Source organism: Streptomyces cyslabdanicus, from assembly GCF_052663305.1.
In genome coordinates, this window is the sequence record NZ_JBQRUW010000016.1 from 1 (window position 1) to 366,076 (window position 366,076).

The window sequence follows — 366,076 nt, forward strand, 5'->3', positions numbered from 1 at the left end:
TGTGGAGGTGACCGGTACTAATAGGCCGAGGGCTTGTCCTCAGTTGCTCGCGTCCACTGTGTTGGTTCTGAAACCACGAACAACCCCATGCAGGTCACGCATGGTGCGGTTGACAGTTTCATAGTGTTTCGGTGGTCATAGCGTGAGGGAAACGCCCGGTTACATTCCGAACCCGGAAGCTAAGCCTCACAGCGCCGATGGTACTGCAGGGGGGACCCTGTGGGAGAGTAGGACGCCGCCGAACTCCCTTTAGAGCTCCGGCTCCTGGGCAAACAGCCCGGGAGCCGGAGCTTTTTTGCGTTGGGGTAAAGTCAGGAGGCATCGTCGGTATCTTTCCCACAGGAGGCCCCCGGGTGGAGGTCCAGGAGACCCGTGTCCAGACAGACCGGGTCCTCACCATCCCGAACATCCTCAGCATGGCACGGCTCGTCGGCGTACCCCTCTTCCTGTGGCTGATCCTCCGGCCGGAGTTCGGTGGCCCCAAGAGCGACGGCTGGGCCCTGCTGGTGCTGGCGTTGAGCGGCGTCAGCGACTACCTCGACGGCAAGCTCGCCCGGCGGTGGAACCAGGTCAGCAGCCTCGGCCGGCTGCTCGACCCCGCCGCGGACCGGCTCTACGTCCTCTCCACCCTCCTCGGTCTCACCTGGCGCGAGATCCTGCCGCTGTGGCTGACCGCTCTGCTCGTGGCGCGCGAATTGATGCTGCTGGTGGCCGTGGGTGTCCTCAGGCGGCACGGCTACCCACCGCCGCAGGTGAACTTCCTGGGGAAGGCGGCGACGTTCAACCTGATGTATGCGTTCCCCTTGTTGTTGCTCAGCGACGGCAGCGGATGGATCGCGTCACTCGCGGCCATTTTCGGATGGGCGTTCGCAGGATGGGGTACAACGCTCTATTGGTGGGCAGGAGTCCTCTACGTGGTGCAAGTCCGCCGTCTGGTCCGTGCGGACGCCATGGCCGACTGAGTTCCCTCATCGAGGCAAGCCGCGGGGGCTCCGATGGCCCGCCTGGGAAAAGTGCGGGACAATCAGGACGGGTGCAGTCGGCTAGATCGTCGTCTCTTGGAGGAGGACGCTTCCGACATGAAGGCCGTCGTGATGGCCGGAGGCGAAGGCACGCGCCTTCGTCCGATGACCTCGAGCATGCCCAAGCCGCTCCTGCCGGTTGCCAACCGGCCGATCATGGAGCATGTACTGCGGCTGCTCAAAAGGCATGGGCTGAATGAGACCGTCGTCACAGTCCAGTTCCTGGCCTCGTTGGTCAAGAACTACTTCGGTGACGGTGAAGAGCTCGGAATGGAGCTCACCTATGCCAACGAGGAGAAGCCACTCGGAACCGCCGGAAGCGTCAAGAACGCCGAAGAGGCGTTGAAGGACGACGCGTTCCTCGTCATCTCCGGTGATGCCCTGACCGATTTCGATCTCACCCGGCTGATCGATTTCCACAAGGAAAAGGGCGCGATGGTGACCGTGTGTCTCACGCGCGTGCCCAATCCGCTGGAATTCGGAATCACCATCGTGGACGAAGAGGGCGGGGTCGAGCGCTTTCTGGAGAAGCCGACCTGGGGTCAGGTCTTCTCCGACACCGTGAACACGGGCATCTATGTGATGGAGCCCGAGGTGTTCAACTACGTCGACCCCGATGTTCCGGTCGACTGGTCCGGCGATGTCTTCCCGCAGCTGATGAAGGAAGGCAAGCCGATCTACGGCTATATCGCCGAGGGCTACTGGGAGGACGTCGGTACCCACGAGAGCTATGTGAAGGCGCAGGCCGACGTCCTGGAGGGCAAGGTCGACGTCGAGATCGACGGCTTCGAGATCTCCCCGGGAGTCTGGGTCGCCGAGGGCGCCGAGGTGCACCCGGACGCCGTGCTGCGCGGGCCGCTCTACATCGGCGACTACGCCAAGGTGGAGGCGGGCGTCGAAATCCGCGAGCACACCGTCGTCGGGTCCAATGTCGTCGTGAAGAGCGGTGCCTTCCTGCACAAGGCCGTCGTGCACGACAACGTGTACATCGGGCAGCACAGCAACCTGCGCGGCTGTGTCGTCGGCAAGAACACCGACATCATGCGGGCCGCGCGGATCGAGGACGGCGCGGTCATCGGCGACGAGTGCCTGATCGGCGAAGAATCGATCGTGCAGGGCAACGTCCGGGTGTACCCGTTCAAGACCATCGAGGCCGGCGCCTTCGTCAACACCTCGGTCATCTGGGAGTCGCGTGGACAGGCGCACCTCTTCGGGGCCCGCGGAGTCTCCGGGATCCTGAACGTGGAGATCACCCCGGAACTCGCCGTGCGGCTCGCCGGCGCCTATGCGACCACGCTCAAGAAGGGCTCCACGGTCACCACGGCCCGCGACCACTCCCGGGGTGCCCGCGCGCTCAAGCGTGCCGTCATCTCGGCCCTCCAGGCCAGCGCCATCGACGTACGGGACCTGGAGAACGTGCCGCTGCCGGTCGCCCGGCAGCAGACCGCGCGGGGCAGCGCGGGCGGCATCATGATCCGGACCACGCCCGGGGTGCCCGACTCGGTCGACATCATGTTCTTCGACGGACAGGGCGCCGACCTGTCGCAGGGCAGCCAGCGCAAGCTGGACCGGGTCTTCGCGCGCCAGGAGTACCGGCGTGCGTTCCCGGGCGAGATCGGTGACCTGCACTTCCCGTCCAGCGTCTTCGACTCGTACACCGGTTCGCTGCTGCGCAACGTCGACACCACCGGGATCACCGAGTCGGGCCTCAAGGTCGTCGTGGACGCGTCGAACGGCAGCGCCGGACTTGTGCTGCCCAGCCTGCTCGGCAAGCTCGGTGTGGACTCGCTGACGATCAACCCCGGGCTGAACGAGTCCCGGCCGACGGAGACCGCCGACATGCGGCGCGCGGGTCTGGTGCGGCTCGGCGAGATCGTGGCGTCCTCCGGGGCCGCGTTCGGTGTGCGGTTCGACCCGGTGGGCGAGCGGCTGTCTCTCGTCGACGAGAGGGGCCGCATCATCGAGGACGACCGGGCGCTGCTGGTGATGCTCGACCTCGTCGCCGCCGAGCGGCGCAGCGGCCGGGTGGCGCTGCCCGTGACGACCACGCGGATCGCCGAACAGGTGGCCGCCTACCACGGCACCCAGGTGGAGTGGACGACGACCTCCCCCGACGACCTCACCCGGGTCGGCGGCGAGGAGGGGACGATCTTCGGCGGCGACGGCAAGGGCGGGTTCATCGTCCCGGAGTTCAGCAGCGTCTACGACGGTACGGCGGCCTTCGTACGGCTCATCGGGCTGGTCGCGCGCACTCAGCTCACGCTGAGCCAGATCGACGCCCGGATCCCGCGTGCGCACGTCCTCAGGCGCGATCTGGCGACCCCGTGGGCCGTCAAGGGCCTGGTGATGCGCCGGGTCGTCGAGGCGGCCGGAGACCGCTTCGTGGACACCACGGACGGTGTGCGGGTCGTGGAGACCGACGGCCGCTGGGTGATGGTCCTGCCCGACCCGGCCGAGGCCGTCACCCATCTGTGGGCCGAGGGGCCCGACGACGCCTCCGCCCAGGCGCTGCTGGACGAGTGGGCGGCGGTCGTGGACAGCGCCGGCCGGTAGAGCGCCGACGGGTGGAGCGCAGACCAGTAGAACCGGGCGTCGGCCGGTAAAACGGACAGCACGCGCGCGTGCCGGACAAGTGTCCTCCAAGGGGGCCTGTCCGGCACGCCGGTGGGGCCATTCGGAGGTCATGGCCAGGTCGTGCGACGATGTGCGGCATGCCGCAGCATCCCCCCATTCGGAGCAACCCCGCGCGGCCCTCCCGACCGGACGCCTCCATGTCGTTGATCACCAACGTCATGGACCACAGCCTCGACGACGGTTACGCCGAGGCCGCGGCTCGGAAGAAGGCCGCGGGCGAGAGCGGTATGCCGAAAACCCTCAGGGCGAGGCTCGGCCTGGCGGGCGGGCTGGTGCTGGCCGCCCTCGTGGTGACCGTGGGAGCGGCGCAGGCACGTGTGGCGGCCCCGGTCATCGCCAAGGAGCGCCAGGAGCTGATCGACCGCATCGACCGGGAGACCGCGGCGGCCGACAAGCTCGAAGACACCGTCGACGAACTGCGCGACGACGTGGGCGCCAGGCAGCGGCTGGCGCTCCGGCACACCGGCGGCAACCCGCAGGCCGACCTGGTGAGCCTGCTGGCGGGCGCCGGCGAGGTGCACGGCCCAGGTGTCAGGCTCGTGGTGGACGACGCCAAGGAGGCCGGCACGGACGGCGGCGATCCGCGCGGGACGTCGAGTTTCTCCGACACCGGCCGAGTGCGTGACCGGGACATGCAGCGGGTGGTGAACGGGCTGTGGCAGTCGGGTGCCGAGGCCGTCTCCATCAACGGGCAGCGGCTGACGGCCCTGTCGGCGATCAGGGCCGCGGGCGCCGCGATACTGGTCGACAACAAGCCGCTGGTACCGCCGTACACGGTGCTCGCCGTGGGGGACGGGAAGCGGCTCGGCGCCCGGTTCCAGGACAGCCCCGACGGGCTGTACCTCCAGGCCCTGAAGGACAACTACGGCATCCGGAGCAGTATCTCCGTGGAGAGCGACCTCCGACTGGCCGCCGCACCGAGTGTGATCGTACGCACAGCACAGCCGAGCACTGAGAAGGGCACATCGTGATCGCCGTACTGGGCCTCGTCGTGGGAGTGGTGGCCGGCCTGTTGGTCCGGCCCGAGGTCCCGGCGGTCGTCGAGCCTTATCTCCCGATCGCCGTCGTCGCGGCGCTGGACGCCGTCTTCGGTGGCCTGCGGGCCATGCTGGACGGCATCTTCGACGACAAGGTCTTCGTCGTGTCGTTCCTGTCCAATGTGGTCGTGGCCGCACTGATCGTCTTCCTGGGCGACAAGTTGGGCGTGGGCGCCCAGCTGTCCACGGGCGTCGTCGTCGTGCTCGGTATCCGCATCTTCTCCAATGCCGCGGCGATCCGACGGCACGTGTTCCGGGCGTGAGAGTGATGAGCCACCAGGACGAACAGCCCGGGAACGGGCCGCACGCCACCAGGCCCGAGCAGCAGCGGCTGCGCCAGGAGTTGCCCGAGGAGGTGCCCGCGCAGGCGGCCGCCGGGGACGGCCCGAGCACCGAGGAGAGTTACGGGCCCGCGCTGACCGGTCGCCAGCGACTGGTCCAGGGACTGTGGCCGCCGCGCTTCACCCGGGCCCAACTCGTCGTCGCCCTACTGCTGTTCGGACTCGGCTTCGGACTCGCCGTCCAGGTCGCCTCCAACAGCAGCGGTGACAACGCGCTGCGCGGCGCCCGGCAGGAGGATCTCGTCCGCATCCTCGATGAACTCGACGACCGCACTCAGCGTCTTGAGGATGAGAAGCAGGGTCTGGAGAAGCAGCGCCAGGAACTGGAGAACAGCTCGGACCAGGCCGAGGAGGCCCGCAGGCAGACGGCCGAGAAGGCGAAGCAACTCGGCATACTCGCGGGCACGGTGGCCGCGCAGGGACCCGGCATCACGATCACGATCGAGGACACGAAGAGGACGGTCCGGGCGGACATGCTGCTCGACGCGGTACAAGAGCTGCGCGCGGCCGGTGCCGAGGCGATCGAGGTGAACGGTGTGCGAGTGGTCGCGAACACTTATCTGACCGACTCGGGCAAGAGCGTGGACGTCGACGGGAACAAGATCAACACTCCGTATCGTTTCAAGGTCATCGGCAAGCCGCAGGACCTCGAACCGGCGCTCAACATTCCTGGAGGCGTGGTGCAGACCCTGGAGAAGGAGCAGGCCACCGTGACGATCGACCGTTCGGACAAGATCGTCGTGGACGCCTTGCGAGCGGCGAAGAGGCCTGACTACGCTCGGTCGTCCTCGCGGTGAACCGGTGGTGCATGGCAGTCGTCCGGCAGGGGCATGAGGTTGCGGGGGGTCGGCGCACCGATTGGGTGGTGCGTGGTGGAAACTGTCTGGTGGATACGGACGTTGTGAGGATGTCCGGGTCGACCGGTGTATGCAGTCAGGGTTCGTCCTGCCCCACGGGCGGGTCTGTTTCGGTCAAGGGGAATCGCCCGTGAAGTTGTTTGCGAAGTTGTTCGGCAAGAGCGCGCGAGAAGGCGGCGAGAACGCGACGGCCCGTCACCGCGCACAGCCTGACGCCGAGGGTCAGCGTCCGCTGTTCAGGGACCAGGTGGCCGGTCAGGGGGCGCCGTCGGTTGACCCTGCCCAGTCGGGCGGCATAGGTTTCGGGCAACCGTCGACCTCAGGTACGGCTGGAGGGTTCGCCGCCGGCCCGTACGCGTCCGATGCCCCCGCGGGGCAGCCGCGGCAGGAGGATCCGTCCATGTCGGCCCTGGTGTGTACGAGGTGCGGCAACCGCAACGCGGAGAACAGCCGCTTCTGCTCGAACTGCGGTGCGCCGCTGCGGTCCGGTGCGGTGCCGGAGCGCTCGTCGGAGACGACCTCGACGATCTCCATCTCCGGTCTGGAGGCCTACGACGCCGAGGCCACCGGCCAGACGCCGATGCTGTCTCCGGAGGCGCAGGCGGCCGTCGACGCGCTGCCCCTGGGCTCGGCCCTCCTGGTGGTGCGCCGCGGCCCGAACTCGGGCAGCCGCTTCCTCCTGGACGGCGAGCTGACCACGGCCGGGCGTCATCCGCAGAGCGACATCTTCCTGGACGACGTGACGGTCTCGCGTCGCCACGTGGAGTTCCGGCGCAGCCCGGACGGTTCGTTCACGGTGGCCGACGTCGGCAGTCTGAACGGCACGTACGTCAACCGGGAGCCGATCGACCAGGTCGCCCTGTCCAACGGTGACGAGGTGCAGATCGGCAAGTACCGGCTGGTCTTCTACTCGAGCCGGCAGGGCGTCTGACCTGTCAGGGAAGGTCCATGCGTCAATCACCGAGCGGCGGTGCCGGGCACGGCACCGCCGCCACGGACAGTGGGCTGAAGAGCATCGGCACGGTGCTGAACATGCTGCGCGACGAGTTCCCCGAGGTCACCGTCTCCAAGATTCGTTTCCTGGAGTCGGAGGGACTCGTCGAGCCGCGGCGCACCCCCTCGGGGTACCGCAAGTTCAGCACCGACGACGTCGAGCGGCTGGCCCTGGTCCTGCGGATGCAGCGTGACCATTACCTGCCGTTGAAGGTGATTCGCGAGTACCTGGACGCCATGGAGCGCGGCGAGGCGGTCCACCTGCCGGCGGTCGGCCGGCAGCGGGACGGCGGATCCGTGCCCTCGCCGGCCGAGGCGCCGACGACAGCCCGGATCGGGCGGGACGAGCTCCTCGCCGCCGCCGGTGTCGAGGAGGGGGAACTGCGCGAGTGGGAGTCGTACGGGCTGCTCACCCCGTTGGCGGACGGGGGTTACGGCGCCGAGGCGCTGACCGTGGCCTCGCTCGTCTCCGAGCTGGGGCGTTTCGGGATCGAGCCCCGGCACCTGCGGGTGATGAAGGCGGCCGCCGACCGGGAGGCCGGGCTCGTCGACCAGGTGGTGGCCCCCCTCAAGCGGCACCGCAATCCGCAGACCAGGGCACATGCGGAGGCCCGCGCCAAGGAGCTGGCGGAGCTCACGGTGCGGCTGCACACGGTGCTGGTGCACACCGCGCTCGGGCTGCGGCTGCCGTGAGCGGGCCCCCGGAGGCGGCCGGATCCTCCTCCCGTGCCCGGCCCGACTACCCAAACGTCCCGGGCACCGCCTAGGGTTGCTGTGTGAACGAGCTCGATGTCGTAGGTGTCCGGGTCGAGATGCCCTCCAACCAACCGATCGTGCTCCTGCGTGAAGTGGGAGGCGACCGTTACCTCCCCATCTGGATCGGGCCAGGGGAGGCGACGGCGATCGCCTTCGCCCAGCAGGGCATGGCCCCCGCCCGACCGCTGACCCACGACCTGTTCAAGGACGTGCTGGAGGCGGTCGGCCAGGAACTCACGGAAGTACGCATCACGGACCTGCGTGAAGGTGTCTTCTACGCCGAGCTGGTGTTCGCCAGCGGTGTCGAGGTGAGTGCCCGGCCGTCCGACGCCATAGCGCTGGCCCTGCGCACCGGGACGCCGATCTTCGGCAGTGACACGGTGCTCGACGACGCGGGCATCGCGATCCCGGACGAGCAGGAGGACGAGGTGGAGAAGTTCCGCGAGTTCCTCGACCAGATCTCGCCGGAGGACTTCGGCAGCAGCAGCCAGTGAAGCGCCCGTGTGAGCCGCCAGGAGACCGTCCCGCGACCTCCGCCCGGAGCATTCGGATAGCCTTTCCCGGCGATGGGGTACACGAAACCACTCTTAGGGTGATTATCACTCGGCGTGCCGAGTGTGGCGATCGTTGACGCACCCCTGGTGACTGCCTACCGTCGAGGAGGCAGGTCAAGGACGGAGGTCGGCGTGAGAAGCAGCGGCGACGGTACGGCTGGGGGTGACCCCGGACGCAATGCCGGGGGAAGCGGTCCGTACCCTCCCCCGGGCTCTCGGCTCCGCCCGAGCGGCGGGTATCCACCTCTCGGCGATGCGGCCGGTCGTGCTCCGCAGCGACCGGCGGCGGTGCCGAGCAGCGGAGGGGCGGCGGCCATGGCAATCGAGCAGATCGGCTATCGCGGTCCGACGGCCTGCGCAGCCGCCGGCATCACGTATCGGCAGCTGGACTACTGGGCGCGCACCGGGCTGGTCGAGCCGAGCGTGCGGCCCGCCCAGGGATCCGGTACCCAGCGCCTCTACAGCTTCCGGGACGTCGTCGTTCTGAAGATCGTCAAGCGGTTCCTCGACACCGGCGTGTCGTTGCAGAACATCCGTACCGCCGTCCAGCACCTGCGCGAGTGCGGTTTCCGCGACCTGGAGCGGATGACGCTGATGAGCGACGGGGCCACGGTGTACGAGTGCACGTCGCCCGACGAGGTGCACGCTCTGCTCCAGGGGGGCCAGGGAATCTTCGGCATCGCCGTCGGCGTGGTGTGGCGCGACGTGGAGAACGCGCTGTCGCAGCTGCACGGCGAGCGCATCGACACGGGGGAGACGCTCGTGGGGCACAACCCGGGCGACGAACTCGCCCGGCGGCGCAACCGGGCCGTCTGAGCGGCCCCCGGCTGCCCCCGGCCGCCTCCGGTCACTGCCTCCCCGGCCACTGACCCGGCCTGTCCGGTCCTCTGGGCCCGTGGACCGGCCTCGGGAGGCCGGGACGGTGCCGCCGGGACCGTGGTGTTGGCGGTGGCGTTGTCAGTGGGGTGGTGCAGCATCGTAGGTGTGAGAACCGCACCCACGATCCTCCATCTCGACATGGATGCCTTCTTCGCCTCGGCGGAGCAGGCCTCCAAGCCGAGCCTGCGCGGGAAGGCCGTGGTCGTGGGCGGGCTGGGACCGCGCGGAGTGGTCGCCACGGCGTCGTACGAGGCGCGTGTGTTCGGCGTCCACTCCGCGATGCCGATGGCCCAGGCGCGGCGGCTGGCGCCGAACGCCGCGTACCTCGTGCCGCGCTTCGCCTTCTACCGCTCCATCAGCGAGCGGGTGATGGGCCTGCTGCGGGCCCGGTCGCCGCTCGTGGAGCCGCTGAGCCTGGACGAGGCGTTCGTGGACCTGGAGGCCGGGGGAGCCGCCTGGGACGCGGAATCCGCCCGGCTGGCGGGGACGAGACTGCGCTCCGAGATCCGCGCCGTCACGGGGCTCACGGGGTCCGTGGGGCTGGCCGCCTCCAAGATGCTCGCCAAGATCGGCTCCGAGCAGGCCAAGCCCGACGGTCTTGTGCTCATCGAGCCGGGCACCGAGCGGGCCCTGCTCGGACCGCTGTCCGTGCGGACCCTGCCGGGCGTGGGCCCGGCCACGGGCGACCATCTGCGGCGGGCCGGTATCCACACCGTCGAGGAGCTCGCCGAGGCCGGTGAGGACGAGCTCGTCCGGCTGCTCGGCAAGGCGCACGGGCACGCGCTGCACGCGATGGCGCTGGCCCACGACGAGCGTCCCGTCGTCGCCGAGCGCGAGACGAAGTCGGTGTCCGTCGAGGACACCTACGACGTGGACATCCACGACCGCGTCCGGGTGGCCCTGGAGGTGCAGCGGCTGGCCGACCGGTGTGTGGGGAGGCTGCGCGGGGCCGGTCTGTCGGGGCGCACCATCGTGCTGAAGGTCCGCCGCTACGACTTCTCCACCCTCACCCGCTCCGAGACCCTGCGCGGGCCCACCGACGACCCCGCGGTGATACGGGAGGCGGCCGCCCGGCTGCTGGACTCCGTGGACACCACCGGCGGGGTACGGCTGCTGGGCGTGGGTGTGTCAGGGCTCGCCGACTACACCCAGGAGGACCTGTTCGCGCAGGCGGCGGGCGCGCAGGGCGCCGACGCGGAGGTGGAGGGGCCCGCCGAGGAGCGGCAGCGGGAACCCGCCCAGCGCCAGCCGGAACCCACCGAGCGGCGGTGGCCGGCGGGTCATGACGTACGACATGCGGGGTACGGCCACGGATGGGTGCAGGGCAGCGGCCTCGGCCGCGTCACCGTGCGCTTCGAGACCCCCGGATCCGCGCCGGGCCGCGTGCGCACCTTCCTCGTGGACGACCCGGACCTGGAACCGGCCGAACCCCTGCCCCTGGTGTCTCTGGATCCTCCGGTTCCTCCAGCGCCTCCGGCTCAGCCCTCGTCCGGACCCGAGCCGGAGCCCGCCAGCTTGCCGAACTGGTGGTCGGGAACAGGGGGTGGGGCCACGTCGAGGCCGTAGTGGTGGTAGAGCTGCAGTTCCTGCTCAGGGGACAGATGGCGGCCCACGCCGAAGTCGGGAGCCTCCTTGACCAGGGAGCGGTCGAAGGGGACGCGCAGGGTGCCCTCGACGAGTTCGCTGGGCTCCAGGGGGACGAAGGCGTCCCGGGAGAACAGGCCGGTGCGTATCGCCGCCCACTCCGGCACGCCGGTCGCGTCGTCGAGGTAGACCTCGTCCACCGTGCCGATCTTGTGCCCGTTGCGGTCGAACGCCTTGCGGCCGATCAGATTGCGCGGATCGATCTCCGTCTGCACTGTCCCTCCACGTGGTCGCAACTCATCCGTAACCCCTACGAAAGAGCACATTCCGCGAGGCGGCCACTCGAAGGCCCGTGCGGTCGCCCCGCTGGTAGGCTGGCAGCGGCTGCTGACCCCGTGCGGGAGAGCCCTCCGGCACCGCCGGGGGCGCCGAAGGAGCAAATCCTCCCCGGAATCTCTCAGGCCCACGTACCGCACGGACGAGGTCACTCTGGAAAGCAGAGCGGGTGTCGACGGCTTCCGCTCTCACCGACGGTGAAAACCGGAAGCCCTCGGGTGGTCCGGTGAAGCTCTCAGGTTGAGATGACAGAGGGGGAGGCCGTCGGGGCACCCGCGCCGTGGTGTCCCTCGAAGGTCGTGTCAGACCAGGAGGCCTCCGCAATGACCGCCCAGCGCATCCCGCTCTCCGAGCTCGAACAGGGCATCCCCTTCGAACAGCGCCACATCGGGCCCGACCAGGAGGCGCGGGCCAAGATGCTCGCCCAGGTCGGCTACGGCTCGCTCGACGAGCTCACCGCCGCCGCGGTACCCGATGTGATCAAGAACGCCGACGCCCTCGACCTGCCCGGCGCCCGCACCGAGGCCGAGGTGCTGGCCGAGCTGCGCTCCCTCGCCGACCGCAACCAGGTCCTCGGCTCGATGATCGGACTCGGCTACTACGGGACGTTCACCCCGCCGGTCATCCTGCGCAACGTCATGGAGAACCCGGCCTGGTACACCGCCTACACCCCCTACCAGCCCGAGATCTCCCAGGGCCGCCTCGAGGCGCTGCTGAACTTCCAGACCGTCGTCGCCGACCTGACCGGTCTGCCGACCTCCGGCGCGTCCCTGCTCGACGAGGGCACCGCCGCGGCCGAGGCCATGGCGCTGTCCCGGCGCATGGGCAAGAACAAGAAGGGTCTGTTCCTGGTCGACGCGGACGCGCTGCCGCAGACCGTCGCGGTCATCGAGACCCGTGCCGAGCCGAGCGGCGTCGAGGTCGTCGTCGCCGACCTCAGCGCGGGCATCCCGGCCGAGATCGCCGAGCGTGGGATCAACGGCGTGCTCCTCCAGTACCCGGGTGCCTCCGGCGCCGTACGCGACCTGAAGCCCGTCATCGACCAGGCGCACGAGCTGGGCGCCCTGGTCACCGTCGCCGCCGACCTGCTCGCGCTCACCCTGCTGAAGTCGCCCGGCGAGCTCGGCGCGGACATCGCCGTCGGCACCACCCAGCGCTTCGGCGTGCCGATGGGCTTCGGCGGCCCGCACGCCGGCTACATGGCCGTGCACGAGAAGTTCGCGCGCAGCCTGCCCGGCCGCCTGGTCGGCGTGTCCGTCGACGCCGACGGCAACAGGGCCTACCGCCTCGCCCTGCAGACCCGTGAGCAGCACATCCGTCGCGAGAAGGCGACGAGCAACATCTGCACCGCCCAGGTGCTGCTCGCCGTCATGGCCGGCATGTACGCGGTCTACCACGGCCCCGAGGGCCTCAGGGACATCGCGCGGCGCACCCACCGCTACGCCACGGTCCTCGCCGAGGGGCTGACGGCCGGCGGCTTCGAGGTCGCGCACCGCGCGTACTTCGACACGCTGACCGTCAAGGCGGAGGGACGTGCCGCCGAGGTCGTCGCCGCGGCCCGCGAGGGCGGCGTGAACCTGCGCCTCGTCGACGCCGACCACGTCTCGGTCGCCTGCGACGAGACCACCACCCGCGACCGGCTGCGCACCGTGTGGGCGGCCTTCGGCGTCGGGGGCGACATCGAGGCGCTGGACGCGGCCGCCGGGGACGTGCTGCCCGAGGCGCTACTGCGTGCCGACGCCTACCTCACCCACCCCGTCTTCCACCAGTACCGGTCCGAGACCGCGATGCTGCGCTATCTGCGCCGGCTGGCCGACCGCGACTACGCGCTCGACCGCGGCATGATCCCGCTGGGCTCGTGCACCATGAAGCTCAACGCGACGACCGAGATGGAGCCGGTCACCTGGCCGGAGTTCGGGCAGCTGCACCCCTTCGTGCCCGCCGAGCAGGCGCAGGGCTACCTCACCCTCATCCGTGAGCTGGAGGAGCGCCTCGCCGAGGTCACCGGCTACGACAAGGTCTCCCTCCAGCCGAACGCCGGTTCCCAGGGCGAGCTGGCCGGTCTGCTCGCCGTGCGCGGCTACCACCGTGCCAACGGCGACGAGCAGCGCACCATCTGCCTCATCCCGTCCTCCGCGCACGGCACCAACGCCGCAAGCGCCGTGATGGCCGGCATGAAGGTCGTCGTGGTCAAGACCGCCGAGGACGGCGAGGTCGACGTCGAGGACCTGCGGGCGAAGATCGAGCAGTACCGCGAGCAGCTGGCCGTGCTGATGATCACCTACCCGTCCACGCACGGCGTGTTCGAGGAGCACGTCGCCGACATCTGCGCGCAGGTCCACGAGGCCGGTGGCCAGGTGTACGTCGACGGGGCCAACCTCAACGCCCTGGTGGGCCTCGCCAAGCCGGGCCACTTCGGCGGCGACGTCTCCCACCTCAACCTGCACAAGACGTTCTGCATCCCGCACGGCGGCGGCGGTCCCGGTGTCGGCCCGGTCGGCGTGCGGGCCCACCTGGCGCCGTACCTGCCCAACCACCCGCTCCAGCCCGACGCGGGCCCGGAGACGGGGGTCGGCCCGATCTCGGCCGCGCCGTGGGGATCGGCCGGCATCCTGCCGATCTCCTGGGCCTACGTCCGCCTCATGGGCGGCGAGGGCCTCAAGCGTGCCACGCAGGTCGCGGTGCTCAGCGCCAACTACGTCGCCAAGCGGCTCGAGCCGCACTACCCGGTGCTCTACACCGGTCCCGGCGGCCTGGTCGCCCACGAGTGCATCATCGACCTGCGCCCGCTGACCAAGGAGACCGGGGTGAGCGTGGACGACGTGGCCAAGCGGCTGATCGACTACGGCTTCCACGCGCCGACGATGTCGTTCCCGGTGGCCGGCACGTTGATGATCGAGCCGACCGAGTCCGAGGACCTGGCCGAGCTGGACCGGTTCTGCGATGCGATGATCGCGATCCGCGCCGAGATCGAGAAGGTCGCTTCCGGCCAGTGGCCCGCGGACGACAACCCGCTGCACGGCGCCCCGCACACCGCCGCCGCGCTCGGCGGGGAGTGGGAGCACGGCTACACCCGTGAGGAGGCCGTCTTCCCGGCCGGGGTCTCGGCTGCCGACAAGTACTGGCCGCCGGTGCGCCGCATCGACCAGGCCTTCGGCGACCGCAACCTCGTCTGCTCCTGCCCGCCGCTGGACGCGTACGAGGACTGAGCGAGCGAACGGCTCACGGGGCTCCCGTCCGACCCGGGCGGGGGCCCCGCGGTTCTTCCCGCCGTGTCACACGGTGGCCAGGCAGACCTCGGTCGACTTGATCAGGGCGGTGACGCGCGTGCCCTCCGTCAGGCCGAGTTCCGTGGCGGCGTCCCTGGTGATCGCGGCGGTCAGCTCGCCGCCCTCCACGCCGACCCGGACGGACGCCATGGCAGCGCCGAGGGCGATCCGGGTGACGGTGCCCGGCAGCCGGTTGCGGATGGACAGGCCCTCGACCGGCCCGGTGGCCAGGGACACCTCCGTCGACTTCACCAGGGCGCGCACGGTGCTGCCCTCGGTCAGACGCAGGTCCTCGACGGCGTCCCGGGTGATCGCGGAGGTGAGCTGTCCGCCGCCGTCCAGGCGCACGTGGACGAGGGCCATCGCCTCGCCGGGGGTGACGGCGGTGACCGTGCCGGGCAACTGGTTGCGCATGCTCAGGCTCATGGACGTGCCTCGCGGTGGGTGGGGGACGTGGTGATCAACCCCACCGTAGGGCGGCCGGTGCCTCAGGCCGGGTAGGCGTGGGTCTGCGTCGCCTTGACGGTCGCCCAGACCTCCGCGCCCGGGTGCAGGTCCAGCTCGGCGGCCGCGACCGTGGTCACCTCCGCGGTCAGGGCGAGTTCGCCGGTCAGGTCGGCGCGGATCCGGTCGCCGTGGGTCTCCAGACCGGCGACCTCGCAGCGCCACAGGTTGCGCGCGCTGGTGCCCGTGGGGCGGTCCCGGAAGAGCGTGACCGCGCTCGGCGGGAAGGCCACGAAGACCGCCCCCGACAGGACCTCGGTGGTGGTGACGACGGGGCCGGCCTCGAGACGGACGGTATGGGCGTCCGCCTGCCCGCGGTAGAGGTTCAGGCCGACGAGTTGCGCGACGTAGTCGGTGCGCGGACGGCGGGCGATCTCCGCCGGGGTGCCCTCCTGGACGACCCGGCCGTGCTCGACCACGACCAGCCGGTCGGCCAGCACCATCGCGTCCAGCGGGTCATGGGTGACGAGGACGGCGACGGCCTCGAACTCGGCGAGGTGCCGGCGCAGCTGGGCGCGGACCTCCAGACGGGTACGGGCGTCGAGCGCGGCGAGTGGTTCGTCGAGCAGCAGCAGCCGGGGCCCGGTGGCCAGGGCGCGGGCGAGGGCCACGCGCTGGGCCTGCCCGCCGGAGAGGCGGCGGGGCTTGGCGCCGGTGTGGTCGGCCAGCCCCATCCGCTCCAGCCACCGTGCGGCCTGCGCGCGGGCCTGAGCCTTGGTCGCGCCCCGGCAGCGCGGCCCGAACGCCACGTTGTCCAGGGCCGTCAGGTGCGGGAACAGCAGGTAGTCCTGGAAGACCACGCCGACCGGGCGTGCCTCGGGCGGCGTGCGATCCAGCGTGGTGCCGTCCAGGCGCAGGTGTCCGCCGGTGAGCGGGACCAGGCCCGCCAGCGCGCGCAGAGCGGTCGTCTTCCCGGCGCCGTTCGGGCCGAGCAGCGCCACCACGTCGCCGGGGGCGGCGGTGAGCGCCACGTCGAGACGGAACACGCCGCGGTCGACGACGAGGCGGGCGTCCAGGCCCTCTTCGGGAGTGCCTTCGTCGGCCCGCAGGCCGGCCGAGGTCCGGTCGATGTCGGTCATGAGAGGAACATCCTGGATGCGGGGCGGCTCGGGATCGGTGGCGGATTCATCAGGAGGCCGTCATCCAACGGTCCCGCAGACCCGCCAGTACGGCGATCGACACCGCGAGCAGCACCAGGCTGAGGGCGATCGCCGCCGCCGGGTCGTTTTGGAGTGCCAGGTAGACGGCCAGCGGCATGGTCTGCGTACGGCCGGGGAAGTTGCCGGCGAAGGTGATCGTGGCGCCGAACTCGCCGAGCGCTCGTGCCCAGGCGAGCACGGCGCCCGCGGCGATGCCCGGCGCGATCAGCGGCAGGGTGACCCGGCGGAACGCGGTGAAGCGGGAGGCGCCGAGGGTGGTGGCCGCCTCCTCGAAGCGCGGGTCGGCGGCCCGCAGTGTTCCCTCGACGCTGATCACGAGGAACGGCATGGCCACGAACGCCTCCGCGACCACCACCCCGGCCGTGGTGAACGGCAGCGTGACCCCGAACCAGGAGTCCAGCCACTGCCCGACGACACCGTTGCGCCCGAGGGCCAGCAGCAGGGCCACACCGCCCACGACCGGCGGCAGCACGAGGGGCAGGGTGACCAGCGCCCGGACGAGTCCGCGTCCGGGGAAGTCCGTACGGGCCAGCAGCCAGGCCAGCGGGACGCCGAGCACCAGGCTCACGGCGGTGGCGGCGGTGGCGCTGACCAGGGACAACTGGAGGGCCTGCCACACCTCGGCGCTGGTCAGCTGGTCCGGCAGGCTGCGCCAGGGCGCCCGGATCAGCAGGGCGAGCAGCGGCAGCAGCAGGAAGGCCAGACCGACCAGGGCGGGGACCAGCAGGGGCAGCGGCACGCCGCCGAGGGCGCGGCCGCGGGGGGGCCAATATCTCCTGCTGGTGGTGTTGGTCTCGTCGTTCTTTTTTCCTCCCTCTAGGGGAGGGAACCAGAGGGGGAAGCGACACCCCGCCGGGGGCGCGCCCACCCCGCGACCCGCTCCTCGGGGTCGCGGCGCGGGCCTCGTCGGTCCTCGTCACGGCTTCAGGAACCCGGCCCCGGTCAGGACCTTCTGGCCCTCGGCCGAGGTCACCAGCTCGATGAACGCCTTGGCCGCGGTGGCGTTGGTCGCGTTCTTGAGCAGGGTGATCGGGTAGTCGTTGACGGCCTCGGCCGACTCGGGGAACTCCACGCCCTGGACCCGGCCGCCTGCGGACTTCACGTCGGTCTTGTAGACGAGGGCCGCGTCGGCCTCCTTCAGCTCGACCTTGGTCAGGGCGCTCTTGACGTCCTGCTCGTAGGAGACCGGGGTCAGCTTGAGGTGGCTCGCGTCCAGCACCTTCTGGGCGGCGGCGCCGCACGGCACCGACTTGTCGCACAGCACGACCTTCAGGCCGGACCTGGTGAGGTCCTTCAGCGCGGCGACCTTCTCCGGGTTGCCCGGCGCGGTCGCGATCTCGAGCTGGTTGCGGACGAAGGTGACCGGTGTGCCGGCCGCGTCCTTCTTGTCGGTGACGATCGCCATGGTCGTGGTGCTGGCGGCGGCGAACACGTCGGCGGGGGCACCGGAGGTGATGCTCGCGGCGAGGCTGTCGCTGCCGCCGAAGTTGAAGGTGACCTTGGTGCCCGGGTGCTGCTGCTCGAACTCCTTGCCGAGGGTGGTGAAGCTCTCCTGCAGCGAGGCGGCGGCGAAGACGGTCACGGTGCCGGACAGCTTCGGCGCGGCGGCCTCCGACGTGCCGGACCCCGCCGAGGACGAGTCGTCGGAGGACGAGGAGGAGCAGGCGCTGAGAGCCAGCAACGCGGCGACCCCCGCGACTCCCGACTTCAGCATCCTGGTCCGCCGCGTGGAACGGGTCATCACGGTTCTACTCCTCTGGCTCTGCACGGAAGAAGCGGTCGCGCCCTGCCACGACCGCTCACACGGCCGTGCCGCGATCATACTGCCGCAATTGCCAGGTGTAAGGCCCCTGTTGTATTGCATGAGCTGGCCATGCGTGAAGGATGGCTTGCATGTGCGTTTGTACGGTGCGGCGGGTCGGGTACGGACCCTCAGGAGGTGGTGCCCGTGACGCTCGCGGAGCTCGACCTGACCGGCGACCTCGCCCGCCCGGCCCGGCTGACCGTGCGGGATCTGCTCGGGTGGCCGCAGCACCGGGTGGGGGTCGCGTTCGACTGCGCCACCAGCGGCGCGCGGCGCCACCGGTTCAGCGGACCGCGCCTGTACGACGTGCTGTCCGCGGCGGGGCCCGGTTTCGACCCGGCCCGGCGCAAGGACCGGCTGCGGTTCCTGATCGCGGTCACGGCCGCCGACGGGCATCACGCGCTGCTGTCGTGGGCCGAGATCGACCCCGACTTCGCCGACGCTCCGGTCCTGCTCGCGGTGACCATCGACGACACCCGGCTGGACGGCGCCGGCCCCCAGCTGGTCCTGCCGCAGGACCGCTGCGGCGCGCGGTACGTCAGCGGCGTCCGGGCGATACGCGTGGACGGCGGCTATCGCGCGCGGGCCCGGGTGTGAGGCGGTTCTGCTACGTGCGGTCGATGTGCACGTTCGTCGACTTCACGCGGGCGGTGGCCTCCATGCCGACCTCCAGGCCCAGTTCCTCCACGGCCTCCCGGGTCAGCAGGGAGACGAGGCGGTGCGGTCCGGCCTGGATCTCGACCTGGGCGGCGACGTCGCCGAGTTTGACGGCGGTCACGATGCCGGCGAAGGCGTTGCGGACCGACGTGTACGAGGGGCCGTCCTCGCCGCCTCCGGTCCGGGCCAGCTCGACCGAGAACGCGGCGAGGTCCCGGCCGTCGATGAGCCGGCGTCCGCTGTCGTCGCGGTGGGTGGCCACCCGGCCCGCGTCCGCCCAGCGGCGTGCGGTGTCCGGGCTGACGCCGAGCAGCCGGGCCGCCTGTCCGATCGTGTAGGACTGCATGCCGGTCACGATAAGGCCGCGTGCGGTGCGGGGCGGACCTGGGGTGGGGCGTTCGCGGGCGCGGCTCAGCCGGTGTGCACCCGCGGGCGCTTGGTGCGGTCCGGCTCCGCCTCGCGCAGCACCTCGCGGGTGACCGGCGCGACCTCCCCCTGGCCGAAGAGGAAGAAGCGCAGGAAGTTGTGGAACGGGTTGCCCTCGGTCCACTCGAAGTAGATGTGCGGGGTGCGGCCGGTCACCTCCCGGACGTGGAGGAGGAGCGCGGCCAGGGCGTTCGGGACGGACGCGGACTCCAGGGCGAGCACGCGGTAGCGGCCGTGCCTGACCTCGCCGCGCACGGTCAGACCGGTCTCGAACTCCGAGGGGTCGGTGAGCGTCACCTCGACGAAGACGAAGTCCTCCGTGGGCGGGATGTCGCTGTCGCTGCAGATCTGCTCGATCTTGTCGCGGTACACGCTCTTGTCCTGCCGCTCGGGCTCCTTGGCGATGAACCGGATCTTGCGGCTGGCGATGTCCCTGACGAACCGTTCCGCCATGGGGTCCAGCGTCACGCTCGTCACCCGCAGCTCGAAGGAGCGGGCGAGCCGTGACAGCAGCGAGACCAGGATGATCCCGGTGATGAAGCAGGCGCCGATCTTCACACCGTCGGGACGCTCGATGACGTTGACGACGGTCGTGTAGAGGAACACGGCCGAGATGACCCCGAACGCGACGGTCCATCTGTGCTGGCCTGCCCTGCGGGCGGCGATGGTCACCGCGATCGCCGCGGAGCTGATCAGTACGAGCACGCCCGTGGCGTACGCGCCGCCCTGCTTGTCGACGTTGGCGTCGAAAATCCAGGTGACCAGGAAGCCGATCAGGGTGAAGACGATGACCATCGGGCGGACCGCCCGCGCCCAGTGCGGGGCCATGCCGTAGCGGGGCAGGTACCTCGGCATCAGGTTGAGCAGCCCGGCCATCGCGGAGGCGCCCGCGAACCACAGGATCAGGATGGTCGAGACGTCGTAGACCGTGCCGAAGGTGTTGCCGAGGTACTCGTGCGCCAGGTAGGCGAGGGCACGGCCGTTGGCCTGGCCGCCGGTCTTGAACGCCGGCGCCGGGATCAGCAGCGTGGTGATGAAGCTGGTGGCGATCAGGAAGCAGCTCATGATCAGCGCGGCCGTGGTGAGCAGCTTCCTGGTGTCCCGGATCCGGCCGGTGGGCCGCTCCTCGGTGTCGTCCGGGTCGCCCCGTACGTGCGGCATGACGGCGACACCGGTCTCGAAGCCGGACAGGCCGAGCGCGAGCTTGGGGAAGACGAGCAGGGCCACGCCGACCATGAGGAACACGTTGCCGTGCTGGGCGGTCAGCGCGCTGGTCCAGTCGGTGACCACATGGGCGGCGGTCAGGACGTGCCACAGGCCGACGACCACCACGACGGCGTTCAGCGCGAGATAGATCCCGACCAGGATGAAGGCGACGCCGATCGCCTCCACGAAACCCTTGAGGAAGACCGCCCCGAGCAGCGCGATGAGCAGGAGCGTGATCAGCATGTGGTGGCTGTGCAGCGCGGCCGTCAGATGCGGGTTCTCGACCAGGTGGGTCGAGGCGTCCGCGGCCGACAGCGTCATGGTGATCAGGAAGTCGGTGGCGGCGAAGCCGAGCAGCGTCAGCACGAACAGCTTGCCCTGCCAGAACGACAGCAGCCGCTCCAGCATCGCGATCGAGCCCGCGCCGTGCGGGCTCTCCGCCGCCACCCTGCGGTACACCGGCAGCGCGCCCACGAGGGTGACCAGGACCAGGACGAGCGTGGCGATCGGCGACAGCAGCCCGGCCGCCAGTGCCGCGATGCCCGGCTGGTAGCCGAGCGTCGAGAAGTAGTCCACGCCGGTCAGGCACATCACCCGCCACCACCGCTGTCCCTTGTGCGGCGGCTGCGGCAGGGCGTGCGGGGCCTGCTGAATGCCCTTGCCCATGTCGGACAGGCCCTCCAGCATCCAGGCGCGCAGCCGACTGGGAGGGTGCTCGGTGGTCGCCATGCCCCTGCTCCTGAGGTGTGGCTCGTGTGGGGACCGGGCCAGCAGACCGGGCACACGCTGACGGGTCACCAGCGTATGCGGAGAGTGACGCAGAGGCTCACGAGTACCCGGACGGGCAGGTGTCAATCGTCCGGCAAGGACGGCCGTGGCGTCCCCGATGCCACGTCACGACCAGCGGACTCGCGGGTCTCGCCGCGCCTTGGGCCGTCCGGGGGAGAGAGGGCAGCGGAGCCCGGGGCGGACACCCGGCGTCATGACTCCAGCCCCGAGACCCGGAACACCGCCAGCGCGGTCTCCCGGTCCACCTGCTCGGAGATGTCGCGCAGTTCGTCCGTCCCGCACCGCAGCCGGCCGGCCGCCATGCTGTGCCGGGCGTCCTCGTCGAGGCGGTACCAGACGTCGGGGTGGTCCACCAGGACCTCGGGATCCAGCTCCACCCGCCCGCCGAGGGAGTCCCGCAGCACCAGCCGCCGGCAGACACCGTCGACCGCGCGCACCGACACCAGCAGGTCGGTGCGGACCAGGCGGCTGCGCAGCAGCGACCGGGAGGCGATCCAGCCCCGGCCGGCACGGACACGGGGCGGGCACAGGACCACGAAGAGCAGCACCGCGAGCACGAGCCAGAGCATCCCGCGCCACCAGGTGAGGCTGCCCGTGCCCCAGTCGATCAGGAGCAGCAGGGCGAGCAGCGCCACGGAGCAGCAGACCGAGGTGCGCAGTTCCCGCGCCCACGGGTGGGTGCGGGGCGTGCGGCCGGCTTCCCGCGGCACCGGGCCGGTGCCTGCGCGCTCGTCGTCGCTCAGTCCCATGTGCTCGACGTTAGGGCCCCCGGAGGGCTTCGGCATCTGCCGTTGACACGCCCCTGACGCGCCCGGGCCGGTTCTTGACACCACTCAGCCGACACGGCCCGGTGGCGCGTCGTCAGAGGTCCGTCAAGGGTGGGTGTGCCGCCGTATGAGAGCCGTCAACAGTGGTCGGAATCGGGCAGAGGAGGTCGTTTCCTCGAATCGTTGATGTCCGTTCGCCTCTCACTCCAGGAGTCCGCGATGGCCGATGTGGCCTTCGTCGTCGTCACGCTCGCGGTGTTCGCGCTCGTGGCTCTCGCCGTCAAGGGGGTGACGAAGCTGTGACCGCCGAGAACATCGTCGGCCTGGTCGTGGCCGTCGCCCTGCTGGGCTATCTCGTCCTCGCCCTGATCTTCCCGGAGAGGTTCTGAGCAGCGCCATGAGTCCCGTACTCGCCGGAGTGCTCCAGCTGCTCGCCCTCATGGCCGCACTGGCGCTCGCCTACGTACCGCTCGGCACCTACATGGCGGGCGTCTACCGCGCCCAGCGCCACCTGCGGGTCGAGAGATGGATCTACCGGGCCGTCGGCGCCGATCCGGACGCGGAGATGCGCTGGCCCGCGTACATGCGCGCCGTGCTCGCCTTCTCCGTGGCCGGTGTCCTCTTCCTGTACCTGCTCCAGCGGATCCAGGGCGTGCTGCCGCTGTCGCTCGGCTTCCGGTCCGTCGCCCCCGCCCAGGCCTTCAACACCGCCGCGTCCTTCGTCACCAACACCAACTGGCAGTCGTACGCCGGCGAGCAGACCATGGGGCACGTGGTGCAGACCGCCGGTCTCGCCGTGCAGAACTTCGTCTCGGCGGCCGTCGGCATGGCCGTGGCCGTGGCCCTGGTACGCGGCTTCGCCAGGTCCCGCACCGGTGAACTGGGCAACTTCTGGGCCGACCTGGTGCGCGGCACCGTGCGTATCCTCCTCCCGCTGGCCGCGGTCGCCGCGATCGTGCTGGTGGCCTGCGGGGTGATCCAGAACTTCTCCGGGATCCACGAGGTCGGCCAGTTCCTCGGCGGCGGGCAGCAGTGGAACGGCGGCGCCGTGGCCTCCCAGGAGGCCATCAAGGAACTGGGCACCAACGGCGGCGGCTACTTCAACGCCAACAGCGCACACCCCTTCGAGAACCCGACCCCGTTCTCCAACCTCTTCGAGATCTTCCTGATCCTGGTGATCCCCTTCGCGTTGACCCGGACGTTCGGCGTCATGGTCGGCTCGGTCCGGCAGGGCTACGCCATCCTCGCGGCGATGGCCACCATCTGGCTCGCCTTCGTCACCCTGATGATGTGGACCGAGTTCGCCCATCACGAAGGCGCGCTGCGGATCGCGGGCGGCGCGATGGAGGGCAAGGAGGTCCGGTTCGGCATCGGGGCCTCCTCGATCTTCGCCGCGTCGACCACGCTCACCTCGACCGGCGCCGTCGACGCCGCGCACTCCTCGCTCACCGGGTTCGGCGGCGGGATCGCGATGCTCGGCATGATGCTCGGGGAGATCGCGCCCGGCGGTGTCGGATCGGGCCTGTACGGCATCCTGATCATGGCCGTCATCGCGGTCTTCATCGCCGGTCTGATGGTCGGGCGCACCCCCGAGTACCTGGGTAAGAAGATCGGCTCCCGGGAGATCAAGCTGGCCGCCGTCTACATCCTGATCACCCCGGCGCTGGTGCTGGTGTTCAGCGCCCTCGCGATGGCCCTGCCGACCCCGCCGCACTCGGCGCTCAACCCGGGCGCGCACGGATTCTCCGAAGTGCTCTACGCCTACACCTCGGCCGCGAACAACAACGGCTCGGCGTTCGCCGGCCTGAACGCGAACACCGACTGGTTCAACACCACGACCGGGCTCGCCATGCTGCTCGGCCGCTTCCTGCCGATGGTGTTCGTCCTCGCCCTGGCCGGCTCCCTGGGCGCGCAGCAGCCGGTGCCGGTCACCGCGGGCACCCTGCGTACCGAGAAGCCGCTGTTCACCGGCATGTTGGTCGGCGCCGTGCTGATCGTCGTCGGTCTGACGTACTTCCCGGCCCTCGCGCTGGGCCCGCTCGCCGAGGGGTTGGCGTGATGACCACCTCCACACAGAACCACGGGGACTCCATGTCCGCAGTCACCAGGACCCGGGCACCGCACAGCGACGTGCCCGCCGGGAACCCGTCCGGCCGCGGCCGGGTCGGTGCCGGTCTCTTCGATGCCCGGCAGCTGCTCAGGTCGCTGCCCGACGCCTTCCGCAAGCTCGATCCGCGGGTGATGGTCAAGTCGCCGGTGATGTTCGTGGTGTGGATCGGCTCGCTGCTGACCACCGCCTTCTCCCTCACCCGGCCGGGCGACTGGTTCGGCTGGGCGATCAGCGCCTGGCTATGGCTCACCGTCGTCTTCGCCAACCTCGCCGAGGCGGTCGCCGAGGGCCGCGGCAAGGCGCAGGCGGAGACCCTGCGCCGGGCCAAGACCGACACCGTGGCGCACCGGGTGGACGGGACCGAGGTCCCCGGCACCGAGCTGCACGTCGGCGACCTCGTCGTGTGCGAGGCGGGCGACGTCATCCCCGGCGACGGGGACGTCGTCGAGGGCGTCGCCTCGGTCGACGAGTCGGCCATCACCGGGGAGTCGGCGCCGGTGATCCGCGAGTCCGGCGGCGACCGGTCCGCGGTGACCGGCGGCACCCGGGTCCTGTCGGACCGCATCGTCGTCAAGATCACCACCAAGCCCGGCGAGACCTTCATCGACCGGATGATCGGTCTGGTCGAGGGCGCCGCCCGGCAGAAGACGCCCAACGAGATCGCGCTGAACATCCTGCTCGCCTCGCTGACGATCGTCTTCCTCCTCGCCTGCGCCACACTGCCGCCGTTCGCCCACTACGCGGGCACCCACCTGACCATGGTGGTCCTGGTCGCGCTGCTGGTCTGCCTGATCCCGACGACGATCGGCGCGCTGCTGTCGGCCATCGGCATCGCGGGGATGGACCGGCTGGTCCAACGCAATGTGCTGGCGATGTCGGGGCGGGCGGTGGAGGCGGCGGGCGACGTGTCGACGCTGCTGCTGGACAAGACCGGCACGATCACCCTCGGCAACCGCCGGGCCGCGGAGTTCGTCCCGGTGCGCGGTACCACCGCCGCCGAGCTGGCGGACGCCGCCCAGCTCTCCTCGCTGGCCGACGAGACGCCCGAGGGCCGCTCCGTGGTGGTGCTGGCCAAGGAGAGGTACGGGCTGCGCGAACGGCACCAGGGCGAGCTCGCCGGGGCCGAGTGGATCGCCTTCACCGCCCAGACCCGGATGTCCGGCGTGGACGTGGACGGCCGCAGGATCCGCAAGGGCGCGACGGGGTCCGTCATCGCCTGGGTCCAGGAACAGGGCGGGCGGATCGCCGAGGACGCCGGTCGCCTCTCGAAGGAGATCTCCGCGGCGGGCGGCACACCGCTGCTGGTCGCCGCCGAGGACCAGGACGGCACCCGGGTCCTCGGCGTCATCCACCTCAAGGACGTGGTCAAGGACGGTATGCGCGAACGCTTCGCCGAACTGCGCCGGATGGGCATCAGGACCGTCATGATCACCGGCGACAACCCGCTGACCGCCCGCGCGATCGCGGACGAGGCCGGGGTCGACGACTTCCTCGCCGAGGCCACGCCCGAGGACAAGATGGCGCTGATCAGGCGCGAGCAGAGCGGCGGCAAGCTGGTCGCGATGACCGGCGACGGCACCAACGACGCGCCCGCGCTGGCCCAGGCCGACGTCGGCGTGGCGATGAACACCGGTACGTCGGCCGCCAAGGAGGCCGGCAACATGGTCGACCTCGACTCCGACCCGACCAAACTGATCGAGATCGTCGAGATCGGCAAGCAGCTCCTGATCACCCGCGGCGCGCTCACGACGTTCTCCATCGCCAACGACGTGGCGAAGTACTTCGCGATCATCCCGGCCCTGTTCGCCGCGGTCTACCCGGGCCTGGACAAGCTGAACATCATGCGGCTGTCCTCGCCGGACTCGGCGATCCTGTCCGCGGTCGTCTTCAACGCGCTCGTCATCATCGTGCTGGTGCCGCTCGCCCTGCGGGGGGTGCGCTACCGGCCGACGAGCGCGGACCGGATGTTGCGCCGCAACATCGCCGTCTACGGCCTCGGCGGGCTGATCGCCCCCTTCGTCGGGATCAAACTCATCGACCTGATCATCTCCCTGATTCCCGGGATCGGCTGACGCATATGAACCAGTCCCTTGTGAACACCGGCCGACTCCTGTCGGCGGGCCTGCGGGCACTGCTCGCGCTGACCCTGCTCACCGGCGTCGTCTACCCGCTCGTCGTCACGGGCGTGGCCCAGGCCTTCCTCGGGCACCGGGCGAACGGCTCGGAGGTCAGGGAGGGCGGCAGGGTCGTGGGCTCCTCCCTGATCGGGCAACAGCACTACGGCCTGGACTACTTCCAGCCGCGCCCGGCCGCCGGGCTGGGCACGAACACCGCGAACACCCAGTACAAGCTGCTCGTCTCCGGTGCCACCAACCTCGCCGCGAACAACCCCAAGCTGGTCGAGGCGGTCGAGCGGGCACGGGCCGAGGTGGTCAGGGTCAACTCGACGTCCGACTACAAGGTGAAGCCCTCGCAGGTTCCGGCCGACGCCGTGACCTCCTCGGGTTCGGGCCTGGACCCGGACATCTCCCCGGCGTACGCGCTGCTCCAGGCGCACCGGGTGGCCGAGCGCAACCACCTGCCCGTCACCCGTGTCGAGCACCTGGTGCGGGAGCACACCGAGAGCCGCACCCTCGGCTTCATCGGCGCGCCGCGGGTGAACGTCCTCCAACTCAACGTCGCGCTCAGGGAACTGACCACCGGTCACTGACATTCCGCCATCCCGTCAATCCGTCCGAGGCCTCTTGTCCGCTTCCACGGCCGCACCTACAGTGCGGCCGTGCGGACGTACGAGAACCCCGTGATCGGAGGCTTCCACCCGGATCCCAGCGTGTGCCGGGTGGGGGAGGACCACTACCTGGTGTGCTCGAGCTTCGAGTACTTTCCCGGGGTCCCGCTGTTCCACAGCCGCGACCTGGTGCACTGGCGGCAGATCGGCAACGTCCTGGACCGGCCGGGGCAGTTGGAGCTGCCGGACGACCTCCCGGCCTCCGCCGGCATCTACGCCCCGACGATCCGCCACCACGACGGCCGCTTCCACGTGATCACCACCAATGTGGCGGCCGGGGGCACCTTCCTGGTCAGCGCCGAGGATCCGCGGGGGCCCTGGTCGGACCCGGTCTGGATCGACCTGCCGGGGATCGACCCCGACCTCGCCTGGGACGACGACGGCTCCTGCTGGTGCGCTGTCGCCGGGGTGCGGGTGGCCCGGATCGACACGGCGACCGGCAAGGTCCTGGAGGGGCCGCTGCCCGCGTGGTCGGGAACGGGGCTTCAGCACCCGGAGGCGCCGCACCTGTACCGGATCGGCGCCTGGTGGTACCTCATGCTGGCCGAGGGCGGCACCGGGCACGGCCACGGCGTCTCGATCGCCCGCGCCCGCTCCCCGCGCGGCCCCTGGGAGCCCGCGCCGGACAACCCGGTCCTGTCCCACCGCGGCACCGACCTGCCCGTCCAGTGCACGGGCCACGCCGACCTGGTGCAAGCGGCCGACGGCACCTGGTGGATGGTGCTGCTCGGCACCCGGCCCCGGGGCTGGTTCCCGGAGTTCCACGTGCTCGGCAGGGAGACCTTCCTGACCCCGGTGGAGTGGGTGGACGGATGGCCGCGGGTCGGCCCGGTGCGCGAGCGGCATCCGGCGCCCGCGGCCTGGCACCCCCTGCCGCCGCCGCCCGAGCGGGACGACTTCGACGCGCCGGCCCTGGCGCCGGTGTGGATCTCCCCGCGCAGCAGGCCGGAGGCTTCCTGGTCGCTGAGCGAACGCCCCGGCCGGCTGACGCTCCACGCGACCGGCGACAGCCTCGACCGGCCCGGCCACACCTTCGTCGGACGCCGGCAGCAGCATCCCGACTGCCGGGTGGCGGCGCGCGTCGAGGCGGTCTCGGGGCGGGCCGGCCTGTCCGTCCGGCTGGACGAGGCGCACCACTACGACGTGGAGATCGGCGGGGGAGTGGTGGGCGTGGTCGCCCGGATCGGGCCGCTGCGGCAGCGGATCGCGGAACGCCCGGTGCCGCCCGGACCGCTCACCCTCGTCGTGGACGTGCGCACGGACGACGTGCCCCCGCCCACGGTCACGGCCGCGGACCGGCAGGCGACCGGGGACCTGGCCGCGACCGGGGCCCGGGCGGCCGGCCCGGACGTGATCGCCTTCTCGGTCGAGGGCCCGGAGGGCACGTCGGTGCTGGCCGAACTCGACGGGCGCTACCTGTCCACCCAGGTCGCGGCCGGCTTCACCGGGCGGGTGATCGGCATGTACGTCACCGAGGGCAGCGCGGCCTTCGACTGGTTCGACTACCGGCCGCGGCCTTTGCGCCGTCGAGGCGGAGAGTGACGGGGCCCGGTCCCGGACGCGCTTCGGGGCCGGTACGCGCGGGTGTGCGCGCCGGCCCCTGGTGATCCGCGGGCGGCTCGCCGGAGCCGTCCGGTGGTGCTCAGGCGGCGGTCACCACCTGGTCCGCGCCCGGCGGGCGGTGCGGGGCGATGATCTGGCCGTCCGGCAGGAGTTCACCGGTGTCCTCGAAGAACAGGACGCCGTTGCACAGCAGGCTCCAGCCCTGCTCCGGGTGGTGTGCCACCAGACGGGCGGATTCCCGGTCGGCGGAGTCGGCTGACGGGCACGGTGGCTGGTGCAGGCACATTGAGGGGATCTTTCGCTCTGTCGGGTGGTCGCTGTCGGCTGTCGTGCGTGTTCCGCGGCTGATGGTGTTCTCCATGGCCGCCCCCCGTTTGTCGAGTGGTCCGAAACCAGTGTTCCCCCGCGGGTCCGATTCCGCAGGGATTTCGCGGCACCGCTTCTCACCGGTTGGAGACGCGTCACACGCACGAGCGGTTCATCCCGACGGCACCGCCTCTTCGGATGGTTCGCACTGGCCGGATGGGGCTAGTCCGATGACACCCCCCGTGGGGACCTCCGTCGCGCGGACGCGGGTCGTCCGGGCGGATTTCGCCTCGTACGGGTGCATCCGGGCGGCTGAACGGCGTCGTACCCCGCTGCCGGGCACGTCCGGCAGCGGGGTACGACGCCGATCGGCGGGCGTGAGGTCAGGCGGGGGAGCCCATGAGCCGGATCGGAGCCACCCGATGGGTGAGGACCGGGAGCAGATCGGCGACCCGGTGCGGAAGGTGGGCCGCGATGCCGGGCGGGGCCGGCGCGAGCGGCACGAGCAGGTCGGTGGCCGCCGGGTGGCCGGTGGAGCCGTCGTCGGAGAGGTCGCCGTGCAGCCACAGCGTGAGCATGTACAGGCTGGGCATGGACAGCAGGCGCGGCTGGTACGGCTGGCTCATGGCCTCCGCCTGCCGCAACGCGCGCTCGGTGGAGGTGACGTAGGGGCCCTCGAAGAAGTGCGAGAAGGTCCAGCCATCGGGAGTCAGCATCGTCTCGGCCGCGGCCACCGCCTGGTCGCCGCAGCGGATCAGGAAGCGCCACCCGGCCAGCCTGGTCGCGGTGATTCCCTCGGGGGTGATCCGGTCCAGGACGTGTACCGGCAGCGGAAGATCGGGGACCGCGGGCTCCTGGGCGGAGCGGAGGGCGGCGGACCCGGCCTCGCGGACCGCGGTGGGGGAACCGAGTGCCGTGAGGACGGAGCGCAGGGCGGGCGCGGGAGCCGGGGGGACGTGCAGCGGCATGGTGGGTCGCCTCTCATTCGACAGGCACGGTGGCGCGAGGGCGGGCTGGGTGCGGACGGCGCTGTCAGCTCTCAGGGCAGGAGGAGGCTGGAGCCGGGGCTCTGGTGAGCGAGGGGCGCGGCCTGCCTCACGGGCTCCTGACAGGGTTCAGGGCTGTGGGCGCCAACTTCTGCTGTGGTGCAGAGTTTATACGACAAATGTTCAGGTGGTGTTTCGCCTAGCTGTTTTCGATGTGAACGGCAAGAGTCTATTCGGCCGGATTCGATCGGGAATCATCCCTGCTCCGGGTGAGCCGTATCGCGATGACCTCGGGTGGTGCCCGCACGGCGGTCGGCCTGATCTTGTCGGCGTTTTTCACGAGTTTCACGGGGTACCCGAAACCGCCGAGTGCCGCATGCCCCGTGAATGTGCCTCCGGTCACACAGGACCAGAGTAGTCGGTGCGGGCGGGAGAGGGGCGTTATCGATCGCGCCGGCGGGGCATCATCCCACCTGACCAGGACCCCGGCGGCCGGATCTTACGGCCCGCCTTGCGAGGAGGGACGCTGCGATGGGGGAGAAGGTCGTCGCCGGCCAGCTGGACCTGTCGGACCGCAACCGCTACCGCGACAAGCTGCGGCGGTGTCTGACGGGGCTGGAGCGGTTGCTGCACGAGAAGCGGTTCGACCGGCCGAAGAACCTCATGGGGCTGGAGATCGAATTGAATCTGGTCGGCCCCGACGGCCTGCCGAAAATGCTGAATGCGCAAGTTCTCGAGCGCATCGCGAGTCGTGACTTCCAAACAGAACTCGCCATGTTCAATCTGGAAGTCAACATTGCCCCACACCGCCTGGGCGGCCGGGTATTCGACCAGCTCGCCGAGGAGATACGGACGTCGCTGGCATATGCCGACCGGAAAGCCGGTGAGGTGGACGCCGGAATAGCGATGATCGGTATTCTGCCCACCCTCGGCCGGGACGATCTGGTCTCGTCCAATCTCTCCGCCGTCGACCGCTACGCGCTGCTGAACGATCAGATCGTGGCGGCCCGCGGAGAGGAGTTCACCCTCGACATCGACGGCGTGGAGCATCTCACCTGCACCTCGAAGTCGATCGCGCCCGAGGCCGCCTGCACCTCCGTGCAACTGCACCTCCAGGTCACCCCGGGCCGTTTCGCGGACGTGTGGAACGCGGCTCAGGCGGCCGGCGCCGCGCAGATAGCCGTCGGCGCCAACTCGCCGTTCCTCTTCGGGCGCGAGCTGTGGCGGGAGTCGAGGCCGCCGCTGTTCCAGCAGTCCACCGACACCCGCCCGCCCGAACTCCAGGCCCAGGGCGTGCGGCCGCGCACCTGGTTCGGCGAACGGTGGATCTCCTCGGCGTACGACCTCTTCGAGGAGAACCTGCGCTACTTCCCGGCCCTGCTCCCCATCTGCGACGACGAGGACCCCCTCGACGTGCTGGACGCGGGCGGCGTGCCCAAGCTGGCCGAGCTCGTCCTGCACAACGGCACCGTCTACCGCTGGAACCGCCCGGTCTACGACATCGCGGACGGAGTACCGCACCTGCGCGTGGAGAACCGGGTGCTGCCCGCCGGGCCCACCGTCACCGACGTGATCGCCAACGCGGCCTTCTACTACGGCCTCGTGCGCGCCCTGGCCGAGGAGCCCCGGCCGGTGTGGACCCGGCTGCCCTTCCAGGACGCGGCGGCCAACTTCGACGCCGCCTGCCGGTACGGCATCGACGCCCGGTTCACCTGGCCCCGGCGCGGGCGCCACTCCGGCACGGCCGAGGTCGACGCCGTCACCCTGGTCCGCGACGAACTGCTCCCGCTCGCGGAGGCCGGACTGAGCGCCTGGGGCGTGGAGCGCGCCGACCGGGACCTGTACCTGGGTGTGATCGAGGAACGGTGCCGGCGCCGGACCAACGGCGCGGAGTGGCAGGCCGCCACCTTCCACCGGGCACTGGAGCAGGGGATGGGCAGGGAAGCAGCCCTGGCCGCCGCCACCCGGCGCTACCGCGAGCTGACGAAGTGCGGCGAGCCGGTCCACACCTGGCCGATCGGCCTGCCGGAACCGGTCCCGGTCGTCCAGGGCCTGTGAGGAAAGCCCCGTCGTCGCCCGGAGCCACGGCACCAGGGCCCGTCCTGGCCGGCGGTGCCGCCTCGCCGTAGCGGGGGGCACTCGCGCCCGCGGGTGAGGGATCGGGCAAGCTGTGACGTCCCACGACGGTGGCGCCGCGCGTGCGCACCGTGCCGGTGTCCGGCCGTATCCGTGCGGCGGGGTGGCGCGCCTCGTGGCGGGACGACCGAAACGGAGGCAGGCGTGCTGGCGGAGTCACAGCCGGTGGGGGACTCCCCACGGCAGGAGCGGCCGTCGCGACGGATCCTGCGCGACGAGACGCTGCTCGTCCTCGGGCTCTCGCTCGGGGCGAGCGGGGTCTCCGCGCTGATCAGCTTTGTCGGTTCGGTCACCAAACCCGGTGGCCTCAAGGACCAGGCCACCACCCTCAACGCCTCCGCCGCTCCGGGACGTCCCTGGCTCGACCTCGCCTGGCAGCTGTTCGGGATCGCCACGGCCCTGATCCCCGTGGCCCTCGTCGCCCACTTCCTGCTGCGCGAGGGGCGCAGCCTGCGCGCGCTCGGCTTCGACCGCACCCGCCCCTGGCCGGACCTCGGCCGCGGCGCGCTCGTCGCGGCGGTGATCGGCAGCACCGGAATCGCTTTCTACCTGGCGGCCCGCGCGTTCGGCTTCAACCTCACCGTGGTGCCCGAGGCGCTGCCCGCCGTGTGGTGGAAGTTCCCGGTGCTGATCCTCTCCGCCCTGCAGAACGCCGTCCTCGAAGAGGTCATCGTCGTCGGCTACCTGCTGCGCCGGCTCGGGCAGCTCGGCTGGACCCCGGGGTCCGCGCTGGCGGCCAGTTCCGTACTGCGCGGCTCGTACCACCTCTACCAGGGCGTCGGCGGCTTCGTCGGCAACATGGTGATGGGCGTGGTCTTCGTCTGGCTGTACCGGCGGTGGGGCCGGGTCGGCCCGCTCGTGGTGGCCCACACCCTGCTCGACGTCGGCGCGTTCGTGGGCTACGCCCTGCTGGCCGGGAAGGTGGGCTGGCTGCCGACGGCGTGAGCGCGGCGGGGAGGGGCGTACGAGTGCCGTACGCCCCTTTCGTGTTCCTGGGCGGGTTCCTACCCGAGCAGGTCGCCCTCGATCACGGTGACCGCGTGGCCGGTGAGCAGGGTGCGGTCGCCGCGCAGGCCTGTGCGCACGAGGCCGGAGCGGGCGGAGGCCTGGAGCCCGGTGAGGTCGCTGCGGCCGAGGCGTTCGGACCAGTAGGGGGCCAGGGCCGTGTGGGCGCTGCCGGTGACCGGGTCCTCGTCGATGCCGACGTTGGGGAAGAAGCACCGGGAGACGAAGTCGTAGCCGCGGGCGGCGTCCTCGGCCCGGGCGGTGGCGATGACGCCGCGTGCGGAGTGGGCGGCCAGTGCCTTGTGGTCGGGGGCGAGGGCGCGGACGGTCTTCTCGTCGGCGAGCTCCAGGACCAGGTCGCCGACAGCGGTCCCGGTGTCGTAGGCGGTGCGGGGCTCGGCACCGAGGGCCCGGGCGACCCCGTCGGGAACGTCCACCGCGGTGAGCGGGGCGGTCGGGAAGTCCAGGGTGATCGCGCCGTCGCCGGCCGGGCTCGCGATGAGCACACCGCTGCGGGTGGCGAAGCGCACCGGTCCCTCGTGCGCGCCCGTCGTGCGCAGGACATGGGCGGTGGCGAGGGTGGCATGGCCGCACAGGGCGACCTCGGTGGCGGGCGTGAACCAGCGCAGCGCCCAGTCGGCCTCGCCGCCCTCGGGCAGCCGGTGGGCGAACGCCGTCTCGGCGTGGTTGACCTCCAGCGCCACCTTCTGGAGCCAGTCGTCGCCGGGGAAGGCGTCCAGCAGCAGCACCCCCGCTGGGTTGCCGGCGAAGGGGCGGTCGGTGAAGGCGTCGACGATTCGAATCCGCATGCCCCGACGGTAGGGGCTCCGGCGAGCGGCGGACCAAGGCCAATCCGGGGGCGGCGGCCTCGAAAAGGAGGAACCCGCAACCCGCAGTTCGTCAGGGGTGGCCAAAGCGAGCTGTTCCGATATATCGTTGAGGCATCGCGACAGGTCGATGATCGAATGGAGTGGTGGCGATGCGTACCCATGGGTTCGAGCACGGGCACCGACACGACGGCCCCCGTCGCGGCCGCGGCGGCTTCGAGGAGCGCCGGGCGGCCTTCGGGCCCTTCGGCCCGGGCGGGCCGGGGTTCGGCCCCGGCTTCGGACCGGGTTTCGGCCCGGGGCACTGGGGCGGCCGAGGGCGCGGCGGGCCGCGCGGCCGGGCCCGGCGGGGTGATGTGCGGGCCTCGATCCTGGCCCTGCTGAAGGACCGTCCCATGCACGGCTACGAGATGATCCAGGAGATCGCCGAGCGCAGCGGCGGCGCGTGGAAGCCCAGCCCCGGCTCGGTCTACCCCACCCTCCAGCTGCTGGAGGACGAGGGACTGATCGTCAGCGAGAGCGAGGGCGGCAAGAAGCTGTTCTCGCTCACCGAGGCGGGCCGCACCGCGGCCGACGAGGGCCCGGACGCGCCCTGGGAAGAGGCCTCGCGCGGTGTCGACTGGGAGGCCCTCGGCGAGATCCGGCAGGCCGGCTTCGGTCTGATGGAGGCCTTCGGCCAGGTGTGGAAGACCGGCAGCAAGGACCAGCGGGAGAAGGCGCTCGCCGTCATCAACGAGGCGCGCAAGAAGCTGTACCTGATCCTCGCCGACGAGGACTGACGGTCGGGCCGCGAGCCCCGGAACCCCCTCCATGTCGGGGAGGCTCCGGGGCCCGCGCGCCTGTGTGTTTCCTGGGGAGTTCCTGTGTGGACGCCTCCTGATCTCATCCGTAAGGAGGAGATTCCGTCCGCCCGGGTCCACTTCCCGTGGGACGCCGAAATGCTTCCCGCCGGGGATGACCGGAGCCGGAGAGGCTGGTGAGCTGGACGATGTGCAATCCCGTGTTCCCCGGCAGCCGCCCTCCGGGCAGGACGCCCCCCGTCCGGACGACGACGCCCGGCTCAGTGTCGAGCTGGCGGCGGCGGTCGCCGGTGCCCGCAGGCGGGCGGTCCGGGACGGGGACCGGCAGATCGACACCGCCCACCTGCTGCACGCGCTCCTGGAGTCCGACCCCGAGGTGCGCGCCCTGTTCGACGGCGGGCCGCAGATGGCCCGGCTGCTCGGCTACCTCGTGCAGCGCAGCATCGGATACGGCCTGCGCTGGCAGGGTGCCGTCGAGGACTCCGGCGCCCTGCCCGTGGTGACGGAGGCCGACGGCCTCTCGCCGGCGGCCTGTGCCGCCCTGGAGCACGCCTGCGAGCGCGCCGCCCGGCGGGGCGACGAGCTGGCGCGCGGCGTCGACCTGCTCGCGGCGATCGTCGTGGACCCGCAGGCGCGCGCCGTCGAGGTGCTCACCGGCGCCGCGATCGACGCGGGAGAACTCGCCGCGCGGCTCGACAACGATGCCAAGGACTGTCCGGGGGAGTACGCCTCGGACGGCGGGCCCGCCCACTGAGTGGGACAGAAGGGGTGCCCCGGCCGCGGGTGAGCGGTCCCGGCGGGGTCTTCCGGTGGAGCATTCCGAGTCTTTCGCCCGGTCTGTCCGGTGATGCTCCCGTCCAGGCGATGAGACAGGTGCCATCGAAGGTGACGCTCATGTCATCGCCTGTCATCATGTGCCGGTGCGTACGTCTCAGACCAGTCAGGGCCGTTCCGGCAAGGGTGTCGGGCTCGGTCTCGCACTCGTGTCCGCGGTCGCCTTCGGCGGCTCCGGTGTCGCGGCCAAGCCGCTGATCGAGGCGGGTCTCGATCCGCTGCACGTGGTGTGGCTGCGCGCCACCGGCGCGGCCCTGGTCATGCTGCCGCTCGCCGTACGCCACCGCGGGCTGCTGCGCAGCCGCCCGGCCCTGCTCGCCGGGTTCGGTCTGCTCGCCGTCGCCGGCGTCCAGGCCTGCTACTTCGCCGCGCTCTCCCGGATCCCCGTCGGGGTGGCCCTGCTCGTCGAGTACCTGGCGCCCGCCCTGGTGCTCGGCTGGGTCCGGTTCGTGCAGCGGCGGCCGGTCACCCGTGCCGCGGCCTTCGGCGTGGTCCTCGCGGCGGGCGGACTCGCCTGTGTCGTCGAGGTGTGGTCCGGCCTGAGCTTCGACGTCCTCGGACTGCTGCTCGCGCTCGGCGCGGCCTGCTGCCAGGTCGGCTACTTCGTGCTGTCCGACCAGGGCGGCGACGCGGGCGAGGCGGCTCCGAACCCGCTCGGCGTCATCGCCTACGGACTGCTGATCGGCGCCGCCGTCCTGACGGTCGTGGCCCGCCCCTGGAGCATGGACTGGTCGGTACTCGCGCACGGCGCGGACATGAACGGCACGTCGGTCCCGGCCATCGCCCTGCTGCTGTGGATCGTCCTGGTCGCCACGGTCCTGGCGTACGTCACCGGGGTGGTCTCCGTACGGCGGCTCTCGCCGCAGGTCGCCGGAGTGGTGGCTTGCCTGGAGGCGGTCATCGCGACCGTGCTGGCCTGGGTGCTCCTCGGCGAGCATCTCTCGGCCCCGCAGGTCGTCGGTGGCGCGGTCGTCCTGCTCGGCGCGTTCATCGCACAGTCCTCCACGCCCTCGAAGGGCTCGGCGGAGCCGGTGGCGAGCGGCGGTGCGGAAAGGGAGCTGTCGGCCCGGGGAACCGCGACCTAGTGCCGCGACGGGGCAAGCGTTGCCCGCCGCGGTACTAGAGTGCGGATCATGCATTCGGACGCACGCGTTCTTCCGCCTCCGGCCGCCTGAGGCGGGCCCTCCGGTGAGCGCGCCCGGCGGTGAGCCGGGCCGAACGGTGCTGCCCGCAGAGGAAGTCCGCGGGATCCCGACCGACGGGGTCCCGCCTCCCGAACTTCTGCACCTCTGCGGAGACGACCCATGTCCCATGCTTCTCCTGGCCTGCCCGTCGGGCGCGGCCTGTGCTACCTGATCGTCGCCGGTGCCGCCTGGGGCACCGCCCTGATGCTCGGCTCGGTCACCGGCCTCGCCCTGTCGGAGACACGCGGAGCCCGAACGAGGACAGAAGAACCAGTCCTCGCCTGACGCGCCACCCGGACCCCTACCACGGACCCACCACCGGGGCGCCCCTGCCGGGCGGTCACCGGGGAGGGACTCGCTCGACTGCCACCGGTGCGGGCCTGTCGGGCCGTTACCGGGGTGGGTCCGCCCGGCCGTTCCCGGAGCGGGCGCCCGGGTCGTTCCGGGCGGGGCGGGCCGCCCGGTCAGGTCGCGCTGCCGTGGGGCGGCCGTTCGTTCAGCCTGTGCTTCTGCGGAGCAGGTGTTCGCGGGCCGGTGCGTCGCGCGGTCCGTCCCGGTCCGCGAGGGCCGACGCGATACGGTCCTGGACCTGGGCGGACCGCTTGCCCGCGTACTTGAACTTGGCGCGCACACCGGTCACTTCCAGCCGCAGCCCGCGGATGCCGGACAGCAGGCGGCCGTACGGCGCCTCGCCCGCCGCCGCCCGTGCCGAGCCGCCCTCGGGCTGGAAGTGGCCCAGCTGCCGGTTCAGCAGTTCGGCCTTCTCCCGCGGATCGTCCACGACACGGGCGGTGCAGCGGAGCTGGACGGCGGCGTAGAAGCTGGTCGGGACGCCGTGCTCGGGCGGGGTGTCCGGCTCGGCCTGCCAGGGGCCGGGGACGTACACGTAGTCGTCGACGACGCTCAGCAGCACCTGCGGGTTCGCCTCCAGCGCGGCCCACAGCGGGTTCGGGCGGGCCAGGTGGGTGACGGCCTCGCCGCACCCGGCGTCGTAGGCGAAGTGCAGCGGCTGGACGAAGGGCGGCTCGCCGGGCGGGCCGTTGACCGCCAGATGGCCGAAGTCGTGGGAGGACAGCCACCGCTGCCACTCGGCGTCCTCGCGGGGCGCGTCCCAGGGGTGGATCAGCATCACAGCGCCGTGAGATAGCCGGGGACCGCGACGCCGGGGGCCAGGTCGCCGTCGGCGAGCGGGGTGCCGTACTCCCTGCGGACCGGGACCACCCCTGCCCAGTGCGGCAGGGAGAGGTCCTCGGGCTCGTCGTTCACGCCGCCGGTGCGCAGCTTGGCGGAGACCTCGTCCAGGTCCAGGCTGAGCACGGCGGTCGCGGCCAGCTCCTTGGTGTTGGCGGGTCGGGAGTCGGCCGACCGGCCCGGCATCACGTGGTCGACCAGCGCGTCCAGCGCCACGCGCTTCTCCTCGGGGTCGGTGACCTGATGGGCGGTGCCGTGCACCACCACGGAGCGGTAGTTGATCGAGTGGTGGAAGGCGGAGCGGGCCAGCACCAGTCCGTCGACATGGGTGACCGTCAGGCAGACCGGCAGCCCGGGGTCCGGCTTTCCGGCCATCCGCAGCGGACGCGAGCCCGTCGAACCGTGCACGTAGAGCCGCTCGCCGACCCGGGCGTACAGCGTCGGCAGCACCGCGGGCCCGCCGTCGCGGACGAAGCCGAGGTGGCAGACGTAGCCCTCGTCGAGTATCGCGTGCACCAGATCCCTGTCGTACGACGCCCGGTCGGCGGAGCGGGTGGGTACGGTCCGGTCGGTCGGGGTGTAGGCGGCAGGCGGTGACGTCGGCGGCTGGGTCTCCTGCATTGCGCTCTCCATTGCACTAGTGCATAATCGGCTTTGTGCTAGGAGAGTATCGGATCGAGGGGCGCCGCGCAGCCGAGATCGCGGCGAGCGTCGAGCGCGCGGTGGGCGCCGGGGACCTGGAGCCGGGTCAACCGCTGCCGCCCATGCGGGAGTTGGCGGTCGAACTCGGGGTGAACCCCAACACCGTCGCCGCCGCGTACCGGACCCTGCGCGAGCGCGGGGTCATCGAGACCGCGGGGCGCCGCGGCAGCCGGGTGCGGTCCGCGCCCGCCACGACCGAACGGGACCGGGTCCGCCTGGACGTGCCCGAGGGCGTGCGCGACCTGTCGAGCGGCAACCCGGATCCGGCGCTGCTGCCGCCGCTGGCACCCGCGTTCGCGGCGGCCGCCGCGCTGGCCGACCGTGAGCCGGTGCTCTACGGGGACGTGGCCGTGGAGCCGGAGCTGGCCCGCATCGCCCGTGCCGCGCTCAACGCCGACGGGGTGCCGGACGGTCCGCTCACCGTCCTCTCCGGTTCGCTCGACGGGGTGGAGCGCGTCCTCGCCGCCCATCTCCGGCCCGGTGACACCGTCGCCGTCGAGGACCCCGGGTGGGGCCGCACCCTCGACCTCGTCCCCGCGCTCGGACTGCGCACGGCGCCGGTGGGAGTCGACGACGAGGGCCCTCGCGCCGACGACGTCCGCCGGGCCCTCGCGGGCGGCGCCCGCGCACTGATCGTCACGGCCCGGGCGCAGAACCCGACCGGCGCCGCGGTGAGCGCCACGCGCGCGCGTGCCCTGCGGGCCGTCCTGCGGGAGCATCCGGAGGCGCTGCTGATCGAGGACGACCACGGCCACGGCATCGTGGACCTGCCCCCGCATCCGCTCGCCGGCGCCACCCGGCAGTGGGCCTTCCTGCGCTCGGTCGCCAAGGCCTACGGCCCCGACCTGCGGCTCGCCGTGCTCACCGGGGACGAGACCACGGTTGACCGGGTGCGCGGCCGGCAGCGCCTCGGACCCGGGTGGGTCAGCCGCCTGCTCCAGCGCGCCGTGGTGCGGCTGTGGGCGGACGGGACGCTGGACTCGCCCGCGGTGGCCGCGGCCTACCGGCGGCGGCGCGACCGGCTGGCCCGCGCGCTGACCGACCGCGGTATCCCGGCCCACGGGCGCAGCGGCATGAACGTGTGGGTGCCCGTACCGGACGAGACCGGCGTCGTCGCGAGCCTGCTGCACGCCGGCTGGGCCGTGGCCCCCGGCGCCCGCTTCCGGCTCGCCGCCCCGCCCGGCATCCGGATCACCGTCTCCACCCTGCGCGACGAGGAGACCGAGCGGCTCGCGGACGCGGTGGCGACGTCCCTGCGGCCGTCGCCGCCTCGCAGTTACGTCTGAGGCCTGCCCGACCGTTCCCGCCGGGCGTCGCGAGCCCGGCGGGAACGGGGGGACAGGCCCTGGGCACTCAGGTCGGTCGTGCCCCGGGGCGGATCCCGGGGCCTTGGCCGCTACCCCGTCGTGGCCGGCTCGGGGCGGGACGGGGACTCGGGGGCCTTCGGGGCGTCGGCGGGTGTCCGGTCGGGCCGGGGTGTGACGGGCCCGGCGGACGTGCCGCGGCTCTTCGGGCGGACCTGGGTCAGGGCCGCGCCCGCCAGGACGATCACCGCGCCGACCGGGGTCGACCAGCTGAGGCTCTCACCGAGCACGGCGACGCCGGCGGCGGTGGCGATCACCGGGACGAAGTACGTGACCATCTGGGCCGTGGTCGGCCCGACCTCCGCGACCAGGCCGTACTGGACGAGCATCGCGAAGCCGGTGCCCAAGGCGCCCAGGGCGGCGATCGCGAGCAGCGGCATGACGGGCAGATGGTCGGGAGCGCTGGTGAACAGTGGTGTGACGACGGCCAGTTGCACCGTGGCCAGCAGCAGCTGGCCGCCGGTCAGCGACAGGTGGGACTCGGTGGAACCCGCCAAGGTGCGCCGGACGTGGATCCAGCCGACCGGGTAGCTCAGCGAGGCCAGCAGCGCCATCGCCGTGCCACGGGCGTCCAGTCCGTGGAAGCCCTGCCAGGCGCCGAGCACCGTCAGCACACCGAGGAAGCCCAGTCCGAGGCCCGCCACCCGGAGCCGGGTCGGACGGTCCTCGGAGAGGGCGACGAGGGACAGTGCCATGCCCCACAGCGGCGAGGTCGCGTTGCAGATCCCGGCGAGGGTGGAGGGGATCGTCAGCTCCGAGTACGCGAAGAGCGAGAACGGCAGCGCGTTGAGGAAGAACGCCGCGATGGCCAGATGCCCCCAGGTCCGCGCGCCGCGCGGCAGCCGCTCCCGCTTCACCGCCATCGCCGTCGCGAGCACCGCCGTGCCGAACACCAGTCGCCCGAGCGTCACCTGGAACGGGGCGAAGCCGTCCGTGCCCACCTTCATGAACAGGAAGCTGAAGCCCCAGACCAGCGACAGGAAGGCGAAACGGATCCGCCAGTGCACAGGACGGCGGGCCGGTCGGGCCGGACCGGGCTTGGACTGCGGGGAGGAGGGCGAGGTGCTGCTCATGGTCGTACGATGCACGCCCACGACCTTGTAGCACAATCGAGAATTAGCGTGCGATACCTCGTAGTATCGCTTACATGTTGAATCTGGAGCGCCTGCGCACGCTGGACGCCCTCGCGCGGCACGGCTCGGTCAGCGGTGCCGCGGAGGGGATGCACGTGACGACGTCGGCCGTCTCCCAGCAGATGGCCAAGCTGGAGCGGGAGGTGGGCCAGCAGCTCCTCGCCAAGAACGGCCGGGGGGTACGGCTCACGGACGCCGGACGGCTGCTCGCCGAGCACGCGACGCGCATCCTGTCGCAGGTCGAGCTCGCCCAGGCCGATCTGGAGGCGCAGCGCGGACAGGTGGTCGGCGAGCTGCGGCTCGGTGCCTTCCCCACCGCCGCGCGCGGGCTGTTCCCTGCCGCCCTGTCCCGCCTGCGCGAGAGGCATCCGGGCCTGCGGGTCCGCACCGCGGAGATGGAGCCGGCCGCCGCCGTGCGCGCCGTGCTGCGCGGTGACGTGGACCTGTCCGTCGTGCTCGACTGGTACAACAAGCCGCTGCCGGTGCCGGACGGGCTCACCCGGGCCGCGATCCTCGACGACCCCGCCGATGTGGCGGTGCCCGTCGCCCACCGCCACGCCGACCGCACCGAGGTCGACCTGGAGGACTTCGCGGACGACGACTGGGTCGCCTGGGGCGAGGCGGAGTTCTGCGACGAATGGCTCCTGGACACCCTGCGCTCCAAGGGCGTCGAACCACGCATCGCCCACCGTGCCGAGGAACACGCCACCCAGCTCGCCCTGGTCGCCGCCGGCCTCGGCGTGTGCGTGGCGCCCCGGCTCGGGCGCGGGCCGCTGCCCGCCGGGGTACGGACCGTCTCGGTGCGGCAGGTGGTGCGGCGGCACGTCTACGCTGTCTGGCGTGCCGACGCCGACCGCCGGCCCTCCATCCGCGCGGCCGTCGACGCCCTGCGCACGGTGGGCGCGCGGATCGCCTGAGGCACCGTCAAAGTCCGGTGCCGTCGGGTGTCAGGCGAGCCTGATCTCGCCGTCCGCGACCGAGATGTCCTTGGCGGGCAGCGGCTTCAGGGCAGGACCCTTCCTGACGCTGCCGTCGGCGGCGGAGAACTCGCTCTGGTGGCACGGGCAGACGATCACGCCGTCGGCTATCCGGTTCACCGCGCAGCCCTGATGGGTGCAGGCGGAGGAGAACGCCTTGAACTCGCCCTGCGCGGGCTGCGTGACGACCACGCCCTGGCTGCCGAAGACCTTGCCGCCGCCCTCGGGAATGTCGGAGGTCTTCGCGAGCACGGTGCCGCCGGAACCCGCCGAGGCGCCGTCACCGCCCGAACCGCCGGTCGTGCCGGGCCCGTTCTGGGCGGTGGACGCACCGGAGGCGGGCTTGTCGTCCGATCCGCACGCGGTCAGCGCGGCGGCGAGCCCCGCCGCGCCCGCCGCCACCACCACCGTGCGGCGGGCCGGCGCCCCCTGGGGCCGAAGCGATTCACTGGTCATGCCGACGTTCCCCTTTGCTCGCAGTTTCTTGCGGTTCCTGGCGGTTCCTGGCGGTTCCTGGCGGTTCCTCGGAGTTCCTTGCGGTTCCTCGGGGGTCCCTCGCAGGTCCGCGCGGGTCCGCACAGGGTTCCTGGTCTGCCCAGGGGTACGGGCGGTGGGCATCCGGTGTTCAGTTCGGTCAGGACCCCGATCGGCGGGGGAGCCGACCGGCCGCGGGACGCACGGCACCGCACCGGTAAAGTGGGGCGGTGCTCAAGGACGTCATCGCGACCCGCTACATCACTCCGCTGCGCGAGGGCGGCTCGCTGCCGGGGCTCGTCGAGGCCGACGACTTCGGGACGTACGTCCTGAAGTTCACCGGCGCCGGGCAGGGCCGCAAGACACTCGTCGCCGAGGTGGTCTGCGGGGAACTCGCCCGTCGGCTGGGGCTGCGGGTGCCCGGTCTGGTCACCGTCGACCTCGATCCGGTGCTGGGCCTCGGCGAACCCGACGAACAGGTGCAGGAACTGCTCAGGTCCAGCGGTGGCACCAACCTCGGCATGGACTTCCTCTCCGGAGCGCTCGGCTTCGACCCGCTCGCCTTCCCGGTGGACGCCGAGGAGGCCGGACGGATCGTCTGGTTCGACGCGCTGGTGAACAACGTCGACCGCTCCTGGCGCAACCCCAACCTGCTCAGATGGCGCGGGGAGCTGTGGCTGATCGACCACGGCGCCACGATGATCTGGCACCACAACTGGCCCGGCGCGCAGGCCTTCGCGGGCCGGCCGTACGACGCCTCGGACCACGTCCTCGCGCCCTTCGGCCCGGACGTCGCCGCCGCCGCGCGCCGGCTGGCGCCCCTGGTCACCGAGGATCTGCTCGCCGAGGTGACCGCCGAGGTCCCGGACGCCTGGCTGACCGGCGAGCCCGGCTTCGACACGCCCGACGACCTGCGGCGGGCCTATGCACGACCGCTGCTCGCACGCGCCGCCGTGATCCACGAGCACGTCCACGGCATCGAGGAGGCCCAGTGAGCGAGCGTCATCTCGCCGGAGGCGGCCGGGCGGGCGACCGCCACATCGTCCGGGCCGGCCGGACGGACGACCGCGAGGTCTTCGAGTACGCCCTGCTGCGCGTCGTCCCGCGCGTCGAGCGCGGCGAGTGCATCAACGCGGGCGTACTCGTCTACAGCCGCGCCCGCGCCTACGTCGGCGCCCGCACCCACCTGGACGAGCCCCGGCTGCTGGCGCTGGACCCGGACGCGGACGTCGCGGGCGTCCGTGCCGCGCTCGCCGCTGTCGAGAACGTGTGCGCCGGGGGAGCGGCGGCCGGGCAGGCCGCGGGCGACGACGCCGGGCGGCGCTTCCGCTGGCTGGTCGCGCCCCGCTCCACCGTCGTCCAGCCCGGTCCGGTGCACACCGGACTGACCGCCGATCCGGCCGCGGAGGCGGAGCGGTTGCTGGACCTCCTGGTGAGGTAATGGATCACATGCACCCGGTGGGCCGTTGACACCGGGTGCCACGCCTTCTAGCGTCGCATCCACCCAAGCTACTAAGCGGTCGCTCACCGTCTCACCGTAGATCAGGTTCTCTCAAGGGCGAGGAGAAGCAGCAATGTCCAGCACTGAGCAGCGGGTCGCCGTCGTCACCGGTGCCGCGCGCGGCATCGGCGCCGCCACCGCCGTACGACTGGCCGCCGAGGGGCGCGCGGTCGCCGTGATCGACCTCGACGAGTCCGCCTGCAAGGACACCGTGGAGAAGATCACCGCGGCCGGCGGCACCGCCATCGCGGTCGGCGCCGACGTCTCGGACGAGGCGCAGGTCGAGGCGGCCCTCGCGCGGGTCGTCGAGGAACTCGGCGCGCCCACCATCCTGGTCAACAACGCGGGTGTGCTCCGCGACAACCTGCTGTTCAAGATGAGCGTCTCGGACTGGGACACCGTCATGAACGTCCATCTGCGCGGCTCCTTCCTGATGAGCCGTGCGTGTCAGAAGCACATGGTGGACGCCGGTTTCGGCCGGATCGTCAACCTCTCCTCGTCCTCGGCGCTGGGCAACCGCGGTCAGGTCAACTACTCGGCGGCCAAGGCCGGTCTGCAGGGCTTCACCAAGACCCTCGCCAAGGAGCTCGGCAAGTTCGGCATCACCGCCAACTCCGTCGCCCCGGGCTTCATCGCCACCGAGATGACCAAGGCCACCGCGGAACGCGTCGGTATGGGCTTCGAGGACTTCAAGGCGGTGGCCGCCACCCAGATCCCGGTGCAGCGCGTCGGCGAGCCGGAGGACATCGCCAACGCCATCGCCTTCTTCACCGGCGACGCGGCCGGTTTCGTCTCCGGCCAGGTGCTGTACGTGGCCGGCGGGCCGCTCGACTAGGGATCGCGGACATGACTGAACTCTCCGGCAAGGTCGCCCTCGTCACCGGCGCGAGTCGCGGCATCGGATACGGCATCGCCGAGGCGCTGGTCGCCCGGGGCGACCGGGTGTGCATCACCGGCCGCAACGAGGACGCCCTGAAGGAGGCCGCGGACCGGCTCGGCTCCGACCGGGTCCTCGCGGTCGCGGGCAAGGCCCACGACGAGGCCCACCAGGCCGAGGCCGTCGCACGCGTCATGGAGGCGTTCGGCCGCGTGGACTTCCTGGTCAACAACGCCGGCACCAACCCGGTGTTCGGGCCGATCGCCGACCTCGACCTGAACGTGGTGCGCAAGGTCTTCGAGACCAACGTCGTCTCCGCGCTCGGCTTCGCCCAGCGCACCTGGCACGCCTGGCAGAAGGACAACGGCGGCGCGATCGTGAACATCGCCTCGGTCGCGGGCCTGTCGGCCTCGCCGTTCGTCGGCGCCTACGGCGTCAGCAAGGCGGCGATGATCAACCTGACCCAGCAACTGGCGCACGAGTTCGCGCCGAGTGTGCGGGTCAACGCGATCGCGCCGGCCGTGGTGAAGACCCAGTTCGCCAAGGCGCTGTACGAGGGCCGGGAGGAGGAGGCGGCCGCCTCCTACCCGCTGAGGCGGCTCGGTGTGCCTTCCGACGTCGGCGGCGCGGCGGCGTTCCTCACCTCCGCGCAGTCCGACTGGATCACCGGGCAGACGCTCGTCGTCGACGGCGGCATCTTCCTCAACGCCGGGGTGGGCTGACGCGTCGAAAGGTCCGGGCGCCGGGGCCGTCCCTTCGTCGACACACCGCTTCGTCGACGTTCCGTGGGCGGAATCGGCGCCCGTGCCGACCGGCCGCTCGCGCACCGCGGGATGACGACGTCGGGATGCCGACGTCGTCGTGCTCCGCACCGATCAAGAGCCCTTTCCGAACCAGGTTCACCGGGCGGGGCTCTGCGGTATGGTCTGCCGACCCCTTGGTATGGCAGATCGAGGAGCGTGCGCGTGTTCAACCGGAACCGATGCCTGCGGCCGGCGGTGGCGACCGCGGCCTTATCCCTGGTGGCCGGCTGCGGGGTCTTTTCCCACGGCGACTCGAATGGCGAGGGGCCGATTTTCGTCGGGACCACGAGCGCCCCCAGCACCCTGGACCCGGCAGCCTCCTGGGACGGTTCCTGGGAGCTCTTCCGGAACATCTACCAGACGCTGCTGGCCTATCCGAACGGCGCGACCACGCCCCAGCCTGACGCCGCGGAGCGCTGCGAGTTCACCGACAGCGGCTACCAGACCTACCGCTGCCGGTTGCGCCCGGACATGAAGTTCGCCGACGGGCACGCGCTGGACGCGCGCGCCGTCAAGTACTCGATCGACCGGATCAGGACCATCGACGTGGCCGGCGGCCCGGCGGGGCTGCTCGGCAGCCTGGACCAGGTGCAGGTGGCCGGCGACCGGGACGTGGTCTTCAAGCTGAACAAGTCCGACGCGACCTTCCCGTTCGTGCTGGCCACGCCGGCCATGTCGATCGTGGACCCCAACGACTACCCCGAGCGCTCGCTGCGCAAGGGCAACGAGGTCGACGGGTCCGGACCGTACTCCCTGAAGGCGTACGAGGAGGGGAAGAAGGCGGAACTGGTCAGGAACGACCACTACCAGGGGTTCGCCGAGCGAAGAAACGACGCGGTGACCATACGCTACTTCCAGGACTCCGCCTCCATGGTCAAGGCGCTGCGGGACAAGCAGATCGACGTCACCTACCGGGGCCTGGGCGCCGACGACATCATCTCCCTCCAGCGCAAGGACACCAAGGACCTCCAGCTCGTCGAGGGCGCCGGCACCGACATCAGCTACCTGGTGTTCAACCCGAAGGACCCCTGGTCCGCCAAGCTCGCCGTGCGCCAGGCCGTCGCCCAGGTCGTCGACCGAGCGGCCATCGCGCACAACGTCTACGAGGACACCGTCGACCCGCTGTACTCGATGGTCCCCAAGGGCCTCACGGGCCACACCACGGGGTTCTTCGACGACTTCGGCGACCCCAGCGTCGCCAAGGCCCGCAGGATCCTCACCGACGCGGGCATCACCGAGAAGGTCCCGCTCGCCTTCTGGTACACCACCGACCGCTACGGCTCGGAGACGGCCAAGGAGTTCCAGGAGCTCAAGCGGCAGCTCGACGGCTCCGGCCTGTTCACGATCACCCTGAAGAGCCGGCCCTGGAAGACGTACGTCGTGGGCTACCAGAAGGGCGAGTACCCGGTGTTCGGGCGCGGCTGGTTCCCGGACTTCCCCGACGCCGACAACTTCATCGCCCCGTTCGTGGGTGACCAGAACGCGCTCGGCACGCCCTACCCGGCGCCGCAGATCACCAAGGTGCTGCTGCCCGAGTCCCGCCGTGAGGCCGACCGCGCGAACGTGGTCAAGCAGTTCGAGCGGGCGCAGCAGATCCTGGTGGACGACGCGCGGCTGCTGCCTCTGTGGCAGGGCAAGGTGTATGTGGGCGCCAGCAACGACATCTCCGGCGGCGAGCGGGCGCTCGACCCGTCGACGATCATGATGATGTGGGAGCTGTCCCGGAAGACCAGCTGGTAGGCGGGGCGTTCTTCGGGGGTGAGCCCGTTGTCAGTGGTCGCCTGTAGGTTCTGGGACCTGGAAGTGACCGCACATCGTGAGGACGTTGACGTGACCGACACCGCCATGCTGCCCGAGTCCTGGCGCGGGGTTCTGGGCGACGAACTGCAGCAGCCCTACTTCAAGGAGCTGACCGAGTTCGTCGAGGAGGAGCGGGCGAAGGGCCCCGTCCATCCGCCGCGCGAGGAGGTCTTCGCCGCGCTGGACGCCACGCCGTACGACAAGGTGAAGGTCCTGATCCTCGGTCAGGACCCCTACCACGGCGAGGGCCAGGGCCACGGACTGTGTTTCTCGGTGCGCCCCGGGGTGAAGGTCCCGCCGTCGCTGCGCAACATCTACAAGGAGATGCACCAGGAGCTGGGCACGCCGGTGCCGGACAACGGCTACCTGATGCCCTGGGCCCGGCAGGGCGTGCTCCTGCTGAACGCGGTGCTCACGGTGCGCGGCGGTGAGGCCAACTCCCACAAGGGCCGGGGTTGGGAGCGGTTCACCGACGCGGTGATCCGTGCCGTGGCCGGCCGGCCCGACCCCGCGGTCTTCGTCCTGTGGGGCAACTACGCGCAGAAGAAGCTCCCGCTGATCGACGAGTCCCGGCACGTGGTGATCAAGGGGGCGCACCCCTCGCCGCTGTCGGCGAAGAAGTTCTTCGGGTCCCGTCCGTTCACGCAGATCAACGAGGCGGTGGCGCAGCAGGGGCACGAGCCGATCGACTGGCGGATCCCGAACCTGGGGTGACGTGGGCGCGGGGGCGCCGCATCGGCGATCGGCGCGGTTAGCGTCGTAGACGTCGGTCGGGGACGGGCCTGGAGGGCGTGCGGTGGTGGAGCGAGCGGAGCAGGCGTCGTCGGACGCCGTGATGACGCGGATCGGGCAGGGCGTCCTGCTGCATCACGCCGGGGACCGCGAGGAGGCCCGGGGCCGCTTCCTGGCCCTGTGGGGGGAGATCGGCGAGGACGGCGATCCGCTGCACCGCTGCACGCTGGCCCACTACATGGCCGACACCCAGGACGACCCCGCGGACGAGCTGGCCTGGGACCTCAGGGCGCTCTCGGCGGCCGAGGAGCTCACGGGCGACCGGCTCGCCGAGCACGGGGGCGCGCCCGCGGCCCGCGCCCTGTACCCGTCCCTGCATCTCAACCTCGCCGACGATTACGCACGACTCGACCACCGCGAGGCGGCCCGGGACCACCTCCACCACGCCCGCACCGCGGCGGACGCCCTCGCCCGCGACCGCTACGGCGACGGGGTCCGCTCGGCCATCCAGCGCCTCGCGCTGCGGCTGGGGGAGGGCGGGTCCGACCCGGAGCCGGGGGGCCCGCCGCGGCAGCGCTCGTAGGACGGGCCGCCGGGGCCGACGCCGGGGCCGCGGCTGTCGCGCGACGGTCCGTGCGGGACTGCGCCATGCCCGAGGTGCGCCCGAGGTGTGGGAGCCGGGCGGTCGTGTCTCAGCGGTGGTACGTCTGGTGGCAGATCCTGGTTTCCGGGCTGTCCGGTTTCCAGCCGCCGTACTTCCTGCCGAGGGCACACAGGTCCGCGTTCGGCGGCAGAGTGTGCTGGGCGCCGGGGGGCTGGGCACGCGGCGGGTACGCGGGCCGTGGGTGCCGGGGCGCCGCGTGCGCCGGGGGCCGGTCGGGGGAGTGTGCCGGTGACGGGGGCTGCGGCTTGTCGGGCGGGGCCGGTGCGGACGGCTCCCGGGTCGGTGTCGCCGGGGCGGGGGAGCGGCGCGGGTCGCCGATGCGCTCCAGGGCCTCGCGGGCGGGCGCCTGCACGGCCGGGTGTCCGGCACTGCCGTCCGGGCGCGCACCCGAGACCGGGGTGGTGGCCGCCGCCGGGCCGGGCGCCGGCGGCCGCTGGACCGTGACACAGCCGGAGAGGGCCGAGACGGCCACGGAGACCAGGAGCGTTGCGGTGGTCGTCGTACGATGCACGCGTGCAACTCTGCTTGGTCCTCACCGTGATCGGACCGCGGTCGGGCGGAGGATGCCACGGACGGGTGATCCTCGGCCCGTAAGGGGTGTGCCACCGCACCCGCGGCTGACGCCGGGTGCCGGCCTCAGTCCCCGGTCGCTCCGTCGACCCGCTCGCGGAGCAGATCGGCGTGCCCGTTGTGCCGGGCGTACTCCTCGATCATGTGGGTGTAGATCCACCGCAGGCTGAACGGTTCGTCGGTGTCCCTGCTCTTGCGCTGCGACAGCTCGTCCAGGCCGAGGCCCGCGGCGTTGCGGCGGGCGGTCTCGATCTCGGACTGCCAGGTGGCGTACGCCTCGGCCCAGGTGTCCGCCTCGGTGACGTGGAAGTCGCCGTCCGGGTCCTGCTCGTCGTAGTAGATCGGCCCGGGGTCGTCCAGCAGGAGCACATTGCGGAACCAGTGCCTCTCCACCTCGGCCATGTGCCGCACCAGACCCATCAGGGTCAGCTCCGACGGCTCCGCGGACGCGGTGCGCAACTGCTCGTCGGTCAAGCCTTCGCACTTCCATGCCAGCGTCTGCCGGTGGTACTCCAACCAGCCTTCCAGCATGGCGCGTTCGGAGGCGTTCTGGGCGGGCTCTTGTCGTCGCTCGGTCGTCATGCCCCGATCCTTGCCCACACCCGGCGCGTCACACCAAGGGTTTTCCGGCGCCGAACATCCCTTCCAGCAGTTCCCGCAGCCCCGCGCGCAGCTCCTCCAGTTCCGGTGTCCGGGCATGGAACGACCCCGCCACGCAGGAGTACATGAGCCCGTCCGCCCAGGCGACCAGCGACAGCACGTGCCGCTCCGGGGCGGTCGAGCCCATCGCCATGACCAGCGCTTCGAGCTGGTCGCGGAAGCGGGCGCCCGTCGCGTCGAAGTAGGAGCGCAGTTCCGGTCGGCGGGTGGCCTCCAGGGCCAGTTCGTAGCGGGCGAGCGTCAGGGCCCGGTTGCGGGTCAGCGCGCGGTGGGTGGCCAGCGCCAGTCCCTCCACCAGTGAGTCGAGACCCCCGGTTCGCGGGTCCGGCATCTCGTGCAGCGCCAGCACCCGCGCCTCCCGCTCGGCCAGCCGCCGCACCGCCAGTTCCAGCAGGGCCTGCCGGGTGCGGGCGAGGTTCGACGTCGAGCCCTGTGGCAACCCGGCCCTCTCGTCGACCGCCCGGTGCGTCAGACCGCGCATCCCGCGCTCGGCGAGCAGGGCGAGCGCGGTGTCGGCGACGAGATCGGCGCGCTGAGCGCTCTCGGGACGTGCGGACATGGAGATCAACCTACCCGGCGACTACACCCGTAGTGCAGTGCACTACATCCGTAGTATCGTCGAGTCGCCTGGTTCACTACAGGTGTAGTCCCACTGGTGCGGTCCCACTGTGCAGGAGGAAGCCATGCCCCAGCAGTCACGCGCCGTCGTCATCGGCGGCGGCATCGCAGGACTCACCGCCGCCGCGGCCCTGCACCGGACGGGCCGGCGGGTCACCGTGCTGGAACGGGCCCCCTCCCTGGAGCCCGTCGGCGCCGGTATCTCGCTCTCCCCGAACGCCCTGCGCGCCCTGGACGTGCTCGGCGTCGGCGACCGGATCCGCGATCTCGCCGCCTGGCAGGGCGAGGGCGGACTGCGCACCCCGTCCGGCCGCTGGATCACCAGGACGGACGCCGCCGCGGCGGCCGAGCGGTTCGGCGGCCCCCTCGTCCTGCTGCACCGCGCCACCCTGATCGACACCCTCGCCGCTCTGCTCCCGCCCGGCACCGTCCGTACGGCCGCCGACGCGCGCCTCGCCGACCCCGGGGACGACCGCCGCCCGGCCCGCGTGAGCACCCCCGCCGGCGAACTGGAGGCCGACCTCGTGGTGGCCGCCGACGGAGTCCACTCCGCCGTGCGCCGCACGCTGTTCCCCGCCCACCCCGGAGCCGTCTACGCCGGGTTCACCACCTGGCGGGTCGTGATCCCCGTGCCCGGCGCCGAGTTCGCCTCCCACGAGACATGGGGCAGGGGCTGCCTGTGGGGCACGCACCCGCTCAAGGACGGCAGGGTCTACGCGTACGCCGCCGCCGTCACGCCCGCCGGACAGCGCGCGGCCGACGACGAGCAGGCCGAACTGCTGCGTCGCTTCGGCCACTGGCACGACCCGGTCCCCGCCGTCATCGCCGCCGCCCGCCCCGAGGACGTGCTCCGCCACGACGTCCACCACATCGCCCAGCCGCTGTCCGCCCACCACCGCGGCCGGACCGTGCTCGTCGGCGACGCCGCGCACGCCATGCCGCCGAACCTCGGGCAGGGCGGCAACCAGGCCATCGAGGACGCCGTCGTCCTCGCCCACCACGCCGACGACCTCGCCGCCCACACCGCGGCCAGGCTGCCCCGCACGACCGCGATCGCCCGCCGGGCCGTCCTGGCCGCACGGCTCGACCTGATGCGCAACCGCGCGGGGATCTCCCTGCGCGACAACGCGATCGCCGCGCTGTCCAGAATCCGCCCGGACCTGCTCCTGTGCGGATTCGACGGCATCGCCGACTGGCGGCCCCCGCAGCCCCCGTATGCTGCCGTGCAGTCAGGCACGGCACAGCGGTGAAGGAGCCCAGGTGAAGGTCGGCTGCATCGGACTCGGCGACATCGCGCGGAAGGCGTACCTGCCGGTGCTCGGCACCCAATCCGGTGTCGACCTGCATCTCCAGACCCGGACGCCCGAGACACTCCAGCGGGTCGCCGACAGCCTGCACCTGCCCGCGCGGCAGCGCCACGCCGACCTGGACTCCCTGCTCGCCCAGGGCCTCGACGCCGCCTTCGTGCACGCCCCCACCGCGGTCCACCCGCAGATCGTCACCAGGCTCCTGGAGGCGGGCGTGCCGACGTACGTCGACAAGCCGCTCGCCTACGAACTCGCCGACTCCGCACGCCTGGTCGGGCTCGCCGAGGAGCGGAACGTCTCGCTCATGGTGGGCTTCAACCGGCGCCACGCACCCGGCTACGCGCAGTGCGCCGACCACCCCCGCGAGCTGATCCTGATGCAGAAGAACCGCATCGGACTGCCCGAGGAACCGCGCACGATGATCCTCGACGACTTCATCCACGTCGTGGACACCCTGCGGTTCCTGGTGCCGGGCGAGGTCGACGACGTCACCGTACGCGCGCGGGTGCGTGAGGGACTGCTGCACCACGTCGTGCTGCAACTCGCCGGGGACGGATTCACCGCGCTCGGCGTGATGAACCGGCTCAGCGGTTCGACCGAGGAGATCCTCGAGGTCTCCGGGCAGGACACCAAGCGGCAGGTGGTCAACCTCGCCGAGACCGTCGACCACAAGGGCCAGCCGACCGTGCGCCGGCGCGGCGACTGGGTGCCCGTCGCCCGGCAGCGCGGTATCGAGCAGGCCGTGCTGCTCTTCCTCGACGCCGTGCGCGCCGGGACGGTGCTCAGCGCCCGTGACGCGCTGGAGACCCACGAACTGTGCGAACGGGTGGTGCGGACGGTGCTGGAGCGCTCCGGCGCCGCCTGAGCGCCCGCAGGCCCTCCGTCGCGCCCAGCACGCCCAGTACCAGCAGCGCGGTGTGCGCCGGCCAGTCGCCGAAGCGGACGTACAGGGTGGCACCGTGCGCGGTCGGCACGTCGTACACGCGCGCGGTGCTCGCGTCCGTGCCGAGCCAGGAGCCGACGCGCTGTCCGCTCGGGCCGTACGCGGCGGACACACCGGTCAGCGTGGCGTGCACCATGGGCCGCCCGGTCTCGGCGGCGCGCAGCGCGGCCAGCGAGGCGTGCTGCTCGGGGGCCCAGCTGTTCTGGAAGGTCGAGGTCGAGGACTGCGCGACCAGCACCGCGGCGCCGTCCCGCGCGAGGTTCCGGCTCATGTCCGGGAACGCCGTCTCGAAGCAGATCATCGGGCCGATGCGCAGGCCGTGGCCGACGTCCATCACGACCTGCTCGGTGCCCCTCCTGCGGTCCACGCTCGCGGCCCTGCCCACCGAGGTGGCCCAGCCGAGCAGGGGCCGGGCCGGTATGTACTCGCCGAACGGGACGAGCCGCATCTTGTCGTAGCGGGCGCCGGTCGGGCCGTTCGGGCCGACGAGGATCGCGCTCTTGTAGATGCCGGGCCGGTCGGCGCGCCGGGCGTCCACGTTGACCAGCACGTCGGCGCCGGTCGCCCGGGACAGGGCCGCGACCCGCCGCGCCAGGTCCGGTCGCCGGCTCAGGTCGAAGCCGACGCTGCTCTCACCCCAGACGACCAGGTCGACGTGGCGCCCCACCAGGTGCCGGGTGAGCTGCTCCTCCCTGTCGAAGCGCCGCTGCCCGCTCTCGTTGCCGGCCACGATGCCCGGCTGGACGACGGCGATCCGCACATGTCCGTCGACGTCGGGGCGCGGCGCCCACAGCCACACCGCGGAGGTCGCGACGGCGGTGGCCGCGAGCCAGGCCATCGCGGGCACCCAGGACGCGCGGACCGCGACGAGCAGGGCGACGGCGACGTTGACGGCCACCACGAGGAAGCTCAGCAGCCACACCCCGCCCACCGAGGCCAGCCGCAGCGCCGGGGCCACCTGCCACTGGCTGGAGCCCAGCATGCCCCACGGCCCGCCCAGCCCCTGCCACGACCGGACGAGCTCGATCACCAGCCACGCCGACGGCAGGACGACGAGGGCCGCCGCGCTCCGCCCCGGCGAGGGCGCCCCCGCCAGGAAGCGCCGCACCAGCCGGCCCCAGGGCGCCCACAAAAGACCCAGCAGCGCCGCGAGTATCACGGTGAACACGTTCAGGTTGGGAATCAGCCAGTGGAAGACGGCCAGCATGAACCCCAGCCCGCCGAACCACCCGTCGTACGCCGCCCGCCTCCCGGTCGGAGCGGAGCGGACCAGCAGGATCCACGGGACCAGGGCGACGTAGGCGAACCACCACAGTGACGGTGCGGGGAACGCGAACACGAACAGGGCACCCGCGAACGCGGCAAGCACCGAACGCCGCCACGGGGAGGCGAGCCACCGGCCGAACGTCTTCATACGGCGCCCTCCTGCCCCCGCTGATGGCTCCAGTGTGCGCGCCACGGAAGATCCCGCCCAGAGGGCCTCCACGGGGCCGGAGCTCGTGCCCCACGCGAGGACGTCAGCGGTCCTAGGATGATCACAAAGGCTGTGGCAGCTCAGGGCTCTGGAGGTCCGGATGAAGCGTCTCGTGACAGTCGTCACCGGTGGTGGCCGAGGCATCGGGGCTGCGATCTGCCGGCGGCTGGCGGCCGAGGGGCACGACGTGGTCGTGGGGTACGTCGACGACACCGAGGCCGCCGAGGCGGTGGCCGACGAGGTGCTCGAGGCCGGGGCGCGCGGGGTGACCGTGCGGCTGGACACCTCGGTGCAGGCGGATGTCGAGCGGCTCTTCGCCACGGCGGAGGAGCGGCTCGGACCGGTGACCGGTCTGGTGAACAACGCCGGGGTGAGCGGACCGCTGGGCCGGCTCGCCGACACCGACACCGCCGACCTGCGGCGCGTCGTGGACGTCAACCTCCTGGGCACCCTGCTGTGTTCGCGCCGCGCGGCGCAGCTGATGGCGCCCCGGAAGCACGGCGTGATCGTGAACGTGTCGTCCGCGGCCGCCACCCTCGGCAGCCCCGGGGAGTTCGTCCACTACGCCGCGACGAAGGCCGCCGTGGACGCCCTCACCCTGGGCCTGGCCAAGGAACTCGGCCCGGACGGCATCCGCGTCAACGCGGTCGCGCCCGGCATGATCGACACCCAGATGCACGCGGCGATGGGCGACCCGGACCGGGCGCGGCGGGCGGCCGGAGGCATCCCGCTGGGCCGGGCGGGACGGGCGGACGAGGTCGCCGCCGCGGTCGCGTGGCTGATGTCGCCGGACGCCTCCTACACGACGGGAGCGGTGCTGCGGGTGTCGGGCGGACGCTGAGCCGGGACCAGGCCGCCGGACGGCCGGATCACGTCGGCGCGGCGACCGCCCGCGGACCGGGGACGTCAGGCCGCCGCGATGAGTTCGTCCCTCATCGCGGCGGCCCACTCGACCACCAGCAACTCGTACGCCGCGCGCTCCTGGGCGGACAGGGACCCGCCCGAGCGCAGCCACAGCGACCGGATCTGCTCGTTCAGCTCGGCGGCGGACCGCACGGAACCAGGGGTCACTGAATCGGGGAACATGGCGACAGCCTAGGGGCAAGGACTGACACTGCGCTACCGGACGGCTACAGCAGCCGTATGGACTCGGTCACCCTCGGCCGTCCCGGCCGGCCCACCGGTACGCGTACGCGTGCGGTGCCGTCAGCGGCGCCGCAGGTGGTGGCGCTTGCGCCAGGCGACCGCCGTGCCCAGCAGGGCCGGTACCGCGATGCAGGCCATCGCCAGGAGGAAGGCCGGCGAGGTCGGTGCGGAGGCCCGGGCACCGGCGACGGCGTAGGCGGCGGTGTTGGGGATCGAACCGAGGGCCGTGGCGAGGAGGAACGCCGTCCAGCCCATGCGGGAGACGGCGGCGCAGTAGTTGGCGGCCCAGAACGGCACCCCGGGGAAGAGCCGGGCCGCCATCATCGAACGGAAGCCGTGCCGGCTGAGCTGCCCGTCCGCCGCCTTGAGCAGCCGGCCGCGCAGCAGCGGGCGCAGCGCGTCCTGGCCCAGCACACGGCCGAGCGCGAAGGCCGCCCCGGCGCCCAGCACCGTGCCGGCCAGCGCCGTCGCCAGTCCCAGCTGCGAGCCGAACAGCGCGCCCGCGGCCAGGTTCAGCAGGGGCCGTGGCACGAACGCCACCGTGCACAGGCCGTACGCCGCGGCGAACACCACCGCCGCGGCGGCCCCGTCCAGATACGGCGGCCAGCCGCGCGCGAGCAGCCTCTGCGGCTCGAAGAGCAGCACGGACGCTCCGGCCGCCGTGAGCAGGACGAGCAGCAGGGAGAGCCGTGCCCAGGGCGACAGCAGCACTCCCGCCCGGCGGGTGGGACGGACGGACGCGGCGACCGGGACCGGCGGAGCCGCGGGGACGGCGACGGCCGGCTCGGCGGCGGCGGCCCGGGGAGAGGCCGCGGCGGTGCCCCCAGAGCGGGTGGTGGCATCGAGCATTCGGTGACATTAGCGGACGGATACGAGTGATCGCCGCAGGGCCCGGCCCACGAGAGTGCCGCCCCTGAACGCGGCGGCCCCGAAAACCGTTCGACGGGCGGCCGGGTGTCGTGAATGATCGGTCCCATGTTCCGGCACGCCTTCGTCCTCGCAGCATCCGCGGTCGCGGATGCCCCGAAGGCTGCCGTCCTGATCCTCGTCGCCGCAGTCGACGGCGCCCGAAGCTGACCCTCCCCGGACCGTCCGGCGGACCCCTCAGGGGGAGGGTCGGCCATCCCGTGGGGTCCCGCAGCGCAGCACCTACCAGGCTTCGAGGTACAGCCATGCCCAAGACGGCGTACGTACGCACCAAACCGCACCTGAACATCGGCACGATGGGCCATGTCGACCACGGCAAGACCACGTTGACCGCCGCCATCACCAAGGTGCTGGCCGCACGCGGCTCCGGCACCTTCGTCCCGTTCGACCGCATCGACCGGGCCCCGGAGGAGGCCGCGCGCGGCATCACCATCAACATCGCCCACGTCGAGTACGAGACGGACACCCGGCACTACGCGCACGTGGACATGCCGGGTCACGCCGACTACGTCAAGAACATGGTCACCGGGGCGGCGCAGCTCGACGGCGCGATCCTCGTCGTCTCCGCGCTCGACGGGATCATGCCGCAGACCGCCGAACACGTGCTGCTCGCCCGGCAGGTGGGCGTGAACCACATCGTCGTCGCCCTCAACAAGGCCGACGCAGGCGACGAGGAACTCGTCGACCTCGTCGAACTGGAGGTCCGCGACCTGCTCACCGAGCACGGCTTCGGCGGCGACGCGGTACCCGTCGTGCGCGTCTCCGGGCTTCGTGCCCTGGAGGGCGACCCGCGCTGGACGGCGTCGATCGAGGCGCTGCTCGACGCGGTGGACACCTATGTGCCGATGCCCGAGCGGTACCTGGACGCGCCGTTCCTGCTGCCGGTGGAGAACGTGCTCACCATCACCGGCCGCGGAACCGTGGTGACGGGCGCGGTCGAGCGTGGCACGGTCCGCGTCGGCGACCGGGTCGAGGTCCTGGGCGCCGGCCTGGACACGGTGGTCACCGGCCTGGAGACCTTCGGCAAGCCCATGGAGGAGGCACAGGCGGGGGACAACGTGGCGCTGCTGCTGCGCGGGGTGCCGCGTGACGCGGTCCGCCGCGGGCACGTCGTCGCGGCGCCGGGCAGCGTGGTCCCGAGCCGGCGCTTCACCGCGCGGGTGTACGTGCTGTCGGGCCGCGAGGGCGGCCGTACGACTCCGGTGTCCACCGGCTACCGGCCGCAGTTCTACCTCCGCACGGCGGACGTGGTGGGCGACGTGGACCTCGGCGAGGCGGCCGTCGCGCGGCCCGGCGACACGGTCACGATGACGGTGGAGCTGGGGCGAGAGGTGCCCCTGGAGCCGGGGCTGGGGTTCGCCATCCGTGAGGGCGGACGCACCGTCGGCGCGGGGACCGTGACCGCCGTCGTGTGAAGCGGACCGCGGGAGCCGGGGACCGCCGGCCGGCCGTCGCCTGCCGGCCGTCGCCTGCCGGCCGGCGGTCCCCGCGCCGCCTCCCCGCGCCGCCCGGTGCGTGACGGGGGCGTCCCGTGCCGTGACCGGGCCGTTCACGGGGTGACGGACCGGCACAATGGACGCGTGACAGAGCAGATACCCGTGACCCGGACCGTCGATCACGGGACCGCCAAGCTGATGCCCGACGTCGACCGCGAGCGGGCCTGGCTGCTGACCGTGGACGGCGCCCCGCAGTCCTACGTCGACCTGGACGAGCCCACCCACCTGGAGTTCGAGTACGCGCGGCGGCTCGGACACGTCCTGGACACGGTCGCGGAGCCGGGCTCCCCGCTGGACGTGCTGCACCTGGGCGGCGGCGCCCTCACCCTGCCGCGGTACGTGGCCGCGACCCGGCCCGGCTCCCGGCAGGACGTCGTCGAAGCCGACCGCGGACTGCTGGAGATGGTCGTCGCCCACCTGCCGCTGCCGGCCGGCACCGACGTCTCGCTGCACACCGCCGACGCCCGCGCCTGGCTGGAGGCCACCCCCGGCGACTCGGCGGACGTCCTGATCGCGGACGTCTTCGGCGGCTCCCGGGTCCCGGCCCACCTCACGTCCCTCGGCTACGTCCGCGAGGCGGAGCGCGTGCTGCGCCCCGGCGGGGTCTACCTCGCCAACCTCGCCGACGCCGCCCCTTTCGCCTTCCTGCGCTCCCAACTGGCCACCTTCGCGGCGGTGTTCGAGGAACTCGCGCTGATCGCCGAACCCGCGGTACTGCGCGGCCGCCGCTTCGGCAACGCGGTGCTGATCGCCGCGCACCGCCCCCTCGACGTGGCCGCGCTGACCCGGCGGACCGCCTCCGACGCGTTCCCCGCCCGCGTCGAACACGGCCCCGCACTACGGGAGTTCACCGGGGACGCCAGGCCGGTGCGGGACGACGAGGCCGTAGCGTCGCCCGAGCCTCCGGACGGCGCGTTCGGCATCGGCTGATCAGCACCGCACGCGCCGCCGCGGGTGCCGGTCAGCCTCCGGTCGGGGTTCCGTGCAGCCGGACCGTGCTGAGGATCTTCATGATGGTCGCGGTGGGGACCTCCTCGTTCACGCCCTTGGCGCCGTAGAAGTTCCAGGAGACGAAGTCCCCGGCGGAGTTCTTGAAGCCGAAGGAGACGGCCTTGCCGTCGCTCGCGCACTTGCCCTTCCGGGGCGTGTCGTTCGACTGGGCCCAGGCGATGCTGCCCTTGATGCCCGACGTGGTCGTGTAGGGCTTGGCCTTCTCGTCGAAGGTCAGGCTCTTCTTGTCGGGCTGGGTGTAGCCGCCGTAGACCCACCAGGCCACGGTGTTCACGGCCACCTCGTCGGTGTCCTTGGCGCCGTTGGCACCCTTGGTGCCCGCCGCGGCGAGCGAGGTGTCCTCCTCGCGGCCGTCCTTGTCGTCGTCGGACGTGCACCACTTGGTCTTGTACTCGGCCACACCGGACATGATGGCGATCGGCTTGCCGTCCTTTTCCTCGAAGCCGATGCTCATCCCGGCCGACTGGACCTCCCAGTCGGCCGGGACGTCGAAGGCGACGCCCCGCTTGGGGTTCACGACGACCTTCCAGCCGGGGATCGTCGGCTTCTCCGTCTCCGTGCCGCGCGGATTGTCGTCCGAGCCCGAGCCCGAGCCGCTCGGGTCGGCGGAGGCCGAAGCGGTGGGCGACGGGCTCGACTTGGCGTCGGTCGACCCGCCGTCGGCCTTGTCGTCCTTGTCCCCGCCGAGAACCAGGAAGCCGGTCACACCCGCGGTCAGAGCCACGGCCGTGACGCAGAGGATCGCCACGAGCTTCGTCCGGTTGCCGCCCCCGCCCGGCTGCTTCGGCGGCTGGGGGCCGCCCGGCTGTGTGGGCGCACCCCACTGCGGTTGCTGGGCATAGGGGTTGGGCTGCTGGTAGCCGGGCTGCTGATAGGGATTCGGCTGTTGGTGTCCCGGCTGCTGGTACGGGTTGTTCTGCGGGTTCTGCTCGCCCCCGGGCGGCTGCTGTCCTGGCCACATGGGCAGTAACCCTAGTGGCGTCAGGGACACGATTCGGTCACCGCCTTTTGTCAGGGACGTACCAGTGACGGATGCGGATATCGGCCCGCCACTCTGGCCCAAAAGAGCTACCAGTGAGTAACATTCCGGCATGAGCGCAGAGCAGATGTCGATCGGCGAGATGCTCGCCGCCACCGTGCCGATGGCCAGGACCCTGAACCTCGAGTTCCTTCGGACCACGCCGGAGGAGGCAGTGGTGGCACTGCCGGACCAGGCCGACTACCACAACCACGTGGGCGGGCCGCACGCCGGCGCGATGTTCACGCTGGGCGAGTCCGCGAGCGGGGCCGTCGTGCTGGCCGCGTTCGGCGACCAGCTCTCGCGTGCCGTGCCGCTCGCCGTGCGGGCCGAGATCGCCTACCGGAAGCTGGCCATGGGTGCCGTCACCGCCACCGCGACCCTGGGCCGTCCGGCCGCCGACGTCGTCGCGGAATTGGACGCGGGACAGCGGCCGGAGTTCCCGGTGTCGATCGAGATCCGGCGCGCGGACGGGGCCGTCACGGGAGAGATGACGGTGGTCTGGACCCTGCGGCCCAACGGCTGAGCTGCCGCCTCCGCGCTCCACACGGCCGCGGAGCACGGGGCCGGACACCTCGGTGAGCCCCGGGAGGCGGCGCCGGTCCGTCCGGTCGCGGACCGGGACGCGGGCGCGGTCCGCGGGAGCCGCCCCGCCGGGCCGAACCGGTAGGCTTCCTGGGGGGTGCGTCTTTCGTGGCGCCCCGGCAGCACAGGGACGCGAAACGGGGAGGAACCTGCGGTGCACGTCCAGGAGTGGCTCGACACGGTACCGGCGGCCGCCGTCTACGCCGTGGTCGGCCTGGTCATCGGCCTGGAGAGCCTGGGCATCCCGCTGCCCGGCGAGATCGTCCTGGTCTCCGCGGCCCTGCTGTCCTCCCAGCACGCGGGCATCAACCCGATCGTCCTCGGCGTGTGCGCGACGGCCGGCGCGGTCGTGGGCGACTCCATCGGCTACGCCATCGGCCGCAAGGGTGGCAGGCCGCTGCTCGCCTGGCTGGGGAAGAAGTTCCCGAGCCACTTCAGCGAGGGGCACATCGCGACCGCCGAGCGCTCCTTCGAGAAGTGGGGCATGTGGGCGGTGTTCTTCGGCCGCTTCGTCGCCCTGCTGCGCATCTTCGCCGGCCCCCTGGCGGGCGTGCTGCACATGCCGTACTGGAAGTTCCTCATCGCCAACCTCCTCGGCGGCATCTGCTGGGCGGGCGGCACCACGGCGGTCATCTACTACGTGGGTGTCGTGGCCGAGTCCTGGCTGAGCAAGTTCTCGTGGCTCGGCCTGGTGGCCGCCGTGCTCATCGGGCTCGTCTCGATGCTGGTCCTCAAGCGCAAGGCGAAGAAGGCCCAGGAGGGCGCGCGGCGCGAGACCGAGGAGCCGGAACCGGTTCGCGCCGGGGAGTAGCCGGGCGCGCCCCGGGCAGAGGGGCGCGGGCGGCCGGTCTCAGGCGTGCACCTCGCGGTGCGCCTGGGCGAGCTGCGTGTACATGGTGCCGTTCAGGGTGATCCCCTGGCGTTCCTCCCGCGTCAGCTCCCGCCTGATCTTCGCGGGGACGCCCGCGACCAGCGAGCCCGGCGGTACTCGCATGCCCTGCGGCACCAGTGCCTGCGCCGCCACCAGGGACCCCGCGCCGATCACCGCGCCGTTCAGCACGGTCGCCCCCATGCCGATCAGGCAGTCGTCCTCGACGGTCGCGCCGTGCACCACGGCGTTGTGCCCGATGGAGACGCGCTCGCCGACGCCGACGGGGAAGCCGGGGTCGGCGTGCAGCGTGCAGTTGTCCTGGACGTTGCTGCCCGCGCCGACGGCGATCCGCTCCACGTCGCCGCGCAGTACCGCGCCGTACCAGACGCTCGCGCCCGCGCCCAGCGACACGTCACCGATCACCGTGGCCGTGGGCGCCAGGAACGCCCCCTCGTCCACCTGCGGCTCGCGGCCGCCGATGCCCGCGACCAGCGCCTTGTCCGTCATCCTCGTTCTCCCTCTCACCGCGTGGGCCCGGTTCACCGCGTGGGCTCGACGGCACCGTACGTCATCCGGTGGGGTGAAGATCACAGACGTACGGCGCCATGGGCGCGGCCCGGCCTGAGTACGGTGAGCGGGTGCCCACGCGCAGGAACCCGTTCTCATCATGGTGGCGCCGCCTCGCGCAGCGCGCCGTCCATGCGGGCTGGGCCTGGGTGCAGCGCACGGGATCCGTCACGGCCGAGCGCCCCGGACGCCTCCGCTTCGGTGCGATGGGAACAGGTACCAGGCTGGCCTTCCCGCTCGGCACGGTCTTCGGCGAACCGTGGATCCACCTCGGCGCGCACTGCATCGTCGGCGAGCAGGTCACGCTGACCGCCGGTCTGATGCCCGACCTCGACCTCGGTCCGGAGCCGATCCTGCGCATCGGGGACGGAGTGGTGCTCGGCCGCGGCAGCCACGTCATCGCCGACACCACGGTCACCATCGGCAGCGACTGCTACGTCGGCCCCTATGTCTACGTCACCTCCACCAACCACTCCTACGACGACCCGCACCAGCCCATCGGCAAGCAGTGGCCCCGGATGGAGCCGGTGGAGATCGGCCCCGGCTGCTGGATCGGCACCGGCGCGGTGATCCTGCCCGGGGCGCGGATCGGGCGGAACGTCGTGGTGGCGGCCGGTGCGGTGGTGCGCGGCGAGGTCCCCGACCACGCGGTGGTCGCGGGGGCGCCCGCCAAGGTCGTACGCCGCTGGACCGCCGCCGAGGGCTGGCAGCCGCCGCTGCGGACCCCGGCCCCGGTGCCGATACCGCAGGGGATCACTCCGGAGCAGCTGCTGGCGCTGGCGGAACTGGACGAGGAGGGCGTCGCGCGGCTGGCCGAGTGGGACGAGGAGTCCCCTTCCCGGCTGGCCGGACTGGAGACCGAGGGCGGCTGACATCCGGTCCCGGTAGTTTGCTGGCCTTTGGGCGGACGACGGGACTTTCGCAACGGGCCCCAGGTCGGGTCGCCGCGCGGCTCAGCCCGTCGCCAGTAGCAGGGTGCCCACCAGGGCCAGTCCCGCTCCGGCCGCCTGGACGGTCCGCAGTCGTTCGCTGAGGAAGCCGAGGGCGGCGAGCGCGGTCACCACCGGGTAGAGCGAGGCGAGGACGGCGGCCACCGTGACCGGGCCGTGTTGGGCGGCGACGCAGTACGTGCCGTTGGCCGCCACGTCCGCGAGGCCCACGAAGCCGAGCGCGGGCAGCGAGCGCCAGGGGAAGCCGGCCTCCGGCAGTACGGGCCCGCCGCGCCGTGCGGAGGCGTACAGTGCGGCCCCGCCCGCCGCCACGTTGGTCAGGCGCTGCACGAAGAGCGCGAGGAACAGGCCGGTGACGGTGGTGGAGGCCTCGGCGATCAGCGCGAACACCGTGCCGAAGCCGAGGGCCGCGACCAGGGTCAGCCCGATCGCCCTCCGCTGCACGGTGGCGCCCCCCAGCCGCGGGCCGCCCGCGAGCACGACCCCGGTGACGGCGACCGCGATGCCCGCGACCTGGAGCAGTCCCGGCCGTTCGCCCAGGACCAGGCCGACGGAGATCGGCACGGCCACACCGAGCGAGGCCAGCGGCGAGACCACGCCCATCGGGCCGAGGGCGAGCGCCTTGTAGAAGGAGAGCATCGCGACCGGGCCGACCAGGCCCGCGGCGAACGCGAACCACAGCCGCGGTCCGGCCTCGCTCCAGCCGCCGGTGGCGACGACGATCACGCCGAGCACCGCCGCCGCGACGGACTGGGAGACCACGACGACCGTCAGCGCGGGCATGCGCCGGGTGAGCAGTCCGCCGCCGAAGTCGGCCAGCCCCCACAGGAGACTGGTGGCCAGGGCGAAGAATGCTGTCACGGCGTGCCTCGCAGTACAGTTCGGTGAACGATTCGGTGCAACCCACCGTAGTTCAGTAAAGTAAACTCTGTCATCCATCATATTGGACGGAATGTGTCGGACCTCGAACTGCTGACCCAGTCCCTGGCGCGCAACGTCAAACGCTGGCGCACCGAGCGGGCCTTCACCCTGGACGCGCTCGCCGCGCGCGCGGGAGTCAGCCGCGGCATGCTCATCCAGATCGAGCAGGCCCGCACCAACCCCAGCCTCGGCACCGTCGTCAAGATCGGTGACGCGCTCGGCGTCAGCATCACCACCCTGCTCGACTACGAGCAGGGCCCCACCGTCCGCGTCGTCCCGGCCGACCAGGCCGTCCGCCTGTGGCACACCGACGCCGGCAGCTACAACCGGCTCCTGGCGGGCGTCGAGGCGCCCGGTCCGCTGGAGATGTGGGAGTGGCGCCTGATGCCCGGCGAGGGCAGCCCCTCCGATCCGCACCCCGCCGGCACCGTCGAACTGGTGCACGTCACCGCGGGGGAGCTGACCCTCACGGTCGACGCCGTGGAGTACCGCGTGCCGGCGGGGGCGAGCGCCTCCTTCGAGGCCAACACCCCGCACGCGTACGCCAACGACGGCGCCGAACCGATGGACATGGTGATGGCCGTGTCCGTCCCGCCCGTGCACTGAGACGCCCCGCCGTACGGCGCGGTGCGGCTGTTAGCGTGCGGTCATGCGCGCACCCATCGGGAACTTCGACCAGGCCACCCCCGCCCCCGACTGCCTCGACGAGCTGAGCAGCCCGGTCGCCGACGCCGTACGCGACTGGCATGGCGGCGTCCCGGCCGACCAGATCGTCTACGTCGAGACGGACCCGGAGTGGGCCGACACCGCCGTCTTCGTCGAGCACTACGGCCAGGACCTGCTCGAGACCTCCGCGAACTGCGTGGTCGTGGCGGGCCGGCGTGGCGGCGAGACCCGGCTGGCCGCCTGCCTGGTCCTGTCCACCACTCGCGTCGACGTCAACGGCGTCGTGCGCCGCCAACTCGACGCCCGCAAGGCCTCCTTCGCGCCCATGGAGGTGGCGACCGGGGAGACCGGCATGGAGTACGGCGGCATCACCCCCGTCGGACTGCCCGACGGCTGGCCGCTCCTGGTCGACTCCCGCGTCGTCGAGCTGCCCTACGTCCTGGTCGGCAGCGGCCGCCGCCGCGGCAAACTCCTCGTGCCCGGCAAGGCGTTCGCGCAACTGCCCGGCGCGGTGGTGCTCGACGGGCTCGGCGTCTGACCCCGCGCGCTCCGCTCAGGCCCGCGCGTGGTGGGCGAGGCGCAGATGCGGGTCGGCCTCACCGGGGGCCGCGGCCGGATCGGCGTGGACCAGGGCCGCGGTGAGGCCGGGTACGGCATGGAGCAGCGCGTGCTCGGCCTCGACGGCGATGGCGTGGGCCTGGCGCACCGTCGCCTCGCCGTCCATGACCACCGCGACCTCCGCGCGCAGCCGGTGCCCGATCCAGCGCAGCCGGAGCTCGCCGACCGCCCGCACTCCCGGCACCTCGCGCAGCGCCTCTTCGGCGCGGTCCACCAGGGTCGGGTCGACGGCGTCCATCATGCGCCGAAGGACTTCCCGGGCCGCGTCCCGCAGCACCAGCGCGATGGCCGCCGTGATCGCCAGCCCCACGAGCGGGTCGGCGGCCCGCAGCCCGAGGGCCGAGCCGGCGGCGCCCAGCAGGACGGCCAGTGAGGTGAAACCGTCCGTGCGCGCGTGCAGCCCGTCGGCGACCAGTGCGGCCGAGCCGATGGCGCGGCCCACGCGGATCCGGTGGCGGGCCACCCACTCGTTGCCCGCGAACCCGACCAGCGCCGCCAGGGCGACCGCGGGCAGGTGCTCGACGGGGCGCGGATCGACAAGCCGCTGGACGGCGGTCCAGGCGGAGAAGGCGGCGGACGCGGTGATCGTCACCACGATCACCAGGCCCGCCAGGTCCTCGGCGCGTCCGTAGCCGTAGGTGAAGCGCCGGGTCGCCGCGCGGCGGCCCAGGACGAAGGCGATCCCGAGCGGTACCGCGGTCAGGGCGTCCGCCGTGTTGTGCACCGTGTCGCCGAGCAGCGCGACCGAACCGGACGCGACCACCACCACCGCCTGCGCGAGCGCCGTGGCGCCGAGCACGGCCAGTGAGGCCCACAGCGCCCGCAGGCCGCGGGCGGAGGACTCCAGCGCGGCGTCCAGCCGGGTGGCGGACTCGTGGGAGTGGGGGGTGAGGAGATGGGCGAGGCGGTGGCGCGGCAGGCGCCCGTGCCCGGGTCCGTGACGGTGCGGGTCACTCACGTCGTTCCCCTTCCGGTGCGCGCGGAGGTGGACGCATGGCGCCCACGACGCCATTATGTGCGTATGAGCGCACGCATGCACCTGTCAGCTGCACACGACACGCACCCACGCACCCCGGGCGCGGAGCAGCTGGCGCTGGCCGCCGAACTCCTCGCCCTGCTCGGTGACCGCACCCGGCTCGCCCTGCTGCACGCGCTGCTGTCCGGCGAGGCCGACGTCACCACGCTCACCGAGACGTGCGGGGCGGCCCGTCCGGCGGTCAGCCAGCACCTGGCCCGGCTGCGGCTGGCCGGGCTGGTGGACGCGCGCAAGGAGGGCCGCCGGGTGGTCTACTCCCTGCGCGACGGCCATCTGCGCCGACTGGTCGGGGAGGCACTGAACGTCGCCGACCACCGACTCGGCGACCGGCCCCTCCACGACTGAGGGGTTCCTCCGGTCCGAACCGGCGGGCAGGCGAACAGAAGATCAACCCAGGCGGGGGATCTCGATGGCAGGGCAGCGGTCCATGACCATGTCGAGGCCCGCCGCGCGGGTGCGCTCGAAGGCGGCCTCGTCGACCACCCCGAGCTGGAACCACACGGCCTTCGCGCCCTTGGCGACCGCCTCGTCGGCGACCTGGCCGGCGAGATCGCTGTTGACGAACACGTCGACCACGTCCACCTCGAACGGGATGTCCGCGAGGGAGGCGTACCCCTGCTCGCCGTGCACCGTCTCCGCCTTCGGGTGGACCGGCACGACCCGCTTGCCGAAGCGCCGCAGCACCTCGGCGACGCCGTACGCGGCCCGGCCGCGGTTCGACGACAGGCCCACGACCGCCCAGGTGTCACCGTGCGCGGTCAGGATCTTCCGGATGGTCGCAGCGTCGCCGTACACCAGGGGTCTCCTCGTCTCGGGAAGGGATGCCGTCCGGGCAACGACGGACGCCGCCCGGCGATTCCCGGACCCCGCCAAACCCGCCGACCTGTCCGGAACGCGCGCCGTGAGCCTGCGCGCGGCCGTCCGGCGGCCTACGCTCGGGCCGTGCTGCGCATCATCGACGCCCGAACCGGCGAGCCCGTGGACGCCGCCCCCGCCCGCCGCGGGCTGACCCGTGTCGAGGCCCACGCGTCGGGCTCCGGCGCCTCGGGCCCGCGCGTGCTGCTGGTCGCCGACATCCTCGTCCGCGCCCTCGAACTGAGCGGCACGCCCGTGTGGCCACTGCTGTCCGGCGACCGGCGACAGGCGCAGGAACTGCGGGCGGCGGCCGCCGCGCTCGGCGTCCGGCCCTTCGAGGACGGCCGCGGCGCCGGCACCACCCTGGGCGAGGCCCAGGTCGTCCATGTGGCCGTCGAGGGCGCCGACACCGCGACCGGCGGGGTCCGGATCGCCGTCGCGCCCGTCGACGCGGCCGTACCCGCCGTCCCCGCGCCGGGCGACGACCCCGCCGCCTGGCGCCTGGCCCTGCTCAGCCGCCGCCGCACCCGGCCCGTACGGCTGGACGAGGCCGCGCTGGACGACGCCCGCGGGACCCTGGCGCGCTGGCGCGCGGCGGTGGCCGACTGGGCGCGGCAGCCCTCCCGGCCGGTCCCCGACGCGGTGCGCGGACGGCTGCGCGCCGCCTGGGAGGACGATCTGGACGTGCCGGCGGTCCTGCGGGTCCTGGAGGGCGCCGGGACCGATCCGGACCTGGCGGACGGCGCGCGCTTCGAGACGTACGCCTACGCCGACCGGCTGCTCGGCCTCGATCTCACGCGCGACCTCGGGCGGGTCGCGTGAGCGCCCGCACGGGGACCGGCACCACCCTGCGCCGCCTGGTGGTCCTGCGGCACGCCAAGTCCGCATGGCCCGAGGGCGTCGCCGACCACGACCGTCCGCTCGCGCCCCGCGGCCGCCGGGACGCACCCGCGGCGGGCCGCGCGCTCGCCGAGTCCGACTGCCTTCCGGACCTCGCGCTGTGCTCCACCGCACGGCGCGCCCGGCAGACCTGGGAACTGGTCTCCGCCCAGTGGGGCACCCCGCCGCCGGTCCGTTACGACCGCCGGTTGTACGCCGCCGACGCCCCCGACCTGCTCGCCGCCGTGCGCGAGGCGCCGCCGGAGATCGCGACGCTGCTGCTGCTCGGCCACAACCCGGGCCTGGAGGAACTGGTCCTGGACCTGGCGGGGGACGGCCTGAACGACACCCTGGACCGGCTCCGGACGAAGTTCCCGACCTCCGCCGTCGCCGTCCTGTCCTGGTACGGCCCCGGCTGGTCCTCCCTCGCCCCGGCCGCGGCCCTCCTGACGGATCTGCTGGTGCCGAGGGGCAGCAAGAAGCGGCGGTGAACCGCGCGCGTGCCCTCCGGCCGGTCCTCCTTCCGGCCGGTCGGAGCGAACCCTCGTGCGGCACCCGCCCGGGCGCCGCATAGGCTGGACCGATGCAGGACGAGTACCGCACAGTGGCACGCGCGGGCGTGCACGAGACCGAGATCAACCGCTCGCGCTTCCTGTGCGCTCTCGCCCCGGCGGCCACCGAGCGCGAGGCCCAGGACTTCGTCGCGGCCGTCCGCAAGGAGCACGCCGACGCCACGCACAACTGCTGGGCGTACGTCATCGGCGCCGACGCCGGGATCCAGAAGGCGAGCGACGACGGCGAGCCGGGCGGCACCGCCGGCGTCCCCATGCTCCAGATGCTGCTGCGCCGCGACATGCGGTACGTCGTCGCCGTCGTCACCCGCTACTACGGCGGTGTCAAGCTCGGCGCGGGCGGGCTCATCCGGGCCTACGGAGGATCCGTCGGCGAGGCGCTGGACGCGCTCGGGACCCGCACCCGGCGCAGGTTCCGTATCGCCACGGTGACCGTGGACCACCTGCGGGCCGGCAAGGTGCAGAACGATCTCAGGGCCACCGGGCGCGAGGTGCGGGACGTGCGCTACGGCGAGGCGGTCACCATCGAGATCGGCCTGCCGGACGCCGAGGTGGAGGCCTTCCGGGGATGGCTCGCGGACGCCACGGCCGGGACCGCCGGGTTCGAACTGGGCGGCGAGGCCTACGGAGATGCGTGACATATCGGGCGTACCGCGCCAATCGCTCTGTCCGGTGCCGTGCGAGAGGGCCGGTACGGGAGTAACCGCCCGTGATGTCAGACCCGGCCGTTAGTCTTCCGGGATCATGAGGCTCCTGCACACTTCCGACTGGCACCTGGGCCGGGCGTTCCACCGTGTGAACATGCTCGACGCCCAGGCCGAGTTCATCGGCCACCTGGTCACGACGGTGCGCGAGCGTGCCGTCGACGCGGTGGTCGTGTCGGGGGACGTGTACGACCGGGCGGTGCCCCCGCTGGCCGCCGTCGAGCTCTTCGACGACGCCCTGCACCGGCTCGCCGGCCTCGGCGTGCCCACGGTGATGATCTCCGGGAACCATGACTCGGCCCGGCGTCTGGGCGTCGGCGCGGGGCTGATCGACCGCGCGGGCATCCATCTGCGCACCGAGCCGTCGGCGTGCGGGACCCCGGTGGTCCTCGCGGACACGCACGGCGACGTGGCCTTCTACGGGCTGCCCTACCTCGAACCGGCCCTGGTCAAGGACGAGTTCGGCGTCGACAGCGCCGGCCACGAGGCAGTGCTCGCGGCCGCCCTGGACCGGGTCCGCGCCGACCTCGCCACCCGCGCGCGCGGCACCCGCTCCGTCGTCCTCGCGCACGCCTTCGTCACCGGCGGCGAGCCCAGCGACAGCGAGCGGGACATCACCGTCGGCGGGGTCGCCGCCGTCCCCGCGGGCGTCTTCACCGGCGTCGACTACACCGCCCTGGGCCATCTGCACGGCTGCCAGGCCATCACCGAGCGCGTGCGCTACTCCGGCTCCCCGCTGCCGTACTCCTTCTCCGAGGCCGCCCACCGCAAGAGCATGTGGCTCGTCGACCTGGACGCCGACGGCTTCGCCGGCGCCGAGCGGGTCGACTGCCCGGTCCCGCGCGCGCTGGCCCGGATCCGGGGCACGCTGGAGGACCTGCTCGCCGACCCGGCCCTCGCCCGCCACCGCGAGGCATGGGTCGAGGCGACGCTCACCGACCCGGTCCGCCCCGCCGAACCCATGGCCCGCCTCACCGAGCGCTTCCCGCACACCCTCAGCCTCGTCTTCGAACCCGAACGCGCCCCCGGCGAACCGGACGTGTCCTACGCCCGCCGGCTGGCCGGCCGCGACGACCAGCAGATCGCGGAGGACTTCGTGGCCCACGTGCGCGGCGCCGCACCCGACGAGCACGAACAGACCGTGCTGCGCGAGACGTTCGACGCGGTGCGCGCCGACGAGGCGGTACGGGAGGTGGCGCGGTGAGGCTGCACCGGCTCGACATCACCGCCTTCGGACCCTTCGGCGGCTCGCAGACGGTCGACTTCGACGCGCTGTCGGCCGCCGGGCTGTTCCTGCTGCACGGTCCCACCGGCGCCGGCAAGACCTCCGTGCTGGACGCCGTGTGCTACGCGCTGTACGGCGCCGTCCCCGGCGCCCGGCAGAGCGGACAGGGCACGACCCTGCGCAGCGACCACGCCGCCGCGGGCACCCGCACGCAGGTCACCCTCGATCTCACCGTCGCCGGACGCCGACTGGAGGTCACCCGCCTCCCGCCCTGGGAGCGCCCCAAGAAGCGCGGCACGGGCACCACGCTCGACAAGGCCCAGAGCCTGCTGCGCGAGTACGACGCGACCATCGGTGCCTGGAAGGACCTCAGCCGTTCCCACCAGGAGATAGGGGAGGAGATCACCCAGCTGCTCGGGATGAGCCGCGAGCAGTTCTGCCAGGTCGTGCTGCTGCCGCAGGGTGACTTCGCGCGGTTCCTGCGCGCCGACGCCGAGGCCCGGGGCAAGCTGCTCGGCCGGCTGTTCGACACGCACCGTTTCGCCGAGGTGGAGAAGCGTCTCGCCGAGCGCAGGCGCGCCACCGAGGCCCGGGTGCGCGAGGTCGACGCCGAACTGCTGGCCGACGCGCACCGTATGCAGCAGGCGGCCGGCGACGCCATGGAACTGCCGGACCTCGCGCCGGGCGAGCCCGGCCTGGCGCAGACCGTCCTGGCCGCGGCCGCCGTCGCCCGTGCCACCGCGCGCGAGCAACTGACCGTCGCCCGCTGCCGGCTCACGGCCGCCGAGTCCGCCCACGCCGCCGCCGGGGCGGCCCTGCACCAGGTACGCGACGTGGCCCGGCTGCAACGGCGGTCCGCCGAGGCGCGGGAGCGTGCCGAGCGCCTGGCGGAACGGGCCGGTGCCCACCGGGAGGCACAGGCGAGGATGGAGCGGGGGCGCAAGGCCGAGACGGTGGCACCGGCGCTGGAACTGCGCGAGACCGCCGAGGCCGAGCACCGCCGTACGGCCGCTGCCGAGGCACGCGCGCGTGCGGTGCTCCCGGCGGAGTTCGCCGACGCCGGGGCCGCCGGACTGGCCGCCGCCGCGCGCCGCGCCGCCGAGGAACTGGGCGGGCTGGAGTCGGCCCGCCGCGCCGAGCGGCGCCTGGCCGACGTCGTCGCCGAGCGCGCCGCGGCGGACCGGCAGGAACGCGCCGACGACGACGTCCTCCAGGAGACCGAGGCCTGGCTCGCCGGATGGGAGACGGCCCGGTCGGCACTTCGGACGCGCGTCGACACCGCCCAGGAGGCCGCCGCCCGGGCCGAGCGGCTCGCCCTGCGGCTGGAGCCCGCGCGACAGCGGCTCGCCGCCGCCCGGGTGCGCGACTCACTGGCCGCGGACACCGAGGAGGAGCGGCGGCGGGCACTCGCCTCCGCCGAGGCCGCCGCACGCGCCAAGGAGCACTGGCTGGAGCTGAAGGAGCAGCGCCTGACCGGCATCGCGGCCGAACTGGCCGCGAGTCTCACCGACGGCGAGCCCTGCGCCGTCTGCGGTGCCACCGAACACCCCGCACCCGCGCGCAAGGTCGCCGGGCACGTCGACCGCGAGGCGGAGGAGAGCGCGCTCGCCGACCACCAGGCCGCCGAGGAGCAGCGCGCACGGGACGAGCGCCGCCTGGGCGCCGTACGCGAGGAACTGGCCGCCGCCACCGCCGAGGCGGGCGACACCCGAACGGCGCGACTCGCCGAGGAGGCCGGGGAACTGGAGGCCGAGCTGGCCCGGGCCCGCCGGGACGCCTCCGCCCTGCACGCGGCACAGCAGGAGCTGCACCGCGCCGAGCAGGAGCGCGAGCGGCGGCTGACCGACCGCCGGGAGGCCGAACTCCGGGCGACCTCCCGGCTGGCCCTGCGGGAGAGCCTGGACCGCGAGAAGGCCGCCCTGGAAGCGGAGTTGGCACAGGCCAGGGGGACCGCCGGGACCGTCGCCGCGCGCGCCGCCCAACTCCAGCGGCGCGCGGCGCTGTTCACCGAGGCCGCCGACGCGGCACGCGCCGCCGAGGACAGCGCCGAGCGGCTCAAGGACGCCGACGGACGGCTCGCCGAGGCCGCCTTCCGGGCCGGCTTCGACACCCCCGAGGCCGCGTCCACCGCCCTCCTCGACGACGCCTCCCACCTCGAGCTGCAACGGCGCCTGGACGCCTGGCACACGGAGGAGGCCGCCGTGCGCGCGGTCCTCGCCGAGGCCGACACCGCGTCCGCCGCCGGGCAGCCGCCCGCCGACGTCACCGCCGCGGAGGCCGCCGCGGCCGCCGCGGACCGGCGGCTGCGGGAGGCCGCCTCCGTGCGGGACGCCGCAGAACGCCGCTGCGCCGAACTCGACCGGCTCTCCGCGCGCGCGGCGACCGGCACACGCCGGCTGGCGCCGCTGCGCGAGGAGTACGACCGCGTGGCCCGCCTGGCCGCCCTCACCGCCGGTACCTCGGCCGACAACGAGCGAAGGATGCGCCTGGAGTCCTACGTCCTCGCGGCCCGCCTGGAACAGGTGGCCGCCGCCGCGACCGCGCGCCTGCGGCGCATGTCGTCCGGCCGCTACACCCTGGTCCACTCCGACGACCGGGCCGGCCGCGGCCGCAGCGGTCTCGGACTGCACGTCGTCGACGCCTGGACCGGCCGCGAACGGGACACGGCGACCCTGTCGGGCGGCGAGACGTTCTTCGCCTCGCTCGCCCTCGCCCTCGGACTCGCGGACGTCGTCACGGACGAGGCCGGCGGGGTGCGCCTGGACACCCTCTTCATCGACGAGGGCTTCGGCAGCCTCGACGACCAGACCCTGGACGAGGTCCTCGACGTCCTCGACTCCCTGCGCGAACGCGACCGCAGCGTCGGGATCGTCAGCCACGTCGCCGACCTGCGGCGGCGCGTCCACGCCCAACTCGAGGTCGTCAAGGGCAGATCGGGGTCGGCCGTACGGCTGCGCGGAGCGGGCTGAGCGGGCCGCGGCGACGGTTCGGACCCGGGGCGCCGCTCTCACACGGGACCGGCGGCCAAGGCCCCCGGCGGGCGGCCGGAGACCGGCCGCCCGCGGTGGCTCACAGCTGGGAGAGCTCGTCCACCAGGTCGTCCAGGCCCAGCGAACCCTGCGACAGGGCCGCCATGTGCCAGGCCTTCGCGTCGAACGCGGCGCCGTGGCGCTCCTTGGCCTTCTCCCTGCCCAGCAGCCAGGCCCGCTCACCCAGCTTGTAGCCGATCGCCTGGCCGGGCATCGACAGATAGCGGATCAGCTCGCTCGCCACGAAGTCCCTCGGACGGCTGCTGTGCGCGCCGAAGAACTCCCGCGCCAGCTCCGGCGTCCAGCGCTCACCCGGGTGGAAGGGCGAGTCCGCCGGAATGTCCAGCTCCAGGTGCATGCCGATGTCGATGATGACGCGGATCGCGCGCATCATCTGCGCGTCCAGATAGCCGAGCCGCCGCTCCGGGTCGGTGAGGAAGCCGAGTTCGTCCATCAGGCGCTCCGCGTACAGCGCCCAGCCCTCGGCGTTGGCGCTGACCCCGCCGACGGTGGCCTGGTAGCGCGAGAGGTCGTCGGCCACGTGCGCCCACTGGGCGAGCTGGAGATGGTGGCCGGGGACACCCTCGTGGTACCAGGTCGAGACCAGGTCGTAGACCGGGAAGCGGGTCTCTCCCATGGTCGGCAGCCAGGTCCGGCCCGGCCGGGAGAAGTCGGCGGACGGCGCCGTGTAGTAGGGGGCCGCGGCACCGCCGGGCGGCGCGATGCACGACTCCACCTTCCGCACCCGCTCGGCCAGTTCGAAGTGGGTGCCGTCGAGCGCCTCGATCGCCTCGTCCATCAGGTCCTGCAACCACTGGCGGACCTCGTCGACGCCCTCGATGTGCGTGCCGTGCTCGTCGAGGTGCGCGAGGGCCGCCCACGGGGTCTCGGCGCCGGGCAGGACCTTCTCGGCCTCCTGCTTCATCTCGCCGAGCAGCCGGTGGAACTCCGACCAGCCGTACGCGTACGCCTCGTCGAGGTCCAGGTCCGTGCCGTTGAAGTAGCGCGAGAAGCGGGCGTAGCGCTCGCGGCCGACCGTGTCCGGGGCGTCGCCGATCGCCGGCGCGTACACGTCGCGCATCCAGTCCCGCAGTTCCACGACGGCCGCGGTCGCCGTACGCGCGGCCTCGTCCAGTTCCGCGCGCAGGGACTCGGGGCCCTCGGAGGTGAAGTCCTCGAACCAGCCGCGGCCCTCGCCGGTGTCCGACCACTCGGTGAGCTGCTCGATGAAGATCGCCGTCGGCTGCGGGCCGCCGTACAGCTTGCGGTCCAGGGCGAGGGCGAGGGAGTCGCGGTAGCCGCGCAGCGCGGCCGGCACGGCCCGCAGGCGCTCGGCGATCGCGGCCCAGTCCTCGTCCGTGGCGCTGGGGGTGATCGTGAACACATCGCGCACCGAGTGCACCGGGCTGTGGATGTTGCTCACCGTACGCAGGCCCTCGTCGGCGTCGTACACCGCGAGTTCCGCAGTCAGGCGCTCGCGCAGCAGGCGGGCGCACCGGCGCTCGATGTCGCTGTCCGCGCCTGGCTGCCGCTCGGCCTCGTCCAGCCGGGCGAGGGTGGCGCGCGCCAGGTCGGCGAGCGCCTGCTGGCCGGCGGGCGAGGTGTCGGGCAGCCTGCTCGAGCTCTCCTTCACACCGAGATAGGTACCGGTGATCGGGTCGAGGGCGATGAGTTCGTCGACGTAGGCGTCGGCGACCTGACGGGGCAGCGGGCTCTTGGTCTGTGACATGCCGCCCATCCTCGTACGGATGGGCGGGTCGCGTCAGCCCGCTTTACCCGGGATCTGGCTTTGGTCCGTCCGATTTCGCCGAGGGCGTGCCCGATTGCGTGCCGGGCGGCAGCAGGGGACCGCAGTCCCACTGCTGGAAGATCAACCGGGTCTCCACCCGGGCCACTTCCCGCCGGGCCGTGAACTCGTCCAGGACCAGGCGCTGGAGGTCGGCCATGTCCGCGACCGCGACATGGACCAGGTAGTCGTCAGGACCGGTCAGATGGAACACGGTCAGCGACTCCGGCAGGGCCCGGATCCGCTCCACGAACGGCCCCACCAGCTCCCGCCGGTGCGGTCGGACCTGCACCGACAGCAGCGCCTGAAGACCCCTGCCCAGCTTGGCCGGGTCGAGCCGCAGCCGGTGACCGAGAATGAGCCCCGAGCGGCGCAGCCGGGCCACCCGGTCAAGACAGGTCGACGGTGCGACCCCGACCTGCGCGGCGAGGTCGCGGTAGGTGGTCCGGGCGTCGTTCTGCAACAGCCGCAGCAGATGCAGATCCACCGGATCCAGTACGACGGATTCGGCCATGTGGCGAACGTAGCACGGCCCTCGACCACGTGATCCCGGCCGCTGTTCACCCTTCGGTCATGGACACGCCCTTGGACTCCGCGAGCACGCCCGCGTACGACGACGTACACCGCGCACCCAGAGCACTGGCCACCGAGGCGGTGCACGCCGGCCGTGACGACCTCGCCCGGCAGGGACTGCACGCCCCGCCGATCGACCTGTCCACCACCTACCCCTCCTACGACAGCCGCGCCGAGGCCGCCCGCATCGACGCCTTCGCCACCGACGGCGCCGACCTCGACGGCACCCCGGTTTACGGACGGCTCGGCAACCCCACCGTCGGCCGCTTCGAGACCGCTCTGGCCCGGCTGGAGGGCACCGAGGCCGCGGTGGCGTTCGCCAGCGGCATGGCCGCGCTGAGCGCGGTGCTCCTCGTCCGGTCCGCCATGGGCCTGCGGCACGTCGTCGCCGTGCGCCCGCTCTACGGCTGCTCCGACCACCTGCTCACCGCGGGGCTGCTCGGCACCGAGGTGACCTGGACCGACCCGGCCGGGATCACCGACGCGCTGCGCCCGGACACCGGTCTGGTGATGGTCGAGTCCCCGGCCAACCCGACGCTGGCCGAGGTGGACCTGCGGGCCGTCGCCCACGCCTGCGGGTCCGTCCCGCTGCTCGCCGACAACACCTTCGCCACCCCTGTGCTGCAACGCCCGGCCGAGCAGGGCGCGCGCCTCGTGCTGCACAGCGCCACCAAGTACCTCGGCGGCCACGGCGACGTGATGGCCGGTGTGGTGGCCTGCGACGAGGAGTTCGCCGGACGGTTGCGGCAGGTGCGGTTCGCCACCGGCGGCGTGCTGCACCCGCTCGCCGGCTATCTGCTGCTGCGCGGGCTGTCCACCCTTCCGGTCCGGGTGCGGGCCGCCTCCGCCACCGCGGCGGAACTGGCTGCCCGCCTGGCGGACGACCCGCGTGTCGCCCGGGTGCACTACCCGTCCATCGGCGGAGCGATGGTCGCCTTCGAGGTGCACGGCGACCCGCACGCCGTCATCGGCGGCGTCGGCCTGATCACGCCGGCCGTGAGCCTCGGCAGTGTCGACACCCTGATCCAGCACCCGGCGTCCATCAGCCACCGCATCGTCGACGCGGACGACCGGCGGGGCGCCGGGGTCGGCGACCGGTTGCTGCGGATGTCGGTGGGCCTGGAGGACGTCGAGGACCTGTGGGCCGACCTGGACCGCGCGCTGGGGCAGTCGCCGGGACAGGCGGAGGTGAAGGGCCTGCACCAGGCGATGAGCTGAGCGGGGCGAGGAGAGTGCGGCCCGGCACAGTCGGGCCGCGCACCCGCCGGGCGCCGCTGCTCAGTCCCGCGGGCGGAAGCCCTCGTACCGCCCCTGCCCGGCGTCGTACGGCAGCCGCGAGGCCACCGGGGCCGCGTCCAGCCGGGCCGTGATGACCACGGTGCCCTCCTCGATCTGGAAGTCGAGCGGCAGGCCGAGGCCCCGCATGGCGGCGACCATGCCGGTGTTGGACGCCTGCGTCACGGCGTACACCCTCGCACAGCCCGCCTTGACGGCCATCGCCACCAGCCGGCCCAGGAGTTCGCCGCCGATGCCGCGGTGCTGCCAGGCGTCCTCGACGAGCAGCGCGACCTCCGTCTCGTCGCCGTCCCACAGCAGGTGACCGAGGCCGACGATCCGCCCGGAGGCGGTCCGTGCGGCCAGTGTGCGGCCGAACCGCGGGCTCAGCAGGTGGTCGAGGTAGCGGTCGGCGTCGCCGACCGGCCCGTGGTAGCGCAGGCCGAGGGTGCGCGCCGAGCAGCGCGCGTGCATCGCCCTGGCCGCCGCGAGGTCGTCGGTGTCGGCCCCGCGCACGGTGATCGCGGCGCCCTCGGGCAGGGCCGGCACGACCTGGCCGCGCGGAACACGCGGTCCGAGCCGGGTGTCCAGCTCCACCAAGGCGCGTGCCCGCGCGAACTCGGTGGGCGTGAAGGGCGGATACGGCCGCTCCACGATGATTGTCCCGCCCTCCGGTGCCCGCAGCCGCATCACCCTGTCCTCGAGCGCTCCCTCGGCCGGCGCCTCCGCCGGGCCCTCGGCCGCCGGCGGCCGGTCCGGCAGGGAACGGATGGTGCACCGCCCCAGCAACTGCCGCAGCGCCAGCGGGAGTTCCGCCGCGTCGAGCGCCGTGCGCGCGGCCAGTCCCAGCACCCGTGTCGGTATGTCCACCAGGTCGTGCGCGTCGGCCCGTTCGATCCATGTGTCGGCGCCGCCGGCCAGTGCGACCGCCACGGTGATGCCGGACGCGTCGAGCCCGCCGGGAGCGCGCAGCAGGAACTCGTCCACCGTGCCCTCGGCCAGCGGATGCGTCTGCAGGCTCAGGATGTCCACCTGCTGGGCGGCCAGCGCCGCGCAGAGCACGGCCAGCGAACCGGGCGCGTCCCGCACGGTCGTCCGCATCCGCCACAGCGCGCTGTCACCCGGCACCGCCTCGGCCGCCGCGGGGCCGACGGCGGTCGGCCCGGACTGCTCGGCGGCGAGCGGCCGGGCGCCGGTATCGTCCGCGGGCGGTGCGTGGCCGTGGCGCCGTGCCCACCAGGTGTGGAAGGCCGCCGTGGCCACCAGCGCGAACGCCGGGATCACCAGCAGGGCCGGGCCGTCGGGGCCGTGACCGATCAGGTTCGCCACCCCGTCGGCCACGGCGACGGCCGTGCAGAGTGCGGCCAGTTCGACCAGGGCCCGCCGCCGGTGGCGCGCGCGGCGGCCGTGCTTCGCCCACGTCGTGTTCGACACGTCTCGAGTCATACGACCACTGTTGCGGAACGTTGTTGCGTGATCGCGAACTCACTGTGACCGACGAGTAAAACGATATTCGCCCCCTTTCGCGGCTGTTTCTTGTGTTTGCCTCGCGTGGTTGTTTCCCACGGTTGCTCTGTGCGGTGCCTCCAGGGCGTGCCGGGTGGATGCCGGTCAGGCAGCCGCCTCCGGGGCCAGCGCGCCGCGCAGCCGGCGGGCCTCCGCGACCAGGCGCGAGGAGCCGCGCCGGTCCGCCGCCCGTGCCAGGTGCGGCAGGTCGCCCCGCGCTTCCGACCGCTCGGCGCACTCGGCCGCCACGGCGAGCAGATCACCGAGCCCGCGCACCGGACCGGCCGGTCCGTCGGCGGCGAGGTCGCAGAGCAGCGGCGGCAGTGCGTGGCCGAGCAGAGCCCACACCGTGGCGTACGCCCCCGTGGACGCGGTCGTGCGCAGGGACTCCGCCAGCCGCAGCGGCTTCACCGCGCCGTGCCGCACCAGCTGCCCGAGGTCCGCGCCGAGGCGGGAGGAGTCCAGCTGCCCGCGCGCGGCGAGGACGAGCAGCGCGTCGACGGCGGCCAGCCGGTCCTCCGGGTGCCGGGCCCCCAGCCCGTACGCCACGCACAGGTGGGTGGCCTCGCCCGCCTCACCCCCGGACTCGGCGAGCAGCGGAAGGACGGAGGCCGCGCCCCGCGTGTCGTCCATGGCCGCGGCGGCCAGGTCCGGCAGGACCCGCACGGCCACCAGCTCACGCAGTTCGGGCACCACGGCCGGCCAGTGAGGCCGAGGGGTGCCGCTCCAGTGCGAGCAGTACCGGCCCTTCGTGAAGGCGCTCGACGGCCCGCCCAGTGCGCGGAAGGCGTCGGGGAGGTCCTCTTGCAGCTCGGGAAGTTCACCGGACTCCACCAGTGCGGGCGACTCCGACGTGCGGCGCCGGACCGTCGGCAGTACGGGAGCGCCGGCGGTCAGCCAGTGGGAGAGCCGTCTCCCTTCCGCCGTGTCCAGGGCCGCAGCCCGCTTTGCCGCGGCGGCCGCCGCCGAACGGTCCCCGCGCCGCACCCGGAGCAGCGCCTGCGCGAAGTCGGCCGCCGACACGCGCGCCCCGAGCCGCCGGTACGCGTCGAGCCGCTCCACCAGCTCGTCCGGCTCCAGCAGTCCCGTGCTCCAGGTGGGCGTCGAGAGCAGGAACGGCAGGGGGTCCGTGCGGACCCGGTACGCCACCTCCCACAGGCGGGCGTCGAAGGCCTGGGAGAGCGCGTCGTGTCCGCAGGTCTGGCCCCGTGCCCCGGGCCGGATCGCGGCGCGCAGGGTGGCGGTGCTCAGCTTTCCCCGCAGCGTGGCGAGCAGCAGGTCCAGGCCGGCGGACGTGTCGAAGCCGCCCCGGACGCCACCGAACTGATACTCGAGCCGCAGGCCGTGGAACGGGTCGGTCCCGTCCCACCACTGGCGGGAGATCACCGGTTCCAGCGCCTGAAGCAGGGCGTCCCGGTCGCGGTGGGCGTGGCGTACCAGCCCGTCCAGGGCGCGTTCAAAACCGGTCACGTCGGTGTCGGAGGCCAGCGCGGCCCCCACCTCCTCGGCCAGTTCGACCACCGAGGCCGCCGCAGGCGCGAGACGCGCCGGCTCGGGAACCGGTGGAAGCACCTCCTCGTACGCCGTGGCCACCGCCGCGGGTGCCGCCCCCAGCGACCCGACCGCCTGAACGCGCAGGGAGGGAATCAACTGCTCGGCGGCCAGGGCGAGTTCGGCGCGCACCTCGGCGGAGTGGACCTTCTTCACATGCCGCTGAGCGAGCTTGAGCGCCCGCTCCTGCACGCCGGCGTCCTCGTGTCCGAAGGCCTGCGCGACGGCGGGCAGCAGCTCGTCCGCCCCCGCTGCGTCCCGGGCGAGCACCTTGCCCAGCAGCACGAGCTGCGCCCGCACCAGCTTGCGTTCCGGCCGGAACAGCACCGCACCGGACACCTCCGCCAGGTGGCGGTGCGTCAACTGACCGTGCAGGGCCAGCGCGCCGAGCACCGCCTGGGCGTGCGAAGCCACCGGGGACACCGCGTCCGAGGCCAGCGCCGCCCAGTCGGCCACCCGCTCCCGCTGCTCCTCGCGCGTGAGCGCCAGGGACGTCAGCACACGCAGGAACGCCCGGTGGTCGGCGTTCGTGCCGCCCCGCAGCAGCCGGGCCACGCAGGAGTCGACCGTGGCCCTCCGGTCGAGCGGACCCTCCAGGGTGAGCCGCGCGAGCGCTTCGTGCCAGCTGTCGGGGCCTTCGTCGGACGTCCATTCCAGCAGGCCGCCGATGTCGTTCACCTCGAAGAGCGCGGTCACGAGTGGTACGAGGTGCGGGTCGGTGCGCAGCCGCTCCAGCAGGGTGTTGCCACGCCTCCAGTTGCCGCGGACCTGCCGCACCCAGCCCCGCACATAGGCGTCGGTCGTCGGCACCGGGCAGTCCGCCAGACGCACCAGGGCGGACATCAGCTCGTAGGGCACCTGCGCGGTGGCGGGCCGCTGGGCGAGCCGGTTCGCCAGATCGGCGAGCCAGCCGGTCTCCCGGTCGGCGAGGACGCGGAGCAGCACCGCGGGGGAGACCCCCGACCAGCGCATGTCGGCGGCCGCGATCCAGCTCGCCACGCCGGCCGCGCCGGTCTGGCACGCGACCCCGGCCACGTACAGCGCCGGATAGGCGCGGCGGGACGGCTCGTTCCAGCGCGTCGCCCTGAGTTCCTTGCGCAGCGCCTTCAACTCGGGGAAGAGCGACCGGCGTTCGGTAACGGTCATGGCGCCCAGCAAGCCGATCACCTCGGCCGTCCGCCCGGCCCGCACCGTCTCCGTCAGCGATGTCATCGCACACCCCCGCCCACTCGTGCCACGTCCTGCTCCTCCGCGGCGGTGCCCCGCCGCGCCATGCGCACCGCCAGCGCGTGCTTGCACGGCCCGCGCCCGCCCCGGTACTTCGCCCACCACTGGCAACTGCAACTGAGGACGCCCCGGTCCTCACGCACCCGGTGTGCGTGCCCGTCCTCGGCCGTCACCGTCGCCAGGGCGCCGTCCAGGGCGACCGCTCCCGCGGTGAGGAGAGCGCGGGCCGCCCGCAGGCGCGGGTTGTGCCGCTCGGCGCGATCCGCGTCGTAGGGCAACTCCCGGTGGAAGTACGCCGCCTCAGCGGTGTCGTATCCGACCCGGCCCGAGGTGCCGAGCCGGACCAGCGCCGCGCGGACCCGCTCCGGGGCGAGCCCGGAGGAGGCGGCGAGGTCGGCGACGTCGACGCGGGGCTCCCAGGCCAGCAGCACCGCGACCAGCTCCGCGTCCTCGGCCGCCTCGTCGGTGGCGAGCGCGTCCAGCACCCCGCCTTCGCCGGAGAACCCGCGTGAGGCGTCCGGCGACAGGGTCAGCGTGAGTCGCATGCCAGGAAGGACCGCCTCCCAGGCACTGGCCGTGGCGGCGGCGCCCGCGACCGCCGGGCCGTACACGCGCAGGGCGGTCGCATGCCTCAGCACACGCTGGAGCGCGGCAAGCCGCTCGGGCCCGGGCAGGCAGACCGCACCGGGCACGGGCCGGGTGGTCGGCCGCAGGGCGCGACCCGCCAGAACCACCCACCGCGGACCGCCCGTGGCGCTCCGCGGCCCGCTCCGGGGCAGCGACCGCAGGAACCGCACGGCCTCGGCCGCGGGCAGCTCGGCCCGCAGGTCGAAACCGGCGGCTATGACCTGGGCCTCCGCGAACCCGCGCAGCCACCGATCGGGCAGCGGCACCTTCTTCTCCACCACGGGCCCGTCCACGGTGGTCACGGCCAGCTCGTCCGGACCCACCCGCAGATGGAGCGGGTCGTCCGAGCCGATCCGGGACAGCGCTTCGCGCAGCGGGTTGTTGACGTCGACGTTCGTCGTGCCGTGCCCCACCTCGCCGCCGTCCAGGCCGGAGCGCAGCACGTCCAGGCGCGCGTACACCCCGCAGCAGCCGGAGAACGACTCGAAGCGCAGCCGGTCGCCGTTCCCCGTCACCACCGGGTCGAGGGAGGCGCGCGACTGCGGCTGGTAGTACCGGGTGGCCGCCACGTCCGCCACCGCGAGCAGTCCGGCGGAGGCAACCTGAGGGGACGTCAGGAAACCTGCGAAGAACCGCGGATGGTCCTGGATGCCCGTGGGTGTCGCACCCCGGGACGTCTCGAGTCCCAGGCGCTGTCCGCCCGCGGCGGGTTCCAGCACGGAGGGTCGGGAATAGGCCACGGCCTGCAAGGATCGCGTCATGGAAAAACCGTAGGGGCGACCACTGACAACCCGCCTCGACCTGCGCGAACACCCTTCTCGGGGCGGGAGTCACCACCCGGCCCCTGCTCCCGGCCCCCGCCTCCCGGCCTGGCGGCGGTCAGCGGCTGCCGTCCAGGATGACGCGCGCGACCAGTGCCGGGTCGTCGTTCATCGGGACGTGCCCGCAGCCGGGCAGCCGCACGAGCCGGGCCCGGGGGATGATCCGCTGGGCGCGCACTCCCTGGCGGCGCACCAGCAGCCGGTCCCTGGTGCCCCAGGCCACGGTGACGGGTATGCCCGCCAGGACGTCGGTGAAGCGGAGGCCGACACCTGCCCGGAGGGTCTCCTCGAATCCGTCCGCCCGGGCCAGGGCGAGTGTCTCGGCCACCACGGCCTCGGGCTGACGGCGAGCCGGGCGGGCGTAGATGGTGCTGGTCAGGACGGTGCGGCCGGCCGCCGTTTGGGAGAGCCGCTCGACCAGCGGCAGCGGCATCCGCTGGGCGAGCGTGCGCATCGTCCGCAGCACACCGAAGGCATAGCGCCGCTCGGCCTGCGTCCAGAAGCCCGCCGGGGCCAGGGCGGTGACGGACCGTACGAGCTTCTCGCGGCCCAACTCCAGGGCCAGCAGACCGCCCAGGGAGTTGCCCGCCACATGGGGCCGTTCCCACTCAAGTGCCTCGCACAGGGCGCCAAGGACCACGTTCATCGTGGGCAGGTCGTGCCGGAGCCCTTCGGGCAGCGCGGGGGAGGCCCCGAAGCTCGGCAGGTCCACGGCGACCACCTCGCGTTCGGCCGCGAGCAGGTGGACCACCGGGTCCCAGGCCTGGCGGTGGTGCCCGATGCCGTGCAGCAGAAGCAACGGCTCACCGCCGCCCACGCGCGCGTAGGAGAGGGTCACGGTCCGCGGCCCGCGCGCGGAGGGGACCTCGAAGGAGACGGTGGCGGACATGGGCGCTCCTCGTGGGGGACTCGGCCGACGGACGATGGTAGACAGCCTGTCAGCAATTGCTACCGACGGGTAGCCCCCGATCCCGAGGGATCTCGCCGGCCCCGGGATCGGCACGCCGCCGCGCGGCCACAGCGCCTCCCGGCCCGGTACCTGGACACGAACGCCGGACGTCGGCTGGGATGTGGGCGTGACCACCGACAGCGGAACCGAAGTCTTCGAAGAGCACCGCACCGTCCTCATGGGTGTCGCCTACCGCATGCTCGGGCGCGTGGCGGACGCCGAGGACGTACTCCAGGAAACCTGGTTGCGCTGGTCCGCCGCCGACCGGAGCGCGGTGCGCGAGCCGCGCGGCTACCTGGTACGGGTCACCACCCGGCTCGCCATCGACCGGCTCCGCCACATCAAGGCGCGCGGCGAGTCGTACGTCGGCCCCTGGCTGCCGGAACCACTGGTCACGGAACTCGCGCAGACCGTCCCTGACACGGAGGAGCGGGCCGTCCTCGCCGACTCCGTGTCGCTCGCCGTGCTGGTCGTCCTGGAGACGCTGTCACCGCTCGAACGCGCGGTGTTCGTCCTGCGGGAGGCCTTCGGTCATCCGTACGCGGAGATCGCCGCCCTGCTCGACCGCGGCGAGCCCGCGGTGCGCCAACTGGCCGGCCGGGCCCGCAGGCACGTCGGCGAACGGCGGCCGCGCTACGAGGTCGACCCCGTCCAGCGACGCGACCTCACCGAGCGGTTCCTGGCCGCCGCGGCGGGCGCCGACCTGGAGGGGCTGATGGCGCTGCTCGCGCCCGACGCCCGCCTGGTGGGCGACAGCGGCGGCAAATCCAGGGCGCCCCTGCGGATCCTGGAGAGCGCCGACAAGGTGGGCCGCTTCCTGGTCGGCGTGGTGCAGAAGGGCATCCCGGATCCGTCCGTCCGCTTCCTGGAGGTCAACGGCGGCCCCGCGATCCTGGTCCTGTCCGAGGGCAAGCCCGACAGCGTCATCCAACTGGGCGTGGTCGACGGGTGCGTCCAGACCGTCTACCTCGTCCGCAACCCCGACAAGCTGCGGTCCCTGGCCGGCTGAGGCGACCAGGCTCCCGTACAGCGGCCCCGGCCCCGGCGCCCGCACAGCTGCCGCGGCCCCCGTCCCGATGACGGGGGCCGCCGTCGTGGTGCCGGGGAATCCGGCCGTGCGAACGGCTCGTGAACACCGCGCGACAGGCTCCTGTGCGCTGTCCGAGGGAACGAGGATTGGTCTTGACCAAGGGTGGGGGCCGCCTTATCGTCGCAGATAAGTACAACAACCTTTAATAAACAAGGGCGCTAAAACGCGGCCGGACCACGGCGATTGCGGAGGACAGGGTGGGGACCACGCAGCTGGAATCGGTGCCGGAGCCGAAGTACTGGCATCTCAGGACCGTGCTGAGCGAGGCACTGGACTCCGAGTTCTCGGTGGGCGAGATCCTGCCCAACGAACGGGAACTCGCCGCCCGCTTCGGTGTGGCCCGGGCCACGCTGCGCCAGGCGCTGGAGCAACTGGAGCTGGAGGGACGTCTCCAGCGCCGCCGCGGCGTGGGTACGACCGTCGCACCGCCACGCGTGGGTGTGGCCGTCGACACCGAACAGCACGGCTGGCCGGGGGTGGCCGGTGACGCCTGGCAGAGCGTCGACTGCTCCCGGGCCGTACCGCCGGCCGCGATCGCCGGGGTCCTGGAGACCGGCCACGAGGAGTCGGTGCACATGGTGCGCCGGTCCCGGATGAGCCACGGCCAGCCGGTCGCCGCCGAGCTGCTCTACGTTCCGGACGGGTCGGTGCCCGACCTGAGTGCGATCGACGCGCCGTCCGGGCCCGCACGCGCGCGTGCCGTGCTGCGTGAGCTGCACCGCCTCGAGCTGGAGGGCCAGGACCGCTCGGTCGAGCTGGGCTCGGCCCGCGCGGACGACGCCAAGGAGCTCGACCGGCTGCCCGGCGCCCCCGTCCTCGTCGTCACCACCCGCTTCGTCGTCGCGGGACGCACCGCCGCGATCTCCGTCGCCACCTACCGCGCCGACACCTGCCGGCTGACCTTCGGGGACTCGGACGGCGTGGAGATACACCACGGACCGCACCAGCAGGCCTCCTAGGGTCTGTCCCTCCTCCCTCGGACGGGGTCTGTCCCCCGGACCCGCCCCTCGGCGCGGGCCGTCACCGGGAGCGGCGGGCCGTCACCGTGCCCTCCACCGCGAACAGCTGCTCCTCGACGTGGTCGAGGGCCAGCCGGAGCGCGCCCGTCGCGACGGCGGCCTCCCCGAGCATCGACAGGGTCACCTTGGGCGGCCGCAGGCAGTAGCGGTCCAGCTCGCGCCGCAACGGCTCGAGCACGCCGTCCAGCCCGGCCGCCCAGCCGCCGATCACGACCAGTTCCGGGTCCAGGGCCAGCGCCAGCGCCGCCACGTCGTGGACGAGCCGCTGGATGAACCGTTCGACGGCGGCTCCGGCCCGCCGGTCACCCCGGCGGGCCAGCGCGAAGACCTCCGCCACCGCCCGCTCGTCCAGCGGATGCAGCGGCTGGTCCGTCGTCGACAGCAGCGTCTCGGGGGTCGCCTCCCGGCCCAGCAGGTGCAGCGCGCCGATCTCACCGGCGGCGCCGCCGAAACCGCGGTGCAGCCGCCCGCCGATCAGCGAACCGGCGCCCGGGCTCAGTCCCGCCAGCACGAAGACCATGTCGTCGGACTCGGTGGCGGCGCCCTTCCAGTGCTCGGCCACCGCCGCCGCGTTCGCGTCGTTCTCGACGAGCACCGGGCACTTGAACGAACGGCTCAGCCGTTCGCCCAGACGCAGGCCGGTCCAGCCGGGCAGCGCGGTGCCCAGCCGCACCGTGCCGTCCGCCTCGACGATCCCGGGCGTGCCGACCCCGACGGCCCGCAGCGAGCTGCGCGGGACACCGGCCCTGCGCAGCAGTTCGGCCACCGCGCCGCGCAGCCGCTCCAGCCGCTCGTCCGCCTCCGCGGTCTCCTCCACGTCCTTGGCCTGGGCGCCCACGACGCGGCCGTCCAGGTCGGCCAGCAGCGCGGCGACCCGGTGCGCGCCGATCTCCAGGCCCAGCAGATGCCCGGCCTCCGCCCGGAACCGGAACCGGCGCGCGGGCCGTCCCTGCCGTCGTGCGGCGCCCTCCTCGGCCGCCTTCTCGACGACGAGTCCCGCCTCGATCAGGCCCTCCACGACGCCCTCGACGGTCGGCCGGGACAGCCCCGTCACCCGGGTGATCTCCGTGAGCGTCGCGCAGTCCGTGCCACGCAGCGCGTGCAGCACCACCGCGGAGTTGATCCTTCGCAGCAGCGAGGGGTCCCCGCCGGTCAGCCGCCCCACCGTCCGTCCTCCCAGCTCGTGCGCGTGTTGGGCGGATCGTACTCGGCACGGGCCGGGGCAGCGAGTGCCGGGGACGGCACGAGCGCGCGCGGGCCGGGGCAGCGGCAGCCCCCTCGGGGCATGCTCACCCTCGGAGTGCGTGGAGCGCGGGATGAGGCGATGCCACAGCCTGGTCCGAGGTCAGCTCCCGTACCGACGAGACACAACTCCTCGCGACCGTCACCGACACGGTTCGCCGTGAACGCCCGTCACCGACCCGGCCCCGCGGTGAGCGGTCAGGCGGTCTCCGCGGTCACCCTCAGCCGGGCGAACTCCTCGGCCATCGTCTCGGCCGTCCAATGCGCGTTCAGCCCGCTCGGGTTGGGCAGCACCCACACCCGTGTGTCGCCGAACGTCCGCTCCTGCGGCCCCACTTGGGCCGTGCGGTCGCCGAACGCCGCCCGGTAGGCGGTGACGCCCACCACGGCCAGCCACCTCGGCCGCAGCCGCGCCACCTTCAGCGCCAGCAGCCGCCCGCCCTCGCGGTACTCCTGGGACGTCAGCTCCTGAGCCCGGGCCGTCGGCCGCGCCACGACGTTCGTGATGCCCAGCCCGTACGACAGCAACTCGCCCTGCTCCGCGGGCTTCATCAGCCGCGGGGTGAACCCGGACCGGTGCAGCACCGGCCAGAACCGGTTGCCCGGCCGGGCGAAGTGGTGGCCGGTCGCGGCCGTCATCAGACCGGGGTTGATGCCGCAGAACAGCACCCTCAGGCCGTCCGCGACGACATCCGGGACCGGACGGTCGCGGGCGGCCTCGAGTTCCGCCGGGGTGAAGCGGGTCAGAGGATCGCCCCCGGCGTGTAGGCCGCGGCCTCCGGGCGCTGCTTCACGATCTCCTCGATCCGGCCCACGACCGCGCCGACCTGGTCGGCCGCCGCACCGGTGAAGGACAGCTTGTCGGCCATCAGCGCGTCCAGCCCCGCGCGGTCGAGCGGGAGGCGGTCGTCGGCGGCCAGCTTGTCGAGCAGGTCGTTGCGCTCGGCGCCCCGCTCGCGCATGGCGAGCGCGGTGGCGACGGCGTTCTCCTTGATCGCCTCGTGGGCGACCTCGCGGCCGACCCCGGCCCGCACGGCGCCCATCAGCACCTTGGTCGTGGCCAGGAACGGCAGGTAGCGGTCCAGCTCGCGGGCGATCACTGCGGGGAAGGCGCCGAACTCGTCGAGCACCGTCAGGAACGTCTCCAGCAGGCCGTCCAACGCGAAGAACGCGTCCGGCAGCGCGACCCGGCGCACCACCGAGCACGACACGTCGCCCTCGTTCCACTGGTCGCCCGCCAGCTCGCCGGTCATCGAGGCGTAGCCGCGCAGGATCACCATCAGGCCGTTGACCCGCTCGCAGGAGCGCGTGTTCATCTTGTGCGGCATCGCCGAGGAGCCGACCTGGCCCGGCTTGAAGCCCTCGGTGACCAGCTCGTGCCCGGCCATCAGCCGGATCGTCTTCGCCAGCGAGGAGGGCGCCGCCGCCAACTGCACCAGCGCGGTGACGACCTCGTAGTCCAGCGAGCGCGGGTAGACCTGGCCCACCGACGTGAACGCCTGCGCGAAGCCGAGGTGCCCGGCGACGCGCCGCTCCAGCTCCGCGAGCTTCGACGCGTCGCCGCCGAGCAGGTCCAGCATGTCCTGGGCCGTGCCCACCGGGCCCTTGACGCCGCGCAGCGGGTAGCGTCCCAGCAGCTCCTCGACCCGCCCGTGAGCGACCAGCAGCTCGTCCGCCGCGGTCGCGAAACGCTTGCCGAGGGTGGTGGCCTGCGCGGCGACGTTGTGCGAGCGGCCGGCCATGACCAGCTCGCCGTACTCGGCGGCCAGCCTGCCCAGCCGGGCCAGGACGGCGACCGTGCGGTCCCGCATCAGCTCCAGCGAGAGCCGGATCTGCAGCTGCTCGACGTTCTCCGTCAGGTCGCGGGAGGTCATGCCCTTGTGGACGTGCTCGTGCCCGGCGAGGTCGTTGAACTCCTCGATCCGCGCCTTCACGTCGTGCCGGGTGACCTTCTCGCGCTCCGCGATCGAGGCCAGGTCGACCTGGTCGAGGACCCGCTCGTAGTCGGCGATCGCCTTGTCCGGCACCTCGATGCCGAGGTCCTTCTGGGCGCGCAGCACGGCGAGCCAGAGCTGCCGCTCCAGCCTCACCTTCTGTTCGGGCGACCAGAGCGTGGCGAGCTCGGCGGAGGCGTACCGTCCGGCGAGGACGTTCGGGATGCGGGGCTTGACGGGCGCTGAAGTCACGTACACGGAGTCTACTGGCGATTCGTGCAGGCCAGCGCCACGGGGGTGTTCGTGGGAAGCTATGAGAGCTCCGCGTCGGCCGTCGTGGGAGGCTGCGCGAGGTCCTCGTAGGGCAGCAGCTCGGGCCGCTTCGCGGGACGGCCGTCGCCCGAGGAGCGGCCGGTCAGGCGCCGTCCTATCCACGGCAGCAGATGCTGCCGGGCGAAGCGGGCGTCCGTGACCCGGCGGGTGAGCCAGTCCGGACGCGCGGTCGCGGGCATGGGCGTACGCCACTCGGTGTCCTCGGGCTCGTGCCCGAGCGTCTGCCACACCGCCTCCGCGACCCGGCGGTGACCCTCGGCGGTCAGGTGCAGCCGGTCCACGTCCCACAGCCGGGGATCGGCGAGCGACGGCGCCCCGTACAGGTCGACGACGAGCGCGCCGTGCCGTGCGGCGAGCCCGTCGACGCAGGCGAACAACTCCTCCATACGGGGCCGGAAACGCTCCAGAACGGGTCCCTGCCGGCCCGGGCTGCGCATCAGCACCAGCCGCTCGCACGACGGCGCCAGCCGCTCCACGGCCTCCGTGAGCAGCCCCTTGACCCTGCCCATGTCGCACTTGGGCCGCAGCGTGTCGTTGAGGCCGCCCACCAGCGTCACGACGTCGGCCCGCATGGCCGCCGCCTCCTCCACCTGTTCGTCGACGATCTGCCCGATGAGCTTGCCGCGCACGGCGAGGTTGGCGTACCGGAAGCCGGGCGTGCGGGCGGCCATCCGCGCCGCGAGGAGATCCGCCCAGCCGCGGTACGAACCGTCGGGCAGCAGGTCCGACATGCCCTCGGTGAAGGAGTCGCCGACCGCGACCAGGCTCGTGTATGTGGGATTCGTCTGCATGGCGTCAGCGATGGTATCCCGGGGCGCCGCGGCACATACCGAGCGGTCGGCCCATCGGCGTCAGGCCGTTCCGGTCACCCCCGCCGGTCCGAACAGCTCCCGCAGGACGTCCTCCATCGTCACCAGGCCCGCCAGCCGGCCGTCGGCCCCCAGGACCGCCGCCAGATGCGTACGGCTGCCGCGCATCGCGGTGAGCACGTCGTCCAGCGGCGTGCCCTCGCGGACCCGGGCGATGGGGCGCATGTCCCGCAGCCGGAACGGCTCTCCCCGGGGCGAGGCGTCCAGGGCGTCCTTCACATGCAGGTAGCCGACGATGTGGCGTTCCTCGTCGACCACGGGGAAGCGTGAGAAACCGGACTCGGCCGACAGCCGCTCCAGCTGCTCCGGGGTGACGCCCAGACGCGCGTGGACGACCCGCTCCAGCGGGAGCACCACGTCGCGCACGGGCCGGCTGCCCAGCTCCAGCGCGTCGTGCAGCCGCTCCTGCGCCCGGGCGTCGATGAGCCCGGCCGCGCTGGCGTCCTTGACGATCTGGGCCAGTTCCGCGTCCGTGAAGGTCGACGAGACCTCGGTCTTGGCTTCCACCCGCAACAGCTTGAGCAGGCTGTTCGCGAACGTGTTCACCGTGAAGATCACCGGTCGCAGCGCCCGGGACAGCGCGACCAGCGGCGGTCCGAGCAGCAGCGCGCTGCGCACCGGCTCCGCGAGCGCGACGTTCTTCGGCACCATCTCGCCGAACAGCATGTGCAGATACGTCGCCAGGGTCAGCGCGATCACGAACGACACCGCGTGACCCACCCCCGACGGCACGCCCACCGCGTGGAACACCGGCTCCAGCAGGTGCGCGATCGCCGGCTCGGCGACCACACCGAGGACCAGGGTGCACAGGGTGATGCCGAGCTGCGCCGCGGCCAGCAGCGCCGACACGTGCTCCAGGCCCCACAGCACGCTCCTGGCGCGCCGGTCGCCCTCCTCGGCGTACGGCTCGACCTGGCTGCGGCGCACCGAGATCAGCGCGAACTCGGCGCCGACGAAGAAGGCGTTGACGACCAGGGACGCCAGCCCGATCAGGATCTGTACGGCGGTCACCGGCCGGCCCTCTTCTCGTGGTCCTTCCTGCCGTCCTCGCCGTCCTCGCCGTCCTCGCCGTCCGCGTCGTCGAGCGGCGCGTGCAGCAGCACCCGCGCGGCCCGGCGGCCGCTCGCGTCCACCACGTCCAGCCGCCAGCCGGCGACCTGGAGAATGTCGCCGGTTTCGGGGATCCGGCCGAGTTCGGTGGCGATCAGGCCGGCCAGGGTCTCGTACGGGCCCTCCGGCACCCGCAGCCCGACCCGCGCGAGATGGTCCACCCGTGCGGAGCCGTCCGCCGAGTACAGGGCGCGACCCTCCGAGTCGGCTCCGGCCGGGGCGAGGTCGGGCGTCTCGTGCGGGTCGTGCTCGTCGCGCACCTCGCCGACCACCTCCTCGACGATGTCCTCCAGCGTGGCCACGCCCGCGGTGCCGCCGTACTCGTCGATGACGACCGCCATCGTGCGTCTGCCGGAGAGCCGGTCCAGCAGCCGGTCGACGGTCAGCGACTCGGGGACCAGGAGCGGCTCGCGCATGATGTCGGAGACCCGCGTCCGGGGGCGCTGCTCGGCGGGCACGGCCAGCACGTCCTTGATGTGGGCGGTACCCACGACCGCGTCGAGGCCGCCCTGGTACACGGGGAACCGCGACAGCCCGGTCGCCCGGGTCGCGTTCGCCACGTCCTCGCAGGTCGCCCGGGTGTCGAGGGCCACGACCTGGACGCGCGGGGTCATCACGTTCTCCGCGGTCAGGTCGGCCAGGTTCAGCGTGCGCACGAACAGCTCGGCGGTGTCCGGCTCCAGGGCGCCCTCCTTGGCGGAGTGCCGGGCCAGGGCGGCCAGCTCCTGGGGGCCCCGCGCGGAGGCGAGTTCCTCGGCGGGCTCCACGCCGATCCGGCGCACCACGCGGTTCGCCATGTTGTTGAGGTGGGTGATGAAGGGGCGGAAGCCGGTGCTGAACCAGCGCTGCGGACTGCCCACCCGCCTGGCCACCGCGAGCGGTGCGGAGATCGCCCAGTTCTTCGGCACCAGCTCGCCGACGACCATCAGGAACACCGTCGACAGGGCCGTGCCGATGACCAGGGCCACGGTGGTCGCGGTGGACCGGGACAGGCCGAGTGCCTGGACTGGGCCCGCGATCAGCTTGGCGATCGAGGGTTCGGCGAGCATGCCGACCACCAGGTTGGTGACGGTGATGCCGAGCTGCGCCCCGGAGAGCTGGAAGGTCAGGTTCCGTACGGCCTTCAGCGCTCCGGCCGCGCCGCGCTCACCGCGCTCGGCCGCCCGCTCCAGGGCACCGCGATCGACGGTCGTCAGCGAGAACTCGGCCGCGACGAAGGCGCCGCAGGCGAGACTGAGCAGCACAGCCACCAGCAACAGGAGCACTTCGGTCATCGGGTCACCCCTGTCCCATGGTCGGGCAGAACCGGGACAGGTGCGCTGTACCGCGCTCGGGGAGGCTCGCCCATGGGCGGACGCTCACAACCTTTCATGGAGGACCGAGTGTCCTCCAAGGGTAAAGGAAGAGCAAAGAAAGGTCGTCGGTCAGTCTGTCAGCGGCTTCACCCAGCGCCGCCAGCGCTCCTCCGGGGCGTAGCCCGCCGCCCGCCAGGCGTGGTGCGCGGCCTCGTTGCGGGTGAGCACCATGGCGTCCCCGCGCCGCCCGCCGAGGCGCACGAACCGCTCCTCGGCGGCCGCCAGCAGCGCCGAGCCGATTCCCCGGCGCCGCCGATCCGGGTGCACGGCCAGCCGGTACAGGTGGCAGCGCCAGCCGTCGAATCCCGCGATGACCGTGCCGGCCAGTTCGCCGTCCTGTTCGGCCAGCAGCAGGGCCTCCGGGTCGCGGGCGAGCAGGCGGGCCATGCCGTCCCGGTCGTCGCTGATGCTCGTGCCCTCAGCCGCGGCCGTCCAGAAGGCCAGCACGGTGTCGAGGTCGTCGGTGGTCGCGGCGCGTATGCGCAGATCGCTCATGTGATGATCACATCACGCACCGTTGCCCACCAGGCGCAATTCCACCATCCGGACCGCCGCGCACCGCCGCGATGCGCGGTCCCCCTCGTGCACCGCCGGGACTCTTCCCCCCTCGCGCACCGACGCGGCTCGCTCCCCGTCGCGCACGGCGGCGATGCGGTCATCCCGCGCACCGCCGCGATCGCGTCACTCGTGTGCGATCGCCGCCAGCACGTTCATGCGGGAGGCGCGCAGCGCGGGCAGCAGGGCGGCCACGACGCCCACGAGGGCCGCGCCGACCACCACGGCCACGATCGTGCTCCAGGGGATGGCCAGTGCCTTCATGCCCTGGAGGGCCAGTACCCGCTGGGTGCACAGACCCCACACCAGGCCCAGCGCCAGCCCCAGTACCGCGCCGAAGACCGCGATCACCACCGACTCCAGCCGGATCATCCGCCGCAGTTGGCGGCGGGCCAGCCCGATGGCCCGCAGCAGGCCGATCTCCCGGGTGCGCTCCACCACCGACAGGGCGAGGGTGTTGACCACGCCCAGGACCGCGATGACGATCGCCAGGCCCAGCAGCGCGTACACCAGGTAGAGCAGGACCGCGATCTGGTCGTGGACCAGCTTCTTGTAGTCCGCCTGGTCGCGCACCTCCACATTGGGATACGGAGTCAGGGCCTTCTCCAGGTGGGAGCGCAACTGCCCGGCGCCGCTGCCGGGCGCGGCGTTCACGTACAGGACCGCGTCCGGGGTGCCCGGCACGTATTTCTCCAGGGTCCCCATGCCGAAGTACACGCCGCCCTCGATGCCGAACCCCTCGGCCGCGTCCTGGTTGGTGAGCGCCGCCACGGTCAGCCGGGCCTGCCGTCCGCCCTGGAACTCGACGGGCAGCACGCTTCCGGCGCGCACCCCGTGCTTCCCGGCGAAGCGGGCGTCCATGGCGATGTGCCCGTCGGCAAGGGCCGCCGCCGTGTCGCCGTGGACGTACTTGATGTGGGCGACCGAGTCGAGCCGTGGGTCGTATCCGGAGGCGGTGGTCTCGACGCGTTTGCCGTCCGGCATCCGCAGGGCGACCGCCGCCAGCCGCTGCCGTACGACGGTGCCGACGCCCCGGGTGGCGTGCACCGCGTCCGTGACCTGTGCGGAGAACGGCAGGAAGTTGCGGTTCTGCACCATGTAGTCGGCGCCCAGCACCCGGTCGATCTGGCGGTCCAGGGAGCGGGTCATGGAGGCGCTGGCCACGGACAGCCCGCCGACCAGGGCCAGGCCCACCATCAGGGCGGCCGCGGTGGCACCGGTCCGGCGCGGGTTGCGCAGCGCGTTGCGCTGGCTCATCCGCCCGATGGACCCGAACAGGGCCGGGAAGACCCCACCCAGCACCCGGATCAGCGGGCGCACCAGCAGCGGCCCCGCGACCACGGTGGCGACCAGGGTGAGAACGATGCCCACGCCCAGCAGGGAGGCGGCGGTCGCGGTCCGGTGCGCGGCGGCGCAGCCCGCGAGCGCGGCCGCGCCGGCCGCCCCCACGCCCGCGCCCGCCAGCGCGCGCACCCGCAGGGGCCGCCCCACTCCGGCCACCTCGGCGTCGGACAGCGCCGCCATGGGCGAGACGGTCGCTGCGCGGCGGGCCGGGAGGTAGGCCGCCAGGAAGGTGACGCCGATGCCCACGACGTACGCGGCGACGGGCGTGCTCCACCTGACGACCATCTGCGTGGTCGTCATGTTCGTGCCGAAGTCGCTCATCAGCCGGAGCAGCCCGGCCGCCAGGCCGATCCCGGCCGCGAGCCCCACGGTGGAGCCGACCACGCCGAGCAGCACCGCCTCGGTCAGCACCGAGCGCCGAACCTGCCTCCGGTCGGCTCCCAGGGCCCGCAGCAGGCCCAGTTCGCGGGTGCGCTGGGCGATCAGCATGGAGAAGGTGTTGACGATCAGGAAGATGCCGACGAGGACCGCGATCCCGGCGAATCCGAGCATGACGTACTTGATGACCTTGACGAATCCGCCGAGCCGTGAGGCGGCGGACTTGGCCTGCTCACCGGCGGTCCTCAGGTCGTATCCGGAGGCCCCGACGACCCGGCCGACGCGCTGCTTGAGCTGGGCGTCGGTGACTCCCTTGGCCGCGTCGACCGAGATGCTCGTCGCGCGGTCGGTGGAGCCGAGCAGCCTGGTCTGGGCGGTGGGGGTGTCCAGGAAGAGCCTGGCCGCGCCCGGGTTGGTGGTGGTGAACGCGGCCATGCCGACGATCCGGACGCGGAACGAGCCGGACTGCGCCTGGACCGCGAGCACATCGCCGATCCGCACGTCGTCGTGCCGGGCGGTGTCGGTGTCCAGCAGGGCCTCGCCGTCACCGTGCGGGGCGTGGCCGGAGGCCAGCCGCACCGGGCTGCGGTCGGTGACCTGCCAGTTGGAGACGATGGTCGGGGCGCCCGTGGTGGGGCCGACCGGTTCGTTGCGGCTGTTGACGACCATCGTGTTCTGGACGGCCACGTCCACGTGCGTCGCCGCGACGCCGTCGACCCCGGCCAGCCGCTGGGCGAGGGACGCCGGCACGCTCTGCACGACGCCGGTGGGCAGGGCGGACTGCAGCTCCTGCCTCGGCGCCACCGTCACATCGGCGGCGGTGGAGGCGAAGAGCCGGTTGAAGGTGCGCGCGACGGTGTCGGAGAAGATCAGGCTGCCCGTGACGAAGGCCACGGACAGGATGACGGCCAGGCCCGAGAGCAGCAGCCGCCCCCTGTGGGCCAGGAAGCTGCGCAGTGTCGCCTTGAGCACCGGGTCAGGCCTCCTCGACGGCGAGGCCGTCCCCGTCGAGCCGGTGGTGGACCACGTCGTCGAGGCCGGCGGTGGTGAGTCCGGGGGTTTGGCCGGGGGCCCGGTCGGGGGTCCGGTCGGGAGTGCGGCCGGGGGCGTGGGCGGCTCCTCCGGCGAACAGGCGCATGCGCTCCAGGACGGCCTCCGCGGTCGGGTGCTCCATCGCGTCCACGATCCGGCCGTCCGCGAGGTACAGCACCAGGTCGGAGTGGGCGGCGGCGTTCGGGTCGTGGGTCACCATGACGACGGTCTGCCCGAGGCTGTCGACGGCGTCGCGCAGGAAGCCGAGCACCTCCAGACCGGCGCGTGAGTCGAGATTGCCGGTGGGCTCGTCGGCGAAGATCAGCTCCGGCCGGGAGGCCAGGGCCCGCGCGCAGGCCACGCGCTGCTGCTGGCCGCCGGACAGCTGGGACGGCCGGTGCCCCAGCCGGTTGCGCAGCCCCAGCGCGTCGATGACCTCGTCCAGCCACTTCTCGTCGGGCCCGCGGCCCGCGATGTCCATCGGCAGGGTGATGTTCTCCAGCGCGTTGAGAGTGGGGATGAGGTTGAACGACTGGAACATGAAGCCGATCCGGTCCCGGCGCAACCGGGTCAGCTCGCGGTCCTTCAGGCCGGTGATCTCGGTGTCGCCGACCCAGACCCGGCCGCCCGAGACGGTGTCGAGCCCGGCCAGGCAGTGCATCAGTGTGGACTTCCCGGAGCCGGAGGGGCCCATGACCGTGGTGAAGCGGCCGCGTGCGATGTCGACGTCCACCGAGTCCAGCGCGAGCACGGTGGTCTCGCCCGATCCGTAGGCCTTGGTCAGTCCGCGGGCGCGGGCCGCGATCCCGTCGGCCGGCGCCTGGCCCGGCGACGCAGCAGGTGTGGACACGGGGGCCTCCTTGGGGGTCCTTCGACCCGTTACGTCCTGGCTCATGACAGGTTTGTCCCCGGACGAGCCTAATGTGATCGGGCCCACAGCCGGTATCCTCCGTTGGGCCGAGCAGCGGTCTTGGCCCAGAGGCCGGGTCCCCGGTACGGGTGTAAGGGGCGCGCACGCGTCACGCCGTGCCTGAGCCCGTCCCTGTGCGGCGGCGGGTGCGGCGGCGGCGCGCGTGCTCGCCCGTGCACCCGATCGCGTGATCGTCTGATTGGCTGATCAGGTGGTCGGCCGATTGCCGACGCTGGTGGAGGCCGGTCGCCAGGCGGTGCCCAGCACGCAGTGCGACGAGGGCAGGACCGGTCCCTGCTCCGGAACCAGCATCCGCCGGTAGGGGCCGAGCTCGAACCCCGCGTCGCGCAGGGCGGAGACCGGATCGCGGGCCAGATGGCAGCCGCCGCTCAGCAGTGGCCACACCGTGCGGTCCAGGGCGCGCTGGGTCACGGCCATCGCCCGGCCGCCGCCCCTGCCGTGCTCGAAGAACCGCACCTCCCCGCCGGGCTTCAGCACCCGCCGCGCCTCGGCGAGCGCGCGCGGCACGTCGCGCACGCTGCACAGCACCTGCGCGAGCACCACCGCGTCGAACGCCTCGCTCTTCACCGGCAGCGCCTCCGCGCAGCCCGGCACCACGTCGACCGGGACCTCGGCACGCCGGGCGGCCTCGAGCGCCAGCTGCCGCAGCAGCCGCTCCGGTTCGACGGCGACGACCTCCGCGACGGAGCCCGGGTAGCGCGCGAAGTTCAGTCCGTTGCCCGCGCCGATCTCGATCACCCGCCCGGACAGTCCGGCCAGCAGCCGCCGGCGCACCGCGGCCAGACCCATGCTGGTCTCCGCGGCCACGCTGGCACGCGCGTAGTAACGGGCGAACACCGGATGACGGACGGCATCCCGCGCCGCCCTCCCGGAACCGGTGGACCGCAACACCATGGCACCCTCCCGACCACGACGGGCCTACGGTGAGTTTCCCCACGCCTACCCACCGCACGCCCACCGATGCCGGTGCCCGACTCCGCCCGCACGTGTCTCGGGTCCGGCGCGGAATCTCCGCGGCACTGTCCGCCTGCTCGTCCGAGGCGGTCCGACGGACCTGCCCGCACGGGGCCGACGGGGCCGGGCCGGCGCCCTGCCGTCCCGCGTGTCCGGGACGGGCCCGTACATCCGTCGCCCCCGTGTGCTCGGGTGCCGGTCCTGTCAGGTGCGCGGCGCGAACGGTGTGGGGGCCTCCCGGGTGGTGAACTCCTCCGCGTTCCAGGTGCCGTTCAGGCGGGCGGCCAGCCAGGTGGGAGCCATGGAGCGGAAGGCGGTCGGGGACAGGGCGCCCGCGGCTTCGGGGAGGGCGCCGAGCAGGGGGGCGCCGGCCGCTGCGGTGAGGTCGGTGACGTTGCAGCGGCAGGCGAGGTCGGGCCCGGCGGGCCAGCTGCCGATCACCACGCCGAGGAGGTCCAGGTCGCGGGAGCGCAGTTCACGGGCCGTCAGCTCGGTCGTGTTCAGCGTGCCCAGGCCCGCCGTGGCCACGACCAGTACCGGGGCACCCAGCAGCTTCGCCGCGTCGGCCAGCGTGCCGCCGTCCGCGTCGAAGCGGACGAGCAGCCCGCCCGCGCCCTCCACCAGCACCAGGTCGTGCTCGGTGGCCAACTTGGCGGCGGCCTCGGCCACCTCGTGCGGGCGCACCGGAGCCAGCCCGGCCCGCAGGGCCGCCGTCGCGGGCGCCAACGGCTCCGGATAGCGGGCGAGTTCGCGCGCCGTCACCGCACCGGCCAGCCGGGCGACCTCGTCGGCGTCCCCGCGCTCGCCCGGCCCCACACCGGTCTGCGCGGGCTTCAGCACGGCCACCGACCGACCGGCCGCGAAGGCCGCCGCGGTGACTGCCGCCGTCGCCACCCTCTTTCCCCCCCCCTTGCCCCCTCCCATGATCACCAGTACCGGCATCTCAGCCCTCCCGCGCCGCCGCGCACACCGCGCGCGCGATCCGTGCCACGTCCACGTCACCGGTGACGTACGGCGGCATCGTGTACACCAGGTCGCGGAACGGCCGCAGCCACACGCCCTCCCGCACGGCCGCCCGGGTGGCCGCCGCCATGTCCACCGCGTGGTCGAGCTGGACGACCCCGATGGCGCCCAGGACCCGTACGTCCCGTACACCCGGCAGGTCCGCGGCCGGAGCCAGCCCGTCCCGCAGCCCCGCCTCGATCCGCTTGACCTCCGCCTGCCAGTCCTGGCCGAGCAGCAGCCCGATCGACGCGCAGGCCACGGCCGCCGCCAGCGGGTTGCCCATGAAGGTCGGGCCGTGCGCGAGCACCGGCACCTCGCCGCGCGAGATCCCCTCGGCCACCCGCGCGGTGCACAGCGTCGCCGCCATCGTCAGATAGCCGCCGGTCAGCGCCTTGCCCACGCACATCACGTCCGGCGTCACGGCGGCGTGCTCCGCCGCGAACAGGGCACCGGTGCGCCCGAACCCGGTCGCGATCTCGTCGAACACCAGGAGCACGTCGTGCGCGTCGCACACCTCGCGCAGCACCCGCAGATAGGCGGGGGAGTGGAAGCGCATCCCGCCCGCCCCCTGCACCACGGGCTCGACGATCACGGCGGCCAGTTCGCCGACGTGCCGTTCGACCGTCTCCCGCAGGTGGTCGGCGTACGCCTCCTCGTACCCCTCGGGCGGCGCGTCGGCGAAGACCTGACGCGGCAGCACGCCGGCCCACAGCTCGTGCATCCCGCCCTCGGGGTCGCACACGGACATCGGCTGCCAGGTGTCCCCGTGGTAGCCGCCCCGCCAGGTCAGCAGCCGTCGCTTCTCCGGGCGGCCGAGCGAGCGCCAGTACTGGAGGCACATCTTGACCGCGACCTCGACCGACACCGAACCGGAGTCGGCGAGGAACACATGCTCCAGACCGTCCGGTGACATGTCGACAAGAAGCTTCGCGAGCCGGACGGCGGGCTCGTGCGTGAGCCCGCCGAACATCACGTGGCTCATCCGCGCCAGCTGCTCCTGCGCGGCCTCGTTCAGCACCGGGTGGTTGTAGCCGTGGATCGCGGCCCACCACGACGACATGCCGTCGACCAGCTCGCCCGAGCCGTCCGCGAGCCTCAGCCGGACCCCGCTCGCCGACTCGACGACGAGCGGTTCGTGGCGGCCGGGCATGGGCCCGTACGGGTGCCACACGTGCCGCCGGTCGAGCTCCAGCAGCTCGGGCACGTCCGGGCCGGGCGCGGTGCGCGGTTCAGGCATTGGGCGCGAGGTCCGTTCCGGCGCCCCGGCGGCGTACGGCGACCAGGTCAGGACGCGGCTCCTGGCCGGCCTCGGCGGCCGGTGCGGCCTCCGGCCGAGCCGCCGGTGCCGCGGCGGAACCGCAGACCCCGCCGCCCTGGTGCACCCCGCACCCCGGCCCCTCGTGCGTACCGCAGCCCGCGCCCTCGTGGGACCCGCACCCCGTGTCGTCGTGCGCCCCGCACCCGTCCCCGGCCGTCACCCGGTGCTCGGGCAGCGTCACCTGGCCGGTGCCCTCCACCTCGAACCCGGCGTCCGCGATCATCTCCAGGTCGGCCCTGCCCGCCTGGCCCTCGCTGGTCAGGTAGTCGCCGAGGAAGATCGAGTTGGCCAGGTGCAGCGCGAGGGGCTGCATGGTGCGCAGGTGCACCTCGCGGCCGCCCGCGATCCGCACCTCCACGTCCGGGCAGACGAACCGGACCATCGCCAGGATCCGCAGGCAGCGCTGCGGGGTCAGGTTCCACTCCTTGGCGAGCGGTGTGCCCTCGAACGGGATCAGGAAGTTCACCGGAACGGAGTCCGGGTCCAGCTCGCGCAGCGAGAAGACCACGTCGACCAGGTCCTCGTCGCTCTCGCCCATCCCGGCGATGAGCCCGGAGCAGGCGGAAAGGCCGGCCGCGTGCGCCTTGTGCACCGTGTCCACCCGGTCGGCGTAGGTGTGGGTGGTGGTGATGTCGCCGTACGTCGCCTCGGAGGTGTTGAGGTTGTGGTTGTAGGCGTCGGCCCCCGCCTCGCGCAGCCGTTCGGCCTGGCCGTCGGAGAGCAGACCGAGGCAGGCACACACCTCGACGCCCTCGTTCTGCTCCTTGATCGCCTTGATGGTGTCGGAGACCCGGTCCACGTCACGGTCGGTCGGACCGCGCCCGCTGGCCACCAGGCAGACCCGCTTCGCGCCGCCCGCCAGCCCGGCCGCCGCGGCCTCGGAGGCCTCGTCGGGCTTGAGCCAGGTGTACTTGAGGATGTCGGCCTTCGAGCCGAGCCGCTGGGAGCAGTAGGAGCAGTCCTCGGGGCACAGGCCCGACTTGAGGTTGACGAGATAGTTGAGTTTCACCCGCCGGCCGAACCAGTGGCGGCGCACCCTCCCGGCCGCGGCCACCACGTCGAGCAGGTCGTCGTCCGAGGTGGCCAGCACGGCCAGAGCTTCCCCACGGGTCGGCGACTCGCGCCGAAGCCCCTTGTCCACCAGCGTGTTCAGCAGGTCCATGAGAGCTGATCCTGTCCTACGGTCCGGCCCGGGGCCAAGGAGACTCCGCACAAGGACGGCCCCGTCGACATGTGGGTATTGCCACATCATGGGCGCCCTGCCCTGCCGCTAGGGTCTGTCCACTGCCTACAAATGCCCCGGAGGACCCATGGCGTTCGGCTGGATCGACGAGCAGGCGCAAGCGCGCCGCCGGGCCGGACTCGTACGGACCCTGCGGCCGCGCCCCGCCGAATCGCCGTTGCTCGACCTCGCGGGCAACGACTACCTGGGGCTGGCCCGCCACCCGGAGGTGACCGAGGGGGCCGCGGCCGCGGCGCGTACCTGGGGCGGCGGTTCGACCGGCTCCCGGCTGGTCACCGGCACCACCGAACTCCATGCCGAACTGGAGCGCGAGCTGGCGGGTTTCTGCGGCTTCGAGGCGGCGCTGGTCTTCGCTTCCGGATACGCCGCGAACCTGGCCGCGGTCACCGCGCTCGCGCCGCACGGCTCGCTCGTCGTCTCCGACGCGGGCAACCACGCCTCGCTCATCGACGGCTGCCGGCTGGCCCGCGGCACGACCCAGGTCGCCGCGCACGCCGACCCGGACGCGGTGCGCAAGGCGCTCGGCACGCACGAGGGCCCGGCCGTGTTCGTGTCGGACACGGTGTTCTCGGTCGACGGCGACGCGGCCCCGCTGGCGGAGTTCGCCGCGGTCTGCCGGGAGCGCGGCGCGGGCCTCGTCGCCGACGACGCCCACGGACTGGGCGTCCTGGGCGACGGCGGCCGCGGCGCCGCGCACGCGGCCGGACTGGCGGGCGCCGACGACGTGGTCGTCACGGCCACGCTGTCGAAGTCGCTCGGCAGCCAGGGCGGAGTCGTCCTCGGGCCCGCGCGGGTGATCGACCACCTGGTCAACGCGGCCCGGACGTTCATCTTCGACACCGGCCTCGCCCCCGCCGCCGCGGGGGCCGCCCTGGCGGCGCTTCGACTGCTGCGCCGCGAGCCCGAGCGTGCGGCACGCGCGCGTGCGGTGGCGGCCGGACTCCACGCACGCCTGACCGCCGCGGGCCTGGAGGCGGTACGCCCGGACGCCGCGGTGGTCTCGGTGCGCGCGCCGTCCCCGGAGCAGGCGGTGCGGTGGGCGGCCGACTGCCGGGCGGCCGGGGTGGCCGTGGGCTGTTTCCGTCCTCCTTCCGTGCCCGACGGCGTTTCACGGCTGAGGCTGACCGCCCGCGCGGACCTCTCCGGGGCGCAGATCGAACGCGCTGTACGGGTGATCGGTGGGACGCGACCATGAGTCGGCGTGACACGGCCGCGCGACACCAGGTGTGGATATGGGTGGATATGACCGGACTGTGCGTCAGACGCGGTGCGCCGCGGCCGTGAAGCCGGCCCAGCTCACGGGGGAGAAGAGCAGCGCGGGCCCGGCCGGGGTCTTGGAGTCGCGCACGGCGAGCAGCCCGGCCCACGGTCCTGTGGCGGGCCGGGCTGTCTCGACGCAGTTGTTGGCTCCCGTGCTGTAGCTGCTGCGCAGCCAGCACACGCCGTGCAGACAGGTGCTGGAAGGTACGTGCCGAGGCAGGGCGGACATGGTGCCTCCTTACGCGGTACGCGGTTGTGCGCCGTCAGGGTTCCTGGCGTATCCCGGCGATGAAGTCCAACGAGTCCTCGGGGGAGAGGGCGTGGATCCGCAGGGTGTCGAAGGCCTCGCTGTAGGCCTCTAGGTCTTCTTTCCGCTCGAGATGGAAGCTACTCGTCAAGTGGTCGAGAACCACTACGTTCAGATCGGAGGTGTTCGAAAACGAGAAGATGACGAAAGGCCCGGTGATGCCGATGTGCGCGCCGGCGGCGAACGGCAACACCTGGAGCCGTACCTGGGGCAGCAGGGCCGCCTCCGTCAGCCGCTCCAGCTGCCGCCTCATGACCTCGGGCCCGCCCACTTCCCGGCGCAGCACCGCCTCGTCCAGCACCGCGTCCAGTTCCAGCGGTGGTCGCGCGCGCAGCACGTCCTGGCGGGCCAGCCGCACCTCCACCAGCGCGTCCAGCCGGTCCTTGTCGAGCCCGTCCACGGCGGCCCGGGTGACCGCGCGGGCGTACTCGGGTGTCTGGAGCAGTCCGGGGACGACCGAGGTCTCCAGGGTGCGCATCCCGCTCGCCTGCGACTCCAGGCTGATGAAGTCCCGGTAGGTCGGAGGCAGTACACCGCGGTAGGCGTGCCACCAGTGGTGCCGGCCGCCGCCGTCGTCCAGCCCCGCGAGGACCAGGAGCAACTTGCGCAGCTGGGAGTCGTGGACCGCGTACGCGTCCAGGAGCGAGCGCACGTCGGCCGGTTTCACCCCGCTGGTGCCTGTCTCGATCCGGCTGACCTTCGACTGGTGCCAGCCGACCAGGCGGGCCGCCTCACCGCTGGTGAGGCCCGCGCCGGTGCGCAGCGCGCGCAGTTCTGCGCCCAGTTTCCGGCGGCGCACCGCGGGACCGTGCTGCATGGGCTACTCCCTCGCTCCCTCTGGACGCTCCACGCCGCTCCCTCTGGAGGCTCCACGCGACCCGCTTCACATACGGTCTTCCGTCGCAGAGTTCACCGCATCGAGCGACAGATATATGCATATCTCGGTGGATCGCCACCGAGACCGGAGTGCTGATGGCAGTCTGACGGCGAAGCACCAGTGCGGGACCGTACTCGAATCCATCCGCCCAGTGTCGGACTCCGGTCCCGTGGGAAAGGGACGACGTCGCCATGGCAGACCATCTGGAAGCATCCGTCACTCTGCCGAGCGATCCCGCCTCGGTCTGTGCGGCCCGCGCCTATGTGGCGGACACCCTCGCGGAGTGGGGTCTGCCGCCGGCCGCGGACACCGCCGAGACGGTCCGGCTCATCGTCTCCGAACTCGCCACCAACGCCGTACAGCACACGTTCGGGCAGTCGCCCACCTTCACGGTGGACCTCGTCCTCGTGCGTGACGAACAGCTGCGCATCGGGGTCACCGACAGCCACCCCCGGTTCCCGAAACGCCTGCCGGCCGCCGTCCAGCAGGACAACGGCCGGGGCATGGTGATCATCCGGTGGCTCACCGCCGAGTGCGGTGGCAGAATGACGGTGAGGCCGACGCGGGAGGGCGGCAAGACGGTCTGCATCGAACTTCCGTGGACGGCCCCCGCCCGTCCTGTGACGGCCGCGGGCCAGGAACCGTAGGACCGTGCGGTGACGTCACCGAGGCGTCGCCGTCACACCCCGCACGACGGCCGGGTCAGCTGATCCGGCCGTACCAGACGCTCCTCGTCCAGATCTTCTGGAGCTTGACGACGTCCCCGGTCTTCGGGGCGTGCCAGATCCTGCCGCCGCCGGCGTAGATGCCCACGTGGTACACGTAGGAGCCCGAGTGGAAGAACACGAGGTCCCCGGCTCGGCGGCTGCTCGCGTTGATGTGCCGGCTCTTGTTGTACTGCTCCGCGGCCGTGCGGGGCAGCTTCTTGCCCACCCTCTTGAACGAGTACAGAGTGAGCCCCGAGCAGTCGAACCTCCGCGGCCCCGTGGCGCCCCACTGGTAGGGCGAACCCTTCTTGGACGCCGCGATCTGCAGCGCCTTGCTCGCGGTCGTCGCGGCCGCGGCCTCGGAGGCCACACCCGGTACCACGATCGAGCCGCCCACGGCGGCCAGGGTCAGGGCCGAGGCCGTGCCGGCCCGGGCCATCAACGACGGGACACGATTGAGCGCAGTCATGCGCAACCCTTCGTCAGCCGCCTGTGAAGGATGACCTGTCGGATTCGGGCTGGCGAAGTTGCCCGGCCGCGTTGCCGCGGCTTCACCCCAAGGGCTGCTCGGTCCGGTCATGGTGTGACCGTTCCGGCGACCCGTCGTGCTTGGGTCCTCCACTCCTGCCGATCCACTTCCCGTCGACCGGTCATCCGGGCGGCGGCAGGACTCGGCGTCCGCCCGGATCGCCCCGCCGTGGTGGCGGGGGCTTGTCGTCAGACAGGGATCTTCACCTACGGATGTCCGAAAACCCCAATGAATCCGAGTGTTTGTGTTGTTACTCACCACGCACCCGTTCGGGTGGACGCCCTCACGATCGAGCCGCCGGCCCCTCCCGTGACGACCTCCGGACCAGCACCGGAGCGCCTCGTTCCGCCGACCGTGGAGGCGTGGTGCGCAACTGGAGCGGTCCAGGAAAGGGAGCGGAACCTACACCGAAAGGCGGTCGGTCATTCGGGGCCATTCCGCGCCGCGTGTCCGACGGGCAGCCTTCTCCGCCCGCCGTGTCCGCGAGGGTGGACGACGTCAACTTCCGCAGTCCGGGGGCAGGGTGAAGCGTGCCGTGCGCGGGCTTTCCGTCGGACGACGGTCGATCGGCTCTGCCTCGGCGCGGGTCGGCGTAGGCAGGGGCGACAGCTCGGGCGGACGCCCGGCCCTCGACCGGCTCGGGCGGCGACGGCTGCCGCAGGACCGCGCGGGCGCAGGGCAGCGCGTACCGCTTGCCCGGGGTGCGCGCGGCCGGCAGCAGCACCGCCGCGGACGCGACGGCCTGGCCCGGACGGACCGTCTCCACGTCGCGCGCACGTACCGCATCGTGTCGTGGACGGCCGGCATGACGCACCCCTCTGTGAGGCAGGCGCTGCTCCGTCGGAGCGTACTTTGTAAAAAATGTACAGGATGTACGTTTGCCGCGGAGGGCTTCTCCACAGGAGGCGGGGCGGTCCCGGGTCGTGCGCGGCGTCCTCCTGGGTGAAGCTGGAAGCACGGGCCTTGTCGATCCAGGGGACTGGCCATGGTGTTCTTCGCGATGTCCGAGCGGCACCCCCTGCCGCCGCTCTCCGCCACCGATCCGGTGCTGGAGCACGAGCGGCTGCATCAGGAGATCGATCAGCTCCAGCGGGCCCTGACCTCCCATGCCGTCATCGACCAGGCGATCGGCGTCGTGGTGGCCTTCGGGCAGATCCCGCCCGAGGACGCCTGGCAGGTCCTGCGGGAGGTCTCCCAGCGGTCCAACACCAAGCTGCGCACGGTGGCCGAGCACGTGCTGAAGTTCGCCCAGGGCGGCGCTCTGCCCGATATGGAGCTGGAGCAGATGAAGCGGGCGCTGGAGCGCTGCTCCACGCACTTCTCCGGCGGCCGGTCACGGCCCTGAGGGCGAGGTGAGCGCGCCGTAGGGTGGGGGTATGGCCCACGAGATTCCGGTGACGCAAGCCAGGGCTGAGTTCGCCGACCTGATCAACCGGGTGGTGTACGGCGGTGAGCGTGTGGTCGTCACGCGGCACGGCAAGCCGCTCGTCGCCCTGGTCTCCGCCGCCGATCTGGAACGGCTCGAGCAGCTCGCGGAGCCCGCCGGGGGCCAGGTGGCCGGCACCGTCTCGCAGGTTCGCGACGTCCCGTCCGCCCCCGCGTGAGCAGCAAAGCCTCGGCGTCACGGCGGACCGCAGGGGGTCGGAGGTCCGCTGAGCGGATCACTCCCTCAGGTCCGGTCCGCTGAGCGGACTACTCCTGAACTTCCCCGCGCTGCAGGGCGGTTGAACTCCCGCCCGCCAGGGGACGCGGCCTCACCGTCACCCCCCGGGGCGGCTCGCTCCGACGGCCGGGTGAGTTTCGGGCAGCCCCTGGGCCCTGTTCGCCGGCCCCTGCCGAGCCACCGGGACCCCGCTCAGCGGGACACGCCGCGCCGTTTATCGGATTGGCAAAGAAGGTCAACGCCCCCTGTTCTCAGGGACCACACAGCAGCAAGGATCCCCGTACTCGATTCGCAACGATGTACGGGGAGGTTCCACTTGAGGGGCATGAGACCCAAGAGCCGTGCGCTGACACTCGGTTCGGCCGGCGTCCTGGTCACGGCCACGCTGATGGCCGGCGCCGTGGCGACGCCCGCGGCCGGCGCGAACAACGGTCAGGGACAGGACCGCGAGACGCGCGGTGCGGCGATCGCCGCGGAGCGTGCCGCGAAGGCAGGCATCGACTGGCGGGACTGTCCCGCCGACTGGGCGCTGGCCAAGCCCATCCAGTGCGGTTACGTCTCGGTGCCGCTCGACTACGCGGACCCCTACGGCAAGCAGATCAAGCTGGCCGTCGACCGTGTCGGCAACACCGGCACGAAGCAGGAGCGCCAGGGCGCCCTCGTCTACAACCCGGGCGGCCCCGGCGGTTCGGGCCTGCGCTTCCCGACCCGGGTCACCGGCAACAACGCCATCTGGGCCAACGTCGCGAAGGCCTACGACTTCGTCGGCTTCGACCCGCGCGGTGTCGGCCACTCGGCGCCCATCTCCTGCGCGGACCCGCAGGAGTTCGCCCAGGGGTCCGGGCTGGACCCGGTGCCCGGCTCGGAGGCCGACAAGAGCATCCAGCGCAAGCTGGCCCGCGCGTACGCGCAGGGCTGCTACGAGCGCACCGGCCGCGCCGTGCTCCAGCAGATGACCACCGCGAACACGGTCCGCGACCTGGACGTCATCCGCGCCGCGCTCGGTGAGCAGAAGCTCAACTTCCTCGGCGTCTCCTACGGCACCTACCTCGGCGCCGTCTACGGCACGATGTTCCCGGGCCACGTGCGCCGGATGGTCGTCGACAGCGTCGTCAACCCGGCCCGCGAGAACATCTGGTACCAGGCCAACCTGAACCAGGACGTCGCCTTCGAGGGCCGTTGGAAGGACTGGCAGGACTGGGTCGCCGCCAACGACGCCACCTACCACCTGGGCGCCACCCGCGACGCCGTCCAGGAGCAGTGGCTGAAGCTGCGCGCCACCGCCAAGAAGAGCCCCCTCGGCGGGGTCGTCGGCCCGAACGAGCTGATCTCCTTCTTCCAGAGCGCCCCGTACTACGACTCCTCGTGGGCGCCGGTGGCGAAGGTGTTCAGCCGGTACGTCGCCGGTGACACCCAGGCGCTGATCGACGCCGCTGCCCCGGACCTGTCCGACATCGCGGGCAACATCTCCTCGGAGAACGGCAACGCCGTCTACACGGCCGTCGAGTGCACCGACGCCAAGTGGCCCACCAACTGGCAGACGTGGGACCGGGACAACACGCGGCTCCACACGACCGCCCCGTTCATGACCTGGGCCAACGCCTGGATGAACCTGCCGTGCGCCACATGGCCGGTCAAGCAGCAGAACCCGGTGAACGTGAAGACCGGCAAGGGCCTGCCGCCGGTGCTGATCGTGCAGTCCACGCGGGACGCCGCCACCCCGTACGCGGGCGCCGTCGAGCTGCACAAGCGCTTCACGGGCTCCCGTCTCATCACCGAGAAGGACGCGGGCTCCCACGGCGTCACCGGCCTGGCCAACCCGTGCGTCAACGACCGGGTGGACACCTACCTGCTCACCGGCAAGGTCGACTCGGCGGACGTGACCTGCGCACCGCACGCCACGCCGAAGCCGTAACGAAGGGCAGTGCGTGATGAGGGGCGGCCGGGATGCCCGGCCGCCCCTCTCGCACGCCCGGCTCTCGCACGCCCGGCGCGACCGGCCGCGTCAGACGAGCGGTGCGCGCGGGAACCTGCGCCTGTCGCCCTTCGCCTCGGCCTGCGCCGCCTTGGCCACGGCCGCGTACTGGTCGACGTACTCCTGCTCGGACAGCGACAGGACGGCGTACATGATCTCGTCGGTGACGGCGCGCAGGACCGCCTTCTCGTTCTCCAGGCCGGCGTAGCGGGAGAAGTCCAGCGGCTCACCGAAGCGGATCACGATCGGGTGCGGGCGCGGGACGGTCTTCCCGGGCGGCTGGGCCTCGAACGTGCCGATCATCGCGCACGGGACGACCGGCACCCCGGCCCTGAGCGCCATGACCGCGACGCCGACCTTGCCCTTGTACAGGCGGCCGTCGTGCGACCGGGTGCCCTCCGGGTAGATGCCGAGCAGCTCGCCCTTGCGCAGCACCCCGAGCCCCTCCCGGATCGCGGCCTGCCCGGCCTCCTTGCCCGAGCGGTCCACCGGGATCTGGCCCGCGCTGCGGAAGAAGGCCGCGGTGAGCCGGCCCTTGATGCCGGGGCCCGTGAAGTACTCGGCCTTGGCCAGGAAGGTGATCCGCCGTTTGAGGATCGCGGGCATCAGGAAGTGGTCCGAGAACGAGAGGTGGTTGCCCGCGACGATGGCGGCTCCCGAGGCCGGCACGTGCTCCAGCCCTTCGATGCGGGGCCGGAAGACCAGTCTGAGCAGCGGCCCCAGCAGAACGTATTTGAGCAGGTAGTAGAACACGGCTCGCCCTTCACTCCACCAGGTCCGCTTCAAACCGGGGTTTTCCCAGGTCAAGGCCACGATCCCGGGAGTTGGCCCACGTGCGCCTGTAGTCATCTGTAACCGCGTTTGATCGAGGTCATGCTGACCCTTTGCTGACTTTACTGACGCGTCATGAGCCATGTGGGTGCCGGCGTCATGCCGGGCGGCACGGCGGCCTCACGCCGAGGCGGACGGGAGCGCGCAGCGGCGCCTGCCTGGTCCTCTTTGCCGAGTTCGAGGGCCGGGACCCGTACAGCCGCCGCGTCACAGACGCTGCAGGCACGAGCGCCCTCTCACATCAGGGCGTCCACGGCTTGACGTCGGCGTACGACGTGACGGTAGGAGGCGTCCTGGGCCTGGGGGAGACGGTGCGCAGTCGCCATCTCTTCGCTCGTGGCATGGGCGCGTCCTGACCAGTGGTCCTACGGTTGTCTCACGCCGTTTCGGAGCCGCGTTGTCTCAGGCGCGGTGCAGGTACCTGTGTGGTGTCACGCGGATCAGTGGCTGGTGTTCACAGCGTTGGCGTACTGCTCGTTGGTGACGGGTTCCAGCCATGTGGTGCCGTCTCCGTCGGCGTCGCCGACGACCATGGCGATGTGTGCCATGAGTGTGGTGTCGGTGGCGCCGTGCCAGTGCTCCTCGCCTGCGGGGCACTTGATGGTGTGGCCGGCGCTGACACGTACGACGTTGCCGTCGCGGGTGCCGACCAGGCCTGTGCCGTCGGTGATGTAGAGGGTCTGGCCGTTGGCGTGGCTGTGCCAGTTGGTGCGGGCGCCGGGGGTGAAACGGACCAGGGCTGAGGCGAGGTGGGCGGGCTCGGTGGGGGTCTCGATGGGGTTGAGGTAGACGTCGCCGGTGAACCGCTCGGCGGGTGCCTTGGCCGTGGGGGTCGAGGTGATGTGCTCCATGTTTGGTCTTCCTTGTCACGTTGGGGTGTTGGGCGGTGAGTGGGGTGGGTTCAGGCGGAGTCGCGCTCGGCGGCGATCTTCTTGAGCTTGGTGATCGCGGTCATGGCGTTGGGCCATCCGGCGTAGAAGGCGAGATGGGTGAGGGCTTCGGACAGTTCTTCGACGCTGAGCCCGTTGTCCAGGGCGACGCCGAGGTGGTGGTCGAGCTGCTCGCTGCGGTAGAGGGCGGCCAGCGTGGTCACGGTGACCAGGCTCCGGTCACGAGGGGACAGGCCGGGACGGTCCCAGATGTCGCCGAAGAGGACGTTGTTGGTGACCTCTACGAGCTTGGGTGCGATCGTGTTGAGTTCTTCGGGGGCGGATTGCCTGGGCACGGTGTGCCTCCTTGGTCTCCAACGGTCTGATGGTGTGGGTGGGATGCGCGCGGTTACTGGGCGGTGTACCCGCCGTCGACGGGGAGGGCGACGCCGACGACGAAGCCGGCGCCGGGGCTGCACAGCCACAGGACGGCCTGGGCCATCTCGTCGGCGGTGCCGAGACGTCCGATGGGCTGGCCTGCTTCGGCTTCGTCGCGGTCGAGTTCTCCCTTGGCGATCATGTCGCTGACCATGGGGGTGTCGATGGTGCCGGGGCAGATGGCGTTGATGCGGATGCCGCGCGGGGCGTATTCGAGGGCGGCGCTGGTGGTCAGGCCGATCACGCCGTGCTTGGTGGAGTGGTAGGAGGCGCGGCCGGGGAGGCCGACCAGGCCGCCGAGGGAGGAGCAGTTGACGATGGCGCCGCTGCCCTGGGTGCGCATGTGGCGCAGTTCGTGTTTCATCGCGGCCCAGATGCCTTGCAGGTTGACGGCGTGGACCTTCTCGAACTGGTCGAGGGGTTCGTCGGCGGCGTCGGTGGGCGGGATCTGGATGCCGGCGTTGTTGTAGGCCATGTCGAGGCGGCCGAAGGTCTCCACCGTGTGGTCGACAGCGGCGGCGACCTGGCTCTCGTCGGTGACGTCGCAGACCAGGGCGAGGGCCTGGTGGCCGGCGTCGGTGAGGTTCTTGACCGCCTTGTCCACCGCGGCCTCGTTGATGTCGGCGAGGGCGACGGCGGCGCCGGCGGCCGCGAAAGCTCGGGCGGCGGCCAGGCCCATGCCGGAGCCGGCGCCGGTGACGAAGGCGACCTGGCCGGCGAAGTCGTAGGTGGGGTTCACGGGGTTCCTCCTGGTGGATGGGGTGCGGGGCGGGTGGACAGGCTCAGGACCGCGCCGGTGCCGCGTCAGTGGTCTCTCGCGGTGCCGGGGTTCGAGCGTCGGGAGCGCCCTGGACGACGATGCGGGTGGTGCCGCGCTTGGCGAAGACAGCCAGGGCGATCAGCGGCAGCAGAGTCGGTCCGGCGAAGACGGCGCCGACCAGAGCGGGGCCGGTCACGCCGAGGGAGAAGGCGAGGGCCTGTCCGGCGAGCGCGGAGCCGGTTGCTATGCCGGTGTTGCAGGCGGACGTGGTCAGCGCCGAGGCCAGGGTGGGCGCATCACCGGCAAAGCGGACCGCGAGGGCGGTGACGACCGGGTTGATCGTGAACCCCGTCAGCGTCATGACGAAGCCCAGGACGACGGCGGCTGCCGGGGTGGTGGACAGCCGGATCAGCGCGAGCGGGACCGGCGCGGTCGCCGCGGCGGCCGGGATCCTCGTGGCCATCGGACGGCAGAGCCGCAGGAGAGCAGGGCGGGGTGCGGTGGCCATCAGCGCTTCTCGCGGGTCAGGGCTTGAGAAGGGTCTTGATGGCGCGGCGCTCATCCATCGCCGCGTAGCCCTCGGCGACCTCGTGGAGGGGCAGCGTGAGGTCGAAGACCTTGCCCGGGGCGATGGCACCGGTCAGGACGCGGTCGATGAGGTCGGGCAGGTAGCGGCGCACGGGAGCGGGCCCGCCACGCAGCCCGACATGGGAGAAGAACAGCTCCTGCCCGTCGACGGCGACGCCGTGGGGGACGCCGACGAAGCCCACGTTTCCGCCCGGCCGGGCCGAGTGCAGAGCCTGCTGCACGGCCTCAGCCGTGCCGACGCACTCCAGCACGCTGTCCGCGCCGATCCCGCCGGTCAGCTCCCTGATCCGCTCGACGCCGTCGTCGCCGCGCTCGGTGACGATGTCGGTGGCGCCGAACGCGCGGGCCAGCCTCTGACGCGACTCGTGCCGCGACATGGCGATGATCCGCTCCGCACCCATCTCCTTCGCGGCGAGCACCGCGCACAGGCCGACCGCACCGTCACCGACGACCACGGCGGTGGAACCGGGCGTGACCTCGGCGGCGTCCGCGGCCCACCAGCCGGTGCCCATCACGTCCGAGACCGCCAGCAGGCCCGGCCACAACTCCTCGCCAGGGATCTCGTCGGTGGCGATCAAAGTCCCCTGAGCGTGGGGGATGCGGACGTAGTCGGCCTGGCAGGTCGACATGAACTCACGGTGCAGGCAGTTCGACTGGAAGCCGTTCCGGCAGTTCGCGCAGGTGTTGTCCGAGGTGGCGAACGAGCCGATCACGAATTGGCCCGGCTTGACCGCCGTGACCTCCCTTCCGACCTCCTCGACGAAGCCGACGTACTCGTGGCCCATCGGGTGCGGCTGGTCCGTCGGTTGCAGACCGCGGTAGGGCCACAGGTCCGACCCGCACACGCAGGTCACCGCCGTACGGATGACCGCGTCGGTCGGAGCGAGGATCTTCGGGTCGTCCAGGGTCTCGAAGCGGATGTCACCGGGGGCGTAGAGCATTGCGCCGCGCATGAGGGATTCCTTCGCGTGCCGAGGCGACGTACCAGGAGGTACTGGCCGTCGCCGAGTGCAGAGCCAGGTGGCCTTGTGCCCGGGGCCGGCTCGCGGCCGGGCCAAAAGCACCACGTCATTCAGGTAACCCGCTTCTGGCACGCCGAGCGAGGCACCATCAAGGGGTGTACTGCCAGTACATCCCTGAGCCCGCGTACGGGACGTACCGTCGAAGGCGTGGACAACCAAGCAGAGGTCCGCGAGTTCCTCACCTCGCGACGAGCCAAGATCACCCCCGAGCAGGCGGGCCTGCCCACCGGCAGCCGCCGCCGGGTACCCGGCCTGCGCCGCAGCGAGGTCGCCTCACTGGCCGACATGAGCGTGGAGTACTACTCCAAACTGGAACGCGGCAACCTCGCCGGCGCCTCCCCGGCCGTCCTGGAAGCCCTCGCCCGCGCCCTCCGGATGGACGACGCCGAACGCGCCCACCTGCTCAACCTCGCCCACGCGGCCGACGGCTCCGACGCCCTCACCCGTCCCCGACGACGCCCTGCCCAATGGAAGGCCCACCGCAGCCTGCAATGGGTCCTGGACGCCATCACCGCCGGCCCGGCCTTCGTCCGCAACGGCCGCATGGACGTGCTGGCCGCCAACCGGCTCGCCCGCGCCTTCTACGACGACGTCTACGCCGCACCCCACAACCAGGCGAACCTGGCCCGCTTCAACTTCCTCGACCCCGCCTCGCGCCGCTTCTACCCCGACTGGGACCAGGCCGCCGACGTCGCCGTGTCGATCCTGCGCACCGAAGCCGGCCGCAACCCCCACGACAAGGACCTCCACGATCTCGTCGGTGAACTGTCCACCCGCAGCGACGACTTCCGCACCCGCTGGGGCGCCCACAACGTCCGCCACCACGGCACCGGCACCAAACGCTTCCACCACCACGTGGTCGGTGACGTCACCCTCGCCTACGAAGGGCTGGAGATGGCCGCCGAACCCGGCCTCACCCTCACCATCTACACCGCCGAACCCGGCTCTCCCTCTGAAGAAGCCCTGCGCCTCCTCGCGACGTGGGCTGCCACCCAGGACGCCGACTCCGCAGAAACCTCCCCAGCGAGCTGATCACTGCCTGGAAGCTGCATCCCAGTCCGCCTGGTGGTCAGCCGATGGGGTCAGCCAGGTCGCGCTTGTCCCCGTGCTCGGCGGCGATCGCCTCCAGGGAGGGGGCGAGCCGGCGGCACGGGCCGCACCAGGCCGCCCAGAAGTCGACGAGTACGGGCTTGTCGCTGCTCAGGACGTCCTGGTCGAAGGAGTCGTCGGTGACGCTCTCGAGGGCCATGGGGCCTCCGGTTGTTGCGGGTGTGGCTGTCAGACCGTGACCGTGGTCCTGTCCGGCTCGGTGGTCTTCTCGGCATCGGCAAGGGCCGCCAGATACCGTTCGGCGTCCAGGGCCGCCGCGCAGCCGGAGCCGGCTGCGGTGATGGCCTGGCGGTAGGTGTGGTCGACGACGTCGCCCGCACCGAAGACGCCCGGGATGTTCGTACGGGTCGACGGCGATTCGACCTTCAGGTAGCCCTCGGAATCGAGTTCCAGCTGGCCCTTGAACAGTTCGGTGCGCGGGTCGTGGCCGATCGCGATGAACAGCCCCGTCGCGGCCAGGGGGCGGGTGGCGCCGGTGAAGACATCGCGCAGCGTCAGGCCGGACAGCATGCCGTTCTCCTCGTGGAGTTCGGCGATCTCGCTGTCGAAGGCGAAGGAGATCCTGTCGTCGGCGAAGGCCCGGTTCTGCATGACCTGGGAGGCGCGCAACGTGGAGCGGCGGTGGACGATCGTCACTGACTTGGCGAACCGGGTGAGGAAGGTGGCTTCCTCCATCGCGGTGTCGCCGCCGCCGACGACCACGATGTCGCGGTCGCGGAAGAAGAAGCCGTCACAGGTGGCGCACCAGGACACGCCCCGCCCGGACAGCTCGTCCTCCCTGGGCAGGCCGAGCTTGCGGTAGCCGGACCCGGTGGCGACGATCACGGTCTTGGCGCGGTGAACGGTTCCGGCCGTGTCGGTGACCGTCTTGACGTCGCCGGTCAGGTCGACGGCGGTGATGTCGTCGTCGACCATTTCGGCGCCGAACTTCTCGGCCTGGGCCCGCATGTTCTCCATGAACTCGGGGCCCTGGACGCCGTCGGGGAAGCCGGGGAAGTTCTCCACCTCGGTCGTGGTCGTCAGCGAGCCGCCGACGAGGATCGCGCCGCCGAACACGAGGGGCTGGAGGTTGGCGCGGGCGGTGTAGAGCGCGGCGGTGTAGCCGGCGGGGCCCGAGCCGATGACGATGACGTTGCGGATGGCCGTCGCCGTGCTCATGCCTGGGGCTCCCGCACCATCTCCTTGATCAGGCCCTCGACCAGCACCTTGATCTCGTCGCGGATCGGGCGCACGGCCTCGACGCCCTGGCCCGCCGGGTCCTCCAGCTTCCAGTCCAGGTACCGCTTGCCGGGGAAGACCGGGCAGGTGTCGCCGCAACCCATGGTGATGCACACGTCGGACTCCTTCACCGCGTCCACGGTGAGGATCTTCGGAACCTCGGCGGAGATGTCGATACCGACCTCGCGCATGGCCTCGACGGCGGCCGGGTTGACCTGGTCACCGGGGTTGGAGCCGGCGGAGCGCACCTCGACGCGGTCCCCGGCCAGGTGGGTCAGCCACGCGGCGGCCATCTGGGAGCGGCCGGCGTTGTGGATACAGACGAACAGCACGGAGGGCTTGTCGGACATCAGGGGATCTCTCTTGTCTCACGACGGCATCAGGCCCGATTGATATCAGCACCCGGTGGCATCACTCGCCACTGATGTGAGAGTATCAGTCCATGATGACGTCAGCCAACACTGATCTGATGCGGGTCCTCGCCGACCCGCTCAGGCTTCAGATCGTGACCCTGCTCGCCCACGAGACCCTGTGCGCCAGCCACCTCGTTGCGGAGACGGGCGCGCGGCAGACGAATGTCTCCAACCATCTGAAGGTGCTGCGCGAGGCGGAGGTGGTGGAGACCGAGCCCTGCGGCCGCTTCACCTACTACAAGCTCCGCCCCGAGGTGCTGGACGCCCTCGCCGCCATGCTCGGCGAGCTGGCCGACACGGCGCGCAAGACCATCGACACCAACCGAAAGCGAGCCTGTCCGTGACCCGCACCGAAGCACCCGCGACGGCCGAGGATTCCGAGGATTCCTCGGTCGTCGCGAGACTGTCGACGCTCGACCGCTTCCTCGCCGTGTGGATCCTGGCCGCGATGGCCGTCGGCCTCGGCCTGGGCAGGGCCATCCCCGGCCTGAACGACGCCCTGGCGAAGGTGGAGATCGGCGGGATCTCCCTGCCGATCGCCATCGGCCTGCTGATCATGATGTACCCGGTCCTGGCCAAGGTCCGCTACGACAGGCTCGACGCCGTCACCGGCGACAAGAAGCTCATGGTCTCGTCGCTGGTCATCAACTGGCTGGTCGGCCCGGCGGTCATGTTCGCCCTGGCCTGGATCTTCCTGCCGGACCTGCCCGAGTACCGCACCGGCCTGATCATCGTCGGCCTGGCCCGCTGCATCGCCATGGTCATCATCTGGAACGACCTCGCCTGCGGCGACCGCGAGGCAGCCGCCGTCCTGGTCGCGCTGAACTCCGTCTTCCAGGTCCTCGCGTTCGGCCTGCTCGGCTGGTTCTACCTCGACCTGCTGCCCGGCTGGCTCGGCCTGGGCGACGGCCAGCACCTCGACATCTCCATGTGGAAGATCGCACTGAACGTGGTCATCTTCCTCGGTGTTCCGCTGCTCGCCGGATTCCTCACCCGCCGCATCGGCGAGAAGAAACTCGGCCGCGAGAAGTACGAGACGGGCTTCCTGCCGAAGATCGGCCCGTGGGCGCTGTACGGGCTGCTGTTCACGATCGTCATCCTCTTCGCCCTGCAGGGGAAGACGATCACCTCGCAGCCGCTGGACGTGGCCCGTATCGCGCTTCCGCTGCTGGTCTACTTCGCGGTGATGTGGTTCGGCACCTTCGCCCTCGGCAAGGTCATCGGTCTGGCCTACGACCGCACCGCGACGCTGGCCTTCACGGCGGCGGGCAACAACTTCGAGCTGGCCATCGCGGTCGCCATCGCCACCTTCGGCGTCACCTCCGGCCAGGCCCTGTCCGGCGTCGTCGGCCCGCTTATCGAGGTACCGGTCCTCGTGGCCCTGGTGTACGTCTCCCTGGCCTGGCGTCGGAAGTTCGCCTCGGCGCAGCTGGGTTCATGACGCAGCACGCGGATGTGGTGGTGGTCGGCGGCGGCCAGGCGGGGCTCGCCGCCGGCTACCACCTACGCCGCCGGAAAGTGGACTTCGTCATCCTGGACGCCAAAGCGGCGCCGGGCGGAGCCTGGCAGCACATGTGGGACTCCCTGCACCTGTTCTCCCCGGCGGAGCACTCCTCGCTGCCCGGCCGGCTCATGCCCGCCCAGGCAGGCGAAACCTACCCGGACGCCGGGCACGTGGTGGAGTACCTCACCGACTACGAGAAGCGTTACGACCTGCCCGTGGTGCACGGAACCCTGGTGGACGCCGTACGCCTTGACGGCGACCGGCTCCTGGCCGAGGCGGACTCCGGCACCTGGCGGGCGAAGGCGGTCATCAGTGCGACCGGCACCTGGTCACGGCCCTTCCTCCCCGCCGTCCCCGGCCGCGGCGTCTTCACCGGACGGCAGCTGCACACCGTGAACTACCGCTCTCCGGCCGACTTCGCCGGGCAGAACGTCATCGTGGTCGGCGGCGGGAACTCCGGCGCCCAGATCGCCGCCGACCTCGCCCTGGACGGGCGCGTCGGCGTGACGTGGGCGACCCAGCGTCCGCCCCGGTTCCTGGCCGACACCGTCGACGGCCGCGTCCTGTTCGACGTCGCCACCGCCCGCCGCCAGGCTCTCGACGCAGGCCGAAGCGACACCGGCGGCGTCGCTTCGCTCGGCGACATCGTCGCCGTACCCCCGGTCCGCGCCGCCCGAGACGCCGGACTCCTCGACGCGAAGCCGATGTTCGCCCGGTTCACCGCCACCGGCGTCCAGTGGGCCGACGGCAGCCACGCCGAGGCGGCGGCGATCGTCTGGTGTACCGGCTTCCGGCCTGCCCTTGCCCACCTTGCCCCACTGGGTCTGCGCGGGCCGCGCGGCCGCATTCCCACCGCCGGCACACGGGCCGTCGCGGAGCCGCGCCTGCACCTTCTCGGGTACGGCGACTGGACCGGCCCTGCCTCCGCCACCCTGATCGGTGTGGGCCGCCCCGCACGTGACGCCGCTCGGGACATCGCGCAGCTGCTGAGCAGCTGACGCCGCCCACCGGCGCCCGGGCCGGGCGAGGAGCGGGCCGAAGGTCTGCTCGGCGACGCTCAGGGCTTCGGCGTCCTGCCCGCGAGGCCGAAGCCGACCTCGACCACGGAATGCACTACCCCGTTCGGTGGGATCCCTTCTTCGAGGACTTCGTGAAAGGGCTGAGTGGGAGCCGGGGCCCGGACCTGAATCCGCCGGATGGGCCGAGCAGAGGCGGGTCAGTCGATGCCGGGGCTGCGGCGCTCGAGGAGGACGACGTCGCGCCACAGGCCGTGGTGGCGTGCGATCCGCTCCCGCGTGCCGATGACGCGGAACCCGGCCCGCTGGTGAACGGCGAGGCTCGCGGTGTTCTCCGGGAAGATCCCGGACTGGATGGTCCAGATCCCGGCCTGCTCGGTGGAGTCGATCAGCGCCTTGAGCAGGGCCGAGGCGACGCCGCGGCCCCGGGCGGCGGGGTGGACGTAGACGGAGTGCTCGACGACGCCGGCGTAGGCGCGGCGGTCGGAGACCTTGGTCGCGGCGACCCAGCCGAGCACGACTCCGTCTTCGCCCCGCGCGGCGAAGCGGTGCTCGGGCAGCTTCCCCGCGTCGAACGCCTCCCGGCTGGGGGCGGTCGTCTCGAAGGTGGCGTCGCCTTCGTCGATACCGGCCTGGTAGATCGTCAGGACCTGCTCGGCGTGCTCAGCGGTCAGTGGCACGATCGCCGCGCTGGACGAACCGGCGCCCACGGACATGGTGCAGTCCTCCCGTTGCCGTGCGGCTGTCAGGCCGCTGTGGTGGCGGTGGTCAGCAGCTTGCCCATGGCGGCCAGCACGGACGGCTCCACGCGGTAGTAGACCCAGGTGCCGCGCCGCTCGGAGGTGAGCAGCCCGGCCTCCTTGAGCTTCTTCAGGTGGTGGGAGACGGTCGGCTGGGAGACGCCGACGTCGGAGATGTCGCACACGCACGCCTCGCCGTCCTCGTGAGAGGCCACGGCGGAGAACAACCGCAGTCGCACCGGGTCGCCGAGCGCCTTGAACATCCGCGCGGCCCTCTCGGCCTCGTCAGCGGTCATCGGGCGCTCGGTCAGCGGCGGGCAGCACGGCACCACGCCCTGGCCGTCGGCGGGTTCGAGCAGCGGCAGCACCTTGGCATTCGACATGCATCTATGTTGACACATGTCGAACCAGATGGGAGGGCGGTCACGAGCGCGCCTATGACCACGCCCCCTGGATTCGACGTATGTCTATGTTGACGCTTGTCGAAGCAGGTGCCATGCTGGCCGCGCAGACCATCGATAGATGTCGAAACAAGCAAGGAGTCGCCGTGAAGCCCGCCACCACCGAGCTGCCCGTCGTCGTGATCGGGGCCGGACCCGCCGGTCTGGCCGCCGCCGCCCACCTGGTCGACCGGGGCATCGAGTCCCTGGTCCTGGAGGCCGGTCTGGCCGCCGGAGCCGCAGTGCGCGAGTGGGCGCACGTGCGTCTGTTCTCCACCTGGGGGGAGCTCACCGACCCCGCGGCGGAGAAGCTGCTCGCGCCGACCGGCTGGACCAAGCCGGACGCGGCGACCTACCCCTCGGGCGGGGACTGGGCCGAGCAGTACCTGCAGCCGCTCGCCGACGTCCTCGGCGACCGCGTACGCCTGGGCGCCACCGTCACCGGCGTCTCCCGGGCCGGCCGCGACCGGGTCGTCGACGCCGACCGCGAAGCCCAGCCCTTCGTCGTGCACGTCGCCTACGCCGACGGTCGCGAGGAGCGGCTGTTCGCCCACGCGGTCATCGACGCCTCCGGCACCTGGACCACACCGTCCCCGGCGGGCGGCAGCGGACTGCCCGCGCTCGGCGAGAAGGCCGCCGCCGACCGCATCACCTACCGCGTCCCCGACCTGAGGGACCCGGCCGTGCGCGCCCGGTACTCGGGCAAGCGCACCGCTGTGATCGGCTCCGGCGCCTCCGGGTTCACCGCGCTCGCCTACCTTGCCGACCTGGCCAAGTCCGACGACGGCGCCGGCACGAAGGCGGTGTGGGTCCTGCGCCGGGGTATCTCCGGTTCCACCTTCGGCGGCGGAGAAGCCGACCAGCTGCCCGCCCGCGGCGCCCTCGGTCTCGCCGCGAAGGCCGCCGTCGACGACGGCTACGCCGACGCGGTCACCGGCTTCCGCACCGAGGCGATCGAACGCGACAGTGACGGCCGCCTCGTCCTGGTCGGTGAGGACGGGCGCCGCCTTGATGCGGTCGACGAGGTGATCGTGCTGACCGGCTTCCGGCCCGACCTGTCCTTCCTGGACGAGCTCCGCCTCGGCCTCGACGGGCGTCTCCAGGCGCCGGTGGAACTGGCGCCGCTGATCGACCCCAACCAGCACTCCTGCGGCACTGTCTACCCGCACGGCCACCGCGAGCTGTCCCACCCCGAACAGGGCGTCTACCTGGTCGGCATGAAGTCCTACGGCCGCGCCCCGACCTTCCTCGCGATGACCGGCTACGAGCAGGTCCGCTCCGTCGCCGCCGCGATCGCCGGCGACCTCGACTCCGCCGACCGCGTCGAACTCACCCTGCCCGAGACGGGCGTCTGTGGAGGCGCGGGTCTGTTCGACGCCCCCGACGCCGCGCAAGGCAGCGAGGACGGCGGCTGCTGCGGCGCCCCGGCCACTCTCCAGATCGGCATCGGCGTCCCGGCTGCCTCCGGCGGCTGCTGAACCCCATACAAGGAGGTCCGTCATGTCCCGCGTACAACTCGCTCTCCGGGTCCCCGACCTGGACGCCTCCGTCGCCTTCTACAGCAAACTGTTCGGCACCGAGCCCGCCAAGCTCCGCGACGGCTACGCCAACTTCGCCATCGCAGAGCCCCCTCTCAAGCTCGTCCTGGTCGAGGGCGCGGCAGGTGAGGCGACGCGCATGGACCACCTGGGCGTCGAGGTCGAGAGCGCCGAGGCAGTCCACGCCGCCACCACCCGCCTGAGCCAGGCCGGCCTGGCCACCGACGTGGAGAACGACACCACCTGCTGCTACGCCCTCCAGGACAAGGTCTGGGTCCACGGCCCCGGCCAGGAGCCCTGGGAGGTCTACGTCGTCAAGGACGACGCCGACACCCTGACCAAGCAGCAGAACAACACCTGCTGCGTCGGCCCGGCCGAGGCGGACAAGAGGGAACTGGCCGTCCCGGACGGCTGCTGCGGCTCGTGACCGACCTCGACACCCGCGACAGCGGGGCCGCGACCGGATCGGGGGACCGGTCGCGGCACCGAGCCGCCCTGCCCGCGCTCTGCGCCACGCAGATCGTGAGCGGAAGCATCGTTGCCACGACCCGCAGGAGGTCGGCCAGGTGCGCCGGCTCCCCAGCGGGTGAGGGTGCCCGCGCCCGGGTGGGCGGACCACGAACGTCCCGGGCTGTGTGGGCGATGGTCCGGCACGTACGCGGCGGCGCGTTGCCGTGCCTGCCGGTGACCGTCGGCCCGGCGTCGTACGGTGTGCGCATGGCCCCTCCGCTTCCGGGTCCGCTGGCGCACCTGGCACCGCTGCTCAGCCACTACGGCTACTGGGCCGTCGGGGGCGTGGTCTTCGTGGAGGACTTCGGCGTCCCCGCGCCGGGCGAGACGATCCTGATCGCGGCCGGGGTGTACGCCGGGGCCGGGCAGCTCGACGTCGTGGCCGTGGCCCTGATCGCGTTCGCCGCGGCTGTCGTCGGTGACAACATCGGCTACCTCGTCGGCCACTTCGGCGGACGCGCCTTCGTGCACCGCTGGGGCCGGTACATCTTCCTGACCCCGGAACGGTTCGCGAAGGCCGAGCGGTTCTTCGGCCGGCACGGCGGCAAGATCGTCGTGGTGGCCCGGTTCGTCGAGGGGCTCCGCCAGGCCAACGGCATCATCGCCGGCACCACGGGCATGCACTGGCTCCGCTTCCTCGCCTTCAACGCGCTCGGCGCGGCGCTGTGGGTCGGCCTGTGGGTGTCCCTCGCCTACGCCGCGGGCACGCACATCGGCACCGTCTACGACGAGGTCCGCCGCTACGAGGTGTACGTACTCGTCGCCCTGGGGGTCCTCGTCGTCGCGCTGATCGTGCGCCACCTGCTGCGGCGCAGGCGACGCGAGGACTGACGGCGCCGCGGGCACACCTCTTCCCCGCGGGCGCGCACGCGCCCACCATCGGAACCGGCCGTGCGGGTCAGCGGCCGTCCCGGCCCGTGGGCTCGTTCAGCGTGCCGGTGTCCCGCCGGCCGCCGTAGCGGCGCGGGGACCGGTGCGCGTGCCGGTGGTGCGTCGCGGCACCGGCCAGGAGACTCGCGCCCAGGCAGAAGAGCAGGGCGAGGGCGAGACCGGCGCTGAAGGCCTCGAGCGTGTTCATGGTGGCGACGTGGTTGCCGAGCACCGAGACCGGGTACCGCGGGCCGCCGGACAGGTTGCCGGCGATGGCCAGGCCGGTGAAGGCGGCCGTAGCCGCGAGGAGGAGCAGGCCGATGAGCAGCATGGAAGTCATCCCCTCAATGAGTCACTCACCGAAGCGGGTACCCAGCCCACCCTCGGCAAGCCCACCCCCGCAAGCCCACTCCGGGCAAGCCCACTCCCGGCCGACCCTCGGATCCGCGGAACCCGGACCGAGACGTAGCGGACCGCCTGAGAGGGCGCCCTCCCAGGCGGTCCGCGACCGGCGCCGGTGGCCGCGTCAGGCGGCCAGCACCTTCTCCAGGGAGGCGAGCGCCGCGCGCAGCTCGCCCTCGGTGATGGTCAGCGGCGGCGCCAGCCGGATCGTGGAACCGTGGGTGTCCTTGACCAGGACACCCTCCCGCATCAGGCGCTCGCCGATCTCCCGCCCGGTGCCGAGCGCCGGATCCACGTCCACGCCCGCCCACAGTCCCCGTGAGCGGAAACCGACCACACCCCGGCCGACCAACTGGACGAGCCCCTCGTGCAGTACCTTGCCCAGCTCCGCCGCCCGGAGCTGGAACTCGCCCGTCTCCAGGAGCCCGATCACCGCCGTGCCGACCGCCGCGGCCAGCGGGTTGCCGCCGAACGTCGACCCGTGCTCGCCCGGCCGCAGCACCCCGAGCACCTCCCGGGACCCGACGACCGCGGACACCGGCACGATGCCGCCGCCGAGGGCCTTGCCCAGCAGCAGGACGTCGGGGACGACGTCCTCGTGCTCGACGGCGAGCGTGCGCCCGGTGCGGCCGAGGCCCGACTGGATCTCGTCCGCGATGAACAGGCAGCCCGCGCGGCGGGTCAGCTCCCGCACGGCGGCGAGGTAGCCGTCGTCGGGGATGAGCACGCCGGCCTCGCCCTGGATCGGCTCGATCAGCACCGCCGCCGTCGTCTCGTCGATCGCCGCCTCCAGGGCCGCCGGATCGTTGTACGGGACGACCTTGAAGCCCGGCGTGAACGGTCCGAAGCCGGACCGTGCCGTCTCGTCCGTGGAGAAGCTGACGATCGTCGTCGTACGGCCGTGGAAGTTGTCCGCCGCGACCACGATCGTCGCCCGGTCGGCCGGGACGCCCTTGACCTCGTACGCCCACTTGCGGGCGACCTTGACGGCGCTCTCGACCGCCTCGGCGCCGGTGTTCATCGGCAGCACCATGTCCTGCCCCGTCAGCGCCGCCAGCCGCTCGGCGAACTCGGCGAGGCGGTCGTTGTGGAACGCCCGCGAGGTCAGGGTGAGCCGGTCGAGCTGGCGGTGGGCCGCCTCGGTCAGCGCGGGGTGGCGGTGACCGAAGTTGAGGGCGGAGTAGCCGGCCAGCATGTCGAGGTAGCGGCGCCCCTCGACGTCCTCCACCCAGGTGCCCTCGGCGCGGGCCACGACCACGGGCAGCGGGTGGTAGTTGTGCGCGAGGACCGGCTCCTCGGCCTCGATCAGCTCCGCGGAGGTACGGGTACGGGCGGGTGCGGTCATCAGCGGATCTCCTGGGTGCAGCACTTGATTCCCCCGCCGGCCTTGTGGAACTCGGACAGGTCGACGGGGACGGGGGCGTAGCCGCGGTCGGCGAGTTGTTCGGCCAGGGCCGTGGCCCCGGGCGAGACGAAGACGTGGTGGCCGTCCGAGACGGAGTTCAGGCCGAAGGACAGGGCGTCCTCACGGGTGGCGATCAGCGCGTCCGGGTACAGCCGGGCGAGGACCTCGCGGCTGCCCGGCGAGAACGCGTCCGGGTAGTACGCGATGTTCCCCTCGCCCTCGTCGTCGAGGACGAACAGCGCGGTGTCCAGGTGGTAGAAGTACGGGTCCACCAGGGTCAGGCCGATCACCGGCGCACCGAGGAACTCCTGCGCCTCGCGATGGGCCTCAGGGGTGGTGCGGAAGCCGGTGCCGGCCAGGATCCAGCGGCCGGCCGGCACGAAGTCGCCCTCGCCCTCGCACACCGACTCCGGACGGTAGACGTCGAAACCGGCCGACTTGAACCATGTGTCGTAGGGGAGGGACTCCGGACGGCGCTCGGGCGCGTGGAAGAGGGAGCCGAGGACACGGCCGTCCACGACCACCGCCGCGTTGGCGGCGAAGACCATGTCGGGCAGGCCGGGCACGGGCTCCACGGTGTCGACGGTGTGGCCGTGGGCGCGGTAGACGCGCATCAGCTCATGCCACTGCCGCTGGGCCAGGGACACGTCCACGGGGACGTCGGGACGCATCCAGGGATTGATCGCGTACTGCACGGCGAAGTGTCTGGGTTCGCAGACGAGGAAGCGCCGCCGGCGCGGCACACGGGATTCGGGCACAGAGGGGTCCCTCCGCTTCCTGGGTGTCGACAGGGTTGGCACAAAGGTAGGAAGTGGCGAAGACGGACGACAAGAAACAAAAGCTGCGCGTACGAGCAGCGATGCTGCGTGTTTCCCGGCCTCAGCGCACGTCTGCTGCGCCCTCCGGCGGAGCAGGCTGGCTTGCGCCCGCCTCAGGACTGTCCGGCAGCAGATGGGACAGCACCATCACGCTGATCGTCTTGCGGATGAACGGCTCGGTACGGATGCGTTCCAGCACCTCCTCGAAGTGCTCCACGTCCCGCGCCCGCACGTGCAGCAGGGCGTCCGCGCCGCCGGTCACCGTCATCGCCGCCGTGATCTCCGGATGGCGGCGCACCACCTCCGCCAGCCGCCGCGGCGGGGCCGCGCCCTCGCAGTACACCTCGACGTACGCCTCCGTGCGCCAGCCCAGCGCCGCCGGCTTCACCGTGGCGGTGAACCCGGTGATCACGCCGGTCTCGCGCAGCCGGTCCACGCGCCGCTTGACGGCCGTCGCGGACAGGCCGACGGCGGTGCCGATCTCGGCGAAGCTGGTGCGCGCGTTCGCGATCAGGGAGGTGAGGATCTTCCGGTCGAGTGCGTCGAACGGTGCCGGCCTGCTGTTCATGGCGGCACTGTATCCAGCGCGGGCCTCCGTGCCCGGTGCATGTCACAGCGCGCCTTTCGCCCCTACACTCCACGTTCATGCTGCGCGCCCTCGCCGTCGACGACGAACGCCCCTCCCTCGAGGAGCTGCTGTACCTGCTCAACGCCGATCCCCGGATCGCCGGCGTGGAGGGCGCAGGCGACGCGACCGAGGCGCTGCGCCGCATCAACCGGGCGCTGGAGTCCGGCCCGGACGGACCCGACGCGATCGACGTCGTCTTTCTCGACATCCACATGCCGGGCCTGGACGGCCTCGACCTGGCCCGGCTGCTGAACGGGTTCGCCGCGCCGCCGCTGATCGTGTTCGTCACCGCCCACGAGGACTTCGCCGTACAGGCCTTCGACCTCAAGGCCGTCGACTACCTCCTCAAGCCCGTCCGCAAGGAACGCCTCGCCGAGGCCGTCCGCCGCGCCGCCCACCTGCGCGGCGCCGCCCCGCGGATACCCGTCAGCGAGCCCGATCCCGACCACCTGCCCGTGGAACTCGGCGGTGTGACACGCTTCGTGGCCGTCGAGGACATCACCCACGCCGAGGCGCAGGGCGACTACGCCCGGCTGCACACCGGCAGGGGCAGCCACCTGGTGCGCATCCCGCTGTCCACCCTGGAGGAGCGCTGGCGCGCCCGCGGCTTCGTCCGCATCCACCGCCGGTACCTGGTGGCCCTGCGCCACATCGGCGAACTCCGCCTGGACGCGGGCACGGTGAGCGTCCTGGTCGGCACCGAGGAACTCCAGGTCAGCCGACGGCACGCGCGGGAACTGCGCGAGCTGCTGATCCGCCGGACCGCGCGCTAGGGGGATGCACGCCATGCCGCAGGACCCGACCGAACGCCGTGTCGTCGTCACCGGTCCGCCCCGCCGCACCCGACGGGCCCCGGGCCACTACCGTCCGCGCACGGAGATCGACGAGCAGACGACCCTCGGCCACACCTACGTCCGCTCCCTGATGCGCAGCCAACTACGGGCCGGCCTCACCGTGTTCGCGGTGCTCGTGCTCCTCGTGGGCCCGCTGCCGCTGGTGTTCGCCGCGGCCCCCGACGCCCGGCGGCTGAAGTGGGCGGTCCTCGGCTTCGGCCTCTACGCCCCCCTGGTGCTGCTCGCCCGCTGGTACGTGCGCCGCGCCGAGCGCAACGAACGCGACTTCGTACGGCTCGTCGGAGACCGCTGAGCGCCGTGAACTCCGCCTACACCGTCCCCGCCGTCGCCCTCGTCGTGGTGGCCACGATCCTCGTCGGCGCCTTCGGCCTGCGCATCTCCCGCACCACCTCCGACTTCTACGTCGCCTCCCGTACCGTGGGCCCGCGCCTGAACGCGGCCGCCATCAGCGGGGAGTACCTCTCCGCGGCCTCGTTCCTGGGCATAGCCGGCCTGGTCCTCGTCCAGGGCGCCGACATGCTGTGGTACCCCGTCGGCTACACGGCCGGCTATCTCGTCCTGCTCCTGTTCGTCGCCGCCCCGCTGCGCCGGTCCGGGGCGTACACGCTGCCCGACTTCGCCGAGGCCCGGCTGGCCTCCCAGGGCGTGCGGCGGCTCGCCGGCGCGTTCGTCGTCGGCGTGGGCTGGCTCTACCTGCTGCCGCAGCTCCAGGGGGCCGGACTCACCCTGGCGGTGCTGACCGGGGCGCCCGACGCGCTCGGCGCGGTGATCGTCGCCGTCGTCGTGGTGGCCATCGTCGCCGCGGGCGGGATGCGCAGCATCACCTTCGTCCAGGCCTTCCAGTACTGGCTGAAACTGACCGCCCTGCTCGTCCCCGCCCTCTTCCTCGTCCTGGCCTGGCAGGGCGACGGGGCGCCGCGCCGCGCCTACGACGAGCCGGCCGCCTTCCGCGAGCAGCGCACCGTGCGCGTCGCGGAAACCCTCGACCTCAGGCTGGAACGCCCGCTCACCGTCACCGTGACCGGCACCGTCGACGGCCGCGCCCACCACGAGCGGCAGGTGAACCTCCCGGCCGGGACGCACCGCGTCGAGGGCGGCACCCGGCTCACCTTCGCCCGGGGCGCCAGCGTCCCGGTGGCCGCCCACGGCGGCAGCGGCGGCATGTCCACCTCCCTGGCCGCGGGCCGCGAGGAACGCCCGCTGTACGCCACCTACGGGCTGATCCTCGCCACCTTCCTCGGCACCATGGGCCTGCCGCACGTCGTCGTCCGCTTCTACACCAGCCCGCACGGCGTGGCCGCGCGCCGCACCACGGTGGCCGTGCTCGGCCTGATCGGCGGCTTCTACCTGCTGCCTCCGGTGTACGGCGCGCTCGGCCGCGTCTACGCCCCCGAACTCACCCTCACCGGGAGCGCGGACGCCGCCGTGCTGCTGCTGCCCGACCGGGTGATCGGCGGCCTCGGAGGGGACCTGCTGGGCGCGCTGGTCGCGGGCGGCGCGTTCGCCGCGTTCCTGTCGACCGCCTCCGGCGTGACCATGGCGGTGGCCGGGGTGCTCACCCAGGACGTGCTGCCCTCGCGCGGGGTACGCCACTTCCGGCTGGGCACGGTGCTCGCCATGGCCGTACCGCTCGCCGCGAGCGTCCTGGTCGGCGGGCTGCCCGTCGCCGACGCGGTCGGCCTAGCCTTCGCGGTGTCCGCCTCCTCCTTCTGCCCCCTGCTCGTCCTCGGCATCTGGTGGCGGCGGCTCACCCCGCCCGGCGCGGCCGCCGGGATGCTGGCGGGTGGCGGCGCCGCGCTCGTCGCCGTCGCCGTGACCATGGCCGGCTTCCCCGGCACCGGGCCGCTGCACGCGCTGCTCGCCTGGCCCGCCCTGTGGTCGGTGCCGCTGGGCTTCCTCACGATGACGCTGGTGTCCCTGGCCACACCCGGCCGGGTGCCGGCCGGCACCGCGGCCGTCCTGGCCCGGTTCCACCTGCCCGAGCAACTGCGGGCGGAGGTGACGGGATGAGCGGCTTCCTCGCCGGGCTGTGCGTGGCCGCGCTGCCGCTGCTCGCCGCCGGGTACTGGCTCGGCCGACGCACCGCCCGCCCGCAGAGCCTCGGCGGGCTCGGCACCCCCGTCGAGCACGCCACCTTCCAGACCCTGCACGCCGCCTCGCTCGCCGCGCCCCCGCTGCGGGCCGGGCTGACGGAGGAGACCGCCCGCAGATCGGCCCGCCGGCTGCGCTCCCTGCTCGGCACCGACGCCCTGTGCCTCACGGACGACGCGCGGGTCCTCGCCTGGGACGGCGTGGGCGGCCACCACCGCACCGAGATCATGGAACGCGTCACCGGGGCCCTGGAGACCGGCCGCGGCGAGGCCTTCCGGCTCAGCTGCCGGAGCCCGGACTGCCCGGTGCGCTGGGCCGTCGTCACCCCGCTCACCGTCGACGACCGCGTCCACGGCGCCCTCGTCGCCTGCGCTCCGCGCGAGTCGGCCGTACTGGCCCGCGCCGCGGCCGAGGTCGCCCGCTGGGTCTCCGTGCAACTGGAGCTCGCGGACCTCGACCGGTCCCGCACCCGGCTCATCGAGGCCGAGATCAAGGCCCTGCGCGCGCAGATCTCCCCGCACTTCATCTTCAACTCGCTCGCGGTGATCGCCTCGTTCGTCCGCACCGACCCCGAGCGGGCGCGGGACCTGCTGCTGGAGTTCGCCGACTTCACCCGCTACTCGTTCCGCAGGCACGGCGACTTCACCACGCTCGCCGACGAACTCCACGCCATCGAGCACTACCTGGCGCTCGTACGCGCCCGCTTCGGCGACCGCCTGTCGGTCACCCTCCAGATCGCGCCCGAGGTGCTTCCCATCGCGCTGCCGTTCCTGTGCCTGCAACCGCTGGTGGAGAACGCCGTCAAGCACGGCCTGGAGGGCAAGACCGGCACCTGCCACATCAGGATCACCGCGCGGGACGCGGGCGCCGAGGCGGTGGTCGTCATCGAGGACGACGGGGTCGGCATGGACCCCGGCCTGCTGCGCCGCATCCTCGCGGGTGAGGACAGCCCCTCCGGCGGCATCGGCCTGTCCAACGTCGACGACCGGCTCCGCCAGGTCTACGGTGACGGCCACGGCCTGGTCATCGAGACCGCGCCGGGTGCGGGAATGAAGGTCAGCGCCCGGCTGCCGAAGTACCAGCCGGGCGTCCATTCGGCGACGCGGCTCACCGGGGAGTGAGCCTCCTCAGGTGCCGCGGGTGACCACCATGCCCAGCGTGACCAGGCCCAGCACGACCCAGCCGAACCACAGCCAGCCGTTGCCGCCGAGTGCCACCGTGTAGGCCGTCACCGCGACCAGCGAGCCGACGGTGAGCACCCCCATCGTCTTCGTGGAACCGTCCGTGGAACCGTGCATCGCGGCGCCCTCCTCATGGTCCGTAACCTCCATGGTGCCCCGGTTCGGCCCATCGGCATCCCCCCACAACGGGCTTGTTCCGGCGGGACGGCGTAGACGCGGACGGGGCGGCCCGCGTGCTCAGTTGCCCCGTGCGTTGAGGGACGCCAGGTACGCGTTGTACGCCTCGAGTTCCTTGTCTCCGTCGCGCTCCGCGGCGCGGTCCTTGCGGCGGGCCTGGCGCTGTTCGGAGCCGTACCACTGGAAGAGCAGGGCGAGCAGCACCAGGACCGAGGGGATCTCGCTGAACGCCCAGGCGATGCCGCCGGCCGCGTTCTGGTCGGTCAGGGCGTCGATGCCGAGCGAGGCGGGCGGGTTCTTGAAGGTGTTCACCATGGGCGCGGTCGCCATCATCAGCGCGATGCCGAAGAACGCGTGGAACGGCATGCCCGCGAACAGCTCCAGCATCCGCATGAGGTAGCCGGGCCGGTTCGGGCCCGGGTCGACGCCCATGATCGGCCAGAAGAACACCAGGCCCACCGCGAGGAAGTGCACCATCATCGCGATGTGCCCGGCCATCGAGCCCATCAGGAAGTCGAACAGCGGCGTGAAGTACAGGGCGTACAGGCTCGCGACGAACATCGGGATGGTGAAGGCGGGATGCGTGACGACCCGCAGGTACCGGCTGTGCAGCAGGGCCAGCAGCAGCTCACGCGGCCCCTTGCGGCCCCTTGCGGCCACCGGCAGCGCGCGCAGCGCCAGGGTGATCGGGCCGCCGAGCAGGATCAGGATCGGCGACAGCATGCTGATGACCATGTGCTGGACCATGTGCACGCTGAACATGACCATGCCGTAGTCGTTCAGCTTGGTGCACATCACCAGGGCCACGGTCAGCACACCGATGACGTACGCCACCGTCCGGCCCACCGGCCACGCGTCACCGCGCCGCCGCAGTCGCACCACACCCCAGCCGTACAGGCCGAGCCCCAGCAGGCAGGCGACGAGGAAGAACGGGTCCGGGGACCACTCGAGACCGCGTCCCAGCGTGAACGGCGGCAGATCCGTCATCATGCCGTGCCCGCTGTGATCCATCCGCCGGCTCCTGATTCATGGGGATTGTGCGCTGTCTGTCCACAGCTGTCTGTCCGCACCCAGAGTAGAACCGCCCCCGGCCGCAGCTGCGACCGGGGGCGGTGGGGACGTGCGGTGTGTCCTACAGCACGCACTCCGCCTCGGCGTACCGATCGGCCGGGACCGTCTTGAGGGTCGCCACCGCCTCGGCCAGGGACACCATCACGATGTCCGTGCCGCGCAGCGCCGTCATCCGGCCGAACTCCCCGCGGTGCACCGCCTCCACGGCGTGCCAGCCGAACCGGGTGGCCAGCACCCGGTCGTACGCCGTCGGCGTGCCGCCGCGCTGGACGTGCCCGAGGATCACCGGCCGGGCCTCCTTGCCGAGCCGCTGCTCCAGTTCGAGGGAGAGCTGCCGGGCGACGCCGGCGAACCGCTCGTGGCCGTAGACGTCCTTGCCGCCCTCGTCGAAGTCCATGGTGCCCGCCCTGGGCTTGGCGCCCTCCGCGACCACGACGATCGCGAACCGCTTGCCCGCCTCGAACCGCTCGCCGACCTTCGCCGCCAACTCCTCGATGTCGAAGGGGCGTTCAGGGACGACGATGGCGTGGGCGCCGGCCGCCATGCCGGACTGGAGCGCGATCCAGCCGGTGTGACGGCCCATGACCTCCACGATCAGCATCCGCTGGTGGGACTCGGCGGTGGTCTTCAGCCGGTCCAGGGCCTCGGTGGCGACGGTCACGGCGGTGTCGAAGCCGAAGGTGAGGTCCGTGACCGCGATGTCGTTGTCGATGGTCTTGGGCACGCCGACGATCGGCAGACCGTTGTCCGACAGCAGCCGGGCCGCCTTGAGGGTGCCCTCGCCGCCGATCGGGATGATCGCGTCGAGCCCCAGCTCCTCGACGTGGCCCCTGGCCCGCTGCACGCCGTCCCGCAGGTGCTCGGGACGGACCCGGGAGGAGCCGAGGATGGTCCCGCCGCGGGCGAGGATGCCGCTCACCGCGTCGAGGTCGAGCTTGAGGTAGTCGCACTCCAGGAGGCCCTTCCAGCCGTCGCGGAAGCCGATGACCTCGTCGCCGTGGTCGACGACGGCACGGTGCACGACGGAACGGATGACGGCGTTCAGGCCGGGACAGTCGCCGCCGGAGGTGAGCACGCCAATGCGCATAGCCCGAATAACCTTCTCAACGTGGGCGCGGGGACCGGACCACGTTGTCCGGTCGGTCCCCGCCACCCTAGCGGCACGGGGCGGCGGGGCCGAACCGTGCGTCCGCCTGCTGGACGGCCCCGCTCACCTGTGCGGACACCCTGTCAGACGGGCTCCCGTCGCGGCCGTCGCGCACCTCTCACGCGGGCTGCTGCGCAGCTGTTCTCACGCGGGCTGCTGCGCAACTGTACTCACGCAGGCTGCTGCGCAGCCGCGATGCGCTCGTTGCGCAGCGCCTCGTACCAGTGGTCGTCGATCGGCGGCAGCGCGTTGACGTCGAGGGCCAGCTTCAGCAGCAGGTCCGCGATCAGCGGGTTGCGGGCCAGCACCGGGCCGTGCATGTACGTGCCGAAGACGGTGTCGTTGTAGGCGCCCTCCGTGCCGTCGCCCGTGCCGTTGCCCCGGCCCAGGCGGACCTGGGCGAACGGGCGGGCGGTGGGGCCGAGGTGGGTGACGCCCTGGTGGTTCTCGAACCCGGTCAGCGAGGGCAGGCCGAGCCGCGGGTCGACGTCGCCCAGCACGTCGCCGACGCACCGCTCGCCCTCACCGCGCACCGACACGACGTCGAGCAGGCCGAGTCCCGGCTCGCGCTGCCCGAGGTCGTTGACGAACTCGTGGCCGAGGATCTGGTACCCGGCGCAGACGGAGAAGACGATCGCGCCGTTCTCCACCGCCCTGTGCAGACTGCCGTCGCGCCGCAGCCGCTCCGCCGCCAGCCGCTGCGGCCGGTCCTCGCCGCCGCCGATGAGGTAGATGTCGCCGGAGGTCGGGATCGGCTGGTCGCTGCGCACGTCGAGACGGGCCACGTCCAGGCCGCGCTGGCGGGCCCGGCGCTCCACCACGAGGACGTTGCCCTGGTCGCCGTAGGTGCTCAGCAGGTCCGGGTAGATCCACACCAGCCGCAGTTGGTTGTCACTCATGAAGTGCTCGTCCTTTGTGGTCAGTTGCCGACGCGGCGGCGCAGGTCCTGGAACGCGGTGTAGTTGGCGATGACCTCGATCCGGCCGGCCGGGGCCTGCTGCACGGCCTCGTCCAGGCTCTCGCAGACCTGGAACTGCTGGCCCGCGACCTCCAGGCGCACCGCGAGGTCCAGCTTCCGGTCGCCGAGCACGAAGAGCGGGTGGCCGGTCAGGCGCGTGTAGTCGACGTCCCACAGCCAGGAGGTGTCGGTGCCGTCCGCGCTGCGCGCGTTGACCGACAGGATGACCGGGGCGGGCGGCGGGTCGATCAGGGAGAACGTCTCCAGCCAGCCGGCCGGGTTCTTCGCCAGCAGCAGGCGCAGGTCGCGGCCCTGGAACTGCACGACGTCGTAGCGGCCGGCGACCGCCTGCACCTGGTACATCCGCTCCAGGGCGACCTGCGGCGGCACCCCGAAGACGGCGGCGACGGCCGCGGAGGAGGCGGCGTTGGCCTTGTTGGCGCGGCCCGGCAGCTGAAGGTGGATCGGCCAGGCGGAGCCGTGCGGGTCGAGGACGTGGTCGCCGGACAGGGCCCAGCTGGGGGTGGGGCGGCGGAAGCCGCACTCGCCGCAGAACCAGTCGTCGCCCGGGCGCTGCATCACTCCGCCGCAGGACGGGCAGGACCAGGCGTCGTCCTTCCACATCTGCCCGGCGGCCACCCAGATCACGTTGGGAGACGAGGACGCGGCCCACACCACCAGCGGGTCGTCGCAGTTGGCGACGAGCACGGCCTTGGACCCGCTCAGCGCCTCGCGCCAGTTCTCGGCGAGCATCCGGGTCTCACCGGCCCGGTCGAGCTGGTCGCGGGAGAGGTTGAGCAGCGCGATGCACTTGGGGTCGGTGTCCCGGGCCACGCCCGCGAGGTATTTCTCGTCGACCTCTATCACGCCGAACTTCGCTTCCGAGCCGCCGGCGAGCGCGGAGGTGATGCCCGCGGGCATGTTCGCGCCGAGCGCGTTGGACACGACCGGGCCCGCGGCCCCCAGGGCCTCGGCGATGAGCCGGGTGGTCGTGGTCTTGCCGTTGGTCGCCGAGACCAGGATCACGTCCAGGTGCTGGGCGAGCCGGGCCAGTAGATCGGGGTCGAGTTTGAGGGCCACCCGACCACCGATCACCGAACCGCTGCCGCGTCCAGCGGCCCGCGATGCCGCAGCGACCGCCTTGCCCGCCGTCACGGCCAGCTTGGCCCGCGGCGTGAGCGGGTCCGAGTTGCCTGCCATCAGTTCTCGATCCTCCTTGCGTACGCGCCGCGCGTTGAGCCATTCGGCAACGTGGTGTGGACCTCAGCCTATCGAGATCTGCTGACGCTCCCGAATCCCGCCCATGCCCGCGCGGTCGGCAGGGGCAGAGGGAACCGTACCCTTGCCGCCATGCGACACGGCTCGATCCCGGGCGCCCGCGGGCGCGTCCGGCCCCTTTCCCTGCTCGGCAGCACCGTTCTGCACGCCCCTTGCGAGGAGGTCACCGACTTTGGTCCCGAACTGTTCCGGGTGGTGGAGGACTTGTTCGCGACGATGTACGCGGCGGGCGGAGTGGGCCTCGCCGCGAACCAGATCGGGCTGCCGCTGCGGGTCTTCGTGTACGACTGCCCGGACGACGAGGACGTGCGCCACCTCGGCCATGTGGTCAACCCGCGGCTGGTGGAGACGGACGGGGTGGTGATCCGTGGACCGGAGGGCTGCCTGTCCCTGCCGGGCCTGGAGGCGGGGACGGAGCGCTACGACCACGCGGTGGTCGAGGGCTTCACGGTGACCGGTGAGCCGGTCACCGTGCACGGGACGGGGTTCTTCGCGCGCTGCCTCCAGCACGAGTGCGATCACCTCGACGGCCAGGTGTACGCCGACCGCCTCTCCGGGTGGCGGCGCGGCCGGCTGCTGAGGCAGGCCGCGCGGGCACCGTGGGGTCGGTGAACCACCGCGCGGCCGCGGGGCGTCGGCGGCCGGCCGCGTCCCGCCGCGGAGCCGGACGGTGACGCGCGCCGGACCCGTGGGCGCGGCTCAGAAACCGGGGCTCCCCGTCTTGTCGTCCACCGCCGCCAGCCGTCCCCACAGCAGGTCCGCCAGGCTGCGTACGAGTTCCGCCCGCGAGCAGGGCCGCTCGCCCAGCCACCAGTCGCCGGCCGCGTGCATCATGCCGACGATGCCGTGGCCCCACACGCGGGCCAGCTGCTGTCCGGCCGGGCCCAGGTCGAGCCGCTCCTCGATGACCCGGGCCAGTTCCTCGCCCATGCGGCGCAGCAGCGGAGCGGAGTGCCTGCCGACGTCGAAGCCCTGGTCGGTGCCCTGGCCGCCCTCCGCCGGGTGCATCAGGAAGCGGTAGACCTGCGGGCGGGCCTCGATGGCCGCGAGGTAGGTGTCCAGCGTCGACTCCACGCGCTCCCGACGGTCCGCGGGGGCGTCCAGCGCGGCCCGCAGGGAGGCGAGCAGGGCGTCGGTGTGCCGCTGGGCGAGGGCGGCGTACAGCCCTCCCTTGTCGCCGAAGTGGCGGTAGAGGATCGGCTTGGTGATGCCGGCCTCGGCGGCGATGGCGTTCATCGACGCGTGCGGGCCGTCGCGCAGCACCACCCGGTCGGCGGCCTCCAGCAGCTCGCGCCGTCGGCGGTCGGCGGACCGCTGCTGATCGGTCCGCTGCGTGGTGTCCATGAGATCTCCCCACCCGTACTGGTTCGGTGACGCCTGCGCAAAGTAACACTGACGGGGCCGGACATCTCGAACGGGCTGCCGGGGAATGATCAGGAGTCGACTTCTCCTACCGGGCGGTAACATAGTACGGTTACCGCAAGTAACATGCAGGTGTGCCGCTGGAGGGGACATGGCCGAGTTCACCATGGAGCTCAACGACGAGCAGAGGGAGGTCCGGGACTGGCTGCACGGCTTCGCGGCCGATGTGATCCGTCCCGCCGCCGCCGAATGGGACGAGCGCGAGGAGACCCCCTGGCCGGTCATCCAGGAGGCCGCCAAGGTCGGCATCTACTCCCTCGACTTCTACGCCCAGCAGTACTTCGACGCCACCGGCCTCGGCATCCCGATGGCCATGGAGGAGCTGTTCTGGGGCGACGCCGGCATCGCGCTGTCCATCGTCGGCACCGGCCTCGCCGCCGTGGGCGTCCTCGCCAACGGCACCGACGAGCAGATCGGCACCTGGATTCCGCAGATGTACGGCGACCCGGACGATGTGAAGGTCGCCGCCTTCTGCTCCTCCGAGCCCGACGCCGGCTCCGACGTGGCCTCGATGCGCACCCGCGCGGTGTACGACGAGGCCAAGGACGAGTGGGTGATCAACGGCACCAAGACCTGGGTGACCAACGGCGGCATCGCCAACGTGCACGTGGTCGTCGCCTCCGTCGACCCCGAACTCGGTTCCAAGGGCCACGCCTCCTTCATCGTCCCGCCGGGCACACCGGGGATGACGCAGGGGCAGAAGTTCAAGAAGCACGGCATCCGCGCCTCACACACCGCCGAGGTGGTCCTGGACGGCGTCCGCGTCCCCGGGTCCTGCCTGCTCGGCGGCAGGCAGAAGCTGGACGAGCGGCTCGCCCGCGCCCGGGAGAAGGCCCGCAAGGGCGGAGAGAGGGTGAAGAACGCGGCGATGGCCACGTTCGAGGCGTCCCGCCCCGCCGTCGGCGCCATGGCGGTCGGCACCGCCCGGGCCGCCTACGAGGTCGCCCTCGACTACGCCCGGACGCGGGAGCAGTTCGGCCGGCCGATCATCGACAACCAGGGGGTCGCCTTCCAGCTCGCCGACATGCGCACGCGGATCGACGCCGCGCGGCTGCTGGTCTGGCGGGCCTCGTGGATGGCGGTCAACGGCAGGCCGTTCGAGGCCGCCGAGGGCTCGATGTCCAAGCTGTTCGCCAGCGAGACCGCGAAGAAGGTCACGGCCCAGGCCATCCAGATCCTCGGCGGCAACGGCTACACCCGGGAGTACCCGGTGGAGCGGATGCACCGCGACGCGGCCATCTACACCATTTTCGAAGGGACCAGCGAGATCCAGCGGCTGGTGATCTCCCGCACGATCTCGGGCATGCCGATCCGCTAGGGCCTGTTGCGAAAGTCCCGTCTGCCCCGCGACGCCATGCACGCTCCCCCAAGCTCTTCGAGCAGGGGGGACCCCCAGAGCACGCACCTGACGCCGCGAGGCCCGCCCTCCGGGCGGACGACGGGACTTTCGCAACAGGCCCTAACGATGCCGCAGCGGCGTCAGCTGCTCGATGTCGTAGCGCTTCCTGAGTTCCTCGATCGCCGCGTGGTCCGGCGGGCCCCCGTTCCCCAGGATCGCCAGGAGTTCCTCGAAGTACCGCTCGTGATCGGGCGGCGGGGACGCCTGGAAGAACATCTTCGCGGGGGTGTCGGTGGGGTTGGCGAAGGCGTGCGGGCAGCCCGGCGGGACGACGATGACCGTGCCCGGGGTCGCCCGCACCACGCGGTTGCCGGAGTGGGACTCCCACCGCTGCCAGCCGTCGGGGGTCCGGATCCGCGGCTCGAAGGCGAGCACGTCCAGCTCGCCCTCCAGCACGTAGAACAACTCCTCGCTGCGTGTGTGCACATGGGCGCCGACGTCGAAGCCGGGCGGGACCTCCACCTCGAACGTGGAGGCCGTCCGCGAGTGCGAGCCCGTCACCTTGAACGTCACCCGCTGGGCCGGCGCCTCGACGATGCGGCCCTGGCCCGGCGGTACGAGCAGTCCTTCCGTGGCCATCGCCGGATCACCACGTCACCGGCAGGGACTCGGGCCCGCGGATCAACGCGCCCTGACTGAAGGGCACTTGCTCCTTCGGCACCGCGAGCCTCAGATTCGGCATCCGGTCCAGCAGGACGTCGACCAGCAGCTCCGACGCCAGCCGGGCGAGCCGGTCGCCCGGGCAGTGGTGCGGGCCGGAGCCGAACGCCACATGCGGGTTCGGGCTGCGCGATAGGTCGATCGTCCCGGGGTCGGCGAAGACGTCCGGGTCGCGGTTGGCGGCCGGGTACGACACGTGGACCGCCTCGCCCGCCCGGATCCGCACCCCTCCGATCTCCACGTCCTCCAGGGCGATCCTGGACAGCCCGACCCCGTTGCGTTGCGGGACGCAGCGCAGCAGTTCGTCGACGGCCCGCGGGCGGATCGGCGGGTCCGCGCGCAGCCGGTCGGCCAGCTCGGGGCGGGTCAGCAGGAGGTAGAACATCTGTCCGCTGCTGCCGGTGACCGCCTCGCCGCCGGTCTGCAGGAGAACCGCGAGTCCCACGGCCTCCTCCAGGGTGATCTCACGGCGTGCCACGGCCGTCCCGAGCAGCGAGGCGATGTCCTCCCCGGCGCTGTCCGCACGGGCGTCGAGGAGCTCGGCGAAGTACGTGCCCATCTCCTCCCTGGCCTGCTCGCCGACGGCGGTGCCGGGCGCGGAGGACAGGACAAGCCGGGTCCAGACGTGCATCCCCTGCCGGTCCGCGACCGGCACACCCAGCAGCTCGCAGAGCAGCGCGATCGGGAACGGGCGGAGCACCTCGGCGGTCAGGTCGGCGGGCGGCCCGTTCGCGAGCAGGTCGTCGACCAGTTCGTCCAGCATCCGGCGGGCGCTGTCCCGCACCCGCTCCACACCGTCCGCGGTGAGGGCCGGGGCGATCGAGCGGCGCAGCCGGGTGTGGCCCGGCGGGTCCAGGGAGCCGGCCGCGCCGCGCGCCGGGACGAAGCGCGGGGCCGGCCGGGTGACCTGCCTGTCGGTGCCCGCCTCGCGGCTGAACCGGGGGTCGTCGGTGACCGCCCGCACGTCGTCCATGCGGGTCACCAGCCACGCCCGGCCCTCGGCGCCCGGCAGCTCGACGCGGGTGACCGGACCTGCCTCCACCGGCTCGCAGAGCGCCGGGTCGAAGGCCACGTCCGCCAGGTCGTGCGCCGGCCGGTGCCGGACCGCCGGCGCCGCCTGGGTGTGTGCCTCCTCGACGAGTGTCTCCTCGGTCATGCCTCGCCCCCGGTCTGCCAGCAGCCGAGCGACATCTCGGCGGTGATCCCGGGGCCGAATCCGGCGAGCAGCCCGCGCGCCCGGTCCTCGGGGTCGCCCTCGTCGAACAGCCGCCGCAGCGCGTCCAGGACGACGGCGCTGGCGATGTTGCCGTACTCGGTGAGCGTGGCCCGGCTGAACCGGAACGCGTGCGGCTCGACGTTCAGGAACTTGCTGAGGTCGTCCAGGATGCGCGGGCCGCCCGCATGGATGACGTAGAAGTCCAGGTCGGACGCGTCCCAGCCGTGCATTCCGGCCAGGGCCTGAAGGGCCGGGGCGAGCGGCTCCATGGTGGTGGGCACCCGCTTGTCCAGCAGGAAGTGGAAGCCGGTCTCCCGGACGTCGTAGGCGATCCACTCCTCCGTCCTGGGGATCAGGTACGAGCCGTTGCGCTCGAGCCGGACGCCCGTGCCGCCGGTGCCGCGGACCACGGCGGCGGCGATGCCGTCGCCGAACAGGCCGTTGGAGAGCAGGGAGCCGACGCCGAGGTCGGTGGGCTGGTAGCACAGCGAGCAGAACTCGCAGGCCACGATGAGGGCGTTTCCGTCCGGGTACGCCGTGCAGAAGTCGTGGGCCCGGTTGATCGCGGCGCCCCCGGCCGCGCAGCCCAGCTGGGCTATGGGGAGCTGACGGGTCGTCGAGTCGAACTCCATCGTGTTGATCAGCCACGCGGTGAGCGACGGCATCATGAAGCCCGTGCAGGAGACGTAGATGATGACATCGATGTCCCTGGTCAGGAGCTCGGCGTCGTCGAGGGCCCGCTGGATGACGGCGGGGACCCGGGCCTTGGCCTCCTGCTCGTAGAGCTTGTTGCGCTCCTCGAAGCCGGGGTGCTTGAGGGTCTCCGCGATGGGCTGCACGATGTGCCGGGTCTGCACACCGGTGTTCTCGATGAGCCGGAGGGCCAGCGGGAGCTGCGGGTGGTCCGCGTGGCGGGAGCGCGCGAGCTCCAGCGTCTCCTCCATGGTGATCACGTGCTCTGGTACGGACACCGAGGGTCTGCACAAAGTCGCCATGAGCCGTGCCTGCTTTCGCCTTCCGGAAGGCCGGTTGCCCCCCGGGCAGAGGGTGCAGCACCCGTAAGGGTGGCTCATCCACGATCGCCCAGGAGAGCGACGATCTTCTCGCGGAACTACTCCAATCCGGCGACGGCGGACCACGCCCTCCGGGCTCGCGGATCTTGGTCCGGAAGCACGGGAAACCGGCTTCCGCGGGCGGAAAATGCCTGCTCACAGCCTTGCGGGTCGCGGACCGCCCGGGACCTGCGGCCCGCGTCGGACGCCACCCACCACACGAAGATCCGGGCCGCGCCTTCCGTCCCGCCCGGGCGGGCGCCGGCCTCCGCCATCCGGGGCACACCGCCGACCCGCACGGGGACGGCCACCGCCTCCCGTCGTGCCGCCGCCGCGGCGGCCCAGCCCGTCGGCTCGATGCGTCCGGCCGGCTGGAGACGGCTGAGCGGCCGCGGGGGGAGACATGGCGAGGCGAGGCAGGGCCGGGGAGGCGTCCCCGTGCCGCGGTGGCATCCCGTCGGCTCGGTTCGTCCGGGAGGTGGTGCCGCTGCCGTGCGTGAGGTGCGGCGCGGCCGGCCGTGGCGAAGCGGTAGCCGGCCCGTGCCGCGGTGGTTCCGGCGCGGCACGGGCCCGGTCCCGTCAGCCGGAGGCGGATCCGCTGCTGTGGGCGATGCAGGCCACGTCGATGCGGTCGGCGAGTTTGGCCAGCTCGATGGTCAGCGCGGCCACCGTGTCCTCGTCCAGTCCCGCCTGCCCGGTCTCCACCAGACGCAGCCACCGTCCGCCGACCGTGCGCAGCAGCTTGCTCACGTCGGCCGCGGCCACCTGCAAGGTACCGCGGTCGTCGACGATCAGAGGCAGAGTCACTTCGCGGTTCACAAAGGGGATCGTAGCCGTGGAAGCGTCACGCCCCGTGCCACACGGTGGTGATGTTGCAGAACTCGCGGATTCCGTGCCCGGACAGCTCACGCCCGTACCCCGACCGCTTCACTCCACCGAACGGGAACGCCGGATGCGAGGCGGTCATCCCGTTGACGTACACCCCGCCCGCCTCCAGGTCCCGCACGAACCGGTCCACCTCGCTCTCGTCCTCCGTCCAGACGTTCGAACTCAGGCCGAAGGGCGAGTCGTTGGCGATGAGCACCGCCTCGTCGAGGTCGGTCGCCCGGTACAGCGTCGCCACCGGGCCGAACGCCTCCTCGCGGTGGATGCGCATCTCGCGGGTGATGCCGGCCAGCACGGTCGGCGGGTAGTACCAGCCGGGGCCGTCGGGCCGTTCGCCACCGCACAGCACAGCGGCCCCGCCACGCCGGGCGTCGTCGACGAGCTCCTCCAGATCCGACCGGCCCCGCTCACTGGACAGCGGCCCGACCTCGGTGTCCTCCCGCATCGGGTCACCGATCCTCAGCGTCCTCATCCCGGCGACGAAACGCTCGGCGAAGGCGTCGTGGACGTCCGTGTGCACGATGAACCGCTTGGCGGCGATGCAGGACTGGCCGTTGTTCTGCACGCGCGCGGTCACCGCGACCTCGGCGGCCCGGTCGACGTCGGCGGACGGCATCACGATGAACGGGTCGCTGCCGCCCAGTTCCAGCACCGTTTTTTTGATCATCTCCCCGGCGGTGGACGCCACGGCCCGCCCGGCCGGCTCGCTGCCGGTCAGGGTGGCCGCCCGCACCCGCTCGTCGCGCAGGATGTCGTCGACCGCTCCGGAGCCGATGAGCAGGGTCTGGAAACAGCCCTCGGCGAACCCCGCCCGGTGGAACAGGTCCTCCAGGTACAGGGCCGTCTGCGGCACGTTGGAGGCGTGCTTGAGCAGGCCGACGTTGCCGGCCATCAGGGCGGGCGCGGCGAAGCGGACCACCTGCCACAGGGGGAAGTTCCAGGGCATGACGGCCAGCACCGGTCCGAGCGGCCGGTAGCGGACCAGGACCCGGGAGGCACCGGAGTCCTTCACGTCCGAGTCGGCGGGCCGCTCGTCGGCGAGCAGTTCCTCGGCGTGCTCGGCGTACCAGCGCATGGCCTTGGCGCACTTCGCGGCCTCCGCGCGGGCCTGCCCGACCGGCTTGCCCATCTCCGTGGTCATGACACGGGCGATCTCGTCCTGGTCCTCGTCGAGGAGAGCGGCGGCCCTGTTCATCAGACGGGTCCGCTCGCCGAAGGCCGTCGTCCGGTACGTACGGAACGTGGCCTGCGCGAGCTGGAGCCGGCGCTCGATCTCCTCCTCGCCCATGGCCTCGTACGTCTTGAGCGTCTCGCCGTTGGCCGGGTTCACCGTGGCGATGGACATGGCTGACCTCCCTGGGAGCGGCCTGTGCTTCGACCTTCCCGCGCCGCGGGGCCGAGCGCAACGTGTGCGGCGCTCGTCAGGGCGAGTGCTCGGCCAGCCGGTCGAGAAACGCGGCCTGGGCCCTGACGATCACCTCGCGGGCCCGGTCGAGACCGAGCCAGGCCACCCGGTCCAGCTCGGGGAACTCCCGGGTGCGCCCGGACCGCGGCGGCCACTCCATGAGGAACGTGCCGGGGACGACCGCCGCGGGGTCGAGGTCGGCCTCGACCGCCCAGGCCGTGACGGTCTTGCCGTTCGTCTGCCGGACCTCGCCCAGCGGCACGGCCGCCCCGTCCGGCGGCGGCAGCCCCAGCTCCTCCTGGAACTCGCGGCGGGCCGCCTCCCACGCGGGTTCCTCCGGGCCGTACTCGCCCTTCGGTACCGTCCACGCCCCCGCGTCCCGCCGGGCGAAGAAGGGGCCGCCCATGTGCCCGAGGAGCACCTCCAAGCCGCCGCCGGAGCGCCGGAACAGCAGCAGACCGGCACTGCGCCGACCCCGCCGGGCCTCCCGCCGGGCGCTCACGGCGCGATCTCCGGGTGCGCGGCCAGCAGCGTGGTGACGGTGTCGGCGTCCTCGGGGCGCTTGTCCTCCCGGTAGCGCACGACCCGGGCGAAGCGGAGGGTCACGCCCGCCGGGTAGCGGGTGGAGCGCTGCAGGCCGTCGTAGGCGATCTCGACGACGAGCTCGGGGCGCACGGTCACCACCCGGCCGTCGTCCTCGACGGCGAGCCCGCGCAGCCGCTCGGTCTGCCAGGCCAGCATCGTGTCCGTCATGCCCTTGAACGTCTTGCCGAGCATCGCGAAGCCGCCGTCGGCGGTGCGCGCGCCCAGGTGCAGGTTGGACAGCTTGCCGGTGCGGCGGCCGTGGCCCCACTCGGCGGCCAGGACCACCAGGTCCAGGGTGTGCACGGGCTTGACCTTGAGCCAGGACGCACCGCGCCGGCCCGCGCTGTAGGCGGCGTCGAGGGCCTTGACGACCACGCCCTCGTGACCGCGCCGCAGGGTCTCGGCCAGGAACCGCTCGGCCTCGCCGACGTCGTCGGGCCCCGACACCAGGGTGCGCCTGACCCGCATCGGCTCCGGTACGAGACGGGCCAGCTCGGCCTGGCGCTCGGTCAACGGCAGGTCGAGCAGATCGCGGTCGCCGACCGACAGCGCGTCGAAGAAGACGGGGGAGACGGGGACCGCCTCGGCGGCCGTGGCCACGTCGACGCGTGAGCCCACGCGCCCGGCGGTCTCCTGGAACGAGCGCGGCCGCCCGTCCGCCCCGAAGGAGATGACCTCGCCGTCCAGGATGAACCGCTCGCCGGGCAACGCCTGTGCGACCGCCGTCAGTTCCGGAAGCCGGTCGGTGATGTCGTCCAGGGTGCGGGTGTGCACCCGTACGGTGCCGCCGTCCCGGTGGACCTGGACCCGGATGCCGTCGAGTTTCTCCTCGACGGCGCACGCGCCGAGCCTTTCGACCGCCTCGGCCACCGAGGAGGCGCTGTGCGCCAGCATCGGCAGGACCGGGCGGCCGACGGTGAGCCGGAAGCGCTCCAGCGCCGGCGGGCCGTCCGCGAGCAGGGCCTGCGCCACCGTCCGCAACGATCCGGCCAGCATCACCGCCCGCCGCACGTCCGCCGGGGGTGCGCCCGTCGCCCCGGCCAGTGCCTCGACGGCGATGGCGTCCAGCGCGCCCTGCCGGACCTCCCCGGTGAGCAGCCCGCGCAGGAACCGCTGCTCGTCGTCGGTCGCCGCGCCCATCAACTCGCCGACGATCCGGGAGCGTTCGGTTTGCGATCCGGGGCCGGAGACCTTGCCGAGCTCGCTCAGCCGGGCATCCACCTCGCGCACGGTGAGCGACGGCTCGGCAGCGGGGGCGACCCGGCGGCCGAGCACCTTCCAGCCCACGCCGAGCCGCCCCTGCGGCAGTCGGCCCGCCAGATACGGGATGACGACCGGCACGTCCTCGGCCCCCGCCTCCCGGAACAACTCGGCGAGCAGAACCGTCTTCCGCGACCGCGCCGAGGCGGCGGCCACCTCCCGTGACACCTGGGCCAACCGGGCGAGCAACATGCAGCCATGGTGCACCGCACGGCGCCGCCCCACACCCGCGCCCTGCCGCGCCCCCGCTCGCCGGCCCGCGGGTGGACGCGCCCCGGTTCGCCCGTGCCGTGCTACCTCCGTGCCGCGCTCCCCGTCGCCACCGCCGCGTCCAGGTCCGCGAAGAGCAGTTCGCCGTTGATCGCCGCGCCGGCGCGGTAGCCGCGGCTGGCGGCGTTGACGACCTGCTCGGCGAAGCCGCTGGCGTTCCCCGCCGCCCACAGGCCGGCGACGGTCGTCAGACCCCGTTCGTCGATCACCGGGAACGAGCCGAACGGCGTCTCGCGCAGCTCGGCGCCCAGTTGCTGGAGGAGACCGGTCTGCGGCAGCGCGCGCGGCGCGACGAACAGCGCCTCGCGGGCGTGCGTCGTCCCGTCCGCGAGCCGGACCCCGGTCAGCCGGTCGGCCTCGACGACGACCCCGGCCACCTCGCCGGGCACCACGTGGACGCCGGCCGCGGCCAGCCTGCGCAGGTCGTCGTCGGTCAGCGCGTCCTCGCCGACCCGGTGCAGGAAGAGCGTCACGTCCTTGGACCACTGGGTCACCATCAGAGCCTGGTGGACGCTCAGCGGCGTCGTGGCGAGCACGCCGAAGGCCTGGTCGCGCACCTCCCAGCCGTGGCAGTACGGGCAGTGCAGGACGTCACGGCCGAACCGTTCGGCGAGGCCCGGGACCGCAGGCAGCTCGTCCTTCAGGCCGGTGGCGACGATCATCTGCCGGGCGTGGACCGTGCGGCCTCCGGCCAGCGTCACCTCGAACCCGCCGTCGGCGTCCCGCAGCGCTTCCACCGCCCGGTCCCGGACCAGCTCGACCCCGTACCGTTCGATCTCCTCGCGGCCGGCGGCGAGGAACCGTGCCGGGGACATGCCGTCCCGGGACAGGAAGCCCTGCATGTGCGCGGACGGCGCGTTGCGCGGTTCGCCCGCGTCGACGACCAGCGTGCGCCGCCGGGCCCGGCCGAGGACCAGCGCGGCGGACAGCCCCGCCGCGCCGCCCCCGACGACGACGACCTCGTACTTCTCGGTCTTCTCGGTCTTCTGGCTCTTCTCGCTCTTCTCGGTCATGGTGACCACCTCCACCGAGAAGGTCGTCCGTGCGGTGCCGTATTGACAAACGGATTTGCCGGTCCTGCAATCGGGGTATGAGCATCGAGGACGTTCTGGCCGACGTGGGCCCCCGGCTGCGCCGGATACGCAAGGAACGGGAAGTCACCCTCGCCGCCCTCGCGGAGGCGACCGGGATCTCCGTCAGCACCCTCTCGCGCCTGGAGTCGGGCCTGCGCAAACCCAGCCTGGAACTGCTGCTGCCGATCGCGCAGGCCCATCGGATGCAGCTGGACGAACTGGTCGGCGCCCCTCCGGCGCGCGACCCGCGGGTACGGGCCGAGCCGATCGTGCGCGACGGCCGTACCCACTGGCCGCTGACCCGGCAGCCCGGCGGCCTCCAGGCGTTCAAGGTGCTGGAACCGCGGCGCAGGCTCGAACCGGACCCGCGGACCCACGAGGGCTACGAGTGGCTGTACGTGCTGTCGGGCAAGCTGCGGCTGGTGCTCGGCGGGCACGACGTGGTGCTCACGGCCGGGGAGGCGGCGGAGTTCGACACGCGCGTGCCGCACTGGTTCGGGTCGACCGGTGAGGGGCCGGTGGAGTTCCTGAGCCTGTTCGGACCGCAGGGGGAGCGCATGCATGTACGGGCGCGGCCGACGCGCGGTGGCCAGGACGTCTGACCACGGGTGGTTCCCCGATCGGCAAGCGACTGCTTAGTATGCGACCGACCCCGGTCAGACGACGCGACGACGCGGTCCCCCTGGAGGCGGCGCATGCAGGCATGGCGAGTGCACGAGAACGGCGAACCGGGCGAGGTGATGCGGCTGGAGGAGACCGAGCCGCCCACTCCGGGCGAGGGCCGGATCCTGCTCAAGGTGCGTGCCGCCAACATCAACTTCCCGGACGCGCTGCTGTGCCGCGGCCAGTACCAGGTCCGGCCGCCGCTGCCCTTCACCCCGGGCGTGGAGATCTGCGGCGAGACGGAGGACGGCCGCCGCGTGATCGCCAACCCGGCGCTGCCGTACGGCGGTTTCGCCGAGTACGCCGTCGCCGCCACCGACGCCGTGCTGCCCGCCCCCGACACGCTGGACGACGCCGAGGCGGCCGCCCTGCACATCGGCTACCAGACCGGCTGGTTCGGCCTGCACCGCCGGGCGCGGCTGGAGGCCGGCGAGACCCTGCTTGTCCACGCCGCCGCCGGAGGCGTCGGCAGCGCGGCCGTGCAGCTCGGCAAGGCGGCGGGTGCCCGGGTCGTCGGAGTCGCCGGCGGTGCCGGGAAGGCCGCCGTGGCCCGCGAGCTGGGCTGCGACGTGGTGATCGACCGGCATACCGACGACGTCGTCGCCGCCGTGAAGGAGGCCACCGGCGGCCGGGGCGCGGACGTGATCTACGACCCGGTCGGCGGCTCGGCCTACGCCCAGTCCGCCAAGGCCGTCGCCTTCGAGGGCCGGATCCTCGTGGTCGGCTTCGCCGGCGGGACCGTCCCCAGCCCGGCGCTGAACCACGCACTCGTCAAGAACTACTCGATCGTCGGCCTGCACTGGGGCCTGTACCACACCAAGAACCCCGACCTGGTCCGGCACTGCCACGAGCAGCTCACCGACCTGGCCGCCCGGGGCGCGATCAAGCCGCTGGTGAGCGAGCGGGTACCGCTGGCCGGGGCCGCGGCCGCCGTCCAGCGGGTCGCCGACGGCGCCACCACCGGTCGCGTCGCCGTGGTGCCCGCCCTGGAGAACGGAGCCGCCCTATGACCGACGCCGAGGAACTGCGCCGCCGCACCCGCGAGTTGCTGGCCGCGCACCCGCCGGCCACCACCGGCCGGCTCGACTTCCTCAGGGCCCGTTTCGACGCCGGGCTCGCCTGGGTGCACTACCCGCGAGGCCTCGGCGGACTCGGCGCCGCCCGCTCCCTCCAGGCCGTCGTGGACGCCGGGTTGGCGGCGGCGGGCGCCCCGGACAACGAGCCGCGCCGCATCGGTATCGGCCTCGGCATGGCCGCGCCGACCCTCCTGCGGCACGGCACCGAGGAGCAGAAGCGACGCTTCCTCGGGCCGTTGTGGACCGGGGAGGAGGTCTGGTGCCAGCTGTTCAGCGAACCGGGCGCCGGATCCGACCTGGCCGCCCTCGGCACCCGGGCGGTCCGTGACGGCGACACCTGGGTGGTCAGCGGCCAGAAGGTGTGGACCTCCAGCGCCCACCTCGCCCGCTGGGCCATCCTCATCGCCCGCACCGACCCCGACCTGCCCAAGCACCAGGGCATCACCTACTTCCTCTGCGACATGACCGACCCCGGCGTCGAGGTGCGGCCCCTGCGCCAGATCACCGGGGAGGCCGAGTTCAACGAGGTCTTCCTGACGGGCGTGCGCATCCCCGACGCCCACCGCCTCGGCGAGGTCGGCGACGGCTGGCGGGTCGCCCGGACCACGCTCATGAACGAGCGTGTGTCCATCGGCGGAATGCGGCTGCCCCGCGAGGGCGGCATGATCGGCCCGGTGGCCAGGACCTGGCGCGAACGCCCGGAACTGCGCACCCACGATCTGCACCAGCGGCTGCTGAGGCTGTGGGTGGAGGCCGAGGTGGCCCGGCTGACCGGCGAGCGGCTGCGCCAGCAGCTGGCCGCGGGCCGGCCCGGCCCCGAGGGCTCCGGCGTGAAGCTCGCCTTCGCTCGCCTCAACCAGGAGATCAGCGGCTTGGAGGTCGAACTCCTCGGAGAAGAGGGGCTGCTGTACGACGACTGGACCATGCGCCGTTCCGAACTGGTCGACTTCACCGGCCGCGACGCCGGCTACCGCTATCTGCGCGCCAAGGGCAACAGCATCGAGGGCGGGACCAGCGAGGTCCTGCTGAACATCGTCGCCGAGCGCGTCCTCGGCCTGCCCGCCGAGCCGCGCACCGACAAGGACGTCGCCTGGAAGGACCTTGCCCGATGAGTGCGACGAGCATGACGAGCACCGAACCCGACCTGCTGTACTCGGAGGAGGAAGAGGCGTTGCGCGCCGCCGTCCGGGACCTGCTCACCGACCACTGCGCCCCGGCGGACGTGATCGCGCGCGCCGAGTCGGACGCCCCGCACGACCTCGCCCTGTGGAAGACGCTTGCCGGCGACATGGGCCTGGCCGGTCTGCTGGTGCCCGAGGAGCACGGCGGCCAGGGTGCCACGCACCGTGAAGCGGCCGTGGTCCTGGAGGAGTTGGGCCGCGCGGTGGCTCCCGTCCCGTACCTCACCAGCGCCGTGGTCGCCACCGAGGCGCTGCTGGCCTGCACGGGCGATGCCGCCGCCGGGCTGCTGTCCCGCCTGGCGTCCGGTCGAGAGATCGGCGTCCTGGCGGTCGGGCTGCACACCGGGCCGGGCTCCTTCCGGACCGTAGGGGCGGAATCCGGGTTGCTGTACGGGGAGTTGACCGGCATCGCGGACGCGATGGCCGCCGACGTGCTGCTCGTTCCGACGGAAGACGGCGGACTCCACGCCGTCGACGCGGGCGACGCCACCATCACCCCGCAGGTGTCCCTGGATCCGACCCGGCCGCTGGCGACCGTCTCCCTCGACGCCGTGCGGGGCTGCCGGCTGGGCGACGCCGGACCCGCCGTGCGCCGGGCGCTGCGCGCGGGCGCCGGACTGCTCGCCTCCGAACAACTCGGCCTCGCCGACTGGACGTTGACCGAGACCGTGCGCTACCTCAAGGAACGCAAGCAGTTCAACCGTCCCGTCGGCGGCTTCCAGGCGCTCAAGCACCGGCTCGCCCAGCTGTGGCTGGAGATCACGGGCCTTCGCGCCGCCGCCCGGTCCGCGGCCGACGCGCTCGCCCGGGAGGCGGACGCCGATGTCGCGGTCGCCCTCGCCCAGGCCTACGCGGCACCCGTCGCCGTCCACGCCGCCGAGGAGGCACTGCAACTGCACGGCGGCATCGGCATGACCTGGGAGCACCCGGTCCACCTGTACCTGAAGCGGGCCAAGGCGGACTCGATCGCGTACGGCACGGCGGGCGCCCACCGCGAGGCGCTGGCCCGGCTGGCCGACCTCGCGGCGCCCTGACCACGGGCCGCGCGTCAGGGATGCAGGCTGCCGACGATCTGCGCGGTGGCCATCAGGCCCTCGTGAATGGTGGGCGCCATGCTCGTACCCGCCAGGAAGAAGCCGAGCAGGACGCAGACCAGGGCGTGCGAGAACTTCAGCGCGCAGTTGCGCACGAAGATCACCGCAAGGAGCAGGAGCAGCAGCACCACAGAGATGGAAATGGCCATCGTCGTCCTCCTCCGCCACGCCCACTTCGCGGCTTTCGGCCGCAAGTGTGGCGTAGCGGGGGGTCAGGTTGTGCGGGAGACGTGTCCTCCGAACGTGTGGTTCTGCCACCGTCCCGGCACCGCGCCCCGGATTGCGGAACGAGAAACCGGGTGCGGGTGCCGATGCGGGGCTCAGGCCTCGATGACGCGGGAGCGGATGAGGAACCGCACTCCCTCGGGCGCCTCCAGGGAGAAACCGCTGCCCCGTCCGGGCACCACGTCGACGATGAGCCGGGTGTGGCGCCACGCCTCGTACTGGCTGCGCGACATCCAGAACGAGACCGGCCGGTCCACGCCCTCGACCTCCAGCTCCGCGAGCAGCACGTCCGAGCCGCCGGTACGGAACTCGCCCTCCGGATAGCACATCGGCGCGCTTCCGTCACAGCAGCCGCCCGACTGGTGGAACATCAGCGGCCCGTGCGCCTCGCTCAGCCGCCGCACCAGGCCGGCCGCCGCGGGGGTGAGCTCCACACGCGGGATCTCCTCGTACATCGTCGCCGTCCTTCGCCGCCCCGGAAGAAGAAGCCGAACACAGACGAGCAGCCAAGCAGCACGGAGGTTGCGACAAGGTTGCACGGTCCGCCTTCACGGGCCCGCCCACGCGGGCGGGCCGCCGTGCCCCGCCGTCCCCCGGCGCGGCGCGCGCGTACGGGCCATCACTGAGATCCTGACCGGGAGAAGCGCTGCCCATGACATGACCGGTGGTGGTGAGCGCGGTGTCCGAACGCGGCGACAACAGTCCCGGGCCGACGGCCGCGGGCGTGGACCCCCTGGGGGACCCGTTCCTGCGCACCCGCTTCGCCGTGCCGGTGCCGCCGGCCACGTTTCTGCGCCGGGAGCGGCTGGCCGAGCATCTGGACCAGGCGCTGGCCACACCGCTGACGATGGTCAACGGCGGCGCGGGTGCGGGCAAGACGCTGCTGGTCGCCGACTGGGCCGCCCAGCTGGACCAGCCGGTGGCCTGGTTCACCGCGGACGCCGCCGACCCGGCGCCCGGCGTCTTCTGGGCCTACCTGCTGGAGGCCCTGCGTGCCTGCGGGGCGCACGGGATCCGCGGCGTCGGCTGCCCGGCCGAGGCGGGCATGGTGGACCACGGCCTGCTCGCCCGGCTCGCCGCCCAACTGAACGGCCGCGACCGGCCCGTGACCGTCGTCCTCGACGAGTACGACCGCGTGACCGACCCGGAGATCGCCGACCAACTCGCCTTCGTCCTGCACCACGCCGGACAGGGCGTGCACCTGGTCCTCGTCACCCGCACCGAGCCCACGCTGCCCCTGCACCGCTACCGCGCCGACGGCACCCTGACCGAGATCAGGGACGCGGAACTGGCCTTCACCCCCGAAGAGGCGGCGGCCCTGCTGGAACTGCACGGGCTGCGCCTCGGCGACGGCGCGGCCCGCGCGCTCGTCGAGCGCACCCGGGGCTGGGCGGCGGGCCTGCGGCTGTGCGCCCTGGCCGCCCAGCAGAGCAGCGACCCGGAGACGTACCTCAAGGAGTTCGAGGCCGGGCAGAGCACGATCGCCGACTTCCTGCTGGCCGAGGTGCTCAAGAGACAGCCGGCCCCGACGCAGGACCTGCTGCTGCGGGTCAGCGTCCTGGACCGGTTCTGCCCGGACCTGGCCAACGCGCTGGCCGGGCGCCGGGACGCCGGACCCGTCCTGGCCGAGCTGCACCGGGCGAACGCGTTCGTGGAGGACCTCGGCCACTCCTGGTACCGCCTCCATCCGCTGTTCGCGGAGATCCTCGCGGCGCACCTGCGGGTGCGGTTCCCCCACCTCGAGCCCGAACTGCACCGCAGGGCCGCCGAGTGGCTGCGGCACACCGGGCCGCTGCCCGAGACGCTCGCCCACGGCGCCGCGGCCGGCGACTGGCGGTTCACCGCCCGCACGCTGGTGGACGACCTCGCGATCGGGCAGTTCTTCACCGGCCTGCGCTCCGGTGACCTGGGCGAGCTGTTCTCCCGGATGCCCCCCGGGACCACCGGCCCCGACGCCGACCTCGTCCGCGCGGCGCGCGAGCTGTCCGACGGCGACCTCGGCCACGCCCGCCCGCACCTGGAGCACGCCCGTCGGGACCTGGGCCGCGCCGGTTCCGACAGGGCGGCGGCCCGGCTCGGCCTCGCCCTCCTGGACACCCTCGCCGCCCGGCTGACCGGCTCCCCGGGCCGGGCCGAACACGCCGCCCGGACGGCACGGGAGCTGCGCCAGGACATCCCCGACCACCTCCTGGCCAAGCACCCCGAACTCGCCGCTCTGACACAGACCCACCTGGGCGCCGCCCGCCTGTGGGCGGGACGCTTCGAGGACGCCAGGGCCGCGCTGTCCGCCGCGGCCGCCGGCTCCGACGGGGCCACCGCGCTGCCCCGGGAGGAGTCCCTGACCCAGCTCGCGCTGATCGACTACCTGACCGGCTGGCCCACGCGGGCCGAACGCGGGGTCCTGGCGGCGCTCACCGACGCGGACCGGTTCAGCCTGGCCGGGGCGACCGGCTCCGGACTCGGCCACGCGGTCCTGGCCGCGGTGGCCGTCGACCGTGACGAACTGGGGGAGGCCCAGGCCCTGCTGGACCGGGCGACGGCCCCGCAGCCGGTGCCGCGGGACCCCGTGACGGCCGCCGGTCTGCTCATCGCGCGCGCACGCCTGCAACTGGCCCGCGGAGAGGTCCGCGCCGCCCTGGAGACCGGCGAGTCGTCCGTGCCCGCCGACGTGCCGTCGCCCTGGGCCGAGGCCCACAGCGCGCTCGTCGTCTCCGCCGCCCACCTCGCCGAGGGCCGCCCCGAGACGGCCGTGAAGGCACTGGAGGACGTCGTGGGCCGGGACGCCGCCTGCACGGTGGCGGCAGCCCGCGCCCATCTCGCCGCGGGTGACCCGGGCACCGCCCTGGACCTGCTCGACGCGCTTCCTCCCGGGCGGCGCAGCGGCCCCGCCGTCACGGTCCGTGCCCTGCTGGTGCGCGCCGAGGCCACCGTCCGGCAGGGCGACCACACCACCGCGCGTCGGCTGGCGGCCCGCGCGCTGCTGGAGGCCCGGAACGAGCGGCTGCTGCGGCCCTTCCGCGAGACCGGACCGTGGCTGCGCCGCCTGCTGGACCCGGACGCGTTCCCCCGGCTCCCGGCGCGCCCGGGCCCCCGGTCCGGGACCGTGCCGGAGGCGGGCCGCCCGTCCGCCCTGGTCGTCGACCGGCTCAGCGGCCGTGAGCGGGACGTGCTCCAGCGGCTCGCGCTGATGATGACGACCGAGGAGATCGCCGCGGACCTGTTCGTGTCGGTCAACACGGTCAAGACCCACCTCAAGAGCGTGTACCGCAAGCTCGGCGTCAACCGGCGCAACGAAGCGGTGCACCGGGCCCGCGAACTGCGCCTGCTGTGAACCGCGCGGGCCGTACCGCCCGCCGTATCACCTGCGCCGGGTGAGGCCCGGCCGCCCGGCCGGGCGGACCCTCGGACAGGGGCGTGGTAGACCCGTCCCCAGGCACCGTGGGAGCGGCTGATGCGCTACGAGATCCGCGTCGACGGGCACATGTCGGAGACGCTGACCAGGGCATTCCCGGAGCTGGAGCACGTGGTGATGTTCGGTCAGACCGTGCTGTTCGGACCCGTGGTGGACGAGGCGCATCTGTACGGGCTGCTGGCCCGCTGCCGGTCACTGGGCCTGAGGGTCCTGGAGATGCGCCGTATCCCGGAGTGAGCCGCCCCGGCGGCCGGAGTGAGCCGCCCTTGCTGCCGTCCGGCAGACGGGGCGCGGCCCATCCGGATCAACGCGGCGGCGCGGGAGGCGGATCACCCCCCAGGGGTGACCCGTGGGACACCGCCCCGCGGGACGCTGGCGGGCAGGTCCTCGCACACCGTCCCGTCGGCGGTCCGGCAGCGACCTGCAACCGATCCCCGCGAGGAGGAGCCATGAGCATGTCGCGTGGTTCGGCACCGGGTGCCGGACCGGAGAACACGCCCGGCGGGACGGGCGCCCACCCGGACGGCGACCCCGCCGACGTGCTGGCGGGACTCGGCGGTTCGTGGTCCTGGATCCTGGCCTCGGCGCTGGCGACGCTGGTGCCGGGGATCATCGTGCTCGCCTGGCCGAACGAGACCCTGCACGTCCTGGCGATCGTGATCGGGCTGTACCTGCTCGTGACCGGCGCCTTCCGGTTCGTCGCCGCCTTCTCGCGGGAGGAGCACGGCGAGCGCCTGCCGCGGCTGCTGGTCGCGGTGCTGTTCGTCCTCGCCGGGGTGCTGTGCCTGCGGCACCCGTTGCAGACGATCGCCGCGCTCTCGCTGATCGTCGGGATCGTCTGGCTGCTGTCCGGCATGCTCACCGCCTACACGGCCCTCGCCTTCAGAAACCTGCCCCACCGCGGCTTCCTCCTCGGCGTGGCGGCGCTCGGCGTCGTCGCGGGCATCGTGGTGCTGGTGCTGCCCGCCCAGTCGGCCCTGGTGCTGACCCGACTGCTGGGCCTGTGGCTCGTGCTGCTCGGCCTGGTCGAACTGGGCCTCGCCCTCGCCTGGCGGTCGGCGCTGCGCAGGGCCGCCACACGGACCCCGACGGGGCCCGCGGCCACGGTCTGAGCCCCGTCCGGCCACCGAGACGCCGGCGCGTGGCCGCGGCAACGTCTCACGCTCACCCACATCGGGTGAGGCGTCCCGGTCCTGCCGTGCGCACGCTGACAGAGGGCAGACCGCGCCGCCGGGCACAGGCCCGGAACGGAGGAGAGAAATGAGCACGCAGCTGAACCTCGCGTACGACTATCCGCTGCTGAGCGCCTTCTGGACGATGCTGTGGTTCTTCCTGTGGATCATGTGGTTCGTCCTGCTCTTCCGGGTCGTCCTCGACATCTTCCGCGACGGCGGCCTGAACGGCTGGGCCAAGGCCGGATGGCTGGTGTTCTGCCTCGTGCTGCCGTTCCTGGGCGTCCTCGTCTACGTCATCGCCCGCGGCAGGAGCATGAGCCGCCGGGAGTTCGCACACGCGCGGGAGCAGCAGGAGGCCTTCAACGCCTACATCCGGCAGACCGCGGCCGGGGGCGGCGGGTCCAAGGTCGACGAACTCGCCCGGCTGTCCGACCTGCGCGCCCGCGGAGACATCACCGACGAGGAGTTCGCCCGGGGCAAGGACATGATCCTGAGCAGCGGGGTCCCCGAGGGCCGCGCCACCTCCGTGACCTCCGGCCCTGAGGGCCCCGACAGCTCCGTCAGCTCCACTCCCGGCCGTTGACGAGTACGCCGGACCGGTATGCCGGACCGGTACGCCAGACCGGATGAGACGAGAGGAAACGAGGCGAGAAGATGACCGCGACCCACACCGCACGGGCGCATCCGGCGAAGCAGGCATGGGCCACCGGCCTGACGGCCTTCGCCGCCGTGATGCTGATGATCGCCGGAGTGCTCGACATCTTCCGCGGGATCATGGGCATCGCCCACGACGACGTCTTCGTCACCACGCGCAACTACGTCTTCCAGTACGACCTCACCGGCTGGGGCTGGATCCACCTCGTCCTCGGGGTGCTCGCCGTGATCATCAGCATCGGCCTGTTCCAGACGGCACTGTGGGCGCGTGTGGCGGGTGTGGCGATCGCCGGGCTGATCATCCTGGCCAACTTCCTGTCCCTGCCGTACTACCCGGTCTGGTCGGTCGTGATGATCGCGTTCTCCGGGTTCATCATCTGGGCCCTGTGCGTGCTGCGGCCCGAGGAGTCCCCGGCCTCTCCCCCCGCGGCGCCCCCCACTTCCCCCTCCACCACCACGGGGTCCGCCCCGCCTCGCACCCCGTGAGGGGACGTGCCGCCGCCGGCCACGTCCAGGGCACGCCGCAGGTCGGCGACGCTCGGCGCCCCGTCGGCCGTGCCGTCCGCTCTCCGGTACCGGCGGCACGAGACGGAAGCCGGGACACCCGGTACGGCGAAGGGATCCACGCCGTCGACGAGCACGGTGGGCGATCCGGTCATCCCGAGTGCCCGGGCCTGTGCCTCGTCGGTGACCTCGACCAGTTCCACCTCGGCGTCGCGGCCGTTCAGTGCGCGGGCGATCCGTTCCCGTACGACGGGCACGTTCGGGCAGTCGGGCACCATGAGTACGGTGATGCGCATGACCTCATCCTCCCAGCTCGGGGCCTGTGCGGCCGCAGGCGGGCCGGCCGGCGCCCCGCTCGGCGGGGGAGGGCCCCGCGATTCGGCAGGCGACGGTGTTCCGGAGTGGTAGTAACGTGGAGAGAGGGTGTTCCGCACCCTGACCGGATGTGACCGCCGCGAACCCGAGGAGGTGAACGGGGTGAGTCCTTGCGGTAGTAGTCCCAGCTCCCATCATTCCGTTGCACCCGGGGCGCCCGGCGGGCACCGCACCGCCGTCTGACGGCCTGTCCCGACGCGAGGTGCCGAGCGACGATCGTGTTCGCCGGTGCGCCCGAGGGTGCCGATCAGGCGGAGGTGTCTCATCATGACGATCACCATCACCCTGCCCCGTATCCCTGTACCCGCCGTGACCGAGCGTGGTCTGCGGCTCCTGCTGCCGGTCGTCGCCGAACCGGTCCTGCTCGCCCTGGCCGACCTGTGCGGTGTGGGAACGCCGGTGCGGCTGCTGGGGCTCGGCATCAAGCTCGTCCTGCCGCCCACGCGGGACTGATCGGCGACCCGGTCACGTCCCGAAAGTCCGGGTGCGACCATCCGAAGGGTGTCGGTCCGTCGGCCGAGCGACGTTCACCGGTACCGGTTTGCCCACGTCGCGAACCGGATACCGCTGGTGTTCACGTGCCGAGTCAGGAGATCCCCGCATGCGTCTGCTGCTGGTCCACCCGAGCGCCCTGATGTACTCGGAGATCTTCCTGCGCCTCGAGCCCCTCGGGCTGGAACGCGTCGCGGGCGCGGCACGTGAGGCCGGCCACGACGTGCGCATCGTCGATCTCCAGACGCAGTCGCACACGGACCTGCACCGGCTGGCGGCCTCCTTCCGGCCGGACGCGATCGGCGTCTCCCTGAACTATCTGGCGAACATCCCCGAGGCCATCGAGATCGCCCGGCGGGCCAAGCGGAGCCTGCCGGGCGTCTTCGTGTTCTTCGGCGGCCACAGCGTCTCCTTCATCGCCGAAGAGGTGCTCCAGCAGGCCGACGGCGCGGTGGACGCCGTCGCCCGCGGCGAGGGCGAGACGGTCGTGGGCCCGCTCCTGGAAGCGGTGCGCGACGGCGGACTCGCCACGGTCCCGGGTGTGGTCACACCGGACGGCCGCGGTCCCGAGCCCCGGATGCTGCACACCATCGACACCCCGCGGCCCGCCCGTGACCTGCTGCGCCACCGGCGCCGCTACTTCATCGGCGAACTCGACCCCTGCGCCTCCATCGAGTTCACCCGCGGCTGTCCGTGGGACTGCAACTTCTGCTCGGCGTGGACGTTCTACGGGCGCAGCTACCGCAAGGCGTCCCCGCAGGCCGCGGCCGAGGAGATGGCGGGCATCCGCGAGCGCAACGTCTTCATCGTGGACGACGTGGCCTTCATCCGCCCCGAGCACGGGGACGCGATCGCCGCCGAACTGGAACGCCGCGGCGTCCGCAAGCGGTACTACCTGGAGACGCGTGCCGACGTCCTGCTGCGCAACGTGGAGGTGTTCGAGCGCTGGTCACGCCTCGGGCTGAAGTACATGTTCCTCGGCATGGAGGCCATCGACGCCGAGGGGCTGGACCTCTACCGCAAGCGCGTCAGCCCCGACGAGAACTTCCGGGCCCTGGAGGTCGCACGCAGACTGGGCATCAGCGTGGCGATCAACCTGATCGTCGATCCCGGCTGGGACGTGGAGCGCTTCCGCACCGTGCGGGAGTTCGCCACAGCGGTTCCGGAGATCGTCCATCTGACGGTGATGACGCCGTATCCCGGAACCGAGGTCTGGCACACCGAGTCGCGCAAGCTCACCACACGCGACTACCGGCTCTTCGACATCCAGCACGCCGTCGTGCCCACGACGCTGCCCCTCGACGTCTTCTACCGGGAACTCGTCCGCACACAGGCCGTCGTCAACCACAAGCACCTCGGTCTGCGTACGGCGCTGGGAGCGGCACGCGTGCTCGCCACCAACCTCGCTCGCGGCCAGACCAACTTCGCGCGCATGCTGTGGCGCTTCAACCGCGTCTACAACCCCCGCCGTCAACTGGCCGACCACACCCGCCCGGTCCGCTACGAACTCCCTCTGCCACGGCCCCTGGAGGCGGGAGACCGGCGCCAGCTGTACATCCACAGCAGGCCCATCCCCACGCGCGGTAGCCGCACCGCCGCCACACCGCCCGAGGACCAGCACCCCACTCCCTGATCCCCTCCCATCTCCGCTCCCATGCCTGCTTCCATGCCTGCTCCCGTGCCTGGTCACGCGTCTCGGGATGCGCCGCCCATACCGGCGCGTAGCGTGGAAAGGGCGACGGCGGAAACGACGGCGCAGGAAACAGAGAGACCAGGACAGAGACCAGGTGGGAGGGATTTTCGTGGGCGCAGCACCGGAGACTCTGCAGAAGGCCGAACTGACGGAGGAGCAGCAGCGCGCCAGTGAGCGTGAGTGGTTCCTCGACGCCGACACCGGGGAGTTGAAACCGGAGAAGAACGCCGACCGCGACGAGCAGGCCGGACCTGGCCCGGTCCGTGTGGCCCGCTGGACCTTCGATTGACCGTTCCGCCCGAGGACCGCGTCTGGGCGCGCCACCACCGGCGTACGGGAGCGGTGCTGATCGTCGGCGCGGGAGCGGTCGGTGGATTCCTCGCCGAGGAACTCGCGCGCATCGGATTCAGCCCGCTCCGGCTGGTCGACCCCGACACGCTCGTGGTGGAGAACCTGATCCGCCACCCGCTCGGTGCGCCGGCCCTGGGACAGCCCAAGGCCCTGGCACTGGCCGGGAAGATCCGTCGCGACTTTCCCTCGTGCGACGCCAGGGGCCACCAGGCGGACTTCCTCGAACTGCCCGAGGACCGGCAGCGGTCGCTGGTGGGCGGTGCGGACGTGGTGGTGGCGGCGACCGACTCGGCCGTGTGCCAGCGGCACGTCAACCGCGTGGCCCTCGCGGTGGGCAGACCCGCGGTGTATCCGGCGGTCTGGGTGGACCCCAGGATCCGTGACGCCGAGGTCGGCGAGATCCTGTGGGTGCTCCCCGGCAGGCGCACACCCTGCTACGAGTGCGCGGTGGCCTTCCGGCAGGGAACCGCCGACGCCCAGGCGGCCCGCGGCGCCCGCGTGGACATCCAGCTCGTCGCCCTGGCCACGGCCCAGGTCGTGACCGCACTGGCACACCCCGGCGACGACCGCTCGGCGATCCTCGACCCGCGGCGCACCGCCATCTACCTCCACGGACTGACGCCCACCTCGCCGGGCGTCCGGGCCACCTTCCCCACCGCCGGGCTGAGCAGCCAGAACGTGCGGGTCCCTTTCCCGTCCCGGCCGTGCGCCGCCTGCCACGGCTGGCGCAACCTGGCCTCATCCCCGGCATCCGCCGTCGCGGGAGCCGGTGGGCGACCCGGCGAGGAGGCGGACGGGGGACGCGGCTGGCCCGTCTTCGCCGCCGTCGTGCTGTGCATCGTGATCCTGTTCATCGTCTCGGTCGCCCACGGCAAGCACATGTAGTGGCCCCACGCGCGTCCACGGGTGGCCCGGGTGCGGCCGCGGGTTCCCCGTTCAAACCCGCGCGGGGCTTCACCTGTCCGCCGGGGACCGTTCGTCGCCTCCGTGTCCTGCCGCTCGTGCGACCGCGTGGGCGCCGAGTGACACCACGACCCACGCCGCCGTCGCGGCGCCGAGCGCGAGCCACGCCGAGTGGTGGCGCAGGAGCACCGTGGCGACGACGGCGAACGCCACCAGTCCCAGGGTGCCCAGGGCGGCGCCACGCGCGTCGTCGCGGGCGCTCATGAGCCCCTCCTCCTCGGCCACCAGCGTCAGGCTGGCCAGCAGGATGGCGGGAAAGGCGAGGAAGACGCCGCCGACGAACGGCCCGAACAGCCGGGACACCACGGCCGCCAGGAGCGACACGCCGGCGCCGAAGCCGAACCGGAGGAGCAGATCCTTGCGCGGCGTGCGCGCGACCGCCCGCAGGTCCACCCGCACCCGGTCGGTGTCTTCGGCCCCTGTCGCGCCCCCGTGCGCGGGCCGGCCCGGTCGCTTCACGGCGCCACCGCGAAGGCGATGGCGGCCGCGGTCGCGAACCACACCACCAGGGCCGCCGCGGACCCGCGCGTGGCTCCGAACCTGCCGAGCGCCGGAACGTCGACGAGGCAGTAGGCGGTGAACGCCAGTGCTCCGGCGACCATGCCCCGGGCCGCGGTCGCCGCGTCGAGGTCGCCCTTGAACACCACCGTCAGGATCAGTCCTCCCAGCGCCACCGAGGGGGCGGCGGCGAAGATCCCGGCCAGCCGCTTGGGCTGGACGGCTTCCGCCACCAGAGCGAAACCCACCACGAGCAGACCGCCGATGAAAGGCTTCAGGACGAGCTCGAGCAGGGTCTCCATCCGCACAACCTCAACGCCGGGGCGACGCTTGCGCAACGACCCACGCGGGCGGCGCCGTCAACACACGCCGCCCGGACGCATCCGCCGTACCGGCACGCGCGGTCACTGCGGTCGTCCGCACAGCCCGGCGATCACGGCGGCCGACGGCGGGTTCGGGTCGCCACGTACGCTTAGGCGAGCCTTAGCTAAGTGATACGGGGAAGGGTTCATGTCAGGAGTTGCACTGCTGAATCACGGGAGGCGCGCGGGCCGTGGACACACCGTCGGTGGCGCCGGGGGCGGGCGTCCGCCCGGCCAGCCCGCCGGGCATGCCGTGCTGCGGGCCCGGCGGGGCGCATCTTCACCGGCGTCCACGGCGACGCGAAGGCCACCGACAAGTCCACGGCGCAGAACAACCCGCTCTGGAAGAACCTCACCGCCGTCAAGGCGGGGCACGCCTACGACGTCCCGGACGAGACCTGGTACCTGGGTCTCGGTGTGACGGCCGCCGAGGAGGTACTCACCGACCTGGAGTCGCTCCTCACCAAGTAGACGCCGCCGCGCGGGCCGGGTCCCGTGTCCCGGAGGCGGGCGGCCCTGACGGCCCCGGTGCGGGCGCCGTCAGGGCGACTCGTTCAGAAGCCGGTCCAGGTGGCTGTCCAGGTCCAGCGCCTCGGCCTCCCGGACGGCCGGCACCAGCCGGTAGGTGCGGAACAGCCACTGCGCCAGGGCCGGGAGCGGGGCGACGAGGTGGGCGGAGCCGCCCGGAGGAGTTAGGAGAACGTGCAGGAGGGCTCCCGGGCCGGTTCCGGTCGGCCACACCCTCACGTCGCCTTCTCCGCTGGGCGCCAGCGTCCCCCGGGCGAGCAGCTCGCGCGAGATGATCCAGGACACGGGGCTCGGGGCCAGGCCGTGGAAGAGGAACTCCACCACCAGCGGGTCCTGTGACCTGTAGAGCAGGTGGGTCGGCACCGGGAGCCGTGTGCCCACGGGTGACACGAGCTCCATGTCGAGCGTGCGGTCCACGCAAGTGATCATGGTTCTCCTGGTGGCCGCGGTCCTCAGCGGTGGGAGCCGACGTGGGGCTTCAGGCTGTCGCTGCCCCAGTGGGCGTTCGAGCGGTCGCCGGTCCAGCGGAGCTGGTCGAGAACCCACTGCTGACGGGTGTAGCCGATCCGGGCCTGGTGACCGTCGCGCTTGTCGTACCGGAACCAGTGGCGGCTGTCGAGGTCGTGCCGGTCCCCACGGTGCTGGTCCCCGCTGTGGCGGTTCACGCTGTGGTGGTCCGTGGTGTGGTGGTCGGCGATCCGGACGGCGGAGACGACCCCCGGCCGACTGCCGCTCGGGTTCGTCGCAGCCGAGGCGGAGCCGCCGGTGGCGAGAAGCCCGGCTGCCGCGACGGCCGTCGAGGCGATCGTGACGACAACCCCACGAACAGTCCTGCTTGCCATGGTGTTACCTCTCTTTTCTCACCCCACGCGGAGAACGGGGGGAATGGGTGCTTGTGTGCCTCATTGGGCACTGAAGACACTAACCCCAGTTCGTTGAACGATGAACTATCTGGCTCGTGAGGTGCGCCACGGGCCGAAGAGCCGTCGCGCCGGAATATCGCCGCCCCCCGCGCGGTTGCGGGCCGGTTCCCGGGGGCGGGCGGTGAACCCGCTGTTCTGCCTCGCCGGACCTCAGCCGCCCCGAGGAGGGCGGGGCCGGGCCGCGTCCGCCTCCGCCTCGGTGGCCGAGGCGATCAACTGGTCGACCAGGGCGATCAGAACGTCCCGGCACGACTCGCGGTCCCGTGCGTCGCACAGCAGCACCCGGGTGTGTTCGGGCAGCGCCAGGGACTCCCGGATCTCCTCCGGCGGGTAGGGGTGCCGCCCATGGAAGCCGTTGACGCCGACGACGAACGGAATGCCCCGGCTCTCGAAGAAGTCGATGGCGGCGAAGCTGGTCTCCGGGCGGCGGACGTCGATCAGGACCACGGCCCCGAGCGCGCCCACGGCCAGGTCGTTCCACATGAACCAGAACCGCTGCTGACCCGGTGTGCCGAAGAGGTAGAGCACCAGGTCCTGGCTGACCGTGATCCGGCCGAAGTCCAGGGCCACGGTGGTGGCTTGCTTGTCCTCGATGCCGTCGAGGTCGTCGATGTCCAGGCCCGCGGCGGTCAGCGGTTCCTCGGTGCGCAGCGGGGCGATCTCGCTGACCGACCCGACCATGGTGGTCTTGCCGACCCCGAAACCCCCGGCGATCAGGATCTTTGCCGTGTCGGGGGCCGGCGACGGCCGAACGGTGGTGTCAGAGCCGGCCAAGGCCGTCCCTCACTTTCTGCAGAAGGTCCAGGTCCGGGGTGCGGGAGACCGGGGCCGGCCGGTGGAGTGCGATCCGTCCGGCCTCCAGCAGATCGCAGAGCATGATCACCACCACGCTCACCGGAAGATCGAGATGGACGGCCAGCTCTGCCACGGTGACCGGTTCCGCGCACCGTCTCAGGATCCGCGTGTGCTCGGGCTGGGGCCGGACAGCCCGCTCGGGCGGCGGATCCACGGTCGTCACCATCGTGATGAGGGTGAAGTCGGCGCGGCTGGGACGGGTCCGTCCACCGGTCAGGGTGAACGGCCGAACGAGCCGGCCCGCCGCGTCGCCTCCGTTCACCTCACTCGCCGTCGCCGGACGCGACGGCACCCGCACGCGGGGCCGCACTCAGGTGCTCGCCGATCTTCTTCACCAGCATGTTCATCTGGTAGGCCACCACGCCGACGTCGGCGCCCGGACCGGTGAGGACGACGAGGTGGGCGCCCGGTCCGGCCGAGGTGAGAAGCAGATAGGTGTGGGCCAGCTCGATGAGCGCCTGCCGCACCGGGCCGCCGCCGAAGTCCATGCTGACGCCCTTGCTGAGGCTCATCAGGCCGGACGCGGTCGCCGCCAGCCGCTCGGCGTCGTCGCGCGGGAATCCGGTGGACTTGCTGACCACCAGTCCGTCCTCGGAGAGGACGACGGCGTGGTTGACCTCGGCGACCCGTTCCACGAGACCGGTCAGCAGCTGGTCGAGCTGGGTGTGCGTGGCGGGGGTGGGGCGTGTCATGGGGGTGTCCTTCATGTGCGGTCGGCGGGCGGGGTCGAGGGTGGATGTCCCCCCTGCTCGAACACGGTCGAGACCTTGGGGGTGGCGATGTCCGCGGCGGGAACGCGCGTATCGGAGCCGCCCGGTGAGGCACCGTTCGGCGGGGCACCGTCAGGCGTGGTGCCGTCCGGTGGGGCACTGGAAGGCGTGGTGCCGCCCTTTGAGGCGCCGTCCGGTGAGGCACTGTCAGGCCTGGTGCCGTCCGGCGTGGCCCCCTCCTCCGGGGTGTCGGCGGCTTGTTGGGGGTCGTCGTCCCGCGCCTGGCGCGTGCCGCGCTGGAAGCCGGCCAGCGAGGAGGCGGCCCGTTCGGCGGTGAAGTCGTCGAGGGGGCCGTTCTCGACGACGGGCGCGGCGTCCCCGCGCAGCTCGGCGGCCAGACTGGTCTGCGGCACCCGGCGCGGCAGCGGCGAGAGCCCCGGCTCACGCGTCCGTTCCGCCCCGCGTCCGCCGTCGCCCGCACGCGAGGTGCTCCGCTGCGCGGTCGGCTTCCTCCGCCGGGCCGTGCCGGCGGGCTCCGGGCGCGCGCCGGTCCGTTCCGGGCTTCCCGGGCCGGGCACCCGTCCGGGCTCGGACGGTTGCGTGCGCGTCTGCGGGGAGCCGGGGGCCTCGTGCACCACGATGTCGTGCGGGACGAGCACGATCGCGGCGGTTCCGCCGTAGGGCGAGGAGCGCAGGGTCACGGAGATGCCGTGCCGGGTGGCCAGGCGGGCGATCACGAACATGCCGAGCCGCAGGTCGTCGGCGAGCGCCACCACATCGAACTGCGGGGGCACGGCCAACTGGGCGTTGAGCTGCGCGTAGTCCTCCTCGGACATGCCGAGGCCGCGGTCCTCGACCTCGACGACGAGGCCCTTGGCCACCATCGCCGCCCGCACGCCGACGGGGCTCGGCGCGGCGGAGTACGCGGTCGCGTTGTCGATGAGCTCGGCCAGCAGATGGATCACGTCGGCCACCGCGGGCGGGGCGAGGTACACCTCCTCGTCGGTGTGCACCTCCACCCTCTGGTACTCGGCGACCTCGCCGACGGCGCCGCGCAGGATGTCGATCAGCGCGACCGGTTCGGTCCAGCTGCGCCGAGGCTGCTCGCCGCTGATGATGACGAGGTTCTCCTCGTAGCGGCGCAGCTGGCTTGCCGTGGAGTCAAGTTCGTACAGCCCCTGGAGGACCTCCGGATCCTGGTGCCGCCGCTCCAGCGCGTCGAGCTTGCTGAGCTGAAGGTTGATCAGGTTCTGGCTCTGCCGGGCGATACCGAGGATCACCTTCTGGAAACCGCGCCGGGTGTCGGCGAGTTCGACCGCGGTGTGCACGGCCGTACGCTGCGCGGCGTTGAACGCCTGGGCGACCTGGCCGAGTTCGTCGCTGCCGTAGTCCAGCGGCGGCGTCGCGGACTCCACGTCCACTTTCTCGCCCCGCTCCAGCCGGGCCACCACGTCGGGCAGCCGCTCCTCCGCCAGGCGGAGCGTGGCGATCCTCAGCCCCAGCAGACGCCGGGACAGGGACCGGGTGATCCGCCACGACATGCCGACGCACACGGCCAGGGCGGCCAGGCCGGCCGCGCTCAGGACGGCGGCCTTCAGCAGCAGCCCGTGCGCCCGGTCGGCGCTGCGGTCGAGCAGCCCGGCCGTCTCCTGCCGGATCAGCGTCGCGTACTGGCCGGACAGCTTGTCGATCGCGGCGCCCCACCGCTCGCGTGCGTCCGGCAGCGCGATCCCGCGCGCACCGGCGGCCTTGCCCCGGGCCGAGAGCACCTGGTCCTCGACGGCCTCCAGGGTCCGCCACTGCGCCGACTGAAGGATCCGTTCGGTCTGCGTCTTCGTGCTGCCCTCGAGCGAGGGGACGATCTGGTCCTCGACGAGCCAGCGGCGGGCGTGGACCAGTTGGGCGAACCTGCTCCACGCCTCCTGGTCCATGTGTCCGGACGACCACGCCAGGGTGAGCTGTGCGTCCTCCTGGGAGACCAGCTCCGCGGCATGCTCCAGCGCCACGAGCGGACCGGCCTGGGAGGTCAGGTCGCCGTCGTCGACCTGTGAGATCTCCTGGAAGGCGTGGATCTGGTCGTCGATGATCGCGGTGTACTGGTCCAGGGCCTGCTCACCGGTGATGTCCGTCGGCTTGTCCACCTGGCCCCGGTAGTACTCCAGGCTGCCCACCGACGCGACGACCGAGTACATCCGGTTCTTGATGCGGGCGGGGGCCTGCCTGATCGCGCCGGCCTGGCCGACCAGCTCGGCCACCGCCTTGTCCGTGGCCCCGCGCTGTGCGTCCAGGGCGGCCCGGGAGCCGTGCGGGGACGCGAGCCACGCCGCCGACAGCCCGCGCTCCCGCTGGAGGGCGAGCGCCGCGTCGGTGCCCATGGCGCCGGTCGACCTGCTCAGCCCCGTCTGCGAGCGCAGCCGGAGCCCCTCCGAGAACATCTGGGTCGTGGTCACACCCCACATGGCGGCGAGCGTGACACTGGGGACCAGGGTCAGGAGGACCAGCGAGAGCCGTATGGAACCGAGACGGCGCCGGGGACCTGTCGGAGTCCGTGGAGGCATCATCGTCCTAGAGCGATCTGCGGGAGGACAGGGACGGGGGGAACGAGAGGGCGGGCTGGGGGCGCCGGCGTTTCCTCAGCGTGTGCCGGCGGCGGCCAGCTTCGCCACCGACGCGACGTTCGCCTTGGTGACGAAGGCGGGACCGGTGAGCACCGGGGCGACGCCGCCACCGCTCACATTGCCGTTGGACTTGTGGAGCCAGAGCGCGTCCACGGCCAGATAGCCCTGGAGATAGGGCTGCTGATCCACCGCGAACTGCACATCCCCGTCCTGGACTGCCTTGACCAGGTCCTTGTTCAGGTCGAAGGTGGCGACGTGCGCCCTGCTGCCCGCCTTGCGCACGGACGTGACCGCGGCCAGCGCGAACTGTGCGCCGTTGGTGACCACTTCGTCGATGTCCGAATCCAGCCGCAACCGGGCCGCGATCGACTCCGTCAGGGCGTCCATGTCGGTGCCGTCCCCGTAGAGCATGTCGGTCCTGCCACCGAAGGACTTCTTCACCCCGGCGCAGCGTGCCTCCAGCGCGATGTTGCCCCGCTCGTGGATGACGCACAGGGCGTGCTTGGCCCCCAGGTCGTCCAGCTTGTCCCCGACGGCCCGGCCCGCGAGGCTCTCGTCCTGACCGAAGTACTCCAGCACACCCCTGGAACGCCAGGCGTCGATACCGGAGTTGAGCCCGACCACCGGTATGCCCGCCGCCTTGGCGTCCGCGATCGGCCCCTTCATCGCGTCCGGCTTGGCCAGCGTCAACGCGATGCCGTCGGCCCCCTCCCGGATCGCGTCCCGCGCCAGCTCCGCCTGTCCGGCGGCGTCGGGATCGCTCGCGTAGGTCAGTTCGATGCCGTCCTTGGCCGCGGCCACCTCGGCGCCCTTGCGCACCAGTTGCCAGAAGGCGTCCCCCTCGGCCCCATGGGTGACCATGGCGACCTTGAGCCCGGACCCGCCGGAGACGCGCGCGCCCGACCCGGACTGCGAGCCGCCGGAACCGGAGCAGCCGGCCAGGAGCAGGCAGACGGCGACGGCGGCTGTCAGAACGGTGCCGGGGGTGGATCTGCGGTACCTGTGCGGGGGAGGAGTCTTCATGAGGGTGCGGCACCTCACTGTGCAGCCGAGCAACTGGCAAACGGGGGGGTGGACGGGGGCGCAGCACCCACGGACGTGACCGGGCGGTTGGCTCTCGTTGAGCCGGAGCCAACCGCGTGTGACGTCCGGTAGTCAAGTGATCGGCGACCTGTCGTGGCTTGTTGCCGCCGCATTGTGATCATGTGCGGTACGGCGCGGTCGCAGCCGGGGTCCGGTACGTCGTGCGCGTCGGGGGGCCCCCCCAAGGCAGGAGGAGTCCAACACATCGACCCCTCCCCCCGCCCCCCCCGTGCCCGTCGGCCCGTCAGGCCTCGGTCGTCATGCCCGTCGGCCCGTCAGGCCTCGGTCGTCATGCCTGCTGGCCCGTCAGTCCTCAGTCGTCGGTGCTCTGGCCCGGCAGGTCGACGCTGTCGCGGAGGGTGACCGGGCCGAGGAACAGCGCCGCGACGGCACCGACCGCGGCGATGATCGCGGAGATCAGGAAGATATGACCGGTGGCGTCTCCGTAGGCGGTGCGGACGACTTCCTGGACCGGGGCCGGCAGCGCCTTGATGTTCAAGGTGGATCCTCCGCCGCCCGAGCCGGCCTTGATGCCGAGCTCGGCCAGGCCTTCGGTGATCTTCGTGCTCACGGTGTTGGCCAGAACCGCCCCGAGCACCGAGACGCCGATCGTGCCGCCGAGGGAGCGGAAGAAGGTGATGGCTCCACTGGCCGCGCCGAGTTCCTTGAGCGGGACGCTGTTCTGGAGGACGAGCACCAGGTTCTGCATCGACATGCCGACGCCGACGCCGACCGTGGCCATACCGGCCGACACCGCGACGAGGGACGTCTTGTGACCGATCGTGGACAGGCCGAGGAAGCCGAGCACGAGGACGACGACACCGATCACGACGACGGGCTTGGGCTTGCCGGTCTTGGAGACGATCCGCCCGGCCACCGTGGAGGAGACGAGCACCCCGGCCATCAACGGCATGGTCAGCAGGCCGGCTTGGGTGGGTGAGTAGCCGCGTCCGATCTGGAAGTACTGGCCGAGGAAGACCGCTCCGCCGAACATCGCCATGCCGACCGCGAGGCTCGCCGTGATGGCCAGGGCGGGGTCGCGCCGCGTGATGATGTGCAGCGGAATGACCGGTTCGTCGACCAGGGACTCGACCCACAGGGCCGCACCCAGCAGCACGACGGCGCCGACCACCATGGTGGCGGACTGCCAGGACAGCCAGGCGAACGAGTTGTCGACGAACGTCACCCACAGCAGCAGGAGGCTGACGCCTGCCGCGATGAGCGAGGCTCCCCAGTAGTCGACCTTGGTCTCCGGCCGCCGGACGTCCTGCAGGTGCAGGGTGCGGCTGAGGATGAGGGAGGCGACGACCGTGAAGGGCAGCGCGATGAAGAAGCACCAGCGCCAGCCCAGCCAGGAGACGTCGGTGATCGCCCCGCCGAGCAGCGGGCCGCCGACGGTGGACACCGCCATGACGGCGCCGAGGTAGCCGTTGTAACGGCCGCGCTCCCTGGGGCTGACCATCGCGGCTATGACGACCTGGACCAGAACCTGAAGTGCGCCCATGCCCAGGCCCTGTACCGCGCGGAAGCCGATGAGCTGACCGGTGTTCTGCGAGAAGCCGGCGCCCAGGGAGCCCACCACGAAGATCGCGATCGACGTCTGGAGCAGGAGCTTCTTGCTGAAGAGGTCGGCCAGCTTGCCCCAGATCGGCGTCGAGGCGGTGGAGGCCAGAAGGGTCGCGGTGACCACCCAGGTGTACTGCGACTGCGTGCCGTTCAGCGAGCCGATGATCTGCGGCAGCGCGACCGAGACCACGGTCGAACTGAGCATCGCGGCGAACAGCACCGTCAGCAGCCCGCTCAGTGCCCGCAGCACGTGCTTGTGGTCCATGGTCGCGGAGCCGTCCGGGCCCCCTGTTACCGCTGTATGCGCACTCACGCGCAAACCTCCGGAAGAAGTGAGAAAGAAGTGAGAACGAGGACAAGGCCAGGCCGACGGGAGGACGGCACGACGGCACGAGAGCCGGCCGACAACGCGGTCCGGACACGGCCGGGACGCCGACCGACCCAGAATACATGCGCAGTGAGCAATTTTGCCCACTGCGCAAAGCTGTTCCCGCCCTCGTAGGATGGCGGCACCATGGAGCACACAGTGGGACTACGTGAACGCAAGAAGGCCGCCACACGGCAGGCGGTCCACGAGGCCGCGCTGCGCCTGACCGTGGAGCGCGGATTCGACGCGGTCACCGTGGAGGAGGTGGCCGACGCGGTGGGCATCTCGCGCCGGACGTTCTCCAACTACTTCGCCACCAAGGAAGACGCCGTCCTGTGGGGCGACGAGCGCTACCTCGAGGAACTGGTCGCCGCGTTCCGCGCCCGCCCGCCCGAGGAGAGCGCCTGGGCCGCCCTGTGCGGCGCCGTCCTGGACCGCCTGCCGGAGAGCGGCGCCCAGGAGTGGGAGATACTCGTCCGCACCCGACTGGCGCTGCGCCACCCCGCGCTCCTGGCCCGTCAGCTCGCCAACCACGCCGGTCTTGAGGCAAGCCTCACCGAGGCGATCGTCGAGCGCCGTCCCACCGGGTGCGCGGACACGGCCCTCGACGCCCGGGTCATGGCGTCGGCCTTCCTCGTCGCCCTGCGCATCTCCATGCGCCGCTGGATCGAAGGCGACCTCGCCGACGACCCGCGTGAGCTGGTCGCCGACACCATGAACCGCATGGCGCGCCCGTTCGTCTGACGCCCCCTGGGCCGGCGGATGCGTCTGCGCCGGCGGATCCGCATCTGCGCCTACGGATCCACCTCTGCGCCTACGGGGTCTGCACCTCACTGCGGGCTACGGCACGAAAAGCCGCCGGCGTCCCTCGTACGGTGGGACGGCCGGCGGCTTCGAGTCGGTGGCGAGGAAAGCGAAGGGGCTGGAATCAAGGAGTGATGAGAAGGAAGCCCCCTCATGGCCTCGCCACGGCCACGTTAGCAGTCAGGCGGGGATCAGGTCGCGCAGATTTTCGGGGGTGACGACACGTGACTCCGGGTGCAGCCCGTCGGGCCTCTCCAGGCCGACGTAGGTGACGGGACCCGCCGGTACCGCCTTCCCGTCCCACACGGTGACGGTCGTCGCGCCCTCGGTCATCAGGTCGGTGAGATGGCGCACCGTGAGATGCTCGCGCTCGACGATGCCGCGCACCAGCGTCGCGACCGTCACCCGGTTGCCCTCGACCCGGTTGGACGTCGGAGTCCCCTTCAGGTAGAGGTGCAGCCACTGGGCACGCCACCGGCCGTCGGACCCGCGCAGGAACGCCAGCGGCAGCGCGACCCGGCCGGGACCGCGCAGCTCCGACTTCATGCGCACCGTGCGCGGCTCGAACGGGCGTCCCTTCTGCTCCGCCTCGCGCAGCATGAACCCGAAGAACGACTCCTCGACCTCCTCGAAGCCCTCCCCGGAGAAGATGTTGACCTGCGGGACGACGCAGGTGCCCCGCACGGCGCCCAGCCGCAGGTTGATGAACTCCGTGGCCCCGTCGGGCGCGTCCGTGATGTCACCGGAGTGCTCGCCCTCGGCGTCGCGGAGGTTGGTGTACGACAGCCAGGAGACGGTCGCGTAGTCGGCGTTCAGCAGCAGCGCCGACAGGTCGTAGTCGGTGGTGCGCGCGGTCTGCTTCCAGTACACGAAGAAGCGCAGCAGCTCCCCGTCGACCGGGGACACCGAGCCACGCGGCAGCACACCGAGCCCGGACGCGGTCGCCCTGCCGCTGAGCGGCAGCGCCACGTCCAGGACGTCCGGGTCGATCAGCAGGTGGCCAGCGGGGGGCAGCCGGCGGCGCAGCTCCGCGTCCAGGGCGGCGATCAGCCGCTCGCGCTCGGGCGCGGGCACCGGCGCGCGGGTGTCGTCGGTGACCCAGGCCCGGCCGAGGCGGTTGACGAACACCCGCTGCTCGCCGGTCTCCTTCGCCCGGTTGTGCAGGTGCTGGCGCACCGACAGCGCGACCCTGCCGGAGACGTTGGGGACGACCTGTTTGGCGGCGGCCACGACGGCGTCGCGCTCGTCCTGCGTGAGGGCGGTGCGCAGCAACCGGTCCAGGGAGCGGAACAGCTTGCCGGGCGCGGCCTTCAGGAGTTCGACCGCGCCGGTGATGTCGCTCGTGGCGAGCAACTCCTCCACGCGGCCGTCCAGGGAGCGCGCCGTCTTCTCGCCGCGGGCGACGGCGAACACGTCGGCCGCGTGCGGCCACCGCGGGTACTCGTGCGGGTGCAGCCGCTCGCCGAGCCGCTTCCACATCTCGCGGTGCGCGGGCACGTCGGCGAGCTTGGCCGGCGCCGCGGCGACGACCTCGTCAAGCCCGGCGAGCAGCGCCCGGCGCACCGCACGGGGCAGCGTGCGCAGCCGCGTCGGCTCCTGAAGGGTCACGTCACCGCCCGAGAGCGCACAGGCCAGCCGCAGCACATCGGTGACCGTGTCCAGCAGCAGGCCCGCACCGGCCATCAGCCGGGCCTGGTTGACGACGGCCCGGTTCTCCCGCACCGGGATCTCCGCGGGCTGCGGTCCGTCCACGCAGTGGCCGGCGAGGTCCCGCAGGTCCCGCAGGCCGTCCTCGCCCAGCGGCGTGCTACTGCCCGTGAGCGCCAGGTACAGGGAGGTGAGCTCGTCGTCCAGGGAGCCGCCCAGGTGCAGGACCGTCATGCGGTCGCCCGCCGCGGCGATCAGCTCGTCGTGGTGGGCGAGCATCTCGGTGTACGTGTGCCGGTAGTCGCCGTACGACGGGAGGGTGAGCAGGTTCACCACACCGGTGCTCAGCTGCTCCAGGATGCTCGCGCGTGTCCCGTCGTCGGGGAGCGCCTCGGCGATGCACCGCGCCCAGAAGTCGAAGGTGTCCGGCACGTTGGCGGGGAAGTCGACGAAGTACACGTTGTGCCGGACGTGGTCGCCGACCATCTCACGGACGGTGCCCAGCGTCCGTACGGCGGTGTCGACGACCGTGCCCTCGGACAGCCCCGACAGACGCTCGAGGAGCTCCGCCGAGAGCTTGAAGCCCACGGACATCAACGCGGCGTCGAACTGCCGCGCCGCGACACCGCCTTCCCCGGCGGGACCCTTGGGGAAGGGGATGCGGTGGGTGTGCCGGATGACCAGAGGGTCGAGTCGGTGGACCATTCCGGCATGGTCGCAAGCCCGAACGAGCGTTTGCACCCGGTTTTCGTGAGGCTCGGCGGGCTGAGGACACGTCCGCGCTCCTCCGCGCCCCCGACCGGGCGCCGTGGACTGCGGATCGGCCGGCCCGAGGGAGCCCCGGGCCGACCGAGGACACGGCGCATCGTCAGGACACGGTGCAGGCATTGCCGTTGAGCGTGAAGCCGGTGGGGGCGGAGTTGGTGGAGCCGGCGCTGCCCTGGAAGCCGAAGGAGGTCGAGCCCCCGGCCGGCAGGGAGCCGTTGTAGTCGAGGTTGGTGAAGGTCACCGCGTTGCCCGACTGGGTCGCCGTGGCGTTCCAGGCGTTGACGACCTTCTGGTCGTTCGGGAAGGTCCACTTCAGCGACCACCCGTCGATGGCGGCGCCGCCGGAGTTCCGCACGGTCACATCGGCGTTGAAGCCGCCCGCCCAGGAGCTGCTGATCTCGTAGTCGACGGCGCAGGCACCGGTCGGCGGGTCGGTGGTGGGCGGCGGGCTGGTGGGAGGCTGCGTGGTCGGCGGCGGGCTCGTGGGTGGCTGCGTGGCCGGCGGGTTGGGGGCGTTGAGGGCCAGGTCGTAGGCGATGTCGGGCAGGAAGGTGCCCGCCTTGCCCGCGCAGCCGTCCGCCTCACCCGGCGGCTTCACCCAGAGGAAGGCGTCGATCGCCGGGTCCCCGGTGTCGGCGGTGGGGTAGTCGCCCAGGGAGCGCCCGGAGGGGTCGCACCAGGCCCCGCCGCCCGCCGGGCCGTTGCCGTTGCGGCTGGTGTCCACCACGGCGTGCAGGTTGGCCGGGTTGCCCAGCGCGGAGAGGATCGCCTTGTCGTAACTCACCTCACCGGCGGTGGTGTTGAAGTTGGACACATTGGTGTAGAAGCCGTCTGCGCTGGTCAGCACGCCCGCGCTGCGCAGTCGGTTCGCCTGCTCGGAGGCGCTGTTCCAGGTGGAGTGACCGCCGTCCATGTAGACCTTCGCCTGGGGCGCGGCGGCGTGGATGGCGGAGCCGGCCCGCGAGAGCGAGGCGTAGCGGTCGCTCAGCTCCTGGGAGTTGAGACAGGTGGTGAGGGCGATGGAGTCCGGCTCGAGGATGACGATCGACGGCCCGCTGCCGAGCCCGGCGGCGAAGCTGCCGGCCCAGCTGTCGTAGGAGGCGAGGTCCGGGGCGCCGCCCGCGGAGGCGCCGCCGCAGTCGCGGTTGGGGATCGTGTACGCCACCAGTACCGGTACCTGACCGGCGGAGGCCGCGGCCGAGGTGACCTTGCTGACGTCGGCGGTGACGGTGGAGGGGCTGTACGTGGAGAACCAGACGGCCTGCGGCTGGCTCGCGATCTTGGCGGAGATCACGGGCTGCCGGGAGTCACCGGGGTTCGCGGCGACCCACTTGACCACCTGGGACTCGGGGTCCGTGTAGAACTGGGTACCGGCAGGCATGCTGCCCGGTGCCGCGGCCGCCTGTACCTGGGTGACCAGCGCCGCTCCGGCCGCCGCCACACCGGCCGCCAGGCCCAGGGCGGCGATCCGGCGCCCGAGTGAGGACCGGCGGACGGAAGAGCCTCTGGGAGGTTCCCCGGGTCGGGGGGTCTGGTTGGGGGGTGTCACAGTCGTCCTCCGTGCTCTCAGATGGGAGAGTGACAGGGGGCATGTGCATGACCATGGGAGCGCTCCCATGGTCAGGGCAGCATATCCATGCTTGACAGGCTCATGTAATCCCCGGGTCTCATGAATAACGAGCTTCACGGGAGCGCTCCCGTGAATCGGACCCGCGGCCCATGCCCTGCCGCGGTGGGCCGTCAGGACCAGGCCGGTGTCACGGGTTCTCGCAGGCGTCGGGTGAGGAGCCGGCCCATCACGGGCAGCGCGATGAGCGGCAGCAGGGCCGTGTGCAGGGACGTGGCGTCGGCGAGTGCGCCGAAGAGCGGCGTGGCGACACCGCCGACGCTGACCGCGAGACCCGGCGTGACGCCGCCGGCGGTGCCCACGCGTGAGGGCAGGTAGTTCTGGCCCAGGGTGACTTGGAAAGAGAAGGGGATGTACAGGCCGGCCGACGTCAAGGCCACGAAGGCGTAGGGGGCGGGGCCCGGCACCAGGACCACGCCGGCGACCGCGAATACCGAGACGACGTAGGACCACCGCACCACGCGCACCCGGTCCCACCGTGCCGCGAGCCGGCTCCCCAGGACGGTCCCGACCGCGCCGCCCAGACGATCGCGGACCACCGCGCGACCTGGCGGGCGTACCACCTGCGACCCGAGCCGCGTACGGTCGCCCTGGGAGCGTGACCTCGGCACGGGCCGAGACCGGTGCCTCCCGCTCCTCGTTCTTCATGGAGCGGGAACGTAGCGGCGGCCGACGGACCGTCTCGGCCGGGGCTCCCGGACTCGGTGCATCACCCTGTCGGCCGGCCGGGGCCAACAGGGCATGCCCGACCCGAAGTCGAGTTCCTGGCAGGTGTTCCCAGGCGATTCCGCAGGGGCGGAACCCGGTCCGGATCCCCGTCGCCGAGCCGACTCAGACCGTGGTGACGACCTGGTCGAACTCCAGGCGGGGGGAGCGCGGGTACCAGGCGTCCTCGCCCGGCTTGCCGATGTTGACGACCATCAGCGGGGTGTGGTCGTCGTCCAGGAACTCCTTGCGGACGCCCTCGAAGTCCAGGCCGGTCATCGGACCGGCGGCCAGGCCCGCGGCCCTGACGCCGACGATGAAGTACGCGGCCTGGAGAGCGGCGTTGAGGGCGGCCTGGCTCTCCCGCACCCCGCGGTCACCGAAGACGGCGTCCTTGGCCTGGGGGAAGTGCGGGAAGAGGTGGGGCAGTTCCTCGTGGAACTCGTTGTCCGCGGAGAGGATCGCGACCAGGGGAGCGGCGGCGGTCTTCGCCCGGTTGCCCTCCGCCATGTGCTGGACGAGACGCTCGCGTGCCTCGGCGGAGCGGACCAGGGTGATGCGCAGCGGCGACTGGTTCATGGACGTCGGGCCGTACTTGACCAGGTCGTAGATCGCCTGGACCTGCTCCTCGGACACCGGTTCGGCGGTGAAGGTGTTCGCGGTGCGGGCCTCGCGGAAGAGAAGGTCCTGGGCGGCGGGGTCAAGAGCGAGCGACATGGGGGAACTTCCTCACAACGGGTGGTGGATCCCGGGGGATCGGCGTGCGGCACGACCCTACGTCCTGAAAGTTCAAGGTTCAATCAAAATCGGCCCGGTGGTGATCAGCTTCACAGGGCGACGGCGCGCCGCGGTCACCTTGGCCGTCCCGCGCATTGACAGGGTGCGGCCCTGGTCGCTCTGATGTATGGGAGCGCTCCCACATCCCGCATTCCGCATCCTTCCCCCGGAGGCATACGTGCGCACCCCCCACTCGCGATTACTGCGCAGGTCCTGGGCGGCGGCCCTCGCGGCGGTCGGGTCCGTCGCCCTGCTGGTGTCCGGATTCGTCGCGACACCCACCAGCGCCGCGGAGGCCGGCTGCCGGGTCGACTACACCGTGGACCAGTGGCCCGGCGGCTACACGGCCCAGGTCAAGGTCACCAACCTCGGCCCGGCGGTCGACGGCTGGCGTCTGACCTGGACCCACGCCGACGGCCAGCAGGTGACATCGGCGTGGAACGCGACCGTCACCCAGACCGGCGCCTCCGTCGTCGCCGTCAACGCGGACTGGAACGGCTCGCTGGCCACCGACGGATCCGCCGAGTTCGGCGTCCAGGGCACCTGGAGCTCGACCAACCCCGACCCGACCGACTTCGCCCTCAACGGTGTGGCCTGCGGCGGAACCGGCACCACCCCGCCCCCCACGACCCCGCCCCCCACGGCTCCGCCCCCGACCACCCCGCCGCCCTCCGCCGACTGCGGCAGCGCCGTCGTCTGCTCGGACTTCGAGGACCAGACCGGCACCACTCCCTCCGGCGCCTGGCAGTTCGCCGCGCCCGACTGCCAGGGCACCGGAACCGCCACGGTCGACACCTCGGTCGCGCACAGCGGCAGCAGGTCGCTGCGGATCGACGGCAGCGCCGGCTACTGCAACCACGCCTTCGTCGCCTCCACCGCGGACCTGTCGTCGCTGGGGCCGGTGATGTATGTGCGCATGTGGGTGCGGCACACCACCGCGCTCCCCGCGGCCCATGTCACCTTCGTCTCCCTGCCCGACAGCTCCCAGGACGGCCGCGCGCTGCGCGTCGGCGGCCAGAACGGCGCCCTCCAGTGGAACCGGGAGACCGACGACGCCACCCTGCCCGCGCAGAGCCCGGCAGGCGTGGCGCAGAGCAGGCCGCTGCCGACCGGAAGCTGGCAGTGCCTGCGCTTCGCGATCGACACCACGGCGCCGGGGCTCGACACCTGGCTCGGCGACGAACAGATCCCGGGCCTGCACGCGGACGGCGTCCCCACGCAGGACATCGACGAGCAGTGGCTGGCCCGCACCACCCCGCCCCGGCCCACCGCCCTGCGCCTGGGCTGGGAGAGCTATGGGACGGGCGATGACACACTCTGGTTCGACGACGTGGCCGTGGGCTCCTCGCCCATCGGCTGCTGACGGCCTGCGCGAGACCACCGGCAGGGACGGTGCGCCGGGACGGAACTCCCCTTCCGTCCCGGCCCCCACCACGATGTGCCTCCCACGGCTCCGGCTGCCCGTCGAAGGGGATGTCAGGAGCAGCGCAGCAGGGTCATGAATCCGAAGTCCATGTGGAGTTGCTGGTGGCAGTGGAACAGAGACAGCCCCGGCTGGTCGGCGGTGAAGTCGAAGTCGACGGTCTGGTAGCCGCCGAGCATGACGACGTCCTTGAGCAGACCGTGGGTCGGGGTGCCGGCGATGTGGGTGACCTCGAAGGTGTGGCGGTGCAGGTGGAGGGGGTGGATGTCGTCGGTGGCGTTGCGGAACCGCATCCGGTACCGCTTGCCGTGCTCGACATCCATCACCGGCTTGTTGGTGTTCATGTTGAACGGAACGCCGTTGAGGGTCCAGATGTTGAATCCGTTGTCGGCGGCGTTGCGCTTCTCCACCAGGAAGTCGAAAGTGTGGTCGGGTCGCTGGGCGGTGGCGCCGGAATGGGCGAAGGTGCGGTAGTCCCATGTGGATGAGGGCGGTGCGGTCCATTGCGGGGAACCGGTGCGGCCGGCGTACTCGACCACGGTGCCCATGCCGTTCTTCCGGTCGTCGTCGGCCAGGTCTCCGAGTACCCACACACCGGGATGGTTCATCTCCACCAGGGCCGAGACGCGTTCGGCGGTGCCGATCCACAGCACCGGCACGTTGGCCTGGCGGGGCACCGGGTTGCCGTCCAGGGCGACCACCTTGAAGGTATGGCCGGGCAGGGCCAGGCTGCGGATCTCGGTGGCGCTGGCGTTGAGGACGTGGAACAGCACGCGCTGCCCGGACCTGACCTTGATCGGCGGGCCGTGGCCCAGTTTGCGCCCGTTGACGCTGAAGGCGTGGTAGCCGACCTCGTTGCCGTGCGGCATGCCCCGGGCCAGCGACTCGGCCATCGCCTTCTCGCCCCGCTGCTTCAGGTCCGGCACCTCGGAGCCGGCCAGGAAGTCCTGGGCCATGTCCCCGCCATGGCTGAGGGAGGGCTCGAACTCCTTCAGCGTCAGGAACACCTCCTGGTCGTAGGCGCCGGGATCGGCTTTCGGCTCGATGTAGACCGGGCCCACCTGACCGGTGTACGTGCTCCGGGTCAGGTCACCATGTGCGGCCACATGGGTGTGGTAGAAGCGGAAACCGGCCGGTCCGGGCGTGAACGACAGGCGCCGCATCCCATGCGCGGGGATGAAGGGGGTGCCCTCCTCCGAAGCTCCGTCCACTTCGGCGGGAATCCGCTGGCCATGCCAGTGGAGCAACTCGGGCGTGCCCGTGTCGTTGTGGACGTCGACCACGACCGGGCGGCCCTCGGTGAACCGCAGCAGCGGGCCGGGGAACTGCCCGTTGTACGTCGTGGTGGACACGACCGTGTCCGGCGCGAGCTCGACCCGCCCGGTCGCGATCCGCACCGTGTAATCCGCCTTGCCCGCGGCAGCGGACGCGCTGGACGGTGCTCCGGAGCCGCAGGCGGTGACCACACCGGCGCCGCCCCCGGCCAGCAGGGACACGCCACCCAGCTTGAGGGCATCGCGACGAGAGATCGACACGGCTCTGCTCCCTTCCCTGTTCCCTCGGGGTAACCCGGCGAATGCGGGCGGCCGCACACACGCGAGGGGGTGTGCGCTGAGTTGATACTGCAATACGGAAAGTAACCGTAGTGGATCGAACGCCCGTGGACGCCGGTGACATCAGCCCCGGCTGCTTCTCTCGCCGCTGTGGGCGTCGGCGGCCTGGCCGATCACCTGGCGAACGCATCTGCGTCGAAGGCTCCGTCCGGGCGGCATCCGCCGCCGGGTGGCCCGCAGGGGCGCCGAGTTCTCGCATCACCCGTAGAGCGAGCGGGCTCCCGGGCTGTCGCCCTTGAAGCGCTGGCCCGCGGCGATCTCCTCGCCGACCACCGACCAGACGGTCTCGTCGTCCTGGAAGGGGAGCGGGTCGATGCTGCTCGTCTCCTGTCGGATTCGCTCGACCTCGCGCTCCAGGCGCTCGAAGTCGGCCTCCTCGTCACCGTCGTTGCCGCTGAAAGTGAACTCCTCGAGCAGGCGCTGGAACCGGAGGGTGACCTGGACGAGGGAGGAGACGTCCGTGTGGAGTTCCTGCACGTACTCTCCGTCGGCGTCGAAGGCGTGGACCTTGCCGGAGGCGGGGTCGAGGGCGAGGTGGGCGTTCAGCAGCCAGCCGACGACGGGCCACCCGCCTGCGTCCTGGGCGGCGTCCTCGAAGTCCTCGGTGTCGAGGACTTCCTGGACGAGGGGCAGCCGACCGGTGTCCTCGTCGGGCTCACGCGGCCAGAGCACCCCCGTCGGGACGCCGACGGTCTGCAGGAGGCGGGCGCCCTCGGTCTCCGCGGCGGGGGGCGGGAAGGCGGTGGCGTGCAGGGTTGCGAGCCGGCCCTCGCCGAAGACGTCGGCGAGTCCGCCGCGAGCGACGTCGAAAAGCATTGCCGAACTCCGAACTCTGCGGCCATAGGCGCGCTGACGGACTCTCAGTGGATGGAAGCGGTCACAACAGCGTTGCAGGTCGAGGAGTTTCCGGCGACTCCGATCGCGCCCCGCCTGCTCACCCACACTCTTGCGCACATGCACGCACTCTCGCCGCAATCAGCGGCCACCCAATCGGTGTGGAGCGAGGGGATCTTATCGTCGGTCGCCGCTGACCACTGCGCCTGGCTGTCCGGCACATACCTATGTTGACATAGGTATGTTGACGTACCTATAGTCGGTGCGTGCTCGATTCCAGCGCCGCCGACCGGCAGAACGACCACGTGGCCTCGGTCCTCGTGGCGGTGCTGCCTACGCTGAACAGGGCGCTCGAGCGGCGGGTGGTCCGGGACTTCCCTCACCCGACGCTGCCGGAGGGGCAGCTCGCTCTGCTGCGGCTCGCCGAGGAGCGCGCGGGCATCACGGTCCGTGACGCGGCGGATGCCCTGATGATGAAGCCGAACAACGTCAGCGCCCTCGTCGCGCAGCTCACCGAGCTGGGGCTGCTGGAGCGCAGGCGGGATGCCGTCGACAAGCGGGTCGCTCATCTGCACCCCACGGCGCTGGCCACGGAGCGACTCGCGCAGGCGCGGGGGCTGAAGGAAGCCCACATGGCGCGTCTGCTGGAGAACCTCACCGACGGAGAGCAGGACGCCCTCGGTTCGGCCTGCGGCGCGCTGCTGGCGTTGACCCGGCGCTTCTACTCCGCCGACTGACCTTCCGGCACCGGTTCTCCGGCGCGCGCCCGGTCCTGTGCGCAGCCCGCACGTCGACGGCGCCGTCGCCCCACCGCGCTTCCCCGTCGGTGGTCGCACGCCGCCGCATCTCCGCCCGTGCCGCAAACCCTGAATCGATCTCGTCGACCTGCCGACGTTCTCACCACAGACAAGGCACCTGCATGCCCTCCACCACCGTGGACCACTCAACCCTGCCCACTCCGTCCCCACGGGGCACCGAGCGGGGCCCGCGTTCCAATTTGTGGCTGACGCTGATCGCTGTCGCGATCGGTCTCTTCATGGTCAACCTCGACGGGTCCGTGGTCTCGATCGCGAACCCGGAGATCGGCCGGGCCCTGCACGCGTCCACCGCGGACTTGCAGTGGGTCACCAACTCCTACCTCATCGCCATGGCCGCCGCCCTGATCCTGGGCGGCAAGCTGGGTGACCGGTTCGGGCGGCGTACGTACTACACGACCGGGGTCGCGGGCTTCGTCGTGACCTCCGTCCTGATCGGCCTGATCGGCTCCGTCGAAGGCGTGATCGTCTCCCGCGCGCTGCAGGGACTCTGCGCCGCGCTGCTGATCCCCAACACGCTCGGCCTGCTGCGTGCGGTCTTCCCGCCGGAGAAGTTCGGCATGGCGGTGGGCCTGTGGGCGATGGTGGCCTCCTGCTCGACCGCGCTCGGACCGATCGTCGGCGGCCTGCTGGTCGAGCACGTCAACTGGGAGTCCGTGTTCTACATCAACGCGCCCATCGGTATCGCGACCCTGGTCTTCAGCGCGTTCGTACTGCCGCAGAGCAAGGACTCCACCGGCCGCCACCGCTTCGACATCCCCGGCGTGATCCTGCTGGCGTTCGGCCTGGTGGCCGTGGTCTTCGGCGTGATCAAGGGCGAGAGCTGGGGCTGGACCTCGGGAGGAACCCTGGGTTCCCTCGCCGCCGGCCTGGTTCTGCTGGTGCTCTTCGGCTGGTACGAGACCCGTGTCCGGCACCCGCTGCTGCCCATGGGGCTGTTCCGCAGCCCGGCGCTGACCATCGGCACCCTCGTCACCGCGATCAACTTCTTCGTGCTGCTCGGCGTCATCTTCTTCCTGATGCTGTACCTGCAGAACGTCCGGGGCCTGACTCCGGTCGAGGTGGGGGTGCGCACCCTGCCACTGAGTCTGGCCTCCGTGGTCGCGGCACCGCTGGGTGCGGCGCTGACCGAGCGGTTCGGCGCGCGTCTGTCCATGCCGGTGGGCATGCTGCTGGAGGCGATGGCGTCCCTGTGGATGCTGACGTGGGACGCGCACTCCTCGTACGCGGTCATGTGGCCGCCGTTCGTGCTGCTCGGTCTGGGCGTGGGCATGGTGATGTCGGCGTCCTCGGACGCGATCGTCGGCAACGCGCCCGTCAAGGACGGCGGTGTGGCGAGCGGCCTGCAGTCCACCGCACTGCAGATCGGCGGCGCCCTCGGCACGTCCGTGCTGGTCTCGCTGATCAGCAGCCGCGTGGGCTCCACGCTCGTCGGCGAGCTGACCGGCGCCGGGTTGCCGGCCTCTGCGGCACATGGATTCGAGGGGACGAAGGACGCCGTGGCGATGGGCGTGGCGCCGGTCGAGGACGGCATGCCCGCGCAGCTGAGGGCCGCCGTCGTCGAGGGCAGCGGCAACGCGTTCATGAACGGTGTGCACGCCGCCGTCCTCGTCACCGCAGTTCTGTGTCTCGTGGGTGCTCTCCTCGCCGCCGTGGGCCTGCGCCGCGACGCCGGCTCCCCTGCTGTCGGCGGCTGACGGTGGGTCGGGCGGAAGCGGCGCCCGGCCGGGCACACGGCCCCGTCTGCCGTGCCCCGGTGTGGCGGCAGACGGGGCCGTGCGCGTCGATCGTCCCGGTGAGTCCTGAAGTCGCTGAGCTGACCGGGGTCAGAGCCCCGCCGCGACGTCGAAGAGCAGCGCCCGGAGCCATTCGACGAAGTGCTGATCGGCCAGCCGGGGATTCCAGACCATGTCGATCCCGAGTCCGGGAAGCGGGAAGGGGAACTCCTCGATCCGCAGGTCCGCGAGCGTGCGCATGGCGGCGGCCACCTGGTAGCGCAGGAGCGCGACGCCGCCGGCGCGGGCGACCAGGAAGGGCACCAGCAGGAAGTCGGAGCTCAGCTGGCCCACCCGGTAGAGGATGCCCTTGTCCTCCAGCACGGAGTAGGGAAAGACCCGCCGGTCGGTGTCGACGACGATGTGCGGCTGTGTCGTCAGAAGCTCGAGCGCGCCGACGTCCGGTGGGGTGTCCGGGGAGGCCACCACCACACAGCGGTCGTTGTACAGGCGCTCGCGCGGATACGGCGAGAAGTGCCCTTCGGAGATCAGCGCGACGTCGACGCCCTGATCGGTGAAGGTCGCCTCGGTCGGCACCGTGATCGTCCGCAGTCGCAGCGTGGCGTGCGGAGCGTGCTCGGTGACGAGCCGGGTCAGCCGGGGCCCCACGACGAACGCCGTGCTGTTCGTCATGGCGACCGTGATGACCCGCCGGTCCGTCGCGGGGTCGAAGAGGGGGAAGTTCACGATGCGTGCCGTCTGCTGCAGGGCACTGCGCAGCGGCCCCACCAACTCCAGTGCGCGCGGGGTCAGCGTGACCCCGCTCCCTTGGCGGACGACGAGGTCGTCCCCCAGCATGCGCCGCATTCTCGTCAGGGCGTGGCTCATGGCCGGCTGGGACAGACCGACCCGCTCCGCGGCCCTGGTCACCGAACGCTCCTCGAGGAGCGCGAGGAGGGGCACCAGCAGGTTCAGGTTGACCGATGCCAGCCGGTCCAGGCCCGAACCCGTGGCGCCCCGTTCCTCTGTGCTCATGCGGCGAACCCTACGTTGCCGTCCGGGTCATCCGGCGCAGCCGGGGGATCGGGATCCGGTAGTTGAGCGCCACGGCGTCACCGGCGCCGTCCTCGTGCGACCAGCGCATCAGCGCCGGACCGCCGCCGGGCCCTCCGTCGACGTACTCCGGCTCCCCTTCCACCGGCAGGTTGCCCACCGCCTTCAGGCTCAGACCGAACTGCTCCGTCCAGAAGTACGGCTGGAACCGCAACGGTGGAGCCTCGTCGCCGTGGACGAGTGCCCGCGCCGCGACCTTCGCCTGCTCGATCGCGCTGCTCCACAGAGGGATGCGGCGCAGGCCCTGCGGGGTGGGGACGGCCGCGAGATCGCCGACAGCCGCCACATCGGGGCGGACGAGACCCCGCTCGTCGACCGGGAGGGCGCCCTGGGCGGTGAGTCCCGAGTCGGCGAGCCACTCCGTGTTGGGAATGTCGCCGACGGCGGTCAGGGTCACGTCGGCCTCGAGAGCTCCGCCCTCGTCGAGGACGACCCGGGTGCTTTGGTCGTTTCCCTCGAGCCGGGCCGCCGCGGTCTCCACGATGGTGATCCCCTGTCCCAGCGCGGCCTTGACGAACACGTCGGCGAGATACGGGCCGAGCTGGAGAATCAGCGGCGCGCCCTGGGAGACGAGCGTGACCTTGCAGCCGGCGGCCAGACAGCCGGACGCGATCTCCATGCCGAGCGGGCCGCCACCCACCACGACGACCGACGGCCCGGCCGCCAGCCGTCCGCGCAGGGACAGCGCGTCGTCGAGCCCGCGCAGGGTGACTTCCCCAGGCAGATCGGAGAGACGTCGTGCCCGGGAGCCGGTGGCCAGAACGACGCGGTCGTACGGCAGGGCCGTACCGTCGTCGAGTGAGACGAGCCGGCGGTCGAGGTCGAGGCCGGTCGCGCGCACGCCGAGCAGTTCGCTCGCGCCGTGTCCGGCCGGTGGCAGCTCGAGCGACGACATGTCGTCACCGTCGAGCAGGAGCGCCTTCGACAGGGCCGGGCGGCTGTATGCCGGGTGCCGTTCGTCGCCGACGATGGTCAGCTCGCCGTCGAAGCCGGCCTCGCGGAGGGTGTCGGCCGCGGTGAGCCCGGCGACCCCGTTGCCGACGACGACGGCGCGCTTCAGGGTGCCGGTGCTCATACGACCCTCAGCGCCGCGACCGGACACACCCGGACGGCGGCGTTCGCCAGGGCGGCGTCGGCCTCACCGACCTCCTCGCGGTCCAGGACCAGTTCGCCCTCGTCGTCGAGGTGCATGAGCTGCGGCGCGGCCTCCTCGCACAGGCCGTGGCCCTCACAGCGGGGGCGGTCAAGGACGATCTTCATGCGGGGATCACCTCCAGGACGGGGAGTGCCTCGATGCTCCGGGTGGTGTTGCCGGCGACGCGGACCTCGGGTCCGGCGACGAGGCGCTCGACACGCCGGGAGAGCGCCTCGATCACGGCGTGGGCCTCCAGACGGGCGAGCCCCTGGCCGGCGCAGCCGTGCGGGCCGTAGCCGAACGACAGGTGGTCGACCGGATTGCGCTCGACGAGGAAGGCGTCCGGGTTCTCGTAGTGCCGGGGGTCGCGGTTGCCGGCGCCGAAGAGGATCGCGACCTGTGCACCCGCCGGGACGACCGCCCCTTCGATCGTGACGTCCTTCGTGACACGCCGGCCCCAGGCGTGGACGGGAGCCCAGAAGCGCAGCACCTCGTTGAACGCCGCGGGGACCAGCGACGGGTTCTCGCGGACCAGGGCGAGCTGGTCGGGATGCCGGGCGAAGAGGGCGACGATGTTTCCGATCGCCGCGACGGTGGTGTCGACGCCGGCCCCGAGGTACTGGTGGATGATGTGGCCGGCCGTGTCCGCGGGGATGGCGCCGCGGTCCTCGGCCTCGAAGATGCCGCGGCCCACGGACCCTTCGGCGAGGTCGTCGGCCTTGACCTGGGAGCACCAGGCGTAGAGCTCGCCGGCGATGGGGAAGTTCTCGGCCGTGCGCTGGTTCATGGGGCCGAGGACCTGCATAGCGGCCTGTCCCCAGCGGAGCATGTTGTCGCGCACGTGACCGGTGAAGCCGATCAGGTCCGCGACGACCTCCAGCGGGAAGGCGCGGGCGAGCGCGTCGACGGCCTCGAAGGAGCCCTTCTCGACGAGTCCGGCGACGAGGGCGTCCGCCTTCGTCTCGATCCCGGCCCTGAGACCGCGCAGCGCACGCGGGGAGAGGTTCTCCGTGAGCGTGGCGCGCAGCTGGGTGTGCACGGGCGGGTCGGACGCGAGCGAGGTGCCGGTGAGCGCCTCGTTGGCCGTCGGATTGAACGCGATCGAGGTCGAGGAGAACGACTCCCAGTCGGCGAGGGCGCCCCGGACGACGTCGTACCGCGTCAGCGCGTAGACGTCGTTCTCCGGGAGGTGGACGACCGGGCCCCGTTCCCGAAGTTCGGCGTAGACGGGGTAGGGATCGAGGACGACTTCGTCGGCGAAGAGGTCGATGTCGGAGGTCGGAGGGGTGCTCATGCCCCACAGTGAAGTGTCTGACCCCATATCGAACAAGTGAATGCTTTACATGCCGTTACATGCACCGCGCGCATGTGTCATGCACTTGACATCTCCGGGGCGGGGGGGCGGTCACGTCCAGTCGGTCACGCTCGCGCAACCCTCGGGGAATTGTTTTTTCGTGCTGCTCGTTTTATTGACGAAGTGTAAAGCGAATGGCTACCGTGACCGCAGCCACAGGGTGCGCGGGCACCCCACACCGGACATGTGAGGCAAGGCATGAGCGTCGAAAGCAACACGGTGAACACCGTCCTGGGCCCGGTGCCGGCCGCCGAGCTGGGTGTCGTCTCGGTCCATGAGGCGCTGTTGTCGGTGGTGCCCGGCGCCGAGCACGCCTTCGACATCACCATCGACCGCGCCGAGATCTTCGAGACCCTCACCGCGAAGCTGAAGGACTTCCGCGCCCACGGCGGCGGCACGATCGTCGACAGCACCGGGATGTTCCACGGCCGGGACGTCCGGCTGTACGAGACCCTCTCCCGCGCGACCGGCGTGCACATCGTCGCGTCGACGGGTCAGGGCCCCGAGGAGTTGCTCGGCGGATACTTCCTCACGCCGCAGACCAACCCGCCGACGCCGTGGCCCGCCGAGAAGTTCGCCGACCTCTTCACCAAGGAGGTCACCGAGGGCATGGTGGTCCCGCGGGTGGAGCGGCGCGGAGCGGCGGGCCTGGTGGCCACCACCGCGACCCGCGAGGGCATGACCGCGACCGACGAGAGCCTGTTCCGGGGTGCGGCCCGGACCGCTCTGAGCACCGGCGTCGCGGTCTCCGTCCGCTACGGGAGCGACGCCCTGCACGACCTGGACGTCGTCCTGGACGAGAAGCTGGCGGCCGACCGTGTCGTCGTCGGCGGACTCGACCGCAAGGACGCCGTCGCCGCCGGAGCACCCCTGGAGGTCGCCCGGCGCGGCGCCTACGTCGCCCTCGACCACGTCGGCGTGGAGGACGGGGAACACGTCACCGACGGCGAGCGTGCCGCTCTGGTCGCCGACCTGGTGCAGGCCGGCTTCGCCGACCGGATCCTGCTGTCGAGCAGCGCGACCGGTGTGGCGAAGGGCCACTGTGGCAACGACCTGCCGTACAGCCACGTCCTGGCCACCTTCGTCCCGCTCCTGAAGACACAGGGCCTCAGCGACGAGGACGCGCGGCGGATTCTCGTGGAGAACCCGCGCGACCTGCTGTCGGTGCGCTGAGCGCGCCGGCACGAACGACCATCAAGTCTCTTACTCAAAGGTGAGTGTTGTGTCGAGAGTGAACACGGTCCTCGGGCCGGTCCCGGCCGAGGAGCTGGGACTCGTCGCGGTCCACGAGCACATCGGGTACGGCATGCCCGGCTCCGAACTGGACACCAAGTGGTGGAAGACCCCCGAGCAGCGCTACGAGGAGACCGTCCCCAAGCTGCGCGCGTTCCACGAGTACGGCGGCGGCACCTTCGTCGACGCGACCGGGATCTGCAACGGCCGTGACGTCGACTACTACAAGTCGCTGTCCGCGAAGACCGGCGTCCACATCGTCGCCTGCACCGGCTTCGTCGGCGGCGACACCGCCCTGCCGCACTTCGCGAACGCCGACGTGGACTACCTTGTGCGGCAGTTCGTCCACGAGATCACCGTCGGCGTCGGAGGCACCGGCAGCCTCGCCGGTGTGATCAAGGTCGGAGTGAGCCGCGGCGGCCGGATGACGGACCTGGACAAGCGCATCTACCGCGCCGCCGCCCGCGCCTCGCTCACCACGGGCGTGCCGATCCTCACCCACCTCGCGATCGACGCCGAGAACGCGATCGCGATCTTCCAGGAAGAGGGCCTTCCCCTGGACCGCGTCCTGTTCGGGCACGTCGACGACGGCGTGAACGCCGACAAGACACGCGACGTCTGGATCGCGGAGCAGGGCGGCCGCATCGGCTTCGACACCTTCGGCTACGAGACCGAGCTGCCCGACCCGCCGTTCTGGGCCCGGCCCCGCAAGGAGCGGCTGGACCACTTCCTGCGGTTCGTCGACGGGGGCCGGCGGCTGAAGCAGGTCCTCGCCTCCGCCGACGCCAACTGCAGCCCGCTGGGCTGGCCGGGCGTCAAGGGCCACACCGTCAACTACCTCTTCGAGGACCTCATCCCGGACCTCCGCGCCGCCGGTCTCGACGAGGCCGCCATCAAGACGATCTTCGTCGACAACCCCGCCGACTTCCTCACCCTGCAGAAGTAAAGAGAGAACCACCATGCAGTCCGCTGACCTGAAGAACCTGAAGATCGCCATTGTCGGAGCGGGATACGGCGGCGCGGCGGCGGCCAAGGCCCTGAGCCTGCTCGGCGCCGAGGTCGACGTCTACGAGCAGGCCAACCGGATCCGGGAGGTGGGCGCCGGTATCGGTCTGCGTCCCGTCACCATGAACCGGTTCCGCCAGTGGGGGATCCACGACGCGATCACGAAGGTGACCTCGCCGAGCGAGTACTTCGAGATCCTCACGGCCACCGGTGACCCGATCATGAAAGAGGCGTGGCCGGCCGACGGCGAGCAGACCCATACCCACCTGATCCACCGCGGCGACTTCATCGACGCGCTTCTGGGCGTCCTCCCCGAGGGCATGGTGCACCTCGGCCACAAGCTCGAGCGGATCGAGGACGAGGGGGACAGCTCCGTCCTCACCTTCGCCGGTGGCAAGACCGTCGAGGCCGACCTGGTCGTCGGCGCCGACGGCATCAAGTCGGTGGTGCGGGGGCAGCTGTTCAGCGGGAAGGGCCCGGTGTTCTCGGGCGAGCACGCCTACCGCGCGGTCATCCCCGTCGACGCCGCCCACGGGATGGTCGTCGACGACAACCTGCGGATGTACATCGGCCGGGGCACGAAGGTCTACCTGCTGCCGCTGCGCCACCGCGGCCAGGTGTCGTTCGACATCACCGCCCTGTGCCCGGACGGCACCTGGAACCCGCAGGTCACCAAGGACGACCTCCTGGCGACGGTGGAGGGCTTCGACGAGCGCCTCGTGAACATCACCCGCGAGCTCGACATGGACACCGTCAACATCCGCGCCGTCTACGACATCGACCCGGTCGACACCTGGCACTCGGACTCCGTCGTCCTCGTGGGCGACGCGGCCCACTCGATGCTGCACCACCAGGGCCAGGGCGCGAACTCGGCCATCGAGGACGCCGGCGCGCTCGCCGACGCCCTGCGCCAGGCCGCGTCGCCGAAGGAGGGACTGGCCGTGTACCAGGCCACCCGCAAGCCGGTGACCGACGAACTGCAGCGCATCTCGCGCCAGGGGTGGACGGAGGACGAGATCAACGACGTCTTTCCCGGCCAGAAGCCCGCGGCTGCCGGGCAGGAGTGACACCATGACGCTGCATCCCGAGATCGCCGAATTCCTCGCGAGCCTGCCCGCCCCGCCCGAGGGCCCGCTCGACCCGGTCGCCATGCGCGCCGCGGACGAGGCGCACGTCGCCCCCCTGGCGGAGCGCCTGCCGCTCCACGCGGTCGACGACGTGACGGCGAAGACGGCCGTCGGCGAGATACCGGTGCGGATCTACACCCCTGTCGAGGCCGACAGCTACGGCGTGCTGGTCTACTTCCACGGCGGCGCGTTCTTCCTCGGCAGCCTGGAGACCCACGACCACGTCGCCCGCCCGCTGGCCAAGGAGACCGGACTCAAGGTCGTCTCCGTCGGCTACCGCCTGGCACCCGAGGCGGCCTTCCCGGCCGGTCTCGACGACTGCTACGCGGTCGTGCGCTGGGTCGCCGAGGAGGGTACGGGCCTGGCCTGGGACGGCGAGACCCTCGCCGTCGCCGGTGACAGCTCCGGTGGCACCTTCGCCGCCGCGGTCGCCGCCAGGGCGCACGACGACGGATTCCACCGGATCACCCATCAGATCCTCTACTACCCCTCGCTCGACCTGGACTTCGACGTCGACCGCTATGCCTCGCTGCGGGAGAACGCCGTGGGCTACGGCCTGGAGACGGCGGGTCTGAAGCCCTTCAACGCCTTCTACCTCGACAGCGGCGCCGACCCCGCGGACCCGCTGGTGTCGCCGGTCAAGCGGACCGACCTCACCGGCCTGCCGCCCGCGCTGGTCGTCACCGCCGAGCACGACCCGATGCGCGACGAGGGCGAACTGTACGGCGAACGGCTGCGCGAAGCCGGTGTGGAAGCGACGGTGAGCCGGTACGAGGGAGCGGGCCACGGGTTCGTCCAGCACTTCTCCTGGATCCCGGAGTACCACGCGGTCTTCACCCAGACACGCGACTTCCTCGGCCGCGGCTGACCGGCCGGCCCGTGCACGAGTGGAAGTGGAAAGCATGACGCACCCAGTCACCGTCCACCCCCTGGTCTCGCCCTGGGGCCGGTTCGGTCTCTACAGCTTCTTCATCGACGCACCCGAGCCGGCGATCGTCGACACGGGCATCGCCTCGTCACCCGCCGAAGGGATGGCTCCCGCGCTCGAGGCGATCGGACGCCGCATCGAGGACGTGCGCTGGATCCTGCTGACCCACGGTCACATCGACCACGTCGGCGGAGCGCACGCCCTGTGGGAACTCACCGGCCGGCGCGCACAGGTGGTCATCCACGAGGCCGACGCACCGATGCTCCGCTCGCGCCGGGCCCACGTCGAGGAGTACCTCGCGGGACGGGGTCGGTACCTGGAGGACCCCGAAGGCGAGGCGAAGGTGACGGCCGCCACGGAGGCCGTCATCTCCGGCGAGATGGAGCCCTCCCTGCTCGTCACGGGCGGCGAGACCCTCTCCCTCGGCGGTGATGTCACCGTGTCGGTGCACTCCCTGCCGGGCCACACGCCCGGATCGGTCGCCTACGTCGTCGACGGACAGCGCTCGGTGTTCACCGGAGACGCCGTCCAGGTCCACGGGGCGGCCAACGGCTTCCCCGGCTACACGGACCCGGTCGCCTACCGCGCCGGCCTGGAGTACCTGCGGGACGAGATCCGTCCGCGGCACCTCTACCTGGGGCACCCCTACCGCCGCGTCGACGGCACACCGTACGGCGTCGAGCTCGACGAGGCGCGGGCCCAGGAGGCCATCACCCAGAGCCTGGACATCGAGGCCCGGGTCGCCGCGGCCGCCTGCGGATGCCTGGAGGCGGGGCTGCGGGAGACGGATTCGCCGTACTCCCCGTTCGCCCGTGCCGCCGAGGAGCTCGGCTACACCGGGGACCCCGCGCTCGAGCCGTCGCCGTTCTTCACCTCCATGGCCGGCTACCGCACGCACCTCGAACAGAACGCGTAACACAGGAGCTTCACACCCATGACAGACCTTCACACGATCCGCGCGGGCGAGCGGACGATCGCCGTCCGCAAGGATCTCCAGGTGCCGATGCGCGACGGTGTCGCGCTGGTGGCCGACGCGTACAGCTGTGTGGACGGCACACCGCGGCCCGCGCTGGTGGCCCTGAGCCCGTACGGCAAGGAGCTCCAGGCACTGGCCCTGACGACCCCGCCGCAGCGCCGGCCGAGCCCCATGTGGGACGGCTGCATCGAGGCCGGCGACATCGCGCGCGTCGTCCAGGAGGGCTACGTCCACGTCATCGGCGACCTGCGCGGCTCCGGTGCCTCCGAGGGCGAGCACATCGGCAACTACAACGCCGGTGGCGTCTCGCTCGGCCAGGACGCGTACGACTTCATCGAGTGGGTCGCCGCGCAGCCGTGGTGCGACGGCAACGTCGGCATGATCGGCATCTCCTACTTCGGCTCTATGCAGGTGCTGGCGGCGGCCGAGCGCCCGCCGAGCCTCAAGGCGATCTTCGTCAGCGGCGGTCACTACGACTTCTACGAGACCACCTACCACGGCGGCGTCATGTGGTTCATGCCGCGCGCCGCCCGTGAGGGGCGCGGTGGCGACTCCGGCTGGGCCTTCACCGACGGCGTCAAGTCCCGCATGCTGGAGACCTACTCGCCCGAAGAGATCAAGAAGCGGGTCGCCGAGCGCCTGCAGGACCCGGACGTGGCTGCCTGGCCCAACCTGGTCCACGTGCTGAACTATCCGAAGAACCACGAGGCCTGGTTCGACATCGTGATGAACGAGGTCGACGGCGAGTGGTACGAGGAGCGCAATCCCGTCACCCTGGCGCCGAACATCGACATCCCGGTCTGGCTCCAGATCGACCAGGGCCGCGGCTGGACGATGGACGGCACCATCGAGGTCTTCAACCGCCTCAAGGGGCCCAAGAAGCTGGACATCGGCCCGTACCCGCCCATGCAGTCGCGCCCGTTCGTCGAAGAGCACGACAAGATGTTCCGCTGGTACGACTACTGGATCAAGGGCATCGACAACGGGATCATGGACGAGCCCGCCGTCACCGTGCACGTCGAGGGCTCACGCCAGTACGTCACGGGGGCCCAGTGGCCGCCGAAGGACGTGGAGCACAAGCCGCTCTACCTCCGCCCGCGCCACAAGCTCTCCTTCGAGCCCGAGCCCATGGGCGCCGAGCACGCCGTCCCCGACGGCTTCTACCAGGCGCCGCTCACGGTCACCGACAAGGTGGAGACGCTCAGTTGGAGCACGGAGCCGTTCACCGAGCCCACCGAGATGATCGGCCAGGGCGCGGCGCACCTCTTCGCGGAGATCGACCAGAGCGACACCAACTTCATCCTGCGTATGTGGGACGAGGCCCCGGGCGGCAAGCGACAGCTCGTCACGACCGCCTACCTCAAGGCCTCGCACCGCGAGCTCGACCAGCGGCGCACCACCGAGGGCGACCCCTACCACCCGCACACCCGCGCGGTGCCGGTCGAGCCGGGGAAGATCGAGGAGTACGTGCTGCGCGTCTACCCGTTCGCGGCGACGTTCCTGCCGGGCCACAAGCTGGTCGTGGAGCTCTCCAACGACGAGCCGCCGGCCGACGCGCACAACGCGCTGCTGCCGCCGGACGCCTTCCACCTGCCGGTGGGCCGCCCCGTCACCCACAAGATCTACCGCGACGCCGCGCACCCCTCCCGGCTGGTGTTGCCGTTCACGGCGGTCACGGCGCCGGACGTGACGCGACCGGGCTCTGCGCGCACCGGAGACGGCGACCGGCGCAGCGGCTCCTGACGAGGCCGACGCCGCCCGGGGGACCGCCGTACCCCGGCGGCCGGTCCCGCCCCGGCCCGCGTGCGCCGCAGACATCCGGCCCTGCACCCACCCCGTGTCTTCCGCGCCCACGAGGCCGTGACCGCAGGCGATCCGACCTGCCGGCCGCGGTCGTCGCGGAACGTCACTGTCCGTGGCCGTCTGCGGGTGCCGTGGAGGCGCCGAGTCACTAGGCTCGTCATCGTGTCCACCGTGTGTGTGATGTCGGCCTCCCTGATCCCCGCCGGAATCGCGGTTGCGACGCGCTATCTCGACCTCGCCGGTGTCTTCTCGTGCGCGCTGCTGGGGGGCGCCGTGGCCCGCACGGCCGGCCTGGATCTGTTCGGGTTCCTGGTGGTGGGCATCATCTCCGGTCTGGGCGGAGGCATGATCAGGGACGTGCTGCTGCAGCACGGCACACCGGTCGCGCTGACCGACTACGCCTACCTGTCGACCGCCATCGCCGGTTCCGTGGTGGTCTTTCTCATCAAACTCAGCGAGGAGTCCTGGACCCGGCTCTTCACCGCCCTCGACGCCGCCGTCCTCGGATTCTGGGCGGTCACCGGGGTCAACAAGACGCTCGCCGTGGGGCTGGGATGGCTTCCGGCCGTGCTCCTGGGCACCGTGACCGCCGTCGGCGGCGGCGCCCTGCGCGATGTCGTCCTCGGCAGGGTGCCGGCTGTCTTCGGGGGCAACGGTCTGTACGCCACTGTCGCCGTCGCGGTCGCCGGAGTCACGGTGCTCTGCGTGTACCTCGGCGTGCCGGCGATCGGCGCCGGCCTGGGCATCACCCTGGCCCTGGCCCTGCGGCTCACTGCCGTGCGGTTCGGCTGGAACCTGCCCAACAGCCTGGACTGGCAGCCCCGTTCGAGGGCGGCTGGGGCACTGCGGTACGGCACCGGCACCAATGCCCGAAACGGGAAAGAGGACCAGTCCCACCCGCGCAAGGAGACGTCGTGACCGACCGAACCCGTGCAGTGCTGTCCGGCCTCGCCGGTATCCGTCAGTGATCCTCAGCTGGGCTCCGGGATGCGGTCGTTCCTTGCGGACGATCAGCCGCATGCCCTTGGGTCAGCCGTCCAGCAACTTGCCGGTGAGCTCGGCAACCCAGGCTCCGTCGCGGACCTTGCCATCGGTCTCGACGGCCGGCGTCCAGGCCGAGACCGGGATCTTCGGCACGTGCTGGTGAACGGTGTCGGTGATCACCATGCCGACTGAGTAGGACAGCCAGGATGCGGTGAGCGGCAGGGCCGCGATCAGGGGTTGGTCTTGATCTTCTTCATGGTCAGGTGGGATTCGAGGCGGAGAACGGCGGGCAGGCCGCTGAGCTTCTCGGTGAGGAAGGCTTCGTAGGCGGCGTGGTCGGCGACCGCGACGCGGATGAAGTAGTCGGGGCGCCCGTACATGCGGCGGAACTCGATGATCTCCTCGTAGGAGGCCACGGTGTCCTCGAACTCCTGGAAGCTCTTGCGGTCCTGGGCGTAGATCTCGACGTCGACGAGGACCTCCAGGCCGCGCCCCAGGGCCTGGGGGTTGATGACGGCTCGGTACCCCGTGATGATGCCGGCTTCTTCCAGTCGCTTGACCCGGCGCAAGCAGGGTGGCGGGGTCAGGCCGATTCGTCTGGCCAGCTCGACGTTGGTCAGCCGTCCGTCCTGACGCAGATGAAACAGAATTTCGTGGTCCACGGCGTCCAGGGCGAATTCATTGCTCATACCTTGATCATAGGGTGGGAAGTGGAAACCATATGAGGCGGGATTGTTTCTAGAATTTCACTCATGGACATAACCCCTGTCGTCACTGGGGGCCAGCCCCGGCCCGTGCCCACTCTGCCGCCCCCGATACGGTCCGAGGTGCGCGCGGCATTGAAGGACTCCGCCGGCGTGGGTCTGGGATTCCTTCCGCTCGGTCTCGCCTTCGGGGCGTTGGTGACGCAGTCGGGCCTGGACTGGTGGTGGGCGGGGCTGTCCGCGGCGCTCATCTTCGGCGGATCGTTCGAGTTCCTGCTCATCGGCATGGTCACCGCCTCCGCCCCGCTCGCGGTGATCGCGGTCTCCGCGTTGCTGGTGAACGTCCGGCACGTCTTCTACACGCTGTCCTTCCCTCTGCACCGCGTGACCGGCCGTCTCAGCAAGGCGTACAGCACCTACGCGATGTGCGACGAGGCGTACGCGCTGACCACCGGCGAGCAGGCCCGCACCTGGTCCAGCCGCCGCATCCTGTGGCTGCAGTTCTTCCTGCACCTGTACTGGGCGGGCAGCTCCACCGCCGGCGCACTGCTCGGCTCCCTCCTCCCCGACAGTGTCACCGGCCTGGACTTCGCCCTGACCGCTCTGTTCACCGTCCTGGCCCTCGACGCCGTCCGAGACCTGCGGGGCGACGTGCCCACCCCTGTCCTGGCCGTGCTCAGCGCCCTGGCCGCCCGACTCCTCTTCCCCGGCGAGATGCTCCTGGCCGCCTTCACCCTGTTCACCGCCGCCCTCCTGGCCCGCCACCTCACCATGTCCCGGAAGCCCCGCCATGCCGCCTGACACCAGTTACGTCATCGCCGCCGTCCTCGTCGCGGCCGCCGTCACCTGGGGCCTGCGCGCCTTGCCCTTCGCCGCCCTGACCCCCCTGCGCGAAAGCGGAACCGTCCAGTACCTCAGCACACGCATGCCCGCCGGGGTCATGGTGATCCTTGTCGTCTACTGCCTCCACGACCTGCCGGTGACCGAGGCCCGCGCCGCGGCCCCGCTCGCGGCCCTGGCCGTCACCAGCGGCCTCCACCTGTGGCGCCGCAACGCGCTGTTGAGCATCCTCGGCGGCACGACTGTCCACGTGATCCTGGCCAGCACGGTCTTCGCCCGCTGAAGCGGGACCTCTCTTGCCTGGCCAATGTGCCCACGACCAGGCCGACGAGCAACACTGGGAAGCCTCAGGAGGCTTCGACTCCGGATTGGACTCCGACGGCGTCCGCGAGCAGGCCAACCGCCTCATCGAGCAGTCCATGGGGGAGTGGGAACGCGTCAGCCAAGGGGAAGCGTCGGCCGACTGACTCGGGCTCTTGGTCCGTGACTGGTCCGGAAGCAGTGGTCAGGAGCGGGAGACCTGTGGGAGGAATGGGAAGTCGCCGCGCAAACCGGGCCCTGCCGTGGGCGGATCCGTTGGTGGTACCGGCGTCACGCGCCTCTGACCTGCGTAAAGCGTGGTCACGTATGGCTCGTTGGAGCCGTCGGCCCGGGAATGGTCCGGATCTTGTCCGCGGCGAGACGGGCCTGGTCATCTGTCGACGGCGCACCCCTTGGCCCGTGGACTGCTCCAAGCGGATGTGCTGGCCCGCCCAGTGCTACGGCGAGGTGGGCAGGTGCGGGGAGCGGAGCACGAGCAGGGTGATCTCGCTGGGGGCGAAGACGCGGAACGGCGGGCCCCAGAAGCCGGTGCCGCGGCTGGTGTAGAGGAGGGTGCGGGTGCCGTGGTGGCTGAGGCCGGCGAGGGCGGGCTGGTCGATGCGGACCAGGTGGTGGAAGGGCCAGATCTGGCCGCCGTGGGTGTGGCCGGAGAGTTGGAGGTCGATGCCGTCGGCTGCCGCCCGGTCGACGAACTTGGGCTGGTGTGCCAGGAGCAGGACGGGTAGGTCGGGGTCGGCGCCGTCCAAGGCTCCGGCGAGGTGGGCGCGGTGGCCCGCCAGGCCGGAGGACTCGGCGGTGACGTCGTCCACGCCGGCGACGACGAGGGTGTCGCCTCCGCGTTCGAGCAGCAGATGCCGGTTGCGCAGCGGCTCCCAGCCCAGCTCGCCCATCAGGTCGACCCAGCCCTGGGCCTCGCTGTAGTACTCGTGGTTGCCGGTGACGTATACACGGGCCCGGGTGGCCCGCACGGTACCGAGTGGGACGGCCTGGGCGCGGCGGCGTTCGGCCGTGCCGTCCGCGATGTCGCCGGTGTGGCAGACCAGGTCGGCTTCCAGGGTGTTCACCGTCTCGCATACCCGCGCCGACCAGCGAGTGCGATCGAGCGGGCCGTAGTGGGTGTCGGTGATGAGGACGACGCGAAGGCCGTCCAACCCGGCACCCAGTCGTGGGAGTCGCACGTCGAGTCGGCGCACGCGTGGCACGCGGCGGGCCTCGGCGTACCCCCAGGCGAGTAGTACGCCGGTCATGCCGAGTACGGCCCAAGTGACAATTCGGGCGCGGTCCTGACTCTCGCCGACGCCGGCCACGGTCAGGGCGAGCCGCAAGAGGACGCCGAGCAGAACGGACCAGGTGAACAGGACCCAACTGGTGCCCAACAGGGTGTCACCGATGATCGCCGCCCGGTCCTGCTGGCGCCGGCCGTGGCCGCGCACCATCGCGAGCGGCATACCGACGAGGCCGAGGGCGAACAGGGCGGTGCCGACCAGCGTGACGGGCAGCGGCCAGTGCTGGCCGCTGTGCAGGAGCACCCAACAGGGCACGGCCCACAGCAGGACGGGAGCGATCCGAGGGATGTAGCGCATCAGGCGGTGCAGCCGGCTCTGCCGCGGAGCGCGCGCTTCACCCTCGGCGGGCCGGGCGTTGCTGGTGTCGGTCACGCTTCCCCTCCCTGACCGGGCTGCCGTCTCGCGCACTGTATCCGGTCGCCCCCGGATCGGCCGACCCGGTGTTCACGGGTGCGGCCCCTTGGGGCGAAGGGTTCTCCGCGGGATGGCACCTGCTGCACCGCGCGAAGTGGGACAGGGTTGATCACCGACCTGGTTGGCAGCGGAACGGTGGAGCTCGGTGTGGGCGCGAGCCCCACTCGCTCCACGGCGCGTTGAGCCGTGACATGGAACGAAGCCGAGTATCTCGACTGCCTGCAGTCCGAGCGGCGTGGCTACGCATGGGTAATGCAGCATTACGGCGGGCTGGCGCCGAAAGAGGCCACAAAGGCCGCTCTGGAGCGCTACCCATACGAACCGGCCCAGGCGCCGTGCCAGAACCCGCTTCTTTCCTGTACTGCTGCGGTTGGCGTTGTCTGTGGTCGTGCCCTGGGCTGCGCAGATCGCTGTTCCGCTACTGCCGGGCCGCGTCCTGTTCGTCAGGGGCGGTCACGGTGGCGGCTTTGCCGTCCTGCAGTTGCTGAAGGCGCTTGAGCGTTGCGGCGAGCATGGCCTGTGTGCCCGAGGGGTCGCCTGCGGTGCCGCCCTCGATCCGTACCCGGATGTTGACCTTGCCCGAGCGGACGTACCCATAGACGGAGTCGTCGCTGGATCCGGGGTTGATGACCAGTGTGTTCTCGTCGCCAACCGGCTTTTTGGGGTTCTGCTGCTTGCTCGTCTCGGTGCCCTTCCACGTCGTGTACTGACGGTGGGCGGCGTCGGCTGATGTGAACAGGCAGATATGTATGAACGCCATGTTGATCGTGGAGCCGTTGTACTCGTACGAGGAATCGCCGCCGCGGACCCAGCCCGTCGGCGCGGAGTCGGCCTCCTTCGTGCCGTTGCAGTACTGCCCTTCCGTCACGGACTTGTCGCCGTGAAGGGACCAACTGGGAAGGGTCTCGCCGTCACCGAGCAGGGCCTGTGTGATCTGGGCCTGGGTGAGTTCCTTCGTGATCGGCTTCAGAGCGGGAGCGGAGACCGGCTCGTCGTCCTTCTGCGCGCCGGAACTGGGAGCCGGCTTGTCGCTGCTGGAGGAGCAGGCGGTGAGCGCGGCAATCCCGACAAGGGCGGTTACGAGGGTGGCGCGTGCACGTGACATGCACACAGCCTATCCAGTGTTGATCATCAAGCCGCGGTTCTTTCTGCTGTTCGGCAAGCCCCCTGAGGGGCAGTTCCTGCTCGACCTGCTCCAGGTCGAGTACCTCACCTTGGACCGCAAGGGCGCCAAGCTGCTGAGGTGCTGCCGAAACTTCACAGGTTCAGCTATGACCCCGTGCCGTCGCTGCTGTGGTTGAAGGCTCCGTCGGTGAGGACGGGCACGATCGCGCTGGCGTTGAGCTCGGTTGCGATGGCCACGTCGTCGGCGAACCCGCTGCGGGCCAGTTCAATGCCCGAGGAGCAGGCAGTCACGGCATCAGTGACGTCGGGAGTGTGCGTGAAGCAAGCCCGTGCGGCAGCCGCCTCGGGGGACAATGGGCCAACGCCTCGCGACTCCAGTTCGGCGATGATCGCCCCGGCACCCAGCAGGTCCTCCAGCGCAGGTCGCAGGCTTCCGTCCGGCCACCGCTCACCAGCGGCGATCACCATGACGGGACGCTCCGCAGTCCCATAGCCGCAACGGGCCAGCCATCGTCCGACAGCTGTGGCGTTACGCAGACAGCCCGCCACCACCGTCGCATCGCCTGCCGCCGCGGCGATGGCCGATCCGTTGGGTGAGGGCAGCACGAGGCGGGGAGTGAACGGGGCATGCCGGAGTGCTGCCGGAGACAGCGACCACGGTGAGGTCGAGGTGGCGGCTCGCCGCCCCACGGCCAGCGCCGCCGTCTTGTTCCGGGCAAAGGCGGACGCCGTCTCGTCACGCCAGGCACAGGGAAAGACCCGGGTTCCCGCCTCGACTGCGACGGTCACCGATGTCGTGAACGACAGCACGTCGACCACCACTAGACAGGCGGCGTCAAGCGCCAATCGTTGGGCACCGGTGGGGCCCCACTCGAATCGGACTCCGTACTCCTCCTGCAGGAACCAGTCGCCCATGGTGGTTGATTCTGACACCGGTGTGATCAACGGGGAGGGGGATCCAGCGTTCGCGGCGGGCCCAGGTCACTGACCTGGCATTTCTCGTCCCACCGGAAGAAACGCACCCTGACGCGGGTGAAGGACACGTCGGAGGTCAGGTGGTGAATCCCGGCATCACCAGGCCGGATTCGTACGCGATCACCACCGCGTGGGTCCGGTTCTGCGCGCCGAGCTTGCTCAGGACGTTCCCGACGTGGGTTTTCACGGTCTCCAGGCTCACCGTGAGCGCCCGGGCGATCTCGGGGTTGGACTGGCCGGTGGCCATCATCCGCAGCACCGCCTCCTCGCGCCCCGTCAGGGCCGCTTTCGGCAACGCCTCGGCCGAGCTCAGGGGGCGGGCGATGACCATCTGGCGCAGGGCCGCCGGGAAGAGGATCGTCTCCCCTGCCGCCACGACCCGCACCACCTCCGCGATCTGCCGGACCGGACGCCGTTTGAGCACGAACCCGCTGGCCCCCGCGCTGAGCGCGGCGGTGACGTAGTCGTCGTTCTCGAAGGTGGTGATCACCACGACCTTCGGCGGGTCGACCGACTCGGCGAGGAGTTGCCGCGTGGCTTCGATCCCGTTGCGGCGCGGCATGCGCACGTCCATCAGGATCACGTCCGGCCGCAGCAGCCGTGCCTGCTCGACTGCCTCTACACCGTCGGCGGCCTCCCCGACGACCGAGATCTGTGGCTGTGCCGCGAGCAGTGTGCGCAGACCGCTGCGGGTCACCTCGTCGTCGTCCGCGATCAGGAGGGTGACCGGGGTGGTGGCGGGCCCGGCGGTGGCGGTGTCAGTCGCGGCAGCGGCAGCCGTGTCCGGGCCGGTCATGCCGACACCCGTACCGGCAGGTGGACCGCCAGCCGCCAGTGCTCCGCCCCATGGGGGCCCGCCTCGAACTCGCCGTGAAGCAGCCGTACGCGCTCGGCGAGGCCGGGCAGACCGTGCCCGGACGTCGGAAAGACGCCCCGGTTCGCACCCGCGTTCGTGCTCTTCTCCTGGCCGGTCCGGTTGACCACACTGAGCCGCAGCCCGTCCTGCGTGGCGGCCACCTCGACCTGGATCGGACCGCCGCCCCCGTGCCGCAGCGCGTTCGTCAGCCCCTCCTGCAGGATCCGGTACGCCGCGCGGGACAGCGTGCCCTGCACCTGTGCCAGGTCACCGGTCAGGTCCGGCTCGACCCTGGCGCCCGTGTGCCGCAATCGGTCGAGCAGTTCGGGTAGATCGGCCAACGTCCGGACCGGCGCGGTCTCCGCCTGCTCCTCACGCAGTACGCCCAGCACGTAGTCCAGGTCCTCAAGCGCGGCCCGGGTCGACTCCTCGATGCTGCGCAGGGCGGCTCGAGCCGCCACCGGGTCGGCGGCGAGCACCTCGCCCGCCACTGCCGCCTGGATCGTTGCCGCCGTCAGCGTGTGCCCGATCGAGTCGTGCAACTCGTGGGCCAGCCGGTTGCGTTCAGCCAGGCGCTGCTCCCGTTCGGCCGCCAGCATGAGGCGCTCGGCGGACGACGGCCCCAACAGGCGTGGCGCCAGCCACCGTAGAGCACTCGACATCGCCACGCACACGAGCACCGCCAGCAGCACGCAGACGATCGCCGTCACCCAGCTCTGCCAGCCCTGCTCCGGCCGCAGCGTCCAGTCGAGCAGAACGATCTCCATATCGCTGCCCGTCCAATGCTCCGGGAGGGCCAGACCCATGAGGAACAGCACGCTGCTCGCCAGTGTCCCCGTCCACCCGAGTGCCACGTGCAGCAGCAGCCAGGCAGGAGTCCGCAGGCGGTCGGCACCGGACGGCACGGCAGGAGCCGGACCAGCACCGGGTGAGTCGGCAGGTCTGCGTACCGGCACCGGGTCCGGCAACTGCACCTTCAGCAGGCGGCGCGCGGACACGATCAGCACCCGCCGCGTGGCGGGGACGAGGCCGACCGCAGTGATCAGGGCCGCCCAGACCAGCAGGGCCAGAGCGGCCCGCATTCCATACGGAGCGGAGCGCCACACCAGAGCAGGGAGCACGGCGAGAGGCAGCAGCGGAGCGCTCGCCACAGCGCCGAGGAAGGCGAACAGCGCGCCCGAATATGTGGAGCCGCGCAGGAACGGCCGGATTGCCCTGATCATGTCGGCAAGTATGGCGGGCCGATGCACAGGGGCCCTCCCCCGATCGGGGGAGGGCTTTCCCACGCCTTCTCGCGATGCGCCCGCGTACCTCCCGCTTCCATGATCGTGTCCTGCCCCATCGAAACGGGAGGACAGCGGATGAAGACACGAAGGACGGCGGCGGTGCCGCAGTACATGGCGACGGCCGGGGCTGCGCCGGTGAGGATGACGTCGGAGCCGCCCGGGGGCCCCGTGGCCGGCATGCGGCCTCCGTCCGCTAGGAACGGGCTGGCCACGGCGGCCATGACGCTGGGCGTCACCGGCCTGTTCACCTCGATCATCTTCGTCGGTGGGCTGCTCGGAGCCATCGGCGTGGTCCTGGGCGCCTTGGGCCTGAGGACGGCCAAGCGGACCGGAGCCGGCCGGGGCAAGGCCGTGACCGGCGTGCTGGCTTCGTTCCTCGCGATCGTCGTGTCCGTGCTGTTCGCCCTCTTCATGGCCTGGTACGCGAACAGAACGCAGGCGTGCTACCAGCCCGACAGCCTCCAGCAATACGCGCAGTGCGTCCGCCGGCACCTCGCCGCGAACTGAGCGGCGACAAGCCGAGCCCCTGTGCCCCATCACCGATAAGGAAGAGCATCCCGGTGCAAAACAAACGCAAGATGCGCAACAAGCGCATGGCGTCTCTTCTGGTTGCCTGCACCGCAGCGACCTTGGCCGCGACGCTGACACCCGAGACGACCTTCGCGGTTTCCGGGGCTGTTGCCAAGGACCCCATGCGGCAGTACACACAGCAGAAGCTCCACTGGCGGCACTGCGACGCGAAGACGCCCGCCACGTTTCAGTGCGCGACTCTTAAGGTGCCGCTGGACTACGGCGACCCCGGCGGCAGGCAACTCGACATCGCGGTGAACCGGTTGAAGGCGAGCAGTCCAAAGGAACGCCGTGGCGTGCTGCTGTTCAACCCCGGCGGCCCCGGTGCGCCGGGCCTGGGCCTTCCGGTCGTCTTGGAGGCGTATCTTCCCCAAGAGGTGAAAAGGCAGTACGACCTCATCGGGTTCGATCCGAGGGGCATCGGGCAGAGCTCTCCGCTCAGCTGCGGTCTGTCCTCTGACGAACTGAACTTCGACCGCGCGTACTACGCCAAAACCTTCGCGAAGGACGTGCGGTGGGCACGCCTGGTGGCACACAAGTGCGCAGCCGAAGAGGGTGACAAGCTGCGGCACATCACCACCCGCGACACCGCACGCGACATGGACGTCATGCGCGCCGCACTGGGAGAGAGGAAGATCTCCTACTACGCAGGCTCGTACGGCACCTATCTCGGTGCTGTCTACATGCAGATGTTTCCCCAGCGGGCCGACCGGTTCGTGCTGGACAGCGCGGTCGACCCCGTGCGGTACGGACGCGGCACCTTCCAGGAGATGGCGGAGGGGACCGAACCCGCTTTCGTGAGGTGGAGCGAGTGGACCGCCCGCCAGCACACGGCCTATCAGCTCGGCACGACCCCGGCCGAGGTCCGCAGGACCTTCTGGGAGATCGTCGCCCAGGCGAACCGCAAACCCGTCGCCACCGACGAGGGGCTCCTCACCGGTGACGACATCCGCTCCGTGCGCGACATCTTCTTCCAGAAGCAGAAGGCCGCCGCCTGGGTCGCCGAGCTGAAGAAGGCTACCGAGGGTGCCGAGCCCGCCACGCCGGCACCCGACCCCGAACTTCCCCCGGAGAACGAGATCGCGGGCCTCTGGGCGGTCATGTGCGGTGACACCTCCGCCACATGGCTGCGCGACCCCGAGCAGTACCGGCGCGACGCCGTCCGCGACAAGGCCCGGTATCCGCTGTACGGCGACTTCGCGTCCAACATCAAACCGTGCGCCTTCTGGAAGCCCGGCAGTGAGACCCCGACCACCGTGAACAACGACGTCAAGGCGCTGATACTGCAGAACGAATGGGATCCGCAGACACCCCTGACAGCCGCCCGGAACATGCACCGGGCCCTGCGGGGCTCCCGCATGGTCACCGTCGCGGAGGGAGAGGGCCACGGCGTCTACGGCGCGGGGTCCTGTGCGGACGAGGTCGCCAATGCCTACCTGACCACGGGCCAACTCCCGGCCAGGGACCTGACCTGCCATGCGCCGGCCGGGCGCTGAATCGCCGCCACCGACCCAGGCTCGGTCGAGAGCGGGCTGAGCGTAAGGCGCCTGACGGGTGAAAACCCAGGTCAGGCGCCTTCTCGCATACGTCTAGAAGAAGCCGAGCTTCTTCGGGGAGTACGACACCAGGAGGTTCTTGGTCTGCTGGTGGTACACCATGTGCACGGCTCTGACCAGTACAAACGCGCTGTGTGAAGGGATACGGCCAGGCTTGGCCCGGGTATGGTCCGGGTTCATGGGAAGAGGGACCCGACCAGCGGTTTCGGTCGCTCTGCTGTTTCGAGAGCAGGGCCGTGAGAGGTGCGGGATTGCGGCGGGTCCAGTGGTGGCGGTGGTGGCGAACGTGGTCGGCATTGATGTAGTGCCACTGATGGCGCTTGAGCTTGGCTCCCAGGCGGTCCTTGACGGTGTCGACGATCGTGAGGTCGTCGGTCAGGACGTATGCTCCGCCGTCGAAGCGGACGTGGCAGTTCGGGCAGAGGCACAGCAGGTTCTCGGTGAGGTTGGGTCCGCCGTCCTCTCTGGCGCGGATATGAGTTGCTTCGCTGTAGCGGTCGCGGGGTGAGGGAAGGACCAGGGCGGTGGCGCATATCTGGCAGGAGTCCTGATGCCACTGCATGAGCTTGCGGACGGCATTGATGCCGTTTTGCCACCGATTTCCGTAGGGGTGTTCGCCGTGAGTCTGCCGTTCGGGGGTGTTCGAGAGGACGGGGGAGGCTTGGCCTTCTGGCGTCGCTACGCGGCGCAACCCGTCGGACTCCCGGCGGCCGCCGACGGTGACCGCTTCCTCTCCCCGTCGTCATGTACGTGTGACATCCAGACCGTCAGCGCCCAGGAAGCCGAGCACACCCGCGACCGGCTGCGGGGCATCGCCGATCCATCCACCGATCGCGATGAGAGACTGGGCACCGGTCAGGACGGCTACTGTCGCCGCACACAACAGGGGGAGCAGCGGATATCGCCGTCCCCGCAGGCCATGCGGGCCGGGCATCCAAATAAGGGAAGCGTCGCAGGTCAGCGGCGTCCTGAGTAGTGGCGCAGAGGTCCGGGAGGGCCAGATTCCCCGCCCCGGCGGGCGTGGCCGATGATGTTCGGGCAGGCACGGTCTCGCTCGGTTCGCATGGGTCTTCGACAACCACGTGATCAACGGCACCGTGCCTGCTCTGCTTCCCGGGGACATCCCAGACCAGGCCGGGACATGACACCACGTCACGCATGAGGCAAACGAACCGGACCGGTCGCGACTATGCAATGCCCCTTCCTGCGAGTCCTCCGCTGACCAGCGCACTCAAAGTTCGGTGACACGTACTTGCAGCCGTCCCCCACGACGCCGTCATCGCCGGTCTCACACCCCCATACAGCAGGAGCCGGCGGGTTGGCTGCGATCACCCTTGTGGCAACGCACCAGGTGTGCCTGTCAACGGCTGCCTTCGTCGGTCGGGTTCGCGGGCCCGACCGCTCACCTCCGGTTCGGCGAGTGGTTCAAGGTTCGGGTCAGGGGCGAGCCGAACCGCCGGAAACCGGATGGCCGGGCGTCGGTTCCAGGGAGCGTTGGCAACCATCGAGCGCAGCAGCGGGTGGGGTTCCGCTTGCGCGAGCTCGTAGGCCGCCGTCGTACTGGCCAGGAGCCGCCAGTTGGTGCCGTCGGAGATGAAGCGCACGTCGCCGTTGGTGGCGGTGGTCAGGATCGTCTCGGTGGTGTCCCAGACCGTGTACGGGAATCCCTTGCCCACCGAACAGGTCACGTTGTGGCTGACGGCCCCGTCGAGGCAGTACTTGCCCAGCAGGGTGGTCTTCGCGCAGTTGGGATGGGCGTAGGACATGTTCGCGCCGCTCGCCGAAATCACGGCGACGTCGGGGTCCAGCTTTTCGGCAAACGGCTTTCCCGTCGACTCGGCGGCGCCGTGGTGGCCGGGCATCAGGACGGTGCACTGGGAGAGGTATTTCTTCGGGACCTTGCGCAGGATGAACGTCTCGGTGTTGGTGTCCGCGTCGCCGGGGAGGACCACCGCGTGCTTGCCGAAGCGGATCATCAGGACGATGCTCTTGCTGTTCGTCGTCCTGCCGAAGTTGGCGGCCAGCGCCATCACCTGTGCCGCACCGGTCGTCGTCGCCGACCCGAAGTCGGCGTCCGGCTGGGGCACGCAGTAGTTCGGCGGGTACCGGAAGACGCTCTGGTCCTTCTTCCCCTCCTGTCGGTTGATCCATTTCTGGACGTCGTCGCTGTAGCTCTTGATCGAGCCGCCGAAGTGCACGTAGGTCGGCTTGGCCGCCTCCGCGATGTAGGGGACGAAGGCGGTGTGGTCGTCGTCGCCGTGGCTGAGCACCACGGTCCTGATGCGGTTGCCGCCGGTGACGGACGTGATGTAGCTCTGCACATGCGTGAACGGCCAGCCTTTGGTGCTCGTCGCCTGTGAGCCGCAGTCGACCAGCATGAACCCGCCGTCCGGGAAGGAGACGAGGACGGCGTTGCCCTGCCAGGTGTTGATGAAGTCGACGACGAGCTTGGGGCCCGGGCCGAGACTCGTCCCGCTGGTGCGAATGAGTTTGGTGGGTGGCATGGTTCAGCCTCCGGTGATCCGGGCCGTGCCCTCGATCGACGTCAGGCCGGCGAACGTCGCGAAGTGAACGTCGGTCGGCGTGACGGCGAGGCGCACGCCGCTGGTGTCGATGAACACGCTCGGCAGGACCGTCACCGGGAAGACGAGCCCCTCGAACGCCATGGTGATGAGCGGGGAGAACACCGCCGTGACCGCCTGCAGCAGCGGCACGGTGAGCGCCGAGAGCAGCCATTCGATCGGACTGCCGTCGGGGCTGATGAGCAGCACGAAAGTGTTGACGTGCTGGGTTCTCGCGCTCACCTGGGTGCCGCTCAGTTCGAGGCCGATCGTGCCGGTCGGCGGCGGTGCCGCGTACAGCGTGTAGTTCACGCCGAAGGTGGTGCACCCGATCGTGATGCCGGCCCGTACGTTGCCGGTGATCGCCGCGGAGAACGTGAACTGCGGCGCGCCCCGGCCGGCGAGGCCGACGTCGATCGCGGCGATGCGTGCCGTCGCCGCGTACTGGGCGGTGCCGATGCCGATGTCGACGCTCCCGCTTTCGCCGAACGACTTACCGACCATGGACCGCACGCCCGCGCGGCCGATCGCTAGCTTGGCGTCGTCGCTCAGCACCGCGAAGAACGGGCTCTGCGGCCAGTTCTCGGGGTACGGCGGCGTGGGCACCGGTCTTCCCGACAGCGCGGCGAGGGCGACGACGTGCCGGGGTGTCACGTCGGCGGCCGGTGGGGTGAGGCCGACGCCGGCGAAGGTCAGTGGCGGCAGGTCGATTCCCGGCAGCATCTCCTGGGCGACCTTGACCGCCTCGGGCAGGATGATGTTGTTGAGGAACCAGTCGTCGGTGGGGTTGCCGGTGGTCCCGGTCGCCTTCAGCGGACGCAGCGTCATATGCGCGCCGAACGAGTCGATCTGCACGTACAGGACGACCTTCACCGGGACGACGGCGTGCTCGCCGCCGCCCTCGATGCTCATCGTCATCTCGTTGGCGACGACCTGGAACGTGGTGTGCTCCAGTGTCGCGGCGTAGGCGTCGATCAACTGCTCGACGGTGAGGCCCGAAGGGGGCTCCAGATGCGTGCGCAGGTGCCGGGCGAGGAGGTGGCGTCCTTCGGGCGGAGGGCCGAGCACCACGGTCGGCGGCGCCTTCACATCCCACGAGACGACGAACTCCAGACCCGCCTTCTCGACGCGCTGTGACCCGGTGAACACCCGGGGATACAACTCGCGATAGACGGCCGCCATGGCCTGCGACATGGCCGCCTCGTCGAGCCCCACCGCGACGTCGAACGGGGTCATCGTCCGCCTCCCGGTCGACGGGTGGCATCGCCGCCGTAGATCACGAATTCGTTCGTCGCCACGGCGCAGGTGTCGCCGACCGCCCGAAGGGCGGCCAGCGCCACCTCGTAGCTCACCCCCAGCACCGCCATAAGGGCTTCGAGCATGTCCGCGAAGCCGAGCCGTGCGATGTCGGCGAGGTAGCCGGCCATCTTCACCACGTCGTCGACGCCGAACACGTGATAGAGCACTTCTGCGATCTCGAGGGCGCTCTGGCCGGCCCAGATGAGGCCGTCGGCCAGTGCCTTGACGTACTTGGCGACATCGGCCAGCAGATCGGCGAAGAACGTCTTCGGATGGTCCGCGATCCATGCGACGATCTGGTTCCACAGGTCGGCGAGCATGTTTGCGACCTGGGTGGCGTCGAGCGAGAACTTCGGGTGGAAGTTGAACGAGCCCCAGTTGAGATTGAGGTCGAGGGCGACGCTCGCCTGGGTCGTCTTCAGGACGAGGTCGATCATCAGCGTCGCGTTCGGCCCCTCGACGACGACCGGCGGCAGCACCGGCCAGCCGTCGATCTTCACACCGTTCGGGAAGTTCAGCGAGAAGTCGAACGAGCCTTTCGCGTGCCCCTCGAACCCCGAACTCTTCGAGAACGACGCCGTGAACTCGGCGCGGAACAGTTTCGCCAGCAGGGTGTGGAAGTTGACCTCGAACCCGTCGGCGGTGACCGATCCGGAGAACGACTCGTCCACGCCGAGCACCTGCAGCGCGCCCGACGCCGTGAAGTACGCCTTGTCGGACCTGCCGACGGTGAGAACGGCGTACGGGTTGACCGGCATGACCGCGTACGTCACCCCGGTGGGCAGCGGGCGGGCGTGCCGGAACGTGATCTCGTCGATGCGGCTGCGGACGGGGATGCCGGTCAGCGCACTGGTGTCGATCCGCATCCGCGGGCCCTTCGTCCCCTCGGCGTCGGAGATCTTCAGGAGGCCCGCGATCTCGATCGGCTTGCTCAGGGCGCCGTCGGCGAGGATTCCGCGCTTCCTGTCCACCTCCAGCTTGAGGGCGAGTTGCCAGTCGTAGAGCGTCAGATCCGCGTCGATGCCGATCCCGGCCGGGTAGTAGCCGCCGGGGCCGGTCCAGCCGGCCGGGTTCCCGACGATGTAGAAGGCGAGCTTGGTGAACGCGAGGCCGTCGAGGAGCGGTACGTCCGACAGGTCGAGCGAGGTGAACTGCTTGACCAGGTCCGTCACCTTCAGCGGCCGATGCGACATCGACTCCAGTGCGCAGACGAACGCGTCCGGCACCTCGAAGTCCTTCACGTCGCCGCCGACCGTGAACTGGAACTGCGTCGCGGGGTCGTCGCCGATGACGAAGGTGCCGAGCACGCCGACGCCCAGGCCCTCCGCGTCGAGCGAGACGGCGAGCCCGAACGTGCGGACCGTCAGGCCGGCGATGCCGAAGGGGTGTTCCCAGTCGGCGACGCTGATGGCGAACGTCGCGCTCGTCGGCGGCCCGAGCTTGACGGCGCCGACGCCGCGCAGCGTCAGCAACTCCCCGAACATCACGAAGCGGGCGCCGGCGGTGATCGAGAATTCGCCCGCGCCGGGCTTCATGGCGACTTCGAGGCCGGTGAAGCTGACCGCGTTCCGACCCGCGTCACCCGGCAGGGACGCCTTGATCTCGGAGTCGACGATGTTCGAGGGGTCGATGCGCGCGTACAGGTCCAGTTCGAGGTCGTGGTCGAAGAGGTCGCGCAGCAGCGAGAAGACGTCACCCTTGAGCTCGACGGAGCTGAAGAACGTCACCCCGGGCTGGATCACCGGCGGCACATAGGGCAGGCGGTCGAATCCCGGCAGGGTGAACTGCTGGTCGGTGATCGAGGACAGGATCAGGCCCGCGTCATGGACGTCGATCACGTCCATGACGCTGCGCAGCCCGCTCCAGAGCCGGTCGGGCTTCCACCCGGGCTGGACCACCAGGCCGACGGCGAAGCCTGTCCTCCCGTCCGTGCCACGGCGCACTTCGAACGCCAGCGCGGCCTGGCCGATGTCCTGGACGTCGACCGTCGTGGCGAGGTCGAAGCGGTAGGCCGTCGTGCCGGTCAGCCGCCGCGTCCGGCCGGCGGCCGCCTCCATGCGCAGCCGCACCAGCGAATCGCGCAGGACGATCTGCGGCACTCCCTCGGAGTTCGGGACCCCGCCCCCGGTGAGCACCGTCGCCAGCCGGGTGAGGTCGATCTCGGGGAAGGTGCCCTGCAGCACGAAGTCCGCGCCGGGCATCTTCCAGTCGGCGAAGAACCGCGCGATCTCCGTGTCGTCCTCGGCGAAGAGGACGGCGCTCGCCGCGATCTCGCCGCTGAAGCCGCTCGCCGGCGCGGCGCCGTCGTACCCCAGGGCCAGCGAGGCCTGTTCGAGCTGGAACCGCGCGATCCCGATCGGGATCTTCCAGTCGCTTGAGACAGCGAGTTGGAACGCGTATTGCTGCTGCGTAAAGTCGGCGGCCACATAGAGGTCGTCCAGGGCGATCGCGGGAAACGACGTGACGCTCGGGACGAACTTCTCGACGATCCGTGCCAGCGGGATCGGCTCGTCCGGCTCGACGCTCCCGGTGAAGACCATCTCCGGGTACGCGGCGGTGATCGACACCGGGATGTCGCTCAGGAAGGTGAACGTGCCGCTCAGCAGCGCGGTGACGGCCGGGGTGTCGGCCGGGCTGTCGACCATGAAGTCGACGTTGACGTCCGGGATCTCGACCCAGTCCGGCACGACGGTGATCGGCTTGGTGGTGCCGACGCCGAGTCCGATCGCCGTGAGCGACAGCGGTTCGAGGCCGATGTGGACGCTGAGGTCGCGCAGACCGACGTAGGAGCCGATCTCGAAGACACCGTCGAGCATCGTGCCGATCGGCGCGCCCCGGACGAAGTCCTGCAGCTCACTCATCGCATACTGGCTGATCCCGCGCAGGTCGGCGCCGAACGTCAGCATGGTGCCGACGCCCGTGAAGCGCAGCGACACGGGGATCGGCGGGGCGCTGCCGATCTGCACCTCGGAGACGAACTGCAGGTAGGTCTCGAACGGTGGGGGCGGGACCTGGATCTTTCCGGCCCCGGAGGGCTGCGCCGAGACGGCGGTGAACACCAGCGGCAGGTCGAACCCCTGGATCGGAAGCGGTGTGACGGGAGCCGCCTGCAGTTGCATGAGCGGCGCGGTTTCCGGGCCGGTGATCGCGCCGTCGAGGTCGTTCAGCCGTAGACCCGTCAGGTTCCCGAGTGCGCCGAGGACGCCTTCCAGTTCCAGCGTGGCGGCGGAGAATGTCAGGCCCACCGCGACCGCCGGGGTGCCGTCCGTGGCGGCCCGTTCGATCGAGCTGTACCAGAAGGCAGGCGCGTCGAAAACGAGTTGGGTGAGGACCGACCGCTGCTCGCTCCAGACCGGGAAGGCGTTGCCGAGGTTCCAGGCCACGAGGGGGCGCGGCTGGTCGAGGGGCGGCAGCTCGGCGAGCAGGCTCGGCAGCCCCGCGTCGGCGAGGTCGAAGGAGACCTTCAGCCGGGCCGGCGCGAGGCCGAGCAGCAGGTCCATGGTGCCCGTCAGGACGACGGCCGAGCCCTCGATCCGCGGGTCGTCGGGGGCTCGCAGCGCCCAGTAACCGTCGGTCAGGGGGAACGAGTCGGTGATGAGGGAGGCGATCGCAGGGGATCCGAGGTAGTCGGGGGCCATGGCGAAACGGCGGTCCTCGCCGCTGCCCGTGATGCATCCCTGGACGGCGGTGAGCAGTTCCTGCAAGTCATGAGGTGGCATGCCGCTCCTGAAGCCCGAGTTCCTTCAGACCGGCGTTCAGCGCGTCGCTGAGATGGCCGAGCACGGCCCTGTCGTTCAGGCCGGCGTTCAACTTGCTGATGAGCAGGTCCTGGAACATCGGGGTGTTCGCGATCCAGTTCGTGACCTTGTCGTAAAGGCCCGGCTGGCTGTTGAACCCGTCCTTGTTGCCGAGGATGATGCGCAGCGCCCCGATCCTGAGGGTGATCGAGTTCGCCTGCGCGAACAGTTTGTTGTCGGAGGTCGCGGTGAACGTGGCGGCCACGGTCAGCGAGAGCGCTTGGGCTTGGTCGCTGAACGTCCCGCGGACGTTGAACCAGTCGTCGGCGGCCCGCGCGCGCGGTGCGCGAGCGGCGTGGGCTCGCAGTGCGCGGTCGCGGTCGAGCGGCCACGGCTGTACGTGGTCGACGACCTCCTCGCTGTCGGGCGCGTGCACCGGGATGCCGGGCAGCCCGAGGGCGGTGAGCTGTTCGTTCGACAATTGTTCGGCCGAGGCCACGTAGTCCATGATCTTCTGAGTGTCGTGTTCGCCCGGGTTGTCCCGCTGATATGCCTTGACCTGGGCGTTGAACTGCGCCATCGCGTTCTGCAGGTCGGCGAACTCGTTGCCCGGTTCCAGCGCCAGGCCCGCCTGCTCGCGCATCTGCTGCACGGCCATGTTGAGGTAGGTGTACGTCTTGAACCCGCCGGCGTACTGCGGGCTGTCGCCGATCTTCGGCGGCTGTCCGGGTGGATCCTCACCGGACTCCTGCTGCTGGTAATAGCCGGTGGAGGCGGTCACCGCGTCGGCGCTCGTCTTCTGCTGGGAGAGCACTTGCCGGTACAGCCCGGCCGCCGGGACCTCGGACGCCGGCGCGGTCGTCACCGACTCGATCGTGTCCTCGTGCAGGTAGTACGTCCCGACGAGGACCTTGCCGTTCTCCGATTGTCCCAGGCCGTGCGGGTCGTCGCGGTACCACGTCGCGAGTTCGAGCCGCGGGTCGGCACTGTCGCCGGCACTGGACGGCGGGTTGCCGAGCAGCGTCGCCGCGGTCGCCAGGGCGCACCCCGTGAGGCCCGACGCGCCGACGTCGTAGGCGCCGGAGAACAAGATCCGCCCGAACCGGAGCGTCAGGGTGACGTCCGTGGCGGTGGAGCTCACCGGCCGGCACGCGGCGGTGCCGTCGGTGAACGTGTCTAGGCCGCTGAGCACCGTCGCGGACATGGCGATGCCGAGGTGCTCGGCCGCCCAGTCGAACATCGTCTGCTCGGGGATGTCGCCAATCGCGACGACGGGGAACGGGGGGATGTCGATGCCCAGGGCCGGGACGCGCAGTCCGTCCCGGATGATCGAGCCGAGGTACCACTGGCCCGAGGCGGGCGAGTTCAGCAGTTGCCACAGGCGGGCGACGAGATCGCAGTCGGTGTTGTCGCCCGCGCCGGGGAGGAGCGTCATGGCCGGGGGTGTCCTTTCTCGGGCGAGCAGGCGGTCGCAGTGCCGTAGGAGTCCAGGAACGGCTGGTCGACGAGGTGGGCGGCCAGCGCGTCGAGCGCGTCGCGGTGCGGGCCGCCGGGGAGCAGCGCGAGCTCTGCCCGGGCGGTGGTGACGATCGCGCGCGCGTCCCCGAGCGCGCGGACCCAGCCGTTCCCGTGGCGCAGGAGCCGGATGCCGTCCTCCAGCTCGTCCTCGGACAGCGGCCGTCCGTCGGTGATGCCGTGGAGCGGGTGGTCGCCGGGCAGGTCGTCGAGGGTGTAGAGCAGCGGCAGGGAGAGCCGGCCCTGCCGCAGGTCCGTGAGCGGCTCCTTGCCGGCGGCCGACTCGGGCCGTACGACGTCCAGCACGTCGTCGACGACCTGGAAGGCGCGGCCGAGCCACCCGCCGAAGCGCCGAAGACCACCCACCACCGAAGGCAGTCCGCCGACCAGGCGCGCGCCGCTGTCACACGCGAAGGCGACGAGCCGCCCGGTCTTCCGGTCGACGGTCCGGAAGTAGCGGCGCACGAGCGCGGAGCGGTCGCCCGGCCGTGCCACCAGCATCTCGTCGAGCTGGCCGCGGCACATCTCCTCACCCGAGGCGAGGAAGTCGCGCATGAGGGCGATGTCTTCGCGCGTCTCCACATGGGCCGACATGGTCCGGGTGGCCTGCACCCACTGCAGGTCGCCGATGATCAGCGCCAGTTCGTAGCCGCGGGAGGCACTCACCGTGGGCATGCCGCGACGCGTGGGCGCCCGGTCGACGATGTCGTCGTGGATGAGCGATCCGACGTGCGCGAGCTCCAGCGAGACCGCGGCCGCCACGGCCTTCTCGGGCAGCACGTCGACCGGCGTGCGCGCGGCGGCGTGCGCGCTGAGCAGGAGCAGTAACGGACGCAGGCGCTTGCCGCCGCGGTGGAACGCGAGCTCAGCGTCGGAGAGGTACGAGCGCTGTCCGTCGAGGAGATCCTCAAGCCGCGCGTCGAGCGCCGCCACCTCCGCCGCCACCAGCGAGCGCGCCCGGCTGTAGGGGTGTGTGACCACTGCCTCAGGCATAGGGAATCTCGGCCAGGATGTTCTTGAGTGCCTCGTTGGCGAACGTCTCAATGTTCTCGATCACGTCGGGCTGGTTCAGGAACGTCCGCATGCCGTTCACCAGACCCCCGTTGGCGACTCCCTCGTTCACCGCGATCTGAGCGAGGTCCTGTACCCACTGCGGCTCACCGTCCACGTCGAAGTCGACGGTGACCGCCTTGGGGTCGACCGTGAGGCCGACACCGAGCACATTGACCGTCAGGGGCCCGGACCCGCTCGTGTTCAGCCGGACGATGAGGGTGAGGATCGCGTCGTGTGCCCGGCCGACGAACCTCCCGCTGGCGTCGGCCGTCCAGCGCCGCTCGCCGCAGTCGTGCGACTCGGGCGAGACGGGCTCGCAGCAGCCGATGGAGAACAAGTAGTTCGGCTTGGCGGGGTCGTCGGCGTCGAGAGTGAAGGGCTGGTCGGTGGTGCCGACGCTGACCACGGCGGTGAAGACGGGCTCCATGTCGGAGAAGCTCAGGCTCACGGCCTGCATGACGCTGAGATTCGTGAACAGGATGTTCGTCAGTTGCAGGGCCGGCGCGGTCGTACAGACCGGCGGGTATCTCACGTCGTCGCGCGCGCACGCCGAATCGCCCACGTCATCGGGCACGTCCGGGATGTCGACCGGTGCGCTCGTCCCCCCGGGTACCGCGGGATCGTAGGAGGGCAGCCCCCACTCCGGGTAGCCGTCGCGGATGATCCGCGGAAGGTACATCGGGTTCGCCGGATCAGGGTCGAACGTCCGCTTCCACAGGGCCCCGATGATCGCTTTGGTGATGGGGCCCGGTGGCTCTGAGACCGTCACGGACTCGCCGCGCGAGGCATGGTTCATCTCTGTCCTCCCAAAGCGGGCCGAATCCAGGGGCCGCGACACAAGCGGCGATCACTCACGATCACCACGTCTATCACTATTTGGATAAAAACATGACGTTTGTGCATCCTTCTGCCATATGTCGCAGAAATTCCGACAGCCCTTGGTGAGGCGGCGTGGGTGCGTCCGAGACGGCCGACTCGGCTACGGCGGCCGCGTCGGTGAGGTTCTCTCGGTGTACGGGGGGTGCCTTTACGTCTTTCGTCAAGCGAGGTGTGGGGTTCTGGGTTCGTAGAAGGTTCCGTCGCGGAGCATGGCGAACAGGACGCTGATGCGGTGGCGGGCGAGGCGGAGGAGGGCTTGGGTGTGGGTTTTGCCGCGGGCCCGGCATTTGGCGTAGTAGGTGCGGGAGGCAGCATCGTGCAGGGCGGCGAACGCGGACAGGAACATGGCCCGTTTGAGCCGCCGGTTGCCGCCTCTGGGTGCGTGTTCGCCGTGGATCGACGTTCCGGACGACTTCGTCGTGGGGGCGAGGCCGGAGTAGGAGGCGAGGTGGGCGGCGCTCGGGAAGCTGGATCCGTCGCCGACCGTGACGAGGAGGACTGCGGCGGTCCCACGTTCACCAGCGCCGACCGGGTCTGCGACGTGATCCACAACTTCAACGCCGAAGGCCCGCATCGAGCACCTCTACGCGATCGCCGACAGCGTGCAGGTCAGCGAGGTGCGTGCCAGTTTCACGGTGCCAGCAGCCAGCCCCTTTTCGTGGCCGTCCTGTACGTCAGCCGCAGAATGCCGGCTTCATGGGCGCGTCCGTCGACAGACAGCCGCCGGTGGCCACTTGAGGTACATCCGTGGAATGAGGCCGTCCCACGCGCGCGGGCGAGCCGCTGCGTGGCGCCCGTGGATACCCGAGCCGGAGAAGGCCCCGTGCCTCCCGAGCCCGCCGTCGAAGCGGTCAACGCCACGACCACCGAGCCGCCGCCCGACATCACCGACGCGGTCGGTGCCGTCCTGGAAGGGGAATCCGCCCGCCAGGGAAGGGATCACGACGCCGACCCGGGGCGAGGGCCTGCAACAGCCCCCCCCCGCTGACTGGCGGTTGGGCGACGTCCAGGGCGGTCTGACTGGTGACCAGCAGGTGCGGGTTGGCTGAGGTGGGCCAGGTCTGCTGTCGTTCACGGAGCCAGCCGGTGAGGAGCTCGACTGTGAGCGGGTCGAGATAAACGGTCCGGCGGTGATACCGGTGTCTGATGATCAGTTGGCCGCGGGTGAGGTCGACGTCGTCGAGGCGGATCTGGGCGGCCTGGGGCGGGGTAACCGCATGGATGCTGACCAGGGCCAGCAGCAGCCGATGCAGGGGAGTTCGGGCCTGCTCCATGAGGCCGGCCAGCCGGTCGCTCGGCATCGATGCAGGCAGGGTGACCACATCGGGCAGGACACCGCGGGTCGGGTCCCGGAAGATCACCCGCTCCTGCTTGAGGCCCTGGAAGAGGCTGCGCAGGGCGTGGTGAATGGCCCGCGCTGTTCCCGGTTTTCTGGCGTCGAGGACGTCCTTGAACTCCTTGGTGGTGATGGATCTCAAGGTGTCGGTCTGGGTGACCCATGAGTCGAGTAGGGGCCTGACGATCCGCAGATACACGAGGATGCGGTGAGACGACAGCGGAGGATGTTCCCGCCTCCCCGCTCCCCTCAACACCTCGATCCAGGAGTTGAGTTCGTCCCTCATTGGGGTCGGGAACTGGTTGATGATCTCCTTGGCGGTCTGGGCATCGCGATCGATCAGCTGGTCGGGATCGGGTTCGAGCAGGCCGCGTTCGGCCAGGAACCAGATCACTCGCTGCCCGCTGATATTGGGGGCGAGGGTTGCCAGGGTCCGCAGTTTGCGCTCGCGGAGGAAGGCCGCAGCACCAAGCCATGCCAGGACGATCCGCAAAGCACGCAGGGACGCCTGATGTCCGTGAGGGTTCGGGTCGATCAGGCGGCTCTGTCGTCGCGAGACACGGGTGAACTCCGTCACGATCTGTTCGGACTCCGGGGTCAGGGAGGGCAGCTCGTCGACGGTGAGACGCGCTACCCGGTTCCAGTTCCTGTCTATGTCGAACAGGATCAGCTGGTGCGGATCTACCAGGTGGTCCGAGACCGGGGGCCCCGGCCGCCTGGCCCGTTGCCGTTCCGCCTCGCGGGACCGCACCGGGTATCGGTCGGGTGAATACCCTAGCCTCCCTTCCAGATTGCGGAGTTGGTGGGCCAGCCGACCGCCGAAAGCGATCTGCAGCTGGGTAAAGTCCGGGTGGCCCTCTGTCCCGTTCTCGCGAACGTGGATGAGGCATCCCCGGCAGAGTCCGTACTCGGTCGACACTGGCAGCATCGAACGCCTGCACCGGTCGCACTGCCCGGGCGGACAGCAAAGACCGAAGTTAGGGCGCCCCCAGTTGTGGCAGCCGGGGCACAGACGACCGGTGATGCCCCAGCATCCACAGTCCTGGCAGCTGCCGACGGGCCACCGCGTCGGCCGATGCCGCGTCCTCGGGCGGAGGAGGCCCACTCGCCGCAGAACTTCTGCAGGGTCACGTCCCTTCTCGTGCAACACCATTGCTTTTAGCCGACGTTGGCGTTGTCAAGGCCCCGATCCTTGATCATCTCGAAGTCGACGGTGTACGCCTGTGACGACCGTGGGTGCTTACCGGTGGTGAAGGAGTACTTGCTGTTGCGCTTGCGAAGGCGCGCTTTCAATCGCCACCGCTGCCCCGGAACCCTCCTGGCGGCGCCGGTGGATGCGCAGGGTCAGTCGCGCTTTTGGGAAGGCGATCCCGCCCAGGTTCGCCGCGATGGCCATGGTCTTGACCGAGCGGGACTCCCGCCGACCGTGACCGGTTTCGGAGACGGTGTGCGCTACGGGCACCTGCTCCCTGGCAGGGCCTTAACCTGGGCCGACGCGGTCGGCTGGTTTCCCTTGATCACTGCGATGTAGTGGGCCTTCTTCTCCTACACCAGCCAGCGCACCTGGTCCTTGACGCTGTGCAGGGCGTCGAAGGTGACTACGGCGCCGGCTAGATCGAGTGGTTCCAGCAGCGGGCGGAAGGCGGCCGTCTCGTTGGTTTTGGCCCCCACTTCGACTCTGCTGCGCAATTCGCGAGTCAGGCCGTGAGTTGGTAGGCGAGGCGTTCGAGGCGGCTGCGTACTCGAAGGCGGATCCGCACATCATCGAAGCGGCGCGTGTCGATGAGGAGTTCGACATCGGCGAGCGGTTGCATGCGCACGCCGGAGAGCCCAAGGTCGGCGAGCCTGAGATCGGTCGGCCCTGCTCTGACGATCGGCGGGCCAGGGGAACTTCCCCGGCCCGCCGCACCCGCTCGTAGCGGCCAGGATTCAGCCAGTCGCCAGCCGTGGGAACAGGGCCTCCGCGTTTCCCCGGTCGACGGCGTGACGGGCGGACGGGTCCAGCTCGTAAGCGTCCAGGTTGCGGGTGAACTGGGTCGAACGAGCTGCGGGGGCATAGGGCCAGTCGCTGCCGAAGGTGACGTGGGTGGGATCGGCGAAGGCGAGCAGGCTGGGAAGGGCGTTGGCACTCGCGGTGAGGGCTGTGTCGAAGTAGAAGCGTCGCAGGTTGTTCAGGCCAGCTTCCCGGGTGCCTTCGGGCGAGCACACGGCGGCGAAGCGCTCTGCGGCGTAGGGGATGAAGCCTCCACCGTGCGAGCTGATGATTTTCAGGTTGGGGCAGCGGTCCAGCACACCGTTGTGCGCGAGGTTGATCGCCGCGCGCGTACTGTCGAGGAGGAAGTCCGCGGAGTAGGGCGGGATGCCGGGCACCGGCTCGGCGGGCAGGGTGCTCGGATGCTCGAAGACAACGGCCGAGCGGGCGTCGAGGGCTTCCATGAGCGGGTCGAAGGAAGGATCGCCGAGGTAGGTGCCGCGCACGTTGGCGAGCAGCACAATGCCGTCCGCGTGCAGAGTCTCCAGTGCGTATTCGGCCTCGGCGATGGCCCCGTCGACATCGGGAAGAGTCAGGGTGGCGAAGAAGCCGAAGCGGTCGGGCCGGTCCTTGACCACCTCTGCGGCGAACTCGTTGACCTCGCGCGCTTTGCGCCGCGCCTCAATGTCGTCGCCCAGGTGCACGCCGGGGGTGGACACCGACACGATCCCTGTAGCGATGGAGTTGTCGTCCATGAGGGCGATGGCTGATGCCGCGGACCATGCGGGGATCGGCAGCCCGCCGGCGCTGATGCCGCGGCTGTCGAGCCACTGCGCGTAGGCGGGGGGCACGATGTGCTGATGGGTGTCGATGCGGGCATGCGTCGGCATAGGAGGCCTTCCTTCGAGTCCCCCGCCGCCTTTCCTTTCCAGTAGATGGGAAGCCCCCGCTGCATGCCACTTGGCCGAGCCGCTGCTGACTCAGGCGTTCCGCCCGCCGGTAGCGGCCTGGATCTCCTTTGCGGTTGTCTTCGTGGCGGGCAAAACCCGGCGCGAGGCACCGCCGAAGGCGCCCTTGACCAGTTGGCACCGCCCGCACACTTCACGAGCGGGCGGCCCAGACCCCAGCTTGCCGACAGCAACCGACTACGGACGGACTTTCACCTCGTCTCACAGGGCGGCGACAGCCGATTGGGGCATCGCCCTGGGCACAGGGGCGGTGCCCACCGTGGAGCCTCGCTCCGGGGAGGCGCGGTGGCCGCTGCGGAGGGTCGCAGCCGGCTACACAAGCATCTGCGATCAGGTCGAGCTCGGCGCTTGCGGGGCGGTGACGCCGCTCCGTCCACCGGAGCCAGCTGCCCCATGCGCACCGGTCTCATCACCGCACCCGAACACATAGCGCACGGCGCCGTTGCACGGAGCCGAGCACGGCATGGAGCGGGTGCTCTTCGACCGGCTCCTTGAGCACTGCAAGGCCGAAGGGCTGGTCGCTGTCGGTGGGAAGCAGCGCACGGACTCCACCCATGTGGTCAGTGCGGTGCGGGACTTGAACCGTCTGGAGCTGGCCGGGGAGAGTGTGCGGGCCGCGTTGGAGGCGCTCGCGGTCGCGGCGCCGGCCTGGCTGGCCGGGGCAGTGGACGTCGCGGAGTTCGCTCACCGTTACGGGCCGCGGGTGGACAGCTGGCGGATGCCGTCCTCGCAGACCAAGCGTGACAGGCTCGCGCAGGTCTTCGGCCAGGACGCGCTGGCGTTGCGCCGGGCCGCGTGGGCGCCCGGGGCCCCGGGATGGATACGCGAGATCGAGGCAGTGCGGGTACTGCGGCAGATCCTCGTGCAGACCTACTACCTCCGCACCGACGCCAAGGGGCGGGAGGTGATCGTGAAGCGGGCCGCCGATGACGAGGGCGTCCCGCCCGGCCAACTCCGCCTCGCCTCGCCCTACGATCTCGACGCACGCTGGGCGGCCAAGGGCGAGGACCTGTTCTGGCTCGGCTACAAGATCCATCTCACGGAGAGTTGTGACACTCCCACCGAAGCCGAAGCCGAAGCCGAAGCCGAAGCCGAAGCCGAAGCCGAAGCCGAAGCCGAAGCCGAAGCCGAAGCCGAAGCCGGTGTCCGGAGGGCACCGAACCTGATCACGGACGTGTTCACCACCGACGCCACCGTGCCCGATGTGAAGGCGACGGCTCCGGTCCAGCGACGTCTCGCCGAGCGCGGTCTGAAGCCCGCTGAGCACTACCTCTCGATTCCGGCTATCCCTCGGCCGACCTCATCACCGCCGCCGCCGGCCAGGGCGTCCGCATGGTCACCCCGGTCCTTCTGAACCACTCCCGCCCAGGCCAAGGACGCCGCCGGCTTCGACAAGAGTGCCTTCGCCATCGACTGGAAGGCCCGCCAGGTCCGCTGCCCCGCCGGGAAGACCAGCGCGCACTTGGAATCCGGTCAAACAGCACGGGACGGACGCGATCGTCATCACCTTCGGCGTCCTGACCTGCCGCCCCTGCCCCTTCCGTGGGCAGTGCACCAGCTCCGCCGCAGGCCGCCGCATGCTCACCCTGCGGCCGAGAGAACCCGAAGAAGCCCTCGCCAGGGCCCGGGCCGAGCAGAAGACAGAGACTTGGAAGACGAAATACGCCCTGCGCGCGGGAATCGAGGGCACCATCAACCAGGCCCTCGGTATCACCGGCATCCGCCGGGCCCGCTACCGCGGGCTCCCGAAGGTCCGTCTCCAACACGCCTTCTCCGCAACCGCCCTCAACGTCGTCAGACTCGACGCCTACTGGACCGGTCACGACCAGCACCGCCCCCGCAGCAGCCGCCTCGAACGCCTCGCCTACCGACTCACGGCCTGACTTGCGAATTGCGCAGCAGAGTCCACTTCCCGCTGGGCCAGGGTGATGGTGTGGGTGACGGCGGAAAGCAGGTGCCGGTGGCGCTGCTGTCGGTGCGCGGAGCCGGACAGCGCCTTGCCGTCCACCGCGATCGCCGCTCTGGGCGCCGAACCGGCGCCGTCGGCATCGATGTGGTCGCGTTCGGCCAGGTAGGCGCCGATCACGGCGTCCAGGGCATCGCCGTCGAGGGCGTCCAGGAGCCGGGTGAGGGTGGCATGGGACGGGGCGCGGCGACGTCCGGGCAGGTGGCGGCGGATGCCGAGTTGTTCCAGCACCGTGGTGGTGGCGCGCTGTCCCCACTCGGTGATCTCGGTGACGGTCCAGGCGCCGGAGACGACCACGCAGGCGCGGATCATCAGCAAGCCGACCAGGGGATACCACCGGCCTCGAGGCGAACGCGGGTCGGGTACGCGCTGGAGGTGGACGCGAAGGCGGCCGGTGTCGCGCTGGTGGAGGGGGCCCAGTTTCGCCAGGACGGCAGGGATCGGGGAGGATGGAGCGGCAGGCACGAGACCTCGATGTGATCAGCTGGCATAGACACCCTGATGAACACCGGCCTCGTGCCTGTGCTGTTGCTGCGTCAGCTCCCGCTGGACGCGGACGATCTACGCGATCCCGGAACTTGCAACCGCCCTGGAGCGCCCTCGCGCGGCCCAGGATGCCATCCAGCGGATCACCACCGAGAACACCACCCTCAAATAGCGCGTCCGCCAGCTCGCCACTGACAACCGCACCCTGGAGGAGCGGCTCAAGGCCCGCCCGCTCAAACCTGCGGTTCCAGGACCGGCCCGTCGCCGACTTTGAATCCCGCATCGCCAGCCCTGGATCAACACCGTGAGCGTGCCTCGCTGATCACGGCCGCGCGGCAACACGAACAGATGTCGCATTCGCGTCGACCATCAATCCATGGTTCAACTCTACCTAGGGCTAGGTAGAGTTGAACCATGCCTCAAGAGCCCTCCGCTCCACGGATGACGCTGCCGACTCAGTTAGTGCTGCGGGCACTCCTGGAGAAGCCCACTGAAGAGCTGTATGGGTTGGAAATCTCTGCCAGAGCCCAACTCGCCAGCGGCACGATCCATCCGATCCTGGCTCGCCTGGAGTCCGTCGGCTGGTTGATTTCACGCTGGGAGGATGCGGATCCGCATGAGCAGGGCCGTCCCCGACGGCGTTACTACCGGCTCAGCCCAGACGGCGCCGTATCCGCTAGGGAAGCCCTTGCCCGCGCCACGTCCAGCAGAAATGCACTTAGCGCACTGCGTCCCGGTCTCGCCGGAGGCGCCAGCACATGAGCCCGGCCCCCGTTACCGGCGGGTCAAGCCTCGCCAGCGAGTTCAACCGTAGCCACGCCAGCGGCCTGTCCCGTGACCTCATCCGCAAGCTCGCTCGAATCGATATCCGCGCCAAGAGGCTGGCCCATGGCCTCGCTCTTCAGCGTCTTGGCGCAACCAGCAGCGATCTCGACCTGGCGCTCGACTTGGCCGAGGCAGTCGCAACCCTCCATATCCGCGCTGTTCGGCTCCCGTCCGCGATCGGTACGCCCCGTTCCGTCGAGGCTCGAACCGCCTACCTGGCTCAGGGGCTTGAGTACGCGGCCGAGACCTCTTCCAAGCTCGCGCTACAACTCGACCGCGTGTACCCCCGCGGTAGCGCTCAGGCCATGCGCGTTGCCCAAGCCTGCTATGAAGCCACCACCCTGCTGCATAAGTTCACGACCGCATTGCACCGTCCGGAAGAGGACTTTGTCTCCCGCTCAAGTCAGAGGCGCGTGAGCCTGCCAGCACAGTGGCTTATCGGCTTTGCAGTGCGCATCCTCCCGGCTTCAGATCGGCCACGCTACACCGAAGAATGGCGCAGCGAACTTTGGGACCTCGCCGCTGAGCCACGCCGCCGCCACCTAACTCATGCCCTTCGCGTCACGGTCCGCGCTTGGTCTACTCGACGGGCGATTCTGTATGCCCAGCGCGATGACGATGGGTGGGAATGGTGAGAGGAGTGCGGGCTACGGGAGTAGCCGCAGTGGCTTCGCCGTTCGCTACAGCTTTGCCTACGGGGGCAATGCCATGGCCGGCAGAACTTGCCCTGGCGCTATCAGGACCGCTGGTATGCGGATTACACCACTTTTGGACGTACCAGTTGAGCCGCCGGGCTCTGGAATGCGCGCCCCGCAACGATGTCGTGCACGTACTCGCGTATGGAACAAGCCAACCACCAGCTAACCTCGAAGTTTCGTGACGGTCCACCGACTCCGTCGACGGACCGTCACGAAACTGCGTCGCTATCAAAGTCCGGGAGGCCATGCAGGTACTCAGCCTCGGTATCGACTTCCCGAGCTACTCACGTTTCAAGATCATCGTCCCCGACGTCCAGCCGTACGGTGATGGCAGCCAGCGCTACACGGTCACCGAGTGGGACGAGGCCCGTACCGCAGACGACTACGCCTGGGCAGAACACTTCGTCATAGAGTCCGCGTTGCGTGCAGCGCGTGCAGACGGAGTGCAAGAGCTTACGGAGAACCGATCGGAGGCGATCCGGAAGCACGAGGGGTGGTTCGAGCGCACGTGGACAGGCCCTGCGGGGGATGAGTGACGTAGCCCGGTGCACCGCCCGGCCGTACTCCAGACGGGCCTGGAGGCCCGCGCGAACGCCGCGTTCCTGGCTGGGGCCGATTCCAGGCCTCTGCCAAGGATTCCCACCGAGGGTTGACGTACAGGGATGGGTAGACCGGTCCGGCCTACGGGTGACTGCACCGGCAGGCTGCCGCGAGCCTGAAGGGCGACCCCTGTCACCTCGCTCACCCAGACGAGGCCCCCACCATCACGGCGGGGGCCTCGTCGTCGGCTGTCCGGGTGCCAGCTTCGCCGGCCGTGCCGAAGGCCCCGCCGTCCGCTGGTTCGGAGCCACCGTCACCGAGGCGTTCGCCGCCCGGCATGGCCGCCGTCGCAGAAGCGGCAGCCCGCGTGAGAGGCGGCCAACTGAACACCAAACCAGGGTTTGCGCAGGTCAGGCGATGTCTTCTCGTTATGTAAGCTGAGCAATAGCAAGCCGCGTAACGATGGCTGATGGGGCTAACGGATCCGTTGCGCCCAAAATAGTCGCCGACTTAATTGCCAACTAAGTCGCATACTAAGTCCGTGGGCGCTAATGTCTTGTCCACCCGAACGCACCACTAGGTGCGCTGGGGTGAGGTCTAGCCACAGACTTGCGTTGCGGCGATCGGCCTTCAGATAAAGGTGGTGGCCCCGGCCGCCGGCAAGCAGTGGGGCCACCTGGGTGGGCTATCGGCCGTGCAGGAACCAGGTCACGACCACACCGACGACGACTGGAAACGTCGCCACGATGAGGTCGCGGGCCAGACGCTCCGCACGGCCCTAGCTTCTACTGGCACGTACGAGCGCGGCCCGACGACCAACCCGCTCAGCAAATTGCCTCAGCGCCTCCTTGAGACGACGCCACATGCGACGCATGCCCCTCCTCTTTCAAACAGCGAGCCTGCGCCGACCAGCCGAATGGCACAGTCGGTACGGGTACGACACACCCGCAGGTCGAAAGAGGTCCGAACATCGGCGTCGTGCTGAGTAAAGCGGATCAAATGGCCCCGCGTGGGCAGAATTCCCGCACCCGAGTGAAGTTCCCGAGAAAAAACGATAATAGATTCGAATATCGTCATTATGTGCGCTGCGGCGCAACACCGCGGGCCCCGCCCCTTGCTGCCTGGCTTGTGTATGACGCGCCGGGTATGCGGCTCAGCCGGACTGTGAGTAGCGCTGGACTTCGAGCATGCCGGGGACTGATGACTGACGGCCCCCGGGGCCTGTTCAACGCCTCTGAGAGTCATCAGGATTGGGACATGGCGAAGAAGAAGCGCACCAAAGCCGCCAAGGCCGCCAGGCAGGCCAAGAGGCTTCAGGAACGAGTCCGACAAGAGCGGTCCGTGATCGCACAGAGAGTGAGAGCGGCCCGACAGGAGCGCGTCGGCGATGGCGTGTCGAAGCCGCCACCAGAGAACCCCGTCTCCGTGCGCACCATCTCTGCGGCCCTTGAGAGCAGTCGCCGTCGGCACTGATGGCCGGCCGCCCCGCGTGCGCTGTACGGGAGCGTGAAGAGCGGCTCGTGTCACCCGGCTCACCGAGAAGAGGCCCCCGCCGTCGCAGAGAGGCCTTGCCGTGCGCGGGCACCACCGTACGGCGGGATGTGTGCCACATGCCCCAACCCTCGCCAGCCCGAGGGAAGTTATGCGCACCGGCCGTGCGTCCGGTGCTGCACTGTCAAGTCGGGCGCGGGGCCTATCGCAGTCTGGGTGCGGCTGCACAAAAGTCCTGGAGGACTCGATGATCACGGGCCGCGTCAACGCCGCGAAGTTCATCGCCCGCCTTCTGCCAGAACCTCATGAGACAGATCTCGGTGGGGAGCCTGATCACAAGCTGCTGGCCACCGTGCACGCGGACTTCGCGTGCCCTCCGTCGGGCCACAGCATCAGCTGGGCAGACTGCTACGCGAGCGCGGACATGCTGCCGCTGACCTTGAAGGCCGATCTGCTGCTGGAACCGAACGGCGAGCCAAGTCCGATCTCGGATCACATCACCGGCGAGGCCTGGGAGCGGGCGGAGCGCGCCGGCCAGCGTGCGGCGTGGATCTGGCGGGAGGCCCATCGCCGCGGACTCTGACGCAGCCCGTCGCGGCGGGCGCCGTGGCTCAGGTCGGGACCAGGCGACGGGACCCTTCCGCTGCCGTGCGGGGTAGAGACCCGGGAGATACCTGGCGCGCCACGTCGTACTGCCCACAGGCGATGGCCTGGCATGATCGCCAACCGCCGACCGCCCGCCCGAGGCGCCCAGGAGGGCGGTCCTGTGTGTGCACCCCGCCGAGCCAGTCGTAGGCTGATGCTGCTCGGGGCCTGGCGTCGGCTGCGGGACTGGACCGAGGCCGGCGTCTGGCCGCGCCTGCACGCCGCTCTTCTCACCGAACTGCGCCGGGCAGAGCTCCTGGACCTGGACGACTGCGCCGTGGATGGCTCACACATCCGAGCCCTCAAAGGGGGGATCACGTCGGCCCCTCGCCCGTCGACCGGGCCCGCCCTGGCTCCATGCACCATCTGATCGTCGACCGCCACGGCACCCCACTCGCTGTCACACTCACCGGCGGGAACCGACACGACATCACCCAGCTCCTGCCGCTGCTGGACGCGGTTCCACCGGTCCGGGGGCTGCGGGGACGCCCGCGCCGCAAGCCCCGGAGCCTCTACGCCGACCGGGGCTACGACTTCGACAAGTACCGCCGCCTGCTGTGGAAGCGCGGCATCAAGCCGATGATCGCCCGGCGCGGCGTCGCTCATGGTTCCGGCCTGGGAAAGGTTCGCTGGGTGGTCGAGCGCGCCTTCGCCTGGCTGCACCAGTTCAAGCGGCTCCGCACCCGCTATGAACGACGCGCCGACCTCCACCAGGGCCTGCTCGAACTGGCCTGCGGTCTCATCTGCCTCCGGCGGCTCCGCGGAGCTTGAGCAAAGAGGTGATCACACGTCGGGGCCAGCTGGCGGCCCACGCCCGGTACCAGTCCCCGAAGGCCGGCCCCGGTGTCAACGTGTCGTCTATCCCGAGGGTGTCGAACCAGACCTGGCCGCTGACTGTTCCGGTGACCACAAGTCGAACGAAAGCGCCGCACCCCATGTCCGAGATGATCATTGAACCGGTGACGAGCCGGTCCTGGTCGTAGTCGTCGTCGAGGTCGTCCGGGTTCACCGCCTGAGTGTGCAGGAACGGTGTCGCGAGGAATCCAGGCCACCAGGCCTCGTCCCCGGGACCGTACGACTCGCTCAGGGACCAAATGCCGTGGTACGGGCCTGGGCCGCCGTCTCCGACGGTCATCAGGAACTCTCGGTACTCCCTGGGAAGCGTGACCCCGTGCTGCCGCTCGAAGGACCGAACCTCCGCCTCGGACAGCACACTCCTCGGCCGAGTATCGGACAGCCGGTGCATCCCGTCCCTACCTCTCGCATCTGGCAGCCCCAGTTCCACCGTCGCCGCGAGCATAAGACTCTCCAACCGGCCAGGCTCCATGCGGTCGAATCTCACTTTGAAACGATCAGTGAGAGGTCGTCTCGATTGGTACGTATGCCCTGGGGTGATTGCTCTGTGGCCCTCGTCTGCCGACCTGCCATGATCATCTCGACGTGTTCCGCGGTGGGAGGCAAGAGATGGCGATACTGCTGCCTGATGGGCTGGCTACGCCGGCACTGGTGGTCGATCCGGATGTGCTGGAAAGCAACATCTCGCGGATGGCTGAGGCTTCGCGGGCTCAAGGGTTTGCCCTGCGTCCGCACGCCAAGGCTCACAAGTGCGCGCAGATCGGGGACCTTCAGCTTCAGGCTGGTGCGCGCGGGTTGTCGGTGGCCACGATCGGCGAAGCCGAGGCCTTTGCCCGGGTTGGCGTGGACGACCTGTTCATCGCGTACCCCGTGTGGCTCGATGCCGACAAGGCGCAGCGGCTGCGCCGGTTGGCTGACGACGCTGCTCTGAGAGTCGGCGTGGAGTCGGTCGAAGGCGCGCAGCGGCTGGGGACCGCGGTGCGTGGCAGCGACCGGCCAGTCGAGGTTCTTGTCGAGGTCGACAGCGGGTGCCGTCGCACGGGAGTGCAGCCTCACATGGCTGGTGAGGTCGGGAAGGCGGCCGCCGATGCGGGACTCAATGTTGCCGGCGTCTTCACGTTTCCTGGACATGGCTATGGTCACGACGCGCGGGCACGTGAGCGCGCCGCACGAGACGAGGAGCATACGCTGGGCGAGGCCGCGCAGGTGCTGCGGGATCTCGGGCTCGGCGTCCATGTGGTCAGTGGCGGGTCGACTCCGACGGTGGGGCAGTGGCAGCCAGGCGTGGTGAACGAGTTGCGGCCGGGTGTCTACGTCTTCAATGACGCCACCCAGTTGGCCATCGGCACCTGTGGGGTGGAGGACCTGGCGCTGGTCGCTGCGGCGACGGTGATCAGCGTTCCCGCCCCGGACCGCTTCGTGCTGGACGTCGGCAGTAAGGTCCTCGGCTCCGATCGGTCGCCTTGGGTGACGGGCCACGGCTACCTGCCCCAGTTCCCGAAGGGATCCATCACCGGGTTGTGGGAGCACCACGCCGTGGTCCGCCTTCCGGAAGGCGTGAGGGGGCCACGCCTCGGGTCGGTGATCTCTGTCGTCCCCAACCACATCTGCACGCCGGTGAATCTCGCCGATGAACTGCTGGTCGTCCGAGACCGCAAGGTGATCGACCACTGGCAGGTCACGGCACGAGGGGCTAATACCTGAGCATCACTTCAGGCGGGAGAGACGGCGGTAGCAGATCAGAGTTGCGGCTATCCCGGCGAAGGCAAGGAAGTGTTCGGCCTTGCGCTCGTAGCGACGGTGAAGTCGGCGGCACCCGGCCAGCCAGGCCACCGTCCGTTCCACGGTCCGACGGTGGCGGCCCAGCCGCTGCGAGGACTCAATCCCCTTGCGTGCGATGCGCGGGACGATGTTCCGGCCGCGGAGCCACCGTCGCAGGCGGTCGTAGTCGTACCCCTTGTCGGCGTGGAGCTTGGCAGGCCGCCGCCGGCGCGGTCCACGGCGAGAGCGGGTCGGCGGCTGATGCGCGGTCGGCCCAGACGGGCCGAAGTCGGGCGGCAGCTGGCGCCACGTACATCCCGTCGTGGCCACGAACACAATGGCTGCCAGCACCTGCCGGTCCCCGTACCTGGGTCGGCCCCCGCCCTGTGGCCGCATCGGAGCGGCCGGCACCACCCGCTGAAACAACGCCCACAACCCGTCCGGTGCTAAACGCTCTACCATCGCCATCACGCCCACCAGCCTAAGGATCAAGCCAGTTGAGACGATCTCTTAGGAGTCGAGTGCGGGGCGTCGAGGAGTTTCATCCGACCGCGGACCGCGGACCGCGTCCAGGCCTAGAAGCCGGGTGCGCGGATGGCTTGCCGTGGGTGGCAGCAGGTGAGCCTGGACCCCGAAACCGGCCTCCCCTTCCAGCCAGGTAGCGCATGGCCCCCTCCCGCCCGTGCGACGGCCGGGCGCACTCGGCGGCGCCCACCCTATGACGTCCGGCCCCACCAAGGGCTCGATCGGGGTTCGAGCCCGCACCGTCACGATCGCGGAGTCCTGTTCGTGTGCGGCCGCCGGGGGTGGCCGCCGTCAGTCCGGAGGTCGACATCCATGGCCAGCACGCGATCGGCTGCCGCGCCGGAGGTCTACGCGGAGGTACTGCACTTCTACGCGCGACAGATGCACATGATGGACGGCGGGGACTTCGCCGGGTTCGCCAAGACGTTCGTGGAGGACGGCGTGTTCACACTGGCCGGCGGTCGGAGGGTGCTCGAGGGGCGCGAGGCGATCGGGGCCGCCGCCGAGGCCGCGGAGGCGCGCTACCAGGGGGCCGGCCGCGCCACTGGTTCGACATGATGGCCGCCGAGGAGACCGCTGACGGCACCCTGGAGACCACCTACTACGCCGTGGTCAGCGTGACCGCCCGGGACGGCTTCGTGCGGTTCGAGCCGAGCTGCGTGGTGCGCGACACCCTCGTACGGCGCGACGGCGGTCTGCTCATGCTCAGTCGCACGATCACCCGCGACGACATCGACCGCCCGCCGGCCGGCTGACCGGAGGAAACGGGCCTGTCCGGTGGCGCGACGGGGGTTGCGCCACCGGACCGGGTCCGGGGACCCCCCCGGTCGTCGTCGCATCCGCGCCGACGACCAGGAGTACCGCCACGGCCTCTCGTTCGGACAAGGGCCGGGCTGATCCGGCCTCATCCGAACGAAGGCCTCAGGGCTGTCGCACCGACGGCCGCGCCGCAGCCTCCGCCACCTCGCCGTCGCCCGGACCCGCCGCGTCCACCCGCACGCCGGCGGTCGCCTCCTCGGCCGTCTCGTCGATGGGTTCCACCCGCCCGGCGGGCAGTACGAACGCCACCGCCGCCGACAGCACATACAGCCCGACGACCACCCACAGTCCGACCTCCGCCGAACGCACCGGCGAGTGTCCGTCCTCCAACTGCCCGAAGTACACGGTGCCGATGAGCGCCACACCGGCCGCCACGCCCACCTGGATGGTGGTGTTGACCAGGGACGAGGCCGGTCCGGAGTGTTCCCGCGGCACCTTCGCCAGCACGATGTTGACCAGCGTGCCGGCCACCATCGCCATGCCGAAGCCGGAGACGACGAGCCCCGGGATCAACTGCCAGGAGTGCAGCCCGCTGCCGTAGCGGTCGATGGTGAGCAGCACCACCGTCATGCCGACCGCCATGACGAGGGACCCGGCTGCCACCAGCCGCCGCCCCAGCACCATCAGTTGGGGTGCGAACCCGGAGCCGGCACCCACGCCGACGGTGAACGGGATCATCGACAGCGCGGTGTGCAACGGCGAGTAGCCGATGCCGGTCTGCAGATGGACGGTGAGCACCAGCGTGTACGCGGTGCCGCCGAAGAAGACCACCGCGACCAGCAAGCCGCCGACCGCGCCGCGGAAGCGGAACAGGTCAGGGTCGATCAGCGGCGCCCTGCCGCGCCGGACCACGCCCTGCTCGTACCGGTGGAAGAGGAACAGAACAACCGGGCACAGCAGCATGAGCACCACCGTCCACCACGGCCAGTCCAGGGTGCGCCCCTCGACCAGCGGGTAGAGCAGGGCCACCAGGCCGACGGTGACGATGAGCGTGCCGGTCAGGTCGGCGCCCGGCGCGTCCTCCCGGCGGGACTCGCGGGCCAGCAGCCAGGCACCCAGCAGACCGAGCAGTCCGATCGGCACATTGACGTAGAAGATCGGCCGCCAGCCCTCGCCGAACAGGTCCGCGTCCAGCAGGACACCGCCGAGCAGCGGCCCGCCCAGGCCGCCGAGCGCGAACGTCATGCCGTACATCGACATCGCCTTCGGCTGCTCGGCCTTGGGGAACTCCACCTGCACCATGGCGAGGACCTGCGGCACCATCAGCGCGGCGGAGGCACCTTGCAGCACCCGGGTGGCGATCAGCATGTCGGGCCCGTTGGCGAGCCCCGCCAGCGCGGATGTGACGGTGAAGGCGGCCAGGCCCACCATGAAGATCAGCCGCCGGCCGTAGCGGTCGCCGAGCCGGCCGCCGGCGATCATCCCAGCGGCGAACGCCAGGGTGTAGCCGGCCACCGACCACTCGAGCTGGGTGGAGGAGGCGTGCAGGTCCTCGCGCAGCGACGGCAGCGCGACGTTGATCACGGTCGCGTCGACCATGTCCATCAGGACCGCGAGCAGGGTCACCGCCAGCGCGAGCCAGCGTTTGGGGCTGTAGCGAGGCTCGGGGACGACCAGGGTCGCGGGGGAGAAGGGGGGCCCGGCCGCCGAGGCTGCCAGGTCCTGGGGGAGGGCGTTGTCGGGCATGACCTCGCTCTTTCCGGAGCTCTTTCCGGGCACTTGGTGGCCTGTGGCGACGCCTCGGGCTAGCATCGTCACAAGGAAAATGCTTTGCTTTGAGAGCAAAGCTATTTGGAAGTGTGAGGCATGTCAACCGATCCTGAGCCTGCCGAGGACGCGGGCGCGCCGGACGTGGACGAGGCGATCCGCGCGATCCTGCTGCTGATGCCGCGCGTGGTCGCCCGCACCAAGCGGACACCCCCGCCGCCCGGGCTGCGCTCCTTCAACCTCGCGCCGCGCCATCTGTCGCTCATGGGCTACCTGGTCTTCGACGGGCCGCTCGGCGTCAACGAGCTGGCCCGCCGCCTGGAGGTGGCGCCCACCACGGTGAGCCTCATGGTCGGCGATCTCACCCGGCAAGGCGTGCTGGAGCGCCGCGAAGACCCTTCCGACCGGCGCCGCGCCATCATCGCCATCGCCTCCGAACAACAGGACGCCGTCGAGGACTGGCTCGCCGCCGGCGCGGTCGCCTGGCGCGCCGCTTTCGAGAGGCTCACCCCGCGAGAACGCGGCCTTTTCCTCGATACCTTGCGCGTCTACGAATCCACCATGGCCGCGGCCCGCGGGGCGGACTCCTGACCGGCTGACCTGACGCGGTGATGGGGTCGCCATCAGGGGTGCGGCGGTTCCCGGGTGCCGACGGGGGCTGGGAGACCCCGGAGGGCGAGCCCGGCGGAGCACTCAGGCCACGGTCCTCAACGCCCCCGCGTCGTACGCCACCCGTCCGCCGACGACCGTGGCCCCGATCGTCAGGTCCGCGATGCGGTCCGGGGCCACGCCGAGGAGGTCGTCGCTGAGCACCGCGAAGTCGGCGAGCATGCCACGCGCCAGGGTGCCCTTGACGTGCTCCTCGTGGACGGCGTGGGCCGAGCCGACCGTGTACGCGTGCAGCGCCTGACGCGCCGTGACCGCCTCGTGCGGGGCGATCGGGGCGCCCGAGGCGGTGCGGCGGTTGACCATGTCGTGCATGCTGAGGAGCGGGTCGGAGGCGACCACGGGGGCGTCCGAGGAGCCGGGAAGCACCGCGCCCGCGTCCAGGAACGACCGCATGCGGTAGAGGAGTTGACTGCGGACCGGTCCGAGCGCCGCGAGGAGCCCGTCGCCGGTCTCGGACAGGAACCGGCCCTGCGGCACCGGGATCAGGCCGAGCTCGGCGATACGGGCGACCTGGGCGTCGCTGGTCACGGCCGCGTGCTCGACGCGGTGGCGGACATCGGCGCGCGGGTGCAGCCGCTGCGCCTCCTCGTACGCGTCGAGTACGACGTCGAGGGCGGCGTCCCCGATCGCGTGCGTGGCGATCTGCCAGCCGCAGCGGTGCGCCTCGACGATGTAGCGGCGGATCTGCTCGGGCTCGTGCTGGAGCAGTCCGCTGTTGCCGGGTGCGTCGTGGTAGTCGCAGCACATCGCCGCCGACCGGCCGATCAGTGAGCCGTCCGACATCATCTTGGTCGGCCCGATCCGCAGCCACTCGTCGCCGAGCCCGCTGCGCAGGCCGAGGTCGAGGCCGTACCAGGTGGCGCCCGGTTCGAAGGTGTCGCAGTCGTGCAGCGTGGTGATGTACGGCATGACCGTCATCCGCACGCCGAGCAGGCCCCGTTCGCGTGCGTGGAGGTAGGCGTCCAGGTCGGCGGGCCCGTTGCCGATGCCGTCGACGGTGCCGATGCCCGGCTCCGTCACGCTGGTCAGGCCCACCTTGAGGGCGGCCCGCGCGCCGGTGGCGATGTGGGCGACCCACTCCTCGGCCGGCTCCGGGCGCAGCACCCGCTCGACCAGGTGCATCGCGGTCTCCTGGAGCAGCCCTTCGGCCCGTCCTTCCGCGTCGCGTACGACATGGCCACCGGGCACGTCGGGCACGGCGGACAGGTCGGTGTGCCCGGCCCGCGCGGACGCCGCCGTACTGGCGACGGCCATGTGGTGGGAGGTGTGCACCAGCCAGACCGGACGGCCTCCGGACGCCCTGTCGAGGGCCTCGGCGGTCGGGTGGGCGCCGATCTTGTTCTGGTCGTAGCCCGCGCCGAGCACCCAGGCGCCCTCGGGCAGCCGTGCGGCCCGCTCGGCGACCGCGGCGTACAGCGCGTCCAGGCTGGGCACGACCGCGTACGAGAGGTCCAGCTCGCGCAGCCCCTTGCCGACGTAACTGAGGTGGTGGTGCGCGTCGTTGAAGCCGGGGACCGCGTGCGCGCCGCCGAGGTCGACGACCGTGTCGGCGGTGCAGCCCGCCAACTCCTCGTCGAGGGCGACGATCCGGCCGCCGAGGACGCCGAGCGAGGTGGCCGTGGGGCGGTCCGGGTCGAGGGTGGTGAAGCGTCCGTCGCGGAACACGGCGTCGAGGCGCACGGGGATCGACTCCTTGAGGGGAGGGGCGGGTAGGTGGGTCAGACGGCCGTCGCCGCGGCGGTCTGCGGCTGCGCTGCCCGCCGGTCGGTGACCCGGGCGAGTACGGCGACACAGGCCGTGGTGAGCAGCAGCTGGACGGCGTAAAACGCGACCACGGGCCAGATGGAGCCGCCGCCCGACGTCAGCAGAGCCTGCGCCACCAGCGGGGTCGTGCCGCCGATGAGTGTCGAACACAGCTGGTACGACAGGGAGATGCCGGTGTAGCGGACGCGGGACGGGAAGGCGCGGGCGAGGAAACCGGCCAGGACGGCGTAGTACCCGGAGCCGCTGATCATGGCGAGCGCGATGCCGAGGAACACGAGAAGCGGCCGTACCGTGTTGATCAGGAGGAACATCGGGACGGCGACGACGACGTTGGCGAGCAGTGAGCACACCATGAACCGGGCCTCGCCGACCCGTTCGGAGATCAGCGCGGCGATCGGCTGCCACACGAACTGCGCCACGGAGAGCCCGAGCAGGATGTAGAGCATCGTCTGCCGGTTCATGTGCAGTTCGTTGGTGGTCCAGGAGAGCACGAACGTGTTGGTGAAGTACGCGGCGGAGATGCCCATGATCGAGGCGCCGATGCCGAGCAGCACCACGCGCCAGCCGGCGCGCAGCACCTCGGCGACGGGGAGCTTCACCACGTCGCCGCGCTGCTTGACCCGGGCGAAGTCGTCCGACTCCTCGACCTTCAGCCGAATCAGGAGGCCCACGACGACGAGCAGTCCCGAGAGCAGGAACGGCACACGCCAGCCCCAGGTCAGGAAGGCCGTGTCGTCCAGGGTGCCCGCGGCGAGGAAGACGAGGGTGGCCAGGATCGCGCCGGCAGGTGAGCCCTGCTGCACCAGCATCGCGAAGAAGGAGGCCCGCCCCTTGGGCGCGCTCTCGGACGCCATGAGGACCGCGCCGCCCCATTCACCGCCGACCGCGATGCCCTGCACCGCGCGCAGGAGGGTGAGCAGCACGGGAGCGAGAACCGCGGCACTGACAACCGCCTCGTTCACGTCAGGAGCTGGGGGCGGGCTTCCTCGCGGCAGCCTCCTTGCCGGCCCTTCCGGGCTGTCCTCTTCGTGGTCTTCGGCAGCTCGTGCACGTCGGCAGGGCCGTTCTCGCCGCGAGGAGACTTCGCTCGCGATACGGATTCGTTCAGGGCGGCTATGAGGCCGAAGAGCTCTCCCAGTGCTGCCGACGGTTCGGCGCTGCTTACGGGTATCGACGGATCGCTGCGCTCGTGAGCGGGCGGCTCGTGGGTTGTGTCCTTCGGAGCTCTTTGGTCCGCGAATGGTCCGGCGGGAACTCCCTCGGATGCCAGACGATAGCTTTAAGAATCCAATTGATTACAGTGAGTATCTTTTATGGCGGGTTGCCTGGAGCGCAACGATGCCTCCAAGCAACCCGACTTCAGGCTCTAGAAGAAGCCAAGTTTCTGAGGGCTGTAAGAACAAAGAATGTTCTTGGTCTGCTGGTAGTGGTCCAGCATCATCTTGTGGGTCTCGCGGCCGATTCCCGACTGCTTGTAGCCGCCGAAGGCGGAGTGCGCGGGGTAGGCGTGGTAGCAGTTCGTCCAGATGCGGCCCGCCTGGATGGCGCGGCCCGCGCGGTAGGCGGTGCCGGTGTCCCGGGTCCACACACCCGCGCCCAGACCGTACAGCGTGTCGTTGGCGGTCTTGATGGCGTCGTCGAAATCGTCGAAGGACGTCACCGAGACCACCGGGCCGAAGATCTCCTCCTGGAAGATCCGCATCCGGTTGTCGCCCTCGAAGATGGTCGGCTGGACGTAGTAGCCGCCCTTCAGCTCACCTTCGTGTTCGATGCGTTCGCCGCCGGTCAGGACGCGCGCTCCCTCCTGCCGGCCGATGTCCAGGTAGGAGAGGATCTTTTCCAGCTGGTCGTTGGAGGCCTGGGCGCCGATCATGGTGTCGGTGTCGAGGGGATGGCCCGTCGTGATGAGCTTGGTGCGGGCGACCGCCGCCTCGACGAACTCCGCGTAGTGACCGCGCTGGATCAGCGCCCGGGACGGGCAGGTGCACACCTCGCCCTGGTTGAGCGCGAACATCGTGAAGCCCTCGAGCGCCTTGTCGAGGAAGTCGTCGTCCGCCGCCGAGACGTCGTCGAAGAAGATGTTCGGCGACTTGCCGCCGAGCTCCAGCGTGACCGGCTTGATGTTCTCGGCGGCGTACTGCATGATCAGCCGCCCTGTGGTCGTCTCGCCCGTGAACGCCACCTTCGCCACGCGAGGGCTGGAGGCGAGCGGCTTCCCGGCCTCCACGCCGAAGCCGTTGACGATGTTCAGCACCCCGGGCGGCAGCAGGTCGGAGACCAGGCTCATCCAATAGTGGATCGAGGCCGGGGTCTGCTCGGCCGGCTTGAGCACCACCGCGTTGCCCGCGGCGAGCGCGGGCGCCAGCTTCCAGGCGGCCATGAGGATCGGGAAGTTCCACGGGATGATCTGCGCGACCACCCCGAGCGGCTCGTGGAAGTGGTACGCCACCGTGTCGTGGTCGATCTCCCCGAGCGAACCCTCCTGCGCCCTGATCGCACCCGCGAAGTAGCGGAAGTGGTCGATGGCCAGCGGGATGTCGGCCGCCAGCGTCTCACGGACCGGCTTGCCGTTCTCCCAGCTCTCGGCGACCGCCAGGGATTCGAGGTTGGCCTCCATACGGTCGGCGATCTTCAGCAGGACGCCGGAGCGTTCGGCCACGGATGTGCGGCCCCAGCCCGGGGCGGCCGCGTGCGCCGCGTCCAGCGCCCGCTCGACGTCCTCCGCCGTTCCGCGCGCGACCTCCGTGAACGGCTGTCCGTTCACCGGCGAGGGGTTCTCGAAGTACTGTCCGCGGGCCGGCGGTACGTATTCGCCGCCGATGAAGTGGTCGTAGCGCGCCTGGTAGGAGACGATCGCGCCCTCGGTGCCGGGCGCCGCGTAACGGGTCATCCTGGTCTGCCTCCCTCAGCAGCGCTGCCCGCCGTTGGGCAGCTGTCGGCGCGAGGCTAGGCACCCCGACGTTGCAAGGACGTTGCGGCGCGGGCCGCCGATGGGCGGTGTCGGGCCCGGGGCCGTCAGCGGGGAGCCGGACGGGACCAGCCGGGCGGCGCCGCCAACTCCGCCTCGAGCGCGGCGAGCCGGGCCCGGGCCATCGCGGTCGGCAGCACGCTGACGAGGGCCCGCCACACGTCCAGGTCGTCCTCACCCCACGGCGCGTGCGCCCAGTCGGCCAGCAGGTCGGGGTCGCGACGGGCGATCAGCGCGTTGCGCATCCCGTCGGCGAGACGCTGCCGCAGCCGCACCACCGCGGGAGCCTGCGAGCCGGGCAACAGCGGACCGGAGTACGCCGCGGCGGCCGCCGCGACCGCCCCCGTCTCCAGACGGCGCTGGACCGCCGCGACGTCCGAGCCGACCGGAACGCTCAGCCGGTACGGGCGTGAGACGAGCAGACCCGGGTCGAGCACCCTGCGCAGCCGGGCCAGCTCGGCCCGAAGCGTCACCGGCGTCACCGACTCGTCCTCGTACAGCGCGCACAGCAGCTCGTCCCCGGTCAGACCCTCCGGATGACGGGCCAGCAGCACCAGGATCTCGCTGTGCCGGCGGCTCAGCCGGACACCGCGGCCGCCGACCACGAGCCGGGCCTCGTCCCGGCCGAGCGCGGTCAGCTCGGCCGTGTCGGGGGCAGGCCGGCGCGGGGCGAGCAGCGCCAGCTCGGACTCGGCGGCCCGCGCCACCGCCCGCACGAAACCGAGGCTGTGCGGATGGGCGAGCCCGTCCCCACCGGTGATGTCCACCGCGCCGAGCACCTGTCCCGTGCGCGGATCGTGCACCGGGGCCGCCGCGCACGTCCAGGGCTGGACGCGCCGGATGAAGTGCTCGGCCGCGAACACCTGCACCGGGCGGTCCAGGGCGACCGCCGTGCCCGGCGCGTTCGTCCCGACGGCGGACTCCGACCAGCGTGCGCCCGGTACGAAGTTCATCCGGTCCGCCTTGCGCCGCGTTTCCGGATGCCCCTCGACCCACAGCAGCCTGCCGTGCGCGTCGCACACCGCGAGCAGATGCTCCCCGTCAGCGGCGAACGTGCCCAGCAGCTCACGGAACAGCGGCATCACCGACGCCAGCGGATGCTCCGCCCGGTAGGTGCCGAGGTCGCCGTCGGCGAGTTCCACGCTCGCCGTGCCGTCGGGCCCGACACCCGCCCGCGCGGAACGCCGCCACGAGTCGGCCACCACGGGACGCACCGGGCGCGGCACCGCGCCCACCGCGGTGAACGTCTCGTGCGCTCGGCGCAGGGCCCGAACGCGCTCGGCAGGGTCGGCTCCCGGCTCCAGGGCCACCCACGGATCGGTCAAAGCGGCCTCCCCGGACGGCGATGCGGCTGCGGACATCGTCACTCCCGGTGGGCGACCGGGCAACCTCTTCGCCCGGGCTCGCCGTCAGGCGAAGTTCACCAGTCTGATGTAACGCTCCCAGTCCCAGTTGGGTCCGGGGTCGGTGTGGTCCGTGCCCGGTACTTCATAGTGCCCGATGATGTGCGCGCGGTCCTTGGGGATGCGGTATCTGTCGCAGATCGCCGCGGTGAGCCCGGCCGACTCCTCGTACAGGGCGTTGGTGAAGTAGTCGGGCTCGTCCACCCAGCCCTCGTGTTCGATGCCGACGCTGCGGGTGTTGTAGTCCCAGTTCCCGGCGTGCCAGGCGACGTCCGACTCGGAGACGCACTGCGCGACGTGTCCGTCGGCGGACCGGACGAGATAGTGCGCGGACACCCCCTTCTGCGGATTTTGGAAGATCGCCAGGGTGCTGCCGTACGCCTCCTGGGTGACGTGGATGACCACCCGGTCCACCGCGTAGGTCGTGGGCCGGCTGGACGCCGTGTAGTTGGAGCTGCTCGCCGGCTGCCACTCGGCCTCCGGGTAGTCGACCGCCTGGGGGCGCGCGCCGGCCTGTGTGGTGGGCAGTAAGGCGTAGGGGACGGCGGCCAGGACGGCACCCTTGAGCAGGATTCGTCGGCTGGGGAGAGGTCGTGCCCGGTCCATGGGCGGTGGCCTTTCTGCGGGGGGGAGTTGTTGTGCGGGTGTCCGTGGGGAGGTGGGGTGGGACGTCGGCGGGCGGTGGGGTCGTGCGGTCCGCGGTGAGTTTCGCTCAGCGACGGCCGCTCCTCGCGGAGCTTGGCCGCGCACGCGGGGTCGGTGTCACACGGATCGGCCAACGAGGCTCATTGGCCCGGGTGGCCGACCGGCCGGCGTCCGGCGTGCCGAACAATGGCCGCGTGGGAGTCACTTCACGGATCGAGCCGCGATATCCGGAACGCGTCCACCGGCCGGTGTGCCGGGCCGGCGGGCAGGACGTGCGTGTCCGGGACAGTCGGTGTTTCCCCCGTCATGTGAACCCCTTCGTCCACCGGAGGTCCGCTGTCGACCCGACTCGACGGCGGTACCTCGCGTGAATCACGGTACGGCGCTCGTGGGTTGGGCAGAAGGGCCCGGTGGGGTTCGGTGGACTCCCGGGAAGTTGTGGACAACTCCGCCACACGACCGGGTGAAGCGGGCCTGCGGTCAGGCGTGTTCGGCCACCGCCGCCGGGTCGTCGAGGACTGCCCGCACCACCGCGTGGGCGGCACCCAGCAGCGGCCCCTCGGGGCCCAGCCGGGACACGGACACCGGACAGGCGGGCCCCGCGGTCCGGCTCGCCAACTCGGTCTCCAGGGAGGGCAGGAGCCAGGGCGCGAGGGCGGCCAGGGCGCCGCCCAGCACGACGCTTTGCGGGTCGAGCAGATTGACGGCCCCGGTCAGCGCGACGCCCAGCGCCCTGCCGGCGTCGCGCAGGGCCCGCCGTACGTTCTCGTCGCCTTCGGCGGCGCGGGCGGCCAGCAGCCCGACGCGGCCTTCGCCCGGCTCCAGACCCGCGGCCCGCAGCACGGCTTCCTCTCCCGCGTACTGCTCCAGGCAGCCACGCCCGCCGCAGGGGCACGCGGGCCCCTCCGGTTCTACCGGCACGTGCCCCAGCTCGCCCGCGAAACTACGCGTTCCGCGCAGCAGCCGCCCGTCGACCACCATGGCGGCGCCGATGCCGATCTCCGCCGACACATGCAGGAAGTCACGCGGCGTGTCCTCGCCGAGCCAGAGCTCCGCGAGCCCGCCGAAGTTCGCCTCGTTGTCCACCGTCAGGGGCAGGCCGGGCGGCAGCAGGGCGCCGAGGTCGGTGTCGTTCCAGTCGAGGTTGGGAGCTCGCACGACCGTGCGGCCGTCCCGCGCGACCAGGCCGGGCACCGCGACCGAGAGCCCCGCGGGCCACAGGTCCTGCCGCTCCGCCTCGGCGACGACCTGACGTATCAGCGCGGTGAGTTCGCTCGTCACGGGTTCGGGGGAGCGGCCCCTGTTCGTTCCGTGGCGCACGGCCCGTGCCCGTACCTGGCCGCGCAGGTCGACCACGCAGGCCGCGAGGTGGTCGACCCCGACCTCCGCGCCCACCCCGGCGGGGCCGTGTCCGCTGACGGCCAGGGCCGAACCGGGGCGGCCCACCCGGCCGGGCCGCTCGGGTCCCAGCTCCTCCAGCAGTCCGGTCCGGACGAGTTCGTCGACGAGGGTCGACACCGCGGCACGGGTCAGTCCGATGCGTGAGGCGACCGCCGCCCGCGACAGCGGCCCCTCGGCGCGGACGGTGTGCATGACCCGGGCGAGGTTGCGGCGGCGCATGCCCTGCTGGGTGTCGGGCAGTGCGCGCCCCGGACCGGCCGGGCGGGCCTCGTGCAGCGGTGCGGTCATGCCTCCGTCGTCCTCGGTCGGTGTCCGCCGGCGGTCTTGCGCCGAACGGTTCGGCGCGGGCGGGCGGCCGTCGGGCGGCCGCCCGTCAGCAGGTGTCCGTCAGGGGGTCCGCGTCCCGCGCTCCAGCAGCGGTGCCGCATCGGAGAGTACCCCGGAGATCCGGTTCAAGGTCGTCTCGTCGCGTTCCACCGCGTCCAGCACCGGGCCGTCGGCCGTCCGCCAGCGGCGGGCGACCGCGGCCGGGTCCTCGCCGGTGAGCAGCCCCGCGGCCTGCGCCGCGGCGCCCAGTGCGACCAGCTCTCGGGCCTCGGGGATCTGTACCGGCCGTCCGGACAGGCGCCGTACGGTCTGCTGCCAGGCCGTGCCCCGGGCGCCGCCGCCGATCAGCAGCAGCGGGGTGCTGCGGTCGGCGTCCTGGTCGAGCACCAGGTCCAGTGCGCCGAGCAGGGCGTGCACGGCGCCGTCGTAGGCGGCCTGCAGTAGTTGTCCGGCTGTGGTGTCGTGGCGCAGCCCGTGCAGCAGCCCCGAGGCGTTCGGCAGATTCGGGGTGCGTTCGCCGTCCAGGTAGGGGAGCAGGGTGACGGACGTACCAGGCTCCACCGCCTCGCGATCCCGACCGAGCAGGGCGGCGACCCGGTCGACGGCGAGAGTGCAGTTGAGAGTGCAGGCCAGCGGCAGCCAGTCACCGCGCGCGTCGGCGAAACCCGCCACCGTTCCCGACGGGTCGGCGGCCCGGTGGCGCGACACCGCGTACACCGTGCCGGAGGTGCCGAGGCTCAGCACCGGTGTTCCCGGGCGGAGCCCGAGGCCCAGCGCGGCGGCGGCGTTGTCACCGGTGCCGGCCGCCACCAGCGTGCCCTTGGAGAACGGCAGGTCGTGGCTGTCGCGTACGGTCCCCGCCACCCCGCCGGGGCGCACCAGTCGGGGAAGCAGCGCCGGGTCGAGCCCCACGTGGGCGAGGATCTCCTCGTCGTAGGCCTCGGTCGTGGACGCCCACCAGCCCGTACCCGAGGCGTCCGAGCGGTCGGTCGTGCCCTCGCCCGTCAGATGCTGGGTGAGGTAGTCGTGCGGCAGGCGCACCGCCGCCGTCGACCGTGCGGCCTCCGGCTCGTGCTCGGCCAGCCAGGCCCACTTCGTGACCGTGAAGGAGGCTCCCGGCACGCTGCCGGTGCGCTCCGCCCAGGCCTTCGGACCGCCCAGTTCCTCGACCAGACGGCGGGCCTGCGGGGCCGAGCGCACGTCGTTCCACAGCAGGGCCGGTCGCACCGGGGCGCCCTGGGCGTCCAGGGTGACGAGTCCGTGCTGCTGGCCGGCGATCGACACGGCGGCGGCCTCGTGGGCCGCCTCCCCGCACTGGTGCAGCGCCTCGCACAGAGCGTCCCACCACTGGCGCGGGTCGCTCTCGCGGCCGTCGCCGGACGAGACGGTGTGCGGCGCCTGACCGCTCGCCACGACCCGCCCGGTCGCCGTGTCGACGACGAGCACCTTGGTGGACTGCGTGGACGAGTCCACACCGACGACGAGCGGACCCTCGGCTGCTGACATCGGCTCTCCCTCTTTCCGCGGCTCGCGGGATCTGACCTGCGCTTCTCATGGTGTACACGGCCCGGCGACGCGGGTGATGTCCCGGTCGGGGCCCCTGTTCCCTTCCCAGGGATGCGTCGGCATACTAATTTGTAAATCGCCATGACGAAATAGTCGCAAGCGAGCAAGGAGCCGCGGCATGAGCTACCAGCCCACCCCCGAGGACAGGTTCACCTTCGGCCTGTGGACCGTCGGCTGGCAGGGACGGGACCCGTTCGGCGACGCCACGCGCCGCGCCCTCGACCCGGTCGAGACGGTGCAGCGCCTGGCCGAACTCGGCGCACACGGCGTGACCTTCCACGACGACGACCTGATCCCCTTCGGGGCCTCCGACCCCGAGCGCGAGTCGCACATCAAGCGCTTCCGGCAGGCGCTCGACGCGACCGGCATGACCGTGCCGATGGCCACCACGAACCTCTTCACCCACCCCGTCTTCAAGGACGGCGCGTTCACGGCCAACGACCGCGACGTCCGCCGCTACGCGCTGCGCAAGACGATCCGCAACATCGACCTGGCCGTCGAACTGGGCGCGAAGACGTACGTCGCCTGGGGCGGCCGCGAAGGCGCGGAGTCCGGCGCCGCCAAGGACGTGCGGGACGCTCTGGACCGCATGAAGGAGGCCTTCGACCTCCTCGGCGAGTACGTCACCTCCCAGGGCTACGACATCCGCTTCGCCATCGAGCCCAAGCCGAACGAGCCGCGCGGCGACATCCTGCTGCCCACCGTCGGCCACGCGCTCGCGTTCATCGAGCGCCTGGAGCGCCCGGAGCTGTACGGCGTCAACCCCGAGGTCGGCCACGAGCAGATGGCCGGGCTCAACTTCCCGCACGGCATCGCCCAGGCGCTGTGGGCGGGCAAGCTCTTCCACATCGACCTCAACGGCCAGTCCGGCATCAAGTACGACCAGGACCTGCGCTTCGGCGCCGGTGACCTGCGCTCCGCGTTCTGGCTGGTCGACCTGCTGGAGACCGCCGGCTACGAGGGCCCGCGCCACTTCGACTTCAAGCCGCCGCGGACCGAGGACCTGGACGGCGTGTGGGCCTCGGCCGCCGGCTGCATGCGCAACTACCTCATCCTCAAGGACCGTGCGGCCGCCTTCCGGGCCGACCCCGAGGTTCAGGAGGCCCTGCGGGCCGCCCGGCTCGACCAGCTGGCGCAGCCCACGGCGGCGGACGGCCTGGAGGCCCTGCTCGCCGACCGCTCGGCCTTCGAGGATTTCGACGTCGAGGCGGCGGCCGCTCGCGGGATGGCCTTCGAGCGGCTCGACCAGCTCGCGATGGACCACCTGCTGGCGGCACGCGGCTGACACGGGGGCGTCCTCCCACCGAGGCGTACCCGTGTGTGCGCTGGTGGGGCCTTCCGTGCGGTGGCGTTGGCCACCGCACGGAAGGGCCGCTCCAGGGCGCGGAACCGGGGACTTCGCGCGAAGCCGAAGAGCGTGGCCCGGCGTGACCAGTAGGGGTGCGCCTCAGGGACGTCTCAGGGTCGCGGTCCGGAACCGCTGGGGGCCCGGGCCCGTTCTCACGACAGAGAGCGGCAGTGGCCGCGAAGGAGGCGACAGATGTCGAAGAACGCGAAGATCGCCGCAGGGGGAGTTGCGGTCGGACTCATCCTGCTGATCTGGCTGCCCTGGTGGGCCGCCGTCCTGATAGTGCTCGGAGTCCCGGCCGCCGCGTATCTCGCCCTGGACCCCTCGCAGCGGCGCCGGCTGCGCCGCGTCACCCGCAAGGAGCTCGGCCGCTGAAGCACCACCGCCCCTGCGCGTCCCCGCCCAGGGCGCAGGAGTCGACCACATCGCCGCTCGCGGGCCTGCCGACGGTCCGGTCCGCGGGCGGCCGGACTCGCCGCACGGGGCGGCAGCGCGTCCAGATCGCCGTGCAACGTGATCAGGGGTTTGCCGATCCGTCCGGTCAGGGCCACGCGGGTCATGGCGCGATGCACGGACGGGGAAGGGCGGCGTAGCCGTACACCGCGTCCGAGGCGCACGGCGCCAGGAGCGTACAGGTCCGCCTCGTCGGCCGAGCCCAGGGTCCGGGCGACCGCCGTGGGCAGCGAGGTGAGCAGGTTCGGGCCGTCGGCCGTCCACAGCGCCCCTCCCAGTCCACGACGCCGTCGTACAGCTCCGGACGGTGTTCGAGCTGCCGGCGCGTGAGGTAGCCGCCGTTTTCAGAGGGGGCGTACCGCCAGCTTGTCGAGGGCTTCCAGCAGCCCCGGCAGCTCCGGCCCCCGGCCGATGGGCAGAACTTCGCCGGGCTCGTCGTCGAGGAGCACGAAGGCGATGTCGTCGGTGCGGGCCACCATCGACCAGCCGGGACCGTCGGCCCGCAGGGTGCGCGCGTCGCCGGGCGCGAAGGACGACCGGACCCGGCCCAGGGGCGGCGGCGTGTCCACGTACGCGCGTGCCTCCGCCAGGGCGCGGCGGACGCCGCTGTGGCTCGGGGAAGCCTTGCCACCCGTCCCGTCCGGCGGTTCGCCGCTTCCGTCGGTCGACGCGCTCGGCGGATCGCCGTCGTTCCCGGCCCGGGCCCCGGCCCTGCCCGTGGGAGCGGTGAGGAAGTCCGCGTCGTCGATCTGCTCGCGCCATACCGCCCACTGCAGTGCGATCTCGTCGGCGCCCAGACGGCGCTGGGCCGGTCCCCAGACGCTGGTGTCGGGCGGGGACAGCGCGGGCCCGTCCGAGGGCTCCGGGTCCGGGTCGTGCGGCGCGGGCACGCCCGGAGCCGCCACGGCGAGGGCCAGGGGCCAGCCCGGCAGGGCGGCGACGACCGTGCGCTCGTCGGGCGACAGGTCGTACTCCATGCCGCAGTCCCAGGACGCGATGGCCACGGCGACCAGCGACACATCGTCGACGACGACCGTCCACCGCGCCCCGTCGCCGTCCTGACCGAGCACAAGGCCGTAGCCGTCGGCGAGCGGTGCGAGGCCGAGCGCCGAGCAGGCCTCCGGGTAGTCGTCGCCCAGAACGCTCGGGAACTGCGCGGGCGTCAGCAGTACCGCAGTGAGCACATAGAGAGCGTCGTCCTCGACGGCGACCTCCTCGTCCGTCCCGGCCATTCCAGCCTCCCCATCGGTTCGTCCAACGGCGCGCACCCTAGTGCGAGCAGAAGGCCGTTGTCACGACTCCCGTGCGCACCTGGACCTGCGGTTCTCCACCCGGAGGCCGTGAGACCCGTGAGGGCGTACGGTGTTCAGGCCTCGCGTACGGCCAGCGCCAGGAAGCGTGCGTCCTCGTCGACGTAGGACGTCATACGCCATCCCGAACCGGAGAGCAGCGGCCGGAGGTTGGGTTCCGCGCGCAGGTCGTCCGGCGTGATCTGCCGGCCCTGGCGCGCCGCGAGCGCCGCACGGCCGATCGGATGGAAGAGCGCCAGAGTGCCCCCGGGACGTACCACGCGCCGCAACTCGCGCAGGTTCTCCGTGGGATGAGGCAGGTGCGCTATGAGGCCCGCGGCGAAGACGGCGTCGAACGACCCCGACACGAGCGGCAGCGCGCCGACATCGGCGAGCAGCAGCAGCCCCTCATGGTCCCGTCCCGCCTGTACGGCCGCTTCCAGCATGGCCCACGTCAGATCCGCGCCCACGACGACGCCCGGCGCGCCCACGGCCGCCCGCAGCGGGGGCAGGGCGCGCCCGGTGCCGCAGCCCGCGTCGAGGACCCGGTCGCCCTCGCGCAGCCCCAGCTCGGCGACCGCGGCCGCATAGGCGGGACCGTCGTCCGGGAAGCGGCTGTCCCAGTCGGCGGCGCGGGCGGTGAAGAACTCCTGGACGTGTGTGTGGTCGTCGCTCATGTACCGCATGATCCCTCACCGGGGCGGAGGGACACCGGGGAAGTGGATGGTCGCCTTGACGGTCGTCCGGCTGGTCGAGTGCGCCGGGCGGATCGCGGGATCGCGCCACCCGGCTGCTCGACCCCACGGGCCGAACGCGTCCGGCCGTGTACGTCCGGACGTGCGGGAGCCCGCGGAGGACGGATCAGTCCGCGACGTCCTTCATCGCCACCACCTTGTCGACCCTGACCCGGACCAGGAATTCGCCCGGCACGCCGTTGCGGGCTCCGAACTCCTCGCCGCGTTCCTCGCCCATGTAGCGGCTGCCGATGCGGGTGGCCCACTGCCGGAGGTCGTCGAGATCCTCCGACAGCCGGGCACGGCCCTGCAGCACCACGAACGTGAACGGCGGCCGATCGTCGTCCACGCACAGGGCGACCCGGTCGTCACGGGCAAGATTGCGCCCCTTCGCGGTCTCCTTGCCGGTGTTGAACACCACGTCGTCGCCGTCGAGCAGGAACCAGATCGGCGCGACATGGGGGCTCCCGTCGGCCCGTACGGTGGACAGCTTGCCGGTGCGGGTGCCGTACGAGACGAATGCCCGCCATTCCTCGTCGGTCATCTTCTGTGCCATGACGCCCATCCTCCTTGCCGGGACAGCGAGGGTGGGGAAGGCTGGCGGCAGACCCTCCGGCCAAGGGGGAAGAGATCACACGGGGAGACCGCATCATGACGCAGAACCAGACACTGAGCTGGCTGCTCGACGATCTGACCCAACGCGTGGAACACGTACGCCACGCCCTGGTCCTGTCCACCGACGGGCTGGTGACGGGGACGAGCACGGGACTGCGCCGCGAGGACGCGGAACATCTCGCGGCCGTCTCGTCCGGTCTGCACAGCCTGGCCAAGGGCTCGGGACGCCACTTCGGTGCGGGCGGGGTGCGCCAGACGATGGTCGAGTTCGACGACGCGGTGCTGTTCGTCACGGCCGCGGGCGCGGGCAGTTGCCTGTGCGTCCTCAGCGGAGCGGAGGTTGACATAGGCCAGATCGCCTACGAGATGACCCTGCTCGTCAACCGGGTCGGCGAACACCTCGACGTGGATGCCCGCCGGCCTGAAGAGACGTCGTCGACAGACCTCTGACCTGCCCTTTCGTCACTCCCTCCAGAGTTGTCCACAGGGTCGGGCCGCCGATTCCCGCCACCGGCTACCTTTTTGGCAGGTGAGCGCGAACAGCGCGATCCCGACACTCCACGGGGGAGACGAGTATGTCCGGCAACACCGTCACACATGAGGTCACATCAACTTCCCGTACGGCCGCCACCACGGGCCCAGCGCCCTTCTCGCAGAGCCGGGCGGCCCGCGAACTGGGTCTCAAACGCAGCGAGTTCGATCTGGCCGTGCACCTCGGGCACATCCGCACCCGTCCCGCTGAGGCGGGAGGCGGACGGCAGGTCGACCGCGCCGAGGTCGAACGGCTGCGCGGTCAGGAGGGCTTTCCGGAGGCGCTGCGGAAGCGGGTGGCGACCGTGGGCACCAGGGAGGGCTCGGCGATCATGGAAGTGACCGCAGCCCGCTTCACCCGTCTGGCCAGACTGGGTCTCCTGGTTCCGGTCACCGTCCACCTCAACCGCTACAGGACCGTCGTCTGGCGCTACCTGGCCGACGAACTGGCGGAGTTCGCCGCCGACGCGAAGCACGCCCAGCTGCTCAACCGGCCCTTGCCGGAGACACTGCGAGGCCAACTGGACACCGGCCTGGACCTGCGCCCCCAGAACTGGCGCGGGCGGCACCTGGGCTTCCTGCTGAGTCAGGCCGGGGACCCGTGGGAGCGCGCGGGTGTCGTGGCCTCGTTGCTCGACCCGGTCCGGATCTCCGAGATCGTCAAGGACCCCTACGAGCGCGCCCACCTGAGCCGCCTCCGGCCGCCGCCGCCCGCCCATGGCACCCCCGGCTCGCCGGCCGCCCATCTGACCGAGCGGATCACGACGGCGCAGGACCCCGACGAGATCGACCTGCTCCGTGCCGACCTGGCACGGGCGGTGCGGGAGGCGCGAACCCACTGTCCCGCGTCCCGCCCTGCTTCGCGGCACCCGGACCCCCGTCCGCACCCGGACCCCCGTCCGCACCCGGACTCACACCGGCACGCGGATTCACACCCGCACCCGGCACGGCGCCGGCGCCCGCCCGCCCTCGGGCACTGCGAACGACTCCAGCCGGCTGCGACCTCCCGGCTGTCACGCGGCCTGCTGGGCAGGCTCTTCCGCGGAACCACGTGAGTCGCGACCGCGGTCCCGGACCGCCCGCCGGACCACCGCGGAGAGCGTCCGGCCTACATCGCGCGGCCCGCCGCCGGCCTGGCTTCAGGCGCCGGGCGGCCTTGAGGTCGAGGGAGATGGCGAGGTAGGTCTCGTGCGGTGCGGCGGCGGGGTCGGCCGAGGCGACCAGTTCTGAGCAGACGGTGCGCTCCAGCACCTGAACGGTGGCGATGTGCAGCGACTGCGTGAGCGAGGCACCCTGTTGGTGGCATGCGAGGGCGCCCCGGCTTCAGGCCTCTCGAACGAGTTCCGGCGCACCTGCGCAGGTCAGAGCCTCACCTCACGCTCAGAGGCTTGGGCGCCGCCGGGCGAGGAGGGCAGCGATGTCGTCGTCGAGTTCGCCGCCGCTGTAGGCGATCAGGTCGCGGTGGAGATGGTCGAGGAGCTGGTGGGGCGCCTCGCCGCTCCATGAGCGGATGCGTTCGGCGAGGGGGTAGAACGCGCCGGAGTGGTCGCGGGTCTCCGTGACCCCGTCGGTGTACAGCAGGAGCCGGTCTCCGGGGCCGAAGGGGGCGAGGTCGACGTGGTACCCGTCGCTCACCAGCATGCCCAGGTTGAGCGGCGGCGAGGGAGCAGCGGGCTGCAACTCCCGGACCTCGCCGTGGTGCAGCAGCAGCGGGGGCGGGTGGCCGCAGGTGACGGTCCGGACGACTGGTTCATCGTCCGGGATCTCGGCGAGGAGAGCGGTGATGAAACGTTCAGTGATCTCCGAGCCCGGGACCCCCGGGTACTGGGAAGCATGGCGGCTCACGCTCGTTTCCAGGCGGCGCGCGAGGTGGGGCAGGTCGGGGGCGTCGTGGGCGGACTCGCGGAAGGCGCTGAGCAGCGTCGCGGCCATCTGGATCGCGAGCAGGCCCTTGCCGCGTACGTCACCGATCAGCAGCCGTACGCCGTGCGGGGTGCGTATCGCCTCGTACAGGTCGCCACCGATCTGGGCTTCTGCCGCGGCGGCCAGGTACAGGCTCTCGAGCGTGACGTGCCCGAGGCGTGGCGGTACTGGATGCAGCACTGCCAGCTGGGCGCTCTCGGCCACTGAGCGGACCTGAACCAGCTGATGGGCGCGTCGGTCGAGCAGGCGGTTGAAGAAGACGGCGAATGCCGCAATCGCCGCGAGGGCGGCCAGCTCGGAGTAGGCGGTCGCATCCCGCAGCGCATTGAAGTCCGCCATCAGGCCGACAGTGATGGCGCACGCGCCCACTCCGATGAGTAGGGTCCCCCACAGGGGCAGCAGCGCGGCGGCAGAAACCATGGCCGTGGCGAGGAAGGCGTCCGGCCTGACTTCGCGGGGTGTGGAGAGGCCGACGAACAGGCCGATGAACAGCAGCAGAGCAGGGAGCATGGGCAGCAACCTGCCCCGCGCACCAGCGCCGTGCGTGACTCCGCGTTCCTCAGGAGACCTCGCCACCGTGCCGCTCCCGAGGGTCGCACAGGTCGAGCAGCAGCCTAGGAAGCCAGGCCACCGATTTAGACAATTTTATCGCTGTTCGTCCGTAGCCTACGAACAACCCGGTGAGCGGTGCTGACGCGTAGGTGTCACCAGGTCACCGTGTCGCTTGGCGACAAGATCGATGCGGAAGGTGTGCAGAAGGTCAGCGGAGTTCATTCCGCCCCGTCTGGCGGTCAAGCTGTCGCGAGCGGGTAGGTCCCGCCGCGTGCCGCACAGGCCGGTGCGGCACGCACTACTGGCCCGTGGGCACGGGCCTCTGGCACCCGGACTTCGCGATGGACACCCGCCGGAAGCATCGCCCTGCGTTCTCCGGGGCTGAACCCGCCCGCCCCATCGGAAGACCCGCATGATCTGGTGGTCGTGCGCGGCGCGGTTGCGCCAGTCCAGCACCTGCTCGCGGGGCAGGTCCTCGAGGGACCGGATTCTGGCCCTCGTCGACGTCCGCGCACTCCGGCTCCAGCTCCGGGGTCGGGGCGACGGCGGCCGAACGGGGCGCGGGCAGCACGACCGGGGTGTTTCCGACAGGTTGAACGGGAGCCGCTGGAGCGGCGAGATGGGGAGCCGCCCGGATTCGTCCGGCTGCGACGTGCCGCCCCTGGAGTAATGCGCTTGCTGGGCTGTCTGGCCGGGTCACCCTGTGGTCTTGTTTGATCACGGTCGTGTCAGGAGGCGGCCGAGGAGAACCGCTCGCGTGAGTGGCTGCACGAACAGGAAGTGGGCCAAGTTGCTGTTCCAGATCCTCACCGAGCGGGAGGAGCGCAAGGGCACCGCAGTGGCTTCCAACGCCGCCTTCCTCGAGTGGGGCAAGATCTTCACAGCTCCTCGTCTGTGCGCAGCGACCGCCGACCGGCTCACCTTCAAGGGCATGCCGATCCAGACCTGCACCGACTCCCACCGGCCGAAGGTCACCGAGAGCGAGCACCAATCCAGCGGGCGATCGTGATGGCAGTGGGCAATGAAGGGGAAGGCGCGGAGCCGTCGCCCCACCCTGACCTGCTGGCGCGTTGGGACGCCGAGCTGGGAAGGCCGAGGGGGAAGACTTCCCGATGACTGTGGCGAGCCGCGACGAGCTCCGGAGCGGTGGCAGGGCGGCCCTGCAGATCGGCGCCGTTGCCGTGCTGTACTGGGTCTCCGGCAAGTTGGGGCTTTTCCAACTGTTCATGGGCGGTCAGGTCACGCCGCTCTGGCCTCCGACCGGGATCGCCGTGGCGAGCCTGCTCCTGATGGGCCTGCGGGTCTGGCCCGGGATCGCGCTGGGCGCCCTCCTGATCGACATCTCACTCGGACCAACGACCACTGCCGCGCTCGTCATCACGGCAGGCAACACACTCGCCCCCCTCTGCGCCTACGCACTCCTTCGCCGCACCGGGTTCCGCACCCGGATGAACCGCTTCCAGGACGCGCTCGCGCTGGTTTTCCTCGGTGGGCTCACCAGCATGCTCATCAGCGCGACCGTGGGCAGCAGCACCCTGAGCCTCGCACACGCGCTGCCCGCCGGCGGGTTCTGGCTCACGTGGTGGGTCTGGTGGACCGGCGACGCCATGGGCGTCCTGCTGGTCACGCCGCTGCTGCTCGTCCTCCGCTCGGCGCATTGGCCGAAGGACACACCACCATCCGGGTGGGCGGAGGGATCACTGCTTGTCGCGGCCACCATGGGTGTCGGTCTCCTCGAAACCTCCCGCGCACCGCTGCTCTTCGTCGGCTTCCCGCTGCTGACCTGGGCGGCCTTCCGCTTCCAGCGCGCGGGAGCCACGCCCTGCGCGCTGGCCGTGTCCATCTTCGCCATCCTCGCCGCCACCCACAGGACGGGCCCGTTCGCCGGTCACACGCTGCTCACCGGCATGATTTCACTACAGGTGTTCAACGGCGCCGCCGCGCTGACCGCGCTGCTGCTTGCCGCGGCGGTCACGGAGCGAAACCAGACCCAGGCAAAGATCGAAGAGGCCTGTAGGCGACTTGCCGACATGGTGGCGAGAACCGCGCCGGACACCGACGGCCTGCCAGCGCTTCCCGACGCCCAGAGCGACGGGGAGGAGAACGGCGGGCAGCCTCGACCTTCGTGATGAATCAAGAAATGCGCAGTGGCGGCGGCAGCGCAGCTCGTTGTGCGTGCACCTGCGGGGCCGCGCGGGTGGGTGTAGTCAGGAGGTGTGAGCTGGCGGCAGCAGTATGCGCACTGGCATCCCCCACGGCAGGCTGGTGATGTCCTGCTGGCGCTTCCGCTCAGCCTGATCGCGGCCATCGTGCTGACCGATGTGCTGTCCCCGTCGAACCATTTGCCGACGGGCCCGTCACTGCTGATCGTGGCGCCTGCCCTTGCCGCGTCCTTCGCCTCAACCTTCGTCACCGGGGCGATCGCCGCTGTCGCGGTGGTGGGCATGCTGGTCATCGGGCTCGAAAACCACATGCTGGGCAAGATGGACTTCGAGTCGCAGATCATCGCCCTGGTGGTGGTTTCGGTGCTCGTGACGGTCTTCCGCTTTCTGCGGGAGCGGCATGCCCGTGAGCTGGCGGTGGTGCGAACGGTCTCGGAGGCCACGCAGCGAGTGGTGCTGCGGCCGCTGCCGCGGCGGTTCGGCCCGCTGCGCGTTGCGTCGATGTATCTGGCGGCGCAGGCACAGTCCATGATCGGCGGCGACCTGTACGCGGCCATCCGCACGCCCACGGGCACCCGGCTGATCATCGGTGATGTCATGGGCAAGGGCCTGACCGCGATCAGTGACGCCGCCCTGCTGCTGGGCGCCTTCCGGGAGGCAGCGCACCGCCAGGCGGGCCTGCCCGACCTTGCGGCCTACCTGGACCACAGTGTGTGCTGGCACCTGGCCGAACCCACCGAGGTCGAGACAGCCGGGGAGTGCTTCATCACCGCCGCCGTCCTCGACATCCCCGACGAGCACCCCATGGTGCAGATGGTCTCCTGCGGGCACCCGCCACCCCTGCTACTGCGCAACTGGCAAGCCACCACGCTGCGCGCTACCAACCCCGCGCCACCGTTGGGCCTGGGCGAGCTGACCCGCCCCGACTACCACGTCGACACCTTTCCCTTGGAGCCCGGGGACGTGCTGCTGCTGCACACCGACGGCGTGATCGAGGCCCGCGATGGCCGAGGCGCCTTCTACCCACTGGCCGAGCGGGCCGCATCCTGGGCGCACCACAGACCCTCGGCACTGGTCCGCCACCTGCGCGCCGACCTGCTCGCCCACGTTGGAGGACATCTGACCGACGACGCCGCCGTGGTCGCCGTCCAACGCAGCCTCCCGCCGGCACCCACCGCCGTGGCTCCCACCCACGGCAGCACCGGGCGGCCCTCGCCGCGCCCCGCCTCCCCCGGCTGAACCCCGCACGGTGCGGCCTCATGGAGCGGCGGCGGTCACGTGAAGGCGCTGGTGGTCGGGCCGCAGCGGACACGAAGCCGCTCATGGGCTCCGCCGGATCATCTTTCGCCCGTGGGGGGTGCTGGGGCCATGGACTTCCCGCGTCTCCGGACGGGTATGTCCTCCCGGCCCGATGGCGCGATAGTGGAAAGAACAGCCGGCTCCCGGGCAGGACCACCCTCATGGACCATCCCGAAGCGTTCGATGCCGTGACCGCGTCATCGCGGCGATCGCCGACGACGCTGCCACCGATCCCGGCACGGACCTGAACGGCGGAATCACGGTGCGGCGGCTCGGCAAGGCTCCGACCCAGGACTCACCAGCGGCCGAAGTCCTCGCCTCGCTGAGCCAGACCCTGTATTAGCGAACTGCCCACCGGGCCGCCGCTGGGCGTGGGCGGCCTCGACTTCACCCCGGTTGAGGTGCCGGTGGCCCCAGGCAGCATCCTCGCCCTCTACACCGACGGCCTCGTGGAGACCCGCTGCACCGACCTCGACCAACGCCTGGCCCAACTCCGCAGCGTGTTGACCACCAGTACCCCACGACCGCTGGACGTCCTCCGCCGGACCGTGCTCGCCCGGATGGCCCCCCAGGCAACGACGACGTCACACTACTGCTCGCCCAGGTCGGCCACCCGCAGCCGTAGGGCCGCCACGTGGCAGGCCCCCTGCGTGACCGTCCGTCACGAAGGCCGCTTGACCACTCCATCAGGAATCGTCCGGACCCGAGCCGGCTGCACCGGGGATGGTCTCGCCGATGACGCCGGCGAGGCGGTACAACTGTGCGGCGAGTTCGTGCCGCTCTCGCGGCGCGAATTGCGACAGGGCGGCGTACTGGCGTGCGCGCAGCTCGGTCTGCATGGCGGCGAGACGTTGTGCGCCTTCCTCGGTGAGTTGGATGAGGACTTGGCGCTCGTCGTGCGGTGCACGGCGCCGGGTGACCACGTTCCTGCCTTCCAGCTGCTGCAGCATGCGGGTGGCGGTGGGGACGCTGACCTCGGCGTTGGCGGCCAGTCGGCTGACTGGCACGCCCTCGCCCTCGGTGTCCTCGGTCAGCGTGGTGAGCAGGGCCAGCTGTGACATGGAAAGGCCGGCTTCGGATCGGCCGACCGTGGCGGACCGTGAGCGTCGCATGGCGTAGAAGAGCCGATCAGCGGCCTGGGCCAGGTGCTCGATACCGGGCTCCACGTGCGGGTCGGGGGTGCTGCGAGTCTCGGCTTTGCCCGTCTCTCTCATAGCTGTTAGCTTACTAAATAGATTGCATTAGCAAGCTAAATATTAGGAGGAGAAGTAACTATGGCCTTTCCTGCTCGCATCGACGTCCACCAACACATGGTTCCCCCGGTGTGGGGCCGGACTCTCGCCGCGCAGGGCCTCGACTCCGGCGGCTGGGCCATCCCCGACTGGAGCCCCAGGAGTGCCATCGCCATGATGGACCAGCAGGACATCGCCACCGGCATCCTGTCCGTCACCTCTCCCGGCGTCCACCTTGGCGACGACGCCCAGGCCCGGGCCCTCGCCCGCGCCGCGAATGAGTACGGCGCCGAGGCCGTCAAGGATCACCCCGACCGCTTCGGCCACTTCGCCAGCATTCCGCTGCCCGACGTCGACGCCGCCATGACCGAGGCCGTGCACGCGCTGGACACCCTGCACGCCGATGGCGTCGTGCTGATGTCCAACGCCCATGGGCGCTACCTCGGTGACCCGGACTTCGAGCCGCTGTGGGCCGAACTCGACCGCCGCGCGGCGACCGTCTTCGTCCACCCCGCCCAACCCCCGATGACCCTGCTGCCCGGCACCCCGGCCCCACTGGCCGACTACGTCTTCGACACCACGCGCAGCGCCCTCAACCTGGTGCTGAACGGCGTCATGAGCCGCTACACGAACGTGCGGGTGATCCTCTCGCACGGCGGCGGCTTCCTCCCCTACGCCGCCTACCGCTTCTCCGGACTGACCTCCACCGTCGTCGACCCTGACCGCGAGGCCGAGGACGTCCTGCGCGACCTGAAGCGCTTCTACTTCGACACCGCCCTGTCGGCCAGCCCCAGCGCCCTTCCTGCCCTGCTCGCTTTCGCCGAACCCGGCCATGTCCTCTACGGCAGCGACTGGCCCTTCGCCCCGCAGGAGGCCGGCACCTACTACAACCACTTCCTCGAGACGTACCCAGACTTCGCGCCTGGCCAGGCGGAGGCCATCAACCGCAAGAACGCCGAGGTCCTCTTCCCCCGCCTCGCCCGCTGACCACGGGCGGAGCACGGAAGCCCACCTCGGGCCACAGCCAGGGTCGCGGGTCAGCCCGCCTTGCGGAACAGCCCCTCCTGCCGTGGATCGCCGGTATCGATGCGGCCGAGCTCGCCGTGGCCGCTCTCCTCCACCCAGAGCGATTTTCGGGTGCCGCGCTTGAGATTCTGCCCGGATCCGAAATGGCCTCGCACGCCGAGGTGGCCCGTTTCCTGTCCGCCGAGTTGGGCCGTGAGGTCTGCTCCGAAGGGATATCCGCGCAGGCATGGCGGGAGGAACTCGAGGCCCAGGCGGCCGCGGAGCCGGACGGTGTCGTCAATGCCGACATGGCTTCGCACGTCTCCGCGCTCGGCGCCGCCCTGCGAGGCGCGTCCACGGTACCTGTCGACCCCGGCCGTCTGACATATCTGACCTGCCGCACGCCGCGCACCCTCGCGGAGTACATCAGCGAACAACGCGATCTCTTCGGCCCGGCGATCGGCGCGTCTCGGCAGTCCGCCCATCACAAGCGCGGCACACGGCCGAGGCGAGAGGGGGGCTGGACGGAGTGGGCGTGTGTCGCCGTCGCCTGTCGCAACCGTGCCCGGGTCAACGGTCCACGGCGGGCAGGTGGGCCAGGCCGGTGTCGAGCATGATGCGGTCGACGGTCTCGTGCAGGGCGCTGTCGGCGCCGATGGCCAGCTGCTGGCGGCGCACCTCACGCGCTGTCGGCGGACGATCCCGCCATTTGTAGAACCACAACCCCGCCGCTGACCTGGGGATTCACGCAACTGCGGACAGAGCCTTGATTTTCCCCACCCCGCACTCAGCGGCCGGACAAACCCTGCTCACCGAAATTCCCCACCCACAAGGGTGAAGCCGGGGTCTCGCCGGTCCAGGGGGAACATGGAGGTACCAGAGAGCCGGGCTGCGGACACGGAACGAAGTCGAGTGACCACGGTACGACACGTGGCGGCGACTGTCGGAGGGAGTGTTTGGCATGACATCCGAATCCTTCCCGCCCAGCGGCGGCGAGCCGGGCACCGGGCCACCCCAGCTGAGCGGGTTGCTGGATGTACTCAGCGTCGCGGCGGTGGTGATGAACGTCGACGGGCGGATCGTGTTCTGGAGCCCGCAGGCCGAGGAGCTCTTCGGTTACGCGGCCCAAGAGGCGCTCGGCCAGTACGCGGCCCGGCTGCTGGTGCACGAGGAGCACCTGACGTCCGTCGTGTCGCTGTTCACCGAGGTGATGGAGACCGGCCGGAGCTGGGCCGGCACTTTTCCCATCCGCCGCAAGGACGGCAGCACCCGCCTGGTGGAGTTCCGCAACGTGCGGCTGCTGGATGATCTCGGGGACGTCTACGCCCTGGGCCTCGCGGCCGACCGCACCACGCTCCAACGGGTGGAGACCGGCCTGGCCCTGTGTGAACGGCTGATCAACCAGTCACCGATCGGCGTGGTCCTGCTGGACCCCGACCTCAACTACCTGTTGGTCAACCCCGCGCTGGAGCGCATCGACGGCGTACCCGCCGAAGCGCGCATCGGCCGCCACCTCCGTGAGACCCTGCCCTTCCCCGACGTCGACACGATCGAGTCGGCCCTGCGCCAGGTGTTGACCACCGGGAATCCACTGCTCGACCAGTACGCGGTCGGCCGCGCGCCCGCCGACCCCGACACCGAGCACGCCTGGTCGCTGTCTCTCTACCGGCTGGAGGACCCGGGCGGGCGGGTCCTCGGCGCCGCGACCCTGGCCGTCGACGTCACCGAACGGCACCTGGCGGCCACCGAAGCCGATCGGGCCCGGCGGCGCCTGGCCCTGATCGCCGACGCCTCCGCTCGTGTGGGGACCACCCTGGACGTGGATCAGACAGCCCGCGAGCTGGCCGAGGTCGCCACTCCCGATCTCGCCGACGTGGTCGCGGTGGACGTCCTCGACGACGTTCTCGCCTGCCGCCGCAGCGGTGCACCGGACAGAGGCCCGGAGCTCTTCCGCGCCCTCGCGGTCACGGCGGCATTCCCCACCGTGGCCCTTCGCGCCGCCGACCCTGCCGGTGACCCCGCCGCGTACGACAGCGACCGCCTGGTCACCATGTGCGTGCACACCGGAAGGCCGGTCCTGGTCCGGCACGTGGGCGACGAGGACTTGCGGCGCATCGCGCGCGATCAGCAGGCCGGCACGCTCCTGGCCCGCGCCGGCGTCCACTCCTACCTCGCGGTGCCGCTTGTCGCTCGCGGCGAAGTGCTCGGCGCCCTGGACCTCAAGCGCACCCGCAATCCGCTGCCCTTCGACGAGGACGACGTCATCCTGGCCAGTGAGCTGGCCAACCGTGCCGCAGTCAGCATCGACAACGCCCGCTGGTACCAGAGCGTGCGCAACACCGCCGTCACCCTCCAGCGCAGCCTGCTGCCGGAGCACCCACCGCACCTGGTGGGCCTGGAGGTCGCCTCCCGCTACCAGCCCGCCCAGGCCACCAGCGAGGTCGGCGGCGACTGGTACGACGTCATCCCCCTCCCCGGCGACAAGACCGCGCTGGTGGTCGGCGACGTTATGGGCCACGGCATCGACGCCGCCGCCACCATGGGCCGTCTGCGCACCGCTACCTGTGCCTTCGCGGACCTCGACCTGGCCCCTGACGAAGTGCTCCAGCACCTCGACAAGATCACCCGTGGTCTGGAGCACTACATCGCCACCTGCATCTACGCGGTCTACGACCCCCGCCGGATGCAGTGCCACATCGCGAACGCCGGGCACATGCCACCCGCGCTGGCCCGACCCAGCCGCGCCCCCCAGCTGCTCGACCTCCCCACCGGCACCCCTCTCGGCGTCGGCGGCATCCCCTTCGACACCACCACCGTGAATCTCACCACCGGCGACCTGTTGGTCCTCTACACCGACGGCCTCGTGGAGACCCGCCACCATCCCATCGACCAACGCATGGACATCCTCCTCAGCCTCCTCGACGAACCCAACCGCCCCCTGCAAGAAACCTGCGACCTGCTCCTGCACACCCTGCGCCACCCCGACGACCACGACGACGTCGCCCTCCTCATAGCCCGAACCCGGTAAGCCCCACAGCACGTGCCACGCCACACCGCCGACCGCCTTAGACGCGCAGTCTTCCGACACAAGTCGGGGCCGAGCGCGTCGACCAGTGCGGCGCGTAGACGCCGGATGGACGCGGTGCGCGCCAGGCGCGGCGGCCCCCAGGTGAAGCAGGTCGTACCTCCCGCCACTGCGGGGCTGAGCTTGTTCCGCTTTGGCAGACACCATCTGTGTGGTGGTCAGGCCGCCGGGGCAGCCTCGTACTCGGTTCGCAGGTGGTCGGCGGTGGCCCAGCCGACGACACGGCGGGAGGCGATGTCGATGACGGTGGCCAGGTAGAGCCAGCCTTCCTCGGTGGCGATGTAGGTGATGTCACCGCACCAGCGGGTGTCGACCGCAGCCGGGTCGGGCTGGAAGTCGCGAAGGACCAGGTCGGGGCGAGTGGTCGCGTGCGGATCGGGGATCGTGCGCGCGGGGTCCAGGGATGCCGGTGCGGCGGGCATAGAAGGCGGCTCGGGAGGGACGACGGAGGTCCTCGGCGAGGGGCCGGGCGAGGCGGAGCTGGGTGCGGGTGATGATCAGCCAGGTCCACAGGTCGGCTGTGTCGGGATTCCTGACCTTCGGGGCGGTCCAGCCCAGGGCTTGTTTCATCAGCCGGAAGGTGTGCTCGAGGTCGAAGCGGCGGAGGAAGGATTGCCACCAGCGGTCCACGTCTGCCGGTGCGGCGGAGGTGGCCGAGCACCACAGCCAGACCGCCACGGCGGATCGGACACGCGGTGCCGCGAGGCCGTCCGGCGCGTCCGCGGCTGCCACTGTGGCGGATGTGGGAGTACGCACGCTCTGCGCCACGGCACTGCTCGCCGCCCTCGTTGCCGTCGTCGCCGCGACGGTTCGCACGGGCGGTGATCTCGGCCGTCCGGCTGCGCTGCTGAACTGGTACGCCGCCGCGTGGGTGTTGTTCGCCGGCGCGGCGTGGGCGGTGAGGCGGGTGCCGGTGCGCACCGCCGTGGCGCTGATCCTGGCCGGCGGGGTCGCCCTGTGCGTGGCGGCGATGTCGGCTCCGCCGCGCACCAGCGACGACATGTACCGCTACGTGTGGGACGGCCGCGTGCAGGCCGCGGGAGTCTCCCCGTACGCCTACCCGCCGGACGCGCCGCAGCTGGCCCGGTTGCGTGATCCGTGGCTCTTCCCCGCCGGGACCGCGTGCCATGGGTGGGACCTGCACGCGGTGGCGGGTGCGTGCACGCACATCAACAGGCCGTCCGAACGCACGATCTATCCTCCCGTGGCCGAGGGATGGTTCCTGCTGGTGCATGCCGTCACCCCGGCTGGCGGGCAGCACAAGCCCCTGCAACTCGCCGGTGCGGTGCTCGCCGTCGCCACCACGATGACGCTGCTACTGGTGCAACGTCGTGCGGGTGGTGACATGCGACGGGTGGCACTGTGGGCATGGTGTCCGGCGGTACCGTTCGCCGCAGTCAACGACGCCCATGTGGACACGCTCGGAGTGCTGCTCACGGTGGCCGCGCTCGGCACGGCCACGGGAGCACGCCGTGGAGCGCTGATCGGGGCGGCGATCGCCGTCAAGCTGCTGCCTGTGCTCACCCTCCCCGGTGCGCTGTCGGGAGTGCTGGCTCCCGGGCGCGGCCCGCATGCCCGGCTGCGGGAGACGGCGAGCGTGCTGCTCACGGCCGTTGGCGTGGTGGCACTCGTCTATCTCCCGTACCTGCTGGCGTCCGGTTCGGCGGTCCTGGGTTATCTCCCCGGCTATCTGCGGGAGGAAGGGTACGAGTCAGGTAATGTTATCCGGTTCGCACTGCTGCGGACGGTATTGCCGGACGCGTGGGCCGGTCCGGCCGCCGTCGCGCTGGTGATGCTCAGTGCCTGGTACGTCCTGCGGCGTGGCGATCCAGAGCGGCCGTGGCATGGATCGCTGCTGGTCACCGGTACTGCACTGTTGCTCACCTCGCCCGGGTACTACTGGTACGCGCTGCTCGTCGTGGCCCTCGTGGCCATGGGTGGCCGAGGGGAGTGGCTCGCCATCGCCGCCGCGGGCACCGTGCTGTATGTCGCGGACGCACTGCAGTGGCATGGCATCCAGGCCGCCGCGTACGGGCTGGCTGCCGTGACGGTGCTCGCCGGGGCACTCGCTCGGACCCGGGCGCGTGCCGGCGCGGGTGGGCGGCGAGACGGTGCGTGAGGGCAGGCGTGTCGGCAACATCGGGCGCGCGAGGAAGTCATCGGTGACGGCGTCTGAAGACGACCATCCGCAGGACGGTGAAACGCACCACGGTCACCAGGGCGAAGCTCGGTGCGAGCACCAGGGTCTCCGCCGCTGGCGAGGCGGTGGGCCGGTAGTGGCGGAAGAGCAGGAGGGCGCCTGAGGTGACCAGGTACGCCAGGACGAACAGGCCACCCGCGGCCAGATGCGCCTGAAGGACCCGGGCTGCGGACCCGCGAAAGGTCTGCCGGCGGTTGGCCTCCGTGTTGAGGACGGTGACGACGAGAAGGGAGGCGAAATTGGCCAGGACGGGCGGCGACCAGTGGCGCAGAACCCAGTACAGCAGGGCCTGGGCCACCGTGGAGGCGACGCCGATCACGACGAACCAGAACACTTCCCTGGTCAGCGCGGTCGGCCGGGCCGGGCGGGAGGCGCATCGCCATGCGCCGTGCCGTGCGCTGAGGCGTCGCACCTCACCATCATGAGGCCACCCTGCACCCCGTCGAGCCCTGCGCCGGGCCCGTTCAACCGTTCGGCTGGCGACAGACACCCGCATGCATGCCAGAAACGGAAAGCCAACCCGATCTATGCCAGTTTGTAGCCGACGACTTGACAGGCACTGACGGCGCGGTGGATTTCGATCCGCCGTCCGAGAGACGCCCCGGGGATGGAGGAGGCAGCCGATGGACAGTGGCGGACAGCCCCCGGCCCCAGGCCCCGGCGGGCCGGGGCGCCCGGGGTCGGACGAGGGCCGCGCGCTGGGACACCTCGAGCGTGCTCGCGCTGCTGTGGCGGCGCGGACCGCCAAGGGGGCTGCTCGTATCAGGGCTTTCGTGCGGCGGGTCGAGCAGACTCCTCCGCCCCCGGGGCCGTTCCGTCCCCGCTTCTGGCGCAGTCCCATCCGCGGTCCCTGGCTGACGTCCGTGTTCGGCCTGGTGCTGCTGATCGGCATCCCGCTGATCTTCGTCACCGGGATGCTCTCCTACGCCTCCTACAACCCGGAACTCGACCGCATCAACGACCAGACCCCGGACAAGGGCCTGCTGGGCTTCTACCTCTTCGACTGGCCCACAGATCCGTACTGGCTGTACCGGCTGACTCAGGGCGTGCACGTGACCCTCGGCGTGGTCCTGGTGCCGGTGGTGCTGGCCAAACTGTGGTCGGTGATCCCGAAGCTGTTCGAGTGGCTGCCGGTCCGCAGCGTCGCCCATGCGCTGGAGCGGCTGTCGCTGCTGGCGCTGGTGGGCGGGGTCGTCTTCGAGTTCGTCACCGGGATCTTCAACATCCAGCTCTTCTACGTCTTCCCGGGGTCCTTCTACACCCTGCACTTCTACGGCGCCTGGGTGTTCATCGCCGCGTTCGTCGTCCATGTGAGCCTCAGGCTCGGCCGGATGACCCGCGCCCTGCGCTCCCGCAACCTGCTGACGGAGCTGCGCACCGGGCTGGCCGACACCCGGCCGGAGCCCCCCGACCCGGACGGCCTGGTCGCGCTCGAGCCCGCGGCGCCGACCATGACCCGACGCGGTGCACTCGCCATGGTGGGGGGCGGGTCGCTGCTCCTCCTGGTGGTCACCGCAGGACAGAGCATCGGCGGTCGGCTGCGGCGAACCGCCCTTCTCGCGCCACACAATCGTGACCCTGGCGGCGGACCGAAGGACTTCCAGGTCAACAAGACGGCCGCGGCCGTCGGCGTCACCCCTGCCCATGTCGGGCCGGACTGGCGGCTGGAGGTCCGCGGCCACGGGCCGACGCTCGTCTTCACTCGTGCGCAGCTCCTCACGATGCCCCAGCATGCCGCCGCACTGCCGATCGCGTGCGTGGAGGGGTGGTCCACATCCGACCAGCAGTGGAGTGGCCTTCGGTTGGCCGACCTCGCCGCCCTGGCGGGCCTCCCCGACGCCGGAAGCGTCCTGGTGGAGTCCGTCCAACCCCCCGGCCCCTACAGCTCGGTGGTCCTGCGGGGCAACCAGATCCACGACCTCCGATCGCTGCTTGCCCTGCGTGTCAACGGCACGGACCTGTCGCTCGACCATGGCTTCCCGGCCCGCGTCATCGTCCCGGCCAACCCCGGCGTGAACAACACCAAGTGGGTGCACCGGCTCACCTTCAGGAGGTGACCATGGCACGCTTCGTCCGCTGGTACGGCTCCGGGCCCCTCCATCTTCTCGTCCTGATCGCCTCGTTCGCCATCACCGGCTATGCCCTGGTGCGCCTGTTCGCCGTGCGGCCGCTCGAGGTCGCGATCTGGTTTGTCGGCGCGGCGATCGTCCACGACCTGGTCCTGCTGCCCCTGTACTCACTCGCCGACCTGTCGTCACAGGCCGTCCTGCGGCATCGCGCCATCCGCATGCCACAGCCGCCGTGGATCAACTACCTGCGCGTGCCAGCCTTCCTCTCTGGTGTGCTCCTGCTTGTCTGGTTCCCGCTCATCTTCGACCTGGCGATCCCCTACCCCGATGCCGCACGGCTGTCCGAAGGCGTCTACCTCGGCCGATGGCTGGCCGTCACCGCCGTCGTCTTCGGCGCCTCCGCCCTTGCCTTCGCTCTCAAGCTCCGCCGCGTCCGGCGGGCCGCCCGTGCCGACGAGAAACGACCCGAAGCGGGTCACGACGCCGCACCATGACGTCCGCCGAGGACCGGTCGTCCTGCGCGGGCGCAGAACCCTACGCGCTCGCCCTGCGTGGCGGCCACGAACCGGTGTACCTGTGCCTGGGGGACGGGCGCCGGATCCGGATGCCCGTGCATCGCTGGTACGCGCAGCCCAACCTGGCCGACGAATCCGTGCTCAATCGCTGCGTCGGCCCCGTTCTCGACGTCGGCTGCGGACCGGGCCGGCTGTGCAGGGCACTCCTGAGTCGCGGAGTCTTCGCGCTCGGCGTCGACGTAACCCCCGGCGCGGTGGCCCATACCGTCGCTCTTGGCGGAATCGCACTGTGCCGAACGGTGTTCGACCGGCTACCGGCCGAGGGAAGCTGGCAGACCGTCCTGCTCATCGATGGCAACATCGGCATCGGCGGGGACCCGCATGCCCTGCTGCGCCGCTGCATCCAGCTCACCGCCCCGGCGGGTGTCCTCCTTGTCGAAGCCGGCCTTCACGGCGATGAGGAACTCTGCACCGCCCGCTTCGAAGACGCCCACGGCCACAGGGGGCCGCCGTTCCCCTGGGCACGTCTGGGAGCACCAGCGCTCCACCGGATCGCCGAGGACTTGACTCTCAGTGTCACCGACCAGTGGAGATACGGCCACCGATACTTTCTCGCCCTCGGCCGCCAAGACTCGTCCCCGGGACGTCCTCGCTGAAGCCGGCTGACCACGCGGCGGCGAGGAGACACGACGCAGGGCGGCCGGGCGCCGAGCTCGGGGCGCGGCACCACGTCGTGCCACCGGGGCGGGACAACCGCCGGCGGTTGGCGCATGCGATCCACTGATCGTGCTGACGCTGGGATCAATGACACTCGTCGGGCGCCCGGAGAGAGCTGTGGCGCACCACCGCTGCTGCCGAGTTCGGGCCACGCTTGGAACCTTCGGTCCGGACGCCGGCGGATGAGCAGCCCTGGGGGGCGACGAGGGGGGTGGAGCGCGGCCGGGCTGCTCGGCTGCGGTCAGTGCCGCTTGTAGGAGACGATCAGCACCGCGGTGGCATCGGCGTGACTCCGTAGTTCTTTGAGGGTTTGGCCCGGTGAGGTGTTCTGACCGAAGGACGCCGGTAGGGGGTCGCGGAGCGCGTACAGCGTCAGCTGGTACTCGTGCGTGCGGCCGGCGGGCGGGCAGGGGCCGTCGTACGTCGCCTCGCCGAAGTCGTTCAAGAGTTCCCGGGCGCCCGGCGTCAGGGTGTGCGCCTTCGTTCCCGGCGCCGTCGCGGGAAGGCCGACCTGCAGCCAGTGGATCTTCTGGTTGTTCAGGTCGACCATGGACAGGGCGAGCTCGGCGGATCCGGCGGGGACGTTCTTGAACGTGAGCCCGGGGGAGTAGTCGTGGGGACTGTCACAGGTCATCAGGGGGAGGAATGCCCCTGACGCGTCGAAACCCTGGCCGCGGCCGAGGGCGAAGGGACCTGTGGGCACCGCAGTCGTCCGGGAGATCGTGGTGGACGGCGTCGACGTCGCCTGGGCGTGCCCGGAGCTTGATGAGCACGCGGAGGCTGTCAGCAGGACCACTGCGGCAAGCGCGCCCGAGACGAGGAATCGACGCTTCATGCTGGAACCGTATGCCGGCGCGTCCCTGACCGCTCGTACCGGCTCACGGTTTTCCCGACCTTCGGTGGCAAGCCTGTCGTCGGCTTGGTCGCCGTCCCCGCGGGAGACGCCGCGGTCGTGGCGAACGTAGGGGGCCAGGGCACTGAGTCCGACGGCGCGCGGGGCGGTGCCCGGCGCTCGTTGCCGTCGTCGTTGCTGGGACACCTGGATGTGATGTCCGTCTTCCGTAAGGATTCGGACATTCCGTTGCGAGCGCGCGGCGGCTGTGATGGAAGGCATGAGATCGCGCATCATTTTGCTCCGTCCGCCGGTGTTCAGGGGGCGGTTGCACGACGCCCGGACGGCGACCTCGATCGGGCGATGGCTTGGCCTGGCGTTCGCGGTGTGCTTCGTCACCGGACTGATCAGCCACTTCCTCCAGCATCCGCCGGGATCGCCGGCCAACGATCTGCCGAGCCGCCCGGTGTGGGGCTACCGGCTCACCCAGGGCCTGCACGTCGCCTCCGGCATCGCCGCCATTCCCCTGCTGCTGGCCAAGTTGTGGGCGGTGTACCCGCGACTGTTCGCCCGGCCGCCCGTACGGTCGGTGTTGCACGCACTGGAGCGGCTGTCGATCGGGGTGCTGGTGGCGGGAGCCGTGTTCGAGTTGGCCACCGGGCTGCTGAACACGGTGCAGTGGTATCCGTGGCCGTTCTCGTTCGTGCCCGTGCACTACGCGGTGGCCTGGCTGGTGGCCGGGGCGCTGGTGCTGCACATCGCGGTGAAAGCACCGGAGATCCAAGCGCACTGGAGCCGGCGGTCGCCTGGAACGCTCGCCCTGCCCGCCGAGGACGCGTTCGACCGGCGCTCGCTGCTGGCCGCGGTGGCAGCGGCGGTCGGCGCGGTCACTCTGACCACGGTCGGCCAGGCCTTCACCCCGCTGAAGGGGCTCGACCTGCTCGCGCCCCGCCACCCGGACCATGGCCCGCAGGGCCTGCCGGTCAACCGCACCGCGGCTGCGGCCGGCGTCGGCCGGATCCCCGATGACTCATACCGCCTGGTGGTGGACGGGCCACGGCCCTACACCCTGACGCTGGCAGAACTGCGGGATCTGCCGCAGCGCGAGGTGGAACTGCCGATCGCCTGTGTGGAGGTCTGGAGCAAGTCGGCGCACTGGACCGGCGTGCGCGTGGCGGACCTGCTGGACCGGGCTGGTGCCCCGTCGCATGCGCGCGTGCGGGTGGTGTCGTGGCAACTCCGCGGCGCCTATCGGGTTTCCGAGATGGGCCACGAGTACGCCCGCGACCCGCTCACCCTGCTCGCGCTGCGCCTGAACGGGCTGGAGCTCAGCCCCGACCACGGCTATCCGGCCCGCCTCATCGCACCGAACCGGCCCGGCGTGCTGCAGACCAAGTGGGTCGGCCGACTGGAGGTGCTGTCGTGAAGTTGAGGCATGTGAGGGTGAGCGTGACACGGATGCTCGCCGGCATGGCCGGACTGGCGCTGATGGGCGTGGGCGCGTCCTTGCTGCTGGACGTACCCGACCCGATGGACGTCCTGGTCTGGCTCGGCGGGGCCCTGATCCTGCACGACGCGCTCCTCGCGCCGCTGGTGCTGCTCGCCGGGCTGGTCCTGGTCCGCGGCGGCGTGCGCGGGCCCATCCGCGGGGCGCTTCTGATCGCGGGTGCGTTGACGGCCGTGGCCCTGCCGGTTCTGCTGCGTCCGGGCCCCACGGCGAACTCCTCGGTCCTGCCGCTGGACTATCCGCGCAACTGGCTGCTCACCCTGCTGGCGGTGGCCACGGTCACCGCGCTCGCACTCGTCGCACGGGGATGCGGCCGGCATCGGCGCCGTCCGCCGTCCTGAATCCACCGACTGGCCGCACGACTCGCTGCCCTCAAGGACTCTTACGCGTGGGCGGCATGGACGGTGGCAGGGCAGGTCGGCTTCTCCTTCGACGCGATGCGGACCCTTTGTACGACGCCCTTGTGCCATGCCGCCCACCACACCGGCCTCGACACGGTCGCCGGCATGTCCGCCGGAAGGGTGGCCGGCCACGGCATGCACGAGACGGCGGGCTGTTCGCGACCGGTGACGAACTGGGCCGGCAGGGGTGGACGGGCCGACGGAGGCCTTCCTGGTCGTGTCCGGGGGTGTGTTCATCATGCTCGGCTTCGCCCAGGTCGTTGCTCTGCCGGCGGTGGTGACACCGCGACGGGGCGCATCCCGGCCCGGAGCGATCCGCCTTACGAATCCCTGACGTGCCGGCGCCGCATGGGTCCAGGGGCGCATGCCTGGTCGTACCGTCGTCACCATGCTGATCCTGGTCACCGGCGGTGCGGGCTTCATCGGCTCGCACGTCGTCACCGCCCTCACCGGCGCCGGGCACGAGGTGCGCGTGCTCGACGCCCTTCTGCCCGCCGCGCACCGAGCCGCCCCGCCGATTCCCGAGGGAGTGGACTGGCGGCATGCAGACGTCCGCGACGCAGAGGCTGTTGCTGACTCCTTGCGCGGTGTCGACGCCGTCTGCCACCAAGCTGCCATGGTCGGGCTCGGCAAGGACTTCGCCGACGCACCCGACTACGTCGGCTGCAACGACCTCGGCACCGCCGTGCTGCTGGCCGGCATGGCAGAATCCCGGGTGCGCCGTCTGGTGCTGGCGAGTTCGATGGTGGTCTACGGCGAAGGGCGCTACGCATGCCCTCGCCACGGTGTCGTCCGGCCTGGGCCGCGCCGGGGGGACGAGCTGGAGGCGGGCCGCTTCGAACCGCCCTGCCCCCAGTGTGGTGAGCAGCTCGCCCCGGGGCTGGTCGAGGAGGACGCGCCGGCCGACCCGCGCAACGTGTACGCGGCCACCAAGCTCGCCCAGGAGCACCTCGCCGGCGTGTGGGCACGGGCGGTCGGCGGGCGGGTTGCGGCACTGCGCTACCACAACGTCTACGGGCCCGGGATGCCGCGCGACACCCCGTACGCCGGCGTCGCCTCCCTCTTCCGCTCCGCACTCGCACGTGGCGAGTCCCCGCGGGTGTTCGAGGACGGCGGGCAGCGGCGGGACTTCGTCCACGTCCGGGACGTCGCCACAGCCAACCTCGCCGCCCTGACCGGGGCGGACGGCCTTCCGGACGGCACCCTGCGGGCCTACAACGTGGGCAGCGGCGAGCCGCACACGGTGGGGGAGATGGCGACCGCGCTCGCCGTGGCGTACGCCGGGCCGATGCCGGTCGTGACCGGGGAGTACCGGCTCGGCGACGTCCGCCACATCACCGCTTCCTCCGAACGGTTGCGTGACGAGCTGGGCTGGAAGCCGCAGATCGCCTTCGCGAAAGGAATGGCGGAGTTCGCGGCGGCACCGCTGCGCGGCGCGTGACCGGTGATCACGGCCCGACCTCCGGAGGGATCGTCCTGCTGAGAAGGTAAGGAAGGACCCTGCACTTCCCGGCAGGGTCGGCCCTTCCGCCTGGTGGAACGTCAGGCCGCGACCGGCAGGCGGACCTCGAAACGGCAGCCGCCGGGGACGTTGCACACCGCCGCACGCCCCTGGTGGGCCTCCACGATCCCGCGCACGATCGCCAGGCCCAGACCTGCTCCGGCCGGTGGGGTGCGGGCGTCGGTGCCGCGCCATCCGGTGTCGAAGACGCGGGGCAGGTCCTCCGGGGAAATGCCGCCGCAGCCGTCGGTCACCGACACGACGACGCTGTCCGCCTCCGCGCGGGCGGAGACAGCGACCGTGCCGTCGGTGGGCGTCCGGTGAATCGCGTTGATGAGCAGGTTGGCCAGGACGCGGGACATCTCGCGGCCGTCGACCTCGACCGGAACGGGCTCGACTCCGTCGCCGACGAGTCGTACGCCATGCTCCCTGGCCAGTGCGTCGGCGCCGGCGAGCGCGTCGCCTACGAGGTCGTAGACCGACATCCGGGTGGTGTTCAGGGTGAGGACGCCGGCCTGGATGCGGGAGAGTTCGAAGAGGTCGCCGACCATGTCGCTCATTCGCTCGACCGCGGCGCGGATGCGGGTGTGGTAGACGTTCGGGTCGTCGACCACGCCGTCCTCCAGGGCCTCGGACATGGCCTGCAGGCCGGCGAGCGGCGTGCGCAGGTCGTGGGAGATCCAGGCGACCAGTTCGCGGCGGGAGTTCTCCAGGGCCTTCTCCCGCTCCCGGGAGGCGGCGAGCTTCGCGCTGGTGGCGGCGAGCTCGCGGCTGAGCGCGGCCAGTTCGGCCGTGGGTGCGATGGCGGGCGGTGTGAAGCGGCCGTCGTCCCCAAGAGCGCGGGTGGCTTCTGCCAGGGCCCGGCTTCCTTTCACCACGCTGCGGCCCAGCACGAGCGCCACCGCGAGCGACACGACCGCCGCAATGGCACAAACCATGGTCACGACCCACAGGTCGTGGTCGGACAGCAGCATCGCCCAGGACACCAGCATCGTCCCGGAGAGCATGGCGGCGATGGTCACCGCGGCGACGACGGCCAGCGACAGGGCGACCGAACGGTTCCGCAGCAGTCGCAGGACCACTGTGCCGGCCAGTCCGGCACCGGCCGCGCCGATGGCCGCGTAGGCGGCGATCAGGAGGGTGTCACGCAGCATCGTCGGCTCCGTTCGGCCGGGGAGGGTCGAACCGGTAGCCCACACCCCACACGGTGCTGATCAGCCGGGGGCGGGCGGGGTCGTCCTCGACTTTCTCCCGCAGCCGCCGCACATGGACGGTCACGGTCGACAGGTCGCCGAACTCCCAGCCCCACACCCGGCGCATCAGTTCCTCGCGGCTCGTCGCCTGCCCGGGGTGGCGCAGGAAGAACTCCAGCAAGGCGAACTCCCTGATGGTCAGGGCGAGTTCGGTACCGTTGCGGGTGGCGCGGCGGGCGGTCGGGTCCACGGCCAGCGGGCCGGAGCGCAGCCACGGCTCGGGTTCCGCTTCCCGGGCACCGGTCCACGTGCCGGCGCGGCGCAGCACCGACTCCACGCGCAGCACCAGTTCGCGGGGGCTGAAGGGCTTGGTGACGTAGTCGTCCGCACCGACCTCCAGGCCGAGGATGCGGTCCTCCTCGTCGCCGCGCGCCGTCAGCATGATCACCGGCAGTGGGCCGTCCTGCCGGAGACGGCGGCACACCTCCAGCCCGTCCATGCCGGGCAGCATCAGGTCCAGCACCACCAGGTCGGGCTGTTCAACGGCGGCCCGGGCGACGGCGGAGGGACCGTCGGCTGTCACATCGACGACGAAGCCCGCCCGGTCCAGGTAGCCGGCGACGACCTCGGAGACGGTCGGGTCGTCGTCCACGACAAGTACGCGTTTCACAGCGTCGAGTCTCGCACCGGCGTGCGGCTGCCCGAGGGAGCGGCGGCGGCCGTCAGCAATCCGTAAGGTCACCAAGTCCCTTATGTCTGCTTTGTGTCCGTAGGGTGAGTGAGGTGACCGAGACACCCCTCTCTCCACCTGCTCCCGTTGATGTGGTGCTGCCTTGCCTCGACGAGGCCGAGGCCCTCCCTTGGGTGCTGGACCGCATCCCCTCGGGCTGGCGCGCGATCGTCGTCGACAACGGCTCCACCGACGAATCGGCGGACATCGCCCGCACCCTCGGGGCGCATGTGGTGCACGAACTGCGCCGCGGCTTCGGCTCCGCCTGCCACGCCGGGCTGACCGCCGCCACCGCCGACGTCGTCTGCTTCTGCGACTGCGACGCCTCCCTCGACCCCGCGCTGCTGCCCGCCGTCACCGGACCCGTCCTCGACGGCTCGGCCGACCTGGTCCTGGGTCGACGCCGACCCACCAGCCCCCGGGCCTGGCCCCCGCACGCAAGGCTGGCCAACCTGGCGCTGGCCCGGATGATCCGGCGGTGCACCGGACTGCGCTTGCACGACCTCGGCCCGATGCGCGCCGCCCGCCGCGAGGCCCTGCTGGCCCTCGCTCTGACCGACCGGCGCTCCGGCTACCCGCTGCAGATGGTGGTCCGCGCCGCCGACGCGGGCTGGCGGGTGGCGGAGAGGGATGTGCCGTACAGCCCGCGCACCGGCCGCTCCAAGGTCACCGGCACCTGGCGCGGCACCTGGCAGGCCGTACGCGACATGCGCGCCGTCCTCGCCGAACGCCCCGCCACCGCACCTGGCGCCGACGCGGGTGCCGCGGGAACCGGACGATGAGCACCCGGCACGCGGTCACGGAGCCGCTCACCCTGCTGGTCATCGCCAAGGAGCCCGTCCCCGGGCGAGTCAAAACCCGGCTCACCCCGCCCTACACGCCCCACGAGGCGGCCGCCCTGGCCGAGGCCGCCCTCGTCGACACACTCCACGCGGTGCTCCAGGCTCCCGCCCACCGCCGCCTCCTCGTCCTCGACGGCCGTCCCGGCCCGTGGCTGCCACCCGGCTTCGATGTCGTCCCGCAGGTCTCCGGCGGTCTGGACGAGCGGATCGCCGCCGCCTTCACCCACTGCGGCCCTGGGCCCGCCCTGCTCGTGGGCATGGACACCCCGCAGTTGACCCCGGACCACCTCGCCGGGGTCGGCCGCGACGGTCCCGACGCCTGGTTCGGTCCGGCCGCCGACGGCGGGTTCTGGGCACTCGGCCTCGCGGAACCGGACCGCGCCCAAACCCTCGTACGGGGCGTACCGATGTCCACCGACCGCACCGGAGCGATCCAGCGCGCCCGGCTCACCACGGCGGGGCTGAAGGTCACCGACCTGCCGGTACTGCGCGACGTGGACACCGCCGCCGACGCCGCCGAGGTCGCCGCTTGCTGCCCGCCCGGCTCGCGTTTCACCGCCGCCTTCGACCGGGCGGAGGCCGCACGGTGAGCGCCGCGGAGCCCGTCGTCGCCGAACGGGCCGAGTCGGCCTCCCCGGGACACCCCCAGACCCCGATGGCCCAGCCTGCAGGACCCCACCCGTCGACTCGGCACGCCGACGGGCTTGCGCCCGGGGTACCAGGCGAGCCCTGGACGCACGATCCCTACACACACGCCCTGCGCACCGGCCACGGCCCGCTCCGCCTACGCCGCCTGTCGCCGCCGGCACATCCGGACGGGCCCGGCAGGTCAGGGGAACTGCTCCCGCTCGATATCGAACGCTGGTGCGCGCCGCCCGACGCCGCCGACCTGGACGTGCTGCACCGCTGCCACGGGCCCGTTCTGGACATCGGCTGCGGACCGGGACGCATGGTGGCCGCGCTCGCCGCCCGCGGCGTACGGGCGCTGGGAGTGGACGTAAGCCCCGCCGCCGTCGCCCGGACCCGGCGCCGGGGAGGAGCGGCCGTACGACGCTCTGTCTTCGCACCCCTGCCCGGCGAAGGCCGCTGGGCCACCCTGCTCCTGATGGACGGCAACATCGGCATCGGCGGCGATCCGACCGCCCTGCTCACCCGCCTGCGCGCCCGCGTCGTCCCCGGCGGGCGCCTGCTGGCCGAGGCCGCCCCACACGACGTGGACGAACGCCTCACGGTCCGCGTCGAGGGCGCCCAGGGCCGCCATGGGCCCTCCTTCCCCTGGGCCCGCCTGGGCACCACCGCCCTGCTGCACGCCGCCACCACCGCCGGCTGGATCCTCACCAGCTGCTGGACCGCTGACAACCGCTCCTTTGTCGAACTGCACCGCCCATCGGAGGACCTCGACATACATGCCCCGGACGCCGAAGGAACCGACCTGCCATGACGGATGCCCTCAGCGCTCGCCGGTCGCCTCCCGGGCGGGCCGAGCCCCCGCCCGGTCACCCTGCCGTGCCCATGAGCCGCACCACCGGTCGTGTGCGAGCGCGCACCGCCGTCACCGCGGTGCTCCTCGCCTCACTCACCGCCGTCGTCGCCGACACCGTCCGCGCCGGCGACAACCAGAGCAACCCAGGCCGCGTCCTTGCCGGGTACGCCGTGGCCTGGGCGCTGTTCGCCGCCGCCGCATGGGCCGTGCGCAAGGTCCCGGCACGCGCGGCGAACCTCCTGGTCCTGGCAGGTGCGGCCGCCGTCGCCGTCGCGGGCCTCGCCGCGCCGCCCCGCACCAGCGACGACATGTTCCGCTACGCCTGGGACGGGCGCGTCCAGGCCGCAGGCATATCCCCCTACGCCCACCCGCCCGCCGCACCGCAGCTCGCCGGCCTGCGCGACAACTGGCTCTTCCCCGACCACAGTTCCTGCGCGGGCTGGGGCCTGCACCGCACCGACACCGGGCTGTGCGTCCGCATCAACCGACCCACCGTGCCCACCATCTATCCACCCGTCGCAGAGGGCTGGTTCCTCACCGTCCACGCTCTCTCCCCGCCCGGCGGCCGCCACAAGCCCCTCCAGATCGGCGGCGCCGCCCTGGCATTCGCCACCACCCTCGCCCTGCTCACCGTGCTGCGCCGGCGCGGCGATCCGCAGCGGGCCCCGGCCCGGGCCGCGCTGTGGGCCTGGTGCCCGGCTGTCTCCTTCGAAGCGGTCAACAACGCCCACATCGACACTCTCGGCGTCCTGCTCACCGTCCTCGCCCTGGGTACCGCCACTGCCGGGACCCGTCGCGGTGCACTCCTGGGAGCCGCGATCGCCGTGAAGATCCTGCCCGTCCTTGCTCTGCCCGGCGCGCTGTCGGGACAGCGCAGCCCGGCCCGCATCCTCCGCGTGGCATCGGCAGCGGTTGCCGCAGTCGCGCTCGCCTACCTGCCCTACGTCGCCGCCTCCGGTGCCGGCGTCCTCGGCTACCTGCCCGGCTACCTCCAGGAGGAGGGCTATGAACCCGGCGACGTACGACGCTTCGCCCTGCTGCGCCTTCTGCTGCCGGACGCCGCCGCCGGCGTGGCCACGGTCGTGCTGCTCGCCTTGACCGCGCTTTGCGTGTGGCTGCGGGGAGACCCCACTCGTCCCTGGCACGGCGCCCTGCTGCTCACCGGCACTGCCCTGCTCCTGATCTCACCCAACTACCCTTGGTACTCCCTGCTCGTGGTCGCCCTCGTCGCGCTCGACGGTCGCTGGGAGTGGCTGACCGTTACCCTGGCAGGAACCGTCCTCTATCTCGCCGGCCGCCTGCTTCCAGGTTTCCCCCTCCAGGCATGGGCGTACGGCACGGCGGCCGCCGCCGTCGCACTCGCCGCCTGCCTGCGCGCCGCTCCGGCACAACGACTGTTGAAGCGACGCCACCGCTCGGCACCGGCTGCTGTCCGGCCCGGGCGGCGAGCAGCTGCTGATTCAGCCGTTCCTGATCAGCGAGGCGTCGGCGGACGGCCCGATCCGCACCACTACGTCATGGCCTCTACGCCGACCGTGCACATGGACCGCGAGTGAGGCGGCATGGACCCCGACACGGCAGCGGTAGTGACGGTATCGGGCACGATGATCGCCGCGATCGCCGCGATCGCCGGGGCCTGGCTGAAGACACGGGGACAAGCGCGGCGGTCCTGTGAGGAGTCCCGCCGACCGCGGCGCGTTCGGCGCCGGCACCCGAAGATGCTGCCGGAAGGGGCGCGGGCGCGGCTGTTGGAGACGGTCTCCATCGCCCGGGATCGGATGGTGATCACGTGGCTGGCGGACGGCGGCTTCCGCATCGGTGAGTTGTGCGGACTGCACCTGGCCGATCTGCATCTGCGCGAGCTGCGCCGAGTGCCGCTCGGCTCACGTGCACCTGTGCCACCGGGAGGGCAACGTCAATCGGGCGGCGGCCAAGACGAAGGTGGAGTGGCAGGTGCAGGCGGGCCTCGTATGTGGCGGGCTGGTGCGGCGGGTGAGTCCGGCGATGAGCCACACCTATTTCGAGTACATGACCACCGAGTACCCCCGGGCCGCCGCCGAGACCGGCGGGATGCTGCTGGTGCAGCTCGCGGGCCCGCGGGCGGGGCGGTGGGCGACGGACGGCGCGAGGCGGATGCTGGGCCGGGCTGGGGAGCGCGCCGGCTTGGGCAGGATCCGGCCCCACGGGTTTCGGCACTCGTTTGCCACCGCGGTCCTGGACGCCTCCGACGTGACCGCAGCCCGACCGGCAGCCCCGGACACCCGGCAGCCCCCAACGGCCACCGGACACCCAGCCCTGCCCACAGCAACCCCGACCTGCTGCTATTTACGCGTCAGAGGCACTTTCTGCTTCCTGACCGCTTGTCGGACAACCCGCTTCATGAAAGCGCGAGGCTACACCGGTGTGGAGGCCGCCATGGCCAGGGTGTAGGCGGTCACCACCCACGAGACGTGCCCGAGGCCGCCGAGGTGCCGCACGATCGTGGGGATCGCAGTGCCCACGACGTTGGTGTCCAGCATGCCGAGCAGCATCGCCGGCATCAGGCCCAGCAGGGTCCACCAGACCCGGGGTACATCAGAGCCTCCAGCGGTCCCGGAGCGGTTCAGGCAAAGGACGCTGCTGCTCAGTCCCCATGGGGCCGGGCCAGGCCGTGGTCGTAGGCGAAGATCACCGCCTGGATGCGGTCGCGGGCGCCGATCTTGGCCAGGACGCGGCCGACGTGGGTCTTCACCGTGGACTCCGACAGGACGAAGTGGGCGGCGATCTCGCCGTTGCTCCAGCCCTTGCCGATGGCGACGAGGATCTCGCGCTCACGGTCGGTCAGGGAGCTCAAGCGCGGGTCCTCGGCGGAGTCGCCGCCGAGTGGCACGAGACGGGCGAACTCGTGCAGGAGACGGCGGGTGAGCGCGGGGGCGATCACAGCGTCTCCGGCGGCCACGGCCCGGATGCCCGCAAGGAGTTCCTCGGGGCGGGCGTCCTTGAGGAGGAAGCCGCTGGCTCCGGCACGCAGAGCCGCATACACGTACTCGTCCAGGTCGAACGTGGTCAGCATCAGGACGCGCGAGCGATCGCCGGCGGCGACGATGCGACGGGTGGCCTCGATGCCGTCCATGCCAGGCATGCGCACGTCCATGAGGACGACGTCGGGCCGGAGTTCGGCGGCCTTGCGCACCGCTTCCGCTCCGTGCGCGGCCTCTCCGACCACCTCCGTTTCGGGCACGGAGTCCAGGAGCATGCGGAAGCCGTAGCGCTGGAGTGGCTGGTCGTCCACGACGAGCACGGTGGTCACCGGGCACCGCCCTGGGGAGTGAGGTCGAGTGCGGCCCGTACCGTCCAGCCGGCGCCCGTGGGACCCGCGCTGACGTGTCCGCCGTAGAGAGCCGCTCGTTCCCGCATGCCCACCAGGCCGTGTCCTTCCTCGTTCGCCGTGCCGGGACGGTCGGCCGGGACGAGTGGGCCGGAGTCCTGGACGGTGATGGTCAGCCGCGTGTCCTCCACGGCGATGGCCAGGCTCGCACGCGCGCCGGCGCCGGCGTGTTTCAGGGTGTTCGTCAGGGCCTCCTGCACGATGCGGTAGACCGTGAGCTGGACCCCGCTGTCGAGGGCGTCGACGTCTCCGGCGGTACGGTAGACGACCTCCAGGCCGGCGGCGCGCACCCTTTCGCACAGCGCGTTGATGTCCGCGAGACCGGGCTGCGGGCTCAGTTCGGGCTCGGCCGGCGGGCCGTCCGCCTCGCGCAGCACGCCGAGCACCCGGCGCAGTTCGCCCAGGGCCTGCCGACCGGTGTCACCGATGAGGTGGAGGGCCTCCTTGCCCCGCTCCGGAGCGACCCCGGCGGCATAGGCACCCGCGTCGGCGAGCGTGATGATGACGGACAGGTTGTGGCCGACGACGTCGTGCATCTCGCGCGCCACCCGCGTTCGTTCGGCCGCGACTGCGAGCCTGCCGCGCTGGTCGCGCTCGATCTCCAGCCGGGCCGCACGGTCCCGAAGCCCGGCCAGCTGGGCCCGTCGGATTCGGATCATCAGGCCGAGCGCGAGGGCCGCGGTCGCCGTGCTGAGCAGGAAGAACAGCGCGTCCCAGACCGACACCGCCACCGACACCCGCGCCGCGACCAGGCCGAGCGCGCCCGCCGTGGCCGCACAGGCCCACGGCAGCTGCCGGAGCCGCCCGTGCAGGGCCAGGCTGTACAGGGCGACGAAAAGGGCGACGTCCGCACGGAGCGCGGCGCCGAGGGACCACTGAAGGACGAACACGGCCGCGACGGCGCCAAACGCGGCTGCGGGCACCCGGCGCCGCCACAGCAGCGGCAGCACCAGCCCGGCCTGCAGGGCCAGCATGCCCGCCACGGGCAACCGGGTGAACACCAGGCGGAAGCGGCGCGGGCCGTCGCCTTCCCCGTCGATCGCGCCGACCGCGTGCAGCAGGTCAGGCAGGCAGAACATCAGGAAGACCAGCACCACCACAGCGGTGTCCAGCACCCACGGACGGGCCCGGTCGGCGTGCCGGAGCCGCTGGCCGGCCCGGCCGAGCCGGGCGACCAGCGGCCCCATCCCGCTGAGATCTTCGGTGGTCACGGAGTTCACCAGCCCATCATGCGGGTGGCTGCCGCTCAGACGTCGCTGCGCAGCAGCCGGTACGCCGCGGCGGCCAGCGCCAGTGCCGTCCAGCCGAGGAAGACCCAGAGCCCGGCGCCCGGCGACAGGGCGGTCGAGTCGTGGGTCAGGGAAAAGATCGACTCGCCGGCGTGGCTCGGGAGGTAGGGGTTGATGTTCCCGCTCCATGAGCTGGGCAGCAGGGAGACCAGTCCGGGTACGAGCATGAGGGCGGCCACCAGGACCGAGATGCCGCCGGCCACGGACCGCAGCAGCGCACCCAGGGCGGTGCCGATCACGCCGACCAGGCCCAGGTAGAGCCCGGCGCCCAGCAGGCTGCGAAGGACACCGGCGTGGCCGAGGCTCATGGCGGCGGGTGTGCCGGAGACGACCTGGCTGCCCACGAGGAAGGCGACGAAGGCGCCGACGGTGGCGATCAACAGCGCGACCAGCCCGTACACAGCCGCTTTGGACCACAGCACGGGCAGTCGGCGTGGCACCGCGGCCATGGTGGAGCGGATCATGCCGGTGGAGTACTCGCCCGCCGTGACCAGGACGCCGAGCACGCCGAGGGCCAGCTGGGCGAAGTTCGTGCCGAAGAGGGACAGACTCACGGCGGTCGCGTGGGCGAAGTCGCCGTCCATGGGGCGGCCGGAGTCGATCCCGGACTTGTAGCGGTTCGCGGCGATGACGCCGAAGGCGACAAGGAACAGCAGGCCCAGACCGAGAGTGATCCAGGTGGAGCGCAGAGACCACAGTTTGGCCCACTCCGAGGCCAGCACGCGCCGTCCGGTCACCCGGTAGGCGGGGCGGGCCGGCGCGGCCTGAGCGGTCCCGGGGGACTCCGGGGTTGCCGTGAGGGTGCTCATGCCGCGCTCCCGGAGGTCTCGGTGCCGGTCGTGGAGCCGTGGTACTCCACGGCGTCCCTGGTCAGTTCCATGAATGCCTCCTCCAACGACACCGCCTTCGTGGTCAGCTCGAACAGCGGAATCCTGTGCTCGGCCGCCTTCAGCCCGATCTCGCGGGCGGACAGCCCGGTCACCTGCAGTTCCTCGGAGCCCACACGGCCGGTGATCTCCACGCCGTCTCCGGCCAGCACGTCCCGCAACCGTGCGGGGTCGTCCGTCGCGACCTTCACGGTGTCGCCGCCCGCCTCGCGGACCAGGTCCCGTACGGTCGTATCAGCCAGCAACCGTCCACGGCCGACGATGATGAGGTGATCAGCCACCAGTGACACCTCGCTCATCAAGTGCGAAGAGACGAACACCGTGCGTCCTTCGCCCGCAAGGGAAGTGAGCAGGTTCCGGATCCAGAGGACGCCCTCGGGGTCCAGTCCGTTGACCGGCTCGTCGAGCATCACGGTCTGCGGATCGCCGAGCAGGGCGGCCGCGATGCCGAGCCGCTGGCCCATGCCGAGAGAGAAGGCACCGGCCCGCTTCTTCGCGACGCTGCCGAGACCGGCGAGTTCGACGACCTCGTCGACCCGGCGGCGCGGGATGCCGTGGGTGAGGGCGAGGGCCCGAAGGTGGTTGTGGGCCGAGCGGCCCGGGTGGATCGACTTCGCCTCCAGCAGCGCCCCGACCTCCTGGAGCGGCGCCTGGTGACGGGCGTAGCGCCTGCCGTTCACCGTGACGGAGCCGCTCGTCGGCGCGTCGAGCCCTACGATCATGCGCATCGTCGTGGACTTGCCCGCCCCGTTGGGGCCGAGGAAACCGGTCACCGTGCCCGGCTTCACGGTGAAGTCCAGCCCGTCGACGGCTGTCTTCTCCCCGTACCTCTTGGTGAGCTGCTGTGCCTCGATCATTCGCGTTCCCTCTTTCGGACTGGCGCGCCCTGCACGCCTGACGCCTCCTTCGTCACGCTAAGCCCGCGATCTGCCGGATCCGGTCGTACCGGGGGCCTGAACACCGCCAGGCAGGTGGTACCGGGGTACTACAGCCTGGTGCCCCCATCACTTCGGCACCGGATGCCCGCTCGGCCGGCGCGGAACCGCCCCGTCGACGCATCCTGCGGACCGACATCGGTGAAACCACAGGTCAGTCCGCCTTGCGGAACAGCCCCTCCTGCACCACGGACACGATCAGTTGCCCCTCGAGGTTGTAGATGCGGCCCCGGGCAAGGCCCCGGCCGCCCACCGCGATCGGCGACTCCTGGTCGTACAGGAACCACTCGTCCGCACGGAACGGGCGGTGGAACCACATGGCGTGGTCCAGCGACGCCATGTCGAAGCCCCGCGGCCCCCACAGCGGCTCGATCGGGATGCGCACCGCGTCGAGCAAGGTCATGTCACTGGCGTAGGTCAGCGCGCAGGTGTGCACGAGCGGGTCGTCACCGAGCGGCCCCACCGCGCGCATCCACACGGCGCTGCGCGGTTCGGCTTCCTTGACGTCCTCGGTGCTCCAGCGCAGCCGGTCCACATACCGGATGTCGAACGGCTGGCGCCGTGCCATGCGCTCCAACTGCTCCGGCAGCGCGCCCAGATGCTCCCGGATCTCGTCCGCGACCGTCGGCAGGGACTCCGGATCCGGGATCTCGCGCGCCGGTGGCAACTGGTGCTCGAAGCTCCCTTGTTCAGGCTTGTGGAAGGAGGCGGTCAGATTGAAGATCGTCCGGCCCTGCTGCACCGCCGTGACCCGGCGGGTGGTGAAGGACCGCCCGTCCCTCACCCGCTCCACCTGGTACACGATCGGCACCCCCGGCCTGCCCGGGCGCAGGAAGTACGCGTGCAGCGAATGGACCGGGCGCTCGCTGTCGGTGGTGCGTCCGGCGGCGACCAGTGCCTGACCGGCCACCTGACCCCCGAAGACCCTCTGGAGGGACTCCTGCGGACTGCGGCCGCGGAAGATGTTGACTTCTATCTGCTCCAGGTCGAGCAGGTCGACGAGCCTTTCGGCCGGGTTCGTCATGGGTGGCAGGCTCCTGGGTTCAGAACGGGTCGGCGTCGGCTCACAGCTGACCGACGTCGGTCACGCGGACGACCGCGCGGCCCTCGGCGTCGGATGCGGTGAGATCGACTTCGGCGCTGATGCCCCAGTCGTGGTCGCCGGCGGGGTCGTCGAAGATCTGCCGCACACGCCACAGCCCGTTCTGCGGCTCCTCCTTGATCACGAGCAGCTTGGGTCCGCGGGCGTCGGGACCGGTACCGAGGTCGTCGTGCTCGTCCCAGTACTTGTCCATCGCCTCGCCCCACGCCTCGGCGTCCCACCCGGCCTCGGCGTCCATCTCGCCCAGCTCCGCGACCTGGTCGAGGGCGGCGAGTTCGACGCGGCGGAACATGGCGTTGCGGACCAGGACGCGGAAGGCGCGCGCGTTGGCGGTGACCGGCTTGACCTGGTCGGCCTTCTCCTGGGCCTGCTCGGCGGTCATCTCCTCCGGGTTGGCCAGCTGCTCCCACTCGTCCAGCAGGCTGGAGTCGACCTGGCGCACCATCTCGCCGAGCCAGGCGATCAGGTCCTGAAGGTCCTCGGACTTCAGGTCGTCCGGGACGGTGTGCTCCAGGGCCTTGTACGCGCTGGCCAGGTAGCGCAGCACAATGCCCTCGGTGCGGGCCAGCTCGTAGAAGGACACCAACTCCGTGAAGGACATGGCCCGTTCGTACATGTCGCGGATCACGGACTTCGGCGACAGCGGGTGGTCGCCCACCCAGGGGTGGCTCTTGCGGTAGGTGTTGTACGCGTGGAAGAGCAGCTCTTCCAGCGGCTTGGGGTACGTGATCTCCTGGAGGCGCTCCATGCGCTCCTCGTACTCGACACCGTCCGCCTTCATCGCGGCCACGGCCTCGCCACGCGCCTTGTTCTGCTGGGCGGCGAGGATCTGCCGCGGGTCGTCCAGCGTGGACTCCACGACGGACACCATGTCCAGCGCGTAGGACGGCGACTCGGGGTCCAGCAGTTCGAACGCGGCCAACGCGAAGGTGGACAGCGGTTGGTTGAGCGCGAAGTCCTGCTGGAGATCGACCGTGAGGCGGACGACACGGCCCTCGGCGTCAGGCCGGTCGAGCTTCTCCACGATGCCGCCGTCCAGCAGCGATCGGTAGATGGCGATCGCCCGCCGGATGTGCCTCAGCTGCTGCTTGCGCGGCTCGTGGTTGTCCTCCAGCAGGTGCCGCATCGCCTCGAAGGCGTTGCCGGGCCGTGCGATCACCGACAGCAGCATCGTGTGCGTCACGCGGAAGCGGGAGGTCAGCGGTTCCGGCTCGGAGGCGATGAGTTTGTCGAAGGTGCTGTCCGACCAGCCGACGAAGCCGTCCGGTGCCTTCTTGCGGACGACCTTGCGGCGCTTCTTCGGGTCGTCGCCCGCCTTGGCGAGGGCCTTCTCGTTCTCGATGACGTGCTCGGGGGCCTGCGCGCAGACGAAGCCCTCGGTGTCGAAGCCCGCGCGGCCGGCCCGGCCGGCGATCTGGTGGAACTCACGGGCGCGCAGCGTGCGTACGCGGCTGCCGTCGTACTTGGTCAAGGCGGTGAACAACACCGTGCGGATCGGCACGTTGACGCCCACGCCGAGCGTGTCCGTTCCGCAGATCACCTTCAGCAGACCGGCCTGCGCCAGCTTCTCCACCAGGCGCCGGTACTTGGGCAGCATGCCGGCGTGGTGGACGCCGATACCGTGCCGGACGTAGCGGGAGAGGTTGCGGCCGAACCTGGTGGTGAAGCGGAAGTTGCCGATCAGCTCGGCGATCTGCTCCTTCTCCTCGCGCGAGCACATGTTGATGCTCATCAGCGCCTGCGCCCGCTCCACGGCCTGGGCCTGGGTGAAGTGGACGATGTACACCGGCGCCTGGCGTGTCTGGAGCAGGTCGGTGAGCGTCTCGGTGAGCGGTGTGCGCCGGTATTCGTAGGACAGGGGAACCGGTCGGGTCGCCGAACGGACCACCGCGGTGGGGCGCCCGGTGCGGCGGGCGAGATCCTTCTCGAAGAAGGAGACGTCGCCGAGCGTGGCCGACATCAGGACGAACTGCGCCTGCGGCAGTTCCAGCAACGGGATCTGCCAGGCCCAGCCCCGGTCGGGCTCCGCGTAGAAGTGGAACTCGTCCATGACGACCTGGCCGACGTCGGCGTCCTTGCCGTCGCGCAGCGCGATCGACGCGAGGACCTCCGCCGTGCAGCAGATGACGGGCGCGTCGGCGTTCACGGAGGCGTCACCGGTGAGCATGCCGACGTTCTCGGTGCCGAACAGCTTGCACAGCTCGAAGAACTTCTCCGACACCAGCGCTTTGATCGGTGCCGTGTAGAAGGTGACCTCGTCCCTGGCCAGCGCGGCGAAGTGAGCGCCGGCGGCGATCATGCTCTTGCCGGACCCGGTGGGCGTCGACACGATCACGTTGGCTCCGGAGACCGCCTCGATCAGCGCCTCCTCCTGGTGGGGGTAGAGCGTGAGACCGCGCTCCAGCGCCCAGGATTCGAAAGCCTCGTACAGGGCGTCGGGGTCGGCGGTCGGCGGGAGCTGATCGATGAGGGTCACGCCCCCATCTTGCCTGGCGCCGCGGCCGAGACGGGAATCGGATGCCGGACCGAAGATCAAGACCGCTACGCTGTGTCGCCGACAGGGCATCGGCACACCGGGCCAACTGGACAGCGGCGCAAGAGGAATGGGGCGGGCAGCGGCCATGATGGGACCAGCACACTCACTGTCGGGGGCGGCGGCCTGGCTCGGCCTCGGAGGCGTGGTCGCCGCGGCCGGGCACCCGATGCCCTGGCCGGTCCTGCTGGTCGGTGCGCTGATCTGCGCCGGTGCCGCGCTCGCCCCGGACCTGGACCACAAGGCCGCCACGATCTCCCGGGCCTTCGGACCCGTCTCGCACGCGTTGTGCGAGATCGTCGACAAGCTGTCCTACACCGTCTACAAGGCGACGCGGAAGCAGGGCGACCCGCGCCGTTCCGGCGGGCACCGGACGCTGACGCACACCTGGCTGTGGGCGGTGCTGATCGGGGCGGGCACCTCCGTCCTGGCGATCACCGGGGGCCGCTGGGCGGTGCTGGCCATTCTGTTCGTGCACATGGTGCTGGCCATCGAGGGCCTGCTGTGGCGGGCGGCCCGCGGCTCCAGCAGCGCGGTCCTGGTCTGGCTGCTGGCCGCGACCAGCGCCTGGATCCTGGCGGACGTCCTCGACCAGCCCGGCCACGGATCGGACTGGCTGTTCACCGCTCCGGGCCTGGAGTACCTGTGGCTGGGCCTGCCGATCGTGCTGGGCGCGCTGATGCACGACATCGGCGACGCGCTGACCGTCTCCGGGTGCCCCATCCTGTGGCCGATACCGGTGGGCCGCAAGCGCTGGTACCCCATCGGGCCGCCGAAGGCGATGCGGTTCCGGGCGGGCGACTGGGTCGAGTTCAAGGTGCTGATGCCGGCGTTCATGGTGCTCGGCGGCCTGAGCTGCGTGGTCGCGTTGAGCTTCGACTGACGGCTGAGCCCCGCGGCGCTCGCGGTCCACAGCGCCCGGCGTCCCGCCCGCTCTCAGGCCCCGCGCTCGCGCGGGCCCTGCCCGGCGCACGACCGGGCGGTCCGTCCCGCCGTTCTCGGCGGCCGGTCAGGCGGCCCCGTCTCCGCCGGGGCCCTGCCCACCGCCGTAACGCCGCTCGAACCGGGCGACACGGCCCTCCGAGTCCACCGTGCGGGCCTTGCCGGTGTGGAACGGGTGGCTCTCCGAGGAGATCTCCACGTCCACGACCGGGTAGGTCGCGCCGTCGTCCCACTCGATGGTCTGCTCACTGGCCGCGGTGGACCGGGTGAGGAAGGCGTAGCCGGCGGCGCGGTCCCGGAAGACGACGGGGTGGTAGTCCGGGTGCTTGTCCTGCTGCATGGGTGCTCCTCCTGCGGCGGGGGAGTGGGTGAGGGCACGCGGGCGGCCAGGTCAGCCCTGCGGGCTTTCCTCGTCGACGACGTGCATCGCGGCCTCCTCGGCGGAGGCGGCCGCGCCGTCGATGCCCACGTCGGTGGCGACCAGGGCGCTCTCGTCGTCCTCGTGCGCTCCCTCGTCGGGGGCGACGAGACGGCCGGAGCGGGCGGCGCCGACCTCGTTGTCCAGGAGTTCCCCGTCGCTGTCCTCGCAGTCGCCCATGTCGTCGCCGTCCCAGGCGGGCGGCTCGGGCAGTTCCTCGGCGAGGCGCTGGTCCAGGGTCTCGCCCTGCCGGCGCTCCGCTGCGGTCACGCCGGTGTGCTCCACGGCCCACGGCCGCTCCGGGGGCGACCAGCCGCGGTCCAGGGGGTCGTCGACACCGTCGTACACCAGGGTGTCCTCCGGATCGAGTACGCCCGTGTCCTCCCTGACCTCGGAGTCGTCGGGCTGGTAGACGTCGTCTCCCCATCCGTCGGCGCTGTCCACGGGTACCTCCAGGTGGTGGGGACGGGCCCGTTCTCTCCGCGGCCGGAGCGCGGCCGCCGATGCGCGGAGCACAGCCGACACCCGGAACGAACCGTACGGTTCCCGGGCGCTCCCCGAGCCCTTTCCGCCTTCCAGCCTTCCACCGCTGTTCGGCACCGCGCAACGGCACCGGCCGCGACGCCTGACCGATACCCCGTCCACCACCGGTCCCGGCCAGGTTCCGGCATCGCCCCGCCGCCGCGACGAAGCCGGTCCCGGCGCCCCTCACCGCGCCCGCCACCGCGCCGGCCGCGGTGCCGGTCACCGCTCAGGCCGCGCCTGTGTCGCAGCCTGAGCGGCGCACACCGCACCCGTCACCGCGGACGACAGGTACCGCGGCCCGCAGGCTGTGCGGCTCGCGGTCCGCGGCAGGGGCCGGGGCGGGACGCCATGCGGCAGGGTGAGGATCGTTCGTGCGGTCACCCGTGCCAGGAACGCCACAGGGCAGCGTAGGCGCCGTTCGCCGCGACGAGGTCGTCGTGGCCGCCCAGCTCGCTGATCCGGCCGTTCTCGACCACGGCGATGATGTCCGCGTCGTGGGCCGTGTGCAGCCGGTGGGCGATGGCGACGACCGTGCGGCCGTCCAGGACACGCGCCAGGGACCGCTCCAGATGCCGGGCCGCACGCGGGTCGAGCAGCGAGGTCGCCTCGTCCAGGACCAGCGTGTGCGGATCGGCCAGGACCAGCCGGGCCAGGGCGATCTGCTGGGCCTGGGCAGGGGTCAGGGCAAGACCGCCCGAGCCGACCTCGGTGTCCAGACCGTCGTCGAGGGCACGCGCCCAGCCGTCCGCGTCGACCGCGCCCAGTGCCGCCCACAGCTCGGCGTCGACGGCGTCCGTGCGGGCGAGCAGCAGGTTGTCGCGAAGGGAGCCCACGAAGACGTGGTGCTCCTGGTTGACGAGGGCGACATGGGAGCGGACGCGTTCGGCGGGCATCCGGGAGAGTTCGGCGCCGCCGAGCGCGATCCGGCCGTCCCGGGGGGCGTAGATCCCGGCGAGCAGCCGGCCCAGGGTGGACTTTCCGGCGCCGGACGGGCCGACCAGGGCCAGCCGTGTGCCGGGGGCGACCTTGAGGGAGACCTCGCGCAGCACGTCGACGCCCTCCCGGTAGCCGAAGTGCACCCGGTCCGCGTCCACGTCCCGGCCGGCGGGGGCCAGCGAGTCGTCCCCGGCGTCCGGCTCGATGTCGCGCACCCCGACGAGCCGGGCCAGCGACACCTGCGCCACCTGCAACTCGTCGTACCAGCGGAGGATCAGCCCCACCGGGTCGACCAGCATCTGCGCGATCAGGGCGCCCGTCGTGAGCTGGCCGACCCCGATCCAGCCCCGCAGGACGAATACCCCGCCGACCATGAGCACCGAGGCGAGCACGGTGACGTGAGTGACGTTGATGACCGGGAAGAGCACCGACCGCAGCCAGAGCGTGTAGCGTTCCCACGCGGTCCATTGCGTGATCCGGCGTTCGGACAGGGCGACGCGGCGTTCGGTCAGGCGGTGTGCCTCGACGGTGCGCCCGGCGTCGACGGTCTCGGTGAGCGCGGCGGCCACGGCGGCGTAGCCCGCGGCCTCCGAGCGGTAGGCGGACGGCGCCCGCCGGAAGTACCAGCGGCAGCCGAGCACCAGCAGCGGCACGGCCAGCAGCACGGCCGCGGCGAGCGGCGGCGCGGTCAGGACCAGGCCGCCGAGCAGCAGCGCCACCCAGACGACCCCGATCGCCAGCTGCGGTACGGCCTCGCGCATCGCGTTGGCGAGCCGGTCGATGTCGGTGGTGATGCGGGAGAGCAGGTCGCCGGTGCCCGCGCGCTCCAGCACCCCCGGCGGCAGGCCCACCGACCGGACGAGGAAGTCCTCGCGCAGGTCGGCCAGCATCCGCTCGCCGAGGATCGCCCCGCGCAGCCGCACCTCCCGTACGAACACTGCCTGGACGAGCAGCGCGAGGACGAACAGCCCGACGGTGAGGGGCAGATGCAGCTCCCGGGTGTCGTCCGACACCCGTTCGACCAGGCTGCCCAGCAGCCAGGGACCGGCCATGGAGGCCACCACCGCGACGGTGTTGACGGTGACGAGCAGAACGAAGGCACGGCGGTGCCGGCGCAGCAGCTCGGTCACGTAGGAACGGACGGTCGCGGCGGAGCCGACGGGCAGGGAGTCGGCCGTCGTCGGGGCCGCCGGGTCATAGGCGGGGGGCGCCACGCCGATCATGCCGTCTCCTCCATCTCTTCCAGGTCCTCTTCCAGGTTCTTTTGCCGGTCCTCTTGCAGGTCTTCGTTGGTCTCCCGGCTCACCACCGCGCGGTACCGGGGTTCGGTGTGCACCAGGTCCCGGTGCGCACCGACTGCGGCGACCGTGCCCTCCTGGACCAGTACCACCTGGTCGGCGCGGTCCAGGAGCAGGGGCGAGGAGGTGAACACGACCGTGGTGCGTCCGGCCCGCAGGTCGCGCAGGCCTTGTGCGATCCGCGCCTCGGTGTGCGAGTCGACGGCGGAGGTCGGTTCGTCGAGCACGAGCACCTCCGGGTCGCTGATCAGCGACCGGGCCAGAGCCAGACGTTGGCGCTGGCCGCCGGAGAGGGACCGGCCGCGCTCGGTGATCCGGACGTCCATCGGGTCTTCGGCGGTGGGCGACGCCTGCGCGAGCGCGTCCAGGACGTCGTCGCACTGGGCGGCGGTGAGCGCCTCCCGCGCGGTGACCTTCCCCGAGGCGGGCACGTCGAGCAGTTCACGCAGCGACCCGGAGAGCAGTACCGGGTCCTTGTCCTGGACCAGGACGGCCGTGCGGGCGGAGTCGAGCGGCAGCTCGTCCAGGGGTACGCCGCCGAGCAGCGCGGAGATGCCCGGCTCGGTGGGGTGGCCGCCGAGCCGCTCCGCCAGACGTCCCGCGGCGTCCGGGTCGCCGCAGACCACGGCGGTGAGCCGTCCGGCCGGCGCCCGGAGGCCGGTCGCCGGGTCGTGCAGATCACCTGACGGCACGACGGGTGCCCGTGTCCCGGTCCCGTCGGTGGCCCGCTCCAGGGACAGCACCCGGGCGGCCCGGGTGGCCGACGGGCGGGAGAAGGAGTACGCCATGGCGATCTCGACGAAGTGCCGCAGCGGATAGGTGAGGACCATGACGGAGCTGTAGACGGTGACGAGTTCGCCCACGCTGATCCGGCCCGCACGGGCCAGGTGCACGCCGTACCAGACGACCCCGATCAGCAGCAGGCCCGGCAGCAGGACCTGGATCGCGGCGATCAGGGACCACATGCGGGCACTGCGGACGGCCGCGTGCCGCACCTCCTGGGAGGCACGCCGGTAGCGGTCGAGGAACAGGTCCTCGCCGCCGATACCGCGCAGCACCCGCAAGCCGGCGACGGTGTCCGAGGCCAGTTCGGTGGCGCGGCCCGCCTTCTCGCGCTGGACGTCGGCGCGCCGGGTCGCGCGGGGCAGCAGTGGCAGCACCGCGAGAGCCAGCGCGGGCAGGCCCACGGCGACGACCACGCCCAGGGCGGGCTGGTAGACGAGCAGGGCGGCACAGACCAGCACGATGGTGAGGGCCGCCGCGGTGAACCGGGACACGGCCTCCACGAACCAGCCGATCTTCTCGACGTCCGCCGTGGATACGGCGACCACCTCGCCGGCGGCCACGCGCCGGGTCAGGGCCGAGCCCAGCCCGGCGGCCTTGCGGGCGAGCAGTTGCTGGACGCGGGCGGCGGCGGTGATCCAGTTGGTGACCGCGGCGCGGTGCAGGTAGGTGTCGCCGAGCGCGTTGCCGGTACAAGCCACCGTCAACAGCCCGCCGGCGAGGGCCAGCCGCGCACCCGAACGGTCGACGACCGCCTGGACGGCGAGGCCGACGCAGAACGGCAGGGAGGAGACGGAGGCGAAGTGCAGCAGTCCCCATGCCAGTGCCTGCATCTGGCCGCCCAGCTGGTTCCGCCCCAGCCACCACAGGAGTCGGGGACCCGAGCGTGCGTCAGGCACACCCGGATCGGGATACGGAAGGTCTTGAATCTGCATGACGTCCCAGTGGCTCGTGTCAGGGGCGGAAGGCTGCCGCCGGGGCGGCGGGCGAGCCGTGACAGCCTGGCGTCGCAAAGTGGTCGAAAGCAAACGGTTTTCCGTTGGGGGGAACGGGATTGGCCGCTTCGCTCCCGACCCGCCGGATGCCCGGACCCGCCGCGTTCCGGCTCCCACGTCAGGGGTCTCTGACCAGGAGTCAACGAGCGAGATGCCCTCATAGGGAGGATGTAAGGCTGTTTGGGCCAATCTCGGGTGAATCATGTCGCGCCTCCTGGCCAAGATGAGGACATGCAGACTCGCGGTGCAGGACGTGCGACGGTCGCGGCGGCGACCTGTGGTTTCCTTCTGGTGGCGGTGGCCGCGTGCGGCGGAACACCCAACGAGGTCCGCCACTACGGCGACATACCCAGACCGGGCGGGCCGACGGGGACCGCCCGGCCCGGCGCGCCCGAGGTGCAGTCCCGGGTTCCGGGGATCGGGGACCGGATGTGGGAGCGGATACCCGTCGGCACCCGGCAGATCGTGGCGGTCTTCGGTGAGTACGAGACCTCCCCCTACTCCACGCTCGTTCTCTACGAGAAGCGCGGCACCAGGTGGGAGCCGCAGAGGAGTTGGCCGGCGCACAACGGCAAGCGCGGCTGGGCGACCGACCACCAGGAGGGCGACGAGCGGACCCCGGTGGGAGTGTTCACGCTCTCCGACGCCGGTGGCGTCCTGGACGATCCGGGCGCCCTGCTCCCGTACACCCAGGACGAGGACGCCTTCATCTCCCCCCTGTCCTGGGACGAAGCGCACTGGCACGACTTCGACTACGTCATAGCCATCGACTACAACCGCCTGCCGGGTACCCGTCCGGACGAGCCGACCCGTCCGCTGGGTCAGAGCAAGGGGGGCGGCATCTGGCTGCATCTGGACCACGGTGACGGCACGCTGGGCTGCGTGAGTGTTCCGGAGTCCGCGATGAAGTACCTGCTCCGCAGGCTCGACCCGAAGGACAGGCCCGTCATCGTCATGGGGGACAAGGCCAACCTGCGGCAGTAGCCTTCCCGCCGGCGGAACCGCTCGGCACTCTCCTCGCCCCTGGCGCCGACATGCCGCGTCCGGAACGGCGTTGACGTGCCGAAGGTGCGCTTCAGTGGCCGCGTCCCTGGATGGGCACCGCGCCCACCAGTGTGTCCAGCAGTCCGCCGAGCGTCTCGCGCTCCTCGCCCGTCAGGGGGGCCAGGATCTCCTCCGCTGCGGCGCGGCGGGCGCGGCGCAGCTCACGCAGGGCCGTGCGGCCGTCGTCGGTGAGCTCGATGCGGATGACCCTGCGGTTGGCCGGATCGGGGGCCCGGCGCACCTTGCCGCTCGCCTCGAGGCCGTCCACGAGTGTGGTCACCGCGCGGGGTACGACCTCCAGGGACTCGGCGAGATCCGCCATGCGGGGCGGCTCGCCGAAGTGCGCCAGGGTGCGCAGCAGCCGCGACTGGGCGGGCGTGATGCCCAGGGCGTGCTGTTCGAGGTGCCGCTTCTGGATGCGGTGCACCCGGCGGGTGAGCCGCAGCAGTTGCTCGGCGAGAAGGCCGTCGGGGTCGGGGGAGGTCATGCGGGCACCATACCAGGACCTCGTTCATTGTGAGTATAGGTAACAGTGAGCTAGGATCGGGTGGTCATCGTCGGCCGTACCTGCGGTCCGGCGCCCGTCCACCCCCGTAGGAGCCCATGCATCCCGACCGTCAACCCATCTGGACCCCACCCGCCGACGCCGGGGAACAGCCGCGGCAGGTCCGCCGGATCCTGCGGCTCTTCCGTCCCTACCGGGGCCGTCTCGCGATCGTCGGCCTGCTGGTGGGAGCGGCCTCGCTGGTCTCGGTCGCCACGCCCTTCCTGCTGAAGGAGATCCTCGACGTCGCGATCCCGCAGGGCCGTACCGGTCTGCTGAGCCTGCTCGCGCTCGGCATGATCCTCAGTGCCGTCCTCAACAGCGTCTTCGGCGTGCTGCAGACGCTGATCTCCACTACCGTCGGCCAGCGGGTCATGCACGACCTGCGCACCGCCGTCTACGGGCGGCTGCAGCGCATGTCCCTGGCCTTCTTCACCCGCACCCGCACCGGCGAGGTGCAGTCCCGCATCGCCAACGACATCGGCGGCATGCAGGCCACCGTCACCTCCACCGCCACCTCGCTGGTCTCCAACGTCACCAGCGTGGTCGCCACGATCGTCGCGATGGTCGCCCTCGACTGGCGGCTCACCGTGGTCTCACTGCTGCTGCTCCCGGTGTTCGTCTGGATCAGCCGCCGGGTCGGCAACGAGCGCAAGAAGATCACCACCCAGCGGCAGAAGCAGATGGCCGCGATCGCCGCCACGGTCACCGAATCCCTCTCCGTCAGCGGCATCCTGCTCGGCCGCACGATGGGCCGTTCGGCCTCGCTGACCGAGTCCTTCGCCGCCGAGTCGGAAGGCCTGGTCGACCTCGAGGTGAGGTCGAACATGGCCGGGCGCTGGCGGATGGCCGTCATCACGATCGTCATGGCGGCCCTGCCCGCCGTCATCTACTGGACCGCGGGCATCGCCCTCCAGTTCGGCGGCCCGCAGGTCTCCGTCGGCACGATCGTCGCCTTCGTCTCGCTCCAGCAGGGCCTGTTCCGGCCGACCGTCAGCCTGCTGTCCACCGGTGTGCAGATCCAGACCTCGCTCGCGCTGTTCCAGCGCATCTTCGAGTACCTGGACCTGCCGATCGACATCACCGAGCGCGAGCGCCCGATCCACCTCGACCGGGTCAAGGGCGAGGTCCGCTTCGAGGACGTCGACTTCCGCTACGACGACAAGAGCGGCCCGATCCTCGAGGGCATCGACGTCACCGTGCCTGCGGGCAGCAGCCTCGCGATCGTCGGCCCGACCGGCGCCGGCAAGTCCACGCTCGGCTACCTGGTGCCCCGGCTGTACGACGTCACGGGCGGCCGCGTCACCATCGACGGGGTCGACGTGCGCGACCTCGACTTCGACACCCTCGCCCGCGCGGTCGGCGTCGTCTCCCAGGAGACGTACCTCTTCCACGCCTCGGTCGCCGAGAACCTCCGCTTCGCCAAGCCGGACGCCACCGACGAGGAGCTGCGCGCGGCGGCGAAGGCGGCGCAGATCGACGACCACATCGCAGCCCTGCCCGACGGGTACGACACGGTCGTCGGCGAGCGCGGCCACCGCTTCTCCGGCGGTGAGAAGCAGCGTCTGGCCATCGCCCGGACCATCCTGCGCGACCCGCCGGTCCTCATCCTCGACGAGGCCACCAGCGCCCTGGACACCCGTACGGAGGCCGCCGTGCAGGAGGCCATCGACTCCCTGTCCGCCAACCGGACGACCCTGACCATCGCGCACCGCCTGTCCACCGTCCGCGGGGCCGACCAGATCGTGGTCCTCGACTCCGGGCGGCCGGCCGAACGCGGGACCCACGAGGAGTTGCTGGAGCTCGACGGACGCTACGCGGCCCTGGTGCGCCGAGACGCGCAACTGGAGCCGACAAGATGACGATATGCCGGGTTTTCGGCCCTTTGGGGGTTACCGTGCCCGCATGCAGAGGAACACTCCGTCACGGAGAACGACCCGACTGACGCGCCGGGGCCGCGTGGCTCTGGTCCTGACCGGGGCCGTCCTGGCCGGCACCGCCGTGGCGGTGCCGCTGCTGACGATCCACTACGACGCCTCGGCCCACCCCCGCACGCTGGTGATCCCCGAGGGCTGGCGGTCCGGCCAGATCTACGCCGCCATCGACAAGGCTCTCGCCCTGGCCCCCGGCACCACACAGCAGTCGCTGGCCGAAGCCCATCTGGACCTGCCGGGTACCGCCGACGGCAACCCGGAGGGCTACCTCTTCCCGGCGACGTATCCCATCGACGAGAAGACCACCCCGCAGTCCCTGCTGTCCTACATGGTCGACACCGCGAACAAGAGGTTCAAGGCGGCCCCGGTCGCCGCCGGCCCGCAGCGCAACTCCATGAACCTGTACCAGGCGGTCACCATCGCGAGCATCGTCCAGGCCGAAGCCGCCTCGAAGGCCGACATGAGCAAGGTGGCCCGTGTCGTCTTCAACCGGCTGGAGCGCGGCATGCCGCTCCAGATGGACTCCACCCTCAACTACGCCCTCAACCGCAACACGGTCCGCATGAGCATGGAGGACACCCGGCTGGACAGCCCCTACAACTCCTACCAGCGCATGGGCCTGCCGCCGACGCCCATCGACAGCCCGGGCGAGGAGGCCATGCGCGCCGTGGCCAACCCGGCGCAGGGCGACTGGCTGTACTTCGTCACCGTCAAGCCGGGCGACACGCGCTTCACCGCCGACTACTCCGAGCACCAGCGCAATGTGGAGGAGTTCAACGCCCTCCTGAGAGGCGAGACTCCAGAGCCCGCGAAGTGAGCCGTGCCCGGCCGCGGCAGCCACGCTGGTCGCGCCGCGGCGGCTCACGTCGACGGTGGCCTGTGCCGACCACACCGCGGCGGCCGCATCGGTCGTGCCGCGGCGGCTCGTGCCGACGGCGCCCCATGCCGTCACGCCGCGGCGGCCGGTTCCTTCTCCAGCAGGCGCCTGATGTCGCGGACGGCCGCGCGGCCTGCCCGGTTGGCGCCGATCGTGCTGGCCGAAGGGCCGTAGCCGACCAGGTGGATCCGGGGGTCGGCGACCGCCCGGGTGCCGTCCACGCGGATGCCGCCACCCGGTTCGCGCAGCCCGAGCGGCGCCAGATGACGCAGCGAGGCCCGGAACCCGGTCGCCCAGAGGATGGCGTCGGCCGTCACGTGCCGTCCGTCCGCCCACCGCACCCCGTCCGGGGTGATCCGGTCGAACATCGGCTGCCGGTCCAGGATCCCGTCCTTCAGCCCCTGCCGTACGGCGTCGTTCAGCGGCAGTCCCGTCACCGAGACGACGCTCCTGGGCGGCAGCCCCTGCCGCACCCGCTCCTCGACCAGCGCGACCGCAGCGCGCCCCGCTCCCTCGTCGAACGGACCGTCGCGGAAGACCGGCGGCCGTCGCGTCACCCAGGTGGTGGCGGCCGCCCAGGTGGCGATCTCCAGCAGATGCTGGGTGCCGGAGGCGCCGCCGCCCACCACGATCACGCGCTGCCCGGCGAACTCCTCGGGCCCGGCGTACTGCGCGGTGTGCAACTGCCTACCGCGGAAGGTCTCCTGACCCGGGTACCGCGGCCAGAACGGCTGGTCCCAGGTGCCGGTCGCGTTGATCAGCGCCCGCGTCGACCAGGTGCCGTCGGAGGTCTCGACGAGCAGCCGCCCGCCGGCGCCCTCCGTGACCGCGATGACCTCCACCGGCCGCCGCACCCGCAGGTCGAAGGCGCGTTCGTAGTCGGCGAAGTACGCGGCGACCACCTCCGACGACGGCCGCTCGGGATCGGCGCCGGTCAGCTCCATCCCGGGCAGCGCGTGCATCCCGTGCACCTTTCCGTACGTCAGCGACGGCCACCGGAACTGCCAGGCGCCGCCCGGACCGGCGGGGCGGTCGAGCACGACGAAGTCGCGGTCCGGCTCGAACCCGGTGCGCCGCAGGTGATAGGCGCTGGACAGACCCGCCTGACCAGCGCCCACGACGACCACGTCGACCTCACGTATCGTGTTCACGCTTCTCCTCAACCGTGCCGCGGGCGCGGATCTTCCCCGGGGATCGAGGAGGATGGGAGGCATGTCACCTGCCTTCACCACCCGAGTGCTGAACGTGGCCTCCGGTTCCCGGGAGACGGTCGTCGACCTGACCCGTGACTGCGAGGCCTTCCTCCAGCAGACCGCGGCCGGCCGGGACGGTCTGCTGAACCTGTTCGTGCCGCACGCCACCGCCGGTGTCGCCATCATCGAGACCGGCTCCGGCAGCGACGAGGACCTCCTCGCCACCCTGCACACCCTGCTGCCCGCCGACGACCGCTGGCAGCACCGCCACGGCCACCCCGGCCACGGCCGCGACCACGTCCTGCCCGCCATCGTGCCGCCGCACGCGACCATCCCGGTCATCGGCGGCCGACTGGAACTGGGCACATGGCAGTCGGTGTGCCTGGTGGACACGAACCGGGACAATCTCAACCGTCAGGTGCGGCTGAGCTTCCTTGGCTGATGCGTGTGAAGGAACAGTAGCGTCGAATCCCGGCCACACCGAATGACCCGCCTTCTGGGCAGGTCGCCCGCGACAGGGGCTGCAAGGTCGCCTACCTGCCGGGCTTGACGATGCCCCGGATCGCCAAACCCGCTGGTCTGCGGCATACTGCGCACCCGCTCCCGTCGCGGACGACGGCGTCGGTGACCAGGCAAGCTCCACGGCGACAAGGGCTATGCGGAGATGGTTACGCGGCCGGGGCATCACACCGCGCATCGCCCGCAAGGGCATCGAATCCAGCCAACGACTTGGCTGGCACCGCTGGACCATCGACCGCACCATGGCCTGGCTCGCCGGCTGCCGTGGTCTGCACCGCCGCTACGAACGCAAAGCCGAGCACTCCCTGGCCTTCACCAGCATCGCCTGCACCCTGATCTGTTATCGGCGGCTCGCCCGCTGATGTGGGCTCGCAGCAGCTTCACCGCCGGGTCGTGGCCGTAATGATTGGCCATGTCCATGGGGGTGTGACCACCTGGATCTGCCAGCTCCGGATTCGCCCCAAAGGCCAGCAGCACAGCAGTGGTATGCACCGTCAACGCATGGCCACTCTGCAGCGAACTGTCGCCCTCGACGTCGATCGCGTGCGTCAGCAGCGTCATGTTGCTGAAGACCTCATCGGGATCGGACCCGTCGGCCAGCAACCCGGCCAGGGTCTCCGCGTCCTGGTGCTCGACAGCGTGATGGGCGGGTGTCCAGTAGTCACTCACCAAGGCATTCAACCGCTACTCCAGCGCTGCTACCAGCGACTATTCACATCGTCATTGGCCAAATGGGATAACCTCTTAGTGCCCGTCCATGAACTGATCATTTCGGGGTTGCAGGGGCGGTGACGCGGGCGACACGGCGTCGCATCAGGATGGTCATCGACCAGTGGACCATGGCCTCGTGGTGCTCGGGTAAGCGCTCGTAGTCGCGGACGCACCGGCGGCGCTGGCAGATCCACGACAGGCTGCGCTCGACCACCCAGCGCCTCGGGAGCACCACGAAGCCCTTCGCGTCGTCACCGCATTTGACGATCTCCAGGGCGACGTGGACTTTGTCCTTGGCCCAGTCCACGAGCTTGCCCGCGTAGCCGCCGTCGGCCCACACCAGGACGACCCGCTCGTAGAGGTCGCGGAGCAACTCCAGCGCCGGGCGGGCGCCGTCGCGGTCCTGCACGTTCGCGGCGGTCACCAGCACGACCAGGACCATGCCGATCGTGTCCACGATCACGTGGCGCTTGCGCCCGCCAACCTTCTTGCCCGCATCCCATCTCCGGCTGTCGGCGCCGACAGTATCCGCGGCCCGTACGCTGGGCTGGCCCTCCGTGATGGCTCCACTCCGAACAGTGTCCGGCGCGTGCGAGAATCCCACCCGGTCGACCGTCACCGCGGGCAGGCTTCGCGCCGCCTGCCGCACCCCGGGAGGGAAGCCCCAGCATGGCCGTGCTGTCGTCGAGCCCGAAGTGGCCCATCCTGCCCGACTATTTCCACGACTGGGTGCTGGTGGATGTGGAGACCTCCGGGCTGAGGCCCGGCAGGGACCGCGTCCTTTCACTGGCAGTCCTCACGCTGGATGGACACGGCCGGCAGACAGGAGAGTTCGCCACCTTCCTAAACCCGGGCTGCGACCCCGGCCCGGTGCACATCCATGGCCTCACCTCCGCCCGTCTTGCGGGCGCGCCCACCTTCGAGGAGGTAGCGCCGCAGCTGGGTGCACTGCTCAGCAGCCGCGTTCTGGTCGCCCACAACGCGCAGTTTGACTACGACTTCTTGGCCCACGAGTTCGCCCGCGTCCGTTCCTGGGTCCCGGTCAGCAGACGCTTGTGCACTTTGGCTCTCAACCGCATCGTCGGGCCCCCGACGCCCGACCTCAAGCTAGGCACTCTCGCCGCGCACTATGGCGTGCGCCAGGAGCGAGCCCACGACGCACGAGACGACGTACGGGTACTCTCAGGCGTCCTGCGCGGCTCGCTCGACGCCGCCGAGCAACTGGGCCTCCCCTTGCCACTGTTGACCTGCCCGCCCCGCCAGGACTACAAGCCTTACGTCCCCAAGACTCCCTGCGCTTACCGCAATCCCGGCCGCCTAGCGGCGGGCGGGCCACTGGTGCAGGGGATGAAGGTCGCCATAACCGGGGACACCCAGATCTCTCGCGAGGAATTGGTCGCCCGCTCGGTGGCGGCCGGGCTGAACATGATGACCTCGGTCAGCGGCCAGACCAGCGTCGTCGTCACCAACGATCCCGGCGCCGCGTCCGGCAAACTGCGTCGTGCCACGGCCGAGGGCGTCCTCCTCGTGGACGAGCCGACCTACCTGCGGCTGCTGGAGAATGTGCAGCCCGGTCAGGCCAAGGGCACCGCCCGCATTGGCACCGCCGGGCAACGCCGCACGGCCGAGACACCTGGGAACGCTACGATCGCACAGGCTACGCCCGCGCCGAACGTCCCCGCCCAGCGCACCACTGCACCGGCCACACCCACTGTTGGCGCGGACCGGTCGCTGGCCGGGCGTCGGGTCCTGGTCCTGGGCGGCACCCACGAGGAGGCCGCGGCGGCACGCGCTCGGGTTGTCGATCTCGGTGCCTCCGCAGCGGTCAACCTCTCGGCCAGAGTGACCGACATCGTGGTGCTGCCCGGCGGCGAATCGGACCGGCGCATGAGCCGCATCGCTTCCCTCGGACTGCGCGTGCACGACGCCGACTGGCTCCTCGCACCCGCCCCTGCCTCAATACTCGCGCTAGCGCAGAGCACGGCCGTGAACCAGCCGGACACGGCAGACGTACTGGTCCGAGGCGCCGTCATCGACCTGCCCGACGTCGACACAGCCTGGACGGTGGCCGCCGCGTGGGGTCAGCACACCACCTGCGAGGTGGACGTCGTCGCTTTCGTACTCGATGCGCATGAGCAGGTAGCAGGAGATGAGGACTTCGTCTTCTACGGCGCACCCGAGCATCCGGACGGCACCGTACGGCTCGCTACGGACAGCCCCACGGAACAGGCCATCACCGCTGATCTGGAGCGACTGCCCCTGGAGGTCCACCGGGTCGTCATCGCCGCCGCGATCGACGGCACCGCTACGTTCTCCGACATCGGCGCCATCGAGATCACCGCCACCTGCGGGATCGGCGCGGCCCCGACCGCCCGGGCCACCCTCGACGCTGCCACCACCGAGCGCACCATGATCCTCGCCGAGCTCTACCGCCGAGGCGACGGCTGGCGGCTGCGCGCCGTCGGACAGGGCTACGACCATGGCCTGGCCGAGCTGGCCCGCGGCTACGGCGTTGACGTCGCCGAGTGACCCCAAAGGCGCCCGAATGTCTACCGGTGCTGCTCGGCCCGTGCGGCGTGCCTTCGGCCGTGCGGTGCGAAGCTCACGTCAGGGCGAAGCCGAGAGGTTCGCGGGGCATGGCCCGCACGGCGCCGCGCAGCGGACAGTGCGATTTCCCACCGCGGCAAGTGCGATGGCGCAGAGCGATGTACGTCCTGTGCTGGGAGCTCGTGCGGCGGCGCTCTGGGCAGCTTTCCGGCCGCTAGGGTTCGCGATCATGGACGCAGTCGACCTCGACCACCGCCACCGCACCTACGACGGCTGGATACCACCCGCCGTCGCCGCGGCTCTCCACAAGCATGGCTATCACGGCATGCTCCACGAGGCCGCGGCTCGCGGTGACTGGTTCTGCGCCCACCGGCTCGCCGAAGCCGCCGTGGCCGGCGGTGGATCCGATGGACAGGTCGAGGCGTTGACGCTCCTGGAGCCGTTCGCCTCCACCGGATGGTGGCCTGCTGTCCGCACCGTCGGCCGGCTGCTCGCCGACGGGGAGCGGCTCGACGAAGCCGCCGAACTGTTGCGTCCGCACGCCGACACCGGTCACCGAGAGGCCGCGTGCGAGTTTGCGCGCGTGCTGGCCCGGCAGGGCCACATCGACCAGGTCCTCGCACTGCTCGGTCCCCGCACCGCCGGCAGTTCCCTTGCCGAGGTACTGGTGGAAGTCACCGCGGGTCATGGCCGTGACGACGAGATCGCCGCCCTACTCCCACCCGTCGGCGTCGGTGCGACGGTCCCGTTCGAGTCGTGGGCGACGGATGCCTGGGACACCGTCCCCTTGCACGCCATGCTCCTGGAACGCCAGGGTCGCGTCGACGAGGCGGCGGTACTGCTCAGGAAATACGTCAGTGTCGACGGCATGGTGTTCGCCGGGCATGCTGAGCAACTCGCCGCTCTGCTGGCCCGGCACGGACGTGAGGCGGAGCTGCGTGCCTGTCTCACCGAGGACGGGGCCGAATACGCCCGGACCGCGCTCGCCCGACTCCTGGAGGAACGGGGCCGGGCCGAGGAGGCGGTTGCCCTGCTGAGGCAGTACAGCAGAGCAGGAGACCCTCATGCGGCATTCGAACTCGCTGAACTTCTTGCGCGCCATGGCCGCCCGGACGAAGCGATCGAGATACTGGGTCGGGCGGTCGAGACGGCCGGCGGGGACTCCGACTGGATCATCCATCTGCTCTGCCGCATTTTCGTCGAGGCCGACCGAGCAGACGAAGCTCTCGCGTATCTGGACGACCACTTTGCCCGGCATGGTGGTGGCCCTGACGAGTATGCCTGCGCCCGCGCCCAGGTCATCAGGCTGTGCAGCCCTCCTGAGACAGTTGACGCCGACCCCTCCCCGCAGGCTGTCCCCGCAAAAGACCGCATTTCGTTCGGGACGCTGGGCGGTGTGGTCGCGGAGGCCGAACGCCTGGTGCATCAGGGCGAGCCGGAGAAGGCGATCGCTCACCTGCGAGACCGCCTGGACAGTACGAGGAGACTGCGCATCGAAGATCTCTGAACTGCTTCGCCGGACGCCCGGGCCGGCCAGATCCCGACCGAAGGCCTCGCTCGACCTCCCGGAAAGCCACAGCTTTGGCGGTGGGGGCATAGTACGCACGCGCGCCCACCCAAGGCCCCCTTCCGAGAGGGTGATTTCCCGGAGTGCCGGGGTGACGCCAGCCTGGCTGTTTCAGCCATCCGAGACCGGCGCCCGGCCCTTCGGTGGCAGTACGCGTCGCATGAGCACGCCGACCACCCGCGCCAGGCCAAGCGCCCCTTCCGCGTCATCCGCCCTGCGGAGCACACGCCGGACGGGGGCGACCTGGTCGAGGACGATGCCCTCGCGGGCCAGCAGGTAGGTCAACGCCAGGAACGCACACCGTGCGTTGCCGTCCTCGAACGGGTGGAAGAAGCAGATGTCGAGGTAGGTGCGGGCTGCGCGGGCGTTGAGGGGGAGGGCAGAGTCGGTGGCCTGGGCCAGGCACTTGTCGAGGAGGGCTGGGAGGTCCGTGGTGACGCCGTAGCGTTCACGGCCGGACTTGGCGAAGGCGGGTCGGGTGCGGAAGGGGACGGAGTCCGTGGCGAGGACGTGATGTTGCCACCGCTGGAGCAAGGCGAAGGCCAGAGGGCGGTCGGCGGCCGCGTCGGCGCGGGCCAGGCGGAGGGCGTCCAGGAGGCGTGTGGAGCGTTCCGGTGAGCGAGCTGCGTCGAAGGTGAGGATGTCCTGGAGCGCGCCGTCCCGGGTCGGTGCGGGAGGATGCGCCGGTGTTTTGCCGAGCTGCGGTCCGACGACCGGAGCCTTGTGCCACGGGACCGAATCGCGTACCTCGAGCCAGGTGCGCAGATGGTCGGCGGTCATGCGGTGTCGGGCTCCAGGGAGGCGGAGAGACGCTCGGCGACGTCGCGGACCACGGTCTGCTCGGGCTCCATCCAGCTTTCGAAACGGCCGCCGACGGCCTCGGCAACCAACTCCGCCGCCCGGGAGGGGGTGACGTCCCAGCGCGTCAGGAACCAGGTCAGCACCTGCTGGCAGTGCCCGTACCAGGCATCGCCGGCGTTGGTCCGGTCCACGACGTGGGTGACCAGGTGCGCGGTGGCACGCTCCCAGGCGTCCTGGCGGTCCTCGGGAGGCAGATTGCCCAGCGGATAACGGTCGAACCGCTCGGCCAGGTCCTCGAGCCACTCCCGCCACTCGCACAGGGCGGAGGCGACGCGGGCGTGCGTCTTACGCGGCTCGGTGATCGAGTGCGCCGCGCAGCACCAGTTGCCGACCGGGCCGCCGCCGATGTCTCCCTCGTCATGAGCCCAGTGCCAGCCGAGGACCCAGCGGCCGTAGCGTTCGCCGAGGGCTCTGGTCATGGCCTCCGTCCATGGCATCCCCACGTCCCAGCTCCAGTCGTTGAGCTTTTGCAGCGATGCCGGATCGTCCTTTCCGTACTTGGGGCGGGCCGGTACGGCAGGAGCGAGAGCCGGTATCTCCGTGCGAGCGGTGGCCGGGTCGAAGGGGTGGGTGCGGGGGTCGACCTCGGGCCAGGTGAGGGCAGACGGCAGGAACTCGTACGTCACCAGGGGAGCCTCACCGACGCCGCACGGACGTGCAACCGTATTCCCGAGATGGTTCTCAAGGGGGGGTGCCCTGGGAAAGGGGCGCATCGACGTCGCCCAGACCAGTGGGCCGAGTCCCTCAGAGGCTCCCCCAAGGCTCCCGTGGCCTCGAGCCTGCGGCTACGGTGGGGTTGCCTTAACGGAGTCTGGTGGACGTCAACAAGGACAATCCGAACCGGCAGGTGCGCCTGGGCTTCCTCGGCTGACGCGTGTGACGGAACAGTAGCGTCGAATTCCGGCCGCACCGAATGTCGCTCGGCCCGTGCCTTGACAAGCCCGTGAGTCACCACGCCGGCGCTGCTGATCCGTGCAGACCCGCAGCCCGCATCTTCTCCGGGACGGGCGGTAAGGGGCAGCGCGCAGCTCGGGATGGATACCGGCGACCAACTCGTCCGGTTGATCCCCGCCCAGCTCTGTCGAACGTCCTCGCTCAACGGCCCTGCCCGGGTGGGGGACTGGCTTCCGAGCAGGGCCACCCTGAGGTTTAAGCGGTGCCGGAGCGGGCCCCAAATGAACAAGCCTCCTGGTGTGCGAGCAGGCTCGATCGAGCGGTACGGGCCATGAGCTTTCTCAGGCCCGGGAAGGCGGGCGGATCAGCGTAGTCCGGCGAAGAGGTCGTTCTCGGGCACGGCCGCGCCGGTGGTGTCCTGGACACGTACGAAGGTCTCGACGCCCATCAACTCGGTGAACCTCTTCTGGCCCATCTTGAGGAAGAAGACGTTCTCGCCCTGGCTGGCGTGCGCGGCCAGCGCGTCGAACTTCTGACCGCTGAACGCGGTGGTGTGCACCCAGGTGGTGATCTCCTCGTCGGGGAGTTCGATCTCGGCCATCGCGGCGGCCTCGGCGGGATCCGGCTGCTCCCCCTCCCTCTCGTCCCGGCTGCGCACACCCGGCTACGGCAGCTTGCCGACCAGCCGGGTCCGTGCGCCGGCTGCCGATCCGTACCTTCGTGATCGGATCATGCAGGTGACCAGTTGGTGCCCCTCAGGGCGCGATGTGCACCACGCTTTAATTCGGGGGTGATCCACTCGGCGATGAGGCACACTCAGGCGGCCGATGAGTTCTGGTGTGCTCGCCGGTCTGTATCGGTGCGACTACCGACCATCCAGTCCGGCGACCCTCGGCTACGGGGCGACTGCGACCAGGAACCCCCGTGAGGTGCTGTCATGTCAGCTGCGATTCCGGAACGACCAACCGCTGCGGAGGCGGGCGGCGGCACACCTGTTGTGGTGCGGCTGCTGGTGCTGGCCACGTTCGTGGTGATCCTCAACGAGACCATCATGATCAACGCGATCCCGCGGCTGATGGATTCCTTGCACATCACCGAGAAGTCGGCGCAATGGTTGTCCACCGCGTTCATGCTCACCATGGCTGCGGTGATTCCGGTCACGGGATGGTTCTTGCAGCGGGTCACTACCCGGCGGGCGTACGCGGTTGCGATGGGCACCTTCCTCGTGGGTACCGTCGTGTCGGCCGTCGCCCCGGCCTTCGCGGTGCTACTGGCCGGCCGTGTCGTGCAGGCCGCAGGCACGGCCGTGATGATGCCGCTGTTGATGACCACGTTGATGACCGTGGTGCCTGCGCAGAACCGCGGCAAGGTGATGGGCAACGTCACCCTGGCGATGTCGGTGGCCCCCGCGCTCGGGCCCGCCGTGTCCGGGGTCATCCTGCAGGCCGGCTCCTGGCGGTTGCTGTTCGTGGTCGTGCTGCCGATCGCGGCCGGGGTGACCCTGTTCGGGCTGCGCAAGCTGGAGAACGTCGGTGAGCAGCAGACGAGTTCCATCGACTGGTCCAGCGTCTGCGTCGCGGCGCTCGGCTTCGGCGGGCTGGTGTACGGCCTGAGCCTGGTCGGTGAGAGCGACCGCAGGACGCTCGGCATCGGCATCGCCGCCGCCGGTGTCGCGGCCATCGTGGTTTTCGCGCTCCGCCAGCTCAGGCTGCAGCGCGACGGTACGCCGCTGATGGACCTGCGCACCCTCCGGTACGGCACCTTCACCCTGTCCCTGGCCCTGATGGCCATCGGCTTCCTGACGATGCTCGGCTCGATGATTCTGCTGCCGCTGTATCTGCAGAACGTGCGCGGCCTCAGCCCGCTCGAAACCGGCCTGCTGGTCATGCCAGGTGGTCTGGCCATGGGCCTGCTGGGACCGACTGTCGGAAAGGCATTCGACCGGTTCGGCAGCCGGACGCTGGTGCTGCCCGGCTCGATCGGCATCGCGCTCGCCCTCGCCGGGTACGCACAGATTGCGATGACGACGCCGTACTGGCAGATTCTGGGTCTGCACGTGCTGCTGATGGTGGGCCTGGCGGCGACGTTCACCCCGGCCTTCGCCCTCGGCATGGGCGCGCTGCCCTCGCACTTGTACTCCCATGGCAGCTCGATTCTGGGAACGCTGCAGCAGGTCGCCGCGGCGTTCGGTACCGCGCTGATGGTGACCGTGATGTCGTCGCGCACCACCAGCCAGATCGCCGATGGTGTCGCCGCCGTGCCCGCCCAGGTGAGCGGTATGAAACTGGGCTTCGGCGTTGCGGCAGCCCTCGCCGTGGTGACGATCGCGATCGCGGCGAAACTGCCGCAGCGGGTCGCGGGCACCGACACCCCCGCCGATGCCCTCGCCGATGCCGACGCGGGCCCGCCCGCGGACGGGAATCCCGACCTCGGTGAGCGGGGCACCGTCAAGGCGTAGAGGTCCTGACCCACCCCCTCCGACTGCGCACCGATCGCGCTGCCGCCCGGCGACAACGTCCGGGCGGGAGCGCGGTCTTATTCAGCGCCGGCTCATGAACGCGCACCGGCCAGGACGTTCAGACCGGGGCGGTTTCCCGTCGTGTGAAGCCACGCTCGCTCATGAGCGCGCAGCACTCGCAACAGCGCTTCTGCGACTGCGACGCCTCCCTCGACCCGGGGCTGCTGCCGTCCCTCGCCCTACTCGAAGGCGTCCGGGTGCAGCCGCGCGAACAGATCGGCGTTGTGGCTGCAGTCGACGGGCAGGTTGATGCCCCATGCGCCACTGCGAGGAGACGCCACGCGTGATCCGCCAGTGCCGTTCGCGCAGCCGGGCCGGCGGATCCCCGAATGGCGTAGAGACGGGTCGGGTCAGCCAGCGTGATCTGGAGGGCGCTGCCAGAGTGGACGTGCGATCGCGCCCGGTCGACCGTGTTGCTCAGGTTGAACTCGCGGAGTCCGTGGACGGCTCGTGACGGTTCTTGATGAGCGGTTTACCCGTGGTGAGGAGACCGGGGTTGTCGCGGGAGACCTTCGGGTCGTTGGACAAGATCCACCGGCAGCGCGGGCTGGTCCGGCGCGGGGCGGCCTTTGAACGACAGGAGAGACGGTGTCCATCGATCTGACGGCGGTCTCGCTCACCGAGGTGGTGCAGAGGACTTTCGAAGGCGCGGAGGACGAGCGCGTCAAGGAACTGTTCGTTCGCCTGGTGCAGCACCTGCACGACTTCACGCGGGAGGTGCGGCTGACCGGTGAGGAGTGGTTCAAGGCGATGGACTTCCTCGAGCGTGTGGGCAAGACCTGTACTCCGACGCGCCAGGAGTTCGTCCTGCTGTCCGACATTCTGGGCCTGAGTGTCCTGGTGGACCTGATTCACCATCCAGGTGGTGGGTCGGTGACGGATTCGACGTTGCTGGGCCCCTTCTACGTCGAAGGTCGGCCGACGGCGGAGAACGGATCGGACATCTCAGGTGAGGTCGAGGGGACTTTGCTGTTCTTCGACGGCCGGGTGCTCGACCCGGACGGCAACCCCGTGGCCGGCGCCAGGGTGGACACCTGGCACAGCGACGGGGAGGGCTTCTACGACGTGCAGATGCAGGACAGACTGCACGGTGAGTTGGCCATGCGTGCCTTGCTGACCACTGACGACGAGGGAAGGTTCTGGTACCGGTCGGTGGCCCCGCGGTACTACCCGGTTCCGTCCGACGGGCCGTGCGGGGAGATCCTGCGTGCCGCGAACCGGTCGCCGATGCGCCCGGAGCACCTGCACTTCTGGTTGCATGCCGAAGGCTACGAGCCGTTGATCACCATGCTGGTCCGCAGTGACGACCCCTATGTGGAGCGGGACGCGGTCTTCGGGGTCAGGCGGTCACTGGTGGTGGACTTCGTCCAGCACGATGCGGGGGAAACCGCTCCGGACGGCACCCGCGTCGACGAGCCGTTCCAGACGGTGGAGTGGACGTTCGTGCTCGCCCGTGAGGAGCGCTGAGGTGTCGCGCCTTCCGCTGACCCCCGTCGCGTCGGTCAGCCCTGCAGCCCGTGACTTCATGGACCGGCGCGGTGAGCTGAACGTCTTTCGCCTCCTCGCGGGCGCTCCGCAGGTGTTCGACGGCTGGAGCGCGATGGTCGATGCCCAACTCGACAGCCGCACTTTCGCCCCGCGGCTCCGCGAGTTGGTGGTCCTGCGGATCGCCCAGCTCCAGCACTGCGCCTACCAGATCGCCCAGCACACCTACGCGGGCCGACGGGCCGGGATCAGCGCCGCGGAGATCAGCGCCCTGAGCGCCGAGGGATCGGTGTCCGGCTCCACCGGGCCGGAGCGCACCGTGCTGGCCTTCGTCGGTGAGCTGTGCACGACCGGCACCGTGACCGACGAGACCTTCGCGGCGGCCCGCACGGTGCTCGACGAGCCGGAGCTGAGCGAACTACTGCTCCTGGTCAGCCTGTACTACGGACTCGCGCTCGTCCTGAACGCTGTCGATCTCGACATCGACCACGACGCCCGGCTGCAGACCTCCTCATGACCCGGATCTCGTACTGCACCAGCATGTCCGACCGGGTCCGTGGCCTGGTCGCCGAGCGCGGGAACCTGAACATCTACCGGGCACTGGCCCACGCGGGTGAGCCGTTCGCCGGGTGGATGCTTGCCGGCCGCGCCGCCCTGACCAGCACGGTTGTGCCCGCGCGCCTGCGTGAGCTGGTCATCTTGCGCACCGGGCACCTGATGCGGTGTCCCTACGAGATCGCGCAGCACACACAGCTGGCCGAGGACTGCGGTGTCGGATCCCGGCAACGCGGCGCCGTGGCCGCTGACGGCCGGCTCGCCGAGGGCGGGTTCAGCCCGGCTGAGCTGGCCGTGCTGGAGATGACCACCGAACTGGTCACCTCCGCGTCGCTGGCGCCCGCCACGCTGGACCGGGTGCGCGACATGCTCGGCGACGAGCAACTGCTGGAAGTGCTGATGATCATCAATCGGTGGAGCGGGCTGGCCCTGATGATCAACGCGCTCGACGTGGACATCGACACCGGCACACGCTTCTCCCTGCCTCACTGACCAGCACACCTCGTTCAACGCACGGAGAGGACAGCGGGCATGCGCGCGCTACGTTTCGAGCGATTCGGCGGCCCCGACGTGCTGTACGTCGGTGAGGTCGCGGACCCGGTCGTCGGTGACGGCATGGCGGTCGTTTCCGTCAGGGCCGCCTCGGTCAACCCCTCTGACGTGATGGTCGTCTCGGGACGCTTGGAGGGCGTCACCCTCCCGCGCACCCCCGGCCGTGACTTCGCGGGCGTCGTCCTGGAAGGACCCGACGACTGGGTCGGTACCGAGGTATGGGGCACCGGGGGCGACGTCGGATCCAGCATCGACGGCTCGCACGCGGAACGCATCGCCCTGCCCGTCAGCGCGCTGGCCCGCAAACCCGGAACCGTGGACTTCGCCGAGGCGGCGACGGTCGGCGTGAACTTCGTGGTCGGCTGGCTCGGTGCGATCGAGACCGCCGGCCTCGCCGCAGGCGAGACCATCGCCGTCTTCGGCGTCTCAGGAGGCGTGGGCGGAGCCGTCGCACAGATCGCCCGCGCCATAGACGCCCGGCGCATCGTGGGCGTCGCCCCCCACGCCCCGGCAGCCGGTACCCCCGCGGCCGAGATCATCGACGAGTTCGTGCCCTTCGACAACGACACCGATGTCCCCGCCGAGATCCGGCGCATCACCGGCGGCCGCGGCGTCGATGTCGTCTACGACGCCGTAGGCGGCGTCACCACGCCGTCCGCGGTCGCGTCCCTCGCCCACCGTGGGCGCCTGGTGGTCATCAGCGCCGTCGGCACCCCCACCGCCGAGATCGACCTCCGTGACTTCTACCACCGCGAACTACGGATGCTGGGTGCCGACAGCCGCAAACTGGACGTCACGGCCTCCGCCGAGCGGCTCGAGCGAATCAGCCCGTACTTCGAGTGCGGTCGGTTCAGGCCACTCCCCATCGCGCAGACCTTCGACCTCGACCACGGTCCGCACGCCTACCGCGCAGTGACGGAGAAGAGGGTGCGCGGCCCGGTCGTCATCCAACCCTGACTGCCTCTTGAGCCATTGGCCGCGGGGCGTCCGTCAAGGGCGTTGGTCACGATGCGATCGGGATGCCGGATCGGACGCGTGCTTGCGGTGCGGTCCGCCGGGGCCGCCACAGACGGTGCGGGCTGCGTGGTTCACGAGCTCGGGAACAGGGGCCCGCCGGCCATGAGGCCGCCGTCGGCCAGGAGGATGTGCCCGGTGACGTAGCTCGCCTTGTCCGAGCCCAGGAACTGGACGGCTGCGGCGATCTCCTCCGGGGTGCCGGCCCGGTGCATGGGCAGCACCGAGTCGACCGCGTCACGTGCTGTGTCGTCTCCGGTGAACCGGTCGTACATCGCGGTGCGGGTGTAGCCGGGCGCGACCGCGTTGACCCGGATACCGTGGTCGGCGCCTTCGAGGGCGGCGGCCTTGGTGATGCCGACGACGGCGTGCTTGCTGCCGACGTACAAGGCCGCCCCGGGATAGCCCATCAGGCCGAAGGTGGAGCTGACGTTGACGATGCTGCCGCCGCCCTGTGCCCTCATGGCCCGGAACTCGTGCTTCAGGCACAGCAGGGTTCCCTTGACGTTGGTGTCGAAGGTGGCCTGGTACAGCTCGTCGGTCACCTCGGTGACGGGGCCGGGTGTTCCCTCGGTGCCGGCGTTGTTGAAGGCGACGTCGATCCGCCCGAACCGCGCGACCGCGCGGTCGACGAGGTCCCTCACCTCGGCGTCGAAGCGCACGTCGGCCCGCACGAACTCGGCCTGGGCGCCGAGGCCGGCCAACTCCCCGGCAAGCTGTTCACCCGCGTCCTGATGACGGCCGCAGACCACGAGGTTTGCGCCCTGGTGGGCGTAGGCGAGGGCGGTGGCGCGGCCGATACCGGTGAGCGCGCCCGTGATGAGGACAACGGGGTCAGACACGTCAAGGTCCTTCCTGCAATCACACGGGTGAGCGATGGGCGTGCGGCGCCGAGCCCGCAGGCACCGGTTCCCCTCGGGCAGGGCGCATCCCGTGTGCTCCGGCAAGGAAGGTGTCCCGGCCGCGCCGGATCCAACCGCCGCGTCCCCCGGACGGCAGCACGTGTTGCCCTGTACGGCGCATGGGCGGTGACCAGGACGGGCCGGACCCGCAGCGGTCACGCGGGCGTGAGGAGAACCGCGGGTTCGCGCGGGAGCCGCCATGGGGCCCCGATCGGTGAGCGGTCCGCGTCGGAGCGCCGGCCCCGGTCGGTGGAGTCCGGCAAGAGGGCAGGAGCAGGATGACAACGGGGAACCGCGTCAGACCGTCCGATTCTCAGGCGGGCTTGCGCCATACGGAGATGTGCTGGGGGGAGTCCTCGGTGAACGGCGTCCCGTCCCAGTCCGCGACGCGCCGTTCCAGTTCGAGCCCCGCGATCCGCGCCATGAGGTCGAGCTCCGCCGGCCACGCGTACCGGTGCCGGGATTCGGTGCGCCGGTAGCGGCCGTCCTCACCGTCACGGCTGAGGTGGTGCGAGACGAGGACCTGCTCGACGAGGTCGAAGGTGTCGAAGCCGAGGTGCCGGTCGGACACGTCGAACGGCACCGCGAGCTGCCCGGGCGGCAGGAACCGCAGCGGCGGCACGCCCAGCTCGATGACGAACCGGCCACCGGGCGACAGATGGCGCGCGGCGTTGCGGAAGCACTCGACCTGCTCGTCCTGGGTGAGCAGGTTCGTGATCGTGTTGTAGACGAGGTAGACCAGGGTGAACTCGCCGGGGACGGTGGTCGTGGCCATGTCCCCGAGGGCGACCGGGAGCCTGTCCCCGTCGACCTTGCGCCGCAGGACCGCCGCCATGTGCTCGGACAGTTCGACGCCCACCACGGGCACGCCCCGTTCCCGGAGCGGGACGCCCACGCGTCCGGTCCCGATGGCGAACTCCAACGCCCGGCCGTCACCGGCGAGTTCGGAGAGGAAGCCGAGAGTCGGCCCGAGGACGGCGGCTGACGACCGCTCGGTCTCCCCGGCGTCGTAGCGTTCGGCGGTTTCGTGGCTCCACAGTTCGCTGCTTGTCACGGGCGGCCACTTTGCCGGGCGGGGCGGGACGCTGTCCACGGGTTTTCCCGCCACCGACCCCGTCGGCAGGTCAGCGGCCCGGCGGTTACTCCGTGTCCTGCTCGGCGCGTTCGGCGGCGCGCTGCTTCAGGCGTGCCGTCTCCTTGCGTACCTCGGCCTGCGTGGCGCGCTCCTTCTCCAGCCACTCGGGCTGCTCCTGCTTCAGCGCCTCGATCTGCTCGGTGGTCAGGGCGTCGGTGACCCCGCCGCGCGCGAGACCGGAGATGGAGACACCCAGCTTGGCCGCGACCACCGGGCGAGGGTGGGGGCCGGTGCGCCGCAGCTCCCGCAGCCACTCGGGCGGATCGGCCTGGAGCTCGTTGAGCTCGGTACGCGAGACGACGCCCTCCTGGAACTCGGCGGGCGTGGCGGGGAGGTGCACACCCAGCTTCTTCGCCGCGGTGGCGGGCTTCATCGTCTGGGTGCTCTGGTGCGACTTCATGGTGTCCAGACTATCGACCGCGGACGAGGGCGCCGACCACGCCGGGTAACCTTGCGGCGTGACCGGCTCGGATGCATCTTCCTCGTTCCGGCTCGCGTACGTCCCCGGGGCGACGCCCGCCAAGTGGGTGCGCATCTGGAACGAGCGCCTGCCCGACGTCCCTCTCGACCTTCTCCAGGTCCCGGCCGCCGAGGCGGCCGAGGTGCTGCGCGGCGGCGCGGCGGACGCGGGGCTCGTGCGCCTGCCGGTGGACCGTACGTACTTCAGCGCCATCCCCCTCTACACCGAGGCCACGGTGGTGATCGTCCCCAAGGACCACCTGGTGACGGCCGTGGACGAGGTGTCCCTGGCGGACCTCGCCGACGAGGTCGTCCTCCACCCGCTCGACGACGTCCTCGGCTGGGAGCGCCCGCCCGGCGAGGAGGCCTTCGAGCGGCCCGCCACCACGGGTGACGCCGTGGAGCTGGTCGCGGCCGGAGTGGGGCTGCTCGTCGTCCCCCAGTCGCTGGCCCGCCTCCACCACCGCAGGGACCTCACCTACCGGCCGGTCGTCGACGCCCCGCAGTCGAGCATCGCGCTGTGCTGGCCGGAGGAGGCGCACACCGACCTGGTGGAGCATTTCATCGGGATCGTCCGCGGCCGGACCGTCAACAGCACCCGGGGCCTCGCCCAGCCCCGGACCGAGGAGCCGTCCCAGCGCAAGGACCGGCGTGCCGAGGCGACGGAAACCCGCCGCAAGCCGGCGACCGGTGGAAAGACCACCGGCGGGAAGACGGCCGGAGGCAAGGCGGGCGGCGGTCGTACGGGCCAGGCGGCGGGCCGCTCCGGCAGGGCGACCGGCCGTGCGGGCGGGTCCGCGTCCCGCAGCCGGCGCGGCGGCTCCGGTGGTTCCGGCGGCGGCAGGAGCGGCGGGCGGGGCAGGCCGGGCCGCGGGGCCTAGGCCCTGTCGTCAAACTCCCGTCTGCCCCGCGACGCCATGCACGCACTCTCGCCAGTCGCCCGCGCGTCACTTCCGCGCGCTGCGGCCGATCGACTCCACCAGGGGCAGCAGCCGGTGCGGGACCCGCTCGCGCAACGCCACCTCGGTGCGGGTGCGCACCACACCCGGCAGGCTGATGAGCTTCTGGATGACGTCCTCCAGATGTGCGTTGTCCCGAGCCACGACACGGGTGAGCAGGTCGCCTCCGCCGGTGATCGAGAACGCCTCGACGATCTCCGGTACGGCGGCCAGCGCGTCCCCGACGTCGTCCAGGTGCCCCTGGGTGACCTCGATGTGCACGAACGCCAGCACCGGGTGGCCGAGCGCGACGGGGGAGAGGGCGGGGCCCGTGCCGGTGATCACGCCGTCGCGTTCGAGGCGGTCGAGGCGTGCCTGGAGGGTGCCCCGCGCGACACCGAGGACGCGGGCGCACTCGCGCACGCTGGTGCGCGGCTGCTCCAGGAGCAGCCGCAGAATGCGGGTGTCGAGTTCGTCCACGGCCATGGCGGCGAGGGCCTCCTCCCGGGTCGTCCGGGTCGTCCGGGTCATCCGGTTCGTCCGGGTCGGTAATCGATGAGTGGTGATCGCTGCTGACTGTACCAATGGTTCATCCGAACGCCACTGGGATGAGCCAGGGTCCATGGTCCATTGGCCGTCTGCCAGTGCGTTGACCATGTACCGGAATGTGCCAATGGCTCAGTGTTGCCGGGTTCGCTTGAGCCAGGGGTGCCGGTGATGCTCTGATGGACACGTCGATGGCGCTGCGGATCACCGCGGCGCCTTTCTCATGCCGGTGCGACGCCGGCGTTCCAGGTGTCTTCCATGGGGGCGGTAAGCAGTGCTGAAGAGGGTGTTCGTGGCTCCGGACGCGGGGCGGACGCGGCTGCGGTTCGCCGCCAGGGCCGTCGTCGGCATCGGCCTGGCGGTCGCCGTCTGCGGGCTGGCCGGACACTCCCTTCCGGGGGCCGTCACCGGCGGTCTCGCCGCGCTGCTCGCCCTGTTCACCGTCACCGACCCCACGGTGCGCGGCCAGTTCGTCACCACCGCGCTGCTGCCGGTCGCCGGACTGCCCGTGCTCGCCGTCGCGGCCGGACTGCACGACCACCCCGCCGCACGCGGCCTCGCCTTCCTCGCCGTGGTCGGCGCGGGCGTGTACGCGCGCCGCTGGGGGCCGCGCGGCCACAGTCTCGGCGTGTTCGCGTTCATGACCTTCTTCGTGGCGCAGTTCCTGCACACCACGACCGGGCAGCTGCCCGAGGTGTCCGCCGCCGTCCTGCTGTCCGTGCTCACCGCGGCGGTGGTGCGCTTCGGCGTGTGGTGCTACGAACGCCGGCTGCCCGCCGCCGCGGCTCCCGTCGCGCTGGGCGGCGCAGGGCTGGACCGGGTGACCACCCGGCAGGCGGTGCAGGCGACCGCGGGCGCCGGCTTCGCCCTCGTCGTGGGCCAGCTGGTGTCCGGGGACCGCTGGTACTGGGCCGTCGGCGCCACCTGGTGGGTGTTCGTGAACACCGCCTCACGCGGCGAGACCCTGGTCCGCGGCTTCCGCCGGGTCCTCGGCACGGTGCTCGGCATCGGCCTGGCCGCCCTGGTCGTCGTCCCGCTGCACGGGGCCGTGCTCCCCACCACCGTCCTGGTCGCCGTCTGCGTCTTCGGCATTTTCTACACGGCCGCCGTGTCCTACACCTGGATGATGCTCTGGGTCACGCTGCTCGCCGCCGCGCTCTACGGCCTGCTCGGCGTCCTCGTCCCCGGACTGCTCGCCCTGCGGCTCGGGGAGACGGCCGTCGGCGCGCTCGGCGCCTGGCTGGCCGTGCTGTTCGTGCTGCCCGTCACCACCCACGCCGTCACGGACGCCTGGATCCAGCGGGCGCTGCGCTGCGTCCACGTGTGCACCGCCGAGGCCGCGGCCCGGCTGGCCGGCACCGCCGGCGCCGACCCCGCGCCGCGTGTGGCCGAACTCGAGCAGTCGCTCGGCCGGGTAAGGCTCTCCGTGGCGCCGCTCGTGCATCCGCTGAACCCGATGCGCGGCCGCAAGCGGCGCGCCCGCCAGGTGCTCGCCCTGCTCGACGACTGCGCCCGCGAGATCCGCGGCCTCGTCGCCGTCGCCGCCGACCCGGAGGCCTCCCACGACGAACGGCTGGCCGAGGCGTGCTTCCGTGTGGAGAGCGCGGTCGAAGCGCTCCTCGACATCGCCGGCGTCGGCGACAACGGAGGCAGGGGCGACGCCGCCGCGGACACCGTCCTGCGGGTCGCCCCCGTCCACCCCCGGCCGACGGCCGAGGAAGCCGCCCTCACCCACGTCCACGCCCTGGAACAGGCCCTGGCGGAACTCGCCACGCCGCTGCGGGCACCCTCGGGTTCGCCGCTGGTCGGAGCCTGACGCCGACGGCACGTCACGGGCCACCTCCCGGCTTGGTCTAGACCGAAATTGATCTGCTGCTACCGTCGCTCGGACGGGACGACCGAGAGGGGACCAGTGGTGACACACGGCGGCAGGCGGCGGGCGTTCATCGGGTCGTTCACGGCGGCGGGGGGACCAGGGGTCGTCACCGCGGCCGTGTCCGAGGACGGCGGGGCGTTGACCGTGCTCAGCGGCGTCGACGGTGTCCTCGACCCCTCGTACCTGGCCCTGTCCCGAGACGGCGGCACGCTCTACGCGGTGAGCGAGACGACCGAGGGCGCCGTGGCGGCCTACCGGGTGAAGGGCGAGACGGTCGAGCTGACCGGCCCGCCGGTGAGCGTCGGCGGCAGCGGCCCCACCCACCTGAGCCTGTTCGACGGGCACGTCCTCACGGCCAACTACGGTTCCGGCAGCGTCAGCGCGGTTCCCGTCCGCGCCGACGGCCGCCTCGCCCCGGCCGCCTCGTTCGTGCTGCCGCACATCGGCTCGGGCCCGCACGAGCGCCGCCAGCGCGGTCCGCACGCCCACCAGGTGCAGCCGGACCCGAGCGGCCGCTGGGCCGTCAGCGTGGACCTGGGCACCGACTCGGTCCGGGTGTGCACGCTGACGGACGGCCGGCTCGCCGTGCACCGGGAGATCGCGCTGCGGCCCGGCTCCGGGCCCCGCCACCTGGCCTTTCACCCGGACGGCGCGTACGCCTACGTCGTCAACGAACTGACGCCCACCGTCACGGTCTGCCGCTGGGACGCCGCCGAGGGCTCGCTCCGACCGCTGACCGAGAACCCGGTCCTGCCCGACGCCCCGGCCGGCGACGCCTACCCCTCGGGGATCGCCGTCGCGCCGGACGGCCGGTTCCTGTGGACCGCGACGCGCGGCGAGGACGTCCTGTCCGTGTTCGCGGTCGAGGCGGACGGGGAGCGGTTGCGGCTGGTCGGACGCGTGCCGTGCGGCGGCCACTGGCCCAGGGCGCTGTCCCTGTCCGACGGCTTCCTGTACGTCGCCAACGAGCGCTCCGGGAACGTGACCTGGTTCGCCGTGGACGAGGAGACGGGGCTTCCCACGCGGGCCGGCGCGGTCGACGTGGCGGCGGCGTCCTGCGTGGTCTTCGGCTGAACGCCGCGGCGGGCGCCGGACGGCCCGGGCGGCCTGTCCTGGCGACAAGGACAGGCCGGGTGGCGGGCGGCCCGTCCGCACGACAAGGGAGGCCCGGGCGCAAGAAGGGTCCGGGCGCTCCGGCGGGCGGCATGGCGAAGGGCCCGCCCCTCGCCCGGCGAGGAGCGGGCCCCTGGTCGTACGGGGACGCGGGCGTCAGTGGGCCGGCGCGCTCTGCGGCTGCTGCGGGGCGATGCCCAGGGCCGTCGCGTAACTGGCCAGGGCGAGCTTGCCGACCGCCGGGTAGGGGCCGAGTGCCTCGGCGGCGGCACAGCCCGCCTCCTCGGCGGCGGCCTCGAGCAGCTCCGCTTCGATCTCCGGGCCGATCAGGTACGGCGCCAGGGCGAGCTGCTGGGAGCCGGCGGACCGCAGCTGCTCGGCCACGGAGGCGATCGAGCCCTCCTGGTCGAGAGCGGCCGCCATCACCGGCACGGCGAGGCGCGCGGCGAGCAGCATGCCGGTGATCCCGGCCGCCTGCACGGCCTCCTCGCCGCCCACCGAGGCCAGGATGATCCCGTCCGCCGCGGTCGCCACGGTGAACAGCCGCGCGCGGTCGGCGCGGGCCAGGCCCGCCTCCGACAGCCGGACGTGCAGTGCCTCGGCGAGCAGCGGGTGCGGGCCGAGCACGTCGGTCAGCTCGGCGGCGACCCCGCTGTCCATGACGGCCTGACGGATCCGGCGCAGCAGCGCGCTGTCCGGGCCGGCCAGCAGCGGCACCACGACCGCGACCGGGCCGTCGGGCTCCTTGACGTCCGCGCCGGCGGCGACCGCCTGCTCGTAGCGGGCGGTCCGCTCCTCGGCCGCGCGGGCGAGCACGGACTGCACGGTCGGGTGGTCCGCGTCGTCCCCGTCGAGGTAGCCGATCCGGGCGTCGAGTCCGGGCAGCTCGGAGCGGGCGATGCTCACGACCTCCTCGGCGAGGCCCCGCGTGGAGTCGCCAGGGGTGCCCGGCACCGCGAGGACGAGAGCGGGCGCGCCCTCGGGCGCCGCCAGCGGTTCGGGGCGGCGGTGCCGTCCGGGCTGGCGGGGGCGCGGCATTCGTACTGGTAGGCCGGGCGCGGGCCCAGTGGGGGAGCTCATGGCGCCGCATGTTACTGGCTTCCGGGGCTGCCCTGTTCGGGGAGGGTGCGGGTGAGCGTCATCCGTCCGGTTTTGTCCGATGCGTTACGTACGGGTGCGAAGTGCGGGTGTGGCCTCGCCGGGCTGGATGCGGCAACTCGCTCGGCCCGTGAGGTCATTTGTCCGGCAGATGTGGATGTGGGGGATCAATCCCCCTGTGGGGGTGGTACGTACAGCAGCTTCTCGTCACCCGGCAGAGCGAGGACGTCCCCGGCGAGATCGGCCGCGATGCGCACGCAGCCGTGCAGGGGATCGCCCTCGGCGCGCACCCGCCGTGCGTGCGGCAGCCGTTCGGAGAGTTCCGTCTCCAGCGGTACGAGGAGCGGGTCGCCCATCTTGAACAGGCCGCCGGTGAGGGCGAGCAGCGGCTCTCCCGAGTGCGGGCAGACGGCCGCGGCGGACTCGGCCATGTGCCGGGCCGCCGCGCGCAGCACACCGGCCGCGACGGGGTCGTCGGCCGCGCACGCCGCCACCTCGGGCGCGAAGGAGGCCAGGACGGCGGCGCGGTCGGAACGCGGGTAGAGCCTGCCCGGCAGTTCCGCCATCGGCCCGAACGTCTTCTCGGCGCGGGCCAGCAGCCGCGCCGAATCGCCGTCCCGGCCGTCGTGGGCGCGCAGCGCGGCCTCCAGGCCCGCCCGTCCGATCCACGCTCCGCCGCCGCAGTCGCCGAGCAGATGCCCCCAGCCGTCCGCACGCCGCCAGCCCGTGAGGTCGGTGCCGATCGCGATCAGGCCGGTTCCGGCGGCGACGACCGCGCCGGGGCGGGGACCCAGGGCACCGGTGTAGGCGGTGACCGCGTCGGCGGCCAGCGCGACCCGCCGCACGCCGAGGTGCCGTGCCAGCGCGCCGGGAAGTTCGGCGCGCAGCGCGTCGCCCAGGGTGGCGAGCCCGGCTGCCCCCAGCACGGCCGTCTCCAGCCGCTCCACCCCGGCCTCGGCCGCCAACGCCCGGGCCATGGGAACCAGTTGCTCCATGAGGTGTCCGGGGTCGATACCCCGTTCGCCGGTGCGCACCGGCTCACCGGACTCCCCTCGCGCCAGCGGCCCGCGCCCGGGCGCACCGACGACGGCCCGCAGCCCGGAGCCGCCCGAGTCCACGGCGAGGAATCCGGCCGCACCGCCCGGCGCGTCCCCCGTCACGGCAGCACCCCGATCTCGGCGGGGTTCGCCGACGCGGGGGAGGGGGACGAGGAGGCGCGGCGCCGGCGGCCGAGTGGGGTGGTCACTGGACGCACGCCGGGCTCCCTTCCCCTGACGGCCGGCCCGGTGATCCGCCCGGCCGGCTCGATGGCCTTGGTGAGGACGAAGAGTAGCGCCCGCAGGCCCTCCCCGGCAGAGGGCGGTCCGCAGGCCCGGGTTGTCGGTGTGGGCCGCTAGAGTGACGCAGCGTGGCACCACGACCGTTGCATGAACTAGTAGAGGCCGGCTGGGCGAAGGCCCTGGAACCGGTGGCCGGGCGTATCGCGGGCATGGGCGACTTCCTGCGCGCGGAGGTCGCGGCCGGCCGGACGTATCTCCCGGCGGGAGCGAACGTCCTGCGGGCGTTCCAGCAGCCCTTCGACGACGTAAAAGTCCTGATAGTCGGTCAGGATCCCTATCCGACGCCGGGGATGGCGATCGGCCTGAGCTTCGCGGTCTCGCCGGAGGTGCGGTCGTTGCCGGGCAGCCTGGAGAACATCTACCGCGAGCTGAACTCGGATCTGGGCCTGCCCAGGCCCTCCAACGGCGATCTGACCCCGTGGACCCGGCAGGGCGTTCTGCTGCTCAACAGGGCGCTCACCACGGCCCCGCGCAAGCCGGGCGCCCACCGGGGCAAGGGCTGGGAGGAGGTCACCGAGCAGGCCATCCGTGCCCTCGTCGCGCGGGAGCGGCCGCTGGTGTCGATCCTGTGGGGGCGGGACGCGCGCAACCTGCGCCCGCTGCTCGGCGAGTATCCGGCGATCGAGTCGGCGCACCCCTCGCCGATGTCCGCGGACCGTGGCTTCTTCGGTTCCCGCCCCTTCAGCAGGGCCAACGAACTCCTCCAGCGGCAGGGGGCCGAGCCGGTGGACTGGCAACTGCCCTGAGGCTGTCGGCCCAGCCGTCACCGCCTCGCTCCGGAAGCCCTGAGGACGTCACTCCTTGGCCGTCGCGACCGTCACCGCCCGGACCTTCAACGCCAGGTGTCCCGGCAGCGCGGTCGCGACGAGCGCGAGGAGCCCGGCCCCGGCGACCACCGCGGTGTACACCAGCGGGGCGACGGACGGCGCCGCCCGGCCCGTCATGCCGATGCTGAACGAGGTCAGGACGGCCATCGCGATGGTGCTGCCGAGGGCGGCGGCGAGGAGGAGCAGCGACAGCGCCTCGGTGCGCAGCATGCGCAGCACCTGGCGGCGGGTCGCGCCGGACAGGCGCAGCAGCGCGAACTCCCGGATGCGCGCCGAGACCGACACGGCGAGCGTGTTGACCACGGCGATGGCGGTGAAGGCCAGCACGAGCCCCATGGCGAGGAAGCCGACCTCGGCGTCGGCCCGCTGCCGCCGCGCCTGGAGCGAGTCGGCGGCGCCGGGGGAGAGCACTTCGAGCCCGGGAAGGCCGCGCAGTGTGTCCGCGAGCTGTTTCGGCGTCCGGGTTTCCGCGGTGTGTGTCCACGGTCCTCCGTGCACGGGGCTCCGCGCACTGCGGCAGCCCGGCGTCCTTGGCGGGGGTTGTCCCCACCCCGGTTCAGCGCGAGACCGCCGCACGGGAGTGCCCGCGGCCGCCGTCCGGGTCGTCCGGGTCGTCCGGGTCGGCTGACAACGATGGCCATCGGCAAGGGAGTTGATCATCGCGGCGATCTCTGTGTGCGATGCTCTGCCCATGACTGATCGAAGCGACTGGGACGGCAGGCTGCAGACCGATCGACCCCACTCCGCGCGCGTGTGGAACTACCTGCTCGGCGGCAAGGACCACTACCCGGTGGACAGCGAGACCGGCGACGTCATCCTGCGGATGTTCCCCGAGATCGCGGCCATCGCACGTCAGCAACGGAGCTTCCTCGTACGGACGGTGACGTTTCTGGCGGGCGAGGCGGGGATCCGCCAGTTCCTCGACGTCGGCACCGGGTTGCCCACCGCGAACAACACCCATGAGGTCGCCCAGGGCATCGCGCCCGACAGCAGGATCGTCTACGTGGACAACGACCCCGTCGTTCTCGTCCACGCCGACGCGTTGCTGCGCAGCACACCTGAAGGGAAGTGCGCCTACCTCGACGCCGATGTGCGCGATCCGCGGAAGATCCTCGCCCAGGCGGCCCGGACGGTGGACTTCGACGAGCCCATCGGCCTGATCCTGCTCGGCATCATCGGGCAGCTCCCGGACGAGGAGGAGCCCGAGCGGATCGTGGCCGAGCTGATCGACGCCCTGCCTCCCGGCAGCTACGTGGCCTTCAGCGACGGCACGGACACCAGCGACAAGCTCACGTCGGCCATCACCGCCTACAACGCGCAGTCCGCCAACTCGTACCACCTGCGCCCGCCCGAGCAGATCGGCCGTTTCCTCCAGGGGCTGAGTCTGGTCGAGCCGGGTCTGGTCAGGTCCGCCGACTGGCGTCCGGACCCCGACACCGCGGACATCACGCGCGACCAGGGCCACGCCGTCGGCGCGGTGGGCCTGAAGGAGTAGACGTCCTCCTCAGCCGATGACCGCCGCCCGCACGCAGAGCACGTCGGGCAGGTGCGAGGCCAGTTGCCGCCAGCTGTCGCCGTCGTCCGCCGACGCGTACACCTCGCCGTTGCGATTGCCGAAGTAGACGCCGGCCGGGTCCGCGTCGTCGGTGCACAGTGCGTCGCGCAGCACCGTGCCGTAATGGTCCCCCTGCGGCAGCCCCGCCGCGAGCGGCTCCCAGCTCCGGCCCGCGTCCGCGGTGCGGAACACGCGGCAGCGGCGGCCGGCGGGCACCCGGTCCGCGTCCGCGGTGATGGGGAAGACGTACGCGGTGCCGCCGCGGTGCGGGTGGGCGGCCACGGCGAAGCCGAACGTCGACGGCAGGCCCTCGCCGATGTCCGTCCAGTGCGCGCCCCCGTCGTCGCTGCGGTACACGCCCCAGTGGTTCTGCAGATACAGCCGGTCGAGGTTCTCGGCGTCCTGCGCGACCTTGTGCACGCACTGCCCGAACTCCGGGTTCGGATCCGGCAGGAACACGGCGGACACCCCGGAGTTGGACGGTGCCCAGCTCACTCCGCCGTCGGCCGTGCGGAGCACCCCGGCGGTGGACACGGCGACCGTGACCGCCCGTGGATCGCGCCGGTCCGTCACCACGGTGTGCAGGCCCTCGCCGCCGCCGCCCGGCACCCACTTCGACCGCGTGGGGTGCTCCCACAGCGGGCGGACCAGGTCGAAGCTCTCGCCGCGGTCCTCGGAGCGGTACAGCGCGGCCGGTTCCGTGCCCGCGTAGACGATGTCGGGCTCGGCGGCGGCCGGGTGCAGCTGCCACACCCGCTCCAGCGAGGCGCCGGTGTCCTTGGGGAACCTCACGGCGGGCCGGGCCGGTTCGGTCCAGGTGCGGCCCAGGTCGTCGGAGTGGAACACCGACGGGCCCCAGTGCGCGCTGTCCCCGCCGGCCAGGAGCCGTGGGACGGAGCCGCGGACGTCGATCGCGACCGAGTAGACGGCCTGCGCGTTGAAGTGGGGACGGTCGTCGAACTCCCAGTCGCCGCCGCGCCGCCGCCCGATGAACAGGCCCTTGCGTGTGCCCACGGCGAGCAGTACTTCGGTCATGCCGATCACCTCCGCGAGGTCTTCGTCCGGACCCTTTTGTCCCGGACACCGGCCAGTTTGCACCCCACCACTGACAGTCACTCCCGCATCGGCGTCGTCGCAGGTCACAGCGGCATGGCTGGGGACAGGGCACCGGTCGAGCCCACCGCGGGAGCCGTGGGACGGCCGGACCGCGGCACCCATGGAAGGACCGGGGCGCGGCACCCATGGGAGGGGCCGGGGCCCGGAACCCGGCATGAGCGTCAGCGTGCCCTCCGCCGTATGGGAGGGCGGTCCGGCAGGTTCGTGCGCGCACAGGGAGGATGCCGTCGATGGCGTTCCGTGGTCCGAAGGTGCGGCTGTGGCGGTGGCGCCGCAATCCGCTCAAACGCCGCTCCGACACGGTGGAGGGCTGGATCGTGCTCGGCACCTGGGTGCTCGGCGTTCTCGCCGGAGTGCTCGCCGGATGGACGGCGGCCCGGGGCGCGGAACACGCCGCGGCCCTGGAAACCCTCGCGCGGACGCCCACCGTCGCGAAGGTGACCGAGCGGGCGCCCGGCTCGCCCGCCGAGTCCGGCGAGGACCCCGGCAGCACACTCCGGGTGTGGGGAAAGGTGCGCTGGAGCGCCCCGGACGGCACCGCGCGCACCGGCTGGGCCCGGGTATGGCCCGGCAGCGCCGTCGGCACCGAGGTCGCCGTGTGGACCGACTCCCACGGACGGCTCGTGACCGGACCGGCCACGCCGGCCCAGGCCCGTACGCGGGCCGTGATGGCCGGCGGCCTGGTGGGACTGAGCACCGCCGCCGTCCCCTTCGCCACCGGCCACTTCCTGCGCGCCCGCCTGGAACGCCGCCGCCTGGACCAGTGGGACGCCGAGTGGGCCCGCTTCGGCCCACTGTGGAGCCGCAAGACCTGGTGAACGACTCCGGCCCGGAGGTCGGCCCCTTCGGCCCGGAGGTCGGCGCCGCCGAGCGGGGATCTTGCCGCGCCGCGGGACGCCGCCGGACGGGGCCCCGCCGCGCCGGAGCGCCGGCCCGGCCCCGGGCAGACCCCTAATCCGGAAGCGACCGTTCCAGGACGGCATCGAGGTCCGCGCTGTCCGGCAGCGTGCCGAAGGAGTGGCCCCAGTCGCCGCCCAGCCGGGTCGCGCAGAAGGCGTCGGCGACGGCGGGCGGGGCGTGCCGGACGAGCAGGGAGGCCTGCAGGGCCAGGGCCAAGAGCTCGACCAGGCGGCGGGCGCCGACCGGGGACGCCTCGCCCAGACCGGTCCTGAGCCGGGTCACGGCCGCGTCCAGGCGGGCGTCGGCGCCCCGGGCCAGGGCGAGTTCGGCGAACAGCGCGTCCGCCGCGCCGGGCTCCCGGCTGAGCGCCCGCAGCACGTCCAGGGCGTTGACGTTCCCCGAGCCCTCCCAGATCGACAGCAGCGGCGCCTCCCGGTAGTGCCGGGGCATCCCCGAGTCCTCGACGTAGCCGTTGCCGCCCAGGCACTCCAGGGCCTCCGCCGTGAAGGCGGGCCCCCGCTTGGTGACCCAGAACTTGCCGACGGCGGTCGCGATCCTGCGGAACGCCGCCTCGCCTTCCCCGCCGCCCGCGCGCACCGTCCGGTCGGCCGCACCGGCCAGCCGCAGCGCGAGCGTGGTCGCGGCCTCGGACTCCAGCGCCAGGTCGGCCAGTACGTTGCGCATGAGCGGCTGGTCGATGAGCAGCGCGCCGAAGGCCCCGCGGTGGCGCACGTGGTGGCCCGCCTCGACGAGCGTCTTGCGCATGAGCGCCGCCGACATCATCACGCAGTCCAGGCGCGTGCAGTTGACCATCTCGATGATGGTCTTGACGCCCCGCCCCTCGGGCCCCACCATCCAGGCCACCGTCCCGTCGAACTCCGGCTCGGAGGAGGCGTTGGACCGGTTGCCCAGCTTGTCCTTGAGTCGCTGGATGCGGAAGGTGTTGCGGCTGCCGTCGGGCAGGACGCGCGGCACCAGGAAGCACGACAGACCGCCCGGAGCCTGGGCGAGCACCAGGAAGACGTCACACATGGGCGCCGAGGTGAACCACTTGTGCCCGCGCAGGGTGTACACCCCGGGCTCCGCGGTCGGCGTGGCCGTCGTGGTGTTCGTCCGTACGTCCGAGCCGCCCTGCTTCTCGGTCATCCCCATGCCCGCCAGCAGGCCCTGCTTCTCGGCCGGCACCCGCAGCCCGGGCTCGTACACCCGGCTGGTCAGCAGCGGTTCGTACACGGCGGCCAGCTCCGGCTGGGCGCGCAGGGCGGGTACGGCGGCGTACGTCATCGACGTCGGACAGCCGTGTCCGGCGTCCGTGTGCCCCCACACCAGGCCAGCGGCGGTGCGGGCCACGTGCGCGCCGGGCCGGTCGTCCGCCCACGGCGCGCCGGCCAGGCCCTCGGTGACCGCCGTCCGCATCAGGTGGTGCCAGGCGGGGTGGAAGTCGACCTCGTCGATCCGGTTGCCGTAACGGTCGTGGGTGCGCAGTTCGGGCTCGTGCCGGTTGGCCTGCTCGGCCCACTCCTGCGCCTCGGCGCTCCCGGCCAGGGCTCCGAGCCGCCGCAGGTCCTGCTCGGCCCAGCCCGCGCCCTCCCTGCGCAGGCCCTCCAGCAGGGCCGCGTCGTCGGAGGCGTCGTAGGGTGCCAGAGGAGGGGCCTGGTTGGTGACGGCGTGCGTGGCGTCCTGCCCGTGCGACCGGGGCCGCGGTCCGAGCGGCGCCTCTCCTCCCCGCCCTGGCTGCTGCTCCTGCGGTGCCCGTCGGGCCTGTCGTTCCTGCTGTGCGTGCGCGAGTGTCGAGGCCATGCGTCCATGTTGCCCTCATGCTGCGGTCGCAGCAATAGTGCAACATGCTCGACGTCCGTACAGTACGTGACCATGAACGCCTCCCAGGGGACTGCAGGGGCGGGGCTGCGGCCGCTGTCCGCGCGGTCGGTCGTCCTGAGCCTGCTGCTGGGCACGCATCCGCCCGAGCTGCCGGTGAAGGACCTCGTACGGGCGGTCGAACCCTTCGGGATCGGCGGATCCACCCTGCGGGCGGCCCTGAGCCGGATGGTGGCCGCCGGAGACCTGCGACGCTCCGACACCGTCCACGGCCTCAGCGACCGGCTGCTGGAGCGCCAGCGGCGCCAGGACGCGGCCGTGCACCCCGAGACGTGTCCCTGGGACGGGGAGTGGGAGATGGTCGTCGTGACGGCGACCGGGCGCGAGCCCGCCGAACGTGCCGAGCTGCGCGCCCGGTTGACGGCTCTCCGGCTCGCGGAACTCCGCGAGGGCGTCTGGCTGCGCCCCGCCAACCTGCGCCGCCCCCGGCCGGACGGGGCGTCCCCGGCGGTCCGGCGTTTCAGCGCCCGGCCGGAGGAGCCCGCCGCCGACCTGGCCGCGCGCCTGTGGCCGCTCGACGACTGGGCGGCGACCGCCCGGACACTGCTCGCCCTGGTCGCGCGCACGGAACGGCCGGCCGACCGCTTCACCGCCCTCGCGGCCGTCGTACGGCACCTGCTGGCCGACCCCGTGCTGCCCGCGCCCCTGCTGCCGGCGGACTGGCCGGGTCCGGCGCTGCGCGCCACGTACACCGACCGCCGGCGGGAGTTGACCGAGGAGGTGCTCGGGCACACGAGGCGGTGAGCGGACGGCGGCGGTCGCGCGCGGCGCCCTCGGGCACGCCGCGCGCGACCGCGCTCACCGCGTCGGGAGGCCGAGTGCGGCCAGGCCCGCGGTCAGATCTTCCCGGTGCCCGCGCCCGCGGTCACCGAGGAGGCCACACCGGAGGCGGCCTCGGCCGTGTAGCTGTACGGCGGGCTGGTGAAGGTGCCCGTCTGCGACACCTCGGTCGCGGCCCCGCCGAGGTCGTTGCCCCGCAGGTTGGCGTAACCGTCCTGCTTGCTGTCCCGGTTGGTGGTGACGGCGACCGACGTGCTGCGGAAGACGTTGTTCTCCACCAGCATCTGGGCCCCCATGCGTGAGTGCACGGCGGTCTCGGCGCCCACGACGTAGTTGTCGTAGAAGTGCCCCGTGCCGAAACGCAGGCTCGGGATGCGGGAGTTGACGTTGTTGAACCAGTTGTGGTGGTACGTCACCCGCAGATGTCCGGTGTCCTCGCTCGCGTTGCTGTCGCTGTGGCCGACCAGCGAGCCCTTGTAGTGGTCCTTGAAGGTGTTCCAGGACACCGTGACGTAGTCGGAGGCGTGCGAGACGTCGAGCAGGCCGTCGTAGTAGTCCTTGCCGTGGTCGCGGTCGGAGGACAGGGAGTTGTGGTCGATCCAGACCTTGGTCGAGCCCTGGACGGTGATCGCGTCCGTCCCGACGGCCTTGCTGATCTGGAGATTGCGCACGACGACGTTTCCGACGTTCTTCAGCCGCAGCCCGCCGCCGGTGAACCCGGACGACGAACCGACGCCCAGCACCGTGGTGTTGGAGCCGACATCGATCTGACCGCTCAGCGAGATCAGGCCGTTCACCTTCACCACCTTGGCCGTGTTGCCGGTGACGGCCGACTTGAAGGCGCTGAGCGTCGAGACGGTCACCGCCGAGGCGCTGCCGCCGCCGGTGGTGCCGGAGCCGAAACCGACCGGTGAGCTCTCGGCGGCCCCGGCCTGCTGCGGCAGGGCGAGCACCGCGAGGGCGGCGGCCGCGGCGACGGCCGCCGCCAGTGCCGGCCTGGGGGCGTGGGGGTGTGAGGAGCGAGGGCGTGATGAGCGAGTACGCATGCGGAAGCTGTCCCTTCGAAAGGACCGGTGGGGGCGTATACGAGATCGTGCGAGGCCGTACGAGGTCGTATACGTGAATGGCGCACATCATCTGGAACGACTCGCGGGGGCAGTGGGGCGGTGTGGGCCTGACGAAGCGCCCATCGGTCACACTGCTGAACGGACCGTAGAGTGCAAGCGCTTTCTAGTCAACGGCTCGCGCAGGTCACATCCGGCCACTGTCGGGTGGATGGTGGAAGGTGTCGGCGGCTAGCTGTGGGAGCGCTTCCATGGCGGCCATGTCCATGCCACCATGCAGCAGCGGTGGCCCGCCGCGGGCAGTCCCGCGCGCCTCGGGCCGCCGCCCGCACCCCGTCCGATCGCAGCCCCCGCACATCCCACGGAGGACGCAAGTGACACCGCCCGGAAGAACCCGCCGCGCCAGAACCCGCCACGCCGACCTGATCAGCGTGTGCGTTCTGGTGCTGGCCCTAGTCGTCACCGTCTCGGCCGTCACCGCCCTGGTACGCCGGCCGGACCGTGTGACCGCCGGCGTCGGCGCCGCCGACCGGCCGCCGGCCGCGGCCCCGGCCGCACGGCACTGGGTGAACACCTGGACGGCGATGCCGCAGCTCACCGAACCCGACAACCTGCCGCCGGCCCCCTACACCGGTGACCACGCCGTCCTCGTCGACACCACCGTGCGGCAGACGCTGCGCGTCTCCACCGGCGGTGACCGCGTCCGGCTGCGCTTCTCCAACGCCTTCGGTGACACTCCGCTGCCCCTGACCGCCGTGACGGTGGCGCTGCCGCGCGGCGGCGCGGCCGGCGTCAGCGCCGTCGAGCCGCGTACGACCCGGGAGGTGACGTTCTCGGGGCGGGCGTCGACGACCGTGCCCGTCGGGGCCCAGGTCGTCTCCGACCCGCTGGACCTCGACCTGCGCGCCGCGTCCAACCTCACCGTGACGGCGTACCTGGCCAAGGGCCAGTCCTCCCTCGCCCTCACCTCGCACCCGGGCTCGCGCACGACGTCGTACTTCGTCCACGGCGACCACACCCGGGACGCGGACCTGCCCGGGGCGACCCCGGCCGACCACTGGTACCTGATCAGTGGTGTCGAGGTGGAGGCCAAGACCTCGACCGAGGCCGTGGCGATACTCGGGGACTCGCTCACCGACGGGCGCGGCTCCACCACCAACGCCAACGACCGCTGGCCCGACCAGCTCTACGACCGGCTCCGCTCCAGCCCCGCCACGGCGAACATCGCCGTTCTGAACCAGGCCGCCGGGGGCAACCGCGTCCTGAACGACGGCCTCGGCCCCAACGCCCTCGCCCGCCTCGACCGCGACGTCCTCGCGAGCAGCGGCGTCGCCTGGCTGATCGTCTTCGAAGGTGTCAACGACATCGGCACCGCCGACGCCACCCCGGCGGCCCAGCGCCAGGTCACCGAGGACCTGATCGCCGCCTACCGGCAGATCGTGGTGCGCGCCCACGCCCAGGGCATCCGCGTCTACGGCGCCACCCTGCTGCCGTTCGGCGGCAACGACCCCTACGACGACCCGGCGGGCCTGCGGGAGAAGTCCCGCCAGGCGGTCAACGCCTGGATCCGGGCGAGCGGGCACTTCGACGCGCTGATCGACTTCGACCGCGCGGTCCGCGACCCCGCGCAGCCGAGCCGGCTGCGGCCCGACCTCCACGCCGGTGACTGGCTGCACCTCAACCCGCAGGGCTACGGGATGCTCGCCGACACGGTGCCCGCGGGACTGTTCCGCCACTGACGGCGCGGCATCGGGTTGCGGGCGCCGGCCTTCGGGGTCGGCGCCCGTCGGCCGGCCGGCCGGGTGCTCGGTGCGACGGGTGCGCCGGTACGGGCGGACTCCGTGCCGGCGCCGTTCACGGCGGCATGTCCCGCCACTGCTTCCGACGCGGTGGCGGGACATGCCGCCGTCGGCCTGTCGGCGTCGGCCTTTCGGGCGGGACGTCCGTGGGCCGTTCGGCTGGGTTGTCCGGTGGGGCGGGTGCACCCCCGGCCGCAGGGGCGAGGTCGTCGTGCCGGTGCCGTCCGCCGGAGTGGTTCCGCCGGTTCCGGTACGGGGGCGAGCCGCCGGCGGCCGGCGCTGCGCCGGTGCCGTGGGTGGGCTGCCGGCCGGTGTTCCCGGCGCCGACGCGGCCCGTGGCGGACGGCGGAGCCCGGTGGCGCGGACGCGGGCGGTGGCGTTCTCTGAGAGAGCCGGGGTGACCAGGACGGTGGTGGGCACCCGTGGGCACGAGGAGTCGATCTCACCCCCAGGCGAGGAGAGTCATGGCTGAGCAGAAGTCGTCGTCCGCCCTTGCGGCACCCCTGCACGGTGCGGCCTCGGTGCTGCGGAGGGTGCCCGGCGCCGAGGCGGTGGGCCGGGCCGCGCAGGGGGCGCTGGACAAGCTCGGCGCCGTCTCGCCGCGCGGACGGCGGCTCGCGGTGTACACGGGAGCCGGAGTGCTCGGTGCCGCCGGGGTGGTGGAGTGGCCGGTGGCGCTCACCGGCGCGGCCGTGGCCTGGCTCACCCAGCCCCGCCCTGAACGGGCCGCCGGCGGCGAGGAGCGGGCGCGGACACCGGAACCGCCACCGTCCGCCGCAGCCCGCAAGCCCGCGAGGAAGCGCGACACGGCTGCCCGGGAGACCGCGCAGGACGCCGGCACCGGCCCCGAGGAGCAGGCGTCCGAGCCGGATGCGGACACCGGGCCTGACGGACCGGCGAAAACCAGGATGTCCGCGGCGGGCGGACCTGAGAAAACCAGGACGTCCGCGGCGAGCGGACCTGAGAAGACCAGGACGTCCGCGGCCGGCCGGGGCAAGTCCTCGAAGGGGCAGTCTGCGGCCACCGGACTCCTCGGCCCGACGGCGCGACCCGACCGCACCTCCCTCTGAGGACGCGCCATGAAGCTCGGACTGCTGACTGCGCCGTCGGCCGCTGCCCGCCTGGTCACCCGGGCGGCCGCGCCGGCGGTCGGGGCCGCCGCGGGAGTGGTGGCCGGAACGGCACGGGCCGGCGTACGCGGTGCGGACGCCGCCGTGCGCGTCGCACGTGTCGCCTGCAACGCCCTGCCCGGCACGGACCACCACTGGCGCTCCGGCACCCGGGTGCACCTGTCACTGCGCTCCCTGGATCCGGAAAAGGTGCTCCGCGCGGGCGGGAAGAGCCACCTGGCCCGGCGCATCGCCGCGAACCTGGCCGAGCGGCCCGACGTGCTCTTCGCGTGCTGGGACGAGGGCCTCGGGCGGCTGGTCGTCGCCGTGACGGAGGAGGAGGCCACCGACCAGGTCGCGGACCAGGCGGCGGGCCTCGCTGCCCGGCACGGGCTCGTCCTGGACGGTGACGACCCGGAAGAGATCACCCACCCGGGGGACCCGGCCGGGGTGCGCGCGGCCGCGGCCACGCTCGCCGCCGACGTGGTGGGCATCGGCGTCGCCCTGACCTCCTATGTATTGCGCCTGCCGCCCTCGCCGCGCATGGTGACCGCCGCGGTGACGCTGTTGCGGGAGAACCCCGGCTTTCGCGCCGGACTGAGCGCCCGGCTGGGCAGGTCCCGCATGGACCTCCTGCTCGCCTGCGCGAACGCGGCCGCCCACGGCACCGGCCAGACCCCCACCTCGCTGCTCCTGGACGGCGCGCTGCGCACCTGTCAACTGGCCGACACGGTGGCCCGCACGGCCGCCTTCGACGCGCTCCACGACCAACTGTGCGCACCCGACCGCGTCAGCGTCGCCGCGGACGACACCCCGCGCCCGCCGTTGCGCGTCACACCCGCCCAGGAGTACGCCAACCACGCCTCCGCCGGCAGTGTGCTGGGAGCGGCGCTGACCATGCTGGTCAAGCGCAACGGGGCCGAGGCCGCCGAGGCGGTGCTCGCCGGTTCGCCCAAGGCCGCGCGCTACGGACCCGCCGTCTTCCACGCCGTGCTCGGCACCCTGTTCGCCCGGAGCGGCGTGCTGGTCCGGGCCCCGGAGCGGCTGCGGCAACTGGAGATGGCCGGCACCGTGGTCCTGCACGCGAGCGCGCTGCGCACCGAGGAGGGGGAGGCGGACCCGTGGGCCGAACCGGTCCTGGACGCGGCACGCCGGGCCGGACTGCGGGTGGTGCTGGTGGACGATCCCGCCCTGGAGGACCTCGTCGGCCTCGCCGACCAGGTCGTGGACGCCCGACGGCCCCTGGACGACGTGGTGTACGGGCTGCGCGGCGAGGAGGGCGCGGTGCTCACCGTCGCCCGGATGAGCTCCGCCGACGACCACGACGTCCTGGCCGGGCTGCGCGGCAGCGACCTCGCCCTCGCCCTCGTGGACGGCGACGCCGCCGTCGTCTGGGGCGCGGACATCCTCGCCCTGCACGGACTGTCCGACGTGTGGCGGGTGCTGACGGCCGTCCCGGCGGCCCGGACGATCGGCCACCGGGCACAGACCCTGGCCCGGTCCGGCGCCGCGCTGTCCGGGCTGCTCGTGGCCATCGGCGAGTCCAAGGGCGGCCGCGGCCGCCGTGCCCTCCTGCCCGGGCTGCGGCACGCGCCGGTCGACGCCGCCGCGGCCGCCGCCCTGCTGTCCGGGACGCGTGCCGCGCTCGCCGTGGCCGCGGCGCACGCCCCGCACCCGCGGCCGCGGGTGCACTGGCACGAACTCGACGCGAAGGAGGCCCAGGAGCGGCTCGACCACGAGGCGCCCCGCCGGCGCACTCCGTACGAGTGGGTCTCCGCCCAGGTCCGCAGGGCGGCCGTCGGGATCGCCCGGCACCCCGTCCTCGCCCCGGTCCGCTGGACGTACGAGCTGGGGCAGGCCGTGCGCGGCGAACTGCGCGACCCCCTCACCCCGGTCCTGGCGGTCGGCTCGGCGGCCTCGGCGATCCTCGGCTCGGTGGTGGACGCCCTCCTCGTGGTCGGCGCCCTCGATCTGAACGCCCTGGTCGGCGGATTCCAGCGACTGCGCGCCGAGCGTGCCCTGTCCGGCCTGATCGCCGAGCAGAAGCGGAAGGCGCGCATCGCGCCCCCGGACTCGCAGGCCCCGGCCGGAGCCACCGTCACGGTCGACGCCGGGAAGCTCAAACCGGGTGACGTGATCGAGCTCAAGGGCGACGAGGTGGTGCCCGCCGATGCCCGGCTGCTGTGGGAGGACGGTCTCGAGGTCGACGAGTCGGCGCTGACCGGCGAGTCGCTTCCGGTGGAGAAGCAGACCGACCCGACCCCGCACGCCGCGGTCGCGGACCGCAGCTGCATGGTCTTCGAGGGCACCACTGTGGTGGCCGGGCAGGCCCGTGCCGTCGTGGTCGACACCGGCGACCGGACCGAGGCCGCCCGCGCCGTGCACCTCGCCGCCCGCACGTCTCCGTCCGCGGGCGTACAGGCAAGGCTCCAGGAACTCACCCGCAAGGCGCTGCCGCTGACGCTGGCGGGCGGCGCCGCGCTGACCGGTATCGCGCTGCTGCGCGGCACCTCCGTGCGCGAGGCGGTCAGCGGCGGCGTGGCCGTCGCCGTGGCCGCCGTCCCGGAGGGCCTGCCCCTGGTGGCCACCGTGGCGCAGCTGGCGGCGGCCCGGCGCCTGAGCCGCGACGGCGTCCTGGTCCGCACCCCGCGCACGCTGGAGGCGCTGGGCCGGATGGACACCCTCTGCTTCGACAAGACCGGCACCCTCACCGAGAACCGGCTGCGCGTGGTGCGGGCGTCCGACGCCGACGGCGAGGTCCACGTGGTGGGCGACGAGGCCTCCGCGCGGACCCTGCGGGCCGCGGCGCGGGCCTGTCCGCGTCCCAACGGCAGCTCGGACCGGCCCGTGCACGCCACCGACGAGGCCGTCCTCGACGCGGCCGGTCCCGACCCGGACTGGGCCGAGCTGGAGGACCTCGGCTTCGAGGCCGCCCGCGGATACGCGGCCGCCGTCGGCCGGGTGGCGGACGGACCGCGGATGCTCGTGGTCAAGGGCGCACCCGAGACGGTGCTGCCCGCCTGCTCCGGCCTCCCGGCCCACGCCATCGAGACCTCGCACGCCCTGGCCGGCGACGGACTGCGGGTGCTGGCGGTGGCGCGGCGGCGGCTCGACGAGCAGGAAAGCGAGGAGGACGCACTCGACCGGATGCTTCACGGACTCGAGTTCATCGGGCTGCTGGCGCTGTCGGACGTGCCGCGCGACACGTCCATGGCGCTCGTGAGCGGGCTGTACGAAGAGGGCGTACGGCCGGTCATGCTCACCGGCGACCACCCGCAGACCGCCCGGGCCATCGCCACCGAACTGGGCTGGCCCAAGGACACCACCGTGGTCACCGGGGATGAACTCGCCGCCGCGGACCGGTCGGCCCGAGCCCGGATGCTGCGCGACGCCGACGTCGTCGCCCGGGTCGCGCCCGAGCAGAAGCTCCAGGTCGTCGAGGCGCTGCGGGACGCCGGCCGGGTGGTCGGCATGGTCGGCGACGGTGCCAACGACGCCGCGGCGATCCGCGCCGCCGACATCGGCGTGGGCATCAACGCCCGTGGTTCCGCGGCGGCACGCAACGCCGCCGACATCGTCCTCACCGACGACGACCTGACGGTCCTGATCGACGCCATCGGCGAGGGCCGCGCCCTGTGGCACAGCGTCGCCGACGCCATCGCCATCCTGATCGGCGGCAACGCGGGCGAGATCGGCTTCGGCCTGTTCGGCACGCTGCTGTCGGGCACCGCGCCGCTGTCCACCCGGCAGATGCTCATGGTGAACCTGTTCACGGACCTGTTTCCGGCGATGGCCGTGGCGGTGACGCCGAAGGAGGACCCCGAACAGGCGCGGTCGGCGACGCCGGAGGACGCGGCGGGCTCCGTCCTGGGCGAGGGGCTGATCCGGCAGATCCGCCACCGTGCCCTGACCACCTGTCTGGGCGCGGTCACGGCCTGGATGGTCGGCCGCTGGACACCCGGCACCGCCCGCCGCTCCAGCACGATGGCCCTGTGCGGCGTCGTCGGTACCCAGTTGGCCCAGACCCTGCTCGACCGCCGCGACAGCACGCTGGTCCGGGTGACGTCCCTGGGCTCCGCCCTCACCCTCGCCGCCCTGATCCAGACCCCCGGCGTGAGCCGGATCCTGGGCTGCACCCCGCTCGGCCCGGTGGCCTGGGCCGGCGTCGCCGCGGCGATCACCCTGGCCCTGGCCGGCCAGCGGGTCCTGCCCCGCCTGGAGGAGACCGTCGTACGGCTGCTGCCGGAGAGCGGTCCCTGGGTCGCCCGAGAGCCGACGGCCGGGGGATGACGGCCGGCGCCCCGGTCCCGCCATGGTCTGGCGGGACCGGGGCTTGGGCCTGCTCACGGAGCCAGGCGGGCACGTATCGGGGCAGAGGGAAGGGGGACCCCGCCGCCTTACCCGGTGCGCTCTCCGCCCGCAGGACAGGAGGCAGGTTTCCCGGGACTAGGAGACCGCGGTGCCGGCCGCCGCTCGCAGGGAATCCCAGTCCGGCAGCTTGACCACGCCGCGTCCGAGGGAGGCGCCGAGTTCCGCCTCGGCCCGCTCGATGGCCTGCCATCCCGCCCACCGCACGGGCTCGACGCCCTCGGCCCGCAGCACCGGGAGGCTGTCGTCCGGCACCCGCCTGCCCACGAGCCCGGGCGCGTCCTGGAGCAACGAGGACACCGTCTCCTTCGCGCACGGCCGGTTGGTGCCGATGACACCCGTGGGCCCGCGCTTGATCCAGCCGGCCACGTACTCGCCGGGCGCGACGGCACCCTCGCGCAGTACGCGCCCCTCCCGGTGCGGCACCGTGCCGGTGCCCGCGTCGAACGGCAGCCCGTCCAGCGGCACTCCGCGGTAGCCCACCGACCGCAGCACCAGCTGGGCCGCGACGTCCTCGTACCGTCCCGTCCCGACGACACCGCCGTGCCCGTCCGGCGCGGTGCGCTCCAGCCGCACCGCGCCCACACGGCCGCTGTCGGCGATCAGTTCGACGGGGCGCAGGAAGAAGCGCAGCCGGATCCGGCGGGAGGCGCCCTTCGGCGGTGTGGCGGCCCAGCCGCGCAGCACCTCGACGTTGCGGCGCTGGGCGGCGGGCAGCGCCGAGGGGTCGGCGCAGTCCGGGTCCAGCGCCAGCTCCTCCGGGTCGACGACGACGTCGGTGTCCGGCAGGGCGCCCAGCTCGCGCAGCTCCTTGGTCGTGAAGCGGGCCTGCGACGGGCCGCGCCGGCCCACCATGTGGATCTCGGTCACCCGGCTCGCGGCGAGCGCGGTGAGTGCCCCCTCGGGCATGTCGGTGGGGCTCAGTTCGGACGTGCCGCGCGCCAGGATGCGCGTGACGTCCACGGCGACGTTGCCCACGCCGACGACGACCGCCGACCGCGCGCCCCGCACGAAACCGCTGTCCACGGAGTCGGGGTGGGCGCTGTACCAGGAGACGAACTCGGTCGCCGACCAGCTGCCCGGCAGGTCCTCGCCCGGGATGTGCAGACGGCGGTCGGTGGCGGCGCCCACGCAGTACACCACCGCGTGGTACAGCTCCCGCAGCCGCGCGGCGGGCAGTCCGCCGGGGCCGCCGACCTGGACACCGCCCAGGAACCGGACCCGCTCGTGCTCCAGGACCGTGCGCAGGTTGTTCTGCAAGGACTTGATCTTCTCGTGGTCCGGCGCCACGCCGTAACGCACGAGCCCGTACGGGCACGGCAGCCGGTCGAGGACGTCGACGTGTACCGAGGGGTCCTGCTGGACCAGGCCCTGAGCGGTGTAGCACCCGCTCGGCCCCGAGCCGACGACGGCGACACGCAGCACGGCGGAACCCCTTACCCCGATGGATCACTGGTGGATCGCAGGAGATCGCTGATGGCTCCAGCATGGCACCAAGCGGCCCGCCGGGGGAGGGAGGCGGCACGGGATGGCGCGCGTGTCGTGGTCGGGACCCGTACGACGGCCGCCGGACTACCGCTTTGGCGGGGGCACCGGGCTCCGGTCGGTCGCGAAGAAGCGGGACAGGTCGGTGTCGCAGGACCCGCCGGGCGGCTGCGCCTCCGGCGGCGCTCCCATGTCCCAGTCGAGCCGGTAGCGCTCGAACAGTTCGGCCCGCAGCACCGGCACCGGCATCGGCGCCCCGGGCACCAGCGCGGCGTAGACGGCGCCCATCAGCAGGGCGCGCAGCATCGGGTAGTCGGCGTCGACGTCCTGTGAACCGCGCCGGGCCACCGTGTCCCGCAGCAGCTCGGAGAGGCGCTGCTGCTCCGGACACTGCACGAAGCCCTCCTCGAGCAGGATCCCCGCCATGTGCTGGCGCATGAGCACCGGCCGGTCCCGGGCGAGCCCCAGGATCGCGTCGACGGCCCGCGCCAGCCGCTCCCGGCCGTCCTCGGTGTGCGGCTCGCGCTCCAGCGCCTCCTGGAGCGTGCGGTGCATCAGCCGGTGCACCGCGGACTGCACCAGCTGGCGCTTGCCGGGGAAGTAGTAGGAGACCAGGCCGCGCGCCGACCCCGCCCGGTCGGTGATGGCGCCGAGCGTCGTCGCGTCGTAGCCGTGCTCGCCGACCAGCTCGACCGCCGCCTGGAGGAGCCGCTCCCGGGAACGCCGCCGCAACTCTTCGTTGACCGAGGCGCTGCGCGGGGACATGCGGTGACTCCTGCGTTGACTGGCTGCCAGCCAACTATACTCGGCACGAGCGGACCGGCCCCGGAAGGGGTCCGTCGCGCTGCCGTCCGTCTCGGGCGAAACGGGGGATCGTCCGAGACGGACGGGGTTTTCCGCGCCGGGCGCCCTCCAGGAGCTCTCGCCGAGTGGCCCCGGCTCCCGGGCCAGTCGTATGGGCCGCGCCCGCCCCGGTCACCCCGGTCCGCGGCGGCTCAGTCCGTCGGGCCGAGCAGGTCGAGGACGGGCAGCAGCGCGTCCGGCCGCTGGGTGACCGGCAGGGGGTCGACGAAGTGCACGCCGCAGCCCAGGGCGCTCGCGCCGCCGTCCGCGGGACGGCTGTCACCGACCATCAGCACGTCCTTCGGGTCGGCGTCGAGCGCCGCGCAGGCGAGAGCGAACAGGCGCGGGTCCGGCTTCTGGACGCCGTGCTCGTACGACAGGGCGTAGGTGTCCACGTACGCGTCCAGGCCGTGGGCGCGGAACACCGGGCGCAGGTCCCAGCCGATGTTGCTCACCACGCCCACGCCGACCCCGCGCTCGCGCAGTGTGCGCAGGACCTCGCGCGCGTCCGGGTAGGGGGCCCAGGCCGCCGGCGTCATGTGCCGGTCGTAGAGCGCGTCGTGCAACGCCGGGTCGGGCAGGGGCACTTGGCGGGACAGGGCGGTGAAGGCGGCCCGGTGCAGCGTGGTGCTGAGGTCCCGGCTCTCCCACAGCCGGGCCGCCTCGTCGGACATGCGCACCGGCGGAGCCCCGCCAGGCAGTGCCCCGGCTTCCTCCAGCGCGCGCGCCGTCCGAGCCAACTCCCGCTCGTCAAGGGAGAGTTCCGCTTCGTCGAGGACGGCTCTCAGCCAGGAATCGCACGATTCGATACGGAAGAGGGTTCCGGAGAAGTCGAAGAGCACGGCAGCCATGAGCTGATGATGGCCCAGCCCCGGGCGCCGCGGCCAGCGGACCCGAACAGACCCTAGCTCAGGGCTCTCAGAGCAGGTGTCACCGTCACCAGGACCGGTAGGACCGGGACGAGGGAGGCGACCGCGGTCAGGCGCAGTCTGCGGGCGGCCGGGAGGCGGTTCGGGGGAGTGAGGAGGCGGTGCACGCGCTGCGGGACGTGTGCCTGCGCGGCGGGGCAGGGGCCGAACACGCCCCGGTGCTCGTTGAGTCCGACCAGCGCGAGGGCGGTCGTCAGGCGTCCGAAGCGACGTGAGGCCATGTCGTCGGCGGCGAGTTCGACCAGGCGGTGCATCTCGTCGCGGAACGCGGCGAACACCGGCACCTGCGGAAAGCCGCCGGCGAGCGCGGCGGAGCAGTGCAGCAGCCAGTCGTGCCGGGCCCGCGCGTGACCCTGCTCGTGCGCGACGACGGCGTCCAGCTGCCGCCCCTTCAGGCGGCGCAACGCGGCCGTGGTGATGACCAGCCGGGGCGACGGGCCGGGCAGCCACCAGGCGTCCGGGCGCTCGCCCTCCAGCACCACGAGCCGGTCGGTGCCGGGCTCCTCACCGGGCAGCAGCGGGGCGCGGACGAGGAGTTCGGCGCGTCGCAGCCTGCGGCGCGCCCGGGCCCGTACCACCTCGCGGAGCAGCATGGCCGCGCTCCACGCACCGCCGCAGGCGAGCGCCACCGCGGTCGTCGGCGCCCAGTCGTCGGCCGTGCCGAGCGCGTAGGCCTCCACCACCGAACGCGGAGCCGGGGCGAACACATGGCCGCGCACCGCCTGCCAGGCGGCGGCCGCGCTGAGCGTCATCGACAGCGCGCAGCACAGCAGGACCGCGGCGACCACGCACTGCCACATCCACAGGGCGAGCACCGGTTCACGGTCCGGCCAGTCGGCCCGGGCGAGCAGCCGAGGGGCGGTGACGGCGGTCAGGGCACCGAGCAGCAGCAGGACCGCGGGGACCATCATGGGAGCCACTTTATGAGCGGCCGACAGCCCGGGGGCACGGCTCCGCGGCGAAGTGACGCAGACCACTGCGGCGTGGCGCAGGCCCTGCCGCCCCCGCGGGTCACAGGGCCGCTCCCACAGTCCTGGCGGGTCACTGGGCCGGTCTCGCCGCCCCGGGCCGATCACTGGCCCGATCGCGCCGTCCTGTCCGTCGCACGGTCACCGGTCACATGGTGAGCAGCATCGCCACCATCGCGATCCCCATCGACAGCCGGCACGCCCGCGCCAGTTCCGGCCGGTCGCCCCACCTCGTGCCGCCGGGCGCGCCGACGGCGGCCACCGCCCCGGTGGGGACCAGCCGGACGCCGGACAGCAGGACGTAACCGGCGAAGTACAGCAGCAGCGCGCCGGTGAGCAGCGGCACTCCCGCCCCGCCGTGGTGGTGGGCTCCGGGTGAGACGGCCATCACCACGGACATGTAGACCATGGCCGTCTCGCCCACCAGGTGGTGCAGATGGTGCGGGCTCGTCCGCGCCGACCACAGCGAGTGCAGCGCGGTCGCGCCGAAGACGGCCGCGTAGGCCGACCAGGCCCACGCGGGTGGTGTGAACACCGCCGCCGGGACGGCCATGGCGGCCATGCCGAAGCCCATGAGCGCCTCACCCCCCGCGGTGCGGCGCTGCTCCTCGACCGCGCTGCGCATCCGCAGCAGGCAGTACGCCCCGGTCGCCGCGCACAGCGCGACGAGCAGCCAACCGAACGAAGCTGATCCGTGCACCCCCGACCTCCCCGCTCGACGGGTCGCGGCCGCCGCCGGGCGGCCGGTCGGTCAAGCGATGCCCACGGCGCGCGGTGCGCACACGAGCGCAAGGAGGTATACGGGGCGCGTTCGGCGAAGCACGGCACGTCACGTGCGGGGGAGTGACGAGTCCCCCGGGATGCTTTACAAGTAAAACACCTGCTAAGGTTATGGGTATGAGCAGTGTGCCCCCCACCCCCCTGAGCCGGGTCGCCCGGCGTCTTCCGCTCACCGGCGTGCTGCGGCTCGGCCGCCCGTCCGACATCTGGTTCAAGCCCGCCCTGAGCGTCGTCGTCTCGGTCGCCCTGCCCAACTTCACCCTGCTCGTCCTCGGCCGGCTCGACCTCGCCATGTACACGATGGCGGGCTCGCTGTGCGCCCTGTACGCGCACAACCGCCCCTACGCCGCCCGGGCCCGCGCCCTGGCCTGGGTGGTCCTCGGCATGATCGGCGGCCTCGCCGTCGCCCTGGTCACCGCCTCGCTCACCACCGCCCCGGTCGTCCTGGTCACCGTGGGCGCCCTGATGGCCGCGGTGCAGAAGGCGCTGTGCGACGCCACCCGCATCGGACCGCCCGGCAACGTCGTCCTCACCTTCATCAGCTCCGCGTCCCTCTTCGCCCCGCAGACCCTCGGCCAGGTCCCGGCCCATCTGGCGCTGGCCCTCGCCGCGGCGGCCTGGGCCTGGCTGGTCGGCATGGCGCCCGGGCTGCTGCGCCCGCACGGCCCGGAGCGCCGTGCCACCGCGCAGGCGCTCAACGCGGCCGCCGCCCACGCCGCCACCTCAGGCACCGGCGACGGCCACGCCCGGACCCGCGCCGCTGCGGCCGCCGCCGTCCAGGCCGCCTGGCAGGCGCTGCTGTCCACCGGCGCCCGCACCGCGCCCCGGCGCGCCCTGGAGCGGCTCGTCGTACGCGCCGAGGTCGCGCTCGCCGCCCCGGCGGACGCGGACCCCGAACGGCTGCGCACGTGGGCCCGCGAACTGTGCGGGACCGGGCCGATCCCCGAGGCCGGCCAGACGGCGGCGGACGCCGACGAACTGCTCGGCGTGGACGCCGAGACCTCCGCCCCGCACCGGCCCTGGTGGAGCCGGCTCGGCCCGCTCACCCCGATCGTGGTGCGCACCGCGCTGGGCTGCGCCCTCGCCGGCTACGCCTCCCTGGCGCTCGGTATCGGCCGCCCCTACTGGGCCCTGGTCACCGCCGCCTCCCTGTACCAGGCCAACCTGACCCTGACCTGGAAGCGGGGCATCCAGCGTGTGGTCGGCAACCTCGTCGGCGTCCTCGTCTTCGCCGCCGTCGCCCCGCTCGCGCACGCCAGTGGCCTGGCCCTCGTCCTGCTCTGCCTGGCCTTCAACTTCGGCGCCGAGGCGCTGATGGGCCGCAACTACTGGCTCGGCAGCATCTGCGTGACCCCGCTCGCGCTGCTCGTCATCGAGTTCGCCGGGTACCACGAGGCGGGTGAGCTGATCACCGAGCGGGCCGTGGACACCGTCGTCGGCGCGCTGGTCGGCTTCGTGGCCGCCGTCGCCGTCACCAACCGCCGCGCGGGTGACCGCATCGAGCACGCCCTGGCCGCCGTCGACCGGGCCCGCGAAGGGGCCGCCCGCCTGCTCGCCGAGGACCGGCCCGCGCCCGCCGCCCTGGAGTCCGCCCGCCGGAGCCTGGCCGCCGCGCTGGCCGACCTGCGCGCCACCGCCGACGCCGCGTCCGGCGAGTGGTGGCAGCGCGCCCTGCCCCAGGAGCGGGTCGTGCTCACCGAGCAGTCCGCACACCGTACGCTCGCCGCGACGATACGACGCCAGGGCCTGCACGTCCCGGCGAGCACGGGCGAGACGACGGAGGACGTACGGCCATGACGGCGAGGAACGGACGGCCGGCCCACGGGGAGACGGCGACCGGGGACGAGGCGCACGAGCGGGCCCGGTCCACGAGGACCGGGCCGGGCGACGACACCGTCGCCGGCGTGGTCCGCCAGTGGCGGGCCGTCCACCCCGACCTGGACACCGCGCCGATGGAGATCATCGGCCGGATCAACCGCTGCGCCGCCCTCCTTCAGCAGGCCGAGGACGCGCCTCTGCGCCGGGCGGGTCTCAGCAGGCCCGAGTTCGACCTGCTCGGGGCGCTGCGGCGGACCGGGGACGAGCTCACCCCGAGCGAACTGACCCGCGAGACGTTCTCCTCGGGGGCCGCCGTCACCAAACGTCTGAAGCAGCTGACCGAACGCGGTCTGGTGGAGCGCCGCGGCGACACCCGCGACCGCAGGGTCGCCCACGTCCGCCTCACGGACGCCGGACGCGACCTCGTCGACGGCATCCTGCCGGAACAGCTCGCCTACGAACGGGCCGTCCTGTCCGGTCTGGCCGGACAGGAGCGGGACGGCCTGGCCGCACTCCTGGGCGAGCTGCTCGGCCGGCTGGAGGGGCGCCCTGGCGCCCTGCGCCTCTGATCCGAACTCTCCCGGGGACCGGAAACCGGGGGCCGGGGGGACCTCAGCTTTCCTGTACGGACCGGTAGAGGCCGAAGGCCGCGCCCTGGGGGTCCCGCAGGACCGCGATACGGAGGCCGTCCGGGAGCGAGGTGGGCTCCAGCAGGGCCTTGGCACCGGCCCGTACCGCGATGTCGGTGGTGGCGTCGACGTCCTCGGCCGCGAAGTAGGGCAGCCAGTGCGGCGGCACATCGGCCGGGAAGCGGTCGTGCATCGCCGTCACCCCGCCGAAGTCCTCGCCGTGCAGACCCCACTGCGTGTACCACTCCGATGCGTTGACGCTCCAGCCGAACACGCTCGTGTAGAAGTCCCTGGCCCGCCGGGGATTGCGGGTGACGAGTTCCACCCAGCCGAGCGAGCCGGGACGGTTGAACACCCCGGCACCGGAGAACTCCCGCGCCTGCCACATCTGGAAGGCGGCGCCCGACGGGTCCAGGGCGATGGTGAAGCGGCCCTCGTCGTAGATGTCCCGCGGGCCGTGGATCACCGTCCCGCCGGCCTCCACCACCTTGTTCGCCGCGGCGTCCGCGTCGGCGACGGCGAACGAGACGTTCCACGCGACCGGCTGCGACCTCTGGTACAGGGGCGTGATCGCGGCGACCGGCGCGTCCCCCAGATGAGCGAGGCTGTAGCCACCCGAGGCCAGCCGGGGGTCGCGGCGCATGCGCCAGCCGAAGACCTCCGTGTAGAACCGCGTGGACGCCTCCAGGTCGCTGGTGCCCAGTTCCGCCCAGCAGGGTCCGCCGACCACCGGTTTGTCGAACTCCATGGCATCCTCCGGGAAGCTCGTTCCCACCCACCAGCACGCTAGCCCCGGCCGCCGGAGCGGGCCAGTGGGAACGTTCCCGGACCACCGGTGCCCGAGCCCGGCTCAGATCCCCGCCCGGAACCGCAGCGGATGGTCCGCAGGCACCTCGACGAGCACGATGGGCGTGCCGTCCGGATCGGCGATCCACATCTCGATCAGGCCCCACGGCTCGCGCACCGGCTCACGCGTGATCTCGACGCCCTTGGCCCGCAGTTCCTCGCCGGCCGCCGCCACGTCCTCGACCTGGAGCCACAGCCGCAAGGAAGAAAACGGCGGGTCGACAGAGCGCCCGGAGAGCTCCAGGAAACCGCCACCGAGGAAGTAGACGGTGCCGCGCTCGGGCCCCGTGCCGAACTCGCGGTGGACGGCGAGGCCCAGCTGCTCGCCGTAGAAGACACGGGAGCGCTCGGGGTCCGTGGGCCGGACCAGTGTCCGGCTGCTGAGTACGTGCACCATGCACCCCGACCCTAGTGGCAGGATGTCGCTGGCCCCGTCCGACAGCGCCCGAACCGAAAGGCACGCCCGATGAAGACCGCCGCCAGCGGACTGACCTTCCGTGACGCCCTCGACACCGATGTCGACACGCTGGTGCACCTGATCGAGTCGGCGTACCGCGGGGACTCCAGCCGGGCCGGCTGGACCACCGAGGCGGACATCCTCCAGGGGCAGCGCACCGACCCCGAGGGCGTGCTGGAGGTGATCAAGTCGACCGGCAGCCGACTGCTGACGGTCGAGCGGGACGGCAGCGTGGTCGCCTGCTGCCAGCTCGAGCACAAGGGGGACCACGCCTACTTCGGCATGTTCGCCGTGAGCCCCACGTTGCAGGGCGCCGGCCTGGGCAGGACGGTCATCGCCGAGGCCGAGCGCCAGGCCCGGGAGGAGTGGGGCGTCAAGGAGATGCACATGACCGTGATCTCCGTACGCGAGGACCTGATCGCCTGGTACGAGCGCCGCGGCTACCGCCGTACGGGAAGGACGACCCCCTTCCCGTACGGCGACGAGCGCTTCGGCATTCCGCAGCGCGACGACCTGGAGTTCGAGCTGCTGGTCAAGGAACTCGCCTAGGCGGAGCTCCGTGCAGGGGGTCAGGCGGTGAAGCGGCCGGTGAGCTTGATCTCCGGGTAGTCGGTGGTCGCGCCGTCCAGCTCCAGGGCGCGGACCAGGCGCAGATGGTCCAGGGTGTTGACGACCCAGCCGATGATCCTCAGGTCCGCCTTCCGCGCGTGCTCGACGATCTCGAGGGTGAGCCGGCGGATGTTGAGGCAGACGGTCTCGGCGCCTGCCGCGGTGGCGCGGGCGACGACCCCGGAGTCGTAGCGGCTGGCCACGAGCGCGGTGCGCACCCCCGGTACCAGCCGGGCGATCTCGGTGATCGCCTCGTCGTGGAACGAGGACACCTCCACGCGGGAGACCAGGTCCCGCTCGTGCAGGACCTCGGCCAGTGCGCGGGCCGCGGCCACGTCCTTGATCTCGGCCTGGAGCGGGGCCCGCACCGCGTCGAGGACCTCCTCGAAGACCGGGATCCGCTCACCGTGGCCGGCGTCCAGGGAACGCAGCTCGGCGAGTGTTTTGTCGGCGATCGCGCCGCTGCCGTCGGTGGTGCGATCCACCTCGTCGTCGTGCATGACGACGAGCGCGCCGTCCTTGCTCAGGTGCAGATCGAGTTCGATGACGTCCAGGCCGGCCTGCTGGGCGGCGACGAAGGAACGGAGGGTGTTCTCGGGCTCGACACCCATGACTCCGCGGTGACCGATGGTAAGGAAGTTCAAAGTTCAACTCGCTTCCGTCGACGGCGGCTCGGCGCGGCGCGGAGCGGACGGACCTCGTCGTCCGCGCGGTAGTGACGCAGCCTAATGGCCCCCACGCGGGTTGAACCCCCGCGTACACGGTGCAGTGGGGTGACGGCTCGCGGGAACGGGGGCGCATCCGCCGCGGCTCTCGCTCCGGCGTGGGCATGTGGGCGACGTGGCGTCGATCACCCGAACGGCCGATCGGATCTGCCCCTGTCCGGGTGTACAGCAGGAAAATAGGCGGTGACCATGGCTACACGCAGAATTTTTTCCCGGGGGCGCCCTTGCTGGGAGAAACCCTGTATGTATACGGTCGTCCTACGCGAGGTTCTCCCGTGGAGGATGAGACATGACGGAAATTCTTGTGCAGCTGGGTGCGGAGGGAAAGGTTCCTTCGGTGGCCAGGGTGGTTGACCATCCGGCGTGGCCCGTGCTCAAGGATGCCGTGGAGCGAATCCGGCCCTGGCAGTCGAAGGACGGCTCGATCGACTTCGCGGCCGAGGGCGCCCCGGGCCGTGCCGACGCCGACGCCGCCGTGCGCCTCGTGATCGACGCCGTCGAGGAACTCTCCCCGCTGCTGCCGCACGACGCCGCCTACCACGAGGCGCTCGTGGGGGACCTGCGCCGCTGGGCCGAGGGCGGCTTCGAGGTGCCGGACTTCCTGGACTCGCTGCTGGCCTTCCAGCCCGCCGCGCACCGCGTGGACGGCCTCCAGCACCTGGTCGTCTTCCCCATGTACACGCAGAACGGCAACCCGGACCGCAACCTGGAGGCGGTCGCGCTGCGCATGGTCTGGCCCCAGTGGCTGGCCGAACTGGAGCGCACCCGCTACGACAACCCGCTGTTCTGCGGCATCACCTTCGAGGACTTCACGGGCGGCTACGACACCAACTCCGCCGTGCTCTTCCCGGAGACGATCGCCGTGCGCGAGGCGCCGGAACGGTTCTCCTGGGGCGGTATCTTCTGCGACCGCGAGGCCGCCCGCTTCCGCCGCGTCACCGCCGCCGCCGTCGACCTCCTGGGCCTCGACCTGCCCGAGGACATCGCCGCCATGGTCCACGACCAGAAGCGCTGCGAGGAGGCCTTCGTGCTGTGGGACATGGTCCACGACCGCACCCACAGCCACGGCGACCTGCCGTTCGACCCGTTCATGATCAAGCAGCGCCAGCCGTTCTGGATGTACGGCCTGGAGGAGCTGCGCTGCGACCTCACCGCCTTCAAGGAGGCCGTGAAGCTCCAGGCCGACGGCGTCGCGCAGGCCCGTGACGTGCAGTACGCGGTGCTGTTCGACCGCATGTTCCGCTTCCCGGTCACCGGCGAGCGCGTGCGCAACTACGACGGCCTCGGTGGTCAGCTGCTCTTCGCCTACCTGCACAAGCACGACGTGGTGCGCTGGACCGACAACAAGCTGACCATCGACTGGGAGCGCGCCCCGCAGGTCACCAACCAGCTCTGCGCCGAGATCGAGAAGCTGTACCGCGACGGCATCGACCGCCCCAAGCTGGTCCACTGGCTCGCCGGCTACGACCTGGTCTCCACCTACCTCGCTCCGCACCCGGGCTCCAAGTGGGCCAAGGGCCCCGACGCCCTGGACCTGACCCAGCCCCCGCGCAAACTCGTGGATGACGTGCTTCCGGACGAGTTTCCGCTCAGCATGTTCTACGAGGCCTTGTCCAAGAAGCTGAAGAACGTGATCGCCGGAACCAGGGGCATCACCGCGGACAGCGCCGAGCGGGTCGCCGCGTGAGCGGCCGCGCAACCGGGAACACTGCACAGGAGGCGAGGAACATGGTGGGGAACGGGGCTCTCAGCGGTGCGGTGATCGCGGTGGCCGGCGCGGGCGGCCCGGCCGGCCAGGCGGCGCTGCGCAGGCTCGCCGAGGCGGGAGCGACCGTCGTTGGCGCGGACAACGACCCGGAGCGGCTCTCGCAGGCCGTGGACGCCGCCCGGTACGCCTCCGGCGGCGCCAGCGTCACCGGGGACACGGTCGACCTGCTCGACCTCCAGTCCACCCGCGACTGGGCCGCCCACATCGAGAAGGACTTCGGCCGGATCGACGGCCTGGTCCACCTCGTGGGCGGCTGGCGCGGCAGCGAGACCTTCACCAAGACCAGCCTGGACGACTGGGACTTCCTGGAGCTGCTGCTCATCCGCACCGTGCAGCACACCTCGCTGGCCTTCCACGAGGCGCTGCAGCGCAGCGAGCGCGGCCGGTACGTCCTGATCAGCGCGGCCGGCGCCAGCAAGCCCACCGCGGGCAACGCGGCCTACTCCGCCGCCAAGGCCGCCGCCGAGGCGTGGACGCTGGCCATGGCCGACTACTTCCGCAAGGCAGGAAAGGCCGAGGGCGCCGAAGGGCCGACGTCCGCGGCTGGGATCCTGGTGGTGAAGGCGTTGGTGCACGACGCGATGCGCGCCGACCGCCCCAACGCGAAGTTCGCGGGCTTCACCGACGTCAAGGACCTGGCCGACGCCATCGTCGACGTGTGGAGCAAGCCCGCCGCGGAAGTGAACGGAAACCGTCTGTGGCTCACCGAGAAGCCGTGAACCCTCCCAGGACCGACGCGCGTCGTCACCACGACCCCGAGGTCCGCGGGTTCGCCAGCGACAACTACGCCGGAGTCCACCCGGAGGTGCTCGCCGCCCTGGCCCTGGCCAACGGCGGGCACCAGGTCGCGTACGGCGAGGACGACTACACCGGGAACCTCCAGCGGATCGTCCGCAGCCACTTCGGCGCCACCGCCGAGGCGTTCCCGGTGTTCAACGGAACCGGCGCGAACGTCGTGGCACTCCAGGCGGTCACCGACCGCTGGGGCGCGGTGATCTGCGCGGAGAGCGCGCACATCAACGTCGACGAGGGAGGCGCCCCCGAGCGCATGGGCGGCCTGAAGCTGCTCACCGTGCCCACGCCCGACGGCAAGCTCACCCCCGAGCTGATCGACCGTCAGGCGTACGGCTGGGAGGACGAGCACCGGGCGATGCCGCAGGCCGTCTCGATCACCCAGAGCACCGAACTCGGCACCCTCTACACGCCCGAGGAGATCCGCGCCATCTGCGAGCACGCGCACGCGCGGGGCATGAAGGTGCACCTGGACGGCTCCCGGATCGCCAACGCGGCCGCCTCCCTGAACGTGCCGATGCGGACGTTCACCAACGCGGTCGGCGTCGACATCCTCTCCCTGGGCGGGACCAAGAACGGCGCGATGTTCGGCGAGGCGGTCGTCGTCCTCAACCAGGACGCTGTCCGCCGGATGAAGCACATCCGCAAGATGAGCATGCAGCTCGCCTCCAAGATGCGTTTCGTGTCGGTGCAGTTGGAGGCGCTGCTCGCCCAGGACCTGTGGCTGCGCAACGCCCGGCACGCCAACGGGATGGCGCAGCGGCTCGCGGAGGGCGTGCGTGCCGTGCACGGCGTGGAGATCCTCTACCCGGTGCAGGCCAACGGCGTCTTCGCCAAGCTCCCGCACGAGGTGAGCGAGCGTCTCCAGAAGCGGTTCCGCTTCTACTTCTGGGACGAGGCGGAGGGCGTCGTGCGCTGGATGTGCGCCTTCGACACCACCGAGGACGACGTGGACGCGTTCGTGGCGGCCCTGAAGGAGGAGATGGCGCGCCAGGACTGATCACCCTCTGATCACCCTTGACCCCGTCGGGTCGCCCGCCCCCGGGTGGGCGCGGACCCGATCGGCGAGTTGGCGGTAAACGATCGTTGAGAGCGGTGAGGGGCGTCGGTAAGGTGCCATGCACGCACCGCTCTGATCAACTGCCCGCCCTCGGAGGACAGGAGGCCCCCTGGTGGAGCCCGTCCCCCTCTGGCAGCGGCAGTTGAGCGCCTCACCGCGCACCGCTCCAAGAGCGGGTGCGAGGTGGTGAACCGTCGGCGGGCACCGTCCCCGGCGTGGAACCCGACGGGGAAGAGCACCGATGAGTAGCGCGTCCAGGGCGATGCGAAGGCTCAGCGCCCAACTCGTCGGAAACCTTCGGCCACCGGCCGAGAACGAGGACGTCACCGTCGCCATGGGCCAGGTCCTCAGCCAGGTGCGCGGCCGACCGGTCCGGCTGCACAAAGCGGTGTTCCCGCCGGCTTCTACGCCTGCGGGCTCACCCTTCTTCTGGTCTGCGCTGTGAAGATCCCCGCCCTGCTCCGCAGGCGGCACCACACGTTGTTGCGCGCGGCCTGGGCCCGTCTCCTGTTGATCTTCAACTGGCGGACGGCTCCCCCGGAGCAGACCCGGCGGTTCTCATGCCTGTGCGTGACCCATGGCTCGCAGGACCGCCGTGTACGACGCCCTCCTCACGCTGACCCCGTACTGCGATCCCGCCGTCCGCGCGGCTGCCTACGAGGCAGCGCTTCGCAACGGCGACGACACGTCCCGCGCGGCGGCCACCGCCGACGCGGCCGTGATCCTCGTCGCGCGCGACCGGCAGCGCGCCGACCCCGAACCACCCCAGGCCATGACGCGCACACCGGCAGGGCGCGCGCAGGGCCTGGTTCCTGTGTCCCGGGCCGTCACCTCGCCCGTACTGCCGGACCTCCTGAATCGACTTCGTGCCCCGAGGAAGGCAGCCCGCCATGAGTGAAGCCCCGCGCCACCGTCCCGTCCGCGCAGTCGTCATCGGGGGCAGCATGGCCGGCATGCTCGCCGCGGCAGCCGTCAGGGACCACGTCGACGCCGTCGAGATCGTCGAGGCCCACGAACTGCCCGAAGGACCCGAGCCGCGCACCGGTGTTCCCCAGGCCGTGCACATCCACATGCTGCAGACCGGCGGCGCCGAGGCGATCGAGGATCTCCTGCCCGGCAGCATCGACCGTCTGCTGGCCGCGGGAGCCCACCGCATCCCCGTCACCTCGAACATGGTCATCTGCTCTCCCGAGGGCTGGTACCGCCGCTGGCAGCACGCCACCCACTACCTGATCAGCGCGAGCCGGGACCTGCTCGACTTCGTCGTCCGCCAACAGGTCCTCGAAGACCCCCGGGTCGGCGTGCGCACGCGTACCAGGGCGGTCGGGCTGCTCGGTGACCGCCGTACCGTGACGGGCGTGCGGGTCCGCACCGCCGACGGGGCGGAGGACGAGATCCGTGCCGACCTGGTCGTCGATGCCTCCGGCCGGGCCACCCGCACGCCCCAGTGGCTCGCCGGACTCGGCGTCACCGGCCTCGCGCAGGACGACATCGACTCCGGTCTGGTCTACGCCAGCCGGATCTACCGTGCTCCCGTCGCCACCGACGACTGGCCCATGGTCGGTGTGCAGGCCGACCCGCGGCTGCCCCGGCCCGGCAAGGCGGGCGGCATGCTGCCGATCGAGGGCAACCGCTGGCACGTCAGCCTGATGGGTGCCCCCGGCGGGCATCCCACCCGTGACGCGGACGCCTTCGAACCCTTCGCCCGCACCCTGCGCCACCCCCTCCTGGCCGACCTCCTGGCCCACGCCGAACCGCTCACCGACGTCAGCGTCAGCCACAGCACCGCCAACCGGCGCTACCACTACGAACGGCTCACCCGCCGGCCGGAGGGCCTGGTGGTACTGGGAGACTCGGCCGCGGTCTTCAACCCCGTGTACGCGCAGGGCATATCAGTGGCGGCGCAAGGCGCCCTCGCCCTGCGCGAGCTGCTCTCGGGCGGCCTCACCACGGGGCTCGCCCGCCGCGCCCAGCGCGCCATCGCCCGCCCCATCGACCACGCGTGGGCTCTCGCCACCGGACAGGACATCCACTTCGCCACCACGAAGGGCAAGAGCCCGACCCTCGCCGACCGCCTCCTGCACCGTTACGTCAGCCGCCTGTCCCGCACCGCGACAGGTTCCTTCCGCGCCGCGACGGCGCTGACCGACGTCCTCGCCCTGCAGGCCGCGCCCACCACACTCGTCAAACCCAGCGTGTTGCTGTCAGCCCTCCTCGGCCCCCTCCGTCCGCCACTCGACGGCCCCCAGCTCACTCCGGCCCAGCGTGAACTTCTGAACAGCCCGAACAAGCCGGCGAGAGATTCCGACTATGCATAGGTATGCATTAAAGGGCAAAGTCATTGACCGGTGAGCGGTTGCGTTCCTATGCTCTGCGGGTATGGAGCTGATCCAGCACACCTCCGACCTCTCCGCCTATCTGGCCGCCGACGAGGCGATCGACCATCAGCATCCGGTGGTCCGTGAGACCGCTGCCCGCCTTGCGCAGGGGGCGGCGGACTCGTATGACTATGCGCGTGTCGCGTACGAGTTCGTGCGTGACGCCATCCCGCACTCGCAGGATGCGGGCGACCCGCGCGTCACCTGGCGCGCCTCCGACGTCCTCCGCCTGCGCACCGGCATCTGCTACGCCAAGGCCCATGCCGTGGCGGCGCTGCTGCGGGCCGAGGGCATCCCGACGGCGCTGTGCTACCAGCGGCTGACGCGGGACGAGGGCGGTGGGCACGTGGTGCACGGACTGGTCGCGGTCCGGTTCAACGGAGCCTGGCACCGGCAGGACCCGCGCGGCAACAAGCCGGGTGTCGACGCCCGGTTCTCCCTGACCGGCGAGCGCCTGGCCTTCGTACCCGACCTGAAGTCCAACGAGCTGGACTGCCCAGTGCTGTACGCTGAACCACACCCGGCCGTGCTGGCCGCCCTCACGGCCGCTCCGGACCGGCCGCGGCTGTGGAAGACGCTCCCTGCCGCACTCTGACCGCGAGGCGGGAGAACATGGCACTGACACTCACTGTGTCCGACGAGGTGCGCGCACTCGCGCCCGGCTTCACCCACGTGGCCGTCGAGGCCCACGGGCTGGTGGGCGGACCGAGCACCGAGGCCTCCTCGGCGCTCCTCGACGACGCCGCACGCCGTCTGGCGGCACGCCTCGACGGGCGCGCCCCGCACGAGGACCCGCACATGGCCGCCTGGCGCGAGACGTACACGGCGTTCGGCTCCAAGCCCTCCCGCACCCGCAACTCGGCCGAGGCGCTGGCCCGGCGGGCGCTGACCGACGCGGGCCTGCCCCGCATCAACCTGCTCGTCGACCTCTACAACGCCATCAGCGTGGCCCACCTCGTCCCCGTCGGCGGCGAGGACCTCGACCGGATCCAGGGCGGCATGCGCCTGGTGCGCGCCGGCGGCGATGAGGACTTCGTGACCGTCGCGGGCGGCGAGGAGACCGTCGAGCACCCGGACGCGGGCGAGGTGGTGTGGTGCGACGGGGCCGGCGTGACCTGCCGCCGCTGGAACTGGCGCCAGGGCCCGCGCACCCGCCTCACGGAGCAGACCACGTCGGGCATCTTCCTGCTGGAGAGCCTGCTCCCGATGCCGGTGGCCGACGTGCAGGCAGCGGCGGCCGAACTCGCCGAACTGCTGGAGAAGTTCAGCCCGGGCGCCGAGGTCACCGTACGGCCGCCCGCGTCCTAGTGCCGCGACAGGCAACGTTTGCCCCGTCGCGACGCCCGGCACTCCCCCAAGCTCTTCGAGCAGGGGGGACCCCCAGAGCACGCACCGGACGCCGCTCCTTGACGGGCGCACGTTGCCCGCCGCGGCACTAGGAGCAGGCCTGTCCGTCATCTTCCCGGTCTGCTGTGCGACGCCGGGACCCGGCGGGCCGACCGCGCGGCTGCGCCGGGGTCAGTGCGCAACAGGCCCAGCGGGAAATCGGTCCGGGGTCAGTGCGCCCCGGCCGTGCGGAGTTGGTCCGGGGTCGGGGCCGTGCCGCCGAGGTGGGCGGGCATCCACCAGGTGTCGTCGGCGGACCGGGGGCGGACCGGGTAGGCGCGCTGGGCGGCCTCCAGGAGTTCCTGGACGCGCTCGCGCAGCTTGCGGGTGAGGGCGCCCGCGTACTGCTCGCGGGAGGCCTCCACGGCCTCGCCCACCCGGATCGTGATCGGGATGTGGCTGCGCCTGAAGTTGCGCGGGTGGCCCTTGGTCCACAGCCGCTGCGTGCCCCAGACGGCCATCGGCACCAGGGGGACGCCCGCATCCTGGGCCAGGCGGACCGCGCCCGACTTGAAGCTCTTCAGCGTGAACGACTGCGAGATCGTGGCCTCCGGGAACACCCCGACCACCTCGCCGGACTTCAGTGAGTCCAGCGCCCGCGCGTACGCCGCCTCGCCGTTGGCGCGGTCCACCGGGATGTGCTTCATGCCGCGCATCAGCGGCCCGGAGATCCGGTGCCGGAAGACCGACTCCTTCGCCATGAAACGCACCAGGCGCTTCTGCGGGAGCGCCGCGAGCCCGTTGAAGACGAAGTCCAGATAGCTGATGTGATTGCTCACCAGCACGGCGCCGCCCGTGCGCGGAATGTTCTCCGACCCCTGGCAGTCGATCTTGAGGTCCCACGCCTTGAACATCGTACGGGCGAGACCGATGACGGGGCGGTAGACGAGCTCTGCCATGAGCGGGACGGACCCTTCTGTCTGCCAGGGAAGGGGATCCCGGCGGAAGTTACGCTGCCGTAGGTCTACGGCCTGTCGCAGATCGTGCCCCAAGAACGGCCCGGGAGCCAGCCCACGTGCCCGTCCACGGCGAGATCCTCGTCACGTCACCCCTGAGATTCCGCCCGACGGCCCAGCGGGGGTGTATGTGTCCAGGGGTGCCGGCCTTGGCGGCCGCCCGGGGAAGCGTTCCGGCCGCCGGGAATCTCCGCGCCCGCGCGGACGCTGACACGGAAGGCGTGTTCGTGAAAGCGCGGCGGCGGAACAGCGGAACAGCGGAACAGCGGAACAGCGGGACAGCGGGAAAGGGGAGAACGGGCGTGCGGGGATGTGACGAGGGCAGGCGGCTCGGGGCGGCCGAACTCGGTGAGGGCCTCGGCGCGCGTGCCACACTGGTGCAGTTCTCCAGTGCCTTCTGCGCTCCCTGCCGGGCGACCCGGCGGATCCTCGACGAGGTGGCCGGCATGGTCCCCGGGGTGGCGCACGTCGAGGTCGACGCCGAGGCCCGGCTCGACCTCGTGCGCGAACTCGGGATCCTCAGGACGCCGACCGTGCTCGTCCTCGACGCGGACGGCCGGGTGGTGCGGCGGGCCGCCGGACAACCGCGCAAGGCGGACGTCATCGCGGCCCTGGGGGAGGCGGTGTGAGGCCCCCGTCCGTGACGGTGGGGCAGTTCCCGCATCCCGGGACGTACTTGACTGTGCACGCCAACTATCGTGAGCCTGACCGCATGCCCTCGGAACTCCTTCTTCTCGGGCGGCCCCGCGTCGACCCAGCCCACCACACGAGCGTGCGCCGTCCGGGCTGTTGAGCAGCCGCGGATTCCGCTCGTCCGACCAGCAGAAGGACGACTCCATGACGGCCACGTCCGGCCTGGGTGCCTTCGGCACCGTCCAGTCCGCCTCCCCCCAGCTGCTGCGCTCCGTCTTCCGGCGGCATGCGGCGGGCGTCGCGGTGATCACCGCTCGGGGCGAGACCGGTCCGGTCGGCTTCACCGCCACCTCCCTCACCTCCGTCTCCGCCGAGCCCCCACTGCTCTCCTTCGGCATCGATACCGGCGGCTCCAGTTGGCCGGCCGTCGCCGCGACCGACCATGTCGGCGTCCACATACTCGGTGAGCACCAGGAGGACCTGGCCGCCACCTTCGCGCGCAGCGGTGCCGACCGGTTCGGAGCGCCGACGGCGTGGCGCGAGGGCCCCGAGGGGGTGCCCGTCCTCGACGGGGTGCTCGCCTGGCTGGTGTGCCGGGTCGTCACTCGGGTGCCGGCCGGGGACCATCGCATCGTGCTGGCCGAGGTCGTCCTGGGCGACCCCGCGGGCGCCGGCCGCCCACTCCTCTATCACCAGGGCCGCTTCGGCGCGCTGCGTGATTGATCACCCCGCCCCTCTCCTGCGAAGCCGTTCGGTTCCGGTTACGCTGCGTTGCGAAGGTCACAGTTCAAAGCGCTTGCTCAGTGGGCATGAACTGGGTGTACTGACGAGTAATATTCCGCTCGGAGCGCGCGGTCGCCCTGACCGGGATCGGCCGCTTCAGGCGCCTATGCTGCCTCCAGGAAGGCAGCCCAGAGAAGACGATGCAGTAGGAGAGCCGGCGTGAGCTTGAGGATCGTTGTCACTGTGAAGTACGTGCCCGACGCCACTGGCGACCGGCACTTCGCCGATGACCTGACCGTCGACCGTGACGACGTGGACGGTCTGCTCTCCGAGCTGGACGAGTACGCGGTCGAGCAGGCGCTGCGGATTGTGGAGGAGTACGACGGGGACGGCGACGCCGAGGTCACCGTTTTGACGGTGGGTCCGGAGGACGCCAAGGACGCGCTGCGCAAGGCGCTGTCCATGGGTGCCGACAAGGCGATCCACGTGGAGGACGAGGACCTGCACGGCACCGACGCGATCGGCACCTCGCTGGTGCTGGCCAAGGCGATCGAGAAGGCCGGCTACGACCTGGTGATCTCCGGTATGGCCTCCACCGACGGCTCCATGGGTGTGGTTCCGGCGCTGCTGGCCGAGCGCCTGGGCGTCCCGCAGGTGACGCTGCTGTCCGAGGTGTCGGTCGAGGACGGCACGGTGAAGGGTCGCCGGGACGGCGACGCGGCCTCCGAGCAGCTCGAGGCGTCCCTGCCCGCGGTCGTGTCGGTCACCGACCAGTCGGGCGAGGCCCGTTACCCGTCCTTCAAGGGCATCATGGCGGCCAAGAAGAAGCCGGTTCAGTCCTGGGACCTGTCCGACCTGGACATCGACGAGGACGAGGTCGGTCTGGAGAACGCCTGGACGGCCGTCGACTCCGCCGCGGAGCGTCCGGCCCGCACCGCGGGCACGATCGTCAAGGACGAGGGCGAGGGCGGCAAGCAGCTCGCCGAGTTCCTCGCGAGCCAGAAGTTCATCTGAGCCCGCAATCCGCCGACCGCCCCCCTTCGCAAGCAGGAGAGAAGAAGTCCCATGGCTGAAGTCCTCGTCTACGTCGACCACGCAGGCGGTGCCGTCCGCAAGCCGACCCTGGAGCTGCTGACCCTGGCCCGCCGCATCGGCGAGCCGGTCGCCGTCGCCCTCGGCGCCGGTGCCGCGGACACCGCCGCGACGCTCGCCGAGCACGGCGCGGTGAAGGTCCTCACCCACGACGCGCCCGAGTACGCCGACTACCTGGTCGTGCCGAAGGTGGACGCCCTGCAGGCCGCGGTCGGGGCCGTCTCCCCTGGCGCGGTGCTGGTGCCGTCCTCCACCGAGGGCAAGGAGATCGCCGCCCGTCTGGCGCTGCGCATCGGTTCGGGCATCATCACCGACGCCGTCGACCTGGAGGCCGGCGACGAGGGTCCGGTGGCCACCCAGTCGGTGTTCGCCGCCTCGTACAGCACCAAGTCCCGTGTCTCCAAGGGCACTCCGGTCATCACGGTCAAGCCGAACTCGGCCGCCGTGGAGGCCGCCCCGGCCGCCGGTGCCATCGAGGCGCTGGACGTCACGTTCTCCGACCAGGCGACCGGCACGAAGGTCACCGGCCGGACGCCGCGCGAGTCGACGGGCCGTCCGGAGCTGACCGAGGCCGCGATCGTGGTCTCCGGCGGCCGTGGCGTCAACGGCGCGGAGAACTTCGCGGTCATCGAGGCGCTCGCCGACTCCCTGGGCGCGGCCGTCGGCGCCTCGCGCGCCGCCGTCGACGCCGGCTGGTACCCGCACACCAGCCAGGTCGGCCAGACCGGCAAGTCCGTATCCCCGCAGCTGTACATCGCCAACGGCATCTCCGGCGCGATCCAGCACCGGGCCGGCATGCAGACCTCGAAGACCATCGTCGCGGTCAACAAGGACCCCGAGGCCCCGATCTTCGACCTGGTCGACTACGGCGTGGTCGGCGACCTGTTCCAGGTCGTCCCGCAGCTCACCGAGGAGATCAAGTCCCGCAAGGGCTGATCCTCCGGCATCGACCGAGGCCCCCGTGCCCCGCCCTCTCCGGGTGGGACGCGGGGGCCTCGGCTCGTCCTGGCGGCCCACCCTCCCGAGCGCACCCTCCCGGGCTTCGACAGGTGATCCCCGCCTCCCGCGCGCCAGGATGAAGGCGTGGGCGGTCGCGGAAAGACGGTGTTGACCCACGGGAAGATCCACGGATAACTTCGTTCTGCGGATTATTGATTCCATGAAGCGGAAAGCAGGAGGGTGTGGAATGGGTCAGGGCCAGCAGGAGAACGTGGCGACGAGCCTCGCGGGCGCCGTCAGCGAGGAGATCAGCGCCTCCCTCGCGCCGGTCGACGCCGAACTGGAGCGTCGCTACCCGGGCGACCCCGGCACCCGCCAGCCCGTGCACACCGTCTATGTTCCGGGCGACGTCTTCGACGCCGGCACCGTCCGCTCCTGGGGCGACCAGGCGCTCGCCGCACTCGACGAACACGCCCCGGACGCGGCCTCCTTCGCCGCCGTCCTCGGCCTGAGCGACGACCTGGCCGCTCCCGTGTACGACCGCGTCCGCGCCAAGCTGGAGCGGGAGCCGATCGAGGACCTGCGGATCGACTTCGAGGACGGCTACGGCCCCCGCCCCGACGCGGAGGAGGACGAGGCGGCCGCCCGCGCGGCCGGACTGGTCGCCGAGGCGTACCGGAACGGGACGGCCGCACCGTACATGGGCATCCGTATGAAGTGCCTGGAGGCGGCGGTCCGCGACCGGGGCATCCGCACCCTCGACATCTTCCTCACCGGCCTGATGGAGGCGGGCGGCCTGCCCGAAGGGCTGGTCCTGACCCTGCCGAAGGTGACCTACCCCGAGCAGGTCACCGCCATGGCCCGGCTGCTCGAGGCCTTCGAGAAGGCCCATGGGCTGGCGCCGGGGCGGCTCGGCTTCGAGGTCCAGATCGAGACCAGTCAGTCCATCCTCGCCGCCGACGGCACCGCCGCCGTCGCCCGGATGATCCAGGCCGCCGAGGGCCGCGCGACCGGACTGCACTACGGCACCTTCGACTACAGCGCCTGCCTCGGTGTCTCCGCCGCCTACCAGGCCAGCGACCATCCGGCCGCCGACTACGCCAAGGCCGTGATGCAGGTCGCCGCGGCGGGCACGGGCGTACGCGTCTCGGACGGCTCCACCAACGTCCTGCCGGTCGGCCCGACCGAGAAGGTGCACGACGCCTGGCGGCTGCACTTCGGCCTCACCCGCCGTGCCCTGGCCCGCGCCTACTACCAGGGCTGGGACATGCACCCCGGCCACATCCCGACGCGGTACGCGGCGGTGTTCGCCTTCTACCGCGAGGGCTTCGAACAGGCGGCCGCCCGGCTGGCCCGCTACGTCAGCCGGGCCGGCGGCGACGTCATGGACGAGCCCGCCACCGCCAAGGCGCTCAGCGGCTACCTGCTGCGCGGTCTGGACTGCGGCGCCCTCGACTCCGCCGAGGTCACCCGGCTCAGCGGCCTGACCCGCGCCGACCTGGAGTCCTTCGCCGCCCCACGCCGCGGCGACCTCACCGCGTCGGCGCAGTAGCCGCACGGCCCACCGCCAGGAGCGTGACCAGGGACCTCTGGCCCCGAGGTCACGCTCCTGCGCGCTGCGGATCACGTTCCCGCGGCCGGCGGTGGTTCAGCCCGACGGGGGCAGTTCGCCCGAGCCGCGGGTGATCAGCCGGGTCGGGATCTCGATGCGTTCCGGGGCGAGGAGGGTGCCGTCCAGCTGGCGGAAGAGGCGCTCCGCGGCGGTCCGGCCGAGGGTTGCCGCGTCCTGGGCGACGACGGTGACGCCCGGCTCGAGCAGATCGGCCAGTTCGATGTCGTCGAAGCCTACGAAGGCGACCCGGCGCGCGTGCTCGGCCAGCACACGGATCACGGTGACGGTCACGCGGTTGTTGCCCGCGAAGACCGCGGTGACCGGGTCGGGCCCGGACAGCATCGTCTCGGTGGCCCGGCGCACCCGCTCCGGGTCGGTGACGCCCAGCGACATCCAGGAGTCCTCGACCGGTATGCCCGCGTTCTCCATCGCCGCCCGGTAGCCGCGCAGACGCTCGGCGGCCGTGTGGATGCGGGGCATGTCGCCGATGAACCCGATCCGGCGGTGGCCGTGGGCGATCAGGTGGGCTACGCCGTCGCGGGCGCCGCCGAAGTTGTCCGACAGCACGACGTCGGCCTCGATGTTCCCGGCCGGGCGGTCGACGAACACGGTTGCGACACCCGCCTTGATCTCCGGCTCCAGATACCGGTGGTCGTCACCGGCCGGGATCACGACCAGTCCGTCCACCCGCCGTGCGCACAGCGCCAGCGCCAGCTCCTGCTCGCGCTCCGGGTCCTCCGCGCTGGAGCCGTTGATCAGCAGGGCCCCGTGCGCGCGGGCGACCTCCTCCACCGCGCGGCTCAGCGGCCCGTAGAACGGGTCGGCGAGGTCTTCCAGGACCAGCCCGACACTCGCCGTACGGCCCTTGCGCAGCACCCGCGCGCTGTCGTTGCGGCGGAAGCCCAGGGCCGCGATGGCGTCCTGGACGCGCCGCTCCGTGTCCGGGGTGACCCCGGGCTCGCCGTTGACCACGCGGGAGACGGTCTTCAAGCCGACGCCCGCGCGGGCCGCCACGTCCTTCATGGTCGGACGGCTGCCGTAGCGGTTCCCCAGGGCGCGGTGGGGGCGGTCTGCGGGGCGGTCTGCTCGACGGGCGGTCTCGGGCACGGTGCGGCGTCCTGTCCTGTCGTCCACGGAGAAGTGACGCGTCCACGGGGATGCGCGGGTCCATGGGTTCGTATGAGGATGTGGCGTCGAGCATAGAACCTGGACAACGTTGTCATACGCACGAGAGACTGTCCATCGCACACTCCGGGCCGCGCCCCCCTCGGCAGGACCGGAACTGCGCCCACCTCTTGGTTTTCTCATGGTTGACGGGGAGATCTGACTCTGATGCACACCGACCTCGTGGCCGCGCTGGACATCGGCGGCACCAAGATCGCCGGAGCGCTGGTGGACGGCCGCGGCGGCATCCTGGTACGCGCGCAGCGCGCGACGCCCGCGCAGGAGGACGGGGACACCGTGATGCGCGCCGTGGGGGAGGTGCTCGGCGAGCTGGGCGCGTCGCCGCTGTGGGCGCGTGCCACGGCCCTGGGCATCGGCAGCGCGGGCCCGGTGGACGCCTCCGCGGGCACGGTCAGCCCCGTCAACGTGCCCGGCTGGCGCGGCTATCCGTTGGTCGAGCGAGCCAGTGCCGCGGCCGGCGGCCTGCCCGTGGAGCTGATCGGCGACGGCGTGGCCATCACGGCGGCCGAGCACTGGCAGGGCGCCGCCCGGGGGCACGACAACGCGCTGTGCATGGTCGTCTCCACCGGTGTCGGCGGAGGCCTGGTCCTCGACGGGCGGCTGCGTCCCGGCCCGACCGGCAACTCCGGTCACATCGGCCACATCAGCGTCGACCTCGACGGCGACCCGTGCCCGTGCGGCTCGCGCGGCTGCGTGGAGCGCATCGCGAGCGGCCCGAACATCGCCCGCCGGGCCCTGGACCAGGGCTGGCGCCCGGGCCCCGACGGCGACACCTCGGCCGCCGCGGTGGCCGCCGCCGCCCGCGCCGGGGACCCGGTCGCCGTGGCCTCCTTCGCCCGCGCCGCCCGCGCCCTGGCCGCGGGCATCGCCGCCACCGCGACCCTGGTCGAGATCGACATCGCGGTGATCGGCGGCGGAGTGGCCAAGGCGGGGGACGTGCTCCTCGCCCCGCTCCGCCGTGCCCTGGCCGACTACGCCACCCTCTCCTTCGTACGGGCTCTGACGGTCGCCCCGGCCCAGATGGGCACCGACGCCGGCCTGGTCGGAGCGGCGGCCGCAGCGCTCGCGGCCCGAACGGACGTGACGGCGGCCGGGGTCTGACAGGGCGGCCGCGGTCCATGATGTGGGCCGTGCACGTCAAAAGACGGAGGGGGACTGGTGGTGGCGCAGCAGAGTACGGCCGCCGGGGGCGGAAACGCCCTGGCTCTGTTCCTGATGGTGTGGGGAGTCATGGCCGTCGTGTTCGGCGGCGGACTGGCCTTCGACAATCGCGGGGTGGCACGGCAGACGTTCCGGTTGAACGGCCGGCCGTGGCAGCCGAAATCGCCACGCGACATCAAGATCGTCCGAATGTTCGGTGGAGCCTTCGCCCTGATCGGCGCCGGGGTGCTCGTCCAGGGCGCGCTGATGCTCGAACCGAGTTCCGGGGTGGAGTGGCAGAAGCTCCCGCACATCGGCCTGCCGACCTGCGTCGTGACGACATCCCTGGTCGTGATCGGCGTGATCCTGCAGTGGAGGACGAACCCGAGCCCGCTGCGGACGGCCTGGTCGGCCGGGGTCGTCCAGCGCGTCGCGTTGGTGGCGGCCGCTGTCTCACCGCCGCTGTTCGTCGTGTGCTGGTGGGCGCTGGGGCCGGGCCCGCTCAGTGTGGTGCCGGGGCTGGTGGCCGTCGCCGCCTCGCTGGTGCTCTTCCTGGGGCGGAAGCGGCCGGACGTGCACGATGACCCGCTGGGTGATCTGGGCCCCCTCTGAGAGTCGGACGCACGATGACCCGCTGGGCGATGTGGGCCCGTTCCGAGAGCCGGACGGGTGCGAGGAGGCGTTCCCGGCGCGGGCTTGTCCGGGGCACGCCTCCTCGGTCGGCTCAGCACATCCCCGACTCAGCCCATCCCCGGCTCAGCACATCAGGCGGGCGTCCGCCCAGTCCGCGTGGTCGGAGTCGATGCCGTCGCCGCCGTCCGTGACGACGAGGCGGACCACCTGCGCTCCGGTCACGTCGGCCGACAGCGGCTGCGCGCCCGACGCGTTGGTGAGGACCCCGGTGGCGGCGACCTTCCTGCCGTCGGCCCAGACCTCGAACGCGACCGTGCCCTTGCCGTCCTTCTCGTCGTCGACACCGACGTCCGCGGTGACCGCCCGGCAGGCGCCGCCGGTGTAGAACTCGACGGCGCTCTCCGCGTGGACGCCGAGCCCCTTGGCGTACACCACCCCGCCGAGGGTGATCGGATGACCGTCACCGGCGCCGCTCTCGCCGTTGCTGGTGTCGCGCTCCACCGGGCCGTAACCGTTGGCGGCCGACATCCAGGGAAGGTCGCTGAGGTACGACGTCCCGGCGGGCGGCCGCACCACCACACTGGCGGCGACGGTCAGGTCGCTGTCGGCGCGGGTGCCGCCGGGGGAGCGGTAGCCCGCCTCGAGTGTCAGGTCGTACCGCCCCGTCGGTGTTCCGGCCGGTGCGATGACCGTCCAGCGGGTGCGCAGCGCCTTGCCCGTCGGTACGGACGGGGCCCGGGACGCGGACTCGGCCCGTACCGTCCAGCCCTTGGGGCCGGTCAGGGACACGGACACCTGCGTGGCCGGCGTACGGCCCAGGTCGGTGACGGTCGTGGTCAGCGTCACCGGCTTGCTCGCCTCCAGCAACGGGACCCCGTCCAGGCCGAGTTCGACGGCGGGCGGGTTCGCGGCCCAGTGGCGGTCGGCGAAGACCCGGACCAGGACGGTGCCGTGGGCCGGAACGGTCGCCGAGATCGCGCCCGCGGTGTTGGAGGACCGGTGCCGCCACAGGTCGCGCAGCGTGTAGGCGGCGGCGTCGGGCAGGCCCACGGCCCGCGCGGTGGTGGCGATGCGCTGCGGGCTGCCGGTCTCGTTGAACAGCGCGACGGCGCGGCTGCCGTCCTCCATCTCCTTGGCCACGACCCAGCGCCCGCCCTCGGAGGAGACGACGGCGCCCTGCCTGCCCAGCGGGTCCTGGTCGACGGCGACGACCTCCTTGTTGCCCAGGATGTCGAGGGTCGCCTCGGAGGCCTCGCGCAGGTCCGAGCCGATGAGGAGCGGCGCGGCCATCACGGACCACATCGAGAAGTGGGTGCGGTACTCGGTGTCCGTCATGCCGCCGTTGCCGACCTCCAGCATGTCGGGGTCGTTCCAGTGGCCAGGACCGGCGTACGGGGCGAGCGGCAGGTTCTGCTTCAGGATCGACAGCATCGAGCCCCAGTTGTCGCTGATGTCGTCGGTGGTGCGCCACAGGTGCCCGATGTCGGAGGCCCATTCCCAGGGTTTGTTCTGGCCCCATTCGCAGATGCTGTAGACGATGGGCCGGCCGGTCGCCTCCAGCGCGTCCCGCATGGTGGTGTACCGGAGCCTGGCGTCCACGCCCTGGTTGTTGCAGTTGTCGTACTTGAGGTAGTCCACGCCCCAGTCGGCGAACTGCTGGGCGTCGCTGTACTCGTGGCCGAGCGCGCCGGGGAATCCGGCGCTGTTGCAGGTCTTGGTGCCGGCGCTGGTGTAGATGCCCAGCTTGAGCCCCTTGGAATGCACGTAGTCCGCGACGGCCGCGATGCCGTTCGGGAACCGGGCCGGGTCGGGTACGAGCTTGCCGTTCGCGTCGCGGGCGGGCAGGGCCCAGCAGTCGTCGAGGTTGACGTACTGGTACCCGGCGTCCTTCAGGCCCTCGGCGACGAAGAGGTCGGCGATGCCCTTGACCATGGCCTCGTCGAACTCGGCCCGGCAGTTCGTGGAGTTCCAGTTGTTGAAGCCCATCGGAGGGGTGAGGGCGAGCCCGTCGGCCCGGGTGGGCGTGACGGAGTCCGGTGCGGGAGCCGCGGCGGCGGGCGCGGCGGGGATGGCGACGGCGGGCGCGGCGACGGCGGGGACGGCGAGTCCCGCGGTGCACAGCAGTCCTGCGACCAGAGTCCCGACCACGGTGTGACGGGCGGTGCGCGTGTACGGGTGACGCATAGGAACGCTCCTCCGAACTCGCGAAAGATGGGATGACCTCATGTTCGCGTCATCGGTGCGCGGTTATGGTAGGACGTGTCCAACTCTGTTGGAAGAGAAGTGGTAACGGTTGTTCGATATCCCGTCAGATCCCTTGACTGCTCCCCGAGTTGGCGATGAGATCCCCTTCTCGCGTTCGGTTGTGTTGGGTCGCACCCCGAGGAGGGGGACATGGCGCAGTCATCGTTCAACCGGCTCGTCCCGCCGACCGGTGCGGCAGGACATCCCGTCTCCCGGCGCAATGTCCTGCGCGGCGCGGCCGTCGGAGCGGGCGCGGTCACCCTTCCCGCCCTGCTGTCCGCCTGCGGCTCAGGACCCGGCGGAGGCAAGGACGAGGTCACCGTCGGGTCGAACGCCTCGGACGCGGTGCCGAAGAAGGCGTTCGCGGCGGCCTTCGACGCGTACCGGAAGCAGTCCGGCAAGAAGGTCAAGGTCAACACCAAGGACCACAACGACTTCCAGGAGAACATCAACCGCTATCTCCAGGGCCGTCCCGACGACGTCTTCATGTGGTTCGCGGGGTACCGGATGCAGTACTTCGCGGAGAAGGGGCTGCTGACCGACATCAGCGACGTGTGGTCGTCCTACTCCGGGTTCTCCGACGCCCTGAAGGCGCAGTCGACGCACGGCGGCAAGCAGTTCTTCGTGCCGTACTACTACTACCCGTGGGCGGTCTTCCACCGGAAGAGCCTGTTCCAGCAGAAGGGCTACCAACAGCCCGGGACCTGGGACGAGTTCATCGCGCTGGCCAAGCAGATGTCCAAGGACGGCACGCCGGTCGCCTTCAGCGACAAGGACGGCTGGCCCGCCATGGGCACCTTCGACTACATCAACCTGCGCCTGAACGGGTACGACTTCCACAAGTCCCTGATGGCGGGCGAGCAGGCGTGGACCGACAACCGGGTGAAGAAGGTCTTCGACACCTGGCGCGAACTGATGCCGTACTACCAGAAGGGCGCCCTCGGCCGGACCTGGGAGGAGGCCGGGCAGAGCCTTCAGCAGCGCAAGACGGGCATGGCCGTTTTCGGCATGCCGCACCCCGGCAGCCAGTTCCCGGAGAACGAGCGCGAGGACATCGACTTCTTCGCGTTCCCCGAGATCGACCCGCAGTACGGCCAGGACGCCGTGGAGGCGCCCATCGACGGCTTCCTCGTCGCGAAGAAGTCCAAGAACGTCGCCGCCGCCAAGGACCTGCTCAAGTGGCTCGGCACAGCGAAGGCCGAGGACGTCTACCTGCGGTACGACCCGAACAACGTGGCCGTCAACTCCGGTGCCGACACCTCCGCCTACAGCGCCCTGCAGAAGAAGTCCGCCGAACTCGTCTCCGGCGCGAAGCAGATCTCGCAGTTCCTGGACCGCGACACCCGCCCCGACTTCGCCTCCACCGTGATGATCCAGGCGATCCAGGACTTCATCGGCAATCCGAAGGACGTCGACGGGCTGTGCAACAGCATCGAACGGCAGAAGAAGACCATTTTCTCGCAGCCCGTCGGCTGATCACTGGGGGACCTCTTCCGTGGCGCTCACCTCCCCGCGGCGCGCCGGACGGCCACGGCTGCGCCGGTTCACCCGCCGCGACCTCGCCGTCCTCGGCGTGCTGCTCGGCATACCGGTGCTGCTCGACGTCGCCATCGTCTGGGGGCCGACGCTGGCCTCCGTCGGACTGTCCTTCACCTCCTGGGACGGCATCGGGGACATCCACTGGGCCGGCGGCGAGAACTACCGGAACCTCGCGGAGAACTACCCGCCGTTCTGGCCCGCGGTCCGCCACAACGTCCTGTGGCTGCTCTTCCTGGGACTGATCGCGACACCGTTCGGGCTGTTCCTGGCCGTCCTCATCGACCGGGGGGTCCGCTTCAGCCGCTTCTACCAGTCCGTGCTCTACCTGCCGGTGGTGCTCTCGCTGGCCATCGTCGGCTTCATGGCCCAACTGCTGCTGGGCACCGACCAGGGCGCGATCAACACCCTCCTCGGCAACCGCACCGACCCCATCGACTGGCTCGGCGACTCCCACCTCAACATCTGGATGATGATGATCGCGGCGAGCTGGCGGCACGTCGGCTACGTCATGATCCTCTATCTGGCCGGCCTGAAGTCCGTCGACCCGGCGCTGAAGGAGGCGGCGGCGATCGACGGGGCGAACGAACGCCAGACGTTCTTCCGCGTGGTCCTGCCGACCCTGCGCCCGGTGAACGTCGTCGTCGGCGTCATCACCGTCATCGAGGCGCTGCGCGCCTTCGACATCGTCTACGCGGTCAACAAGGGCCGCAACGGCCTGGAACTGCTGTCGGTGCTGATCACCGACAACATCATCGGCGAGGCGAGCCGCATCGGCTTCGGCTCCGCCATCGCCGTGGTCCTGCTCACCGTGTCCCTGGGGGGCATCGTGACGTTCCTGGTCCAAGAGCTGCGAGGTGCGCGCGACCGATGACGGCAGACATCCGCGGCACCGTGCCCGTACACCGCGCGGCGCCGGCACCCGCACCGCCCGCGGCACCCCGGCGGCGGGGCCGCTGGGGCGTGCAGATCTTCCTGTCGGCGGTGTCGCTGGTGTTCGTCGCGCCGCTGCTGCTCGCCGTCTACGCCTCACTGCGCCCCTATCAGGACACGGCGCAGCACGGCTACTTCTCCTGGCCCAGGCATCTGTCCTTCGGGTACTACCGCCAGGCCTACACCGAGTCCGGCATGGGCAGGTACTTCGCCAACACGCTGATCATCGCGGTGCCCGCGGTGATCGTCACGCTGTTCCTGGCGGCGTTCGTGGCGTTCGCGGTCTCGCGCCTGAAACTGCGCGGCGGCCTCGTCCTGCTGGTGTTCTTCACGGCGGGCAACCTGCTCCCGCAGCAGGTGATCGTCACACCGCTCTACGTCCTGTTCAACAGGATCCCGTTGCCGTGGTGGATGTCCGACTCGCTGACCCTGTACGACTCCTACTGGGCCGTCATCATCGTCAACATCGGCTTCCAGCTGGGCTTCTGCGTCTTCGTCCTGGCCAACTTCATGCGCACGCTGCCCCAGGAGATTTTGGAGGCGGCGATCGTCGACGGCGCAGGCGTGTGGACGCAGTTCTGGCGCATCACCCTGCCGCTGTGCCGCCCGGCCCTCGCGGCCCTGGCGACGCTGGAGTTCACCTGGGTCTACAACGACTTCCTGTGGGCCCTGATCTTCATCTCCGACCCCGACAAGCTCCCGATCACCTCCTCCCTGAACAACCTGCGCGGGCAGTTCTTCACGGACTACAACCTGCTGGCGGCCGGATCGGTCCTGGTGGCCCTTCCGACGATCCTGGTCTTCCTGCTCCTGCAACGCCACTTCATCGCGGGCCTGACGCTGGGGTCGACGAAGGGGTGAGTGCTCGGTGGGTGCTCCCCCCGGGTGCACGAGCGTGACCTCGGAGCGGTCGGCGCAGTTGAACCGAGCATGAAGAAGCGCAGCATGCTCGCCCTCGCCTCCCTGGCCACCGGATTCGTCGTCGCCGCCGTCAGCCCGTCGCACGCCGTCGACCACGACGGGCTCGGCGATCGGAACGTGAAGGACATCGTGGGCACCGTCGACCAGGTCGTCGGTCAGGAAGGCCACGCCGCGGACGACGACACGTCCGGGCACCACCACGGCTGACACCCGTCGGCCGAGCACGGCGCCGGCGCCGTCCTGTGAAGTACTGGTACTGATGGGCCCACAAGCGAACGCCCCCGACTGGGAGTCATGGTCGGGGGCGTGTGACGTTCGGGGGGTTGGTCCTCTCGCCGTGGTTCGTTGTTACTGCCCTTCGTCGGGCGGTTTGGCTCGGTCGTCGATGACTACGCGGACGGGTTCGGCCTCGAGCATCTGATCCGGATTGTCGATGATCTCCTCCACGGTTTCAGTGAGGCGCTTGTGGAGGTGTCCTGCGATGGCCCGGGTGACGAGGCTGGGATCGGTGCGGCTCACCTCGTCGAGGCGGGTGAGGGCGGCCACGATGCTCGGCCCGGAGACGCGCACGTTCACGGTGTCGGCCGCGTCCTTCACGTCGCCGGGGATGTGGAAGTGCGGATCGCTACTCGCGTGCTTGACGAGGAACGCCCACGTGTCACGGTGGGCCCGGAGGTTGGCGTAGGAGATGCCTGCGGCTGCGCGTAGTGTGACGAGATTTGGGGGCTCTTCGATTGCCGCGGCCGGCTGGCGTGGTTCGGGTTGAGGATGTTCGGTCGCTGATGGTTCGACTGGCCTGTGGGCGGTGCGGAGTTGCCCTTCGAGTCGGCTGATGGAGCCGCGGAGGGCCACCAGTTCGTTGCCGATCTGGGCCAGTGGTTTGGTGACTGTTTCGTTGGTGATGGCGGCGGTGGTGTCCTGTCGGATCTGGTCGATGGTGTGCTGCTGATCAGTGACCTGCTGTTTGAGTGCGGCCAGGACTTCTGTGATTCTGCTGAGTTGTGCGTTGATTGTGCGGCGTTGCTCCCTGTCGTCTCGGCCGAATGACACGTTTCCCCCTTGAGTCGGTTTCGACCTTGATCAGGGTGGGGGTAAGGCGACTTGTCGACAAGAGCGCGGATTCGGACAGCAGGCGCCGCCGGCCGGAGATGATCCGGCCGGTGGCTCCGTCACGCCCCTAGTACTCCAGCAGGATTTTGCTGTCTGGCCTGGGGTTTCGCTGGGCGGCTGGAGTGTAGCGGGCCGCGGAGTGGTCAGGGGTGGCCTTCGGCAGGCCGCCCCTCGATCGTGCGACAGTGCCGCAGGTAGCGACAGGGTGCGGGGCAGCCTTCTCACGTGATCACCGCGCGTGTTGCCGAGCAGTGGGACCTGGAACTGGACGACCTCTTCGTGACCATCGGCCATCGCTTCGGCCGGGTGGAACTACGCCGCCGCATGCGTGACTACGTACGCGGTCTGCTCGCCCCGGTGGCCCGAAAGAACAGCTGGCAACTGGCCGAGCAGGCAGGTCACGCTACCCCTGACGGTCTGCAGCACTTGCTCGCCGGAGCGAAGTGGAACCCCGACGATATCCGCGACGACCTGCAGGAATACGTCGCCGACAAGCTCGGCGAGACCGATGGGGTCCTCATCATCGACGACACCGGGTTCATCAAGAAGGGCATCACCTCCGCCGGGGTTCAGCGCCAATACTCCGGAACTGCCGGCCGCACCGAGAACTGCCAGATCGGCGTCTTCGCCGCCTACGCCACCACCCGAGGCCGGGCCCTGGTCGACCGCGAGCTCTACCTGCCCAAGACCTGGACCGAGGACCGCGAACGCTGCCGCGCGGCCAAAGTCCCTGACGAGCGAGTATTCGCCACCAAGGGCGAGTTGGCCCGGCGCATCGTGCTGCGGTCCCTCGCCTCGCCGCTGCCCATCGCCTGGGTCACCGCGGACGCCGCCTACGGTCAGGAGGGCCGCTTCCGGCGACTGCTGGAACAGTCGGGCGTCGGCTACGTGCTGGCCGTGCCCAAGTCCCAGTTCACCGTGGGCTGTCCCCGCATCGACGGGCTGTTCTCGCAGGCCCCGGCCGAAGCATGGGAGAAGCTCTCGTGCGGTGACGGTGCGAAGGGGCCGCGTGTTTATTACTGGGCAGCAGTGCGGCTGCCAGCGGTTGCCGAGTTCGACTACCAGGGCGAGGTCCCCCACCGGATGCGGTGGGCGCTGGCCCGGCGCAGCATCAGCAAGCCCGATGAGATCGCCTACTACCTCGCTTACGCTCCTTTGGAGACCACCGTTCGGGAGTTGGTGCGGATCGCCGGGACGCGCTGGGCGATCGAGGAGTGTTTCCAGGCCGCGAAGAACGAGTGTGGCCTGGACCAGTACGAGGTCCGTCGCTACGTGGGCTGGTACCGGCACATCACTCTGGCCATGCTCGCGCACGCCTTCCTGGCCGCCACGGCGCACCAGGTCCGGGAAAAGGGGGCGGCACCGGTGAGGCAGCCGGGGCAATCGAGTTCACAGTGGCGGAGATTCGGCGACTCCTGGCAGCTTGTCGTCCCCAACCGCCGCACCTTCGTGGCCGTCGAGGACGACACCACGCGCTGAGCTGGTCGAACTGGCGCCGACGACGCCAAGCGGTCGCCCGCCGCTGTCACTACCTGCGACGCTGTCGCACGATCGAGGGGCGGCCTGCCGAAGGCCACCCCTGACCACTCCGCGGCCCGCTACA

The 366,076-nt window shown here is 71.6% G+C and carries 346 protein-coding genes, 1 rRNA gene, 16 pseudogenes and 1 riboswitch; of the genes and pseudogenes, 178 read left to right on the plus strand and 185 right to left on the minus strand.

Going from position 1 to position 366,076, the window contains the following annotated elements; all coding sequences use genetic code 11:
• Positions 1-127 precede the first annotated feature (127 nt).
• The 11 genes from rrf to ACTYVM_RS10425 all read left to right on the plus strand — a co-directional run bounded on the left by rrf (position 128) and on the right by ACTYVM_RS10425 (position 10,639).
• Positions 128-244 (plus strand): 5S ribosomal RNA (gene rrf / locus ACTYVM_RS10375).
• 109 nt (positions 245-353) lie between these two features.
• On the plus strand, positions 354-962 hold the full coding sequence (gene clsA / locus ACTYVM_RS10380; protein WP_100567216.1) for a cardiolipin synthase ClsA: 609 nt from the start codon (positions 354-356) through the stop codon (positions 960-962).
• 117 nt (positions 963-1,079) lie between these two features.
• Positions 1,080-3,575 carry a sugar phosphate nucleotidyltransferase gene (locus tag ACTYVM_RS10385; RefSeq protein WP_445525625.1) on the plus strand — a complete coding sequence of 832 codons (2,496 nt, stop codon included), beginning with the start codon at positions 1,080-1,082 and terminating at the stop codon, positions 3,573-3,575.
• A 158-nt stretch (positions 3,576-3,733) separates the two neighbouring features.
• Complete coding sequence (locus tag ACTYVM_RS10390) at positions 3,734-4,627, plus strand: DUF881 domain-containing protein (RefSeq protein WP_445525626.1); 894 nt, start codon at positions 3,734-3,736, stop codon at positions 4,625-4,627.
• The gene (locus ACTYVM_RS10395; protein WP_003988855.1) at positions 4,624-4,956 is read left to right on the plus strand and encodes a small basic family protein; all 333 of its coding nucleotides are present in this window, start codon (positions 4,624-4,626) and stop codon (positions 4,954-4,956) included. The genes ACTYVM_RS10390 and ACTYVM_RS10395 overlap by 4 nt, the downstream gene beginning before the upstream one ends.
• Positions 4,957-4,961: 5 nt before the next feature.
• Positions 4,962-5,831 carry a DUF881 domain-containing protein gene (locus tag ACTYVM_RS10400; RefSeq protein ID WP_445525627.1) on the plus strand — a complete coding sequence of 290 codons (870 nt, stop codon included), beginning with the start codon at positions 4,962-4,964 and terminating at the stop codon, positions 5,829-5,831.
• Between the two features lie 130 nt (positions 5,832-5,961).
• On the plus strand, positions 5,962-6,822 hold the full coding sequence (locus tag ACTYVM_RS10405; RefSeq protein ID WP_445525628.1) for an FHA domain-containing protein: 861 nt from the start codon (positions 5,962-5,964) through the stop codon (positions 6,820-6,822).
• 17 nt (positions 6,823-6,839) lie between these two features.
• On the plus strand, positions 6,840-7,577 hold the full coding sequence (gene ftsR / locus ACTYVM_RS10410; protein WP_445525629.1) for a transcriptional regulator FtsR: 738 nt from the start codon (positions 6,840-6,842) through the stop codon (positions 7,575-7,577).
• Positions 7,578-7,660: 83 nt separating this feature from the next.
• Complete coding sequence (locus ACTYVM_RS10415; RefSeq protein WP_111002881.1) at positions 7,661-8,134, plus strand: bifunctional nuclease family protein; 474 nt, start codon at positions 7,661-7,663, stop codon at positions 8,132-8,134.
• A gap of 192 nt (positions 8,135-8,326) precedes the next feature.
• A complete protein-coding gene (locus ACTYVM_RS10420) occupies positions 8,327-9,010 on the plus strand; it encodes a MerR family transcriptional regulator (RefSeq protein ID WP_445525630.1) in 684 nt (227 codons plus the stop codon).
• Positions 9,011-9,178: 168 nt separating this feature from the next.
• Positions 9,179-10,639 (plus strand): DNA polymerase IV, encoded by a 1,461-nt coding sequence (locus ACTYVM_RS10425; RefSeq protein ID WP_445525631.1) that lies wholly within the window; start codon positions 9,179-9,181, stop codon positions 10,637-10,639.
• Here the strand turns inward: ACTYVM_RS10425 and ACTYVM_RS10430 are convergent.
• Entirely contained in the window at positions 10,552-10,932 is a 381-nt protein-coding gene (locus ACTYVM_RS10430; protein WP_445525632.1) for a PRC-barrel domain-containing protein, read from the minus strand. The genes ACTYVM_RS10425 and ACTYVM_RS10430 overlap by 88 nt on opposite strands.
• Positions 10,933-11,045: 113 nt before the next feature.
• Positions 11,046-11,140: riboswitch (glycine riboswitch) on the plus strand.
• Positions 11,141-11,316: 176 nt separating this feature from the next.
• On the opposite strand from ACTYVM_RS10430, the gene gcvP reads away from it, so the two are divergent.
• On the plus strand, positions 11,317-14,202 hold the full coding sequence (gene gcvP, locus ACTYVM_RS10435) for an aminomethyl-transferring glycine dehydrogenase (RefSeq protein ID WP_445525633.1): 2,886 nt from the start codon (positions 11,317-11,319) through the stop codon (positions 14,200-14,202).
• A 66-nt stretch (positions 14,203-14,268) separates the two neighbouring features.
• On the opposite strand, the gene ACTYVM_RS10440 is transcribed toward gcvP, so the two are convergent.
• The 4 genes from ACTYVM_RS10440 to modA form a co-directional block, all read right to left on the minus strand.
• Entirely contained in the window at positions 14,269-14,688 is a 420-nt protein-coding gene (locus ACTYVM_RS10440) for a TOBE domain-containing protein (RefSeq protein ID WP_445525634.1), read from the minus strand.
• 62 nt (positions 14,689-14,750) lie between these two features.
• On the minus strand, positions 14,751-15,845 hold the full coding sequence (locus ACTYVM_RS10445) for an ABC transporter ATP-binding protein (RefSeq protein WP_445525635.1): 1,095 nt from the start codon (positions 15,843-15,845) through the stop codon (positions 14,751-14,753).
• Between the two features lie 49 nt (positions 15,846-15,894).
• The gene (modB, locus tag ACTYVM_RS10450; RefSeq protein WP_445525636.1) at positions 15,895-16,665 is read right to left on the minus strand and encodes a molybdate ABC transporter permease subunit; all 771 of its coding nucleotides are present in this window, start codon (positions 16,663-16,665) and stop codon (positions 15,895-15,897) included.
• Between the two features lie 177 nt (positions 16,666-16,842).
• Positions 16,843-17,667 carry a molybdate ABC transporter substrate-binding protein gene (gene modA, locus ACTYVM_RS10455; protein ID WP_445525637.1) on the minus strand — a complete coding sequence of 275 codons (825 nt, stop codon included), beginning with the start codon at positions 17,665-17,667 and terminating at the stop codon, positions 16,843-16,845.
• Between the two features lie 198 nt (positions 17,668-17,865).
• Here modA and ACTYVM_RS10460 point away from each other — a divergent pair, with 198 nt between their 5' ends.
• Positions 17,866-18,327 carry a molybdopterin-dependent oxidoreductase gene (locus tag ACTYVM_RS10460; protein WP_445525638.1) on the plus strand — a complete coding sequence of 154 codons (462 nt, stop codon included), beginning with the start codon at positions 17,866-17,868 and terminating at the stop codon, positions 18,325-18,327.
• 10 nt (positions 18,328-18,337) lie between these two features.
• Here the strand turns inward: ACTYVM_RS10460 and ACTYVM_RS10465 are convergent, their stop codons facing one another.
• From ACTYVM_RS10465 to ACTYVM_RS10475, 3 genes are all read right to left on the minus strand, one after another.
• Positions 18,338-18,733: a TOBE domain-containing protein gene (locus ACTYVM_RS10465; RefSeq protein WP_400029260.1), complete on the minus strand. Its 396-nt coding sequence runs from the start codon at positions 18,731-18,733 to the stop codon at positions 18,338-18,340.
• Positions 18,734-18,798: 65 nt separating this feature from the next.
• A complete protein-coding gene (locus ACTYVM_RS10470) occupies positions 18,799-20,748 on the minus strand; it encodes an APC family permease (RefSeq protein ID WP_445525639.1) in 1,950 nt (649 codons plus the stop codon).
• Positions 20,749-20,999: 251 nt separating this feature from the next.
• Positions 21,000-21,557, minus strand: coding sequence for a hypothetical protein (locus ACTYVM_RS10475; RefSeq protein ID WP_445525640.1), 558 nt, complete (start codon positions 21,555-21,557; stop codon positions 21,000-21,002).
• Positions 21,558-21,874: 317 nt separating this feature from the next.
• Here ACTYVM_RS10475 and kdpF point away from each other — a divergent pair, with 317 nt between their 5' ends.
• From kdpF to ACTYVM_RS10500, 5 genes are all read left to right on the plus strand, one after another.
• Positions 21,875-21,964, plus strand: a complete 90-nt coding sequence (gene kdpF / locus ACTYVM_RS10480; protein WP_016434100.1) for a K(+)-transporting ATPase subunit F — start codon at positions 21,875-21,877, stop codon at positions 21,962-21,964.
• An 8-nt stretch (positions 21,965-21,972) separates the two neighbouring features.
• On the plus strand, positions 21,973-23,634 hold the full coding sequence (gene kdpA, locus ACTYVM_RS10485) for a potassium-transporting ATPase subunit KdpA (protein ID WP_445525641.1): 1,662 nt from the start codon (positions 21,973-21,975) through the stop codon (positions 23,632-23,634).
• Positions 23,634-25,757 carry a potassium-transporting ATPase subunit KdpB gene (kdpB, locus tag ACTYVM_RS10490; RefSeq protein ID WP_445525642.1) on the plus strand — a complete coding sequence of 708 codons (2,124 nt, stop codon included), beginning with the start codon at positions 23,634-23,636 and terminating at the stop codon, positions 25,755-25,757. Before kdpA ends, kdpB begins: the two co-directional genes overlap by 1 nt.
• 5 nt (positions 25,758-25,762) lie before the next feature.
• Positions 25,763-26,395 (plus strand): potassium-transporting ATPase subunit KdpC, encoded by a 633-nt coding sequence (kdpC, locus tag ACTYVM_RS10495; protein ID WP_445525643.1) that lies wholly within the window; start codon positions 25,763-25,765, stop codon positions 26,393-26,395.
• Between the two features lie 69 nt (positions 26,396-26,464).
• Positions 26,465-28,015, plus strand: coding sequence for a glycoside hydrolase family 43 protein (locus tag ACTYVM_RS10500; RefSeq protein WP_445525644.1), 1,551 nt, complete (start codon positions 26,465-26,467; stop codon positions 28,013-28,015).
• 100 nt (positions 28,016-28,115) lie between these two features.
• On the opposite strand, the gene ACTYVM_RS10505 is transcribed toward ACTYVM_RS10500, so the two are convergent.
• Both ACTYVM_RS10505 and ACTYVM_RS10510 read right to left on the minus strand, forming a co-directional pair.
• Positions 28,116-28,322: a DUF5999 family protein gene (locus tag ACTYVM_RS10505; protein ID WP_400029266.1), complete on the minus strand. Its 207-nt coding sequence runs from the start codon at positions 28,320-28,322 to the stop codon at positions 28,116-28,118.
• A gap of 403 nt (positions 28,323-28,725) precedes the next feature.
• Positions 28,726-29,310, minus strand: coding sequence for a hypothetical protein (locus tag ACTYVM_RS10510; protein WP_445525645.1), 585 nt, complete (start codon positions 29,308-29,310; stop codon positions 28,726-28,728).
• Positions 29,311-29,859: 549 nt separating this feature from the next.
• Between ACTYVM_RS10510 and ACTYVM_RS10515 the strand changes: the two genes are divergently transcribed.
• Both ACTYVM_RS10515 and ACTYVM_RS10520 read left to right on the plus strand, forming a co-directional pair.
• Positions 29,860-31,386 (plus strand): glutamate-cysteine ligase family protein, encoded by a 1,527-nt coding sequence (locus tag ACTYVM_RS10515; protein ID WP_445525646.1) that lies wholly within the window; start codon positions 29,860-29,862, stop codon positions 31,384-31,386.
• A 222-nt stretch (positions 31,387-31,608) separates the two neighbouring features.
• Positions 31,609-32,409, plus strand: coding sequence for a CPBP family intramembrane glutamic endopeptidase (locus ACTYVM_RS10520; protein ID WP_445525647.1), 801 nt, complete (start codon positions 31,609-31,611; stop codon positions 32,407-32,409).
• A 59-nt stretch (positions 32,410-32,468) separates the two neighbouring features.
• Here the strand turns inward: ACTYVM_RS10520 and ACTYVM_RS10525 are convergent, their stop codons facing one another.
• Entirely contained in the window at positions 32,469-33,278 is an 810-nt protein-coding gene (locus ACTYVM_RS10525) for a PhzF family protein (protein ID WP_445525648.1), read from the minus strand.
• 170 nt (positions 33,279-33,448) lie between these two features.
• Here ACTYVM_RS10525 and ACTYVM_RS10530 point away from each other — a divergent pair, with 170 nt between their 5' ends.
• From ACTYVM_RS10530 to ACTYVM_RS10545, 4 genes are all read left to right on the plus strand, one after another.
• Positions 33,449-34,075, plus strand: coding sequence for a PadR family transcriptional regulator (locus ACTYVM_RS10530; RefSeq protein WP_445525649.1), 627 nt, complete (start codon positions 33,449-33,451; stop codon positions 34,073-34,075).
• 211 nt (positions 34,076-34,286) lie between these two features.
• A complete protein-coding gene (locus ACTYVM_RS10535) occupies positions 34,287-34,850 on the plus strand; it encodes a Clp protease N-terminal domain-containing protein (protein WP_445525937.1) in 564 nt (187 codons plus the stop codon).
• A gap of 160 nt (positions 34,851-35,010) precedes the next feature.
• Positions 35,011-36,015 carry an EamA family transporter gene (locus ACTYVM_RS10540; RefSeq protein ID WP_445525650.1) on the plus strand — a complete coding sequence of 335 codons (1,005 nt, stop codon included), beginning with the start codon at positions 35,011-35,013 and terminating at the stop codon, positions 36,013-36,015.
• Positions 36,016-36,234: 219 nt separating this feature from the next.
• The gene (locus ACTYVM_RS10545) at positions 36,235-36,399 is read left to right on the plus strand and encodes a hypothetical protein (protein WP_445525947.1); all 165 of its coding nucleotides are present in this window, start codon (positions 36,235-36,237) and stop codon (positions 36,397-36,399) included.
• A 211-nt stretch (positions 36,400-36,610) separates the two neighbouring features.
• Here ACTYVM_RS10545 and ACTYVM_RS10550 read toward each other — a convergent pair whose 3' ends face one another.
• Positions 36,611-37,243 (minus strand): FMN-binding negative transcriptional regulator, encoded by a 633-nt coding sequence (locus ACTYVM_RS10550; RefSeq protein ID WP_445525651.1) that lies wholly within the window; start codon positions 37,241-37,243, stop codon positions 36,611-36,613.
• A complete protein-coding gene (locus ACTYVM_RS10555) occupies positions 37,243-37,926 on the minus strand; it encodes a pyridoxamine 5'-phosphate oxidase family protein (RefSeq protein WP_445525652.1) in 684 nt (227 codons plus the stop codon). Before ACTYVM_RS10555 ends, ACTYVM_RS10550 begins: the two co-directional genes overlap by 1 nt.
• A gap of 35 nt (positions 37,927-37,961) precedes the next feature.
• Here ACTYVM_RS10555 and ACTYVM_RS10560 point away from each other — a divergent pair, with 35 nt between their 5' ends.
• Entirely contained in the window at positions 37,962-39,293 is a 1,332-nt protein-coding gene (locus ACTYVM_RS10560) for an aminotransferase class I/II-fold pyridoxal phosphate-dependent enzyme (protein WP_445525653.1), read from the plus strand.
• A 110-nt stretch (positions 39,294-39,403) separates the two neighbouring features.
• Here ACTYVM_RS10560 and ACTYVM_RS10565 read toward each other — a convergent pair whose 3' ends face one another.
• Entirely contained in the window at positions 39,404-40,444 is a 1,041-nt protein-coding gene (locus tag ACTYVM_RS10565) for a DMT family transporter (protein ID WP_445525654.1), read from the minus strand.
• Positions 40,445-40,518: 74 nt separating this feature from the next.
• Between ACTYVM_RS10565 and ACTYVM_RS10570 the strand changes: the two genes are divergently transcribed.
• Positions 40,519-41,421 carry a LysR family transcriptional regulator gene (locus ACTYVM_RS10570; RefSeq protein ID WP_445525655.1) on the plus strand — a complete coding sequence of 301 codons (903 nt, stop codon included), beginning with the start codon at positions 40,519-40,521 and terminating at the stop codon, positions 41,419-41,421.
• Positions 41,422-41,451: 30 nt separating this feature from the next.
• Here the strand turns inward: ACTYVM_RS10570 and ACTYVM_RS10575 are convergent, their stop codons facing one another.
• Positions 41,452-41,937 (minus strand): Rieske (2Fe-2S) protein, encoded by a 486-nt coding sequence (locus tag ACTYVM_RS10575; RefSeq protein WP_445525656.1) that lies wholly within the window; start codon positions 41,935-41,937, stop codon positions 41,452-41,454.
• Positions 41,938-42,185: 248 nt separating this feature from the next.
• Between ACTYVM_RS10575 and ACTYVM_RS10580 the strand changes: the two genes are divergently transcribed.
• From ACTYVM_RS10580 to ACTYVM_RS10610, 7 genes are all read left to right on the plus strand, one after another.
• On the plus strand, positions 42,186-42,950 hold the full coding sequence (locus ACTYVM_RS10580; RefSeq protein WP_445525657.1) for a HipA family kinase: 765 nt from the start codon (positions 42,186-42,188) through the stop codon (positions 42,948-42,950).
• Positions 42,947-43,396: a DUF3037 domain-containing protein gene (locus ACTYVM_RS10585; protein ID WP_445525658.1), complete on the plus strand. Its 450-nt coding sequence runs from the start codon at positions 42,947-42,949 to the stop codon at positions 43,394-43,396. The genes ACTYVM_RS10580 and ACTYVM_RS10585 overlap by 4 nt, the downstream gene beginning before the upstream one ends.
• A 133-nt stretch (positions 43,397-43,529) precedes the next feature.
• Complete coding sequence (gene fabG, locus ACTYVM_RS10590; protein ID WP_400029283.1) at positions 43,530-44,291, plus strand: 3-oxoacyl-ACP reductase FabG; 762 nt, start codon at positions 43,530-43,532, stop codon at positions 44,289-44,291.
• An 11-nt stretch (positions 44,292-44,302) separates the two neighbouring features.
• A complete protein-coding gene (locus tag ACTYVM_RS10595) occupies positions 44,303-45,055 on the plus strand; it encodes an SDR family oxidoreductase (protein ID WP_445525659.1) in 753 nt (250 codons plus the stop codon).
• A gap of 243 nt (positions 45,056-45,298) precedes the next feature.
• Positions 45,299-46,876 carry an ABC transporter substrate-binding protein gene (locus ACTYVM_RS10600; RefSeq protein WP_445525660.1) on the plus strand — a complete coding sequence of 526 codons (1,578 nt, stop codon included), beginning with the start codon at positions 45,299-45,301 and terminating at the stop codon, positions 46,874-46,876.
• 90 nt (positions 46,877-46,966) lie between these two features.
• A complete protein-coding gene (locus tag ACTYVM_RS10605) occupies positions 46,967-47,650 on the plus strand; it encodes a uracil-DNA glycosylase (protein ID WP_445525661.1) in 684 nt (227 codons plus the stop codon).
• A gap of 82 nt (positions 47,651-47,732) precedes the next feature.
• Positions 47,733-48,251, plus strand: a complete 519-nt coding sequence (locus tag ACTYVM_RS10610) for a hypothetical protein (protein WP_445525662.1) — start codon at positions 47,733-47,735, stop codon at positions 48,249-48,251.
• 109 nt (positions 48,252-48,360) lie between these two features.
• Here ACTYVM_RS10610 and ACTYVM_RS10615 read toward each other — a convergent pair whose 3' ends face one another.
• The 3 genes from ACTYVM_RS10615 to ACTYVM_RS10625 all read right to left on the minus strand — a co-directional run bounded on the left by ACTYVM_RS10615 (position 48,361) and on the right by ACTYVM_RS10625 (position 50,121).
• On the minus strand, positions 48,361-48,843 hold the full coding sequence (locus ACTYVM_RS10615; protein WP_445525663.1) for a hypothetical protein: 483 nt from the start codon (positions 48,841-48,843) through the stop codon (positions 48,361-48,363).
• A 125-nt stretch (positions 48,844-48,968) separates the two neighbouring features.
• Positions 48,969-49,484, minus strand: a complete 516-nt coding sequence (locus ACTYVM_RS10620) for a DinB family protein (protein WP_445525664.1) — start codon at positions 49,482-49,484, stop codon at positions 48,969-48,971.
• 28 nt (positions 49,485-49,512) lie between these two features.
• Positions 49,513-50,121, minus strand: a complete 609-nt coding sequence (locus ACTYVM_RS10625) for a TetR/AcrR family transcriptional regulator (RefSeq protein ID WP_445525665.1) — start codon at positions 50,119-50,121, stop codon at positions 49,513-49,515.
• A gap of 124 nt (positions 50,122-50,245) precedes the next feature.
• Here ACTYVM_RS10625 and ACTYVM_RS10630 point away from each other — a divergent pair, with 124 nt between their 5' ends.
• A complete protein-coding gene (locus ACTYVM_RS10630) occupies positions 50,246-51,430 on the plus strand; it encodes an FAD-dependent oxidoreductase (RefSeq protein ID WP_445525666.1) in 1,185 nt (394 codons plus the stop codon).
• Positions 51,431-51,440: 10 nt separating this feature from the next.
• A complete protein-coding gene (locus ACTYVM_RS10635) occupies positions 51,441-52,352 on the plus strand; it encodes a Gfo/Idh/MocA family protein (RefSeq protein ID WP_400029292.1) in 912 nt (303 codons plus the stop codon).
• Here ACTYVM_RS10635 and lnt read toward each other — a convergent pair.
• Complete coding sequence (gene lnt / locus ACTYVM_RS10640) at positions 52,270-53,844, minus strand: apolipoprotein N-acyltransferase (protein WP_445525667.1); 1,575 nt, start codon at positions 53,842-53,844, stop codon at positions 52,270-52,272. The two genes, ACTYVM_RS10635 and lnt, sit on opposite strands and share 83 nt — an antisense overlap.
• 160 nt (positions 53,845-54,004) lie before the next feature.
• On the opposite strand from lnt, the gene ACTYVM_RS10645 reads away from it, so the two are divergent.
• Complete coding sequence (locus ACTYVM_RS10645; RefSeq protein ID WP_445525668.1) at positions 54,005-54,745, plus strand: SDR family NAD(P)-dependent oxidoreductase; 741 nt, start codon at positions 54,005-54,007, stop codon at positions 54,743-54,745.
• A 65-nt stretch (positions 54,746-54,810) separates the two neighbouring features.
• Here the strand turns inward: ACTYVM_RS10645 and ACTYVM_RS10650 are convergent, their stop codons facing one another.
• Positions 54,811-54,990 carry a hypothetical protein gene (locus tag ACTYVM_RS10650; protein ID WP_445525669.1) on the minus strand — a complete coding sequence of 60 codons (180 nt, stop codon included), beginning with the start codon at positions 54,988-54,990 and terminating at the stop codon, positions 54,811-54,813.
• Between the two features lie 120 nt (positions 54,991-55,110).
• The gene (locus ACTYVM_RS10655) at positions 55,111-55,899 is read right to left on the minus strand and encodes a TVP38/TMEM64 family protein (protein WP_445525670.1); all 789 of its coding nucleotides are present in this window, start codon (positions 55,897-55,899) and stop codon (positions 55,111-55,113) included.
• A gap of 323 nt (positions 55,900-56,222) precedes the next feature.
• Between ACTYVM_RS10655 and tuf the strand changes: the two genes are divergently transcribed.
• The gene (tuf, locus tag ACTYVM_RS10660) at positions 56,223-57,392 is read left to right on the plus strand and encodes an elongation factor Tu (protein WP_445525671.1); all 1,170 of its coding nucleotides are present in this window, start codon (positions 56,223-56,225) and stop codon (positions 57,390-57,392) included.
• Between the two features lie 165 nt (positions 57,393-57,557).
• Positions 57,558-58,403, plus strand: coding sequence for a spermidine synthase (locus ACTYVM_RS10665; RefSeq protein ID WP_445525672.1), 846 nt, complete (start codon positions 57,558-57,560; stop codon positions 58,401-58,403).
• A gap of 31 nt (positions 58,404-58,434) precedes the next feature.
• Here ACTYVM_RS10665 and ACTYVM_RS10670 read toward each other — a convergent pair whose 3' ends face one another.
• Complete coding sequence (locus ACTYVM_RS10670; RefSeq protein ID WP_445525673.1) at positions 58,435-59,445, minus strand: DUF8017 domain-containing protein; 1,011 nt, start codon at positions 59,443-59,445, stop codon at positions 58,435-58,437.
• Between the two features lie 145 nt (positions 59,446-59,590).
• On the opposite strand from ACTYVM_RS10670, the gene ACTYVM_RS10675 reads away from it, so the two are divergent.
• Positions 59,591-60,028: a DUF4442 domain-containing protein gene (locus tag ACTYVM_RS10675; RefSeq protein ID WP_400029959.1), complete on the plus strand. Its 438-nt coding sequence runs from the start codon at positions 59,591-59,593 to the stop codon at positions 60,026-60,028.
• Positions 60,029-60,241: 213 nt separating this feature from the next.
• Complete coding sequence (locus ACTYVM_RS10680) at positions 60,242-60,898, plus strand: DedA family protein (protein WP_445525674.1); 657 nt, start codon at positions 60,242-60,244, stop codon at positions 60,896-60,898.
• Between the two features lie 39 nt (positions 60,899-60,937).
• Here ACTYVM_RS10680 and ACTYVM_RS10685 read toward each other — a convergent pair whose 3' ends face one another.
• On the minus strand, positions 60,938-61,465 hold the full coding sequence (locus tag ACTYVM_RS10685) for a gamma carbonic anhydrase family protein (protein ID WP_445525675.1): 528 nt from the start codon (positions 61,463-61,465) through the stop codon (positions 60,938-60,940).
• 98 nt (positions 61,466-61,563) lie between these two features.
• Here ACTYVM_RS10685 and ACTYVM_RS10690 point away from each other — a divergent pair, with 98 nt between their 5' ends.
• On the plus strand, positions 61,564-62,397 hold the full coding sequence (locus ACTYVM_RS10690) for an acyltransferase (RefSeq protein ID WP_445525676.1): 834 nt from the start codon (positions 61,564-61,566) through the stop codon (positions 62,395-62,397).
• Between the two features lie 81 nt (positions 62,398-62,478).
• On the opposite strand, the gene ACTYVM_RS10695 is transcribed toward ACTYVM_RS10690, so the two are convergent.
• Positions 62,479-63,336 (minus strand): DMT family transporter, encoded by an 858-nt coding sequence (locus tag ACTYVM_RS10695; protein ID WP_445525677.1) that lies wholly within the window; start codon positions 63,334-63,336, stop codon positions 62,479-62,481.
• Positions 63,337-63,429: 93 nt separating this feature from the next.
• Between ACTYVM_RS10695 and ACTYVM_RS10700 the strand changes: the two genes are divergently transcribed.
• Together ACTYVM_RS10700 and ACTYVM_RS10705 are read left to right on the plus strand one after the other, a co-directional pair.
• Positions 63,430-64,002 (plus strand): helix-turn-helix domain-containing protein, encoded by a 573-nt coding sequence (locus ACTYVM_RS10700; RefSeq protein WP_445525678.1) that lies wholly within the window; start codon positions 63,430-63,432, stop codon positions 64,000-64,002.
• Positions 64,003-64,045: 43 nt separating this feature from the next.
• Entirely contained in the window at positions 64,046-64,600 is a 555-nt protein-coding gene (locus ACTYVM_RS10705) for a YbaK/EbsC family protein (protein ID WP_445525679.1), read from the plus strand.
• A gap of 15 nt (positions 64,601-64,615) precedes the next feature.
• On the opposite strand, the gene ACTYVM_RS10710 is transcribed toward ACTYVM_RS10705, so the two are convergent.
• Complete coding sequence (locus ACTYVM_RS10710; protein WP_445525680.1) at positions 64,616-65,638, minus strand: cation diffusion facilitator family transporter; 1,023 nt, start codon at positions 65,636-65,638, stop codon at positions 64,616-64,618.
• Positions 65,639-65,701: 63 nt separating this feature from the next.
• Here ACTYVM_RS10710 and ACTYVM_RS10715 point away from each other — a divergent pair, with 63 nt between their 5' ends.
• Positions 65,702-66,061 (plus strand): ArsR/SmtB family transcription factor, encoded by a 360-nt coding sequence (locus ACTYVM_RS10715; RefSeq protein ID WP_445525681.1) that lies wholly within the window; start codon positions 65,702-65,704, stop codon positions 66,059-66,061.
• Positions 66,062-66,103: 42 nt separating this feature from the next.
• Here ACTYVM_RS10715 and ACTYVM_RS10720 read toward each other — a convergent pair whose 3' ends face one another.
• A complete protein-coding gene (locus tag ACTYVM_RS10720; protein ID WP_445525682.1) occupies positions 66,104-66,511 on the minus strand; it encodes a CoA-binding protein in 408 nt (135 codons plus the stop codon).
• 147 nt (positions 66,512-66,658) lie between these two features.
• Here ACTYVM_RS10720 and ACTYVM_RS10725 point away from each other — a divergent pair, with 147 nt between their 5' ends.
• The 5 genes from ACTYVM_RS10725 (at position 66,659) to ACTYVM_RS10745 (ending at position 72,920) form a co-directional block, all read left to right on the plus strand.
• Complete coding sequence (locus ACTYVM_RS10725; RefSeq protein ID WP_445525683.1) at positions 66,659-67,393, plus strand: hypothetical protein; 735 nt, start codon at positions 66,659-66,661, stop codon at positions 67,391-67,393.
• Positions 67,390-67,941, plus strand: a complete 552-nt coding sequence (locus ACTYVM_RS10730; protein WP_445525684.1) for a SixA phosphatase family protein — start codon at positions 67,390-67,392, stop codon at positions 67,939-67,941. Before ACTYVM_RS10725 ends, ACTYVM_RS10730 begins: the two co-directional genes overlap by 4 nt.
• Positions 67,942-68,033: 92 nt before the next feature.
• Positions 68,034-68,660, plus strand: coding sequence for a YigZ family protein (locus ACTYVM_RS10735; protein WP_445525685.1), 627 nt, complete (start codon positions 68,034-68,036; stop codon positions 68,658-68,660).
• A gap of 106 nt (positions 68,661-68,766) precedes the next feature.
• On the plus strand, positions 68,767-69,930 hold the full coding sequence (locus ACTYVM_RS10740) for an exonuclease SbcCD subunit D (protein ID WP_445525686.1): 1,164 nt from the start codon (positions 68,767-68,769) through the stop codon (positions 69,928-69,930).
• Positions 69,927-72,920, plus strand: a complete 2,994-nt coding sequence (locus ACTYVM_RS10745) for an AAA family ATPase (RefSeq protein ID WP_445525687.1) — start codon at positions 69,927-69,929, stop codon at positions 72,918-72,920. The genes ACTYVM_RS10740 and ACTYVM_RS10745 overlap by 4 nt, the downstream gene beginning before the upstream one ends.
• 100 nt (positions 72,921-73,020) lie before the next feature.
• Here ACTYVM_RS10745 and ACTYVM_RS10750 read toward each other — a convergent pair whose 3' ends face one another.
• Together ACTYVM_RS10750 and ACTYVM_RS10755 are read right to left on the minus strand one after the other, a co-directional pair.
• On the minus strand, positions 73,021-74,709 hold the full coding sequence (locus ACTYVM_RS10750) for a DUF885 domain-containing protein (RefSeq protein ID WP_445525688.1): 1,689 nt from the start codon (positions 74,707-74,709) through the stop codon (positions 73,021-73,023).
• 43 nt (positions 74,710-74,752) lie between these two features.
• Positions 74,753-75,280: an Lrp/AsnC family transcriptional regulator gene (locus ACTYVM_RS10755; protein ID WP_445525689.1), complete on the minus strand. Its 528-nt coding sequence runs from the start codon at positions 75,278-75,280 to the stop codon at positions 74,753-74,755.
• Positions 75,281-75,339: 59 nt separating this feature from the next.
• On the opposite strand from ACTYVM_RS10755, the gene ACTYVM_RS10760 reads away from it, so the two are divergent.
• Entirely contained in the window at positions 75,340-76,557 is a 1,218-nt protein-coding gene (locus ACTYVM_RS10760; RefSeq protein ID WP_445525690.1) for a trans-sulfuration enzyme family protein, read from the plus strand.
• A gap of 60 nt (positions 76,558-76,617) precedes the next feature.
• Here ACTYVM_RS10760 and ACTYVM_RS10765 read toward each other — a convergent pair whose 3' ends face one another.
• The 4 genes from ACTYVM_RS10765 to ACTYVM_RS10780 all read right to left on the minus strand — a co-directional run bounded on the left by ACTYVM_RS10765 (position 76,618) and on the right by ACTYVM_RS10780 (position 83,235).
• Entirely contained in the window at positions 76,618-78,060 is a 1,443-nt protein-coding gene (locus ACTYVM_RS10765; RefSeq protein ID WP_445525691.1) for a GNAT family N-acetyltransferase, read from the minus strand.
• Between the two features lie 165 nt (positions 78,061-78,225).
• Positions 78,226-80,883 (minus strand): DUF7824 domain-containing protein, encoded by a 2,658-nt coding sequence (locus tag ACTYVM_RS10770; RefSeq protein ID WP_445525692.1) that lies wholly within the window; start codon positions 80,881-80,883, stop codon positions 78,226-78,228.
• A complete protein-coding gene (locus ACTYVM_RS10775; protein WP_445525693.1) occupies positions 80,880-82,286 on the minus strand; it encodes an SWIM zinc finger family protein in 1,407 nt (468 codons plus the stop codon). The genes ACTYVM_RS10770 and ACTYVM_RS10775 overlap by 4 nt, the downstream gene beginning before the upstream one ends.
• Before the next feature lie 118 nt (positions 82,287-82,404).
• On the minus strand, positions 82,405-83,235 hold the full coding sequence (locus ACTYVM_RS10780) for an alpha/beta fold hydrolase (RefSeq protein ID WP_445525694.1): 831 nt from the start codon (positions 83,233-83,235) through the stop codon (positions 82,405-82,407).
• Between the two features lie 187 nt (positions 83,236-83,422).
• On the opposite strand from ACTYVM_RS10780, the gene ACTYVM_RS10785 reads away from it, so the two are divergent.
• Both ACTYVM_RS10785 and ACTYVM_RS10790 read left to right on the plus strand, forming a co-directional pair.
• On the plus strand, positions 83,423-84,304 hold the full coding sequence (locus tag ACTYVM_RS10785; protein WP_445525695.1) for an RNA polymerase sigma-70 factor: 882 nt from the start codon (positions 83,423-83,425) through the stop codon (positions 84,302-84,304).
• Between the two features lie 278 nt (positions 84,305-84,582).
• The gene (locus ACTYVM_RS10790; protein WP_445525696.1) at positions 84,583-85,344 is read left to right on the plus strand and encodes a GntR family transcriptional regulator; all 762 of its coding nucleotides are present in this window, start codon (positions 84,583-84,585) and stop codon (positions 85,342-85,344) included.
• Between the two features lie 61 nt (positions 85,345-85,405).
• Here ACTYVM_RS10790 and ACTYVM_RS10795 read toward each other — a convergent pair whose 3' ends face one another.
• From ACTYVM_RS10795 to bioB, 13 genes are all read right to left on the minus strand, one after another.
• Positions 85,406-86,569, minus strand: coding sequence for an ROK family transcriptional regulator (locus tag ACTYVM_RS10795; protein WP_400029323.1), 1,164 nt, complete (start codon positions 86,567-86,569; stop codon positions 85,406-85,408).
• 275 nt (positions 86,570-86,844) lie between these two features.
• A complete protein-coding gene (gene mug / locus ACTYVM_RS10800; protein ID WP_445525938.1) occupies positions 86,845-87,393 on the minus strand; it encodes a G/U mismatch-specific DNA glycosylase in 549 nt (182 codons plus the stop codon).
• Positions 87,390-88,832, minus strand: a complete 1,443-nt coding sequence (gene purB, locus ACTYVM_RS10805) for an adenylosuccinate lyase (RefSeq protein ID WP_445525697.1) — start codon at positions 88,830-88,832, stop codon at positions 87,390-87,392. Before purB ends, mug begins: the two co-directional genes overlap by 4 nt.
• Before the next feature lie 59 nt (positions 88,833-88,891).
• A complete protein-coding gene (locus ACTYVM_RS10810; protein ID WP_445525698.1) occupies positions 88,892-89,704 on the minus strand; it encodes an SGNH/GDSL hydrolase family protein in 813 nt (270 codons plus the stop codon).
• A gap of 60 nt (positions 89,705-89,764) precedes the next feature.
• Complete coding sequence (locus ACTYVM_RS10815) at positions 89,765-90,793, minus strand: hemolysin family protein (RefSeq protein WP_445525699.1); 1,029 nt, start codon at positions 90,791-90,793, stop codon at positions 89,765-89,767.
• Positions 90,790-92,166, minus strand: a complete 1,377-nt coding sequence (locus tag ACTYVM_RS10820) for a hemolysin family protein (RefSeq protein WP_445525700.1) — start codon at positions 92,164-92,166, stop codon at positions 90,790-90,792. The genes ACTYVM_RS10815 and ACTYVM_RS10820 overlap by 4 nt, the downstream gene beginning before the upstream one ends.
• A gap of 150 nt (positions 92,167-92,316) precedes the next feature.
• A complete protein-coding gene (locus ACTYVM_RS10825) occupies positions 92,317-92,742 on the minus strand; it encodes a GNAT family N-acetyltransferase (protein WP_445525701.1) in 426 nt (141 codons plus the stop codon).
• 186 nt (positions 92,743-92,928) lie between these two features.
• A complete protein-coding gene (locus ACTYVM_RS10830; protein WP_445525702.1) occupies positions 92,929-95,496 on the minus strand; it encodes an ABC transporter permease in 2,568 nt (855 codons plus the stop codon).
• A gap of 4 nt (positions 95,497-95,500) precedes the next feature.
• Positions 95,501-96,406, minus strand: coding sequence for an ABC transporter ATP-binding protein (locus ACTYVM_RS10835; RefSeq protein WP_445525703.1), 906 nt, complete (start codon positions 96,404-96,406; stop codon positions 95,501-95,503).
• Positions 96,407-96,673: 267 nt separating this feature from the next.
• The gene (locus tag ACTYVM_RS10840; protein WP_445525704.1) at positions 96,674-97,381 is read right to left on the minus strand and encodes a class I SAM-dependent methyltransferase; all 708 of its coding nucleotides are present in this window, start codon (positions 97,379-97,381) and stop codon (positions 96,674-96,676) included.
• Positions 97,382-97,645: 264 nt separating this feature from the next.
• Positions 97,646-98,383, minus strand: a complete 738-nt coding sequence (gene bioD, locus ACTYVM_RS10845) for a dethiobiotin synthase (RefSeq protein WP_445525705.1) — start codon at positions 98,381-98,383, stop codon at positions 97,646-97,648.
• 1 nt (position 98,384) lies between these two features.
• Complete coding sequence (locus ACTYVM_RS10850; RefSeq protein WP_445525706.1) at positions 98,385-99,683, minus strand: adenosylmethionine--8-amino-7-oxononanoate transaminase; 1,299 nt, start codon at positions 99,681-99,683, stop codon at positions 98,385-98,387.
• On the minus strand, positions 99,676-100,926 hold the full coding sequence (gene bioB / locus ACTYVM_RS10855; RefSeq protein ID WP_445525707.1) for a biotin synthase BioB: 1,251 nt from the start codon (positions 100,924-100,926) through the stop codon (positions 99,676-99,678). Before bioB ends, ACTYVM_RS10850 begins: the two co-directional genes overlap by 8 nt.
• 148 nt (positions 100,927-101,074) lie before the next feature.
• Here bioB and ACTYVM_RS10860 point away from each other — a divergent pair, with 148 nt between their 5' ends.
• On the plus strand, positions 101,075-102,202 hold the full coding sequence (locus ACTYVM_RS10860) for an 8-amino-7-oxononanoate synthase (RefSeq protein ID WP_445525708.1): 1,128 nt from the start codon (positions 101,075-101,077) through the stop codon (positions 102,200-102,202).
• A 63-nt stretch (positions 102,203-102,265) separates the two neighbouring features.
• Here the strand turns inward: ACTYVM_RS10860 and ACTYVM_RS10865 are convergent, their stop codons facing one another.
• Positions 102,266-102,496 (minus strand): DUF397 domain-containing protein, encoded by a 231-nt coding sequence (locus ACTYVM_RS10865; RefSeq protein ID WP_445525709.1) that lies wholly within the window; start codon positions 102,494-102,496, stop codon positions 102,266-102,268.
• A gap of 34 nt (positions 102,497-102,530) precedes the next feature.
• Positions 102,531-103,391: a helix-turn-helix domain-containing protein gene (locus ACTYVM_RS10870; protein WP_445525710.1), complete on the minus strand. Its 861-nt coding sequence runs from the start codon at positions 103,389-103,391 to the stop codon at positions 102,531-102,533.
• A gap of 251 nt (positions 103,392-103,642) precedes the next feature.
• On the opposite strand from ACTYVM_RS10870, the gene ACTYVM_RS10875 reads away from it, so the two are divergent.
• A complete protein-coding gene (locus tag ACTYVM_RS10875; protein WP_445525711.1) occupies positions 103,643-104,098 on the plus strand; it encodes an ATP-binding protein in 456 nt (151 codons plus the stop codon).
• Between the two features lie 55 nt (positions 104,099-104,153).
• Here ACTYVM_RS10875 and ACTYVM_RS10880 read toward each other — a convergent pair whose 3' ends face one another.
• Together ACTYVM_RS10880 and ACTYVM_RS10885 are read right to left on the minus strand one after the other, a co-directional pair.
• Positions 104,154-104,627 carry a C40 family peptidase gene (locus ACTYVM_RS10880; protein WP_445525712.1) on the minus strand — a complete coding sequence of 158 codons (474 nt, stop codon included), beginning with the start codon at positions 104,625-104,627 and terminating at the stop codon, positions 104,154-104,156.
• A 343-nt stretch (positions 104,628-104,970) separates the two neighbouring features.
• Entirely contained in the window at positions 104,971-105,756 is a 786-nt protein-coding gene (locus ACTYVM_RS10885; RefSeq protein ID WP_445525713.1) for an ATP-dependent Clp protease proteolytic subunit, read from the minus strand.
• Between ACTYVM_RS10885 and ACTYVM_RS10890 the strand changes: the two genes are divergently transcribed.
• The 3 genes and pseudogenes from ACTYVM_RS10890 (at position 105,673) to ACTYVM_RS10900 (ending at position 108,265) form a co-directional block, all read left to right on the plus strand.
• Positions 105,673-106,032 carry an ANTAR domain-containing protein gene (locus tag ACTYVM_RS10890; protein ID WP_445525714.1) on the plus strand — a complete coding sequence of 120 codons (360 nt, stop codon included), beginning with the start codon at positions 105,673-105,675 and terminating at the stop codon, positions 106,030-106,032. The genes ACTYVM_RS10885 and ACTYVM_RS10890 overlap by 84 nt on opposite strands.
• Positions 106,033-106,063: 31 nt before the next feature.
• Positions 106,064-106,343 (plus strand): annotated as a pseudogene (locus ACTYVM_RS10895) (type II toxin-antitoxin system Phd/YefM family antitoxin).
• A 332-nt stretch (positions 106,344-106,675) separates the two neighbouring features.
• Positions 106,676-108,265, plus strand: a complete 1,590-nt coding sequence (locus ACTYVM_RS10900; protein ID WP_445525715.1) for an alpha/beta hydrolase — start codon at positions 106,676-106,678, stop codon at positions 108,263-108,265.
• A gap of 90 nt (positions 108,266-108,355) precedes the next feature.
• On the opposite strand, the gene ACTYVM_RS10905 is transcribed toward ACTYVM_RS10900, so the two are convergent.
• From ACTYVM_RS10905 to ACTYVM_RS10930, 6 genes are all read right to left on the minus strand, one after another.
• Positions 108,356-109,078, minus strand: coding sequence for a lysophospholipid acyltransferase family protein (locus ACTYVM_RS10905; protein WP_445525716.1), 723 nt, complete (start codon positions 109,076-109,078; stop codon positions 108,356-108,358).
• A gap of 518 nt (positions 109,079-109,596) precedes the next feature.
• Entirely contained in the window at positions 109,597-110,007 is a 411-nt protein-coding gene (locus ACTYVM_RS10910) for a (R)-mandelonitrile lyase (protein ID WP_445525717.1), read from the minus strand.
• 50 nt (positions 110,008-110,057) lie between these two features.
• Positions 110,058-110,381 (minus strand): carboxymuconolactone decarboxylase family protein, encoded by a 324-nt coding sequence (locus ACTYVM_RS10915; protein ID WP_445525718.1) that lies wholly within the window; start codon positions 110,379-110,381, stop codon positions 110,058-110,060.
• A gap of 53 nt (positions 110,382-110,434) precedes the next feature.
• A complete protein-coding gene (locus ACTYVM_RS10920; protein ID WP_445525719.1) occupies positions 110,435-111,202 on the minus strand; it encodes a glucose 1-dehydrogenase in 768 nt (255 codons plus the stop codon).
• Positions 111,203-111,245: 43 nt separating this feature from the next.
• Positions 111,246-111,731: an MFS transporter gene (locus tag ACTYVM_RS10925; protein ID WP_445525720.1), complete on the minus strand. Its 486-nt coding sequence runs from the start codon at positions 111,729-111,731 to the stop codon at positions 111,246-111,248.
• Between the two features lie 16 nt (positions 111,732-111,747).
• Positions 111,748-112,764 (minus strand): zinc-dependent alcohol dehydrogenase family protein, encoded by a 1,017-nt coding sequence (locus tag ACTYVM_RS10930; RefSeq protein WP_445525721.1) that lies wholly within the window; start codon positions 112,762-112,764, stop codon positions 111,748-111,750.
• 216 nt (positions 112,765-112,980) lie between these two features.
• Here ACTYVM_RS10930 and ACTYVM_RS10935 point away from each other — a divergent pair, with 216 nt between their 5' ends.
• Complete coding sequence (locus tag ACTYVM_RS10935) at positions 112,981-113,865, plus strand: helix-turn-helix transcriptional regulator (protein WP_445525722.1); 885 nt, start codon at positions 112,981-112,983, stop codon at positions 113,863-113,865.
• A 64-nt stretch (positions 113,866-113,929) separates the two neighbouring features.
• Here ACTYVM_RS10935 and ACTYVM_RS10940 read toward each other — a convergent pair.
• From ACTYVM_RS10940 to ACTYVM_RS10950, 3 genes and pseudogenes are all read right to left on the minus strand, one after another.
• Positions 113,930-114,082, minus strand: a pseudogene (locus tag ACTYVM_RS10940) (thioredoxin family protein); the annotation flags it as partial.
• Positions 114,083-114,111: 29 nt separating this feature from the next.
• The gene (gene trxB, locus ACTYVM_RS10945; RefSeq protein WP_445525723.1) at positions 114,112-115,101 is read right to left on the minus strand and encodes a thioredoxin-disulfide reductase; all 990 of its coding nucleotides are present in this window, start codon (positions 115,099-115,101) and stop codon (positions 114,112-114,114) included.
• Entirely contained in the window at positions 115,098-115,511 is a 414-nt protein-coding gene (locus ACTYVM_RS10950; RefSeq protein WP_445525724.1) for an arsenate reductase ArsC, read from the minus strand. The genes trxB and ACTYVM_RS10950 overlap by 4 nt, the downstream gene beginning before the upstream one ends.
• Positions 115,512-115,603: 92 nt before the next feature.
• Between ACTYVM_RS10950 and ACTYVM_RS10955 the strand changes: the two genes are divergently transcribed.
• From ACTYVM_RS10955 to ACTYVM_RS10965, 3 genes are read left to right on the plus strand one after another with little or no spacing between them, the layout of a single operon-like run.
• On the plus strand, positions 115,604-115,918 hold the full coding sequence (locus tag ACTYVM_RS10955; RefSeq protein WP_445525725.1) for an ArsR/SmtB family transcription factor: 315 nt from the start codon (positions 115,604-115,606) through the stop codon (positions 115,916-115,918).
• Positions 115,915-117,015 (plus strand): ACR3 family arsenite efflux transporter, encoded by a 1,101-nt coding sequence (gene arsB, locus ACTYVM_RS10960; protein WP_445525726.1) that lies wholly within the window; start codon positions 115,915-115,917, stop codon positions 117,013-117,015. The genes ACTYVM_RS10955 and arsB overlap by 4 nt, the downstream gene beginning before the upstream one ends.
• A complete protein-coding gene (locus ACTYVM_RS10965; protein ID WP_445525727.1) occupies positions 117,012-118,076 on the plus strand; it encodes an ArsO family NAD(P)H-dependent flavin-containing monooxygenase in 1,065 nt (354 codons plus the stop codon). Before arsB ends, ACTYVM_RS10965 begins: the two co-directional genes overlap by 4 nt.
• Positions 118,077-118,294: 218 nt before the next feature.
• Here the strand turns inward: ACTYVM_RS10965 and ACTYVM_RS10970 are convergent, their stop codons facing one another.
• On the minus strand, positions 118,295-118,810 hold the full coding sequence (locus tag ACTYVM_RS10970) for a GNAT family N-acetyltransferase (protein ID WP_445525728.1): 516 nt from the start codon (positions 118,808-118,810) through the stop codon (positions 118,295-118,297).
• Between the two features lie 29 nt (positions 118,811-118,839).
• Entirely contained in the window at positions 118,840-119,217 is a 378-nt protein-coding gene (locus ACTYVM_RS10975; RefSeq protein WP_445525729.1) for an ArsR/SmtB family transcription factor, read from the minus strand.
• Positions 119,218-119,330: 113 nt separating this feature from the next.
• Here ACTYVM_RS10975 and ACTYVM_RS10980 point away from each other — a divergent pair, with 113 nt between their 5' ends.
• The 3 genes from ACTYVM_RS10980 to ACTYVM_RS10990 all read left to right on the plus strand — a co-directional run bounded on the left by ACTYVM_RS10980 (position 119,331) and on the right by ACTYVM_RS10990 (position 122,153).
• The gene (locus ACTYVM_RS10980) at positions 119,331-120,752 is read left to right on the plus strand and encodes an NAD(P)-binding domain-containing protein (protein WP_445525730.1); all 1,422 of its coding nucleotides are present in this window, start codon (positions 119,331-119,333) and stop codon (positions 120,750-120,752) included.
• 22 nt (positions 120,753-120,774) lie between these two features.
• Positions 120,775-121,239 carry an ArsI/CadI family heavy metal resistance metalloenzyme gene (locus tag ACTYVM_RS10985; RefSeq protein WP_445525731.1) on the plus strand — a complete coding sequence of 155 codons (465 nt, stop codon included), beginning with the start codon at positions 120,775-120,777 and terminating at the stop codon, positions 121,237-121,239.
• Positions 121,240-121,529: 290 nt separating this feature from the next.
• Positions 121,530-122,153, plus strand: coding sequence for a DedA family protein (locus tag ACTYVM_RS10990; protein WP_445525732.1), 624 nt, complete (start codon positions 121,530-121,532; stop codon positions 122,151-122,153).
• Positions 122,154-122,220: 67 nt separating this feature from the next.
• Here the strand turns inward: ACTYVM_RS10990 and ACTYVM_RS10995 are convergent, their stop codons facing one another.
• The 4 genes from ACTYVM_RS10995 to ACTYVM_RS11010 form a co-directional block, all read right to left on the minus strand.
• Complete coding sequence (locus ACTYVM_RS10995; RefSeq protein ID WP_445525733.1) at positions 122,221-122,532, minus strand: hypothetical protein; 312 nt, start codon at positions 122,530-122,532, stop codon at positions 122,221-122,223.
• A gap of 186 nt (positions 122,533-122,718) precedes the next feature.
• Positions 122,719-123,939, minus strand: a complete 1,221-nt coding sequence (gene rocD, locus ACTYVM_RS11000) for an ornithine--oxo-acid transaminase (protein ID WP_445525734.1) — start codon at positions 123,937-123,939, stop codon at positions 122,719-122,721.
• Positions 123,939-124,757, minus strand: coding sequence for a dimethylargininase (ddaH, locus tag ACTYVM_RS11005; RefSeq protein ID WP_400029356.1), 819 nt, complete (start codon positions 124,755-124,757; stop codon positions 123,939-123,941). The genes rocD and ddaH overlap by 1 nt, the downstream gene beginning before the upstream one ends.
• Positions 124,758-124,878: 121 nt before the next feature.
• The gene (locus tag ACTYVM_RS11010) at positions 124,879-125,385 is read right to left on the minus strand and encodes an Lrp/AsnC family transcriptional regulator (protein WP_445525735.1); all 507 of its coding nucleotides are present in this window, start codon (positions 125,383-125,385) and stop codon (positions 124,879-124,881) included.
• Positions 125,386-125,462: 77 nt separating this feature from the next.
• Between ACTYVM_RS11010 and ACTYVM_RS11015 the strand changes: the two genes are divergently transcribed.
• The 4 genes from ACTYVM_RS11015 to ACTYVM_RS11030 are packed head-to-tail and all read left to right on the plus strand — an operon-like array spanning position 125,463 to position 129,511.
• Positions 125,463-126,218 (plus strand): LytR/AlgR family response regulator transcription factor, encoded by a 756-nt coding sequence (locus ACTYVM_RS11015; protein ID WP_400029359.1) that lies wholly within the window; start codon positions 125,463-125,465, stop codon positions 126,216-126,218.
• A 13-nt stretch (positions 126,219-126,231) separates the two neighbouring features.
• Complete coding sequence (locus tag ACTYVM_RS11020) at positions 126,232-126,591, plus strand: hypothetical protein (protein ID WP_400029360.1); 360 nt, start codon at positions 126,232-126,234, stop codon at positions 126,589-126,591.
• 5 nt (positions 126,592-126,596) lie between these two features.
• The gene (locus tag ACTYVM_RS11025; protein WP_445525736.1) at positions 126,597-128,309 is read left to right on the plus strand and encodes a sodium/solute symporter; all 1,713 of its coding nucleotides are present in this window, start codon (positions 126,597-126,599) and stop codon (positions 128,307-128,309) included.
• Positions 128,306-129,511 (plus strand): sensor histidine kinase, encoded by a 1,206-nt coding sequence (locus tag ACTYVM_RS11030; protein WP_445525737.1) that lies wholly within the window; start codon positions 128,306-128,308, stop codon positions 129,509-129,511. Before ACTYVM_RS11025 ends, ACTYVM_RS11030 begins: the two co-directional genes overlap by 4 nt.
• Positions 129,512-129,517: 6 nt before the next feature.
• Here ACTYVM_RS11030 and ACTYVM_RS11035 read toward each other — a convergent pair whose 3' ends face one another.
• The 5 genes from ACTYVM_RS11035 to ACTYVM_RS11055 form a co-directional block, all read right to left on the minus strand.
• Positions 129,518-129,688, minus strand: coding sequence for a hypothetical protein (locus ACTYVM_RS11035; protein WP_445525738.1), 171 nt, complete (start codon positions 129,686-129,688; stop codon positions 129,518-129,520).
• A 120-nt stretch (positions 129,689-129,808) separates the two neighbouring features.
• The gene (locus tag ACTYVM_RS11040; RefSeq protein WP_445525739.1) at positions 129,809-130,759 is read right to left on the minus strand and encodes a cytochrome c oxidase assembly protein; all 951 of its coding nucleotides are present in this window, start codon (positions 130,757-130,759) and stop codon (positions 129,809-129,811) included.
• Positions 130,760-130,880: 121 nt separating this feature from the next.
• Positions 130,881-131,906: a 6-phosphofructokinase gene (locus ACTYVM_RS11045; protein ID WP_445525740.1), complete on the minus strand. Its 1,026-nt coding sequence runs from the start codon at positions 131,904-131,906 to the stop codon at positions 130,881-130,883.
• Positions 131,907-132,136: 230 nt separating this feature from the next.
• Complete coding sequence (locus ACTYVM_RS11050; RefSeq protein WP_445525741.1) at positions 132,137-132,865, minus strand: type 1 glutamine amidotransferase; 729 nt, start codon at positions 132,863-132,865, stop codon at positions 132,137-132,139.
• Positions 132,866-132,885: 20 nt separating this feature from the next.
• Complete coding sequence (locus tag ACTYVM_RS11055) at positions 132,886-134,124, minus strand: Mur ligase family protein (RefSeq protein WP_445525742.1); 1,239 nt, start codon at positions 134,122-134,124, stop codon at positions 132,886-132,888.
• Positions 134,125-134,274: 150 nt separating this feature from the next.
• Here ACTYVM_RS11055 and def point away from each other — a divergent pair, with 150 nt between their 5' ends.
• Entirely contained in the window at positions 134,275-134,814 is a 540-nt protein-coding gene (gene def / locus ACTYVM_RS11060; protein WP_445525743.1) for a peptide deformylase, read from the plus strand.
• A gap of 87 nt (positions 134,815-134,901) precedes the next feature.
• On the opposite strand, the gene ACTYVM_RS11065 is transcribed toward def, so the two are convergent.
• Positions 134,902-135,546, minus strand: a complete 645-nt coding sequence (locus ACTYVM_RS11065; RefSeq protein WP_445525744.1) for a TetR/AcrR family transcriptional regulator — start codon at positions 135,544-135,546, stop codon at positions 134,902-134,904.
• A gap of 169 nt (positions 135,547-135,715) precedes the next feature.
• Between ACTYVM_RS11065 and ACTYVM_RS11070 the strand changes: the two genes are divergently transcribed.
• Complete coding sequence (locus tag ACTYVM_RS11070) at positions 135,716-136,942, plus strand: acyl-CoA dehydrogenase family protein (RefSeq protein ID WP_445525745.1); 1,227 nt, start codon at positions 135,716-135,718, stop codon at positions 136,940-136,942.
• 141 nt (positions 136,943-137,083) lie between these two features.
• Here ACTYVM_RS11070 and ACTYVM_RS11075 read toward each other — a convergent pair whose 3' ends face one another.
• From ACTYVM_RS11075 to ACTYVM_RS11110, 8 genes are all read right to left on the minus strand, one after another.
• Positions 137,084-137,602: a cupin domain-containing protein gene (locus tag ACTYVM_RS11075; protein WP_445525746.1), complete on the minus strand. Its 519-nt coding sequence runs from the start codon at positions 137,600-137,602 to the stop codon at positions 137,084-137,086.
• A 7-nt stretch (positions 137,603-137,609) separates the two neighbouring features.
• Positions 137,610-138,839 carry a cytochrome P450 gene (locus ACTYVM_RS11080; protein WP_445525747.1) on the minus strand — a complete coding sequence of 410 codons (1,230 nt, stop codon included), beginning with the start codon at positions 138,837-138,839 and terminating at the stop codon, positions 137,610-137,612.
• Entirely contained in the window at positions 138,836-139,972 is a 1,137-nt protein-coding gene (locus ACTYVM_RS11085) for a type III polyketide synthase (protein WP_445525748.1), read from the minus strand. Before ACTYVM_RS11085 ends, ACTYVM_RS11080 begins: the two co-directional genes overlap by 4 nt.
• Positions 139,973-140,530: 558 nt before the next feature.
• Positions 140,531-140,770, minus strand: coding sequence for a DUF6213 family protein (locus ACTYVM_RS11090; RefSeq protein WP_400029374.1), 240 nt, complete (start codon positions 140,768-140,770; stop codon positions 140,531-140,533).
• Positions 140,771-140,795: 25 nt separating this feature from the next.
• On the minus strand, positions 140,796-142,181 hold the full coding sequence (locus ACTYVM_RS11095) for an NADP-dependent succinic semialdehyde dehydrogenase (RefSeq protein WP_445525749.1): 1,386 nt from the start codon (positions 142,179-142,181) through the stop codon (positions 140,796-140,798).
• Positions 142,182-142,257: 76 nt separating this feature from the next.
• The gene (locus tag ACTYVM_RS11100) at positions 142,258-142,743 is read right to left on the minus strand and encodes an NUDIX hydrolase (protein ID WP_445525750.1); all 486 of its coding nucleotides are present in this window, start codon (positions 142,741-142,743) and stop codon (positions 142,258-142,260) included.
• Positions 142,740-144,278, minus strand: a complete 1,539-nt coding sequence (locus tag ACTYVM_RS11105; protein WP_445525751.1) for an ATP-dependent DNA ligase — start codon at positions 144,276-144,278, stop codon at positions 142,740-142,742. Before ACTYVM_RS11105 ends, ACTYVM_RS11100 begins: the two co-directional genes overlap by 4 nt.
• Before the next feature lie 101 nt (positions 144,279-144,379).
• Complete coding sequence (locus tag ACTYVM_RS11110) at positions 144,380-145,369, minus strand: NAD(P)/FAD-dependent oxidoreductase (protein WP_445525752.1); 990 nt, start codon at positions 145,367-145,369, stop codon at positions 144,380-144,382.
• A gap of 77 nt (positions 145,370-145,446) precedes the next feature.
• On the opposite strand from ACTYVM_RS11110, the gene ACTYVM_RS11115 reads away from it, so the two are divergent.
• From ACTYVM_RS11115 to ACTYVM_RS11130, 4 genes are all read left to right on the plus strand, one after another.
• A complete protein-coding gene (locus ACTYVM_RS11115; RefSeq protein ID WP_445525753.1) occupies positions 145,447-146,031 on the plus strand; it encodes a helix-turn-helix domain-containing protein in 585 nt (194 codons plus the stop codon).
• Between the two features lie 93 nt (positions 146,032-146,124).
• Complete coding sequence (locus tag ACTYVM_RS11120) at positions 146,125-147,102, plus strand: NADPH:quinone oxidoreductase family protein (protein ID WP_445525754.1); 978 nt, start codon at positions 146,125-146,127, stop codon at positions 147,100-147,102.
• Entirely contained in the window at positions 147,099-148,280 is a 1,182-nt protein-coding gene (locus tag ACTYVM_RS11125; RefSeq protein WP_445525755.1) for an acyl-CoA dehydrogenase family protein, read from the plus strand. The genes ACTYVM_RS11120 and ACTYVM_RS11125 overlap by 4 nt, the downstream gene beginning before the upstream one ends.
• On the plus strand, positions 148,277-149,383 hold the full coding sequence (locus ACTYVM_RS11130) for an acyl-CoA dehydrogenase family protein (protein ID WP_445525756.1): 1,107 nt from the start codon (positions 148,277-148,279) through the stop codon (positions 149,381-149,383). The genes ACTYVM_RS11125 and ACTYVM_RS11130 overlap by 4 nt, the downstream gene beginning before the upstream one ends.
• Positions 149,384-149,397: 14 nt before the next feature.
• Here the strand turns inward: ACTYVM_RS11130 and ACTYVM_RS11135 are convergent, their stop codons facing one another.
• Together ACTYVM_RS11135 and ACTYVM_RS11140 are read right to left on the minus strand one after the other, a co-directional pair.
• Positions 149,398-149,592, minus strand: coding sequence for a hypothetical protein (locus ACTYVM_RS11135; protein ID WP_141363227.1), 195 nt, complete (start codon positions 149,590-149,592; stop codon positions 149,398-149,400).
• A gap of 171 nt (positions 149,593-149,763) precedes the next feature.
• Positions 149,764-150,123 carry a DUF779 domain-containing protein gene (locus tag ACTYVM_RS11140; protein WP_445525757.1) on the minus strand — a complete coding sequence of 120 codons (360 nt, stop codon included), beginning with the start codon at positions 150,121-150,123 and terminating at the stop codon, positions 149,764-149,766.
• A 209-nt stretch (positions 150,124-150,332) separates the two neighbouring features.
• Between ACTYVM_RS11140 and ACTYVM_RS11145 the strand changes: the two genes are divergently transcribed.
• The 9 genes from ACTYVM_RS11145 (at position 150,333) to ACTYVM_RS11185 (ending at position 159,209) form a co-directional block, all read left to right on the plus strand.
• Positions 150,333-152,999, plus strand: a complete 2,667-nt coding sequence (locus ACTYVM_RS11145) for a winged helix-turn-helix domain-containing protein (RefSeq protein ID WP_445525758.1) — start codon at positions 150,333-150,335, stop codon at positions 152,997-152,999.
• Between the two features lie 120 nt (positions 153,000-153,119).
• Entirely contained in the window at positions 153,120-153,317 is a 198-nt protein-coding gene (locus ACTYVM_RS11150; protein ID WP_445525759.1) for a DUF8691 family protein, read from the plus strand.
• Between the two features lie 212 nt (positions 153,318-153,529).
• The gene (locus ACTYVM_RS11155) at positions 153,530-154,192 is read left to right on the plus strand and encodes an HdeD family acid-resistance protein (RefSeq protein ID WP_445525760.1); all 663 of its coding nucleotides are present in this window, start codon (positions 153,530-153,532) and stop codon (positions 154,190-154,192) included.
• A gap of 148 nt (positions 154,193-154,340) precedes the next feature.
• Entirely contained in the window at positions 154,341-154,838 is a 498-nt protein-coding gene (locus ACTYVM_RS11160) for an SHOCT domain-containing protein (RefSeq protein WP_445525761.1), read from the plus strand.
• Positions 154,839-154,909: 71 nt separating this feature from the next.
• On the plus strand, positions 154,910-155,395 hold the full coding sequence (locus ACTYVM_RS11165; protein WP_445525762.1) for a DUF7144 family membrane protein: 486 nt from the start codon (positions 154,910-154,912) through the stop codon (positions 155,393-155,395).
• Positions 155,396-156,055: 660 nt separating this feature from the next.
• Positions 156,056-156,241, plus strand: a complete 186-nt coding sequence (locus ACTYVM_RS11170) for a hypothetical protein (protein WP_445525763.1) — start codon at positions 156,056-156,058, stop codon at positions 156,239-156,241.
• Positions 156,242-156,389: 148 nt separating this feature from the next.
• Positions 156,390-157,913, plus strand: a complete 1,524-nt coding sequence (gene hpnR / locus ACTYVM_RS11175) for a hopanoid C-3 methylase HpnR (protein WP_445525764.1) — start codon at positions 156,390-156,392, stop codon at positions 157,911-157,913.
• A gap of 169 nt (positions 157,914-158,082) precedes the next feature.
• Positions 158,083-158,262, plus strand: a complete 180-nt coding sequence (locus ACTYVM_RS11180; protein WP_445525765.1) for a hypothetical protein — start codon at positions 158,083-158,085, stop codon at positions 158,260-158,262.
• The gene (locus tag ACTYVM_RS11185; protein ID WP_445525766.1) at positions 158,259-159,209 is read left to right on the plus strand and encodes a ThiF family adenylyltransferase; all 951 of its coding nucleotides are present in this window, start codon (positions 158,259-158,261) and stop codon (positions 159,207-159,209) included. Before ACTYVM_RS11180 ends, ACTYVM_RS11185 begins: the two co-directional genes overlap by 4 nt.
• A 69-nt stretch (positions 159,210-159,278) precedes the next feature.
• Here ACTYVM_RS11185 and ACTYVM_RS11190 read toward each other — a convergent pair whose 3' ends face one another.
• Positions 159,279-159,746: a DUF3147 family protein gene (locus ACTYVM_RS11190; RefSeq protein WP_445525767.1), complete on the minus strand. Its 468-nt coding sequence runs from the start codon at positions 159,744-159,746 to the stop codon at positions 159,279-159,281.
• A complete protein-coding gene (locus tag ACTYVM_RS11195; protein ID WP_445525768.1) occupies positions 159,743-160,087 on the minus strand; it encodes a DUF3147 family protein in 345 nt (114 codons plus the stop codon). Before ACTYVM_RS11195 ends, ACTYVM_RS11190 begins: the two co-directional genes overlap by 4 nt.
• Before the next feature lie 336 nt (positions 160,088-160,423).
• Between ACTYVM_RS11195 and ACTYVM_RS11200 the strand changes: the two are divergent.
• Positions 160,424-160,618, plus strand: a pseudogene (locus ACTYVM_RS11200) (ABC transporter substrate-binding protein); the annotation flags it as partial.
• 69 nt (positions 160,619-160,687) lie between these two features.
• Here ACTYVM_RS11200 and ACTYVM_RS11205 read toward each other — a convergent pair.
• From ACTYVM_RS11205 to ACTYVM_RS11240, 8 genes are all read right to left on the minus strand, one after another.
• Positions 160,688-161,104, minus strand: coding sequence for an SsgA family sporulation/cell division regulator (locus ACTYVM_RS11205; protein ID WP_445525769.1), 417 nt, complete (start codon positions 161,102-161,104; stop codon positions 160,688-160,690).
• Between the two features lie 23 nt (positions 161,105-161,127).
• The gene (locus ACTYVM_RS11210; protein ID WP_445525770.1) at positions 161,128-161,517 is read right to left on the minus strand and encodes a hypothetical protein; all 390 of its coding nucleotides are present in this window, start codon (positions 161,515-161,517) and stop codon (positions 161,128-161,130) included.
• 231 nt (positions 161,518-161,748) lie between these two features.
• On the minus strand, positions 161,749-162,372 hold the full coding sequence (locus ACTYVM_RS11215; RefSeq protein ID WP_445525771.1) for a GTP-binding protein: 624 nt from the start codon (positions 162,370-162,372) through the stop codon (positions 161,749-161,751).
• A complete protein-coding gene (locus ACTYVM_RS11220) occupies positions 162,359-162,715 on the minus strand; it encodes a DUF742 domain-containing protein (protein WP_445525772.1) in 357 nt (118 codons plus the stop codon). The genes ACTYVM_RS11215 and ACTYVM_RS11220 overlap by 14 nt, the downstream gene beginning before the upstream one ends.
• 1 nt (position 162,716) lies before the next feature.
• Positions 162,717-163,145: a roadblock/LC7 domain-containing protein gene (locus ACTYVM_RS11225; protein ID WP_445525773.1), complete on the minus strand. Its 429-nt coding sequence runs from the start codon at positions 163,143-163,145 to the stop codon at positions 162,717-162,719.
• Positions 163,146-163,156: 11 nt separating this feature from the next.
• On the minus strand, positions 163,157-165,721 hold the full coding sequence (locus ACTYVM_RS11230) for a sensor histidine kinase (RefSeq protein ID WP_445525939.1): 2,565 nt from the start codon (positions 165,719-165,721) through the stop codon (positions 163,157-163,159).
• Positions 165,722-165,796: 75 nt separating this feature from the next.
• Positions 165,797-166,804 carry a substrate-binding domain-containing protein gene (locus tag ACTYVM_RS11235; protein ID WP_445525774.1) on the minus strand — a complete coding sequence of 336 codons (1,008 nt, stop codon included), beginning with the start codon at positions 166,802-166,804 and terminating at the stop codon, positions 165,797-165,799.
• A gap of 373 nt (positions 166,805-167,177) precedes the next feature.
• Positions 167,178-168,695, minus strand: a complete 1,518-nt coding sequence (locus ACTYVM_RS11240; protein ID WP_510187047.1) for an MDR family MFS transporter — start codon at positions 168,693-168,695, stop codon at positions 167,178-167,180.
• A 249-nt stretch (positions 168,696-168,944) separates the two neighbouring features.
• On the opposite strand from ACTYVM_RS11240, the gene ACTYVM_RS11245 reads away from it, so the two are divergent.
• Entirely contained in the window at positions 168,945-169,541 is a 597-nt protein-coding gene (locus ACTYVM_RS11245) for a TetR family transcriptional regulator (protein WP_445525776.1), read from the plus strand.
• Positions 169,542-169,781: 240 nt separating this feature from the next.
• Here the strand turns inward: ACTYVM_RS11245 and ACTYVM_RS11250 are convergent, their stop codons facing one another.
• The 4 genes and pseudogenes from ACTYVM_RS11250 to ACTYVM_RS11265 form a co-directional block, all read right to left on the minus strand.
• A complete protein-coding gene (locus tag ACTYVM_RS11250) occupies positions 169,782-171,953 on the minus strand; it encodes a TerD family protein (RefSeq protein ID WP_445525777.1) in 2,172 nt (723 codons plus the stop codon).
• A gap of 163 nt (positions 171,954-172,116) precedes the next feature.
• A complete protein-coding gene (locus ACTYVM_RS11255) occupies positions 172,117-173,565 on the minus strand; it encodes a glycoside hydrolase family 6 protein (RefSeq protein WP_445525778.1) in 1,449 nt (482 codons plus the stop codon).
• Positions 173,566-173,756: 191 nt separating this feature from the next.
• Positions 173,757-174,167: pseudogene (locus ACTYVM_RS11260) on the minus strand (MFS transporter); the annotation flags it as partial.
• Between the two features lie 307 nt (positions 174,168-174,474).
• Complete coding sequence (locus ACTYVM_RS11265; RefSeq protein ID WP_445525779.1) at positions 174,475-175,065, minus strand: malonic semialdehyde reductase; 591 nt, start codon at positions 175,063-175,065, stop codon at positions 174,475-174,477.
• A gap of 238 nt (positions 175,066-175,303) precedes the next feature.
• On the opposite strand from ACTYVM_RS11265, the gene ACTYVM_RS11270 reads away from it, so the two are divergent.
• Positions 175,304-176,488 (plus strand): cellulose-binding domain-containing protein, encoded by a 1,185-nt coding sequence (locus tag ACTYVM_RS11270; RefSeq protein ID WP_445525780.1) that lies wholly within the window; start codon positions 175,304-175,306, stop codon positions 176,486-176,488.
• A gap of 113 nt (positions 176,489-176,601) precedes the next feature.
• Here the strand turns inward: ACTYVM_RS11270 and ACTYVM_RS11275 are convergent, their stop codons facing one another.
• Positions 176,602-178,083 (minus strand): multicopper oxidase family protein, encoded by a 1,482-nt coding sequence (locus ACTYVM_RS11275; protein ID WP_445525781.1) that lies wholly within the window; start codon positions 178,081-178,083, stop codon positions 176,602-176,604.
• 276 nt (positions 178,084-178,359) lie between these two features.
• Positions 178,360-178,977: an SUKH-4 family immunity protein gene (locus ACTYVM_RS11280; RefSeq protein WP_445525782.1), complete on the minus strand. Its 618-nt coding sequence runs from the start codon at positions 178,975-178,977 to the stop codon at positions 178,360-178,362.
• 284 nt (positions 178,978-179,261) lie between these two features.
• Here ACTYVM_RS11280 and ACTYVM_RS11285 point away from each other — a divergent pair, with 284 nt between their 5' ends.
• Positions 179,262-179,732, plus strand: coding sequence for a MarR family winged helix-turn-helix transcriptional regulator (locus tag ACTYVM_RS11285; RefSeq protein ID WP_445525783.1), 471 nt, complete (start codon positions 179,262-179,264; stop codon positions 179,730-179,732).
• 182 nt (positions 179,733-179,914) lie between these two features.
• On the plus strand, positions 179,915-181,507 hold the full coding sequence (locus ACTYVM_RS11290; RefSeq protein WP_445525784.1) for an MFS transporter: 1,593 nt from the start codon (positions 179,915-179,917) through the stop codon (positions 181,505-181,507).
• Positions 181,508-181,636: 129 nt separating this feature from the next.
• On the opposite strand, the gene ACTYVM_RS11295 is transcribed toward ACTYVM_RS11290, so the two are convergent.
• The 4 genes from ACTYVM_RS11295 to ACTYVM_RS11310 are packed head-to-tail and all read right to left on the minus strand — an operon-like array spanning position 181,637 to position 185,067.
• Positions 181,637-182,560: a LysR family transcriptional regulator gene (locus ACTYVM_RS11295; RefSeq protein ID WP_445525785.1), complete on the minus strand. Its 924-nt coding sequence runs from the start codon at positions 182,558-182,560 to the stop codon at positions 181,637-181,639.
• A 10-nt stretch (positions 182,561-182,570) separates the two neighbouring features.
• A complete protein-coding gene (locus tag ACTYVM_RS11300; protein ID WP_445525786.1) occupies positions 182,571-183,713 on the minus strand; it encodes an NAD(P)/FAD-dependent oxidoreductase in 1,143 nt (380 codons plus the stop codon).
• Positions 183,710-183,898, minus strand: a complete 189-nt coding sequence (locus ACTYVM_RS11305; protein WP_100572037.1) for a ferredoxin — start codon at positions 183,896-183,898, stop codon at positions 183,710-183,712. Before ACTYVM_RS11305 ends, ACTYVM_RS11300 begins: the two co-directional genes overlap by 4 nt.
• The gene (locus ACTYVM_RS11310; protein ID WP_445525787.1) at positions 183,895-185,067 is read right to left on the minus strand and encodes a cytochrome P450; all 1,173 of its coding nucleotides are present in this window, start codon (positions 185,065-185,067) and stop codon (positions 183,895-183,897) included. The genes ACTYVM_RS11305 and ACTYVM_RS11310 overlap by 4 nt, the downstream gene beginning before the upstream one ends.
• Positions 185,068-185,325: 258 nt before the next feature.
• Between ACTYVM_RS11310 and ACTYVM_RS11315 the strand changes: the two genes are divergently transcribed.
• The 7 genes from ACTYVM_RS11315 to ACTYVM_RS11345 all read left to right on the plus strand — a co-directional run bounded on the left by ACTYVM_RS11315 (position 185,326) and on the right by ACTYVM_RS11345 (position 193,117).
• The gene (locus tag ACTYVM_RS11315; protein WP_445525788.1) at positions 185,326-186,300 is read left to right on the plus strand and encodes a phosphotriesterase family protein; all 975 of its coding nucleotides are present in this window, start codon (positions 185,326-185,328) and stop codon (positions 186,298-186,300) included.
• A gap of 49 nt (positions 186,301-186,349) precedes the next feature.
• The gene (locus ACTYVM_RS11320) at positions 186,350-187,306 is read left to right on the plus strand and encodes a phosphotriesterase family protein (protein WP_445525789.1); all 957 of its coding nucleotides are present in this window, start codon (positions 186,350-186,352) and stop codon (positions 187,304-187,306) included.
• A gap of 13 nt (positions 187,307-187,319) precedes the next feature.
• A complete protein-coding gene (locus ACTYVM_RS11325) occupies positions 187,320-188,432 on the plus strand; it encodes an FAD-dependent oxidoreductase (protein ID WP_445525790.1) in 1,113 nt (370 codons plus the stop codon).
• A 4-nt stretch (positions 188,433-188,436) separates the two neighbouring features.
• Positions 188,437-189,360: an alpha/beta hydrolase gene (locus ACTYVM_RS11330; RefSeq protein ID WP_445525791.1), complete on the plus strand. Its 924-nt coding sequence runs from the start codon at positions 188,437-188,439 to the stop codon at positions 189,358-189,360.
• A 34-nt stretch (positions 189,361-189,394) separates the two neighbouring features.
• Positions 189,395-190,336 carry an MBL fold metallo-hydrolase gene (locus ACTYVM_RS11335; protein WP_445525792.1) on the plus strand — a complete coding sequence of 314 codons (942 nt, stop codon included), beginning with the start codon at positions 189,395-189,397 and terminating at the stop codon, positions 190,334-190,336.
• An 18-nt stretch (positions 190,337-190,354) separates the two neighbouring features.
• Positions 190,355-192,139, plus strand: coding sequence for a CocE/NonD family hydrolase (locus ACTYVM_RS11340; RefSeq protein ID WP_445525793.1), 1,785 nt, complete (start codon positions 190,355-190,357; stop codon positions 192,137-192,139).
• A 222-nt stretch (positions 192,140-192,361) separates the two neighbouring features.
• Positions 192,362-193,117: a trimeric intracellular cation channel family protein gene (locus ACTYVM_RS11345; protein ID WP_445525794.1), complete on the plus strand. Its 756-nt coding sequence runs from the start codon at positions 192,362-192,364 to the stop codon at positions 193,115-193,117.
• 42 nt (positions 193,118-193,159) lie between these two features.
• Here ACTYVM_RS11345 and ACTYVM_RS11350 read toward each other — a convergent pair.
• Both ACTYVM_RS11350 and ACTYVM_RS11355 read right to left on the minus strand, forming a co-directional pair.
• Positions 193,160-193,387: pseudogene (locus ACTYVM_RS11350) on the minus strand (IS1380 family transposase); the annotation flags it as partial.
• Positions 193,388-193,413: 26 nt separating this feature from the next.
• Positions 193,414-193,872, minus strand: coding sequence for an Lrp/AsnC family transcriptional regulator (locus ACTYVM_RS11355; protein WP_445525795.1), 459 nt, complete (start codon positions 193,870-193,872; stop codon positions 193,414-193,416).
• Positions 193,873-193,935: 63 nt separating this feature from the next.
• On the opposite strand from ACTYVM_RS11355, the gene ACTYVM_RS11360 reads away from it, so the two are divergent.
• Positions 193,936-194,688, plus strand: coding sequence for an AzlC family ABC transporter permease (locus ACTYVM_RS11360; RefSeq protein WP_445525796.1), 753 nt, complete (start codon positions 193,936-193,938; stop codon positions 194,686-194,688).
• Positions 194,678-195,010, plus strand: coding sequence for a branched-chain amino acid transport AzlD family protein (locus tag ACTYVM_RS11365; protein ID WP_445525797.1), 333 nt, complete (start codon positions 194,678-194,680; stop codon positions 195,008-195,010). The genes ACTYVM_RS11360 and ACTYVM_RS11365 overlap by 11 nt, the downstream gene beginning before the upstream one ends.
• A 475-nt stretch (positions 195,011-195,485) precedes the next feature.
• On the opposite strand, the gene ACTYVM_RS11370 is transcribed toward ACTYVM_RS11365, so the two are convergent.
• The 5 genes from ACTYVM_RS11370 to ACTYVM_RS11390 form a co-directional block, all read right to left on the minus strand.
• On the minus strand, positions 195,486-196,706 hold the full coding sequence (locus ACTYVM_RS11370) for a metallophosphoesterase (RefSeq protein WP_445525798.1): 1,221 nt from the start codon (positions 196,704-196,706) through the stop codon (positions 195,486-195,488).
• Between the two features lie 460 nt (positions 196,707-197,166).
• Complete coding sequence (locus ACTYVM_RS11375) at positions 197,167-197,853, minus strand: hypothetical protein (RefSeq protein WP_445525799.1); 687 nt, start codon at positions 197,851-197,853, stop codon at positions 197,167-197,169.
• Positions 197,854-198,017: 164 nt separating this feature from the next.
• On the minus strand, positions 198,018-198,788 hold the full coding sequence (locus tag ACTYVM_RS11380) for a 2-phosphosulfolactate phosphatase (protein ID WP_445525800.1): 771 nt from the start codon (positions 198,786-198,788) through the stop codon (positions 198,018-198,020).
• A 136-nt stretch (positions 198,789-198,924) separates the two neighbouring features.
• Complete coding sequence (locus ACTYVM_RS11385; RefSeq protein ID WP_445525801.1) at positions 198,925-199,644, minus strand: response regulator transcription factor; 720 nt, start codon at positions 199,642-199,644, stop codon at positions 198,925-198,927.
• The gene (locus ACTYVM_RS11390; protein WP_445525802.1) at positions 199,641-200,927 is read right to left on the minus strand and encodes a sensor histidine kinase; all 1,287 of its coding nucleotides are present in this window, start codon (positions 200,925-200,927) and stop codon (positions 199,641-199,643) included. The genes ACTYVM_RS11385 and ACTYVM_RS11390 overlap by 4 nt, the downstream gene beginning before the upstream one ends.
• A gap of 138 nt (positions 200,928-201,065) precedes the next feature.
• Here ACTYVM_RS11390 and ACTYVM_RS11395 point away from each other — a divergent pair, with 138 nt between their 5' ends.
• Positions 201,066-201,497, plus strand: a complete 432-nt coding sequence (locus tag ACTYVM_RS11395; RefSeq protein ID WP_445525803.1) for a DUF4190 domain-containing protein — start codon at positions 201,066-201,068, stop codon at positions 201,495-201,497.
• Positions 201,498-201,682: 185 nt separating this feature from the next.
• Complete coding sequence (locus ACTYVM_RS11400) at positions 201,683-203,056, plus strand: alpha/beta hydrolase (protein WP_445525804.1); 1,374 nt, start codon at positions 201,683-201,685, stop codon at positions 203,054-203,056.
• A gap of 93 nt (positions 203,057-203,149) precedes the next feature.
• On the opposite strand, the gene ACTYVM_RS11405 is transcribed toward ACTYVM_RS11400, so the two are convergent.
• Both ACTYVM_RS11405 and ACTYVM_RS11410 read right to left on the minus strand, forming a co-directional pair.
• The gene (locus tag ACTYVM_RS11405) at positions 203,150-203,296 is read right to left on the minus strand and encodes a hypothetical protein (protein WP_445525948.1); all 147 of its coding nucleotides are present in this window, start codon (positions 203,294-203,296) and stop codon (positions 203,150-203,152) included.
• A gap of 268 nt (positions 203,297-203,564) precedes the next feature.
• Positions 203,565-203,678 (minus strand): annotated as a pseudogene (locus tag ACTYVM_RS11410) (hypothetical protein); the annotation flags it as partial.
• A 99-nt stretch (positions 203,679-203,777) separates the two neighbouring features.
• Between ACTYVM_RS11410 and ACTYVM_RS11415 the strand changes: the two are divergent.
• Positions 203,778-204,092, plus strand: coding sequence for a hypothetical protein (locus ACTYVM_RS11415; RefSeq protein WP_445525805.1), 315 nt, complete (start codon positions 203,778-203,780; stop codon positions 204,090-204,092).
• A 352-nt stretch (positions 204,093-204,444) separates the two neighbouring features.
• Here the strand turns inward: ACTYVM_RS11415 and ACTYVM_RS11420 are convergent, their stop codons facing one another.
• The 11 genes and pseudogenes from ACTYVM_RS11420 to ACTYVM_RS11470 all read right to left on the minus strand — a co-directional run bounded on the left by ACTYVM_RS11420 (position 204,445) and on the right by ACTYVM_RS11470 (position 218,358).
• Positions 204,445-205,620 (minus strand): ComEC/Rec2 family competence protein, encoded by a 1,176-nt coding sequence (locus ACTYVM_RS11420; RefSeq protein WP_445525806.1) that lies wholly within the window; start codon positions 205,618-205,620, stop codon positions 204,445-204,447.
• Between the two features lie 3 nt (positions 205,621-205,623).
• The gene (locus ACTYVM_RS11425; protein WP_445525807.1) at positions 205,624-206,913 is read right to left on the minus strand and encodes a hypothetical protein; all 1,290 of its coding nucleotides are present in this window, start codon (positions 206,911-206,913) and stop codon (positions 205,624-205,626) included.
• Positions 206,910-210,695, minus strand: coding sequence for a hypothetical protein (locus ACTYVM_RS11430; protein ID WP_445525808.1), 3,786 nt, complete (start codon positions 210,693-210,695; stop codon positions 206,910-206,912). Before ACTYVM_RS11430 ends, ACTYVM_RS11425 begins: the two co-directional genes overlap by 4 nt.
• Complete coding sequence (locus tag ACTYVM_RS11435; RefSeq protein WP_445525809.1) at positions 210,682-212,148, minus strand: hypothetical protein; 1,467 nt, start codon at positions 212,146-212,148, stop codon at positions 210,682-210,684. Before ACTYVM_RS11435 ends, ACTYVM_RS11430 begins: the two co-directional genes overlap by 14 nt.
• Positions 212,145-213,221: a polyprenyl synthetase family protein gene (locus tag ACTYVM_RS11440; RefSeq protein ID WP_445525810.1), complete on the minus strand. Its 1,077-nt coding sequence runs from the start codon at positions 213,219-213,221 to the stop codon at positions 212,145-212,147. The genes ACTYVM_RS11435 and ACTYVM_RS11440 overlap by 4 nt, the downstream gene beginning before the upstream one ends.
• Positions 213,214-214,077, minus strand: coding sequence for a hypothetical protein (locus ACTYVM_RS11445; protein WP_445525811.1), 864 nt, complete (start codon positions 214,075-214,077; stop codon positions 213,214-213,216). Before ACTYVM_RS11445 ends, ACTYVM_RS11440 begins: the two co-directional genes overlap by 8 nt.
• Positions 214,078-214,320: 243 nt before the next feature.
• Positions 214,321-214,686 (minus strand): annotated as a pseudogene (locus ACTYVM_RS11450) (transposase); the annotation flags it as partial.
• A 358-nt stretch (positions 214,687-215,044) separates the two neighbouring features.
• Complete coding sequence (locus ACTYVM_RS11455) at positions 215,045-216,415, minus strand: hypothetical protein (RefSeq protein WP_445525812.1); 1,371 nt, start codon at positions 216,413-216,415, stop codon at positions 215,045-215,047.
• A gap of 626 nt (positions 216,416-217,041) precedes the next feature.
• The gene (locus ACTYVM_RS11460) at positions 217,042-217,167 is read right to left on the minus strand and encodes a hypothetical protein (protein WP_445525813.1); all 126 of its coding nucleotides are present in this window, start codon (positions 217,165-217,167) and stop codon (positions 217,042-217,044) included.
• Positions 217,168-217,193: 26 nt separating this feature from the next.
• Positions 217,194-217,316, minus strand: coding sequence for a hypothetical protein (locus ACTYVM_RS11465; protein WP_445525814.1), 123 nt, complete (start codon positions 217,314-217,316; stop codon positions 217,194-217,196).
• A gap of 109 nt (positions 217,317-217,425) precedes the next feature.
• The gene (locus ACTYVM_RS11470; protein WP_445525815.1) at positions 217,426-218,358 is read right to left on the minus strand and encodes an amidohydrolase family protein; all 933 of its coding nucleotides are present in this window, start codon (positions 218,356-218,358) and stop codon (positions 217,426-217,428) included.
• A gap of 541 nt (positions 218,359-218,899) precedes the next feature.
• Here ACTYVM_RS11470 and ACTYVM_RS11475 point away from each other — a divergent pair.
• Complete coding sequence (locus ACTYVM_RS11475) at positions 218,900-219,790, plus strand: hypothetical protein (RefSeq protein WP_445525816.1); 891 nt, start codon at positions 218,900-218,902, stop codon at positions 219,788-219,790.
• A 43-nt stretch (positions 219,791-219,833) separates the two neighbouring features.
• Complete coding sequence (locus tag ACTYVM_RS11480; protein WP_445525817.1) at positions 219,834-220,319, plus strand: transposase; 486 nt, start codon at positions 219,834-219,836, stop codon at positions 220,317-220,319.
• Here ACTYVM_RS11480 and ACTYVM_RS11485 read toward each other — a convergent pair.
• The gene (locus ACTYVM_RS11485) at positions 220,301-220,867 is read right to left on the minus strand and encodes a transposase family protein (RefSeq protein ID WP_445525818.1); all 567 of its coding nucleotides are present in this window, start codon (positions 220,865-220,867) and stop codon (positions 220,301-220,303) included. The two genes, ACTYVM_RS11480 and ACTYVM_RS11485, sit on opposite strands and share 19 nt — an antisense overlap.
• 462 nt (positions 220,868-221,329) lie before the next feature.
• Here ACTYVM_RS11485 and ACTYVM_RS11490 point away from each other — a divergent pair, with 462 nt between their 5' ends.
• The 6 genes and pseudogenes from ACTYVM_RS11490 to ACTYVM_RS11515 all read left to right on the plus strand — a co-directional run.
• Entirely contained in the window at positions 221,330-221,650 is a 321-nt protein-coding gene (locus ACTYVM_RS11490) for a PadR family transcriptional regulator (RefSeq protein WP_445525819.1), read from the plus strand.
• Positions 221,647-222,348, plus strand: coding sequence for a hypothetical protein (locus ACTYVM_RS11495; RefSeq protein ID WP_445525820.1), 702 nt, complete (start codon positions 221,647-221,649; stop codon positions 222,346-222,348). The genes ACTYVM_RS11490 and ACTYVM_RS11495 overlap by 4 nt, the downstream gene beginning before the upstream one ends.
• Before the next feature lie 308 nt (positions 222,349-222,656).
• Positions 222,657-222,947 carry a hypothetical protein gene (locus ACTYVM_RS11500; protein WP_445525821.1) on the plus strand — a complete coding sequence of 97 codons (291 nt, stop codon included), beginning with the start codon at positions 222,657-222,659 and terminating at the stop codon, positions 222,945-222,947.
• Positions 222,948-224,208: 1,261 nt separating this feature from the next.
• Entirely contained in the window at positions 224,209-224,424 is a 216-nt protein-coding gene (locus ACTYVM_RS11505; RefSeq protein ID WP_445525822.1) for a hypothetical protein, read from the plus strand.
• Between the two features lie 265 nt (positions 224,425-224,689).
• Complete coding sequence (locus ACTYVM_RS11510; protein WP_445525823.1) at positions 224,690-225,025, plus strand: hypothetical protein; 336 nt, start codon at positions 224,690-224,692, stop codon at positions 225,023-225,025.
• A gap of 231 nt (positions 225,026-225,256) precedes the next feature.
• A pseudogene (locus ACTYVM_RS11515) lies at positions 225,257-225,858 on the plus strand (IS5 family transposase); the annotation flags it as partial.
• On the opposite strand, the gene ACTYVM_RS11520 reads toward ACTYVM_RS11515, so the two are convergent.
• Entirely contained in the window at positions 225,827-226,429 is a 603-nt protein-coding gene (locus ACTYVM_RS11520) for an SMI1/KNR4 family protein (protein ID WP_445525824.1), read from the minus strand. The pseudogene ACTYVM_RS11515 and the gene ACTYVM_RS11520 overlap by 32 nt on opposite strands.
• A 122-nt stretch (positions 226,430-226,551) precedes the next feature.
• Here ACTYVM_RS11520 and ACTYVM_RS11525 point away from each other — a divergent pair, with 122 nt between their 5' ends.
• Positions 226,552-227,646, plus strand: coding sequence for an alanine racemase (locus tag ACTYVM_RS11525; protein WP_445525825.1), 1,095 nt, complete (start codon positions 226,552-226,554; stop codon positions 227,644-227,646).
• 3 nt (positions 227,647-227,649) lie between these two features.
• Here the strand turns inward: ACTYVM_RS11525 and ACTYVM_RS11530 are convergent, their stop codons facing one another.
• Positions 227,650-228,165 carry a transposase gene (locus ACTYVM_RS11530; RefSeq protein ID WP_445525940.1) on the minus strand — a complete coding sequence of 172 codons (516 nt, stop codon included), beginning with the start codon at positions 228,163-228,165 and terminating at the stop codon, positions 227,650-227,652.
• Positions 228,166-228,540: 375 nt separating this feature from the next.
• Between ACTYVM_RS11530 and ACTYVM_RS11535 the strand changes: the two genes are divergently transcribed.
• Together ACTYVM_RS11535 and ACTYVM_RS11540 are read left to right on the plus strand one after the other, a co-directional pair.
• Entirely contained in the window at positions 228,541-228,786 is a 246-nt protein-coding gene (locus ACTYVM_RS11535; RefSeq protein WP_445525826.1) for a nuclear transport factor 2 family protein, read from the plus strand.
• Complete coding sequence (locus ACTYVM_RS11540) at positions 228,783-228,983, plus strand: hypothetical protein (protein WP_445525827.1); 201 nt, start codon at positions 228,783-228,785, stop codon at positions 228,981-228,983. Before ACTYVM_RS11535 ends, ACTYVM_RS11540 begins: the two co-directional genes overlap by 4 nt.
• Before the next feature lie 166 nt (positions 228,984-229,149).
• Here ACTYVM_RS11540 and ACTYVM_RS11545 read toward each other — a convergent pair whose 3' ends face one another.
• On the minus strand, positions 229,150-230,733 hold the full coding sequence (locus ACTYVM_RS11545) for an MFS transporter (RefSeq protein ID WP_445525828.1): 1,584 nt from the start codon (positions 230,731-230,733) through the stop codon (positions 229,150-229,152).
• Positions 230,734-230,853: 120 nt separating this feature from the next.
• Here ACTYVM_RS11545 and ACTYVM_RS11550 point away from each other — a divergent pair, with 120 nt between their 5' ends.
• Entirely contained in the window at positions 230,854-231,345 is a 492-nt protein-coding gene (locus tag ACTYVM_RS11550; RefSeq protein WP_161243444.1) for a MarR family winged helix-turn-helix transcriptional regulator, read from the plus strand.
• Positions 231,346-231,447: 102 nt separating this feature from the next.
• Here ACTYVM_RS11550 and ACTYVM_RS11555 read toward each other — a convergent pair whose 3' ends face one another.
• The 7 genes from ACTYVM_RS11555 to xylB all read right to left on the minus strand — a co-directional run bounded on the left by ACTYVM_RS11555 (position 231,448) and on the right by xylB (position 241,437).
• Entirely contained in the window at positions 231,448-233,103 is a 1,656-nt protein-coding gene (locus tag ACTYVM_RS11555) for an amidohydrolase (RefSeq protein ID WP_445525829.1), read from the minus strand.
• 38 nt (positions 233,104-233,141) lie between these two features.
• Positions 233,142-234,149, minus strand: coding sequence for an MFS transporter (locus ACTYVM_RS11560; RefSeq protein WP_445525830.1), 1,008 nt, complete (start codon positions 234,147-234,149; stop codon positions 233,142-233,144).
• A 404-nt stretch (positions 234,150-234,553) separates the two neighbouring features.
• Positions 234,554-236,077, minus strand: a complete 1,524-nt coding sequence (gene exaC, locus ACTYVM_RS11565; RefSeq protein WP_445525831.1) for an acetaldehyde dehydrogenase ExaC — start codon at positions 236,075-236,077, stop codon at positions 234,554-234,556.
• Between the two features lie 125 nt (positions 236,078-236,202).
• The gene (locus ACTYVM_RS11570) at positions 236,203-237,516 is read right to left on the minus strand and encodes a GAF domain-containing protein (protein WP_445525832.1); all 1,314 of its coding nucleotides are present in this window, start codon (positions 237,514-237,516) and stop codon (positions 236,203-236,205) included.
• 48 nt (positions 237,517-237,564) lie between these two features.
• Positions 237,565-238,164: an N-acetylmuramoyl-L-alanine amidase gene (locus ACTYVM_RS11575; protein ID WP_445525833.1), complete on the minus strand. Its 600-nt coding sequence runs from the start codon at positions 238,162-238,164 to the stop codon at positions 237,565-237,567.
• A gap of 519 nt (positions 238,165-238,683) precedes the next feature.
• Complete coding sequence (locus ACTYVM_RS11580) at positions 238,684-239,892, minus strand: ROK family protein (protein WP_445525834.1); 1,209 nt, start codon at positions 239,890-239,892, stop codon at positions 238,684-238,686.
• A gap of 99 nt (positions 239,893-239,991) precedes the next feature.
• Positions 239,992-241,437, minus strand: coding sequence for a xylulokinase (gene xylB, locus ACTYVM_RS11585; protein WP_445525835.1), 1,446 nt, complete (start codon positions 241,435-241,437; stop codon positions 239,992-239,994).
• Positions 241,438-241,615: 178 nt separating this feature from the next.
• Between xylB and xylA the strand changes: the two genes are divergently transcribed.
• On the plus strand, positions 241,616-242,782 hold the full coding sequence (gene xylA, locus ACTYVM_RS11590) for a xylose isomerase (RefSeq protein WP_445525836.1): 1,167 nt from the start codon (positions 241,616-241,618) through the stop codon (positions 242,780-242,782).
• Positions 242,783-243,037: 255 nt separating this feature from the next.
• The gene (locus tag ACTYVM_RS11595; protein WP_141363527.1) at positions 243,038-243,220 is read left to right on the plus strand and encodes a tail-anchor membrane protein; all 183 of its coding nucleotides are present in this window, start codon (positions 243,038-243,040) and stop codon (positions 243,218-243,220) included.
• Here ACTYVM_RS11595 and ACTYVM_RS11600 read toward each other — a convergent pair.
• The 4 genes and pseudogenes from ACTYVM_RS11600 to ACTYVM_RS11615 all read right to left on the minus strand — a co-directional run.
• Positions 243,195-243,641: pseudogene (locus ACTYVM_RS11600) on the minus strand (hypothetical protein); the annotation flags it as partial. The gene ACTYVM_RS11595 and the pseudogene ACTYVM_RS11600 overlap by 26 nt on opposite strands.
• 1 nt (position 243,642) lies before the next feature.
• Entirely contained in the window at positions 243,643-244,530 is an 888-nt protein-coding gene (locus ACTYVM_RS11605; RefSeq protein ID WP_445525837.1) for a hypothetical protein, read from the minus strand.
• Between the two features lie 134 nt (positions 244,531-244,664).
• Positions 244,665-245,264, minus strand: coding sequence for a class I SAM-dependent methyltransferase (locus ACTYVM_RS11610; protein ID WP_445525838.1), 600 nt, complete (start codon positions 245,262-245,264; stop codon positions 244,665-244,667).
• Between the two features lie 184 nt (positions 245,265-245,448).
• Entirely contained in the window at positions 245,449-245,877 is a 429-nt protein-coding gene (locus ACTYVM_RS11615; RefSeq protein WP_445525839.1) for a PPOX class F420-dependent oxidoreductase, read from the minus strand.
• Positions 245,878-245,972: 95 nt separating this feature from the next.
• Between ACTYVM_RS11615 and ACTYVM_RS11620 the strand changes: the two genes are divergently transcribed.
• Together ACTYVM_RS11620 and ACTYVM_RS11625 are read left to right on the plus strand one after the other, a co-directional pair.
• The gene (locus ACTYVM_RS11620) at positions 245,973-246,386 is read left to right on the plus strand and encodes a roadblock/LC7 domain-containing protein (RefSeq protein ID WP_400029472.1); all 414 of its coding nucleotides are present in this window, start codon (positions 245,973-245,975) and stop codon (positions 246,384-246,386) included.
• Positions 246,387-246,511: 125 nt separating this feature from the next.
• Complete coding sequence (locus ACTYVM_RS11625) at positions 246,512-247,522, plus strand: DUF6397 family protein (RefSeq protein WP_445525840.1); 1,011 nt, start codon at positions 246,512-246,514, stop codon at positions 247,520-247,522.
• Positions 247,523-247,588: 66 nt separating this feature from the next.
• On the opposite strand, the pseudogene ACTYVM_RS11630 reads toward ACTYVM_RS11625, so the two are convergent.
• Together ACTYVM_RS11630 and ACTYVM_RS11635 are read right to left on the minus strand one after the other, a co-directional pair.
• Positions 247,589-247,757, minus strand: a pseudogene (locus ACTYVM_RS11630) (SCO6880 family protein); the annotation flags it as partial.
• 90 nt (positions 247,758-247,847) lie between these two features.
• The gene (locus ACTYVM_RS11635) at positions 247,848-248,900 is read right to left on the minus strand and encodes a PP2C family protein-serine/threonine phosphatase (protein WP_445525841.1); all 1,053 of its coding nucleotides are present in this window, start codon (positions 248,898-248,900) and stop codon (positions 247,848-247,850) included.
• A 799-nt stretch (positions 248,901-249,699) separates the two neighbouring features.
• Between ACTYVM_RS11635 and ACTYVM_RS11640 the strand changes: the two genes are divergently transcribed.
• The 4 genes and pseudogenes from ACTYVM_RS11640 to ACTYVM_RS11655 form a co-directional block, all read left to right on the plus strand.
• Positions 249,700-249,951 carry an ATP-binding protein gene (locus tag ACTYVM_RS11640; protein ID WP_445525842.1) on the plus strand — a complete coding sequence of 84 codons (252 nt, stop codon included), beginning with the start codon at positions 249,700-249,702 and terminating at the stop codon, positions 249,949-249,951.
• Positions 249,952-250,054: 103 nt separating this feature from the next.
• Positions 250,055-251,071 carry an MASE1 domain-containing protein gene (locus ACTYVM_RS11645; protein ID WP_445525843.1) on the plus strand — a complete coding sequence of 339 codons (1,017 nt, stop codon included), beginning with the start codon at positions 250,055-250,057 and terminating at the stop codon, positions 251,069-251,071.
• 87 nt (positions 251,072-251,158) lie between these two features.
• Complete coding sequence (locus ACTYVM_RS11650) at positions 251,159-252,343, plus strand: PP2C family protein-serine/threonine phosphatase (protein ID WP_445525844.1); 1,185 nt, start codon at positions 251,159-251,161, stop codon at positions 252,341-252,343.
• Between the two features lie 407 nt (positions 252,344-252,750).
• Positions 252,751-252,960: pseudogene (locus ACTYVM_RS11655) on the plus strand (SpoIIE family protein phosphatase); the annotation flags it as partial.
• A 129-nt stretch (positions 252,961-253,089) separates the two neighbouring features.
• On the opposite strand, the gene ACTYVM_RS11660 reads toward ACTYVM_RS11655, so the two are convergent.
• A complete protein-coding gene (locus ACTYVM_RS11660) occupies positions 253,090-253,617 on the minus strand; it encodes a MarR family winged helix-turn-helix transcriptional regulator (protein WP_445525845.1) in 528 nt (175 codons plus the stop codon).
• 60 nt (positions 253,618-253,677) lie between these two features.
• Here ACTYVM_RS11660 and ACTYVM_RS11665 point away from each other — a divergent pair, with 60 nt between their 5' ends.
• On the plus strand, positions 253,678-254,622 hold the full coding sequence (locus ACTYVM_RS11665; protein WP_445525846.1) for an amidohydrolase family protein: 945 nt from the start codon (positions 253,678-253,680) through the stop codon (positions 254,620-254,622).
• 50 nt (positions 254,623-254,672) lie between these two features.
• Here the strand turns inward: ACTYVM_RS11665 and ACTYVM_RS11670 are convergent, their stop codons facing one another.
• Complete coding sequence (locus ACTYVM_RS11670) at positions 254,673-255,125, minus strand: hypothetical protein (protein WP_445525847.1); 453 nt, start codon at positions 255,123-255,125, stop codon at positions 254,673-254,675.
• Positions 255,126-255,601: 476 nt separating this feature from the next.
• On the opposite strand from ACTYVM_RS11670, the gene ACTYVM_RS11675 reads away from it, so the two are divergent.
• Positions 255,602-257,668 (plus strand): SpoIIE family protein phosphatase, encoded by a 2,067-nt coding sequence (locus ACTYVM_RS11675; RefSeq protein WP_445525848.1) that lies wholly within the window; start codon positions 255,602-255,604, stop codon positions 257,666-257,668.
• Positions 257,669-257,907: 239 nt separating this feature from the next.
• Here ACTYVM_RS11675 and ACTYVM_RS11680 read toward each other — a convergent pair.
• Together ACTYVM_RS11680 and ACTYVM_RS11685 are read right to left on the minus strand one after the other, a co-directional pair.
• Positions 257,908-258,111: pseudogene (locus tag ACTYVM_RS11680) on the minus strand (DDE-type integrase/transposase/recombinase); the annotation flags it as partial.
• Between the two features lie 51 nt (positions 258,112-258,162).
• Positions 258,163-258,400, minus strand: a pseudogene (locus tag ACTYVM_RS11685) (NF041680 family putative transposase); the annotation flags it as partial.
• Between the two features lie 67 nt (positions 258,401-258,467).
• Between ACTYVM_RS11685 and ACTYVM_RS11690 the strand changes: the two are divergent.
• Positions 258,468-259,844, plus strand: a complete 1,377-nt coding sequence (locus tag ACTYVM_RS11690; protein ID WP_445525849.1) for a glycosyltransferase 87 family protein — start codon at positions 258,468-258,470, stop codon at positions 259,842-259,844.
• Between the two features lie 37 nt (positions 259,845-259,881).
• Here the strand turns inward: ACTYVM_RS11690 and ACTYVM_RS11695 are convergent, their stop codons facing one another.
• Positions 259,882-260,337: a GtrA family protein gene (locus ACTYVM_RS11695; RefSeq protein WP_445525850.1), complete on the minus strand. Its 456-nt coding sequence runs from the start codon at positions 260,335-260,337 to the stop codon at positions 259,882-259,884.
• A 451-nt stretch (positions 260,338-260,788) separates the two neighbouring features.
• On the opposite strand from ACTYVM_RS11695, the gene ACTYVM_RS11700 reads away from it, so the two are divergent.
• The 3 genes from ACTYVM_RS11700 to ACTYVM_RS11710 are packed head-to-tail and all read left to right on the plus strand — an operon-like array spanning position 260,789 to position 263,165.
• On the plus strand, positions 260,789-261,982 hold the full coding sequence (locus ACTYVM_RS11700; protein WP_445525851.1) for a molybdopterin-dependent oxidoreductase: 1,194 nt from the start codon (positions 260,789-260,791) through the stop codon (positions 261,980-261,982).
• A 2-nt stretch (positions 261,983-261,984) separates the two neighbouring features.
• Complete coding sequence (locus tag ACTYVM_RS11705) at positions 261,985-262,488, plus strand: hypothetical protein (RefSeq protein WP_445525852.1); 504 nt, start codon at positions 261,985-261,987, stop codon at positions 262,486-262,488.
• The gene (locus ACTYVM_RS11710; protein ID WP_445525853.1) at positions 262,485-263,165 is read left to right on the plus strand and encodes a class I SAM-dependent methyltransferase; all 681 of its coding nucleotides are present in this window, start codon (positions 262,485-262,487) and stop codon (positions 263,163-263,165) included. Before ACTYVM_RS11705 ends, ACTYVM_RS11710 begins: the two co-directional genes overlap by 4 nt.
• A gap of 302 nt (positions 263,166-263,467) precedes the next feature.
• Here ACTYVM_RS11710 and ACTYVM_RS11715 read toward each other — a convergent pair whose 3' ends face one another.
• Entirely contained in the window at positions 263,468-264,061 is a 594-nt protein-coding gene (locus ACTYVM_RS11715; protein WP_445525854.1) for a YbhB/YbcL family Raf kinase inhibitor-like protein, read from the minus strand.
• 277 nt (positions 264,062-264,338) lie between these two features.
• Between ACTYVM_RS11715 and ACTYVM_RS11720 the strand changes: the two genes are divergently transcribed.
• The 3 genes from ACTYVM_RS11720 to ACTYVM_RS11730 all read left to right on the plus strand — a co-directional run bounded on the left by ACTYVM_RS11720 (position 264,339) and on the right by ACTYVM_RS11730 (position 267,407).
• Positions 264,339-265,484, plus strand: coding sequence for a molybdopterin-dependent oxidoreductase (locus ACTYVM_RS11720; RefSeq protein ID WP_445525855.1), 1,146 nt, complete (start codon positions 264,339-264,341; stop codon positions 265,482-265,484).
• A gap of 17 nt (positions 265,485-265,501) precedes the next feature.
• Positions 265,502-265,906 (plus strand): hypothetical protein, encoded by a 405-nt coding sequence (locus tag ACTYVM_RS11725; RefSeq protein WP_445525856.1) that lies wholly within the window; start codon positions 265,502-265,504, stop codon positions 265,904-265,906.
• 448 nt (positions 265,907-266,354) lie between these two features.
• On the plus strand, positions 266,355-267,407 hold the full coding sequence (locus tag ACTYVM_RS11730; RefSeq protein ID WP_445525941.1) for an NAD-dependent epimerase/dehydratase family protein: 1,053 nt from the start codon (positions 266,355-266,357) through the stop codon (positions 267,405-267,407).
• A gap of 101 nt (positions 267,408-267,508) precedes the next feature.
• Here ACTYVM_RS11730 and ACTYVM_RS11735 read toward each other — a convergent pair whose 3' ends face one another.
• Together ACTYVM_RS11735 and ACTYVM_RS11740 are read right to left on the minus strand one after the other, a co-directional pair.
• On the minus strand, positions 267,509-268,621 hold the full coding sequence (locus tag ACTYVM_RS11735; protein WP_445525857.1) for a sensor histidine kinase: 1,113 nt from the start codon (positions 268,619-268,621) through the stop codon (positions 267,509-267,511).
• A complete protein-coding gene (locus tag ACTYVM_RS11740; protein WP_445525858.1) occupies positions 268,611-269,330 on the minus strand; it encodes a response regulator transcription factor in 720 nt (239 codons plus the stop codon). The genes ACTYVM_RS11735 and ACTYVM_RS11740 overlap by 11 nt, the downstream gene beginning before the upstream one ends.
• A 113-nt stretch (positions 269,331-269,443) precedes the next feature.
• Between ACTYVM_RS11740 and ACTYVM_RS11745 the strand changes: the two genes are divergently transcribed.
• The 4 genes from ACTYVM_RS11745 to ACTYVM_RS11760 all read left to right on the plus strand — a co-directional run bounded on the left by ACTYVM_RS11745 (position 269,444) and on the right by ACTYVM_RS11760 (position 273,271).
• Positions 269,444-270,172 carry a glycosyltransferase family 2 protein gene (locus ACTYVM_RS11745; protein WP_445525859.1) on the plus strand — a complete coding sequence of 243 codons (729 nt, stop codon included), beginning with the start codon at positions 269,444-269,446 and terminating at the stop codon, positions 270,170-270,172.
• A complete protein-coding gene (locus ACTYVM_RS11750; protein ID WP_445525860.1) occupies positions 270,169-270,822 on the plus strand; it encodes a TIGR04282 family arsenosugar biosynthesis glycosyltransferase in 654 nt (217 codons plus the stop codon). Before ACTYVM_RS11745 ends, ACTYVM_RS11750 begins: the two co-directional genes overlap by 4 nt.
• Complete coding sequence (locus tag ACTYVM_RS11755; RefSeq protein ID WP_445525861.1) at positions 270,819-271,673, plus strand: class I SAM-dependent methyltransferase; 855 nt, start codon at positions 270,819-270,821, stop codon at positions 271,671-271,673. The genes ACTYVM_RS11750 and ACTYVM_RS11755 overlap by 4 nt, the downstream gene beginning before the upstream one ends.
• 71 nt (positions 271,674-271,744) lie before the next feature.
• The gene (locus tag ACTYVM_RS11760) at positions 271,745-273,271 is read left to right on the plus strand and encodes a glycosyltransferase 87 family protein (RefSeq protein ID WP_445525862.1); all 1,527 of its coding nucleotides are present in this window, start codon (positions 271,745-271,747) and stop codon (positions 273,269-273,271) included.
• Between the two features lie 837 nt (positions 273,272-274,108).
• Here ACTYVM_RS11760 and ACTYVM_RS11765 read toward each other — a convergent pair.
• The 7 genes from ACTYVM_RS11765 to ACTYVM_RS11795 all read right to left on the minus strand — a co-directional run bounded on the left by ACTYVM_RS11765 (position 274,109) and on the right by ACTYVM_RS11795 (position 281,771).
• The gene (locus tag ACTYVM_RS11765) at positions 274,109-274,255 is read right to left on the minus strand and encodes a hypothetical protein (RefSeq protein ID WP_445525949.1); all 147 of its coding nucleotides are present in this window, start codon (positions 274,253-274,255) and stop codon (positions 274,109-274,111) included.
• 83 nt (positions 274,256-274,338) lie between these two features.
• The gene (locus ACTYVM_RS11770; RefSeq protein WP_445525863.1) at positions 274,339-275,004 is read right to left on the minus strand and encodes a response regulator; all 666 of its coding nucleotides are present in this window, start codon (positions 275,002-275,004) and stop codon (positions 274,339-274,341) included.
• Positions 275,001-276,269 (minus strand): sensor histidine kinase, encoded by a 1,269-nt coding sequence (locus ACTYVM_RS11775; protein WP_445525942.1) that lies wholly within the window; start codon positions 276,267-276,269, stop codon positions 275,001-275,003. The genes ACTYVM_RS11770 and ACTYVM_RS11775 overlap by 4 nt, the downstream gene beginning before the upstream one ends.
• A gap of 59 nt (positions 276,270-276,328) precedes the next feature.
• A complete protein-coding gene (locus tag ACTYVM_RS11780) occupies positions 276,329-277,180 on the minus strand; it encodes an ABC transporter permease (RefSeq protein ID WP_445525864.1) in 852 nt (283 codons plus the stop codon).
• Positions 277,177-278,115, minus strand: a complete 939-nt coding sequence (locus ACTYVM_RS11785; protein ID WP_445525865.1) for an ATP-binding cassette domain-containing protein — start codon at positions 278,113-278,115, stop codon at positions 277,177-277,179. The genes ACTYVM_RS11780 and ACTYVM_RS11785 overlap by 4 nt, the downstream gene beginning before the upstream one ends.
• A gap of 232 nt (positions 278,116-278,347) precedes the next feature.
• Complete coding sequence (locus ACTYVM_RS11790; RefSeq protein WP_445525866.1) at positions 278,348-279,217, minus strand: acyl-CoA thioesterase; 870 nt, start codon at positions 279,215-279,217, stop codon at positions 278,348-278,350.
• Positions 279,218-279,257: 40 nt separating this feature from the next.
• Positions 279,258-281,771 carry a DEAD/DEAH box helicase gene (locus ACTYVM_RS11795; protein ID WP_445525867.1) on the minus strand — a complete coding sequence of 838 codons (2,514 nt, stop codon included), beginning with the start codon at positions 281,769-281,771 and terminating at the stop codon, positions 279,258-279,260.
• 145 nt (positions 281,772-281,916) lie between these two features.
• Between ACTYVM_RS11795 and ACTYVM_RS11800 the strand changes: the two genes are divergently transcribed.
• Positions 281,917-282,711: a metal-dependent hydrolase gene (locus ACTYVM_RS11800; RefSeq protein WP_445525868.1), complete on the plus strand. Its 795-nt coding sequence runs from the start codon at positions 281,917-281,919 to the stop codon at positions 282,709-282,711.
• Between the two features lie 126 nt (positions 282,712-282,837).
• Here the strand turns inward: ACTYVM_RS11800 and ACTYVM_RS11805 are convergent, their stop codons facing one another.
• The 4 genes from ACTYVM_RS11805 to ACTYVM_RS11820 all read right to left on the minus strand — a co-directional run bounded on the left by ACTYVM_RS11805 (position 282,838) and on the right by ACTYVM_RS11820 (position 287,665).
• A complete protein-coding gene (locus ACTYVM_RS11805) occupies positions 282,838-283,110 on the minus strand; it encodes a type B 50S ribosomal protein L31 (RefSeq protein WP_445525869.1) in 273 nt (90 codons plus the stop codon).
• Positions 283,111-283,161: 51 nt separating this feature from the next.
• Entirely contained in the window at positions 283,162-283,632 is a 471-nt protein-coding gene (locus tag ACTYVM_RS11810; RefSeq protein WP_400029512.1) for a DUF5709 domain-containing protein, read from the minus strand.
• Between the two features lie 458 nt (positions 283,633-284,090).
• Positions 284,091-285,872, minus strand: coding sequence for an ABC transporter ATP-binding protein (locus tag ACTYVM_RS11815; RefSeq protein WP_445525870.1), 1,782 nt, complete (start codon positions 285,870-285,872; stop codon positions 284,091-284,093).
• On the minus strand, positions 285,869-287,665 hold the full coding sequence (locus tag ACTYVM_RS11820) for an ABC transporter transmembrane domain-containing protein (protein WP_445525871.1): 1,797 nt from the start codon (positions 287,663-287,665) through the stop codon (positions 285,869-285,871). The genes ACTYVM_RS11815 and ACTYVM_RS11820 overlap by 4 nt, the downstream gene beginning before the upstream one ends.
• A 291-nt stretch (positions 287,666-287,956) precedes the next feature.
• Between ACTYVM_RS11820 and ACTYVM_RS11825 the strand changes: the two genes are divergently transcribed.
• Positions 287,957-288,709 (plus strand): L,D-transpeptidase family protein, encoded by a 753-nt coding sequence (locus ACTYVM_RS11825; RefSeq protein WP_445525872.1) that lies wholly within the window; start codon positions 287,957-287,959, stop codon positions 288,707-288,709.
• 91 nt (positions 288,710-288,800) lie between these two features.
• On the opposite strand, the gene ACTYVM_RS11830 is transcribed toward ACTYVM_RS11825, so the two are convergent.
• On the minus strand, positions 288,801-289,256 hold the full coding sequence (locus ACTYVM_RS11830) for a MarR family winged helix-turn-helix transcriptional regulator (RefSeq protein ID WP_445525873.1): 456 nt from the start codon (positions 289,254-289,256) through the stop codon (positions 288,801-288,803).
• 116 nt (positions 289,257-289,372) lie between these two features.
• Between ACTYVM_RS11830 and ACTYVM_RS11835 the strand changes: the two genes are divergently transcribed.
• A complete protein-coding gene (locus tag ACTYVM_RS11835) occupies positions 289,373-291,175 on the plus strand; it encodes an ABC transporter ATP-binding protein (RefSeq protein WP_445525874.1) in 1,803 nt (600 codons plus the stop codon).
• A gap of 43 nt (positions 291,176-291,218) precedes the next feature.
• Positions 291,219-292,064 carry an endolytic transglycosylase MltG gene (gene mltG / locus ACTYVM_RS11840; protein ID WP_445525875.1) on the plus strand — a complete coding sequence of 282 codons (846 nt, stop codon included), beginning with the start codon at positions 291,219-291,221 and terminating at the stop codon, positions 292,062-292,064.
• Positions 292,065-292,195: 131 nt separating this feature from the next.
• Here mltG and ACTYVM_RS11845 read toward each other — a convergent pair whose 3' ends face one another.
• Positions 292,196-293,275 (minus strand): NAD(P)-binding domain-containing protein, encoded by a 1,080-nt coding sequence (locus ACTYVM_RS11845; protein ID WP_445525876.1) that lies wholly within the window; start codon positions 293,273-293,275, stop codon positions 292,196-292,198.
• A gap of 61 nt (positions 293,276-293,336) precedes the next feature.
• On the opposite strand from ACTYVM_RS11845, the gene ACTYVM_RS11850 reads away from it, so the two are divergent.
• Positions 293,337-293,759, plus strand: coding sequence for a secondary thiamine-phosphate synthase enzyme YjbQ (locus tag ACTYVM_RS11850; RefSeq protein ID WP_445525877.1), 423 nt, complete (start codon positions 293,337-293,339; stop codon positions 293,757-293,759).
• A 162-nt stretch (positions 293,760-293,921) separates the two neighbouring features.
• Positions 293,922-294,198: pseudogene (locus tag ACTYVM_RS11855) on the plus strand (IS5/IS1182 family transposase); the annotation flags it as partial.
• Here ACTYVM_RS11855 and ACTYVM_RS11860 read toward each other — a convergent pair.
• Both ACTYVM_RS11860 and ACTYVM_RS11865 read right to left on the minus strand, forming a co-directional pair.
• Complete coding sequence (locus tag ACTYVM_RS11860; protein ID WP_445525878.1) at positions 294,149-294,505, minus strand: ankyrin repeat domain-containing protein; 357 nt, start codon at positions 294,503-294,505, stop codon at positions 294,149-294,151. The pseudogene ACTYVM_RS11855 and the gene ACTYVM_RS11860 overlap by 50 nt on opposite strands.
• Before the next feature lie 97 nt (positions 294,506-294,602).
• Positions 294,603-295,334 (minus strand): transposase, encoded by a 732-nt coding sequence (locus tag ACTYVM_RS11865; RefSeq protein ID WP_445525879.1) that lies wholly within the window; start codon positions 295,332-295,334, stop codon positions 294,603-294,605.
• On the opposite strand from ACTYVM_RS11865, the gene ACTYVM_RS11870 reads away from it, so the two are divergent.
• Positions 295,217-297,076 (plus strand): TerD family protein, encoded by a 1,860-nt coding sequence (locus ACTYVM_RS11870; RefSeq protein ID WP_445525880.1) that lies wholly within the window; start codon positions 295,217-295,219, stop codon positions 297,074-297,076. The genes ACTYVM_RS11865 and ACTYVM_RS11870 overlap by 118 nt on opposite strands.
• A gap of 16 nt (positions 297,077-297,092) precedes the next feature.
• A complete protein-coding gene (locus ACTYVM_RS11875) occupies positions 297,093-298,601 on the plus strand; it encodes a tetratricopeptide repeat protein (protein ID WP_445525881.1) in 1,509 nt (502 codons plus the stop codon).
• Positions 298,602-298,772: 171 nt separating this feature from the next.
• Here ACTYVM_RS11875 and ACTYVM_RS11880 read toward each other — a convergent pair whose 3' ends face one another.
• The 3 genes and pseudogenes from ACTYVM_RS11880 to ACTYVM_RS11890 form a co-directional block, all read right to left on the minus strand.
• Positions 298,773-299,441, minus strand: a complete 669-nt coding sequence (locus ACTYVM_RS11880; protein ID WP_445525882.1) for a Fic family protein — start codon at positions 299,439-299,441, stop codon at positions 298,773-298,775.
• Positions 299,438-300,148 carry a hypothetical protein gene (locus ACTYVM_RS11885; RefSeq protein WP_445525883.1) on the minus strand — a complete coding sequence of 237 codons (711 nt, stop codon included), beginning with the start codon at positions 300,146-300,148 and terminating at the stop codon, positions 299,438-299,440. The genes ACTYVM_RS11880 and ACTYVM_RS11885 overlap by 4 nt, the downstream gene beginning before the upstream one ends.
• A gap of 632 nt (positions 300,149-300,780) precedes the next feature.
• Positions 300,781-301,044: pseudogene (locus tag ACTYVM_RS11890) on the minus strand (PIG-L family deacetylase); the annotation flags it as partial.
• Positions 301,045-301,353: 309 nt separating this feature from the next.
• Between ACTYVM_RS11890 and ACTYVM_RS11895 the strand changes: the two are divergent.
• From ACTYVM_RS11895 to ACTYVM_RS11915, 5 genes are all read left to right on the plus strand, one after another.
• Positions 301,354-302,874 (plus strand): MDR family MFS transporter, encoded by a 1,521-nt coding sequence (locus ACTYVM_RS11895; protein WP_445525884.1) that lies wholly within the window; start codon positions 301,354-301,356, stop codon positions 302,872-302,874.
• A gap of 648 nt (positions 302,875-303,522) precedes the next feature.
• The gene (locus ACTYVM_RS11900; RefSeq protein WP_445525885.1) at positions 303,523-304,401 is read left to right on the plus strand and encodes a dioxygenase family protein; all 879 of its coding nucleotides are present in this window, start codon (positions 303,523-303,525) and stop codon (positions 304,399-304,401) included.
• 1 nt (position 304,402) lies between these two features.
• Positions 304,403-304,936, plus strand: a complete 534-nt coding sequence (locus tag ACTYVM_RS11905) for a carboxymuconolactone decarboxylase family protein (RefSeq protein ID WP_445525886.1) — start codon at positions 304,403-304,405, stop codon at positions 304,934-304,936.
• Positions 304,933-305,466: a carboxymuconolactone decarboxylase family protein gene (locus tag ACTYVM_RS11910; RefSeq protein ID WP_445525887.1), complete on the plus strand. Its 534-nt coding sequence runs from the start codon at positions 304,933-304,935 to the stop codon at positions 305,464-305,466. The genes ACTYVM_RS11905 and ACTYVM_RS11910 overlap by 4 nt, the downstream gene beginning before the upstream one ends.
• 39 nt (positions 305,467-305,505) lie before the next feature.
• Entirely contained in the window at positions 305,506-306,483 is a 978-nt protein-coding gene (locus ACTYVM_RS11915; protein WP_445525888.1) for a quinone oxidoreductase family protein, read from the plus strand.
• Between the two features lie 131 nt (positions 306,484-306,614).
• On the opposite strand, the gene ACTYVM_RS11920 is transcribed toward ACTYVM_RS11915, so the two are convergent.
• The 3 genes from ACTYVM_RS11920 to ACTYVM_RS11930 form a co-directional block, all read right to left on the minus strand.
• A complete protein-coding gene (locus ACTYVM_RS11920) occupies positions 306,615-307,382 on the minus strand; it encodes an SDR family NAD(P)-dependent oxidoreductase (protein ID WP_445525889.1) in 768 nt (255 codons plus the stop codon).
• Positions 307,383-307,755: 373 nt separating this feature from the next.
• Positions 307,756-308,496 (minus strand): class I SAM-dependent DNA methyltransferase, encoded by a 741-nt coding sequence (locus ACTYVM_RS11925; protein ID WP_445525890.1) that lies wholly within the window; start codon positions 308,494-308,496, stop codon positions 307,756-307,758.
• A gap of 85 nt (positions 308,497-308,581) precedes the next feature.
• Positions 308,582-308,977 (minus strand): DUF5997 family protein, encoded by a 396-nt coding sequence (locus tag ACTYVM_RS11930; RefSeq protein WP_445525891.1) that lies wholly within the window; start codon positions 308,975-308,977, stop codon positions 308,582-308,584.
• A 58-nt stretch (positions 308,978-309,035) separates the two neighbouring features.
• Here ACTYVM_RS11930 and ACTYVM_RS11935 point away from each other — a divergent pair, with 58 nt between their 5' ends.
• Positions 309,036-309,917, plus strand: a complete 882-nt coding sequence (locus ACTYVM_RS11935; RefSeq protein WP_445525892.1) for a LysR family substrate-binding domain-containing protein — start codon at positions 309,036-309,038, stop codon at positions 309,915-309,917.
• A gap of 66 nt (positions 309,918-309,983) precedes the next feature.
• On the opposite strand, the gene ACTYVM_RS11940 is transcribed toward ACTYVM_RS11935, so the two are convergent.
• On the minus strand, positions 309,984-310,460 hold the full coding sequence (locus tag ACTYVM_RS11940) for an Lrp/AsnC family transcriptional regulator (protein WP_445525943.1): 477 nt from the start codon (positions 310,458-310,460) through the stop codon (positions 309,984-309,986).
• 334 nt (positions 310,461-310,794) lie between these two features.
• Here ACTYVM_RS11940 and ACTYVM_RS11945 point away from each other — a divergent pair, with 334 nt between their 5' ends.
• Positions 310,795-312,336: an FUSC family protein gene (locus tag ACTYVM_RS11945; protein WP_445525893.1), complete on the plus strand. Its 1,542-nt coding sequence runs from the start codon at positions 310,795-310,797 to the stop codon at positions 312,334-312,336.
• A gap of 99 nt (positions 312,337-312,435) precedes the next feature.
• On the plus strand, positions 312,436-313,470 hold the full coding sequence (locus ACTYVM_RS11950) for a lactonase family protein (RefSeq protein ID WP_445525894.1): 1,035 nt from the start codon (positions 312,436-312,438) through the stop codon (positions 313,468-313,470).
• A 195-nt stretch (positions 313,471-313,665) separates the two neighbouring features.
• On the opposite strand, the gene ACTYVM_RS11955 is transcribed toward ACTYVM_RS11950, so the two are convergent.
• Positions 313,666-314,589, minus strand: a complete 924-nt coding sequence (locus ACTYVM_RS11955; RefSeq protein ID WP_445525895.1) for a sirohydrochlorin chelatase — start codon at positions 314,587-314,589, stop codon at positions 313,666-313,668.
• 185 nt (positions 314,590-314,774) lie between these two features.
• Positions 314,775-315,767, minus strand: coding sequence for an N-acetylglucosamine kinase (locus ACTYVM_RS11960; protein WP_445525896.1), 993 nt, complete (start codon positions 315,765-315,767; stop codon positions 314,775-314,777).
• A gap of 248 nt (positions 315,768-316,015) precedes the next feature.
• Here ACTYVM_RS11960 and ACTYVM_RS11965 point away from each other — a divergent pair, with 248 nt between their 5' ends.
• Positions 316,016-316,693 (plus strand): uracil-DNA glycosylase, encoded by a 678-nt coding sequence (locus ACTYVM_RS11965; protein WP_445525897.1) that lies wholly within the window; start codon positions 316,016-316,018, stop codon positions 316,691-316,693.
• A gap of 48 nt (positions 316,694-316,741) precedes the next feature.
• On the opposite strand, the pseudogene ACTYVM_RS11970 reads toward ACTYVM_RS11965, so the two are convergent.
• Positions 316,742-317,239 (minus strand): annotated as a pseudogene (locus tag ACTYVM_RS11970) (FtsX-like permease family protein); the annotation flags it as partial.
• Between the two features lie 226 nt (positions 317,240-317,465).
• Between ACTYVM_RS11970 and ACTYVM_RS11975 the strand changes: the two are divergent.
• Positions 317,466-318,269 (plus strand): SAM-dependent methyltransferase, encoded by an 804-nt coding sequence (locus ACTYVM_RS11975; RefSeq protein ID WP_445525898.1) that lies wholly within the window; start codon positions 317,466-317,468, stop codon positions 318,267-318,269.
• A 9-nt stretch (positions 318,270-318,278) separates the two neighbouring features.
• Here ACTYVM_RS11975 and ACTYVM_RS11980 read toward each other — a convergent pair whose 3' ends face one another.
• Positions 318,279-319,364: a WD40/YVTN/BNR-like repeat-containing protein gene (locus tag ACTYVM_RS11980; RefSeq protein WP_445525899.1), complete on the minus strand. Its 1,086-nt coding sequence runs from the start codon at positions 319,362-319,364 to the stop codon at positions 318,279-318,281.
• Between the two features lie 311 nt (positions 319,365-319,675).
• On the opposite strand from ACTYVM_RS11980, the gene ACTYVM_RS11985 reads away from it, so the two are divergent.
• Positions 319,676-320,263, plus strand: a complete 588-nt coding sequence (locus ACTYVM_RS11985) for an Rv1733c family protein (RefSeq protein ID WP_445525900.1) — start codon at positions 319,676-319,678, stop codon at positions 320,261-320,263.
• Between the two features lie 133 nt (positions 320,264-320,396).
• On the opposite strand, the gene ACTYVM_RS11990 is transcribed toward ACTYVM_RS11985, so the two are convergent.
• Positions 320,397-322,145 (minus strand): acyl-CoA dehydrogenase family protein, encoded by a 1,749-nt coding sequence (locus tag ACTYVM_RS11990; RefSeq protein WP_445525901.1) that lies wholly within the window; start codon positions 322,143-322,145, stop codon positions 320,397-320,399.
• Between the two features lie 72 nt (positions 322,146-322,217).
• Here ACTYVM_RS11990 and ACTYVM_RS11995 point away from each other — a divergent pair, with 72 nt between their 5' ends.
• Complete coding sequence (locus ACTYVM_RS11995) at positions 322,218-322,967, plus strand: PaaX family transcriptional regulator C-terminal domain-containing protein (RefSeq protein WP_445525902.1); 750 nt, start codon at positions 322,218-322,220, stop codon at positions 322,965-322,967.
• Positions 322,968-323,059: 92 nt separating this feature from the next.
• On the opposite strand, the gene ACTYVM_RS12000 is transcribed toward ACTYVM_RS11995, so the two are convergent.
• On the minus strand, positions 323,060-324,049 hold the full coding sequence (locus tag ACTYVM_RS12000) for a pectate lyase family protein (protein WP_445525903.1): 990 nt from the start codon (positions 324,047-324,049) through the stop codon (positions 323,060-323,062).
• A gap of 440 nt (positions 324,050-324,489) precedes the next feature.
• Here ACTYVM_RS12000 and ACTYVM_RS12005 point away from each other — a divergent pair, with 440 nt between their 5' ends.
• From ACTYVM_RS12005 to ACTYVM_RS12015, 3 genes are all read left to right on the plus strand, one after another.
• Positions 324,490-325,806: an SGNH/GDSL hydrolase family protein gene (locus tag ACTYVM_RS12005; RefSeq protein ID WP_445525944.1), complete on the plus strand. Its 1,317-nt coding sequence runs from the start codon at positions 324,490-324,492 to the stop codon at positions 325,804-325,806.
• Positions 325,807-326,330: 524 nt separating this feature from the next.
• Complete coding sequence (locus tag ACTYVM_RS12010; RefSeq protein ID WP_445525904.1) at positions 326,331-326,936, plus strand: hypothetical protein; 606 nt, start codon at positions 326,331-326,333, stop codon at positions 326,934-326,936.
• Positions 326,937-326,945: 9 nt separating this feature from the next.
• Positions 326,946-331,265 (plus strand): cation-translocating P-type ATPase, encoded by a 4,320-nt coding sequence (locus ACTYVM_RS12015; RefSeq protein ID WP_445525905.1) that lies wholly within the window; start codon positions 326,946-326,948, stop codon positions 331,263-331,265.
• A gap of 156 nt (positions 331,266-331,421) precedes the next feature.
• Here ACTYVM_RS12015 and ACTYVM_RS12020 read toward each other — a convergent pair whose 3' ends face one another.
• From ACTYVM_RS12020 to ACTYVM_RS12040, 5 genes are all read right to left on the minus strand, one after another.
• A complete protein-coding gene (locus ACTYVM_RS12020) occupies positions 331,422-332,768 on the minus strand; it encodes an FAD-dependent oxidoreductase (protein WP_445525906.1) in 1,347 nt (448 codons plus the stop codon).
• 147 nt (positions 332,769-332,915) lie between these two features.
• Positions 332,916-333,593, minus strand: coding sequence for a TetR/AcrR family transcriptional regulator (locus ACTYVM_RS12025; protein WP_445525907.1), 678 nt, complete (start codon positions 333,591-333,593; stop codon positions 332,916-332,918).
• Between the two features lie 230 nt (positions 333,594-333,823).
• Positions 333,824-334,522: an HAD family hydrolase gene (locus ACTYVM_RS12030; protein ID WP_445525908.1), complete on the minus strand. Its 699-nt coding sequence runs from the start codon at positions 334,520-334,522 to the stop codon at positions 333,824-333,826.
• Between the two features lie 53 nt (positions 334,523-334,575).
• A complete protein-coding gene (locus ACTYVM_RS12035; protein ID WP_445525909.1) occupies positions 334,576-335,511 on the minus strand; it encodes a M56 family metallopeptidase in 936 nt (311 codons plus the stop codon).
• Between the two features lie 205 nt (positions 335,512-335,716).
• Positions 335,717-336,268, minus strand: a complete 552-nt coding sequence (locus ACTYVM_RS12040) for a DUF5134 domain-containing protein (protein WP_445525910.1) — start codon at positions 336,266-336,268, stop codon at positions 335,717-335,719.
• Between the two features lie 197 nt (positions 336,269-336,465).
• Here ACTYVM_RS12040 and ACTYVM_RS12045 point away from each other — a divergent pair, with 197 nt between their 5' ends.
• Entirely contained in the window at positions 336,466-338,145 is a 1,680-nt protein-coding gene (locus ACTYVM_RS12045; RefSeq protein WP_445525911.1) for an FUSC family protein, read from the plus strand.
• Positions 338,142-338,735 (plus strand): MarR family winged helix-turn-helix transcriptional regulator, encoded by a 594-nt coding sequence (locus tag ACTYVM_RS12050; protein ID WP_445525912.1) that lies wholly within the window; start codon positions 338,142-338,144, stop codon positions 338,733-338,735. The genes ACTYVM_RS12045 and ACTYVM_RS12050 overlap by 4 nt, the downstream gene beginning before the upstream one ends.
• A gap of 43 nt (positions 338,736-338,778) precedes the next feature.
• Here ACTYVM_RS12050 and ACTYVM_RS12055 read toward each other — a convergent pair whose 3' ends face one another.
• Positions 338,779-339,543 carry a VOC family protein gene (locus tag ACTYVM_RS12055; protein WP_445525913.1) on the minus strand — a complete coding sequence of 255 codons (765 nt, stop codon included), beginning with the start codon at positions 339,541-339,543 and terminating at the stop codon, positions 338,779-338,781.
• A gap of 102 nt (positions 339,544-339,645) precedes the next feature.
• Positions 339,646-340,038, minus strand: coding sequence for a VOC family protein (locus ACTYVM_RS12060; protein ID WP_445525914.1), 393 nt, complete (start codon positions 340,036-340,038; stop codon positions 339,646-339,648).
• A gap of 69 nt (positions 340,039-340,107) precedes the next feature.
• On the opposite strand from ACTYVM_RS12060, the gene ACTYVM_RS12065 reads away from it, so the two are divergent.
• Positions 340,108-340,647 (plus strand): GNAT family N-acetyltransferase, encoded by a 540-nt coding sequence (locus tag ACTYVM_RS12065; RefSeq protein ID WP_445525915.1) that lies wholly within the window; start codon positions 340,108-340,110, stop codon positions 340,645-340,647.
• Positions 340,648-340,667: 20 nt separating this feature from the next.
• Here ACTYVM_RS12065 and ACTYVM_RS12070 read toward each other — a convergent pair whose 3' ends face one another.
• Complete coding sequence (locus tag ACTYVM_RS12070) at positions 340,668-341,351, minus strand: glycerophosphodiester phosphodiesterase (RefSeq protein ID WP_445525916.1); 684 nt, start codon at positions 341,349-341,351, stop codon at positions 340,668-340,670.
• Positions 341,352-341,721: 370 nt separating this feature from the next.
• On the opposite strand from ACTYVM_RS12070, the gene ACTYVM_RS12075 reads away from it, so the two are divergent.
• From ACTYVM_RS12075 to ACTYVM_RS12105, 7 genes are all read left to right on the plus strand, one after another.
• The gene (locus ACTYVM_RS12075; protein WP_445525917.1) at positions 341,722-343,119 is read left to right on the plus strand and encodes a DUF6421 family protein; all 1,398 of its coding nucleotides are present in this window, start codon (positions 341,722-341,724) and stop codon (positions 343,117-343,119) included.
• A 44-nt stretch (positions 343,120-343,163) separates the two neighbouring features.
• On the plus strand, positions 343,164-343,919 hold the full coding sequence (locus ACTYVM_RS12080) for an SDR family NAD(P)-dependent oxidoreductase (protein ID WP_445525945.1): 756 nt from the start codon (positions 343,164-343,166) through the stop codon (positions 343,917-343,919).
• On the plus strand, positions 343,916-344,992 hold the full coding sequence (locus tag ACTYVM_RS12085; protein WP_445525918.1) for a threonine aldolase family protein: 1,077 nt from the start codon (positions 343,916-343,918) through the stop codon (positions 344,990-344,992). Before ACTYVM_RS12080 ends, ACTYVM_RS12085 begins: the two co-directional genes overlap by 4 nt.
• Positions 344,993-345,629: 637 nt before the next feature.
• On the plus strand, positions 345,630-345,950 hold the full coding sequence (locus ACTYVM_RS12090; RefSeq protein ID WP_445525919.1) for a DUF6545 domain-containing protein: 321 nt from the start codon (positions 345,630-345,632) through the stop codon (positions 345,948-345,950).
• On the plus strand, positions 345,943-347,370 hold the full coding sequence (locus ACTYVM_RS12095; RefSeq protein ID WP_445525920.1) for an FAD-dependent monooxygenase: 1,428 nt from the start codon (positions 345,943-345,945) through the stop codon (positions 347,368-347,370). Before ACTYVM_RS12090 ends, ACTYVM_RS12095 begins: the two co-directional genes overlap by 8 nt.
• 61 nt (positions 347,371-347,431) lie before the next feature.
• The gene (locus ACTYVM_RS12100; protein WP_445525921.1) at positions 347,432-348,025 is read left to right on the plus strand and encodes a transglutaminase-like domain-containing protein; all 594 of its coding nucleotides are present in this window, start codon (positions 347,432-347,434) and stop codon (positions 348,023-348,025) included.
• 17 nt (positions 348,026-348,042) lie between these two features.
• Positions 348,043-348,738 (plus strand): B3/B4 domain-containing protein, encoded by a 696-nt coding sequence (locus ACTYVM_RS12105; protein ID WP_445525922.1) that lies wholly within the window; start codon positions 348,043-348,045, stop codon positions 348,736-348,738.
• A gap of 248 nt (positions 348,739-348,986) precedes the next feature.
• Here ACTYVM_RS12105 and ACTYVM_RS12110 read toward each other — a convergent pair whose 3' ends face one another.
• Positions 348,987-349,715: a lysophospholipid acyltransferase family protein gene (locus ACTYVM_RS12110; protein ID WP_445525923.1), complete on the minus strand. Its 729-nt coding sequence runs from the start codon at positions 349,713-349,715 to the stop codon at positions 348,987-348,989.
• Between the two features lie 284 nt (positions 349,716-349,999).
• On the opposite strand from ACTYVM_RS12110, the gene ACTYVM_RS12115 reads away from it, so the two are divergent.
• The 5 genes from ACTYVM_RS12115 (at position 350,000) to ACTYVM_RS12135 (ending at position 354,711) form a co-directional block, all read left to right on the plus strand.
• Entirely contained in the window at positions 350,000-350,401 is a 402-nt protein-coding gene (locus ACTYVM_RS12115; RefSeq protein WP_445525946.1) for a thioredoxin family protein, read from the plus strand.
• Positions 350,402-350,609: 208 nt separating this feature from the next.
• Complete coding sequence (locus ACTYVM_RS12120; RefSeq protein ID WP_445525924.1) at positions 350,610-351,128, plus strand: flavin reductase family protein; 519 nt, start codon at positions 350,610-350,612, stop codon at positions 351,126-351,128.
• A gap of 219 nt (positions 351,129-351,347) precedes the next feature.
• Entirely contained in the window at positions 351,348-352,142 is a 795-nt protein-coding gene (locus ACTYVM_RS12125; RefSeq protein ID WP_445525925.1) for an electron transfer flavoprotein subunit beta/FixA family protein, read from the plus strand.
• 51 nt (positions 352,143-352,193) lie between these two features.
• Positions 352,194-353,156, plus strand: a complete 963-nt coding sequence (locus tag ACTYVM_RS12130; RefSeq protein ID WP_445525926.1) for an electron transfer flavoprotein subunit alpha/FixB family protein — start codon at positions 352,194-352,196, stop codon at positions 353,154-353,156.
• A 250-nt stretch (positions 353,157-353,406) separates the two neighbouring features.
• Positions 353,407-354,711: a DUF6986 family protein gene (locus ACTYVM_RS12135; protein ID WP_445525927.1), complete on the plus strand. Its 1,305-nt coding sequence runs from the start codon at positions 353,407-353,409 to the stop codon at positions 354,709-354,711.
• A gap of 96 nt (positions 354,712-354,807) precedes the next feature.
• On the opposite strand, the gene ACTYVM_RS12140 is transcribed toward ACTYVM_RS12135, so the two are convergent.
• The gene (locus ACTYVM_RS12140; RefSeq protein ID WP_445525928.1) at positions 354,808-355,878 is read right to left on the minus strand and encodes a LacI family DNA-binding transcriptional regulator; all 1,071 of its coding nucleotides are present in this window, start codon (positions 355,876-355,878) and stop codon (positions 354,808-354,810) included.
• Between the two features lie 225 nt (positions 355,879-356,103).
• On the opposite strand from ACTYVM_RS12140, the gene ACTYVM_RS12145 reads away from it, so the two are divergent.
• Both ACTYVM_RS12145 and ACTYVM_RS12150 read left to right on the plus strand, forming a co-directional pair.
• Positions 356,104-357,057: an ROK family protein gene (locus tag ACTYVM_RS12145; RefSeq protein WP_445525929.1), complete on the plus strand. Its 954-nt coding sequence runs from the start codon at positions 356,104-356,106 to the stop codon at positions 357,055-357,057.
• 57 nt (positions 357,058-357,114) lie between these two features.
• Positions 357,115-357,708, plus strand: a complete 594-nt coding sequence (locus ACTYVM_RS12150; RefSeq protein ID WP_445525930.1) for a hypothetical protein — start codon at positions 357,115-357,117, stop codon at positions 357,706-357,708.
• 144 nt (positions 357,709-357,852) lie between these two features.
• Here the strand turns inward: ACTYVM_RS12150 and ACTYVM_RS12155 are convergent, their stop codons facing one another.
• The gene (locus ACTYVM_RS12155) at positions 357,853-359,913 is read right to left on the minus strand and encodes an NPCBM/NEW2 domain-containing protein (RefSeq protein ID WP_445525931.1); all 2,061 of its coding nucleotides are present in this window, start codon (positions 359,911-359,913) and stop codon (positions 357,853-357,855) included.
• 210 nt (positions 359,914-360,123) lie between these two features.
• On the opposite strand from ACTYVM_RS12155, the gene ACTYVM_RS12160 reads away from it, so the two are divergent.
• The 4 genes from ACTYVM_RS12160 (at position 360,124) to ACTYVM_RS12175 (ending at position 363,570) form a co-directional block, all read left to right on the plus strand.
• A complete protein-coding gene (locus ACTYVM_RS12160; protein WP_445525932.1) occupies positions 360,124-361,449 on the plus strand; it encodes an ABC transporter substrate-binding protein in 1,326 nt (441 codons plus the stop codon).
• Positions 361,450-361,468: 19 nt separating this feature from the next.
• Positions 361,469-362,383: a carbohydrate ABC transporter permease gene (locus ACTYVM_RS12165; RefSeq protein ID WP_445525933.1), complete on the plus strand. Its 915-nt coding sequence runs from the start codon at positions 361,469-361,471 to the stop codon at positions 362,381-362,383.
• Entirely contained in the window at positions 362,380-363,303 is a 924-nt protein-coding gene (locus ACTYVM_RS12170; RefSeq protein ID WP_445525934.1) for a carbohydrate ABC transporter permease, read from the plus strand. The genes ACTYVM_RS12165 and ACTYVM_RS12170 overlap by 4 nt, the downstream gene beginning before the upstream one ends.
• A 69-nt stretch (positions 363,304-363,372) precedes the next feature.
• A complete protein-coding gene (locus ACTYVM_RS12175; RefSeq protein WP_400029661.1) occupies positions 363,373-363,570 on the plus strand; it encodes a hypothetical protein in 198 nt (65 codons plus the stop codon).
• A 141-nt stretch (positions 363,571-363,711) separates the two neighbouring features.
• On the opposite strand, the gene ACTYVM_RS12180 is transcribed toward ACTYVM_RS12175, so the two are convergent.
• On the minus strand, positions 363,712-364,413 hold the full coding sequence (locus ACTYVM_RS12180; RefSeq protein ID WP_445525935.1) for a hypothetical protein: 702 nt from the start codon (positions 364,411-364,413) through the stop codon (positions 363,712-363,714).
• A 285-nt stretch (positions 364,414-364,698) separates the two neighbouring features.
• Here ACTYVM_RS12180 and ACTYVM_RS12185 point away from each other — a divergent pair, with 285 nt between their 5' ends.
• Positions 364,699-365,952 (plus strand): IS701 family transposase, encoded by a 1,254-nt coding sequence (locus ACTYVM_RS12185; protein WP_445525936.1) that lies wholly within the window; start codon positions 364,699-364,701, stop codon positions 365,950-365,952.
• Positions 365,953-366,076: the final 124 nt, after the last annotated feature.

Bases quoted from the DNA above. Each gene is read 5' to 3' on its own strand.
- ACTYVM_RS11575 (WP_445525833.1), bottom strand. From the start codon at position 238,164: ATGGACCGGGCACGACCTCTCCCCAGCCGACGAATCCTGCTCAAGGGT.
- ACTYVM_RS10875 (WP_445525711.1), top strand. From the start codon at position 103,643: ATGGCAGACCATCTGGAAGCATCCGTCACTCTGCCGAGCGATCCCGCC.
- ACTYVM_RS11615 (WP_445525839.1), bottom strand. From the start codon at position 245,877: ATGGCACAGAAGATGACCGACGAGGAATGGCGGGCATTCGTCTCGTAC.
- ACTYVM_RS10515 (WP_445525646.1), top strand. From the start codon at position 29,860: ATGGGGGAGAAGGTCGTCGCCGGCCAGCTGGACCTGTCGGACCGCAAC.
- ACTYVM_RS10765 (WP_445525691.1), bottom strand. From the start codon at position 78,060: ATGACTCGAGACGTGTCGAACACGACGTGGGCGAAGCACGGCCGCCGC.
- ACTYVM_RS11055 (WP_445525742.1), bottom strand. From the start codon at position 134,124: ATGGCAGGCAACTCGGACCCGCTCACGCCGCGGGCCAAGCTGGCCGTG.
- ACTYVM_RS10850 (WP_445525706.1), bottom strand. From the start codon at position 99,683: ATGCCTGAACCGCGCACCGCGCCCGGCCCGGACGTGCCCGAGCTGCTG.
- ACTYVM_RS11825 (WP_445525872.1), top strand. From the start codon at position 287,957: ATGCAGACTCGCGGTGCAGGACGTGCGACGGTCGCGGCGGCGACCTGT.
- ACTYVM_RS11240 (WP_510187047.1), bottom strand. From the start codon at position 168,695: ATGGACCACAAGCACGTGCTGCGGGCACTGAGCGGGCTGCTGACGGTG.
- ACTYVM_RS10950 (WP_445525724.1), bottom strand. From the start codon at position 115,511: ATGTCCGACAAGCCCTCCGTGCTGTTCGTCTGTATCCACAACGCCGGC.
- ACTYVM_RS10620 (WP_445525664.1), bottom strand. From the start codon at position 49,484: ATGACGACCGAGCGACGACAAGAGCCCGCCCAGAACGCCTCCGAACGC.
- ACTYVM_RS11050 (WP_445525741.1), bottom strand. From the start codon at position 132,865: ATGAGTGACAACCAACTGCGGCTGGTGTGGATCTACCCGGACCTGCTG.
- ACTYVM_RS12120 (WP_445525924.1), top strand. From the start codon at position 350,610: ATGACGGCCACGTCCGGCCTGGGTGCCTTCGGCACCGTCCAGTCCGCC.
- ACTYVM_RS11245 (WP_445525776.1), top strand. From the start codon at position 168,945: ATGGAGCACACAGTGGGACTACGTGAACGCAAGAAGGCCGCCACACGG.
- ACTYVM_RS10565 (WP_445525654.1), bottom strand. From the start codon at position 40,444: ATGAGCAGCACCTCGCCCTCCTCCCCGCAGTCCAAGCCCGGTCCGGCC.
- ACTYVM_RS12000 (WP_445525903.1), bottom strand. From the start codon at position 324,049: ATGCGTACTCGCTCATCACGCCCTCGCTCCTCACACCCCCACGCCCCC.
- ACTYVM_RS11660 (WP_445525845.1), bottom strand. From the start codon at position 253,617: ATGAGAGAGACGGGCAAAGCCGAGACTCGCAGCACCCCCGACCCGCAC.
- ACTYVM_RS11990 (WP_445525901.1), bottom strand. From the start codon at position 322,145: ATGGCCTCGACACTCGCGCACGCACAGCAGGAACGACAGGCCCGACGG.
- ACTYVM_RS12155 (WP_445525931.1), bottom strand. From the start codon at position 359,913: ATGCGTCACCCGTACACGCGCACCGCCCGTCACACCGTGGTCGGGACT.
- ACTYVM_RS11395 (WP_445525803.1), top strand. From the start codon at position 201,066: ATGAAGACACGAAGGACGGCGGCGGTGCCGCAGTACATGGCGACGGCC.
- ACTYVM_RS11150 (WP_445525759.1), top strand. From the start codon at position 153,120: ATGCGCTACGAGATCCGCGTCGACGGGCACATGTCGGAGACGCTGACC.
- ACTYVM_RS10975 (WP_445525729.1), bottom strand. From the start codon at position 119,217: ATGTCGAATGCCAAGGTGCTGCCGCTGCTCGAACCCGCCGACGGCCAG.
- bioB (WP_445525707.1), bottom strand. From the start codon at position 100,926: ATGGACCTGCTGAACACGCTGGTGGACAAGGGGCTTCGGCGCGAGTCG.
- ACTYVM_RS11435 (WP_445525809.1), bottom strand. From the start codon at position 212,148: ATGACGCTCCTCCCCGGCGCGGGCGACAACACCGACTGCGATCTCGTC.
- ACTYVM_RS11300 (WP_445525786.1), bottom strand. From the start codon at position 183,713: ATGAGCACCGGCACCCTGAAGCGCGCCGTCGTCGTCGGCAACGGGGTC.
- ACTYVM_RS10880 (WP_445525712.1), bottom strand. From the start codon at position 104,627: ATGACTGCGCTCAATCGTGTCCCGTCGTTGATGGCCCGGGCCGGCACG.
- ACTYVM_RS10760 (WP_445525690.1), top strand. From the start codon at position 75,340: ATGGACACGCCCTTGGACTCCGCGAGCACGCCCGCGTACGACGACGTA.
- ACTYVM_RS10980 (WP_445525730.1), top strand. From the start codon at position 119,331: ATGCTGGCCGCGCAGACCATCGATAGATGTCGAAACAAGCAAGGAGTC.
- mltG (WP_445525875.1), top strand. From the start codon at position 291,219: ATGCAGAGGAACACTCCGTCACGGAGAACGACCCGACTGACGCGCCGG.
- fabG (WP_400029283.1), top strand. From the start codon at position 43,530: ATGTCCAGCACTGAGCAGCGGGTCGCCGTCGTCACCGGTGCCGCGCGC.
- ACTYVM_RS11335 (WP_445525792.1), top strand. From the start codon at position 189,395: ATGACGCACCCAGTCACCGTCCACCCCCTGGTCTCGCCCTGGGGCCGG.
- exaC (WP_445525831.1), bottom strand. From the start codon at position 236,077: ATGACCCGTTACGCGGCGCCCGGCACCGAGGGCGCGATCGTCTCCTAC.
- ACTYVM_RS10685 (WP_445525675.1), bottom strand. From the start codon at position 61,465: ATGACGGACAAGGCGCTGGTCGCGGGCATCGGCGGCCGCGAGCCGCAG.
- ACTYVM_RS11705 (WP_445525852.1), top strand. From the start codon at position 261,985: ATGGCACGCTTCGTCCGCTGGTACGGCTCCGGGCCCCTCCATCTTCTC.
- bioD (WP_445525705.1), bottom strand. From the start codon at position 98,383: ATGCCGGTACTGGTGATCATGGGAGGGGGCAAGGGGGGGGGAAAGAGG.
- ACTYVM_RS12145 (WP_445525929.1), top strand. From the start codon at position 356,104: ATGCACACCGACCTCGTGGCCGCGCTGGACATCGGCGGCACCAAGATC.
- ACTYVM_RS10750 (WP_445525688.1), bottom strand. From the start codon at position 74,709: ATGTCACAGACCAAGAGCCCGCTGCCCCGTCAGGTCGCCGACGCCTAC.
- ACTYVM_RS10925 (WP_445525720.1), bottom strand. From the start codon at position 111,731: ATGGCCACCGCACCCCGCCCTGCTCTCCTGCGGCTCTGCCGTCCGATG.
- ACTYVM_RS11120 (WP_445525754.1), top strand. From the start codon at position 146,125: ATGCAGGCATGGCGAGTGCACGAGAACGGCGAACCGGGCGAGGTGATG.
- ACTYVM_RS12135 (WP_445525927.1), top strand. From the start codon at position 353,407: ATGGGTCAGGGCCAGCAGGAGAACGTGGCGACGAGCCTCGCGGGCGCC.
- ACTYVM_RS11360 (WP_445525796.1), top strand. From the start codon at position 193,936: ATGGACATAACCCCTGTCGTCACTGGGGGCCAGCCCCGGCCCGTGCCC.
- ACTYVM_RS12025 (WP_445525907.1), bottom strand. From the start codon at position 333,593: ATGTCCCCGCGCAGCGCCTCGGTCAACGAAGAGTTGCGGCGGCGTTCC.
- ACTYVM_RS11390 (WP_445525802.1), bottom strand. From the start codon at position 200,927: ATGATCAGGGCAATCCGGCCGTTCCTGCGCGGCTCCACATATTCGGGC.
- ACTYVM_RS11525 (WP_445525825.1), top strand. From the start codon at position 226,552: ATGGCGATACTGCTGCCTGATGGGCTGGCTACGCCGGCACTGGTGGTC.
- ACTYVM_RS11475 (WP_445525816.1), top strand. From the start codon at position 218,900: ATGGAGCGGGTGCTCTTCGACCGGCTCCTTGAGCACTGCAAGGCCGAA.
- ACTYVM_RS10670 (WP_445525673.1), bottom strand. From the start codon at position 59,445: ATGTGGCCAGGACAGCAGCCGCCCGGGGGCGAGCAGAACCCGCAGAAC.
- ftsR (WP_445525629.1), top strand. From the start codon at position 6,840: ATGCGTCAATCACCGAGCGGCGGTGCCGGGCACGGCACCGCCGCCACG.
- ACTYVM_RS10885 (WP_445525713.1), bottom strand. From the start codon at position 105,756: ATGCAGCCGCTCGTGCTCCAGCACCGGATCGGTGGCGGAGAGCGGCGG.
- ACTYVM_RS11775 (WP_445525942.1), bottom strand. From the start codon at position 276,269: ATGGGGCCGCTGGTCGCCCGGCTCGGCCGGGCCGGCCAGCGGCTCCGG.
- ACTYVM_RS11750 (WP_445525860.1), top strand. From the start codon at position 270,169: ATGAGCACCCGGCACGCGGTCACGGAGCCGCTCACCCTGCTGGTCATC.
- ACTYVM_RS11765 (WP_445525949.1), bottom strand. From the start codon at position 274,255: ATGCCGGCGATGCTGCTCGGCATGCTGGACACCAACGTCGTGGGCACT.
- ACTYVM_RS11115 (WP_445525753.1), top strand. From the start codon at position 145,447: ATGAGCATCGAGGACGTTCTGGCCGACGTGGGCCCCCGGCTGCGCCGG.
- ACTYVM_RS10910 (WP_445525717.1), bottom strand. From the start codon at position 110,007: ATGGAGCACATCACCTCGACCCCCACGGCCAAGGCACCCGCCGAGCGG.
- ACTYVM_RS11790 (WP_445525866.1), bottom strand. From the start codon at position 279,217: ATGACGAACCCGGCCGAAAGGCTCGTCGACCTGCTCGACCTGGAGCAG.
- ACTYVM_RS11020 (WP_400029360.1), top strand. From the start codon at position 126,232: ATGCCGCAGGACCCGACCGAACGCCGTGTCGTCGTCACCGGTCCGCCC.
- ACTYVM_RS11495 (WP_445525820.1), top strand. From the start codon at position 221,647: ATGAGCCCGGCCCCCGTTACCGGCGGGTCAAGCCTCGCCAGCGAGTTC.
- ACTYVM_RS11850 (WP_445525877.1), top strand. From the start codon at position 293,337: ATGTCACCTGCCTTCACCACCCGAGTGCTGAACGTGGCCTCCGGTTCC.
- ACTYVM_RS12015 (WP_445525905.1), top strand. From the start codon at position 326,946: ATGAAGCTCGGACTGCTGACTGCGCCGTCGGCCGCTGCCCGCCTGGTC.
- ACTYVM_RS11290 (WP_445525784.1), top strand. From the start codon at position 179,915: ATGCCCTCCACCACCGTGGACCACTCAACCCTGCCCACTCCGTCCCCA.
- ACTYVM_RS10715 (WP_445525681.1), top strand. From the start codon at position 65,702: ATGAGCGCACGCATGCACCTGTCAGCTGCACACGACACGCACCCACGC.
- ACTYVM_RS12050 (WP_445525912.1), top strand. From the start codon at position 338,142: ATGACGGCGAGGAACGGACGGCCGGCCCACGGGGAGACGGCGACCGGG.
- ACTYVM_RS11095 (WP_445525749.1), bottom strand. From the start codon at position 142,181: ATGTCCATCGCCACGGTGAACCCGGCCAACGGCGAGACGCTCAAGACG.
- ACTYVM_RS10650 (WP_445525669.1), bottom strand. From the start codon at position 54,990: ATGTTCCCCGATTCAGTGACCCCTGGTTCCGTGCGGTCCGCCGCCGAG.
- ACTYVM_RS11880 (WP_445525882.1), bottom strand. From the start codon at position 299,441: ATGACCGCCGACCATCTGCGCACCTGGCTCGAGGTACGCGATTCGGTC.
- ACTYVM_RS10970 (WP_445525728.1), bottom strand. From the start codon at position 118,810: ATGTCCGTGGGCGCCGGTTCGTCCAGCGCGGCGATCGTGCCACTGACC.
- ACTYVM_RS10440 (WP_445525634.1), bottom strand. From the start codon at position 14,688: ATGAGCCTGAGCATGCGCAACCAGTTGCCCGGCACGGTCACCGCCGTC.
- ACTYVM_RS11995 (WP_445525902.1), top strand. From the start codon at position 322,218: ATGAACGCCTCCCAGGGGACTGCAGGGGCGGGGCTGCGGCCGCTGTCC.
- ACTYVM_RS10870 (WP_445525710.1), bottom strand. From the start codon at position 103,391: ATGCAGCACGGTCCCGCGGTGCGCCGCCGGAAACTGGGCGCAGAACTG.
- ACTYVM_RS11235 (WP_445525774.1), bottom strand. From the start codon at position 166,804: ATGAAGACTCCTCCCCCGCACAGGTACCGCAGATCCACCCCCGGCACC.
- ACTYVM_RS11110 (WP_445525752.1), bottom strand. From the start codon at position 145,369: ATGACCGAGAAGAGCGAGAAGAGCCAGAAGACCGAGAAGACCGAGAAG.
- ACTYVM_RS11505 (WP_445525822.1), top strand. From the start codon at position 224,209: ATGGCGAAGAAGAAGCGCACCAAAGCCGCCAAGGCCGCCAGGCAGGCC.
- ACTYVM_RS11580 (WP_445525834.1), bottom strand. From the start codon at position 239,892: ATGACCGCACCGCTGCACGAGGCCCGCCCGGCCGGTCCGGGGCGCGCA.
- ACTYVM_RS12060 (WP_445525914.1), bottom strand. From the start codon at position 340,038: ATGGTGCACGTACTCAGCAGCCGGACACTGGTCCGGCCCACGGACCCC.
- ACTYVM_RS11550 (WP_161243444.1), top strand. From the start codon at position 230,854: ATGTCAACCGATCCTGAGCCTGCCGAGGACGCGGGCGCGCCGGACGTG.
- ACTYVM_RS11620 (WP_400029472.1), top strand. From the start codon at position 245,973: ATGACGCAGAACCAGACACTGAGCTGGCTGCTCGACGATCTGACCCAA.
- ACTYVM_RS11955 (WP_445525895.1), bottom strand. From the start codon at position 314,589: ATGAGCTCCCCCACTGGGCCCGCGCCCGGCCTACCAGTACGAATGCCG.
- ACTYVM_RS11080 (WP_445525747.1), bottom strand. From the start codon at position 138,839: ATGACCGAGGAGACACTCGTCGAGGAGGCACACACCCAGGCGGCGCCG.
- ACTYVM_RS12095 (WP_445525920.1), top strand. From the start codon at position 345,943: ATGAGTGAAGCCCCGCGCCACCGTCCCGTCCGCGCAGTCGTCATCGGG.
- ACTYVM_RS12130 (WP_445525926.1), top strand. From the start codon at position 352,194: ATGGCTGAAGTCCTCGTCTACGTCGACCACGCAGGCGGTGCCGTCCGC.
- ACTYVM_RS11400 (WP_445525804.1), top strand. From the start codon at position 201,683: ATGCGGCAGTACACACAGCAGAAGCTCCACTGGCGGCACTGCGACGCG.
- ACTYVM_RS11490 (WP_445525819.1), top strand. From the start codon at position 221,330: ATGACGCTGCCGACTCAGTTAGTGCTGCGGGCACTCCTGGAGAAGCCC.
- ACTYVM_RS10445 (WP_445525635.1), bottom strand. From the start codon at position 15,845: ATGACCGACATCGACCGGACCTCGGCCGGCCTGCGGGCCGACGAAGGC.
- ACTYVM_RS10630 (WP_445525666.1), top strand. From the start codon at position 50,246: ATGCCCCAGCAGTCACGCGCCGTCGTCATCGGCGGCGGCATCGCAGGA.
- ACTYVM_RS10655 (WP_445525670.1), bottom strand. From the start codon at position 55,899: ATGCTCGATGCCACCACCCGCTCTGGGGGCACCGCCGCGGCCTCTCCC.
- ACTYVM_RS11605 (WP_445525837.1), bottom strand. From the start codon at position 244,530: ATGGCCGGGACGGACGAGGAGGTCGCCGTCGAGGACGACGCTCTCTAT.
- ACTYVM_RS11030 (WP_445525737.1), top strand. From the start codon at position 128,306: ATGAGCGGCTTCCTCGCCGGGCTGTGCGTGGCCGCGCTGCCGCTGCTC.
- ACTYVM_RS11295 (WP_445525785.1), bottom strand. From the start codon at position 182,560: ATGAGCACAGAGGAACGGGGCGCCACGGGTTCGGGCCTGGACCGGCTG.
- ACTYVM_RS11805 (WP_445525869.1), bottom strand. From the start codon at position 283,110: ATGCAGCAGGACAAGCACCCGGACTACCACCCCGTCGTCTTCCGGGAC.
- ACTYVM_RS10985 (WP_445525731.1), top strand. From the start codon at position 120,775: ATGTCCCGCGTACAACTCGCTCTCCGGGTCCCCGACCTGGACGCCTCC.
- ACTYVM_RS10570 (WP_445525655.1), top strand. From the start codon at position 40,519: ATGTTGAATCTGGAGCGCCTGCGCACGCTGGACGCCCTCGCGCGGCAC.
- ACTYVM_RS10825 (WP_445525701.1), bottom strand. From the start codon at position 92,742: ATGAGCGATCTGCGCATACGCGCCGCGACCACCGACGACCTCGACACC.
- kdpC (WP_445525643.1), top strand. From the start codon at position 25,763: ATGAACCAGTCCCTTGTGAACACCGGCCGACTCCTGTCGGCGGGCCTG.
- ACTYVM_RS11280 (WP_445525782.1), bottom strand. From the start codon at position 178,977: ATGCTTTTCGACGTCGCTCGCGGCGGACTCGCCGACGTCTTCGGCGAG.
- ACTYVM_RS11010 (WP_445525735.1), bottom strand. From the start codon at position 125,385: ATGAACAGCAGGCCGGCACCGTTCGACGCACTCGACCGGAAGATCCTC.
- ACTYVM_RS11975 (WP_445525898.1), top strand. From the start codon at position 317,466: ATGACTGATCGAAGCGACTGGGACGGCAGGCTGCAGACCGATCGACCC.
- ACTYVM_RS11230 (WP_445525939.1), bottom strand. From the start codon at position 165,721: ATGCCTCCACGGACTCCGACAGGTCCCCGGCGCCGTCTCGGTTCCATA.
- kdpB (WP_445525642.1), top strand. From the start codon at position 23,634: ATGACCACCTCCACACAGAACCACGGGGACTCCATGTCCGCAGTCACC.
- ACTYVM_RS10625 (WP_445525665.1), bottom strand. From the start codon at position 50,121: ATGTCCGCACGTCCCGAGAGCGCTCAGCGCGCCGATCTCGTCGCCGAC.
- ACTYVM_RS10530 (WP_445525649.1), top strand. From the start codon at position 33,449: ATGCGTACCCATGGGTTCGAGCACGGGCACCGACACGACGGCCCCCGT.
- ACTYVM_RS12075 (WP_445525917.1), top strand. From the start codon at position 341,722: ATGACGGAAATTCTTGTGCAGCTGGGTGCGGAGGGAAAGGTTCCTTCG.
- ACTYVM_RS11875 (WP_445525881.1), top strand. From the start codon at position 297,093: ATGTCTACCGGTGCTGCTCGGCCCGTGCGGCGTGCCTTCGGCCGTGCG.
- ACTYVM_RS10990 (WP_445525732.1), top strand. From the start codon at position 121,530: ATGGCCCCTCCGCTTCCGGGTCCGCTGGCGCACCTGGCACCGCTGCTC.
- ACTYVM_RS11500 (WP_445525821.1), top strand. From the start codon at position 222,657: ATGCAGGTACTCAGCCTCGGTATCGACTTCCCGAGCTACTCACGTTTC.
- ACTYVM_RS11195 (WP_445525768.1), bottom strand. From the start codon at position 160,087: ATGGAGACCCTGCTCGAGCTCGTCCTGAAGCCTTTCATCGGCGGTCTG.
- ACTYVM_RS11075 (WP_445525746.1), bottom strand. From the start codon at position 137,602: ATGGCCACGGAAGGACTGCTCGTACCGCCGGGCCAGGGCCGCATCGTC.
- ACTYVM_RS11820 (WP_445525871.1), bottom strand. From the start codon at position 287,665: ATGCAGATTCAAGACCTTCCGTATCCCGATCCGGGTGTGCCTGACGCA.
- ACTYVM_RS10575 (WP_445525656.1), bottom strand. From the start codon at position 41,937: ATGACCAGTGAATCGCTTCGGCCCCAGGGGGCGCCGGCCCGCCGCACG.
- tuf (WP_445525671.1), top strand. From the start codon at position 56,223: ATGCCCAAGACGGCGTACGTACGCACCAAACCGCACCTGAACATCGGC.
- ACTYVM_RS11735 (WP_445525857.1), bottom strand. From the start codon at position 268,621: ATGCTGCGTGACACCCTCCTGATCGCCGCCTACGCGGCCATCGGCGCG.
- ACTYVM_RS10930 (WP_445525721.1), bottom strand. From the start codon at position 112,764: ATGCGCGGCGCAATGCTCTACGCCCCCGGTGACATCCGCTTCGAGACC.
- ACTYVM_RS11870 (WP_445525880.1), top strand. From the start codon at position 295,217: ATGGCCGTGCTGTCGTCGAGCCCGAAGTGGCCCATCCTGCCCGACTAT.
- ACTYVM_RS11610 (WP_445525838.1), bottom strand. From the start codon at position 245,264: ATGAGCGACGACCACACACACGTCCAGGAGTTCTTCACCGCCCGCGCC.
- ACTYVM_RS12055 (WP_445525913.1), bottom strand. From the start codon at position 339,543: ATGGAGTTCGACAAACCGGTGGTCGGCGGACCCTGCTGGGCGGAACTG.
- ACTYVM_RS10555 (WP_445525652.1), bottom strand. From the start codon at position 37,926: ATGCAGGAGACCCAGCCGCCGACGTCACCGCCTGCCGCCTACACCCCG.
- ACTYVM_RS11930 (WP_445525891.1), bottom strand. From the start codon at position 308,977: ATGAAGTCGCACCAGAGCACCCAGACGATGAAGCCCGCCACCGCGGCG.
- ACTYVM_RS11405 (WP_445525948.1), bottom strand. From the start codon at position 203,296: ATGAACCCGGACCATACCCGGGCCAAGCCTGGCCGTATCCCTTCACAC.
- ACTYVM_RS11760 (WP_445525862.1), top strand. From the start codon at position 271,745: ATGAGCCGCACCACCGGTCGTGTGCGAGCGCGCACCGCCGTCACCGCG.
- ACTYVM_RS10675 (WP_400029959.1), top strand. From the start codon at position 59,591: ATGTCGATCGGCGAGATGCTCGCCGCCACCGTGCCGATGGCCAGGACC.
- ACTYVM_RS11380 (WP_445525800.1), bottom strand. From the start codon at position 198,788: ATGGGCGACTGGTTCCTGCAGGAGGAGTACGGAGTCCGATTCGAGTGG.
- ACTYVM_RS11510 (WP_445525823.1), top strand. From the start codon at position 224,690: ATGATCACGGGCCGCGTCAACGCCGCGAAGTTCATCGCCCGCCTTCTG.
- ACTYVM_RS11545 (WP_445525828.1), bottom strand. From the start codon at position 230,733: ATGCCCGACAACGCCCTCCCCCAGGACCTGGCAGCCTCGGCGGCCGGG.
- ACTYVM_RS10505 (WP_400029266.1), bottom strand. From the start codon at position 28,322: ATGTGCCTGCACCAGCCACCGTGCCCGTCAGCCGACTCCGCCGACCGG.
- ACTYVM_RS11265 (WP_445525779.1), bottom strand. From the start codon at position 175,065: ATGTCGCTCGCTCTTGACCCCGCCGCCCAGGACCTTCTCTTCCGCGAG.
- ACTYVM_RS11140 (WP_445525757.1), bottom strand. From the start codon at position 150,123: ATGTACGAGGAGATCCCGCGTGTGGAGCTCACCCCCGCGGCGGCCGGC.
- ACTYVM_RS11730 (WP_445525941.1), top strand. From the start codon at position 266,355: ATGCTGATCCTGGTCACCGGCGGTGCGGGCTTCATCGGCTCGCACGTC.
- ACTYVM_RS11420 (WP_445525806.1), bottom strand. From the start codon at position 205,620: ATGCCACCCACCAAACTCATTCGCACCAGCGGGACGAGTCTCGGCCCG.
- ACTYVM_RS10645 (WP_445525668.1), top strand. From the start codon at position 54,005: ATGAAGCGTCTCGTGACAGTCGTCACCGGTGGTGGCCGAGGCATCGGG.
- ACTYVM_RS11540 (WP_445525827.1), top strand. From the start codon at position 228,783: ATGATGGCCGCCGAGGAGACCGCTGACGGCACCCTGGAGACCACCTAC.
- ACTYVM_RS10995 (WP_445525733.1), bottom strand. From the start codon at position 122,532: ATGACTTCCATGCTGCTCATCGGCCTGCTCCTCCTCGCGGCTACGGCC.
- ACTYVM_RS10545 (WP_445525947.1), top strand. From the start codon at position 36,235: ATGTCCCATGCTTCTCCTGGCCTGCCCGTCGGGCGCGGCCTGTGCTAC.
- ACTYVM_RS11835 (WP_445525874.1), top strand. From the start codon at position 289,373: ATGCATCCCGACCGTCAACCCATCTGGACCCCACCCGCCGACGCCGGG.
- xylA (WP_445525836.1), top strand. From the start codon at position 241,616: ATGAGCTACCAGCCCACCCCCGAGGACAGGTTCACCTTCGGCCTGTGG.
- ACTYVM_RS10390 (WP_445525626.1), top strand. From the start codon at position 3,734: ATGCCGCAGCATCCCCCCATTCGGAGCAACCCCGCGCGGCCCTCCCGA.
- ACTYVM_RS10840 (WP_445525704.1), bottom strand. From the start codon at position 97,381: ATGGTGTTGCGGTCCACCGGTTCCGGGAGGGCGGCGCGGGATGCCGTC.
- ACTYVM_RS11915 (WP_445525888.1), top strand. From the start codon at position 305,506: ATGCGCGCGCTACGTTTCGAGCGATTCGGCGGCCCCGACGTGCTGTAC.
- ACTYVM_RS10755 (WP_445525689.1), bottom strand. From the start codon at position 75,280: ATGGCCGAATCCGTCGTACTGGATCCGGTGGATCTGCATCTGCTGCGG.
- ACTYVM_RS10550 (WP_445525651.1), bottom strand. From the start codon at position 37,243: ATGCTGATCCACCCCTGGGACGCGCCCCGCGAGGACGCCGAGTGGCAG.
- ACTYVM_RS12105 (WP_445525922.1), top strand. From the start codon at position 348,043: ATGGCACTGACACTCACTGTGTCCGACGAGGTGCGCGCACTCGCGCCC.
- ACTYVM_RS11225 (WP_445525773.1), bottom strand. From the start codon at position 163,145: ATGACACGCCCCACCCCCGCCACGCACACCCAGCTCGACCAGCTGCTG.
- ACTYVM_RS10465 (WP_400029260.1), bottom strand. From the start codon at position 18,733: ATGCAGTCCTACACGATCGGACAGGCGGCCCGGCTGCTCGGCGTCAGC.
- ACTYVM_RS12065 (WP_445525915.1), top strand. From the start codon at position 340,108: ATGAAGACCGCCGCCAGCGGACTGACCTTCCGTGACGCCCTCGACACC.
- ACTYVM_RS12110 (WP_445525923.1), bottom strand. From the start codon at position 349,715: ATGGCAGAGCTCGTCTACCGCCCCGTCATCGGTCTCGCCCGTACGATG.
- rocD (WP_445525734.1), bottom strand. From the start codon at position 123,939: ATGACCGCACCCGCCCGTACCCGTACCTCCGCGGAGCTGATCGAGGCC.
- ACTYVM_RS11315 (WP_445525788.1), top strand. From the start codon at position 185,326: ATGAGCGTCGAAAGCAACACGGTGAACACCGTCCTGGGCCCGGTGCCG.
- ACTYVM_RS11440 (WP_445525810.1), bottom strand. From the start codon at position 213,221: ATGCCTGAGGCAGTGGTCACACACCCCTACAGCCGGGCGCGCTCGCTG.
- ACTYVM_RS11205 (WP_445525769.1), bottom strand. From the start codon at position 161,104: ATGATCACTTGCGTGGACCGCACGCTCGACATGGAGCTCGTGTCACCC.
- trxB (WP_445525723.1), bottom strand. From the start codon at position 115,101: ATGAGCACGGCGACGGCCATCCGCAACGTCATCGTCATCGGCTCGGGC.
- ACTYVM_RS12160 (WP_445525932.1), top strand. From the start codon at position 360,124: ATGGCGCAGTCATCGTTCAACCGGCTCGTCCCGCCGACCGGTGCGGCA.
- ACTYVM_RS11430 (WP_445525808.1), bottom strand. From the start codon at position 210,695: ATGCCACCTCATGACTTGCAGGAACTGCTCACCGCCGTCCAGGGATGC.
- ACTYVM_RS11210 (WP_445525770.1), bottom strand. From the start codon at position 161,517: ATGGCAAGCAGGACTGTTCGTGGGGTTGTCGTCACGATCGCCTCGACG.
- ACTYVM_RS11305 (WP_100572037.1), bottom strand. From the start codon at position 183,898: ATGAAGATCGTCCTTGACCGCCCCCGCTGTGAGGGCCACGGCCTGTGC.
- ACTYVM_RS11940 (WP_445525943.1), bottom strand. From the start codon at position 310,460: ATGGCCGTGGACGAACTCGACACCCGCATTCTGCGGCTGCTCCTGGAG.
- ACTYVM_RS11675 (WP_445525848.1), top strand. From the start codon at position 255,602: ATGACATCCGAATCCTTCCCGCCCAGCGGCGGCGAGCCGGGCACCGGG.
- kdpA (WP_445525641.1), top strand. From the start codon at position 21,973: ATGAGTCCCGTACTCGCCGGAGTGCTCCAGCTGCTCGCCCTCATGGCC.
- ACTYVM_RS11250 (WP_445525777.1), bottom strand. From the start codon at position 171,953: ATGGTCCACCGACTCGACCCTCTGGTCATCCGGCACACCCACCGCATC.
- ACTYVM_RS12035 (WP_445525909.1), bottom strand. From the start codon at position 335,511: ATGATGGTCCCCGCGGTCCTGCTGCTGCTCGGTGCCCTGACCGCCGTC.
- ACTYVM_RS10405 (WP_445525628.1), top strand. From the start codon at position 5,962: ATGCAGTCAGGGTTCGTCCTGCCCCACGGGCGGGTCTGTTTCGGTCAA.
- ACTYVM_RS11710 (WP_445525853.1), top strand. From the start codon at position 262,485: ATGACGTCCGCCGAGGACCGGTCGTCCTGCGCGGGCGCAGAACCCTAC.
- ACTYVM_RS11385 (WP_445525801.1), bottom strand. From the start codon at position 199,644: ATGACCGGCCCGGACACGGCTGCCGCTGCCGCGACTGACACCGCCACC.
- ACTYVM_RS11165 (WP_445525762.1), top strand. From the start codon at position 154,910: ATGACCGCGACCCACACCGCACGGGCGCATCCGGCGAAGCAGGCATGG.
- xylB (WP_445525835.1), bottom strand. From the start codon at position 241,437: ATGTCAGCAGCCGAGGGTCCGCTCGTCGTCGGTGTGGACTCGTCCACG.
- ACTYVM_RS11815 (WP_445525870.1), bottom strand. From the start codon at position 285,872: ATGATCGGCGTGGCGCCCCCCGCCTATGACCCGGCGGCCCCGACGACG.
- ACTYVM_RS11535 (WP_445525826.1), top strand. From the start codon at position 228,541: ATGGCCAGCACGCGATCGGCTGCCGCGCCGGAGGTCTACGCGGAGGTA.
- ACTYVM_RS12170 (WP_445525934.1), top strand. From the start codon at position 362,380: ATGACGGCAGACATCCGCGGCACCGTGCCCGTACACCGCGCGGCGCCG.
- ACTYVM_RS10690 (WP_445525676.1), top strand. From the start codon at position 61,564: ATGGGCGCGGCCCGGCCTGAGTACGGTGAGCGGGTGCCCACGCGCAGG.
- ACTYVM_RS11045 (WP_445525740.1), bottom strand. From the start codon at position 131,906: ATGCGCATTGGCGTGCTCACCTCCGGCGGCGACTGTCCCGGCCTGAAC.
- ACTYVM_RS10470 (WP_445525639.1), bottom strand. From the start codon at position 20,748: ATGGCGACCACCGAGCACCCTCCCAGTCGGCTGCGCGCCTGGATGCTG.
- ACTYVM_RS11670 (WP_445525847.1), bottom strand. From the start codon at position 255,125: ATGGGCGGACTGCCGAGACGCGCCGATCGCCGGGCCGAAGAGATCGCG.
- ACTYVM_RS10740 (WP_445525686.1), top strand. From the start codon at position 68,767: ATGAGGCTCCTGCACACTTCCGACTGGCACCTGGGCCGGGCGTTCCAC.
- ACTYVM_RS11065 (WP_445525744.1), bottom strand. From the start codon at position 135,546: ATGGACACCACGCAGCGGACCGATCAGCAGCGGTCCGCCGACCGCCGA.
- ACTYVM_RS11340 (WP_445525793.1), top strand. From the start codon at position 190,355: ATGACAGACCTTCACACGATCCGCGCGGGCGAGCGGACGATCGCCGTC.
- ACTYVM_RS10820 (WP_445525700.1), bottom strand. From the start codon at position 92,166: ATGACCGAAGTGCTCCTGTTGCTGGTGGCTGTGCTGCTCAGTCTCGCC.
- ACTYVM_RS11785 (WP_445525865.1), bottom strand. From the start codon at position 278,115: ATGATCGAGGCACAGCAGCTCACCAAGAGGTACGGGGAGAAGACAGCC.
- ACTYVM_RS11645 (WP_445525843.1), top strand. From the start codon at position 250,055: ATGACTGTGGCGAGCCGCGACGAGCTCCGGAGCGGTGGCAGGGCGGCC.
- hpnR (WP_445525764.1), top strand. From the start codon at position 156,390: ATGCGTCTGCTGCTGGTCCACCCGAGCGCCCTGATGTACTCGGAGATC.
- ACTYVM_RS11570 (WP_445525832.1), bottom strand. From the start codon at position 237,516: ATGTCCGCAGCCGCATCGCCGTCCGGGGAGGCCGCTTTGACCGATCCG.
- ACTYVM_RS11310 (WP_445525787.1), bottom strand. From the start codon at position 185,067: ATGAGCACCCCTCCGACCTCCGACATCGACCTCTTCGCCGACGAAGTC.
- ACTYVM_RS10385 (WP_445525625.1), top strand. From the start codon at position 1,080: ATGAAGGCCGTCGTGATGGCCGGAGGCGAAGGCACGCGCCTTCGTCCG.
- ACTYVM_RS11530 (WP_445525940.1), bottom strand. From the start codon at position 228,165: ATGGTAGAGCGTTTAGCACCGGACGGGTTGTGGGCGTTGTTTCAGCGG.
- ACTYVM_RS11170 (WP_445525763.1), top strand. From the start codon at position 156,056: ATGACGATCACCATCACCCTGCCCCGTATCCCTGTACCCGCCGTGACC.
- ACTYVM_RS11105 (WP_445525751.1), bottom strand. From the start codon at position 144,278: ATGTTGCTCGCCCGGTTGGCCCAGGTGTCACGGGAGGTGGCCGCCGCC.
- ACTYVM_RS10595 (WP_445525659.1), top strand. From the start codon at position 44,303: ATGACTGAACTCTCCGGCAAGGTCGCCCTCGTCACCGGCGCGAGTCGC.
- ACTYVM_RS10965 (WP_445525727.1), top strand. From the start codon at position 117,012: ATGACGCAGCACGCGGATGTGGTGGTGGTCGGCGGCGGCCAGGCGGGG.
- ACTYVM_RS11830 (WP_445525873.1), bottom strand. From the start codon at position 289,256: ATGACCTCCCCCGACCCCGACGGCCTTCTCGCCGAGCAACTGCTGCGG.
- ACTYVM_RS11330 (WP_445525791.1), top strand. From the start codon at position 188,437: ATGACGCTGCATCCCGAGATCGCCGAATTCCTCGCGAGCCTGCCCGCC.
- ACTYVM_RS10890 (WP_445525714.1), top strand. From the start codon at position 105,673: ATGGTGTTCTTCGCGATGTCCGAGCGGCACCCCCTGCCGCCGCTCTCC.
- ACTYVM_RS11325 (WP_445525790.1), top strand. From the start codon at position 187,320: ATGCAGTCCGCTGACCTGAAGAACCTGAAGATCGCCATTGTCGGAGCG.
- ACTYVM_RS11040 (WP_445525739.1), bottom strand. From the start codon at position 130,759: ATGGATCACAGCGGGCACGGCATGATGACGGATCTGCCGCCGTTCACG.
- ACTYVM_RS11665 (WP_445525846.1), top strand. From the start codon at position 253,678: ATGGCCTTTCCTGCTCGCATCGACGTCCACCAACACATGGTTCCCCCG.
- ACTYVM_RS11470 (WP_445525815.1), bottom strand. From the start codon at position 218,358: ATGCCGACGCATGCCCGCATCGACACCCATCAGCACATCGTGCCCCCC.
- ACTYVM_RS12090 (WP_445525919.1), top strand. From the start codon at position 345,630: ATGGCTCGCAGGACCGCCGTGTACGACGCCCTCCTCACGCTGACCCCG.
- ACTYVM_RS10735 (WP_445525685.1), top strand. From the start codon at position 68,034: ATGCAGGACGAGTACCGCACAGTGGCACGCGCGGGCGTGCACGAGACC.
- ACTYVM_RS11035 (WP_445525738.1), bottom strand. From the start codon at position 129,688: ATGCACGGTTCCACGGACGGTTCCACGAAGACGATGGGGGTGCTCACC.
- ACTYVM_RS11125 (WP_445525755.1), top strand. From the start codon at position 147,099: ATGACCGACGCCGAGGAACTGCGCCGCCGCACCCGCGAGTTGCTGGCC.
- modA (WP_445525637.1), bottom strand. From the start codon at position 17,667: ATGACCCGTTCCACGCGGCGGACCAGGATGCTGAAGTCGGGAGTCGCG.
- ACTYVM_RS11800 (WP_445525868.1), top strand. From the start codon at position 281,917: ATGATGGGACCAGCACACTCACTGTCGGGGGCGGCGGCCTGGCTCGGC.
- ACTYVM_RS11365 (WP_445525797.1), top strand. From the start codon at position 194,678: ATGCCGCCTGACACCAGTTACGTCATCGCCGCCGTCCTCGTCGCGGCC.
- ACTYVM_RS10400 (WP_445525627.1), top strand. From the start codon at position 4,962: ATGAGCCACCAGGACGAACAGCCCGGGAACGGGCCGCACGCCACCAGG.
- ACTYVM_RS11085 (WP_445525748.1), bottom strand. From the start codon at position 139,972: ATGAGCCACCCTTACGGGTGCTGCACCCTCTGCCCGGGGGGCAACCGG.
- ACTYVM_RS12100 (WP_445525921.1), top strand. From the start codon at position 347,432: ATGGAGCTGATCCAGCACACCTCCGACCTCTCCGCCTATCTGGCCGCC.
- ACTYVM_RS11155 (WP_445525760.1), top strand. From the start codon at position 153,530: ATGAGCATGTCGCGTGGTTCGGCACCGGGTGCCGGACCGGAGAACACG.
- ACTYVM_RS12010 (WP_445525904.1), top strand. From the start codon at position 326,331: ATGGCTGAGCAGAAGTCGTCGTCCGCCCTTGCGGCACCCCTGCACGGT.
- ACTYVM_RS11625 (WP_445525840.1), top strand. From the start codon at position 246,512: ATGTCCGGCAACACCGTCACACATGAGGTCACATCAACTTCCCGTACG.
- def (WP_445525743.1), top strand. From the start codon at position 134,275: ATGCGACACGGCTCGATCCCGGGCGCCCGCGGGCGCGTCCGGCCCCTT.
- ACTYVM_RS10775 (WP_445525693.1), bottom strand. From the start codon at position 82,286: ATGACGCGATCCTTGCAGGCCGTGGCCTATTCCCGACCCTCCGTGCTG.
- ACTYVM_RS11160 (WP_445525761.1), top strand. From the start codon at position 154,341: ATGAGCACGCAGCTGAACCTCGCGTACGACTATCCGCTGCTGAGCGCC.
- ACTYVM_RS11985 (WP_445525900.1), top strand. From the start codon at position 319,676: ATGGCGTTCCGTGGTCCGAAGGTGCGGCTGTGGCGGTGGCGCCGCAAT.
- ACTYVM_RS11070 (WP_445525745.1), top strand. From the start codon at position 135,716: ATGGCCGAGTTCACCATGGAGCTCAACGACGAGCAGAGGGAGGTCCGG.
- ACTYVM_RS12030 (WP_445525908.1), bottom strand. From the start codon at position 334,522: ATGGCTGCCGTGCTCTTCGACTTCTCCGGAACCCTCTTCCGTATCGAA.
- ACTYVM_RS10510 (WP_445525645.1), bottom strand. From the start codon at position 29,310: ATGCCGCTGCACGTCCCCCCGGCTCCCGCGCCCGCCCTGCGCTCCGTC.
- ACTYVM_RS11445 (WP_445525811.1), bottom strand. From the start codon at position 214,077: ATGAACCATGCCTCGCGCGGCGAGTCCGTGACGGTCTCAGAGCCACCG.
- ACTYVM_RS11910 (WP_445525887.1), top strand. From the start codon at position 304,933: ATGACCCGGATCTCGTACTGCACCAGCATGTCCGACCGGGTCCGTGGC.
- ACTYVM_RS10475 (WP_445525640.1), bottom strand. From the start codon at position 21,557: ATGGGACTGAGCGACGACGAGCGCGCAGGCACCGGCCCGGTGCCGCGG.
- ACTYVM_RS11780 (WP_445525864.1), bottom strand. From the start codon at position 277,180: ATGAGCACCCTCACGGCAACCCCGGAGTCCCCCGGGACCGCTCAGGCC.
- ACTYVM_RS10955 (WP_445525725.1), top strand. From the start codon at position 115,604: ATGATGACGTCAGCCAACACTGATCTGATGCGGGTCCTCGCCGACCCG.
- ACTYVM_RS10770 (WP_445525692.1), bottom strand. From the start codon at position 80,883: ATGACATCGCTGACGGAGACGGTGCGGGCCGGGCGGACGGCCGAGGTG.
- ACTYVM_RS12175 (WP_400029661.1), top strand. From the start codon at position 363,373: ATGAAGAAGCGCAGCATGCTCGCCCTCGCCTCCCTGGCCACCGGATTC.
- ACTYVM_RS10860 (WP_445525708.1), top strand. From the start codon at position 101,075: ATGGCGTTCGGCTGGATCGACGAGCAGGCGCAAGCGCGCCGCCGGGCC.
- ACTYVM_RS11425 (WP_445525807.1), bottom strand. From the start codon at position 206,913: ATGACCCCGTTCGACGTCGCGGTGGGGCTCGACGAGGCGGCCATGTCG.
- ACTYVM_RS11895 (WP_445525884.1), top strand. From the start codon at position 301,354: ATGTCAGCTGCGATTCCGGAACGACCAACCGCTGCGGAGGCGGGCGGC.
- ACTYVM_RS10900 (WP_445525715.1), top strand. From the start codon at position 106,676: ATGAGACCCAAGAGCCGTGCGCTGACACTCGGTTCGGCCGGCGTCCTG.
- ACTYVM_RS11015 (WP_400029359.1), top strand. From the start codon at position 125,463: ATGCTGCGCGCCCTCGCCGTCGACGACGAACGCCCCTCCCTCGAGGAG.
- lnt (WP_445525667.1), bottom strand. From the start codon at position 53,844: ATGAAGACGTTCGGCCGGTGGCTCGCCTCCCCGTGGCGGCGTTCGGTG.
- ACTYVM_RS10865 (WP_445525709.1), bottom strand. From the start codon at position 102,496: ATGTCCGCCCTGCCTCGGCACGTACCTTCCAGCACCTGTCTGCACGGC.
- ACTYVM_RS11130 (WP_445525756.1), top strand. From the start codon at position 148,277: ATGAGTGCGACGAGCATGACGAGCACCGAACCCGACCTGCTGTACTCG.
- ACTYVM_RS10810 (WP_445525698.1), bottom strand. From the start codon at position 89,704: ATGCAGACGAATCCCACATACACGAGCCTGGTCGCGGTCGGCGACTCC.
- ACTYVM_RS10705 (WP_445525679.1), top strand. From the start codon at position 64,046: ATGCGCGCACCCATCGGGAACTTCGACCAGGCCACCCCCGCCCCCGAC.
- gcvP (WP_445525633.1), top strand. From the start codon at position 11,317: ATGACCGCCCAGCGCATCCCGCTCTCCGAGCTCGAACAGGGCATCCCC.
- ACTYVM_RS10525 (WP_445525648.1), bottom strand. From the start codon at position 33,278: ATGCGGATTCGAATCGTCGACGCCTTCACCGACCGCCCCTTCGCCGGC.
- ACTYVM_RS11595 (WP_141363527.1), top strand. From the start codon at position 243,038: ATGTCGAAGAACGCGAAGATCGCCGCAGGGGGAGTTGCGGTCGGACTC.
- ACTYVM_RS11375 (WP_445525799.1), bottom strand. From the start codon at position 197,853: ATGTCACGTGCACGCGCCACCCTCGTAACCGCCCTTGTCGGGATTGCC.
- ACTYVM_RS12045 (WP_445525911.1), top strand. From the start codon at position 336,466: ATGAGCAGTGTGCCCCCCACCCCCCTGAGCCGGGTCGCCCGGCGTCTT.
- ACTYVM_RS10780 (WP_445525694.1), bottom strand. From the start codon at position 83,235: ATGTCCGCCACCGTCTCCTTCGAGGTCCCCTCCGCGCGCGGGCCGCGG.
- ACTYVM_RS11135 (WP_141363227.1), bottom strand. From the start codon at position 149,592: ATGGCCATTTCCATCTCTGTGGTGCTGCTGCTCCTGCTCCTTGCGGTG.
- ACTYVM_RS11720 (WP_445525855.1), top strand. From the start codon at position 264,339: ATGAGATCGCGCATCATTTTGCTCCGTCCGCCGGTGTTCAGGGGGCGG.
- ACTYVM_RS11635 (WP_445525841.1), bottom strand. From the start codon at position 248,900: ATGCTCCCTGCTCTGCTGCTGTTCATCGGCCTGTTCGTCGGCCTCTCC.
- ACTYVM_RS11355 (WP_445525795.1), bottom strand. From the start codon at position 193,872: ATGAGCAATGAATTCGCCCTGGACGCCGTGGACCACGAAATTCTGTTT.
- ACTYVM_RS11980 (WP_445525899.1), bottom strand. From the start codon at position 319,364: ATGACCGAAGTACTGCTCGCCGTGGGCACACGCAAGGGCCTGTTCATC.
- ACTYVM_RS11715 (WP_445525854.1), bottom strand. From the start codon at position 264,061: ATGAAGCGTCGATTCCTCGTCTCGGGCGCGCTTGCCGCAGTGGTCCTG.